The following is a 461,373-nucleotide window of genomic DNA, read 5'->3' on the forward strand; positions in this document are numbered from 1 at the left end:
CGACGTGGACGCCCCACTCCAATAGACGAGGCTGTAGACCAGATAGAGCGCCCCCAGGACAAGGGCGACGAGCAGGAGCTTGTTCCTCTTCACGATGTCCTCCCTATGCGAGCGTGAAGGTCTTCTCGGCAAGGGTCGTGTTGTCGAGGTTGACGATGGGATAGACCTTCACGTCGACGTCCGACGTGTCAGAGACGCTGTAGGCCAGCTGGACCTGCGTGGAGTTTCCCGCCTGCACCTTGGTGAGCGCGGAGTTGCCATCCACCGAGTCGCAGATGGCAAGGTCGCACTGAACGCCGTTCTGGTAGACCTCGGAATACGCGGCCGTATCAAATGCCTGGGCGTCCTTGTCCGAGACGTTGGTGAAGGTGTAGGTGACCACGACGCAGGGGTTACCCTGGTAGTCAGTAGCCATCTGGGCGCCATCGACCGTCACGGCGACGGACTGCTGCTCCTTTGGCGCTGCCTGCTCGGCGGCGGAGTCCGCCTTTGCCGCAGAATCCGCGCCGCCCGCAGACTCCCCCGAGCCACCGCACCCCGCGAGTCCAAGGGACATTGACGCAGCAAGGGCCACCCCCAGCACGACGCTTCCCGCACTTCTCCTCATGGCGCTCTCCCTTCGTGCTTGCCTTGCCCCTCCGGGCCGTGCACCCGATGGTATTTGGGGAGCTGAGGCAAAACTTCCACTGGGAGCGGAGTTCTGGCGACCGGCGATGCCGGCAATTGCCCTACGCGACGGCGATGGCGATGGCGTAGGCCAGTGCGGCGGCGAGAGTCAGCAGGCAGAGCGCGGCAAGGTGAGCCAAGGCGGCGACGACGAGGCCGCGGGTTCTATGGGGGCAGCCCTCGTATCGGCCGATTCCCAGCGCACAACCCATGCACTCCAGGGGAATCGCCACGACGTCGGCGCAGATTCCCAGGAGCACCACGAGGGTGGGAGCGGCAAGCGGCGCCGGCATCGCAAGGGACTGGGCCACGGAGGAGCACGCGAAGGCGACAGCGAGGGCAACGCATGCCAGGAGCGAGACGAGCGAGACCACCTTGCCCGGATGATTCGGCAGCGCCATGAGCGAGCGGACCTCGGCGGGATAGGACTGCCAGAGGGTGAGCCATCGGCGGAGGGGCGAGCGCCCCTCTCCCCTGCCCGCCGGATGGCGGTGGCGTGGGGTGGTGAACGAGAGGGGCGCAACGGGCTCGACGGCATCCGCCTCATGGGCGAGAGAGGATGGCCGCGCGGGCGCGGCGATGGACTCCGCTGGCGCCGAGGCGGCCCGCGGCTCCGAGGCGTCTGGCCCCACGCGGTCGAACGGGGTGGACGGCTCGGGCTGCTCGGCAGCTGACGCGCCGGGGCGCATCGATACCACCGCAGATTCGACAGGCCCCCGTACGAGCGCGTCACGCGCCGCCGCGACCAGCTCCCCAACGTCCTGGTACCTGGCGCTTGGCTCCAGCGCGCATGCGATGGCGACGACCTGCCGCAGGGAGGCGGGCACGCCCGCATCGCTAAGCCCGACGAGCGAGCCCGCATCCCTGGGGTGGCTTCCCGTGAGCATGAACTGGAGGAGACGACCCATGGAGTACACGTCCGAACGGGCATCGGTCTGGGCAAAGCCAAACTGCTCGGGGGCGGCATACCCCACCGTTCCCAGCGTTGTGGTGTCGCGGAGCATACCGTCGCTGTGCACCCGTGCGATGCCCAGGTCGATCAGGTGGGCGCCGTCCTGGGCCACGATCACGTTGGACGGCGTCACGTCCCTGTGGACCACGCCGCGGGCGTGAAGCGCGGCGACGGCCTCGCCCACCTGCGCGAGGAGCCCCACCGAACGCCCGGGCGCCAGCGGGCCCTCCCGCTGGACCAGGTCGGCGAGCGTCTCTCCCTCCACGTACTCGTAGACCGCCACGAGCTCGTTGGGCATTGCATACAGGCACACCATGCGAGGGAGGCGCGGCTGGTCGATGCCAAGGAGCACACCCAACGCCTCCGGGTTCGCCAGGGGCCAGGCGATGCGCTTGCGCACCATGGGAGAACCGTGCGGAAGGCTCACCAGCTCGGTCCTGCCCGTCTCACCCGTGCCAAGGACCCGCTCCGTCCTGAACGAGTCGTCAATCTCGAGCGCGTGCAGCAGCCCGGACCCCGAGGCGTCGTCACCCGACATGGGCTAGCCCCTCTCGGGGGTGAGGGTCCTCTCCCCCAGGCGATACAGCTCCGCGTCGGCGCGCGGGAGGTCGTACCCGTGCTCCAGGCAGAAGATCAGGATCGCGTCGCGGCGGCGCTTGGGCCACAGCGCGCCCTCGTCGGCAAGCCGCAGCAGGCGCTGCGCCTGGCGCAAGTCGCACCCCAGGCAGAAGGCGATGCGCAGCAGGAACTCGCGCGTGGGGGTGCGCTCCCCGGCAAAAATCTGGTACACGTAGCTCGCCCCCATGCCGCACTCGTCGGCCACGGCGGCGCGGCTCTTACCGCTCGCGTCCAGAAGCGCGAAGAGGTAGCCGGGGAGGTCGCGGTTGGGCAGGTCCACCTGGTCGAGGTACTCCTCGGGAGAGGCACTCCTGCGCAGGGCCTCGAGGAGCTCCTCGGTCAGGGGCTCGTCGTCAAACCCCTCGTGAGCCGTCGGACGCCTGGTCATGTGGTCACCTCTCGCACCGGGACGGGTCGGACGCTACGACTCGAACTTGTCGACCATGCCATCGGAGTCCGCCTTGAGCGACGCGATGGTCTGGGGGACCTTCTCCAGCTCGTAGGGCGTCATCTGGTAAACCCAGTTGAGCCAGTTGCGATACAGGAGGTTGGCGTGGGCGCGCCAGGTGAAGATGGGCTGGTTCTCGGGGTTGTCGTCCGGGAAGTAGTTCTCGGGCAGGCGGATGGGCATGCCCTTCTTGAAATCTCGCCAGTACTCGGATGCCAGCGTGTCTCTCCCATACTCAAAGTGCCCGGTGACGTACACCTCGTGGAAGTCACGCGTGGCAATGATGGCGGGACCGCTCTCGAACCCCTCCGAGAGGACCTGGAGCTCGGGATGGAGGCGCAGCTCCCCCGCGTCGATCGCGGCATGGCGGGAGTGCGGCATGTAGTGGACCTCGTCAAACCCGTTGGTGAGGAAGCTGTACTCGTCGCGCAGACGCTGGGGGAAGACGCCAAAGAGCTTGTGCGGCAAGAGCCTCTTGTGGATGCCATACAGGTGCCAGAGCCCGGCCATGGCTCCCCAGCACAGGAACATGGTGCTGAGCACGTGCTCCTGAGACCAATCGATGATGCGGCACAGCTCGTCCCAGTAGTCGACCTCCAAGAAGTCGAGGTGCTCCACGGGCGCCCCAGTGATGATCATGCCGTCGTAGTTCTTGTCCTCGAACGCGTCGAACGTGTCGTAGAACTTGACCAGGTGGTCCTGACTCACGTGTGTGGACTCGTGCGTGGACACACGCATGAAGTCGCAGCTCACCTGAAGGGGCGACTTGCTGATGAGGCGGAGGATCTGGGTCTCGGTCTCGATCTTGGTGGGCATGAGGTTGAGGATGACCACGCGGAGCGGACGGATCTGCTGCTTGGTGGCCGCCTCTTCCTCGAGGGCGAAGATTCGCTCCTGCCTCAGGATCTTCTTGGCGGGAAGGCCATCTGGGATGTTGATTGGCATGGAAACTCCTCACGTGCGATCGTGCGCGGGAAACTGACGGGGCAATGGTGTGCACCACGCCGCGCATGGCGGCATGGCGCTAGCGCATTCGCTGCGTAAGGCCTATGCGCGTCCCGTTCCAGCACATGGCGCCGTTGGCTCCCCTCCACTTTGCGGTCTGCCCTATGACCGGCTCGCAGGTCTCAGGGTAGCAGCTTTGCGCAAGGCTGAGGGAGACGGACGCGAGCGAGAGTCGCCAGAATCCCCTCCCATCGGGCTGCCAGCCAAAGAATCCGCAGCTACGCGCCACTCTCGTTTGGCAGGGACGCCACCTTGACGCATACTTACCAGTATGGATACGACATTTGCCGAGCTCGGGCTAAACGAGCACATATTGGAGGGCGTGCGCGCCCTCGGGTTCCAGAGCCCAACACCCGTCCAGGCGCAGGCCATCCCCCAGGTGCTGGCGGGGCGTGACGTCATAGCCTCCGCCCAGACGGGAACGGGCAAGACGGCCGCCTTCGCGCTGCCGGTCCTGCAGGTAATCGAGCCGTACTCGCGCGATGCCCGCGCCAAGGCGGGCGTGGCGTCACGGCTCCAAGCCAGTGCCGACGAGGAGGGTGTTGGGGACGACGTCCCGCCCAACCCCAACGGCCCCGAGGTAATTGCCGACGACGTGGCCGGGGGACCGTCCGTCTCCGCGAACGTGGATGGCGACGGCGGCGTGTCGCAGCCCAAGCGCCGCGCCCGCCGCCGTCACCACAAGGCAAAGGCGGACGCGGCGGCCGAAAAGGGCACCGCAACGGGGGAGAGGGGCAAGGGCGTCTCGCATGCCGTAACCCCCTCTGATGGCGCCCCGGGGCAAGCGTCCTCCGCCCCGGCTCCCGCAAAGCGCAAGCGGTCCAGGCGCAGGCGTGGGGGCGGCAAGGCCTCGGGACAGGAGCGCAAGGCCGCGTCGGGCGACAGCCGCGAGGCAAACCCCAACGCCCGCCCCTTTGGACCCTTCGCCCTGGTGGTGACCCCCACCCGCGAGCTCGCGCAGCAGATCGAGGACGTGGTGAGCGTGGTCTGCTCCCACACCGGCCAAAAAGCCGTGGTCGTGATGGGCGGCGCCAAGTTCGACCGCCAGATAAGGGAGCTCGAAGCGGGATGCGACCTGCTGGTCGCCACACCGGGCAGGCTCATCGACCTCATGGAGCACGACCACGTCAGCCTCGACGACGTGAAGGTGTTCGTCCTCGACGAGGCGGACCGCATGCTCGACATGGGCTTTTGGCCCAGCGTCCGACGCATCGTGGCGGCGCTTCCCCGCGAGCGGCAGACGCTGCTCTTCTCGGCCACCATCCCACCGTCGATCAAGGGGACGGTAGACGCGATGCTCCGCGACCCCGTCCAAATCGAGATCGCACGCATAGGCGAAACCGCCGACACCGTTGAGGAGCACCTGTGCCCCGTCACGCAGGGCCAGAAGACCCAGCTGCTCGAGACCCTGCTCAGGACGGGCGGGGCGGCGGGGGAGGCGCCGGAGCGCGTCCTTGTGTTCTGCCGCACCAAGCACAGGGTGGATGACCTTGACTCGTACCTCAAGGCGGCGGGCGTCAAGGTGGACGTGATGCACGCGGATCGCCCGCAGAAGGCTCGCGAGCGTGCGCTCGAGCGCTTTAGGGACGGCAAGGTGCAGGTGCTGGTGGCAACCGACGTGATGAGCCGCGGCATAGACGTGAGCGGCATCGATGCCGTGGTCAACTACGACGTCCCCATGGACCCGGAGGACTACGTCCATCGCATTGGGAGGACCGGGCGCGCGGGTGCGGCCGGCCACGCGTACACCTTCGTAGCGCCAGACGAGATCAGTCCGCTGCGCGAGATCGAGTATTTCACTCACAAGCTGATACCCGTGTGGGACCAGCCGGGCTTTGACTACGACTCCTCGCGCATCGTCCCCAACCCCGGCAGGTCCACCACCAAGCCCAAGCGCACCATGTTCAGTGGCTCGCGGTCGCGTGGCAGGGGCATCTCCGCCGGTCGCTACGGCAGGCACTACTAAGCGAGAGGCGCTCGGCCACATTCCCCGGGCGGCTTCCGCCGGCATCAAGGCCCACCGGGCCGCGCCGCCCGAGCAAATCGCACGTGAGAGCAAGACGCCCCCGCCAGAACCATTCCGGCGGGGGCGTCGTCATTCTCTAGAACCTTCGCGGGCGCTACGCATCCACGGGAGACGCAGTGGCCGCTGCCGCCTCCGCGGCATCGCGCGCAACGTGCTCGCGGCCCATCTCGGTCCACTCGGGCTCCTCGTCGGGGATGGAGCCTGCCTCCTTGGTGAAGAACTCCTTGAGGCAGTTGTACGAGACGATCAGCCCCAACGCCACGAGCAGCACGGCAAACACGAGCTGGAGGCCGGAGGTCGCAGCAACGGAGACCATGGTGCCCGCCGTGGAGCCCGGCATCATGCCAAACAGGCCGTAGGTCGAGATGGCGGTGACGCAACCGATGATGGACTGCACCAGCGAGGTGAACGTGCAGCACAGCAGGAACGCAACGGGAACGTACAGCATCCAGCCCTTGCGCCCGGTGCACTTGCAGAACACGGCGAGCGTGATCATGGTCATGCCACCAAGGAGCTGGTTGGAGGCGCCAAAGAGCGGCCAGATGTTGAGGTAGCCGCCAAAGGTGAGCGACAGGCCGCCGACCAGCGTCACGACGGTGGCAAACCAGGGGTTGCCGACGACCCTCATGGCACCGGTCCTCTCCTGCGAGGCGGCGAGGGCGTCGTTGGACTTGGCGAAGAACTCGGAGAACGAGGCGCGGGCGATACGCGCGACGGCGTCGAGCGAGGTGAGTGCGAGGGCCGAGACGCACATGGTCATGAACACCGTGGCGATGGTCTTGTCCATCCCAAACATGGTCATGCCCTTGGCGATGCCCGCGGCAAAGATCTGGAACGGGGTGGAGGCGACGCCGGCGTTGAGGGAGCCGGTCCCGGCGGTGTTCATCTCGCCGTACATGATTGCGGCGACGACGATGGCGATGACGCCGACGAAGGACTCCAGCACCATGGCGCCAAAGCCCACGGGGAGGGCGTCGGTCTCGCTCTCGACCTGCTTGGAGGAGGTGCCAGAGGAGACCAGGCTGTGGAAACCGGAGAGCGCGCCACAGGCGACGGAGACGAACAGGACGGGGAACAGGGTGGAGCCGGTCTTGGTCGCAAACCCGGTGAAGGCGGGCGCGGTCATGGTTGCCTGCCCGTTGAAGCCCATGACCATGATGCCGAGGACGGCGGAGACGATCATGGTGACCATCATGATGGTGGTGAGGTAGTCACGCGGCTGCTTGAGGGTTTGGATGGGCATTGCGGCGGCGAAGACCAGGTAGACCATGGTCACGGCAATCCAACCGTTTGCGTCGAGGTAGATCGGGAAGCGCATACCGACCGCAAACATCACGAACATCAGCACGACGGCAACCACGAACTGCTTCCAGCCCTTGAGATCAAACTTGCGGCAGAACCAGCCGAAGAAGATCGCGAAGAGCGTGAAGAGCAGCGAAATCGTGCCCGCCGCACCGTTGGCGAACGAGCCGGCGATGTCCACGGAGCCGTCCGCCGCGACCTTCGTCGCAAACGTGCCAGCGACCATCGAGGTGAAGGCAGCAATCACGATGAGGCAGAAGAGCCAGCTGAAGAGGAGGAACAGGCGGCGGCCCGTCTTGCCGATGTACTTCTCGATGAGCTGGGCGAGAGACTTGCCGTTGTTCTTCATGGACGCGTAGAGGGCGCCAAAGTCGTGGACTGCGCCAAAGAAGACGCCACCGACGAGGACCCACAGGATGACCGGCACCCAACCGAACGCCATCGCGACGATGGTTCCCGTGACGGGACCGGCACCGCAGATGGACGAGAACTGGTGAGCGAACGCGGTGAAGCGCGAGGCGGGCGTGAAGTCCTTGCCGTCCTCCATGCGCCTGGCGGGCGTCAGCGCCTCGGCGTCGACCCCCCAGGAGTTTGCAAGCCAGCGACCATACGCAAGATAGCCAATGGCCAGGACCACCGCAGCAATGACGATGACCACCAATCCGTTCATAGTAGAAACCTCCTTTACTCCATAAAGGGGACGCGCGACGCATCGCGCTACTCAACGTGGGGAAGCCTCTCTCCCCCGTTCGCGAAGTGAAGAAAATGGTAAGTCTGAAAAAGAATTCGGTAGACGCTTTGAAACATACGGTTAACGGTTTTTCTGTCGAGGACGTGTTACTCTCAGCCGCTTTGGGAAAAAGGCGCAGCGTTGTTATTGGAAATGTTCAGCTATCTGTATACAGGTTCAATTCAGGTTCACAATTGCACCCCTTCCCAATAATCGCTGGCACAACGGTTACGGTCGGGCACAGGCTCCGAATGCTTAGGTTCTCGTGGGGTCTGCGGGAGGCGACGCAATTTGACCATCGCTTCGCCAGAATGGGTGGGAGAGGAACGTAGGCGAGCGAGGGGGAGATTCCCGCATGAAGAAGGTCCGGCCGTACCCACAGGCAGTCATCTCTCAGAAGGCGGCTCGCGCCCTCAAGGCGGGCCATCCCTGGGTGTTTGAGGGTGAGGTCAAGGCGATTCTCCCCTCCCCCGCCGACGGTCGTGAGGGCGTTAACGGCGACATGGTTGACCTGGTCGAGGAGAACGGCACTTGGCAGGGCGCAGGGCTCGTCTCGATGGCATCGAAGATTCGCGTGCGCCTGGTGAGCAGAAACGCCAACGACCGTTTTGACGAGGGCTTCTGGCACAGGAGGCTCCAGTGGGCGTGGCAGCATCGCAAGGTGACCATGGGCGCCAGGGCGCTGCCCGGGTGCGAGCCAGACACCAACTGCTGCCGGGTCGTGTTCAGCGAGGCAGACGGGCTGCCCGGCCTCATCGTCGACCGCTACGAGGACGTCCTCGTTGCCCAGGTGGGGACGGTTGGCATGGAGCGGCTAAAGGGAACGCTCCTGCCCCTCCTCGTGCACGTGCTGAGGGAGGACGGGCAGGAGATCAGGGGCGTGTACGAGCGCAACGACTCCCCCGCGCGGGCGAAGGACGGCCTGCCCCTGCAGAAGGGGTGGTTCGACCTCTCTGGCACGGACCTCTCGCTCCCCACGCCGGAGTCTGCCCGCGTGATGGTGCGCGAGAACGGCATCGCCTTTGACCTCGACGTCGAGAACAGCCAGAAGACCGGGTTCTTCCTGGACCAGAAGTACAACCGGCGCGCCGTGCGCCAGATTGCGGGCGGGCGCCGCGTCCTGGACTGCTTCTGCCACGTGGGTCCGTTTGGGCTCAACGCCGCGGCGGGAGGGGCGGGCTTCGTTCGCTGCGTCGACGTGAGCCAAACCGCCATCGACCTTGCGCGCGAGAACGCCCGAATCAACAGGCTCGATGCCAACATGGGCTTTACCTGCGCAAACGTGCTGGAGTATCTCCCCCAGCTCGCACACGACCGTCAACTCCTTCGCGACGAGGGAGGCCCCTTTGACCTGATCGTGCTGGATCCGCCCGCCTTCACAAAGAGTCGCGGAACCGTGCAGCACGCCATCAAGGGCTATCGCGAGATCAACGAGGCGGCAATGCACCTGCTGCCCCGCGGCGGCTACCTCGCCACGTGCAGCTGCAGCCACTTCATGACCAGGGACCTCCTCGCGCGCGCGATATCGGAGGCCGCGCACGCCGCCAACGTTCAGCTCAAGCAGGTGGAGGAGCGCCAGCAGGCACCGGACCACCCCATCCTCTGGGGCGTCCCCGAAACCCACTATCTGGACTTCTTCATCTTCCAGGTGGTGTAGGGCCCCTATCTGCGGTTTCCTTCCTCTTTGGGTGGCCGTTTTAGCAACGTATCCCGTCGTATGTATCCAAGCCAGAAACTTCTGGCAATTGCTCCGCTTTATCTGGGTGTATGTAATTTGGATTCCGCATCTTCGATGATGACGTATTGGTGGTGAATTTTCGGCTCGAGCGAAATAGGGTCATACGCATGGTCGGAGTCTACGACCATGATTCGATTCCAGGCTAACTGGCACGGAGCAGGGCGGATATGCCCTTACAGCCAAACCGCGCCTAGGCGGTGAAGTCTTCGGCGAGCACGGACGAGAGGATCCCCACGTCAAGGTTGCCACCGCTCATGACGAGGGCGACGTTCTTTCCTCCCACGACGTCGGGGTAGTCGCGCACTGCGGCGACCACCATGGCACTCCCCGCCTCGACGGCGAGCTGCTCCTGCTCGATCATGAACTTGAACGCCGAGCGAATGGACCTCTCGCTCACCACTACTGTCTCGTCCACGTACTTGGGGTACATCTCGTAGGCAATCTCGCCGATGCCGCCCACGATCGCCTCGCACACCGTGTCGCCCACCGTTGGATAGGTGTGGTAGCACACGCCGTCCTCGAGCGACTGCTTCATGGCGGGGCACGCCTGCGTCTGCACGCCCACCACGCGGACGTCGGGGCGCACGGACTTTGCCGCGACCGCCACTCCCGTGCTGAGCCCACCGCCACCAACGGGCACGACGATGGTGTCGATTTGGGGATTCTGCTCCAAGATCTCGAGCGCCACCGTGCCCGTGCCGCTGTAGACGTTGGGGTCCTGGTCGTAGGGATCCACAAAGAACATCTCCGCACGGTCGATGTAGTTGAGCCCCAGGACGACCGCGTCGTCGTAGTCGGCGCCCATCATCATCGAACGCGCCCCGTAGAAGCGGATCCTGTCCGTCTTGGCACGGGGGGTACCCAGCGGCACGACCACCACGCAGTCCTTGATCCCCAGGTCACGGGCGGCAATCGCCACCGCCACACCGTGGTTGCCGGTCGAGATGGTGCCCACGCCATGCCGGACCTCGTCCGGAGAGAGCTGGAGCATCGAATTGATGGCACCCCTGATCTTGAAACTCTTTCCCAGCTGCTGGCTCTCGAGCTTAAACCAGTACTTGCGATGCTCGCTGTTGAGGTAGATGGATTCCTCCAGGGGCGTCCTTCTCACGTGGGGACGAATTCGACGATAGGCCTCGCGCACGTCCTCGCCGGAAAACCAGTCTGCCATCTTGGAACGTCCCCCTCGCAACCGCATGCCCTTGTGCAATAAAAATAGCTCATTTTCAGCAGCTCACGTGCTATGGACGGCTGTTTTCGGGAGACGGTGGCGGGTATTGCCACACGGGAGACGCCATGCGCAAGGAAGCTGGCAGCCCATACGCAGTGGGAGGGAGGTCGGGCGAATCGCGACCTTTCGACAACCGCCTACTTCCCCCCTGCCGCAGAGCGCAGCGCCTTCCGCTCCGCGCGGCGGGCGCGAAAGAAGTCCCTAAGAGCCCGGGCGCACTCGTCGCCAAGCACACCGGGGGTCACCTCAAACTCGTGGTTGAGCCGCGGGTCGTGGCTCACGTCGTAGAGCGTCCCCAGGGCGCCGCCCTTGGGGTCGGGGGCGCCGTACACGCAGCGGTCGACCCTGGCGTTGACCATCAGGCCGGCGCACATGAGGCAGGGCTCCAGCGTCACGTACACGGTGCATCCCGTAAGACGCCAGCGGCCCAACGCCTGCGACGCGCTGACCAGGGCAGAAAATTCGGCGTGCGCCGAGGGGTCAGCATCGGTCTCGCGACGGTTGTGCGCACGGGAGACGATCTTGCCATCGCAAACGACAATCGCCCCTATGGGCACCTCGCCCTCCGAGGCGGCTGAGGCTGCCTCCTCGAGCGCAATGCGCATGTATGTCTCGTCCTCTTCTTGCGACAACGCCGCCTCCCCTCGCCAGCCCGCTGCCACGAACACGCAACCGAGCATATCATCCGCCGCAAGCTTGCCCTAGCTCGGCCTTGGTACCCTCCCACCGCGGGTTCAGAACACGTAGGTTATGGGGTACGATGTACTTGCTTGCCCCTGGAGGGGTGGCAGAGTGGTTGATTGCAGCGGTCTTGAAAACCGTCGAGCGGTAACACCGTTCCGAGGGTTCGAATCCCTCCCCCTCCGCCTCGGGCAGTTCCTTTGCGCACGTCCACCTCAAGAACGGCGCAACTTCCCGCGCCCCCGCGCATGGCCTTTCGCGCGGCGAGAAAGGAGCACCAATGGCAGCAATCATCATCGTGGCAATCGTCGTCGTGATAGGCATCTGGTTCGTCACCATCTACAACGGCATCGTCACCAAGGACAACCGTTGCGACAACGCCTGGCAGACCATCGACGCCCAGCTCCAGCGCAGGAACGACCTCATCCCCAACCTGGTCGAGACCGTGAAGGGCTACGCCAAGCACGAGAGCGGCACCCTCGAGGCGGTGACCCAGGCAAGGGCCGCGGTCGCAAACGCCAAGACCCCCGAGGACAAGATGGAGGCATCCAACGTCCTCTCTGGCACCCTCAAGACGCTCTTCGCGGTGTCCGAGGCGTACCCCGACCTCAAGGCCAACGCCAACTTCCAGCAGCTTCAGGGTGAGCTCTCCGACACCGAGAACAAGATCAGCTACGCCCGCCAGAGCTTCAACGACTGCGTGCTGGAGTACAACAACGCAATCGAGACCTTCCCGGGCAACATCGTCGCCGGTCGCAAGTTCAAGACCCGCCAGGGCTTCGAGGTCACCGAGGCCTCCGTCCGCCAGGCGCCGCAGGTCAAGTTCTAGGCAGGAGACACAAGGGCAAATCGCTTGGGGCGCATCCCACCGGGGTGCGCCCCTTCTCTATCCAAGGTCTTTGCGCAGCCCTTACCGGAGTCTTCCCAAGACTTTGCGAAGCATTTGCAACCAAAGGCACGGGTCGAATGCATGGCGTGTACAATTGCCCGTGGCTTGGACACCATACCTGTCCAGCATCTCTGCAAACCAAGTAGAAGGGTCATTGATGAAACCTCGACCTCACAGTCGATGACCCCTCGGTGTGCCTCGGTTGGTTGCGCCGGGGGGTAACCCCCCGATGATCGCGCCCGCACCGCCCTGCGGCGGGCGCCCGACCAACAAAGGAGTGCACATGATTTACCTCTCCCAGATGCTGGGAAACCCCGTATACGACCTCAATGGCGAGAAGATCGGCAAGGTCAACGACCTCGGCATCGCCACCGGCGAGGTTTTTCCACGCGTAACCTCGCTTGCCGTGGAGGGGCCAGGCAAGACCCCGTTCATGATCAGCTGGCGCAAGTACGTGGACTCCTACGACGAGCATCAGGTCCAGCTCAAGGTCGTCGCCACCGACATCCGGTTCTCGTACCTTCAGCCTGACGAGGTCCTCATTGCCCGCGACCTCCTCAACAAGCAGATCGTCGACACCCGTGGGATGCGCGTGGTGCGCGTCAACGACCTCAAGCTCTCGGACACCAGCTCCAGCCAGCTCCGTCTCCTGGGAGCCGAGGTGGGCATCAGGGGCATCCTGAGGACCCTCTCCCCTCGCCTGGAGCGCGTCGTCATGCGCATCGCCAAGTCGCTGGGAAGGACCATCCCCGAGCGCATCATTGCTTGGAACTACATGGACCTGGTGGAGAGAGACCTCTCCAACGTCAAGCTTTCCGTCTCGCACAAGACGCTCGACGAGCTGCACCCCGCCGACGTCGCGGACATCCTGGAGAAGCTCGACCCGCGCCTGCGCGGCCAGGTCTTTGCCCAGCTCGACGACGAGCAGGCGGCAAACGCGATGGCCGAGTTCGACGATGACGCGATGGCGGCCGAGATCGTCGGCGGCATGGAGGAGACCGACGCCTCGCGAGTGCTGAGCGAGATGGACCCTGACGATGCCGCCGAGCTCGTGAGCGAGCTGGACTACGAGAAGGCTGAGAAGCTCCTCCGCCTGATGGGCGTGAAGGAGCAGAAGGCAATTCGCCAGCTCCTGGGCTACAAGGAGGACACCGCGGGTCGAATCATGACCAGCGAGTTTGTCCAGCTGTCCGAGGATTCTACCGTCGCCGACGCCGTAAAGGCCATTCGCGGCCTGGACGAGGACTTCGAGGCGGTGCACTACGTCTACCTCAAAGACGAGGAGGGTCGACTCTCCGGCGTCGTGAGCCTGCGCGACCTCATCGACGGCGAGACGGACACGCACCTCTCGGACATCTCGTACGATGACCTGGTGACCTCAAGTCCCGACGACGACCAGGAGGACGTGGCGAAGGACATTGCCAAGTACAACCTCCTCGCCATGCCCGTCGTGGATGACAAGCGCAAGCTCCTGGGCATCGTCACGGTAGACGACGCACTCGACGTCATGGAGGAGGAGCACGAGGAGGACCTTCAGATTGCCGGCGCCTCCACGGGCGACTCCGACGGAAGCCAGCACACGCACGTGCTCTCGTGGCTGCTGCGCAACGAGCTGTGGTTCTTCATCTGGATGCTGGGCGTCATCATTATGGGTTCCATTGCGACAGGAGAGCACACGCTGCAACATACGCTGCTGCTTGCACTCGCGCTGCCGGTCGCGATCGTGTCCGCCGGTGACGCCGTGACCTACGTGACCAACTTCTACCTTGAGTACGACGAGGACGACGAGGACGCCCCGAGCATGCTGGGCTTTGCCCTCCAGGGCCTTGGCCTGGGCATTCTCTTCTCAACGATTGTCCTGCTCGTTGCCTGGGGCATCAACTCCGTCTTCTTCATGCGTGACGCCACGGGCGGGGCATACGCGGTGAGAGGCTTCACTGCCGCCAGCGCGAGCATCCTGGTCTCGTTCCTCACCACGCCCATCTACCTCAGGGTATTGCGAAGGCGCGACGAGAGGAACAAGGAGAGTTCCGGCACATCGCTAGCCTGCATCTCCATGCTGGTGGCACTCGCGGTGTTTGTGGCTGTGGTGCTCCTCTCCACGCATGGGATGGCGATCTAGCATGACCGCCAGGGAGAAGAGGGCCAAGTCCAGACCCGCGGAGCAGGAGAGGGCACAGGGTAAGCGGATCGCGGAATCCAAGGCAAAGAAGACGGGGCTCCTCGCGATGCTCAGCGTGATGGGCCCTGGCCTGCTCACCGCGCTTGCCGGCAACGACGCGGGCGGCATCGCCACCTACTCGTCAGCCGGCGCGACCTATGGCTTTGGCCAGCTGTGGACCGTGCCCCTGATGTGCCTCCTGCTCATCGTGGTACAGGAGACCGCAGCGCGCATGGGCTGCGCCACGGGCAAGGGGTTTGCCTCCCTCATTCGCGAGAAGTTTGGCATCCGCATCTCCGCCGTCGCGATGCTCAGCCTGTGCGTCTCTAACTTTGCCGTCAACGTCTCGGAGTTCGCCGGCATCGCCTCTGGACTCAAGCTCTTTGGCGTGCCCGTGTACGTCTCGGTGCCCGTCTCGGCACTGGCAACTTGGATGCTCACCATGAGCGGGAGCTACCGTAGGGTCGAGAAGATCCTCCTCGCCATCAGCTGCGTGTTCGTCACATACATCGTGGCGGGCGTGCTCGCGCAGCCCGACTGGGGCAAGGCGCTCCATGACACCGTGGTTCCCCAGATGTCGCTCGACCCCGCCTACATCTCGCTCCTAGTGGCCAACGTGGGTACCACGATCTCGCCGTACATGCTGTTCATGGTTGCGAGCAACGTGGTCGAGAAGGACCTGGACGAGGACGACATCCCCGGCCAGCGGGCGGACAACGTGAGCGGAGCCATCGTCGCCGAGGTCATCACGTGGTTCATCGTCCTCACCACGGGGACGGTCCTCTACCCCGCCCACATCGTGGTCAACGACGCCGCGGATGCGGCACAGGCGCTGGTGCCCCTCGCCGGCCAGTACTCCTCGGCCCTGTTTGCCGCCGGCCTGGTCGGCGCGTCCTTCCTCGCCGCCTGCGTCATGCCCGGCGTCACCGCTGGAGCCGTGTGCGAGGCATTTGGCTGGGAGCGCGGCACCAACCGCTCGTGGCGTGAGGCCCCCACGTACTACGGCATCCTCACCGCCATCACCGTCCTCAGCGCCGGACTGGTCATGCTCCCCGGCGCAGACCTGTTTGGCATCATGATGGCCTCGCAGGTCATCAACGGAGTCCTGCTGCCCATCCTGCTGCTGTGCATGGTCTACATCGCCAGCGACCGTCACATCATGGGCCGTTGGGCCAACAGCAAGGCCTGGAATGGCCTCACTTGGTTCACCATCGTTGCGGTCATCATCCTCACGGTGATCATGTTCGCGTTCCAGGCCATGGGGTACTAGGCCCCACCGCAGGCGAGAGACCCGAGGGGGCTCCCATCCCGACCTCCACGCCGGGATGGGAGCCCCTTCCGCTATCAACCGGATGGGCGGCTACTTACTCGCCTTGCGAAACTCGTCCGCGAAGTCCCCGAACATCTTTCCCATCTTCCCGATCTGCCTTCCGGCCTCCCGGGCAACGTCCTGGGACGTGGGCTGCTGTCTCTTTGTGGAAGTCTGGGGCTTCTGCTTGCTCTCGGCGGCCTTAGCGGCAGGCCCAGACGACCTCTTCGCCGGCGCATAGGTCTTCACGGGCGCCTTCCCGCGCTCCTCCTGTGAGCGGTGTAGCTCACCGGCCACCTTGGGGGCGGAGACCCTCACGTCCGCGGCCTCCCTGGCTTCCATCTGGGGCTCCAGCTTCTTGGTGCCGGTCTCCTCCTGGTACTCCCGCTTGGCCTCCGCAAAGGCGCGCTTGGTGTCTCCCAGCGCCTTCCCAAGGGCACGCGAGCCCTTGTCGACGGCCTTTGCCGAGGCCTCGTCCGCCTTGGCAACTGCCTTCTTGCTCTCGACCTTTGCCCGGGCGGTCGCCTCACCGGCACGTGCCGCAGCACCACCCACGGGCTGGAGCGCCGCAGCGGCGTCATCCACGACCATCTTGCCCTTGTGGTGTCCCGCGAGCATGTCAACGGACACCTCAACGCAGCCAATCAGGGACTCCTCAACGGATCCATGTCCCACGTAGAAGTCGCGCACACGCCAGCCATCGGGGTCGATCGCGATGTCGCGGACGTACCCAAGATCCTTGCCGCCCTTGGTGACCACGTCCATCCCCAGCCACATCACGCACGAGTCCCAGTCAAACCCCAGGCGCTTGCGGGCGGCAGCGTCCAAGCCGTCCTCCTGGTTGGTCACATGCAGGCCGTCCTCCTTCGTGACAAACGCGTCACGGGCGAGAAACGCGTCCTCGCGCTTGACCACGCCCGCCACGTCGGGCCGCTTCACCAGATAGCCCACCAGCTCGTCACCCGAGGGGGAGAAGACGACCATGTGGACCCTGCCGAGCTTCTTGACTTTTTCGACCCCCTTGCGACCGACCTTGGTGTAGTAGACCTTCTTCCCCACGATATCGTTGGCCTTTATCATGCGAGACGGACCCCCAATCCAAACGGAGGGGCGCGACGTCCTGCGCCGCACCCCTCCCGATGCATTCTCGTTGAGGCCAAGCGCTACTCGGCGCTGGGCGCACCCTCCTCGGACTCGCTGCCAACGACCTCCACGTGCACGCCCTCGGCCTCCTTCTCGCCCGCGGCTGCAGCTGCGCCGGCAACGCCCGCAGCCTGGCCGGCAACGGTGTTGACCACGTCGCGCACCTGGTCGGAGGTAGAGGTCACGGTATCAGAGAGCGAGCTGCGAAGCTGGTCCATGCGCTCGCGGGCAAGGTCGACCTTGGCGCGGAGCTCGTCGGTCGTTGCGTCGACGCCAGGGCGCACGTTGCCGATCTTCTCGCCCACAACACGCGAACCACGCTCGTAGGAGTCAACCGCAGAGTCCCATGCGTCGTTGACGGCGTCGGCAGCCATGGCACGGCTCTCGGCACCGGAGCGCGGCGCCATGAGGATGCCGGCAGCTATGCCCGCAGCCACGCCCACGACCGTGCCAGCCACAAATCCAAGCGTCCCCTTACTGCTCATTGCATCCTCCTTGTGCCGACCCCGCATCCGCGGGGACATCGTCATCCCTAGCGAGGCCGCACCTCGCCCATAGACCACTTTAGCCACATGTTACCCAGTTTGAGGCGAGTTACCAGCAAGCGCACCCATGTGGAGAGGATACGGCGGGCACACGGCCAAGCCTACCCCTCCCCCTCCGGGGGATCCCAGGGGAGAGGAACCTTGCCCTCTCCACCGTCAGCCGTACCGCCGGCAGCGTCCTCCCCTCCGCCGTCACCAGGGGTATCGCCCCCGTCGGCCCTCTCGCCCAAATCGATGTGCGGGCGCGTGGCAAACGCCGTGTTGAGCTGCGAGGCGTAGTCGTCATGTCCGTGGGTGAGAACGGGCTCCTCCGGAGGCTCGTCGGCAAACGCATGGCGCGAGACGGGCTCGTCCTCCTGGCTGGGAACCAGCTCCTCCGAGGGAGGCTCCCAGGCAACCCTCTCCGCGAGCAGGTCCTGCGAGGACTGGTAGGCCTCGGGAGAGACTGCGAGCATGCGCTGGATTTGCGCGGCCGAGGATGCGCTAGCGGTATCCCCCTCGGTCGCCCCCGCTAAAGGGCCGTCGTCCTCCACCGCCCACGAGGGACGCCTCTCACGCTCCTGGGCCTCACGCGCCTCCCTCTCGGCACGCAGGCGCTCCCTGGCCTCCGCCGCCTTCTTCGCTGCGATGGCCTCGGCTGCCTCGCGACGGCGGGCCAGCTCCTCCTCGCGCTGGGCGAGGAGCTCCTTGCGCCGCTGCTCCACCTCGTCCTGGATCTGGCGCTCCACCTGCTCCTCGTACTGCTTGGCGGGCTCGTCTCCCAGGCTGCTGACCAGGTTGGTCAGGCCACTCACGATGGCCTCGATGTCTGGCTTTGGCTCGCCGCCGCCGCTGAACGCCCAGTTCATGATCCACACGGCACTGGAAAGGGCTCCCGCCACCAGGACGTCGTCCGGGCACGAGAGCTGGATGTCGTACGTGCGGTTCTCACCCGGCACGGGGGTCGTCTTTCCACTTGTGATCTCGCCCGAGGCACTGGACTGCGAGAGAAGCTCCACGGTCACGTGCTCCAGGAGGTGAGCAAGCTCGGTGTTGCCCATGACCTCCTTGAACGTCTCGCCGGAGTCACCGAGGCACACGTGGTCGATGATGTGGGGCATGAGGTTGTAGACGCGCGTAGTCGCGCGGAGATCGCCACTGGTGAGGAGCGGTGCCTCCTTCGAGACCCGCACGCGGGCGGTGAGGTTCTTGAGCCCCACCTCTACCCTCTGTATCTGTATGATCTCTGCCATGTGGGCCAACCTTCCAGAGCGGCGTTGCGTGCTCCCATTGTAGTTAATAGGGTCGCGACGGACGGGCCGCCCCCGGCGGGGAGGCTACCCCTCCTCCTGGGCGGACTCCCCCTCCGTCGCCTCCTGCGGCTCGGGGGCCGTGACGCGCAGCATCGCCACGCGCCTGCCGCGCATCGACTGCACGTGGAAGGTGTACCCGTCCACCACGACCTCGTCGCCTGGCTTGGGCAGGCCGTCGAACTTCTCCAGCACAAAGCCCGCGACCGTCTCGTACTCGTCGCTGTCCTCGATGGGCCAGCCCAGCTCTATCGCGTCGTCGATGGAGAAGCGCCCGTCCACGAGCCACTCTCGGTCGCTCATCTTGGTGAGGTACTTGTTATCGGGGTCAAACTCGTCCTCGATCTCGCCCACGACCTCCTCGACGATGTCCTCGATGGTGATGACGCCGGCGGTGCCGCCGTACTCGTCCACCACGATGACCATCTGGTCGTGGCTGCTCTGCATCTCGGAGAGCAGCGGGATGATGTCCTTGGTGTCGGGGACAAAGTCGGCGGACCTCAGGAAGCCGCCAATCGGCTCCTCGGCAGCCCGCTCGTCGATCATCGGGCCGATGAGGTCCTTGATGTGAGCGATGCCCACGATCCTGTCCACGTCCTCGTGGTACACGGGGATGCGGGAGTAGCCCGTGCGCCGCATGAGCGACAGCACCTCCCCCAGCCTGGTGGTGTCCTCCACGGCGGTCATGTCCACGCGCGGGACCATGACTTCTCGGGCGATGGCATCACCCAGGTCGATGACGTCGTGGATCATCGACTTCTCCTGGTCGCTGAGCTCCTTGGTGTCGGTGACCATGTACTTTATCTCGTCCTCGCTCACGTTCTGGCGATCCTCTATGCCCTTGACGCCCAAGAGACGGGAGAGGCCCGTGGCGCTTGCCGCTGTGAGTCGCACCAAGGGCTTGGTGATGGTCGCGAACGCGTGGAGCGGGCCGGCGACGCGCTTGGCGGTGCCCTCGGCGTCCGCCATGGCCATGCGCTTGGGCACGAGCTCACCCACCACGATGGAGACGTACGAGACGATGAGGGTGATGAGGACGGTCGCCAGGCCATGCGCGAAGCTCTCGCCCAGGCCAAACCCCTGGAGCCAGCGCCCGAACGGCGTGGAGAGGCTGGTCGCCGCAAATGCGGACGAGAAGAACCCGAGCAACGTGATGGCAACCTGGATCGTTGCAAGAGAATCGCTGGGGTCGTCCACCAGGCTCGCAGCGGAGGCAGCCTTTCTGTCACCTTCCTCGGCATCATGGTCGAGGACGACCTTCTTTGCGGTAGAGATGGCCATCTCTGCCATGGAGAAGTATCCGTTTGCGACGGTCAGAAGCAGGGTGACGAGAATCGATAGGGCTATGTCCATGCGCTTGGGCGCAACCTCCTCGTAGAAAGCGTTCTGACCACTATATCAGACGGTTGTTTCGACACTACCAAGGAATGCCATACCCCATTTGGGAGCCCTCAGGCAGACAGCCACTAGGCGGCTGTGATCCTATAGAGCACCATGTCGCCCTGGCGCTGCACGACCTCGAACCCGGGCGTGTCGTCCGTGATCCCGTTGATGCCGGCCCACTGGTCCTCCTTGTAGCTCCACTTGAAGGAGTTGAGCGGGTTCTCCTTGCAGTCCTCGAGCTTGATGACGTAGCGGACGCCGAGCCGTCGGACCGCGTCCTGCACCTCGTGGTCGGTCGCCACCTGGTCGAGCCGCTCGCGGAGTATCGCCGCATCGGCCGCCTGCGAGCCCTCCCCCGTGGCGAGGTCACGGAACAGCACACGCATGCCCGCGTCGCCATATGCTATGAAGCTCCCATCGAAGGGGTTGTTCATCACGAGGGCGTCCTGGCCTTCCTCGTGTTCGATGCGGCTCTGACTCGTCCGCAAAAAGGCTCGTTTGCGGGTGTTGATGGTCTCGTAGTCGCTGTAGACGGCTCTGAGGGCGCTGCGCGTCGACTCCACCTTGGTTTCGACCCTCCCGGTACCCGCACTGGGGGCATCGGGGGTAGGCATGTTGAAGCTGGGAAAGAAGACAGCAATGGTCACCGCGGAGGCGAGCGCCACGGGGGCGACCGTGGTGGGAACGCTACTCCCCCAGCGGCCCTCCGCCCTGAACGCGCGGGCAAGCCCGTGCATGAGCCAGGCAAAGCCCACGGCGGCAAGGGGCACGGCGCAGATGGCGGCGAGGGCGGCGAGGCGAGGCGGGTCAGAGTACCAGAACCCCGCGACGATCTCGCGCGCCGTCCCCTTGAGCAGACCGTTGCCGACGATGGTGAGGCATGCGAGCGCGTACGAGGCGCTCACCCAGAGCAGCCTGCGATTGCGCAGGGTCCATACGATGCCCAGGAACACGACCAGGCCGAGGACGGGCTGGCCGAGATCGCCCACGAACCGGCCCTCGTACGCGAGGAAGAAGATGTTGACGATGCTCTGCCAGAGCGAGCTGTCATAGTTCCACATGGAGAACCGCACCACGCTCGCCATGATCGACGAGCGGTTGACCGCAACCCACACGAGCGCGCAGAACGCGAGCCACGCGACCACGAGGGCATGGGGACCGATCCTGAGGCGACGGATCCTGACCTCGGCGGAGGTGGTGAGGATGCGCGAGCACACGTACGGCACCAGGATGATCACGTCCACAAAGAGCGCGCTGGTCTGCGTGAGGGCGACCCCCGCCGCGCAGGCGAGGAACGCAATCAGGGTACGAACGCGGTCACGGCGCGAGAGGTCGGACTCGACCAGCAGCATGAACGCGACGGCGCACGAGGGGATGAGTGAGAAGCCCGCAAGCGTGGGGAAGATGGGGCCAAACTCAAGGAGGTACCAGGGGTAGGGCATGAACATGGTGCAGGCGATCGCACCCAGGACGGTGATGCGGCGCGACGAGGGCATGATCCAACGCAGCAGCGCCAGCACGCCGAGCGGCCACACAACGGCCACGACGACGAGGTTGACCGCGTTCATGGCCACGGCCGTCTCGCATACACCAAGCTGCACGAGCATGGCGCAGGGAATGTACCAGCCGGCGGGATAAAAGCCGGACCCTATGGGATTGATGGCGAGGTCCGCCGTGGTCTGGTACAGGCTCATCCCCACGGAAGAGAAGTCCCCCGACTGCGCGAAGGCCAGGACCCCGTTGAGGTGGTGGGCAACGTCCTTGCCAACCATGATCTGGTTGGGACCGGGAAGGGGCTTGAGGTACATGAACGCCGCCACGACCAGGCCAAGCACCACGTAGAGCGCTACGCACCCCCAGCTCAGGCGTGGCAGGTCCCTGTCCGGGGCGCCCTTGCGCAGACCATGGCGCGCGAGGAGCGCAGCGGCCACAAACAGGGCGGACGGCACCGCGACCTCGCTTACGACGTTCGCGGGGATGCGTGCCTTGCCGTAGACGACGCCCAGCACCGCCATGACGCCAAACGACGCCGCAGGGGCAAGGCACGCGGACCATGCCCTTGGGAGCCTCAGCGCCCTCAGGAGCAGGTAGCCGGGAACGAGCAGGAAGAGGGTCGCGACTGCGGCCGCCTCAAAGAACTCAATCCACATAGTCACACACCATCACTCGTGAGCAGATTCGCATCCATGGTAGGTCAGGCGGGGCGTCTCACTCGACCTTGGCAGAAACGAGCTCGCCTATGCGGGCCATCGTCTCCCTCATGACCTCGGGCCTACCAAACTCCAGGAACACGACTCCCAAGGTCTGACCGCTGTTGACGAGCCATTGCACCGGCGTCCCCATGGGCTGGTAGTACTGGACCCGCATGACGTTGTCTCGAATGCAGGGGTCTATGCTCACCCCCTGGAAGGTACCCGCCTTCCCGGTTGGGTGGAGAACATACGAGGCGACGCACCTCCCACCCCCGTCAAACGAGACGTCCATGGACTCGTCGCCCAGGGCATAGCGCACGCACGCCTCCACGAGGTCGATGCCGGATACCTGCGTGAGCTGCGCAGGGATGAGGTTGCCACCCGCCCTGCCGCCAAGCTCGACGATGTAGGGAACCCCTCCCCTGGCAACGATGACCTCCAGGTTCATCTCGCCAAAACTGAGTCCAAGGCTCTGCACCAGCCGGTTGACCTCGTCCTGCAGACGCCTCCGCCGCTCGTCGCCAAGACCGCAGGGGTAGGCCTTTCCCACCGGCACCAGGCCGTTTGCGGCCTCGTCGCGCAGGCAGTCCATCAGGCCCCAAAACCGTACCTCTCCCTTCGCCACGAAGATGTCGCCACCTATGACGTGGGGATACTCGGCCTCGATGAACTCCTCAGCTATGAGCGTCCCGTTCCTGGAGTACTCCCTCGCGTAGTCGAGGGCCGCCTCCAGGCGGTCGTGGCCAAGCTGGCGCAGCACCGTGACCCCCTTGGATCCGGAGGAGTCTGTGGGCTTCAGGAGCAGCGGGACACGAACGCCAGCCCCATCCAGAAGGTCCACGAGCTGCGCGGGAGTGACCGTCGAGGGAAACGAGACGTGCGCGGGACAGTTGAATCCATGGTCGCGAAGGTAGTCCCTGAAGAGGTACTTCTCGCTCAGGGTGAGGACCGACTGATAGGGGTTGGTGGGAAGCCCCAGCTCCTCGCACACCTTGGCCGCTATGGGGGCCGCGGCATCCGAGCCGAAGGAGATGACCCCGTCCACACGCTCGTCACGCGCCACCTGAAGCATCTCGTCAAAGTCCGTCGTGCTCTTGAGGTAGAAGCGGTCTGCAACGTGCTGCCCCGGGTTATCGGGCAGGTAGTCGCACAGCACGGTCCTGACGCCAAGCCGCTTGGCCGTCTCGATGGCGGTCACCTGGTGCTGCGCCCCACCAAGGCAGAGCAGGGTCTTACTCGCCATAGAAGTCCCTCACCGCAGAGATGACCGCATTACGGTCGGCTTCGGTCAACCCGTAGTACATGGGAAGGCGCACCAGACGGTCGCTCTCGCTCGTGGTGTAGCGGTCCTCTCCGTTGAACCTGCCAAACCTCTTCCCGGCGGGGGAGCTGTGAAGGGGAACGTAGTGGAAGGTTGCTTGTATCTCGCGCTCCTTCAGGAACTGGATGAGCCTGGTGCGCTCGTCTAGGTTGGCGCACTTGAGGTAGAACATGTGCGCGTTGTGTCTGCAGCCGTGGGGAATGACGGGAAGCGAGACGAGTCCGGCCTCCTCCAGCGGCTCCAGCCCCTGACGGTAGGCCTCCCAGCTCGCCAGGCGGTCGTCGTTGATCTGATCTGCAGCCTGGAGCTCTCCCCACAGGTATGCGGCATTGAGGTCGCTCTGCAGATACGAGCTACCACGGTCCACCCAGGTGTACTTGTCCACCTGGCCGCGGAAGAAGCGTTGGCGGTTGGTCCCCTTCTCGCGGATGATCTCGGCCCGCTCAATGTACTCAGGGTCGTTGATGACGATGGCGCCGCCCTCGCCCATGGAGTAGTTCTTGGTCTCGTGGAACGAGTAGCAGCCAAACGTGCCGATGGTCCCAAGGTAGCGGTCGTGATAGGTGCTCATCACGCCCTGGGCGGCGTCCTCCACCACCAGAAGGCCATGGTGGTGGGCAATGGAGACGATCCGGTCCATGTCGCAGGAGACACCCGCATAGTGCACGGCAACGATGACCCTGGTTCGGTCCGTGATGGCCGCCTCGATGCAGGCAGGGTCGATGTTCATGGTTGCGGGGTCAATGTCCACGAACACCAGGCTTGCACCCACGGCCTGGAACGCGGTCGCCGTGGAGGAGAAGGTGAAGCTGGGCAGGATGACCTCGTCGCCGGGATTGAGGTCGCAAAGGACCGCCGCCATCTCGAGCGCCGAGGTGCCGCTCGTGGTGAGCATGACCTTCTCCGCGTTGAAGCGGTCCTCCATCCAGGCGTGGCACTTGCGGGAGAAGGGGCCGTCGCCGCAGATCTTGTGGTTGACCTCGGCCGCCTCGCGAACGTACTCGAGCTCGGTTCCAACGTATGGGGGAACGTTGAAGTTGATCATAGTGGCTCCTTGGCCTGGCGACAGCAGGTTGAACTCAATTTGGAAATGAACACGTACACTGTAAGCCAGCGAGTGGCCAAGACGCTCGAGGTTGAAAGTCCCCCTGCAACCCACAAGGCATGAGGAGCCGTCCATGAATTGGTCTCAGTACATGTACCTGGCATGGGTCTGTCTTGCGGGAGTGGCTCTCCTTGCCCTGCTCGCGCACCTTGTTCCCTCCCTGTCCGCGGAAAGGGAGGGGCGACGCAGGACTGCCTCCGAGGTCGTCCTCCTGCTTGCCGCGATGGCCCTGGGCATCCTCGCCATCTACTGGAACTTCCTCTTCGGCGACGCGCGCTTTGGCTACTGGGACCTTGGGTCAGATACCCTTGAGCAGTACGTCCCTTTCTATCTTGAGCTGGTCAGGGGCGTGAGCTCGGGCTCGTGGGGCCCGTGGAACTTCGACTACGGCCTCGGCGCCTCGCTTCTCGCCTTTGCCACGTGGGCGAACGACCCGTTCAACCTGTTCACCGTACCCCTGACCCTGTTGCTGGGGACCTCTGGGCTTGGCATTGTGCTCGTACTCGTCCAAGCCCTGAAGATCATCCTCTCGGGCCTCCTCTTTGACCATCTGCTCACCTTCTACTGCCGCGCCCCCCTCTCGAGGGTGTTCGGCTCCCTCCTGTACGCCTTTGGCGGGTGGCTCATCCTCTGGGGGCAGCACTACTGGCTGGGGACCGTCTACGTGGACGCCGTGCTGCTCGCCCTGCTGGTCGAGCTTCTGATGGAGCGTTGGACCACCCCGCGCTTCGTGGGCCTGATGGTGGCGACGGCGGTGACCGTCCTCATGAGCGTCTACTCCGGCTACATGGTTCTGCTGTTTGCGGCGTTCTACGCCATCATCCGCTCCATCCACGTGTCCGAGGCGCGTTCTCCCCTGCAGTGGCTCCGCTTCTTCCTCAAGCTCGCCGCCCCCGTGGTATGCGGGCTGCTGGTGAGCTGCGCGCTCGTCCTCCCCTATGGCGCCCTCATTACGGGAGAGACCTCGCGCGTCACCGCGGCGGGCGGGATGTCGCTCTCGCAGCGCGTCACCAAGTACCTCACGGGGTTCGTTCCCCTGAGGTGGATCCCCCTCATCATGAGCAGGATCCTGGGCAACAGCCTCGTTACCACGGGCGACGTGTTCTCCCAGCAGGTGATTCCATACGACTCCTCCCAGGCGTATCTCATGAACTCCTACGAGTTCATCATGGCCGGCGTCGGCGGCGGGGCGGTCCTGCTCGTCTCTCAGTGCCTCTCGCACGTGCGCAGGGGGTGCGGCACCCGGGACCGCGTGCTCGTCGCCCTCACCGCCGCCCTCACGGTGCTGTTCTGCGTCAACAACTTCCTCCCCGCCCTCTCGAGCGTGTTCGACCTCAAGTTCCGTGGTTCTTTCGTCCTGATGTTCCCCCTGGTCATCGCCGCCTCTGTGGGCTGGGAGCGAGTTGTCACCCACCACGAGCTGGGACGCCCCTCCCTAATCGCTGCCTGCGCGGTCGTCTTGGCGTCTCTGGCCTGGTCGCTCCTCAACACGCAGGACGGCAGGCTCGTATGCGTGTTCTTCCTCCTTGCCACGACAGTCGGCCTCGTCTGCCTCCTTCTGGGGCGTAGGGGAGACGGGCGGGGCAGCCAGGTTGCGGTCGCATTCGCATGCGCCGCGTTCGTCTCCATGTCGGTCGTGGATGGCTTCTTCGCCACCAACCTCCGCACCTTCGCGACCACGGAGAGCTTCCCAGCGGCAAGCAGCAAGGACGAGGACACGCTCCAGGCGCTCGCGTGGATACGGCAAAGCGACGACGGCTTCTATCGCATCGACAAGACCTATCGGGACTGGACCGCATACAACGACGCGCTCGTGCAGGGGTATCACAGCGCAAGCGCCTACAACTCCACCACCGACTCCGACGTGGTCACGTTCTACCGCCAGGTCTGGCCGGCCGCAGCCACGGGCGGAAGCGCCGCCCATCGCAGCTTTATCAACGATCCCGACGAGCCCATACCCGCCACGCTGGTGGGGATTCGCTACGTGCTCTCCAAGGAGCCGCTCTCATACTCGTGGCTGAGGCTGGTCCACCAGTCCGGCTCGGTCTACGTGTACCAGAACGTTCGGGCGACGTCCCTCCTCACGCTGCACAGCAGTACGACAGACCGCGCCACCGCAGACGCCCTCGCCAGTGCCAAGGACCGGCAGGCCCTTCTCTCCACGTCCATACTCGCCGAGGACGCAGATGACGTCGACCTCGGCGAGCAGGAAGACGACCCCGAGTACTCCTCGGACATCCGTCAGGTTGGCGCGCAGACGCTCAGCGGGACGGTCAAGACCTCGGGGAGTGCCTATGCCTGCCTGCCCGTTCCCTACACCGCCAAGTGGGTGGTCGCCGTGGACGGTAAGGAGGTCCCCACCTTCAAGGCCGACTATGGGTTTGTGGGATTCAAGCTCTCGGCGGGGTCGCACACCGTGACCGCGACCTACCAGCTCCCGCTCCTGCCCCAAGGTATCGCCTGCTCCTGCGCGGGCATCGTCCTCGGCGCCTTCCTGTGCGCCCGGGGACGCCGCAAGGTGGGCACCCACATGAGGTAGCCCGCGAGGGGTGCCAAAGGGCGGCGTTTCACATGGAACCGTGATTGGTGCGCGTGCCGCAACCGAGCGAGAGGCACAGCAGGACCGGCAGCAACGCGACCATGGGAAGTGCGTAGCGCATTGACGCGTGGAGGGGCGAGGCGCACTCCACGAGGAACACCATCCCCGCCATCACGAACACGGGGAGCGCACGGCCCCTCCTGGTGAGGAGCCACACGCCCAGAAGGAGGCACACCCACGAGTAGAAGGTCGGCTGGTCAAGCAGGCCGAGGACGGGCATGCCCGCAAATACGCGGGTGAGCTCCCCAAGCGCGGCGCGGGCCGACTCAAAGCCCGTGTGGACGTTGGCGAGGTCGGAGAGCTGCCCCGAGAACGCGTAGCCGATGCCCTTCATCCACTGATAGTGGTACTCCACGGTGTTCTGGCTGTAGTCGAGGTCCTGGATGCTGTCATACGGCATGAGCGGATACCAGTAGCCGACGTTGCCCCGGAGGAAGGCGTCAAGGTAGATGCCGGGATGACGCAGCCCCTGCGCCCGCCAGGCGTCCAGGTAGGCCGAGAGGCGCATGGGGTCGTCCGCGTCCGTCTGCGACTGTATGGGATCCACGGTGGCGGGGTCGTAGAGGCTCCCGACCTGGTCGTAGTCAACCTTGAGTACGCCCTGGATCGCCTCTCGCTCGGAGTCGGCGACGTCCTCGGGAGCATATCGCTGGTATGCGGCCGTCTGCTGGAGGGGAACCGTGAGGGCAAGCGCCTTGTCGGTCGGGCGCACCCCCAGGGCCGGGAGCAGGAGCGACGTCCATGCGCCGTACGCCACCACCACCGCCGCAAGCGAGAGCGCGAGACCACGACGCGAGGAGCGGCGCGCATACGGGAGGGCGATGACAAGACCGGCGGCAACGAGGTAGACACAGTTGGCACGCGTGAGCGAGCACAGGATGCCGCACAGCGCCAGGGAGGGGGCAGAGGTCGACTTGGTTGGCCCCTCTCCCCTGCCCTCCTGCCACAGGCGTGCGCCCAGCAGCGTTGCAAAGAGCACGACGGTCACCACGGAGAGCGTGTCCTTGACCAGCACACGCGCGAAGAGCGGGTAGATGGGGCAGAGCGCCTCGAACACCAGGGCCAAGATGCGAGCCACGCGTGGGACGCCCATACGACGGAACCACAGCTGGGCGTACGCCAAGGCAGCGGCGAGACACACGACCTGGACCGCGACGGTGAGCACGAGCGCGACGCGAGCCCCTCCCAGTGCGTGACCCAGCTCGTAGAGCCACCCAAAGACCATGGTAGTAAGGACGGGGTGGTGGTTGGTGAGCGGACGGTCGCCAAAGAACTGCGAGAGCTGGTTGAAGTAGTCGAAGTTAATCGCCCCGGGGAGGCTAATCACGACGTAGGGCAGCCAGCAAACCAGAAGTACGGCGAAGGTGCCAAGGAAGTGGCGGGGAGACGCTCCGGCCCCCTCGTCGCGAGGGAGGTCCGCAAGGGCGTCAAGGGCGGCGAGGAGGATGCCACACACAAGTGAGAGGAGCACCCACGCAGTCACAAGGAAGGCAATCGAGAGGAGGACGTGCCTCCCATCGTGCAGGTATCCCGTGCAGCTCCCGGTAACAACGATCGCCCTGCCAACGTAGCACCACAGCGCATACACGAGGCCCAGGACGACAGATGAGGGCCGAACCACCTTAGCGGCAAGAGACGTTACCCTCCCGACCCTTGCATGCGCTGGCTTGGCCATGAGGCTCTCCTTCCCGCCTGCGAGACCGCTAGAGCGTGACACCCTTGCCGCGAAGGCTGCGGAAGCCCAGCGTGGCATACCAGCGGATGAAGCAGAGCCTGTAGCGAAGGCGGTTCTTCTCGCCCCGAAGCTCGCTCATGCAGTCTGCCCGGCTGAACGTCGTAGCGTTGGGAAGACGCCTGGTCCACTTGAGGTAGGTGCGGTAGTACTGGAGCTTGGCGGCCTCGATGGCGTCGGGGTTGCCCAGGCTCTGGGCAAACATCACGCACGTGCGGCCAAAGAGGATCTCGTTGCGTGCGTAGTCCTCGTCGATACTCACGTTTGCCGAGTAGCTGCTACCACCCTTCTTGATGTGGCGATAGGCACCCCAAGTTTGGGGCATGCACTTGATCCTGCCACAGGTCAGGAGGCAGAAGGCATTCCGGCGGTCTGCCGCGTAGAAGTCGTACTGCTGCATGCCGGTGAAGGCGTCGCGGGCGCGGGCGAACTCCTCGCGCCGATACACCGAGGTCCCCGTCTGGCCGGGGAGGCTGCACAGGAAGAACTCGTTCCAGTCGTACTCTTCCTTGGGGCACTCGGGATACTTCTCGCCGTTGGGCTTGGAGTCTGCCCCCACCACCGTGACATGGTGGTAGCAGGCAACGTAATCTGGGTGAGACTCCAGGAAGTCGACCTGGGCCTGGAGCTTGCCGTCATAGGTCCAGAAGTCATCTGCCTCCAGAATCGCCATGTACTTGCCCCTACAACGGTGGAGAAGGTCCTGGCAGTTCTTGTTGCCCCTCTCCCCCATGTTATGGGGACGGAGGAGAAACTCAAAGCCGTCAGGGTAGTCGCCCTGGATGGAACGGAGGAGGTCCTGCGTCCCGTCCGTGGAGCAGTCATCACCTATGAGAACCTGCACCTCGAAGTCGGTCTTCTGCATGGCGATGCTGTCGAGGGTCTGCTTCACGGTTGCCTTGGCGTTGAAGCAGGGCACCACGACGCTCACGAGGGGGTTGGCGGCCGACATCCCCCTACCGCCTGGCGCAGGAGAGGACGACGTCGCACACTCTGTCGACGTCCTCGGTGGTCAGATACGAGCTGAGGGGGAGCGAGAGGGCTCCCGACGCGGCCCTCATGGCAACGGGGGTGTCAGCGGGATCAAACCCCGGCTTGCCCTTGTAGCAGTCGAGGTCGTTGGTGAGCGGATAGAAGTACTTGGCGCACGAGATGTTGTCCTCGAGCAGGGCGGCCTGCACCTGGTCGCGGCTCGCCCCAAAGACGTCCTGGTCAAAGATGGCGGGCATGTAGACGAAGTTGTGCTTGGTGTTGGGCTTGGGTCGGCACAGGTTGATGCCCGCAACATCTCCCAGGCGCTCCCAGTAGCGCTCCGCGGCGACACGGCGCCTGTCGATGTACTCGTCCAGGTGGCGAAGGTTGCAGATGCCCATGGCAGCCTCGAACTCGTTCATCTTGTTGTTGGGGCCCACGTAGCCGTAGACCTGCTTGCCGGTGGTGCCAAAGTTCATCTTCTGGTCCAGCATGACGCGGAAGTCATGGTTCTGCTCGGGAGTCCAATCCTTCACATGAATGCATGCGGCACCGCCCTCGATGGTGTGGAACGCCTTGGTCGCATGGAACGAGAACATGGAGGCATCCCCCAAGCACGCAGCGGAAACACCGTCCTTCTCGACGCCAAATGCATGTGCGGCGTCGTAGAGGAGCTTGAGGCCGTGTTTGTCGGCAATCTCGCGCAGGGCGTCGTCGTCGCACAGGTTGCCATACACGTGCACGGCAAGGATGGCGCTAGTGCGCGGGGTAATGCAACGCTCCACCGATGCGGGGTCGATCGTGAAGTCGTCCGCCTTCACGTCGGCAAAGACGGGGGTGAGACCCCTGCGCACGATGGCGTGCGTGGTGGATGCGAAGGTGAAGGGGGTCGTGATGACCTCGCCCGTGAGCTCGAGCGACTCCATCACGGCCTCAATCGCGGAATGGCCGTGGTCGTAAAGGGCAATCTCTGGGCAGCCCAGGTATTCGTTGAGCTGAGCGATGAAGCGCTTCTCGATGGAGCCCCAGTTGGAGAGCCAGTGCGACTCCCACAGGGGACGGATCTCGTCCACGTACTCCTCGAAGGGGGGCATGGAAGAGAGGGTTGTGGTGATTCGCTTTGGCTCTGCCATCGTCTGCTCCAACTGTCTGATCGCCAGCTTGCTCAACCGTTTTATTCTATGTTCAGGGCGCTCATGGCTGCCAGGAAGCAGGCGACTAGGCAAAAACTTCAGCCACTCGCCAGACGCAACTCTGGCTCACGCAGCGCCTACGCGATGCGCGGGCGCACAAGCTTGCCAATGCGACCCATCGCGTCCTCGAGCTGCGCAACGGAGTCAAAGCGCAGGAACAGTATCCCCAGCGCCTTGTTAGCACCATCGAACCGCTCGACCCTGGCACCCTCGTCCACGTACATGACGGTGCGGTAGAGATAGGGTCGCAGCTCTGGATCGATGTCCAGCCCCTGGAACACGCCGTCGACCGAGGCATGGGGAACGTAGGTCGCCACGGCGGCGTCGGCGGAGTCGAACGAGACGTCCATGGAGTAGTCGCCCATGGCGCAGCGGACGTTTGCCTCGACCAGGTCGATGCCAGAGATGTCAGACAGCTGGACGGGGATCATGTTCCCGCCGGCGCGGGCACCCAGCTCCAGGAAGTATGGCACCCCGCCGCGCCCCACGATCATCTCGACGTTGAATTCGCCAAAGCGTATGCCAAGGCTGTCGACGAGTCGCTGGATCTGCTCGCGCACCGCGTGCATCTGGGCGTCGGAGAGGCCTGAGGGGTAGCGCTCGCCCACGGGCACCAGGCCACCGAGCGACTGGTCACGCAGGCAGCTCATGAGCCCCCAGAAGCGAACGGTGCCGCCCACGACGAAGACGTCACCGCCGATGACGCGAGGGAAGGTCGAGGTAATGTACTCCTCCATCAGAAGCGTGCCATTGCGGGAGAACTCGCGCGCATGCTCCACTGCCGCACGAAAGCGCTCAGGGTCGGGAGCATCCAGGATGCTGATGCCCTTGGAGCCCGACGAGTCGGTGGGCTTGACCACCACGGGAAACTCGAGGTCGGACGAGAGGCCAAGGAGCCTCTCGGGATCCACGTCGGAGGGGACGGGGATGGACTTGGGGCAGGGAAACCCGTTCTGGGCAAGATGGCGCCTGAAGAGGTGCTTCACCGAGAGGGTCTGGACCGCCGCAAGCGGGTTGGTGGGAAGGGAGAGGGCCTCGGCGACGTAGGCCGCGGTAGGCGCCGCCGGGTCAGAGGCATAGGCGAGGACGCCGTCCACGTTCTCCTCGCGCGCTATGCGGAGCATGGCCTCCTGGTCCGTCGTGCTCTCGAGGTAGAAACGGTCGGCATGGTACTGGCCGGGGTTGTCGGGGAGATAGTCGCAGACCACGGTGCGGTAGCCCAGCCTCTTGGCCGTCTCGATCGCAACGACCTGCTGGCGCGACCCTCCGAGCATGAGGATCGAGCGCTTGTCCTCGGAGCTCTGTTCGGGCACTAGTAGGCACCTCCGTTGTTGCGTCGCCTCAGCGCGTCCGCATCGCCGGAGGCGACGATGGCGTCGATGCGGGCCTCCTTCTCGGCAAAGTACTTCGAGAGGAAGGGGTCCCTCTTGAAGGGGTGGTAGCACTGCAGGTACTTGACCCCCGAGTGCGAGTTGATCTCGATGATCTTGGGTCCCTTGTCGGTGAAGCACACGTCGTAGCCCATCCACTCAAGGCAGCCGAGGTGCAGGCTCAGGGCATGGAGCCTCTCCCTCAGGCTTGGCCAGCAGTCGATCTTGCCGTTGAACGAGCCGCCCGTCTCGGGATGGACGTCCGTCTTGACCACGCGGTTGGGATAGATGAGCTCGCCGTTGCCGTACTCGCCGGTCACCAGGTCGAAGTCGACGTTGATGTCGTAGATGTCAGCCTTGTCCGGGTAGGTGTAGTTGGCCTTGGAGTCATCGTTGTTGGTGCCGCCTGCAAAGCGGAAGTAGGTGCCGGCAAAGCGCACGTCGGTCCCCGTTGGGTTGGCGGTGAGCACCCTCAGCGTGTGGATGACGGGAGAGACCTTCTCAAGCCCCATGCCCGGATGGAAGAACTCGGTGAAGATGTCGTTGCCGTGGTCGTCGACAAAGCGGCGGACGTCCTCCTCGCTCGCCGCCTTGTTATTGACGAAGTACTTGCCACCCGAGTAGGCGAGCTTGTTGAAGCCCGCTGCCCTCTGGCCGTTGCAGGGCTTGCAGGCAAACTCGCCCTTTTCGCGGAGCACCTCGAGAAACGCGTCGTATCCGCCCTTGCCGTGGGCGTTCGTGAGCGGGAGAAGCCCCTTTGTAGAGGCGTAGAAGTATGCCTCGGGCATGAGGTCCTGCCACTCGGTGCCCCAGAGCATGTAGTTCATGGTCATCTTGTCGTCGATCCACGCCTTCTGCCAGCTGTTGATGGGCCAGCAGCGGTGGTACTCGTAGTCGCTCAGGTAGTCGTCGACCGTCTCCTCGGTAAGCCCGAAGGCATAGGCGTCTATCGCATAGAAGCCGTGGCTATGGGCCCACTCGCGGTAGTCGGGGTCAAAGATGGGGTTCTTGTCCTCTCGTTCCACGACGCCCAGGTAGGCGGCTGCGAGCTTGCGAGAGAAGCCATTGGCGAGAAGCGCTTCCATCGTGTTGGTGACGATCATGCTGGCTCCAAGCGACTCGTGTTTGTGACGATGCCCACGTCCCCTGGAACGGGGTGTGAGGTTGCATGCAGAGATAGATGATAGCCCACGGCAATGTTACGAAAACCTTCTGCCAGATGGATGGACGAATAGCGCTCGTTAACAGCTTCCGAGGGTCATCAAGAGGAGGTCTCGGTTTGATCTGCAAAGGGGAGTGCCAGAGCAAGTGGCGCCCAGAACCAAAGCGGCAGGGCATAGCGCACGAGGGCGCTCACCGGAGACGCACAGCACGTGAGCGTAAGAAGGACTGCAGCCATGAGGAGCGACCAGGCGGCGGGACGCAGCCATGCCAGCCACTCGCCACCCGCGTTTCCAGCAACGCTCAGCGTCTGGGCGCAGCACAGCAGCATGACCCAGAGATACGTGGCCGGATGGAAGAGCAGGGAGACGACAGGGGTCTGGGATAGGCTCCAGACCGCATCATGCAAGCTCACCCGTGCCTCGGGGAAGGGCGCCGAGGTTGGAGAGAGCCCCAGGTCCGCCCACATGGTGGAGTCAGACGAGGCACTGCCGACCATCGCCATGTCGGCGTAGTCATCATTTGTCTGCGCGCGTACGCCAAAGGGGTACCAATACCCTATTGATCCCTCTGTCGCAGAGACCGCGTAGGTCCCAGGTTCCGCAAGTCCCTGCTGCGCCCACACGCGCAGGTACGCAAGGAGGTTTCGATACCCGGTGAACCTAAAGCGGTCCTTCACCGGGTCCGATATGGACTCGTCATATACCTGCCCAAGCGTGTCATAGCCAAAGAACGTCTGGTTGAGTACGGAGCGCTGCTCAGGCGTGACCTCGTCAGGATGGTCACGCGCGAACCTCGCCGTCTGCTGCATGGGGAGCGAGAGGGCTTCTCCAAGCTCACCCTTGGCAATTCCCATAGCGGGATAGAGGGCGTTGTTCACCAGGAAACAGAGAATGAAGACCGTTAGGGCGCAGAGCATCGCGGGGCATAGCTCCTCTCCATGTCCTTCAACCCTTCCCCCGCGAAGATGGCCCGGGCGCCGCGACGGGGCCGCAAGGGCATAGGCAACGAGCGCGACCGCAACGATGAAGACGTTGTTATTGCGGAGGAGGCTCGCCAAGACCCCCATCACGCCAATGGCGGGGAAGCCCAGGACCCATGGAATCGGCTCTCCCCCTCCCCGCTTCCAGGACCTCGCGACCAGCTGCGCGCAGAACAGGTCGAGGGCGCAGGCGGAGTAGACGTCCTTCACGATGAACTGCGCGTACGTTGGGAATATTGGCATGAGGGAGAAGAAGCAGAGCGAGAGCACGGTGAGCCAACGACGATGGGCCAATCGGTCAACCAACCACATCGTCACCGCAATCGCTGTGCCCATGAAAACCACCTGGGAGATGGTGAGGGCGAACATCCCGCCGTTTGCTCCCCCAAGAAGGGACCCCAGCTTGAAGGCGATGCCGTACAGGGCGATGACCAGAGGGGGATGGTGCGAGGTCATCGGCTGCAGACCAAAGAACATCGGGAGTTCTCCAAATAGGTCTGCGCCAGCGGTCGCCGGAAAGCAAACTACGAGGATGGGGATCCAGCAGGCGATTGCTATCCCCGCATAGGCGAGAGGATGCCAGCCGAGGCCGTTGGAGTCCACCCTGCGACTCAAGCTCGCAAAGCAACTTGAAAGGGCAGCCAGCACGAACGTCGAGACCAAGAATGCGGCGAGCGCCGACAGGGCGACGGACACAGGCTGTTCTCGCATGTACCCCATGGAGTCATAGCGTTCGGTCCAGAAGCCCAGGGCAAAGAGAAGGGCGAAGATGATCGAAAGCATCACATGCCACCCACGAACGTGCTTCCTCACCCAGTCAGAGACGCCACACATCGTCAATTCTCCCTGTCTCGCATCAACCGTTAAGAAGAAGAGAGGGATTCGCACCTCGCCGCGAATCCCCCTCCCGACTTCGCTCAGAAGCCCAAGGAATGTGTCCTAGAACAGATAGACCTCACTCCCAAAGCAGTTATCGTAGATGAATTTGACCTCATCCAATCCCAACCTGATGCATCCGCTAGAGACGTGCGTGCCGCGACCGTCCGAGTCGATGACGGTGTTGTTAGTTCCGATCTTGTACAGGATGGAGTGGAAGCTTTGCCAGCTTTTTCCATCACCAGCGTAGCAGCACAGATAGTAGTGGACTGATGGCGGGGTCACGTCCTGGTAAATCCGATGGGTAAAGCGGAAGTACCCCCTGAAGGTCTTGTCGCCGCGCCCAGTACCGCATAGCCACACGCGAGATGTCTGCCACGGGTCGTCCGTGCCGCAGGGCCGGTCAAACACAAACGTCAGGAAGTCATCAACCGAGACCGAGAGATAATACCTGTCGTTTCCACCGCGGGTACGGGCGGCATTGTATGCCTTGTCATATGCGGCGGTGATGTTCTTGTTGCGGTAGAGACAGCCGTCGTTATTGGTCCCCCAAAGTTGATTCCCGCGTCCGATGAGCACGTTGCGCGCTACGTAACCGTTCCTCTTGTAGCCGTAATAATCGTAAGAACCCGTGCCGTCAGGACCAGGAGCAGAGAAGAACCCCGTGAGCGCGCCGTGCATCCCGTTGGAGAGGGCGGCAATGTAGTAGCGCTGGAGGGATCCAGCATAGGCGCTAGTCACGAGCCAGCCAAGGTTCCAGGCGAGCGACCCCGAGTTGTCCGCGAGGACGACGCCGTTGGCGACGCGGGAGACGCCCCTGAGGACGTAGCCCTGGTCGGTGAGGCCCCAGTAGTTCTTGCCGTCATTGGTGAAGTGGCCGGTCTTTGCCAACGCATACCCACTCTGGTTCACCAGCCAGTAGCGCTGTACGCCAGCGCCGTACTTGTCGGTAACCGACCACCCGTCTCCGTTTGCGCGCTCGCTTGCAAGCCTGCCATCGTTGTCGGCAAGGTAGAAGTAGCCGTTTCCGGCAGACGTGCGACCGCGCAGGATGGCTCCGGTGCCCGTGGCGTAGGCGTAGTACCCTGCGCCCTCGCTCGGAGTGACGAGGCGCGAGACCGCCAGCCTTGCGTCCGAGCCCACCCAGTAGCGCTGGAGGGAGCCGTAGGCGTTGGTCACAGTCCAGAACCCGTCAATCTTGCTTGGGTCGGCCTTGGCACCGTACCAGGCGATGCCCTCGGGCCTCCAGCCAAGGTTCACAAGGTTCTTGTTCTCGGCCTCGTTCGAGGTGAAGTTATGCGCACCGGCCTTGGCGTTGGGGTTGTACTCGCGAAGAATCCGCACGCCGGTGACGGTGTCGGAGTACCAGCCAATTCCCTCGTACTTCCATCCCGCCCGCACGAGCGAGTCGCGCTCTGTCTCGCTCGTGGTGTAGTGATGGTCACCCGCATTGGGGTTGTACAGGCGATAGACCGGCGCGGTTGAGGCGTTGGGAGCAACCCAGGCGATGCCCTCCCAGCGCCACCCTGCGTTGAAGAGGAACTTCGCCTCGCCCAGGCTGGCCGTGTAGAAGTGCTCCCCGCTGTTGGGGTTGTACAGGCGGTACATGTTACTGGTGAGGGTGGTGGTGACGACTGCGTTGGCATCTGCGGCAGTTCGCTCCGCCGCCGGAGCGGGGTCGTCCGCCGCAGCAGGTGCCTCGGACGTGCCCTCGGCTGTCTGCGGCTGACCGGGTATCGTCTCCTGTCCGGACTGGATCGTAGTCGCGCCGTAAGTAACAGTCGAGGCTCCGCTGTCAGCATCCCCCTCCGTGGGGGTCGAGCTTGCCCCACCGTCCGTCACTGTCCCGGTCTGCTCGGGCGCCTCGCCCGCATCGGCAGAGACTGTTGCATCAGCTGAGGACGGCGTGCCAGCCGTGGGCGTCGCGACTTCGGAAGACGCGTCAGTCTCCCCTGCTCCGTCCTGTGTCTCCGTCTGGGAGACGGTCGCCCCCTGGCTTGACTCCGCACCGGTTGCCTCGGTCTGCGTGACGGTGGCCTTGGACTCGGGGGAGACCTGGTCCACGACCTCTTGTTGGACGGTCGTCTGGCTGTCGGGCCCCTGCGTCCCGTCGACCTCCAGACCCCGCGCCATCGTAGGCGCCGCGGTCGTTGCGGTGAAGAATCCGATTGCCGCCGCAAACCCAAGCCCCGCGAATCGGGCGGCGATTGACGTGCGTGCATTCTCTTGCTTGAACATGTGACCCTCCATTGAAAAAAGTATCGGGTCGTAGCTTGCAGGTGACTTGCGGAAGCCACCTCCCCTTCCATTAAGGTAACCACTTTACCCTCATTTCATGAAGTGCGAGATTGACTAAGACATTCCAAAAAGACGCTCAGGCAACTTTCATGCCTCTTTCACCCTGTTTTCACACACATGTCGCATCCTAGTTGCGGCCCAAGACGGTAACCCCCGGGTTGCCCCTGATAGACTGGATGCCACAGGGTCACGAAGGGATTTGCCTCAATGAGAGTTCTCGCCATCATTCCCGCCTACAACGAACAGGAGAGCCTCCTCGACACCGTTAAGATGGTGACGAGCGAGTGCCCAGACATCGACTACCTGGTAGTGGACGATGGCTCGTCCGACGGGACGGCACAGGTCATGAGGTCGAGTCGCCTCCATGGGGTAAGCCTACCCGTCAACACGGGCCTGACCTCGGGCATCAGGACAGGCATGAAGTACGCCTATCGCAACGGCTACGATGCCGCCGTGCAGATTGACGCGGATGGGCAACACCTTCCCCGTTACATCGCACCCATGGCCCAGGCTCTGGAGCGGGAGGGAGCCGACATCGTCATCGCGTCCCGGTACCTCGACGGAACGGTCAAGCCGGAAGGCGCGCGTGGCGTTGGCTCCAGGCTCATCTCGGGGCTCATCCGGCAGACGACCGGAACTACTATCACCGATCCTACCTCGGGAATGAGGATGTACAACCACCGGATGATCGAGCTCTTTGCCAAGGGGTTCGACGTCGCACCCGAGCCCGACACCGTCGCCCTCGTGGCAAGGAAGGGCGGCAAGGTGGTCGAGGTCCCCTGCACTATGCGCGAGCGGCAGGGCGGCGAGAGCTACCTCAAGCTGGGCAATGCCATCAAGTACATGGCACGCACCTGCACCTCGATCCTTCTCTTCCAGTGGCTTCGTTAGGAGACAGATGAGCCTCTACCTTCGCATCCTCCTCATCCTGGGCGCGCTCCTGACCCTGTGGACCATCGCCAAGCGCGTGAAGCGCAACAAGATCCTGATGCAGGACGCCATCTTCTGGTTGGTCCTCGCCGTCGTCCTTGTGATCATGGCGCTGTTCCCCGGGCTCATCATCACGCTCGCCGCAAGGCTGGGGTTCTACTCCGCCAGCAACTTCGTGTTCCTGGTCGTCATCGCACTGATCCTCGCAAAGGAGTTCTCCAACTCGTCGGAGATCTCGATGCTCCGCCATAAGGTGGAGGAACTCACCCAGGAGATTGCCCTCAGGGACCTGCAGGACCACGAGGAGCGCAACGACCCCAGTCGCTAGCGGGAGCACTACAGCCGTCCCAGCAAGAGCAGCAGCCTGACCGCAACCTCTCCCCCAACAGTCTGGCGCAGGCGCATCGGAAGCGTCGCCTTGCGCCAACGGCCACCGTCGATGGCAAGACGCAGGAGCTCTCTCCTCTCCCCCGGCATCTGGTCGCCCCACAGCTCATACAGGCGCCGCAGCTGGGCGGTCACCCTTGACAGCTCGTCGCCCGCCAGATAGCGCCTCACCCTGTTCTGCAGCACCTTCGCGGCACCAGAACCCGTTGCCGATGCGTTGCTGCCCGTACGGCGGTAGTCGAGGCACACGAAGTCGTCGTAGTGGAGCTCCCCCAGGGCGGACGCGACGAGTGCGAGCCACCAGTCGTGGGTGTAGACGCCGCGGGGCCCAGCCTCTCCCACGAGCTGCACCAAGCGCCGGTTGATGACCACGGTGTTACCCGACACCACGTTCTCGTAGAGCATCTTGGAGAAGTCCACGCCGATCTTGTTGAGGTGAGAGCGGCCCGTCGGGTTCATCTGGGCGTCGCAGAACTCGTACTCCGCGCAATACAGCTGGGGAATGGAGTCGTCGCAGCGGCTCAGCACCTCCACCGCGCGAGAAATCTTGTCGGGGTGCCACACGTCGTCCTGGTCGCAGAGCGCCACGTAGTCGTACTCGTCCGGCAGGCCCGAGACCAGCTCGATGAACGAGTCGGTTGGCCCCATGTTCCTTCCACAGTCGAGCGAGACCAGCCCCCTCTGCTCGTAGGATCGCAGCACCCGGCGGCACGCCTCGTGGGGGGAGCCGTCGTCCCTCGCGAACACGTCCACGTTGGGATAGTCCTGGGCAAGCAGGCTATCGATCTGGGCAGGGAGGAACTCCTCCCCGTTGTAGGCGGACAGGACCACCGCAACCCTGGGCATGCTCGGTTCCAAAGCCTCGTCCTCCCCGTCCGGTGCGTGGAGAACGGCTTCCCCAGGCAATCCGCGTCGATTCGACCCTAGTATAGGTAAAGCAACGTATCCCCCCGAAAGGAGAGGCGCATGGCACAGGAGGCGGAGGGCAAAAGGGTCTCGGTGGTGGTCCCCTGCTACAAGTCGGAGGCCTATCTCCCCAAGTGCCTCGACTCCCTGGTTGCCCAAACTATGGACGACTACGAGGTCATCTGCGTCAACGACGGCTCCCCGGACGGATGCGAGCGCATCATGCACGAGTATGCGGATCGCTACCCCGACCTTGTTCGCTGCGTCTCGCGCGAGAACGGGGGGCTCTGGAACGCGCGCTGGTCGGGAATAGACGTCGCCCGCGGAGAGTACGTGGGCTTCCTGGACAGCGACGACTGGGTGGACCCCACCTTTGTGCGGGACCTCTACGAGGCTGCACGGCGCAACGACGCCGACATCGCGGTGTGCGGGTTCAAGCGCACCGACCTCGCAACCGGACGGGTCATCTCGGACGAGATGGGCCAGCCGAGACAGGACATCCTGCTGGAGGACGACCCCGGAATGCTCCTAGGAGTGAACTCCGCGGCGTGGAACAAGCTCTATCGCGCAAGCATCCTCAGGAACATGCGCAGGCTCTCAAAGCCACCGTCAACGCTCGAAGACGTGATGTTCAACCTTCTGGCCTACCTCGAGTCTCAGGGCAGGGTCACGTTCACAGGCACCAGCCCCGTCCACTACATGGTGCATGCCGACTCCATGATCAACACCATGACCCTCTCGCAACTGGACGAGGTCAGGGCGTGCCTGCTCGAGATCAGGGGCGACTACCTTGGGGACGAGGCTGACCGGGACATGATGCGGATGCTCGACGCGACCGCCTTCCTCCACGTGGGGGTTGCCATGAGCACCAGGCTCGCCGCCACGCCCGGGGTAAACATCGGCAAGGTGGTGGAAGAGACGACCGACTACCTCGACCGCAACTTTCCCACCTGGCGTCACTCGCCGTACCTCTCGCATGCCTACGCAAGGGACACGGGGTCGAGCGGAATCCGCAGGCTCGCCATCGCCCACGACTTCTGGCTCGCCCACCTCATGGCGCCGTTCCTTAGCGCCTACAACCTTGTGACCGCGCATCTCGGCATCGACATCAAATGGTAGGCGACCCTTTCGAGCCGCCTACCGTTTCTAGAATGCGTATACCGTGGTATTTACAGGAATGTTGTCGTAAATCCACTTTGCGTCATCGTTATCAAGACAGGTACATCCCGTCCCACCATGCCTGCTAGACGCGGGCTTATTGGCCCAATCGCTATACCCCTCGTGGAAGCCCTGAGCGTTCCAATAACCCTTCCCCGCCTCGTAGCGTCCATGCGAGATTCCACCAAACACGTAGGTGGGCGACTGCTCATAGTACAGGTCCGTTGCGGTGAACCAGGGGTTCACGTCCGCCCCATCCTTCCAAAGCGAACCGTTATTATCGAGCGGCGCCTTTGCGACAATCTTCTTCACACCTGTGTTGGTCTTCTTTCCGCCGTTCCAGTTGATACGGATATTCCTGAAGACGCTCCAGCTGCCGTTCTGGCGCTTGAGCACGGTCAGTTTCAGGCCCCACACATCGTTGATGAGGAAATAGTCGGTACCGCTCCCGTACTTCTCGGCAATTGCAACGGCGACCTTTTCGACATCGGAGAGCTTGCGCTCGACCTCCTTGAGCGAACCATCCGTCTGCACCTCATAAATCGCCGGATATCCCCACGAAGACGCCTCCAGACGGAATGGGGCGCCCGGCACGGGCACATAGTCGCCCTCAACGCCGACCTTCCAGGCGTTGGTGCTCTCGAGCCTCCAACCGATGGACTTGAGGTAGTTGGCCTCGCCGGCGGAGCGGGTGTAGTGATGCTCGCCCGAGTTGGGGTTGTACACGCGATAGAGGTTGCCGTCGCCCGCCTCGTACCAGGCAACGCCCTCGTCCTTCCATCCAAGAGAGACAAGCCAGTTCTTTTCAGCAGCACTCTTGGTCAGGTGATGCCGGCCACCAGGATTGGGGTTGTACACGCGATAGACCGGGCTTCCGTCCTCAGAGGACGTGGAGTCGGTGAAGCCGATCCCCTCCCACTGCCAACCGGCAGTGGTGACACTCTTGGCCTCGCCCAGCGATGCCGTATAGAAGTGCTCGCCGGTGTTGGGGTTGTAGAGTCGGTAGATGTTGGTCTTGGCCACCACCTGCGCCTCTGCCCGTGCGGGCGAGAGGAACGCGAGGGACGCAAGCAGCGCGAGCGCCACCATGGGAACGAGTGCCAGAATCTTGTTCAAGCGGAATCGATGCATGGGACCTCCAGGAAGACGGGGTTCACTGCCTTCCGATTTTCGTCCCTCTTACCGAAACTTTCAACCAAAGCACAGGTAGTTGCATCAGTTCCATAGGTTGTGACGCACGAGCGCCGTCCTTACACGCCCTGCGAGTAGATGACGATGCCCATGATGATCAGCGCGAGCGCAAGGACCTTCTTCCACCCAAGGTGCTCGTGGAAGATCGTCACGCCAAACAGGGTCACGTAGATGTAGCCGGTCGCATCGAGTATGGGCCCCATGGAGAGCGGGATGACCTTATAGGCGTAGGTCGAGAGGAGCGTGGAGCCCACGAAGAGGACATAGCCCCCTATGACCAGGGGGTTGAGGTACTCGCGCAGGGGAGAGCTGTAGGACCTGTTCGCGGACTTCTTGAGCATCACCTGGCCGATGGAGGCAACGAAGGTACCGAAGAGGGCAAAGAGGGCATACGTGGTGACCTCACTCATCGGCCCCACCGCCCCTCGTCTCTCCCCCATCCGCGGCAGAGGCGTCCTCGCTGTCCGCCAGGGCGAAGAGGACGACACCAGCCAGGACCACGAGGGCACCGACCACCTTGAGGGGAGACACGCCCTCGTGGAACAGGACGGCGCCCCATATGATGCCCCATATGACCGTGACCGCACGGTTTGCGTACGCGGTTGTGAGCGGGATGCGCTTGATGACCTGCTGCCAGCCGATGGCGTACACGCCCAGGACGGCGATCATGCCACCGTACGACAGGATGAACCCCGTGCTCATGAAGGGATACCTGGCCGCGGTCTTGCTTAGGATGCCGCTCGTGGAGTACAGCATGAGCAGAAGGTGGAGCGCCAGAAGGACGCCAAGTCGCCTGCGCCTCTCGCCCATCAGAGGTTCACCGTGTCCCTGACGATGTACTGCGGGGTGCTGTTGACGGACAGGACGATGTCCCCCACGTACTCGCCGATGATTCCGAGCGCCAGGAGCACGAGCCCGAAGAAGAACAGCAGGATGCTGGTGATGGAGGCCCACCCGGCAAGAATCGAGGGGTCAATCAGCTTGCGAATCACGGTGACGATGCCGAAGACGAAGCCCACGATGGCCGTCACCACGCCGATTCCCGAAATCGCACGCAGGGGCAGGACGGTGTAGTTGAAGTAGGCGAGCCACAGCTTGACGAGCTTGCCGAGGGTGTAGCCGCTCGAGCCGTACTCGCGGGCATGATGCTCGACCACCACGCAGCCAACGTTGTCGGTCATGCGTGAGAAGAGCGCCTCGATCATGGGGTTGTAGTTCCTGAACCTGACCACCTGGTCGCGCAGCTTACGGTTAATGAGCCAGAAGCTGCTGGTGACAACGTCCTTGGAACGGCCGAGCATCTTACGTGCAGTCACCTTGTTGAGCCACGAGGTAAACGTCTTGACCTTTGAGTTCTTCTGTTCCTCGAACACGCCGTAGACCAGGTCGTAGTCACCCTCCTCCATCTTTGCGAGGAGCTTGGGAATCTGGGTCGGGTGGTTTTGGAGATCGTCGTCCATGCCCAGGACCAGGTCGCCCTTTGCATAGTTGAGCCCGCACATGATTGCGTTGTGCTGCCCAAAGTTGCGCATGAGGTTGATGCCGTGCACGTTGGGGTACTCCTGCGCCAGGCGGCAGATCTCGCCATAGGTGTCGTCTGCAGGAGACCCATCGTTGACCAGCACGAACTCGCACTCGTAGCCGTCAAGCCTGTCAAACTCGGAAATGGTGAGCGAGACGACCTCCCCAATGGAGCGCTGCGAGTTGTAGCAGGGAATCACGACGGAGACGAGCATGAGACGACCCTTCAATACGGGGGCAGGACACATCCGCGCCTTGGCCCCGCCGACTGGGACGAGTCATCCGCTGGAATGGTGCAGGAGTCGCAAAGCGCACTGAAAACTCTAGCAGTCGGAGGCGTCGGTGGTCCCGTTTCCGCCCGAACCCCTCATTCCCCTCACGGTGCCAACGAGGTACCTCAGCTCCTCCACGTGCAGGAGCCAGGCCGCACCCAGGTAGGTAACGCCAAAGGCGAGGATCTGCAGCAGGAGCATGGGGACGGTCGAGAGGGGCAGGAGCGTAACCAGGGACCCGACGGCAAACGCAAGGGCCGCGAGACCAAATGCCGGCGCAACGTCGCGGATCTGTTCCAGATACGAGTAGCCGATAACCTGTTTGTTTGGGAAGGCATTGATGAAGTTGTAGACGAAGCCCGCCAGAACCTGTGCCGCGACGATCGCATACAGGTTGTGCAGCACAAACGCCGTGAAGCAGATCAGGGTGACGCCGATGGCCTTCTTGATGAGCTCGAGCCTTAGGAACACGTCACTTCTCCCCATGCCGTTGAGCGACTGGAGGTTGGTGGTGTTAATGGGCAGGAGCGCGTAGATGAGGCAGTACATCTGGAGGAACGGCACGGCGGGCAGCCACTTCTCGCCTAGGAGGATGAGGACGAGGGGACGGGCCACGAGCGCGAACAGGACCATGGACGGGACGATGAGGAACGTGCTCGTCTTGAGCGCGCGCCTGACCAGGCGCTTGACGCGCCCAAGGTCCTCCTGGACGCGCGAGACGGCAGAGAGCATCACGGGTTGGATGGCGCCGTCGAGCACGATGCCCAGGGCCTGCGGGTACCGCTTGCCCTGGTTGACGTAGCCCAAGCTCGTTGAGTCGAACACGCGGCCGATCACGAGATCTGAGAAGCTCTGGTACAGCTGGTCGATGACGCCGGAAGCGAGAAGCTTCCAGCCAAACGAGAAGAGCTCGCGCGCGCGGGCCCGGTCAAAGCGCGGCCGGGGCTTCCAGGGAACCTGGATTGCAAGCACCAGGCACTTGACCACCTGGAACGAGAGCTGCTGCACCACGAGCGCCCAGAGGCCGGCTCCGGCGACCGCGGAACCGATGCCTGCGACACCGGATGCCACCGCCGCGGTCACGGTTGCCCTGAACGTCTTGTTGAAGTCCAGCTCGCGGGCGACGATGGCCTCCTGGATGGAGTTATAGGCGTTGACCACCAAGATGAGGACGAGCACGCGCAGGGGGGAGACTATCTGCGGCATGTGGTAGAAGGCCGCAACCGAGGGGGCGGCAAGGAACACCGCGAGGTACAGGACGAGGGAGATGGCGAGGCTCATCCAGAACACGGTGTCGTAGTCGCGCTCCGTGACCTTGGGCGCCTGGATGATCGCGGTGTTGAGGCCGGACTGGACGACGACGTTGCCGACGTTCACAAAGACCAGCATGATGGCGAGCATGCCAAACTCGTTGGGGGCGAGCAGGCGCGCCATCACGATTTGGACCACGAGCTGGATGAGCGCCGACCCTCCCTGCTCAAAGAGCTTCCAGAACAGCGAGCTTATGGTGGCGGATTTGAGGTCCCTCTGGCCCAAGGGTTGCTCCTTGCTTGTGTGGGGTCATTCGACTAAAAAATGGTAGCAGAGCTGCCGCAACGTCATTTCCCGCACACATCGCACGCAAAGGGGAGGCGCCGCCCCCGAGGGGACGACGCCTCCAACCACGGAGTCCGGGCCAGGACTCGTGATGCCCTCTACCTGCCCTCGGCGCGCCTCTCGGCGTACTCCTGGGACAGCTGCTCCTGGACGTCATGCGGTACCTGCTCGTACCCGGACATCTGAAGCTCATACTCGCCCGTTCCGCGGGAGAGGGAGCGCAGGCGGGTGGAGTAGTCGGTCACCTCGGCATAGGGGACCGTCGCCTCGATGGTGGTGTAGCCGCCACCGGGCATGTCCGCGCTCGTCATGCCTTCCACGCGGCCACGGCTGGCCGAGACGTCACCCATGACCGAACCGGCATAGCTGTCCGGCACGGTGATCCTCAGGTGCGCCATGGGCTCGAGCAGGACAGGCTCCGCCTGCGCAACGGCCTTCTGGAAGCCGATGCGTGCGGCCGTCTTGAAGGCCATCTCGTTGGAGTCGACCGGGTGGTACGAGCCGTCGTACACGGCGACCTTGACGTCGATCATGGGATAGCCGGCGAGGACGCCCTCGCGCATGGTCTCCTGCACGCCCTTGTCGATTGCGGGGATAAAGTTGCGTGGAATGTGGCCGCCCACGACCTCGTCCACGAACTCGTACCCCGCCCCGGGATTGGGCTCCACGCGCAGCCAGCAGTCGCCGTACTGGCCCGCACCGCCGGTCTGCTTCTTGTGGCGACCCTGGGCGGATGCGACGCGACGGATGGTCTCGCGATAGGGGATGCGGAGCTTCACTGTATGCGCCGAGACGCCTGTGCGATCCTCCAGGCGGTCGAGAAGCACACTCACCTGGGCCTCGCCGATGGCACTCACGACGGTCTGTCCGGTGTTCTCGTCACGCGACACGGAGAGCGTGGGGTCTGCCGAGGCGCTCTTCTCCAGGAAGGCGTAGACCTTGCCGTCCGTCCCCTGCTTGTCGGGCTCGATGGCGATGCGGTACAGCGAATTGGGGAAGCGGAACGCGGCTGCCTCGACCTTGCCGGTGACCGAGAGCGTGTCCCCGGTCATGGCCTCGAGCTTGGGGACCACGCAGACGTCACCCGCCGCGACGGACTTCACGTCTGACATGTCGTGCCCGGTCATCATATACAGGTGGCTCAGACGCTCGGTCTTGCGGGTGCGCGCGTTGACCAGCTCGAGGCCGGGCGTAAGCGTGCCGGCGAGGACCTTCACAAACGAGAGCTTGCCGTTCTGCGCGTCGTTGAGCGACTTGAACACGAACGCGACGGGGCGGTCGTCGTCGGGTGAGATGTCGAGCTGCTCTCCGTTGACCAGGGGAACACGACCGAAGTCGGCCATGGTGGGGAACCATGCGGAAACGGCATCGAGGAACGAGATGACGCCCTCCTCCCGCACGCACGAGGCGGCGAACACAGGCACGAAGATGCGCTCCCGTATCGCCTTGGCGAGGAGGCCCTCGAGCTCCTGCTGCGTGACCTCACCCCCGTCGAGATACTGCATCATCAGCTCGTCGTCAGCCTCGACCACAAGCTCCACCAGGGTCGAGCGGGCATCCTGCGCCGCCTGCTCGTACTCCGCCGGGATGTCCTCGCTCACGGGTTTGCCGTCCTCCAGGTGGCGCGCCGTCATGTGCACGACGTCGATGATGCCAGAGAAGCCGTCACCGCTGCCCATGGGGATGGTCACCGCGGCAAGGCGGCTGCCAAAGCGCTCCTGCGCGGTGAGAAGGGCGGTGTCCCAGTCGGCATCGGGCCGGTCCAGCCGGTTGATCATGATCGCGCGGGCCAGCGAGAGGTCCTCCGCCGCGTACCAGAGCCGCGTGGTGATGGCTCCCGGACCGCTTGCGGCGTCGACCACGAAGAGGGCCGTTTCGGCGGCTGCCAGCGCACCGTACGCATCGCCCACGAAGTCGGGGTAGCAGGGTGCGTCCAGCACGTTGATGCGCGTGCCCTTCCACGTCACCGGGGCGATCGTCGTGGAGATGGAGAAGCCGCGCGCGCCCTCCTCGGAGTCATAGTCCAGCGTGGGCTTTGTGCCGGCGTGCCCGCCCAGACGGGTGGTCCTGCCCGTGAGGTGGAGCATGGCCTCGGCCAGCATGGTCTTGCCCACGCCGCCTTGGCCCACGAGCGCAAGGTTCTTTACCCTCTCGGTGCCTGTATCAGACATAGTGCCTCCTCGAGCCAACCAGGTGGCGCCATCGCCCGAGAGACCGCAACGGCGATGTGCCACGCCATTACAAGCCGCGCCGTACGCGCTTGCACAAACCTTACCCATGCGCGACGGAGGCGCTTCGGTGGCATCGATTAGCGGACGAATGGGGGCGCTAGAAGTTGGTGGGGAGAGAAAGGCAACAGAAAGGGGGCCGCCCCTCTCGGGACGGCCCCTCGAACGCTTCCAGTTGGCGGCTAGTCTACGACTGCCTCTGCCTTTGCATCCTCCTCGGCGATGATCTTTGCCTTGGTGTCCACGTCCACCGTGCTCATGTGGTCCGCATAGACCTTCTTGCCGGTGGGATGCTCCTCGAGCCAGAGCTCCTTGGCCTTGGGGGCCCAGGCCTCGGCGTAGGGAGTGGTGCGCTTGCACAGGTCCTCGGCCGACTCGGGTGCCACGTACTCGCTCGTCTTTGCGCCGGACTCCTTCACGATCTCGGGCAAGATCGTGGGGTTCTCGAGCATGGGGCAGGGCTGCAGCATGTTGTCGTTCCAGGGATAGCGCTTGCGGTACGCCTGGAAGATGGGTTGCTGCAGGCACTCCAGCCAGCTCTTCTCCTTGATGTTGGCGTTGGAGTAGTGGATGAAGACGCAGGGCTCCACGTCGCCGCGGGCGTTGACGTGGCAGTACACACGACCTCCCGCGATGCAGCCGCCAACGAACTCGCCGTCGTTCTGGAAGTCCATGGCAAAGATTGGCTTGCCGCCCTCGACGGCGCGGACCTCGCGGATGCGGTGCAGCATGTACTCGCGCTGCTCCACGGAGGGCATGAGGTCGGCGTTGGCGCCCTCGCCCACCGGCATGTAGTGGAAGAACCAGGCCCAGCGGCAGCCGTGCTGGATGAGGTTGTCAAAGTACTCGTCCGACGAGACCTCCTCCACGTTGTACTTGGTGTAGGCGGTGGAGGTGCCATAGAGCAGGCCGTGCTCGTGCATCAGATCGAAGGCGTGCATGACCTCGTCGAAGGAACCGTCGCCGCGACGGGAGTCGTTGGACTCGCGCGTACCCTCGACCGAGACGGAGAACACGATGTTGCCCACGCGCTGGACGTCCTTGCAGAACTTCTCGTCCACCAGGCTGGCGTTGGTGAAGATGTTGAACTCGCAGTCGTCGTGCTTCTCGGCGAGCCTGAGGATGTCCGCCTTGCGCACGAGCGGCTCGCCGCCGGTGAGCATGAAGAGGTGGGTGCCCAGGGCCTTGGCCTCGGTGATCAGGCGGTCCATCTCGTCGTACGTCAGGTTGAGGGCGTTGCCGTAGTCTGCCGCCCAGCAGCCCACGCAGTGCTTGTTGCAGGCGCTCGTGGGGTCAAAGAGGATGATCCAGGGCACGTTGCACTGGTACTTCTCCGCGTTGGACGTGGTGTTGCGCAGGCCGCGGAACGCCGCCTCGTAGCCACCGTTGAGGACGGCGGTCTTGAGGACGTTGTGGTCGGTCTGGTCAATGACGTCGAAGAGGAACTTCTCCCACTTGGAACCGGGGTGAAGTCCGTTGCGGATGCCGCGCGTTGCTCCGGGCGAGGTGTCCTTGAGCAGCTTGCCGGCCATGTCCACGAGGTGATCGATGCTCTTCTCGCGGTCGGGACCGGAGGCGGTCTTTATGACCTGGTCAAGCGCGACGCTGAAAGCCTTGCGCTCGGCGGCATGCGCGATCTTGGATTGCATGTGCCCTCCTTACTTCTGCGTGGGCACAACCTGGAGCCCACCTGTAGCGGTTGCTACATTACTCTTTGGTACCCCTCCCAAACAAGGCGCGCACCCTCGATTTAAAAATTCGTGACAGGGTTTGGCAGAGAAACTCGTGGAATCGTTCCTCGGTCACAAATCCAAGCGGGCGGTCGGGCAGCTCGGTTCAAAAAAGGGCCACCCAGTGCGGGATGGCCCTTGCGAGCTTGGGTGCTTGCGTCTCTCACTCCTGCGACGAGGGAGGGAACGATACGTCCGGCACTTGGTCGGGATAAAGGTTCCTGGGGCGGTTGCCGGGCAGGAAGTGGTCTCCCCAGTACTTTTCCGAGATGGCGACGGGATACTCGCCGGTGAAGCACGCGCGGCAGTAGCCCGTCTTGGGAACGCAGCTCATGAGACCCTTGACCGACAGGAACGCAAGGGAGTCGGCGCCAATGTACTCGCGTATCTCCTCCACGCTCTTGTTGGCACTGATGAGTTCGTTTTGGTCCGCCGTGTCGATGCCATAGAAGCAGGGCCACACGACCTCGGGTGAGGCGGAGCGCATGTGGACCTCGGTCGCCCCGGCGTCGCGCATCATCCGCACGATCTGCTTAGACGTGGTCCCTCGCACGATGGAGTCGTCGACCATGAGGATGCGCTTGCCCGCCACCACGTCGGCCAGCGGCGTCAGCTTGAGGCGCACGCCCATCTCGCGCAGGCTCTGGGTCGGCGCGATGAAGGTGCGCGCCACGTAGCGGTTCTTGACCAGTCCGGTGCCGTAGGGCAAGCCAAGCTCAGCGGCAAAGCCCTCGGCGGCGGGGGTGCCGCTGTCGGGGACGCTGATCACGAGGTCGACGTCAGCCGGTGCCTCGCGCGCAAGCTGGGCGCCCATGTCGTGGCGGACCTTGTAGAACGACTTGCCATCCTGCACGGAGTCGGGACGGGAGAAGTACACGTCCTCGAAGATGCACTTGGCCGTCTGCCTGGGCGGCAGCCCCTCCTCAGAGATGAGTCCGTCATCCGAGATGCGGATGATCTCGCCTGGACGCACCTCGCGTACGAAGGTGGCTCCCACGATGTCGAGCGCGCAGGTCTCGCTCGCGACGACCCACTCGCCCTCGTCGAGCTTGCCCAGGACGAGCGGGCGGATGCCATGGGGGTCTCTGAACGCGTACAGGGCGTTCTCGCGGATGAGGACCATCGCATAGCCACCCTCGATCATCTGCATGGTCTTGCGGATGCCAGAGCGCAGGTGTGAGGTGGCATGCGTGAAGTAGCCGATCAGGCGGGCGGCGACCTCCGAGTCGGTGGAGCTGCGAAACGGCACGCCCGCGTCGATGAGCTCGCGGCGCAGCTCGTCGAAGTTGACGAGGGTGCCATTGTGCGCCAGGGCGATGATCACGTCGTTGATGGCGGAGAGGTGCGGCTGCGACGACTCCCAGCCCTTTGCCCCCGCCGTGCCGTATCTGCAATGGCCGATGGCCACCTTGCCCTGCATGGCCTGCAGGTCCTCGTCCTTAAAGACCTCGGTGACCAGCCCCATGTCCTTTCTCACCAGCACGGTCTTGCCGTTGCCCACGGCAATGCCCGCGGAGTCCTGGCCGCGGTGCTGTAGCGCCCTCAGGGCGAAGTAGGTGATGCGCGAGACGTCTCGGTTGGGCGCCCACACGCCAAAGACGCCGCATTCCTCGTGAAGCCCGCGGGGGCACTCCCCCATCGAGCTGGTACCGGCACATGAAGCCATGGTCTCCCCTATCGCAGGCTAGAATGTGAATGCGCCGCTCGGGGCGGCGCCGCTGCTTGCATGCCTAGTTTAGGGCAACGGGCACGCGTGAGGGCGTCCGTGAGGGGGAGCCATGGGCTTTCGCACATATACCTGTCCCATCTCGCGCCGCTGCGGCGGATGCGAGTGGCTGGCGGTGCCATACCCTATCCAGCTCCGCCGCAAGCAGGAGCAGATGGAGGAGCTCTTTGAGCCCGTCTGTCGACACGATGGCTGCTCGGTATCAAAGATTGCAGGCATGGACGACCCCCGTGGATACCGTCACAAGGCGGCGACGCCCTATGCCCCAGGCGCAAAGGGTCGCATTCGCAGCGGCTTCTACGAGAGCGGAAGCCACCGCCTCGTGTACTGCAAGTCATGCCTGGTCGAGGACAGGCGCGCGCGACCCATCCTCAACGACGTCGCAATCGTTGCTCAGCGGCTCCGCATACCCGCCTACCAGGAGGACCGGGGGACGGGAGTCCTGCGCCATGCAGTGGTGAGGATTGGCTACGCAAGCGGAGAGGAGCTTCTCACCGTGGTCACCAACGGTGACGCTCTGCCCCGCGCGCGACGCTTCGTGACCGCCATCCGAGAGCTACACCCGCACCTCACCTCGGTCGTGCAGAACGTGAACGACCGGCGGACTAACGCCATCCTCGGCAGGCGCAACGTGACGCTCTTTGGTCCCAGCCATATGCACGACTCGCTCCTGGGCTGCAGCTTCGAAATCGGGCCTACGAGCTTCTACCAGACCAACCCCCAGCAGACCGAGGTGCTGTACGGCCTCGCCATCCGTGCCGCCAATGCACAGCCTGGCATGCGGGTGATGGACGCCTATTGCGGCACGGGAACCATCGGCATCTGCCTTGCCTCCGAGGCGCGCAGGCAGGGGGTGCGTGACGTCCGCGTGGTGGGCGTGGAGCAGGTGGGGAACGCCGTGGAGTGCGCTCGCCGCAACGTCGGCGCCAATTGCCTCGCAGACTCCTGCGAGTTTGTAAGAGACGACGCCACCGCATTCATGGCGCGGGCCCAGCGGGGTGGCGAGAGGTTCGACGTCGTGGTCATGGATCCTCCCCGTGCGGGATCGACCCCGGAGTTCCTGGAAGGGGTGTGCCGCCTTGCACCGGAGAGGGTGGTGTACGTCTCGTGCAACCCCTTCACGCAGGTGCGCGACCTTTCGATCCTTCAGGATGGCGGCTACCGCGTGACTTCCATCGAGCCAGTGGACATGTTTCCCCACACCAAGCATGTCGAGACCGTCGTTGCTCTCTCGCGACGGTAGCGGAGCCGTGCGCTACGTGTCGGCAACGTGACGTTTTGCCCAACGGGGCACGGACGCACGTGGTGGACATTGCCTATCTCCCAAAAAGTGTCATTCTGTTTCGGGCCTCCTTGCGGAAGTCCAAGGCAACGTCACTCGTTTGCGGGAGAGGCTCATTGCATGGTTGTTGATGGCGACTCTAGAGGCATGGCTCCGCTCGAGGGCAACCCCTTTGCCGACAAGAGGCGTCGCTGGTGGGTGGGTCTGTCGGCGTTTCTCCTCCTGTTCCTCATGGGAGTGGTCGTCGAGTTTGGCAACATGGACAGGGGCGTCCTGCATCCCGCGTCACAGACTGCCGCGCGCTATCAGGCCATGCTGGGGTGCTTTGCCCTTGTGCTCGTCTACCTGATACCGTTCCTTGCGTTCGTGCGCTACACGCGGACCAAAGCCGGCGTGCCCCGCTGGCTGGTGGTTCTTGCGCTCGCGAGCGGGCTCTTTGTCCCTGGCTGGATTGCAGGCGAGCTCAACGATGCTGCGAGCACCCTCCTGGGCATGGTCGCATCCAAAGGGTTCCTGGACGCATGGGGCGACGCCATCGAGGCACCCATTGTGGAGGAGACGCTCAAAGTCCTGACGGTGTGCGGCGTGCTTGCCCTGGTGGGCAGGCGAGACGCGCGCGATTGGCTCGTGGGAGGCATGTGCGTTGGCATGGGCTTTCAGGTCTCGGAGGACCTGAGCTACATCGAAGGCCAAATCGCTGGCTCACGCACGGACTTCGCCACAGCGATTCCCTTCATGCTGGGCAGCCGCGTATCCGGCGCCTTGGTCTCTCACTGGACCTACACGGCACTCGCGGCAGTGGCCGTGTGGCTGTTCTTCTGCCAGCGCAAGCGGCTTCGGGGACTGGCGGTCTTCCTGGTTCCCCTGCTCGACCACTTTGCATGGGACTCCCCCGTTTCTGACTGGGGCGTCCTGCCGGTGGGCCTCATCTGCCTGGCTGCCGCCCTCCCATTCCTGTACGTGTGGGGCGATATCGCATTCGACGACGGCAAGGCGCTGCTGGCACCCCATGGCAAGGCTCGGCGCAGCGGGGCAAAGGCAGGCGAGACGGCCGCAGGCACCGGGTTGGACCCCTTCCCCACGGCAGGCGGGCCGACCGATGCGACGACGGCTTCGACCGAGGCCGAAGGCGTACCGAAGGCGCCGGGCGAGGGCTGAGCGCGCCTCTCGCCCCACTCGCACGGGGGGCTCGCACCTACAGGTGGACCCTATCCAACACGCGGAAGGCCGACCCCTCGGCACGAGAGGCCGACCTTCTGCCTTTGGTGCTGCGTCTCTCCCCTACTCGGGGTCAATGACCACCTTGCGGCCGTCCACGTGCACGCGACCCTCTGCAAGGAGCTGGATGGTGTCCGGGTACAGCTGGTGCTCGACCTCGTGGATGTGGGCCTCGAGCGTGTCGACGTCCCAACCCTCCTCGACGACAACGGGGCGCTGCGCGATGATGGGGCCACAGTCGTAGCTATCGTCCGCAAAGTGCACCGTCACGCCCGTCACCTTGACGCCGTAGTCATAGGCGTCCTGGATGGCATGCGCACCCTTGAAGCTTGGCAGCAAGGCCGGGTGAAGGTTCACGACCCGGTTCTTGAAGGTCTCGAGTATGGGTGCATGGACCATGCGCATGTAGCCGGCCATGATCACGTAGTCCACCTGGTGCGCCTTGAGCTCGGTGGCAATGACCTCGTCGGCCGTGATGGGGTCCGCGTAGATCTCCTTTGAGAGCGTGAGGGTCTGGAGACCCGCCGCCTGAGCGCGCTTGAGTCCGTAGGCGCTGGGGCGCGAGCTCACCACGAGCTCGATGCTCGCGTCCAGGGTCCCCGCGGCGATGCGGTCGATGATCGCCTGCAGGTTGGTGCCGCTGCCGGAGAGAAGGACTCCCAACCTGATTGGGTCGTGCCTCTCGCTCATCGGTACGTCACCTTGCCCTCGCCGGGAACGCACTCGCCCATCACGAATGGCTCAAAGCCCTTGGATGAGAGGGCCGCCATCACGTCGTCCACGTCGTCCTTGGCGACGATAACGCTCATGCCGACGCCCATGTTGAAGGTCTTGTAGGCCTCGTCGGGGGTGAGGCCGGCGGCGTTGGCGCAATAGGTGATCACGGGCGGGACCTTCCAGGCAGGACCATCCTCGCCACCGCGGTAGACCACGGCGTCCACGTTGGAGGGAAGCGCCCTGTTGAGGTTCTCGGTGATGCCGCCGCCTGTGATGTGCGCCATGGCGTGGAAGGGCACGCCCTCCTTGAGAAGCTCGACGAGCTTCCCCGCATAGATGGTGGTCGGGCGCATGACGGCGTCGGCGAGGCTCTCCCCGCCCAGCTCCGCCAGGGGCTGGTTGAGCTCCTCCACGCTCTTCCCCTCGATGGCGACCTTGCGGACGAGGGAGTAGCCGTTTGAGTGGATGCCACTCGAGGGGAGCCCAAGGATGACGTCGCCCACGTTGACCTTGTGCGGACCGATCATCTTGGGACGGTCCACGACGCCCACCACAAAGCCCGCCAGGTCGTAGTCGTCGGGATCCATGACACCGGGGTGCTCTGCCATCTCGCCACCAACCAGGGCACAGCCGGACAGCTTGCATCCCTCTGCGATGCCGCCAACAATCTTTGCCACGTGCTCCGCCTTGAGCTTGCCGATGGCAACGTAGTCCAGGAAGAAGAGCGGCTCCGCGCCGATGGGCACCACGTCGTCCACGCACATGGCCACGAGGTCCTGGCCAACGGTCTCGTGGCGGTCAAGGAGCTGGGCGATGGCGAGCTTGGTTCCCACGCCGTCAGTGCCCGAGACGAGCACCGGGTCCTCCATGTCCTTGAAGCCCTTCATCGAGAAGCAGGAGCCAAATCCCCCAAGGCCACCTATGACCTCGGGACGGTTGGTCTGCCTCACGGCCTCCTTGATGGCGTCGACCGCGCGGGCGCCCTCGTCCACGTCCACACCGGCGTCGGCGTAGGTAACGTGCTTGCCCTGCTGGCTCTGCATGGCTCGTCTCCTTTGCTAGTTGCTCGCGGCAGTCGCCGCGTTTGCCTCTGACTTTGGTACGCACACCAGGATCGAGCGTCCGTACCCCTCATAGTAGTTGCAGGTCGAGAGGGTCAGCACGTGACTGGTCCCCTGGATTATCTGCTCGGCATCGGCCCGTCGCGACACGGCTTTTGCAAGCCGCTCCGTGAGGTAGGACCTGAACTCCTCGTCGGACGAGAAGCTGAACTGCCTCACGGTGGTGTCGTTGGGGTCCGTGAAGTAGACGAAGAGCGGCTCGAGCTCGTAGGATGCGCCTTCGGTCAGGTACCAGACCGTCGGCGTGTTGTCGAACGTCTCCTGGTCCTTGAGCAGGAACAGCGGCTGGAACATGGTGCCGTTCTTGAGGTGGTGGCCATACAGGATCGTCTGCTGGTCAACCATGCCTGGCGCGGTGTTCTGGTAGTCCATGAACACCTGGCCAAACACGTCGTACTCCTTGCTAGGCCCATGGGTGAGGTAGAAGGAGTTGTCAGAATGCTGGAACACCGCATAGTTCACCACGGTCCCCGGCACCTCGATCCAGCCCACGGCCTCGTCGTTCATCGCCTTGAGGGATTCCCAGTCCACCGTTTGGGCAGAGGACGCCGCGGACGAGTCGGTGGGTGAGGGCTCGGTCACGTACTTCTGCGCCATCTCCTTGGTCACCTGGTCCTGCCGCCAGTACCGGTACTGGTTAAACCCCCAGATGCCGGCAGCAACGATGAGCAGCCCGATGCCAACCACGATCAGGATGGTCGACAGGACCCGGCGCCAGCCGCGATGACCCTTCCCGCCACTAGTTTGGGCGACGGGGGCGGCGTGCGTGCCTCTCCTCTGCCTCTTTGCCATGTCTTCCTAACGGGATGCGCTAGGCCTCGGCCATGGAGCGCTTGAAGTCGACGATCACCTGGCGCCACTCGGGCGTGGTCGCACCAAGAATCTGGGTGGCGTAGATGGCTGCGTTCTTGGCACCACCGATGGCTACGCAGGCCACGGGAACACCAGAGGGCATCTGAACCATGGAGAGAAGCGAGTCCATGCCGCCCAGATCGCTCGTCTTCATGGGGACGCCGACGATGGGGAGCGGCGTGTATGCCGCGACGACGCCACCCAGGTGCGCCGCCTTGCCCGCCGCGGCGATGATCACCTTGATGCCGCGGTCGGCGGCGGTGGAGGCCCACTCGTGGACCTTGGCGGGATTGCGGTGGGCAGAGGCGATCACCAGCTCGTAGGGAACCCCAAACTCGTCAAGCTGCTTGGTGCACGCCTCCATTGCGGGAAGGTCCGACTTGGAGCCCATGATGATGCCAACAAGCGGTGCGTCTGCCATTGCTTCCTCCTTGTCGCGGGCCAAAAGCCCGCTATTCTGTAATGACCCACCAAGTATAGACGGCATGGGCACCCATCGCGACCAAGGTGGGGAGCATCGGGGCGCCACCACGTCTTGTCCCCACCCCACGCCCGGACGCATGCGGCCTGCCCCCCGACGCCGTCTCTCGCACGCGAGGAGTTGCCCATGCCCGATCAAGACGACGTGTTCCTGTACCACCGCGAGGGAGCCTACATCCCGCGCGTCGCCGCGGTCCACGACCTCTGCGGTTACGGAAAGTGCTCGCTCGGCGTGGCGATACCCGTCCTCTCGGCAGCGGGTTGCGACGTGTGCCCCGTCCCCACCTCGCTCTTCTCGGCCCACACCAAGTTCCCGACCTTCTACATGCACGACACCACGCCCATGCTTCACGAGTACCTGGACGCATGGGACCGCGAGGGGGTCGAGGTCGACGCAATCTACTCGGGCTTTTTGGGGTCTGCGCAGCAGGTTTTGGCAATCCAGCGCCTTTATCGGGAGCATCCAAACGCCCTGCGCATCGTCGACCCCGTCATGGGCGACGGTGGCAAGAAGTACCCCACATACACAGACGAAATGTGCCAGGCGACCGCCGGCCTCGTCGACGGTGCGGACCTGCTGACCCCCAACCTCACCGAGGCCTCCATCCTCACCCACCTGCCATACGAGGGCCAGTCGCCCGACGATACCCAGGTGGCTCGCATGATGGACGGGCTCCTTGCCATGGGCGCCCGCTACGTGGTCCTCAAGGGCATCGTTCGCGGAGGAGACACGATCGTCAACTTTGTCGGAGGCCGCAACATGGGCATGGCGGCAGTCGATGGCAGGCTCCTCCCGTTTATGATCCATGGGACGGGTGACCTCTATGCCTCGTCGCTGCTCGCCGCCATCATGTGCGGACACGGGCTTGTGGACGCGGCGGGTTTCGCCGGGACCTTCGTTCGCAAGGCGATGGAGGTCACCAGGCGGCAACCCGACTACCAGATGAGGGGCGTCAGCTTTGAGACGGTCCTAGGCGACGTCACCGCTCTCGTGGGGTAGCCCCCAGGCACAACGCAGAAAAAGACGGGAGGGGACCGCCCTTGTGGACGGTCCCCTCCCCCCATTGCGCTACTTTCCAGCGGATTCGGAGCCGGCGGAGTCGGAGCTTGCCGACGAGGCGGAAGTCGCAGACGAATCCGCCTCGTCGCTCGAGGACGTGTCCGTGCGATCCACGATCAGGTCGTCGTCACTACTGCTGTCGCTCGAGTCGCTGCTTCCGAGGACGGAGCTGATTATCTCGGACGGTGTGAACGACGAGGTGATGCTGTCGTGCAGCTTCTTCTGCATGTCCGCATCTATGCCCGTTATGGTGCAGTTGAACTTGACGCCCGAGGACGTGTTGGTCTTGGTCCAGATGAAGGTCATCAGCGTCTTGGTCTCGCCCGTGGGCTTGAGGAAGCCAAACAGGCTCGACGTCTGGATCTTGCCGTTCTCGCCCTCGTGGACGTTGACGTGATAGATGACGGTGTTGACGTTGGGGTTGAGCAGGGCGTTGACCGCAAGGGCCGTTGCCTGAATCTGCGAGCCGGAGAACACCTCGAGCTCGTTGGTCGAGGTGGTGTCCGTCACCGTGACCTCGATGCGATGGGTGTTCTCGTCCGCCTCGACGACCTGGAAGTCCTCGGGGAACTGGGTGAAGCCGTTGCCCCACTCCACGCCTCCCTCAAGGGCGGAGGCAACAGTTGAGACGCTCACGTCCTCGGAGAGGTTTGCGGTGCTCGCGCGGCGCGCAGCGGCACACGAGACCTGGCCGAGCACGACCACCAGGAGGATGACGATTACAAATCCGATGGCGGTGCGGGTGATGGTGGTGCCAACGTTTGAGCCGGAGGGGTCAGCCTGGGACAGCGGGTCGATGTCGACTCCCTGGCCCGCCTGCTCGCGATGCCGACGCTCCTTGCGGGCCGTCTCCTCGTTGGTGTGGCCGGTTTCGTCGACGGTGGCAAAGAGCTTCTCGGCCTGCTCGGCGTTGAGGGCGTCCTTCTCCCTGCGCGCTCCCTCTCTCTTCTTTGCCATCTGAAGTCTCCCGTAACGAACGTATGGTCACAACGCGGACGCGGCCCACGAGGTCTGAGTATAGATAATGAATCGCATCCGTTTCTTAATGCGACCTCGTCTTCTTCCCAACTGCACGTATGGGGAGAAGACGAGGCCGTTTTGTCACTCGGAAGCCGTTTCCGCGTCTGGCGCCAGGCGACGCGAGACCGCGTCGCAGATGAGGGCACCTATCACGGTCTTCGCGTCCTCGATCCGCCCGTCGAGCACCGCGTCCACGAATTCGGGAAGGCTAACCAAGTCGACGTTGATGAACTCGTCGGCATCCGGGCTCGAGTGGTCAAGCGAGAGGTCAGTTGCCATGTAGATGTGGATGAGCTCGTCGGCAAAGCCGGCTGACGTGGCAATCGTGGTGAGAAACGCAATGTTGCGAGCCCTGAAGCCCGTCTCCTCCAAAAGCTCTCGCGAGGCGCAGTCCAGGGGATCCTCGCCGGGAGAGAGCTTTCCCGCGGGAATCTCGACCGTGACCCTGCCCAGTGCCGCACGGTACTGACGTACGAGGCAGATCCTGCCGTCCTCGGTGAGGGCAACGATTGCAACAGCGCCAGGATGCCTTACAACGTCCCTGATGGCAGGACGCCCGTCCGGGAGGGTGACCCTCAGCCGGTCGACGTCGAAGATCTTTCCACGCCACTCAACCTGCTCGGTGTCCACGCGCTCGGTCAGGGCGGCGTCGCGCGGGTCCTCGTCACCCAGGACGAGGTCGCGACGCTGGGGCTTGCCCGAGACGTGATCCTGGGACGAGCGGTCACCGTCGTAGGTAAAGGCGAGGGCTGAGTCCCTCACGCTCCTAAGCGCACCGGCGAGGGGCGAGGCCCCCTCGTCGTCCCTGTCCGCATCTTTGGGTGATGACATTTCTCGCACCTCCCAGACCTACAGGTTCTGACGGCCCTTGATGGCCTTGATGCCAATGTCGTGACGGTAGGTCTTTCCCTCGAAGAAGATCTTGTCACAGGCCTGGTAGGCACGGTTTCGCGCCGCCTCGAAGGTGTCCGCCACGGCAGTAACGTCGAGCACGCGGCCACCGTTGGTGAGCAGGCTGCCATCCTCGCCGAGCTTGGTCCCGGCGTGGTACACGGTGACGCCCTCCATCTTGTTTGCCTCGTCGACTCCCGTGATGACCTTGCCCTTCTCGTAGTGGCCAGGGTAGCCGGCGCTCGTGAGAACGACGGAGACGGCCCAGTCGTCGTCCCAGCCGATGGTCGAAGGGTCGAGCGTGCCGGCATCGCAGGCGAGGAACGCCTCGACCAGGTCGCCCTTCATGCGGGGCAGCACGACCTGGGTCTCCGGATCGCCAAAGCGGGCGTTGAACTCCAGGACCTTGGGACCGTCCTTGGTGAGCATGAAGCCACCATAGAGGCAGCCGCTGTACGTGATGCCGTCAGCACGCAGCTGGTCGATGACCCTCTGCTCGATGTCCACCATTTTCTCGAGCTCGCCAGGCAGGAGGATGGGCACGGGAGAGTACACGCCCATGCCGCCCGTGTTGGGGCCAAGGTCGCCATCGTAGGCGCGCTTGTGGTCCTGCGAGGTCGCAAGCGGAACGAGCGTGGTGCCGTCGGTGAGGGCGAGGAGCGAGCACTCGGGCCCCTCGAGCATCTCCTCCACCACCACGGTGGAGCCCGCCTCGCCAAAGTTCCCGCCAAAGCACTCGCGAACGCCCTCGAGCGCCTGCTCCGTGCTCTGGGCGACGATGACTCCCTTGCCCGCCGCCAGGCCATCGGCCTTCACGACGCATGGGCCGGCCAGCTTACGAACGTACTCCTCGCAGGGGGCCTGCTCCGTGAAGGAGCGGTAGCTTGCCGTGGGAACGCCGGCACGGGCCATGACCTCCTTGGCGAACTTCTTGGAGCCCTCCATCTGGGCAGCCACGCCCGAGGGACCAAACACGGGGATGCCCTCGGCGCGGACCGCGTCGGCAACGCCGTTGACGAGCGGCGCCTCTGGCCCGATCACCACGAGGCCAATCCCGTTCTCGCGCGCGAACCTCGCGACGTCCTCGGGGGAGTCCTGGTCGCAGTCCGCCTGGCTCGCCATCGCCAGCATGCCCCCGTTGCCCGGGGCCACCCAGAGCTTCCCCGCGCGGGGGGACTCGGCCAGCTTCACGAGGAGCGCGTGCTCGCGCCCACCCGAGCCAAGCAAGAGGATGTCTACCTTCTCTACGTTACTCATGCTTTTCCTCCAAACGTCACCCGTCAGGGAATGTAGCGCAGGATACCAGCGGCTTCCTCGGCAGGAAGGAGCGACTGCGGCACGTAGGCAAGGCCCACCGCTCCGACGCCGAGGAGTGCCGTGGTCGTGGGGTTGGTGTTGAGAATCGCCGCCCTTTTCGCCTCGAACTCGTTGGTGTCGAGCGGCTTCTCGATGGTCGAGAGGAGCCGGGGCACGCCCGCGTTGATCTCCACGTAGGTAAGCGGACCCACCACCTGCGAGTAGGAGCTCATCGAGCGCGCCATGTTACCGGCGAGGAGCCGAATGTCCGTGGAACGGAACTGCTCCACGGCAACGCCGTCGTCGTCAATTGAGAAGCAGCGACGGACCCCGAGCGCACGAACGCGCAGAGAGTCGGCGCGGCCGAGAAGACCGTGGTGGACGCGGGCCCCAACGAGCGTCGGGCTGGCATCGGGGGCGGGGATGATGAGCGCCCGCGCCGACTCGGCAACCTTCACCGCACCCTCTACCGCCGCCTCCGTCGACATGCCGGCGTCGCGGTCGAGGACGAGACGCGCGAGGACGAGAGCCATTTGACCAGAGACGCACTTGGTGTCCACCACGTGCACGTTTGCCTCACGAACCCTGTGGGCGGCCTTGACGGCAAGGTCGTACGCATCGCGGATGCGAGACGAGACATGCAGCGAGACGATGTCGGTGTACCCCCTGTTGACGAGGGAGCGATAGACCCTCTCAAACTCCTCGACCGCGGGGGTGAACGTGGTCACCTGTCCCTTGGTTGAGGAGAGCTCCACGAAGAAGTCGACCGGATTGAGGTCGATGCAGTCGCGATAGCTATGACCGGCCACGCGGACGACGAGCGGCACAAGCGCGACCCCGGCCCTCTCCAGGTTGGAGAGGGGGAGGTCGCACGCGCTATCGCACACTATGGCAAAGCCCTTGCGGGCAGAATCCACGGCCAAGGCTAGTTCCAGTAGCGGTTGATTGTCTGCTCGCGGTCGGGACCGACGGTGATGATAGAGGCCCTCACGCCGGCGAGCTGCTCCAGGAAGTCGATGTAGTCCTTTGCCTCACGGGGAAGCTGGTAGAAGTTGCGAACGCCCGAGATGTCGCACTTCCAGCCCGGAAGGGTCTCGTACACCGGCTTTGCGTGGTAGAACACGCTCTGGTGCTCGGGCACCGTGGTGTAGCGCTTGCCATCGCACTCGTACGCCACGCAGACCTTGATCTGGTCCAGGCACCCAAGGACGTCGAGCTTGGTGATTGCCAGGTCGGTGAGCCCGTTGACGCGTGCGGCGTAGTTGACCACGACCGCGTCGTACCACCCGCAGCGACGCTTGCGGCCGGTGGTCACGCCATACTCGTGGCCGACCTCGCCCAGCTTGTCTCCGACCTCGTCAAAGAGCTCGGTCGGGAAGGGACCGGAGCCAACGCGGGTCAGGTACGCCTTCGCAACGCCCAGGACGCGGTCGATGCGGGTGGGGCCCACGCCCGACCCGGTCACCGCGCCGCCGGCGGTGCAGTTGGAGGAGGTCACGAACGGATAGGTGCCGTGGTCGATGTCGAGCATCGTCGCCTGCGCGCCCTCAAAGAGGATGTTCTTCCCCTGCTCGAGCTGCTCGTTGAGAAAGAGCGAGCTCTCCACGATGTAGGGACGGATGCGCTCGGCATAGGGGAGGTAGGTCTCGCAGATCTGGTCGACCGTATAGGTGGGGAGCTCGTAGACCTTCTCGAGGATGGGGTTGGTGTAGGCGAGCGCGCTCTCCAACTTCTCGCGGAAGATGTGCTCGTCGAGCATGTCCTGGATGCGCAGACCGGTGCGGTTCATCTTGTCCATGTAGCAGGGGCCAACGCCGCGCTTGGTTGTGCCGATGAGGTTCTTGCCGAGCTTCTTCTCGTGTGCGCCGTCGAGGTCCTTGTGATAGGGCATCACGATGTGCGCGTTGCCAGAGATCTTGAGGTCATCACAAGAGATGCCCTGCTTCTCCAGGACATCGATCTCGCCCAGAAGCACCTCGGGATCGACGATGCAGCCGTTACCGATGACGGGATAGACGCCCTTGTACATGACGCCCGAGGGCACCTGGTGAAGCGCGAGCTTGTGCCCGTTGGCAATGACCGTGTGTCCCGCGTTGGCACCACCGGCATAGCGGCAGACCACGTCGAATTCGCCAGAGATAAGGTCGGTGACCTTACCCTTGCCCTCGTCTCCCCACTGAGTTCCAACTAGCACTGATGCCGGCATTGAGTCCCCTCTCGAAGCTGCGTTCGATACTCAGTCAAGTATACGACGGACCCGCCTGAGCCCATCCCAGACTGCGGGGGCACTCGGAGCCACCACTTGCCCAGCCTAGTCGTGATGCATGTCCACCTCCACGAACTTGGTGGAGCCGGGGAGGAAGGTGAGCGGGACGATGTCGAGCGGGCCCGAGCGGTTCTTGGCGATGATGAAGTTGGTCACGTTGAAGTCGGGGCGGTCGCTCGACTCGGCCTCCTCCTCGGTCATGGAGCGGTCCAGGAGGATGACGACGTCGGCGTCCTGCTCGATGGAGCCCGACTCGCGCAGGTCGCTCAGCTCGGGCCTCTTACCCTTGCGGTCGGTGACGGCACGGTTGAGCTGCGAGAGGGCGACGACGGGGACCTCAAGGTCCTTTGCCATGATCTTGATGCCACGAGACATCTCGCTGACCTCCGTGGCGCGGGAGTCCGCCCTGTGACGTCCCGCCGGGGGCGAGAGAAGCTGCAGGTAGTCGAGAAGGACCAAGCCGTGGTCCTTGCCCTGCAGCATCCTGCGGGCTTTGGCCCTGATCTCGGTCACCGTGGTGCCGGGCGTGTCGTCAATCATAATGTCGAGCTTGGATAGGTCGCGGGTGGCCTCGAGGATGGTCGGCCACTGGTTGTCCTGGATGCGGGCGCCACGGATGGCAGAAAGCGGAATGCGTGCTTGGGCGGACAGGAGGCGCTGCGCAATCTCCACCTTGCTCATCTCGAGCGAGAAGAACGCGATGGACGCCCCGTGAGCGGCCGCATTGACGGCGAGGTTGAGCGCGAAGGAGGTCTTTCCGACACCCGGTCGCGCTCCGATGACGATCATCTGGCCGGGGCGCAACCCTTGCAGACGCTGGTCGATGCCCGAGTATCCAGTCATGACACCCAGGGAGCCCTCGGGGTTCTGGCACGCCTCCCCCAGCTCGGTGTACAGGTCACCCATGACGTCGGCAAGGTCGCTGTAGCTGTCACCTATCTCGCGGTTGGTGACGTTGAGAAGGAGGTTCTCGGCGGAGTCCACGACCTCCTTGGTGTCCTCCGGGGCGTCAAACGCAAGAGCCGTGATCTTGGCAGATGCCGCGATGATTGCCCGCAGGGTTGAGTCGCGGTGAAGGATCTCGACGTGGTGACGCCAGCTCGCAAGGGCAAACGAATCACCATTGAGCTCAAGGAGGTACGCCATGCCTCCAGTCCGGTCAAGCTGCCCCTGTGACTTGAGGTGGTCGGCTAACGAGATGGGATCCACGGGCTTCCCCCGGTCGAACATCTCGCTCATTGCCAGGAAGATAAGCCTGTGGGAGTAGAGGTAGAAGTCCTGCTCCTCCAGGTCGATCAGGCACTCCTGCAGAACATCCTGCGAGAGGAGCATCGCAGAGAGAACGGACTTCTCGGCAGCAAGGTCCTGCGGCATCGAGGCGTCACCGGCAGGCGGCGTCGGATCTCTGTCGTAGTCGATGGGGGCGTCTTGCATGGGACCTCCGGTGATGGGTGCATTTCGTCTAACTATAGTTCCTTCGGGCCCAATGACATCGCAATCCAAGTGCCCATCGGGAGCGTGCGCCATCCGCACGCCCGAAGACTCCCTGCATACATTCGCGTCAATACTCTTCGAGTGGGGCAACGCGACATTGGCGAGGGCACCACATCAATGGCATCAACCCAACTGGGCATTGTTGACACTGTGACGCGTCTAGCGGGGGCGTTAGAAGTTTTCACAGTTTTCAACATTTTGAGGAAGTCGCCAACGAATCCTCTCGCCTTACACATCCATAGCAGGGCTTTTTCAGTGGTTTAACCCATTGACGTGGGACTATTCACTCGCAAAGGCACAAGGCATCAAATAACCGCAGGTGAGAGCCTTATTACTGACATTCGACATGCAGCGGCCCCCCGTCGGACAGAATCCGATAGGGGGCCACAGTGACCTTTGGCGCTACGAGCCCAAAGACGTAACCGCCAGGAAAATGTTGATTTCCCTCCGACAGAGTTTGCTACTCGGCAGCGGCCTCGGTCTCGGCAGCGACGGTCTCGTCGGCCTGGGCGTCCTCCTCGGGCTCCTCGGGCTCGGCCTCCTCCTCGCTCACTCCAACGAGGACGGTGACGACCGCGTTGATGTCGCGATAGAGGTTGACCTCGACGGGATGCTTGCCGACGGTCTTGATGGTCGCGCCACGGCCGATGCGCTTGCGGTCGACCTCGACGCCAAGCTGGTCCTTGATCGCGGCGACGATCTGCGCGGTGGTGATGGAGCCAAACAGCTGGTCGTTCTCGCCGACCTTGGCCTCCACGGTGACGGACTTGCCGTCGAGCAGCTCCTTGGTGGCGTGCGCGTCGGCGAGGCGCTTGGCCTCGCGCTTCTCGATGCCCGCGCGGCGCTCCTCAAGCTGCTTCAGGTTGCCCGGGGTCGCGGGCTGGGCGATGCGGTTGGGGAACAGATAGTTCTCCGCGTAGCCCTGGGCGACGTCCACGACGTCTCCCTCGCCACCCTTGCCCCTGAGCTCACCCAAAAGGATGACTTTCATGGGAACTCCTTCGGTTGGTCGGCCTAAGCCGACTCCTTGCTCTTCTCTCCTGGGCCAGCCTCTCTCCCCTGCCTACCGCGACCAATGCCGCGGAAGTTAGCGAGGAGGTCGACGAGGCCCACAATGCCAACGACGGCAAACGACCATTCGATCCAGACCGCCACCATGACCGCAAGCGCCCTGGTGAAGGGACCAAAGCCCCTCCTTTCCAGGAACCACACGATGAGCGCCGTACCCTGCAGGGAAAGCGCCACGCGAGCCGCCACGAGGACGTTGGTGCCAACGAACCCAACCAGGGGGCTGAGGTTCGTGAGGTACCTCGGCGCCATGGCTGCGGCAGCGGACAGGACGAACACAACGCCCACCCACCGCGGCGCGTCGTAGGACGAGAGTCTTCCAACGGGGAGGCTCACGTTCATCTGGCGCGCAGCCAACTTGGTCCCCCAGTGCGCAAACAGGACGATCGCCCCGGCTGCGCATAGGTAAGCCAACGGCCAGTAAGAGGCCACGAGCTTTCGTGCCACCTCCACCTGGGAGCTCATTGTAAGGTTCATGGAACCCCCATACGAGGCACCCATCTGGCGGAGGACCCCGTCAAACGCGGCTGGCACCGAGGTACCGTTGAACGCCGCGGCCACCGAGTCCGAGGCAAGCACCACCAGCATGGCCGCGATGATGGCGAGACTCACCCTGCCCACGGTCACCTGCCTGCCATAGACCGTGCGGACCATGGCGAGACAGACGAGCGCGATCAGGACGGACATTGGGATCTGCCAGGGGTTGTAGAGGATAGAGACGACAATCCCCGCACCCGCGGCCACAAGGGCCGCCGTTTTGACCGATCCCCGGTCGTCGCTCTCGTTCACGAACGAGAGGCCGTACGTCGTCAGGACCGCCGCGATCTCTGCGCTCAGGGGAGCGCAGGCACCGCCAAGGATGGACCACATCATTCCCCGCCGGTAGCGCATCTGCCCCATGCCATCCCCCTGACCACGTGTGCCAAATGGGATGACCTCGCGGCTCTCGCCCATACCGTCAGGCCTGACCGGCCCGTTCTTTTTCTCGCTGTCGCTCAACGATTGCGGTCCTTAGCCCTTTGGAACCTCTACCCGCGGTTGCGGCCGCCGCGGCTGGAGACCACGGGGACCGTGTAGGGCAGAAGTGCCATGACGCGGGCGCGCTTGATGGCGACCGCGATGTCGTGCTGATGCTGCGTGCAGGCGCCAGTGACGCGACGGGGCTTGATCTTGCCGCGGTCGGTCATGAACTTGCGAAGGAGCTGGGTGTCCTTGTAGTCGATGTACTCGACATCCTCCTTGCAGAACTGGCAGTACTTGCGACGCGGCTGGCGCTGTTCAACTTGCCTTTGCTTAGCCATGTCTTTGTTGCCTTTCAACTGGTGGCTTGCGCCACCTACTCACTAGAACGGGATGTCCTCGTCGTAGACGTCCGCCTGGGGCGGGGTCTGGACGGGACGCTGGGGCTGTGGGTTTGCCGCGGGCGCGGGTGCTGCGTAGCTCGGCGAGGGAGAGGACATATACGCCCCGTTGTTGCGGGGCTCGTAGCCCTGACCGCCGCCTTGCTGGCTCCTGGACGAGAGGAACTCGACCTCGTCGACGACGACCTCGAGTTTGCTCCTCTTCTGACCGTCGCGCTCCCAGGAGCTGTAGCGAAGCTTGCCCTCGATGGCAACCTTCGAGCCCTTGGAGAGGAAACGGCTCAGGGGTTCCGCCCTGTTGCCAAAGACGACGCAGTCAACGAAGTTGGGAACATCCTCCCACTCGCCCGTCTGCGGGTTGCGACGGCGGTCGTTAACCGCCACGCCAAACGACAGGATGGCGGTACCACCCTGGGTCTGTTTGAGCTCCGGGTCGCGTGTAAGATTGCCGGAGATGTTCACCCTGTTAATGCTCACGTCGCTCACTGCCTCTCATCTGCGGGCGCAATGCCCGCCTCTCATGACTAGTCCCTGTCGGAGCGGCACACGATCATGTGACGCTTCACGGCATCGTTGATGCGCAGAACTCGGTCGAGCTCGGCGATCTGTGCGGGGTCTGCATGGAAGTTGATGAGGGTGTAATCCCCCTCGGTGAGCTTGTCGATCTCGTAGGCGAGCTTGCGCTTGCCCCAGTCCTCGACGTTGTCGACCTTGCCACCATTCTCGGAAACAGCAACGTCAATACGCTTCATGACGCCAGCGCGGGTCTCCTCGGTGCTTGCGGGATCGACAAAATACAGCAGTTCATAAGCCTTCATGTGGTCACCTCCTCTGGGCTAAACGGCTCCGGTTAGTGAAGGTTGCCTCCGGAGCAGGAAAGGTCAAGGTGCGATGTTAACACACGATGCCGCGGGAGGGCTTGCGGCCACTCCCACGGCACCAACAACACGCAGACCCCACATCTATGCTACCAAGGGCACAAGGACCTTACGGTCCCCCGTTCCCCACAAGGTAGCTGCCAAGAGGGGCGGGATATCCATATGCTTGCAAAAACGTGGCAGGGGTCTTTTCGTCACATACGACCTGCTAGGCGAGGGGGTCATCCCCCTCTGGGCGAGTGGGCTCCTGGCTGCCGTCGGGTTGGGTCGACGACTCCTGGGGCTCGTCGCTCTCCCCCGCAGACCCCTCGCTTTTAGAACCAACGGGGGTCTCCGCCGCCTCCCCCTCGGATTGGGGGACCTGAGGGGTGACCGGATCAACGGGAAGGCACTCGTCAGGCGTGGGCAACTCGGGCGTCACGGGAAGCGGGTCGCCGCTGGCTCCCCAGGCTGGCACGTTGAACTGGCGCATCCACAGGCCAACGGCGGTCACGAGAATCATGTCCGTGAAGACGCCAAGGAAGTTCGCGGCAAACAGCAGCAGAACCGCCCATGGGGCAACGTCCGTGAAGGCCCTCACAATTGCATAGGCAAGTGCCTCGGTTGTGCCGGAGTAGGCGACAATGCCGATGATGCTAAAGACCACAGGCGCGAGAAGGACGAGCGCGAGAACGAAGAGGATGAGACCCGTGATGAGCTGGATGACCACGGACAGCCCCGCGATCCTGAAGAACCCGGAGCCATCCCTCTTCAGCATGTCCGTGATGCGGTCCGCCCTATACCCAGCGGTAAAGTTCTGGTACACGGTCGCACGGAGGGCGCAGATTCGCATGATGATGGCAAAGAGGATGCCCGCTACGTCGATGAGGATGGTAACGAGCGAGTTCCCGTTGGTGACATCCGTCAACATGGCACCGATGAGGGCAAAGACTATTACCCAGCCGATGGTCGAGACGAAGCCCCTCCATCCAGCCTTGATGCATTTCCCAACCTGCACGTTCTTCTGCTTGGGCGATGAGTCGACACCCCATGCGGTGAGGCGCGCCCATTCGAGCTCGTAGCCAAGCACGCCCAGCGCCCCCACGATGGGGACGAAGAGCGCAACTGCCATGACCAGCAACGGCTTGTACCATCCCTTGTCCCTGGAGAGGAGCTTCCAGGAGCGGGAGTAATATCCTTCGTTTCCGTCAGCCAAGGGGTTCTCCTTCCAAGAGCCAACAGCAGACAGCTAATGCATGCGGGGCGTTCCCGCATGCTCTTTTGAAAGAGTATCCCCCAACCTCGGTTCCAGCCCTCCGAGAATGGAAGCCATGCGACAGTCAGCCGTCACGATGCGCCCTTCACAAAAAGGGGCCCGTCAGAGACGGACCCCAAAATACTCAATGGCGGAGGAGGAGGGATTCGAACCCTCGTACCCGCATAGCGGGTAAACGGTTTTCGAGACCGCCGCATTCAACCACTCTGCCACCCCTCCGAAGGGCGTGAAAGCGGCGCCCGCAGGCGCCGCTCCTCATTCGCTGGCGGAGAGTCAGGGATTTGAACCCTGGATGCGCTTTGGGCGCATACACGATTTCCAATCGTGCTCCTTCGGCCACTCGGACAACTCTCCGTAAAACCGCAAAGGGAAGTATACATTACTTACTCCTGGGATGCGACTCTCACTTTTTCTCCAACAAGGTTTGGGTAGCGCGGGGCCACTCGGGTTCACGCCGCTCCCCGAGGAGGACGAAACCGTCCCGACGGCGTATGGCGAGTGACGGGTGGCGGCGTTACCATGCTCCACGGAATGTGGGAAACGTGTCCGGGCATTGCCCGATGTGGGGGTACGTGTGATACCTGAACTCTTCTCGAGCTACGGGCCGGATACGGCTGCCGTCGCAATTCCCGCCTGGCTCGACCTCTCCGCAGTGGTGGCAGGCTCGTTCACGGGCATCCTCGTTGCCAAGGAGAGGAGCCTCGACCTGGTTGGGTACCTCGCACTCTCGATCCTCTGCGGCCTTGGCGGCGGCCTCATCCGTGACACCATCATGCAGGTGGGCGACGTGTACATGCTTCGCTCGTCCTACGCCATTCCGGTCACGGTCATTGCCGCCATCCTGGGCTTTCTCTTCTCGGGCGTGCTACACAAGTTTCCCAACCTGCTCAACTGGGCGGACATCATCTCGGTCGGCCTCTTCGTTGCCGCAGGCACCGACAAGGCAATCGTCTATCACCTCAGCCCGTGGGCGTGTGCCCTCATGGGAACGGTAACCGGCGTGGGAGGCGGGATGCTCCGAGACATCTTCCTGGGAGACGTACCGAAGATCTTCAAGAGGAGCAACCTCTATGCCCTCTGCGCGGTTGCGGGATCCGCGATCTATTACGTGTTCGTGTTGATCCTCTACATCAACAGGCCATGGGCCGCACTTGCATGCATCGCGGTCGTGGTCGCGCTGCGCATGTGGTCACTCAAGTACAACGTGCTCTCCCCGTCCGATGTGGACCTGACGCCCAAGGCAACCCGTGCGGCGAGGGTCGTGTATCACCGGGCCATGGCGAGGGGCGAGCACGAGGGTAAGACCTACGTCACCCGCTACACCACCAAAAGGTCCGAAGGGGTCGATTACCTGCAGGAGGGTCACCAGACCAGAGGGTAGCCTTGTCTCCCATGTAGTACGGAGACGAATACGGGGTCCGAGCTTTTGCCCGGACCCCGTGACGTATGTCTCGCCTGATTGTGACTACTTGTCGACCATCCCGTGACGGACACGCCACTTGCGACGCTCGGTCTCGTTGAGGATGCGCTTCCTCATGCGGATGTTCTTGGGCGTCACCTCGACCAGCTCGTCGTCCATGATGTACTCCATTGCCTCCTCGAGCGTGAAGGTGCGCGGAGGGGTCAGCTGCACCGCGATGTCGGCGGTTGAGGAGCGCTGGTTGCCAAGGCTCTTGGTCCTCGCGACGTTAACGACCATGTCACCCGGCTTGGAGCGCTCGCCCACGAGCATGCCCTCGTAGCACTCGGTCCCCGGCCCAACGAAGAGGGTGCCACGCTCCTGGAGCGTGCCAAGGGCGTAGGCGACTGCCTTCTCGGTGGACATAGAGATCATCGCGCCGTTCTGACGGCCACCAATCTCGCCCGCATACGGGCCGTACTCCAGGAAGGTGTGATAGAAGACCGCCTCGCCGTGCGTCACGTTAAGGATGCGGTTCTTGAGGCCCATGATGCCACGGGTCGGAATCTTGAACTCAAGGTGGGTCTGCGTGGCGCCCGTGTCCATCTGCGACATGGTGCCGCCGACGTTGCCAAAGAGCTCGATGACCTTGCCCGCGTACTCGCCGGGGCACTCGACGACCGCCTGCTCGATGGGTTCGACCTTGTTGCCGTTCTCGTCCTTCTTCACCAGGACGCGGGGACGGCCAACCTGGAACTCAAAGCCCTCGCGCCGCATCTCCTCCATAAGGACGGAGAGGTGCAGGATGCCGCGGCCAGCGACCTCCACACCCGTCTTGTCGGGGAGCTCCTCGATGCGCATGGTCACGTTGTTCTCGCGCTCCTGCTCCAGGCGCTCCTTGAGCTGGCGGCCACCCACGATGTCGCCGTCGCGACCGACGAGGGGCGAGGTGGAGGGCTCGAAGACGATGGCGAGGGTCGGGGGATCGATTTCGATGGGCTCGAGCTCCACGGGATTCTCGGGGTCGGTATAGACGTCGCCGATGTCCGTGCTGTCAACGCCCACGACCGCGGCGATGTCGCCGGCACCGACCTCCTGGCACTCCTTGCGTCCCAGGTAGTCAAAAGTGAAGAGCTGTTTGACCTGGCTCATGGCCCGGCTGCCGTCGTTCTTCACGACGAGGATGCGGTCACCATCGTGAATGGTGCCGGAGTAGATGCGGCCAATGCCAATGCGACCGACGTAGTCGGAGTGGTCGACAGTGACGACCTGCATGGCAAGCGGGCCCTCGAGGTCTGCGTCGGGCGCAGGAAGGTCGTTGACAATCATGTCGAGCAGCGGATACATGTTGTCGTTGCCGTCGTTGGGGTCGAGACGAGCGTACCCGTTGACCGCCGACGCATAGACCACGTGCTCCATCGAGAACTCGAGGTGCTCGTCGTCGGCACCAAGGTCCATCATGAGGTCCAGGCAGTCGTTGAGGGCCTTCTCGGGGTTGGCGCCATCGCGGTCGATCTTGTTGATGCAGATCATGATCTGCAGGCCGGCCTGGATGGCATGGGTAAGCACGAAGCGCGTCTGGGGCATGGGGCCCTCGGCTGCGTCCACGAGTAGCACGGCGCCGTCCGCCATCTTGAGGACTCGCTCAACCTCGCCGCCAAAGTCCGCGTGTCCCGGAGTGTCGATGACGTTGATCTTGACGCCCTTGTAGTCGATGGAGATGTTCTTGGCCAGGATGGTGATGCCACGCTCGCGCTCCTGGTCGTTGGAGTCGAGGACGCGCTCCTCCACCTGCTGGTTGGCACGGAATGCATCCGTTGCCTTTAGAAGCTGGTCGACGAGCGTTGTCTTGCCGTGGTCGACGTGAGCGATGATTGCGATGTTCCTGATGTGCTCCTGGAGCATAGGTCCCTCTCGATCAGATGATGCGATTATGTGCAGAGATAGACTCACGCACTGTATATCAGTCTTGCCCGTGCGTGCGTAAGGACGGTGTCATTCCACCTAAACTGCTTGTTGTCAGATGAGGGGATCGAGCTCGCCCGCCGGGGCGGGGTCCGTCCAGCGAAAGCCGTCGCCCTCCCCCACGCCATCCACGAAGGAGTACGCCGAATAGCTGTGGTATCCTCTCTCCCCAAACTCGAGGAGCACGGCGGGGAGGTACGCCCCCGTCTCGTCGGCGATGGACGCCTCGTAGGCGATTGCATAGCGCACGGGCAGGGCGAGGCCCGCCGACGAGTCGCCGTTGCCGTCCACGGTGCGGACGACCTTGTCGCGCGCCGCGTCGAGGCAGGCCTGCGGACCGTCGTCCGCGAACTCGTAAGAGGCGAGGTTACCATCATCGTCCTGCATCACCAGGAGGACGTTAAGCGCCTCTCCCCTGGCAAGCGCGTCGAACGCGTCCCCCATGAGCGTCGTGCTCATCAGGTCGAGCTCGGGGGAGACGCCCTCGCGTCGGTCCCGGGAGTCCATTTCCTTGTCAGCCATTGGCCCATCCTTCCCCTCGTCAACGGGTCAATAGTACTTCAGGGCGAGAGGGGCGAGAACGCAGACGGGGCCACCCGCCCGACACGGATGGCCCCACCTTGAGTCCTCTGGGCAAACGCTAGTCCGTTTCGACCTCGGCGCCCCCGAGGTAGGTCTTGACGAGATTGAGCTCGCGGTCGAGCACCACGAAGTCCGCATGTCGCCCGGGCTTGATGAAACCGCAGGCGTCGGCGATGTTGGACGAGACCGCCGGGACCTCCGTGGCCATGCGAATTGCCTGCTCGGCGGTGACGATGTTCCAGTCGTAGACGTTCTTGACGGCCTGGTGCAGGCAGAGCACGGACCCTGCGATGCTACTCATGTCGGCGAGATAGCAGACGCCACCCTTCATGACCACCGGGAGGCCACCACTCATGTAGTTGCCCTCGGGCATGCCTCCACACCCAAGGCAGTCGGTGATGAGGGCGACGTGCTGCCAACCCTTTGCCCTCACCATTGCCGCCGCGGCGGCGGGAACCACATGGTGACCGTCGCAGATGAGCTCGGCATAGGTGTCGGGGGTGACCATCGCGCACCCCACGACGCCGGGCTCGCGATGGTGGAGCCCCCTCATGCCGTTATAGGTGTGAACGAAGACGGTCGCACCCGCGTTCACCGAGGCCAGGCACTGTTCGTACGTGGCGTCGGAGTGCCCAAGGGAGGTCACGACCCCCTCCTGGGCGAGACGGGCAACGTACTCGGGCGCCTCGGGATACTCTGGCGCGAGGGCGCTCTTTACGATGAGGCCGCGGGCGCGCTCCTGCCACTTGGCAAACACGTCATACGAGGGCGGCATCAGGTACTTGGGGTTCTGCGCCCCCTTGTGCTTGAGCGTGAAGAACGGCCCCTCCAGGTAGATGCCGGGAATCCGGGCTCCAACGAAGTCCTCCCCGCGGGCGTCCACAGCGTCGGCAATCGCGGCGCACTGGTCCCCTATCCGCTCGCCGTCGTCCGTGAACGTGGTTGGGAGCCATGCCGTGGTCCCGCGCTGAGCCAGCGCGTGGCTTGCCTCGTTGATCCCCTTGGGGTCGACGTCGGTCGTCGCGTGGTTGTGGAACCCGTGGATGTGCGTGTCCACAAAGCCGGGCGCCACCCAGGCGTCACCAAGCTCGAGGGTCTCGCCCTCTGGCTGCTCGTTGGAATACGTGCCAAACCTACCGTCGTTCACGGCAAGGTATCCAGGCCCCTTCACGCATCCAGGGAGAACGAACCTCTCCGCATGAATGAAATACGTAGCCATTGCCCCTCCCTACACCTCAAGCGGGTGGATGGTGACACCCTTAACGACACGGTTGACGGTGCCGGTGGGCGACGGGGTGTCGGGCGTGTTGCCAACCTTGATGGAAGCGTTGAGCGCCACCGTCTGGGCAAACATGACGAAGGGGAGCGCCAGGTATCCCTCGGGCAGCACATCGTAGTCGGCGGAGAAGGTGAACGACTCTCCCTCAAAGAGCTCGCCGGACTGCTGCTGGATTCCCAGCGTGTGCTGGGCGATGCCGTCACCCGCGATTTCGTGCAGGATGTCGAGGTCGTACTGGCGGGTGTAACGGTTGTTGCTCACGAAGTCGAAGACCAGCGTCTTCTCGTTTACGAAGGACTTGGGCCCGTGGCGGTATCCCATGGACGTGTCGTACGACGTGGCGATCTTGCCGGCCGTGAGCTCGAGAATCTTGAGCTGTGCCTCGCGCGTCATGGCGCCAAGGGCACCGGAGCCCAGATACGTGATGCGGTCGAAGTCGCCGGCCAGGACCTCCTGGATCTCGGCCTCGCGGGCGACCACGTCGCGGCCCATGGCCGCGGCAGTCTTGACCCAGGCGCCCTTCTCCTCTCGGCTAGCCTGGTCAAAGATCATGTTGGAGAGGAGCTCCATGCAGCTGTAGCTTCCGGTCATGGCAAAGCCCTGGTCATTTGCCTTGGGGATGAGAAGCGTGAGGGCGCCCTCGTGGTCCTTAAACTGCACGGCCAGCTTGCCCTCGGGGGCGCAGGTGATGTTGAGGTAGAGAAGGTCCTTCACAACCTGGCCTGCCCTCTCGACGGCAGCCAGGCTCTCGGGGCTGTTGCCGCTGCGGGCGAACGACACGAGCACCGTGGGGTCGTCGGGACGGAGGTAGTCGTACGGGGCACTCACGATGTCCGTCGAAGCGAGCGCCTGGAACTCAAAGCTCTCGTTGTCGCCAGCGCGACGCAGGTACGGAACGAGGGTGTCGCCAACATAGGCAGAGGTACCCGCACCGGTAAAGACGACGTGCGTCTTCTTGGAGCCGCCGAGCGCCTTCGCGCGGCCGACGAACTCGTCGATGGCGGCCTTGTTGTCGTCATAGATCCCGAGAGTGTCCTCCCAGAGGTCGGGCTGCTGCTTGATTTCGCGGGTGGTGATCTCGGCACCCATCTTGAGCAGGGTGTCCTTGTCCTTCTCGAACATGTCTCTCTCCTTTCGGGTCAGCCCGTCGGCTGGCCCCTGTAGTGGGTGATCTTGTACTTGAACTGGTCTGCCCTCGCAACGCTGTGCGTGTACTCCACGATCTGGCCGACATCGTCGCGCGTCCGTCTCACAAGCCTGAGGACTGCCGACCCCTCGGAGATGCCCAGCCTAAACGCCTCCTCGCCGCTCGCGAGGCTCGCGCTGAACTCCTCCTTCGCCTCCCGGATGATCACCCCGTACCTCTTCTCGATAACGTCGTAGAGGGGGTTCTGGGCGAGCAGTTCGCTCGTGAGCCCGGGGAACACACTCGCGGGCAGGTAGGTGCGCTCGACCATCATGGGAACCCCATCGGCGAGTCGAAGCCGCCTGAAGCTGTAGACCATCCCACCCAGGGGAAGGTCGAGATTGCTCGCGACCTGCTTTGGTGCGTCAACCACGTCAAAGTCGATGATCTGGGTGCTGGGGTTACGGCCGAGTCTGCGCATCTGCTCGGTGAAGCTGTACGTCCCCGAGAGGTTGGTCGCCTCCACGTGCGGCTCGGCGACGAAGGTGCCCTTGCCGTGGCGCCTGTCGACGAGTCCCATGGACTCGAGCTCGCGGAGGGCCTGACGAACAGTGGTGCGTGAGAGACCATAGTGCTCCGACAGCTCACGCTCGGAGGGCAGCAGGTCCCCGGGCGCCATGTCGCTGTCGATCTTCTCCCTAAGTGCGTCAACCAATTGGACGTAGAGCGGCTGCCCGTATGTCCCGCTTGCCATCTTCACGCCTTTCTCCCGCGGTGTGAACATCACAGTAGGCCAAGTCTCGCCACCGGAATGTGAGCCTTCTGCGTGGAAGACGGGACGGCTGCCGTCCCAAGGAGGGGTGCGCGGGCACTGCGTCCGCGCACCCCCGGGGAGACTCGCTCTGGGCTAGCCCCAGATGCTGGGCCACAGGCCAAACGGGCCGGCGCCCACGATGCCGATGATAAGGACCAGGACGATGCCCTTCATAGGCGTGAAGTTCTTCTTGGCGAACAGGTAGTACAGCAGCATGACGATTGCCAGCGGGACGAGCTTGGGGCAAATGCTGTCGAGGATGCTGGCCAGGTCGATGGTGACGGGGGTCTCCTGCGTCTCCATGTAGGTGACCTCACTCATGCCATTGCCAAGGTCGGTGGAGCCGGCGGTGACGGCGTTGCCGTCGGAGTCGGTGGTGGTCAGGGCGTTGCCGTCCTTGTCAACCATGCCAGAGAGGGTGGTGTCCTTGCCGTCGTCGCTCTTCTTGATGACCTCGAACTTCTTGACGTCATTGGTGGGAACGACCGCGGTCTTGGCCACATAGGCCTCGGTGGTGCCGTTGGGAATCTGGACGTTGATCTGGGTGCCGCCCATGGTGACGGTCAGGCAGCCGACGACGAAGACACCCAGGATGGAGGCGGCGCGCGTAAATGCCTTCATGTGCTCCATGAGGTAGTCGAGCGCGTTCATGCCCATCTTGTAGGACCAGTTCATGAGGCCAAAGCGCAGGGCAAACTGGACTGCATTGAAGATGACCAGGAACAGGATGGGGCCAAAGATGTTCCCCGAGATTGCCATGTTGGAGCAGATGCCCGCCGTGATTGGTACGAGCGTCATCCAGAACAGGGCGTCGCCAATGCCGCCGAGCGGGCCCATGAGCGAGACACGGACAGCACGGATGGTCGGGATGTCGACCTTCTTCTGCTCCATGGACAGGATGATGCCCATGGCGAAGGTGACGAGGAACGGGTGGATGTTGAAGAACTCCATGTTGTGGGTCATCGAGAGGGCAAGGTCATCCTTGTTGGTGTGAATCTTCTCGAGGCCCGGGAGGATAGAGTAGAGCCAGCCTGCCGACTGCATGCGCTCGTAGTTGAACGACGCCTGGAGGAAGCAGGAGCGCCACGCCATCTGGTTGAGCGTCTTCTGGTCGAGGTCGGGTGCGGGCGTGAGGTCCTGATACTGGGTGACGCCCTCGAAGCGATTGACCTTCTGCGCCTCGGTCTCCTTAGATGCCATCCTCTTCACCTCCGTCATTCATAGAAGCTGCGGTAGCGCCGCCAAGCTCGGTATTCTGCTGGTAGTCCCAATAGGCGAAGCCAAAGCCGATGAGGGCGAGGATGAGCAGGCCGGGCGTGGCGAGTGCCGAGATGTTAGAGACCACGATGGCAAGGGCAAAGCCGAGGAAGTAGAAGCCCCACATGTCCTTGTTCATCATGAACTTGAGCAGAATCGCGAAGCCGACGAAGCGCATCATGCCGCCTGCGGCGGAGAGGCCGTTGTTGAGCCAATCCGGAATCGCGTTGACGACGGTCTGGCCGACGCTCTGACCACCGATGAAGAACAGGGTGACGACGGTGCCAAAGATCAGGCCGAGCAGGCACATGGACAGGTAGTTGATGTGCTCGATGCCCTTGGGATTTGCCTCGGCGGCATACTGATCGCACTTGCTCATGAGGGGAGACATGAGGGTAAAGATCAGGGTCACGCCGTACTGGCCGAGCAGGGAGAACGGAATTGCGGTGGCGACTGCAACGTTGGCGTCCAGGTGAAGCGTGATGGCGAGGATTGCCGCCATGATGCCGCCGATGACCGCGTTAGGCGGCTGGGCACCTCCGATAGGCATGTTGCCGATGGTCATCAGCTGATACGTGCCGCCAACGATGAGGCCGGTCTGCACGTCGCCCAGGATCAGGCCTATAACCATTCCCGTAACGAGGGGTTGGTACAAGGACTCAAGGAAGCTGAACTGGTCGATTGCCGCGATGAACGTGACGATAAAGACGAGAACGACTTGAAGAATCGAATACTCCATCCCTGTTCCTCCTTTCGAACTGCATTGCCCGTGAATTTGCAAAGCTGTGCCACACCGCGCGCCTTCCCCTAACGCTCGGTGAAGTACCAAAGTTGGTTGTAGCTAACGTGCTACTCGAAGAGCTTCTCGGTCGGCTCGGTCGGAGTCGTCGGGACGCGCTTGATCTCGAGCTCCACACCGTGGTCCTGCAGGGACCTGAAGGCGGCGACGTCCTCGTCGTTCACCGCGACGGTCGTAGCGACCTGCCTCTTGCCCTCGGACATGTGCATGTTGCCAATGTTGAGCTTCTTGATGGGCACGCCGCCCTCGACCAGTCGAAGGGCATCCTCCGGGGTCTCGACGATGATCATGATGTGCTGGCGGGGTGCCGCCTTGTGAATGACGTCAATGGTCTTCTGGATGGAGAAGTACCTGGTCGCAACGCCCTGAGGTGCCGCCATGTTCATCAGGTTTTGGCGCATCTTGCTCTTTGCGACGTCGTCGTTGGCAACGAGCAGGAGGTTCGCCCCCACGGTGCTCGTCCACTGCGTGGCGACCTGCCCGTGAATGAGGCGGTTGTCCACTCTCACCATCACGATGTTCGGCTCTGCCATGAGGCTCACCATTCCCTTCTCCCAACCTAGTGGTTGGGCAGCGCGTTACTTGACGATCTCTTGGATTGCGTAGCGGGACACCTCAATCACGGCTCCAGACTTGACCTTGATGTCGCAGGTTTCGGTTCCCAGACGGACGATCTCCCCATACAGGCCTCCGCCGAACGCGACCTTCTGCCCCTTCTTGAGGTCCCGATGAAGATCCTCGTAGTACTTCTTCTGCTTTTTTGCTCTGGAGGAGCTGACCGCAAAGTAGATGATCACGACGACAGTCAGCAGGACGAGAAGGACTATCGACGAGGCAAGGATCTGGGAGTTGAGGGATTCCATCAGATTCCATCCTCCTCGTCGCCATCCGCGTCAGAATCCTCCGTTGGAAGCTGGGCATGCGCGACGCCCGTCTGCCCCGCCTCGACTGCCACCTGGCAGACGTCCTGGGCAGTGGAGGACTCATCCCTCGACATGACCGCCTCGAGGAGCATGGGAAGGTTGGTTCCGCTCACGACCTGAATGTCATCCTTCTGCGCTGCCTGCATCATGCTTTGGTTGAAGGGAGTCCCTCCCATGAGGTCGGTAAACACCACGACCTCACCCTTGGCGAGAAGTCCGTCAATCGCGGCCGTCAGCTTTCCGGGGTAGTCCGCAGCCTCATCCTCGTGAAAGGGGACCGCAACCAGGGCATCCTGCGGGCCCGCTATCATCTCGAAGGCTCCGAGCATTCCCTCGGCAAAGGTCCCGTGTCCGGTGATGATGCAACCTACCATGCGCCGATCCTCTCTCCTGGCTCTCCTGTCGTGGCTCCGATGGTATGCCGGAGACCGTGGACTAAAGGCACCTCGTTAACCACTTGAGTGCCTCTCGAAAATGCCCTGACACAAAAGCGACCACCAACGAGCATCGCTTTTCGAACTCGTGTCCCTACGTTTGCTCTGTGGTCTCCAACTGGTTACAACCACAGACCAGTTTCTTCGTGTGGTTGCATGATGTCACAAACGAGAAGGTTCCGTGAGTGTCTTTTGACAGAGGTTACGTTTACCGCCAGTTTGCATCCATTCACCCGCCAAACATCCTATTCCAGCATATAGAACGGTCTCAGCTTCCCTCTGCTGGATGCGAATAACTGGTAGCCCCAACGGATTCTTACTATCATGCTGTCTTGGCTTTACCTTAATTGTGATGCGACTTTGTAATTTTCAGCAACTGGTATTAGTTGACCATAACAAGGTATGCCTATTTTCGACTCTGGGAGACGCCCTTGTCCGCCCCGGTTTAGGCGTCAGGGCAATCGAACATTGGAGGACCGATGATTTGCACCGTCACGCTCAACGCCTCTATCGACAAGGCCTACAGGATCTCAGGCGGCCTGGAGGTCGGGACCGTCATGCGCGTACTCGACTGCACGGACACCGCGGGCGGCAAGGGACTCAATGCCGCACGTGCCGTCGCAACGTGTGGAGAGAGGGTCGTGGCGACCGGATTCGTGGGAGGCAACAACGGGCGCCTCCTTTGCGAGCTGCTTCAGCGCGACGGCATTCCGGAGGACTTCGTGAGGGTGACTGCCGAGACGCGCTGCTGCGTCAACGTGCTCGATGGCAACGAGACGTCCACAGAATTCCTCGAGCCTGGACGCGAGGTGAGTGCCGCCGAGTTTGCGCGCATGAGGGAGCGGCTCCTCTCCCTCGCCGCGGAGGCCTCCGTGGTCACCATCGACGGCAGTGTGCCGCACGGCGTCTCCCCAGACGACTACGCAGGCCTCGTCGAGGGCGTGCGCAACATGGGAACACCCTGCATCCTCGACACCTCGGGGGTGCTCTTGGAGCGGGGCGTGAAGGCGCACCCAACCATGGTCAAGCCCAACACGGACGAAATCGGTCAGATCCTTGGTCGAAAGGTCACAAGCATGTCCGAGGGCGCCGAGGCGGCTGCCGAGCTGCATGAGGGCGGCGTGGAGCAGGTCGTGGTCTCCCTTGGGGGGGATGGAGCCATCATGGCCTGTGACGAGGGAGTGTTTAGGGGCATCGCCCCCAAAATCGAAGTCGTGAACCCGGTCGGGTCGGGAGACACGATGGTCGGCGCGTTCGCGGTCGCGATGGAACGGGGCATGACCAAGCCGGAGCAGCTGCGCTTTGCTATGGGCTGCGCCTCCGCCAACTGCCTCTCAAAGTACACCGGGCACTTCAACATGAAGGATGCCAAGAGGCTGGCCGAGGGCACGCGCGTGGAGCGGATCGACTAGCCCTGCGTCAAGCGCGCGTGGGCAGAACACAAGAAGAGGGGCACCTGCCACGGCAGGCGCCCCTCTCGCCTTCTAAGGCCAGGACTCCTAGAGGATTCCGAAGAAGGACAGAAGGATGCTCAGCCCAAAGGTGACGAGGATGAGCACGACCGGGTTTGCTTGGCGCTTCTTGATGAAGTAGTACATCAGGAAGACGTAGCCAAACGCCAGCATGTTGGGGAAGATCTTGTCCAGCACGTCGGTTTGAATCGCGACCTTGGCGTTCTCGTTGACCTGAACGACCGTCTGGATGTTGATGCTCACGTACGATGCGATGAGCCCGCCGAGTACGGTGCAGCCCAGGACGGTCGCCGCCTTGCCGATCTTGGCGGACGCCTCCTTGAGCCTGCCAATCGCCTTCACACCCAGACCGTACCCCATGCGAGCCCACAGGGGCCTGATAAGGAACAGGGCGAGATAGACCAGGAAGAACAGGATCGGGCCGACGGGGCTCCCCTCCATTGCCATGGACGAGCAGATGCCCGCGAGGATGGGCAGGAGCGTGAACCAGAAGATGGCATCGCCGATGCCCGCAAGGGGCGGGAAGAGCGCGACCTTGATGTTCCTGATCATGTCACGCGACTGATGCGCCTCCTCCATGGCTAGGACGAGGCCGTTGAGGAAGCCCACGATGTGCGGGCTCGTGTTGATGAACTCCAGGTTGTCGGACATGGCGTCGGCGAGACCCTGGGGGTCGTCCTTGTAGATGCGCTTGAGGTAGGGCAGCATGGTCAGCAGCCAACCGCCAGCCTGCATCCTCTCGTAGTTGAAGGACGCCTGCAGGAATATGGTCCTGTACGCCATCTTGGTGATATCGGCGTTCGTGAGGATCTTTCCGCTCTCCTCCTTGGCGGGGGCGTCGTCCATGAGCTCCTTGTCGTTAGATGCCATCTTCCTCATCCTCCCCACCATTCACGCGTGCCTCTGCGAGCGCCTGCTTCACTGCCTTGTCGCGGTTGTCGTCAATCGAGTAGACGAAGAGCGCGAGCGCAAGTCCAACGACGGCTACGGGCAGCAGGTTCGAGAAGTTGAGAAACGATGCCATGACGAAGCCGATGAGAAGGAAGGGCAGGAACTCGACGGTGAACATGACGTTGAGGAGCATCGCGAAGCCGATTGCCGGAAGCACTCCACCGGTGACCTCGAAGCCATGGGCAAGCCAGTCGGGCAGGTTCTCGACCAGCGTCTTCATGGCATCCTGCGCAACGTAGGCGCACAGGAAGACGATCACGCCGTAGAGCAGGGCAACGATTGCCGTGCAAATCACGTTTATCTGGACGATCTTGCCGGTGTCTCCCTTCTTGGCGGCCTCGTCAGCCGGCCCCATGAAGAACGAGAAGGCGGAGTAGCAGAGCAGGATCACATACTGCATGAGGAAGCTGAAGGGGAGCGAGAGGGACATGGCGGCCGCGGGCTTGGTCCCCGTGGTGTGGGCGATGACCACTGCCATCACGCCGGCAAGCACCGGGTTTGGCGGCTGGGTGCCACCCGCCGGGGTAAGGCCCGCAAAGGCCAGCTCTGTGATGCCGCCGCAAATAATTCCCGTTGTCGGGTCACCAAGAATCAAGCCCGTGATGGACGAGACGATGATGGGCCTAAAGATGTAGAACCCCTCGAGCCAAAAGTCTATGCCGCAGATGATGGCCATCAAGGTGAGGGCCAACCCCTGCCCAAGTGTTACTGGCATACGCTCGTGCCTCCCTGCTCGCAGACCAATACTGACGTGGTGCTAAACGTCGTAACGGATGCGCTCCCTGACCGCACCCGGCACGTCCTGGATATAGACGTCTACCCCCGCCTCCTCAATCGCCTTGAAGTCAGCGAGGTCGGAGTCGTCCACGTAGACCTTCTTCGTAATGGCGCGCTTTCCCTCGGAGAAGTGCATGTTGCCAACATTGAGCTCGTGGATGGGGACTCCACCCTCAACGAGCTGGCGAGCCTGGTGGGGAGTCTTGACCACGATGAAGATCTTCTGCCTTGGGGCCGCCTTGTGGATGGTGGAGATGGTCTTGTCCACCGTCCAGAAGCGCACGCCCACGCCCGAGGTCTGCAGCGTCATGCTCATGATCTCCTGCACGACCTTGTCTGACGCCGTCTCGTCATCGGCAACGACGATGAGGTTTGCGCCAAGGGTGCGCGTCCACGTAACACCCACCTGCCCGTGAATGAGCCTGTTGTCGATCCTCGTGAGGAGGATGTTGGGTTCGGACATTCGCCACTCCAATCTCTCTGGCCAGTCGGGGTGCCCATGCCGATGGTAGACACCACACATGAAACCTGGTGGTCTTGTAAACCCGTGGAGCGAAAGGCGAAAACGTCCGGAAACGCGGTCGCCCCCCAGGGGAGAGGCACCACATGCGCCGCGACGAGGACGCCTTGGCTCGCGCGCACCATTGTGTCACGTCCATGGATTGGTGAACGTGTTTGACCCATTTTGAAACGTTTACGGAATATTCTTCTTCACTTACAAATATTCCTGGATATTCAGTCGATACCCTATTTGGACAGTGGAAAATAAAGCTCCCCAGTCATTCGACCGGGGAGCCAAGAAACCAGCTCTCCTCCTTCGGGAGGATTCGTCAGACGCGACCGCCTACTTGTGCTGCTGCTCCTTGAAGTCATCTGGCGAGACGTCCTTCAGGAAGTCACGAAACCGCTCCAGCTCTCGATTCTCCTCGTCGCGCTTCACGGCATCGAAGTTGGGCATCGAAGCCGCCTCGATGACCTTCTCGTCTGCGAATATGGGGGCATGGGCACGAACCGCAAGAGCAAGCGCATCGGACGGACGCGCATCGACCTCGACCCTAACCCCGTTCGCATTGGTAAGAAGAAGCTTTGCGTAGAAGGTGGTGCCCCGCACATCGACGATCTGAACGGCGTCAAGGCTGGAGCCCAGCCTGCCGATCGTATCGAGCATGAGGTCATGCGTCATGGGTCTGTCGTGCGTGGAGTCGTCCACGCCCATCGATATGGCCGTCGCCTCAACGGGCCCAATGCGAATGGGGAGCTGCTCGCACGCCTCGCCGTCGTGAGGATGACGAGTCTTGAGGACGACGAGCGAGGTTACGGGACCCCCGCCTACGACGACCGTCTCGATGTCCATCCTCTTCATAGCCACATATCCCTCTTTGCCTCTCGCGCCTATCGTGTCGCATATGGTACCCAACAACGAGTGGAATGACGCGAGAATACACATAGATGTGCCAAGGGACATTTTTTCAAATTGAATGTTGACCCGCCCATGAGTCTCGAGTAATATGTCTTCTCGCGTTGGGCCCGTAGCTCAGTTGGTCAGAGCGTCCGGCTGATAACCGGGAGGTCACAAGTTCGAACCTTGTCGGGCCCACCACCTTTTTGATAATAAACACCCCAGCGCTAGCCGAGTCGCCGCTGGGGTGTTTATTGCTTAAGGGGACGTAGCTCAGCTGGGAGAGCGCGGGCTTTGCAAGCCTGAGGTCGTGGGTTCGATCCCCATCGTCTCCACCATGGTTTCTGTGTAGCCAGGACTGAACGTCCTGGCTTTTTTATTGCATCTCTCCCCTATCGTCCCTCAAGCGTGTCGTACAAACCCATACAAAGCGAGGGGTGCGACGCCTTCCGTCGCACCCCTCGTCATGAGCTACCCGTATGAAGAGAACCTACTCGTCGTCCTCGATCATGGACTCGTCAATCTCTTCCTCGCCACCTATGTCCACGGGCTCCTCCTCGCCGGCCTCCTTGGCACCCGCGGCACTGAGATCGAGCATGCCCTGGTTTTCGTACTTTGCCTTGGGGGCCTTCTTCTTGTGCGCGACCATGCGAGCCACGGCAGAGAGGCGGTCGGAGTCGCCCAGGTTCATGATCTTGACGCCCTGGGTGGAGCGGCCGAGCAGGCTGATGTCAGAGCTCTTGACCCTGATGACCACGCCCTCCTCCGAGACCATCATGAGCTCGTGCTGGGGGCCAACGACCCTGCAGGCTACCAGGTTGCCCTTCTTGGAGGTCATGCTGATGGTTGCGACGCCCTGACCGCCGCGCTTGTGCACGGGGTACTCTGAGACGGGCGTGCGCTTGCCATAGCCCCTCTCGGTCACCACGAGGAGGTCACCCTTGCCGTTGCTGATCTCCATGCCAAGCATCTTGGCGCCGTCCTTGAGGGTGATGCCTCTCACGCCCGAGGTGTCACGCCCGGTGGGCCTGACTTCGCTCTCCTCAAAGACGATCGCCTTGCCGGCGTCGGAGCAGAGGATGACCCTCTCGCCCGGCTTGACTCGGCGGACGTTGACCAGCTCGTCGCCCTTCTTGAGGTTGATGGCAATGATGCCATCGCGACGGCTCTTGTCGTAGTCGCTCATCGCGGTCTTCTTGACCATGCCGTTGCGCGTAGCGAACATGAGGTACTCGTCCACGGGGAAGTCACGCGTGGTGATGACGGCGGTGGGGTGCTCCCCCTCCTCCAGGGGCAGCACGTTGACAAGCGCAGAGCCGCGGGCATGGCGCGACCCGATCGGAAGCTCGTGCACCTTGACGCGGTAGACCTTGCCAAAGTTGGTGAAGAATAGGACGTAGTCGTGCGTCGAGGCAACAAACAGGTCCTCGACGAAGTCCGTGTCCTTGAGCGAGAGGCCCTGGACTCCCTTGCCACCGCGCTTCTGCGACCGGTAGGTCGCGACGGGCAGGCGCTTGACGTAGCCGGCGTGGGTCACGGTGATGACCATGTCCTCCTCGGCGATGAGGTCCTCCACGTCCAGGACGACCGGGGCGTCAGAGATGGTGGTGCGACGCTTGTCGCCGTACTTCTCCGCAATCTCGCGCATCTCGGTCTTGATGACCTCGAGAATCTTGCGCTGGTCGGCGAGCAGGCCCTCGTAGTACTCGATTGCGCGGCGAAGGCCCTCGAGCTCCTCCTGGATCTTGTCGCGCTCCAAGCCGGTGAGTCGACGCAGACGCATCTCGAGGATTGCGGTGGTCTGCTCCTTGGTGAACCCAAATCGAGCGATAAGCCTGTCGGAGGCCTCGGAGTCGGTGCGGCTCGAGCGGATGATGGTGATGACTTCGTCGATGTTGTCGAGCGCGAGGAGCAGGCCCTCGAGGATGTGGGCGCGCGCCTTGGCCTTGGCGAGGTCGAACTTGGTGCGCCTGGTGACCACGTCAACCTGGTGGTCGATGTAGTACTGGAGCATCTCCCTAAGCGAGAGGAGCCTGGGCACCCCGTTGACGAGGGCCAGGTCGATGATGCCAAAGGAGGTCTGGAGCGAGGAGTACTTGTAGAGGTTGTTGAGCACGACCTCGGGGATGGCGCCCTGCTTGAGTTCGATCACCAGGCGCAAGCCCTTGCGGTTGGACTCGTCGCGCATGTCGGAGATTCCCTCGATGCGCTTCTCGTTCACCAGTTGGGCGATCTTCTCCTGCAACGTGCCCTTGTTGACGCCGTAGGGGAACTCCGTGAAGACCAGCTTGTTGCGACCGCCCTTCGTGGACTCCACATGCGCCTTGGCGCGGACGGTGATGATGCCCCTGCCCGTCTCGTATGCCTGCTTGATTCCCTCGGAACCCATGATCACGGCTCCGGTGGGGAAGTCTGGCCCGGGGAGAACCTTCATGAGGTCGTCCGTGGTCGCATCGGGGTTGTCGATAAGCATGCAGGCCGCGTTGATGGTCTCGGCAAGGTTGTGGGGCGGGATGTTGGTGGCCATGCCGACGGCGATTCCCTGCGAGCCGTTGACCAGCAGGTTGGGGAAGCGGGAAGGCAGGACAACGGGCTCCTGCAGCGACTCGTCGTAGTTGGGCTGCCAGTCCACCGTGTCCTTGTTGAGGTCGCGAAGCAGCTCCATTGCAGGACGCGCCAGGCGCGACTCGGTGTATCGCATTGCCGCCGCACCGTCGCCGTCGATGTTGCCAAAGTTGCCGTGCCCGTCCACGAGGGGGACGCGCATGGAGAACCACTGGGCGAGGCGGACCATGGCGTCGTACACCGCCGAGTCACCGTGGGGGTGATACTTGCCGATGACCTCGCCGACCGTCCAGGCCGACTTCTTGTGGGGCTTGTTAGGGAAGATGCCAGCCTCGTTCATGGCGTAGAGAATGCGCCTGTGGACGGGCTTGAGGCCATCGCGCACGTCGGGGAGTGCGCGGGCCGTGATGACCGACATGGAGTACTCGATGAACGACTGCTCCATCTCGTGCCCGAACTCGTGGAACTGCAGGCGGCCACCGTGGACGTCGACACCGTCGCCGTCGCCGCGGTTGTCGGGGGCCATCTGGGCCTCCTCATCGTCCGCATCGTCTTCGCCATCGGCGTCATCGGCGGAGTCGTCGAGACCGGCCTCGTCCTCTGCGTCCGGGTCGTAGACGGGACCCTCGGACTCGTCGCGCTCGGCGCGGTCGAGGAGCTCCCTCAGGTCCTCCGGCAGCATGGCGCCGTCGGACTGGCCCTCCTCGGTCCCGCCGTTCATGTTGTTGTCGTCTGCCACTTAAGCTGCCTTTCGCCTAGATGTCGAGGAAGCGGGCGTCCTTGGCGTGACGCTCGATGTAGTCCTTGCGGTACTCGACCGAGGTACCCATGAGCCGCGTGACCGCGAGGTCGGCGCGAGAGGCATCCTCGATGCTGATGCGCTGAAGGATCCTCGTCTTGGGGTCCATGGTGGTGTCAGCAAGCTGCTGGGGGTCCATCTCGCCCAGGCCCTTGTAGCGCTGGACGCTGTACTTGCGCTGCTTGCCCTCCGCGTCGCGGGGAACGTACTCGTCAATTGCCTGGGCCAGCAACGTCTCCTCGGGCGTCTTGCCGTCGGGGTACACGTAGTGGATGCGCTTGCCCACCTTCACGCCAAAGATGGGCGGGCAGGCGCTGTAGATGTAGCCAGCGTCGATGAGGGGGCGCATGTACTTGTAGAAGAAGGTCATCAAAAGGATGCGGATGTGGGCGCCGTCGACGTCGGCATCGGTCATGATGATGATCTTGTGGTAGCGAGCCTTGGAGATGTCAAAGTCCCCGCCCTCGCCGTTGCTGAGCGTGACACCAGTGCCAATGGCGGTGATCAGCGACTGGATGGTATCCGAACTGAAGGCGCGGTGGTCTCCAACGCGCTCGACGTTGAGGATCTTCCCTCGCAGGGGGAGAATCGCCTGGATGTCCCGCCTGCGGCCGTCCTTCGCGGAGCCGCCTGCGGAGTCGCCCTCGACGATAAAGAGCTCGGTCATGGATGCGTCCCTCACCGAGCAGTCTGCGAGCTTGCCGGGCAGCGAGGCCGTCTCGAGGAGACTCTTCCTGCGCGTTGCCTGACGAGCCTTCTGGGCAGCCAGGCGACCCTTTGCGGCCTGGGCGCCCTTCTTGAAGATCTCCTTCGCCTGGTTGGGGTGCTCCTCAAGGTACTCGGCGAGACCAGCCGAGACGATCTTGTTGGTGAGCGTCCTCATGTAGGAGCTACCGAGCTTGGCCTTGGTCTGCCCCTCAAACTGTGGGTCGGGGAGCTTGACGGAGATTACCGCCGTAAGGCCCTCTCGGATGTCGTCACCAGTGAGGTTGGCGTCCTTCTCCTTGAGGAGCTTGTGGCTGCGGGCGTAGTCGTTGACGGTCTTGGTGAGGGCAGTGCGGAAGCCCTCGAGGTGCATGCCACCCTCTTCGGTGTAAATGTCGTTGGCAAAGCTCATGACCGTCTCGGAGTAACTGGTGTTCCACTGCAGGGACACCTCGACCTCGCCCTTTCGTGCGGCAGGCGCGTCTGGGTCGGAGGTGCCCTCGATGTAAATGGGCTTGGAGCAGCCGGGCAGCACGGTCTTGCCATCGTTGAGGAACTTCACGAAGTCGATGATGCCGCCGGAATAGCAGAACTCGTCGACGCGGGGAGTAAGCTCCCTCTCGTCTCTGAGGACGATCTTGAGGTTCTTGTTGAGGAAGGCAGTCTCCTGCAGGCGGTTGCGCAGGGTGTCGTAGTCGTAGACCGTGGTCTCGAAGATCTGATCGTCGGGCCAGAAGGTGACGGTCGTACCCGTTGCCTTGGAGTCGCCCACCACGTGCATCTTCTTGGTGACCTCGCCGCGAGCGAGCTCGATCTCGTAGATGTGGCCGTCACGCTTGACCTGCACGACCATCCTCTTGGAGAGCGCGTTGACCACGGAGATGCCCACGCCATGGAGACCGCCGGACACCTTGTAGGCGTTGTTGTCAAACTTGCCGCCCGCGTGCAGGATCGTGAGGACGACCTCGAGGGTCGGCTTCCTCTCGGTGGGGTGAAGGTCGACGGGGATGCCTCGGCCATTGTCCACGACGGTGATCGAGTTGTCGGGATGCACCGTCACCTGGATTTTGTTGCAAAAGCCGGCCATGGCCTCGTCGACGGAGTTGTCCACAACCTCCCACACCAAGTGATGCAGGCCCGTCTTGCTCGTGGTGCCAATGTACATGCCGGGACGCATGCGAACGGCCTCGAGGCCCTTGAGGACCTTGATTTCCTCTCCGCCGTAGTGGTGCTCGTTCTTCTTGACCACGCAATTCCTCTCTCGAAGAGTGGGAGAGACTATCCTCCCCAGACTCATCAGCCTTCTCATGATACGTCAGGATGGTTCGCGGGTTGTCCCATTACCCCAGGCTCAGGAGAATCACCACGCATTCTTTGGGCCGATTTCTCTCCTGAGGCGCTCAGATGCCGATATTAGGCCACATTGTCACTTTGACGTGTTGTCAAGCTTCTCGCGACGCATCGAGAGTTCCATGGCGCGGCGAACCCTCTGCCTGAGGGGCTCGGGCAGGTCCGCAGTGAGCTCGGACGCCCGCCTCCGTTCGTCATCCGAGAGAGGAGGCAGCACGACCTCCGCGGGTCTTGAGGTGGCCTGCTGGGACGACGGGGCCTCCGGGACCGGCTCGCGAGACAGCCTGAACTCCACCCCCGACACCTCGAACCCGACCGCCGCAAGCCTCACCAGGTAGATCTCGCGATTTGCCATGAAGTCGGTGAGGCGGGCGTGGGAGTCGACGTACACGACGAGGACGGGCGGAAGGCCGGACGATGCGGCGCGTTTGAGGTACACGCCCGACGTGTGGCGTCTCTCGACGTCACCATTCGCCTTGAACCAGGCCATCGCCGCTCGCCGGTTCCTGCCGAGCCGAGCCCACGCTCCGCGCCCCATCATCTCGTCGAGGACCGACGAGAGGTCCTCCGAGGACTCGCTCCTGAGGTCGAGGGGCACCCCATCCGGCCCCACGGGTCGGCGACGGCCGGAGCCAGGGAGGTAGCGCAGGTTTCCCCTACCCACCTATCTCCACCACCTTGGCACCCTCGAGGAGGTCATCGGGAAAGTACCCCAGGTTGGTCGTCGTGACCACCGTCTGGATCCCCGACTGGACGAATCGCGTCATGCTCGCGCGCCGGTGGGCGTCGAGCTCACTCATCACGTCGTCGAGGAGGAGGAGCGGCTGCTCCCCCACCACCTCGCGTGCCAACTCGACCTCCGCCATCTTCCAGGCGAGGACGATGGACCTCTGCTGGCCCTGCGAGCCGAAGGCGCGGGCGTCGCGCCCGTCAATGGTGAACGCGATGTCGTCACGCTGCGGTCCGATGAGCGTCTGCCCGCGGCGAAGCTCCTCTCCCCTGACTTCGCCAAGGCGGGATAGGAATGCGTCGGCAATCTGATCGCGGGAGAGCCCGAGGACGTCGGAGCCCAGGGAGCACTGGTAGGTGCACTCAAGGCGCTCGCCGTCCGAGATCTGCCCGTAGATAGCGGATATGTGCCCGCGCAGGCGCTCGAAGAGCCTGACCCTCGCCGAGAGGAGCGTGGCACCACCCAGCGCAACCGAGGCGTCCCAGGCGTCCAACAGCGAGAGGTCCGGATGGCCCTCCTTGAGGAGCCTGTTGCGCTGCTCGATGGCTCGACCGTATGCCGAGAGGAGCTTTGCGTACCCATGGTTAGCCTGCCGCCCGAAGCCATCGAGCTCGTCGCGGCGGTAGGAGGCACCGCGCTTGACGAAGCTCAGGTCATCGGGGTTGAAGAGGACCGACATAAGCGTCTGCGGCATGTCCGAGGCGTGACACCGCTTGCCGTTGCGCTCGAACCGGCGCTTCCCAGGCTCCACCACGCAGGCAACGTCCACCACACGCCCGTCGCCCTCCATGCGCGCCGAAATCCTCGCCGAGTCGCAGTCCTCGCGAACGAGCTGGCTTGGCTTGGGCTTGCGGAACGACGTCCCCGCAGTGAGCATCTGCAGGGCCTCGACCGTGTTTGTCTTGCCCACTGCGTTGCTCCCGCACAGCACGGTCATCGTCGGGGAGAGGTCGAGGTGCCTCTCTGAGAAGTTGCGCCAGTTCCTGAGCCCCAGGCTGGTGACGACGAGTCCCAAGGCCCCTACATCCTTACAGGCATCAGCAGATAGAGGTAGTTGATCTGGGCGTAGGACTTGAAGATCGCCGGCTGCATGGTGCTCTGGAGCTCCAGCGTGACCTCCTTCTCGCTCCCCGCCGCGTTGACGCAGTCGAACACGTAGTGGTAGTTGAGGGCGATGGACATGCTCTCGCCCTCCACCTCCACGGGCAGGAGCTCGGTCGACTCGCCCTGGTCGGGAGAGCTGGCCGAGAGCTTCATGACGCCACCGTCGGCGTCGACGTCAAAGCGCACGGAGGGGTTGGCGAGGGCGATGACCGAGACTCGGCGCAACGCCGCCGCAAACTGCTCGACGTCAATCTTGACTGAGGTCGAGCAGCTGGGGGGAAGGAGCTGACGGTAGTTGGGGAAGGTGCCGTCGATCTTCCTCGAGATGTAGGTGGTGTTGCCAAACACGAAGACGACCTGGCTGTCGGTGGTACCGATGAGGATCGTCTCGGTCATGGACGGGAGACCCAGCACGTCGTGGAAGGTGGTTCCGGGGACGATGGTCACAAACGCCTCGTCGGACGATGAGGTCTCGGTATTTGAGTCACACACCGCCAGGCGGTAGGAGTCGGTCGCAACGAGACGGATGGTGTTCTCCTCCACCGAAAGCAAGATCCCCTGCAGAATCGGCCTGGACGTGTCCTTGGAGGTCACCTTGTAAACCTTGTCGACCATATCGGAGAGGAGCGAGCTGGGTAGCTCGATGGCACGGGAGAGGGCGAACTCGGGGAACTCCGGGAAGTCGGAAGGCTCCAGCGTGTTGAGCCGGAAACTGCTCTTGTCACAGGAGATGGACATCACGTGCCCAGAGCCCTCGAAGGTGACTGCCGCATCGGGCAACGTCTTGACAATGTTGGAGAGGATCTTGCCCGAGACGACCGTGGTGCCGTCCTCCTCTACGTTCGCCTGGATCTTGTGGCGAATCGAGATGTTGAGGTTGGTGGTCTGGAACTCGAGGACGCCGTCCTCCGCCTTGATGTAGATGCCCGAGAGGATGGGAAGGGTGGAGTTCGTCGCCATGCCCTTTGCCACGACGGAGAGTGCCTGCGCGAGCGAGGATTGGCTAACAGAGAACTTCATGGTTGTCCCTTCGAGTACGTGGCTAAGAGTATTAGTACTTATATATAGATAAAGAGATATTAGTAGTAATAGTCGTTGTCGAAATGTTGACATTAATGCGCCTGCGCAGGTAGACGATACCGTCATCCGTACGAGAACGTGTCCGTCCCGTCAACGCTTCCAACAACGCCTAATCTTGTAGAAAACTCTTTCACCATCCTCTGCCAACTTATCAACACTTTTCTACATGCTTTGCACCGCGCCGTCGACAAGACCCTAGCTGGCATCGGTGATGCTGTCGTGCAGGGTCTGGACGCGGTCTTGGAAGATCCTGTCCTCCTTCTTGCTCTTGTCGACCCATGCGATGCTGTGCTTCACCGTGGCGTGGCTGCGCCCGCCAAAGTGCTTGCCTATGTCTGCCAGCGTGTTGTCGGTGAGCTCCCTTGTGAGCCAGATGGCAACATGCCGTGGCTCCATGAGCTCCTTGTTGCGCTTTGAGCCGACGAGGTCGGTGTGGGACACGTCGTAGAACTTCTCCACCGCCTTCTGGATCTGCTCCACGGTGATGACCCTCTGGCCCGTGGGCCACTTGGCGTCGGCGTACTTGATGATGTCCTCGCGTGTGAGGGACTCGCCCTTCTGTTCCTTGCGGTAGGCGTTGATCAGGCAGGTGTGGACGAAGCCCTCTATCACCCTGATGTTGGTGCCAGCGCGCTCGGCCATGAGCTTTCTGTTCTCGAGCGAGATTGTCCCGCAGATGTTGGGCACGTGCTCGCGCTCGGCGTCCTGCCTCATGCGATCGTAGAAGGCGTTGATGAGGTTGAGTTTGAGCTCGTAGTCGGGTACCTGCACGCTCACGGTTACTCCCGAGTCCATTCGGCTCGTTTCGCGCTCATCGAACTTGCTGTCGCCCATCCCAAGCTGCGAGGGCGAGCGGTCCGCGGCACACACGATCTGCTTGCCGTGGTCCATCAGCGCGTTGAACGTCTCGAAGAAGAAGCGGATGCTGCCCGCTGCGGTGCGCATGTTCTGGATGTCGTCGATAATCAGCACGTCTACGTTCTGATAGCGCCGAGAGAGGGCGCTCCTCGCGCTGAGCTGTGGGTCGTTCCAGGCTATGCGGTACTCCTCGATGAACTCAGCCGCCGTCCTGTAGACGCAGAGCCTCGAGGGGTCGTTGCTGATGATGTAGTTTTGGATGGCCCTGAGCAGGTGGGTCTTGCCGAGTCCGCTCTTGCCATAGATGAAGAGTGGGTTGAAGCGGCTGTTCTCGCCGTTTGCGACCTGCTTTGCCGCCTCGTAGGCGAGCATGTTCTCCTCGCCAGCCACAAAGCGGTCAAAGGTTAGCTTGGAGTCTGCGATTTCGGGATCGTTGTCAAAGCCTGGGGTCTCGCTGTCGCCCCGCTTGCCCACGGGCGCCGCAGCCGGCTCCCTCGTCTCCGCCTCTCTTTCCCCGGTTCGCTCCGCCTCGTCCTCACGGATCCTCTTGGCCTCCTCGCTGGATATGCGGGCGCCCGTCTCGACCGGGGTGGTGTCCGTGTCCTGGACGAGGTCCACCACCAGAGTTACCGGCTGGAATGCTGCCTGTTCAAGGCATCCCTCTATGGTCCCCGCCTGCTGTGACACCCTGCGCTGGACAAACGAGAGAGCGGTGCCAACGTGAAGGCTCGAACCGTCGAACGAGATGGGGCGGCAGCTCTCGAGCATTGTGAGTGTCGCAGGGGGCATTCCGCCTTGGCGGAGCAGTCCCAGCGTGTCATTCCACAGGAGGGAGGCGTCTGATTCCTGGCTTGGGTCCATTGGTCACCCGTGTCTTGGCGTTGAAATGTCGAAAAGTCCCTGACATTATATGATGAAAACTCGCCTGCGGGGGAGGGTTCGAATGCCCGTGCCTGGCGAAGCTGCCCGCGTGGCCTAGATTCTGGCGAGATACGCCTTGCCAAGTTCGGTGAGGCACCTCTTCTGCTCGCCCCTGCGTTTGATAAGAAGCCCGTCCTGCTCGAGCGTCTGAAGCTCGCGCGACCAGGTTGGCTGTGAACCGCCGAGGCTTCTCGCGAGGTCGGTTGGGCCCACCGAGTCGTGGTCTCTGAGGTATGAGAGAACCTGCCACCCGCGATCCGTGAGTGCCACGACTGGCATCTGCGGCGTATCCATTTGAGCGCCCTGTGGACCCTGGGCCGCCATCGTCGCCCGTGCGCCCTGTGGTTGGTAGGGCTGCGTGGGGGAGACCTGTACCTGATAGGGCGCCTGGTATGCCGCTGGCATCTGCTGCTGCCAGCCCTGTCCATAAGCCGTCGGCTGCTGGGGCCACGGCACCTGCGTCGCGTAATTTGGCTGTGGATAGCCGGCCGGTGGATAGGACGCTGCGGGAGGTTGCTGCCAGGGTGACTGTGCGGCGTAGGACTGCATGTTTGTTGCTCCTGGCCACTGCTGTCCCGCCGGCTGGAGCGGCCATGGTTGCGCTCCCGGCGCCTCTCCCCCGTCCTGACCCTGAACTGACCTGGTTGATATGGTCACCACGGTTCCGCCCGAGATGTTGTCCTCGATGGTGAGGGAGCCACCCTTGTCCTCCATGTATTGCTGGGCATAGGGCAGACCCGAGCCGACGCCACGGATATACTTGCGCATCTCCTCGGTTGCGGAGGACGTGCCGTACTCCAGCGCGCGAGCCTTCTCCCTGATTCCGGGACCCTTGTCCGAGAATCGGATGGTGTCTCCCCCGTCGAGAATCGAGATGGTCGGCTGTATGAAGTAGGCGTGGATGAAGTTCTCGACAACTTCCCTTATCACCATGAAGGGGATGGATCCACCCTGCTCCTTTGCGAGCCTGACAACGGTGGCGGTTATCTCCTCAAGGTAAGAGCGCACGTCCTGGGGCTGGATCACCACGACGCGCGGCGCGGCGGCTGCGTCGTCATAGACGGCGACGCGGGCGGGGTACCTTACCTCGAGCCCGTTGTCTCCGTCCTCGTTCTGTGTCGGCTCGCCGCCCTGATTGTCGACGAACGGATAGAACGACTCCTGCATCGTCTGCGCTCCCCCTTGGGTTTTCGACCGTTGTTCATCAATGGATGAAAACTTCCGTCGTGAATGAAAACGAGAAAGAAAGTTTTCAACAAGCGATGAACAAATGTTGATAACTGGGGACACGGTTTACGAATATGACGAAAGAAAAAGGTCAAAATCGCCTATGTTTTCCCAGTTGGAATGTAATCTTACAGGTTTTCATTCACGCTTTCCATTCCGCATGAAATGCGAACGCATGCCCTCTGTCGCTCCATCCGGTGGCTAATCGCGGGCTGGATGCACCCAGGGAAAAGCGTTCAATGGGTGAATTGTGCGTCCCACCATGGAAAAAATTGACATTTGAGGGCTACCACCCCTACAATCTTGGGGCTTGACGCTATAGGTTCTACGTTTACATCCAGGAGGATTTCGTCATGAAGCGCACGTATCAGCCCAACAAGAGGAAGCGCGCAAAGACCCACGGCTTCCGTGCTCGCATGGCAACCAAGAACGGCCGCGCCGTCCTTTCTCGCCGCCGCGCCAAGGGTCGCAAGCGTCTTACCGTCTAAGACCCCATGAAGACCATCAAATCCAAAGCGGAGTTTGAGAGGGTCTTCTCCAGCGGAAAACGGGCCAGTCACAGGCTCGTCCGCGTCACAGCTCTCAAGGGTGATGAAGGCGACTTGGGCAGAGTCGCCTTTGTTGCACCTAAGAGACTGGGTAATGCGGTGTACAGAAACAGGTGCAAGAGGGTCCTCAGAGAGGCGGCGCGCTCGTGCGGGCTTCCCGTTCCAGGCTACGACGTCATTCTCTTTGCGACCAGGCAAACTCATGAGAGCTCCCCGAGCCAGGTGGGCGATGCGCTGTCCGCCCTTCTGGTTCGGTCTGGGGTGAGAGATGAGTGATGAGCGTGGGCGGGAATCACTCCCACAGAGGGTGTGTCTCGCCCTCGTTCGGTTTTATCGCCGATTCATCTCTCCCCTCACCCCTCCCTCGTGCATCTACTCCCCCACCTGTTCCGAATATGCGCTGCAAGCCATACAAAAGTATGGCGCCGCAAGGGGGTGCTGGCTCGCCTTCAAGAGGTTGCTTCGCTGCAACCCCTTTCACAAGGGTGGCTACGACCCCGTTCCCTAGCAGAAACAGCCCGGAGGAACCATGTGGGATTGGTTTATTAACTTTCTGACCGGCATCCTGGCGCAGCTTGCCGCCCTTACGGGCGACTGGGGCCTTGCCGTTATCGTCATCACATTCATCATGCGACTGATTGTCATGCCCCTGCAGACGAGGTCGACCCAGTCGAGCGCTCGCATGCAGGCGCTTCAGCCGCAGCTCATGGAGATCCAGCAGCGATATGCCAACGATCCCGAGCGCCAGGCGGACGAGATGCGCAAGTTCTACGCCGAGAACAAGTTCAACCCGCTGGGCGGCTGCCTCCCCCTCCTCATCCAAATGCCCGTCTTCTTTGCCCTCTTTGCCGTCATGAAGAAGGTTCCCGAGACCGCCCACTTCCTCAACATCATGCCCTCTCTCTCCCAGAGCGCGTCCGGTGCCTGGGCTGCTGGTGGGTTCTCTGGCGCTCTTGTCTACATCCTGTTTGACATCGCGTTTGGCGTCATGACGTTCATCCCCATGGTGATGAACCTGCAGAACACCACTGAGGACCAGAGGCAGCAGACTCTGATCATGGGTGTTGTCATGTCCATCATGATGCTCTGGTTTGGATGGACGTGCCCTGGCGCCGTCCTGCTCTACTATGTGACCTCTGCCCTTTGGCAGACCATTCAGCAGAAGGTCGTCACGCAGAGGGTAATGGATAAGGTGAAGGCGGAGACCGAGGAGAAGCTCAAGAGCCAACCCGTACAGGTCGATGTGGTTCGCAAGGAGCACAAGCCGCGCCCCAAGAAGAAGCACTAGAGCCAACGGCTCCCATCGGTTTCCGCATCCCTGGTATCTGTTCCCTTTGGAGGTTCACATGGAGGACGAGAAGATCGTCTCGGCAGAAGAGACGGACGAGGCTTCCCGGGCGCAGGACGACTTCGCTTCCGTCCGCGAGCACTTTGAGGCAGGTCAGGAACTCTCTGACGAAGAAGTTGACAAGATTGCCGATGTTGCCGTTGGCTACCTCAAGGCCATACTCTCCTACTTCGGGGAGGATGGTGTCTCCATCGACGAGTACGACGGCGACGACGGTGAGTTGATTCTCGACGTTAATGGTGGTGACCTGGCTGTTCTAATTGGGCGACACGGCCGCACGCTCGATGCCCTTCAGATGATTATTACATCATTTATGAGTAATCGCTTGAAGTTCCACTACCCCGTTGTCATCGATGTCGAGGGGTACAAGGGTCGCCGCAAGCAGAAGCTGCAGAGCCTTGCACTCTCTGCGGCGAGTCGTGCGAAGACGCAGGGTCGAGTGGCCCTTCCGCCTATGAACGCTTACGAGAGGCGTATCGTGCATCTTGCCCTTGTGGATGATGAAGGGGTTACGACTCATTCTGAGGGTTCGGAGCCCGAGAGGCGTGTTGTGGTGACGTCTGTGAGGTAAGACTGAGTCATACATGGTATCTTGTGAGGGGAGAGGCAATCTGCCTCTCCCCTATTTTTGTCAGATTCTTCCTACTCAAAGATTTTTGTCCAAAGGAATGACCATGCAAGACAGCTTGGATTCCCTATCACCTTTGCTTTTTGAAATCGTGAGTCAGTACGACATTGCACTCTCTGAACAACAGACTATGTTGATGGTGAGGCATCTTGAGCTTGTCCTCGATAAGAACGAGAGTATCAACCTCACGCGCATCACCAAGCCCAGAGATGCTCTTGTTCTTCATATCCTTGATTCGCTCCTTTTTTCTCGCGCAATTCCCCTGGCAGAGGATGAAGCTTTCCGGTTGCTTGATATGGGAACGGGCGCAGGGTATCCAGGAATCCCCCTTGGGATTCTCTATAGTAATGCGAGCTGTGACCTTGCGGATTCGGTGGGAAAGAAGTGTCAGGCTGTTTCTGAATTTGTTGATGAGCTTGGCCTTGCCAGTCGTATTCATGTTCTTTGTGATCGCGTTGAGTCTATTGCAAACTCTCAACGCGCGTCATATGACGTTGTGACTGCCCGTGCGATGGATAAGCTTTCCGTGCTTCTTGAGTATGCGAGTCCACTCTTAAAGCAACATGGTGTTCTTGTCGCATCAAAAGGCAGAATTCAGAATGACGAGTTTAGACATGCAATCAATATTGCTCCCAAGCTCGGCTTTGAGATTTCAAATCAACTTTCTTTCGAACTACCTAAGGGGCTTGGGTCTCGTGAGATCTTATGCTTTGAGAAAGTCACTAAGTCAAAGATTCATTTGCCTCGTTCAATTGGTGCCGCGAAACATAGGCCCTTATAGTTCTCGCGCAGTGTTCCACGTGAAACATCATTGCTCCCTATCTTGAGGTGATATGTTCCACGTGAAACAAATTGTCAAAGATATAACTCAGAAGAAAGAACAAGAAGGATGTTTCACGTGAAACATCGCGTGAAATCGGGAGGTAAGAAGAAATGAGCTTCAAAGATGTAAAGAGAGCCTTCCCAGATAAACCAGCGCATGTTATGGCAATAATCAACCAAAAGGGAGGCGTGGGCAAGTCGACAACGGCAGTAAACCTATCAGCTGCTTTGGGAGAGTCAAAAAAGAAGGTTCTCGTTATTGACTTTGATCCACAAGGAAATACGTCTTCTGGATATGGAATCGAGAAAGACGAACTTGAGAATGATATTTACGATGCTCTACTTCATGACTTTCCTGTTGAGGAAATAGTCCTGGATACCTGCGAGCCAAATGTATTTGTCATACCAGCAACAATCCAGCTCGCGGGCGCAGAAATCGAACTCGTGTCGACAATGGCGAGAGAAAGCGTACTCAAGAATATCCTCTCCCCCATCGTAAATGACTTTGATTACGTGTTCATCGACTGTCCGCCGTCACTTGGACTTTTGACAATTAATGCACTGGTTGCTGCAGATTCCCTTCTCATTCCAATTCAGTGTGAGTTCTATGCCTTGGAGGGCCTTACGAAGCTTCTTGAGTCGATGAAGATGGTTAAGAAGAGGCTGAATCCAGATCTTGATGTATTTGGTGTAGTAATGACGATGTATGACTCTAGGACAACGCTTTCAAAGGAAGTCGTAGAAGAAGTGAGAAAGTACTTTGGTAAGAAGGTCTTTAAGACAATCATTCCCAGGAGCGTGAAACTCTCGGAGGCCCCGTCGCATGGCGTACCAATAACAATGTATTCGAGGGTAAATAAGGGTGCTTTGGCATATAGGAACCTCGCAAAGGAAGTGGTGCGTCGTGGCTAAGCGGAGTGGATTGGGAAAAGGCCTTGAGTCCCTTATGGGAACCGCAGATGCAGAGGTAAGTGCTATAGATGCGGATGCTACAACCCTTCCTATAGAAGAGATACGCCCGAATAAGGGGCAACCAAGAAAGAAATTTGACGAAGACGCACTCAATGAGTTGGCAGATTCGATTCGCCAGAATGGAATTCTGCAACCGATATTGGTAAGGAAAAAGGGTCCGAAATACGAGATTGTGGCTGGTGAGAGAAGGTATCAGGCTGCAAAGCTGGCCGGTTTGGAGGAGGTACCCGTTTGCATTAAGGACATCTCTGATCAGGAGGTGTTCAAGCTTGCATTGATAGAGAACCTGCAAAGGTCGGATCTGAATCCAATTGAAGAAGCGCAGGGGTATCAGAAACTGTTGAAGGAGAATGGGTTTACTCAGGAAGAACTTGGCAAGGCCCTCTCAAAATCTAGGTCAGCGATAGCAAATACACTTCGATTGTTGGATCTGCCAGTCGAAGTGCAGGACATGATGGCAAATGGTCAGCTGACTGCCGGGCACGCAAGAGCGATTCTCGCTGTAGCTGGTGAGGAAGGGCGCCTGAGACTGGCACATAAGGTGGTTGATGAGCATCTTTCTGTTAGAGAGACAGAAAAGCTTGCTCCACTATTTTCTGGCACAAATGAAGAGGAAAAGCCAAGGAGAGAACCCCAGCCCCAGTCATACAAGAGGGCAGCACGACAGCTCCGTCTTGCGTTAGATACTAATGTGAAGGTTAAGAAGGTCAGGAACAAAAACAAGATAGAGATTGAGTTCAAGGACGAGGACGAACTGGTCAGGCTCGTCCAGCGACTAAGCTCCGCGGGAGAATAGCCCTATGAAAAGGAAGAACTTGCGAACACCTGCGTTACTACTTGGAGCGACGTCCACTCTTGTGCTGATGGCGTATGTCCTTCTGTTGGATGACGAGGCCAAAAGCTCCCTTTCAAAGACGGTCGGCAGCATCAGGAAGGCAGTGATGGACGTAGAGGATGTTTTCCATGACTCAGAGGGCATATACGCCGAAGAGGAAGTAGGGAGGAGCAACAGGGAAGAGACCCTTAGACAATGGGCTTCCCTGGGGTTCTAACCCAAAAGAATAGATAAAGATTCAGGGCCAGGGAACACTTGTTCTCTGGCCCTGATCCAAAAGCAACTTTGAGAAATACTAAACGAGGCCAGCTTCTACATTTTGCCTAAGCTGTCCGCACGCGGCGTCGATGTCAGACCCACGCGAGTTCCTGATGGTTGCCTCAACACCAACATTGCCAAGTCTGCGGACGAACTCCTGCGCACGAACGTCGGAGGAGGGGAGGAACTTGGAGCCCTTCACATGGTTGAGCTGGATGATATTGACGTGCGCAAGGTTGTCCTTGCAGAAATCACAGAGGGCAGCAAGTTCCGCATCGGTGTCGTTGACTCCCTTGATGAGGGCGTATTCGTACGTGGGGCGCCGCCCGGTCTTATCAACGTACTCGCCCATCATGTCATAGAGCCGCAGGAGAGAGTACTTCTTGACCCCCGGCATGAGCATGTCACGTGTCTTCTGGACGGCGGAGTGAAGCGAGATGGCAAGCGTAAACTGCTCGGGTTCGTTTGCAAAACGCTTGATCATTGGGATGACTCCACAGGTGGAGACGGTAAGGTGGCGCGCACCAATGCCGGCGCCCTCGGGGGAATTGAGTTTGCGGAGGGCACCAAGCGTGGCGTCATAGTTCATGAAAGGCTCGCCCTGCCCCATGAGTACCACGCTCGTAACACGTGCATTGAAATCGTCGCGAACGTGCATGACCTGCTCGTAGATCTCGCCGGAGGTGAGGGAGCGGGTAAGACCCGAGGCGCCCGTGGCGCAAAAGGCGCACCCCATGGCGCAGCCTGCCTGGGTGGAAGCACACACGGCAAGCTTGTTGCGCGAGGGCATTCCTACGCATTCCACGCAGACCCCGTCGGGGAAGCGCAGAAGGTACTTGCGACTGCCGTCGTTTGACAGCTGACGCGCGACTTCCTCGACGCCGCCGAGAGTGAGGTGCTCGGAAAGCGTGGCCCTCAGAGCCTTGGGCAGATTAGACATATCATCAAAATTAGAAACGTTCTTCTCCCATACCCACTCTTCGATCTGCTTGGCCCTAAACTTAGGCTGACCAAGCTCCTCGAGAAGGGAGACGAGCTCGGAGTGAGAGACGGTGTGGACGTCGCGCCTCTTGATGGCGGCTGGGGAGCGGTCGGACATTGCTTCTTGCATTTTTACCTCTCGTCCATGGTGGGTGCGGTAGTGGAGTATCCTCGGAATCTGGGTGAGAGCACCCATTTAACCGAGTCTAACGCACCACCACAGCGCGCTAAGGAGTCCATGCATGACCAAGACTGACGTTACACAAAACAAGGTTGCCGTTCTTGCGGGCGGTTGGTCTGATGAGAAGGACATCTCCATGCAGTCCGGAACTGCCTGCGCCAACGCGCTCAGGGAGGCAGGGTTCAAGGATGTCGAGCTTCTTGACGTCGCGGATTCCGACTTCGTGGTGAAGTTGGCCCAGGGCGGTTACGACGTGGCGTTTGTCGCCATGCACGGTCACTACGGCGAGGACGGCTGCATCCAGGGCCTGCTAGAGATCTTGCACATGCCCTACACTTTCTCCGGGGTCCTGGCTTCCGCGCTTGGGACGGAGAAGGAGGTTGCCAAGTCTGTCTACAAGGCAGCTGGCATCCCCGTTCCCGAGGGCATCGACGTAGCGCCAGACACCAAGCTCACCTCTGAGCAGGCCGACGAGCTCGTCGCACGTCTGGGGCTCCCCATCTTCGTGAAACCGGCCGCCAACGGCTCAAGCTTTGGCGTGACGAGGGTCACCGAGGCCTCTGGTCTCAACGACGCCATAGAGAAGGCCGGTGCCCAAGGAGACCGCGTCCTCCTCGAGACCTGCATCGAGGGGACCGAAATCACTGTTCCCGTCATCGGCAACGACGACCCCCAGGCGCTCCCCATCGTCGAAATAGTGTTCAATTCGCCGTTCTATGACATCAACGCAAAGTACGAGCCAAGCTCCATGCACCACGTGATTCCGGCGCGCATCCCCGAGGAGGCATATCGCAAGGCCCAGGAATACGCCGTCGCCGCGCACAAGGCCCTTGGCTGCCGCGGGACCTCCAGGAGCGACTTCATCGTCAAGAAGGACGGCACGCCCGTCATCCTCGAGATCAACACCATTCCCGGCATGACGGAGAGGAGCCTCATTCCCGATTCCGCCCGTCACGCCGGCATAGAGTTCCCGGAGCTGTGCAAGCGCTTCGTGGAGTGGGCACTGGAAGATTAGGGGATTGCCTGCATGACAAAGGGGACCGAGCCAGACGCCACCAACGAGGTGACGCTGGAGTCCATCATCCTGCCCGGAACGCCCGAGTCGGTTCGCGAGCGGTACCTCTCTCTTGCTGCCAGGGCGGGGGAGAGTGACTTTGACCTCTTGGAGGAGGATATCGTCGTCCTGGACACCGAGACGACGGGGCTCTCGTTCAAGAGGTGCGAACTCATAGAGATCGCGGCAGCGCGCCTGAGTGGCCGCGAGGTGATTGAGCGGTTCCAGACCTTTGTGAGACCGTCGAAGCCGATTCCCCCCGAGATACAGAGGCTGACGAACATCAGCGATTCCGACGTGGCGGATGCCCCGTCAGCCAGGGAAGCGGTCGCAAGCTTGGCAGAGTTCGTCGGGGGCGCGCCGGTCCTGGCCCACAACGCGACGTTTGACCGGACTTTCATCGAGTCGGTCCCCGGCGGAACAGGCGTCTCTGACACGTGGATAGATACCCTCGCCCTCTCGCGAATTGCACTCCCGCGCCTCTCGACCCATCGACTCTCGGACCTGGCGCATGCCTTTGGATGCGACTCCGTGACGCATCGCGCGACCGACGACGTCGATGCACTTGCTGGCATGTGGAGGATCATCCTGCTCGCGCTAACCGACCTGCCGGCGGGGCTCCTCGGGGTGCTTGGGGACATGCACCCCGAGGTCGAGTGGTCCTATCGCCCCATCATCTCGCACCTTGCCCTGGGCGAGGGGGACGACCAGCCCTTCTCGCTCAAGGAGATCCGCCATGACCTGGTGGAAGAGGGTCGTGGTCATGTTCGCGAGGACGTGGCCGAGTCTGACGTAGAGCCCAAGGCCCCCTCCAGCCGTCTGATCGACCAATGCTTTGACGAGGACGGTGTCGCCTCGCGGATGTACGGGAGGCTCGAGCGCCGACCGGATCAGCTGAGGATGGCGCAGGAGGTGCGAGACGCCCTGGCAGAGGGCTCGTTTCGCGCTATCGAGGCGGGGACGGGCGTTGGCAAGTCGCTCGCATACCTGATTCCCGAAGTGCTCTTTGCGCAGCAGAACGACCTCACTGTGGGCGTCGCCACGAAAACGAACGCGCTCACGGATCAGCTCGTCTCGCACGAGCTCCCCGCCCTCTCTGCGGCGCTTACGGGGGGAGTGAGCTTCACGAGCCTGAAGGGGTACGACCACTATCCGTGCCTGCACCGCGTGGAGACGTCCTTCTCCGCCGACCTGCCCGTCTCGCTCGTGGACGGAGTGGGGAAGTCTGCCCACACCATCGAGGCCGAGATGCTCACCGCCTTGGCGGTGACGCTCTCGTATTGCTGCCAGTCACCAGACGGCGATCTCGATGCCCTGGGCATACGCTGGAGGTTTGTTCCCCGCTCCATGCTCACCGTGACGCCGGACGAGTGCCTGAGGAACAAGTGTCCCTACTTTCCCAACGAGTGCCTCATCCATGGCGCCCGTCGCCGTGCAGCCCAGAGTGACGTGGTGGTCACCAACCACTCGCTTCTCCTTCGTGATGTCGACATGGACGGAGCATTGCTGCCCCCCATTCGTCATTGGGTGGTTGACGAGGCACATGGGTTTGAGGCCGAGGCGAGACGCCAGTGGGCTCGCGAGGTTTCGGGTGATGCCGTGCGGAGGGGATTCGAGCAGCTCGGAGGCTTGCGGACGGGCGTCATCCACCAGGTGATGGCACAGCTGGAGCCAGTGGAGGGAGCATCTCTCCCTACGCGGCTTGTCACCAAGCTGGCTGCCGCGACGTCTCGTGCCATGACTTCCATGGAGTCGCTCTTTGACGCTCTTCACGATCTTGCTGTCATCGCCCCGCAGAACGGAGGGTATGACAACATCTCGCTGTGGATAGACGAAGAGGTGCGCCAGACGCCCGAGTGGGCATCGCTCCTGGAGTGCATGGAGGCTGCCAAGTCTCGCTTGGACGAGGCCGCGAAGGATGCCGAGGAGGCCTCCAAGGCAATTGCGGAGACCAATCCCCAGCTTGCGGCTGACCTTACGTCCGCGACAAAGTTCGTCCCCGAGACTCGCGATGCCATCGACCTTATCGCCAATGGCACGGACGAGACGTACGTGTACTCCGCCGAGCTTGCTCGCCGCAAGAGGGACGCCCCCTCCGAACGGCTCCTTGCCCAGAAGCTTGACGTGGGCGCCGAGGTGGGGAAGAGATGGCTCTCGCAGATGCGCAGTGTTGTGTTCACGTCGGCGACGATGGCGGTGGGGAAGGATTTCTCGCACTTTGAGCACGCCGTGGGGCTTGATACCATGCCGGCAGGGCGGCGCAAGTGCGTCAAACTTGGGTCGAGCTTTGACTACGACCATAACATGTCGACCATCGTGTGCTCGGACATGCCACAGCCGGGCGATCGCGAGTACCTGCCCGCGCTCGAGGACCTCCTGTTTGACATCCACAGGGCGATGGGGGGATCGGTCCTAACGCTCTTCACCAACAGGCGGGACATGGAACGTGTGTATCAGGGCCTCGCGCCACGCCTCCGTCAGGTGGGGCTCAACCTGCTGTGCCAAGAGAGAGGGACCTCGCCCAGGAGACTCAGGGAGGGCTTTTTGGCGGAGAGAAGCTGCTCCCTCCTCGCACTGCGGTCGTTTTGGGAGGGGTTTGACGCGACGGGGGACACCCTGCGTTGCGTCGTGATACCCAAGCTGCCGTTCTCTAGCCCGACCGACCCGCTCGTGAGGGAGAGGGAGCTGCGCGAAGATCGCTCCTGGTGGCGTCACTCGCTCCCCGAGGCGGTCATCTCGGTAAAGCAGGCAGCGGGTAGGCTCATACGGACCTCGACCGACACCGGAATACTTGTCCTTGCAGACTCTCGAATTGTCACCAAGAGGTATGGGAGGCAGTTTACCTCCTCGCTGCCTACGAGCGACTTCTCGCGCCTGGGGCGCGCGGACATCGGACGCTACATCGAAGACTGGCGCCTGTCCCACGAGTGACGTCCGGGCGGCCTACGCGAGCGGCGGCTACCTCTCCTGTCCAAGCAAGGCGTCGCAGTAGCTGGCGATTGCCTCCCGCAGCCTGTCGTCCCCGACGGTGACGTTGGACCCGCAGGATGCCAGGTTCCTTACAAGCCATTGACCTCCGTACCAGGGGAGACTTGTGGTCACGCCCCCATCCTCGTCGCGGGAGAGGATAGCGAGGTCGTTCCAGCTGCGCGAGTAGGCGAGAGACTCGGAGGCAAAGCGCACGACGACCCTCTTGGCATCGCCGTGAGTGTTTGGGGATTGGATTGCCGACTGCTGCTTTGGCTTCTCACAACGGGGTTCTCTCATGCGATCGAGGCGGAAGGTTCTCTCGCCCCTGCGGACGATGTCAAACCCATCGAGGTACCATCGACCCTCCGAAGACCTTAGACCCCTTGGGGCGACCTTCCTGGTGGAGGGGCTGTCAGGGGAGGCTGTGTAGGAGAACGAGAGCCACATTCTGTTGGCAATCGCCCGCACGCAGGTCTCGTATGTCTCGTTCGAAGCCTCTGCGGACATTGCACGCTCGAGCTCCTTGCTGCGAGGGGAAAGCTGCCCAACCGCCCCGATGCTCTCCCTGAGCTGCGTCACGATTGGATCCCCGTCACCGACGCCAATCGAGTCGAGGGCGGCAAGGAGGGCATAGGTCTCCGAGAGGCTCAATCGTAACGGGCGACCCTTGACCCCCCTGTCAAATGCGAGCGTTAGGGTGTCGTCGTCCTCGCCGTACATTAGCGGCAGGTTCAGCTCCTCCTCATCCCAGCTTGTGGCGACGAGCATGAGCAGGTGTCGTGCGTGTGCGATGCCACACCCTAGGCGCGCTGCAACGGAGGCCGCGGACACCTGGTCCCCCTCGCGCGTTAGCGCGCCGAGCAGGGCTGCGAGCTCGCGCGCCTCGTCTATTCCTCCCTTTCTCCCCATACGCGCGGCGCGACGTTTGAGGGAGGCCGCTGACGGCAGCTGGTGTTGAGAGGGGAGTACATCGAGGCAGCTTGAAGCGTCCCGAGCGGAGGCAAGGGCATCCTCGAGCAGGGTGCGCCACTGGTCAACGAGGGTGTTGGGGCCAATCGGTATGGCCCCCGCCGCCACCGCCCACGAAGAGGCGAGTCCGAGGTCCGAGACTCCAGCGGTCCAGACGGTCCGTTCGTGGGCGTCGTCCTCCCATGTCCCCCTTCCCTCCAACTGCTCACGAAGCTCTTGGTTGGGTGGTGTGGGAAACGAGAAGGAGCAGGTCGCGATGATCGGACCAGCTTGAAAGGGAAGCTTGAGGAAATCCCTTAGGCAGAAGTCCCCCGGGACTTGGTACGAACGCCCCTCGATCCTGCGTGCAGACTTGAAGCGGTCGAGCCGGAACGTGTGTGCCTCTCCCCACCCGCTCCCCTTCGAAGCCTTGCTTGCGGCGACGAGATAGGTGTTTCCGCGCAGCCCAAAGGAGCCATAGGGTGCGAGGACCCGTTTTGTCTCCCTCCCCATCGCGTCCACGTAGGTCACCCTGACGGCGATACGTGCCGCCAGGCACTCCATCAGCTCGCGAGCGACCGTCCCGACGCCCCCTGCTCCCTCCCCAACGAATACGGGCGTGGCGGAGCCAAAGTGGCGGTCGAGCTTTGCAAGCGCGAGGCGCAGGTCAGAGCGATAGGGGAAGTCTGGGTCGGTCACCAATGGGGCGCAGGCTACGTCGAGCGTCAGCGCCTCCTCGGGGAGGAGCTCGGAAGGCTGCACAAACGAGAGCCGCTCGTCGACGACCCACGAAGCGTCTTCTCCACTCTGTGCAACGTTTTGTATGACCATGCCGCACTGTGCGAGTACCTCCCGGTCTCGGGAGAATGCCCTGCGAAAGCTTTCGCTCGAGAGCTCTGGGTAGTAGGCATTTCGGATCTCGCCGGAGGTGAGTGGCCTGCGTGAGCCAGAGAATGACATCAGGAGACCGGCGACGCGCCGTGCCCTCTCGTCGTCACGGGTGACCCTCTCGCCCGCATCCTCCCCACGGTGCTCTCGTGACATGTCAGACCCCCTGGACGTGTCTGGCCGGCTTGTGTGTGCGTGTGGCACGTAGCTGGCAAAACGTGGCAGCGCCTCGCCGATGGCGGGGTACCGTAATCCTCGTACGCATGATAAGACGTATACTCGAACGATGAAAAGATGGACGATTCTCACTTCCTTCGGCAAAGGATGCATATATGTCCTCTACGCGCAACTATCTGGACTACCTGGACGACAAGGTGGACATCTCCCCGGTCAACAGCCAGGAGGAGCTTGACGAGGCGCAGCTCATCCGTTCGCTCATGGACGAGCACGGCCTCGAGACCAGCATGCAGGAGTTCTCGGCACCCCTCTCGGCAGAACTGCCGCATGCGGTTCTCTACATCGTCCTCGTCCTCGGGACCCTTCTCTCCGGATTTCTCGGCAGCAGGGTGGCGTTGGTCGGCCTCGCCCTTGTCGTGGTGTCATTCGCGCTGCTTGCCGCCAGGTACTCGGGTCGGGATCCCCTGGCGCGCCTGGGTCGTCGTGCCAACAGCCAGAACGTGATTGGCGTTCACCGCGCGAGCGGGCCCCTCGTCATGAAGGGCAACCGTCCCATTGTGATCGTGGCCCACTATGACAGCCCGAGCGAGGACTTCCTCTATTCCCCGGGTCTTGCACGCTACCAGTCTCTGCTCAAGGGCGCCTCGTTCTACTGCGTCATCGCCGACCTCCTGTGCGCGGTCATCCAGCTTGTCGCGGTTCTGCCCGCTGGGATTCGCCATCTGTTCTGGGTCGTGGGAATCGTGGCGGCGATTCCCCTGGTGGTGCTCGCCGCATCCATCGTGTATGCGAGGTTCTCGCCCTGCACGGTCGGCGCCAACGACAACAAGTCGTCGGTCGCCGCGATGCTCGGCGTCATGGACAAGGTTCGCCCCGGCGACGACCAGGCCAAGCGCTGGGCGGAGCTCCATCCCCGCAAGGAGGAGCCCCCCGCGCCTATGGCCGAACCCCCGCGTCAGCCCATGGAGCCCGAGTCCGAGGTGGAGCCGCTGGGGCCGGCTGCTGAAGTCGAAGGCGCCGAGGCAGTTCAGGCAGCTCCCGCGGCAGAGGCAGACGCACCCAATGCCCCCGCTGCCCAGACGTCGGCTCCGGTGCACCAGGATGCGACGCCCTCGATCACTGACGCCTTCGTGCCCCAGGTCATCCCTGCCCCGCAGGATGGAGAGCGTGCGGTGCGAAGGGGGACCGAGTTCATCCAGAGCCTCCACATCCTTCCCGAGGACTGCGAGATCGTGTACGACCGCCCGCCGGTTCCGGATGTCGTGCTTCCCGATCTCCCTCCCATAGAGGACCTTGTGCCGCAGGAGGTTCCCGAGGAGGAAGAGGAACCGGAGCCTCAGGGGAAGCCCGGTGCCGTTCCAGACTTCTTTGGCGCCGCTCCCCAAGGCGAGGTCCAGGAGACCCAGGTTCGACCCAAGCCGGTTGACCAGGTGTACTACCCCGAGTCCTACCAGGAGGAAGAAGACCCGATTGCCGAGTACGAGGTGATCAAGGACGAGGAACCGTCCGTGCCGCAGTCTGCCGGCATCGCCTCGCTCTTCCATCGCCTTGCCCAGAGGTTCTCCTCCGATAGGGGAGAGGGGCAGCACTCCTCCGTCGATGGTGCAGCCTCGCCGGGCGAGGTCGTCTCGACTCACGCTGCCGACGCCCCGAGCGTCAAAGTCGTCTCTCGTCCCCACGACGACGACATCCCTCACATTGAGAAGGGACAGACCTATATAGAGAGTCACGTCCCGAGCGTCGAGTCGGATGATGAGGGGGCTGCCTCGGAGGAGCCAGAGCAGGGCGCCTTCCAAATCCCCGACTTCGTGCGCGGGAATGGCGCTTTCGCATCTCACGACAACGAGGGGGCGATGGCTCCCGACGAGGCGGGCGAACGAATCCCGGAGCCCATCGTTACAGACGCGCGGAAGGCGACGAGCGTCTCCGACGAGCAGCCGAACGCCGGGTTTGAATCCGCTGCGCCGAGTGGGTCCGCCGCGGACGCCGAGACCTCCCTTCCCGAGGAAGCTCCCGTGCAAGACGAGCCGACTCCCTCCGCAGAGGAAGAGGCTGGCGTCACCTCGCAGGACGAGGGTTTCGCCAGCGATACTACTGTCATGCCGCCGTTGAGCGAGAGCCTTCCGAGGCTGGATGTTGAGCCACCAGCCCCTGTCGACTCGAAGGGCGTGACCACTGCTGACGAGGGGCACGCGGTGGAGCAGCCAGCCGCCGCCTACTCCTCGGAGTCCGATCAGGTCGTGGCGTCTGATGGGACGGACGACTCCTCCGCCGGCTCCTTGACCGATGACCAGACTGCCTCCCCCTGGGTTTGGGAGCAGGAGATTATGGAAGACGATCTTTCTGACTCCGCCACGGCCGAGGAGGGTGGCGAGGAACCCGAGGAGGCATCCTCGGGCGACGGTGGCTGGGACTCCTGGGGTAGCCAGACAATGGCAAACGAGGATGCCGCGCCCTTCAATCCTGATGGCGACGTGCCCCATGGGCTGCCCGTCTCTGCATTCGTCGAGGGGTCAGAGAGACTCTATGGCGAGCCATCCCCGTTCTGGGATGTCGCGGATGCCGAGTACGAGACGATAGACGACGAACCGAAAGAGCCTGCCCAAAATGCAGACGATCCTGCGCCCATTGCAGCTGACGAGGGGGTGCGGACAGACTTCGGCGAGTCGGATGACATTGCTCCCGAGGACGAGGCGGTGGATGAGATGGACGATGCGTCGTCCCCCTCGAACACCTCTCAGTTGGAAACTGGGGTTGCCGACGACGAGCCCACGCTTGTCTCACATCCAGTCAAGCTCGAGACGATAGACGACGTATACGTTCCAGAGGACCATACGCCTGCCGACGAGACCAATGGTCTTGTCCCTGGGGGCTCGCAGGCAGAGGCTCCCTCGGCGGATTCGCCAAAGGAGTCCGCCGACGAGCCGACCACAACGCCTGTCGAGCGGCATGACGCTGGCGAAACGACTAGTTTGAGTGGCCTCTTCCCCGCGGAGGACGAGTACGAGGCGACAGAGGCCGAGGGCGTCCCACAGCGAGCGATTGGCTACACCCTGGGCGAGGAGCCAGCCGAGCTCACGTCTGAAGACTATCGCATGGCGGACCCAAACGAGACGGCGCCGATTGAGGTGCCCCAAACGCCCGAGGCGAGCATCGTTGCGTCCAATCCCGATGTCGTCTCCTCCGACCTGGAACCAGACGACCTTCCCTTCTCGCTCGACGATGCCGTTGACGCCGAGTACGAGGTCATAGACGACGAGCCCCAGGCCGTTGGGGAGGAGTCCGACAAGGAGGAGGCCGATCAGCCCAGGTCAGACGAGCCCGTCGAAAGCGAGCCTGAGCCTGCTCCCGCCGCGGCGGACGACGTCCAAGTTGAACCCACGCATGAGCAGGGCGGGCTTGAGGGGACCATGGCATATCAGCCAACAGAGGCGGAGTCTTTGGAGGATGGCCCTGCCGACACGATCGCCGAAAACATGGCCGACCAACCGATGGGTGATGCGTCAGAACAAGCCGATGCGATTTCGCAGGAGGAGCCCCGAGTTTTGAACTTCGTGGAGAAGAACGAGGTTCCCGAGAGCGACGTGACAAAGGACGACTCGGGTCTTGACCCGTCGACCATCGACCAGGACGTCCCTGCCGAGCCTCGCAAGAAGCCGGCGGCGGTGGATGACCCGACATGGGGGACGAGCGACTTTGTTCCGCCACAGGCCAATGTCGCGCGGCGCGCGGTCCTGTTTGACCTGCCCGACCCCGCCGTCGCGACAAGCGACCCGCTGGGCGGGGACGATGACACCTCGACGAACCTTGGAACGGCTGCCATTCCTCGTGCGACCGTTCCTCCCGTCACGCCCCTCTCTGGGACGGAGGCACCGCGTCGCAAGGCGAGCTATGCACGTGGGGAAAGGGAGCCTATTGGTTTCTTGAGCTCTGACACCACTCCGCAGGGGAGGAGCATGTCCAGAAGCGGGAGTTCCAAGCAGTCCCACCGTAAGGAGGGAAAGCGTAGGTTTGGGTTCTTTGGGGGCCGCTCCAAGGCGGAGGATGAGTCGGAGAGCATGGGCGAGTGGCTTGGCGTGGGGGATGACTACGATGCCAAGAGCGGTGGCCGTGCCATAGGCAACTGGAAGAACTTCGAGGAGCAGGAGGAAGACGGCTCCAATACCACACCCCCGGGCCACTGGAAGGGTGGAGCCACCCGTAGGTTTGACCTGCGGCTGGTCGACGGGGCATCGCAGGAGGGCGCCCAGCAGACGGAGGCGGAGGGCTACGTCCTTGGTGGCGAGCCGGACCAGGTTGAGGGACAACCACAGTCGGAGGCCGAGGGCTACACGCTTGGTGGCCAGGACCCGCTGGATGTACCCGTACCTGACGATGAGCAGCAGAGGAGAGACAACCAGGAACTGGTCGAGGCCATCACGGGCATGGACGACGACGAGATCCTTGCCCACGACATCTACTTCGTTGCCCTGGGCGCCTCATCGCTCCGTCACGCAGGAATGGAGAAGTTCCTGGAGGGATACCGCAAGTCGATTCGCGGTGCCTTCCTAATCAACCTCGACAGCGTTGGCGCGGGACAGCTCACGGTCATAACCAACGAGGGTGCCAGCAAGCCCCGTCGCGCTGATCGCAGGCTCGTGAGACTGCTCCTCTCCACTGCCCAGGATCTGCACATCCCACTCGAACGCATGCGGCTCAACTGGGGCGAGACGGATGCGACCCAGGCGATGCGCGCATCCGTGAGGGGTGCCACCATCATGGGCGTGTCGGAGGACGGGGTGCCGGCGCTCTCTCATACCGCCGGCGATGTGCCCGAGAACGTGAGTGACCTGCAGGCGGCGGACGTGACGGAGCTTGTCGCGGAGCTCATAAGGAGGTCGTAGCGCCTGGCGTGACCCTGTGTTAGAATCACGTAGCACGCGGGCATCGCCAAGTGGTAAGGCAATGGCTTCCCAAGCCATCATCCGCGGGTTCGAATCCCGTTGCCCGCTCCATAGAGAGGATGAGGGGCTCCGCCATGTGCGGGGCCCCTCTTTGTTGCAGGGAGGGCAGAGATGGGCATCCCCATGACGTCTGAGGAGTGCTCCCGTGCCATGAGGGGCATTTCCCAGGAGATCGAGAACTACGCCGAGCTTTTGGTGAGACAGGGAGCGGCAATAAAGCCGGGGCAGGAGCTGGTGCTCCAGGCCCCCGTCGAGCGCGCCGACTTTGTCCGTCGCGTCGTGCGCCACGCGTATGCGGCCGGTGCCGGTCACGTCACCGTCATCTGGGCTGATGATGAGGTAACCCGACTCGAGTACGAGAACGTGGACCTGCCCTACTTTGAGCACACTCCCTCCTGGAAGGTAGAGCAGCTCAACTCGCTCGCGAGTGGTGGCGCCAGCTTCCTTTTTCTGGAGGGTACGGACCCCTCGGCACTCGACGGTATCGACCCCGCCAAGCCTGCCGCCCGCTCCCGTGCGCGAAACACCGAGTGCAAGGCCTTCAGGAACGGAATGGACTTTGGCAGGAACGTCTGGTGCATCGCGGGCGTGCCCATCGCGGCGTGGGCGCAGAAGGTTTTTCCAGATTATGCCCCCGACGAGGCCCTCTACAGGCTGTGGGTTGCGATTCTGCAGGTCGCCCGCTCCGACGGCGAGGATCCGCGGCAGGCGTGGGAGACGCACAACGCGACCTTCCAGAAGAACAAGCGCTTTCTGAACGACAGCCGATTTGATCATCTGCACTACGTGTCTTCCAACGGGACTGACCTGACGGTCGGGATGAACCCTGGTCATATCTGGGAGGGCGGCGCTGCGCGGACCGTCGACGGGACGAGCTTCTTCCCCAACATCCCAACGGAGGAGGTCTTCACGACCCCTGACCGCATGCGCGTGGACGGCGTTGTCCATTCGGCAATGCCGCTTGTCCATTCGGGCCAGATCGTCGATGACTTCTGGTTCAGGTTCGAGGGCGGGAAGGTCGTGGAGTACGACGCCGCGCGCGGCAGGGAGGTGCTGCGGCACATCCTCGAGACCGACGAGAACGCGACAAGGCTCGGCGAATGTGCGCTTATCTCCAAGAACACCCCGATTCGCCAGAGCGGCATCCTGTTCTATGACACGCTCTACGACGAGAACGCCAGCTGCCATCTCGCCCTGGGCATGGGCTTCCCTGAGTGCATCGCGGGTGGCTTCCAGATGGACGAGGACGAGCTTCTCCGCCATGGGGTCAACCAGTCGCGTACCCACGTCGACTTCATGATTGGCTCGGACGACATGGACATCTGGGGCGTGACAGAGGATGGCAAGGAGGTCTCAGTCTTCACCAACGGCCAGTGGTCATGGGAGAACGAGTAGCCACAGGCGCGTGTTAGAATCGATGAGGTTAACGGGTCGTTAGCTCAGTTGGTAGAGCAGGGGACTTTTAATCCCAAGGTCATGGGTTCGACCCCCATACGACCCACCAGCAAACCAGCAGGTCAGGGGCCATGTGTCCCTGGCCTGTTCTTGTTTCTAGTTCACTATTTAGTTCGTCTGTAGTTCAAGGATTCCAGCCACGCGCCCCGCCCCCTGCTCTACCAGCCGAAAATCGGCCCGAAGCGCGTCGTTCAATATAAAGAATCCATGGAGGAAAAAATACCCCCCTACTCAGAATCCGGCCCCCATGCGCCGTTCTGCCCACCTCGCGGGAGGAGGGGGTTTGGGTTGCCGGGGTGTAGCCTCGTCCTCCTGTGGCCGTCTATCCACGAAATCGCGGTGTGGATGTGCGAACGTGATACTTAGGCGGCAGTGCAGAGGCGTACCGCCGCGAGCCACCCCGTGAGAGTGCGTGATGGGGTTCCTCCCCTGTGTCCGTACTTCATGCTCTCCGCGTTAGTCATTCTTCCGCGTGTGTGCCTGTGCCATGCGCGCGGTCTTACTAGACAACCTCATTGTGTAGTGCATAAAGCTCCGTTTTCGATGGGCCGTTCTCTCAAGCCTTTGCAGGTCTATGAAGTGCGTTTTTGAAATGAAAAATCGTCGGGGCTGCGCACTGGCACAAACGCACCGCGCCGCTCGTCCGATTTCCTGCGGGCAGAACCCAAGTGCTGCTCAGCCATATGCTATACAGGTGTAATTAAGGTTAATAGCTTGAGCCTGAAAGCGCAGCAACGGTTGGTTGGCGTGTCTTTGACCAATGCCTCGGGCTGAGGCAATGGAGAAGGAGGAAACATGGCTGAAAGCGATGATAACAAGACCGAAGAGACGGGCGGTAAGGCCGAGGAAACGAAGGCTGAAAAGACTCAAGATTCAACCGACAAAGGGAAAAGGGAAAAGGGCAAGGCTAAGGGCAAGGGGAAAGGCTGGAAGATTGCCCTAGGGATCTTCCTTGCAATTGTTATTCTTGCTGCTATTGGTGGTAAGGGAGGGTCTGAGGATACGTCTGGGTCTCAGCAAGAGTCGCAAGACTCTCAGCAGGAGCAGCAAGCTACTGAGCAGGACCAGCAGGAGACTACGCAAGAAGAGACCGTTACGGTAGACAAGAGTTCACTCGAAGCTTCAATACAGTCATCCGAAGGTCTCTCTCAAGGTGACTATACGGCTGAGACATGGGAGCCGTTTTCTAAGGCACTTGAAGCTGCAAAGACGGTTGATGCTGACGCATCTGCCACGCAAGCGGAAGTTGACTCTGCGGCAAGCGAGCTTTCGAGCGCCTCTAGTGCCCTCAAGGAGGCTTTCAAGCCTGAGAACTATGCTCAACTTGACTATAAATCCGTTGCACGAACGCCCGATGATTTCAAGGGTAAGAAGGTAGTTCTCTCTGGCAGGGTTGCACAGGTGGTTGAGGGCGATACTGAGACTGACCTGCGCGTTGCAACAAATGGCTCATACGACGACATGGTGCTAGTCGGGTTCTCCCCGGATATTATGGGCGGAACGCACATCCTTGAGGATGATACGGTGACCGTATATGGGACATGCCTTGGCACGATGACATACACCTCCACAATGGGCGGTGACATTACTATCCCTGCCGTTGTCGCAGACCACATCGACATTAGCCAGTAAGTAGCGGTTAGTTCGATATTTATTTTTGAAAATGTCCCGTGCGGGTTAGTTCAGATTCCCGTGCGGGACTTCTCTGTGTCTCGGGGGTCTTACTCTTGCATTTTGGCAATCGAGTCTTTTGCAAGACTTTGGAACTCGAATATCTTTGACGGGATAAGATTGCTCCTCTGCTCTTGCAACAGAATCTATAAGCCCCTGGGTTCTATTTTTATCGTTCAATATGCGATTTCGAGTCCTTGCGATTGCACCTCGGCGGGGGTCAGACCTGCCAATGCGCAGGCTTCCCTTGTGGCCCCTCCACCGGGCGACGTACCCTTCCTTGTGGCTTAATGCTCCCTGCGCGCTATATCGCCTCGCTACGGGTGGCGTGCGAACGGCAATAGCGGCAACAAGGAAACCGCAGGTAAATAGGCTATCATTGCCGTATTTCCATGTTGCCCAGCCTTCCAGACTTTCATTGCGAATGCACCCCCCCGCACCGCGCGCGTATATGTGGGGGGTGCACTTATTTATTACTTACTAATAGAAAAAGGGTAGTACGGCAATAAATGGGGTCCTAACTGGTGAAACGTTATTGCCGTGCATTGCCGTGCCTCTTTCGCACCCCCACGGGCCTGCGGAAACACAATTGCCGTGACGTTGCCGTGCATTGCCGAAAAAGGCCCGCCACGGTGGACGTACCGTGACGGGCGAATGACTATTGCCGCGCTGGCCTTCCCCCTACGTACACAAACGCGCGTCGTGACTGGGTGGCTTTGTCTATGGTTACGGTGACTTTGTGGCATGCCCAGACCCAATCAGGAGCTTTGCGGTCAACGATTTCCCTCACTCTCCTCTGGCTCTTTCTGTCACGTGTGGCATCGGAGGAGAACATCCCAAGCGCCCCGCACATTATCTGGGTCACGGTTACCGCTTTGGTGCCTTTCTCCGCCTCATCGCTCAGGTATTCCAGAATCGCCTCCTGCTCCTCATCAACCGATTGCGCGGAGTCTCGCGCGGCCTCCCACTGCTCCCGGGCCTCGGGTGGCAGGATGAGCGGCGGGAGTGTGTCGTGCTTGCTCTTGTACTCCCTGAGTTCGTGGTACGTCTGTGCGAATGCCTGCGCGACGTAGCGGCTCAGCTTCTCCCGCGCTCCGCCGTCCCCGCATCCTAGTGGCAGGTGGTTGGGGTCCACCCCGCATTCGATGGGCATGTAGCGGCGGTCCTGCCCTATGGAGTCCATCCACCCGGTGCTGTTGCACGTGATTATGGTGCATGCGGTCCTCGGGTGGTCCTCCGCGCGCTTGCCGTACGCCGGCCTGTAGGTGTCAGTCCGTGCCGTTAGAAAGGCCTTTGCCTCGTCTGGCGATACCGCCCGCAGGGCTGTTGCTTCCTCCAGCTCGCATATCACCTTCCCCCGCATGTTCTCGCCCACCGCTTTGGGGTCCCTGATTGAGTGCAGGGAGACATAGAATGCATCTTCGTCGAACGCTAGCGCGTGGCAGAACGTCGTTTTTCCGATGCCCTCAACGTTGCTCTTCAGCACGGGCGTGTTGTCGCACTGCGTGCCTGGGTGGGTGACCCTCATGACAATCTGGCGGAGGAACAGCTTGCACACCTCGCGGGTATACGGGGTGTCCTCCGCCCCGAGGTACCAATGGAACAAATGTTCTGCATACCCGAGGCCATCCCATTCCAAGGACTCGATGCGCTCCAGGAACGGGTTGAACTCGTTCTCGCCCGCAACAATCAGAAGAACCTCGTCAAGGTTGCACTTGGAGAACTTGCCGCCGTTAAGGTCTTGGAGGTACTGGGTCGCGTGCGCGCTATCGCTCTCGGTCCAACTTGACCCGCCCCTGTGCTTCCATGGGAGCCTTTCGGGGTGGCGAATCGCCACGTCGTTGCGTAGGGTGTCGAATCCGACGCACTCCACGAGGGGACTATTCTCCTTGTGAAGTTTCGCTATCGCCTTCGAAATCGCTCCCTTGCCCTGTTCCTCACTTACGGCTCCCTCCGTGGTGCGGCTATCGGTCGGCGCCTCCTCCCTATGCGCCTCCACGAACGCTAGCCACTCTGCCCAGGATGCCGTGAAGCATCCGTTGGACTCGCCCTCGTCGGGTCCGCCGCATGCCCATATGAGGGTCTGCTGCTGTCCTTCGCGCATCACGCCGGGGAGGCGCGAGAGCCTTACGGGGTCCTTGACGGACGTATCGACGTGAAAACCGTTTGCCGTGCATGTCCCCGTCATGAACGCTGCGCGCCCACGGAACTCCCCGGCGTCACGGGCGTCCACTGCGCAAACGAGGTGCAGCGACTTCGCGCCGCTCCACACTGCCGCGCGGACGGGGAGCCTGAGTTTCGCCGCCATGCGCATCTGCTCCTCGGGCGGAATCGGCTCGCCGCCCTCGTCCTCGTCGGCCTCGATGAGCGCGTAACTGAACGAGGAGAGGGCCTCGCCCCTTCGTCCGTCCTTGGCGAACCTCTCGGGGTCGTACTCGTTGACCGCAACCCATGCGCCCGCCGTGGGGTTGGCCTTCCCCATGGCCTCCTCGGGGTGGACGATGAGGTCCCCCGCGCGGTAAAGCTCCCCCCGTCCGTTCGGGCGGGGCTTGCCTCCATTCCTTGCCACAGAGTCCGTGACTACGGCAACGTGCGCGTCTGGGCCGTGCAGTGCCCTCATGTACTTTGATAGCTGCTCCCTTGCCGGCACCCTGCGTGCCTTTTCGAGTGAGGGGAGAGGCACAGCCTCCGCGTCATCGAGGGCGAGGCGTGGGGGCCGCATCGTCCCGCCACCACCGGGAGCCTCGGGCGGCTCGTGGTGGTCTGCGCACGCCGCCGCGCCGGTGCCCCCGCCCCTCCATCCACGGTCGCGCGCCATCCCGAAAAGAGTGTTCTTCGATATGCCCCCCGACTTCTCGGGGTCGAACGAGTCCCAGCGCTTTTTGTTCTCCCCCTCGTCGTAGCGCCCGGGGTCGCGCTGGTTCCAGGCGTCCCATTCGGTGTATCCGACGCCTGCGGCCTTCGCCGCCATTGACGCCCTCACCCATTCGTTCGGATTGAGGGTGCCTGGGTCCATCCAACTGAGCGCGTCCAGCGCCTCGTTGGGGTCTGGTGGGGCCACGGCCTTAACCTGCCTCATGCGCTACCTCCGTCCGTTACTCTTGGTGTTGCCGTGCCGGCTCGGGTCCTTCATCGCGCAGTGCGGCCTAGTTCCCCCGTGCGTGTCACCGCGGTAGAACTCGCAGCTCTTATTGCATCCGCGCGACGGGGTGAGAGAGCAGTACCGTATCCTCCTGTCATCGAGGTAAATTCCGCAGCAGCGGCCCTGTATCCTCACGCCGGTGCTGAAGCTGTCCCCCTCTAGGGCGTTCAACAGCGAACCCGAATCCCGCCAATCGAGCTTGTACTTCATGCCTGCCACCTACTCGCCGATACCGAACTGCTTGAGCAGCGCGGCGGTGTCTATGCACCAGCGGCGGCCGAACTTCACGCCGCGGATGGTGCCGCGCGAGCAGCAGTCGGAGATGTAGTGGGTCGAGTAGCCGGTGAGCGCGGCCGCGTCCGCCACCCCGCACAACGCGGGTAGTCTGCGGGCGTCCTCGATTGTCAACGTCGGTCCTGAGTTCTTGCAAGCCATTTCGGCTCCTTCCTCGCCTCGCGGCGAACGTGTTGGAGCCGTGCGCACGGCCGGGGGGCGCGTCTCTGCGCTTCCCACTGCATCCCACGGTATCGCGCGTGTTTCACCAGTTCAAACGGCAAAAAACGCGGACCAGCCCCGCGTGGTGGGCCATCCGTGGTCCCGTTGGGGGCCAGGTCGCATGAAACTCGCCCATCCGCGGGGTCACCTCTCGCTATCGTGGGCGCCTGGCGGGGGCTGGAAAAAACTTTGTGGGATTTGGGGACTCAGGCCAGCGCGTCCATGGCGTCTCTGGTCTCGGCGTCGATTCGTGCCAGCAGGGCGTCGAACTTATCCTGGTTCGCCGTCTTGGATGCGTATTCCAGCCCCACCCTCACGACGGCCAGCGGGTCGCGGTAGTCGCCCCTGAGGCCCAGCAGGTCGCGCCTCAGCCATTCCGCCGCATTCGCGCGGAACCACCTAAGCCAGGCGTCATAGCCGTCCAGCGCGGCCTCGGTCTCGGGGGTAAAGTCCCCGGTTTCGGGGTCGCAGGATAGGGAGGAGGTGGCTTCATCCCACCTGTCGTACAGCGCCTGCACGTCATGGCAAGTGCGGACAAAGCACTTGTGGCCCTGTGCGTCAGTAAGGCGCCATGTCACTATCCCCTCTTCAAATGATGAACTCCCGTCCTCGTAGCAAACGAAATCCTGATACCACGGCGCGGCCTTCTCGGGGTCCTTGGCCTTGCCCCACCACTCCCTGAGCGTCTCGTACCGCCTGAATGGCTTCGCGCCGCTGCCGTCCGGGCTGTCCGTGAGGTCGAGCAGGTACCAGACGGATACCCCCAGTATGCGAGCCGCGTGCACGAGTTCGTCGTTCTGTATGCACGTGGCGGCTTGCGAGCTGCCGGGCGCGCCGTCGAGCCACTTGTCCAGCCTCTTCGCCGATACCCCCATCGCCGCGGCAAACCCGTCTCTCGTCAGCCCCCTGGCTCCTATGGCCTCGCGCATGTTCATGTGCGGCGCAACGATGTGCCTCACGTCCAGGTCGCCCCATGTGCCCTTGGCGCCCCTCGTCCTGCCTGCCACGTCCCCGCGCCTCCCTCTTCCGGCCGTGGTGGTGTAGGATACGTGATAGCGGTGCTGCCTCACCTGCCACGGCCTGAGGCGGCGCCGCTCTATGTTACCGTCGCGTGCTGCTAAAGACCGGTGCTCGTCATGCCGAATTGGCGGACTTCCCCGCGCCTCGGGGCCTCGCCCATGAACTCGGCGAACCTGTCAGCCGCCGCGCGCCGCGCCGACTCGTCGGAACTCGCGTAGGTATCCAGCGTCATCGCGCTAGAAGAGTGCCCGAGAATCGCGCTAAGACTCTTGATATCCATTCCGGCCTGAACTGCCAGCGTTGCGTAGGTGTGTCGCAGGGCGTGGAACACCAGGGGGCGCCCGTTCGAATCCCTCACACCTAGCAGTTCGCGCAGGTGCGCCCACTCGCGCGAGACGCCAGCGGGGGCGATAACCATACCGTCCAGGTTGCCAAGGACGAAAGATTTGCGCATCTGCTCGGGGGATGGGTAGACCCCGGCGTCCGCCGCCCTCCCCATCACGTAGCTACGCCTGTCGCCGAAGGCGCTTTCCAGCGGTGGCGTCATTGGGACGGTGCGGGTGCTGTAACTGTTTTTCGTACCCTTGACGTAAGAGCCGCCGCCTCCGGCGCCCACGGCCTTGTTGACGTTGAGAGTGTGGTGCGAAACGTCAACGTCTGCCCAGGTGAGGGCGCATATCTCACCAATACGCAAACCAGATAGCAGGGAGACGCGGGCGGCGCACACGACGCGGGTCTGGGGCATCGCCTCAAGGCTTGCCAGGAGGTCGCGCGCCTGGTCGAGTGTTAGCGCGCTCGGCTGTTCGCGGTGGTACTTCGGTAGCCGCGCGCCATCACACGGGTTTGATGCAAGCTGCCCGGATTCGACGCCGTACCTGAGGCATTGGCTTAGCGTGCGGAAATTCTTTGTCACGGTGCGGGGGGAGAACCCGTTCTCGTTGACCATCGCGGCTACCCATGCCTGAACCTGCTTACGTGTCAGCTCGGTAACTGGCACGTCTCCCAAGGCCTCGCATATCCGCCTCGCGCTTGTCTCGTAGGTCTGGGCTGTTGACTTCTCAATGCTGTGGGAGGATTCGAGCATCGAAATGTAGCGGTCCAGATACTCGCGTACGGTCACGCCGTTGAGGTCGCGCCCGTCCTTCGCCTCCGCCTCCTCCCGGGTCGCCTCGGCTATCAGCTCGTCGCGCCAACGGTTCAGCGCGCCTATCGCGTGGTTCCTGCCACGGTTCGAACTCTTATCGCAGGGGATATCAGAGCCGTCTTGCTCCTTCAGCGTCCTGCACTTGTGGGTTCGCTTTCTACTATCGTCCGTCCTCCAAATCTGGCCAACCCACTTACCGTTCGACTTCGTGACGGAACCCTGGCTGTAGGTGACCATGTGGCATGCTCCCGTTTCGCGTTGCCTAGTTCATGGATTAGTTCACACTTAGTTCATTCAGTGTGATAACAGCATATCAGTCAAAGACGGTAGAAAACAGTCAACAACAAGAATCAGCAGGTAGAATGTATTGTTATTTGTAATGCCATTCTTTCGGATGCAGTCGCAAACATCCAGCATAAGAAACTTTTAATCCCAAGGTCATGGGTTCGACCCCCATACGACCCACCAGCAAACCAGCAGGTCAGGGGCTATGTGTCCCTGGCCTGTTCTTGTTTGTGCTTCATGACGTGCTTCAAGGGTGCTTCTTGAATCCACGATTCAATCCGTTTTCAATCCAGGCGGGGCCCAACTGAGTTTATGGATGGCCGTGAGACGGTACATTCAATGACCTACGAAGGTTTTGTTTCGGTGGCCCTATAACCCTGGCTGCCATCGCTTTCACAGATGCTCCACATTGCCAGATACCGTGGGGTTGCGGACTTAGTGGGGTCGGGCGATTGCTTGGTGACGATGGGCTTAGTCACTCGGACCCACCTGCCATCACATCGCCGACGACTGCGCAGGAAAAAACGCGGACGTACACGAGGGATAAAACCACAGGTGAGAGATGCGATGCAACCATCAAACGGACAACGGGCGAATTGACGGCGGCCACCTCAAGTCGTGATGGGGCATCGCATCAATCATGTGACAAAGGATGTTGGCGTCTTTCACCCAGAATCACATGCATGAATGTTTCAAAACGAAATCGTGAGGAATTTCTCACACAGATGCATAACGAAGCCTGATATATTACCCGACAACACCACGAGGGTGGAAAACAAAGCGGATGAGCGGAAGGAGGACGAAGATGACCGCAGCAAAGAGGGATGAGCGACGCCGGGGTGGAATCCGTGATCAGCGACGCCAGTGCGTGTCGTCTTCAGTCCCACGCGGCTAAACGCCACCCATAGGTTGGACTGCAAGCGCACCTGGCATCGCCGGGGCGCTTTTTTCATACCCAAGCGAACGAAAACAACGGGACAAAGTCCCTGCACCCATAGGCATAGAAATCAAAAATTTAATTAATAAGGGAGTGGTTGAGATGGCGGCAAAGGCAAACGGCAAGGAGAAGGTTGTCCTGGCATACTCGGGCGGTCTGGACACTTCGGTCATGGTCAAGTGGCTGCAGCTCGAGAAGGGTCTGGATGTCGTTGCCATCTGCGGCAACGTTGGCCAGGAGTCGCAGGACCTTGGCTGGGTCGAGCAGAAGGCATACGACATGGGTGCCATGTACTCCCAGGCGATTGACATGCGTTCCGAGTATGCGGAGAAGATCCTGACCAAGGCGATTGCAGCCAACGGCATGTACGAGGACACCTACCCGCTACTCTCGGCACTCTCGCGTCCACTTATCGTGAAGCACCTCGTTGACATCGCCCACAAGACCGGAGCCTCCTACATTGCTCATGGCTGCACGGGAAAGGGCAACGACCAGGTGCGCTTTGAGACCTGCATCCACGCCCTGGACCCCAGCATCAAGATTCTTGCCCCCGTGCGTGAGTGGGACCTCCACACTCGCGAGGAGGAGATGGAGTGGGCGGCCGCGCATGACGTGCCGGTGCCTACGACGGCGGCGAAGCCCTATTCCATCGACGACAACCTCTGGGGCCGCGCGATCGAGTGCGGCGTGCTGGAGGATCCCTGGAACGAGCCGCCCGAGGACATCTGGACCATGACTGCAAGCCCGGAGGAGGCCCCAGACGAGCCCGAGGAAATCGTCGTTGGGTTTGAGGCAGGAAAGCCCGTCTCGCTCAATGGCAAGCCCATGGCGCTGCTGCCCCTTATCGTGCAGATGAACAAGGTCTGCGGCAAGCATGGCATCGGTCGCATCGACATGATCGAGGACCGGGTGGTGGGCATCAAGAGTCACGAGTGCTACGAGTGCCCCGCGTCCCTCACGCTCATCAAGATGCATCACTCGCTCGAGACGATGTGCCTGGACGGAGACACGCTCAAGTACAAGCACATGGTTGACCAGCAGTGGTCGACTACCGTGTACGATGGCCTTTGGTTCTCGCAGCTCAAGCAGGCGCTGGACGCTTTCGTCCAGAACACGCAGAAGTTTGTGACCGGCGAGGTGAAGGCAAAGCTCTATAAGGGCAGCGCCACGGTCACGGGCGTTAAGAGTGCCTACTCGCTCTACGAATACAGCCTCGCGACCTACGGCGAGGGCGACACCTTCGACCGCACCGCCTCGAAGGGATTCATCGACATCCACAGCCTGCCGGTGAAGACGTGGTCTGGCAAGCAGGGACCCTCCGCCAAGGGCGTGAGCGAGAAGAGCGATACCCAGGCCCAGCGCCTCTCGGCCTAAGGGGGATGGGCTGGACACCACTGCCCCTCGACTCGGAATCAGGGCAGCGTTGTCTGGGTGATGTTGGGATGGTGGCATGTGCGGGAGGGCATCCCGTGCATGCCACCTGTATGGAACGACGTGTTGCGGCAGACGACAGTGAGGGAGACCAGATGGCTCTTTGGTCCGGAAGGTTCGAGGGCGGCGTCAGCGAGTTCACTCAAGAGTTTGGGGCATCGCTTCCGCAGGACAAGGCTATGTACGCGCAGGACATCCGGGGATCCATCGCGCATGCCAAGATGCTGGCGCGGCAGGGCGTCATCTCCCAGGAGGATGCGGAGAAGATCGTTGCTGGCCTCGAGGCAATAAGAAAATCGATGGATGCCGGCGAGTTTGAGTGGAACGTCGACGACGAGGACATCCACATGGCGGTGGAGTCCAAGCTCACGAGTGATGTGGGCGAGGCGGGCGCACGACTTCACACCGGTCGATCGCGCAACGATCAGGTTGCCCTCGACCTCAGGCTGTACGCAAAGGATCAGATAACGAGCCTGATGGAGGAGAACTGCCGTCTGCGTGCATCGCTTGTTTCCGCCGCCGAGAAGAACCTGGGCGTCGTGATGCCCGGATACACCCACCTGCAGCACGCGCAGCCTGTGCTTTTCTCCCACCACCTCCTGGCTTACTTTTGGATGTTGACGCGCGACTTCCACCGGCTGGCCGAGGCCCGCTCCGCCGCGGATGCGAACCCCCTGGGCGCCGCAGCGCTGGCGGGGACCACGTACGACCTGGACCGCTTCTACACAACGGAGCTCCTGGGCATGGACCATCCCATTCCCAACTCGATGGATGCGGTCTCGGACCGCGATTACCTGCTGGACCTCCTCTATGCATGCAGCGTGAGCATGATGCACCTCTCGCGTCTGTGCGAGGAGATCATCCTCTGGTCGTCGACAGAGTTCTCGTTCATCACGCTCTCCGACTCGTACTCCACGGGGTCGTCGATCATGCCGCAGAAGAAGAACCCCGACTTTGCTGAGCTCACCCGTGGCAAGATGGGGCGGGTGGTTGGTGACCTCGTGTCTCTGCTCGTCACCATGAAGGGATTGCCCCTTGCCTACAACAAGGACCTCCAGGAGTGCAAGGAGGGGCCAATGGATGCCGCGCGCACGCTCGGCGATTGCATGACCTGTATGCGCGGGATGGTGGACACCTGGGAGGTGCACCCCCAGACCATGCTCGAGCAGGCCAGCAAGGGCTTCACCGCGGCAACGGACGTGGCGGACTACCTCGCGAAGAGGGGAATGCCCTTTCGCCAGGCGCATGAGGTCGTGGGCAGGCTCGTGCTGTACTGCGAGCAGCATGGGAAGGGGTTGGAGGACCTGACCCCCGAGGAGTTTAGGCAGGCGTCGCCGCTGTTTGGCAACGACATCGCGAAGGACCTGGACCCCGCCGGCATCGCCCGGGCACGCAACACCTACGGCGGGACGGGCGACGAGGCAGTGAGGGTCCAGATGGGCGAGGCAAAGGCGGCGCTCGAGAGGGACGAGTCCACCCTTGGGTAGCGATGTTCCCCAGGGGAGAGAAGCCGCTCGCGATGGCGGGGCTACTGGGCGTCGGCCGTCCGGTTGTCCCCGTTTCTCGTGACGCCTTTGGAGGCAGGATCGGTTGCCCCTCTCGCGCGGGCATGACTTTTGGCCGTGCTTGCTGGTGCATCGTGTGGTCGCGGGCCCGTTGCCCAAGTCCCTCTCACCCAGCGCGCTAGAATCGTGCTTGCAGGCAACCTCGTGAAAGGAACGAGCATGATCGACCGCTATACCCGCCCCGAGATGGGCCACATCTTCTCGCTGGAGAACAAGTACGCCATCTGGCAGGAGATCGAGGTGCTTGCCTGCGAGGCGGAGGCCGAGCTGGGCAAGAGCGGCATCACCAAGGAGGAGGCCAAGTGGATTCGCGAGCACGCCGCCTTCAACAAGGAGGAGGTCGACAAGATCGAGGCCGTGACCAACCACGACGTCATCGCCTTCCTCACCAACATGGGCAGCTACATTGACAAGGATGTGCCAGAGGGGCAGCCCAAGCCAAGCCGTTGGGTCCACTACGGCATGACCAGCTCGGACCTGGGGGACACCGCCCTGTGCTACCAGCTCACGCAGGCTACCGACCTCCTCATCGAGGACTGCCAGAGGCTCGGCGAGATCTGCAAGCGCCGCGCCTTTGAGGAGAGAAACACCCTCTGCGTCGGACGCACCCACGGCATTCACGCCGAGCCCATGACGTTTGGGATGAAGTTCGGCAGCTGGGCCTGGGAGCTCAAGCGTGACCTTGACCGTCTGAGGGACGCCCGCAAGAACGTTGCGTTTGGCGCCATCAGCGGTGCGGTGGGAACCTACTCCAGCATCGACCCGTTTGTGGAGCAATACGTTTGCGAGCACCTTGGCCTGCAGGGTGACCCCCTCTCGACGCAGGTCATCAGCAGAGATCACCATGCCTACCTGGCAGGAGTGCTCGCCACGACCGCCGCGACCTGCGAGCGCATCGCGACCGAGATCCGCAACCTCCAGCGCACCGACACCCTCGAGGTCGAAGAGCCCTTCAAGAAGGGCCAGAAGGGGTCCAGTGCCATGCCACACAAGCGCAACCCCATCACGATGGAGAAGGTCTGCGGTCTCTCTCGCGTCGTTAAGGCCAACGCCCAGGTCGCCTTTGACAACGTCGCCCTGTGGCACGAGCGCGACATCAGCCACAGCTCCGCCGAGCGCGTTGCCCAGGCGGACAGCTTCATCGCGCTCGACCACATGTTCCAGTGCCTCATCCGCGTGGTGGACGGCCTCATCCTCTACCCCGAGAGCATGAAGGCCAACCTCAACCGCACCCGCGGGCTCATCTACAGCAGCAAGGTCCTCCTCGCCCTGGTGGACACGGGTATCACACGCGAGCAGGCCTACGCCATCGTGCAGCGCGACGCCATGGCTACCTGGCACGACGTCCAGCAGGTGAAGCCCGGTCCCACCTTTGAGGAGAGGCTCGAGGCGGATCCCGAGTGCACGCTTACCAAGGAGCAGCTTGACACTATCTTCGATCCCTGGGACTTCCTCACGCGCATCGACCTCGTGTTTGACCGCCTCGAGAAGCTGAGCTTCGACTAGCAGGCGCATTCCCTGCTGCCCGATGGGGCGTGCAGCCGACGCGAGTCATACGGGGGATGTGGCGGGCAGGTCTCGCCGCATCCCCTTGGGTATACTCGACGGGACGAAAGGTGATTCATGTTCGAATACGACTACACCCCTCATGGGGTCTGCTCCCAGAACATTCACGTCGAGCTCAGCGACGATGGGAGGACCATCGAGTCCGTTGGCTTCATTGGCGGATGCAACGGCAACCTCAAGGCGATCGGCAAGCTCGTCTCGGGCATGGCGGTCGAGGACGTGGTGAGCCTTCTTGCGGGTAACACCTGCGGGCTCAGGCCCACCAGCTGTGCGGACCAGATGACCATCGCACTCACGGAGGCTCAGCGCGAACTTGCGGCCCAGAGGGTCGAGTAGGGACGTCGATGCCCAGACAACGTCACAACATCACACGCCGGGGACTCTTCCGTGCCACGGCCGCCACCGGTGCGGTTGCCGCCACCATTGGCGTGCTCTCCGGTTGCGGCAAATCATCCAGTGACGACTCCGCCAATCCCGTCGTGGTGGACGAGAGCCAGAAGACAAGCATCCTCGACAAGTACAAGGAGGCGGATTCCTCGCTTACGCTCCAGTCGACGTGGAGCATCGCGCTCGGGAACGTCCTGCATCCCGCCGAGGGCACCTGGATACCCTGCACCACGGCGGGGTCCAGCGCCTCTCCCATGGTAAAGGGGTCCGCCCTATCGCTCGCGTCGGGGACAGTCAGCGAGGTCGTTTCTGCCCCCATCACCAACAACTCCAACGTGGAGATATACGACGTCCGCTGCTCCGACTCGGTGTACGCATGGGTGGAGCTCGATCTTCTCACCCATAGCTGGTGGCTCTACGCCCAGTCCTTCTCGGACGGCGTCCTCTCGGGCAAGGCGACGACGCTCTGGAAGGCGGACTCTAACTACGATCCGCCCAAGCTCTGTGTGACTGGGTCCACCGTCATCTGGCTGGTGATGCCCTCGACATCGGGCAAGAAGACCTCCGAGAGCTCGTACTGCTACCTGTGGAATTCGGGAGACTCAAAGGCGAAGGCCGTCGTTGAGTCGCCTGGAAGGTTTGCGACGGAGCCCTCGGTGAGCAACGGAACCGTGACCCTCGTCCCCCGCGTGGGAAGTTCCTCCAGCGTCTACTATGGCATCACCTCCTACAAGCTCTCGGACGAGCTTGGCACCCAGGTCGACCAGCTCGTGCTCCCTCAGAGCGTCAAGCCCATGAACGCCACGCGCATAGGGGACAAGTTCGCCTTCTCCATCGAGTCGACCTACTCCTCCGGTGGCGTCCTGGGGACCATGGGAACCTATATTGGTACGACCGATGGCCCGTTCCTCGCACTGTCGCGAGAGCCGTTTGCGACCGTCTCGGGCAAGGATGGCCTGTACATCATCAAGAGCACCTCATCCTACTTTGTCGTTGACGGCAGCGCCCAGACCTATGCGGTCCTCGCTGCGACGAACCGCTGCGTGGACTACGGGGAGTATCCGGCGACGCAAGGGCAGAGTGACAGCTTTGTGACCTTTGCGACCGTCAAGAGTCAGGAGACTGGCTATCCCTCCGCCGTCTCGGTCAGACTGTTCACCCTTTAGGGCGAATGGAAAATCGCTCGCTGCGGTAAAATATGGAGAGACTTTACATTTGCACAGCAAAGAGGGTGCAACTTCCCTCATAGCTAGGTTGGGAGGCCGCTCATGGCTTCGGAAGAGAAGAAGATTCTGCTGGTTGAGGACGAGAAGACCATTCGCGACGCGGTGGCCGCCTACCTCGAGCGCGAGGGCTACATCGTCCGTGGCGTCGGTGACGGCCAGAGCGCGTTGGAGGAGTTCGAGAAGCACTCGTTTGACCTCATCATCCTCGACCTCATGCTCCCTAAGCTCTCGGGCGAGCGCGTGTGCCGTGCCATCCGCGAGACCTCCAACGTGCCCATCATCATGCTTACGGCCAAGGGCGAGGTCGAGGACCGTATCATCGGCCTCGAACTCGGTGCGGACGACTACCTGATCAAGCCCTTCTCTCCCCGCGAGCTCGTCGCACGCGTCCGCGCCCTGCTCCGCCGCGCCCACACCGAGAGCGAGCCGCAGCTCGAGGTCCTCGACTTTGGGGACCTGGTCATCGATATCTCCGGCCACAAGGTGATGGTCGAGGGCAAGGAGGTCGACCTCACTGCGTCCGAGTTCAAGCTCCTGACCACGCTGGCCCGCTACCCCGGCCGCGTCTACACGCGCATGGAGCTGGTCGAGAAGGTCCTGGGCTACGACTTCGAGGGCTACGAGCGTACGATCGACAGCCATGTCAAGAACCTCCGCGCAAAGCTTGGCGACGACCCGCGCAATCCGCGCTGGCTGTACACCGTTCACGGAGTGGGATATCGGTTCGAGGCGTCGCAGAAGCCCGCCGACTCCGACGGTAAGGACAAGAAGTAGCCTATGGGCGACCTTCTTGACGACGGAGGAGTGACAAGGGGGTATGAGGAGGAGGCCCAAGCGGCCTCCGACTCTTCTTCCAAGGCATCGTTCAACACCATGCCCCACGACACAAAGCGGCAGCGACCAGAGAAGACCTTCACCGCTCGCATGGCCTTCTACTTCGCGTTTACGGCAATCATGACCGCCGCAATCCTCTCCGCAGTCCTTGCCGTGGTGTGGGAGGGGCAGTTCAAGGAGTACGCGAGGGATAACATGCAGGCCCTCGCGGAGCGCACTGCAAACAACCTCTCGACGCAGTATCGCTATGCGGGCGAGTGGAACGACGATGTGCTGAAGTACGCCGACTATGCCACCAACGCAACGTCCAGCGTCGTGGTGCAGGTGGTTGATTCAGCCGGAGACATCATCTACGACGACACCTGGGATGACTCCAAGCGGACCGTCGACTCGTCTCAGCACATCTCCGCAAAGTCCGAGGAGCCGGAGGACTCGGAGTCTGTCGTTACCGCCGATGTCATCAGCGACGGCGTCAAGGTGGGGGAAGTCCGCATCTGGAGCGTCGGGTCAAGCCCCTTGCTCACCAAGAACGATGCGGCATTTAGGCTCAACTCGTACGGCGCCATCCTGGGTGCCGCGGGTGTGGCGGTGATACTCGCCTGCGTGGTGGGCTATCTCGCCTCGAGGGCGCTCACCAAGCCCATCAAGGTCATCACCTCCACGGCGGCTCAGATACGCAATGGTGACCTTACGGCTCGAACCAACCTCACTGGTGACGACGAGATTGGCAGGTTGGGCGAGACCTTCGACAGCATGGCTTCCGAGCTCGAGCGTGACATCAAGTTCGAGCACCGCCTCACCAGCGACGTCGCCCACGAGCTCCGTACCCCGCTCATGGCAATGCAGGCGACCGTGGAGGCAATGCAGGACGGCGTTCTCCCCACGGACGACGAGCACTTTGAGATTGTCGCAGGCGAGGTGAGGCGCCTCTCTCGCCTGGTCGACGCAATGCTGCACCTGTCTCGTATCGAGAACGGGACGCGTGAGCTCAAGATCGAGCGGGCGGACGTGGTCTACCTGGTGAAGAGCCTCGTCTCCATGCAGGCGCAGCTCTTTGCCGACAAGGGGCTTGCGCTGCGGTTCGACGATAAGACGACCAATCACGAGTGCTATGCGGACGTTGACCCCGACCTCATTCGCGAGGCCGTTACCAACCTTATGTCCAACGCCATGAGGTACACGCCTGATGGCGGCTGGGTCGTGGTCTCCGTCGCTCGTGACCGCACCAAGAACGAGGTCCTCATTTCGGTGCAGGACACGGGCATCGGCATCGCCAAGGAGGACATCCCCAGGGTGTTCTCGCGTTTCTGGCGCTCTGATGCAAGCCGCGAGCGCGTGAGCGGGGGGTTGGGGGTCGGCCTATCGCTTACCAAGGAGATCATCGAGAAGCACAACGGATCCATCTCGGTTGAGTCCGAATTGGGTAAGGGAACCACCTTCGCCCTTCACATCCCCATCGACCACGGCCACAAGAGCATCAAGCAGCAGATACAGGAAGCCCAAGACCGATAGTTTGGGCTTGGTGCACGTCCTCTGCACGTGCGCGAGGCGCGCTGCGTTTGGGGGGGCAATCAACTACAATCGAGAGGTCACTGTCTCGATGTGACGCTGATAAACTCATCGATGGGAGACCTAATGGGAGCCATGGAGCTTCGTCCGGATTCACACGGCAAGGTGCGCGACATCTATGACTGCGGAGACAGCCTGCTCATGGTCGCAAGCGACCGCATCAGTGCGTTCGACTATATCCTGCCCGACGAGATTCCCTACAAGGGCGAGATCCTGACGCGCATCTCAGCCTTCTGGTTTGAGAAGTTCGCCGACCTCATGCCCAACCACATGCTGAGCATGGACGTGAAGGACTACCCGGAGGAGTTTCAGAAGTACTCCGACTACCTTGCCGGGCGCTCCATGCTGGTGAAGAAGGCCAAGACGGTTCCCATCGAGGCCATTGTTCGCGGCTACCTCACGGGTTCGGGTAAGAAGACGTACGACCAGGATGGCACCGTCTGCGGCATCAGCCTCCCGGCCGGCTTGGTTGAGGCATCCAAGCTTCCCGAGCCGCTCTTCACCCCCTCCACCAAGGCCGAGCTCGGCGATCACGACGAGAACATCTCGTTTGATCGCATGGAGGAGCTGGTGGGGGATAGTGTCGGCCAGCAGATTCGTAGCGCGGCGCTCAAGATCTACAGCGCTGCCGCAGAGTATGCCTCTACCCGCGGGATTATCATCGCGGACACCAAGTTCGAGTTTGGCTACATCGATGGTCAGCTCACCCTTATCGACGAGTGCCTGACCCCCGACTCCAGCCGCTTCTGGCCCGCCGAGGGCTATGAGCCCGGCAAGGTCCAGCCAAGCTACGACAAGCAGTATGTGCGCGACTGGCTCAAGGCCAACTGGGACATGCAGGGCGAGCCGCCCCACCTTCCCGCAGAGGTGATCGAGGGAACCTCCAAGCGCTATCAGGAGGCATACCAGATCATTACCGGAACCGAGTTCAAGCCCGCAAAGGAGTCCAATGTCACTGCGTGATACCATCCGCGGCGCCCGCGAGGAGGCCGAGCAGGCAAACAGCGAAGCACCGGAGCCAAAGACCGCACAGCAGAAGGCGGTCGAGAAGATCATGTCCTCCGACGAGCCCAAGGCAGGCTTTAGCAAGAGGTCGGTCTCCCGTGCGCGCCCCGCGAGAGAGGCCGCTGCTGGTGTTCGAGTGGTGAAGTCCAGCGAGGTCGCAGCGGGGAAGATGACCAGCACCGGCAAGCGCGAGGAGGAGATGACCAAGGAGGAGAAGAAGCAGGCCCGCGAGGCCAGGCGAGACTCCGAGGACCGGCGTGCGGCTGCGTCCAGGATCATCCTCAGCTCAAAGCCGGGATACAAGAGTGGTCAGCGCATGTGGTGGATACTCCTCGGCGTGGGGATGGCATGCACGCTCCTGAGCTTTGCCCTCTCCAACATCTACTCCGCCGATCAGGCCACCGGTCTTGCCGGCCTGATCATGCTTATCCTGATCATCCTGGCCTACGGATGCATCATCGTGGCGTTTATCTACGACTGGCGCAACGTGAGGCCACTGCGTAAGGCAGCCGATCGCGAGGTTGCGTCCCTCTCCGAGAAGCGCGTCATGCAGATTATCGAAGAGGACTACAAGGCGGCGCAGCGCGAAGAGGCCGCTCGGGCAGAGGCAAAGGAGGCCCGCAAGGCCAAGAGAGCCCATCGTCACGAGCAGCACAGGTAAGGGTCATTTGTCCCCCAACTGGTGACTACTTGATGCTAGAATAGTCAGGCACGGCCCCGTAGCTCAGGGGATAGAGCACAGGTTTCCTAAACCTGGTGTCGTTGGTTCGAATCCGACCGGGGTCACCACGAGAAAGCGCAGGTCACAGCCTATGTTTTGCTGTGACCTGCTTTCTTTTTTTTCAAATTTACATGCCGTTGCGGACCAACTACTGGCCAAACTGTGCGAATGAACGAGCGGTTACCTCAATCACAAATGGCTTGACCGCTTCAATGAATGTGAGGTCGCGGCGGCAGGATCGCGTCGATGCAGCGCTTACGCTTCTGCGCGTGATGCCCCATGCCTGGGTAAGCGACGGTACATGTTGCGTAAGAAAATGCGAGGGACCTCGTTACGAGGCCCCTCGCCAAATCCAGCCGAATGCTTGGGAGACGAGCCTAGTTACCGCTCGTTGTGCTGCTTCCCGACGTTCCGCTGGTCCCCGAAGTCGTGTTGCTCCCGCTTGAGGACGTGCTGGAGCTTCCGTTGTCCGTCGTGCTGCTCTGGGGGCCATTCGAGATGACCAGCGTGATTGTGTCACCCTTCTTGGCGCTTCCGGTGGGCGACTGGCTAATGACCTGGTTCACGGGCGTGCTGTCATCGTACCGGTACTGCGGATCGTACTTAAAGCCGGCGTTTGCAAGCGTCGACTGTGCGGTGTCCTTGTCCATCCCTACGACGCTGGGGACCGAGACGGTCTCGGAACCTGTCGAAACGGTAATGGTGATGGTGGCACCCTTGGTTGCCGTGCCGGTGGGCGACTGGCTGATGACGAGGCCCTTCTCCACGCTATCGCTCGATGTGGATTGGACATCGACCTCAAAGCCTGCCGCCTGGAGCGCACTGGTCGCGTCCGACTGCGACTGGCCGGTCACATCAGGTACATCGACGCTCTCGGGGCCCTTGGACAGCTGGTAGGTGATGGTGTCACCCGCCTTGGCGCTCGAGCCGCCCGCGACGGACTGTGCGGCGACCTTGCCCACCTCGACCGTGTCGCTGTAAACGGAGTCTCCTGCCTTGGCTACCAGGCCGACCTTGCTCAGCGCCTCCTCTGCCTCCGAAGGGGACATCCCAGACAGGTCGGGGACGGTCACGGTTGCGGCAGGCTTGGCGCCCTTCGAGACAACGATGTTTATCTGCGTGCCCTTTGGGGCGGTGGTCCCTGCGTCGGGGTCCTGGTCCATGACCAGGCCTTCGGCAACCGTGTCGCTGTACTGCTCCTTAACCGAGCCCTTGCTGAAGAACCCGTTGCTGTTCTCGATCTGCTGGAGCGCCTCGTCCTCGGTTAGGTTGAGCAGGTTGGGTACCGACTCGGTCTGCGAGGAGTTGAAGTACGTGACAGCGGCGACAATGGCCGCGATGAGGGCGATTGCACCAACGACTGCGAGTATGGCCGTCCGCTTCTTGTGCTTCTTGGTCTTTTCGGCCTCCTGCTCCTTGGCCCGTTCTGTAGCGGTCTGCCCCTTAGGCCGCGAGATGGTGTTGATGCGGCTCATGGCGGCAGTGGATGCCTCGGCAGCGGAGAGGGGCGCGGTTACGGTCTGGGTAGCGCCCAGGTTGGTGAGCGCCGTTGCGTTGCTGACAGCGGCCATGCGTCCGGCGAGGTAGTCGCGCAGGACGTGGTAGAGCTCGTCCGCCGTCTGGAAGCGGTCCGCCGGGTCCTTCTGCATGCACTTGAGGATGATGCTCTCGAGCGCCGCATCCACGTTGGGGTTGATCTGACTGGGGGGCTTGGGCTGCTCCTTCACCTGCTTGAGGGCGACGGTGATCGCATCGTCGCCGTCGAAGGGAACCTGGCCGGTGGCAGCCTCGTACATGACGATGCCGAGGGAGTATATGTCGGTGGTGGGGCCAAGCTCCTTGCCCTGCGTCTGCTCGGGGGAAACGTAGTGGGCCGTGCCCAAGACCGAGTTGTCGGTCGTCAGGTGGCTGTTCTTGGCGCGGGCGATGCCAAAGTCCATGACCTTGATGTTGCCATCGGGCTGGACCATGATGTTCTGCGGCTTGATGTCGCGGTGAATGATGTCGTGCCTGTGTGCGACGGAGAGCGCCTGGGCAATCTGCGAGCCAATCTGCGCGACCTTCTTGCAGTCGAGTGCGCCGTGCTTGCGAATCCCCGTCTTGAGGTCGGTTCCGCGCAGGTACTCCATCACGATGTAATAAGTATCGCCGTCCTTGCCCCAGTCGTACACCGAGACGATGTACGGGCTCTGGAGCGCCGCGGCTGCCTGTGCCTCCTGTTTGAAGCGTGCGGCAAACGAGGGGTCGGCAGCGTACTGGGGAAGCATGGTCTTGATCGCAACCATCCTCCCAAGAACCTCGTCCAGGCCACGGTAGACCACTGCCATCCCACCGGTGCCGATCTTGTCCTGTACCGTGTATCGCCCGCCGAGAACTCTATCTGACATCGTCTCTCCCATCTGAGGCGTGTTGTGACTCGCGCCGAAGTTCCTCGTACCCCATAGCCAAATCCGCTAGTGACCTCATGAGCTCGCCCCCAGGGATTGAATGTTGAGGCAGGCGGCCAGCACCCGACCGGCGACAGCCGCTGCCTGCCCATTGACGTCGTTGCTCTCCGAACCCTCCAGGCAGACGGAGATTGCCAGGGTCGGAGAGTCATAGGGTGCAAAGCCAACGAAGAGCGAGTTGGAGACCGAATCACTTACCTGGGCGGTACCGGTCTTGCCGGCCACCTGGACCCCGCTCACCTGGGCTGCCGTGCCCGTGCCGCTCTCCACGACGTCGAGCATGGCCTTCTTGACCTCCGAGGCGGCCTGGCTCGAGACGGCCTGTCCCAAGGATTTGGGTTGCGTCGTCGAGGTGGTAGCACCCTCGGGCGAGAGAATGTGGTCCACAACGTAGGGGTTCATCACGATGCCGCCGTTTGCAATCGCAGCAACCATGACCGCGTTCTGCATGACGGTGGTCTGGGGACCGGCAGGACTCTCGTGGACGCCCACAGGTTGCCCGATGGCGGACCAGGCGGTCTCCCATTTGCTCATCTCGGAGGGCTTGGGCATGAGGGAGGCGGTCGTGGTGAAGTCGAGTCCCAGCCTGGTGCCATACCCAAAGGCATCGGCGTAGCTCACGAGCTTGTCGGCTCCAAGGGCAACTCCCAGCTGGCCAAAGACGGTGTTGGCGGACTCGGCATAGGCCTCCTGAAGGGTCAGGGAGTCCCATGCCTCTCCGTTGTTGTTGGTCACCTGGCCCCCGCCGATCTCCATGGATGACGGTGCCTCGTAGGCGGTGCTGAGCGAGGCGACGCCCGAGTCGAGTGCGGCGGCAAGCGAGATGGTCTTGAAGGTCGAGCCCGGGGTGTAGAGCGTCTGGGTGGCTCGGTTGACGAGTTCGCCCTGCCCCGCACCAGAGGCCATGACCGTGTCAAGGCTGTCGTAGGTGTAGCTGGGCGAGGAAGCCTCTGCCAGCACTGCCCCGGTCGAGGGGTTGAGGACGACTATGGCGCCCGTGTACCCCTGCAGTGCCTGTTCGGCAGCCTGCTGCATCTGCGAGTTGATGGTGAGGACCACCGACGAGCCCGCGCTCTCGACCCCTGCGAGCGAGTAAAGGGCAGACGTCCAGGACGAGTAGTCGGAACGACCGGTGAGGGTCTCGTTGAAGGTGGATTCGACTCCGGAGGTCCCATACTGCGTAGAGACGTATCCAACGGTCAGCGCAGCGAGCGACCCCATCGGGTGCTGCCTCACGTAGGTCCCGTCAGTCTGCTGCACCGACTCGGCGAGGGTCTGCCCGTCGGCGGTGATGATGGAACCACGCTTGATCTTGGAAGACTTCGCGATGGTGTGGTTGTTGGTCGGGAGGTTTTGGTAGGAGTCCGCCTTCACCACCTGGATGTAGGTGAGGTTGCCGATGAGCAGCGTGAACATCACTGCAAACACCGTTATGAGGGCAGTAAGGCGCTTGCCCAGGGCGACCCTGCCCAGCACGCCGGACTCGGGGGTCTGGAGCCCAAAGCTGCCGCGGGCGTGGGATCCGTGCACCACCGAGTCGGTGGGTGACGTTGCCCTGGCCGCCGTGCCTCGCATGGTCTGGGCGGGGCTGTGCGTGTTGGCCGCCTCGATCTGCGTCATGTGCCCGGTTCCCTCGTCGCCCGCCTTTAGGAGCAAGCCGACGATGATGAAGCTCGAGAGAAGTGAGCTGCCACCCTGGCTCATGAAGGGCAGGGTCACGCCCGTGAGGGGGAGCAGCTTGGTGACGCCGCCCACGATGAGGAACGCCTGGACCACGATTGCCGAGGTCAGGCCAACCGCCGTGAAAGCCGAGACGTCGCTCTTTGCCCTGCCGGCGGTGGTGAGGCCCCTCACGCTGAAGAGCAGGAACGCGATGAGGACGGCAGAGGCACCGAGGAGGCCCATCTCTTCTCCTATGGCGGAGAAGATGAAGTCGGACTCGACCACGGGGATGAGGGTGGGGAGGCCCTTACCGATGCCAGAACCCACCAGTCCGCCATCTGCAAGGGAGTAGAGCGACTGGACGATCTGGAGGCCCTTGTTCGAAGGGTCCGCAAAGGGGTTGAGCCAAATCTGGATACGGGTCTGAACATGCGAGAACAGGTGATAGCAGCCCACCCCACCGATGGCGAGGAGCAGGGCGGAGAAGATGACATAGCTCACTCGCCCGGTGCACACGTAGAGCATGATCACGAAGAAGGTGTAGAAGAGCAGGGCGCTGCCGAGGTCGCGCTCGAAGATGACGACGAGCAGCGAGACGCCCCACATGACCAGCAGTGGGAGCAGCATCCTGGGGCGAGGCAGTGCGAGCGGGCCGATGTGGCGGGTGGAGGCGGAGAGCATCTCGCGGTTCTCGGCCAGGTATGAGGCCAGGAACAGGACGATGAGGATCTTAGCGAGCTCGCCCGGCTGGAACGAGAATGGTCCGATGACGAGCCAGAGCTTGGAGCCCCCACGCTCGGTGCCGATGAGCATGGGAAGGAGGAGAAGCACCACACCCGCAATGCCCATGGAATACTTGTACTGGGCGAGCGACTCGATGCTGGGGACGGCCACCAGGACGGCGATCATCGCTGCCACGGAGACGAACAGCCACATGACCTGGCCCTCCGCCAAGGTAGGCGCGAGTCTCGTCACAAATGCTATGCCTATTCCCGAGAGCAGGAACACGATGGGCAGAATAGCCGGGTCGGCGCCTGGGGCAAACTTTCGCACGGCGAGGTGCGCCACGGTGAAGGCGGCAAACAGCCCGAGTGGGACCGAGAGGGACGAGAATGATATCGCCACGTTCATGTTCACGAGGTACATCGCATAGAGCAACGTCACGGGGAGGGCTGCCAGGACAAGGAGCATGAGCTCGGTGTTCCTGCGCGTATTCTGGCGCTTTGGCATGCTAGTCGCCCCCGTTCTGCTTTGTCGCCGAGCTCGAGGAGTCGGCGGTATCGGAGCTGCCGCTCGTGGTGGTCCTGTCTGCGGTCACTGCGGCGGAGCTCTTGTCGGCGTCAATCTGGTCGCGGTAGCTCTCGACCGTCTTCTTGGCCTCCTCCTCACTCCCCACGCGAAGCCCGCCTATCAGGCTCTGTTGCGTGGCGTCGGGAAGGTCCGAGATCTGCACCGACGTGGTCTCTTCCAAGTGGGAGAGGGGAATGCCCATGAAGCTCCCGGTTATCCCCTGGTAAATGCCGACCGTCCCCTCGTTGTTGGCGAGGTACCAGGATGAGTTGACGAAGACCAGGCCCGCGGCAATCATCGCGGCGAGGAGGCACCCTCCGAAGATGAGAAGGCGACGGATGAGTCGCTTCCTCATCGTGCGGTGGGCCTCGATGGCGCCGTCGTCGCTCACGTCGACGACAATGACGGTGATGTTGTCGTGCCCGCCGGCGCTCAGCGCGGCCGAGGTAAGGTTGTCCGCCGCCGACTGCGGCGTGACCGACGAGACGGCAATGGCCTCTATCTCGGAGTCCTCAACCATGGAAGACAGGCCGTCGGAACAGACGATGAGGCGGTCTCCAGTCGAGACGTCGAGCGTGAAGTGGTCTGCGTACATGTCGGGGTCAGACCCGAGTGCGCGTGTGATGATGGAGCGGGATGGGTGGACCCTCGCCTCGTCGGCGGTGATCTCTCCCGCGTCCACGAGCTCCTCGACGTACGAGTGGTCGTGCGTCAGCCTCACGAGCGTGCCGTGGTGGAGGAGGTAGATGCGGGAGTCACCCACATGGGCGATGGCCATCTTGTTGTTCTCGATGAGGACGCACGAGGCGGTGCAGCCCATCCCGGGCTTGCCCTTTCCGGTGGCGGCACCCTCGATCACGGCGGCGTTTGCCGCCTCGACTGCCGCCCCGAGGAGGATGTCGTCTGCGTGGATCGGAGCCTGGGCCCCTATCGTCTGCACGGCAATCGAGCTTGCCACCTCTCCTGCCGCATGCCCGCCCATCCCGTCGCAGACGGCAAAGAGCGGGGGCTGGACGAGAAACGAGTCCTCGTTGTGCCCGCGAACCAGGCCGATGTCGGTCCGGGCGCCCCATGACAGACGCTCGGTTTGGCCGTTGCGCGTCTCGGCACCCTCACGGTTCTCTACGGGAATCGTGTCGTGGCCCGGGCTATTGACCGGCTCCTCCTGAGGGTGCCTGGGCAGCATGCCGGCAAGGTTCACCCTGTGTGGCTGGCGCCAAATCATCTACGACTCACTCGCATGATCGCATCACCCACCTGGACCTCGTCCCCGTCACGGAGCGTGACGGGCTGCGAGATGGGGTGGCCGTTCACCAGGGTTCCGTTGGTGGAGTCCAGGTCTTCGAGGACCAGGGCGGGACCCTGGAGCGTAAAGCGCGCGTGCATCGCCGAGACAAACGGCTCGTCGATGACGATGTCCGACGACGGGGCGCGCCCGACCACGACGGGACCGAGCATGTCCACGTGAAGCCCCCTGAGCGACTTGGAGCCCTTCTCAACGTCGATGGACCATATTGCCCCGTCACGTCGCTGCCCGCGAACCAGGCCTACCCCGGTCTTCATGACCGCGAAGAGGAACACGTAGAGCAGGATCACCAGGACTATGCGTCCCGCAAAGAGTACAAGCTCTATCATGCCCTGCTCTCCCTGAACTCGAGGTTGGTCAGCCCAACCGTGATGAGGTCACCGTCCCTCAGGATGCAGCTGTCAACGTCGACGTCGTTCACGAGCGTGCCGTTGGTCGAGTTGAGGTCGGTTATGCGCCAGTCCCGGCCGTCGTAGGTGATCTCGGCGTGGCGGCGCGAGACGTTGGGGTCGTGAATCACGATGCCGCCCTGGGAGCGCTCGCGCCCCAGCAGCGTCGCGGGGGCGGTGGCGTTGTAGGTACGGCCGGTCTGGTGGTCGATGAGAAGGCAGGTGGGCGCCTCCGAGCTCTCCCTCGAGCTCCTCGCGCGCTGCGGATTCACCAGGGGGACGTTCTTGCGCTGGGTGGCGGGGACCGTCTGGGGCTGAGGTGCCCCCTGCATGTCTGCGCCCTCGTCGACGGCGGGAACGTGACGTGCCGCGTGCCGCGCCGCCTGCTCGGCCTCGGCCTCCTCGATCGAGTCCTGGACAAAGTCCTCGGGCAGGACCCTGAGCCCCGCGGAGGCATCCTCGCCCTGGGGGGAGACGAGTGGGGCGAACTCCTGCTCCTGAAGGTTCTCCAGGCCCTGGTCGAGAGGGTCGGCGACTGGCGCGGGCGCCGGCGTGGGCTGGACCGCCGCGAGCGGCTGCTCGCCTCGGCCGCGACCCTGCCTATTCCCGCGGCCCTTGTGCGCGCGTGACGCCTGCATCGGTGCGGCGGCGCCGCCGGAACCCTGAGAGGCACCGAGGAACGCCTCCTCTTCGTCACGAAGGCGCGCGAGCGTGCGTGCATCGACGTTCTCGGCAAACACGGCAAACTTGCCGCTGCGGAGCGTAGGGTCGACCATAAAACGAGCCAGGGGCTTGCCCACAAACACGTAGCCCTTGGAGTTTGCCTGTGCCTCGACGAATGAGACGATCTCTTGCGTGAGTTGGGCGTACAGGGAGCGCATCATCGAGTCGTCAGCCGACGAGATGAGGATGGTGAAGAGCGCGGGGGCGGTGTCGACCCCATCGATCTCGTACGTCTCACGCTGCATCTCGCGCGCGGCCTGCTTGGCGAGCTTCTTGAAGGAGAAGGGCTCCACCTGGCCCTGCGGAGAGGCGCCAAAGGCGTCGTTCACGCGACTCTCAAACGTCTTGAGCAGGTTCATCTATTCCTCCACCCCTCCGTCCACCTGTCGTGGACCCCTCAGGCTGGTTGCGATACACATAAGCACACCACAGAGTACAGCAATGCCCAACGCCACCGCCGTGGAGGCGGTCCATATGTCACCATTCTCCACTCGTGCGCGAAGTGCCTGCGTCCCAAGGATGAGCAGGCAACATACCATCTGACCTGCATAACCCCAGCCCGTGGCGACCCCATGCCGAGAGACTGCCGCCCCCGCCCACGCGGCGCAGGCGCATCCGGCGACAGTCGCCCACGTTCCGGGCGAGAGGAGCGTGGAGAGGAGGCCGGTGGCAGTCGGGTAAGCCGCGAACCCCGTTGCCCGCGCCTGACTCGCGAGCAGCGAGAGGAGCAGGCCAACCACGGAGGATGCGGTGGCCCTCGCGGGAGGCATGCAGAACGCTGCGAGGGGGGCTGACGCCATGGGGCAGGGAAGCAGGCACGGGGCCAGGACGACGAGGCCCGAGGCCCCGTCACTCCTGCCGCTTGACCACCACCAGGCGATGAAAGCGATCAGGGAGAGCGCCGGGAGCATGACCCCGGCGGTGCCCTCACCAAAGAGTGCCACGACGAGAAGGGCCACAAACGCCATGCTGCCGGAAGCGGGGACCAGTGCAGAGATGGCTGCACAGCCAACGAGCACGGGGGCGACCCAGCCCGGGTGAGCCGCGAGTGCGGCGTTCGCGAGGGGCACGGCCGAGCCCGCGCAGGCGACGGCGGTGCCGCCCCTGAGGGCGAGCCCCTGGAGCCAGGGATATCGATAGATGACGGGGAGGTAGCGACCCTCCCTGGTCTGTGGCTCGTCTCCGTCGTCACTTGTCGTTTGCGAGAGGAGGTCGCGCATGGACTCAGCTCCCGCCCGCACGTCCCCGGCGAGTCCGAAGACCAGCTCGTCGACAAACGTTCCCACGCTGGCGATCCTCCTGGTCGGATCGGGGTCGAGCGCCTGTGACATGACCTCCTCCGCCATTCCGGCGAGGCTGGGGTCGATCTTCGAGAGGGCGCGCCTGGGGCCAGCCTCCATGAGCTTGAGCGACCTCTCGGCGGTGTCTGCCGCAAAGGGGTTTGCTCCCGTGAGGGTCTGCCATACCACGACGGCGAGCGAGAACACGTCAGTGCGCTCGTCGACGAGCCCGCCCGTGATTTGTTCGGGGGGCATGTAGCCCACGGTGCCCCCTCGCGCGCCACCAAACCCTGTGGCGGAGGCGAGCGTGGCCATGCCAAAGTCACAGAGCTTCACCGTCCCCGACCTGTCGACCATTATGTTGGTGGGCTTGATGTCCAGGTGCAGCACGCCGTTCTCGTGTGCGAACGAGAGCGCCTTTGCCACGCTCGTCATGAGGTAGGAGCACTCGTCGTTGGTGAGGGTGCCGCCCTCGACCCTCGAGAGGAGCTCCGCGAGGTTGAGCCCGTCGACGTACTCCGTCACCAGGTAGGCCCAGCTGCCCTCCACCTCAAAGTCGTAGACCGTCACGATGTTGGGGTGCGCCAGCATGCTTGCCGTGCGCGCCTCCTGGAGCGCCTCGCGGATGGTTGATGCCCCGCCCGCTCCGGCAGCCTGCGGGCTCAGGGGAATCTTCTTGATGGCGACACGGCGCTGGAGCCTGGTGTCCCAGCAGGTGAGGACCGTGCCAAAGCCTCCCCTGATGCCCGCGCGCATGACGCGATATCGGTTGAGGAGGAGACTGGGCTCGCTTCCGCCCGTCGATGCGGGCGAAGGAGAATCCAGACGCTGCGTTATGGTGGGGTCTTCTCTCACGGCCGTCCTCGTCTTCGGTTCAGCTGCGGTTTTGTTGATGGCCACGCCCTATAGTAGCCCGTAGGGCGTCAATGCCCTTCCCGGTCCGCGCCGAAGGAGAGAAATACGCATCCAACTTCATCTCCCTGCATGAAGTCCAAATAATTTACCGTTGCAGAGTGTGAGAATAGTAGTATTATGGTGACCTACGCGGGCGTGGCGGAATTGGCAGACGCGTACGGTTCAGGTCCGTATGAGAGCAATCTCATGAAGGTTCAAGTCCTTTCGCCCGCACCATGGATTGCAAGCCCCGTCAGCACAGGCTGACGGGGCTTTTATTGTGCGGGACGGGCAGGGGCCTTCCCCAACTCCGCATGCGATGCGGCGGCAAAATGCCAGGGCGCCTCCCCACGTGAAGGAAAGCGCCCCATTCCAAAGTAAAGTTTGCGCGACGGGCTCTACTTGTTGTCGTCGTCGAAGTCGGACCAGCCGCTCTCCGAGTCGTCATCGAAGAGGTCCCAGTCCTCGGGTGACTTCTCGTGGTTCTTGTAGATCGCCCGCGTCTTCCTCTCTAGGACGACTGCGATGATGAGGAACAGGAGAATGCCGCCCAGGACGAGGGCGATGACCCCCTGGCGCGTGTTGAAGAGCCAGTTGATAAAGTCCATTGGTCGCCCTTTCCATACGAGACGCGCACCGGGTGCGCGGCCTGTTCGGGGAATAGTCGCCACAAGTATATACTTGGGATTCGCGCGGACGCGTCCGCGCAGGCAGTAAGGCCAACCAAACGGTTGGCGTGGCCAAGCCATCCAAGCACGAGGGGAAGCAGCATGCTTGACATCAAGTTCGTCAGGGAGAACCCCGACGTCGTCGACAAGGCCTGCGAGTCCAGGCAGAACGCCCACTGGGACCGCCAGAGGTTCTTCGAGCTGGACGAGGAGCGTCGCAGCACCATCACCGAGGTCGAGGCGCTCCAGGCGCAGCGCAATGCCGTCTCCAAGCAGATCGGCCAGCTCATGAGGGAGGGCCGCCGAGACGAGGCGGAGCAGGCCAAGGCGCAGGTGAGCGCAAACAAGGAGCGCATCTCCCAGCTTGACGACAGGCGCGCCGAGGTCGAGAAGGAGCTCTTTGACCTTGTCGCGGCAATCCCTAACATCCCCCACGAGTCCGTTCCCTACGGCGTCGACGACTCCGACAATCCCGAGGTCCGCAAGTGGGGCGAGCCGACGAAGTTTGACTTTGAGCCCAAGGCACACTGGGACCTGGGTCCCTCCACGGGAATGATCGACTTCGACCGTGGCGTGAAGCTTGCGGGCACGCGCTTCTACCTCCTGGGAGGCGCCGGCGCCCTCATGGAGCGTGCCCTCATCAACTTCTTCATCGACGAGCACGTGAAGGCCGGGTTCAAGGAGTGGTGGCCCCCTGTCATCACCAACTACGACTCCCTCTTTGGCACGGGACAGCTCCCCAAGTTTGACGAGGATTTGTTCCATGTGAGCGGCGGCATGTACCTTATCCCGACCGCCGAGGTCATGCTCACTAACATCCACCGCGGCGAGGTGCTTGACGGCGACAAGCTCCCCCTGTGGTACACCGCGTTCACCCCTTGCTTCCGCGAGGAGGCCGGCTCTGCTGGCCGCGACACACGCGGCATCATCCGCGTCCACGAGTTCGACAAGGTTGAGATGGTCAAGTTTGCCAAGCCCGACGACTCCATGAACCAGCTCGAGTCCATGGTCGCCGAGGCCGAGCACTGCCTTCAGAAGCTCGGTCTGCCGTACCACGTGGTCTCGCTCTGCACGGGCGACCTTGGGTTCTCTGCCACCAAGTGCTACGACCTCGAGGTGTGGCTGCCCAGCTACAACAACTACAAGGAGATCTCGAGCTGCTCCAACTGCTGGGACTTCCAGGCCCGTCGTGCCAACATCAAGTACCGCGACCCCTCCGAGTTCAAGGGGACGCGTCTTGTCCACACGCTCAACGGCTCTGGTCTTGCGGTGGGGCGTACCATGGCGGCAATCATGGAGAACTACCAGAACGCAGACGGCTCCATCACCGTCCCCGAGGCCCTGCGTCCGTACATGCGTGACATGGAGGTCATCAAGCCCCAGGCGTAGGTCATCGGGGCTTCCTGGAAGGCGTAAGGCGCCTCCCATACATATAGCAACTAAAATGGGGTGTCCCGCCTGTGCGGGGTACCCCTTTTCTATAAAGTCTGATACGATAGAACAAATGTTCTACTACGGAGAGGAGACGAGCATGGCGGGCAAGTGGGAAGAGGTCCTGAGAGATGGTGGGGATGACGAGCTCAGGGTCATAACCGCCAAGATGGAGGGTGACACCCTCTTTGTAGAGGAGAGGACCGAAGGAAACGCGACCAGACTGGTCTACGAGGAGGACTGCCACAAGCACATGGTGCGCGTCCGCGGGGATTCCCTCCGTGCCCTGAAGGCGTCCCTGGAGGCAGAGATGGAGGTCCCCCCTGCGCCAATGCTCCAGGTGCTCCGTATGTTCCTTTCTGAGCATCGCAGCATGCTCGACCTTCAGGACAGGTTGGACAGGGCGGCCGTTCCATACGACTACATCTCGCGCGAGGGCGTGTGTGAGATCTATCGCCCGGGCGTCACCTTTAGGTAAGGGGTGCCTTCCTTCACTGATGGCTTACGTCACAGGGAGGGCGATGCGCAATAAAAAAGAGGACCTCTTTCGAGGTCCTCTTGCATTCGCTGGTGCGGCGTATAGGATTCGAACCTATGACGTTCTGATTCGTAGTCAGACCCTCTATCCAGCTGAGGTAACGCCGCGTTGCGGGTATTAATATGCTCCCAAACCCCTGGAGTGTCAAGGAGAAATCTCAACTTTCTCGACTGAAAACCCGTTTTCGCAGGTAGCCACAGGAAAAAAGATTTGGGCGAGACAGGCAATCGTTTGGGGGGTGTCGAAACCTCCTGACGCCTCGAGAGTAAAAAGAAACCCGACACCAAGCGGTGCCGGGTTGCGTGTTCTGGCGGAGAGCTGGGGATTCGAACCCCAGATAGGGTTTGCGCCCTATACTCGCTTAGCAGGCGAGCACCTTCGGCCTCTCGGTCAGCTCTCCAATCAGTGATGCCGTTGCATCATACCCCACATTATCGAACGTCACAACATCGACTTCCATGGAGTCCAAGAATCTGCGGCAGCAGCGGCGGCCACGGAGGGCTTTTGGTCGGGGGAGAGGGGCCACTGGGCAAGGCCTGTCGTCCGCGTCATCTGGGTAGCAGGGCGGATGCGTCCGCTTGGATGTCGTCCCTGTGCGAGCGAATGGCATCCCAGGAGAAGCGCCGCTCAAAATCGGCGGCGTCAATCTCCTCTCCCCCCTCTGCAAGGCCGATGTACGAGGCGAGAAGTCCCACCACCACCTTGGGGGAGACGTTCTCCTCCCGTAGCGCCTGGAGGCTCAGGTCATGGTCCCGCTTCGAGAGACGCCTGCCGTCAGGGGCGACGAGGAGTGGTACATGGCCGTAGCGCGGCGGCGTCATCCCCAGAAGCCCGGCGAGGTAGATTTGGCGGGCGGAGGAGGGGAGAAGGTCGCGGCCCCTCACGACCTCCGTCACGCCCATCTGGCAGTCGTCCACGACCACGGCAAGCTGGTACGCCACGACCCCGTCGCTTCTCCGTATGAGAAAGTCGCCGCACTCATGTGCCAGGCACTCCTCGTGCGCGCCGTATCCCAGGTCCTCGAACACGATGGTGCCATTGGGGTCGTCCTCCGCAGGGACCATGAGTCGCGTCGCAGGCCTTCTCTTCCTGCTCCTCTCGGCAACCTCCCGGGGAGAAAGGCCACGGCACGTGCCGGGATAGAGGTAGGTTCCGTCCGAGGCATGCGGTGCCGTTGCGGCGTGGAGCTCGGAACGGGTGCAGAAGCAGGGATATGTAATGCCCTTCTGGGCGAGGGCATCGATCTGTTGCAGGTAGACGTCCGTTCGGTCGCTTTGGTAGACGGGACCCTCGTCCCAGTCGATTCCCAGCCATCGAAGGTCGTCCACGAGCATCTGTGCGTTCTGGGGGTCCTGAGCACGTGGGTCGAGGTCCTCGATCCTCAGGATGACCCTTCCTCCTTGCGAGCGGGCGGATGCCCACGCAACGAGTGCCGAGAACGCGTTTCCCAGGTGCATGCGGCCAGACGGCGTTGGGGCGAGGCGCCCTACGGCGGGGGGCTTTGGGGCTCCCTCTTGGGGCGTGGCGTCTTGTGGAAGAGAGGTAGTCATGGCCCTATATCGTATCGCCTCCCCGGTGCCGTGCCTTTTGCGGGCCTATATGTTTGCGGTGAATACATGGTATTGCATTAATGGAAAAAAGTATGCGTTACGTAATGATTAACGCAAGTAGATACCTCTAATTCCCAAAATGGTACCGTTCACAGAATCCAATATTTTCACGACAAAATACTGATATCGAAGTTATAGTAATAATTCTGGACGGTTCGTCTGCAGGCCTGGCATGGTGCCTTGGCCCAACACACAGGAGGAAGACATGGCAAGCATTGGCAAGCCCAACCGCGTCGTCATCGCCCTGGGCGGCAACGCGCTCGGCAACACCCCCGAGGAGCAGATTGCCCGCGTCCGCGCGGCTGCCCCCACGCTGCTCAAGGTCATCGAGCAGGGCAACGAGATCATCATCACCCACGGCAACGGCCCGCAGGTTGGCATGATCCAGAAGTCCTTTGCCCTCGCCCACGAGGACGACCCCTCCGTTCCCGCCATGGACCTGCCCGAGTGCGGCGCCATGTCCCAGGGCTATATCGGCTACCACCTGCAGCAGGCCATCGGTGCCGCCATGCACAAGGCCTACAAGCGTTGGCACGTGGCCACCGTCGTCACCCAGATCGAGGTCGACCCCGACGATCCCGCGTTCCAGAATCCCACCAAGCCCATCGGGCAGTTCCTCACCAAGGAGCAGGCGGACGAGGAAAAGGCCGCTCACCCCGAGATGACCTTCGTCGAGGACTCCGGCCGCGGCTATCGTCGCGTCGTCGCCTCCCCGCAGCCCAAGAAGATCGTCGAGTACGAGAGCATCCTCAACCTCCTCGACAACGAGTTCATCGTCATCGCCTGCGGCGGCGGCGGAATCCCCGTTGTGCGCGACTACAACGACAAGGGCGCCTACAAGGGCATCGCGGCCGTCATTGACAAGGACATGGGCGGCGAGCTGCTGGCAGAGGACTGCCACGCGGACATGCTCGTCCTGCTGACCGCCGTCGACCACGTCGCCATCAACTTTGGCAAGCCCAACCAGGAGGAGCTCACCGACATCGACACCCAGCAGGCCAAGGAGTACCTGGCCCAGGGCCAGTTTGGCAAGGGCTCCATGGAGCCCAAGGTGCGCGCCGCCGTCAAGTTCGCGGAGTCCCGCCCCGGCCGCGTCTGCATCATCGGCTCGCTCGACAAGGCGGCCGAGGCCATGGCAGGCCTCTCCGGCACCCGCATCCACGCGTAGTCCGAGAAAATAGGCCTCAAGGGGGTCGCGACTCGGGTCGCGACCCCCTTTTTCGTATGTCTATCTCTCCTGCCGGAACGTTTGCCCATAGATATAGATGCCAGGAAGCTTGACCTCTCTCCCCTCGCCCTCTGCGCCGGGTACGGTCTGGCTCTCATACGACGCGAGGCGGCTCAGCCCCTTGTGGTCATAAAACGCGAAGTCGCATTCGTCGTCGGTCATGAGGAAGAACCCGTCGGCACCCTCCGCGTCCAGCTTTCGCCGCATGAGGTCGAACAGCCTGCCCCCTACGCCCAGCCCCTTTGTGTCCGGGTCGACCATAAGAAGGTTGAGCTCGGCGGAGGTGCAGTCGTCGTCGCTCTGCAGATAGGTTGCGGCCACATCAAGCTCGCGCCGATCCACGAGCAGCTGGTCGTGCATCCGCCTTGAGAGCTCAGGGTAAAAGGCCCTGGCGGCTTTGATGAGGAGGTTTCGGTGCCACCGCCACTGGCTGGGGGAGGCCTCTCCCGCCACGCGTCCCAGGGCGCAGCCAATTGCCCGGCCATCGTGCTCCGCCACGATAGAGTGGGGCGAGATGGAGAGGTAGGTGGCGACGGCGACCGCGCCAAAGAGGCGCATCTCGTCCTCCCTCCTCGCATCGCACCACAGGCGACCATAGATGTCGGACAGGGACTCGAAGTCGTCGTCCGCGAACGGCCGGAACTTCACCGAAGGCATTGTCTCACGCCTTTCGCAACAAAAGATTTCCCGATTGATGCCTACCGTATCACGTACCCCATCTTGTGCGAGGTAGACGCGCGGAAGGTGTAGTCGGCTCTGCCTCCGCAGGGAAGACGTTGTGCGGGGCAGATTCCGTGCCCCACGTCCGCCCGGGCGCGAGGCACCCGCGTCAGCCTCCCGCATATGGGTACGATACGGAAGACGTACGCTCTCGACCCACGGAGGCACGGGCATGGCCTATGCAGAGGAGACACAACCATCGTTCACGCTGGGCGACCCCGCCATCGTCTGCCGGTGGCGCCTGTGCCAGGGGCGGCTACCCATGGAGAACCGGCACCTGAGGGCGCTCTCCCGACGCAAGGTCGGGGGCGAGCCGGTGAGCAGGGAGCTCATCGCCTGGGCCAAGCAGCACATAGAGTGGACGCTCGAGGACGGCTCAGCGGAGCATCCCGACGGCGTCCTCATGCTCGTCATCGACTCCGCGGGCAAGGCAGCCATGACCGTGGGCCCCTACACCGAACTGCCGGCAGCCAGTCTCGCCGACCTGGTGGGCAGGGCAACCGTGTCGAGTCGCGAGGCGGACGAGACGGGCGTGGGGCCCGAGTCGCTTTGGATCGCCCGGGACGGCGCGTTCTACTGGGGCATCGAGCCAGGCTGCGCGCCATCGGGTGCTGCTACGCTGGTGGAGGACCTTGCCAAGACTTTGGGCCTTCCCGTGAGGCGCGTTGACGGGCTGCCGCGCAAGGTCGCGTCCGGCGAGGTCGAGTACGACGAGGCGTTTCTCGTATCCGATGAGCACGGAGTGGTTCTCGCGACTGATGCCGCGGGAGAGCAGGGCGAGAGGTTCCGCAGCGGCTACGACAAGCTCATGGAGAGCTACAGGCGCAAGCACTAGCCCGCGCGTGCCGTGGGGTGCGACGGCACTACATCCCGCGGAACCCACGTCCGACGATTTCGGAGCTGTTCACCATGGTCATGAAGGCGTGCGGGTCCGTCTCGCGGAGGTAGATCCTTAGGCGCGTGGCCTCGCGCCGCGAGAGCACGGTCACCAGGACCGTCTCGGGTCGTCCCGTGAACGCGCCCCTCTCCTCGCGCACCGTCGCGGTGCGATGCAGCTCGCTCACCAAAAAGCCGACCACGTCGTTTGGCCTGCTGCAGATGACGGTGCACACCTTCTGGGTGTTCACGTTCTCTATGAACGAGTCGACCACAAAGGACTTTGAGATCAGGCCTAGGATGCAGTACAGGCCCGTCCTCGGCCCATAGAGCGCCGCTGCGGTGGCGACGATGGCTGCATCCACCAGCAGGAGCGCCTTGCCTATCTGGAGCGACGAGTACTTCTTGAGGATCATCGCGAGGATGTCGGTGCCTCCTGTCGAGGCGCCGATATTGAAGACGATCGCGCTCCCCACTGCGGGGAGTCCCACCGCGAAGATGAGCTCGAGCAGCGTGTCGTTGGTAAGTGGTGCCGAGAGCGGGATCAGCCTCTCGAGGATCGAGACGTAGAACGAGAGGGCGAACGAGGAGAACACGGTCCAGCCCATGGTCCGGCGGTCGAGGAATGCGAGGCCTAGGAGCACGAGGGCGAGGTTGACCAGCCACATGAAGGCGCTCACGGGGTACTTGGGGAAGAGCGTCGAGAGGATGATGGACAGGCCCGACGTCCCTCCCAGGGCAAAGTGGTTGGGGGCCTTGAAGACCTCGATGCCAATGGCCGTGAGGAAGAGCCCGAGGTTGAGCGTGAGGAAGAACTGGATGCGGCCCGGCTCCTCTCGCCTGCGGGCGGCTCTCTCGCCCTCCTCGATCTCGGTGCGGGAGAGTTGCTCCTGTGGGACGTACATGCCGTGCTCCTCCTGTTTCCCGTGCGCCATCGACGGTCGCGAGCATGCCCCCGTCCCATCTATTTGTCAATCGTCCCCTCGACCCCCTGTCGCAAGTCGCCCCATGAGCGGCAGGGGTTTAGAATGTGATGACCCTGCGGAGTGCAGGGAAAGTCAATCGGCCGAAGGAGGCCCCTACGTTGTTCGCTTCTCCCAACTCAACTAAGAAGCACCTGTCCACCACCAGAATCGCCCGCATCTCGACCATTGCCGGCTTGTATGCGGCACTCTCGCTCGTCTGCATACTGTTCCTGGGCGGCCTCGCGTGGGGGCCGGTTCAGTTCCGCCTCTCCGAGGCCGTCTGCGTCCTCGCCCTCTTCACCCCCGATGCGGTGCCGGGTCTCGCGCTCGGGTGCGCAATCGCCAACCTCGCGAACATCGCTCTTGGGGGAACCGGCATGCTCGGCATGCTCGACGTCGTGTTTGGCTCCCTTGCCACGGCGCTCGGTGCCCTTGCGAGCTGGAGGCTTCGCGACCGGCCCCGACTCGCCCTCCTCGGGCCGGTCATCGCCAACGCGCTCATAGTCCCCGCCTACCTGCCCATCATGCTCCAGGGCCTGGGCTTCTACGCCATCCCGTTCACATCCATCTCGCTGGACGGGGCATATCTGCCCATGTACCTCTTTGGCCTCGTCGCGACGGGTCTGGGCGAGGCGGCCGTGATGTACGTGCTCGGCCTGCCCCTCTACAGGGCGCTGAGCGACAGCCCGCTTCCCGAGCGCCTGGCGCGGGATGCGGGGGTGCAGACGGAAGGAGCGTAAGCCACAGTGAATCCCGTCGTGGTCATACCGTCGTACTGGACCGGTCATGACGAGCCCTCCACCTTGGGGGAGGTGGGGGTCTACGACTATGCCACCCCCATAACCAAGCCCGTGCCCGAGCTCCAGACCTGCCTGGAGTCCCTGGAGGGTGTCCGTGGCGTCCTTCGCGTCATCGTCCTCGTGATAAGCGAGGCGTCCTGCGCGGAGGGCGCCCGTGCGCGGGTCAATGCTGTGTGCCGCATGCACCCGGACCTCAACCCCCTTGTCATTGGCGCTCGCGAGGCCGACCTCATGGCGCGCGCCATCTCGCGTGTCTCGCCTACCATGATGGGCGACGTGGTGTCTCTCCGCGGCTACGGGGCGATTCGCAACATGGGGCTTGCAGTGGCAGCGGCGCTTGGCCACGACGTGGTTGTGTTCATGGACGATGACGAGGTTGTTGCCGACGAGAACTTTCTCATCAACGCCGCCTACGGGCTTGGCCTGGCGACCAGGCAGGGTCTTCCAATCGCCGTGAAGAGCGGCTGCTACCACAACTCGGAGGGCTCGGCCTATGCAACGGAGGAGAAGCCCCGCTGGTACGACCGCAGGTGGTCCAAGAGGGTGGAGTTCAACCAGATGATGCACCGCCTTCAGGGCGGCACGCGCATCTCCCGCTCGAGCTACGCCTGCGGCGGGTGCCTGGCAGTGGGCGCAAGGGCCTTCTGCAGCGTCCCGTTTGATCCCTTCATCACCAGGGGAGAGGACCTGGACTACGTGCTCGACCTCCGCATCTATGGGTATGACGTTTGGTTTGACCAGGATTGGTGGGTGTGGCGGAAGGTCCCTCCCATGCGAGAGGGCGTGGACCTGTTCCGCCAGGACGTGTACCGCTGGGAGTACGAGGCGAGCAAGCTCCAGGTTGCCAACCGGTCCATTGGCCTGCATCCCGTAAGGCCCGAGTCGCTGAGGCCATACCCCGCGGAATGGGTCTCGCCAGGCGTGAGCCGGCGCATCTCCACCACCGCCTTCCTGCGTACGATTGGCTGCAAGGAGCACCGCAGGTACCTCCAGATTTGGAGGCACGGGCACGCGGAGGCGCGCGAGTGGGCGGCCAGGGAGGGCGAGAGCTACTTCAGGCTCCAGACGTACTGGTCAAAGATGATGGGTGCCATCTGGGCAAACCCGGTCCTTGCCCAGGAGCTCCAGCGACTGGGCGGCGTGGTGCAGGCGGGGGAGGAGAGGCATGGTTAGCCAAACGTACTCACGGCGCGGCGTTGTGCTGCGTGCCGCCGTGGCGGTGGGGGCGGTGCTGCTCCTGTCGCTCGTGGGCCTGCTCGCTTCCGCAAACTCTGGCCCCGTCCGTGGCGGCATCGTCATCGCCCTTGCCGCGGGCGCGCTTCTCGCCTTGGTCATCGTGCTTGTGTCCGCCCGCATGCTTGAGCCGGAGGACCTCCGCTCGCGTGCCACCGAGCGTACCCTGCGTGTTGCCTCCGGTACCCTCAAGTACATGTCGGAGGGGCTCACGGAGGAGGACTGCAAGGCGGTGTGCCAGCTCCTGCTGCCCGAGACGGCAGCCTCCGCCATTGCGATCACGGACCTCACCAAGCTTCTCGCCTACGTTGGCGTGGAGATGCAGGGGCCTGCCGTCGGAACCCCCAACAGCGTTCCAACCATGCAGGTCATACAGAGCGGCCGCATGCAGACCTTCAGCAACATGGACGTGCAGGAGGACCCCCGCGTCGCCGAGGAGGGTACCCGCGGCGACCTGGACCCCGTACCCTATCCCATGGGCATCATCGCGCCGCTCACCGTTCGCGACCATGTGGTGGGTACCATCAAGCTGTATTACGCGCGGGGCAGCGAGGTCGACCGCACCCAGCTGGCCATCGCCCGAGGCCTCGCGGAGCTCCTTTCCACCCAGCTTTCGGCATACGAGCTCGACCGCCAGGCGGAGCTCACGGCGAGGGCCGAGGTCAAGGCGCTGCAGGCCCAGATTAACCCGCACTTCCTCTTCAACACGCTCAACACCATCGCCTCCCTCACCCGCACCGACCCCGCCAAGGCGCGCGACCTGCTGCGCGAGTTTGCCGTGTTCTACCGCAAGACGCTTCAGAGCTCTCAGCAGACCATTCCGCTCTCGGAGGAGCTGGCGCAGACCCGCCGCTACCTCAAGATCGAGAAGGCGCGCTTTGGCGAGGACCGCATCATCGAGACCGAGAACGTCGAGACGGGCTGTGACGACGTGCTTGTTCCCGGGTTCATCGTGCAGCCCATCGTGGAGAACGCAGTTCGCCACGCCATGAGAGACGACGGGCCGCTGCACATCGACGTCCAGGCGGTTGTGGACGGGGGAGACATCATGATCGCCGTGGCAGACGACGGCCTTGGCATGGACGAGTCGGTTGCCGAGCGCCTGCTGAGCGGATCCTCGCAGGAGTCGTCGGACAGCTCGAAGGGCACGGGAATCGCGCTAAAGAACGTTGCCGAGCGCCTTGAGCGATTCTATGGCGCCGGCTCGGGCGTGGAGATCATGAGCAAGGTGGGCGAGGGGACCTGCGTCACCCTCCGCCTCGTGGGTGCCGCCCCTGCATCGCAGCAGCATGCGGAGGCCTGACCTGGGACAAGAGCCACCAATTGTGGGGCTTGTGCCAAGGGGTTAAGATGGGGAGAGGCACCGACGGGCCGCCCTGGGGCGTTCCGCTATTCGAAAGGTTGTGTGTTGCATGCTTAACGCGTTGATCGTGGACGACGAGGCCCCGGCTCGCTCCGAGCTGCGCTACCTCCTCGAGGAGACCGGTCGAGTCGACAACATCGAGGAGGCATGCAACGCCCGCGAGGCGGTCGAGGCCCTGGTGAAGGGCAAGGAGGGTTCCGACCACCGTACCGACGTCATGTTCCTGGACATCTCCATGCCGCGCACGTCGGGCATGGAGCTGGCGCAGGCGCTCCAGAAGCTCAAGAACCCGCCGGCGGTCGTCTTTGTCACGGCGTACAGCGAGTATGCGCTCGAGGCCTTTGACGTCGATGCCGTGGACTACCTCATGAAGCCCGTGGAGACCGACCGTCTGATGCGCGCACTCGATAAGGTGGAGTCGCGCGTCAAGCCCGCCGCTCCGTCGCACGCGTCGGTCGAGCGCATTCCCGTGGAGAAGGGCGGCAGGAAGGTCCTCGTCCCGGTCAACCAGATTCGCTACATCGAGGCAAAGGACGACTACTCCTGCATCTACACTGACGACGACAGGTTCCTCTCTACCATCTCGCTCGCCAAGCTCGAGCAAAAGCTCACTCCGCACGGCTTCTTCCGCGTTCACCGTGGCTACATCGTCAACCTCGAGCACGTGGAGGACGTCGAGGTCATCTCCAGCGGCATCCTCCAGCTTGGCCTCAAGGGCGTGGAGGACAAGAAGATTCCCGTCTCGCGACGTCGCGTGGTCTCGCTCAAGCGCGCGCTGGGGCTGTAGGGGCTGACTGCGACACATGCGCTACGACATCGTCTCCGACACCCACGGGTATCTCTCCCAGCAGCTCCTCGATGCCCTGAGCGGCGCCGACATGATTCTCCATGCGGGGGACATGTGCTCAAACTCCGACCTGAGCACGCTCGAAGGCATCGCACCGGTGCGCATGTGCCTGGGCAACAACGACTACGGGTACTCGTACGGCCCCAGCGTCCGCAACCTCACCAGGGTCTTCTCCGATGGCCTGCGGTGGGAGATCTGCCACTACCGCGACCGCCTTGACCTCGAGACCTGCGACATCGCAATCTGTGGCCATACGCATAGGCCTTACGTGGAGAGGGACGCCCGCACCGGCGTGCTTGTCATGAACCCGGGGAGCCCCACCTATCCCCGTGCGGGTGGGCCGACCATCGGGCGCATTGTCTGCGAGGACGGAAAGCTCCTCTCCGCCCGCATCATCAAACTGTCGGGGACGGGCTCCACCAGGTAGCAGGCTGCCTGGGCGTTGGTTCGCGTTAGGAGAGGCTCTCCTCGTGCAATGCCGACTCGGCCGCCGCCGCTTGGAGTGCCTCGCGCATCTCCTTGGTCCGCTTGGCGGGAACTCGGACGGTGCTGCCGTCCACCAGCTGGACCTCCGGCCCCTTCATTCCCGCCACGAGACGCGCGTTCACGGCATAGCTGCGATGGACGCGAACAAAGAATGGCGGGAGCCCCTCGAGGACCGTGGTGAGGGGGTTGCGAACCCTGAACGACGTACCCGGTAGGTGAACGATCGTGTACTGGTGCGACGCCTCCAGATAGAGGGTCTCGTCGTAGTTGAGAACGTGGCGGACGCCGCTCGCATCGCGCAGCGCCACGGGGCGCGCGCCGCGATAGCCCCAGGCGGGCTGCGCTGTCGTTGTCTGCGGAATGGCGGAGAACTCCTGAAGGTCGTTGCCGGTCTTCTGAAGTGTTGGCATCGAGGCGTGCATGTGCACGAGCTGAGGTTCTTGGTCCCTCTCGCCCATATGCCACACGAGGGTGGAGCGGGAGCTTGCCACGTGCTTGCCGGACTTGGAGATGACGTCCTCGAGAAGGAGGACGACCTCGCAGCGCTCGCCGCGCCACACGAGCCTGACGGTGCGGGTCTTTGTGTCCAGCATCTTGAGCGCACCGCGAATGCGGTCGAGGTAGTGGATGAACTCGTCTGGCCCAAATCCCGTGCCGTTGTTGAAGGGCCCCACAAAGGAGAAGTCGGCGGCGAGATAGGGGAGACATGACTTGCCGTCACCATCCCATGCCGCTCGAGAGATTCGCTCGGAGAGCGCAAGGGTACCTTGTCTCATGCTGCCACCCCCCTTGTGCGCTCGCGTCTAGATGGCGTCTTGAGTTGCGGGCCTTTTGCCCCTTGGTGCTGGGATGCTTCTCGCACTCTTTAAGCTGAATATATCCAATGTCCCAAATGATTGAACGAGAATCGGACGAGACGTTTTGCCAGATGGCGGCTGGGACATCTTTTGGCAACCTTCAGACCAATGGATGGTTTGAGCGTGTCGTCCAGGCTCCGCCGCCGCACTCCGCGCAGTTCATGCCTCCTAGAATTACTCTGAAGGAAGGTGCCGGGCTGACCGGGTGGTCCTGGCGAGGGATCGAAAGTGGGGAGACGTGGAGCGGGGAAGGCATCTTTTAAACGGCGAGAACGCTGGAATGCACGCCCGACCGCACCGCCGCCACGGCATCCTCGGGACGATTGCGCTCATGGCCGTTCTGGCGGTTGGCATGACCCTCCTGGCGTGGCCTCGCGTCTCGAATCTGAGGGCGCGGGGGAGGATGGACCAGGCCATCAAGGTGGTGGACGACCTGCACGCAGGATCCTCCGAGGTGACAGGGGAGGGGCACGTTGACCTTGATGCCGCCTGGCAGTATCTGAGCCAGTACAACCAGGACGTTCGCGACGGAAGGGTCCCGCAGGTCAACGACCCCTGGGGCTTCTCGGCCTCATCAGCGGGCTTCCCCGCGACCGAGCTTCCCGACGGCTTGGTGGGAAGCATCAGGATTCCCGCGATGGACGTGAGTCTGCCCCTGTACCTCGGCTCCACCGAGCAGAACATGCTCAAGGGCGCAACCGTCATGTACGGGTCAAGCGCGCCTCTGGGCGAGACGGACTCCAACTGCGTCGTGGCGGCGCACCGTGGCTTCTCCAGTGGCTACATGTTCAACTACATAGAGCGCCTGATGGTGGGCGACCACGTCTACATAAGCACGCCCTGGCAGAATCTGGACTATGTGGTGACCGCATTCAAGGTGGTGGACCCCGACGACGTGGAGTCCGTGAGGATTCAGCCGGGCAGGGACATGGTGACTCTCCTGACCTGTCACCCGCACCCCCAGCACACGCACCGTCTGCTGGTCTACTGCGATCGTGCGGGAACGAGAGCCGCTGACGCAGCGTTCTCGAGCGGCTCTCCCCAGGCAACTGAGGGGTCGTCCGCCAGCTCGACCGTGCCAAAGACGCCCGACGAGACGACCATTCTGGGGATGGACGTGCTTCAGTTTCAGGACGTTGCCACCAACGTGGGCCTTGCTGCCGGTGCCGTGCTGATGGTCGTGCTCGTGGTGCGCCTTTCGAAGGCGACCGGGAAACGTCGGCGTGGGTAGCGTGCTCAGTCCGCCTGCCCTTCGCCCCTCTCGGGCAGGAAGAGCGGCGCAAACACTCGCGTGTAGACGACGAGCCACGCAATGGACACGCAGAAGCCGGCGATGACGTCTGATGCATAGTGCACGCCCAGGTAGATGCGGCTTAGGCCCACGGCCACGATTACCAGGCAGAAGCCGGTGACGCAGAGCCACTTCACAAAGCGGTCCTTCTCGTAGTGCCAAACCATCCAGGCCAGCAGCCCATAGAATGCCATCGCGACCATCGAGTGTCCCGACGGAAAGCTGTAACCCGTCTCGGCGATGAGGCGGAATCCCTCGGGGCGGGGGCGTTGCACTATCTGCTTGAGGAGGGCGTTGAGGCCGACCGCACAGAGGAGGTTCACCGCGGCGCACAGCCCGGGGCGCCTCCCCGGGGCAAACGCCTCGACTACCAGGAGCATCACGAGCAGGACGACGGGGAGGGCCAGCTCGCTGATCGCCTCCATGATGGGGGTGAGCCAAGGCTGCCGCATCTTGACCACAAACAGCTGGTACGCGGCCAGGTCGAGCCTCATGATGTCACCCTCGTGGACGTCCTCGAGGAGGGCGATGAACACGATGACGGCGACTCCCAGCACGATGAGCCGCAAGTTCTTTCTGACGAGACGCGCGAGCCGTGACATTGAGGCCTCACCTTTCGGGTTCCTAGCGCTGCGAAAAAGCGAGGATGCCCGTACGTGGGGCATCCTCGCCATCAGTTTGACGCATGCGGCCGATGAATGTGGTGGAGCCTAGAGGTTGGCGTTGATCTCTGCCACGAGGTCTGCCTTGGGCATGTTGCCGACCATGGTGTGGACCGGCTTGCCGCCCTTGAAGAGGATGAGCGTGGGAATCGAGACGATCTGGAAGCGCTGGGCAAGCTCCGGCTCGTCGTCCACGTTGCACTTGTAGAGCGTAAACTTGTCGGACATCTCGTTTGCCACCTGTTCGATGACGGGGCCGAGTGCGCGGCAGGGGCCGCACCAAGAGGCCCAGAAGTCTACCAGGACCGGCTTGGGGGAGGCGGCGACCTTCTCTTCGAAGTCCTGTGCGGTGATTGCGTTGGCCATGAGAACTCCTCTGCTTTGCCTGTGGGCTTTGGACCCACGGCGATCCTGGGAGGCCGCGCTCCGACGTCCCGGGTGCCCGACGATGATGGCGGCGGGCACCTTGCCGGCAGCTTGTCTCCCTCTTCTTGTCTTGCTGCGCTTATACCCAACGGCTTGCAGGCGTGGCGTAAGATTTGCCTTGTCGGCACAGTTTGGACAAAAAAGGTTGGTAATAAGGTGGCATATAACCGGCGCGACAGGAACGAGGCGTATCTACGCAAGGCGCGCCACGACCTGGCCTCCCTGGCAGAGAGGGGGGTCATCATGGGAGGCAATGCGTTTAGCAGCTACGTCTTCGCCAAGGGCGAGCTGTCGGACGAGGAGGTAGCGGGGGGTGCCCTCCTGGGCGGTCCCGACGGACGGGCCCTAAGGGCGTCGCTGGAGCACCTGGGATATGCCCCGGAGGACTGGGCGGCGCTCTCCACCACGTCGGCTGCTGGGGAGGACCTCGACCCCATGCTGCTGCGGGAGGCCGTGTGTGCGCTGGATCCCTCGACGCTCGTGGCGTGCGACGAGGCCGCCGCTCATGTGATGAGGGCCGCGTACGCGGACGAGCTCTCCCGTCTCCCCGACTTCCCCGTTGCCATGTTGGAGCCCGGCTACGTGGCACCCATCCTGGGCATGCGCGTCATGAACCTGGGGGGCTTCTCCGCTGCGCTGTCCGATCCTCGCAAGAAGCAGCTCATGTGGGCGCGCCTGAAGCAGCTGCCCCCGCTCGGCGAGCCCTATTGATCGTCCCTAGTCCTGCAGTCTGCGCAGACGTCGTCTCTAAGTGACAAAATAGAGGGTGGCAGGTTATCCATTGGGCTAGCTAAGGAGCAACGATGGCAGACATCCCCGCACCAATCGACGCAACGAAGACCCCCGAATGGAAGGCGCTCCAGGAGCACTACGACCACCTCCAGGACGTGGGGATCAGCCTGAAGCAGTGGTTCGCGAGCGACCCCCAGCGAGTCGACAAGCTCTCCTTTGACACCTCCGACCTCCACTTTGATCTCTCGAAGAACCTGGTGGACGACCAGACCGTCAAGCTCCTCGTGGGCCTGGCGAAGGCAGTGCACCTTGAGGAGCGCCGCGACGCCATGTACCGGGGCGTGCACATCAACACCACCGAGGACCGTGCGGTGCTCCACACGGCGCTACGCCGTCCCAAGTCGGACGTGGGCAAGTACGTGGTTGACGGCCAGGACACCGTTGCGGACGTCCACGAGGTCCTCGACCGCATGTACGCCTTCGCCAAACGCGTGCGCTCGGGCGAGTGGAAGGGCGTCACGGGCAAGCCCATCAAGAACGTCATGTCCATTGGCATCGGTGGGTCCGACCTAGGGCCGGTCATGGTCTACGAGGCGCTCAAGCCCTACGCGGACGCGGGCATCTCGGTGCGTTACGTCAGCAACATCGACCCCAATGACATGGCCGAGAAGGTCAAGGGCCTCGACCCCGAGACCACTCTCGTCATCATCGTCTCGAAGACGTTCACCACGCTGGAGACGCTGACCAACGCCCGCGAGGCGCGCGCATGGCTCCTCGCCGGGCTTAAGGCGCAGGGTGCCATCGATGACTCTGACGATTCCGTGGCCGAGGCCATCCGCCACCACTTCGTCGCCGTGTCGACCAATGCGGAGAAGGTCGCGGAGTTTGGCATCGACACCCAGAACATGTTCGGTTTCTGGAACTGGGTCGGCGGCCGCTACTCGGTGGACGCTGCGGTGGGCCTCTCGCTCATCATCGCCTTTGGCCCCGAGCGGTTCCAGGAGTTCCTCGCGGGCTTCCATGACCTGGACGAGTACTTTGCCAACACCCCGCTCGAGAAGAACGTCGTTGCGCTGATGGGGCTCATCAACGTGTGGTACGTCAACTTCTTCCACGCCGCGAGCCACGCGGTTCTCCCCTACGACCAGTACCTGCACCGCTTCCCCGCCTACCTGCAGCAGCTCACGATGGAGTCTAACGGCAAGAGCGTCCGCTGGGACGGCACCCCTGTGACCTCCGATACCGGCGAGATCTTCTGGGGCGAGCCCGGCACCAATGGCCAGCACGCGTTCTACCAGCTCATCCACCAGGGCACAAGGCTGGTTCCCGCCGACTTCATCGCCTTTGCAAACACACCCAACCCCACCAAGGATGGCGAACAGGACGTGCACGAGCTGTTCCTCGGCAACTTCCTGGCGCAGACCAAGGCCCTGGCGTTTGGCAAGACGGCAGACGAGGTCCGTGCGGAGGGCACGCCCGAGTGGATGGTCCCCGCCCGCGTCTTTACGGGCAACCGGCCCACGACCTCGATCTTTGGCGAGGCGCTGACCCCGCACGCCCTGGGCGAACTTATCGCCCTGTACGAGCACATCACCTTTGTGGAGGGGACGGTCTGGGGCCTCGACTCCTACGACCAGTGGGGCGTTGAGCTTGGCAAGCAGCTTGCCAAACAGATCACGCCCGCCTTCCACGACGATCAGGCGCTCGCCGGGCAGGACGCCTCGACCAAGGCGCTCATCGCCTACTATCGCGCCCATCGCAAGTAGTCGCCTTTCGGGCATCGTCCAGGCGGGGCCGTCGCGGTTAGTCCATGGCGGCCCCGCTCGCCAACTGTCCGGCACGAATTCGGCATGGATGGAGTGCCTCTGGGCGAGAGGCGCGTCCCTCTCGCCTAGCAGTTGCCCACGAAGACGTGTGGGAGCCTCCTGCGAGCGACCTCCGCGAGGTGCCGGACCGTTGGCACGGGCGTGGGGCTTGCGTCGGACATGCGCCAGTTGGGGAAGAAGCGGGTCACGTGCAGGGTGATGTCACCTGGCAGTGACGCAAGCCATCCCGCGAGGTCGTCCATCTCCCCTGCCTCGTCGTTCATGCCGGGGACGACGAGGGTCGTGACCTCCAGGTGACACGTGCGCTCCTCGCTCAGGCGCCGTATAGTCTTCCTCACGGCGTCGAGGTCGCCCCCGCACCGCTTGTAGAAATCGGGGGAGAAGGACTTAAGGTCTATGTTGGCGGCATCCAACAGGGGTGCAAGCTCGTCTACCACGCGTGGCTCGGCGTAGCCGTTGGAGACCAGGACGGTCTTGAGCCCCGAGCGATGCGCCAGGCGGGAGCAGTCCCGCACGTACTCCCAACACACCAGAGGCTCGTTGTAGGTGAAGGCGATGCCCACCATGTGGGGGTCGAGGTCCCTCTCGCGCATGGCCAGGGAAACGAGTTCGTCCGGCCCAACCTCCCGCCAGCGGACGTCATCGCTTCCCGCCTGCGAGATCCGCCAGTTCTGGCAGAACGGGCAGTGCAGGTTGCAGCCATACCCTCCCACCGACAGGACGCGGCTGCCAGGCATCCACCGGGCGAGGGGCTTCTTCTCCACCGGGTCGATGGCGATGGAGGTCAGGCGCCCGTACGCTTCGCATGCGACCGAGCTGCCAACGTTGCGCCGTGCCTGGCAGGCACCGAGGGCGCCGGGCTCCAGCCGGCAGTGGTGCGGGCACACGTCGCACGTCGCGATGCCGCTCGCGGCCCCCTCGCCCGTCATGCGTGCCTCGCCACCTCAAAGCGTTCGAGCGACCACTCGTCGTGGTCCAGGTCTATCCCGCCCTTCCGCGCAGCGATGGAGACCTGCTCCTGTACCGTGTCCACGCCGTCGAGGTCGGGGAGAAGGACGCCGCGCCTTCCGTCGGGGGCGCTCACCACCACGCCGTAGCGTCTGACGTCGAGCTGGTCGGTCGACTCGATTGCCTCGGGGTCGCCCAGCACGTCCACGTCGTACACCAGCTCGGGCAGCTCCTCCGGTCGCACGGGTGGAAAGCGAGGATCGCTCGAGCAGGCGCTGATGGCGTTGGACGCGATCTCGTCCGCCAGGCAGTCGCGCATAGGGCGAATGGTCCCGATGCAACCGCGCAGCTCGCCGTTCTCCTTCAGCGAGACGAAACATCCCGCCCTCCTGGAGGTCATCTCTTCCGGCAGCCCCCTCGGTCGCATCGGCCTCGCGCCGTTCTCCACGAAGGCTTCGACCGTGGAACGGGCGAGGTGCACGTATGAATCCTCCCCCTCGCGGCGGGCTTCCATCTCCCTGCGGTGGCATGCCTCGTATGCCTCGAGGAACTTGCGCTTGGGATCCGCTCCCTCGTCGCCTACGGGGGTGAACGCTGCGACGGCGTAGCCCACGCCAAACGGGCCCTCGTGCGACAGAAGCTCGGGTCGAACGTCCGTGCCGTCGAGTGCACCCGCCATGATCTGGAAGCTGCGAAGCCCGCACTCCGCCGCCCGGTCGGCGAAGCCGCGGTCCATGGTGAGGAGCGGGAGGAAGTCGCCCGTCTCAAACGCCCTCTCAACGCGCTCGTCAAACCGAGGGCCCTCCGGGGCAAAGCCGTACGGGCCGTCCTCGGACAGCTTGTGGGAAAGGTCCCCCGAGGCGACGTAGACCACCTGACGGCCGAGGACGCTCGCGACCCGCTGGACCAAGGCACCCAAACGATAGTGGGCGGAAGGGGAGAGGCCCGAGAGTCCTATGCGTACAATCTTATAATCACGGTAGTATTTTTGGATAAAGTGTATGGGAATCATAGTCGCGTGGTCGAGGGAGGGGTCCCTCTCGCCCTGCGTTCCGGCGGAGAGGCCCTCGGCTTCGCAGGCGGCGGCGAGCGCGCTCACAAACTGGGTGTCGTAGGTTGCCTCATAGCGAGTTTGCGGTGCGCCAAATTGCGCGAAGCTTCCCGACGCCCCCGCTCCCGGCGAGATGTGGTTGTAGTTGCGGTACATGACCGAGTGGGGGGTCGAGACCACGATGGTGTCTGGCGCAACGGCGGCGACCCTCCTGCCAACCTCATCGTATGCGTCGATGGTCGACTGGATGCCCCTCTCCCTCCCATGTCCAACCGTAGGGATGATGAGTGGTGGGTGAGGTACGGCAAACGCGGCGAGAATGGCCATGGCAGTCCCCCTTAGACGCTGTTCAAGGATGGTATCCCCCGTGCCGGTGGTCCTTATGCGCCTTGGGAGAGGGTGACTTTGCCACGTCTGTGCTGACGTTTTCAGATTCCTGCCATGCGTGAACGGAATGTTACAGACCAGTTATCGGAAAAATAACGACGTTCAACCATTCAGACAAGTTTCATCAACCTCGCGGCAACACAAAGGTCGTACATTCAAACATGTTCGTTTCTTATAGGTTGGCCATGGCTCGCAGATTGAACGTGGCCGAGTGGAAAGGGGTACGCCCATGCGTAGACATGGACTCGTTGCCAAGACGGTCGCTGCCTCTGCGGTTACCGCCGCTCTTGCGTTCGCAGCTCCCATCGAGGCCCTGGCATGCACCCAGGTCTATGTGGGCTCGCAGCTCACCGCCAGCGGCGACACCATCTATGGTCGCGAGGAGGACTACGCCTCCCGCCACGTCAAGGTGTTTGGCGTCCAGGACGAGACCGATGGTCGCACCTACATCTCCGGCGAGAGTAACTTCAACCGTACCGTCGGCCACACCTATCGCTACACCTACGTGCGCGACACCGAGGCCGACTGGGGCATGGATTTCCCGCCCTACTCCGAGGCCGGCATCAACGAGAATGGCGTGACCTGCTCCGCAACGCTCACGACCGATGCCAATGACAAGGTCATGGCGGTTGATCCCGCGACCGACAACGGTATTGGCGAGTACAACCTCGCCGACGTGGTGCTGGGCGAGGCAACCTCCGCGCGCGACGGCGTGGAGAAGCTCGGCAAGGTGATGGACGAGTACGGCACCGCCGAGCACAACCAGATCTGGATTGGCGACAACAACGAGGTCTGGAACTTCCAGCAGCTCTCCGGCCACCAGTGGATTGCTATCAAGGTTGCGGACAACGTCGCCTCCGTCAACCCCAACATCGGCTACCTGCGCTACAAGGTCAACCTGGACGACCAGGGCACCTGCCTGCACTCCGAGGGCATCGAGGACGTTGCCAAGAAGGCCGATAGCTACGCGACCTTCGACGATGGCAGCTTCGACGTTGCCACCTCCTACGGCGACACCAACCCCGGCGTCCACCAGATGACCCGCTACGCCCAGGGTCGCGCCTACCTCGGAGCCGCACTTGGCGACAGCGATTTCACCGTCGACGGCTCCGGTCGCGTGGACTCGCTCTCCATGGATGCCCGTCAGCTGTTCTTCACGCCCGGGCGCAGCGATTACTCCCTGTACGACGTCCAGCGCCTGCTTGCCGCCCGCGGCGAGGGCACGCAGTTTGATGCCAACAAGAACACCAAGCTCTACGCCATCGGTAACAACCGCGGTGTGGAGTCCCACCTGTTCCAGACCCGTAAGGGCATGAGCGCGGACATCGCGACCATTCAGTGGGAGGCCCTCTCGAGGACCGAGTTCAGCATCTACGTGCCGTCTTACTCGGCACTGCTGACCGAGGTCCCCACCGACGTGTACAGCACGTACGACGGCATCGACCAGAGCCACACGGGCAAGAGCGAGCGCAACGACGACGTCAAGGCAGCCATGGATACCACCACCAACGGTGACAACATGGACTACGTGATGATGGATCTCAACACCCTGGCGTACAACAACCGCGACAAGGTGGGCTCCGGCGTCGCTGCATACCTCAAGGCCCTGCAGACCGAGGTCAACAGCCAGCAGGAGGTCGTGGACGCCTACATGCAGTCCCTGCCCTCCGATCAGCGCACGGACGCCGCGAACAAGGCCTTTGACGCCGTCTCGCACGGTGTATACGAGAAGGCGAAGGCCCTGCGCACCGAGGTCCGCGAGTACCTGAAGGGTGACCAGTCCAAGGAGTTCGCGGCCAGCGACCTCAGCTCCGACGGCACGCTCAAGGACCCGCTGCAGTACGCCGCCAAGGTCGTCCCGCCGACCATCACCGGCCAGCCCGCGAGCGCCAGCTACGTGCAGAAGGACGCCGCGACCGCCCTGTCCGTCGACGCCACCGACCCCGCCGGCACGAGCCTCTCGTACCAGTGGATGAAGTCCACCGACGGCGGCAAGACCTGGAAGAAGGTCGCCACCTCCGACACCTACACCCCCGCCACCACCGACGAGGGAGAGGCGCAGTACAAGGTCGTCGTGACCAACGAGGGAGGCCTCACCGCCGAGTCCCAGGTCGCCACGATCTCGGTTTCCAAGCCCGTCGTCCCGGCCCCTGCGGGCTCGATGTACCGCCTGTACAACCCCAACTCCGGCGAGCACTTCTACACCGCCAGCGCCTACGAGGCGGGCTCGCTCGTGAAGGCCGGCTGGAGGTACGAGGGCATCGGCTGGATGGCGCCCAAGACGTCCAAGACCCCGGTCTACCGCCTGTACAACCCCAACGCGGGCGACCACCACTACACCACCAGCGCGGGCGAGAAGGACTCGCTGGTCAAGGCCGGCTGGAACTACGAGGGCATCGGCTGGTACTCGGACGACGCGCAGACCGTGCCGGTGTACCGCGAGTACAACCCCAACGCCAAGTCCGGCGCGCACAACTTCACGACCAACAAGGACGAGGACACGATGCTCGCCAACGCCGGCTGGAACCAGGAGGGCATCGCCTGGTACGGCGTGAAGGCTCAGAACTAGTGACCAAAGTGGCCTGATTCAAACCTTCCGGCGGGCGTGGGTCGTCCGCCCGTCGGAAGGACTTTTACAGCATGGGAGGGTTTTTGCCGCCGTTGTCGGAGGCCCTCCCTTTCTCTTACCCCTCAACAACGTTCCTTGTCTCCCGTCGGGGGACGAGTCTGCTCCTGTTACCTGAAAGAAAACCCAATCATTGTCGCAAGTAGGTTCGCGCGCCGCCGCACGGCTGGCGTGCGAGGAGAGAAGGGAGTGGGAATGCGTCAGGAAGTGGAGAATCCGTTTGGGGTGCTGCGCCCGCGGGCGCAGCTCAGGCGGAGGATCGCAAAGGGAGCTGCCGCGGTGGTGATGACCATCGCCCTCACGCTTCCCGGGGTTGCCATGGCCAACCCGGCGAGTGGGGCGACTGTAACGCTTACACAGCCGGACGGAGCATCCTTTGAGTCCACGATCAGCGGAGACGAGTACTTTAACTATCGGCTCATGGACAATGGCGCAATTGTCGAGCTCGACCCATCAGATGGCGTCTACAAGCAGGTCGTGAGGGGCTCCGATGGTAGCGTCGCCTTTGGGAGCCCGGCTCAGGCGGAGAGGGACTCCGGTGCAATCGGGAAGTCAGACCTTTCCGACGAGGCCACACGCAAGGCGATTTACGCGCTTATGGGCAGCGAATACCGCGAGTCCACCACGAGCAATCCGTCGTCGCCCGTGACCGCCGACAAGATCACGGCGAAGCAGCGCAAGGACGTGAATGAGAGGGAGGGCGCGGAGAAGACCCTGCCGCTCCTCACGGTCATCGTCGAGTTTAACGACGAGAAGTACCGTGACGACTACAACTGGGGCGACCAGTTCTTCACAGGCGAGTGGAGCATCGAGAAGTACTACAACATCGCCTCAAACGGCAAGTTCACCTGGCGTCCCATCGAGGAGACGAGTGCGACAGGCGTCGATGGCAACCACAATCCCTATGACACGGCCAACGACGGCGTGGTTCACGTGACTCTCGACCGCGATCACGGCAAGCTCGACTATGGTCAGAACTACATCGAAACCCTCGAGGCGACCTTCGATGCCGTGAGCAAGTACGTCGACCTTGCCAAGTACGACACTAACCACGATGGCAAGCTGGACAAGACCGAGATCGGCATCGGCCTCGTGTTTGCAGGCTATGACGAGTCGGCAGGCTATGTCCCCTCGGGCCACGGCTGCATCTGGCCGCACCAGTGGACCTTCTCCGACGCGGCGAGCCAGAACGGCATGGACGCCAAACCCTACGAGGTGACCACGACAAGCGGCAAGGTCGGGATCGACTCCTACGTCACCCAGGCGGAGACGGAGTCCACGGGAGCATCCGAGGAGCACCAGAGCGGCATCGGGGCCCTTGGGCACGAGCTCGGCCACTACATCGGCCTGCCCGACCTGTACGACACCTCTGACGGCTCCGATCCCGGCCCGTGGGCCGACTACTCCTTCTCGGGCCTCTCGATGATGGATGGCGGCTCCTGGGGCGTGGTCCAGACCGGCAAGGATGCGGGCATTTACCGTCCTGGGTTCTTTGACGCCTGGTCTAGGTACTTCCTTGGCTACATCGAGCCCGAGGAGATCACCCACGACGGCGTGTACACCGCGAGCTCCCAGATGAGCGAGGCGGGCTTCAAGAGCTTCATCGTCAGGGCGAGCGACGGCGAGTACTACATGATCGAGAACCGTCAGTACGAGTCCTTTGACCAAGGCATGGAGAAGTTCTACCTCAAGGGGAAGAGGAGCGGGTACTCCTACGACAACCCCACCGGCGGCATCGTGGTGTACCACATCGACCAGGGCATCGTGGATGAGGACGGCATCCTCACGGGCGACAACACCGTCAACGTGAGCACTCACCGCCCTGGAGCTATGCCCGCGTACTTTGAGCTGGCCGACTTCAACGGCGGCAAGCCGCTCATCCGGATGCCGTTCCTCAACAGCCACACGCAGGATCAGTTGGGCACCAGCACCACGCCCGTCCTCCTGTACAACGGCAAGGACACTCCCGCGGAGCGCGTTGACACCGGAATCAAGATCTCCTCGACCGCCAAGGGAGCCGCATCCCAGGCGTTCGTCGTCGACTTCCCGGCATCCCTCGCGTCTCTCGACGGAAAGGCGGAGCTCTCTGCCGATGGCGGCAGCGTCAAGTACACTGCCAAGCTCAACAACCTTAACGTGGACCAGAAGGCAGAGCTTGTGGTCCTCGACGCCGACGGCAACAAGGTCGACGCCGACTGGGCGCATGCGTGGCTCGCTGGTGGCGCGGCAGACGAGAATGCAGTGAGCACGCTCTCTGCAAGCATCGACGTGCCGGCCAACGAGACGACCAAGGCGCAGGGCTACCAGGTCGCGGTGTTCCTGGACGGCAAGCAGCTGGGCGAGGCGGTCAAGCTCACCGTGGCGGCGCATCCCGTGACGCTCACCTCGATCAAGCCCGCCGAGAGCACGCTCGATTCCAACGGCGCTGACGTGAGTTTCTCCGCCGACCTCAAGTACGTGCCCGAGGGCAAGAGCACGCAGCTTCGCGTGTACGACGCCAGCGGAAGCGCCATCGACCGCGCATGGGCAACGGTGGACCTCCACAAGGGCGAGGACGGAGGCTATGCGGCTTCCATAAGCTTCCCCGGCAACCTTGAGAAGGCTGACGCTAGGTATGAGGTCGCCGTTCTGGTGGATGGCCAGGAGGTCAACCCCAACGCGCGTGCGACCGTGACCGTGAAGGCGGTTCCCAAGGTCGAGGTTGGGACGATGTTCCGCATGTACAACCCCAACTCCGGCGAGCACTTCTACACCCAGAGCAAGCTCGAGGCGGGGTCGCTGGTAAAGGCGGGCTGGACGTACGAGGGCGTTGCGTGGAAGGCTCCTAAGACGTCCAACACCCCGGTGTATCGCCTGTACAACCCCAATGCGGGCGACCACCACTACACCACCAATGCGGACGAGCGGGACATGCTCGTCAACGCGGGCTGGAACGACGAGGGCATTGGCTGGTACTCCGACGACGAGCAGGGCGTGCCCGTCTATCGCCAGTACAACCCCAACGCCAAGGCAGGCGCCCACAACTTCACCACGAGCAAGGCTGAGAACGACCATCTGGTGAAGGTCGGCTGGAATGCAGAGGGCATCGCCTGGTACGGCGTGAAGTAGCCCAGTCAGGCATCCGATAGGGGAGAGGGGGCGGGCCCATCCGGGTTCGCCCCCTCTCGTCGGTGGAAACGCGTCTCTCGCCCGTGCCTACTCTGCCAGCAGGGACTCCATCTTGAAGCTGACGCAGTTGACGTAGCCGCGGTTGGTCAGCCTGAGCTCTGGCACGCACGCGAGCGACATGACGCCCATGGTCATGAACGGAGAGGGGAGCGTGCACCCCATCTGCCGCCACGCTGCCTCGATGGCGCTCACCTTGCGGGAGACGACCTCCACGCGCTCCGTGCTCATGAGGCCGCATACGGGGAGCTCGACCAGCGCGAGCACCCTCCCGTCCTGGACGGCGACCTCCCCGCCGCCACACTCCTCGAGTGTCTTTGCGGCAAGGAGCATGTCGGCGTCGTTGTCGCCCATGACCAGGAGGTTGTGTGCGTCGTGCGAGACGGTCTGCGCCAGCGCGCCATGGATGCCGAAGCCCTTTGCAAAGCCACGCGAATGGGTTCCCGCGCTGCCGTGGTGGCGGTCGAAGACGCAGACCTTGAGCACGTCGTTCTCGCCGTCAGCCTGCAGCTTGCCGTCACGGACGGGGACGTCCACGATGATGTCATGCGTGATCGTGTCGCCGGGGGTGATGCCCATGGCGCGTACCTTGCAACGCCCGTCCTGCCGATCGACGGGGAACTCGAAGGCCTGAGGGGTGAGGGTGTCGCCCAGCTCCATGGTGTGGGTCATGAAATCGGGCCAGGGGAAGGGCTCGACCTCGAAGAGCGCCCTGCCGTCCCGGGCGACCAGGTCGCCGTCGATCCACACGTACCGCGCGCGGAAGTCCTTGAGGTCATCCATGAGGACGACGTCGGCGCACTTGCCGGGCGTGATTGAGCCCATGTCTTGACCAACGCCAAAGTAGGTTGCGCAGTTAATGGTGCACATCTGAATCGCCGTCACGGGGTCGAGCCCGAGCGAGACCGCGGTGCGGAGCACGCGATCCATGTGGCCGTCGTCCACGATGGTGTGCGGGTGGGAGTCATCGGTGCACAGGAGACACAGGCGGGTGTCGATGCCGCTCTCCACGAGCTGCGGGAGGTAGCCGGGCAGGTTGAGCCAGGCAGACCCCTGCCTGAGCTGCGCGTACATCCCCATGCGGAGCTTCGCAATCACATCGTCGAAGGTTCCCGACTCGTGGCAGGACGAGACGCCCGCGGAGATGTAGGCGTTAAGCCCCCTGTCGTCGTCGGGGCTCACATAGTGGCCGGTCACAACCTTGTCAGCCTTGAGGGTCTCCGCAACCTCGCCCGTTGCGTTCTCCTCGCCCGAGAGGATGCCCGGGAAGTTCATCATCTCGCCGAGCGCGACGGTCTGGTCCCACGTCATGGTCTGCGCAACCTGGGACGCGTCGATTGACGAGCCGGTGTCCTCCACCCCCAGGACGGCGGGTACGCAGGAGGGAGTTGTAAGCATGGTCTTGAGCGGAGTGCGGGCCGCGTCCTCCCACATCACCCTGACGCCCTCGAGGCCGCGCACGTTGGCAACCTCGTGCGGGTCGGCGTATATCCCGGTGGTCCCGTGCGGGACGACCGCCCGGGCATACTCGCTCGGCCCCACCATCGACGACTCGATGTGGATGTGGCTGTCCATGAGGCCAGGGACCGCATAGAGGCCCGTCGCGTCGACGACCCTGGTGTCTGGCCCGACGCAGTGCTCCGCAGTGTGCCCGCCAATGCCCAGGTAGGCGACTCGGCCATGGCTGATGGCGATGTCCGTGTCGTCTAGAATCTCGTGCGTTGTCACGCTCACGAGCCGTGCATGGCGAATGACCGTGTCGGCTGGACGCTTGCCCAAGGCTACCTCAGCCAGCGCATTGTGGCATTCCCAGAGCGGCTCCTTGCAAAAGTGGTTGATCATATCGCACGACCTGCCTTTCCAGGGCCTGACCTGCCCTCCCGCGATGGCACTCTGCGTTCTGGGGCTAGGGTAGCGCAAGAGGGGCAGTTGCGCCTTGCGGGGCGGTTTGGCTACCTGTATCCAGCGCTCGGGTTCAGGACTACGACGGTCACGGCGGGAAACCGGCGGGCAAAGAAGGGAGAGGGGCTCCTCCGCGCGGACTTTCTGGCGAGAAACGACTGGCGTGAGTGCTTGCTTCGGGCTTCGCCTGCTTGGAGGTGTTTCGGGGTCGAGTTTCCCCAGTTGGATATTCATCACCAATGCAACCATGTCAGCTGAATCCCGATATGAGTGCTCACTTCGGGAGTCCGCTGCCATCCGTACCTGGAACGGGAGTTGTTTGGCAGCAAGCTCCTGACATGAGTACTCACACCGGGCTTTGGTTGCCATTGGAGGGCGTCCTGCCGGTTGATGCGCGGTTTCCAACGATTCGACTTCCGAGTTATGGCGGCAAGCCTCTCGTGTGAGGCGCTTGTTGCTAGGGGCTAGGGGGCGGTCCGTCTTTCACGAGTAGCCTCGTGGAATCGCTCGTCTCTGGGCGAAACGTACGTGGGGGAGGAGGGGGCCGGTGCCCGCGGAAATGGTGGCCGGCACGGGTTGGGCACAACCTCACCATCCTGAGGCCATCGGTATTCCTTTCGAAAGAGGCATGTTTTGGGCCAAAAGGGGTGGGTGAGGGTGGAGTCTGACCCGCAGATGCCAGAGGCTATGTACACCTGACCGTAGCGAATGGCGACACGAAAAAGGCCGAGGCGAGAAGCCCCGGCCCACGACTCGCGATAAGTGTCTAGCTTCGTCCTAGTCGATTGCCTCGGCGGAACCCCGGGGCACCGAATCCTCGCCCTTCTCGCCCACGTGGGCAAAGAAGGTCCTGAATACGAGACGGGACACGGGGCCGGCTGCGAACAGGTTCCAGAGGAGCGCCATGGGGAAGTTCTTGATGAGCGTCCCCACCCAGATCGCCGGAAGCTGAGCCGCGGGCATGCCGCCGAGAATAACGTTGAAGAGGATCGCCGCGACGAGGCTCATGGTGGGGCACATCACGAGCACCGTGCAGCAGGACCTGATGGTGCCGCGCACCAAGGAGCTGTCGCGCTCCTTGTCGATGCAGCGAGAGGCGAGGGCCATTCCCAGGCGATTTCCCCAGAGGTTGGAGAACAGGAACACGAAGAGCCACATGTACGCGGCTTCGAGCAGCGCGTCCCAGAAGACGACGTTCGTCATGTTGGAGAACCCGCCCGCGGCGGTGGGGATTCCCATCTTCCATGCGACGTTGTAGACCTCCATCCCATAGGCCATGGTCACCGACATGAGGATTCCGAAGATGATCCCCTGGGTCCTATTCTTGGGCATGCTCTCTCCCTCCGCGGCAGTGCCGCAACAAAAAAGCGTGCGAGCGGTCGTGGGACCGTCGCACGCTTTGCCAACTACGCTGTCTCGCTGCTCCTGGTGACGTTGTGGGGCACCCGGTTGCAGCAGCTTTGCGCTACACGCAGGTACTGACGATAGCATGTGACGCATGCGGCGCGACAAAATCATCATGTTGCGGGAGAGGACCAAACGCCCGGAGTCGACAATGGCCTAGGCTATAATCTCATCCGTCAATGAGCGGCCCCACGGGCGTAAGTCCAATTGATCCATCAGGCCGCTCGCCGTGGGTGCCCAAGCCCCCTGCGTCCCTCGCGTGCGGCCAAACGCCGTCTCGTCGAAGGGAAATCGCATGGCTCAAACCGCACCGGAAGGGCGCTCCAGATCCGCCCAGCCAAAGCTCTGGACCAAGGACCTCGTCCTCATCATCCTGGTGAACCTCTGCGTCTTCACCAACCACATCATGTCGCTGTCCACGTTCCCGTTCTTCATCAAGAGCCTGGGTGGCACCGAGGCGATCGCGGGCGTGTGCGCCGCGGCCTTCTCGTTCGTGGCCGTCATCATCCGCCCGTTCGTGGGCTGGTGGCTGGACAACGGCGTTCGCCGCACGGCACTGGTGATCGGCCTGCTCCTCATGGCGCTCTCGCCGTTGGGGTACGTGACCGTCCCCGTTCTCTCCATCGCGATCTTCTTCCGCATGGTCCACGGCGTGGGCCTCTCGTTCTCCAACTCCACGACCGCGACCGTGGCGTCAGACGTTATCTGCAAGCCGCGCTTTGCCGAGGGCATGGGCTACTTTGGCATGGCAACCGCGCTTGCCTCCGCGATCGCGCCCGCCCTGGGCCTCTCGCTGATGGAGGGCTTTGGCTTCAAGGTGCTCTACATCGTGGCCACCTGCATCGCGCTTCTGGGCCTCCTGCTGTTCTCGTTTGTCCATGCCCCGCGCGTCGAGGTGCCCCACAAGCCCCTTGACCTCAGGACGATCATCAATCGCGACTCCCTGCCCGCGACGGTGACCATGCTCGTGTTCATGTTCACCTTTGGCGCGCTCGAGAACTTCGTCGCCATCTACGCATCCGACAAGGGCCTGCCCTCCGGCTCCATCTACTTCCTGATCATGAGCGTCATGCTCCTGCTGGTCCGCGTGTTCCTGGGCCGCCTGGTGGACGAGAAGGGCGAGGCGTTCTTCGTCTATGCGTGCAACGCCTCGATGCTCGTGGCCTTCCTGCTCCTCGCCTTCGTGCCCAACGTGGTGACGTTCATCCTGTCCGCGGCACTCGCCGGCTTCGCGTTTGGCGGGCTGGAGCCCTCGCTCCAGTCCATGGCAGTCCACACGTCCAGCGACGAGACCAGGGGCTCGGCAAACTCCACGTTCCTCTGTGGGTACGACATCGGCTACGGCCTGGGCGGCGGCGTTGCCGGCTCGCTCATCACCGCGATGGGCTACTCGGCCATGTGGGCGATCGTCTCGCTCGCCTGCGTGGTTTCTGTGCTGGTCTACGTGCTCTGGGCGCGCCACAGCGATACGAGTTTTAGCAAGGCGCTCAAGGCCGAGAGGAGGGGGTAGCCCCCGGGGCGCCGTTGCCGGAGACGCTGGCGCGGCGCCCTCCCATGGCGTTTTGGTGGTCGCCGTGCTTCTTTGCTAGAGTACTCTCCGTAAGTGCGCCCTGTGGGTTCGGGTGACGCCACACCTCGAACCTGGTCAGGGCCGGAAGGCAGCAGCCATAAGGGGCCTCTGGCGGGCACCCGTTCCCGCAGGGCGCACTTGTACGCCCCCTGTGACCAGCGAGAGGTTGGCCGCGGGGGCGTTTTCTATGACGGCGGCGCCTGCCGCCCCAGCCGACCTTTTGGAGAGTCGCCAATGGGCTTCGTCAACATGATCGCCGAGCTTCTCAGGGACCCGAGGACCGCCATCGCAGGCTGGATTGCCGCCGGCCCCATGGTTGCCTACGGCCTGGTCTTCCTCATCGTGTTCATCGAGACGGGCGTGGTGTTCTTCCCGTTCCTGCCGGGCGACTCGCTGCTCTTTGCATCGGGCTTCTTCGCGCACAACGGCGGGTTCAACATCTTTGCGCTCCTCGGAGTTGCGTGGGCCGCCGCCATCATCGGCGACCAGTGCAACTTCATGATCGGGCACTTCTTTGGCCAGCGCATCGTGAGGAGCGGCAAGGTCAAGGCCATGACCCCCGAGCGCGTGGAGAAGACCGAGGCCTTTCTGGACAAGTGGGGACGCCTGGCCATCTTCCTGGGCCGATTCTTCCCGTTCATCCGCACCTTCGTGCCGTTCCTCGCGGGTATGGGCGGCATGGCCTGGCACCACTTCGTGGTGTTCAACATCCTGGGCGGCGTTACCTGGTCCACGCTGTTCACGCTGCTGGGGTACTTCTTTGGCGGGATCCCTGCCGTCCAGGAGCACTTCGAGCTCGTGGTCGTGGGCATCATCCTGGTCTCGGTCATCCCGGCCGTGGTCGGCGCGATCAAGGCCAAGCTCTCCTCCAAGAAGGGCGCCGCCCCCAAGCACGCCGCATAGCCGCCCCACACAGCCTGCCATCTTGATGCCACGCCCTGCGAGGGGCGTGGCATTCTTGTCTTCGTGCAGCATCCCTGCGTTTGGGTGACCCCAAACGTGGAAAACAACGTACGATGGCCCGATTAGGAATCGGGCTCGGCTCGGTCTGCCAGGCGAGAGGGGCGATGCAAATGGACGTCGAGGGCATCCTGAGGGCAATGACGCTGGAGCAGAAGTGTGCGCTCCTCTCCGGAGGGAAGCCCTTCTCCACCAGGGCGTTCCCCTCCCTGGGCATTCCCAGCCTGGAGTTCTCCGACGGCCCGCACGGGCTTCGCCATCAAAGCTCCGATGCGGATAACCTAGGGCTTGGCGCCTCGGACCCAGCCACCTGCTTCCCCACCGCCGCGACCATGGCGCAGACGTGGGACACGGATCTTGCGGAGGAGATTGGCGAGGCGCTTGCGGAGGAGGCCGCCTCCATGGGCATCAACGTGGTGTTGGGGCCCGGCCTCAACATCAAGCGCAACCCGCTCTGCGGGCGCAACTTTGAGTACTTCTCCGAGGACCCCCTCGTCTCGGGTCGCATGGCGGCGGCGTACGTGAGGGGCATCCAGTCGCGTGGGCTCGGCGCGTGCCCAAAGCACTTTGCCGTCAACAGTCAAGAGACGCGCCGGCAGTCATCCGACTCGGTGGTGGACGAGAGGACCCTGCGCGAGGTGTACCTTGCCGGCTTTGAGGAGTGCGTGCGCGCCTCGCACCCCATGGCAATCATGAGCAGCTACAACATGGTCAACGGCACCTACGCGAGCGAGAACCGCCACCTCCTGAGGGACGTCCTCAGGGACGAGTGGGGCTTCGATGGAGCCGTGGTCACCGACTGGGGGGCCTCGAACGACCACCCCGCGGGGGTCTCGGCGGGATGCACCATCGAGATGCCAGCCCCCAACGACTGCTCCATCCGCGAGCTCGTGCTTGCCGTGAGGGCCGGTCGCGTGAGCCAGGCGGACCTCGACGACCGCGTGCGAGAGGCGCTCACGCTCATCCTTCGGACCGATCGGGCAAAGTCAAACTACCACGGCGGCTACGACGCGGACGCCCACCACCGCCTTGCACGGCGCGCCGCGGAGGAGGGCATCGTCCTCCTCAAGAACGACGCCCCAGCCGACGCGTGGGAGGGGGACGCCCCCACGGCGGCAGAGGCCGACGGGACGGCTTCTGGGCGCGTTTCCCCGCGCACCTCTCCCCTGCTGCCCCTTGCCCCGCACACCAAGGTCGCGCTCGTTGGCGACTTTGCCCGGGCACCGCGCTACCAGGGGGCGGGCTCGTCGCTGGTCAATGCGACGCGGGTAGAGAGCCTCCTCGATATCATGCGCGCCGACGACCGTCTTGACCTCGTGGGCTACGAGCCGGGCTTTGAGCGCTCGGGGAGGGCGAACCCCCAGAAGGCCGCCGCGGCGGTCGACCTCGCCCGACGCGCGGAGGTCGTGATCCTCTGCCTTGGCCTGGACGAGTCCAGGGAGGTGGAGGGCCTCGACCGCACCAACATGCGGGTGAGCTCCAACCAGGTGAGCCTTCTGCGCGCCGTCTTTGCCGCCAACCCCAACGTGGTCGTGCTTCTCTCCGCGGGAAGCTGCGTGGAGGTCCCCTGGCAGACCCATGCACCAGCGATCCTGTACCTGGCGCTGGGCGGGCAGGCGGGTGCCTCGGCCGCGCTCGAGGTTGTCACCGGCGCCGTCAGCCCGTCCGGAAGGCTTGCGGAGACCTGGCCCGTCAGACTGGAGGACGTCCCCAGCTTTGGCAACTTCCCCAGCCTGCAGCGCACGGCGGAGTACCGCGAGGGGCCGTACGTGGGCTATCGCTACTACCAGACCGCCCACGTGCCCGTTGCCTACCCCTTTGGGTACGGGCTGGGGTACACCCGGTTTGAGTACTCCGACCTTGTCGTCTCCAAGGACGAAGCGAGCTTCGTCGTGGCCAACGTGGGCCGGCGCGAGGGCACCGACGTCGCGCAGGTGTACGTGGGGCTGCCTGGTGCCGCGGTGTTTGCCCCCCAGGTACAGCTGCGGGGATGGGCCCGCGTGAGCCTGGCGGCGGGCGAGTCGCGACGCGTGGCCGTCCCCCTCGGCCCGCGTGCTTTCCAGTACTTTAACGTCGAGACCAACGCGTGGGAGACCGAGGGAGGGTCCTATCTCGTCTCGGTGGGGGCAAGCGCGGCAGACCTCCGGCTCCAGGCGGAGGTCGAGGTCGCGGGCAGCGGCGCCCCCAATCCCTACGCGGGGCTCCGGCTCTCCGCCTACCAGTCCGGAAGGGTGGCTGGCGTTGACGACGCGCAGTTCTCCGCACTCCTGGGTCGTGTCATCCCGTCCCCGCGCATCCCCATAGACGCCAACCTGACGCTTCGCGACCTCACCAGGACGCACAGCCCGGTCATGTGGGCGGCGGGAAAGGTTGCCGACACGTACTGCGGCAGGCAGCTTGCGAGGGACTCCTTTGACCCCAACGTGGCCTTTGCCTACAACATGCCCCTGCGCGCCCTCCCCAAGATGGGGCTTCCCGTCACCAAGGCGGCGATTGACGCCCTGGTGCTCGAGGCGCGTGGCGCTTGGGTGGTGGGCGCCGCAGTCGCCCTCGCCAAGAGGAGGCGCTGGCCCCTTGGAGTCTGCCTCTACCTTGCCGCCGCTGCCGAGGTGGGCGGCCTAGTTGCCAACGGAGCGTTCGAGGCGCTCCTAAAACGGCAGTCGGTCGAGGGCTAGGGGACGGGCGGGGGTCCGCCGCTATACTGGTAGGCCGAGTCATGCGAGGCGTCGGAGGCGCGATGGAATCCCTTTACAGAAAGTACCGCCCCAAGACCTTCGAGGACGTCGTGGGCCAGCAGCACGTGGTGAGCACCCTTGAGCACGCGGTCCTCGAGGGAAAGACGAGCCACGCCTACCTGTTCTGCGGACCCCGCGGCACGGGCAAGACCACCATGGCCAGGATTCTCGCGAAGGCCCTGATGTGCGAGAAGGGGCCTGGCCACCTTCCCGACGGCACCTGCGAGCAATGCACGCTCATAGCCGAGGGGGAGCACCCAGACGTCTACGAGCTCGACGCGGCCAGCCGCACCGGCGTGGACAACGTGCGCGAAGAGATCATCAGCAGGGTGGGTTATGCGCCCGTCCGAGGGAGCTACAAGGTCTACATCATCGACGAGGTCCACATGCTCACCACGGCGGCGTTCAACGCCCTCCTCAAGACCCTTGAGGAACCGCCGTCGCACGTGGTGTTCGTGCTCTGCACCACCGATCCGCAGAAGGTTCCCGCGACGATTCTCAGCCGCGTCCAGCGGTTTGACTTCCACCCCATAGCCGCCGACGAGATGCTCGCCCATCTGGAGTCGGTGTGCGAGAGCGAGGGCTTCACCTACGAGCCCGCGGCCCTCGAGCTCGTTGTGCGCCACGCCCGCGGGGGCATGCGAGACGCCCTGAGCTCCCTCGAGCAGCTGAGCGTCTTTGGGAGCGGGTCCATCACGCTCGCCCTCACGCGCGACATGCTGGGCGAGGTGTCGTCGTCCACGCTCCACGTTACTGCCAAGGCGCTGGCGGAGAGGGACGTGCCCACGCTCTTCTCCACCGTAGCGTCGCTCGTCGACGCCGGCCGGGACCTGCTGCAGTTCACGCGCGAGCTCGCCGCGCACCTGAGGGACGTGTACGTGGTCGCCGCCGTTGGCCCCAAGCCCGGCGTGGTGACCGCGACGGCCGAGGAGCTCGAGGCGCTTGGATCGGAGGCGTCCGAGTTTGGCTCCGTTGACAGGCTGGCGCGCGCCCTCATGGTGATTGGCGACGCCTCGAGCGAGATGCGCACGGCGACCAACCAGAGGCTCGTCCTCGAGATCGCCCTCACGAGGATCGCCCGCCCCAAGAGCGACCTCACGCTCGAGTCCCTTGCGGACCGCGTCTCGTCGCTCGAGGCGCGTCTCTCCTCGCTTGGCGAAGGCGTCCCCGTTGCGGCAGTTGCCCAACCCCTTGGGGCGCCGGGCCAGCAGGCATCGGCAGGGGAGCGGGGGCCTCAGGCTACCGCTCCCGCCAACCGCGCGTCGGCAGCCGCCCAAACCCCAGCGGCGCCCGAGGCCCGTCGAGTGGAGCACAGGGTCGCGCCCCCCTCGGCACCGTATGCGCATCCCTGGGAGCGCGACCAGGAGGCGCCTGCGGGCGGGTCACCCGCGCCGCAGGTGCGACCTGCGAAGCCTGCCACCGTCCCCGCTGCGCCTACGAACCCGCAGCCGGCCGCGGCCAATGCGCCGCGAGCCCAGGCCCAGCGCGAGGCTCCCAGGCAGGTTCCTCCGGCGCCCGCCCCATCCCGCAAGCCCCAGGCTCCCAAGCCGCAGACTTCGAAGCCCAATGCAACGTCCTCCTCGTCTGCCTACCCTGCGGTCACCGACCCTGGCGAGCTCCAGCGCAGGTGGAAGCAGGTGGTCGAGGGGCTGCTGGCAAAGGACCCCCCGCGCGGCTCGCTGCTCATGCAGTCGACCGCCATGCAGGACGACGGGGAGCATCTGCTGGTCAACCTTCCCAAGGGCAGTGGCTTTGCGGTGAAGATGCTCGACCGCAAGGACGTTCGCACAGTGGTCGACCGCGCCGTCGCCGAGGTCTTTGGCTACCGCTCCATCAACTACGTGGAGGCGAGCCTTGCGGGTGCGGACATCGCCCGGGCGCGCAGGTCTGCTCCCGCCGCCCCCAGAAAGACGCCCGTTGCGCCGCAGCCCCAGCAGGCGCCGCGTCCCGTGCCTTCCGTCCCGGCACCTGCTCCGGCACCCGCGCCGGTGCCCGTCGCGGCTCCCCCCGCGCAGGCGAGCGCGCCCGCGCAATCGGGTTACGCCATGCCCTGGGACGACGAGGCGGTCCCCTACGATGACGCCTCGGCCGTCTCGTATGACGAGGAGGCTCAGGAGGCCGCCTTCGCAGCGCCCGTGGTCCCCGAGCCCTCGTCGAGTTCGGTCGGGGGAGCGACTGCTCCGAACCCGGCACCCGCTCCGCCCCGCCAGGAGGCGACACCCGTTCCGTCGCCCGCCCCCGCCCAGTCGGCGGCGCCCTCTCCAGCCCCCGCGCCTGCGGCGGACCCGGTGTCCCCGGCGGCCGCAACGGCGTCCCCCACGACGACGGCGAACGGGGAGCCCCTCCCCCAGGACGTTGACCGGTTGATGCAGATGCTCACCAACGTCTTTGGCGATGGGGTTACCGTGAGCGTGGAGCATCCGGACGGCGCCGGCGGCGACAGCGGCTCAGAATCGGGGAGCGATGCAGGTGGGGAAGGCCTCTCGCCCGACTCGTACGGAGACGAAGACTAGGCGGGCGTGACCCGCAGGGAAGTGATTGACATGGATATGCAGCAGATGATGCGTCAGGCACAGAAGATGCAGCAGGAGCTTGCCAAGACGCAGGAGAAGCTCTCGCAGACGGAGGTGTCTGCGTCCGCCGGTGGCGGCATGGTCAAGGTGGCCGGGACCGCAGATGGCAAGATCACCTCCATCACGATCGACCCCGAGGCGCTTGACCCCGAGGACGTGGACCTTCTTCAGGACACCATCCTCGCGGCCGTCAACGAATGCCTCGACAGCGCGCAGGACGTTGCCAACCAGCAGATGAGGGGCGTTGCGGGTGGGATGAACCTCCCCAACATCCCTGGCCTCTTCTAATGCCGGAGCCCAACGACGGAAGGGCGCTCCAGCGCCTGCTCGACGAGCTGGGGAGGCTTCCGGGCATCGGTCCCAAGTCTGCCCAGCGCATCGCCTACTACATCCTGGAGTCCGACGCCGAGACGGCGCGTCGGCTCTCGAGCGCGATTCTGGACGTGAAGCGGCAGGTCCACTTCTGTCCCATCTGCTTTAGTTACGCAACCCGCGACACCTGCGACGTGTGCTCGGATGCCTCGCGCGACCGCAGTCGCATCTGCGTGGTGAGCGAGCCGCGCGACGTGAGCGCCATCGAGCGCACCGACTCCTACCACGGCTTGTACCACGTCTTGGGCGGCGTCATCTCGCCCATGGACAAGGTTGGGCCCGAGCAGCTCCACGTGCGCGAGCTCATGGGACGACTGGCCGACGGGGAAGTCAAGGAGGTCATCCTCGCCACTAACCCGGACGTCGAGGGAGAGACGACGGCGACGTACCTCTCGCGCGTGATACGCCCACTGGGTGTCACGGTCACGCGCCTCGCGAGCGGGCTTCCCGTGGGAGGCGACCTCGAGTATGCGGACGAGGTGACGCTCGGGCGCGCCATCGAGGAGCGGCGGTCGCTCTAGGCACCACGCAGGTGGCGCCTCGCGCTACCATGCACACAGACAGGAGGTCTGTCATGGCAGATAACGAGAGAAGGGACCGGAGGGGCGGGACCCCCCGCCGCGGCAGCCATGCTGGCGCAACGCCGCGCCGGCAGGTGTCCGGGGGCAGTGGATCGGGCGCCGCGCGGCATGCCTCGCACCTCTCGCCCGTATCGGATCCCGCGTCGCAGGGGGCTCGACCCTCGAGGGACCGGTTGCGCAACCTTCCACAGATCGACACCGGCGGGTCCGAGCAGGACGCCCCCCGTCCTATCGGCGTGGATCCGGCGGTCACCGGGTCGTTCCGCCGCATCGACGTGGGGGAGGGCGCCAAGGTCGAGACGCGTGACAACGTGAGGACCATCTCGCCCGACTCCACCTCGTCGTGGACCAGGACGGGCTTTGGCGAGGAGATGCAGCTGCAGGGGCGCAACAAGCCCCGTGTTCGCAACCGCGAGACCAAGATCAAGACCAACAAGCGGCTGAACATTGGCATCGCCATCGCTGCCGCCGTAATCATCCTGCTTGCCATCCTCGCCTTCAACGGAATCATCTCGCACCGCCCCAGCGCCGAGCAGACGGACAGCGGACAGGTCGAGCAGACTCAGACGGGTTCCGACGGCTCTATCAACTACAACGGCACGGTCTTCAGCATCAGGCAGGGTGATGACGGCAAGTACGCGCTCGTGGGTTCGCCCGAGGGCAGCTCTACCTCGAGCGTGAACACGTACTTTGAGTTCGAGGGCACGCCGGTTCAGCTCGTTCTGTACAACGGCGCGATCATCATCCCCGAGAACCTGGGGGACGGCTGGGACGTCCTCGCCTACACCATGGGTGCGGGATCGATGAGCACGCAGGTGACCGACTCGAACGGCAACGCGGTCACGGGAAGCGGCCAGATCACCGACGTCAAGCTCGACGGCTCCAACCTCCTGATCACGGACAGCACGGGTCAGACGACGACCATCGCCCTGGGCTGACGAGGGGGGGCAAAGGCATCTCTGACGGCCTCTCCGGTAGCGGAGGGGCCGTCTCGTTATGAAGGACTCGTGGAGGGAAAGAAATCAAAATTCCCCCTAGACAAGGCTTCTGCCTTCCGTGTATTATTACTCCCGCACTGATGCACGGGGTATTAGCTCAGCTGGTTAGAGCGCCGGCCTGTCACGTCGGAGGTCGCGGGTTCAAGTCCCGCATATCCCGCCATAGAATGCACGGAGCCTCGGTTCGCCGGGGCTCTTTTCTTATGCCTTGGCATCGCCTCTGCGTGCCGCATTGAAATTGCGACAAATGGCATAATATTTGGGGTAATGGCATTCTTGGCGACGCGCATGGCGGAGGCGAGGTGTGGTGGGCCAACAAGGCGGGAGCGACCGCGGCAGGGCGAGACTTGCCGTGTTCGACCTAGACGGCACATCCATCAACGGGCAGAGTGGCATCCTCTTCTGTCGCTACCTCTTCGAAAGCGGGCTCATCTCGCCCTCGCGGGCGTTGCGCCTCGGCTGGTGGGGCGCCCGGTACGCCCTTCACTTGCCCCAGCGGCAGGCGGAGTCCAGGGAGCTCATCTTCGACGCGCTCTCGGGCGAGGGCCAGGATGAGGTGGCCCGCAGGATGGGCGAGTTCCACGACCGGTACATCCTGCCGCGCTACCGTGCCGATGCCATTGCGGAGGTTGCCAGACGCAGGGAGCAAGGTTGCATCACCCTTCTGGTCTCGGCGACCTTCGAGGGCATAGCTACGCTCGCTGCCGACCACCTTGGGGTTGACGGCCTGGTGGCGACGAGGATGAGGCGAGACGGCGAAGGCAACTTCACCGGTGAGGTTGACGGTCAGGTGGTGGCGGGACGAGGCAAGACGGAGGGCGTCGCCGCCTGGGCGGACGAGCACGTGGGGCAGGGCCGCTGGTACGTCCAGTGCGCATATGGCGACCACCTGTCGGACCGCTTCCTGCTTGAATCGGCGGTCGAGGCGTTTGCCGTGCGTCCTGACCCCACCCTGAGGCTCGAGGCCCACAGGCGCGGTTGGACGGTGCTCGACTGGAGGTAGGCCCTCGGGCCATAGGGTTACGAGTGGGAGGCGCGGAGATCGTCTCCCCGAAGGCATGGGAATGGCATGGACATCTCTCGCAAGACAGACTACGCGCTGCGCATGCTCGCCGAGCTCATCCGTGCGGATGGGAACATCGTCTCGGTGCGCGTCGCGGCAGACAGGAATCGGATCCCCTACTCGTTTGCCAGGTCGATCCAGCACGACCTCGTTCGCGCGGGGCTGGTCGAGAGCACCCGTGGGTCCAGGGGCGGCATGAGGCTTGCCGCCGACCCCAAGAAGGTGACGCTCCGGGAGGTCGTCGAGGCAATCCAGGGGCCCATCTACGTGTCTGGCTGTGCGACCGCCGGCGACGACGGCGGTCCGTGCCCCTACATGCCCCAGTGCCATTACAACCCCATCTGGTGCGAGGCGGAGCGAATGCTCAGGGACTACTTTGGGTCGGTCACGCTGTACCAGGTCGTGATCGAGGACAAGCATCCCGTGATGGGCGGCGGGCACCGCTTCGACGTCGTCGGCCGAGACGGCAGGCCTGACGGGCAGGGGGAGTAGGGTGCCCGACCTGCCCGCAGCCCCCTCCGACGAGCTTGCGCCGTTCAGGAAGAAGGTCCTCTCCCGTGGCCGCGAGCTCTACCGCGACCTCCCCTGGCGCCGCACGCGCGACCCCTACGCCATCTGGGTCTCTGAGGTGATGCTCCAGCAGACGCAGGTCAAGCGTGTCGACGGCAGGTGGCAGCGGTGGCTGGGGCGCTTTCCCAACGTCCGGGCGCTCGCGGATGCGCAGACCGCCGACGTGCTTGAGGAGTGGCAGGGCATGGGCTACAACAGGCGCGCGCTCTCGCTCCGCAACGCGGCGCGGGCGGTGTGCGACGGCGGGGGAGAGATGCCCCGCGAGTATGCGGACCTCGTCGCGCTGCCCGGCATCGGTCCTGCCACGGCGGCGGGCATACGGGCCTTCGCATACGACTTGCCAGGCGTGTATCTCGAGACCAACGTGCGTGCCGTCTTCCTCCACGAGCTCTTCCCCGATCGTGAGGGCGTAGGGGACCGTGAGATCGAGCCCTTGGTTTGGCAGTGCTGCCCTGCGGGCGACGATGACCCATCTGATGACCCCAGGACGTGGTACTATGCCCTTCTCGACTACGGTGCGTACCTCAAGCAGACACTGCCCAACCCCTCGCGCCGCTCCAAGGGGCACGTGAGGCAGTCGAGGTTTGAGGGCTCCCACCGGCAGAAGCGTGCGGCGCTCGTGCGCCTGCTCCTCTCCCATAACGAGGGTGTGGATTCTGGGACGCTTGCGCGCGAGCTCTCGGCTTTGGAGGAAAAAGCGGGTAGAAGTGAGCTAGGCGACGGCGAGGTCGAGGCAATCCTTCTCGAGCTTGCCCGGGAGGGTTTCTGCCATCAACAAGGTGGCATTTGGCTTTCCTAGGTGCTACCATGGGCCTGCCGCCAACGGCACACCTGCTGCAAGTGGTGCCCGCAGGAAAAGGGGCCTGCGGGCAAACGAGAGAGGAGCTTTTCATGGCAGTCGACTTCGAGAACTCGCAGACCAAGAAGAACCTTGAGGCGGCATTTGCCGGTGAGTCTCAGGCAACCAACAAGTACTCCTACTACGCGAGCAAGGCCAAGAAGGAGGGCTACGTCCAGATCTCGAACATCTTCAGCGAGACCTCCGGCAACGAGCGCGAGCACGCCAAGCTCTGGTTCAAGTACCTGCACGATGGTGACGTTCCCGACACCCTGGCCAACCTCAAGGATGCCGCGGCAGGCGAGAACTACGAGTGGACCGACATGTATAAGGGCTTCGCCGAGACCGCGGATGCCGAGGGCTTCAAGGAGATCGCTGCCAAGTTCCGCCTGGTCGGCGAGGTCGAGAAGCACCACGAGGAGCGCTACAACAAGCTCGTCGAGCGCGTCGAGAAGGGCGAGGTCTTCAACCGCCCGGGCGTCAAGGTCTGGAAGTGCACCAACTGCGGCCACCTGCACGTGGGCCCCGAGGCCCCCAAGGTCTGCCCCGTCTGCAACCACCCGCAGAGCTACTTCGAGGAGCAGGCTATCAACTACTAGCCTCTTGCAATAGCTCGCCTAGGGCCCCGACTTAGGTCGGGGCCCTTTTTTGTGCTTGGACCAGCATCGGAAGAAGTTATCAATAGAACCGATAACTAGGTAGGCCAAGTCCGCATATCGATGAGACTGTTATCGGCGTCATGAAGCGGTACTATGCAGGTCATGGAAACGACGCAGACATACAACGAGCTATCGGGACGGCAGATGCCGTAGCCCGAGTGCGGAGGAGAAACACGTCTCCGACTCGGGCGCCCCCAGAGAACGCTCATCCACTCAAGGCAAAGGCCACCGCACAGGCACAAAGGAGAACATCATGGCATTCGAACTCAACCCCGACTTCGCCAAGGACCCCGAGAAGCACTTCAACACCCTGCAGGTTCACGCCGGCTGGGCACCCGACCCCACCACCGGCTCCGCCGCGCTGCCCGTCTACGCCTCCGCTGCGTTCGAGTTCAAGGACGCCGAGGACGGTGCCGCCAAGTTCGCGCTCACCCGTCCGGGCAACGTGTACGGTCGCCTTACCAACACCACCACCGATGCCGTCGCGGCACGCATCGCCGCGGTCGAGGGTGGCACGGGCGCCGTTGCCGTTGCCTCCGGCCACGCGGCCGAGATCCTCGCCCTTACCAACTTGGTTGGCGCTGGCGACGAGATCGTCGCTTCCGACTCCCTGTACGGCGGCACCTGGAACATCTTCCTGCACACCCTTGGTGACCTCGGCGTCAAGACCACCTTCGTCGAGAACAACGACATCGACGCCTTCGTTGCGGCCACCACGCCCAAGACCAAGCTTTGGTACGTCGAGACCATCGGCAACCCCCTCGTAGACGTGGCCGACGTTCCGGCAATCGTCGAGGCGGCCAACTCCCTGCAGTCCCCCGTTCCCGTGTTCGTGGACAACACCTTCGCGACCCCGTACCTGTATCGTCCGGCAGAGGATGGTGCGGCAGTCGTGATTGAGTCTCTCACCAAGTGGATCGGTGGGCACGGCGCGACCCTGGGCGGCGCCGTCGTCGACACGGGCAAGTTCGACTGGAAGCAGGATCCCGAGAAGTGGTCCACGCTTGCCAAGCCCGACCCCTCCTACCATGGCCTGGTCTTTGCGGATGCCGCGCCCGCCGCGCCCTTCGCCACGCGCGTCCTGGCAAACAAGCTGCGTGACTTTGGTCCGACCCTCTCGCCCTATGCGGCGCAGCTCATCGGCCTTGGCATTGAGGACCTCTCACTCCGCGTCCAGCGCCACTCCGACAACGCCCTTGCCGTCGCCAAGTACCTCCAGGACAACCCCAAGGTCAGCTGGGTCCGCTACTCCGGCCTTGAGGGAGACCCCTCGCACGAGGTCGCGTCGCGCATCCTCAAGCATGGCTTTGGCGGCGTGGTGGTCTTTGGCGTAAAGGGCGGCCGCGAGGCGGGTCTCAACGTCGTCAACAACGTCAAGCTGTTCACGCACCTCGCCAACGTGGGCGACGCAAAGTCCCTCATCATCCACCCTGCCTCCACCACCCACTCGCAGCTGACCCCCGAGCAGCTGAAGGCGGCGCACCTCTCCGAGGACCTCATTCGCCTCTCCATTGGCATCGAGGACGTGGATGACATCATTGCCGACCTCGACCAGGCGCTGGCCAAGGCGTAGGAATCACGCGACAAGAGCGACTCGTCCATGGGGACGTCCGAGGGGTTTCGGGCGTCCCCTTTGCGCGTCCGGGGAACTCGAGAGGGCTACTGAGTAGGAATTCAGGCGCCGCTCAGGAATTAAATATTTCGGTCGTGTTACAAGGTTGGCCCCAGTAAAATCTGCCCGTTTATGAAAAGTCAAACGAACAATCCCAGTGTCATTTGATTGCCTATGCAAAAGAGGAAAGTTCCGTCCCCCGAAACAAAAAAAGCCAAGCTTTCGTTTAAGCCACTATTCAGATGTGGAATGTTCTATCTCTGATTGGCGAAGGGACGGGGAGTACATGGCACAGAGGTGGACGCTAAGGATACTTGACGCAAAGTCCGCGCACCGAGCGTGGTCCAAGCGGCGGATGATGGTCGTGATTGCTACCGCGGCAATCGCGGCGAGCGTCGCCGCGCCAGCAGTAGCCCGCGCAGAGGAGGTGCAGGCGCTGCCGGCGGAGCAGCCCGCGATAGTGGTGGCGGAGCAGGCGGCTCCGACCCCGGAAGCTGCGCCCGAGCAGCCGGCGGGGGCGGTCGTCCAGGAGGTGCCCGCAGGGGAGCCCTCGGCACCCGCAGACGTGACGCCCGCAGAGGGGACCCAGAACCCCGCTGGATCGGCGCAGGGCGAGGACGACGCAGTGGCCCCTGCGGACGAGGCAAAGTCCGAGGAGACCCCCTCGGCGGGGGAGTCCGTGCAGACCGGCGAGGGTGCAGAAACGGCTGAGGAGCCCCAGGAGGCTGTCCCCTCCAAGCCCGCCCAGGGGGCGGAGGCGGCAGGCGACAAGGTCGACGATGCCACTCAGGGCGAGACGCCCCAGCAGGTGGTTGACGCCAAGCTCGACGGCATCGAGTTCACGCGTACGGACGAGGGCTATGACCAGACCACGGACCCCAAGATCTCGATGACCGAGAAGAGGGACTTCCAGGTTACCGTTGGGGTGGACGGCGTGGATGTGGACGCCCTGCAGAAGATGATCGACGAGGGGTCGGTGAAGTTCTCCCTCTCGCGCGACAAGGGCGCAATGGACCCCAAGACCTATCCCAAGCAGTATCTGGGAGGCGGACTCGAGGACTGGATGACCGTCGCGGCGGTCGATAAGAGGAAGGGAGTCAACGCCCCGTCCATCCCGTTCTTCAGCAACGTGCTCATGAAGGCGGAGCTTGTCGACGGAAAGTCGAGCATCGTCCTCAGGTTTGGCAACGAGCTGCTGTTTGGCGTCAATGGCATCGACGTGCGCGCACGCTCCCTCGTGCGCTCCGCGATGTACGACTACGTGGGCACCTACAAGCTCGCCTGCACGCTTGCGAACGGCCAGACCGTTTCGACGGACGTGGAGCTGAGGCCCTACGACGAGTTTCACACGCAGGAAGAGATCGACGCCGCCCTGCCCAAGTTCGTGGAGGAGGCCCTGAAGAACGGAATCTACGCCAAGGTCGAGACCTTTGGCAAGTCCGCCGAGGGCCGCGACATGAAGGCGATCTTCGTCGCCGGGAGCGAGAGCGACCTCACCGACTACCAGAATCTGAAAAAGCTCATGGAGAGCAACCCCGCCGCCGTCCAAGAGCAGCTCAAGAGCGGGAAGCTGCAGTACAAGGTGCCCGTCTTCTACAGCAACGTCCATGCGGACGAGGTCGTTGCCGTTGACGCGGTCATGCAGTTCATCCGTGACCTCGTGGAGTGCGTGCCCATCGACTACACCCGCATCACCGGGTACACGGAGGCAGGTAAGGAGGAGCTCAAAAAGGAGATGGAGGCGGACGGCACCGTCTGGTCCGGCCTCTTCAAGGACGAGGTCACGGGCATTGGCTACATCCGCGGCAACGGCGGAGATGGCAACGGGGTCGAGCTTGGCGACAACAGGAGCAAGGGTGGCCACAACGACGCCTCGTCGGACCTCTCGGATGCCGACTTTGACAAGTACTACACCAGCGTGCGCGAGAGCTTCAATCCCAAGGAGATCCTGAAGCACGTCTTCTTCATCCTCGTGCCGAGCGAGAACGTGGACGCTCGCACGGACAACGTGCGCACCAACGGAAACGGCTTCGACCTCAACAGGGACAACACCTATCAGACTCAGCCCGAGACACAGGCGATGGCAGGGCTGATTGCCAAGTGGGACCCCATTTCGCTCCACGAGGTCCACGGGTATTACCAGCAGTTCCAGATCGAGCCGTGCTCCCCGGCCCATGACCCCAACAACGAGTACGACCTGTTCATCGACACCGCGCTGAAGCAGGGCGAGTACTTCGCGAGCACCGCCCTCGCCAACACGAAGACGATCAACTCGGCGCAGATCCCCATCCGCGACTACCTCAAAAAACAGGACGACGGGTCGGTCGCCTGGGACGCACCCTTCGACGACATGTCCACGAGCTACACGCCCCAGTACGCGATGATGCACGGCACCAACGCGTACACGGTCGAGGTGCCGATTGGCAACAGTGACGCGCTTCACGCCCTGGAGTACGGCTTCATCGGCAACGCGCAGTTCGTGATTAACAACAAGGACCGGATGTTCTGGAACATGCTTGAGCGGTTCCGCAGGGGCGTGGAGAACATCGACTCTCCTGACATCCGCAAGTACTACGTCAACCAGAAGGACGAGCCCGGTGCCGAGGCGGACATCTTCAGGCCGCAGGACAACGAGAACCACAACTTCTTCCCCGAGTACTACGTCATCCCCATGGACGCCCTCTCGCAGCAGGACCGTGCCGCTGCGGCCGAGACCGTTCAGTTCCTCCTCCACAACGGGGTGAGGGTCTCTCGCCTTACGCATGACGTCACGGTTGGAGGCAAGACCTACAAGGCAGGGGCCATCGTGGTCGACATGCACCAGGCAAAGAGGAACATGGCCAACTGCGCCCTGTATCCCAACCTCCTGATCAGCGACTGGACCCAGTACTCCCTCTACAGCGAGCCGCTCACCAACTTCTCGGCGCTGCGAGGCTACGACATGGACACCATCCGCAAGAAGGGCGCCTTTGCCAAGGAGTTCCTGGAGGACGTCACGGCGGTTCCCGACCCCAAGACCTACGTCCAGGGGTCTGGCCCGGTCACGATCATCCGCAACGACAGCCTCCAGTCCATCAGGGCGGTCAACGACCTCCTCAAGCAGGGCAAGAAGGTCGGCCTCATCAGGGAGGGTAGTCACGAGGGAAGCTATGTGGTCTCCACGGAGGACTTCAACCTGGTGAAGGACAAGTACGTCCTCTATGCCATCCAGGGGAAGGCGACGCCCAAGGCGAGCACCATCCGCAACGACCTCAAGGTGTACGTGCCCAAGGCGTACACGGAGTTCGTCACGGACGCCGGTGGCAACGAGGTGGGCATGAGCGGCTACAACAACCGCCTCAACACCAATGGGAACTGGGACTTCTTCGCATTGGCGAAGCAGATGGGCTTCACACTGACCGATAACCTGGACGAGGCCACGATCATCGTGGGCAGCCAATACCCGTCTTCGGATGTGGCCGAGGAGATTGCCAAGAAGATTGCCGAGGGTGTCCCCTACATCGGCTACACCTCCGATGCCCTGCAGTTCGTGAAGGACGCCGGGCTTGCCGACATCAGCTTCACGGGCGAGGACTGGGATTGGATGGGGTACGACGCGCTCGACACCGTCGTGTTCCCCGAGGACGACATCATCACGGCAACCTATCGCATTGAGGGCGACCGCATCATGTACGGCTACGGCGGAAGCTACTTCGTCAGCATCCCGAAGGGTGCGAAGGTGCTCATCAGGACTACCGACGATCAGCCCATCGAGGGCTTCATGACAGCGGAGTTCCTCGAGAAGTACAAGGGTCAGATCCAGGCGATCAGCATCCTCGACGGCAAGGCCGACATGGTCCTCTTCGCCAACACCCTCACCAACAAGGCCCATCAGCAGGACGACTACCGCTACCTCACGGCATCCGTCTACAGCCGCTCCCTTGCAGGCGACTACGGCATCATTCCAGTGCCGGACGAGCCTGAGAAGCCGGCGGAGCCCGGCAACGCCGGAAGTGCGATCAAGCCGAGCGACAACTGGGCTCCCAGCGCGCCTGCTCCCGAGGACCGCGTGGAGCTCAACCGCGAGGGCGGCGTGAGCCTCCGCACCGCTGCCCAGCATCAGCGCGACTCCGTCCTCCCGCAGACCGGCGACTCCAGCCTGTCCGGCTCCGGCCTTGCGGCGATGGGAATCGTCCTCCTCGCCTCCGGTGGCGCGATTGCCTTCTCGCGTCGGCAGGAGCACGACGAGTAGTCCCAAAAGATCCTTGCTCTGAGCTGGGGCGGGGGCCCGAAGGTTCCCGGGTCCTCGCCCCTTGTGGTTGGTGCATCAATTTGACGACATGGGAGGAAGCATGGAGAAGAAGTGGACCCTCAAGGTGCTCGATGCAAAGTCGGCACACCGCGCCTGGTCGAAGAGGAGGACGCTCGTCGCAATCGTCGCTGCGGCAATCGCGGCGAGCGTCGCCGCGCCAGCAGTAGCCCGCGCAGAGGAGGTGCAGGTGCTGCCGGCGGAGCAGCCCGCGATTGAGGTGGTTGCGCAAGTCGCCCCGCCGGAGGCGTCGCCTGAGCCTTCGACCGAGGCTGTTGTCCAGGAGGAGCCTGCGGAGAGTCTCTCCGATCCCACGCCTACTAGCTCGACGCCTGTAGAGGAGGCTCATGATCCATCCGTTGTAAATCAGGATGAGGGCGCCGTTGCTCCCTCGAACGAGTCCCAGGACGAGGGGGCTCCTGCGGAGGGAGAGGCTGGCAAGCCCGGGGAGGGCGCTACTGCCGCTGACGAGCCCCAGGAGGCCGTTCCCTCCCAGCCCGCCCAGGGAACGGAGGTAGCGGGCAGCGAGGCAGATGCCACCAAGGGCGAGGCGCCCCTCTCGCCCTCAAACCCCTCTGCCGCAGCCGACCCGGAGGGACAGTCGCTTGAGGAGGCCGTTACCGGCAAGGAGGCAGACTCCCTTGGTACCAAGATCGTGTTTGACTTCAACGGTGACGGAAAGACTGACGCGCAGGACTGGAAGGACTACCTCAAGTGGATGGCCGACTACAAGGCGTTCGACTTTGACTTGGAGACTGGAGACCTGGGCGACTCCCACAACGGTGGAATCCAGATCACCGGGGCGACCCAGATAATCGCCAACGGGCACGGAAAGCGCCTCGATTCGATCGACACCAACCTCGACGTCGCGAAGATCACCCAGTACTACCTCAACAATGTCGGGCTTGCCACGTCCGTGAAGAACCAGAGCCCCTGGGGGACCTGCTGGTCCTTTGCGTCCATCTCGGCACTGGAGAGCGCCATCCTAAAGGCGCAGACCGGTGCCACCCCGGTCGTAAACCCCGACGACCACGTCAAGCCGATTCTCTCGGGGCTCGACGACAAGGGAGTGGACCTGTCTGAGCTCTACCTGGCGTGGATGGCGTACGACCTTCAGTCCATGGGGTCGCAGAAGGGCGAGGGAATCATCGACGTCCTGCCCTGCGACACCAACCTCTCCGACCGGCTGAACTGTGGTGGTTGGGCAACGATGGCAGAGACGCTCTTTGGCTCCTGGCAGGGCATGGCGACCGAGGCGGAGCAGGCGTACTGGCCGCAGGGGGTTCCCAAGACCTACGAGGAGTTCAAGAAGAAGTACGACCACATGGGCGAGTGGAATGTCTCGAAGGATAATGGCGCCCCCTCGGCGCACGTCGACGGGGTCTACTACCTCCCCGACCCCAACGTGCTTGCCATGGACAAGAAGGACCACATCGTCTGGAAGGGCTATGACCCAACGGCCAACGACCTCATCAAGCAGGCGATCCTCAAGTACGGGGCAGTTCAGATTGGCTACGGGGCGGATACGTCGCGCGACCCTGGAAAGAGTAACGGGGACTACTTCAACTACGATTCCTGGGCACAGTACTGCGATGCCACCAACATCGAGATTACCCATGCAGTCACCATCGTCGGCTGGGATGACAACTTTGACCCCAACAACTTCCGAGCCGGAAAGAACGACATCAGTAGCCTTAAGCCCGGGGCATGGCTGATCAAGAACAGCTGGGGCTCTGCGGAGTGGTACATGAAGAACTTTGGTCTGAGCGAGGACGAGGTGCGGGCAAAGCATCTTGGATGGGGGCTTCCCGATCCAACGACGGGGCTGCCAACTGGTTACTTCTGGCTCTCGTACTATGACCACTCGATCAACTCGCCGTCGTTCTTTAGCGTGGACCTTCCCAAGGATGGCAAGTTCAAGTACGACAACAACTACTCCTACGACCACCTCATCAACGAGTCGCAGTCACCGTTCGTGTTCAAGACGGCGGATGGCGGCACCTGGGTCTCGAACGTGTTCAAGGCCAAGGGCGACGAGATCCTAAAGGCGGTCTCGGTGCACACGAGCCAGCCGCAGTCGCACGCAAAGATACTCGTCTACCTGGTGAACGAGGATGGTCTTAGGGACAGCGACCCCACAAATGACGGCGGCCCCGTCCTCTCCATGGACTACGATGCCCTGATAGCTGGGATGCACACGGTGGACCTCATAAAGCCCATCCAGCTCAAGGCGGGGCAGCTCTTTGCCATCGTGGAGAACATCACCTGCCAGGACGGCACCCCCGGTGCCCCGGATGGCGTGAGCTCCCTCATCAACCTCGAGACCGGTATGGCGCAGAAGGCGCAGTTCCCGTATCCCGACGACCTCGAGAGCAAGGGCCGTGCAATGGGGTACCTCTGGACCACCGTCAAGGCAAACCCGGGGGAGACGTTCATCAAGATTCTTACGAAAGCCGGATACCGTTGGATTACCCCGCAGCAGCTGTCGGAGGCGTTCTTCGGCGGCAACGTCTTTGAGTTTGGCAATGCCCTGGTGAAGGCATTCACCTGCAATGGCCTCCTTCCCGTTCCTGCCAACGGCGGCGAGGAGGAGCCTGGCATCGTCGTCCATGTCGAGGAGGCGTCTGGCAAGACGTCCGTCGAGGGCGCCGAGCCTGTTGCGGTTGCAAGGACTGCCTCCGTCCGCCCAGTAAGCGATGGTGAGGCCGCGCTTCCCCAGACGGGGGATGTCACCTCAAACGCCCCCGTCGCGCTTGGGGCCCTTGCCACCGCGCTTCTCTCGGTTGGCTGCCTAGTCCGTCGCCGCGGTCAGGAGTAGAGGGCCTGGGCGAGGTCCGCTCCTGATTCCGCTGTCACGCGGAATAAACGAGGCGGGGCGAGAGGGCCAAGTTCCTCTCGCCCCGCCTCCGTTCCAAGGTCGATCAGTCCGCTTGGTTCCCGGGGTGGCCTGAGTGTGCCTGGTCGAAGGCGGCTGCCTTCTGGTGGCAGAGGCGACGGGTCTCCTCGTCGCGTGGATGCAGTGCCACGAAGCGTGCGAACCCCTCCACGGACCAGTCGTCCCATCCCTCGGTCGGGCCAAGTGCGTTGAAGATGCACGAGGGTATCTCGCCCAGCGCGATGTTCTTTTGGATGCAGCGGTCGCAGCCACGCCCCGCGGCGAAGTTCTTGGGGTTGTTGGGGTTGAGGGGGCAGTCGTGGTCGTCGCACGTACAGAAGTGGGGCATGCTACTTGTCCTTTCGCTCGCCTGCGCCCGTCCGCCTTGGCCTGCGTGCGTTGGGTTTGCCGTTGGCCTTGAACGCGCTGGGGCAGATGTCAACGAGCTGGCAGGTGTCGCACTTGGGGTGCTGGGAGGTGCACACCTCTCGCCCAAAGTGGATCCATTGCTCATTGACCGGTCCCCACAGCTCGCGTGGCAGCACCTTGAGTAACTGTGGCTCCGCCTGTGCGGGCGTTGGGGCGCTCACCAGCTTGAGCCTGCTCGCGATGCGGTACACATGGGTGTCGACGGCGATGCCATCCACGACCCCAAAGGCCTTGTTGAGGACGATGTTGGCGGTCTTTCTCCCTACGCCCGGGAGGGTTACCAGCTCTTCCATGGTTCCCGGAACCTCACCCCCAAAGTCCGAGACGATGACCTGCGCGCACTCGACGCAGTGACGCGCCTTGGTACGGAAGAATCCCAGGGGGTGGATGACCTCCTCGATCTCGCTTACGTCTGCCGCTGCCATGGACTCGGGGTCGGGCCAGCGGTGAAACAGCTCGGGCGTGACCCTGTTCACCGCGGCGTCCGTGGTCTGGGCAGACAGGAGGACGCAGATCACGAGGGTGAAGGGGCTGTCAAAGTGCAGGGCGCTCTTAACGTTGGGATACATCTCCTGCATGCGCCGGCAGACCTCTATGCCGCGCTCGCGCTTTGACTTGAGTGACTCCCTTGGCATAGGCCCCTCCTGGTTCGAGCGACGTTTCGGACATCCCAAAAGGCGGGTGACGCACGGAGGCTGCCTGTGGGGTGCATCTCATCGAGAACGGTGCACCGTCTATCGAACGCAGGCGGCCCCGTCATGTGCCTGCAATAGTATATGGTTGCTTTGTGAAGTTTTTCACTCGCGTTCAAAACCAGATGCCCCGGCGCCTGGTGCCAGAGGTGGGAGGAAGAGCATGGCCGTAAGCGACTCCGAGCTGTCACTCACAAAGGATGACCTGTACCTCATGGGGCAGGGATCCTGGTATCGCAGCTACGAGAAGATGGGCGCACATCCTGCCACCCGCGATGGGGTGGATGGCTTCCACTTCTCCGTCTGGGCCCCGGACGTCAAGAGCGTAAGGGTCATTGGCGACTTCAACGACTGGGATATCGAGGCGAACTTCCTGGACCACACACCCACGGGCGGGGTGTGGGAAGGCTTCGTCCCGGGGGTCACCGAGGGCCAGCTCTACAAGTATGTGATAGAGACCGGTCGCGGGGATCTGCTCTACAAGGCGGATCCCTACGCGTTCTACGCCGAGTGCCCGCCGGGGACCGCGTCGAGGACCACGAACCTCGAGGGCTACAAGTGGGGGGACGCCAAGTACCTCAAGGCGCGTGCGTCTCGTGACATGATGAAGAGCCCGCTCAACATCTTCGAGGTCCACCTTGGCAGCTGGAAGCGCCACGACGACGACCTTGCGGGCAACGGAGATCCCGACTCCGACGAGCACAGCGGCAGCTACCTCACCTACGACGAGCTCTCCGAGCAGCTCGTGGACTACGTCAAGAAGATGGGCTACTCGCACATCGAGGTGCTCCCCGTGATGGAGCATCCATTTGATGGCTCGTGGGGCTATCAGGTGACCGGGTACTATGCTCCCACCTCGCGCTATGGCAACCCCAAGCAATTCATGCACTTTGTCGACGCCTGTCACAAGGCCGGCATCGGCGTGATCCTGGACTGGGTCCCGGGTGGCTTCTGCCGCGACGAGCACGGCCTGGTGCATTTCAACGGCGAAAAGCTCTACGAGAAGGAGGAGCACCCCAACTGGGGTACCTTCAAGTTTGACCTGGGCAGGCGAGAGGTGCAGACCTTCCTGGTGAGCAACCTGCTCTACTGGGTGGGCGTGTACCACGCCGATGGCGTCCGCATGGACGGCGTCACCAGCATGCTCTACCTCAACTTTGGCGTGGACGACCCCAGCCAGAAGAAGTTCAACGAGAAGGGGACCGAGGAGGACCTGGTTGCCATCAAGTTTGTCCAGGCGTGCAACGAGGCCGTTGAGAAGTATTACCCCGACGTGATGATGATTGCCGAGGAGTCCACCGCTTGGCCGCTCGTGACGTACCCGCCCAAGGACGGCGGCCTCGGCTTCCACTTCAAGTGGGACATGGGCTGGATGAACGACACGCTGCACTACATGCAGACCGACTTCCCGTTCCGCCCGGGCAACCACCGGCTCCTCACGTTCTCGACCATGTACCAGTTCAACGAGAACTTTGTCCTGCCCCTCTCGCACGACGAGGTCGTGCACGGCAAGTGCTCGCTCATCACCCGTCAGCCGGGTGACTACTGGCGTCAGTTTGCCGGCATGCGCTCGCTCGCGCTGTATCAGATGACGCACTCTGGCGGCAAGCTCAACTTCATGGGCAACGAGATAGCCCAGTTCATCGAGTGGCGCTACTACGAGGGAATCCAGTACTTCCTCACCGAGCAGTACGAGAGCCACGCCCACTTCCAGCACTACGTGGCGGCGCTCAACCACTTCTACAACGAGCACCCCGCCCTGTGGCAGAACTCCTACACCAACGAGGGATTTGAGTGGATAGACGCCGACAACAGCGAGCAGTCGGTCATCTCGTTTGTGCGCAAGGGGGACGACCCCAAGGACACCCTTGTCGTTCTCATCAACTTTGACGTCAACCCGCACGAGGACTTCCGCGTGGGGGTTCCCATGAGCGGCTATTGGGTCGAGGCGTTCAACTCCGACAGCCAGGAGTTTGGCGGGTCGGGTGTTACCAACGGCGACCATCGCTTTGCCTCGCAGGAGACGCCCTGGAACATGCGTGACAACTCGGTGGAGCTCAGGCTCCCACCGCTTGCGGGTCTGATGCTGCGCTACGACGGTCCTCTCCCCGCCAAGAAGAAGGCTGCGACCAAGCCAAAGTCGAAGGCCGCCAAGACGACGAGGACCGCTAAGGGCGCAGGCAAGACTGCCGCAGAGAAGGCCGTCAAGCCCACAGCGGCAAAGGGTTCCTCTTCCCGTGGCACAAAGCGAGCGTCGTCCGCCAAGCCAAATGCAAAGGGTGCCACCCCAGCCAAGGGAAAGGCTCCCGCAGGTGCCGCCAAGCCCTCGCAGAGGGGCTCCAAGCCAAGTGCGACGGGGAGGGAAAAGAGCTAACACCGACCCCATGGATTTTGACGTAACCTTTTCAGGTGCGTGGGGTCGTACGGCCTTTCGCCACGTCGGACTAGCGAAATGAGGCGCGCAAATGACAGCCAAGAACAACAGGATCTTCCAGAGCAAGGAGGATTTCCTCACCCAGTATCGCGATGCATGCGAGACGTTCGCGGGCAAGGGCTTTGAGGAGCTCAACGACCAGGAGCGTTACTACGTCCTCGCGTCGCTCGTGGCGAGCAAGGCGAAGAACGTGAGGGCTGCCGCCCGTCCCGAGGGCAAGGAGGTCTACTACTTCTCCCTCGAGTTCCTGATTGGCCCGCTCCTGGACAACTACCTCCTCAACTTTGGCGTTCGCGACATCGTCGAGGAGGGCTGCAACGATCTTGGTACCCCCCTCGACCGCCTGCTCTCCCAGGAGGTGGACCCGGGCCTGGGCAACGGAGGTCTCGGTCGTCTCGCCGCATGCTTCATGGATTCCATGGCTGCGCTGGGGATCAACGGCAACGGTAACGGGATGCGCTACCGCTACGGCCTGTTCAAGCAGGTCATCAAGGAAGGTCGCCAGGTCGAGAAGATGGACAACTGGCTCGAGCACGGCTTCCCTTGGGAGACGCGCAAGAACGAGTCGGCTGTCATCGTCCAGTTTGGCGGTAACGTCGTGCGCCACGAGGAGAACGGCCGCTACTGGTTCACCCAGGAGGGCGGCGATCTGGTGAAGGCCGTCCCGTACGACGTGCCCATCGTTGGGTATGGCGGAAAGACGGTCAACAACCTGCGCCTGTGGAGTGCCGAGCCCGCCGAGGAGAACTTTGACCTCGACGCGTTCAATGCGGGCGACTACGCCAAGGCCATGAAGTTCCGCTCCGACGTCGAGGCGATCTCGCAGATCCTGTATCCCAACGACTCCGGCGAGCATGGCCGCATTCTGCGCCTGAAGCAGGAATACCTGTTCGTCTCCGCCGGCCTGCAGACCATCCTTCGCACGTACGAGAAGAAGTTTGGCCCCAAGTGGGAGGACCTTGGCAAGCACGTCGCCATCCACACCAACGACACCCATCCCGCCATGTGTGGGCCCGAGCTCATGCGCATCCTGGTCGACGACAAGGGCGTCGACTTTGACCTTGCCTTCAAGATTGCCCAGGAGACCATTAGCTACACCAACCACACCGTGATGCCCGAGGCACTGGAGAAGTGGCCCATCAACACGTTCCGCGCCCTGCTCCCGCGCACCTACATGTTCATCGAGGAGATCGACCGTCGCTATCGCGAGAGCTTCCCTCACGATCGCGACAACTGGCAGGACCTTCTCGCCCAGACCGCGATCCTGTGGGACGGCCAGGTTAGGATGGCCAACCTCTCGGTCATCTTCTCGCACTCCGTCAACGGCGTCTCGGCCCTGCACACGGGCATCCTCGAGGCGGAGACCCTGCACGGCTTCTACGAGCTCACGCCCGAGAAGTTCAACAACAAGACCAACGGCATCAGCCACCGTCGCTTCCTTGGCAACGCCAACCCGTCGTACGCACGGCTCATCAGCAACACCATCGGCGATGGTTGGCTATCCGATGCCAACGAGCTCAAGAAGCTCGAGCCCTACGCCGACGATGCGTCGTTCCTGGAGGAGTTCGAGAAGGCAAAGCTCGAGAACAAGCGCCGACTCGCCAAGTACATCGCGGACACCACGGGGGTCGAGCTCGACACCTCGATGGTCTTCGATGTGCAGGTGAAGCGCTTCCACGCCTACAAGAGGCAGCTCCTCAACGTGTTCAAGATCCTCGACCTGTATAACCGCATCATCTCTGACTCCTCGTTTCAGCCCAGGCCCACCGCGTTCGTGTTCTCGGGCAAGGCGGCGCAGAGCTACACCTTTGCCAAGGAGGTCATCCGCCTCATCAACTCGGTCGCCGAGGTCGTGAACAGCGACGCTCGCGTCAACGACAAGATCAGGGTCGCCTTCGTCCCCAACTTCGCCGTCTCGAGCGCGCAGCTCATCTATCCCGCGGCCGAGATCTCGGAGCAGATCAGCTGGGCGGGCTCCGAGGCGTCCGGCACCTCCAACATGAAGCTCATGATGAACGGCGCGATCACGCTGGGGACCTACGATGGCGCCAACGTCGAGATCTGCAAGCTCGTGGGAGAAGACAACATCAAGATCTTTGGCCTGCGCACCGAGGAGGTCGAGAACCTCCGCGCGAGCGGCAAGTACTGGGCGTGGGACGCCTACAACGCCGACCGCCCGCGCCTCGGCCGAATCGTGGACGAGCTCACCGACGGCACCCTCGCGCACCTCTCGGGCAACTTCGAGAGCATCCGCGACGAGCTCATGGTCAACAACGACCACGACCTGGTGCTCAAGGACTTCTACTCGTACGTGAGTGCGTGGGAGGAGCTGACCGCCTCCTACGCCGACCGCAAGGCCTGGAACCGGTCGGCGGTCCTCAACACTGCTCGGTCGGGATATTTCTCCAGTGACCGAACCATTCGCGAGTACGCCAACGACATTTGGCATATTGGAGATTAGAAGAGTTTTTGACGAAAGGGGTTCCTCATGAGCAAGAAGGAATGCATCGCGATGCTTCTTGCCGGTGGCCAGGGAAGCAGGCTCGGCGTTCTCACGCGTGACATCGCCAAGCCCGCAGTGTCCTTCGGCGCAAAGTATCGCATTATCGACTTCGCCCTCTCCAACTGCGCCAATTCGGGCGTTGACACGGTGGGTGTCCTCACCCAGTACAGGCCGTACCTGCTGCACTCCTACATCGGCAGCGGTGCGGCGTGGAACCTGGACGAGGGCGACGGCGGGGTCTCGATCCTGCCCCCGTACGCCACGCAGACCGGTGGAGCCTGGTATGCGGGAACGGCGGACGCGGTCACTCAGAACATCGGCTTCATCGAGCAGAACGATCCCGACTACGTCCTGATCCTCTCTGGCGACCAGCTGTATCGCATGGACTACCAGAAGATGCTCGAGAACCACAAGCGCCACAATGCGGACCTCACCGTCGCAGTCATGCCGGTGCCCTGGGAGGACGCCTCGCGCTTTGGCATCATCACGCAGGATGACGACGAGCGTATCCTCAAGTTCACCGAGAAGCCCAACAAGCCCGACAGCAACCTCGCCTCGATGGGCATCTACATCTTCAACGCAAAGCTGCTGGTCGACACCCTCAAGGAGGACGCAACCGACCAGACCTCCGAGCACGACTTTGGAAAGAACATCATCCCCAAGCTCCTTGCCGACGGCAAGCGCCTGTACACCTACGAGTTCCAGGGCTTCTGGCGCGACGTCGGTACCATCGCCAGCTACCACGAGACGAGCATGGACCTGCTTGGCCTGCAGCCCGACTTCGACCTGTACGACGCCGAGAACCCCATCATGAGCAACGCCGGCGCCAAGCCTCCCGCGTACGTGGGACCCAACGGGGCGATAGACGACTGCCTGGTGGGCAACGGCGCGCAGATCTTTGGCAGCGTCAGGCACTCCATCGTCTCCACCTCCGCCTACGTGGGCGAGAGGGCCGTGGTCGAGGACTCCGTCCTCCTGCCCGGCGCAACGGTGAAGGACGGCGCGCACGTGGTGCGTGCGATTCTCGGCGAGAACAGCGTGGTCGAGGACAACGTGGTCCTTGGCAGCGTCGACCAAACGAAGGACACCGCGGTCATTGGCAACGACGTGGTGGTCGGAAAGGGGGAGGAGTAACGATGGAGAAGCTCATCGGCCTCGTCACTGCCAACTACTCCACAAAGTATCCGAGCGCCCTCTCCGAGACGCGCCCCGTGGCCTCCGTCCCATACCTTGGCCGCTATCGCGTGGTTGACTTCGCGCTCTCCAACATGGCCAACGCGGGCATTCGCACCGTGGGTCTGATCATGCCCTACAACTACCGGTCGCTCATCGACCACGTGGGGTCTGGGCGTGACTGGAATCTCTCCCGCAAGAAGGGCGGCCTCTTCATCCTCCCCGGCTCCGCCTTTGGCACGTCCCGCACGGGTTCTCGCTTCCTGCTTCGCGACCTCGAGCACAACAAGGTCTACCTCAAGCGCAGCACGGCTGACCTGGTCATCCTTAGCTCGGCGAGCTTTGTGTACAACATGGACTACAACCAGCTTACCGCAGTCCACAGCCAGAGCGGTGCGGACATCACCGTGGTGACCAAGAGTGCTACCGAGAAGGACGTGGACGTTACCGGGTTCGTGGTCGACGACGGCAGGGTGCACGGCATCCGTCACGGCGTCTCCTTTGGCGACGAGGCGTTTCTCGACTGCTTCGTGGTCAGGCGCGAGTTCCTGCTCAACCTCCTCGACTGGTACGAGCAGAACGACTACCTCGACCTGTTCGAGGCCCTGTCGGGCGACTACGGTCGCGTGGACGTTCGCACCTATCGCTTTGACGGCTATGCCGAGCCCATCTTCAACAAGGACGCGTACTTCCGCTCCAACATGCAGATGCTCGACCCCAAGGTCACGGCGGAGCTCTTCCCCGCGGAGAGGCCGATCATGACCAAGGCGCACGATAACGCGCCTGCCAAGTTCGAGTCTGGGTCGCATGTGAGCAACTCCGCGGTCAGCGGCAGCTGCCGCATCTATGGCACGGTTACCAACTCCATCCTCGGCCGCAGCGTCGTGGTGGAGAGCGGAGCCACGGTCAACAACTCCATCGTGATGCAGTCCTGCGTCATCAAGAGCGGTGCTCGCGTTGAGAACGCCATTGTCGACCGCAACAACGTGGTCCCTGCCGGAACCGAGCTTCGCGGGACGCCCGATGACCTGTTCATCAAGGAGAAGGCCGCGGACTAGGGAAACAAAATGTCTTATAGGGATAGCAGGAAGATGAGGGTGCTCTTCGCGGCGTCGGAGGCCGTCCCGTTTGTCAAGACGGGTGGCCTGGGCGACGTCGCGGGGTCCCTCCCGCGCGCCCTCAACGCGGCTGGCGCGGACGTATCGGTGATCCTGCCCAAGTATGGCAGCATTCCGCATGAGTACCAGGACCAGATGAGGCACGTAGCGGAGTTCTACGTGCCCCTCGCCTGGCGCAACGTGTACTGCGGAATCGAGAAGCTCACCTACAAGGGCGTCACGTTCTACTTCGTGGACAACGAGGCGTACTTCAAGCGTGACGGCATCTACGGCTACTTCGACGACGGGGAGCGCTACGCGTTCTTCTCCAAGGCGATCTGCGAGGCGATCCAGAACGTCCCCGAGCTCCAGGTGGACATCCTCCAGTGCAACGACTGGCAGACCGCGATGGCCCCCGTGTTTCTCCGCGAGTTCTACCAGGGATCGTTGGCGTGCCGCAACGTGAAGACCATCTTCACCGTGCACAACGTCAAGTTTCAGGGGCAGTTCTCCGACAAGGTGCTGCAGGACATCCTCGGCCTTGCCGACAATCCCACGGCCGCCAGCCAGCTCTACGTGGACCGCGACTCCGTCAACTACATGAAGGGCGCGCTCCTGTACTCCGACCTCATCACCACGGTGAGTCCGAGCTATGCCAGCGAGCTGCAGATGCCCTTCTACGGCGAGGGGATGGATGCCATCTTCCGTCGCCGCTCCAGCTCGCTGCGTGGCATCCTCAACGGCATCGACGTGGATACCTGGAACCCTGCGACCGATCCGCTCATCTCGCACCGCTACGCGGTGGACGACATGGGCCCCAAGGCACAGGACAAGGCAGAGCTCCAGCGCGAGCTCGGTCTTGCGGAGGACCCCACGCGCCCGCTGGTGGTCATGATCGGTCGCCTCACCAACCAAAAGGGCCTCGGCCTGGTTCGCTACGCCATGAACCGACTCATGGACCGTGGCGTCCAGGTTGCCATCCTGGGCACGGGCGACAAGGACCAGGAGGACGCCTTCAAGTACTTTGACTGGACGTACGGCGACAGGATGGCTGCGAGGATCGCGTTCGACAACGCCCTGAGCCATCGCATGTACGCCGGCGGCGACATCCTCCTGATGCCGTCCGAGTTCGAGCCCTGTGGCCTCTCCCAGATGATTGCCATGCGCTACGGCACGCTTCCCGTGGTGCGCGAGACCGGTGGCCTGCAGGACAGCGTGGTTCCGTACAACAAGTTCACGGGCGAAGGCACTGGCTTCCGCTTCGCCAACATGAACGCGGACGAGATGGCGGACTGCCTGCTCGGCGCATGCGAGGTCTTCTGGACCGACCATGACGCATGGGCTAAGCTACAGCGTCAGGCAATGGAGGCGGACTTTAGCTGGGACAGGGCGGCCGACGAGTACCTTGGCATCTATCACGACCTTCACCCAGAGATTGACCGATAAGAGCAGAAGAGGCAGGCGGCCCGCTTGAGAGCAAGGCACATCACCTCCGACGCGCGTTACCGGACCCCCTTCGGCGCCGCCCCCGCGGGCGGCGCCGTCGTGCTGTCCATCGACGTGTGGGACGAGCCGGAGGCAACAGCGCAACTGCGCATATGGATTGACGAGCGCGGGGAGATTCTTCTTCCCATGACGGGGGAGTGGGAGGACGACCACCTGCACTTCTCTGCACACTTCACACCGAGCGAGCCGGAGGTGATCTGGTACTCGTTTCTGATCACCGCTGCCGACGGTGCCGTATGGCGCTATGGCGCCGCCTGCGAGCACGGCTGCGGCGAGGGCGCGTTTGCCTACGGCGAGCCCCCCTCGTTCCAGATTACGGTGTACCAGCGCCAGCGCACGGTGATGCCCGAATGGTTCAAGGGTGGCATCGCCTACCAGATCTTTCCTGATCGCTTTGCGCGCGGGGACGACTGGGAGGGCCGCGTGCACGACTCGCTCGACGCTCCCCGCAAGGGGCCAGACCGAGTCCTGGTCGACGACTGGGGTCGCTATCCCCGCTACGACCGCAACCCAGACGGTTCGGTGCGCAGCTGGGACTTCTATGGCGGCACGCTGGAGGGAGTGAGGGAGAAGCTCCCCTACCTTCAGAGCATGGGCGTCTCGGTCATCTACCTCAACCCGATCTTCGAGGCCGCCTCCAACCACCGCTACGACACTGCCGACTTCCTGAGGATCGACCCCATGCTGGGGGACGAGGAGTCGTTCTCCCGCCTGTGCCACGACGCGGGGGAGAGGGGCATCTCCATCATCCTCGACGGCGTGTTCAACCATTGCGGGCGAGACTCCCGCTACTTTGACTTCTTTGGCAACTATGGTGGCGAGGGGGCCTACCAGAGCCCACACTCACGCTATCGCAGCTGGTTCAAGTTCAACGACGACGGCACGTACCAGAGCTGGTGGGGAGTGGGCGACCTGCCCGACTTCAACCAGGACAACCCCGAGTACCGCGAACTCATCTGCGGCCACGACGGCGTCATCCGCAAGTGGCTGCGCCTTGGCGCGCGCGGCTGGCGGCTCGACGTGGCGGACGAGCTGTCCGACGACTTCATCGCCGACATCAAGAGTGCCGCCCTGGCGGAGAAGCCCGACGCCCTTCTCATCGGCGAGGTGTGGGAGGATGCGTCCAACAAGACCGCCTACGGCAAGCTGCGCAAGTACTTTCAGGGTGCGGAGCTCGACTCGACCATGAACTACCCCCTGCGTCATGCCCTGGAGGACTTTCTCACCAACAAGGCGGGGGCGCCGAAGTTTGTGTCCACGCTCCGCTCGCTCCAGGAGAACTACCCGCGCGAGAACTTCTACTCCACGCTCAACATGCTGGGCAGCCATGACCGCATCCGGCTCCTCACGATTTTGGGGGACGCGCCGGCGCAGGCCCAGATGAGCGACGACGAGAAGTACCGCTTCCGCCTGGACGAGGGGCACCGCTCGCTCGCGATCAGCCGCCTGTGGTGCGCGGCGCTCCTGCAGATGACGCTGCCTGGCGTCCCCTGCGTCTACTATGGGGACGAGGCGGGCCTGGAGGGCTACTCCGACCCGTATTGCCGCGCGGCCTTCCCCTGGGGGCACGAGGATGCGGACTGCAAGACCATCTATCGCAATGCCATCGCCATCCGCAAGTCGCTCCCCGTGTTCGTGGACGGTGACTTCGAGCCCTTTGCCATCGGCGACGACGTGTTTGGGTTCTGGCGCCGTGACGACGAGAGCTCGGTCTGCGTCCTGGTGAACGCAAGCCTCAAGAAGTCCCACACCGTGAGCGTCCCCGTGGCGGGCCCGTGCGTGGACGACGTCGTGACCGGCAACGTGCCGGAGGTGGGCGACGACGGCGCCAAGGTGTTCCTCTGGCCGCTTGGGACCTCCGTTCTGTACTTTCACGAGGAGCAGCGCCTGCAGCAGTCCATGCCCCACGGCATGGGCGTCCTCGCGCACATCACCTCCGTCCCCAACCCGGATAAGCCGGGCGGGCACGGCACCCTGGGCGAGCCCACCCGCAGGTTCATCGATTACCTTGCGGCGGGGAAGCAGCACTACTGGCAGGTGCTTCCTGCCAACCCAACCGACTCCTTTGGCTCGCCGTACGCGGGTCTCTCTGCCTTTGCCGGCAACCGGGAGCTCATGTGGGGCATCGAGAACGGCATCACGTCGTTCAGGGCCGACTTTGAGGAGACCCCCAGCTTCCGTCGCTTTATGGAGAAGAACGAGCGTTGGCTGATGCCATATGCCACGTTCCTGGCCATTCGCAAGCAGGAGGGTGGCACCCCTTGGCAGGAGTGGCCAAAGCGCTACCGCGAGTGGTCTCCGCAGCTTGCCGCGAGGGAGGAGCTAAGGGGCGAGGTGCGTCGCGTCTGTGCCACGCAGTACGAGTTCCAGCGCCAGTGGGACGAGATGCGGCGCTATGCCAATGAGCGTGGCATCCAGCTCATAGGCGACATGCCCATGTACGTCTCGGCTGACTCCGCCGACGTGTGGGCCGAGCGCAAGATCTTCGAGCTTGGTCCGGACGGCACTCCCGCCCTCCGCGCCGGCTGTCCGCCCGACAGCTTCTCGGCCGACGGCCAGCTGTGGGGCAACCCCACCTACAGGTGGGACGTGCTGCGCGACACCGGTTACGACTGGTGGATGCGCCGCTTTGAGCGCGCGTTCGAGCTGTACGACTACGTGCGCCTGGACCACTTCTTGGGCTTCTCGTCGTACTACACCATTCCCGAGGGCAAGACCGCCCTTGAGGGGGCGTGGAACTTTGGGCCTGGCCTGGATCTGTTCCGCGAGGCGAGGCGGCGGTTTGGCGACCTTCCGTTTATCGCGGAGGACCTTGGAACGGTCACCCCAGCGGTTCGTGCGCTGCTGGCGGCGACCGGCTTCCCGGGCATGGACGTGATCCAGTTCGCGGACGAGGATGTGAGAAGGGGCTTCCACCCCAAGCCGGGCAAGATGGCCTACACCTCCACGCACGACACCCAGACGCTCCTTGGGTGGTGCGAGTCTCGCTTTGGCGGCGGCGCCGTGGAGGACGGTCTTGGGCGAGAGGGACTGTCGTACTCCCGCGTGGAGGAGATGCGTGAGCTTGCCGAGCGTTTGCGCGCCGCCACGCTTGCCACCAACGCGAACGTCGCGATCGTTTCTCTCCAGGACGTCCTGATGCTGGATGACTCTGCCAGGATGAACGTGCCCGGCGTGGCGACTGGCAACTGGTCGTGGCAGGCGGACCTCGCCGACGTGGAGCAGTCGCAGGGTTTGCTGCGGCAGCTTGCGGAGGAGAGCGGCAGGGCGTAGCGCTGGTGAGACACTCGCATGGCGCGGGTTGGCGGAGGGCTTCGGGCGGCGTCCCGGGGCCCTCCGTGTCGTTGCGGCTCCGTTTACTGCGCGGAGGCGGCTGCGTCCCGGGGCCCTTAGTATCGTTGTGGCGCCGTTTCCGTCGGTGCGGGTTGGGCCGCTTAGCGAGCCTGGCCCCCATGTGGGTCTGGCGGCGAAGTGCTTAGAAGGACTAGCCCCCTTGTGGATTTGACAGCAGGGTGCTTAACAAACCTAGCCCCCATGCGAGTTTTGGGCACCAGACCCTCCATGAGGGCTAGCAGTGCTAAGCGTTCGGGCTTCAAAACCCACATGAGGCCTAGCGTCTCTAAGCGGCCCGTCCCGGAATCCACAAGAGGGCTAGCGCTGTTAAGTGCTGCTCCGCGAAACGTATGCCGCCGCGGTAAGGAGAAACCCTGGCAACATCGCCCGCGCTGGAGGGGTAAGGCCGCTGGCGGCTCCAGGCTCCTGTCCCATCGCCCTCAACCCAGCTGCCCGGCTCGCCAAGAAGCTTGCGAAGATTTGTTTCCCCCGCGTCGGCACGGCGACAAACGCCGCCTACAATGTGTCCCATGTTTATCAACAGAGTCTCAAGACAGCTGCTCGCCGCCCCCGAGTTTGTGCCCCTGCTGCACGGGCTCGACGCGGGCGATGACGTCACGCTCGGCGTGTCGCAAAGCGCACGCCCCCTGGTCCTCGCCTCCCTCTGGGCGCGGGACCCCCGCCCCTGCCTCATGGTCGTTGCCGGCGAGGAGGCGGCCGACCGCACGGCGCGGTCGCTTGCCGCCTGGCTCGGCATGGACGTGGTATGCCGCTATCCCGACCGCAAGGACCTGCCCTGGTCCCCCAAGGCCCCGGACGACGCCGCCGTGGGCGCCCGCTGCTCCGCCGTCGCGCGTCTCTCGGCAGGGGAGAGGTGCGTGGTGGTCGCAAGTGCGGCGGCGCTCCTCCGTCGGGTTCCGCCCGTGGGCTCAGGCTACTTTGCCTCGAGCACCTTCTCGGTGGGCGATCAGGTTGACTTTGAGGACGTGGGTCACCTTTTGGTGGGCATGGGCTACACCGATGCCGGCGATTCCGCCGAGGTCAGCGAACCCGGCATGTTCCACGTGCACGGCGACAGCGTGGACGTGTTCCCCGCGCAGGCGACCTCGCCCGTTCGCATCGAGTTCTTTGGCGACGAGGTCGACCGCGTGCGGCGCATGGTTCCCTCCACGGGGCAGACCATCGGCGAGTTGGATTCGGTCACGGTCTCGCCCTGCCGCGAGATTGCGCTTACGCCCACGACAATCGATGCCGCCCGCCATGCCCTCTACAAGCGCGCGCAGGACAACTCAAAGGTCGCGGCCGACCTCGAGCTCATCCAGGCGGGTTCCGCCGAGCCGTCGCTCGAGAAGTACCTCCCCGCCCTCTACGGCGGAAGTGCCTCGGTCATCGACCACGCGAGCAAGGACACGCTCGTGGTTCTCGCGGAGCCCCGTGCGCTCTTCGACGATTGCATGCACGCCTACGACGACGTCGTTGCCTCGGCCAACGCGGTGCGCGTGAAGCCGGATGGCCTGTTCTCCTCTCCCCGGGAACTAGACTTTGGCAGGCAGCAGCGACTCTCGCTTTCGTCGATTCAGCGGGCCGGCACCTCCGCCACCTCGCAGCTCGCCGTGCGTCAGCCGGGCATTGCGGGTAGCGACGCAAAGCTGCTTGGCCGTCTTCGCCAGTTGGTGGGGGAGAGGAGCGCAGTCGTCTTTGCCGTGCCCGATCGCGGTGCGCGCGAGGCGCTTGAGCTCACCCTGAGCGACGAGGGCATCCCCTTTGAGGAGTCGCTGGGAGCTGCGGCTCCCAATAACGTGCCCGTGGCCTCGGACTTGGCCAACGACCACGTGACCCCGCTCTCCCGCGGCATCGTCACCTTCTTCGACGCGCCCGTCCCCGCCGGCATCGTGGTTCCCTCCGCGCGCCTGGGTGTGTTCAGCGTGAGCGATCTCACCTCTCGCATGGCGAGACACCGCGACCATGCCCGCCGCGTGGACCCCACCACGGTCACGTTCCCCTTCAAGCCGGGGGACTACGTCGTCCACGCCACGCACGGCATCGCGCTTTTCTCGCAGATCGTGCGCCAGGAGGTCGGTGGGCGACAGCGCGACTACTTCCTCCTGGAGTACGCCGGGGGAGACAAGCTGTTTGTCCCGCTTGAGCAGGTCGACCGCATCACCCGCTATGTAGGGCCGGATGGCTCGAGCCCGCGCCTCACGCGGCTCAACACCGCCGACTGGTCGCGTGCCACCGGCAAGGCGCGCAAGAGTGCCAAGAAGCTCGCCTTTGACCTGGTGGACCTTTACACGCGACGCTCATCGGTGTCGGGCCACGCGTTCTCGCCCGACACGCCCGCCCAGGCGGACATGGAGGCGAGCTTTCGCTACGAGCTCACTCCCGACCAGGCATCGGCGGTTGCGGACATCAAGGCCGACATGGAGTCTCCCAAGCCCATGGACCGCCTGCTCTGCGGCGACGTGGGATTTGGCAAGACCGAGGTGGCCCTGCGCGCGGCCTTCAAGTGCTGCCAGGACTCCAAGCAGGTCATGGTGCTGTGCCCCACCACCATCCTGGCGCAGCAGCACTTCGAGACGTTCTTCGAGCGCTTCTCGCCCTTTGACCTGGACGTGCGCGTTCTCTCGCGCTTTGTGACCCCCGCCCAGCAGCGCAAGGCCCTCGAGGGCTTTGCCTCGGGCGACGTGGACGTGCTCATCGGCACCCACCGCCTGCTGTCTGCCGACGTGAACCCGCACGACCTGGGACTCGTGATCATCGACGAGGAGCAGCGCTTTGGCGTTCAGCACAAGGAGCAGCTCAAGAACCTGCGCGAGCAGGTGGACGTGCTCACGCTCTCGGCAACGCCCATTCCGCGTACCATGCAGATGGCCATGAGCGGCGTGCGCGACATGAGCCTCATCCTCACCCCGCCGCCGGGGCGCCTGCCGGTGAAGGTCACCGTGGGCGAGTGGGATTCCGATGTGGTGAGCGACGCCATCCGGCGAGAGCTGGAGCGCAAGGGCCAGGTCTACTACGTGAGCAACCGCGTCACCACCATCGAGGACGCCGTGGACCGCGTGCACGAGGCCGCCCCCGAAGCCCGCGTGGGCGTGGCGCACGGCCAGATGAGCGCCTCTCAGGTGGAGGACGTGATGATGGAGTTCGACGAGCACGAGATAGACGTGCTCGTGGCAACGACCATCATCGAGAGCGGCATCGACAACCCTCACACCAACACGCTCATCATCGAGGACTCCCAGCGACTGGGGCTGGCGCAGCTCTACCAGCTCAAGGGTCGCGTTGGTCGCGGCAGGGTGCAGGCGTACGCGTACTTCATGTTCCCGGGTGAGACGCCCCTCACCCCCGAGGCCACGGACCGTCTCACTGCCATCAACGAGTACCAGGACCTGGGAAGCGGCATGCGCATCGCCATGCGCGACCTCGAGATCCGCGGCGCCGGGTCCCTTATGGGCGCGGAGCAGCATGGCAACCTCTCGAGCGTGGGCTTTGACCTGTTCACCCAGATGCTGGGCCAGGCTGTGAGCGAGGCGAGGGGCGAGGCGCCAGACGTGGAGCAGACGGAGGTCACCATCAACCTCCCGGCAGACTTTTACCTTGCGGAGGAGTACCTGCCCGACGTCGACCGCAGGGTGCTGGCCTACCGCCGCCTCGCCGCGGCGACGGAGCTGGCGGACGTGGACGCCCTGCAGCGCGACCTGGAGGACAGCTATGGTGCGCTCCCGCTTGCGGGCAAGAACCTGTTCGACCGCGCGCGCATCCGCATTCGCTGCGAGCGCCTGGGTGCCACGAGCGTCTCGCTCACCAACGGACGTCTGATTTACCAGGGGGTGGACGTGCCCCGAGACGTGGCAGCAAGGCTGCGCCAGCACCGCGCGATCGTGTACCCCAAGACCAGGAAGCTCGCCTATCCGTTCCATACCGGCAAGGAGGAGCTGCTGCCGGCGGCCCTTGGGGTGCTGGAGGAGATAGGCGGGGACGACGAGGAGTAGGAGCGGGCCACGCCCGCGGAGGGGAGTGCCAATGGGTGAAGGCGAGAGGGGCCGCGGGGATAACCGCTGGCAGGATGCCGCGGACCGCGCGGACGCGCAGAACTCCGGGCGCGAGGGTGCGCCGGGCGAGCACCCTGAGTTCGACCGCCTGGTGCGCACCATCTGGCGGCTGCGCCAGCCCGACGGCTGCCCGTGGGACAAGGCGCAGACCCACCGCTCCATCACGCGCAACATGATCGAGGAGGCCTACGAGGCGGTAGACACCATCGAGTCCGACGACATGCCTCACCTTCGCGAGGAGCTTGGTGACGTCCTGGAGCAGGTGCTTCTCCACTCACAGATTGCCTCGGACGAGGGCGACTTCGACATAGACGACGTGTGCCGCGAGCTCAACCAAAAGCTCGTGCGCAGGCATCCGCACGTCTTTGGCGACCTCGCCTCCGATGGCGCGGACTCCGTGGGCGGGGTGCTGGACATCTGGGACGACGTCAAGCGCCAGGAGCGCGAGGCAAGGGGCGCAGGGGGAGAGGAACCGGGGCTTCTGGACTCCGTGCCCAAGTCGCTGCCGGCGCTCATGCAGTGCCAGAAGATCTCAAAGCGTGCGGCAAAGGCCGGCTTTGAGTGGGCGAGCGAGGGCGAGGTGTGGGGGCAGGTCCGGAGCGAGCGGGACGAGTTCGAGGCCGAGGAGCCCGGCAGCCCCGAGCGGGCGGAGGAGTTTGGCGACTTGCTCTTCTCCCTTGTGAACGTCGCCCGCTGGGAGCACATTGACGCGGAGGAGGCCCTGTCCGCCGCAAACCGCAAGTTCAGGCGTCGCTGGGCCCTGATGGAGGGCATGGCACGCGAGGAGGGCGTGAGCCTGGAGGACGTGGGAACGGAGCGCCTCAACCTCATGTGGGACGCCGCAAAGGAGCGGGAGCGCTCGGGACAGAGGGCCTCTGGTGACGTTGCGGAGGCCTCGGGGAAGTAGGTCCGCCCCACCGCCGGCTGCTATAGTATGAAGTCCACGGGGCGGATTGGCGCCCCTCGCCAAACGAACCAGAAACGAAGCATGGCATGAGCAGACTCAGTCGTTCCCAAGCGGGCGGGTCAATCGCCCTCCCCAGATATGGCACCCCACGCCAACCGGTCGCACCAAGTGGACGGCGCGGGGAGCGAGAGAATCGCGATCGCGTCACCCCCGTGCGGGAGACTTCACGGGCAGCGCGCGGTAGGGCCCAGGAGTCCCGCCGTGGCGGTCGTCGCGTCCCGGTCCAGACGGGCCGCGAGGTCACCCGTCGCGAAGGCCGTGCGGACGCGGCGGAGAGGATCCTCTCCGCCGGGGACTGGGCGGCTCACCATCGCGTCATCGTCACCGTCTTCGCAGTCGTCCTGGTCGCGGTCGTGGGGCTGTATGGTCCCGCGCGCGACTACTACGTGGCGCGTAGGACTGGAGAGGTCCTGCAGCAGAAGTACGATGACATATCCAGCCAGAACTCCGCGCTCACCGCAGACGTTCAGCGCCTGCAGACCAAGGAGGGCATCGAGGACGAGGCCCGCAAGCGCGGGTACGTGTTGCAGGGCGAGACGGCCGTGACCGTCGAGGGCCTGAGCGACGACTCCCAGAGTGACCCCTCTGCGGTGGACGCCTACCAGGATGACCGCAGCATGACCACCAAGCTGCTCGACACGGCGTTTGGCTACGACCCGGAGGCAACATGGAACGCGTAGCGTGCATAGACATCGGAACCGTGACGTGCCGCCTGGCGGTCGCCGAGGTCGAGGGGGACAAGGTCCAGCGGCTCGCCAAGAGCTCGAATATCTGCAACCTCGGTCAGGACCTTACCGCGACGGGGATGATCTGCGACGAGGCGCGCGACCGTGTGCTCGCATGCATCGACCAATACCTTGCGTCCACCGCCACGTCGGGGGCTCAGGCCGTCTGCTGCACGCTCACCTCGGCGGCGCGCGATGCGAGCAACTCGGGCGAGCTTCTCTCGGCGCTCGAGGGTCGCGGGCTCAGGCCCATGGTCATCCCGGGCGAGGTGGAGGGGTCCCTCACCTTCCTTGGGGTGGCCCAGGACTTCCCCGGGCAGCGCATACTCGTGGCGGACAACGGCGGCGGATCAACCGAGCTGGCGCTGGGGACGCTCTCCGCGACCGGCCTCGAGCTCGAGGCGGTGCGTTCCGAGAACGTGGGATGCCGCAGGATTACCGAGCGCTTCCTCTCGGCGGGCGACCCGCCTTCGCCGGACGACATCGCCGCCGCGCGTGCGTTCGCGGACGGTCCGTTTGCGAACGCTGCCGCCGAGGAGAAGATCGCGGAGAATCGTCCCTCCAGGCTCGTCGTAACGGGTGGTACGGTGACCAGCCTCGTTGCCATCGAGAAGCGCCTGCAGCCCTACGATCCCCGCCAGGTCCACCTCGCGACCCTGAGTCGTGCGCAGGTGGAGGGCTTGGTCATGGGTCTCACCTCCATGACTGTGGCCCAACGGCGCGAGCTGCCGGGCCTGCAGCCCAAGCGGGCCGGCGTGATTCTCGGTGGAGCCGTTGCAATTGCCGAGCTCATGGCACAGACCGGCTTTGACGAGCTCACCGTGAGCGAGAGCGACCTGCTCTTTGGCCTCTCGCTCTGTGCGGCGGCCACCATGCGTGGCGACCAGACCCCAGTGGGCTGGAAGCCGCTTCTCGCGCCCGTCCGGTAGTCCGCTTGCGGGCTCTTGCCGGGCGAGAGGTGCCTGCGGGCCTCTCGCCGCGATATCATTGCAAGGGCTTGGGGGCGTGGCGAAATTGGCATACGCAGCAGACTTAAAATCTGCCTCCGAGAGGATTGCGGGTTCGAGCCCCGCCGCCCCTACCACACGTTCCGTTGCAAAATGAATGGGGCGGCGCACCAGCCTGGTGCGCCGCCCCCTGTTTGCCATGGTGCCCCCAACGAGACTCGAACTCGTGTCGTCGCCTTGAAAGGGCGATGTCCTGACCGCTAGACGATGGGGACGCATCGGCCAGTATAACAGAGCCTACGGGATGTACTCCTCCATGCCTCTCCACAAACCAAAGAGACCACTTGTCCAATACTTGACTGCACGGGTACGATGGAGGGAGAGATTCAATCCAGTAGGACCAAAGATTGATAGTGCGAGGACAACAAGCAGCATGTCAGCGGACGAGACCGATACTACCTATATGCCAAACCCCATACCGACCCCAGCGTTGGCCAGGTCGGTCCCACCCCTGTACAAGGGAAAGCCGCAAGAGGTTGCTGGGACCACCTACCACGCGCAGCTCTCCGAGATCTTTCGCGAGAAGATCTATTCCCGGGAGTGGAAGGCAGACTCCAAGATACCCTCCGAGCACCAGTTGATGGAGCGGTTCGGCCTCAGTCGCGGGACCGTCAGGCACGCAATCAAGACGCTCGTCGACGAGGGGCTTCTCGTCCAGCGCCATGGCAAGGGTACGTTCGTCACGGAGTTTGGGATCTCTCATCCCGCCGGCATTCGCCCCATCTCGTTTGCCCAGTCCCTGCACGACCAGGGGAAGGACTTCATCACGCTCGTCCTGGACAAGAAGGTCCTTCCCGCCCCGGTCGACGTTGCGCGGGAGCTCGAGATGGAGGAGGGGGGCAAGGCGCTCTTCCTCAGGAGGGTTCGCCTTGTGGAGGGGGTTCCCCTCATCTGCCAGGAGAGCTGGACCAACCTTGCGGTCTGCCCCGGATACGAGAAGGTCAGGTTTGAAGAGGAGCCCGCCTTCGATGCGGCGCAACGCTGCAGCGGGAAGAAGATTGCCTATTCGAGGATTCGCACCACGGCGCGCCTGGCAGGTGTGGAGCACGGGAGATATCTGCGCTGTGACGAATCTGCACCGCTCCTCGTGCTCGAGCAGACAATCCGCTTTTCCGATCGGACCCCCTTCGAGTGGAGTCTGACTTGGCTTAGTTCTGGCCAGGCGGTCGTGGGGGATGCGGTCCAGGAGTGACGCGCGGCCGGGTGCCTGCCCCCCGCGCCCTCTAACACGCCCTTGAGACTCTTGTTCATTGAAAGATGTACAAGTAGCCCTTGGAGTTGCTATACTCTTCGCGACAGTTCCTACACATCTTCGATGTCAGGAGGAGACTCGCATGGAGAAGGCAACGCTCAGAAGCCCGTTTCTCGTCGTGAACCCCAAGTCCTACACCTATGGTGAGGATCTCCGCAAGCTGGCGCAGCGCGCCGAGGAGCTTGCGGCAAAGTATGACCTTGACTGCTTGTTCACCGCTCAGTTCATTGACCTACCCTGGGTCATCGAGAACTGCCCCCACCTCACGCCGTGCGCCCAGAACATGGAGAGCCTGAAGCCCGGTCGTGGCATGGGGCACATCCTTCCCGAGGCCCTCGCGGCGGCGGGCGTCAAGGCGACGTTCCTCAACCACGCCGAGAACCCCAAGACCGTCCACGAGCTTGCGGCGACCATCGCTCGCGCAAACGAGGTGGGCATCCTCACCTGCGTCTGCGCCGACTCCGTCGAGGAGGCCCAGATCATCGCCGAACTTCACCCCGACATCATCACCTGCGAGCTCACCAGCCTCATCGGCACCGGCCAGGTTGCGGGTGAGGACTACATGAGGTCCTCGACCGAGGCCGTGCGTGCGGTCTCGCCCAGCACCAAGGTGCTCCAGGCTGCCGGCATCCACTCCGGCCAGAACGTGTACGACGCCATAAGGCTGGGTGCCGACGCCACGGGCGGCACCTCCGGCATCGTGTGCGCCGATGACCCGCTTGCCAAGCTCGACGAGATGTTCGAGGCGCTTGACCGCGCCCGCACCGACTTCTACAAGGAGGCATAGGGATGACTGTCTACAAGGGTCAGGTAACCGTTGACACCCAGGCGGGCAAGCCCACCTACATCGACGTGACCGACGAGGTCAACAAGATCGTCGAGGAGAGTGGCGTCAAGGAGGGCATCGTCTCGGTCATCTCGTGCCACACCACCTGCGCGGTGTTCTCTGACGAGTACGACCACGACCGCAACGGAGCGGGTGACCTCTTCCTGCACGCGGACCTCAACAACGGCCTCCAGAAGATCTTCCCCGAGCAGCACGACTGGAATACCTACAACTACCCGGGCGAGAAGCACCTGGAGGAGGTCGAGTCGTGGCCCAACCCGGAGAAGTATCTTCCCGGCGGCGACAGGACCATGCTCTGGAACGGTGACGCCCACCTGCGCTCGACCCTCATCGGCGGCAGCCAGACCTTTGAGGTTGCCGAGGGCAAGCTCCAGATGAACGGCCTAGCCAGCATCTTCTTCGTCGACTATGACCGTACGCGCGAGCGCACCCGTCGCCTTCGCGTGATCGTCATGGGGGAGTAGTTTCATACTGTCTACCTGCCAGGCGTCACTTGTAATCAGAAAAATGTACAAGTGGCGCTTGATTTTTGAACGGGAAGTATATACTTTATGGCAGATGTATGAAGCAGTTGCTTTTTGGCAGCTGAACGTTCGTCCGTTTAGGAGGAATTTCTCATGAAGACCATCATCGTCGCTTGTGGTTCTGGGGTTGCGACATCCACCGCTGTCGTCGCAAAGATTACCGACCTGCTCGACTCCCACGGATTCAACGGCGAGTACCAGCTTCAGCAGTGCTCCATTGCGGAGGCCGTGGCAAAGTCCAAGACTGCCGACCTCCTTATCGCCACAACCGCGAAGCCCCAGGGCATTGAGTGCCCCTTCATCTCGGGCATCCCGTTCCTCACCGGAATTGGCAAGGCCGGGGTCGAGCAGCAGATCCTCGACTTCATGGCAAAGTAGCCGTAGGAGCCACAAAGCCCTCAATAATTTAGGTTTTACTGGGGCCCTAGCGGAGGGGTCCTGGGAAATGTACGCAAAATGGAAGGAGAACAGCACCTATGGATGCAATCGTTGCGTTCTTCAACGGGCTATCCAGCCTGGGCGTTTCGGTCGTCATGCCGATCGTCCTCACCATCATCGGTTGCTGCTTTGGAGCCGGCTTTGGCAAGAGCCTCAAGGCGGGCCTTACCGTCGGCATCGGCTTCATCGGCCTTAACCTAGTCATTAACCAGCTGATGGGAACCGATCTCGCCTCCGCGGTCACCGCCATGGTCAACCGCTTCGGCCTCGAGCTCTCGGTCATCGACGTTGGTTGGCCTGCGGCCTCCGCCATCGCCATGGGCTCTGTCGTCGGAACCATCATCATCCCGCTGGCCCTGCTGGTGAACGTCGTCATGCTGCTCACCAACACGACCCAGACCGCCGACGTCGACATCTGGAACTACTGGCACTTCGCCTTCACCGGTGCCCTCGTCGCCATCGTCACCAACAACGTGGGCCTTGGCATCTTTGCCGCCATCATCAACGAGGTCGTCGTCCTGATCATCGGCGACGTCACCGCTCCGCTCGTCGAGGAGTCCCTGGGCCTTCCCGGCGTCTCCATCCCCCACGGCTTCTCTGGCGCATACGTGCCCATCGCGTTTGCGGTGAACTGGCTCCTTGACAAGATTCCCGGCATCAAGAACATCAACTGGGACGTCCGCAGCATGCAGAAGAAGTTCGGCGTGTTTGGCGACCCCGTCATGCTCGGCTCCATCATCGGCCTTGTCATCGGAATCCTCGCCGGCTATGGTCTGCTTCCCGTCACCAACTCCGATGGCACCACTACCCAGTCCGTGCTCTACATCGCGGTCGCAATGGGCGCCGTTATGGTCCTGATTCCGCGCATGGCCGCACTGCTCATGGAGGGCCTGCTCCCCATCTCCGATGCTGCCTCTGCCTTCATCCAGAAGCACTTCTCCAACCGCGGCAAGATCTACATCGGTCTTGACTCCGCCGTGGGCACCGGTCACCCCGTGACCCTGACCATGGCCCTGATTCTCGTGCCGGTGGCCGTCTTCCTGGCCTTCATCCTTCCTGGCAACAAGGTCGTGCCTCTCGCCGACCTGGCGTGCATCCCTTACATGCTCGTGCTGATCACCCCGATCGTCCACGAGAACGGCTTCCGCGGCCTGCTCGTTGGCATCGTCGTCCTGGCAGTTGGCTTCTACATTGCCACCGACCTCTCGCCGCTCATCACCTCCGCCGCGGCAAACGTCAACTTTGACATGGGTGGCGCGGCTGCGATCTCGTCCATCTGCGATGGCGCTAACCCGCTCACCTGGCTCATCGTCCGCTTTGGTACGATCGGCACCTACATCGGCCTGGTCGTCCTCGCGGTGGGTGACGTTGCGCTTGCCCTCTGGAACCGCAAGCGCATCCTGCGCGAGGCGGCGGAGCTCCATGAGGAGAGCGCCGAGGCGGCTGCGCAGAAGTAAGGTAGCTTGTCTCCGCAACGAGCTTCCCGGTCTGGAAGGGACGGGTCCCACGGCTGCTGTCGCGTGGGGCCCGTCCTCGTTTGGAGGAGCATGGAAGAGAGGACCTACACATACGCTCGCGGCCACTTCAACTGGGAGGTGACGGCCCAAGGCGTCATCTGCCTCGCCATCGCCATCGCCTGCGTGTTCGAGGCGGCGAGGGGCGTCCTGGTTGGGCTCATGGTCGTGATTGCCGTCATTGGGGCTTATGGCGCCTTCAAGACCTTTGTGGCGCGCGCGTACCCGCACTCCGTCATTTTCGGCGATGGCTTCGTGGAATTTGAGTGCTACGGTAAGCGCGACAGGTACGACTTCGAAAAGACGCATGATGTCAGGGTGAGGGAGTATCCAAGCCAGATGCGCCTGTATATCCGCATGGACGGCGACAGCTTCCTCCGCGGGCGCTATTGGGTCCATGCCCAGTGGTTTGACGGCGGGCAGGAGCTCTTTGACCGTCTCGTCGACCTCGAGAACACCCTCAACCCCACCAGCCTGAGGGCGCGCGCCCGGCGTGGGGGAGGGTTCGTGGACCTCTCCGATGGTGCAACGCCCCTAAAGCCAAAGTCCAAGTCCAAGCGCAAGCGCCAGTGACGCTGGCTTGGGTAAGAGACACGAGGCGGCCCGCCCGAGAGAATCCTCTCGATGGCGGGCCGCCTTGCGCGTCGTATGAGTTAAAGGCGCTTTATGCCTTACGCCAGGGGCTTCGCACCATTCGCGAAGACCTTGACGACCTTCTCGAAGTCGTCGCGAAGGGTCTCGTACGCGACGGTGGTCATGTCGTGCCAGTAGGCGACCTTGCCGCCCTTCTCGCCCACGAGCCTCTCCACTGCCTCGCCGGCATACTTTACGCCGTAGGTGTAGTAGTTGATCTTCCTGATGCCGGCGTTGATGGACTTGACGTAGTCCTCGTCCGAGACGCCCGAGCCACCGTGCATGACCAGGGGTACGTTGTTGCGCTCGCGAATCTGGGTCAGGACGTCAAAGTTGAGGTGCGGCTCGCCCTTGTACAGGCCGTGAACGGTGCCAAACGAGCAGGCAAGGATGTCGAGACCGGTGCGGGCGATGAACTCCTGCGCCTGGTCGGGGTCCGTGTAGATGGCGCCAGACTCCTGTGCGGTACCACCCTCGTCGCGCGACCCGGCCTCGCGGCTGCCCATGGAGCCGAGCTCGCACTCAAGTCCGGCGTCGAAGCTCGCGCACATGTCTGCGGCGCGACTGGAGTTGGCCACGTTCTCCTCGTAGGGGAGGAAGGAGCCATCGAACATGGCGCCCGTGAAGCCCATGTTAAGCGCCTTGTACATGTACGAGAGGTGCTCGCAGTGGTCTAGGTGCACGCAGAGGGTGGCGCTGGAGCGCTCCGCGAGGGCGACCATGGTGGGGCCGATCTTGTCGAGCGGCGCAAACGGGTCATGTCCCTCGGCGTGGGAAAGGATGACCGGGTAGCCGGTCTGCTCCGCCACGTCTATAGCCGCGCGGAGAGCCTCAAAGCTGGGTACGTTGAACGATGCGATTGCCATGTTGTTCTGCTCGGCGATGGAGCAGATGTCTCGAAGGTTGATGAGCATTCAACACTCCCCTCCAGTCGGGTGGCTTGGATGTCAAGCCACTATCTTGTATATGCTAGTATATACAAGTACAGAGTAAGAGACAGCACGAGTTAGACCGTGGAAGGGAGAACGAATGATTCTCAAGAAGGAGCTCATACAGATTGGGCTTGACTGCCCGGATGCGGACAGCGCGCTGCGCGAGGCAGCCCGCGCCTTCGTCGACAATGGTTTTGCGACCGAGGGGTACCCCCAGGCGATCATCGATCGCGAGCAGGTCTATCCCACGGCGCTTCCAGGTGCCGCGTTCGACATCGCGATGCCCCACTGTGACGCAAAGTACATCAACAAGACTGGCGTTGCAGTCATCACGCTCAAGAATCCCGTCGAGATGAAGATGATGGGTGATCCCGACACCACGCTGCACCCCAAGATGTTCTTCATGCTGGGCATCGCCGATCCGCATGGCCAGGTCGAGATGCTCCAGAGGCTTATCGCCGTCATCCAGGACGCAGACCTTCTCAACCAGGCGTATGCGTGCCAGGACGTCGACGCACTCTACGACCTCATGGCGCCCAAGCTGGGCGACTAGGGGAGAGGCGCTTCGGTCATAGGCCCCAGGTCGGGCGCGGGAGGCTGCGAATCAGCTGGCTCCCGCGCCCTTCTCCTATCGATTGCAGGCGCTCGCGGCTACCAGTCGAGCCCGTGCTCCCCCGCAAACGACTTGCCCGCGGAGGCTATGTCCTCCTGGCGCTCGGCCCACAGGGCAAAGTCCGGCACGTCCAGGATGATCGGATCCGCCTCGTGCACGGCGAGCGTGACCTCTTCAAAGCTGTAGGGGGCGTACTGGGGGCGGTCTGGCATGTACGTGTCGATGAGGATGGGACGCAGCAGCGCATAGGCGCCACCGTCGCACAGGCTGCACATGCCCCGCAGGGCTCGGCGGGCGGCGGTCATGCGGCCCAGCTTGTACAGCAGGATGACCCTCGAGAGGGCAAACCACGAGTCTCCCCGGTGCGAGAAGCGTGCCTCGAGCCGGTTGAGCCCCTCCTCGTCCTCGAGCCTCGCGCGAGAGAGCGCGCATGCCCTTCTCGCCCCCACGCCGTCAGTGGGGGAGAGGGACAGCGCATCCTCCCCCGCCTTGTCGCATATGCGGTAGCGGCCCGAGTCAAGGGCGGCAAACTGTATGCGGGCGAGCAGCCTGAGCCATGGACGGGCGAACACGTCGTTCCAGGCGTCGCCAGTCCCGGTGGTGTCGGACGTCCATGGGCCGCCCGCGATTTCGTCGCGAAGGTCCAAGAGCATCCCCAGCTCCACGTCCGGGTCCCTGTCACTGGCGATGATCTGCACCACGCGTGCGTCCACGCAGGTGGGACACGCCTTGGTGATCTTCTCGCAGGCAATGGACAGCTTGCCCATGCGCTTTGCGCGCTCTATCGCGAACTCGTCGTCCTCCAGCAGGTCGTCGCCCTGTCGGTCTGCCGCGAACTTGTCCAGCAGCTTCCCCAACGCGAGAAACGTGGCGTCCTCGCGATTGTCGATGAACTCCACCGGGTTCTTGCGAACCGCCAGGAGCAGCTCGGCGTAGGCACTCTTTGAGAGGCCCATGCGCTCACCGCGCCTGCGGGCGACGCGCTGCACCAGCTCTTCCCTTGCGTCCAAGCTACCTCCCCTCCCCGGAGTCGCCATTGAGCTCGCTGTCCTCCCGCGCCACGAGCGCGTCGATGTCCTCCTTTGGGGCGAGCTCCTTCGCCCGCTCGGCGAGCCAGGTCCCCAGTGAGCCGTGACCGCATCTTGCCCTGCCCTCCTGGAACAGGACCGTCGCCTCGGAGCACGCCACGATGAGCTCGTCCTCGCTGTACGGGGGCACGGCAAGTCGGTAGAAGACGCCGTCGGGCAGCTCGTGCTGCAGAAAGATCGTGGCAGCGGCGTAGGGGTAGGTGTCGCAGAGCTGCTGGAGTTGGCGCTTGGCGTCGTTCATCCGGTATTGCTTGAACCGGATCGCCATGCGGGCGAGCTGCATCCACGCGTCCTCGGGACCTCTCGCCCGCTCGATCGAGACCTGTCGCGTCCTGCGCGCGAGCGCGTCCAAGCCGCCCTCGTCCTCCAGCTTGGCGTAGGCGATCGCCGCGGTGAAACGGGCGTCTGCGATGTCGGTGGGGTCCAGCTCCAGCAGCCTGTTGCAGATTCTGATGGCCTGCCGGTTGCGTCCGCAGATGACCGCCTTGGATGCCTGCATGCCCAGCCAGCGAAGGTAGGGGTACATGGCAATCTTGCTTGCGAGGACCGCTCGGTCCCCCTCATGGGTCGCAAGCATCAGGTCGCGCTGCTCTTGGCAGTGGGCGCCCACCTCGTCTGCCGTCTCGTCCAAGAAATCGTAGTAGAGGTCAAATGACGGGATGTCGGCGGCGCGGAGCATACGAATGGCGTCATAGCAGTACGGGTCCAGCGAGACCGCCTCGTTGAGCAGGTTGCGCCCGCGCTTGAGGAGGTCCTGGGACGTTCCTCCGCGGGAGAAGGGCAGGTCGTAGTCTATGATCGTTGCCGCTAGGGAGACCAGGTGAAACGCCCTGTCCTCGTCGGTCTGGGGGAGCGAGTCCCGGTCCTGCGCAAACCGACGCCCAAAGGTGGCGAACTCCCTTGCCGCTTTAAGTGGATCGGTCCCGTCGAGCTGGTTCACAAAGCGAAGCGCCAGGCGCTGGTAGTCCTCCCTGCTGGGGTCAAACGACATGTGCCTCCTCCCAAAGCGTGCCTACGACATGCCATCGTATCTCAGGTGTGGGCGGAGCGCAGGGCGTGTCCCGGAGCGTGGTGGTGGTATCCACTTGCTGGTTCTGCCTGCGTGGGAGGCGCCGGTCTCAAAAAGCAAAAGCTTAAGGGAGAGGCTGAAGAAATGCCGCGTGCAGCGGGTTTCTCGCCTCGCGGGCGTCGGGCGGTCGGCGACACCGCTGGGGTACGAATGCGGGAGCATCTCATATCAGATGGTGAATGTATTCTATATAGTGTACATTCAAAAAAGTCAATAGATGCGCAATCAGTATTCAGTATACGGTCGAGAAATTCGGCGAGATGATTCCTGAGCGTGCATCAGACCCCTATGGGTATTCTCTCTACCGGATGGGGTTCGTATCCCATTCCCCATGGTTGAACAGCGGGCGAGGGGTTCGCCCGCAATCGTCGCATTGGGCGACTCGTTGTCGGCTCCGCTGGGGGCGGTTGCCGGCAGAAGGAGGAGAGTGTAATGGGACGTTTTACCAACCCGCGTGACCTGTACTTTGGCGAGGGCGCCCGCCACGAGGTGAAGAACCTCAAGGGCAAGAAGGCCGTCATCGTCTCCGGTGGCCACAGCATGCGCCGCGGCGGCTTCCTGCAGGATGTCCAGAAGGACCTGGAGGATGCCGGCTTCGAGGTCAAGCTGTTCGAGGGCGTCGAGTCCGACCCGTCGATCGAGACGGTGCAGAAGGGCGCCAAGTTCATGCAGGACTTTGGCCCCGATTGGATCGTCGCCATCGGTGGTGGCTCGCCCATTGATGCCGCAAAGGCCATGTGGGTGTTCTACGAGTACCCCGACGAGAAGTTCGACAACATCATCCAGCCGTTCTCGTTCCCCGAGCTGCGTCAGAAGGCCCACTTCTGCGCCATCAGCTCCACGTCTGGCACCGCTACCGAGGTCACGGCATTCTCGGTCATTACCGACTACGAGCATGGCATCAAGTACCCGCTAGCTGACTTCAACATTACGCCCGACGTCGCCATCGTCGACCCCGAGCTCACCTACTCCATGCCCCAGAAGCTCTGCGCCCACACCGGGATGGACGCCCTCACGCACTGCCTCGAGGCGTACGTCTCGACTGCTGCCTCCATGTTCACCGACGCTGACGCCCTGCACGGCATCCGCGAGATCACCCAGTGGCTGCCTGTCTCCTACACCGGCGACCACGAGGGCCGCAAGCACATGCACGAGGCCCAGTGCCTCGCGGGCCTGGCCTTCTCCTCGGGCCTGCTCGGCATCGTGCACTCCATGGCGCACAAGACCGGCGCGGCGTTTGAGAACGGCCACATCATCCACGGTGCCGCCAACGCCATGTACCTGGGCAAGGCCATCCAGTGGAACTCGAAGGATCCTCGCGCTCACGAGCGCTACGCCTACGTTGCCAAGGAGATCCTGCACCTTCCCGGCACCACCGACGACCAGCTCATCGAGTCGCTGGTGCAGAAGATTCGCAGCATGAACGACGAGCTGCACATTCCGCAGAGCATCAACAACTATGCCAACGGCGGCGTCAAGGCCGACGAGACCGGCGAGCCCGTCATGGTCTCCGAGAAGGAGTTCCTGGAGAAGCTCCCGACCATCGCGGCCAACGCGGTCAAGGATGCCTGCACGCCCGAGAACCCGCGCGAGACCAAGGCAGAGGACTTCGAGAAGATTCTGAAGTGCTGCTACTACGACGAGCCGGTCAACTTCTAGGGACCGATTCGCAGGTAAGTTCATCCCCCAAGAGCCCCGTCGGCACCCGCCGGCGGGGCTTCTTTTGTCACCGGGAGCCTTCTACGAGAGGCTGGATGCGATCCATGCGATGAGGTTCTGCGTGTGGTCTCCGCTTCTCTCGGCGACCGTATGGCCCTGCGCCCAGACCGTCTGGAAGTCGAGGTTGGACACCGACGAGTCATGCGCAAGGACCAGGGCAAGGTTGAGTTCGGTGGCAAGTGAGGTCTCGCCTTGGGTGATGCCGCTGCGGATTCTCCAGTTTGGCGCCACGGTGGATGTGCCGTAGCCGTCTCCCGAGGGGCACAGGTAGTAGAGCGGGCTGTACATGTTCAGGCGGGCGGCCTGCTCGATTCCCAAGGCGTCCTTGGTCTGGACGTCGTTAGCCCAGTCCGAGGCGTAGCTGGAGTCATAGCCACTCAGGGAGGAGTAGTCGCTGGCGTTATCCTCCATCAAGTCTGCCATGGTTGCGTCAAAGTGGCGGGCGTCCTGGTCGTGGTCGCCCATCAGGAGGTTCTCCATGGCGCTCTTGTCAGGGTCATCAAACGCGGCGACCGCCTTGGTCGGCGGCTTGCAATGCTTCACGAACGCGCCGATGCCCGAGACCGTCGCCGTGTTGGAGGACGCGTCGTAGGTCACCCACTCCTCGTCGGAGTTGAGGGAGTCGATGTAAGCTTGCGCATCGTTGTAGGTTGCGTCGTCGGTGGAGTAGGGAAAGCTCGTGTCGACGAGGAAGTTGTTGAGCGAGCCCTCGATGGTCGAGAGCATCTGGTCGTAGTAGCTGCCCGAGGTGTAGATGCCCCCTCCCCCCTCCGAGAGGGTCAGGCGGTTGCCGTCGGCGTCCTCGATGTCGGACCCGTTTATATATGAGACGAACTCCCGCGCCATGTCCTGCGACAGTGCCCTGGTCCAGGTGCCCTGCGCACGGGTGTCGTCGGTCGAGAACTGCCCCATCATCCACTCGTAGGCCTCGTTGCCCGAGTCGAGCGACGTCACGGGGCACCAGCACGCCACCCCGCACACGGCGTCGGAAGAGCCGTCCTCGGTCACGGCGCCGATCGACTGGAGGTAGGGGTCATACTCCGACGCGTCCCCCGTCGATGCGACCACGGCGCTCTGGGCGCCTCCCGCGGACACGCCAAAGATGAAGATGCGGTCCGTGCTCCCCGGAAGGGTGTTGCCGTTGTGGCGGAGGCAGCGGATGGCCGCCTTGAGGTCCGTCACGCCCCACGGAGCGCCGCCGTCGTACTCCGAACCGTCGGAGTTGGTTCCGTTGCTCCTCCCGCGGCACCCCGCAAGGACGTACACCATGCCGGCGGCGGTGTAGGTCTTCACGTCGTCGGGGCTGTACGAGGTGGGAGGGTTCTGCGGGGCGTATCCGTTGGTGGTGACGGGCATCGCAATGGGGGCGTCCCTGGCCGTGTAGTCCCCAACCGCCCCGTCCTCGTTGAGCTTGCAGGTGTAGGTCGATCCGTCGGAGTTTGCCGTCGCGCTGAGGTAGGCGCCCGGGGCGTAGATCCCCATCGACTCGATGGCGGGTGCGGCGGGGCTCAGACAGTACCGCACGCCGAGCTGGTAGTAGATGTCGTTGTCGGAGTCGTACTGCCAGGCGGAGCCATCAAGCGCGAGGCTCGAATAGTCCGTCGCCGCCTGAGAGTTTGCCTCTCGCAGGTTCGAGGCCCCCATGGCGCCGATGAGCCCCGCCGATACCGCTCCGGCGGAGAGAAACGCCCTCCTGGTCATCTTGCCGCCCATCGATGGCTCCCTTCCGAGGCAGGGACACCGCCCCTCACCTTGAGGAGAGCGTAGCAACGCAGGCTTAACGCCAGCTTTGGGAAGCGCCCCTTGGGCCATCGCTTGACCCGAGGGGCGCAATGCTTTCCGCTACCTTAAGACACCGCTCCCTACGAGCGCCTTCTCAGTTCGACCAGGGTGCGCATGGCGTCGCAGAAGCCGTCCGTGGCATCCCTCGACGAGACCCACGCGTTGCCGCTCGTGGCGAGCGCCGCCTGGGCCTTGGGGTTGTCGATGCCGTTGCGCATGAGCAGGAAAGTGCCCACGTGGGGAGCCATGGCGCAGTCGGCGGGGGAGTCCCCGCACGCCATGACCTCCGCGGGATCCCAGTCCATGAGCTCGATGTAGCGCTGCACGGCCGAGCCCTTGTCCAGGCCGCGTGGGGTGATGTGGTAGGTGTGCACGTCATCCAGGTGTCCCGACTGCGCGGCGGGCAGGATCGTCTTGCCGGTTATGCGCGAGACAAAACCGTTGTCTGCCAGGTAGAGGGGCAGGCCCGTCTCGTCCAGCATCCGCTGCGCCTCGTCCTCCATGACCGCTCCGCGCAGCGCTACGGTCACCTCGCGGTACTGGTAGCCGATGTTGTTGTCGTTGTAGGTCTCCAGGCAGTCGTACCAGCGGTCCAGGAGCCGTCCCACCACACCCGTCGCCACGATCACGTCGTGGGGCGTCCTGCCGCAGGAGGGGTCGTAGGGCATGTCGGCCGTGAAGTAGCGCCAGCCGTCCTCCTGGCCCTCGTGGAGGCACAGGATGCCGCCCATCTCGCCTATCCAGCCGGGGAGTCCTAGGATGCGCGCGTCCTCGCGGATCATGGCGCGGTTGCGGCCCGTGCAGGGGACTACGTCCATGCCGGCGGCGGCCATGGCCACAAGGGTGCGGGGAAGCTCGTCGGACGGCCTTCCCGCGGTGTCGCGGAGCGCGGTGCTGTGACAGATCATGGTGTTGTCGGTGTCGCTGATCACGTGGCGGATGCGACCGAGCGATTCTGCTAGGTCGCTGGGAAGCGAAGCGGCATCGGTGGGGAAGGTCGGGAGCGAGAGTGCTGCTGGCAACGTCGGTGTCCTTTCAACATGAGGGTGGCGCCCGCAGGGGGCGCCACCGTGGGTCCTCCGTCTTAGTTGTGGTAGAGCTCGCGCATCGCACGGGCAAAGAGCGCTCCGTCGGTCTCGCACGGCACGTACGAGTCGCCAACGTGCTGGCGCGTCTCGTCTCCCTTGGCAAGGAGACACACGACGGCGCCGCGATCGCTCTGAAGTGCCAGCTCCACGGCGCGCCGGATGGCCTGGGGGCGGTCGACGATCACCTCATGGGCCTGACCCTTGGGCGTTGCGTCGGCGAGCTGCCGACAGATCTGCTCGACGGGCTCGCCCGCGGGGTCCTCCTCCGTATAGATGAGGACGTCCGCCCACTTGCTCGCCTCCTCGGGCAGCTCGTGGCGACGCTCGTATGCCTTCCCCCCGGGAGCCCCCAGCACGGCGATGATGGAACGGCCCGGGAACTCCTTGCTGATGGAAGAGAAGAAGCGCTGGTAGCTCAGCTTGTTGTGGGCGTAGTCCACGATTCCCACCACCCTGGGGGTGGGAGAGGGGAGCAGCTCCATGCGCCCGGGGACGCTTACCTTGGCAAGGCCGTCGCGCACCTGCTCGTAGCCAATCCCCAGCACCTCGCACGCGGCGACGGCACAGAGGGCGTTCTCCGCGTTGAAGAGGCCGGGTATGCTCACCACGAGCTCACCCTCCCAGCTGGGGGTGTGCGCCACAAGGCGGATTCCGCCCATGAACGGGACCACATCGTCTGCCCACACGTCCGCGTCGCGGTCGCCCCTGGCGGAGAAGGTCACGACCCTGTTGCAGCGGGACGCATGCGAGAGGACCTCGTCCACGTGGTCGGTCTCCAGGTTGACCACGGCGACGTCGGCCTGGTCGAAGATGCGCAGCTTGCTCTGGAAGTAGTCCTCGAAGCTGGGGTGCTCGCGCGGCGAGATGTGGTCCCTGCCGATGTTGAGGAAGCACGCCACGTCCAGGCGAAGGTGGTCCACGCGGTCGTACTTGAGCGCCTGGCTCGAGACCTCCATCACCATGTGGGGGAGGCCGGCGTCACGGGCGTTTGCGAGGTGACGCCAAAGGTCGGGAGCCTCGGGCGTGGTGTTGACGCTCTCGGCGCGCTCCCTGCCGTCGTAGGTCTCGATGGATCCCAGGATGCCTGCGCGGGAGTAGGGCTCCCCGGCATCCAGGATGGTCCGCAGCATGTACGAGGTGGTGCTCTTGCCCTTAGTGCCGGTGATTCCCACCACGTCGAGGTTGCGGTCGGGGTGTCCCCAGGCCTCCGCGGAGGCGAGGGCCATCGCGGGCCTCAGGCCGTCGTCCGTCGCGACCAACGCAGGGACGTCCCCAGCAACGGGCGCGAGGGCGTCTGCATGGGACTCGTCGCACAGGTACGCGACCGCTCCGTCCGCAATGGCGGAGGAGAGGTACTGGGGTCTGAAGGCGGCTCCCTTGCACACGAACAGGTGACCGGGTGCGGCAAAGCGCGAGTCGCTGTCCGCTCCCGTGACGGGTGCGTCCGCCGCGGAGCCCAGGCTCGGATTGCGTGCGAGGAGGCCGGCCCCTCCCAGGAGGGAGGCTATGGATTCAAGTGTCGTATTCATGCGACTAAGTATATGCGCGCGTGGGGCTGGGAGGGGACTCGGTGCGTCACCCCGCGAAAGCCCCACCGAAGCCCCCGCGGTGTCGCCCCTCTCGCCCGTCGACCCTCGGGAGGGCGAGGGGCTCTGTGCTACACTCTGCCTGTTATGGGCGATTGGCGCAGCGGCTAGCGCAGGTGCCTTACACGCACAAGGTCGGCGGTTCGAATCCGTCATCGCCCACCAGCCATCTACGGGCCCTTCGGGGCCCGTCGTCGTTTGGAGCCATCGCATGGCAGACAGCCCAGCCCCCCGCGAGCGCTCGTACGGGCGCGCCGCAGACCAGATGCGTCCCGTCAAGCTCACCCGCGACGTGATGAAGAACGCGCACGGCTCGTGTCTCGCCGAGTTTGGCGATACCAGGGTCATGTGCACCGCGACCGTGGAGGAGGGCGTTCCCGGCTGGAGGCGCGGGCAGCGTCTTGGCTGGGTCACCGCGGAGTATGCGATGCTCCCGGCCTCTACCAGCACGCGCACGCGTCGTGAGTACGGAAGGCGCAAGGGTCGCAGCATGGAGATCGAGCGCCTGATCGGCAGGAGCCTGCGCGCGGTCGTGGACATGGAGCGCCTGGGCGAGTTCACCGTCACCTGCGACTGCGATGTGATCCAGGCGGACGGCGGAACCCGCACCGCGTCAATCACCGGCGCATGGGTCGCCCTCCACGACGCGCTCATGTCGTTTGTGGAGCGTGGCGCCATAGCCCGCCTGCCACTCACGGGCCAGGTTGCCGCCATCAGCATGGGTGTGGTTGGCGGGGTCGAGCTCCTGGACCTCGACTACCCGGAGGACTCGCACGCGCAGGTCGACATGAACCTGGTGTGCACCGGCGATGGCGGCATTGTCGAGGCCCAGTGCACGGGAGAGCGGGCGACCCTCTCGCGCGACCAGCTCAACGACCTGCTCGACATGGGGCAGGCTGGCGTGGCAAGGCTCATCGAGCTGCAGGAGAGGGTCACCAACTTCAGGTCATAGCGAGCCCTTCCGACGGGCGTGCTGCCGTCGGGGCTGCGGAGGAGGAGAGGCACATGGAGCACGTGGACATCTCGGAGCTGGACCCTGCGGCGACCGTGGTGGTCGCCACCGGCAACGCGCACAAGGTCACGGAGATCGAGGCTATTCTCTCTCCCGTGATGGAGGGCATGAGGTTCGTCGCGCTGGGACAGCTGGGCAACTTCCCCGACCCGGTGGAGGATGGTCAGACCTTTCACGACAATGCGGTGATTAAGGCGCGGGCGGCTCTGGACGAGACGGGATTGCACATGGCGGTCGCGGACGACTCCGGCCTGTGCGTGGACGCCCTGGACGGAGCGCCGGGAATCTTCAGCGCCCGCTACGCCGGCGAGCACGGCAACGACGCCGCCAACAACGAGAAGCTCCTGCGCGAACTCGACGGCGTGCCCGCCGAGCGTCGCCGCGCGCGCTTCCACAGCAGTGTGGTGCTAGTCCAGCGTGACGAGGACGGCGAGGAAGTCATTGGCGGGGAGGGTGACTGCGAGGGCATGGTCGGCTTCTCCCCCAGGGGCGACAACGGCTTTGGGTACGACCCGCTGTTCCACCCAGACGATACCCCGGGCAAGACGATGGCAGAGCTCACGCCAGAGCAGAAGAACGCCATCTCGCATCGCTTCCATGCCCTGCAGGACCTCGCCGCCAAGCTCTAGGCTGCGACAGGTGTTCGTCCTCGGGCCGTCCCGACGTTCGTGTGTGGGGCTGCCTTTCCCGCATGTCCCCATTCTGCGGATTGCTAGAGTGGGGCATGTGGGCACTCAGCCCAATCGCCGTGGACGGGCAGGGGCCTCGACGCGGCGGGACCTTCCATAGTTCATGCGGCCTCGCCCTGGTGGCCGCCCGTTGCTAAGGCGACCTCTGGTCGCGCGGCGGGCGCAGGAGCTGCTCGCCGGCTGGGAAGGAGCGTTCTCATGCGCATCATAAGAACAATCGATTACCGGGACATGAGCCGCAAGGCGGCAAACATCATCTCGGCCCAGGTGATACTCAAGCCCGACAGCGTCCTGGGGCTTGCCACGGGCACCACTCCGCTGGGGACCTACGGCCAGCTCGCCGCCTGGTGCGCCAAGGGCGACTGCGACTTCTCCAAGGTCCACACCTACAACCTGGACGAGTATCGCGGCCTCACGCACGAGGACCCGCAGAGCTATCACTACTTCATGCGCAAGAACTTCTTTGACAAGATCAACATCGACATCGCCAACACCCACGTGCCCGACGGATCCAATCCCAACGCCGACGAGGCGTGCGCCGAGTACGACCGCATGGTGGAGGAGGCGGGCTACCCCGACCTCCAGCTCCTGGGCATTGGCAGGAACGGGCACATTGGGTTCAACGAGCCCGACGACGTGTTCAGCAAGGGGACGCACTGCGTCACGCTTACCCCGAGCACCATTGAGGCCAACAGCCGCCTCTTCGAGCGCGAGGAGGATGTGCCGAGGCAGGCCTACACCATGGGGGTCCAGACCATCATGCGTGCGCGGAGCATCCTGGTGATTGCGAACGGCGAGGCAAAGGCCCAGGCCGTGTACGATATGTGCTTTGGGCCCGTCACACCCAAGGTGCCAGCCTCCATTCTGCAGCTGCACACCAACTGTGTGGTCGTGGCGGACGAGGAGGCGCTGAGCCTCTGCCCGCGAGACTAGCCGTGTCGCAGACACCGGAGACAGACGCACCCCCGCAGGAGATGGCTTCCTGCGGGGGTGCCCCGTCTCTCTCGCCTTGCCCTAGGCGTCGAGGACAACCGGCTCGTGCGTGTAGTGGTTGAGGACCTCGCACCCGTTCTCGGTCACGATCACCAGGTCCTCGATGCGCACGCCCATGTCGTTGGGCAGGTAGATTCCCGGCTCGATGGAGAAGCACTGCCCTGGGCGCACGGGCTCGTCGTGCGTGGCGCTCACGTCGCCGGGCTCGTGGTCGGTGAGACCGATCTGGTGCCCCAGACGATGGGTGAAATAGGGGCCAAAGCCCGCGTCCTCGATGACCTTTCGGGCAGTGAGGTCTATCTGGGCAAAGGTGACGCCCGGACGCACGATCTTCTCTGCGGCCTCGTTTGCCCTGCGGACCGTGTCGTACACCTCAAGCTGGTGCGCCGTGGGCTCTGCCGTGAAGAACGTCCTGGTCATGTCGGAGCAGTACCAGTCCTGCTTGCAGCCCGCGTCAAAGAGGACCATGTCACCCTTGGCAAGGGGCGTCTGGTCGGGCTCGTGGTGCGGGTCGGCGGCGTGCGCGCCGTAGCTGACGATTGGCGGGAACGAGTGGTCCTGCGCCCCCAGCGAGCGGTACTCGCCCAGCAGGCCCTCGGCGATAGAGAGTTCGGTGGCTCCCTCCCTCACCTGCGAGGCGAGCCAGGACATCGCGAGGTCGTTGGTCAGGCTCGCCTGGCGCATCAGGCCCTGCTCGCGGTCGTCCTTGATGGAGCGCGCGTCATCCACCGCCTTCGAGGCGAGCCTGAAGCCGCTCGCGGCCTTGGAGTCCATGAGGGGCACGAGCCAACGCGCTGCAAGGTCCTTGTCCACCCCGAGCTCGGAGTTGGGGTCGCAGTTCGCCGCCACCAGGGGAATGGGGTCCTCGGTGTCGTCAAAGGTCACCAGCCGGTCCGCCGCGCCCGTGGCGTCGGGGAAGAGGCGGTTGGCAAACAGGACGGAGCCGCTCGGGCTCAGGTATAGCGCCAGGAAGCGCTCCAGGGGTTCCGTGTAGTAGCCCGTCAGGTACCAAATGGACAGCGGGTCACAGAATAGTGCCTGTGAGAGCCCCATCTGCCGTAGGTTGTCCATCACACGTTTGCTGCGTCCCTGGTCCATGGCCTCTCCCTCTTACGGTGCCTGTCTACCTTTCGTGAACACGCACCTGCTGCTATACACTTAAAGGCTGCATGACACAAGGCGGCGGGAGGGCACGCCTTCCCGCCGCCGCTTCATGGAGGTACCTTCATATGGAATCAGAGATCCCACCCGTCAACAGGGTAGACGAAATCCGCGACGAACTTAAGGGTCTTCAGGGCAAGCGGGTCAAGGTCCGCGCCAACATGGGTCGTTCGCGCGTCGTCGAGCGCACGGGCACGCTCGTCGGTGCCTACCCCACCCTCTTCGTCATCGAGGTCGAGGAGCGTCGTGGCCGCAGGGCACGCCAGTCCTACCAGTACGTGGACGTCCTCACCTCCACCGTCGAGCTGTACGATCCGGACACCGGCGAGCGCGTGCTCGACTTCTCCGACATCCAGGAGCAGTAGGCCGTGCGCTCCGTCACGCTTCTAGCACCCGCCAAGGTGAACCTTCACCTGGGGATTTATCCCGGGAGGGACGAGCGAGGCTATCACAGGGCGGACTCGGTGATGGTAGCCCTGGGCCTTGCCGACAGAGTTACCGTGAGCGAGACGCCGGACAGCCCCCTTCATGTCTCGATGGACGTGGATGCCGGGGTAGGCGAGAGGGACAACACTGCCTACGTCGCGGCGGAGCGTCTCTGCGCGGCCTTCGGCCGTTCCCCCGAGTATCAGGTCTCGATCGAGAAGCGCGTGCCCCCGAAGAGCGGTCTTGGCGGCTCCTCGTCGGATGGCGCCGCCACCATCCTGGCGCTCTGCGACCTCTGGGGTGTGTCCCCCGCAAGTGATGCGGTCGTGGGGGTTGCGCGTTCGGTTGGCGCGGACGTCCCCTTCTTCCTCAACCTCGCCCCCTCGCTTCTCGAGGGCGCCGGGGACGTGCTGTGCAGGGTGTTCCCCGCCCTGGGCGACGTGCCCATCGTCCTTGTCAGGCCAAAGGGCGGCGTCTCAACGGCGAGGGCGTACGCCGAGTTCGACTGCGATCCCGTCAATCCCCTGGACACCACGGGAATCATCAATGCCCTGTCCGGAGGCAGCGTGGCGGACGTCGCGAGGAGCCTGTACAACAACCTCTCCGGTGCCGCTCGCCGCGCCGAGGGGCAGATCGCCGAGGTCGAGAGGTGGCTCGCCGTGCAGGATGGCGTCAGGGCCAGCATGGTGTCCGGATCCGGGAGCTGCGTCTTTGGCATCTGCTCCAGCCATGCGGACGCCGAGCGCATCGCCGCCCTTGCTCACGACGAGCAGGGGCTTTGGTCTTGCGCCACGCGTGTCGTCTCCAGCAGGGATGAGGTCGCGAACTAGGACGTAGGCCGATTTGACGCAGCGGCTTCCATCCGTGTGGCAAATCTGCTAGATTAAGCAAGCTACGGGACGTGGCGCAGTTTGGTAGCGCGCACGGTTCGGGACCGTGAGGTCGCTGGTTCGAATCCAGTCGTCCCGACCAGACATGCAGGGGCCCAGGGGTTACTCCCCTGGGCCTTTTTGCGTTGCGGGCACGTTTGGGATGCTCCTCATCCTCGCCCTCCTTCTTTTTGGACTCCGCCATTTGTTAAACGCCCCTTAACTGGAGGGCGATATAGTGGACCCCGACATATGCTCAGGTTTGGCGTCCCCGCTTTGTCGGGGGGTAAGGGGAGTTCATGCGTATCGAGCTTTCGACCTGGCCATGCGTCCAGGCATACTTTTCCAGCGGCGAGGATCTCGTGGTCCTGGCGGTCGGTAGCACCGAGGAGCATGGGAGGCACAACCCACTGGGAACGGATACCTTGGCCCCAAACCTCCTGCTTGACATCATCGAGCGAGACCTTGCCGAGAGGGGCGACCCCGATGTCCTCGTGGCGCCGACCATTCCCTATGGGAACGCAGACGACCTGGTTGGGTTCCCCGGGACCCTCTCGATTGGATATGACCTGCTGATGCGGCTGGCGCAGCGCATCACGGACCAGCTCTACGACTACGGGGCACGACGCTTCCTCGTAATCAACGGCCACGGCCCCAACATCAAGCCCCTCTCTGCGGTTTGCGAGGGACTCAACCGGAGGGGGTGCCTTGCGGCACTCGCCAACTGGTGGCTTATGGCGGGGGAGCTTAACCCCGTCTGGGGTGGCGGCCATGGCGGAGCGGAGGAGACAGCGGCGGTCATGGCGGTGGACCCGGCTCTCGTCGATCGGTCGGCTCTCGGGCCCATGGACCTTGCAAACGACGTCTCGGACGAGCTGCCAACTGACGGTTGGGACAACGTGCTCTACAAGGGGGCGCACGTCGCGTTCCCGCGGGACGCCTGCCGCTATGCCGGCAACGGCTGGATTGGCCCGGACGATCCGTCGGGCGCCGACCCCGAGTGGGGTCGCCAGATGATGGAGGGCGTGGGGTCCTATCTCGCGGACTTCATCGGGGCAATGAGGCGTGCGCCTCTCCCGCAGCCAATGCCCATCAGAACGGTCGCCGCCTTTGGGCGCAAGGCGGGCGAGTAGGCGAGAGGGTCCAGCGCGAGGAGCCCTGGCTTTGTCCCGGCTAATGGGAGGAATCGGAGAAACGATGGAATTTGATCGAAACGAGACGGTCGACCTGCTTGGGAGCCTGAGCAACGCGAAGTCGCCCTCGGGCTTCGAGGACGAGACGGTTTGGGTGGTGCGCGAATTCTGCGAGGGCTGGGCGGACGTCCAGACTAACTCGCTCATGGACGCGCTCATCACCCCCAACAACTTCACGGGGGAGAAGCCCGTGGTCATGCTTGACGCCCACGGCGACGAGGTCGGCGGGATGGTTCGCTCGATCCGCTCCAACGGAACGATGTCCTTTGTGGAGCTCGGTCGGTTCTCTCCCCACGTGCTTGCCGGCCAGGATGTGCTCGTGAGGGGCACGGATGGGGTCTGGCGCCACGGCGTGGTGGGCATCAAGCCACCACATTTCATGTCAAAGGCAGAGGCTGCCGCCGGGGACAGCCCCATGATCCTCGACGTCGGCGCATCCTCAAAGGAAGAGGCAATCGAGAAGTTTCACATGGGTATGGGCGAGCCCATGGTTCCCGCCACCAAGTTCCAGTACGACAACGAGACGGGCGTGGCCTTTGGCAAGGGCTTCGACTGCCGAGCCGGCGTGGCGGCAGAGCTGCTTGCGCTCCGCGAGCTTTCCCGTCGCGCCGACCTCCCGTTTGACGTCGTCGCGAGCGTCTCTGCTATGGAGGAGGTGGGCGAGAGGGGTGTCGCCGCGGCGGTGAGGCATTTCAACCCACAGATTGCGTTCATGTTCGAGGGGTGCCCCGCCGATGACACCTTCCAGGCGCCCGACGACATCCAGACGGCGCTGCGCCATGGGCCGATGTTTCGCTACTTCGACGTGTGCATGATCACGAACCCGCGCTACCAGCGCTTCGTGCTCAAGTGCGCCGAGGACGCAGGGCTCACGTGCCAGACGAGCGTGCGCGAGGGCGGTGGAACCGACGGTGGCCCCACCCATATGATGGACGTCCCCAGCGTGGTCGCAGGGGTCCCTTGCCGCTACGTGCATGCGGGGACGGCCATCTGCGCGCTCGACGACGTGGAGGAGACGGCGCGAGTTGCCGTGGAGGTCGTCTCGCGCTTTACGCAGGAGATTGTCCAGGGGTTCTAGGGGCGTGAGGAGAAGGAAGATGTCTCTTAAGGTCCAGGAGGGGTACATCCCCTTCGCAGGCTACAAGACCTACTACCGCATCGTGGGCGAGTGTGACACGGGGAGGCTGCCCATCCTCGCCCTCCACGGAGGGCCCGGCTCGGCACACTACTACGTGACCTCCCTCGACGACATTGCAGAGAGGTACGGTCGCGCCGTCATCTACTACGACCAGATGAGCTGCGGCAAGTCAAAGTCTCCCGCCCTCCCCGACCAGTGGAGCGCGGAGTTCTTTGAGGACGAGCTCAGGGTCGTGCGCCGCGAGCTCGGGCTCGATCGCATCCACCTGTGGGGTCACTCCTGGGGCGGGATGCTTGCCATGCAGTATGCAACGCATCGCCCCGCCGGCATCGCGTCCATGGTCGTCGCGAGCGGCCCCGCATCCCTCGACCTGTGGCTTGAGGAGGCGAATCGCCTTCGCGGCTATCTGCCCATCGATATGCAGAAGGCCCTTGTCCAGGCGGACGAGGATGGCGACTACGAGCGACCCGAGGTCAAGGCGGCAAGTGACGAGTACTACCGTCGGCACGTGTGCAAGGTGAGTGCGGAGGACGAGGACCCCAAGCTCAGGCGTCCCAAGGACGAGCCCGGCAAGGAGTGCTACCACTTCATGCAGGGGATGAGCGAGTTCGTGGTTACGGGGAAGCTCTCTCACTGGGACATCACCGACGACCTGCATCGCATCTCGATTCCAACCCTGTTCACGTCAGGTGAGGCGGACGAGTGCACCCCTTACATTGCCAAGCAGGTGGTCGACAGGATCCCCGGCTGCGAATGGCACCTCTTCAGGGGAGGCACCCACTGCGTCCACTCGGAGCAGCCCCAGGCCTACAACGACGTGGTCGAGGAGTTCGTGGAGCGTCACGAGTAGGGAGGCAGCATGTTCTTGGAGAGAAGCACGTGGCCCCATGTGGAGGAGTACCTCTCCCGGCGCGACCTTGTCGTCCTCGGCTTTGGAAGCACCGAGAACCATGGGCGGCACAATCCCCTGGGCACCGACTGGATGGCGCCGCAAAGGATTCTCGAGCTTCTGGACGAGAGGCGCCCGGACGTCCTGGTTGGGCCAACCCTCAAGCTGGGGTCCGCCGACCACTTCATCGACTATCCCGGGACCCTCTCGCTTGGCGACGAGCTGCTCTATCAGGTTGCCAAGCGGATATGCTCCCAGCTGCGGCACTATGGGGTGCGTCACTTCGTCTTCGTCAACGGCCATGGGGGCAACGCCAAGTCGCTGACGAGGGTCGGCTACGAGCTCAATGACGCGGGATGCCAGGTGGCGCTGGTCAACTGGTGGAAGCTCGCCGGGCAGCTCGACCCCAAATGGGGCGGTGGCCATGGAGGGGCGCAGGAGACGTCTGCCAACCTGTGGATTGACCCCTCGGCGGTTGACCTCGACGCAGTTGCGCCCATGGACCTCGTGGACGACGGCGGGGACGCGCTCAAGACGTTGGGGTTTGACTCCGTCGAGTTCGAGGGTCTCACCCCGACCCTGCTGCGCCGCGCCCGCCGCTATGCGTCAAACGGCTGGATCGGGCCGGATGACCCATCGGAGGCGAGCGCGGAGTGGGGTAGGGACATGCTCACGGCCATGGCTGACTGGCTCGCCGACTTCGTCGACGCGTTTGCGGAGTCCCCACTGCCAGACCCAATCGAGCGCTGACCTTTTCGCCTGGCGATGACAGCGCGCCCCGGAGGCCATGTGGCGTCCGGGGCGCGCTCTTCTCTCCCCTCCTGGGGACTCTATGCCTTCTTTGCGGAGTGGAGCTCGGGGCAGCGTGCCGCGTCAACGATTACGTTGGTGAAGTTCTTGGAGCAGACCTTGCTCAGGCCCTTGTGGATGATGGGGATGATGGGCATGTCCTCGGCTGCGATCGCGTCAGCCTCGTGCATGAGCTCGATGCGCTTGTCCTCGTCCACGGTCTTGCGCGCCTCGTCGAGCTTGGCGTCAAACTTGCTGCTGGAGTAGTGGGACACGTTGTCGCCCACCCCGGTGTACATGAGGGGCTGGAGGAAGTTGTCCATGATGGGGTAGTCGGCGGTCCACCCGCGCGATCCCAGCTGGAACGTACCGTCGGTGTACTTCGTGAGCATCGAGGCGTACTCCATCTGGTCGATCGTCACGGTGATGCCGACCGCCTTCCAGTCGTTGATCATCATCGTGAACTCGTCCGTGGAGCTCGAGGACGACACCATGAAGTCGATCTTGATCCCACGGTCTCCGCTGGAGTCAGCCTTATAACCTGCCTCGTCCAGCAGCTTCTCGGCCTTGTCCTTGTCGTAGGCGGTATAGGCCCATGTGCTCTCATCGTTCCCCCTGATGCCCGGGGGAACGATGTCTCCGGCGGGCTTTGCCGTGCCCTCGTAGAGCGTGTCGCAGATCTTCTGGCGGTTGAGGGCCAGGGACATGGCCTGGCGCACCTTCACGTTCGAGAGGACCTCGTCGTTCACGTTGTAGGCAAGATACTCCGTGTACAGGACCTCGCCCGTGAGGGTCTGGTTGCCCGGGGTTGCGGTGAAGCCGTCCTTGGAGGTGCCGTAGGAACCCTCGGTCTCCTTGATGCGGCCAGTGGGGATGTCGCACACGTCGAGGTTGCCTGCCTCGAACTCGCGGAACGCGGTATCCGCGTCCTTCTGGATCGAGAAGTTGACCCCGTCGACGCTTGCCGTGTTGGGACCGGCATAGTCGTCAAAGCGCTTGAGGTTGATGTACTGGTCGTCCTTCCACGTGCCGTCCATCTTGAAGGGACCGTTGCCTACCGGGGCCTTGGTGTAGGCGGCAAAGTCCTTCTTCGCGCAGTCTGGGATGGGCGAGAGGGGCGTGCACGACGTGACGTAGGGGAAGTCGGCGTACGGGGCGCTCAGCTCTACCTTCAGCGTGTAGTCATCCGGGCAGGTGACCCCGGCAAGCTCGGTTGCCTTGCCGTTGATCATGTCGTCGTACCCCTTGACGAGCTGGAGGTGATACGAGACGACGGACGGGGCCGAGCCCGCCTTGGGGTTGCAGAGGCGCTCCCATCCGTACTTGAACGACTTCGCGGTGACGTCGGTTCCGTCGTGGAACTTCAGCCCCTTGCGGATCTTGAAGGTCCACGTGTCTGCGGAGTCGTTGGACTCCCAGGACTCGGCAGAGAGGCCCTCGAGCTTCTCGGTCGAGAAGTTGAAGATGGTGAGGGGGTCAAACAGCTGGTACGAAACGGCAACGCCGTTGAACTCCTCGATGTCGTAGGGGTCGATGCTCGTGGGGTTCGAGATGTAGTACTTCATCGTTCCGCCCGTTGAACCGCCGGTGCTGTCGGAGGCACCCGTCCCCTTCTTTCCACATGCAGTGAGGCCCGCGATGGCGGCGAGTCCCGCCGAGCCCTTGAGGAACGTTCGCCTTGTAAAGCTAGTGCCGCTTGCTCCCATAAAGCTACCTCCCGTATCCACCAAACTGCACCCTGACGCAAGTCTGAACGGGTCCAAACTTGTTTACGGATGGTTGTACCAGTGAATACGGAGCAGTGGTGACACTGATGACAAACTCGATATGATGACGAAACAATCCATTTATACATTTATTCCAGACGGCAGAATATCGCCGGCGAGCGGATGGCTTTGCGAGAAGGCGCTATCATCCACGGATGACGCGACGGCAGCCGACCGGCTGGAGAGAGGAGAGGCCCATGCGCATGGACAGGAGCACCTGGACGCAGGTGAGGGACTACTTCGACGCTCATGACCTCGTGGTGATTGGGGTCGGCTCGACCGAGTGCCATGGACGCCACAATCCCCTGGGAACCGACACCATGGCGCCGGACGAGATCCTGAGGCAGGTCGAGGAGAGGGACGGGACATTCCTCATAGCCCCAACGCTGCCCTATGGCGCCACGGACGACCTGGTCGGGTATCCCGGGACCATCTCCCTTGGGGTGGAAGGGCTCGCAAGGGTCCTCCAGAGCATCACCTCGCAGCTGTACGACTATGGGGCGCGGCGCTTCGTGTTCCTCAACGGGCACGGCGGCAACGTCAAGTCCATCTCGCAGGTTTCGATGGGGCTCAATGATCGGGGCTGCATCGCCGCGATGGTCAATTGGTGGCGGGTCGCCCCTCAGATTGACCCGCGCTGGGGAGGCGGCCATGGGGGCGCAATGGAGACCTCGGCGAATCTGGCCATCGACCCCGACTCCGTCGACCTCTCCCAGGTGTGCGACGAGGGGCTCCTCCCAGACGTGGGGGACGACCTTCCCTCGACGGGCTGGTGCTCAGTTCGCTACCAGGGCGTGGATGTGGACGTCCCGCGACGGCTTGTGCGCTTTGCCAGCTCGGGTTGGGTTGCGGAGGGCTTTGACGACCACCCTCGGGACTCATCGGCGGAGCTGGGCAGGCAGATGCTCGAGGGGACTGCCACCTGGCTCATCGGCTTTCTGCACACCCTCGAGGGTGAGAGGCTGCCAAAGCCCCTCGACCCGTCACGCGCAACCGAACACCTGGAGGGGTAGGGCCCGGGAGGGGCTTCGCGAGGGGGCGCCCCGCATCATGCGGGGCGCCCCCTCCGCCGTGCAGCCGGGATGTCCCCTACACGCGCTCGGGCTCGACCTCGGCTCGCACGACCACGGGGCTGCCATCCAGGACCAGCCTGCTGTCGGACACCCTCACGGTGACGCCGTCCACGAGGTTCTCGTATGCGCCGTCGGGGAGCGGGACGTCCACCGTCGCGCCCTCCCCGCCAAGGCAGAACGCACCGACCTTCCTCACCCCATGGGACTCTCGCCTGAGGACGGCGACGTTTGCCTCGTCATCCGCGGAGGAGAAGAACGCGTCGTCGGCGTCCAGGGCCTTCCTCTTGACGGCGGACATACGCGCCATCAGGGGCGAAAGGTCGTGGCCGCCCTCCCAATTGATGGGGTCGCGGTCGAAGAGGCTCGGCCTGTGCTCGCTCGCCACCTCCTGCCCGGCGTACACGAGCGTGGTCCCCTTGAGGAAGTAGAGCATGGCGGTGAAGTTCTCCAGCGCCCTTGTGCCGCCCACCCGCGGCGCGATGCGAGGCAGGTCGTGGTTCTCCAAGAAGCGGAGCTTGTCGTAGTTCTGGGGGTACACGCTCTCCTGGAAGTCCAAGAGGTCCAGGTAGCACGAGAGGGGGATCTTGCCCTCCAGATAGCGGTCAAAGGCCTCCTGCACGTCGTAGGAGTACTCGGCGTCAAAGGCCTCGAACGCCTCGGTGTCTCGCGCGCAGTACATGCCCGCGGCGCGGCAGGCAGCCCCAAAGGAGCGGTGCACCGTCTCGGCTAGCCACAGGCAGCCGGGGTGGACCCTCTGGACTTCCCGGCGCGCATGGATCCAGAAGTCGACGGGGACAAACGACGCCACGTCGCAGCGGAAGCCGTCGACGATCTGCGCCCACTGGCAGAGCGTCTGGATCTGGTAGTCCCACAAATCGTGGTTGGAGTAGTCCAGGTCGACGATGTCGCTCCAGTCGCCCACGCGGTTGCCGGTGCTGCCGTCCGGCTTGTGGTAGAAGTACTCGGGATGCCGGGAGAGGAGCACGGAGTCGGGCGAGGTGTGGTTGTACACCACGTCGATGATGCAGCGCATGCCGTTTGCGTGGATGGCGTCGACCAGGGCGCGCATGTCGTCGAGCGTCCCGTACTCGGGGTTCACGGCACGGTAGTCGCGGATGGCGTAGGGGCTTCCCAGCGTGCCCTTTCTGCAGGCCTCCCCAATGGGGTGGATGGGCATCAGCCACACCACGTCGGTTCCCAGCGAGCGAATCCTGGGCAGGTCCGGAATTACCGCCCTAAACGTTCCCTCCTCCGTGTGGTTGCGCACGAAGATGGAATAGATGACGAGGTCGCGCACTGCGTTGCTGGTGTCTGCTGCCATGGAGCCTCCCGTTGACTTGCCGTCGAGTTCAATTCTGCCGCACGGGGAGAGGTCGTGCAAACAACTTTGTCCCAGCGGTTGCCGTGCGACGGGTTGGGTCGAGGTCCCCGCCGCACGTCAGCTTACGCTGCGCTTACATGCAGCCGATAGAATCGTTCCTAGGAGAGACATGCGACCGTCCGGCTCGGACCCCCGTCCCGTCGGCGGCGCCCCAGGTTCGGAGGGCACATGGTCAAGACGCTCGTGCTGATGCGCCACGGTAGGGCCCGCGCCGCGAGGCCGGGCGAGGACGACTCCGAGCGGCCCCTCACCAAGGCCGGAAGGGTCGCGCTCGAGAGGTCACTTCCCGCCACGCTCGCGCTTCTGGGCGACCGGGGCAGCGTGGCAGTGTGGACCAGCCCGCTGCTTCGCGCGCGCCAGACGGCGCGGCTCGTCGCACGTGCGGCGCGCGCCCCCGAGCCCGTCGTGCATGGCTCCCTGGCCTCCACCGATCCCGAGCGGCTTATGGCGGAGCTGCAAGAGGCGGAGGGGGACTGCGTCATCGCGGTCGGGCACGTCCCCCTCGTCCCGGCGGTGGCGCGCGGCCTCCTGGGCACGAGCCCCGACTTCAAGCCCGGCGCCATGCTCGCGCTGGAGCCAGGTGGTCAGCCCTCGGGGGCTCTCGCTCTCTGGTTTGTCAACGGGCCGGCGGTGGAGCCGTGGGAGGAACTCGACGCGCTCGAGTCGGCGCTGGCGGCCTGCTCGCGTCGCATCGCGGGCAGGAGGGATGACTTCCTGGCGGAGCCGTCCGCCTCCAACTTGCACCGACTGCGCATCTCCCTCAGGGAGGCGCGGTCGCTCGCGCGCTTCGCCTCTCCGTGGCTTCGCGGGTCCTCCTCCCTCTGCGACGACCTCTCCCTGGTCCAGGGGCAGACGTCCAGGCTGCGTGACATGGACGTGCTGCTCTCCCTGGTGGCGTCCGGCTCGTTTCGCGAGGCCGCCTGCGGAGATGGGACGCCGAGCCGCCTGCCTCAGGTCGTCTCGCTCCTGGCTGACGAGCGCGAGCGTGAGGCGGGAAGGCTCAAGGGGGCCCTCGCGTCCAAGCGGGTCTCGGCGGCGCTCTCGTCCTCCCTCAAGTCGCTGGACAAGCCGCGTCTGACCAAGGCGGCGCGCGAGCATGGGGTCGCGCGGGACGAGCTCGCACAACGCTTTGACCGGCTGGCCGGAAAGGCGGATGCGCTGAGGGCGCTTCCACCGAGCACGCCGGACGAGCTCCACACGCTCAGAAAGCGCGAGAAGGAGCTGCGCTACGTGATTAGGCGGCTGGGGGACCAGCTGGCCCCGGGGCAGGCGTCGCGGGCGGCCTCGCTGAGGGAGGCCCAGGACGTCCTGGGCACGGCCTGCGACTACGCGTCTGCCGCGCGGCTCTCCGGCGAGCTTGCGAGGAAGGGGCGCTTCTCCGAGGTCAGGGGCGAGCTCCGGCGAATCTCCTCCGACTGCTCCCAGGCGGGTGAGAGGGCATTCTCCCATGCGTTTGGCGGCGCGGAGCTGGCGGATGTCCCGTCTCCTGACGAAAATCTGTGAACGGCGTTCTCCCCGCCGCGCGTTCGGCTAACGTTTGATTCGAAGGGACGGTGCCGCGATGTGCCGCCCGCAAAGCGTCGGGAGGAGACCCCATGGGATTCAGGAGCTCGAAGGTCGTCATAGTGGGCGTTGGCAACGTGGGCGCCACCACCGCCTACAGCCTTGCAAACCAGCAGCTCTGCGAGGAGCTGGTGCTCATTGACGTCAACCGCGACAAGGCGGTGGCGGAGGCGCTGGACATCCAGCAGTCGGCCTATTTCATGGAGCGCAACATGAAGGTCCGCGCGGGCGACTACGCGGACTGTGCGGACGCCGACATGGTCGTGATATCCGCGAGCGCCCCCATGCCCAAGGACTCCGACGACAGGCTCCAGATGCTCAAGCCCTCCATGGGCCTGGTGCGCGGGATCGTGGACTCCGTGATGGAGAGCGGCTTTGCGGGGATCCTCCTTCTGGTCTCCAACCCCGTCGACGTGATGACCTACTACGCCTGGCGCCTCTCCGGGCTACCGTCCAACCAGGTCATCGGAAGCGGAACCAACCTGGACACCGCGCGCCTCTGCACGCGCCTGGCGCAGATGTACGACCTCGACGCGCGCAGCGTCCAGGCATACGTCATCGGCGAGCACGGAGACTCCGAGGTGGTCTCGTGGGCGTCCGCGACCATTGGCGGCAAGAGCGTGACCGACGTCCTGGCAGATAACGCGTCGCGCACCAAGGGGACCACCAAGGACGACCTGCTCAAGAGCACCATCCAGGCGGGTTGGGACATCTTCTCCCGCAAGGGGAACACCTGCTACGGCATCGCCTCGTCCGTGACCGCAATAGCCCGCTCCATCCTCAACGACGACAACGCGATCATGCCCGTGAGCGTCCGTCTCGCCGGGCAGTATGGGGTGGACGGCGTGTTCCTCTCCGTCCCCACTATTCTGGACCACACGGGTGCCAAGGAGATCGTCGAGATTCGCCTGGCGCCCGACGAGGAGGCGGCGTTCAAGAGGTCGGTGGAGGTCCTGCGCTCGCAGTACGAGCTCGTGGACTCCACGCTGTAGGGTGGTCCCGCGAGTCATAGTTGTGGAGGGGCCCTGTTGCCGGGGTGCCTGGGGGAGACGCGCTGTGCCCCGGGCACTCCGGCTTCACATAGAATCGGTCTGTCAGATGAGCAGGGGGAGGAACCATGGCACTCAAGTACTCGACGGCGAGGTTTGTGGCATCGTACGGGGAGCCCGAGCAGCTGCCCGAGCCAACGGAGCCCGAGATCGCATTCTGCGGCCGCTCCAACGTGGGCAAGTCCTCCCTGCTCAACAAGCTCGTGGGGCGCAAGGCGCTCGCCAAGGTGTCGAGTCAGCCGGGGCGCACGGCTAACGTCAACTTCTTCGAGGTCGACGGGGTCGCGTTCGTGGACCTGCCCGGCTACGGCTTTGCCAGGGTCAGTAAGGCAGAGCGCAAGCGGTGGTCAAACCTCATCGGTGGCTACTTTGAGCAGAACCGTAGCTTCAACCTGGTCGTTGCCCTCGTGGACATCCGCCTTGACGCGCAGCAGCTCGATCGCCAGATGCTGGGCTTTCTCCAGGAGCGCGAGCTCCCCTTCATCGTGGCGCTCACCAAGGCAGATAAGCTCGGGCGCAACAAGCAGTCGCAGCAGCGCGCCAGCCTCGCGCGGCAGTTTTGCATCGACCCCGAGGCCATGGTCATCACCTCGTCCCAGACGGGGCTTGGCATCGACGAGATCCGCCGCCGCATCCAGCGTGCGGTGGACGATCCCGAGGTGCCCGAGGGCGCCGAGGTCGTGGATGCGGCTTCGGGAGAGGACCTCTGGCAGTAAGGTCGCGCCGTCGCTACTTCCGCCGGTATTGACGTGCGATCGCCAGCTCGCGGTCGCAGGCGACAAAGACGTTGTCCCCGTTGTGGCGTGGGTCCTCGGGCCGCTCGGGAATCACGTATACGTGGGCAAACTCCTCCGCGAAGGTGCGGACGGTCTCCTCCAGCGTCCGCGAACGGCGCCCCTCCAGGGGGCAGATTACGTTAGCCAGGTAGATGCCCCTCTCGGTGAGGTGCTCGTGGATGATCCTGGCGCCCGCGTCGGTCCGCATGGGGCCGAGGGGCCGCTTCCCGCTGAAGGCGTCGTTCACCACGAGGTCCCAGCGTCGGTCGCTTCCGCGGAGGTACGCCCAACCGTCGGCGCATTCGACGCGAAACCGCCCGTCCCTCTCGGCGTGGTAGTCCTCCTCCAACCGGTCGAGGAAGAACTTCTGGTGTGCGATGCGGATGATGGCGGGGTCGACCTCCACCACGTCTATCCGCGTGTTGGGGCAGTGAGCTACCAGCCATTTGGGAAACGAGAAACCTCCGCCGCCAATGACCAGTGCGGAGTCCGCGCCTCCTGCGATGTCCAGCACTTCGGCAAAGTACTGGTGGTACATGCACGCCAGCTCTGCGTAGTCGTCACCCACAAAGCTCACGCTCTGGAACGTCCCCCTCACATTGAGGAGACGGACGGTCCCCACCTCGTCGGTGGGGGAGTCAAACACCAGCGCCGGACCAAACTTGGTCCTGATCATGTCCACCCCGCGGAGCCTGAGGAGGCGCGGCAGCAGGAGGATGATCACGTCGAGGATGCAGACAAAGACGAACAGGGCCACGAGTGGCTTGGGCATTTGACCCCTGCTTTCGTGTTAGGAACGTAAAAGTAACACCCGAGGAATCGACCGTCGGGCGCCTCGGCTATACTAGCGTTTGCCGTGACCGTCGGGTGCAGCGTGCGCTCGGCAGAGGTATCTCTAGGAGGAACACATGATACTAGGACTGGGCGCTCCCGAGCTCATCATCATCCTGCTCGTGGTGCTGGTCATCTTCGGGCCCAAGAACCTTCCGAAGCTTGGCAAGTCGCTTGGCAAGACGGTGAAGAACGTGCGCGAGGGCATGGAGGGCACCGACGAGGAGGACTCCTCCAAGAAGGTCGAGAAGCCCGCCGAGGACGCCAGCGTGGAGGATGTCGTCGCCACCGACTCCGACGAGGATGCCGACGCCTCCGAGGCAGGGGCCGAGGACGGCGTGTTCTGCACCAAGTGCGGGACCAAGAACCCTGCCGGCTCCGCCTTCTGCAGCAAGTGCGGCGCCAAGCTCGCCGAGTAGGCGCAGGCGCGTAGCACGGACCCTGCACGAAGGAAGAAAGGGCAGCATGGACAAGAAGGAAATCATCCTCACCCCCGAAGGCCGCCAGCGTCTGGTGGAGGAGCTCGAGTTCCGCGAGGGCGAGAAGCACGACGAGATTGTCGAGCGCATCAAGGAGGCCCGCGGCTTTGGCGACCTCTCCGAGAACGCGGAGTACGACGCCGCGAAGGAGGAGCAGTCCCAGAACGAGTCCCGCATCAACGAGATTCGCCAGATCCTCGCCACGGCAAAGGTCGTGGCCGCCGGGGCGGACGCGCACCTCTCCGTCTCCATCGGCACCACGGTCGAGCTCGAGGACGCAAAGGGCAAGCGCGTCTCCTTCACCATCGTGGGCACCACCGAGACCGACTCGCTTTCGCACAAGATTTCGAACGAGTCGCCTGCGGGTTCCGTGCTCATCGGGCACGTGGTGGGGGACAGCGTCTCGTTCTCCACGCCCAGCGGCAAGGTTCGTGAGTACACCATCACCAACATTACCCGCTAGGAAACAGACAGAGACTTGCGTGCACCCCGTGCCCTCGGCAGTAAGGCGTGGGGTGCATTTGTCATTTGACGAGGAACGAAGCCACGCGGCAGGCAGACCTAGGAGCAGCCAATGTCCGAAACAAGCACCATCGCTGTAGACCCCAACGACGAGCGCGCGCAGCGTCGCGCGAGGAGGCAGGCCCTCATCGACGCTGGCGTCAACCCCTATCCCATCAGGAGCGAGGTGACCGCGCACGCCGGTGAGCTGGCCGAGCGCTACGCCTCCCTCGAGCCCGCGACCGACACCACCGACACCTACACCCTTGCCGGCAGGATCCGCGCCTTCCGCAAGCAGGGCAAGATCTGCTTCATCGTCCTCGAGGACGTCTCGGGGCAGATCCAGCTCTTCTGCCGCGTGAATGACCTTCCCGAGGACGACTGGGCGCTTCTCTCCAAGATGGACCTGGGCGACATCATCCAGGCCACTGGCAACGTGATCCGCACCCGCCGTGGGGAGCTCTCCATCGCCCCCAGCCACCTGGTCATGCTGTCCAAGTCCACGCGTCCCCTGCCCGAGAAGTTCCACGGCCTCACCGATCGCGAGATGCGCTATCGCCAGCGCTACGTCGACCTGATCATGAATCCCGACGTGCGCGAGGTGTTCCGCAAGCGCAGCCAGATCGTCAGCCTGATTCGCCGCTACATGGAGGCGGACGGTTACATGGAGGTCGAGACCCCCATGATGCACGCAATCATGGGCGGCGCCAACGCAAAGCCGTTCGTCACGCACTTCAATGCCCTCGACCGCGACTTCTACCTCCGCATCGCCACCGAGCTCCCGCTCAAGCGCCTCATCGTGGGCGGCATGGAGCGCGTGTTCGAGATCGGCCGGCAGTTCCGCAACGAGGGCATGGACCTCACGCACAACCCCGAGTTCACCACGATGGAGGCGTACTGCGCCTACTCCGACCTCGAGGGCATGAAGAGGCTCACCGAGGGGCTGTTCAAGACCATCGCGCGCGAGGCCTGCGGCTGTGAGGAGGGCCACGAGGTCATCACCTACCAGGGCCAGCGGGTGGACATGAGCGGGGAGTGGCGCTCGGTGCCGCTCTCGGAGGTTGCTTCCGAGGCGGTTGGCGAGCCCGTTGACATGGACACCCCCGTCGAGCGGCTGCGCCAGCTCTGCGAGGCCAACGGAATAGAGTGGGAGGAGAGCTGGGGCTCGGGCAAGCTGCTGTTCACCCTGTACGACGAGCTGGGCGAGAGTACGCTCGTGAACCCGACCTTCGTCTGCGACTATCCCGAGGAGGTCTCGCCCCTCTCCAAGCGCAAGGACGAGGACCCGCGCCTGACCGACCGCTTTGAGCTCGTCATCTGCGGCCACGAGTACGCCAACGCGTTCAGCGAGCTCAACGATCCAGTCGACCAGGCGGGCCGCTTTGCCGAGCAGGTTGCGGCCAAGGGCTTTGGCGACGACGAGGCCATGGGCTATGACTACGACTACGTCCGCGCGCTCGAGTATGGCATGCCCCCCGCGGGTGGCATCGGGTACGGCATCGACCGCATGGTCATGCTGTTCTGCGATCAGCCGGCCATTCGCGATGTGCTGCTGTTCCCGCAGATGAAGCCCGAGGTCGTCACCAGGGCGGACATCGCCTCGCAGCTGCCCGACAGGACCGACAACGCCGCGGCGGAGGCAGACGCGCTGCTTGACGACGCGGAGAACGGCGCCTCCGCGGAGGCGGGAAGGGAGGCCAAGGTGGCCAAGTTACAGAGCGGGCTTACCCGTGAGCAGGCGTTTGACCTGCTCAAGAAGTACAACGAGGACGACTTCCACATCAAGCACGGTGAGACCCTCGAGGGCCTGATGCGCCACTATGCCGAGAAGTACGATCCCGAGAACGTGGACTTCTGGGGTCAGGTTGGCCTTCTCCACGACCTCGACTGGGAGAAGTGGCAGGACGACCAGCTCCACACCGTCAAGACGGCCGAGCTGCTGGCCGAGGCGGGTGCCGATCCCTACCTGGCGCACGCCATCCAGACGCACAACTCCGACGTCAACACCGACCTCCCCAAGCCCGAGGCCAAGATGGAGAAGGTCCTCTTCGCGTGCGACGAGCTGTCAGGCCTCATCCAGGCGGCGGCGCGCGTGAGGCCGTCCGGCTCCGTGACCGACATGCCGCTCAAGTCCCTCAAGAAGAAGTTCAAGGACAAGCGCTTCGCCGCAGGCTGCGACCGCGACGTCATCCGCATGGGAGCCGAGCTCAACGGCCTTGAGCTCGATGACCTGCTCGCCGAGGTTCTCGACGCCATGAAGGCCATCGCCCCGGTCGGCGACATCTACGCCAAGGGCGACGAGGCGGAGGGCTCCGCCGAGTAGCGCTGGCCCCCGCGGCTCCCCATGGCGACCACGTGGACGCCCGTCTCCCCTGGGAGGCGGGCGTCTTCTGATGACTTGCGATGACATCGGATTCCCCGCGTGCGCCTGGCAATGCGAAAGGTGGAGAAGTGCTCATAGAAGAGCGGTGCGCGTCGTGCGGGGGCGAGGGTGTGCCCCCCTGACCGAGAGGAAGGCCCCTCTCGGCCAGGGGAGGGGTCAAAGAAGGGGATGTCCGCGCCCCGCCGCCCTCCGCCTTGCGGGCGCGGTATCCCACCCAAATGTGGGAGGCGTGCAAACAGATCGTGGGGATTGACCTCACGGGGCCTTGGGTAAACACCAACAAGCAAACGTAGGGTCGCCCCGCCCCGCCGGGCGGGGACCTGAGGGCGGCCGCAGGACTCGAGGGGGTCATAGCCCGCATGTTCGAGAAGTTCACAGACAAGGCGCGCAAGGTCATGAGCCTTGCGCAGGACGAGGCGCGTAACCTCGGCAAGATGTACGTGGGCACGGAGCATCTGCTGCTCGCGCTCATCAAGGAGGGCGAGGGCATCGCCGCACGGGCGCTCGCCAGCCTGGATGTCACCTACGACGAGACGCTCGCCACCATCAAGGAGATCTCGAGCGAGGACACCCAACCCGTCTCGGGTGGGCACATCCCGTTCACGCCCCGTGCCAAGCGCGTGCTCGAGGACGCGTATCGCGAGACCATGGCACGCGGCCAGACCTACATCGCGACCGAGCACCTTCTCCTGGGGATCGTCTCGGAGGGAGACGGGCGCGCCATGACCGCGCTGTCTCGCATGGGCGTGAGCGCCGACGCCATCCGCAACGCCGTGACAGAGATCTCGCAGAAGGAACAGCCCGATGTGGGCAGGCAGTCGGACCCCACGGCCGGCTTTGGCGGCCAGTTCATCGGCGCTGGCATGCCCGGCACGTCGGGCGATTCGTCCGAGGACGGGTCTATGCTCGAGCAGTACGGGCGCAACCTCACCAAGCAGGCGGCGGACGGGGCCCTCGACCCCGTCATCGGGCGTGACCGCGAGGTCGAGCGCGTGATGCAGGTCCTGGCGCGCCGCCAGAAGAACAACCCACTCATCCTGGGCGACCCGGGCGTGGGCAAGACGGCGGTCGTTGAGGGCCTGGCGCAGCTCATCGCCTCCGGTAACGTGCCCGACATCCTGCGCGGCAAGCAGATCTGGACGCTCGACATGGCGTCCCTCGTCGCCGGTTCCAAGTATCGCGGAGAGTTCGAGGAGCGCCTGAAGAAGGTCATCTCCGAGGTTATGGACTCCAACGACGTGATTCTCTTTATCGACGAGATCCACACCATCATCGGTGCCGGCTCCGCCGAGGGCTCCATCGACGCCGCCTCGATCCTCAAGCCGCCCCTCTCCCGTGGAGAGATTCAGGTCATCGGTGCCACCACGGCGGACGAGTACCGCAAGCACATCGAGAAGGACACCGCCCTGGAGCGCCGCTTCCAGCCGGTGAACGTGGGTGAGCCCTCCCCCGAGGACACCCTCGCAATCCTCCACGGGCTCCAGTCACGCTACGAGGAGCACCACCACGTGCGCTACACCGAGGCGGCCCTCGCGGCGGCTGTGACGCTCTCAAACCGCTACGTGCAGGACCGCTTCCTCCCGGACAAGGCGATTGACATCATCGACGAGGCCGGCGCGCGCACCCGCGTACACAAGACCAGCCTGCCTCCCGAGCTCGCCCAGGTGGACGAGGAGCTCGCCCGCACCAAGGGGGAGAAGGACAAGGCCGCGGACGCCCAGGAGTTCGAAGAGGCGGCGCGTCTGCGCGACAAGGAGCGCGAGCTCACCTCCCGCAGGGACGACCTCGAGGCCAAGTGGCGCGAGAAGATGGACAAGAACGTCGTGGTCGTGGACGAGCCCGACATCGCCGACGTGGTGAGCGAGATCACTGGGGTGCCCGTCTCCAACCTCACCGAGGCTGAGGCGTCCAAGCTCCTGCGCTGCGAGGACGCGCTGCACCAGCGCGTCGTGGGCCAGGACGAGGCTATCTCGGCCGTCTCGCGCGCCATCCGCCGCAGTCGCTCGCCCCTCAAGGACCCACGCCGTCCCGGCGGCTCCTTCATCTTCCTGGGGCCGTCCGGCGTGGGCAAGACCGAGCTCGCCAAGTCGCTCGCCGAGTTCCTCTTTGGCAGCGAGGACGCCCTCATCAGCTTCGACATGTCTGAGTTCATGGAGAAGCATGAGGTCAGCAAGCTTGTGGGCGCGCCTCCTGGATATGTGGGGTACGACGAGGGCGGAGAACTCACCAAGGCCGTCCGTAGGCGCCCCTACTCGGTCGTGTTGTTCGACGAGATCGAGAAGGCCCATCCCGACATTTTCAACATCCTGCTGCAGATCCTGGACGAGGGGCGTCTCACCGACGGCCAGGGCCGCACGGTCGACTTCAGCAACACCGTCATCATCATGACTTCCAACATCGGTGCGCGCGAGATTGCCCAGACCTCGCCCATGGGATTCAGCTCCCAGGGCAACGGCGGTCTCTCCGACAAGGAGATCAAGAGCAGGGTCGAGGGCGAGCTCAAGCACCTGTTCCGCCCCGAGTTCCTCAACCGTGTGGACGAGATCGTGGTCTTCAAGTCCCTCACGGGCGAGCAGCTGAGAAAGATCGTCGACCTCATGGTGGTCGACCTCCGCAACCGCCTGGTGGGGCAGGGCATGTCCATCGAACTCACCGATGCCGCGCGCGACTACGTGGCCAAGGAGGGCACCGATCCGGTGTATGGCGCCCGTCCGCTGCGTCGTGCCATCCAAACGCTCATCGAGGACCCTCTCGCCGAGCAGATGCTCATGGGCAAGTGGAAGACCGGCGACGTCATCCAGGTGGACGCCGGGGACGACGGGCTCACCTTCGCCCGTGGCGAGGGCGAGATTCCCAGCGTCACGGAGCGAGTCCACATGGACCTTCCGCGTGCCCGCGACCACTGGTCGCCCGCGGCGCCGTCGCCGGAGGGCAGCGCCGCCTCTGGCGCATAGCCCCGAGTTTGGGGGTCGCGGAGTCGTCTGCGAGCGTCATATACTGTGAGAGACAGTCCGGCCGGTCCGCACTGCGGGCCGGCCGTTTATTTGAAGGGGGTAGCATGGACGCAGCTCGCAAGGACGCCCAGCCTGCAGACGGCTCGGCGCGCCTCCGTGAGGCCATCAAGCTCACCGCGCCGGGAACCGCGCTCCGCGTGGCGCTGGACATGATCATCGCTGGCCACATGGGTGCCCTCATCTGCATCGGCGACACGGACAACGTCCTTGCCGCGGGGGACGACGGCTTCAGGCTCGACATCTCGTTCACCGCAAACCGCCTGTTCGAGCTCAGCAAGATGGACGGCGCAATCGTCATCGACAAGGACCTCACGCGCATCGTGCGGGCAAACTACCACCTCAACCCCGACCCCTCGCTCCCCACGAGCGAGACGGGCATGAGGCACCGCACCGCCGCCCGCATGAGCCTGCTCACCAAAGCCCTCGTCATCTCGGTCTCGGAGCGCCGACAGGTAGTCAACGTCTTCGTGGACGGCAGGGGCCACCAACTCAGGTCGGTGCAGGAGCTCATGGGGACCGTCAACCAGCTCATTGTCTCGCTCCAGTCCACCAGGACGCAGCTCGACCGCAACCTGCTGCGCCTGACCACCCTCGAGCTCGACAACTACGTCACCCTCGCGGACATCTCGCAGACCATCTACCTGTTCGAGGTCCTCTCCACCGTTGTGGAGGAGCTCAACGAGCTCGTGCTCCAGCTAGGCAGCTCGGGCAAGAGCATCGCCATGCAGCGGGACGAGATCATGGGCAACATGGACGAGGAGTACACGCTCCTCGTGCGCGACTACGCGTCCGACTCCAGCGAGGAGAACGCCAAGGCCATACGCGCCCGTCTCCACAAGACGGACAAGGACCAGCTCAGGGTGCCAAAGCGCGTCGCCGAGATGCTGGGGTACGACGACAAGGACGAGGACTCCATCATGACCTCGCTCGGCCTCAGGACGCTGTCGAGCATCTCGGTCGTTCGTGAGGGTATGGCGGACAAGATTGTGGACGAGTACGGTTCGCTCCAGCAGCTGCTCGACGACATCGAGCAGAACCCCTCCCGTCTCGACAGCCTGGGTGTCGACAACCCCAACATCCTCGCCGACAGCCTGTATCGCCTGTGGGGGAAGCGGGCATGAGGGAGTGGGGCGCAGCCACGTGCACGTGCCCGACGCGCGTGGGGGAGCAAACTCGGGAGGCAGACACCTGCGCCGTCATCGTTGCCGGCGGGGTCGGCCTTCGCTTTGGCGACCCGAGGGGCAAGCAGTACGTCGCCCTCTGCGGCATGCCGCTCATGTGCTGGTCGCTCCTGGCGTTCGACCGCGCCCCGTCCATCGGCCACATCGTGATTGTCTGCTCGGACGAGCGCAGGGGAGAGGTGCGCGACGCCGTGCTCCCCGCGGTGTCCCTCCGGCATCAGGTCACCCTCGCCCCGGCGGGGGCAACCAGGCAGGACTCCGTGTACAGCGGGCTCCAGGCGGTCCCCGCGGAATACGAGATGGTCGCCATACACGATGCCGCGCGACCCCTCGTGACCACGGAGGACGTGGAGGCATGCATCGCCGCCCTCCGCAACGACCCCTCGCTCGGCGGTGCCATCTGCGCCGCCCGCACCACCGATACGCTTAAGCTCGTGGAGGACCAGACCATCGTTGCCACGCCCGATCGCAGCTACTACTGGAACGCCCTGACGCCGCAGGTGTTCAAGACGGCGACCATCAGGGCGGCGCACCGTGCCGCACGGTGGGACGCGTACCAGGGCACGGACGACGCGTCTCTCATCGAGCGCAGGGGCGGGCGCGTGCTCTGCGTGGAGACCTCACGGGCAAACATCAAGGTCACGGTTCCCGAGGACTACGTCATTGCCCAGGCCCTCATGGAGCGCCGGCTCATGTCGGAGGGCTGCGGGCTCGACGACGTGGTTCCCCAAGGGGGCGATGCAGAGTGACGCTCAGGATCGGCCACGGGTTCGACGTCCATGCATTTGCCGAGGGGCGGCCCCTCGTCCTCGGTGGGGTGCGCATCCCCTCCGATCGCGGGCTGGATGGCCACTCCGACGCCGACGTCGTCGCCCATGCGCTCATGGATGGCATCCTCGGCGCCATGCGGGCCGGTGACATAGGCGGGCTCTTCCCAGACACCGATCCGGCCTACGAGGGCGCGGACAGCATGGTGCTCCTGACGCGGGTCGCGGGCCTCGCGCGCGAGAGGGGGTTCCGCCTCGTTGACTGCGACTGCACCATCGCGGCGCAGTCGCCCAAGCTCGCCCCGTACCGCGATGCTATGCGGGAGCGCATGGCCCGGGCGATGGGGGTCGACCCGTCGCAGGTGGGCCTCTCCGCCACCACCACCGAGCACCTGGGCTTCGTTGGGAGGGAGGAGGGAATCGCCGCCTGGGCGGTGACCCTCCTCGAGCTGGGGGAGTGTACCGGCGGGGCGGTTCCGCACTAGCGGGGCAGTCCCGACCAAACGCCAGAACGTCACACGCGCCCCTCGGGCGCACGCACAAGGGAGATTCAGATGCTCGTCTACAACACCAAGTCACGCCGCAAAGAGGAGTTCAAGCCCATCGAGCCGGGCAAGGTCCGCATGTACGTGTGCGGCCCCACGGTGTACGACCAGATCCACATAGGCAACGCCAGGACCTTCCTGGCCTTCGACGTCATCCGCCGCTACCTGGTGTACAAGGGCTACGAGGTCACCTTTGCGCAGAACCTCACCGACGTCGATGACAAGATCATCAACCGCGCCAACGAGCAGGGTCGCACCGCTGCCGAGGTCGCCGACGAGTTCAGCAAGGCGTTCATCGAGCAGATGCACCGCTTTGGCATCCTGGACCCCGACATCCGCCCTCGCGCCACGCGCGAGATCGAGGCCATGCAGGACATGATCAAGCTCCTCATCGAGCAGGGCAACGCCTACGTTGCGGACAACGGCGACGTGTACTTCAGCGTCAGGTCCGACAACCACTACGGCATTCTGAGCGGCCGCGACATCGACCAGCTCAAGGTTGGGGCGCGCGTGGAGGAGAACACCGACAAGCGCGACCCGCTCGACTTCGCCCTGTGGAAGGCCGCCAAGCCCGGCGAGCCCAGCTGGCCCAGCCCGTGGGGAGACGGGCGCCCCGGCTGGCATACCGAGTGCTGCGCCATGATCCACCGCTACCTGGGCACGCCAATCGACATCCATGGCGGCGGGCAGGACCTGGTCTTCCCTCACCACGAGAACGAGACCGCGCAGGCCATGTGCGCCTGGCACGCCCCGCTCGCAAACTACTGGTTCCACTCGGGGATGCTGCGCGTGGACGGCGAGAAGATGTCCAAGAGCCTTGGCAACTTCTACACGCTCAAGGAGGTCCTGGACAAGTACCCCGCGGACGCGGTGAGGCTGCTCATGCTGCAGACGCACTACCGCGCCCCGCTCGACTTCTCCTACGACCGCCTTGACGGCGCGGTGGGCACGCTCGGCAGGCTCTCCGGCTGCGTCGCCAACCTGCGGTGGGCGGCGGAGAACTCCCCCCTGGACGGCGAGCTCAACCAGGCCGACCAGGCCCTCTCTGCGGCGGTCAAGCAGACGATGGCCGAGTTCACGGCCCAGATGGACGACGACTTCAACACAGCCGGCGCCCTCGCCGCGATCTTCTCCCTCGTCGCGGCCGCAAACAAGTACCTGGCCGAGGCCGAGGGAAAGGCATCCACCGCGGTGACGCTTCACGCCGCCGATGCCCTCACCGAGCTGTGCGGCGTCCTTGGCATCGACCTCGAGCGCGACTCTGCCGAGACGGGTCTTCCGCCCGAGCTCGTCGACCTCGCCAGTGAGCATGCGGGCTACGAGGGGTCTGACCCCCAGGAGGCGGCGCAGGCGCTTCTCGACGCCCGCCAGAGGGCGCGTGCCGAGAAGGACTGGGCCACGGCTGACGCCATCCGCGATGGGATCACGGCCCTGGGGCTCGTGGTCGAGGACACCGCCGCCGGGGCGCGCCTGCGCGCCGGAAGGGAGTAGCGCATGGCATCGCGACCCAACGGCAGGGGCGGCAGGCCCGGCTCCCGCGGTCAGGCCCCCCGCGGCAAGCAGGCTGGCAGGCAGGGCAAGGGCGCGCCCTCTCGTTCGGGGAGGGGCGCACGGCCACAGGGGCGCCGCCAGGATGCGGGGCGTCCCCAGGCGCAGCGCCGGGGTGGGGCGCAGCGCCCCACTGGCGACGTCATCGAGGGCAGGCGCGCCTGCGCCGAGGCCTTGGAGACGGGCGTCCCCATCAAGCGTGCGCTCATCTCCCCTGGTCCCGAGGCGGACCAGTCGCTCTCGTCGCTCGTGAGGAGGCTCGACGAGGCGGGCGTTCCCATCGAGCGCGTCCCCAGGGCGCGGCTCGACTCGCTCAGCTCCCACGGCGCCCATCAGGGCATCGTGCTCCAGACCAAGCCCTTCGAGTACGCCGAGCTCGACGAGGTCATCGCCAACGCAGGGTCGGGAGACGCGCTCGTGCTCGTGCTCGACCACGTCACCGACGAGGGCAACTTTGGCGCAATCGTGCGCAGCGCGGAGGTCGTGGGAGCCGCGGGCGTCGTGATTCCCAAGGCGCGCTCGGCCCGCGTGGGTACGGCGGCCTACAAGACCTCCGCGGGCGCCGTGCTGCACCTTCCCATCGCCCAGGTGCCAAACCTGGCCACCGCGCTCGACCGGCTGAGGAAGGCGGGCTTCTGGGTCGCCGCAGCGAGCGAGCATGCCGAGCAGGATGTGTGGGACGCGCCGCTATCGGGGCGGCTAGCCCTCGTTATGGGTTCCGAGGGGTCCGGTGTGTCTCGCCTCGTCATGGAGCACTGCGACTTCTCGTGCCGCCTTCCACAGCGTGGGAGCGTGGAGTCCCTCAACGTGGCTCAGGCGGCAACGGTCCTCTCGTACGAGTGGCTCAGGCGCACCACGAGGGGGGAGGGCGCAGATGCCTGAGTCTGCCAGGGGCGAGCTGCTTGTGGTGGATGGCTACAACGTCATCTTCAAGTCGGCTCGGTACATGGCCCTTGTGGACGAGGGCGACGGCGACGCCAGCGACCCCTTCGATTGGGCAAGAGAGTTGCTCGTCTCGGACGTTGCCGCCTACGCCCAGGGCAAATACGAGCCCGTGGTGGTCTTTGACGCGGCGGGGAACCTCTCTCCCGAGCGCCCCGACCTTAGCACGGCGGGCGTACGCGTGGTCTTCTCCCAGACGGGGGAGAGCGCAGACTCGGTCATCGAGAGGCTGGTCACCGAGTCGCGCCATCAGATGCGTAGCGTCACGGTCGTGACGTCTGACAACACCATCCGCGCAACGGTGGGCGGGATTCCCGTCACCAGGCTCTCGAGCGACGTGCTGGCGGCGGACATAGACGTGCTCGCCGACGACGTGGAGACGGCGAGGTCAGAGAGGACCCACCAGCACCTCACGGTCGAGGACCGCCTCTCGCCGGAGGATCGGGAGAAGCTTTGGGCCCTCATGGGCAAGCGCGGGCCCTTACGCTAGAATGCGTACCCAGGCTGGCGTAGCTCAGTTGGTAGAGCCCTAGTCTTGTAAACTAGTTGTCGCCGGTTCGAGCCCGGCCGCCAGCTCCAGCGCAGCCAAAGGCCACGGCGCATCGCCGTGGCCTTTTCCTTGTCGCGGCGACGCTTCGGGAAGTACGCAAGAAGATTTTTTCGCCAACCTGCAAAGCGGGCACCGTGAAGGCTTCCACGCATTCGAAAAAATATGCATCTAGCTGGGCATGTGCAGGAATCGTGGGGAGGATACGCCCGGCTGCGTGGAAACAATTGACATCCCTATCCCCACGTCGTAATATTCACTCCGCTTGCAAGGGACAACACCCAAGCAGGCACCTTGAAAATTTGGAATGGGGACGTGGCACAGCGGCAACTGCGGCGGACTGTAAATCCGCTCCCTCTGGGTTCCATGGTTCGAGTCCATGCGTCCCCACCATTCCAGGCCCGTGTAGCTCAGTCGGTAGAGCACTTCGTTGGTAACGAAGAGGTCACCAGTTCGAATCTGGTCGCGGGCTCCATTTTCAAGACGGCACCACGCCGGTGTAGCTCAGCTGGTTAGAGCACGCGGCTCATACCCGCGATGTCACTGGTTCGAATCCAGTCACCGGTACCAGGAGTTCTAGCGGCCCGTCACTGGGCCGCTTGACATATAAGGGCACAATGGCCGAGAGGTTGTTTCTTAAGGAGGACGGCAATGGCCAAGGAGAAGTTCGATCGTAGCAAGCCGCACGTAAACATCGGAACGATTGGTCACGTCGACCACGGCAAGACCACGCTGACCGCGGCCATCACCAAGGTCCTTTCCGAGACCGAGGGCTGCAAGGCCAAGTACGAGGCCTTCGAGGACATCGACAAGGCTCCCGAGGAGCGTCAGCGCGGCATTACCATCTCCGTCGCTCACGTCGAGTACGAGACCTGGGAGCGCCACTACGCTCACGTTGACTGCCCCGGCCACGCCGACTACGTCAAGAACATGATTTCCGGCGCTGCTCAGATGGACGGTGCAATCCTCGTCATCGCAGCCACCGACGGCCCCATGGCCCAGACTCGTGAGCACATCCTCCTCGCCCGTCAGGTCGGCGTTAAGTACATCGTCGTCTTCCTGAACAAGTGCGACATGGTCGACGACGAGGAGCTCATCGACCTCGTCGAGATGGAGACCCGCGACCTCCTGTCCGAGTACGGTTTCCCCGGAGACGACATCCCCATCATCCGTGGCTCCGCTCTCGGCGCCCTCAACGGCGAGCAGAAGTGGGTCGACTCCATCGTCGAGCTCATGCACACCGTTGACTCCTACATCCCGACCCCGCCGCGCGACAACGACAAGCCGTTCCTGATGGCCATCGAGGACGTCATGACCATCTCCGGCCGCGGCACCGTCGTCACCGGCCGTGTCGAGCGTGGTGAGCTCAAGATCAACGAGCCCGTCGAGATCGTTGGCATTCGCCCGACCCAGACCTCCACTGCCACCGGTATCGAGATGTTCCGCAAGACGCTCGACTTCTGCGAGGCCGGCGACAACGTGGGCATCCTGCTCCGTGGCATCAAGCGCGAGGACGTCATCCGTGGCCAGGTCCTCTGCAAGCCCGGCAGCGTTACTCCTCACCAGAAGTTCACGGGCGAGATTTACGTCCTCACCAAGGAGGAGGGTGGCCGTCACACCCCGTTCTTCTCCGGCTATCGTCCCCAGTTCTACTTCCGTACCACCGATGTCACTGGTGACATCACCGAGCTCACCGACAAGGACGGCGGCAAGGTCGAGATGGCTATGCCTGGCGACCACGTCACCATCACCTGCGAGCTCATCCACCCCATCGCAATGGAGCAGGGCCTTCGCTTCGCAATCCGCGAGGGTGGCCACACCGTCGGCGATGGCCGCGTTGCCACCATCATCGACTAGCCTCAGGGCGAACTAGTCGCTAACAAGGGGCCCGGTGTCTTTCAGAGGCATCGGGCCTTTCCTTGTCTTGAGGCGAGGGAGCATCCACAGGGAGGTACCCCTCGGCTACCCACTTGTTTTGATGGTTTTGTTGAGGGCGCCTACCAAACCACCCATCTGTTGACATGGATAGGCAGGGGATGGTAGCGTATTCCATCGCGTCGCCGTTGCATTGGTCTTACGGCGGCAGACTACAGGAGGATCAATGCGTACACTGGTTACCCTTGCATGCACCGAGTGCAAGCGCCGCAACTACACCACGACGAAGAACAAGTCCAACACTCCTGATCGCATGGAGCTGAAGAAGTACTGCCCGTGGTGCCGCAAGCATACCCTACACAAGGAAACGCGCTAAAGTAGGGTAACAACACAGGCCAGTAGCTCCAATGGTAGAGCGGCGGTCTCCAAAACCGTTTGTTGAGGGTTCGAGTCCTTCCTGGCCTGCCAGCTAACATCACCGGCTTTCCCTTCGGGGTTAGCCGGTTTCTATGAAGAGCGTTTTTAAGGGGTACGAGGGATGCCGAAGAACGAGCGTCAGAAAAGAAGCGCACGCCAGGCACGCCAGCGGGAGCGCCAGGAGCGCGAGGCTGCCCAGGCAGCATCCGTCGAGAAGGCGGACAAGGCTTCCAAGAAGAGTGACGCAGTCGCTGCTTCTGGTACCGCCAAGAAGGAGACGAAGCCTGCCAAGGCAAAGAAGCCGGGCAGGATCCGCTCCTACTTCCGGGAAGTCCGCTCCGAGATGCACCGCGTGGTCTGGCCCAGCAGGCAGGAGACCCGTGACTATTCGGTGGCTGTGATTCTCATGCTCGTGGTCTTCGGGCTCGCTGTGTGGGCGGTCGACACCGGGTTCATCAGCCTGCTCATCGGTTTCACGAGCCTTAGGGGGTAGAGATGGCTAAGCACTGGTACGTCGTTCACACCTACTCCGGCTACGAGAACAAGGTCAAGAACGATCTCGAGCACCGCATCGAGACCTATGGTCTCGAGGACCAGATTGTTGACATCCAGATTCCCACCGAGGAAGTCACCGAGATCAAAGAGGGTGGCAAGAGGGAGACCAAGGAGAACAAGGTCTTCCCAGGTTATGTCCTCGTCCGCATGGAGCTCACCGACGACACCTGGTCGGTCGTCCGCAACACGCCTGGCGTGACCGGATTTGCCGGTACCAACGGCAGCAAGCCCACCTACCTGCGCATCTCTGAGTTCAACAAGATCATGCGCAAGACCAATCGTCGCGGTGCCCAGGGTGCCCCCAAGCGCACGATGACCACCACGAACCTTGAGGCGGGCCAGGCTATTAAGGTTGTCTCTGGTCCCCTGGCGGATTTCGACGGCACGATCTCCGAGGTCATGCCCGAGTCCGGCAAGGTCAAGGTCATGCTCACCATCTTTGGGCGCGAGACTCCCGTTGAGCTCACTCTCGATCAGGTGACCACGATCGCCTAGAGTTCCATCGGTCCCGTAATCGGTGAGGATTGCTTCTCGGGGCCGGTTTTCGATAGCAACCAGAACACCATCCCCAGCACGTCAGGAGAGACAGATGGCAAAGAAGAAGGTCGTCCACTTCATCAAGCTCCAGATTCCGGCTGGCGCCGCCAACCCCGCGCCTCCCGTCGGCCCCGCCCTGGGCGCCGCGCAGGTCAACATCATGCAGTTCTGCCAGGCCTTCAACGCTGCGACCAAGGACAAGGCCGGCGACATCATCCCCGTCGAGATTACGGTTTACGAGGACCGCACCTTCGACTTCATCACCAAGACGCCTCCCGCGGCCCAGCTGATCAAGAAGGAGCTTGGCATCAAGAGCGGCTCTGGCGTCCCTCAGCGCGACAAGGTCGGTCAGCTGACCCAGGAGCAGCTCACCAAGATCGCAACGATCAAGCTCCCCGACCTCAACGCAAATGACATCGAGGCCGCCAAGAGGATCGTCGCAGGTACCGCCCGCTCCATGGGCGTCACCATCGCCGAGTAGCACACGCCACCCGGTAACGTCTACGTGGGAGGGCATGAGCCCGCTTGACCACATAGGAGGAAGAAATGGCAAAGCACGGCAAGAACTATCGCGACGCCGCAAAGAAGCTCGAGGAGGGCAAGGCCTACTCTCCCAAGGAGGCTCTCGCGCTCGTCAAGGAGCTCTCCAGCGCCAAGTTTGACGAGACCGTCGAGGTCTCCATTCGCCTGGGCGTCGACACCCGCAAGGCCGACCAGAACGTTCGTGGTTCGATCTCCCTGCCCAACGGCACCGGCAAGCAGGTCCGTGTTGCCGTTTTCGCCGAGGGTGCCAAGGCCGAGGAGGCCAAGGCAGCCGGCGCCGACGTCGTGGGCTCTGACGAGCTTGTGGCCGAGGTCCAGAAGGGCAACATCGACTTCGACGCCGTCATCGCGACCCCCAACCTCATGGGCAAGGTCGGTCGTCTCGGCCGCATCCTCGGCCCTCGCGGCCTCATGCCCAACCCCAAGCTGGGCACGGTGACCATGGACGTCGAGAAGATGGTCAAGGAGCTCAAGGCCGGCCGCGTCGAGTATCGTGCGGATCGTTACGGCATCTGCCATGTGCCCCTGGGAAAGGTGTCCTTCACCCCCGAGCAGCTCACCGAGAACTACGCCGCCCTCTACACCGAGATCCTTCGCGTCAAGCCGTCTGCCGCCAAGGGCAAGTACGTGAAGAGCGTCGTCGTCTCCTCCACCATGGGTCCTGGCGTCAGGGTTGACTCCAGCGTCACCCGTAACTTCCTCGAGGCCTAGGCCAAAGGTCGGCAAGTATGAAAGGGTCGTCCCGTCTTTGCGGGGCGGCCCTTTTCGTCTGTGGAGCCGATGTCAAGATTGCGCCTGAGGGGGAGATGCCGGGGGCACTCGCTTGACAGGCGCATTTGGTGCTGGCACAATTCATATGCTCGAAAGGGCGTACGTAACAACAGCACGTCCGCTGCCAAAGACAGCCGGTGCCGCAAGGCTCAATGGGGTTTCCCGCCTGCCGAGGTGGTCTGAGATTGAATCCCTGACCCCGCTTTGGCTGCGCGCCTTGCGGGGTCTTTTGCTAAGGCCCGCCAGCGTCGGCGGTTCGTGCCCTAGCAAATCAGGGAGGTGTACATATGCCAGCACAGTCCAAGATCGATATGCTCGAGAAGATCAACGAGACCATCGGCGCAAGCAAGGGCGTGTTCTTCATCGACTACCGTGGCCTCACCGTCAAGGAGACCGAGGCGCTTCGCCGCGACCTCCGCGATGCCGGTGCGTCCATGAAGGTCTACAAGAACAACCTCGTCGACATCGCCGTGAAGAACGCGGGCCTGCCCGACGTGAGCGACAAGCTCAAGGGCACCATCGCATACGTCTTCTACGAGAACGACCCGGTCGAGGCTGCCAAGGTCATCAAGAAGCACTCCGAGGCCCTCAAGAAGATCGAGTGGGTCGGAGCGATCGCCGATGGCCAGGCACTCGACGCCGAGGGCGCCAAGGCCTACGCCGAGCTCGCGTCTCGCGAGGAGCTCATGGCGCAGCTCGTCTACGTCATGGCCAGCCCCCTCACGGGCATCGCGCAGGTTTGCGCCGGTCCCGCGCGTGGTCTCGCCACCGCGCTCCAGGCCGTCGTCGACCAGAAGAACGCCGCCTAAGGCCGCGTGATTCAAGTCACCACAAGCAAGAAGTTGTAGGGGCACCCAGCGTGTCCCCCGAAAAAGGAGAATTGACATGGCTGTCACCAAGGATGAGATCATCGAGGCCCTCAAGGAGATGCCCGCCCTCGAGCTTTCCGAGCTCGTTCACGAGCTGGAGGACGTCTTCGGCGTCTCCGCCGCTGCCCCCGTTGCCGTTGCCGCCGCTCCTGCGGCCGGTGGCGCTGCTGCCGAGGAGGAGGAGAAGACCAACTTCGACGTTGAGCTGACCTCCTTCGGCTCCAACAAGATCGCCGTCATCAAGGTCGTCCGCGCCCTCACCAACCTTGGCCTCAAGGAGGCCAAGGAGGCCGTCGAGTCCGCCCCCAAGGTCATCCTCGAGGGTGCCTCCAAGGAGGACGCCGAGGGTGCCAAGGCCAAGCTCGAGGAGGCCGGCGCCGAGGTCAAGCTCAAGTAACTCGACCTTTACAGGCGTTTTGCGGAAGGGGCCGGACCACAAGTCCGGCCCCTTTTTCTGACTGTGAACTCAATTCGCCATAGGGGGCCATTGGGACATTTCACAGGGCGAACACAAGGGAAAATTCTCAAACCGCAGGTAGGGGGTATCGACCTGCCCATACAAAATAACGTTGCCAATGTCAAGACTTTATCATTGACCGAGGTTGAGCGTTTCGGTACCTTATTAGATTGCGACAACTGCCGCTTTTAAACGTAGAAGGAGGAAGTGCCTGGTGCCTACCGCAAAGTCTTCCCAAGCTGAAACGCAGGAGCAGCGTCACCGCGTGAGCTTCAGCAAGATCCCGCCCGCAATGGAGCTGCCCAACCTCATCTCGGTTCAGAAGGAGTCGTTCGAGCACTTCATGGGCGAGGGTCTGGCAGACTCGTTCGCCGAGTTCTCCCCAATCGAGAACTCCGCCAAGACCATGGAGGTCACCTTTGGTGACCACCAGTTTGGCGATGCCCCCAATACCATAGCCGAATGCCGCGCCAAGGACATCTCTTATCAGGCCCCGCTCTTCGTTGACGTCCGCTTCGTCAACAAGGAGACGGGCGAGATCAAGGAGCAGCTCGTCTTCATGGGCGACTTCCCGCTCATGACCAACCGCGGCACCTTCATCATCAACGGCACCGAGCGCGTGGTCGTCTCGCAGCTGGTCCGTTCGCCTGGAGTGTACTTCTCCTCCGAACTGGACAACGGCGTGCAGGTCCACCACGTCCAGTTCATCCCCGCCCGCGGCGCTTGGCTGGAGTTTGAGGTGGACAAGCACGGCCACCTGGTCGTCTCCATCGACCGCAAGCGCCGCCAGAACGCCACGCTCTTCCTCCGCGCGCTCGGCATCGCCGAGTCGGACGACGAGATCATGAACCTCCTTGGCGACTCTGACGTGGTCCGCTCCACGCTCGAGCGCGACACCGCCACCACAAGGGAGGACGCCCTCATCGAGATCTACCGTCGCCAGCGCCCCGGCGAGCCCCCCACCGTGGACTCCGCCAAGGCCCTTCTCGACGGCCTCTACTTCAACAACCAGCGCTACGACCTCGCCCGCGTTGGTCGCTACAAGATCAACAAGAAGCTCGGCCTCGACGCTGACTCGCAGCAGCGCGTGCTCACCAGCGAGGACATCGTCACCGCGCTCCGCTACCTGTTGGCCCTGCACGAGGGTGACCCCACCAAGAAGCTCGACGATATCGACCACTTTGGCAACCGCCGCGTCCGCACGGTGGGCGAGCTCGTTCAGAACCAGTTCCGCATCGGCATGAGCCGTATGGAGCGCGTCATCCGCGAGCGCATGGCATCGCAGGACGCCGACGACATCACGCCGCAGTCGCTCATCAACATCAGGCCCATCGTGGCTGCCATCAAGGAGTTCTACGGCTCCTCTCAGCTGTCCCAGTTCATGGACCAGTCCAACCCGCTCGCCGGGCTCACGCACAAGCGTCGCCTGTCCGCGCTCGGCCCTGGCGGCCTCGCTGGGCACAAGTCCGGCTCCAGCCGTCGTACGAACGTCCCCACGGCGGTCCGCGACGTCCACAACTCCCACTATGCGCGCATGTGCCCCATCGAGACCCCCGAGGGTCCCAACATCGGCCTCATCGGCTCCCTGGCCCTGTACGCTCACGTCAACGAGTACGGCTTCATCGAGGCCCCGTACCGTCGCGTGGTGGACGGCAAGGTCACCGACCAGATCGACTGGATGACCGCGGACGAGGAGGAGAACCACAACATCGCCCCCGCCAACGTCCCCATCGACCCCAAGACGGGTCACTTCGTCGCCGTTGACGCAAAGGGCAACATCTACAACCCCGAGACGGTCGTCGCGCGTACGCGCAACTTCGACGGCTCCTTCGGCGCTCCCGCCCAGGTTCCCGTCGAGTCCGTCGACTACATGGACGTCTCGCCCCGACAGCTTCTTTCCGTCGCCGCAAACCTCATCCCGTTCCTTGAGCACGACGACGCAAAGCGTACCCTCATGGGCGCCAACATGCAGCGCCAGGCAGTGCCCCTGATCAAGTCGCATGCCCCCGTGGTCGGGACCGGCCTCGAGGCCCGCGCCGCACAGGACTCCGGCGAGCTCATCTGCGCCGAGCACGACGGCACCGTCGTCGAGGTCGACGCGGCCCACGTGGTCGTCAAGACCGTCGGTGGCGACCTCGAGCGCTACGACCTCCCCAAGTACGAGCGCTCCAACCAGAGTACCTGCATCAACCACCGTCCCGTGGTCCACACTGGCCAGCACGTGATTCAGGGGCAGCCGCTCACCGACGGCCCCTCGGTCGATCACGGCGAGCTCGCCCTGGGCACCAACCTCACCGTGGCGTACATGCCTTGGGAGGGCTACAACTACGAGGACGGTATCATCGTCTCCGAGCGCGTGGTACAGGACGACCTCCTCACCTCCGTCAACATCTCGCGTCACGAGATCGACGCCCGTGACACCAAGCTTGGGCCCGAGGAGATCACTCGCGAGATCCCCAACCAGAGCGAGGACATGCTCGCCAACCTGGACGACGACGGAATCATCCGCATCGGCGCTGAGGTCGGCCCGGGAGACATCCTGGTTGGCAAGGTGACCCCCAAGGGCGAGACCGCGCTCACCGCGGAGGAGAGGCTCCTGCGCGCCATCTTCGGCGCAAAGGCGCATGACGTGCGCGATACCTCGCTCAAGATGCCCCATGGCTCCTATGGCCGCGTCGTCGACGTGGTGCGCTTCAGCCGCGAGGCCGGTGATGACCTCCCGCCCGGAGTCAACGAGCTCGTGCGCGTCTTCGTCGCCCAGCGCCGCAAGATCCAGCAGGGCGACAAGATCTCTGGCCGCCACGGCAACAAGGGCGTCGTGTGCAACGTGCTGCCCATCGAGGACATGCCCTATATGGCGGACGGCACGCCAGTCGACGTCCTGCTCGACCCTCTGGGCGTCCCCTCTCGTATGAACGTGGGCCAGCTGCTTGAGTGCCACCTTGGTTGGGCCGCCTCCCACGGCTGGGACGTGGACGACCCCGATTCCAAGAAGGTCGTGGACGGACCCATGTTCGTCTCCACCCCCGTCTTTGACGGCGCGACCGACGAGGAGGTCAAGGAGGCCATCCGCCGCACCAACATCAACCTCATGAACAAGGCCATGCGCGAGTTTGGCGAGCACACCAAGGCGGAGTTCGTGCCTCAGCTCAACGAGCAGGGTAAGACCACCCTGTACGACGGGCGCACCGGCGAGGCCTTCAAGAGCCCCATCACCGTTGGCACGAGCTACATCCTCAAGCTTGGCCACATGGTCGACGACAAGATTCACGCGCGTTCGACGGGTCCGTACTCCCTGGTCACCCAGCAGCCTCTGGGCGGCAAGGCCCAGTTTGGCGGCCAGCGCTTCGGCGAGATGGAGGTGTGGGCGCTCTATGCCTACGGCGCCTCCAACGTGCTGCACGAGATGATGACCATCAAGTCGGACGACACCACCGGGCGCGTCAAGTCCTACGAGGCCATCGTCAAGGGCGAGAACGTCCCAAGGCCGGGCATCCCCGAGTCCTTCAAGGTCCTGGTCAAGGAGATTCGCTCACTGGCCCTGGACATCGAGCCCATCTCCTACAAGAAGGAGGAGGCCAAGCAGAAGGACGACCAGCCCGAGAAGAGCGCGGTCGACGTGTTTGCCGGTGCGGACAGCGCCGACGACCTCATCGGCGAGATCTCTGCCGGCGGCGAGAGGGATCAGGCCCTCGCCGGCGAAACCACCAACGATAAGGAGTAGCGAACGTGGCAGATTTCGATACCACCGATTTCGACGCTATAAAGATCTCGCTCGCCTCCGCAGACGAGATTCGCAGCTGGTCGCACGGCGAGGTCAAGAAGCCCGAGACCATCAACTACCGCACCCTCAAGCCCGAGAAGGACGGCCTCTTCTGCGAGAAGATCTTTGGCCCCACCAAGGACTGGGAGTGCGCCTGCGGCAAGTACAAGGGCATCCGGTTCAAGGGCATCGTGTGCGAGCGCTGCGGCGTCGAGGTCACCAGCGCCAAGGTTCGCCGCGAGCGCATGGGCCACATCGAGCTCGCAGCTCCCGTGAGCCACATCTGGTACTTCAAGAGCCCCGCGACCTTCCCCCTGGCCCGCCTGCTCGACATGAAGAGCAAGGACCTGGAGAAGATCCTGTACTTCGCCTCCTACGTCATCACCAGCGTCGATGCGGAGGCTCGCGAGGCTGACGCCGACGACCTCAAGGAGGAGCTGGCCGCCGACATCGAGGAGCTCGACGCCGAGCGCGACGACGAGATCGAGCGCCTCAAGGCCCAGGGCGAGCCCTCCGAGGATGGCTTCGACGACGTCGAGCCCCTCTCGCAGGACGAGATCAGGGCCGGCATCGTCGACCTCGAGGAGGAGTACGAGGAGGAGAAGCAGCTCCGCAAGGACGCCTTCGACAAGTTCATGAGCCTGGAGGAGCGCGAGCTCATCTCCGATGAGCAGCTCTTCTCCGAGATGCGTCGCTACTACTCCATCTACTTCAAGGGTGGCATGGGCGCCGAGGCCGTCCGCGAGCTCCTTCGCGGCATCGACCTGGGGGAGGAGGCCGAGAGGCTCCGCGCCATCATCTCGTCCGAGGATTCCCAGAAGCAGAAGAAGGAGCGCGCGGTCAAGCGTCTCGAGATCGTGGACGCCTTCCTGCAGGGCGGCAACGACCCCGCCAACATGATCCTGGACGTCATCCCCGTGATTCCGCCCGACCTGCGCCCCATGGTGCAGCTCGACGGCGGCCGCTTTGCTGCGTCCGACCTCAACGACCTCTACCGTCGCGTCATCAACCGAAACAACCGCCTCAAGAGGCTGCTCGACCTTGATGCACCCGCGATCATCGTCAACAACGAGAAGCGCATGCTCCAGGAGTCGGTCGACGCCCTCTTCGACAACGGTCGTCGAGGCCGCCCCGTCACCGGGCGTGGTGGGCGTCCCCTCAAGTCGCTCGCCGAGGCCCTCAAGGGTAAGCAGGGCCGCTTCCGCCAGAACCTGCTCGGCAAGCGCGTCGACTACTCCGGCCGTTCGGTCATCGTCGTCGACCCGCACCTCAAGCTGCACCAGTGCGGCCTCCCCTCGGCCATGGCGCTCGAGCTCTTCAAGCCGTTCGTGATGCGTCGCCTGGTCGAGCTCGGCAAGGTCGAGAACATCAAGGGCGCCAAGCGCGCCATCGACCGCGGGGCCCCTGCGGTGTGGGACGTGCTCGACGAGGTCATCAAGGGCCGCCTGGTCCTGCTCAACCGCGCCCCGACCCTCCACCGCCTGTCCATCCAGGCGTTCGAGCCTGTTCTGGTCGAGGGTAAGGCCATCCACCTGCATCCGCTGGTCTGCGCGCCGTTTAACGCAGACTTCGACGGCGACCAGATGTCCGTGCACGTGCCCCTGTCCACCCAGGCGCAGACCGAGGCCCGCGTGCTCATGCTCTCGAGCAACAACCTGCGCTCGCCGGCATCCGGTAAGGTGCTCACCGTGCCCTCCCAGGACATGGTCTTTGGCGTGTACTTCCTCACCACCGAGAAGGACGGCCTCAAGGGCGAGGGCCGCGTGTTCGCCAGCTTTGACGACGCGCTGCTCGCGTTTGACGAGCTCGCCGGCATCGACATCCAGGCCAAGATCTACGTGCGCGTCTCTGCCGCAGATGCCAATCTGGAGAAGGACGGAAGAAAGTACTTCCGCGTGAGGCAGGGAAAGTCCGACTTCGAGGACTTCGACGTCACCGACGGCACCGTGCGCTTCGAGACCACCGTCGGCCGCGTGATCTTCAATCGCCAGTGCCTGCCGCACGACTACCCGTACATGAACTACAAGATGGTCAAGGGCGACATCGCAGCCCTGGTCAACGACTGCTGCGACCGCTACAGCACCTCTGCCGTCGAGCCGATCCTAGACGCCATCAAGCAGGTGGGCTTCCACTACGCCACCCGCGCTGGCCTCACCATCTCGGTGTGGGATGCCGTCATCCCCGAGGACAAGCCTCAGCTCCTGGAGGAGGCGCAGGGCAAGGTCGACGAGATCAACGAGTACTACGAGGACGGCTTCCTGTCCGAGAGGGAGCGCCACGCCGAGGTCATCAACGCCTGGACGGAGTGCACCGACCTCCTGGGCACCGAGATGCTGCAGGGCTTCGCCGAGGACAACCCCATCTACATGATGGCCGATTCCGGCGCCCGTGGCTCCAAGACCCAGCTCCGTCAGCTCGCCGGCATGCGCGGCCTCATGGCCGATATGTCCGGCGACACCATCGACCTCCCGATTAAGGCAAACTTCCGTGAGGGCCTGCAGCCGCTGGAGTACTTCATCTCCACCTACGGCGCGCGCAAGGGCCTCGTTGACACCGCCTCGCACACATCCGACTCCGGCTACCTCACCCGTCGTCTGGTCGACGTCGCACAGGACGTCATCGTGCGCGAGGAGGACTGCGGTACGGACGAGGCCGTGACCTACGACCTCATCAAGCCGGGCGAGACGGACGTGGACACCGACCTCATCGGTCGCTGCGCGCTCCACGACGTCACCGACCCCACCACCGGCGAGGTCATCATCCCCGCTGGCGGATACGTGGAGACGAAGGAAGACCTGCAGCGCATGGTCGATGCAGGCCTCAGGAAGGTCGAGCTGCGCGCCCTGCTCACCTGCAAGTCCAAGTACGGCGTGTGCCAGAAGTGCTACGGCTGGGACCTTTCCACTCGTCGTCCGGTCAACATCGGTACCTCCGTCGGCATCATCGCCGCCCAGTCCATCGGCGAGCCGGGCACCCAGCTCACGATGCGCACCATTCACTCCGGCGGCGTCGCAGGCGCTGACGACATCACGCAGGGCCTCCCCACGGTCGCCCGCATGTTCGACGTCGTCGGCAACGTCAACGAGAAGATCCTCGGTCGCGAGGCCGACCTCGCACCGGTCTCGGGCATCCTGCGCATCACGCCCGAGCAGTCCGAGTACCTGCTCCAGATCAAGGATGCCAACGACGAGTCCCGCATCGTTGCCGAGTGGCGCGTCCCCGCGTCCGTGCGCTTCATGCCGGGCTTTGAGGATGGCTGTGAGGTTCGTGCGGGCGACCAGATCACCCGTGGCTTCGTGAACTTCCGCAAGCTGCGCAAGCTCACCGACATCGAGTCGACCATGCACACGTTCGTCAAGTCCGTCAAGGACGTGTACACCTCGCAGGGCGTTGACCTCAACGACAAGCACATCGAGGTTATCGCGCGTCAGATGCTTCGTCGCGTCCAGGTGACCAACCCCGGTGACTCCACGTACCTCCTTGGCCAGTACGTCGACCGTTACGTGTTCGCGGAGACCGTGCGCAACATCGCGCTCGCCGGCGGCACGCCTCCCGAGGCGGAGCCCGTGATCCTGGGCACCCTCAAGGTCGCAAGCTCCATCGACTCCTGGCTGTCCAGCGCGTCGTTCATCCGCACTGCTGGCGTCCTCACCGAGAGCGCCATCAAGGGTGAGGTGGACCACCTGCTCGACCTCAAGTCCAACGTCATCGTGGGCAAGAAGATCCCCGCCGGCACCGGCCTCAAGGCCTACGACGACGTGGAGCTCACCTACCACGGCCAGAAGATCGACGGTCCCACCTCCCCGCTGGCTAAGAGCCTGCCCGAGTGGGCGCCCGACGAGCTCAAGGGCATCGAGGAGCAGCTGCCCAAGCAGCTCGACTGGATTGGCGACGACTACGGCTACGGCGGCGTGTACTCCAAGAACGGCCGCACGCTTTCCAGCGAGGACGCAAAGCTGTACCTGTTCGACGACCTCGGCGTCTCGCAGCGCTGGACCAACAAGTTCAGCGAGGTGGGGATCGAGACGGTGGGTGACCTCATCGGCAAGACCGAGGACGACCTCCTCCGCATTGACGGCATCGGAGCCAAGGCGATCGAGGAGCTTCGTGAGGGCCTGGAGGCACGCAACCTCCTATACATCCTGGAGCCCGACGAGGACGAGGCCGACAGCGAGGACCTCTCCCAGCTGCTCAACATGGTCTTCTCGCCTGATGCCGACAACGACATCATGCTGGGGACTGCGGCGCCAGCCAAGCACGACTCCGCCGGGGACGACGAACTCATCGGCGCGCCCTCCACGGACGAGTCCGACCAGGGACAGGTCATCAACGAGGACCTGGGCTCCCTGCACGACCTCCTTTCGCAGGTCGAGAAGAACGAGGCCTCCGAGGACGGCGAGTAGCGTCCCGGTGGAACACGTAAGGTAGGAAGGGGAGGCCCCATCACCGCCAGGGTGGTGGGGCCTCCCTGCATCCGGGCCATGAGGACCGGCGGAAAGGGGTGTGCCGATGGCAGCTATGGACGAAGACATGTGCCCCCTCGAGGAGTACCTGGCAAACGACGACGTCGTGTACAGCGCGACGCAGATATTCGACGCCCTCAGCGACTCGACCAGGTTCCAGATCCTCGGGGTCCTCACGCAAGGCGACAGGGCGGTGGGGGAGCTCACCGAGGTCTGCCACGTGTCGCAGAGCGCAATCTCCCACCAGCTCCGCCTGCTCAGGGACCGTGGCCTCGTCGCCTCTCGCCGCGAGGGCCAGCGGGTGATCTACTCGCTCACGGACGACCACGTGAGGATGCTCATACGCACGGGCCTTCAGCACGCCGCCGAGGAGGTCGCGCCGGTCGAGTAGGCCACGGGATCATCTGTGTACGTGGCGTGAAGAGGGGATACGCCCGGTACCGTGGCTTTTTGACAACTGCGAAATGCGCGCGTAATCTGCAACATCGGCTTGTTTTGGGCGTGAACGTGCGCACACAACGATCCAGGGCGTCGGTGCTGAGGCGTCCTTGACACATAGGTGCTCGCGCACCACCAACCGTACGTCTCAAGAAGGAGAGAAGCTTTGCCTACCATCAACCAGCTCGTCCGCCAGGGCCGCGTTTCTCACAAGGCCAAGTCCAAGAACGCAGCACTGCAGCACAACCCCCAGAAGCGTGGCGTGTGCACCCGCGTCTTCACCACCACCCCCAAGAAGCCTAACTCCGCACTCCGCAAGGTCGCCCGTGTGCGCCTCGTCAACGGCATCGAGGTCACGGCCTATATCCCCGGTGAGGGCCACAACCTGCAGGAGCACTCCATCGTCCTCATCCGTGGCGGCCGCGTGCGCGACCTCCCTGGCGTGCGTTACAAGATCATCCGCGGCGCCTATGACTGCGCGGCAGTTCAGGACCGCAAGAAGGCTCGCTCCCGCTACGGCGCCAAGCGCCCCAAGGAGTAGGCACTTCCCAACGTCTGAATTAGCTCTCGAACATTAGGAGATACAATATGCCGCGTCGTGCAGCAGCAGTCCGTCGCGAGGTCACTCCCGACGCCGTCTACAACAACCGTCTCGTGACCCAGCTGATCAACAAGGTCCTCCTCGATGGCAAGAAGGCCACCGCTGAGCGCATCGTCTACGGTGCCTTCGACATCATCAAGGAGAAGACCGAGCAGGACCCCGTGGCCGTCTTCAAGAAGGCCATGGACAACGTCCGCCCCACCCTCGAGGTCAAGCCTCGCCGCGTCGGCGGCGCCACCTATCAGGTGCCCATGGAGGTCAACTCCCGTCGCGCTACCACCCTCGCCATCCGCTGGATCGTCAACTTCTCCCGCGCCCGCAAGGAGAACACCATGGCCCAGCGCCTTGCCAACGAGCTCATGGATGCCGCCAACGGCGTGGGCGCGTCCGTCAAGAAGCGTGAGGACCTCTTCAAGATGGCAGAGGCCAACCGTGCGTTCTCTCACTACCGTTTCTAGTTCGGGACACGAGGAGTAACCACACATGGCAAAGGTTAAGTACAAGCTCGAGGACCTCCGCAACATCGGCATCATGGCCCACATCGACGCCGGTAAGACCACCACGACGGAGCGCATCCTCTACTACACCGGCAAGACGCACAAGATCGGTGAGGTCCACGACGGCGCTGCAACCATGGACTGGATGGTCCAGGAGCAGGAGCGCGGCGTGACTATCACCTCCGCGGCAACCACGTGCTTCTGGAAGGACCACGTCATCCAGATCATCGACACCCCTGGCCACGTTGACTTCACCGCCGAGGTCGAGCGCTGCCTGCGCGTCCTCGATGGTGCCGTCGCCGTGTTCGACGCCGTCGCCGGAGTTCAGCCGCAGTCTGAGACCGTCTGGCGCCAGGCCGCCAACTACGGCGTCCCCCGCATCGCCTTCATCAACAAGTACGACCGCGTGGGCGCTGACTTCTTCAACGCGATCGAGACCATGAAGGACCGCCTTGGCGCCGTTGCCGTTGCCGCCCAGATCCCCATGGGCGCCGAGTCCAACTTCTGGGGTCTCATCGACCTCGTCACCAACACCGCCTGGGACTTCAAGGAAGATGCCAAGGGCATGATCTACCCCGAGCCCATGGACGAGATTCCTGACGAGTTCAAGGACATCGCCGCCGAGAAGCGCGAGGAGCTCCTTGACGCGGCCTCCAACTTCGACGACGAGCTGATGGAGCTCATCCTCGAGGAGAAGGAGGTGCCCGTCGACCTGCTCAAGAAGGCCATCCGCAAGGGCGTCATCGCCAACGAGCTCAACCCCGTCTTCGTGGGCTCCGCCTACAAGAACAAGGGCATCCAGGAGCTCCTCGACGCCGTCGTGGACTACCTCCCCAGCCCGCTCGACGTCAAGGAGATCGACGGCAAGAACCTCAAGGGTGAGCCCGAGGTCCGTCACGCGGACTTCAAGGAGCCCTTCTCGGCCCTCGCCTTCAAGATCATGACCGACCCCTTCGTCGGCAAGCTTACCTACATCCGCGTGTACTCTGGTCAGGCGGAGGCGGGCAGCTACGTCTACAACTCCGTCAAGGACGGCCGCGAGCGCCTCGGCCGCATCCTCGAGATGAACGCCAACGACCGCGTCGACCGTGACGAGTGCTCCGCTGGCGACATCGTTGCCTGCGTCGGCCTCAAGAACACCTCGACCGGCGATACGCTCTGCGACGAGAAGCACCCCATCGTGCTCGAGTCCATCGACTTCGCCGACCCCGTCATCGACGTCGCAGTCGAGCCCAAGTCCAAGGCCGAGCAGGACAAGATGTCCGTCGGTCTCGCCAAGCTGGCCGAGGAGGACCCGACCTTCCGCGTCCACACCGACCACGAGACCGGCCAGACCATCATCGCCGGCATGGGCGAGCTTCACCTCGAGATCATCGTCGACCGTCTGCGCCGCGAGTTCCACGTCGACTGCAACGTGGGCAAGCCCCAGGTCGCCTATCGCGAGACCGCCGGTCACGCCGTCCAGCATGTTCAGGGCAAGTTCGTCCGCCAGTCCGGTGGCCGCGGCCAGTACGGCGACGCGATCATCGACATGGAGCCCATGGAGCCCGGCTTTGGCTACGAGTTCGTTGACGCCACCGTCGGCGGCGCCATCCCCAAGGAGTACATCCCCTCGGTTGACAAGGGCATTCAGGAGGCGCTCGAGAGCGGTGTTATCGCCGGCTACCCCGTCCAGGACATCAAGGTGACCCTGGTCGACGGCTCCTACCACGAGGTCGACTCGTCCGAGGCCGCCTTCAAGATCGCCGGCTCCATGGCCATCAAGAAGGCCCTGCAGGAGTCCGACCCCGTGCTCCTCGAGCCCGTCGAGCAGGTCGAGGTGGAGACGCCCGAGCAGTACATGGGCGACGTCATGGGCAACCTCTCTGGCCGCCGCGGCAAGATCGAGGGCATGGAGGACCGCAAGAACACCAAGCTCATCCGCGCCAAGGTACCCCTGGGCGAGATGTTCGGCTACGCCACCGACCTTCGCTCCCAGACTCAGGGCCGCGCCTCGTACACCATGCAGTTCGACTCGTACGAGCCGGTTCCCAAGAACATCCGCGAGCAGATTGTCGCCAAGAACGGCGGGAACGAGTAAGTAACGTAGCCAACGGCAGCGCGGGCGACACCGCGCAAGCCCATCGATGGAGGTATTACAAGTGTCAAGCCAGAAGATCAGGATTCGCCTCAAGGGCTACGATCACGAGGTCGTTGACCAGTCCGCGAAGCTCATCGTCGACACCGCCCAGAAGACCGGCGCCCGCGTTTCCGGCCCCATTCCCCTGCCCACCGAGCGCAACCTCTACACGGTCATCCGCTCCCCGCACAAGGACAAGGACTCCCGCGAGCAGTTCGAGATGCGCACCCACAAGCGCCTCATCGACATCCTCGACCCCTCCAGCTCCACGGTCGACTCCCTCATGAGGCTCGACCTCCCCGCCGGGGTTGACATCGAGATCAAGCTCTAGGAATCAGAGCGCATTGGTTTGGGAGGCCCCCCGCCTTGCGGAGGGCCTCCTTGTATGTTGGCCACCAAGAGACTTCTGGGTGTCTACGAGGGAAATTGTTGTTTCATTGTGAACACGGCCCCGGGAGTGTACACTAGTCAAGCTGCTTCGATTGCGGGATACCTGTGTGTCTCGTGGTCGGGCCAATGTCAGATGTGGTCCGCTGGGGGAGGGCAAAGGGTTGCCCGTCGGTCCCATGACCACCGAGGGTTAGGAAAGAGTATGGTCAGCACGATTCTTGGCCGCAAGATCGGGATGACGCAGGTCTGGGACGAGAACGACAACGTCGTCCCCGTGACCGTCATCCAGGCCGGCCCCTGCGTTGTCTCGCAGGTCAAAACCAAGGCCACCGACGGCTACGATGCCGTCCAGATTGGCTTTGGCGACATCACTTCCAAGCACGTCAACAAGCCCATGCAGGGTCACTTCGACGCCCACGGCGTCGCGCCCATGCGCTTCCTGCGCGAGGTCCGCGTCGAGAACGGCGAGGAGCACAACTGCGGCGACAAGGTGACCGTTGCTGACTTCTCCGAGGTCAAGGCCGTCGATGTCACCGGCACCTCCAAGGGCAAGGGCTTCCAGGGCACCATCAAGCGCTGGAACTTCGCCTGCGGCCCCATGACCCACGGTTCCCGCAACCAGCGCGAGCCGGGCTCCATCGGCCAGTGCGCATATCCCGCACGCGTCCGCAAGGGCCTTCACATGTGCGGTCACATGGGCAACGAGCGCGTGACCGTCAAGAACCTCAAGCTCGTTCGTGTCGACGCCGAGCAGAACCTCCTGCTTGTCAAGGGCGCGGTCCCCGGCGCAAAGAACGCCTTCGTCTCCGTCCGCATGGCCTAAGGGCCCAGCACGACCACAAGCCCCAAGGCTAACAAGGAGGACAGAATGTCCAAGATCGAAGTAAAGAACGTTGAGGGGAAGGCGACCGGAGAGGTCGAGCTCCCCGACGGCGTCTATGGTATCGAGCCTAACATCCCCGTCGTGCACCGTGTCGTGGTGGCCTACGAGGCCAGCCAGCGCCAGGGCACGCACTCCACCAAGAACCGCAAGCATGTCTCCGGTGGCGGCGCTAAGCCCTTCCGTCAGAAGGGCACCGGCCGTGCGCGCCAGGGCACCATTCGCGCCCCGCAGTTCAGGGGAGGCGGCGTCGTCTTTGGGCCTACGCCCCACAGCCACGCCCTCCGCGTGAACATCAAGGAGAAGAAGCTCGCCATGCGCTCCGTGCTCTCCGGCAAGGTGGCCGACTCCGAGCTCGTCCTCGTTGAGGGCATGCAGTTTGATGCCCCCAAGACCAAGCAGGCCGTCTCTGCGCTCAACGCCCTCGGCCTCTCCGACAAGCGCGTGACCGTCGTGGTTCCCGACGACGATGTCAACACGTACCTCTCCTTCCGCAACCTTCCCAAGGTCACGGTTATCGGTCGCTCCGAGGCCAACACCCGTTACCTCATCGACAACGCCGCTCTCGTGATGTCTCCCGAGATCGCCAAGTTCTTCGGGGAGGTGCTCGCATAATGAACTCCGTCTACAATGTGATCGTCCGCCCGGTTATCTCCGAGCGTTCCTTCGACCTGATGGCGCAGAACAAGTACACCTTCGAGGTTGCCCGCCAGGCTGCCAAGGGTGAGATTGCCGACGCGGTCGAGAAGCTCTTCAACGTGCACGTCGAGAAGGTCAACACCCTTTGGGTCAAGCCCAAGAACAAGCGTGTTCGCTACCAGTACGGCAAGACCCGTACTTGGAAGAAGGCTGTCGTCACCATCGCCGATGGTGAGCAGATTGAGATCTTTGCTAACCAGCAGTCCGACGAGGACTAGCTAGTACTTGGTTGCTCGAGCCTCCTCTGGAGGCCGGGCAACTATGCCGCGCACTAGGGATACGCGCGGTACCGTGGTAATCCGGTGTCGTCTCACCGGGGCCTTGCGCCCCATTCCCTGAGCGAGACGGCCAACGGAAAAGAAAGGGAAACGCAATGGGAGTCAAGCACCTCAAGCCCACGAGCGCAGGCCGTCGTTGGCAGACCGTCTCCGACTTCTCGGAGATCACCACCAACAAGCCCGAGAAGTCTCTCCTCGAGCCCCTGCCCAAGAAGGCCGGCCGCAACAACAACGGTCGCATCACTACCCGTCACCAGGGCGGCGGCCACAAGCGCATGTATCGTCGCATAGACTTCAAGCGCCGCAAGGACGACGTGCCCGCCAAGGTCGCTACCATCGAGTACGACCCCAACCGCAGCGCACGCATCGCCCTGCTCCACTACGCTGACGGCGCCAAGGCCTACATCCTCGCGCCCGAGGGCCTGCACGTTGGCGACACCGTCATCTCCGGCGAGAAGGACATCGACATCAAGCCCGGCAACTGCACCACGCTGGCCCAGATTCCCGTGGGCACGCTCGTGCACGCCGTCGAGTTCCAGCCCGGCCGCGGCGCTGCAATGGCTCGCGCCGCCGGAACCTCCGTCCAGCTCATGGGCAAGGACAACGGCTACGCCGTCCTCCGCATGCCCTCCTCCGAGCTGCGTCGCGTGCTCCTCACCTGCCGCGCCACCATCGGCGAGGTCGGCAACGCCGAGCACAGCAACATCGTCATCGGCAAGGCAGGTCGTCACCGCTGGATGGGCGTCCGTCCGACCGTCCGTGGTACGGTCATGAACCCCGTCGACCACCCGCACGGCGGCGGCGAGGGCAAGAACCACACCTCCGGCCGTCCCTCGGTCACCCCTTGGGGCAAGCCCACGAAGGGCTACAAAACGCGCGACCCCAAGAAGGCGTCGAACCGCCTCATCATCCGTCGTCGCTCGAAGTAGTCGGAACACGAGTAATAGGAGAAACCAAGAATGAGCAGAAGTCTCAAGAAGGGTCCGTATGTGGAGACTCGCCTCCTTGCGCGTGTCACCGCAATGAACGAGGCGGGCAAGAAGGAGGTCGTGAAGACCTGGTCGCGCTCCTCCACCATCTTCCCCGAGATGGTTGGCCACACGATCGCCGTTCACGACGGCCGCAAGCATGTCCCCGTCTACATCACCGAGTCCATGGTTGGTCACAAGCTTGGCGAGTTCGCTCCCACTCGTACCTTCCGCGGCCACAAGGCTAACTAGGAGGGCATGAGAGATGGCTAAGAACACCGCCGCCACAAACGAGGTCCACGCCACCGCCAAGTACGTGCGCATGGCTCCTCGCAAGGTTCGTATGGTCGTTGACCAGATTCGAAACAAGTCCGTCGACAAGGCGCTGGAGACCCTTCAGTTCTCCACCCGCGCCGCTGCCGAGCCCGTCGCCAAGGTCGTTCGCTCCGCCGTCGCTAACGCGGTGAACAACAACAACCTTCGCGAGGACGACCTCGTCATCAAGTACGCGTACGTGGACGAGGGCCCCACGCTCAAGCGCATCCGTCCCCGCGCCAAGGGCTCCGCTTCTCGCATCAACAAGCGCACGAGCCACATCACCGTCGTCGTCGCACCTCGAAAGGAGGCGTAGGGAAAGCATGGGTCAGAAGGTTCAGCCTACCGGCTTCCGTCTCGGCATCACCGAGGAGTGGCGTTCCCGTTGGTACGCCGATAAGAAGGACTACGCCAAGAAGCTTGGCAACGACCTCGAGATTCGCAAGTTCCTCGAGAAGCGCCTCGCCTCCGCCGCCCTCGCCCGCGTCGACATCGAGCGCGCTGGTGACAAGGTGAAGGTCACCATCTACACCGCGCGCCCCGGCATCGTCATCGGCAAGAAGGGTGCCGAGATCGACGCCCTCCGTGGCGAGCTCGAGAAGGTCGCCGGCGTGAGCAAGGGCAACATCAACGTCGACGTCATCGAGGTCAAGCGCCCCGAGCTCGACGCCCAGCTCGTCGCTCAGTCCATCGCCGAGCAGCTCGAGGGCCGCATCGCCTTCCGTCGTGCCATGCGCAAGGCCGTTCAGTCCGCCCGCAAGGCCGGTGCCAAGGGCATCCGCATCCAGTGCTCCGGTCGTCTCAACGGCGCCGAGATGGGCCGCCGCGAGTGGTACCGCGAGGGCCGCGTGCCCCTGCACACCCTGCGCGCCAAGATCGACTTCGGCGTGGCCACCGCTCACACCACCATGGGTGCCTGCGGCGTGAAGGTTTGGATCTACCAGGGCGAGCAGCTTCCCGGCCAGCCCGCGCTGCACCCGCAGCTCGAGGGCACCAGCCGTCCTCGCCGTGGTCGCAATGAGAGGAGGGGCCGCTAATGCTCGCACCTAAGCGCGTTCTTCACCGCAAGGTTCAGCGTGGCTCCATGAAGGGCCACGCCAAGGGCAACACCGAGCTGCACTTTGGCCAGTACGGCCTGGTCGCGCTTGAGGCCCACTGGATCACCAACCGCCAGATCGAGGCTGCTCGTATCGCCATGACCCGACAGATGAAGCGTGGCGGCAAGGTCTGGATCACCATCTTCCCCGACAAGCCCATCACCAAGAAGCCGGCAGAGACCCGCATGGGTTCCGGCAAGGGCAACCCCGAGGAGTGGGTGGCTGTCGTGAAGCCCGGTCGCGTCATGTTCGAGCTTGGCGAGATTGACGAGGCTACCGCCAAGGAAGCCCTGCGTCTGGCTCAGCACAAGCTCCCCATCAAGACCAAGATCATCACCCGCGCTGAGCAGGACGGGGAGGCAAAGTAGATGAAGTACAAGGAGATCCGCGAGCTCAGTGACGAGGAGCTCGCCCAGAAGCTCGAGGACGGCCGCGCAGAGCTCTTCAACCTGCGCTTCCAGATGGCCACCAGCCAGCTGGACAACACCGCCCGCGTCACTCTCGTGAAGCGCGATATCGCTCGCATCCAGACCGAGATTCGCGCTCGCCAGATCGCGGCCGAAGCCGCTAAGAACTAGAACGCAGGAGATAAGAAATGGCAGAGACCGTTATCAGGAACGCGCGCAAGGTCCGCACCGGTGAGGTCATCTCGATCTCCGGCGACAAGACCATCACCGTGCAGATCACGTACCGCAAGCACCACCCCAAGTACGGCAAGATGATGACCGTGCACAAGAAGCTTCACTGCCACGACGAGAAGAACGAGTGCGGCCTTGGCGACACCGTTCGCGTCATGGAGACCAGGCCTCTCTCTAAGACCAAGCGTTGGCGCGTGATCGAGATCGTGGAGCGCGCCAAGTAAGGATTTGTCAGCCCATTACCAGCCATGTGCCTCGCAAGTGTGGTTGCACCTCTGGCTGGGATGAGTGTTCGGAGGAACAGCAATGATTCAGATGGAGACCATGCTCAACGTCGCTGACAACAGCGGCGCGAAGCGCGTCAAGTGCATCAAGGTCATGGGTGGCTCCAAGCGCCGTTATGCTGGCCTCGGCGACGTCATCATGTGCGCCGTCCAGGAGGCTCAGCCCGGCGGCCAGGTGAAGAAGGGTGACGTCGTCCGTTGCGTCATCGTCCGCACCGTAAAGGAGACCCGTCGCACGGACGGCAGCTACATCAAGTTCGACCAGAACGCCTGCGTCCTGGTCAACAAGGATGGCGAGCCCAAGGGCACCCGTATCTTCGGGCCCGTCGCCCGCGAGCTCCGCGATCGCAAGTACATGAAGATCGTCTCGCTCGCACCCGAGACGCTGTAGGGAGTGAGAGACGAATGGCAAAGATGAACGTGAGGACCGGAGACCAGGTCGAGGTCCTGTCCGGTAAGGACAAGGGCGTTCGCGGCGAGGTCATCAAGGCCATGCCGAAGGAGGGCAAGGTCGTCGTCCGTGGCGTCGCCATGGTCAAGAAGGCCCAGCGCCCCACACAGCAGAACGAGCAGGGTGGCATCATCCAGAAGGAGGCTGCCATCGACGTTTCCAACGTGGCCCTGGTCTGCCCCTCCTGCGGCCAGCACACCCGCGTTGGCCACGAGCGTGACGAGAACAACAAGCCCGTCCGCGTTTGCAAGAAGTGCGGCGCCAAGTTCTAAGGCTTGAAACAAGAAAAGTTGGGCCCCCTCCCACCGAGGGGGCCTTTTTTATCGCCAATTGTGTGGAGACTCTTCAAACCAGCATCAGCTGGCATCTGGGATGCAAGCAAGTAGTAGAGTGAAGAATCGCGTCTGTAGACGGGATAGGTATGTCTCGGACGCGTGGGTCCCCGGGCTTGCCAGGCTCGGGTCGTGCGAGACAGGACCCCGCACACAATCCCGCCAAGATCGAGAAGAAGGAGTTCACATGGCAGAGGATCAGAACTACGTACCGAGGCTCAAGACCCTGTACTTCGACACCATCCGTGACGAGCTGCAGAAGCAGTTCAACTACAAGAACGTCATGCAGATTCCCAAGATCGAGAAGATCGTCGTGAACATGGGCGTCGGCGAGGCCGCTACGGACTCCAAGGCCATCGAGGGTGCCGTTGCCGACCTGCGTGCCATCACCGGCCAGCAGCCGCTCGTGACGCACGCCCGCAAGTCCATCGCTACGTTCCACCTGCGCCAGGGTCAGGCCATTGGCGCCAAGGTCACCCTTCGCAGCGACCGCATGTACGAGTTCCTCGACCGTCTCATCGCCATCGCCATCCCCCGCATCCGCGACTTCCGTGGCATTAGCGCCAAGTCGTTCGATGGCCACGGCAACTTCTCCATGGGCGTGACCGAGCAGCTGATCTTCCCCGAGATCGACTTTGACAAGATCGACCACACCCGTGGAATGGACATCACCATCGTGACCACTGCCCAGACTGACGAGGAAGGCAAGGCGCTTCTCGACGCTTTCCACTTCCCGTTCAAGAAGGACTAGTCAATAGGTTGTACGTAGCCCCGGGATGGACCCGAGGCCTCTTCCTGAAGGAGGATTTGTGGCTAAGACATCGATGATCGTCAAGGCTTCGCGTGAGCCGAAGTACTCGACGCGCAAGCAGAACCGCTGCCAGCGCTGTGGGCGTCCCCACTCCGTCTATCGCAAGTTCGGCCTGTGCCGCGTGTGCTTCCGCGAGCTCGCGAGCAAGGGCGAGCTTCCTGGCGTCCGCAAGGCGAGCTGGTAGGCCAGGGCTCTCGCGTGTAGGCGTCCGGGCCATGGGCTCGGATGAACCAAACGCGCAGTTTCATCACTAACGAAGGAGAAGGAATCAATGAAGGTTACTGATCCCATCGCAGACATGCTGACGCGCATCCGTAACGCAAACTCCGCCGGCAAGCCCGAGGTGTCCATGCCCTCGAGCAAGGTGCTGGTCGAGATTGCCCGCGTCTTCTGCGAGGAGGGTTACATCGAGTCCTATGAGGTTGAGGACACCAAGCCTCAGAAGACCCTCCACATCAAGCTCAAGTACGGCGCACGTCGTGCCCGCGTTATCCAGGGCATCCGCCGCATCTCCAAGCTGGGCCTGCGCATCTACTCCTCCGCGGCTGACCTGCCGCGCGTTCGTGGCGGCCTCGGCACTGCCGTGATCTCCACCTCCAAGGGCATGATGTGCGACCGCGACGCCCGAAAGCTCGGCGTCGGCGGCGAGGTCATCTGCTACATCTGGTAACCCGCGGCAGGAATAGATAGGAGGAGACAATGTCTCGTATTGGTAAGAAGCCTGTCCAGATTACCGCTGGGGTCACTGTGACAGTCGAGGGTTCTCACGTTTCCGTCAAGGGCCCCAAGGGTGAGCTCGACCGCACCTTCTCCGAGCTCGTCACCATCAGCCAGGAGGGCGAGGAGATCCTCGTCACCCGTAACGACGAGTCCACCGACTCCAACGCTCAGCAGGGCCTGACCCGCACCCTCATCAGCAACATGGTCGAGGGTGTCTCCAAGGGCTTCGAGAAGAAGCTCGAGCTCACGGGCGTCGGCTACCGCGCCGCCCTCAAGGGCAAGGACCTTGACCTCTCCCTTGGCTACTCCCACCCCGTGATCTACGTCGCGCCCGAGGGCATCAGCTTCGAGGTCCCCGACAACACGCACATCGTCGTGAAGGGCATCTCCAAGGAGCAGGTCGGCCAGGTCGCCGCCGAGGTTCGCAGCAAGCGTCCCCCCGAGCCTTACAAGGGCAAGGGCATCCACTACGAGGGCGAGCACATCCGCAGGAAGCTTGGCAAGGCTGCCAAGTAGCCTCGTAGGTAAAGGGAGAAGACCAGCACCCCGTCAGGTGCTGGCAACTTGAAGGAGAAGTAATGGACAAGAACAAGGCAAAGCGTGCGGGTCTCAAGCGCCGTCAGCGCCGTGTCCGCGCCAAGATCTTTGGCACCGCGGAGCGTCCCCGCCTTTCCGTTCACCGCACCAACGCGAACATCTACGCCCAGGTGATCAACGACGTCGAGGGCAAGACCATCTGCTCTGCGTCCACCCTGTCGCCCGAGTTCAGGGAGACCGGCAAGCTCGGCTCCAACAAGGAGGCCGCGGAGTTCGTCGGCAAGCTCGTGGGCCAGCGTGCTCTCGAGGCCGGTGTGACCCAGGTCACCTTTGACCGCGGTGGTCACATCTACCACGGCCGCGTTCAGGCTCTCGCCGACGGTGCCCGTTCCGCGGGCCTGAAGTTCTAGGAGGAATTTAGATGCCACGTGATCGTAAGCGCCAGAATGACTCCGATCTTCAGGAGCGCGTAGTCTACATCCACCGTGTTTCCAAGACCGTCAAGGGCGGCCGTCGCATGACGCTCGTTGCCCTCGTGGTCGTGGGCGACGGTAAGGGCAATGTCGGCCTGGGCATGGGCCGCTCCACTGAGGTGCCTCTGGCAATCCAGAAGGGCGTCGACGACGCGAAGAAGAACATGTTCAAGGTTCCCGTCACCAAGGGTGGCTCGGTGCCTCACGCAATCGAGGGCAAGTTTGGCGCAGGCCGCGTTCTCATCAAGCCGGCCGTCGAGGGTACCGGCGTCATCGCTGGCGGCCCCGTCCGTCCGCTCTTCGAGCTTGCGGGCATCACCAACGTCACCGCCAAGTCCCTTGGCACCGACAACGCCCTCAACATCATCAAGGCCGCAGCCGAGGGCCTGAAGGGGCTCACCAGCCCTGAGCAGGCTGCCGAGCGCCGTGGCCTCACCACCAAGGAGCTCTTCGCAGGGAAGGGGGAGTAACCAATGGCTGACAAGAAGCTCACCGTCAAGCTCGTTCGCAGCGCTGTCTGCAACGTCAAGAAGGACCAGACCCGCACCTGCCGCGCCATGGGCCTCCGCAAGATCGGCGACACCTCCGTGCTGCCCGATAACCCGAGTGTTCGTGGAATGATCTTCAAGGTCAAGCACCTTGTCCAGGTCGAAGAGAACTAGGAGTCACCCAAATGCAGCTTCATGATCTTCACCCCGCGGAGGGCTCCAAGAAGGCCCGCAAGCGTGTAGGCCGCGGTAACTCCGCCGGCCAGGGTACGACTGCCGGTCGCGGCACCAAGGGCCAGCTCTCCCGTTCTGGCGGCGGCAAGGGCGTCGGCTTCGAGGGCGGCCAGACCCCGCTCGCGATGCGCCTCCCCAAGCTCCCCGGCTTCAAGAACCACAACCGTGTGGAGTACGCCCCCGTCAACGTGTCTCGCCTCGAGAAGCTCTACGAGGACGGCGAGACGGTCGACGCAGAGAGCCTTCTGGCCAAGGGCGTCATCAAGCACGACTACATCCCCGTCAAGGTGCTCGGTGACGGAGAGCTCACCAAGAAGCTCACCGTCAAGGTCGACAAGGTTTCCGCCTCTGCGAAGGCCAAGATCGAGGCGGCCGGAGGAAAGGTCGAGCAGGCGTGCTAAAGGGAATCGCCAACGCGTTCCGCATTCCTGAGCTTAGGAAGAAGATCCTGATCACCATCGGGATCCTCCTCCTCTATAGGCTTGGCGCCTATCTGCCGGCCCCCGGCGTGCCCTTCTCGAGCATGCTGAAGGCCTACCAGACCGCAGCGGCCGGCAGTGGTGCCATCGCCGTCCTCAACCTGTTCTCGGGCGGGGCGCTCTCTCGCGTCTCCGTCTTCAGCCTGGGCATCATGCCTTACATCACGGCGCAGATCATTCTCCAGATGTTCCAGGCCGTGATTCCCTCTCTTGGGGAGCTTGCCAAGGAGGGCGAGGCCGGCCAGCGCAAGATCACGCAGTACACCAGGTATCTCACGGTGCTTCTCGCCCTGATCAATGCCATCGGCTACCTCTTCCTCTTCAAGAGCTATGGCATCGACTTCTCCAACATGGGATTCCCCGAGATCATCGAGGACATCATCATCATCGGGGTGCTCCTCACTGGCGCCATCATCATCATGTGGCTCGGCGAGGTCATCACGCAGCGTGGCATCGGCAACGGCATGTCGCTGATCATCTTCGCGAACATCATGGCGGGGCTTCCCAATGCCCTCAGCAGCTCGGTCGCGACTTCCGGCACCGGTCTGCTCTGGACCATCATCACCCTCGTCGTGGTCATCGCGATCATTCCCGTGATTGTCTACATCGAGCGCGGGCAGCGTAGGATTCCCGTGCAGTATGCCAAGCGCGTGGTGGGTCGCCGCATGATGGGCGGACAGGCAACGTACCTTCCCGTCAAGGTGAACACGGCCGGCGTGGTACCCATCATCTTTGCCTCCGCGTTGCTGTACATTCCGGCGCAGCTCGCCATCTTCTTCCCCAACGTGGGATGGGTGCAGGGGTTCGCCAACGCAATCAGCACAGGTTGGATCAACTGGATCCTCTCCGTGGTTCTCATTGTGTTCTTCGCGTACTTCTACACCTCGATGGTGTTCAACCCAGACGAGACGGCCGACCAGCTTCGCAAGGCCGGCGGGTTCATTCCCGGCGTTCGTCCCGGTGGTGCAACGGCGGCATACATCAAGAACGTGCTGGACCACATCACGCTCCCTGGCGCCCTCTTCATGGCAGCGCTGGCCGTGATTCCTTCCATCCTGTTCACGATTACCGGCAATACGCTGATGCAGGCCTTTGGAGGGACTTCGGTGCTGATTCTGGTCGGTGTCGCAATGGACACGATCTCGCAGCTCGAGTCCCAGCTCAAGATGCACAACTACGAGGGCTTCTTCAAGTAGGCTCTTGCAGGGACGCAAGCATGGGACGGACGGGGCGTGTGCCTCGTCCGTCCCTTTTTCGTACGTTGACGTCTAGGGTGAGGCGAGCGGCGCTTCTCCCCGTTGAGGTCACGCCAATCGCGTTTGGCGGCTACACTAGGTGCAATGTCCCAACGGATGTGGCCTGGGTGTCTCCCGGGCGTCTTAAAGAGGAAGGCAATCGCATGAACATCGTTCTTTTGGGCGCCCCGGGCGCAGGCAAGGGAACCCAGGCGCAGAAGCTCGTCGAGGAGTACGGGCTCCCGCACATCTCGACCGGAGACCTGCTTAGGGCAGCGGTAAAGGCGCAGAGCGAGCTGGGCGTGAAGGCCAAGTCGTACATGGACGCCGGCCAGCTCGTCCCCGACGCCCTTGTGGTGGACCTCGTGAAGGAGCGCCTCTCGCAGGATGACGCCAAGGACGGGTTCATCCTCGACGGCTTCCCGCGTAATACCGCTCAGGCTGAGGTCCTTGATGCTGAGCTCTCGAAGGAGGGCCTCAAGCTGGACGCCGCCCTTCTCGTGAGCGTTAAGCCCGAGGTCATCGTCAAGCGCCTGAGCTCCCGTCGCACCTGCAAGAGCTGCGGCTACACCGCCCCGGCCGGCGTTGACACCTGCCCCCGCTGCGGTGGCGAGATGTACCAGCGTGACGATGACAAGCCCGAGACCATCCAGCGCCGACTGGACACCTACGAGCGCGAGACTGCGCCGCTCGTGGGGTACTACCGCGAGCACGGCATCCTCAAGGAGGTCGACGGCGACCGTCCCGTCGATGACGTGTATGCCGACGTCAAGGTGCTCTTGGGCCTATGATTCGAATCAAGAGTCCGGAGCAGATCGAGCAGATGAAGTCCGCGGGGTCCCTGTCTAAGGCGGCCCTCAGGCTTGCCGGCTCCATGGCAAAGCCCGGTGTGACCACAAAGGAGATCGACACTGCGGTCGAGCGCTTCATCAGGCTCCACGGCGCCATCCCCACCTTCAAGGGATACGGCGGCTTCCCGGGAAGCATCTGCGCCTCGGTAAACGAGCAGATCGTCCATGGCTTTCCCTCGCAGAAGGCGGTTCTTGCGGAGGGAGACATCCTGAGCGTAGATACCGGCGCCACGTTTGGCGGCTGGGTGGGTGACAACGCCTGGACGTTCGCCGTGGGAACCGTCTCGACCGAGGTCATGGGGCTGCTCGAGTGCACGCGTGACTGCCTCAAGGCTGCCATAGAGCAGGCGGTTCCCGGCAATCGCCTTGGGGACGTGGGCTTTGCGGTGCAGTCGCTCGCCGAGGAAAACGGGTACGGCGTCGTCCGCGAGTACGTTGGGCACGGCGTTGGCCACGAGATGCACGAGGACCCCAACGTCCCCAACTACGGCAAGCGGGGGAGAGGCGTCCGCCTTCAGGCGGGCATGGTCATAGCCATCGAGCCCATGATTACGCTGGGGACGTACTCCAACCACGTCCTGCCCAACGGCTGGACCGTGGTGACGGACGACGGCCTTCCCGCCGCGCACTTCGAGAATACCGTGGCAATTACCGACGATGGCCCGGTCATTCTCACCCAAGACGAGGATGGCCCCTGGTGTCAGTTGCAGGGTGGGGGGCAGTAGTCCCACGGAACGATGCGACGTCGTCGGGGTCGGTCCCATGGCAGGGCCGGTCCCGACGTTTACGTGTGTGCATGTCGTGCAACGTGGAATCGGCGTGAGATTTTCTGTATGATAATCAATCGCTGTGATTCACAGGGAGAAAGCGGGAACGGTGAGCAAGCAAGGCGGAATAGAGCTTGAGGGCACGGTCGTCGAGCCCCTGCCCAACGCAATGTTCAATGTCGAACTGGAGAATGGCAAGACCATCCTCTGCACCATCTCGGGCAAGATCAGGATGAACTACATCAGGATCCTTCCCGGCGACAAGGTCGTCGTGGAGATTTCTCCCTATGACCTCACCAGGGGACGCATCACCTACCGCTACAAGTAGGCGATCGTTCGCAACAGCCGGAATTCACGCCAGCGGCTGGGCGAGTAGATAGTTCGTATCAGCACTAACCGGAAGGAACAAGCAGATGAAGGTACGTCCTTCGGTCAAGAAGATGTGCGACAAGTGCAAGATCATTCGTCGCCATGGCAAGGTTTACGTGATCTGCGAGAACCCTCGCCACAAGCAGCGTCAGGGCTAAGAGAGGAGCTCGAAGTTGGCACGTATCAACGGCGTCGATCTGCCGCGTGAGAAGCGCGTCGAGATCGGTCTTACCTACCTGTACGGCATCGGCCACACCAGCGCCAAGAAGATCTGCGCGGAGACCGGTGTTGACCCCAGCACTCGCGTGAAGGACCTCACCGAGGAGGAAGTCACCAAGATTCGTGACTACATCGACGCGAACTTCACCACCGAGGGTGACCTTCGCCGCGAGGTCCGTCAGAACACCGCCCGCCTGATGGAGATTGGCTGCTACCGCGGCCTCCGTCACCGCAAGGGCCTCCCCGTCCACGGCCAGCGCACCCACACCAACGCGCGCACCCGCAAGGGCAAGCGTCGCCAGATCGGTGCAAAGAAGAAGGCCTAAGGGGAGAACAGCATGCCGCAGAAGAAGAACCAGCGCCAGCAGCACATCCGCCGCGCCGAGCGCAAGAACATCGCCGTGGGCCAGGCCCACATCAAGAGCACGTTCAACAACACGATCATCTCGATCACCGACCCCCAGGGCAACGTCATCGCCTGGCAGTCCGGTGGCACCGTCGGCTTCAAGGGCTCCCGCAAGAGCACCCCGTTCGCGGCTCAGGTCGCGGCCGAGGCGTGCGCAAAGGCAGCCATGGAGCACGGCCTTCACAGGGTGGCTGTGTTCGTGAAGGGTCCCGGCTCTGGCCGCGAGACCGCTATCCGTTCCCTCCAGGCCGCTGGCCTCGAGGTGTCGGGCATCCAGGACAAGACCCCCATTCCGCACAACGGTTGCCGTCCGTGCAAGCGTCGTCGCGTGTAGTAAGGAAGGACAGTAGCAATGGCAATTGATAGGACCCCTGTCCTCAAGAGGTGCCGCCAGCTTGACATCGACCCGATTGTCATGGGCATCAACAAGAAGTCCAACAGGCAGCCCAAGCGCACGCGTCGCCAGAAGAGCGAGTACGGCACGCAGCTCCAGGAGAAGCAGAAGGCCAAGTTCATCTACGGCGTTCTGGAGAAGCAGTTCCGCAGCTATTACGAGAAGGCCATCAAGGAGGAGGGCATTACGGGTGACAACCTGCTCTCCATCCTCGAGCGCCGCCTCGACAACGTCGTCTTCCGTCTCGGCTTTGCCCGCACCCGCAAGGAGGCCCGCCAGACCGTCTGCCACGGTCACATCACCGTCAACGGCAGGCGTGTGGACATTCCCTCCTACCAGGTGAAGGCCGGGGACGTCGTGGCCGTTGCCCCCAAGGCAAAGGACCTTCTCCCCATCAAGGAGGCCCTGGTCTCCTCCGAGCACATGGCCGTCCCCGCTTGGCTTGAGGTCGACGTGGAGAAGCTCAAGGGCACCGTCCTCCAGCTCCCCGTTCGCGATCAGATCGATCTTGACCTCGACCCCCAGCTCATCGTCGAGCTCTACTCCAAGTAAGTAAGGACGGTAGGAGGTTTTCATGGCAGAATTCATCCGGCCGCAGGTTACCGTGGAGGAAGTCTCCGAGAACGTCGCCCGCATCTCTGCGGAGCCGCTCGAGCGTGGCTATGGCGACACCCTTGGCAACTCCCTCAGGCGCGTGCTGCTGTCCTCGCTCGAGGGCGCTGCCGTCGAGGCTATCCAGATCGATGGCGTCCAGCACGAGTTCACCACGGTTCCCGGCGTGTACGAGGATGTTGTCGACATCGTCCTCAACGTCAAGGGCCTGGTGTTCCGCTCCATGGGTACGGGCGACGAGGCCACGGCCTCCATCTCCATCGACGGTCCCTGCACGGTGACCGGCGGCGACTTCAAGGTCCCCGCGGAGTTTGAGCTCATCAACAAGGATCAGGTCATCTGCACCCTTGGCGACGGCGCTCACCTCTCCATGCAGATGCGCATTGGCACTGGCCGCGGGTATGTCTCGGGCGATGACAACGAGCGCGAGGGCGATCCCATCGGCCTCATCCACGTTGACTCCCTGTACTCCCCGGTCAAGCGTTGCGCCAAGGCCGTCGAGCCCTGCCGCGTTGGCCAGCACACCAACTACGACCGCTTGGTTCTTGAGGTCGAGACGGACGGTTCCATCTCGCCTCGCGACGCGGTGGTCGAGGCTGCCAACATCGTCAACCAGCACATGAGCGCCTTCATGGGCCTGGCCGACGAGGAGGAGCCCGTCGAGGACGTCTCCATCTTCGCCAACGGCGAGGAGGAGGAGAACACCGAGCTTGACAAGCAGATCGAGGACCTGGACCTTTCCGTTCGCTCCTACAACTGCCTTAAGCGCGCTGGCATTCACAGCGTGAGGCAGCTCGTGGAGTTCTCTGAGAACGACCTGCTTAACATCCGCAACTTTGGCGTCAAGTCCATCGAGGAAGTCAAGGACAAGCTCGAGACCATGGGCCTGAGCCTCAAGGACTAGACAAACGCATTTCTTTAGAGGAGTTTCAAGACCATGAGACACAACAAGAAGAGGGGCATGAAGCTCGGCACCGATGCCGCCCACACCAAGGCAATGAAGAAGAGCCTTGTGTGCGCCCTGCTTGCCAACGACCGCATCAAGACCCTCGATGCCCGCGCCAAGGCAATCCGGCCTGACGTCGACAAGGTCATCACCTGGGCCAAGAAGGGCGACATTCACTCCCGTCGCCTCGCCATCGCCAAGGTTGGCGACAAGGAGGTCGTGCGCGAGGTCTTTGAGAAGGCCGCTCAGGGCGTGTGGGCAGACCGCAACGGCGGCTACACCCGCATCATGAAGCTTGGCCCCCGCAAGGGTGACGCCTCCGAGGTCGTCATCATCGAGCTCGTGACCGAGCCGGTTCAGCCCAAGGCAAAGAAGGCAGCTCCCGTCACCAAGGTGGAGCCCGTCAAGGTTGCCGAGGAGGCTGCGGAGCCCGAGAAGGCCGAGGAGCCTGCCGAGGAGACCGCCGAGGCCGAGGAGAAGGCCGAGTAGCCTTCTCTCACAATGTGAGATGTTCGAGGGAGGCCTGCGCGCGCGGGTCTCCCTCGCTTTTTATGGGCCAAGGCAGGAGGTGGAGCATGCTGGAGCTGAGCGACGTTTGCGTAACGCTACCCGCGGGAGGGAATCGCCACCGCGTGCTCGACCACGTATGCCTGGATGTCGCCCCTGGGGAGCGCGTTGCGCTTGTTGGGGCCAACGGCTCGGGAAAGTCGACGATCGCATGCGTGTGCAACGGGGCTCTGGTACCCAATGGCGGTGGCGTCTCGGTCGACGGGGTCGGCGGCCTGTCGCGCGACGAGCTCGCACGCCTGGTAGGGAGGGTGAGACAAGACCCTCAATCACAGATTGTGAGCTCCGTTGTGTGGGACGAGGTCTCGTTTGGCCCCAGGAACCTGGGATGGGCGCACGACCGCGTGGAGAGTGCGGTGGGGGAGGCCCTCCAGGAGTGCAACATAGCCCACCTGGCAGGTCGATCCACCGCGAGCCTCTCTGGGGGAGAGGCACAGCGCGTCGCGCTTGCGGGGGTGCTCGCCATGCATCCGTCGTACCTCGTGCTAGACGAGGCGTTGGCACAGCTTGACCCGGGGGCGAGGCGAGGGGTTCGCGGCATCGTGCGCGCGCTTCTCTCGCATGGCGTCGGAGTGCTGGACATCACGCACCTGGAGGAGGATGCGCTCTCGGCGGACAGGGTCGTCGTCCTGGACGCTGGGAGAGTCGTTTGGGAGGGTAGGCCATGGGAGCTCGCGGCGAGCGGAAGCGTGGTGCGTCTCTCCGGCTTGCAGGGAGGGCGCCTGAGGGCCCTTGAGGCGCTTGGATGGCCGTCCCTTGGTGCAGATGCCCCCTGGCCTCCTGATGCCGGGAAACTGGCTCTGATGGCCTCAGAGGGCGGCTTGGAGCGAGAGCTGTCTGACGCCTGCCTTCTGGTGCAGGGCGAGCCCAAGGCAGCAGGCAAGGGTGCGCGTGGCCTCAGTCTGGACGGGGTCACGGTCTCGTACGAGGCAGAGAAGCCGGCGCTTGCCAGCGCAACCCTTCGCGTCGAGCCAGGGCACGTGTGCCTGGTGGTCGGGCCCTCGGGCTCGGGGAAGAGCACCCTTGCGCTGGCCGCCTCCGGCCTCGTTGGCCCGGACTCCGGGGCCGTCACCCTCGACGGCTCCCCCGTGCGCCCGGGCGACGTCGGGCTGGCGTTCCAGAGGCCCGAGAACCAACTGTTTTGCGCGACGGCGTTGGAGGACGTCGCCTTTGGCCCGCTCAACCGGGGCCAGTCGCGCGAGTGGGCGCTCGCCAAGGCCCGGGATGCCCTGGGGCTGCTGGGTGTTGGCCCGGATCTGTGGGATCGCGCGCCCCTCTCGCTTTCCGGGGGAGAGAGGCGCCGCGTCGCGCTCGCGGGCGTCGTGGCCATGGGGCAGGCCGCCTTCGTGTTCGACGAGCCCACCGCCGGCCTCGACGGCCCGTCGCGCAGCCTGATGCGCAACCTCGTGCGAAGGCTCGCGGAGCGGGGCGCCGCCATCCTCGTTGTGACGCATGACGTGGGGGAGTGGCTCCCCGTCGCAACGGATGGCTGCCTGCTGCGGGCGGGGTCGGTTGCGTGGTCCGGCCCGGCGTGCGGACTCCTCGACCCCGCGACGTACGAGCGCGCGGGCATGGAGCCGCCCTTCGAGGCCCAGCTGTGGGAGGCCCTCCATGGGTAGGACACTCGCGATAGGGACCTACCTGGAGCGCAGGACCTGGCTTCATGGGGTGGAGCCGGAGGCAAAGGCGATTGCCCTTCTCCTCCTCACCATCGCGACGTTTGGCGCGCGCGGCCCCCTGGGACTCGCGCTGGTTGCCGCGGAGCTCGTCGCGGGAGTCGTCACCTGCCACGTAAGCCCCCGCACGGTGGCGAGGGCGATTGCCCCAACTGCCGTCGTCCTTGCGTTTGCGCTGCTCGCCAACGCGCTTGTGGTGGATGGCTCCGGCGACGTCGCCCTCGCTGGGAGGCTGGGCGTGTCGATCGCGGGTGCCACGCGCGGCGCCTTCGCCGTTGCGAGGATCGTGTTGCTGGTGGGCCTGGTCTGCCTGGTGTCGTCGACCACGACGGCGCCACAGCTTGCGGATGGGCTGGTTCGTCTGCTCGCGCCGCTCGGGGCGGCGGGGGTGCCCGTGGGGGACGTGGCGATGGTTGTCTCGCTTGCCCTGCGCCTGATTCCCGAGACCGTGGGGGAGTTCGACCGTATCGTGCTCGCCCAGCGCGCCCGAGGCGTGCGGTTTGACGAGGGGGGTCCCCTGCGAAGGCTGGGAAGGTACGCCTCGGTGGTGATTCCGCTGACCGTGGCGCTGTTCCAGCGTTCGGACGACCTTGCCGGTGCAATGCGAGACCGCTGCTACTCGGGAAGGGCGCCGGAGCGAGCTCGTTGGGGGACGTGGTCATGCTGCCTGGTGGCGCTTGCGGCGCTGACGATGGTGGCTTGCCTGTGGCTGGCATAGGCGGGTAGGATTTCTCGGATGCTTGGCGAGAGGGGATGGGCGAGATGTGCGAGGGCCAGGGGTGCGAGGCCATGGGGCCGGGGACGCTCGTTGTCTGCGTGGGCTACCGCGGCGAGGGGTTCAGCGGCTTTGCGGAGCAGCCCGGCCAGCGCACGGTCGCCGGTGAGCTGCGCCACGCGCTCCAGACCGCGCTTCGTCGCCCCGTAGAGCTTGCCTGCGCCGGAAGGACCGACGCCGGCGTGAGCGCCCTGGCACAGTACGTGAGCGTTCCCCTCGCCCCGGGCGAGGGCGAGCTGGCGGGACACCGCCTGTGGTCGTCGCTGGTCGCCCTCACGCCCGACGACGTCTCGGTGAGGGGCATCTATCGGGCCGCCCCGGGCTTCTCCGCCCGCTTTGACGCCACGTCGCGCGCCTACCGCTACCGCATCGCCTGCGGTCCAGCCCGGCCCGTGATGGCGTGGGACCACGCCTGGTGGCTGCGCTCGTCGGAGCTCGACGTGGACGCCATGAACCGGGCGGCCCGTCCGCTGCTGGGCGAGCACGACTTCGCGAGCTTCTGCAAGGCCAGCTCGGCGCAGCTCCTGCGCCAGGACGGCAGGTCAACCTCGCGGTTCCTCTCGCGCGTGGAGGTCTCGCGCGTCACCGAGGCGGGCGAGGACCTGGTGGCGGTGGACGTGGAGGGCAACGCCTTCCTGCACAACATGGTCAGGGCCATAACGGGGACCCTCGTGGAGGTCGGCCGCGGCCATCGCGACGCCGCTTGGGTCTCGTCGGCGCTGGAGGCGCGCGACCGCAGGGCTGCAGGCCCCACCGCACCGGCGCGCGGGCTCACCTTCGAGTCGGTCAGCTATCCGCAAGGCGCACTCGTCCCCTGGGAGTAGGGGAGAGGGTCGCCCCCGTCTCCCCCAAACCATTCCCGCAGGCAGCTGGTGTCATCGCTCTCGCCTCGGGGGTGACCTCGCTCATGCCGTCACGGCCCGTGTTGTGCCACTAGTGGGCGCGCGTCCCTTCGCGCCAGATGGCAAACGCTCCAGGCGACGGCCTGCCCTTCTCTCCTCCAATATGTGTCGGTTTTGTGCAAACATGCACGGCTGTGGGAATTAGAATACCCTCATAAACCGTTAAACAGTGCCATTTAACTGCGAAAACATAAGCACATAGGTACATGGGAGCATATGCTCATATATTGGATAAGAAAGCGAAGTGAACCATGGACGTCATCATCGACGCACTGATCGACTCGCTCAAGGACACCCTCGAGCTCGTGCCCTTCCTCTTCCTCACCTACCTCGCCATGGAGGCCCTGGAGCACGGCATGGCGGGCAGGACCGAGGACATCATCCGCAGAGCCGACAAGTCCGGCCCCATCGTCGGGGCGCTCCTTGGCGCCTTGCCCCAGTGCGGCTTCTCGGCGATGGCCGGCACGCTCTACGCCGGCGGCGTCGTGACCGTGGGGACGCTGGTGGCGGTCATCCTCTCCACCTCGGACGAGATGATCCCCGTGTTCATCGCGCACCAGGAACCCGCGTCGCGCCTCCTCTCCATTGTGGGGGTCAAGGTCGTTGCGGGCATGGCGGTCGGCCTTGCGCTGGACGCGGTGCTGCGCCTGACGCACCGCTCCGGTGACGGCCACGCCCACATACACGAGCTCTGCGACCGCGCGCACTGCCACTGCGACGACGAGCTGGGGGAGAGTGACGCCGCACACGATGCCGCGGCCGCATCCGACGGCGCGGAGGGCCACCATCACGCCCATGCCCACCACGCCGCCTGGGGCATCGTGCGAAGCGCAGCCATCCACACCGTCGAGGTGACCTTCTTCATCTTCCTGGTGACCCTCGCCTTTGGCCTGGTGTTCTCCCTGGTGGGCCAGAACGCCATAGGGGAGTTCCTGGGCGTCCACCCCGTGCGCGCCACGTTCCTGGCAGCGCTGATCGGCCTCATCCCCAACTGCGGAGCCTCGGTGGTCATCGCCGAGCTGTACCTGGACGGCTCCCTCGCTGCCGGCCCCATGCTCGCCGGGTTGCTCGTCTCGGGCGGCATGGGGCTCCTGGTGCTGTTTCGCACCAATCCCGACATGCGCAAGAACGTAACGGTCACCCTGTTCGTCTATGCGGTGGGGGTTGCGGTCGGGCTGCTAGCCAACGCTCTGGGTATAGTCTTCTGAACTGGAGGGGAGCGTGCCCAAGGGGCGGCAAGGGGGATGGATGCACCAGCCAAGGAAGAGGGAGAGGTTCGAGCGCACCGACGTCCCGCGGGATAACCCGCACCGCACGCAGATTGCCATCGCGGTCCTGGTGGCGGTCGCCGTTGGTCTGGCCCTCCTGGTGCACGGGCTGTGGGAGCGCGCAAACGCGAGCACCCACGTGGGCAACCAGACCCTGAGCGCTGCCATCGGCGAGCAGAGCGAGACAACGGCGGCGGACGGCTACACCGTCTCGAACGACGTGTTCACCAACGTGCTCATGCTCACGGTGGATGACATCGAGGCCGACTCGCCGCAGCTCCAGAAGGCGCAGCTGCTGGTGATGGACGCGTCCACCCACAAGGGCTATCTGGTTACCATCCCGCTCGACACCAAGGTGAGCGTCAACGGAAGCGACACCACGCTCGCATCGTGCTACGACTCGCAGGGTGCCGCGGGCTGCCTTGCACCCCTCTCCACGGCGACCAACGTGAAGGTGTCCCACGTGGTGGTTGCCACCGATGCCGTGTGGGAGAAGATCGCGTCGTTCAAGGGCTCGGGCCTCTCCGCCATACTGGGGAGCTCGGCGGACATCCTCAAGACCCTCGAGACCGACATGAGCATGGGGGACGTCACGGATACCGCCGAGCTGCTGCAGTCCATCGGCGTGGGCAACTTCTCCAAGCAAGATGCCCCTGGATCCGAGGGCGACGACGGCTCGGGCGGCACCTGGTTTACGGTCGACGCCACCACGCTCGGCGTCAACGTCGGCCTCCTCACGGCCAACGCGTAGGGTGCCGACCAGGCGGGGCATCCCCTCTCGCCTGCCCATGACGCGGTTTTGTAATCTGGATGCTTCATCTTCCCATCACAACGCATGGCGAGGGGTGGGGGATAATTCAGAAACGCGGCGCCCATCGGCGCAGCAAACTGCAAGCGTTCGGGACACGCGGTCGGGGGAATTCCTGGGATGACACCCAAGGCGCCAAAGATTTCGGTCATCATGCCCGCCTACAACGTCGACAAGTACGTCGCGCGCGCGGTGAGCAGCATCCAGAACCAGACGCTCGAGGACTTCGAGCTGCTGGTGGTGGACGACGGGTCCAAGGACCGCACCGGGTCCATACTCGACTCCATCGCCGAGCGCGACATCCGCGTGACGGTGTTCCACCGGCAGAACGGCGGAGCTCCGGCGGCGCGCAACTACGCCCTCGACCACGCCCACGGCAAGTACGTGGTCTTCTTTGACGCGGACGACTGGGCCGAGCCCCGCATGCTGCAGGACATGTACGAGATGTGCGAGAAGGACCACCTGCAGCTGGCCATCGCGGCGTTCTACATCGACACCTACTACGGGTCCGAGGGCGAGCACACCGAGGAGGTCAAGGGCTGCCCCACGCGGATCTATCCCACGCAGCAGGAGTTCCGCGCCGGCGCGTGGAAGCTGTTTGACAAGAACCTCCTCTACACGCCCTGGAACAAGATGTTCCTCCGTTCGCGCATCGAGGAGATAGACATCCGCTTCAAGCCCACCTTCTGGGACGACTTCCCCTTCGTGCTCGACTACATCCGCGACGTGGAGCGCGTGGGCAACACCCAGACCGCCTACTATCACTTCATTCGCCAGCGCAGCGAGTCCGAGACCTCACGCTGGCGCCCCAACATGTACCAGAAGCGCGAGGAGGAGCACGGCTGGATGCTCGACCTCTATCGCCACTGGGGGCTCGACGGCGACCCGGCGAGCATGGAGATGGTCCAGCGTAGGTATGTGGAGCGTCTGATTGGATGCATAGAGAACGTCTGCAATCCAATGTGCGATCTCGACCAGAAGCAGAAGTTGGCCGAGATTGACCGCATGATCAACAGCGAGCGCGCGCAGCTGGCGGTGGCGGTGGCGCAGCCGCAGTCCAAGATGATGGCGATGATGCTGCAGCCCATCCGCTCGCGCAACGTCAACCTGGCCTACCAGGAGGGCCGCCTCATCAGCTTCGTCAAGCGGCACAACACCAAGATGTTCGCCACCCTCAAGGCCAACAGGTAGGGCTGGGGGAGAGGGGCGTTCCTTCTCTCTTCAAGCTCGTTTGCACGCACGCAAGGCGGCCCCGGGCCCTCATTCGAGAGGTCCGGGGCCGCCTTCGTCGCGTTCTCGTATGTCTAGGCCTTCACGCCATATTGCTCGTAGTAGGCATCGAGCGCCGCCTTCGTCGCGTCGTCGATGACCACGCGACCGTCCACCTCGTGGTTGTGGAGCGCCAGCGTGACCTCCTCCATGGTGACGATGGAGCTCACGGGGAAGCCGTAGCGATCCTGGATCTCCTCCTGTGCGGTCTTGACCCCGCCGCGCCCCACCTCCATGCGGTTGAGCGAGACCATGAGGCCCACGACCTCAACGTTTGCCGCCGCCTTGAGCTTGGGGTAGGTCTCGTCGATGGACTTGCCCGAGGTCGTCACGTCCTCCACGATCACCACGCGGTCGCCGTCGTGGAGCTCGGCGCCCAGCAGCTGGCCCTTGTCGGCACCGTGGTCCTTGACCTCCTTGCGGTCGCTGCAGTAGCGGGCCTCCTTGCCGTACAGCTCGTCGAGCGCTATGCAGGTCACGACCGAGAGGGGGATGCCCTTGTAGGCGGGGCCAAACACCACGTCAAAGTCGAGGCCAAAGCTCTTCTCGATGGCCTGCGCGTAGAAGCGCCCCAGCTGGTGGAGCTGGGCTCCCGTCACATAGGCGCCGGCGTTCATGAAGAAGGGGGACTGTCGTCCGCTCTTTAGCGTGAACTGACCAAACTTGAGCACGTCGCTCTGGACCATGAAGTGGATGAAGTCGCGCTTGTAGTCTTCCATGCAGGCTCCCCTTATTGGTTTATCTAGAACGCTGAACGAAACGTTACGGCTTAGCGTCAAAAGTCATTCTAGCGCGCGAAAACCGTTCGCCGCCCAATTGGCTACGGTTAGGATTATTGAATAGTTCCTACTGTCTTGTTGGTCATATTGTGCAGGTGTCCACGCATGTTCGCTTGGGCAAACATAGGGGATGCCGCCGCTGGCGGCAAGAAGGGGGTAAGCATGAGAAGAAGGTTGGAAGAGGGAGCGCCTCCCAAACGGCACCGTCTGGCAAACGCTGCCATCGGTGCCGCGCTGGGTATCGGCCTGGTGTTTGGCTCTGCCGGCGTCGCGCTGGCCATCCCCGCCTACAATCAGGCGGTCAAGGTCTCCCAGGGCGACGGAGGTACCGCAACCATCACCACCCATGGTGACGAGTGGTTTCACTATGCCACCAACTCCGATGACGTCGTGGTCCAGAAGGACCCCAGCGATGGTGTGTGGAAGCAGGTCGTGGGTTCTGGCTCGTCCCTGAGCCTGGGCGCCGCCGCGCAGGACGGCAAGGCGAGCAATGCCATCTCTGCCACGGACCTCAACACCACAGAGGCTCGCGAGGCCTACTACAAGCTCGGCGGGCAGAACTACTCGGGCAAGACGGAGAGCGGCGCGGTCGAGGACGGCCCGATCACCCTCTCGGACATCAAGGCGTCGCAGAGCAAGGCGACGGGCTCCGGCAGCGCTGCCGCGCGCCCCTCGACCGGCACCCAGACGTCGCTCCCCCTGCTCACCATCGTTGTCGGGTTCAAGGACGAGGCCTACAGCAACGACTTCGACTGGAACAAGACCTTCTTCACGGGCGAGTACAGCGTCTCGTCGCTGTACACCCAGTCATCGGAGGGCAAGTTCACCTGGCGTCCCGCGGAGGAGACCAGCGCCGACGGCGTCGACGGCAACACCAACACCGCCGACAAGGCCAACGACGGCGTGGTCCACGTGACCCTCGACCAGGACTACGGCAAGCCTGATCCCTGGGGCGCCCCCGGCTCGGACGGTTACAACGACTACATCAACGACATGGAGGCCGCCATCAAGGCTGCCGCCAAGTACGTCGACTTCTCGCAGTATGACACCGATGGCGACGGCACCGTCGAGGCGGACGAGCTTGGCCTGGGCGTCGTGTTCGCCGGATACGAGCAGGCAACGGGCAGCGTGCCTGCCGGCCACAACAGTATCTGGTCGCACCAGTCGTCCTTTGGTGAGATGACCGGCTCCGCCTACCAGGTCACGGACGCGAGCGGCAAGACCATCGGCATCGACCGCTACATCGTCCAGTCCGAGAACGAGTCCATGAGCGCCGGCGAGCAGCACCAGAGCGGCATCGGCGCCCTGGGCCACGAGCTCGGCCACTTCCTGGGCCTCCCCGACCTGTACAACGTCGGTGCCACCTCGGGCGCCTGGAGCAACTACTCCACCATGTACCTCTCCATCATGGACGTGGGCTCCTACGGCTGCGTCGACCACGAGGACGGCACGCGCGAGTACCGCCCCACGTTCTTCGATCCCTATAGCCGCTACTTGCTGGGCTACATCACGCCCGAGGAGATCACCAAGGACGGCACCTACACCGCCACCTCCGAGACCGATCCCTCTGGCTACAAGAGCTACATCATCCGCGTGAGCGATGACGAGTACTATCTGATCGAGAACCGCGAGTACGAGTCGTTCGATGCGGGTATGGAGCCCTACTACGCCAAGGGTGACGGAACGATCGAGAACAAGACTGGCGGCATCGTGGTCTGGCACATCGACAACGGCATCGCCACCAGCCACGGGTACGCAACCGCGACCGACCCGAGGCTTGCGAACACCGTGAACGACTGGAACCATCGCCCCGGCGTGATGGAGAACTACTTTGAGCGCGCCGGCTACACGGCCCACCCCAACCTGTACGCCCCGTTCCTGAACGCCACCGAGAACGCTGCGTACGGCGCCTCCAAGCTGTCGCTGTACAACGGTTCGGACGACCCCTCCGCCAGGACCGACACCGGCATCACCGTGACCTCGACCGACGAGGGCTCCACCTCGATGCAGTTCACCGTCGACTTCCCCGACGTCACCATCGCCGCGCAGCCCTCGGGCGCCCTGTACACCACCGGCGCCAAGGCGACGGCGCTCTCCGTCGACCTCTCCGGCAACACCGACGATGTGACTTACCAGTGGATGAAGTCCACCGACGGCGGCAAGACCTGGGAGAAGGTCGCCACCTCCGACACCTACGTGCCCTCCACCGCCAAGGCCGGCGACACCCAGTACAAGGTCGTCGCGACCAACTCCTTCGGCTACAAGGCCGAGTCCGAGGCAGTCACCGTCTCGGTCGCCGACCCCGTCGAGGCCGGCGGCATGTACCGCCTGTACAACCCCAACACCGGCGAGCACTTCTACACCGCCAGCGCGTACGAGGCGGGCGTGGACGTGAAGGCCGGCTGGAGGTACGAGGGCATCGGCTGGTACGCGCCCAAGACCTCGAGCACTCCGGTGTACCGCCTGTACAACCCCAACGCGGGCGACCACCACTACACCACCAGCGCCGCGGAGCGCGACATGCTGGTGAAGGCCGGCTGGAGGGATGAGGGCATCGGCTGGTACTCCGACGACGCCAAGGGCGTGGCGGTCTACCGCGAGTACAACCCCAACGCCACCTCTGGCGCACACAACTTCACGACCAACAAGGCCGAGGACGACATGCTCGCCAACGCCGGCTGGAACCAGGAGGGCATCGCCTGGTACGGCGTGAAGCGGTAGCGAGGGTCGCGGCGCAGGCCACGAACCCAAGCGAGGGGAGCCCCGCAGGCCAGACGGCCCGTGGGGCTCCCTCTTCTTTTGCCCTGGCGTGCGCCCCTCCCGTGCCGCGACCCCCCCACGCAACCTCGGACACATAGGCCGCGTTATCGGTCCGAGGTTGCGAACGAAAGGGCGGAGATTAACGCTGTCGGTAGCCCCTCGCCACCTTGGCGTCGGGGAACTCCCGCGCTGGTGAGAAGATGGCGAAGGGGCACTCCCTCTAACACCTGGTCAAAAGAGAAGCGTACAACCTTCGCCCCGGTCATTGACAGGCGAGACTCGCGCAACCTTTCCCGTGACATGACATCGATGGGTGTGAGGCCACCAGTCATCTCTCGCCTCACGTACTTGTCCTTGCCGTCAAGCTCTCCGATGACGAGCTGCCCGTCTGGAAGTCGCCAGAGAAAGTCGACCCTGAACATCCGAGAGTGGTCTACTGGGTCGCGTATGGGAACCTGGAGCTCCGGGGCCTCGAACCCAAGCTGAATCATGCGTCCGCGGGCGAAGGACTCTCCGCCGTTCTCGCTCAGGGGGTTCGACCAGGCTGCCGTCGCGCACGCGTTGACCCTGTCATCCCTGTCGAGCGGCGCCTTCAGGGCGAGCTGAAGGAGACTCTCTCGGCTGATGTGATACCGCCTAAGGTAAGAATCTGCGACGGCAAGTCCCCTCGGAAGGTCGAAGTGCGCCAAGCAGTCGATGACGGATCTCTCAAGTTTGATTACGCGCACGTCGTCTATGACGTCAACCCCTGGGAGCTCTTCATACGGGTGGCGAATAACATGGCGGGAATTTTTCAGGTTCGCTTCGCGCGTGACAGCCACATGGACGATGCCGCCCGAGGACGAAGCTGCCTCCAGCCCATGAACGAAGCATGCCGACTCCATGCAGAACACCCAGCTGGGGTGGGAGAGCGCAATGGTCCGAATTATCCGTAGGGCTCTGTCATTCCTGCTCAGGGAGTCCCAGTCCTGAGGCTTGGCGTACATGCCGGGAAAGGGGCGCAAAATGGCTCCCTCGGCAACGCGCCGGTTTAGGAGTCTGCGTTCGGTCTCGTCCTTGGGCCTCGCAAGGCGTCGGTCCTCTTCTGCCTGCAGCAGAAGGCCATCGACCCTCTGCTCAACGCGCACTACTGCTCCACGTGCCATCCTCATCGCCTCCCTACCCAAGGCTAGGTGAGAAGCAATGTCATGGTGGCGCGAGGGAAAATTCGGCCTCACGGGGGTTGTGCATATCTTTCGGCTTGCTGATGCCGAAAATGAGGGGCTTTGGATAGCGAGAAGCAACCCCGGACTGATAAGTGGCGTTATCGTTCCGAGATCGCTGGCCGGAGAAGCAGCTTCGGACTGATAAGTGGCGTTATCGGTTCGAGATCGCTGGCCGGAGAAGCAACCTCGGACTGATAAGGCCACTTATAAGTCCGAGGTTGCTGACTTTGCCGCTTCCCGCACAAATGACAGAAGCATCGCGCCTTGTAGTCGCCGCAAAAGGGGAGGCCCCCAGGACTGAGCCCGAGAGCCTCCGTTGGTAACGCATGAAAACGTTGCCGCAGTTACTCGCCCAGCAGTGCCTTGGTCATGCTGGCAGCGGCCTTCTTGCCGGCACCCATGGCCAGGATGACCGTTGCGGCACCGGTGACGATGTCACCGCCTGCCCAGATCCTGGGGTCGGAGGTGCGGCCGTCCTCGTCGGCCTCGATGTAGCCCCACTTGTTGAGCTTCTCGGGACCAATGAGCTTGGCGATGGGGTTGGCGTTGGTGCCGATGGCAGAGACGCCCAGGTCGCAGGGGAGCTCGTCCACGGAGCCCTCGATGGGGATGGGGCGACGGCGGCCAGAGGCGTCGGGCTCGCCCAGCTCCATGTTCTGGACCTTGACGGACTTGACGGCGCCGTCCTCGCCGGCAATGAACTCGAGCGGAGAGGCCAGCTCGTGGATAATGACACCCTCGGCCTTGGCGTGCTCAACCTCGGCGCGACGTGCGGGCATCTCCTTCTCGGTGCGGCGGTAGCACAGGGTGACCGTCTCGGCGCCCAGGCGAAGCGCGGTGCGCACCGAGTCCATGGCAACGTTGCCGCCACCAAAGACCACGACGTTCTTGGCGCGCTTGGTGGGGGTGTCGTACTCGGGGAACTTGTTGGCCTTCATCAGGTTCACGCGAGTCAGGTACTCGTTGGCGAAGAAGACGTTGGGCAGGTTCTCGCCGGGCACGTTGAGGAACTTGGGCAGGCCGGCGCCGGTGGCGATGTACATGGCGTCGAAGCCCTGGGCAAACAGCTCCTCGGCGTTGGTGATGCGGCCCACGACCGAGTTGTACTCAAACTTGACGCCGAGCTTCTCCAGGCCGTCGATCTCGCGCTTCACGACCGCCTTGGGAAGACGGAACTCGGGGATGCCGTAGACCAGTACGCCGCCGCCCGTGAAGAACGCCTCAAACACGGTGACGTCAAAGCCGTTGCGGGCAAGCTCGCCGGCGCAGGTGATGCCGGAGGGGCCGGCGCCGATGACGGCGACCTTCTTGCCGTTCTTGGGCGCCATCTTGGGCTCGGAGGCAACTTCGGGCATGTCGCCCAGGAAGCGCTCGAGCTGGCCGATTGCCACGGGCTCGCTCTTCTTGCCACGGATGCAACGGCCCTCGCACTGGTTCTCCTGCGGGCACACGCGGCCGCAGATGGCGGGGAGCATCGAGGCCTCGTGGATGATGTCCAAGCCCTCGCCAAACTTGTGCTCGTAGATCTTCTCGATGAAGCCGGGGATGTTGATGTTGACGGGGCAGCCCTCCACGCACAGCGGCTTCTTGCACCTCATGCAGCGGGAGGCCTCGGCCACCGCCATCTCCTCGGTGAAGCCCTTGTCAACGGGCCTGAAGTCCTTGGCGCGCTCGTCCGCGGGCTCCTCGTTTGCAGGGGTGCGCGGCAGCTTCATGTCTGCGACCCAGCGACCATTTACCTCTGGCATGCGCAGTTCGCCTCCTCATAGGCCTTGAGGGCCTGGCCCTCCTCGGTACGGTATGCAGCCTGACGTGCGCGAAGGTCGTTCCAGTTGACCTTGGTGGCGTCAAAGTCGGGACCGTCGACGCAAGCGAACTTCGTCTCTCCGCCGACCTCGACACGGCAGCAGCCGCACATGCCCGTGCCGTCGACCATGATGGGGTTGAGCGACGCGATGATGGGTGTGTCGTACTTCTCGGCGGTAAGTGCCGAGAACTTCATCATGGGAACGGGGCCGACGCAGAACACGTGGTCGACCTTCTTCTCCTGCAGCAGGCGCTCCAGAGGGGCGGTCACCACGCCCTTCTCGCCGTACGAGCCGTCATCCGTGGTGATGTGGATGTGGTCCTCGGGCAGGGTGGCGCGGAACTGGTCCTCAAGCAGCAGCAGCTCCTTGGTGCGCGCGCCCATGATCGCGTGGACCTCGTGGCCGGTGGCCTTGAGCTGGCGCGCAACGGGGAAGGCGATGGCAAGGCCAACGCCGCCGCCGATGACCGCCCAGGTGCCGTCGCCCATCTCGGTGGGCTGGCCAAGCGGGCCAGTCACGTCGAGCAGGGAGTCGCCCTCCTTGTAGGTGCTGAGCATCTTGGTCGTCTTGCCCACGACCATGAAGATGAACTCGACCCAGCCCTCCTCGGGGTTCCAGTCCGCAAAGGTGAACGGGACGCGCTCGCCCGTCTCGTTGGCACGCACCATCAGGAACTGGCCGGCATGTGCATGCTTGGCCATCTGGGGCGCCTCGATGCGGAACTTGAACACCTTCTCAGAGAACTGCGTCTTTTCGAGGATTTTGTACATTAACGAACTCCTCTCCCAAACAACTCTCTCGCCTCGCATCGCCTATGTGGCGACGTCGATGCCTAGTGCTGTAGCGCGCATCCCCCAACACGCGCATACAGGCCCATTCTACAAAATGGACAACACGCTGAACGGATGAATGCGGGGTTTGGACAATATGGGGCAAGGCCGTCAAGCCATGCCCCCGGACGATTGGTGGGGTGTCGACGGGGGAGAGGCGCCGCGGCCGGTCCCGTGGCGCCTCCCGTTGGCAGCGCGGCTGACGAATCAGGGGGCTCGGCCCCTCTCACCTGCCTCCACCGGTGCGACGAATGGCCTCTTCCACCCCGAGGTCCAGGCACGCCTCCACGACGTCGGCGCTGTCCTGTGCCGTCGCCTCGAACTCCTCCAGAAAGCCGCCCTTCAGCTCGCGCAGCACGTAATCGGCCACCTGCATGCGTCCGGGCGGGCGTCCGATGCCGCAGCGGACGCGGGCGAAGTCTCTGGTGCGCAGCTTGTCGGCTATGGAGCGCAGACCGTTGTGGGCGTTGAGGCCTCCGCCAAATTTTGCCCGGACTACGCCTGCGGGAAGGTCGACCTCGTCGTGCACGACGAGGATCTGCTGGGGGCTCACGTGCAGCTGCCGCATGAGCTTGCTCAGGGGGCCGCCGGAGGTGTTCATGTAGCTCTGTGGCTTGGCGAGCACGACCTCGCGCAACTCTCCCCCGCAGCGGTGCTTCAGGCGTGCGACCTCGCAGCCCGCCTCGCTCTTCCAGTAGCCCACCCCCTCGCGCTGGGCCAGGGCGTCCACGGTGGCAAAGCCGATGTTGTGGCGCGTGCGCTCGTACTCGGCGCCGGGGTTGCCCAGACCGCACACCAGGACTATGTCCTGCGGCTTTGCTGGCGAGGGCATGCTTCCTCCTCTGGTCGATGGGGTCGCCTCGAGGCGAGGCGATTGGGACCAGCGTAACTCACATCAACCCCGGATGCAGCGTGACGCCTAGGCCCAGAACAGCTGGGCAACCCACACCACAACGGGGATGGACACGACCGAGAAAAGCACAGACATTACGATGGTCTCGACCGCATAGACGTAGTCGGCGTCGTGCAGTTGGGCGTACACCGCGACGTTCAGGCCCACGGGGCATGCCTGCGCGATCAGGATGGCAAGCTTCATGCTCTCGTACTTGTCGGGCACCAACGAGAGGCACGCCAGGGTGACCAGGGGGATTACAAGCAGGCGCGCCGCCGTGATTCTGTACAGCGACAGACGCCGGAACATCGCCTTGAGATCAACGTGAGCCAGGTACACGCCCATGGTGAACATGGCGAGCGGCGTGTTGAGCGCCGCCACGAAGTCGAGCGAGTTCGTGATGACCGAAGGCAGCGATGGCTGGGTGAGGAACAGCAGCAGGCCGACCACGATCGCGATGTCGAAGGGCGAGGTCAGGAGCTCTCGGGCTGTCAGCTTTGGTCGCTCTCCCGTGAGGAGGGACACGCCGTAGGTCCACTGTCCCACGTTCATCGCCGCGATGAACCCCGTCATGTAGAAGATGGGTCCCTGCCCCAGGATGGAGGTGACCAGGGGGATACCGAAGAAGCTGGGGTTTGAGAACGTGGCAGAGAAGTTGCCGATGGCGTCCTTGCCCAGCAGCAGGCGAGCGAGGAGGGCGCCCAGGACCACTGCCCCGACCCCCAGCAAGATAGAGAGACCTAGCGCGAGCTCGCTCTGGGGCGTGCGGTCGACCATGAAGCCCTTGATGATCACCGCAGGCAGGGACAGGTAGATGAGGACGTTGCCAAAGCAGCGATTGCCCTCCATAGTGATCTTTCCAGAGCGAAACATGAGAAACCCTATGCCCGAGAGCAGGAACATCACAAGAACCTGCTGGGCAAGGGTGAGGGACATCTGCATGGTTTGGGACCTCTCCAAGGGTGGTCGTGACCTCACGAGAATAGCCCCGGTACGAGCCAAGGTCCTTTAAGAATTTTTCCACTAGGGTCTGGCGACAGGATTGGACGGCCCCAAGACCACGGTGGGGGACGGGTCTTGGGGCCATGAAGGGGTGCGTTGGGGATGCGCGCGGAGATGTCGGGGGGAGAGGAGCGCCAGACTCGGCCGGCGGCAAAACCCGACGGAAAGGGCTACAGCTGGTCCGCCACGGCCTTCTCAACCGGATCCATGCCCACGGTGGGTTCGAAGCGCGCTATGACGTTGCCCTTGCGATCCACGAGGAACTTGGTGAAGTTCCACTTGATGTCGTCGTTGCTTTCCCAGTCTGGGTCTACCTGGGCGATGTAGGCGGGCATCTTTTGGGCAACCTCGGAGTCGCCCAGGCCCTTGAACCCCTGCTGCGACTTGAGGTACGTGAACAGCGGGTCCGCGTCCCTGCCGTTGACGTCGATTTTCTTGAACTGGGGAAACTCGGTCCCAAACTTCATGGTGCAGAACTGGTGGATCTCGTCGTCGCTGCCGGGGGCCTGGTCCAGGAACTGGTTGCAGGGGAAGTCGAGGATCTCGAATCCCTTGTCGCGGTACTCGGCGTACAGCCTCTCCAGCTCCTCGTACTGTGGGGTGAAACCACAGCCGGTGGCGGTGTTGACGATGAGGAGGACTTTGCCCTTGAAGTCTGCCAGGCTGGTGGTGGAGCCATCTCGGTTGGTGACGGTGTAGTCGTAGACGCCCATGTGGGACCCCTCTCAATGAGGTTCGTGTATTTGGCACCTATTAGGTGTCAAATACAGTGTGCCCACTTCGCGGCGGCTCAGACGTAGGATTTTCATTGTCACGAGCTCGTCATGGGGTGCCTGCTGAGAAAAGTCGACCTTTGGCAATGAAGGGCTTCCCCTGACTGCCAAAGCTCAAGTTTTCTCAGCGGAAGAGGCCTCCCGACTGCCAATAGCCGAGATTCCTCGGCGCGCCGAGGCCTGGGGCGGCGCCCATGCTGCCACAACTCGCATTTTCTCAGCAGCTCATCGCATGGGTGACCACCGGGCTATTAAATGGTGGCCGCGTGGGCGGAGGGCGAGACGTGCTTGGGGGCTGGTGTTCGTGCGGATTCCAGGGGGTCCGAAACATGCGGGCATCGAGAAGGCTAAGCATTCCGTTTCAAAATCCGTGCGGGCACCGACGGGGCTAAGCACCGAGGCCTCGAAGCGCGTGCAAGCCCCGGTGAGGTTAAGCGTCTGGTTCCTAAAAATGCCCGCAGCGGGCGAGGGCCGTCACAACCTGCGCTTCATCCAACAGTCCAAACGATGACGCCTTGGCGGACACGTGGCCAATGCCACGGTTGCGCTACCGGGTAGTGCCCGTGAGCGCGGCGCTACTGTGCCTCGCCCGCGTCTTCGGGCGTTCACGCCTGCGTCGCGGGGACGTCGCTCGTCTTCGTCAGCTCGCGAGCTTGTTCGACTTCAGCAGGAACTTTGCCGGGATGGGTCTCGACAGCTTCCAGACGATGCTCATGGGGCGAGAGCCGCTGTGGCTCTCATGGTGTACCAGTCCCAGGAAGGTGAAAGGCTCGGTTCCGTACTGGTCCCTGTTGTACTCGCGGGCGAAGAGGGCGACCTTTGTGGGTGTTCCGCTCTTCTCGTCCCGTTGGTGGATGTAGCGCTGCCCGGTTGGGGACTCCGGCGTCGTCTTGTTCTGGCTCTGCCAGTGAAAGTGCCACTCGTCGATCGAATAGTCCTCGTACATCGTGGAGGGGGAGTACTCGCGCTCCGACTTGTTGAGGGTGTTGATCAGCACGTCAACTCCCTTGTCCCTGAGGTAGGCGACGCCCTGGCGGATGTTCTGAGGGTCCACGCGGTCCATGGCGACGAAGATTTGGTCGCGGGTGTACTGGCAGTGCAGGTCGAGGGGGCACTCAAACCCAAGGTCAACGGGCTCGTCCACAAAGTCGATCGAATCGAGTCTGATCTGCAGCAGTTCCTTGATCTCCCGTGCCATGACGGGGTTGGAGAGGACCCTGCGTACGCATTGCGCGGGATTGTCGAACGTCCCCTCGCGGAACGAGCTCGGCCAGAGCGTGATCTGGAACATGCTGAGCATGCGCCGCTCAAGGGGTTCAAGGGATTCCCAGTCGAGATCTCCGACACCGTCCAGCGTTTGCAGCAGGAAGTGGATCCACCTCCTGGAGTCAGCAAGCGAGAGGCGTTGGAGCGCCTTCGCCAGAACCTCCTCGTCATGTTCGTGAAAGTCTTCCCTCGCTCCGGCCGCGACGCAAAGTCGCGTGAAGCTTGCGTGCCTGTAGATGTCGCGGACATCTAGGTGGTAGCGTTCGACGAAGTTCTTGAGCGAGAGGGGGAGCCCGCTGTCTTCCTTGAATGTCGCAATGCGCTCAACTAGGGCGGATCGGGTTCCCAGTGCAGAGCGAATGTTGTCGAGTACGTGTCGTTGCGCTACCCGTTCGAGGTGAATGTAGCAGCCCTTGGGTGCCGCGGGAAAACCATCCAAGACCTGCGCGCCGATGGTGCTCGTCGTGGGTTCGAGGATCGCCCTCAGGCGGCAGGCGAAGTCATAGCGTCGATTCTGCTGGCCGATGAAGTCCAGTACGGTGAGGCACTCCTTTCCCGGGGAGAGCCTGAGGCCACGTCCGAGTTGCTGAAGGAAGACCGTGAGCGACTGCGTTGGGCGCAGGAAGAGGACGGTGTCCACCTCGGGGACGTCCACGCCTTCGTTGAAGATATCCACCGAGAAGACGAACTTGACCTCGCCGGTCGAGAGGCGCTCCCTCGCTCTCTCGCGCTCCTCGTCGGGGGTGTCTGCCGTCAACGCGAGGGAATGGATCCCCGCCTGCTCGAACCTCTCCGCCATGAACCTGGCATGTGCCTTGCTCACGCAGAAGCCAAGGCCATGGACCTCATTGACGTCGGTCACGTAACGCCGCACCGCGTCGATGACGTTCGCGGCACGCCTCTCGGCAAGCTTCCTGTCGAAGACGTACACGTTCTCCAGTGCGCTCTCGTCGTAGCCTCCCCGCGACCACTTGAGGCCGTCGAGGTCGACGGTGTCCGACACCCCGAAGTAGCTGAACGGGCAGAGGAGCTTGCGGTCGATCGCCTCCGGAAGGCGGATCTCTGCGGCGATCCTCCCGTCGAATCTCCCCAGGATGCTCTTGCCGTCGGATCTCTCGGGGGTTGCCGTCAGGCCGAGAAGTACCTTGGGTTCAAAGTGGTCGAGGAAGCGTCCGTATGTTGCCGCTGCCTCGTGATGGATCTCGTCCACAACGATGTAGTCATAGTAGCTCGGGTCGAGGTGGCCCGCCAGGTCGCGCGAGCTGATGGTCTGTATTGAGGCGAAGAGGTGGTCGAGGCTGTCAGGACGGGACTGGCCCACAAAGAGCTGCCCGAAGTTGGGATCCCTGAGCACTCCCCTAAAGCATGCTAGGCTCTGCCTCAGGATCTCCTCACGGTGCGCCACGAAGAGCATGCGTGCCCTGCGACCGCTCGCATACCTCCTGCAGAAGTCGCGGTAGTCGAAGGCCGAGACGACGGTCTTGCCCGTACCCGTTGCTGCCACGACGAGGTTGTGCCAGTGGTTGCCGACCTCTCGTTCCGCCCTCAACCTGTCGAGTATCTGCTGCTGAAAGGGGTACGGCGTTATGTCGAACGAGTAGGCGATCCCTTCCGAGCCAGCGTCCGCGCCCCCATGGCGCTCCCGATCGATTGCGCGTTCAAGACGCCCTTGGTCGTCTGGCGTATACGTCTCGAACTCGGGTGACTTCCAGTAAGTCTGGAACGTCGCCTCAATCTTGGCGAGGGTGTCCGGCTGGTCGGCCTTGCTCAACTTCACATTCCATTCCAACCCGCTTGTCATTGCAGGGTTGGAGAGGTTCGAGGATCCAACGTAGGCAGTCGTGAAGCCGGTGCTGCGTTCGAAGACGTAAGCCTTTGCGTGCAGGCGGGTTCGGCTCGTGTCGTACGAGACCCTCACGTGCGCGTTTGGCAGCTTGGCGAGTTCGGTAACCGCCTTTGGGTCGGTTGCCCCCACGTAGCTCGTCGTGATCACGTAAAGCTTGCCGCCGCCCTCGCAGAACTCCCGCAGCTCGTCCATGATGAGCCGGAGCCCGCCCCACTTCACGAATGACACGAGCATGCAGATGGTGCTTGCGGAGGCGATCTCCCTCTTCAGCTCGGAGTAGAGCTGCGGTTCGTGCGCGGAGCCCGTGAAGAGGGACGTCCTGGCAACCGATGTGGTGGGGCGAGGCGGAAAGCGAGGGCGCCCCCCGGTTACGGCCGATGCGACGTTTCTCTTTGGCACCACGGAGAGGAGCTCTCGCGCGGGCTCCTCGATCTCCTGCAGGAGCATTTCGCCCGACAGGCCTCCCTCTTCATCGGACAAGGCTGCGGCGATCCCGCTCACGATCGAGTTGGTCATCTGCACCTTCTTGGAGACGGAAGAGGCGCCCTCCCCTCCGATGGAGTCAAGGGTCACGCGAACGACCTTCTCGACATAGCTGGATAATATGCGCGATGCCTCGGCTCCATCCATGTCGCGCTCCTCGGCGCTCTCGTCCTCCGACGAGGCGTCGATCCGCTCCCTGAGCTGCCTGCTGATCGTCTGCTCGTAGAGTCCTGGCTCAAGCATGCCATCCACCTTGCACCGCGCTCTCATCCAATGCGTCCAGGATCGAGGAACGATGCCTCTCGCACAAGGGGGACTCCGTCGCCGGTATATGCGCTCGGCAAGCCCAGAACAAGCGTTCCGCTACAATCGACGCCGAAGGTGCAGGAGGAGATGCATGTACGGGAGCGGGTACGAGCGGCAGCGTCCGCGGTTTCAGGTGGGGGAGAGGGTCGAGGTCTCGTCTCGCGCGGGGCTCGTGCCATGGGTCACCTCGGGCGTCATTGCCGAGGTGGGCTGGGTCTACGGCAAGCCCATCTACCGCGTGGACAAGGTGGACGTCAGCGGTTGCGACACCACCTTCAAGAACGTGAAGGAGTGGATGCTCCGACCTGTGTCGCCCGCCACGGGGGAGTAGGCACTGCTTTTGTCGCGCCATTGACCCCTCCGCCTTCGGCGCTATGATGCGGCTCCAGGCGAGACAAGCCCCAGCCTAGGCGGTAAGCGCCCGTATCGGTATCGCGTAGATGCCGTCCTCCACGCGGTGCGCGTACTCGGACACCCCCGTGATGACTGCCATGAACTCTGGTGGCCTCATGCGCGCGGCGGGATTCAATGTCGTTTTTCCGACCAAACCGATATAGATTTTCCACCCTATTCGATATCGAAAATCCACCCTGAGCGGCATCGATCTTCCGTCTTGCGAGGCGGCTGCCGCAGCCCATGCCGCGCGCCGTTCCGAGCGCAGCCGCGGCTCGTGCGGGTCATGGCGCTATCCTCTGAGAAGAGGGGTTCCATCACCCAAAGCTATGCCCCAGGGACGGGAGGTTGACCATGACCCTGCAACAGCTCAGGTATGCCATCGAGGTCGCAGCCAGCGGCTCGATCACAGCGGCGGCATCGCGCCTCTACATCGCGCAGCCCAGCCTTTCCAAGGCCCTCTCTGAGCTCGAGGGCGAGATGGGCATCACCATCTTCGAGCGCTCCAGCCGCGGCGTGGTCCCAACCGAGGACGGCACCAGGTTCCTCTCGTATGCCCGCCAGGTGGTGGAGCAGGCCGACCTCCTGGAGGCCCAGTACAAGAGCGGCAACCCGCCCCGCAGGGTCTTCGCGGTCTCGTCCCAGCACTACGCCTTTGTGGTCAACGCGTTTGTGGAGCTGGTTCGCGAGTATGGCGAGAACCGCTACGAGTTCTCCCTGCGCGAGGGCACCACCTTTGGCATCATCGAAGACGTACGCCTGCAGCGTAGCGAACTCGGAGTGCTCTATCGCAACTCGTTCAACCGCGAGGTCCTCACAAGTTCGATCCGACAGGCGGAGCTCCGCTTTGAGCCGCTGTTCGAGGCCCGTGAGCACGTGTTCGTGAGCAGGAGGAACCCCCTCGCCTCCAGGCGGTCGGTCACGCTCGCTGACCTGGCGCCCTACCCGCGGCTCTCGTATGACCAGGGCTCGCGCAACTCCTTCTACTTCGCCGAGGAGCCCCACATCACCCAGGAGGTCGACAAGGCAATCGTGGTCACGGACAGGGCGACCCTGTTCAACCTGCTCATCGGTCTCGACGGGTACACCATCTCGTCAGGAATCCTGAGCTCCGACCTCAACGGCAACGACATCGTCTCGGTTCCGCTGGAGGGTGATGGGACCATGGAGATTGGCTACGTGTACCAGCCGCGCCGTCCCCTCTCGCCCCTGGCAGAGAGCTACTTGGGCCACTTGAGGGAGTACGTCTCGGCGTATATAGCCAAAGGCTATGACGGGCAATAGGGGATAGGTACTTCCTCATGACTCCTGGCTTTGTCACCATGGTCGGCAACAACGACGAACAGAAGGAGTTCCCCATGAGCATTCCCTACGACAGGAAGACGCCGCATCGCTTTGACGTGGTCGGGAGTTTCCTGCGCCCCGAGCGCCTGAAGCGTGCCCGCGAGGACTGGAAGGCGGGCAGGATCAGCCGAGACGAGCTTACCGAAGTCGAGGACGAGTGCATCCGCGACCTGGTGGAGAAGGAGAAGGCCGCCGGTCTGGGCGTCATCACCGACGGAGAGTTCCGCCGCGAGACCTGGCACCTGGACTTCATGTGGGCATTTGAGGGCGTTGGCCACGAGTCCGCCGCCTTTGGCATCCCCTTCCACGACGAGGTCGCCAAGATTGACGACACCTACCTGACCGGCCCGCTCTCGCTCAAGGGCGAGCACCCATTTGTGAGCCACTTTCGCTTTGTCCAGGCGTTGGAGGACGAGCGTTGCGTTGCCAAGCTCACCATCCCGGCGCCCGCCCAGTTCCTGGAGCAGATGATCTTTCCCGCAAACCAGGAGAGCACGCGGGCGGTCTATCCCACCGACGAGGAGCTGTCCGCCGCGGTCGCGTCCGTCTACGGCGACTTCATCGCTCAGGTCTATGACGCCGGTTGCCGCAACCTGCAGTTTGACGACTGCTCGTGGGGCGTCTTGGTTGACCCGCACGCCAAGGATGTCCTGGGTGTCGACGACGAGGGGTTGGAGCGCGTTAAGGGTCAGCTGCTTGCGGTGAACAACGCCGTCCTTGACGCAAGGCCCGCGGACCTCACCATCAACACGCACGTGTGTCGAGGAAACTTTCACTCCACCTGGGCGTGCGAGGGAGGTTACGACGGGGTTGCCGACACGCTGCTGGCAAACGAGCATGTGGACGCATTCTTCCTGGAGTACGACGACAAGCGCTCCGGCAGCTTTGAGCCCCTGGCAAAGGTCCCCGAGGGTAAGAAGGTCGTCCTTGGCCTGATCACGAGCAAGAGCCCCCGCCTGGAGGAGCCGGACGCCGTGATCGCCCGCATCAACGAGGCGGCGCGTTACGTGCCCCTGGATAGGCTGTGCCTCTCGCCGCAGTGCGGCTTTGCCTCGTGCGAATGTGGCAACAAGCTCACCGAGGACGAGCAGTGGGCCAAGGTCGCGCTGGTGCGCAAGGTCGCCGAGCAGGTTTGGGGCTAGGTAGGCGAGAACCCGACCGCGAGAGGGCGGGGCGAGACGGACGAGACGAACGGGCGCGACGCGCCCGAAGGGGAGACCAACATGAGCGAGCCAACCAAGCAGCCGCCGTACATCTACGACATCGTGGGGAGCTTCCTGCGCCCCGAGCGCCTGAAGCAGGCGCGCGCCGACTTCGCGGCGGGCAGGATCGGCCGGGACCAGCTGACCGCGGTGGAGGACGAGTGCATTGCCGAACTGGTCCAGAAGGAGAAGGAAAGCGGGATCAGGGCGGTAACCGACGGCGAGTTCCGCCGAGCCATGTGGCACCTCGACTTCCTCTCGGCGCTTGAGGGCGTGGAGGAGGTAGATGCCAAGACCTGGTCCGTTGAGTTCAAGGGGCCCAAGCCCAAGGGTGCCCAGCTGCGCTTTACCGGCAAGGTCGACTTTGGTGATCACCCGTTCCTGGAGCACTATCGCCGCCTGCGCCGGATCGCGGGGGACTACCCCACCAAGCTGACCATTCCCTCTCCCTCGATGCTGCACCTCATTCCCTGCGTGCGCGGCAACCAGACCTACAGGCCAATCGAGCGCTACCGCGACGAGTCCGCGCTTTTCCACGACATTGCGATTGCCTACCAGCACGCCATCAGGGCGTTCTACGACGAGGGGTGCCGCTACCTGCAGTTTGACGACACCAGCTGGGGGGAGTTCTGCGACCAGGACAAGCGCGCCGCCTACGAGGCTCAGGGCATCGACCTGGACAAGGTGGCCCAGGACTACGTCGACATGATCAACCTCGCGCTCGAGGCCAAGCCTGCCGACATGACCATCACCACCCACATCTGCCGCGGCAACTTCCGATCCACGTGGTTCTCGTCCGGCGGGTATGGCCCCATCGCCAAGACGCTCTTCTCGCAGGCAAACTACGACGGGTTCTTCCTTGAGTACGACTCCGACCGTGCGGGTGACTTTGAGCCGCTGCGCCATATTCGCGATCAGGTCGTGGTCCTGGGCTTGGTGACGTCCAAGTTCCCCGAGCTCGAGGACGAGGACGCGGTCATCGCCCGCATCCACGAGGCCGAGAGGTACGTTCCCCTCGACCAGCTGCGCCTCTCCACGCAGTGCGGCTTCTCGTCCACCGAGGAGGGCAACGTCCTCACCGAGGACGACCAGTGGGCCAAGATCGCGCTGGTGCGCCGCATCGCGGAGCGCGTCTGGGGCTAGCGGCGCCTGTGTAGTGACGGGTTTCGCCCCATTGTGCTGAGCTCACGCGGGAGGGGGACGAGCGACTCCGTTCCCCTCCCGCGTGCTACCCTTCTCGTTCGTTGGCCACGGAGAGGGGAGACCGGTTCATGGGCGGTTCGAGCGAGGCGCAGGTGCGGGAGACGAGTGGGGAGGCGACCCCGACCCGGGCCCGGCTGTGCGTGGCGCTGCTCGTGCTCCTGGGGTTCTCGCTCGGGTGCTCCGAGTTCGTGGTCATCGGCATCCAGACGGACCTCGCTCGTGACCTGGGGGTGTCCCTCTCGTCTGCGGGCCAGCTCATCAGCCTGTTTGCGCTGCCGTATGCGGTGATGACACCGATGCTGGCGCTGTCGACCGGGCGGTTTCGCCGCTACTCCGTGATGCTCGTCTACCTCGCCCTGTTCTGCCTGGGCAACGTGGTGTCTGCCTTTGCGACGGGCTTTGGCGTGCTGCTGGCGGCACGCATGCTGCTGGGGTCAATCTCTGGCGCGCTGCTTGCCGTGGGCGTCACGTTCATACCCGAGCTCGTGGGCACCAAGAGGTCGTCCCTGGCGCTCACCCTGGTGTACTCCAGCTACTCCGTCGCCATGATCGTCTCCACCAGCGTGGGCAAGATCCTTGCCAGCACGGTGGGCTGGCATGTGGCGATGTACGGGACGCTTGCCTTTGCCGTGGTGACGAGTGCGCTCCTTGCCGTGTTTATGCCCAGGAGGGGCCAGACTGACGAGCCCGCCACGTTTGCGGATCAGGCGCGCCTCCTGCTTGAGCCCAGCATCGTCACGGGCATCCTCGTCTTTGTGTTTGGCATTGGGTCGGTGTACGCGTTCTACGGGTACGTGACCCCCTACCTAGAGCAGGTACTGGGCATGGCTACGGTCCAGGTCAGCGCGGTGCTGATTGCCTACGGAGCGATAACCTTCCTGTCGAACCTCCTCAGCGGTTGGCTTGACGCGCGGTTTGGCCTCCGATCGCTTGCGGTCACCTTCCTCGCCCAGGCCCTTGTGCTCGCAGGCCTGTTCGCCGCCGGGCCGTCCGTGCCTACCGCCCTGGCGTTTACCTTTGCGGTTGCGTTGCTGATGTATCTCGCCTCAATACCCAGCGTTTCAAACTTTATGGGGGTCGCGCGCAGGCACCACCCCAAGGCCCTCACCCTGGCGAGCTCGCTCGAGCCCCTTTCGTTCAACATCGGCATCGCGTTTGGCACGCTGGTGGGCGGTGCTGTGGTGTCCGGCCCCGGAATCCGGTTCGTTGGGGTGGTCGGGGCTCTCCTCGCCCTCGTCGCTGCGAACATGGTCATCCTCACAGTTAGGCTTGGGCGTTTCCGCGAGGCGTAGGGCGCCCCCGGTGCCATCCTCTTGGGTACCAACAAAGTGCCCACACAGCCCGCCTAATTGTTGTGGAGCGCCAGAACGTACAGACAAGAGCAATCCCGAGGGCACCTCTCTGTGGTACCTGCCCGTGGCTTCATGGCAGTCGATGCGCGGTGGCATGGGGCACGGGGCGCCCCGCCGGTCGAAGCGGCAGTGCTCGCCCTACCTCGCCCCCAACAGCTCGAAGTGGCTGCGGTTGGTGCGAATCACGTTCTCCCTTTGCAGGCGAGAGATGACGGACGAGAGGGCGCTGCGGTCCACACCCAGGTAGTCGGCCAGCTGCTGGCGGTTGAAGGGTATGTCGAACTCGCGCGACCCAGCGAGCTTGGCCTGGGTGGAGAGGTACGCCATCAGCTTGCCCCGCAGCGACTTTGGCGCGGCGTCGCGGATCCTGCGGCCGAGGGCAACGTTCTTCCTGGCCACCGATGCCAGCAGGTTTGCACTCACTGTTGCGTGGTAGGAGCACGCCCGCGGACAGCGGCCCACGATGTGCACCACGTCCAGGAACAGGATGCGCGTTGGGGTCGAGGCTGCCACCACGCGGTCCAAAAGCGGAGTGTCGCCCAACGCCGCGTAGGCGTCCGCAAAGGTCTGGCCGCGCGAGAACTGGCCCATCACGCTGGTGTTGCCCCACACGTCGCTGCTCTCCACTCGCACGGCGCCCTCAAGAACGAGCCCGACTGATCGGGTGACGCTTCCCTCCGCGAGCACGGTGTCGCCCTTGCGGTAGCTCCTCGACCGCGTTCCCAGGCATCCCAACATCATGCGTATCTCGTCCGGCGAGGTTCCGGAGAACAGCTCGGTTCCCGACAGGAAGTCCGCGTCCACGTTCGGTTGTGCCACGCCCGTCTCCTTTCGTCTCTTTGTTGTGATGACAACATACACCAACCTCTCGTCCCGGCATCATCTTCAGACGAAGAGAAGGCGACGGCGGCGGTGGCCGCCAGAGGAGGGGGACAGCATGGCAGACGAGAAGATGTTCTGCTTCCAGTGCGAGCAGACCGCGGGTTGCAAGGCGTGCACTGGAAACGCGGGCGTGTGCGGGAAGCCGTTTGACGTAGCACTGGCGCAGGACGAGCTGACCGGTGCGCTGGTTGGCCTTGCACGCACCTGCCGCGTGGCCGGGACGCGCAGCGAGGCGGCTGACGAGCTCACCGTTGACGGGCTCTTCACCTGCGTCACCAACGTGGACTTTGACATCGAGGCCGTGAACGCGATTACCGAGCGGGTTCGCGCCGAGAGGGACCGCCTTGCCGCCGAACGCGGGGTCCGTCCCGCCGTCGACCTCCAGATGGGTGGCCTGTGGTCCGCCGACGAGGACGTCCGCTCCCTCAAGTCGCTGGTCCTCTTTGGCATCCGCGGCATGGCGGCCTATGCGTATCACGCCCGTGTCCTGGGGCGCAGGAGCGAGCGCGTGGATGCGTTCTTCTCCAAGGCCCTCGCCCTGCTGGGCGACGAGCTGACCGTTCCCGAGCTGCTGCCGCTCGCGCTCGAGGTTGGCGAGGTCAACCTGGAGTGCATGGGCATGCTGGACGAGGCCAACACCTCCACCTACGGCACCCCCACGCCCACCGAGGTGCCGCTTGCGGTCGAACCCGGCCCCTTCATCGTGGTGAGCGGCCATGACCTGCGCGACCTCGACCTCATCCTCCAGCAGACCGATGGCACGGGCGTCTCGGTGTACACCCACGGCGAGATGCTCCCCGCGCACGCGTATCCCCGCCTTAAGGCACACCCCCAGCTCAAGGGCAACTTTGGTACCGCATGGCAGAACCAGCGCACCGAGTTCGACGCAATCCCCGCGCCTGTCGTCTTCACCACCAACTGCCTGATGCCGCCCAAGGCGTCCTACTCCGACAGGGTCTTCACCACCGAGATGGTGGCCTACCCCGGCCTGCGCCACATCGACGGCGACGCCAACGAGAAGGACTTCACCCCGGTCATCGAGCGCGCCAAGGAGTTGGGCGGCTACGCCACGAGGCAGGAGCGTCACGGCATCAACGGCGGCACCACGGTGACCACGGGCTTCTCGCATGGTGCGGTGCTCTCGGTTGCCGACAAGGTCGTGGACGCCGTCAAGTCCGGCCAGCTCAACCACATCTTCCTGGTCGGTGGCTGCGATGGTGCCCGTCCCGGCAGGAACTACTACACCGAGTTCGTGCGTCAGACCCCCAAGGACTCCGCGGTCCTCACGCTCGCGTGCGGCAAGTACCGCTTCAACGACCTTGACCTGGGGACCGTCGCTGGCCTGCCCCGCCTCATGGACGTGGGCCAGTGCAACGACGCCTACGGTGCGATCCAGATCGCCGTTGCCCTCGCCAAGGCGTTTGACTGCGGCGTTAACGACCTGCCCCTCTCGTTTGTGCTCTCGTGGTACGAGCAGAAGGCCGTCTGCATCCTGCTCACGCTCCTTCACCTGGGGATCAAGGGCATCAAGCTTGGACCCACGCTTCCTGCGTTCGTGAGCCCCAACGTGCTCAAGGTGCTGGTGGACCAGTATGGCATCGCGCCCACCACCACGCCCGAGGCGGACCTGGCCGAGCTCCTGGCATAGCTCCTCTCGCCTGGCGGGAAAACGACAGCGGAATATAGGGGACGGGAGGCCGGCACGTCTGGCCGCCCGTCCCCTTGTGCTTTGCGAGAGACCGGTTGAGCCTTGGCCCTCCTCCTTCGCTTGGCCAAACGATGGGGTGTGATTGCTAACGACGTTAGGCAGTGGAGGAACTGTGGACGTCCGTCATATTTGCTAACGACGTTAGCAAGCTTCTCTTCCCGGGGTAGTATGCAACGGCTAGTTAACGACGTTAGCAAAATGACGAGAGGAGCGTGTCATGGACTGCGACGAGGCAACGCGCACCAATGGCAGCCCGCGCGAGGTCGACTGGAAGGGTCTTGCCCGGGAGCTGATCGTCTCCGGCCGTGGAATGAGAAGGGGTCGTGGGATGCGGCCAAAGGACATGGAGATGCGGGGAGAGGCCAACGCCCTCCACGTGCTGCACCACTACCCCAAGGGGGTCACGCCAACCGCGCTTGCGCGCGACTGCCAGGTGTCGAGTGCGCGCATCGCAAAGACGATCAACCAGCTTGAGGGCCGCGGCCTGGTGAGGCGCGAGGCAAGTCCGTCCGATCGCCGCAGTGTGATTGTCCACCTGACCGACGAGGGCGAGCGGGAGGTCCAGCGTAGGTTCGAGGAGATCAACTCCTACGCGGCGGGGGTCCTTCGCGAGCTCGGCGAGGACGATGCGCGCGAGCTCGTGCGCTTGGTGGGACGACTCGCACGGATCATGGAGGGGCGCGCAGAGTGCGGCAGCCCTGCGAGTGGGGAGAGGGATGGTGCCGATGAGGCTCGTTAAGCTTCTGCGCGGGCATGTTGGCGAGGTCATCGCGGTGTTCGCGTTGCTCCTGGTGCAGGCGCTGTGCGAGCTGTCGCTTCCGCGCTACATGTCCGACATCGTGAACGTCGGCGTGGTGGGCTCCCAGGCGGGCAACTCCGCATACCTGGGTCACATGGCGCTCGTGATGTTCGCCTTCTGCCTGGGCTCGCTTGCCGCGGCGACGCTCTCGGGGCTCACCGCCTCTCGCGTTGCGGCGGCGGTGTCGCGCGACTTGCGTCGAGAGGTCTTTGCCAAGGTGATGTCCCCCTCGCCCGCCGAGGTCAACGAGTTCTCGCAGTCGTCCCTCATCACGCGCTGCACCAATGACGTGCAGCAGATCCAGAACATGATCGTGATCATGCTGCGCATGGTCATGTTTGCCCCGGTGATGGGAATCGTCGCCGTTGTGCAGGTCATGACCATGGGGGGAGGGCTCGCCTGGATTGTGGGGGCGGCGCTTCTCGCCGTGCTGGGAATCGTGAGTGTGCTGTTCACGCTCACCATGCCGCGCTTCAAGGTCATGCAGTCTCTGGTCGACCGCGTCAACCTCGTTGCGCGAGAGATGCTCGACGGCATCATGACCATCCGTGCCTTCGGGCGCCAGGACCACGAGCTCAAGCGCTTTGGCGCGGCGTCTGGCGACCTCATGGGCGCCCAGCTGTTCGTGAACCGCGCCATGACTCTCATGATGCCGCTCATGATGCTCGTGATGAACCTGTCTACCGTCGCGATCGTGTGGTTTGGCTCGCACGGGGTGGCGGCTGGCGCCATGCAGGCGGGCGACATGATGGCGTTCATCACCTACGCGATGATGATCGTGATGAGCTTTCTGGTCGTCTCGATGGTCGCCGTGATCCTGCCCCGCGCCGAGGTCTCGGTGGGCCGTGTGCAGGAGGTGCTCGACGTGGAGCCCGCCGTGCGCGACCCCAAGGATCCCGTGACGCCCGCGGCGGATGTGCCCAGGGGGCACCTGGAGTTCGACCACGTGAGCTTCCACTACCCCGACGCCGAGGGCGACGTGATCACGGACGTCAGTCTCACCGCGGCCCCCGGCAGGGTTACCGCGATCGTGGGCTCAACTGGCTCAGGCAAGTCGACCCTTGTGCAGCTCGTGCCGCGCCTGTATGACGCCACGGAGGGCACCATCCGGCTCGACGGTGTCGATATCAGGAAGATGTCGCTTGCCGACCTCCGCTCGCGTGTGGGGTATGTGCCCCAGCAGGGCTTTCTGTTCTCGGGCACCATCGCCAGCAACGTGGCCTTTGGGACGGACGAGGCGGGCGAGACGGACCTCCTCCATGCCATCGACGTGGCTCAGGCGTCTGAGCTCGTCTCGCAGAAGGCCGAGGGGCTCGAGGCACCTATCACGCAGGGTGGCACCAACGTGTCGGGCGGCCAGCGCCAGCGCCTTGCCATTGCTCGCGCCCTTGCGACCCACCCCGAGGTCCTGGTGCTCGACGACTCGTTCTCGGCCTTGGACTACGCAACCGACGCGCGGCTCCGCCAGGCACTCGCAAAAGAGGAGTCGGACACCGCCGTGCTGGTTGTCGCCCAGCGCATCGCGACCGTGATGGGGGCGGACCAGATCGTGGTCCTCGACGAGGGGCGCGTGGTCGGCAGGGGGACCCACGAGGAGCTCCTGCGCACCTGCCCCGAGTACCTGGAGATAGCAAAGAGCCAGCTGAGCGAAGAGGAGCTTGGCCTGAAGGAGGGTGAGTAGGCATGGCAGAGAGGGTCGAGCAGCCCCGTCAGACGCCGCGCCCCCATGGCCCGGGGTCGCGCATGGCGCCGGGCGAGAAGGCAAAGGACTTTGGCGGGACCATCCGCAAGCTGCTGCGCTACATGGGGCCGTACCGCGTAGGGCTGGTGAGCGCCATCATCCTCGCCATGGCGTCGGTGGTGTTCTCGGTCGTGGGGCCTAAGATCCTTGGTAACGCAACCACCGAGGTCATCCGCGGCGTGCAGGCGTCCGCCGCGGGCAAGGGCGGCATCGACTTCGCCCTCATCGGGCGGATCCTGGTGACGCTCCTGTGCATCTACCTGGCGAGCGCGGCGGCATCCGGCATCCAGAGCTGGATCATGACCGGCATCACGCAGAGGGTCGTGTATCGCATGCGCGGCGAGATCGCTGACAAGATCTCGAAGGTGCCCCTTTCGTACTTCGACGGCAAGGCCATCTCAAAGGGTGACGTGCTCTCGCGCATGACCAACGACGTTGACACGCTCAGCCAGTCCCTCAACCAGGGGCTTATTCAGCTCGTGACCTCCATCACGCAGGTCGTGGGCGTGGCGGTCATGATGATCTCCATCTCGCTGCCGCTGGCGGGGGTCACCTTCGTGACCCTGCCCGTCTCGGCTGCCATCCTCGCCGTCCTCATCAAGCGCTCCCAGCGCTACTTCGCGCTGCAGCAACAGCAGCTCGGCGCCGTCAACGGGCGCGTGGAGGAGGACTTCTCGGGCCAGGTGGTTATCCAGGCGTTCGACCGCACCGAGCAGGCGGTCCAGAGGTTTGAGGAGGAGAACGACCGCCTGTACGAGAGCGCGTGGAAGAGCCAGTTCCTCTCCGGCCTCATGCAGCCCCTCATGAACCTGGTGGGCAACATGGGCTACGTGGGCGTCGTGGTCGTGGGTGCCGGGCTTGCGGTTACTGGGGCGATCCAGCCCGGCGACATCCAGTCGTTCATCCAGTACGTCAAGAACTTCACCCAGCCCATCACGCAGCTTGCGACCGTCTCCAACGTGCTGCAGCAGATGGCCGCGTGTGCCGAGCGCGTGTTCGAGTTCCTGGAGGCGCCGGAGGAGGAAGAGACCGCACGCCCGGATTCCGCCACGGGAGAGGTGCCCGCCATCGGCCGTGCTGCCGGTCGCGTTGACTTCGACGACGTCTCGTTTGGGTATCTCCCCGGCAAGACGATCATCCACGACTTCTCGGCCAACGTGGAGCCCGGCAAGACCGTCGCCATCGTCGGCCCCACCGGTGCCGGCAAGACCACCCTCATGAAGCTGCTGCTGCGCTTCTACGACGTGGATTCCGGTAGCCTGTCCGTCGACGGCCACGACGTGCGCGACGTGACTCGCGCCGACCTGCGCCAGAACTTCTCGATGGTGTTGCAGGACGCCTGGCTGTTCAAGGGGACCATACGCGAGAACATCCGCTTTGGTCGTCTGGACGCCACCGACGAGGAGGTTGAGGCGGCAGCCCGCTATGCGCACTGCGAGCACTTCATCAAGACGCTTCCCGGCGGGTACGACTTCGAGCTGGACGAGGGGGCGACCAACATCAGCCAGGGGCAGCGCCAGCTGCTCACCATCGCCCGTGCGGTTCTCGCCGACCGACCCATCCTCATCCTGGACGAGGCAACGTCAAACGTGGACACGCGCACCGAATGGCGCATCCAGCGCGCCATGGACAAGCTCATGGCCGGTCGTACCAGCTTCGTGATTGCGCACCGGCTTTCGACCATCCGCAACGCCGATACCATCCTGGTGTTGCGCGACGGCGACATCGTGGAGAAGGGCACGCACGAGGAACTGCTGGCAGCGGGTGGCTTCTATGCCCAGCTGTACCAGTCGCAGTTCGACGAGGTCGCATAGGGAGCAGGGGAGAAGTGCGTTACCCCTGGGGTGGGGCGTCGATCCGTCGGCGTCCCACCCTTCTTTCTTGCAGGACCCCGCTTGCCTGGAGGACTGCGCCGTGGTCTCGCGGATTCCGGATGTGGCCGCATCGGGACTCTCTTGCTGATGGCCGGGTGGGATGCTCGAAGCGTTGACCCTGGCAGTTGCCCGCTCGAGGTCAAAGAAGGGGAGGAGGGCAATACGTCGTTGTTGACGGTCCTCCTCATGCGTCCCGCCTTCGATTGGCTGTAGCGGGGGATCGGCTCCCAGGGCCCGTCGCGGGGCCGGCAATCAGCATTCGGGCTACGGCGGCGGACTCCCGAAGTGAGTGCCCGCGTCGAGCCCCCTCCGCCGGGACTGCCGGACGCGCGGGGCATAACCCCAGTTGGGCGCCAGCCAAGCCCTGGGCCGTGGCGGCAAGCCCCCGGAGTGAGCGCTCACATCTGGAGCCCCCTGCCATCAGGGCCCCCATTCCCTCCCGGATGGCGGCAACTGCCCGACGTGAGCGCTCACGTCGGGAGCCTGCCGCCGCCCGTCGATGCCCGGGGGCTACATCTGGCCCTCCCACCTGCGTAAACGCAAGGGTGGGGCTGACCGCGGGACGGGGGTCGCCTGGAGAAACCGCTCGCATCGGGCCTCCGCCGCCACGAGCTGAATCTCGTCGCGGCCCGTCCCCCTCGAAGGGCTCGGGGAGGGGGGTGCCGCTGGGCGCGGCGCGCGTCTCCGACCGGCTCTCCGGACCCGCGGGTCCGCATCCCTCTGCTTGCGGGCCGCGGCGGCCGTGCCCACGTCGGAAATCGCGTGCCGTGTGTACACGCGGGAGTGGCTTTCCGACATCCGCCCGTCCCTCAGGGGCGGCTCTGCCTGGAACCCCGTCCCGCGTGTACACGCGGGACGCACCTTCTGACCCGGGCGCGGCCCCGGCACCCCTCCGGCAGGCGAAACGGCCCGGTGGGGTGGGCCCCATGCTGGAAACCGCGTGCCGCGTGTACACGCGGGACGCGGTTTCTGACGGCGCGCGAGACATCAAGCGAAAGCTCCCGGTATTCCATTCTTTGGCCTGGTCACCCGGCCGTGTCCGGGAGCCTGCGGACCTTCGCTTCTCCCCGCCGACCGGGAGGGGCGTATCTCTTCCTACGCCCCAAACGACCTTTAGGGATTCTTTAGACCTTGCTCCCATCCTCGTAGGTGTCAGAAACCAAGCGAAGGGGGGAGAGATGCCTAGCCATCTTGTGGGGGGCGCCACGCCAGGGGAGCCAGTAGACAACCGACCGTCGCCCATAGCACCCAAGCCCGTCCTCCAGACCAAGGGGCTCACCAAGTCCTTTGGCCGGGGGAGAAACGCTCGGACCGCAGTTGAGGACGTGTGTCTCACCGTGGGAGAGGGCCAGGTGTACGGCCTGCTCGGCCCCAATGGGGCGGGAAAGTCAACCACGCTCAAGATGGTCTGCGGAATGCTACGTCCCACCAGTGGTCAGATGCTCTTTTGCGGACACCCCTGGGAACGCCGCGACCTGTACCAGATCGGCTCCCTCATCGAGCAGCCGCCGCTGTACCCCAACCTCACCGCGCGCGAGAACCTACGCGTTCGCACCACGCTCCTGGGAATCCCCGAAAGCCGAATCCCTGAGGTCCTGCGCCAGGTTGGCCTGGAGGATACGGGCCGCAAGCGCGCCGGACAGTTCTCGCTCGGCATGTGCCAGCGGCTGGGCATCGCTCTCGCGCTTCTCGGCCAACCCCGGCTTCTCGTGCTGGACGAGCCGACCAACGGCCTCGACCCCATGGGGATAGAGGAGCTCCGCCGGCTCATCCTGTCCCTCCCGGAGCAGGGGGTCACCGTCATCGTCTCGAGCCACATTCTTGCCGAGGTCTCGCACGTTGCCGACCACGTGGGCATCATCACCAATGGTCGTCTTGCCTATCAGGGGGCGCTCGACCGCTCCGTGGATCTTGAGGACCTGTTCATGGACGTGTGCGGGAGGGGGGCAAGATGAGAGACGCAACAAATGTGTTCCCCGCAATCTCGGCTTCCGTCAGCAGGTGGGAGGAGCTGCGTCGCGCGGCTGCGGCGGAAATCCAGAAGACGCGTCATGGCAGCGCCCGCGGGGTCGCGGTACTTCTCCCGCTCCCCCTCGTTGCGCTCGGGCTTGCCATTGGGGTCGCTTCGGGCAAGTCTGGCCCAATCGGCTATTCCACCTGTGGCTGGAACTACTGGTACTCCCTCATGCTTCCCGTGTCCGTCTCGCTCCAGTGCGTCTCGGTCGCGGGGTTGGACGCCCGTCACTCCCTCAGGTCTGTGCTGGGGCTCCCGCTCGACCCATCGCTCTCGTGGTGGGGAAAGGTCACGACGTGCCTCCTGCTCCTCTTAACGTCCAATGCAGTGGTGCTTGCCGGTTCCGTCGTCGTGTGGGCCTTGGGCGGTAGCGCGCCTACTCCGCCCGCGGGAATCGAGGCCGCGCTCATCCTGACCATTGGGTTTGCGTGGATGGTTCCCGCGTCGCTCCTGCTCTCCCTGCGGATAGGTACTCTCGCCGGCGTCGCCATTCCCTCGCTTGTGCAGATTGGCGGTGGTATCGCACTGTGGGGGAGTGACGCCTGGTGGGCGTTCGTGCCCTCCGCCGCGCTTCGCCTGCCCTCCGCCCCTCTGGGTGTGGACCCGTCGGGCATTCCCGTCGCGCCCCAGTCGTACGCAACCTACGCCATCAACGGGACCTGGTGGGCCGCACTTGCCCTCTGCACGGTCGCGTTCGTCCTGCTGTCACTGGTCGGGGCGCGCCTCGCGCGTGGAGGTGGGGCGTCGTGACAACACGCATGACCCTCCTCGGGGCACTTCGCTCCGAGCTCATCCGCTTGCGCAGGTCTTCCCTGGTTCCGCTGCACCTCGTGCTGGCCCTGGGGCTCGGCATCCTTGCGGGCTGGTACTTTGCCGCGACGCGCACCTGGGACTCGCTGCTGGGAACAGACGCCTTCGTTCAGCTGCTCGGCGCCGGGGCTCCGCTGCTCGCGGGCATCTCCTGCGGGCTCTCGGTCGATGCGGATCGGGAGGCAGGTAGCTGTATCAACCTGCTTGGGGTCCCCTCGCGACGACTGGCGATAGGGGCTCGTCTCATCTCGCTCCTCCTGCTCGGCATCGTCTCGGCGGCCGTCGCGACTGAGACCTTCGCCATTCTCCTTACGAGCGCCGGCAGGCAGCTGCCCCCTCTGCGAGCGATGGCCCAGTCCGTTCTGGGCATGGGTGTTGGAAGCGTCTCCCTGTACCTGGTTTTCATCCTCGCGGCGCTGCGCTGGGGGAGAGACGCCTCCATCGGGCTAGGCGCCATCGGCGCTGGCATCTCAGTCGTCTCGCTTGGCGGCCTTGCCAACGGGCTCGTTACGGGTACGCTCTCGGGGCTCCTCGGTGCTAGCGTCGCGGCGTTCGTGCCCTTTGCCTGGCCCGCTCGCCTTGCTTCGCTCGAGGTCGAGCTCGCCGTCGCCCACATGGGTGAGCGGTACGCGGCGGCGTTGCCCGGTCTCGTCTCCGCGAAGTCGGTCGTTCTGGGCGCGTGCCTCGCCGTAACGCTCGCATTCGTGGCTCTGACGCTGGTTCTGGCGGACCGCATCGAGCTTGGGGGACGGCACGACGGCTGAGATACATGTCCCCGGCCGAGCCAGGGGGTGGAGTATCGACCGGGGACCCGGGGCACTCTCGCCCCGTTATCCCTCGGATATCATGGCGGGCGAGGCATCGGTGCGACGACGGAAGGATTGGGGGTTATGGTGGCACGCATACTCGTGGTGGATGACGAGCGACCCATCTGCGACCTGCTCGTGCGCGGCCTCTCGCGCGATGGGCACCAGGTGGTCGCAGAGACTGACCCAACCAAGGTCCTCGGAATGAACCTGACATGCTTTGACCTCCTGCTTTGTGACGTGATGATGCCCGGCGTGGACGGCTTTGAGCTCGTCCGCCAGATTCGTGCTCGCGTGGACGCGCCCATCGTCTTCCTCACGGCGCGCGTGGGCGAGGACGATGCGGTGACGGGATTGGGCCTTGGTGCGGATGACTACCTGCGCAAGCCGTTCGGCATGGCCGAGCTTCGCGCCAAGGTCAACGCCCACCTGCGCCGCGAGGGGCGCGAGCGTCACAGCTCCCTCTCGTTCGGGCGCATCAGGCTCGACCTCTCCGCGCGGCAGCTGCTCGTGGACGACGACCCCGTACCTCTCACCCCCACCGAGTACGCCATCTGCGAGCTTCTCGCCAGGAGCCCCGGCCAGGTCTTTGGTCGCGAGCAGATTCGCGAGCGCGTCATGGGCTGGGGCAGCGGGGCGGGGTCGGACGACGTCTCGGTCCACGTCAGCAACGCGCGCGCCAAGCTCCGTCGCGTGGGCGTGGAACCCATCGGCACCGTATGGGGGATGGGGTACCGATGGCAGGGGTAGGGGAGAGGCCCGTTCCCCCAGCGGAGGACGCCCCAACGGCGGTGCGGGTCAAGTCGCCGGGGAGGCATCGCGTCGGGCGGCGCATTCCCCTCTCGCTCCTGGTCGCACGATACTTCCTGTACGTCCTGGTGGGCGTGCTCCTTGTTGCCGGCTTTCCCCTCCTCGCCTTCGAGCACGCACTCTCCAGCGGTACGGTCTTCCCGGCAAACTACGGCGAGACAAACGTGGGCTCGCTCTCCAAGTCCCTCGCGGCGCAGGGGTCGTTCGATGCGGGCGAGATACCCTCGGCGTTCTGGTACGTGCACCTCTCCGCCGGCGGGGAGGTTCTGCAGACCGATATGGATGCCAGCCTCCTTGCGACCGCCCGTCAGGTTGCTTCGAGCGGGGCGTCAGGTGCCGAGCCGTCGGGCGCAACGCTTGTCCGCGTCCGTCTCTCCGACGGCAGTACGTGCGTCCTCGCATACCGCATCATGCCCCAGTGGTCCGACCGCGTCCGTCGTGACGTGTTGCCCAATCCTCAGAACCTCCTTGTAGCTGCAGTGGTAGGGGGGACCGTGGCGGTCGTCTTGCTCGTCGCGCTCAGGGCGGGCCGGGTGCTCACGCGAGAGATGCGCCCGCTCGTCGACGCGGCGGATGCCGTTGCGCGTCAGGATCTCGACTTCCAAGTGGGTCGCAGCCGGGTCGCGCAGGTGAACGAGGTCCTGCTCTCGATGGACCGCATGCGATCCTCGCTGCGGGAGTCGCTCCAGGTGCAGTGGGAGACGGAGCGGCGTTCCCGCGAGCAGGTTGCCGCCCTCGCGCACGACCTCAAGACGCCGCTCACCGTCGTCCGCGGCAACGCTGACCTCCTCCTAGAAGGTGATCTCGACGACGAGGAGAGGGAGTGCGTGCTCGCCATTCGCGATGCCGCAGAGTCGCAGGACGTCTTCATTCGGCGGATCATCCTCGCGTCGCGCGGCGAGGGGGTGGCGGCTGAGAGGCAAGACGTCGACCTCGGGCTCCTGTTCGAGAGCATAGCTAACGATGCGGCGCGGATTGCCCATGCGAGCGGCATCGAGCTTCGCGTGGGGAAGGACGCAGGGGAGACGGGCAAGTCCTCCCCTCTGGAGGGAAGGGTCGGACGCTTGGACGCGGACCTAGTCTCGCGCGCCGTCCTCAACCTGGTGGGCAACGCCTGCGACCATGCACGTTCGTGGGCGAGACTCTGCGTTGCGGTGACGGATGGGGGAGACGGGCGCCCTGCCATCGAGGTGATGGTGGAGGATGACGGCGCGGGCTTCTCTCCGCGGGCGATTAAACACGGGGCGGAGCGCTTCTATCGCGGCGATGCCTCGCGCGGTGGCGTGGCCGACGGAGCCATGGGGTCGCACTATGGTCTCGGCCTCTCCGTTGCCCAGCAGGCAGCGCAGGCGCATGGGGGCGAGCTCGTTCTGGGCAACCGGACGGACGCCGATGGCGTGGTGCTTGGCGCACGCGTGACGCTCAGTCTGCGCGTGTGATGCGCCAGGGCTAAGGGAGAAGGGCCATGCCCCGGGCCACGCACCATTATCGCTGGCCGCCTGTCCCCATTTGCCCCAACGGCCATCTCGCGGCTGCGCCATGGGTGAGGGGTTGAAGTGAGGATCCGGGCGGATGTCCCCTCAAAGTCAAAGAAGGGGAGGAGGGCAATACGTCGTTGTTGACGGTCCTCCTCATGCGTCCCGCCTTCGATTGGCTGTAGCGGGGGTCGGCCCTGGCCCGTCGCGGGGCCGGCAATCAGCATTCAAACCATGGCGGCGGGAGCCCGATATGAGTGCCCATATCGGGCCCCCGCTGCCGGGACTGCCGGACGCGCGGGGCATAACCCCAGTTGGGCGTAAATCAAACCCTGGATCATGGCGGCAAGCCCCCGAGGTGAGCACTCACATCTGGGGTCTCCTGCCATTTGGCCCTCCGCTCCCTCCCGAATGGCGGCAACTGCCCGACGTGAGCGCTCACGTCGGGAGCCTGCCGCCGCCCGTCGATGCCCGGGGGCTACATCTGGCCCTCCCACCTGCGTAAAAGCAAGAGTGGGGCTGACTGCGGGATGGGGGTCGCCTGGAGAAACCGCTCACATCGGGCCTCCGCCGCCATGAGTTGAATCTCGTCGCGAACCGTCCTCCCTCGAAGGACTCAAAGAGAGGGGATGCTGCAGAGTGGGACGCGCGGCGCGCGACCCCGTCCGGCCCCGGCCCTCGGCCCCGTATCCCCGCCGGCTCGCCGCGATGGTCGGGCCCATGCTAGAAACCGCGCCCCATGCGTACACGCGGGACGAGCTTTCCGGCGACGCCGAGGCCCCGGCGCCCCGCTAACTGGGGAAGCGCCGTGTCGCGGCGGGCCCATGTCAGCAATCCCGCGGTGTGTGTACACGCGGGATTGGCTTTCCGACATCCGCCCGTCCCTTGGGGACGGTTCTGCCAGGAACCGCGAGCCGCGTGTACACGCGGCTCGCGCTCTCTGACCTGGACGCGGCCCCAGCTCCCCTCCAGCAGGCAAGACGCGCCGGTGGGATGGCCCCCATGTCGGAAATCCCGTGGCGCGTGTACACGCGGGACGCGCTTTCTAGCGTAGTGCGACCGTCGGCGGGTGGCGCGGGCCGAGCAGACGGGCCCCGGGGCGAGCCCGCCCCGATGTCGGGCCCGCTCAACCTGGCCCCGACTCCTCACCTCACTGACTTCCGATGGCCTTTCCGCCCGTGATAGACCCGGCCTCTTCGGCACGCCTTCGCGATCGGCGGCGTGCGAAACGGCAAGTTCCCAACATTTGCGGCAGATGGCCGGCCGCGACATCCTCCCTGGCAATGGACGTCATCCGTGAGGATTTGCCTGCCCGTGAGGGGGAGGTTCTACCGCCCTATTCTCCAACCCGCTCCCCTTCGTAAGGGGTGGGGGAGAAGTTACGCCTCCTGCTCCCCCAACCCCTTCTCCTGGCATTTGGGGCAGATGCCCGAGAACACGGTGTAGTGCGAGACTCCGGCGTAACCCGTGGCATCCGCGGTCCGGGCGTCGGCATCAGATGCATTGGGATCCGGCACGTCGCACACTTCACCGCACGACCGGCACACGAGGTGCGCGTGGTCGTCCACGCGATGGTCAAAGCGGTCGCCGCCCGGCACTTTCACGTCCAGGATCCTGCCCTCCTCCGCGAGGAGGTTGAGGTTGCGGTACACCGTGCCGCGGCTCACGTGCTCGTCCTGCTGGCGCACGGTGATGTAGATCTCGTCTGCGGTTGGATGGTCGTCCAGCTGCATGACTGCGTCGAGGACGAGCTGCCTCTGCCTTGTGTTCCTGCGCTGGACCATGATCTCCTCCCATGGGACGTCTGTGTTCTCGACATTCTCTCACAGCCCAGAGGATACCCTTTGCTCCGTCAATATTAAGAACAATTCCTAATTGTGAAGAAACTGAGGCGATGAGTGCCCGCCCGATGGGGCGATTGACATCTCGCTCCCTTTATCAATAATAAGACTCGTTCCCAGTAAAGCGACGAAAGGAAGCAAGATGTCCCTCATCAACAAGCAGATTGGCGAATTCAGCGTCCAGGCCTACCAGAACGGCGACTTCAAGACCGTCACCAGGGACGACGTCCTGGGCAAGTGGGCCCTGTTCTTCTTCTATCCCGCCGACTTCACCTTTGTGTGCCCCACCGAGCTCGAGGAGCTTGCGGAGAACTACGACGCCTTCAAGGCCGAGGGCTGCGAGGTCTACTCCGTCTCGTGCGACACCCACTTCGTGCACAAGGCATGGCACGACGAGTCCGAGCGCATCTCCAAGGTCACCTATCCCATGCTCGCTGACCCCGCTCACGTCCTCGCCAACGACTTTGAGGTCCTGATCGAGTCTGACGGCGTCGCCGAGCGCGGTGCCTTCATCGTTGACCCCGACGGCCGCATCCAGGTCTACGAGGTCACCGCGGGCGGCATCGGCCGCAACGCAAAGGAGCTCCTGCGCCTGGTGCAGGCCGCCAAGTTCGTGCGTGAGCATGGCGACCAGGTGTGCCCCGCCAAGTGGCAGCCGGGTGCCGAGACCCTCAAGCCCTCCCTCGACCTCGTGGGACAGCTGTAGGATGCCGGCCGAGGGCAACCTCTACGACGCCGTCGTGGTCGGCGGTGGGCCAGCCGGGCTCACCGCCGCCCTCTATCTGGCCCGCGCCCGCTACCGGGTCATCGTCGTGGAGGGGGACCGCTTTGGCGGTCAGATCACCATCACGAGCGAGGTCGTCAACTATCCCGGCGTCCTCAGCGCCTCGGGTTCGGAACTCACGGACACCATGCGCAGGCAGGCGGAGGCCTTTGGCGCCGAGTTCCGCCTTGCCCAGGTGACGAGCCTCGAGGTGGGCGGCGACGTTAAGGTCGTCCACACCAGCAAGGGGGATCTGCGCTGCCTCGCGGTGCTCATGGCAACCGGTGCCTCGCCGCGTCAGGTTGGCTTTGAGGGCGAGGCGGAGTTCCGCGGGCGCGGGGTCGCCTACTGTGCCACCTGCGACGGTGAGTTCTTCACGGGCAAGCGCGTGTTCGTGGTGGGCGGCGGGTTTGCGGCCGCGGAGGAGGGTGCGTTTCTCACCCGATACGCAAGCCATGTGACCATCCTCGTGCGCGAGAGCGACTTCACCTGCGCTCCCGCGACCGCCGAGGTGGCCAAGTCCAATCCCAGCATCGACGTGCTGTACAACACGGAGGTCGTGCGCGTCTCGGGCGGCGACGCGGTGGACTCCATCACCTACCGCAGCCGCGTCACGGGAGAGGAGACGACCTTCTCGGCTGGGGAAGGCGAGAGGATCGGCGTGTTCGTGTTCGCGGGCTACGCGCCGGCAAGCCAGCTGCTCCAAGGCGTCTGCGAGCTGGACCCTCGCGGGTACGTCCCCACCGACGCCAACCACATGACCAGCGCGGACGGCGTGTTTGCGGCGGGGGACCTGTGCGTGAAGGAGCTTCGCCAGGTGGCCACGGCGGTGGGCGAGGCGGCAGCGACCTCCACCTCAATGGAGCGCTATCTCAAGGCGGCCCACGACCGCACCGGACTCGTTCCCACGGCCCCGGAGGCCCGTCGGCCCCAGGCGGCAACCACGACGGAAGAGAAGCCAGGCGAGACGGGCGCGGGCACCTCCCCGTCGGCCCTCATCGACGCCGCCATGCGCCAGCAGCTCCAGCCGGTGTTCGAACGCATGGAGCGCCCCCTCGAGCTCAGGCTCCACCTTGCGGACGACGACGTCTCTGCCGAGCTCCGCGCGTACATGGACGAGCTCGCCGCGCTCACGCCCAAGCTCACGGTCTCCGTTACCGCCAGCGACGAAGGCAGGGGAGAGGGGCTTCCCTTCGTCGAGGTGTGTCGTGACGGCAGTCCCACCGGCCTCGCGTTTCACGGCGTCCCGGGCGGGCATGAGTTCACCTCGTTCGTCCTGGGGCTGTACAACGCCGCGGGCCCCGGGCAGCCGCTTGACCAGGCGGACCTCTCCGCCATCGAGCACATTGGTACCGATACCAGCCTCACGGTTATCGTGGGCCTCTCGTGCACCATGTGCCCCGAGGTCGTGACCGCCGCCCAGCACATCGCCGCACTCAACCCGCGCGTGTCTGCCCACGTGTACGACGTCAACCGGTTCCCCGCGCTGCGCGACCGCTACAACGTCATGAGCGTCCCGTGCCTGGTCGTCTCCCAGGAGGGGACGGACGAGCGCGTGAGCTTTGGCCGCAAGGGGCTCTCGCAGGTCCTCGAACTCATCGGGTGATCCCGAGTCACGGCGCGCCAGCACCGACACCACCCGCCCCGTCCCTCTCCCCCGGAGGGGCGGGGCACAATTGTCCCTGTCCCCGCAGGCGAGAAAAGGCGGCGACCCGCCCGGGAATATCTCCCAGACGGGTCGCTGCCATGCGTGCGACGATGTGCGCCCTGCGCTACATCTCGGAGTTTCCGCCCGCGCTCGCGGAGACCGAGTGGTTGGTGTACACGTTGTAGATGCACTGTGCCAGCTCCTCGGCGACCGAGATCTGCTTGATCTTGGAGCCGGGCTGGTTGGCGACGGAGCAGGGGATGGCGTCGGTGACCACGCACTCCACGATGGGCGCGTTCTGAAGGCGTTCGATCGCCTGGCCGGAGAAGATGCCGTGGGTGGCCGAGACGTAGATATCGCCCGCGCCCATCTCCTTGAGCTTGTTGATGGAGCCCACCAGGGTACCGCCCGTGTCGATCATGTCGTCGTTGATGATGCAGGTCTTGCCCACGATGTTGCCGATGATGCCCATGACCTCGGCGGCGTTGTGCTTGGGGCGGCTCTTGTGGGCGATGGCGACCTCGCAGCCCAGGTAGTCCGAGAGCTTTTTGGCGACCTTGGCGCGGCCCATGTCGGGCGAGACGACCACGGTGTTGTCGAGGTCGAAGTTCTTCTGCTTAAAGTAGTCGCCAAACTGGTAGAGGGCCGTGAGGTGGGTCACGGGGATGTCGAAGAAGCCCTGGATCTGGCCGGAGTGAAGGTCGAGCGTGATCACGCGGTCGACGCCGGCTGCCTCGAGCAGGTTTGCCACCAGGCGGGCGGTGATGGGCTCGCGGCTGGACGCCTTGCGGTCCTGGCGCGCATAGCCGTAGTGGGGGATGACGGCGGTGAAGCTCTCCGCGGAGGCGCGGCTGGCAGCGTCCGCGACGATGAGCGTCTCCATCAGGAGGTCGTTCACGTTCTCGCCGGCGATGGACTGGATGAAGAAGACCTCGTCGCCACGGACGGACTCCTCAAAGCGGGCGTAGATCTCGCCGTTGGCAAACTTCTCGATCTTGAGCCCCTGCAGCTCCAGGTGGAGAATCTCGGCGATGCGCCTGGACAGGGCGGGGTTGCTCGTGCCCGAGTACAGCTTGATTTCCTTCTGGTAGGTGGTGGGTTTGCTCAGATTCTCGTACATGCCCTAGTCCTCTTCCCTTAGCCGCGCCCAATACTCGTCTGCCCAGCCCTCTTTCACGAACATCTTGGAGCGCTCCAGCGCGAGGGCGCCAGCCGGAACGTCTCGGGTGATGCATGAGCTCGCCCCGACCAGGGCGTTGTCCCCAATGGTGACGGGGGCGACCATCATGGTGTCCGAGCCCACGAACACGTGGTCGCCAATCTCGGTGTGGCTCTTGTGCTTACCGTCATAGTTGCACGTGATGGAGCCGCCGCCAATGTTGACGTCGCGGCCCAGGCGGGCGTCGCCAATGTAGGAGAGGTGCGGGACCTTGGAGCCCTCGCCAACCTCGGAGCCCTTGATCTCAACGTGCGTGCCGGCCTTGGAGCCCTTGTGGAAGTGGGCGCCGCCGCGCAGGTAGGCGCGCGGGCCGCACTTGACGTCGTCGTCGATGGCGGAGTCCACGATGATGGTCTCGTCCACCAGGCAGTTGTTGCCCACCGTGGCGTTGGTCAGGCGGCTGTTGGGTCCGATCACGCAGTCGGTTCCCACGGTCGTCTGTCCCATGAGGAAGGTCTGGGGGAGAAGCTCGGTGTCCTGCCCCACCGTGACGTCGGGCCCGACCCACACCTGGGTGGGGTCCATCATGGTGACGCCCTCGGCCATCAGGCGGCGGTTGATGCGCCCCTGCATGGCGCGCGTCGCCTCGGCGAGCTGGATGCGCGAGTTCACGCCCAGCATCTCGGCGTAGTCGTCCACATGCTGGGCCACGACGCCCAGGCCGTGCGACTTCAGGATCGCGGGCATGTCCGTGAGGTAGTACTCGCCCTGCACGTTGTCGTTGCCGACTTCGCCGATGTGGGTCGCGAGAGCCGCTCCGTCAAAGGCGTACACGCCCGAGTTGCACTCCAGCAGGGTCGCGCGCTGCTCGGGCGTGCAGTCCTTGTCCTCGATGATCCGCTCCACCTGGCCCTCGGCGTCGGTGACCACGCGGCCGTAGCCGCTCACGTCGGGTGGGGTCATGGTGAGCAGGCACGCGGACTGGTCGCCCCGCTCCACGCGCTCCACCAGCGCGCGGATGGTCTCGGGGCGCACGAGAGGCGTGTCGCCGTAAGTCACGACGACGGTCCCGTCGCTCACGCCGGCAGCCTCGAGCGCCACCCTGGTGGCGTGGCCCGTCCCCAGGCGCTCGGTCTGCTCTACGGTCTCGACCCCCGGGATGGTCCCAAGGTATGAGCGAACTTCGTCCGCCCCGTTGCCCACGACCACCACAACGCGGTCGGCGCCCGCGTCCTTTACGGAGCGGACGGCCCATCCCACCAGGGGACGGTCGAGCATCTTGTGCATTACCTTGGGATGGCGGGACTTCATTCGCGTTCCCTCGCCGGCGGCGAGGACAATCGCGGTAACGGGCATAAAGTGGCCTCCATGTGTAGGTATCCCTGACCATGAGTCCTGGGCAGCGCCAGGAACGCCCCCATGATAACGCACGTCTCGCGCATCCATCCCCCTGTTGGTTGCGGTCAGAGCATGTCCACAGGGTCGTACGCCGCGTGAGGGTTTTGGTGGGGGCGTGCCCGGAAGCGTGCGGCGTCGCGTCGCCCCAGTGTGCCTGGAGGTAATGGGTAATGCGATGCGTCATAAAAGAGCGCCGAGGCAACGTCGCCCCGGCACCCCCTCGCAGACGTGGCTGGGGCAGAGGGATTCGAACCCCCATTGACGGCACCAAAAACCGCTGTCCTAGCCGTTGGACGATGCCCCAGTCTATAGACCCGCGCGGCATGGCCGCCGCGGCGACGCCATTGTAGCAGAGGAGGGCGAGACGCCCGATGGCGCGCGGCAGCCACCGCCATTCGTCGGGTGGGGCTTGCTACGGCTCTGGGTCACTCATACTCTGGGGAGCATCGTGGGCGGATGGTGTGCGGAAGGGGGTTGTCCGTGCTGCAGAGGTTCCAACGTCTGGGAGGGGCCCTCTTCACCCCCGTCCTTCTGTTCTCGTTCGCCGGCCTCATCGTGGGGCTGGGCACGCTCTTCACCACGCCGCAGGTCATGGGGCCAATAGCTGTGGAAGACACGCTCTGGGTCAAGGTGTGGCGCGTCCTTCTCGCGGGCGGTTGGACGGCGTTCAACCAGCTGCCCCTGCTCTTCTCCCTTGCCCTTCCCATGGGGCTGGCAAAGACGCAGCGGGGCAGGTGCTGCTTGGAGTCACTTGCGGCCTACCTCACCTTCGACTACCTGGTCGGTGCCATCGTCACCGTCTTCCTGGGCTCTGACGTGCCGGCGGGCATGGTCTCGATTGCCGGCGTCAGGACGCTCGACACGGGCATCATCGGTACGCTCGCGGTGTCGGGCGTCACCGTGGCGCTGCACAACCGCTTCTTCGACGTGAGGCTTCCGCAGTGGCTCGGGGTGTTCTCGGGCACCGCCTTCGTGTACCTGCTCTCCTTTGCCGCCGCAGTTGGCATGTCCATCGTCACGGTGCTCGCCTGGCCCTTCTGGAGGGAGTTCCTCGAAGCGCTCCGCTCCTGCATCCTCTCCTCCGGCTCGTGGGGGGTTGCCGCCTTCGTTGCCATCGATCGAGCCCTCACGCCCCTGGGGCTGCACCACCTCTTCTACGCCCCCGTCTACTACGACAACGTGGTGGTGGACAGTGGGATCTACGTTACCTGGGCACACCAGCTTCCCCAGCTCGCAAGTAGTGGCCGCTCCCTCGCACAGAGCGCGCCCTGGGCGGCCCTCAGCGCCACGGGGTGGTCCAAGGTGTTCGGGGCGCCGGGGATCGCCCTGGCGTTCTATGCTACCTGCCCGCAAAACCGTCGGCGCAAGCTCGCCGCCTTCCTTGTTCCGGCCACGCTCTCCTCAATGCTGTGCGGCATCACCGAGCCCCTGGAGTTCGCGTTCCTCTTTGCCGGGCCCCAGCTTTTTGCCCTGCATGTGGCGCTCTCCGCCCTTCTCGCGTTCACCGTCAACCACATGGGGGTGGTGGGGGTCTTCTCGGGCGGGCTCATAGAGATGGCGTCGTTCAACTTCATCCCCCTCGCCGCGTCCCATGGCATGGAGTACCTGAGGGCCGCCGGAGTCGGTCTGGCGTTCACCGCCATCTACTTCGTCTCGTTCCGCCTGCTCATTACCAGGTTCGACCTCAAGACGCCCGGCAGGGGGGACGGGCTCGACTTCAGTCGGCTTCCAGACTGGTACCATTCCGTTCGGAGCGAAGGCGGTCGGGATGCGTCCGACTGGCATTCAGCCGCGCGGACGCATGCTGGCGAGACACACGTTTCCCCGCTCGCCCAAGGGATCCTCGGCGGGCTTGGCGGGGCTGGCAACGTCGTGGGAATCACACCGTGCATGACCAGGCTCAGGGTCACCGTGGCGGATCCCGCTGCGGTCGCGGATGACGCCTCGTTCGCATCCCTTGGGGTCTTGGGCGTGTTCCGGGCCGGGAGCTCCGTTCAGGTTGTGGTTGGCACGCGTGCCCCCGAGCTCGCGGAGGAGATCTCCTCCGCGCTCGGTGGAGACGCGCGGGACCTCTAGCGGGTTGGGGGAGTGGCTCCATGGGCAGGCCGGTGGTGTTCTTCGACGTTGACGGGACGCTGGGGTGGGACGACCCCATCGCCCGCGAGGGACGTCCCGAGGAGGAGCGCAGCATGTCTCCCCGGCCAAGCGACGTGGTGTGCGACGCCATACGGGGCCTCGTGGACAACGGGGCCGCTGCCTTCGTATGCACTGGGCGCTCCCCGGCGACCCTGCATCCCGTCATCCTGGAGCTCCCCTTTGACGGCGTTGTCGGCCTGGGCGGCGCCTATGTCCGTGTGGGCCAGGCGGTGCTGAGGGACAGGCCGTTTCCTGGCGCGGTGCTCGAGGCCCTGGAGGGGCTTCTCCTCAGGGTTGGCTCTGGAGCACAGATCGAGTCCGCAACGGGCGTGGTGGAGCTGCGTGGCGGTGCCCAGGGGCTTCATCAGGGGCCGGACGTCCCGCAGACCATGCGGGAGGCCCTGGCAAGGCTGGAGGACCACCGCGCGCACAAGCTCATCGTTCCGACGATCGTGGCGCGGGGGCTCATGTCGAACCCCGGGGCGAGCGAGATTCTCAGCACGAGCGAGCTCGAGATGGGCAACAGCGAGGTCACGCTCGCCCAGAACACCAAGCAAGATGGCGTCAGGGCCGTTGTCGATTACCTGGGCCAGGATGTCGGGAAGACCTACGGGTTCGGTGACTCCCAGAACGACCTGCCGCTCTTCGACGAGGTGGACGTTGCGGTTGCAATGGGAAACGCCTCCGACGAGGTCAAGGCAAGGGCAAATCTGGTAACCGGAGGGGTTGGGGAGGATGGTGTGGCCACGGGGCTCAAAGCGCTGGGCCTCATCTGAGACGAACGCGCCCGCCTCCGAGGGAATTGGAGGCGGGCGCCTGCATCCTGGCGACTTGTGGCTCGTTAACCCGGGTCAAACGTTCGAACAACTCGAGACGATTTGCTAACGCCTCGAGACCAGGTTGTAAGAGAAGGAGTCCGGATGATAGCGGACCTGCGTGTACTCGAACATCACGCCCTCAGAGTTGAACGACTGGTTCTCCATGACCGCCACGCAGTTGTAGGGGTCAAGGTCCATGTAGCTGCAGTCTTCGTCGGTCGCAAGCTGCACGGTGATGCGCCGCTTGCTGGTAAGGATGCGCATGTGGCGCTCGCTCTCTAGGAAGTGGTACACCGAGCCCTCGGCAATCTCTGGGGTAAGGCCCGCCACGGCTGATGCCAGGAAGTAGTCGTGGTCAACCTGGCGTGCCTCGCCGTCGAGCGACCTCACTCGCACGATGCGCAGCAGCTCCACGCCCTCCGCAAAGCCGGTCCTACGCGAGAGTCCCGACCCGCAGGTCACCTGCTCAAACGACTTCACCGAGGTGGAGGGGGTGAGGCCATTGCGTCGGGCGAACTCAACAAACGACTCAACGCCGGAGAGCGACCCCTGGGCGCTGTGACCCTCGCGCTGCCAGATTACGCGCACGCCCCTGCCGTGCATGGGCTGAACGTATGCGTCATCGGCAAGCATCGAGACTGCCCTGCGCAGGGTGTTGCGCGAGCAGCCGTACTGTGCCGTAAGCTCGCTCTCGGTGGGGAGAAAGTCCTCGTAGGTGTAGGTGCCCTCTTGGATCTTGCCCTTGAGGTCACGGTAGATCCCCTCATAAATGGCCCTGGGCATCGGTCACCTCCCTATCTCCCGCACTCATGCGGGGCTGCTCGCAACGGGCGGGCGTGGGGGGTCGTTCCTTTGGTTCCCACAAGTTGGGATGTCCATGTCCTATGGGCGGAGAGACCCCCCGCACCCAAAACACCAGCTCCAACATAGTAGCCTTCCAAGAGGTCTAAACGTGCGAAGTACCGCTTAAGCAAAAAATCGACCGTTCGACCTAAAGTCATTTGAACAAGTTTGTCCGCTCCCATATCCTTCGAGATGAAGTCAAAGCGGGCCGGGAACGGTCTGCTTGCGGGCGAGAGGGGCCACGCCTACAGACGAGATGGGCCCCAAGCCAAATGGGAGGTTGCAATGAAGGCGAACGGTAACATCAGCAGGCGTCAGTTCGTTTCCATGAGCGCGGTTGCGGGCCTCGGCCTTGCACTGGCCGGCTGCGGCAGCACTGGCGGATCGAGCAGCACGAGTGATTCCGGCTCCGGCTCATCTGCGTCGGGCAAGGTCTACTACCTCAACTTCAAGCCTGAGGTCGACTCCCAGTGGCAGGCGCTTGCCAAGGAGTACACCAAGGAGACGGGCGTCAAGGTCTCCGTCGTCACCGCCGCCTCCGACACCTACGAGGAGAAGCTCCAGTCCGAGATGTCCAAGAGCTCCGCTCCCACCCTGTTCCAGGTCAACGGCCCCATCGGCCTCAAGAGCTGGAAGGACTACTGCGCTGACCTCACCGGCACCGACATCCTGGGCGAGCTCACCAACGACAACCTGGCGCTCAAGGATGGCGACAAGGTCCTGGGCATCGACTACGTCGAGGAGGACTACGGCATCATCTACAACAAGGACCTGCTGACCAAGGCCGGCTACAAGGAGTCCGACATCACCAGCTTCGACACCCTGAAGAAGGTTGCAGACGACATCCAGGCCCGCAAGGACGAGCTCGGCGTCAAGGGCGCCTTCACCTCCGCCGGCATGGACTCCAGCTCCAACTGGCGCTACACCACGCACCTGGCCAACATGCCCATCTACTACGAGTTCGTGAAGGACGATGAGGAGGAGACCGGCACCGACGCCATCAAGGGCACCTACCTCGACAACTACAAGCAGATCTTCGACCTCTACATCACCGACAGCACCACCGACGGCTCGCAGCTCGCCAGCAAGACCGGCGACGACGCCAACAACGAGTTCGTGAACGGCGAGGCGGTCTTCTATCAGAACGGCTCCTGGGCCTGGTCTGACATCTCCAAGAAGCTCGGCGAGGACAAGGTCGGCATGCTGCCCATCTACATCGGTGTGGACGGCGAGGAGAAGCAGGGCCTCTGCTCCGGCGGCGAGAACTACTGGTGCGTCAACAGCCAGGCCTCCGAGGAGGACCAGAAGGCGACGCTCGACTTCCTGAAGTGGGTCGTCACCTCCGACACCGGCACCAAGACCCTTTCTACCGACATGGGCTTCAACTGCCCGTTCAAGAGCGCCAAGGAACCGGACAACCCGTTCTCCAAGATCGCCAAGCAGATGGTCTCCGACGGCAAGACGTCTGTGAACTGGGACTTCGTCTGGATTCCGTCCGAGCAGTGGAAGTCTGACCTCTCCAACGCCCTCACCAAGTACGCTGCCGGCACCGACAAGTGGGATGCGGTCAAGACAGCGTTCGTGGACGGCTGGAAGACCGAGTCCGAGGCCAACGCGGAGTAGTGTTCGCGCCTCGGCCCAAAGGGCCTCCCGCGGGGTGGGCGGACGTCTGTCCACCCACCCCGCTCCTATGCGAAGGGAGTTAACGCATGGTTAAATCACTCAGGAAATGGTGGCCGCTGTTCCTGCTTCCCACGGCCCTCTCGTTTGCCTTCGGGTTCGTGATTCCGTTTGCCGAGGGCCTCTACCTGTCGTTCTGCCGGTTCATCAGCATCTCAAACCCCAAATTCGTGGGCGTCAGCAACTACGTTGCCGCGCTGTCCGACCCGCAGTTCTCGCACGCCTTCTGGCTCACTGCCCTGTTCACCGTCGTGATCACCGTCCTGATCAACGTGATTGCCCTCGCCATCGCGCTCTGCTTCACCCGCAAGGGGCTCAGGGGCAGCAACAGCTTCCGCACCGTGTTCTTCATGCCCAACCTCATCGGCGGCATCGTGCTGGGCTACATCTGGCAGATTCTCATCAACGGCGTCCTCACCAATGTGGGGCAGCAGCTCCTTGCACTCAACACGGCCGCTGGCTTCTGGGGCCTCGTGATCCTGATGCTTTGGCAGCAGATCGGCTACATGATGATCATCTACATCGCCGGCCTGCAGTCCATCCCCAGCGACTACCTCGAGGCGGCCAAGGTCGATGGTGCCACCGCATGGCAGACGCTCTGGAAGGTTAAGATTCCCAACCTCATGCCCACCATCACCATCTGCCTCTTCCTCACCATCACCAACGGCTTCAAGCTCTTCGACCAGAACCTCGCCCTCACCGGCGGCGCGCCCGACCACTCCACCGAGCTCCTTGCGCTCAACATCTACAACACGTTCTATGCGCGCGCGGGTGCCAAGTGGATGGGCATCGGCCAGGCCAAGGCGGTCATCTTCTGCATCCTGGTCATCTGCATCTCGATGATCCAGCTCAAGGCGACCCAGTCCAAGGAGGTGCAGCAGTAATGCAGCGTGAGAAGATTACCAACAGGATTCTCACGGTGTTCTTCACCGTGTTGAGCCTGGCATGGATCTATCCCATGGTCATGATCCTCATGAACTCGTTCAAGCAGGGCACGGCCATCACCACGGCATCCGCTTTCGACCCGGTCACGGCTGCGACGTCGGCAGGATTTGCCAACTACATCAGCGCCCTCACCAAGCAGGGCTTCGCCGCCGCATTTGGCTACACGCTGGTCATCACGCTCACGTCGGTGGCGCTCATCCTGGTGTGCTGCTCCATGTGCGCCTGGTACGTGGTCCGAGTCAACAACAAGTTCTGCAAGGCGCTCTACTACCTGTTCGTGTTCTCCATGGTCGTCCCGTTCCAGATGCTCATGTTCACGCTCTCGAGCCTGGCTGACTCCATGGGCCTCAACACGCCCTACAACATCTGCTTCATCTACCTCGGCTTCGGCGCCGGCCTCGCGGTCTTCATGTTCGCCGGCTTCGTGAAGACGATTCCGCTCGAGATCGAGGAGGCCGCCACCATTGACGGCTGCAACCCGGTCCAGACCTTCTTCCACGTGGTGCTGCCCATCATGAAGCCCACGTACATCTCGGTCGGCATCCTCGAGACAATGTGGGTCTGGAACGACTACCTCCTGCCCTACCTCGTGCTCGACAGCACCAAGTACAAGACGATCCCCATCCTGATCCAGTACTTCCGCGGCGGGTACGGCCACGTGGAGCTGGGCCCGATGATGGCGTGCATCATGATGACCATCCTCCCCATCGTCATCGTCTACCTGCTCTGCCAGCGCTTCATCATCAGCGGCGTCGTCTCCGGCGCGGTCAAGGGCTAGCGGTTCGTCACAGCAAGAGGCCCGTGCAAGGACTGTTCGCGACCCCGGTGTGGGTCCCATGAGAAAGGCAGACAGATGGCCGAGATCGTCCTCAAGAACATCAAGAAGATCTATCCCAACGAGAAGACCAAGAAGCACCGGTTTGGCAAGAAGGCAAAGGAGCCGGAGAAGAAGAGCAACCTCCAGGTGACCGACGAGGGCGTCGTTGCCGTCCAGGACTTCAACCTCACCGTGCACGACCGCGAGTTCGTGGTTCTGGTCGGCCCCTCCGGCTGCGGCAAGTCCACCACGCTCCGCATGATCGCCGGCCTGGAGGACATCTCCTCGGGCGACCTGCTCATCGACGGCAAGCGCGTGAACGACGTGGCGCCCAAGGACCGCGACATCGCCATGGTGTTCCAGAGCTACGCCCTGTACCCCAACATGACCGTGTACGAGAACATGGCCTTCACGCTCAAGCTCAAGAAGGTCGACCCCAAGGTCATCGACGAGAAGGTCCGTGCCGCGGCCGAGACGCTGGGCATCACCCAGTACCTGGACCGCAAGCCCAAGGCCCTCTCTGGCGGCCAGCGCCAGCGCGTCGCCATCGGTCGTGCCATCGTTCGTGACCCCAAGGTATTCCTGATGGACGAGCCCCTCTCCAACCTGGACGCCAAGCTGCGCAACCAGATGCGCGCCGAGCTCATCAAGCTGCGCCACAAGGTCAACGGCACCTTCATCTACGTCACGCACGACCAGACCGAGGCAATGACCCTGGGCGACCGCATCGTGGTCATGAGGGACGGCTTCGTGCAGCAGATCGGCACCCCGCAGGAGGTCTTCAACCACCCCGCCAACCTGTTCGTCGCAGGCTTCATCGGCATGCCGCAGATGAACTTCTTCCCCGCGACGCTGGTTCGCGATGGCGCCTCCTACCAGCTCAAGACCCCCAAGTTCACCGTGGACATCGCGCCGGACACCTGCAAGAAGCTCGCTGCCTCCGGGGTGGATGCGGCCAAGACCGACGTCACGGCTGGCGCACGACCCGAGCAGATTGAGCTGGTCGCCCCGGGCGAGAAGGGCGCCATCTGCGGCAAGATCGTGGTCTCCGAGCTCATGGGCGCCACCGTGCACGTGCACGCGGATGTCAATGGCTCCGAGTTCGTCCTGGTCATCAACACCGTGGACTTCGACAAGAGCAAGGGCTCCTCGTTTGGCATTGGTGACGACATCTGGTTCAAGTTCGAGCCCGACGCGGTTCACCTGTTTGACAAGGAGACCGAGAAGAACCTCATCCAGGCATAGGACTGGGAGAGGTGGTCGCCGCCCAACTCCGGCAACACAGCGACTGTGGCGGTGTGTCGGGTTGGGCGGCCCTTTTGTGACTGGAACCAGTAAGGAGCGAAGATGCCAAGGACAAGTGGAGTGCTCATGCCCGTCTCGGCGCTGCCGGGGGCGTATGGGATTGGTTCCTTCGGGGCCAAGGCGTACCAGTTCGTGGACTTCCTCACGCGTTGTCACCAGGGCTACTGGCAGATTCTCCCGCTCACCACAACGAGCTACGGGGACTCGCCCTACCAGTCCTTCTCCGCATTTGCGGGCAACCCCAACTTCATCGACTTCGACGAGCTCCTCCAAGAGGGCTATCTCGAGCCTTCGGACCTCGACGGGGTGCCGTTTGGCTGCGACCCCGGCCGAATCGACTACGGCCAGATCTTCGTGAGCCGCAGGAAGGTTCTCGAGTGCGCGGTGGACCGCTTCTTCTCCAAGCCCCCCAAGGACCTGGGAGAGTTCCTCGACGAGAATGACTGGTGGCTCGCGCCATACTGCGAGTTCATGACCGTAAAGGAAGAGTTTGGGCTCAGGGCCTACTACGAGTGGCCTGAGGAGTGCCGCAGGCGCGGGGAGGCCACTGCGGCGATATGCGCGCGCAGCCCCGAGCGCATGCGCTACCACCAGATGACCCAGTACCTCTTCTACCATCAGTGGCATGCCCTCAAGGAGTATGCAAACAAGCACGGCGTGCGGGTGATAGGTGACATCCCCATCTACGTCTCGCGCGACTCGGTGGAGATGTGGGAGAGCCCGCAGCTCTTCAAGACCGACGAGGCCGGCAACCCCCTGAGCGTCGCGGGAACCCCGCCCGACCAGTTCTCGTCCACGGGCCAGTACTGGGGCAACCCCATCTACGACTGGGAGTCCATGGCAAGGAACCACTATGCGTGGTGGGTCGCGCGCATGCGCGCCAGCCTGGCCCTCTACGACGTGGTTCGCATCGACCACTTCCGTGGGTTCGAGGCGTACTGGGAGGTGCCGTTCGGCTCGCCGTCGTCCAAGTATGGCGACTGGACCAAGGGTCCGGGCATCGCGTTCTTCCGCGAGCTTGAGGACCAGCTCGGCAGGCTGCCAATCATCGCGGAGGACCTGGGCTTCCTCACGCCGGAGGTCATCCAGATGCGGGAGGACACCGGCTTTCCCGGGATGAAGATCCTGCAGTTTGCCTTCGATGGCGACAGCGACTCGTATTACCTGCCCCACCACTACGAGCCCAATACCATTGCCTACGTGGGCACGCACGACAACGAGACCGCTCGCGGGTGGTACGAGGACACCGCCACCCCGCGGCAGCGCGAGCAGGCGGACACCTACCTGCACCGCGCGGAGGGGGAGCCCGTCTCCGCCGCCCTCAACCGGGCAATCGCCGCGTCGGTGAGCGACACCTGCATCTATACCATGCAGGACCTCCTCGACCTCGGCAACGAGGCCCGCATGAACACGCCCGCGACGGTGGGCGGCAACTGGAGCTGGAGGATGCGGGAGGGCGCAATCACGCGCTCGCTCGAGGAGCGCCTGTCATCCCTGACCCAGACATACTTCCGCATGCCAGGAGCGAGTGGCCCGGACCTTCCCCAGTAGGGGAGTGCTGAAGCCCGATTTGACCATGTCCGTCATCACCCTATCAGGAGGACGAATGATCAACCTTGAAGAACGATCGCAGGTCGCCTTTGGCAAGCCGCTCGCACAGATTGGTGACGCCCAGGTGTGCCGGCTGCTGCAGGATCTCGTGCGCGAGCACTGCCAGACACTGCCCATAATGGAGGGCAAGAGGCGTCTGTACTACGTGAGCGCCGAGTTCCTCATCGGACGCCTGCTGATCAACGACCTCATCAACCTGGGGCTGTACGACGAGGTGAGGGAGCAGCTTGCCCAGGCTGGCCACGACCTCGCCGCCGTGGACGACCAGGAGGTGGAGCCCTCCCTGGGTAATGGCGGCTTGGGGCGTCTCGCCGCGTGCTTCATGGACTCCGTGGCGACCCTTGGGCTGCCTGGTGACGGAGTGGGTCTCAACTACCACTACGGCCTGTTCCACCAGCGGTTCGTCGACAACCAGCAGACCGCGCTCCCCGATGAGTGGCTGGGCGAGCAGGACTGCCTGGAGGACGAGGGCAAGAGCTTCGAGGTGCAGTTTGGCGACTTCTCCGTCGTCTCCCACCTGTACTCCATCGACGTCCCCGGCTACCACAACGGCAAGCGCAACCGCCTGCGCCTCTTCGACCTCGAGGGCGTGGACGACTCGCTGGTGCCCGACGACTCCATCGACTTTGACAAGACCAAGGTGGCCAAGAACCTCACCCTGTTCCTGTATCCCGACGACTCCGACGAGGACGGTCGCCTGCTGCGCGTGTACCAGCAGTACTTCATGGTGAGCAACGCCGCCCAGCTCATCGTGAGCGAGGCGGTTGAGCGCGGCAGCAACCTGCACGACCTTCCCGACTACGCGGTGGTGCAGATCAACGACACGCATCCGACCATGATCATCCCCGAGCTCATCCGCATCCTCACGCAGGAGCATGGGATCGACTTCGAGGAGGCCGTGGGCATCGTCCGCCACATGGTCGCCTACACCAACCACACCATCCTGGCGGAGGCGCTGGAGAAATGGCCCCTGGAGTACCTCGCCAAGGTCGCTCCCAAGATTGCCAAGATCATCGAGCTTCTCGACCAGATGCAGCGCGAGGAGCACGACGACCCCGCCGTGGCAATCATCAAGGACGGCACCGTGCACATGGCGCACCTGGCCATTCACTACGGCTTCAGCGTCAATGGCGTGGCAGCCTTGCACACCAAGATCCTGGAGGAGACCGAGCTCCATCCCTTCTACGAGCTGTATCCCGAGAAGTTCAGCAACAAGACCAACGGCATCACCTTCCGCCGCTGGCTCATGGGCTGCAACCCCGACCTCACCTCCCTCGTGGACAAGACCATCGGCACCGACTGGCACCGCACGGCGGACCTCACGCCGCTCATGGCGCACGTGGATGACGATGAGGTGCTCGATGGCCTGGTAGAGGCCAAGGGCAAGGCAAAGGCGCGCATGCGCGAGTTCCTGCTTACCCACCAGGGCGTCACGGTACCCGAGGACGCCATCATCGACGTCCAGGTCAAACGCATTCACGAGTACAAGCGCCAGCAGATGCTCGCCCTGTACCTCATCTGGAAGTACCTGGACATCAAGAATGGCAACAAGCCGGCACGCCCCATCACGGTGGTGTTTGGCGGCAAGGCAGCACCTGCGTACACCATCGCGCAGGACATCATCCACCTGATCCTGACCCTCTCGTCCTGGATTGCCAACGATCCCGACGTGGCGCCCTACCTTCAGGTGATCATGATCGAGAACTACAACGTCAGCGCCGCCGAGCGCGTGATTCCCGCAGCGGACATCTCGGAGCAGATCTCGCTCGCCAGCAAAGAGGCTAGCGGCACCTCCAACATGAAGTTCATGCTCAACGGCGCGGTCACCCTCTGCACACTCGACGGGGCAAACGTCGAGATCGCGGACCTGGTGGGCGAGGACAACATCTACACCTTTGGTACGTCCAGCAGGGAGGTCGAGCGCCTGTACGCCGAGGGCGCATACGACCCGCAGGCCTACTACCACAAGCCCGGTATCAAGCTGCTGGTTGACTTCATCACCAACCCTGCGTTCATGGCGACGGGCAACGAGGAGCGGCTGAGGCGCCTGCACGACGACATGGCGCACAAGGACTGGTTCATGGCCCTCCTCGACCTGGAGGAGTACATTCAGGTCAAGGAGCGCGTGTACGCCGACTACGAGGACCGTGGGGCGTGGGTGCGCAAGGCGCTGGTGAACGTGGCCCAGGCGGGCACCTTCTCGTCCGACCGAACCATCGCGCAGTACAACGAGGACATCTGGCACCTCGTTCCCCAAAAGTAGGGGAGAGGGGCGGGAGGCATCGCTCGTCTCCCCTTGCCTCGGGTGATTTCGCGCCGAGGCCGCTTCGTAAGGGTTGGCGCGTTTAGCGAGGGGCTAAGCGCGCCGATTCTTATGCGATTCCGTGTCTCGTAAGATTTCGTGCGCTTAGGGTGGTGCCAAGCGCGTCAATCCTTATGGAACTCGGATCCGATGAGCCGACCGCGCCTCGGTGCTTCCTCCGCGGCAGCTCCCATCCTCCTCGGGGCCGTTTACGGCGAGCGCTGCCGGGGCCGCTCCGCCCGTCCGAGGGACGCGTCGTCGCGTCCATACCGTCCCCCCCCCCTCATGAAGGTGCGAAAGGGACCCCATCTGCCCTGAGGCGGGTGGGGTCCCTTGTGCGTTCTGGCTCGGTTGGGGGAGAGATGCGGCGCGCCAGCTAGTCGTTGAACGCCGTGCAGATGGCGTCGAGCAGCATGACCGCGAAGGTCTGCGCGTCCGCCGTGGTGAAGGTGCCGTTGTAGTGGTTGCCCAGCGGCAGCTCCAGTCTGATGACGGGAGGCTTGGCCTTGCGCGCGCCCTCGCAGGTGGTGCGGATGCGCTGGGGAAGCGTGTCCAGGTCGTCGCACACCAGGTTCATGACCTTGCTGTCGTCCGCCAGGGGCGTGGACGCCAGGACGAGCACGCAGGTGGTGCCCTCCGAGGCGTCGGAGGCGTGCTCGATCAGCTCGAGCCCGCTCTTCTCCGTGGTGGCGCATGCGAGGTTCCAGATGCGGCCGGCGACGTTGCGGCTGATGGGGTCCTCCGCCGTGATGGAGAGCGGGGTCACCTCCAGCACGCCCGCCGCGCGTGCGAAGCCCATGCCGCCCGTGGGGTGCGGGCCCGCAGCGGGCTTGCCCGCCCACACGTGGCGAAGGCGCTCGATCGCGTCGAAGGTGTCGTCAAACGCCATGCCGTCCGCGAGCATGCCCTGGCTCTCTTGGAACTGGGCAACGGCGGCCTCGGTGTAGGCGCCAAAGTAGCCGTCCGCCTCGCCACACGAGAAGCCCAGGATGTTGAGGCATTCCTGCAGCTGCCTCACATCGGCGCCATGGTAGTTGGGAAGGCGCAGGTACAGGGTCCTGTCGCCCATGTGGTAGGTCTCGTCCACAAGCTCGGACCAGGTCGCCGAGTCGACCTCGGTTCCCAGCGGCAGGCGGTGGTCCAGGCGGAACTTTGCCACGGCGCTCGCCGTCGTTGAGCCAAAGTCCTGCGAGGCGATCTCCTTCTCGTCGATCTCGTAGTCCAGCGAGGCAAGGCGCCCCTGGATGTCCTCGACTGCGGCGCCCTGCGCGCCAACGGTGATTGGTTCCATAAGCAACTCCTACTCAAGCGGCGCCTAGTCCAGGCGCTCCACAAAAAAGTCTGCCATAGAGAGGAGCGTCGCGCGCGCCTCGTCCAAGACGTCCACGTTCGACAGATGCGACTTTGCGGTGCGAACGAGCGTGCGTGCGTACTCGCGGGCGTGCGCCACCCCGCCGGCGCGCTCCATCAGCTCGACGGCACGTGCGAGCTTGGCGGGGTCGGTCGTCTCGCCCGAGAGGAGGGAGAGGAGCTCGTCGTGCTCCGACCCCTTTAGGTAGGCCAGGGACCAGACTGCCACGAGGGTGCGCTTGCCTTCCGTGATGTCGGTGCGGAAGTCCTTGCCCTGCGCCTTGGCGTCACCCACCAGGTTGAGGAGGTCGTCCTGAATCTGGAAGGCCAGGCCGCAGTCCATGCCAAACGAGCGTAGGCCCTCCACCTGGGCGTCGGTGCCGCCTCCGCAGATGGCCCCCATGACCAGGGGAACGGCGCCGGAGTAGTACGCCGTCTTGTGGGACGCCATGTACAGGTAGTCGTCCACACCCACGTCCCAGCGGTTGTCGCGGGCCCATCCCAGGTCCAGCGCCTGCCCCTCAACGGTGCGCAGCTCCATGTTCGCGAGCTCGCGGGCAAGGCGGAGCCTGACCCGGTCGGACAGGTCGGGGGCGTCCAGGAGGAGGCGGAACGTGTTCACGATCCCCAGGTCGCCCACGTTGATGGCAACGCCCACGCCCTCCGTGCGATAGGTGCATGGCTTGCCGCGGCGCAGCTCGCCCTCGTCGGCGATGTCGTCGTGGATCAGCGCGGCGCTCTGGAACGTCTCGATTGCCGCGGCGGCGGGCAGCGCGTCACGCGCGTTGCCGCCCACGGCCTCGGCCCCCAGCAAGCAGAGCGCCGGGCGGGTGCGCTTGCCCCCGCCCCGCGTGAAGTCCCATAGCGGACCGTACAGGTAGCGCTCGAGGTTGTCTGCACCCGAGGCAGATGTGGCGTGCGGGGCAATCTCGCGCAGGTAACCCTCGACCAGGGGCCTGACACGCGTCAGGTATGCCACGAAGGCGCCCTGCGACTGGGATGCCACGCTACTCTCCGTAGCCATCGGGGTTCTTTGACTGCCAGTTCCACGAGTCGCGGCACATGTCGTCGATCGTGTACTTGGCCTCCCATCCCATCTCGCGCTTGGCCTTGGAGCAGTCGGCGTAGTTGGCGTCCACGTCGCCTGGGCGGCGCGGGTCGATCTGGTAGGGGAGTTCCTTGCCGCAGGCCTTGGAGAAGGCCTTGATGATCTGCAGGACCGAGGTCCCCTTGCCGGTGCCCAGGTTGAAGATCTCGACGCCGGTGCGGCCGTTCATCCAGTTGAGTGCCGCGACGTGACCGGTGCCCAGGTCGCAAACGTGGATGTAGTCGCGCACGCCGGTCCCGTCGGGCGTGTCGTAGTCGTTGCCAAACACGTGGACGCACTCGCGCTTGCCCACGGCCACCTGTGCCACGTAGGGAAGCAGGTTGTTGGGGATGCCCTTGGGGTCCTCGCCCATGAGTCCCGAGGGGTGGGCGCCGATGGGGTTGAAGTAGCGCAGCAGCACGACGTTCCACTCGGGGTCGGCGGTGTGGAGGTCGGTCAGGATCTGCTCGATCATCCACTTGGTCCAGCCGTAGGGGTTGGTCGCGGGCTTCTTGGGGCTCTCCTCCGTGAGGGGCAGGCTGTCGGGGTTGCCGTACACGGTGGCGGAGCTGCTGAAGATGATGTCCTTGCACCCGTGGTTGCGCATCACGTCCACCAGGGTCAGGGTGTTGCCCAGGTTGTTGCTGTAGTACTCGATGGGCTTGTGGACGCTCTCGCCAACCGCCTTGAAGCCTGCGAAGTGGATCACGCGGTCGATGGGGTTCTCGTCGAAGATGGCGTTGAGGGCGGTGCGGTCGTTCACGTCGACCTTGTAGAAGGAGAGGTTCTTGGCCGCCTCGTCGCCCACGATCGTCTTGATGCGGTCGATGACCTTCTCGCTCGCGTTGCTCAGGTCGTCCGCGATGACCGCCTTGTAGCCGTTCTGGAGCAGCTCGACCACCGTGTGGCTGCCGATGAAGCCGGCGCCGCCGGTTACCAGGACGCAGGTGTCCTTGGGATCCTTGGCTTCGCTCATGGGTCTCCTCTCGTGAGGGGTGTGGGGCTTGCGTGGTGCGCGGCCCTCCTGTGTCTCTTTGGTCGCCGACGCATGTCGCGAGGGTTGCTGCGACACGTGCGGCGCAACCACAAAAGTATACGTTCAGCGTGTGTGGCGGGCGTGTGTGGTGTTCTGCCATGAGGGGGATGTTGTGGGAGAGGCCGCCGCTCCTCTCGCTCGATGGATGCGGAACTGGCGCTTGACCGACGGTGGCGGTTGTCGGGGCGTCCGCCCGCCGAAACTGCTATATAACATGTAACAATATTCTCTCCGATGGGTAGACGCCAGACAACATAGGATGCCGTGGCCCCGTGGGGTGAGCGGCGAGCCCGCCTTTGGGTGGGAAATCGAGAAGGGAGTCGCCCATGGACATCAAGGACGTCAAGAGGGTGACGGTTGCCGGCGGAGGGGTCTTGGGGAGCCAGATTGCGTTCCAGACCGCCTACCGCGGATACGACGTGACGATCTGGTTGCGCTCCCAGGGGTCCATCGAGCGCTGCCAGCCCAAGATCGACCGCCTTCGCAAGATCTACCTGGACACCCTCGAGGCCATGAAGACCGATCCCTCGGCCTACGCCTATGGGCTGTGCGCGCCCGAGGAGGTCACGCCGGAGCGGTGCGAGGAGCTCAAGGCGGACGTGGAGAGGGCCTATGGCAGCCTGCGCCTCACGACCGACTGGGACGAGGCGTTTGGCGACGCCGACCTGGTGATTGAGGCGGTTGCGGAGGACCCGGCGCAGAAGACCGCGTTCTACACCGAGCTGGCAAAGCACCTGCCCGAGCGCACCGTCGTCGCCACCAACAGCTCGACGCTGCTGCCCAGCCAGTTTGCCGAGGCAACCGGAAGGCCTGACAGGTACCTGGCCCTCCACTTTGCGAACGAGATCTGGAAGAACCCGTCCGGGGAGGTCATGGGGCACGAGGGTACCTCGAAGGAGAGCTTTGACCTGGTGGTTGCCTTTACCTCCTCGATCAGGATGGTCCCGCTCAAGGTACTTCGCGAGCAGCCGGGTTACCTTCTCAACAGCATGCTGGTGCCGTTCCTCTCCGCCGCCGAGGGGCTGTGGGCCGGCGGCGTGGGCAGCCCGGAGGACATCGACCTTGCCTGGAAGCTGGGCACCGGTGCGCCGGCGGGACCGTTCCGGATCCTGGACATCGTTGGTCTCACCACCGCCTACAACATCGGGATCATGGATCCTCGCGCAAAGCAGGAGGGCACGGTTCAGAACAGGATCACGACGCTGCTCAAGGAGAAGATCGACAAGGGCGAGACGGGCGTGAACGCCGGCAAGGGCTTCTACGACTACTCCAAGTGACGTGACGGGGAGTTGGTGATGGCCCCATCCGCTGGCTGCTGACCTGTGGGTTACATCGGATGGCGTCCCTGCGTCAGGCGGAAGCGCTGACAGTGGAGACGACCGAGGCATCGAGGGCGAGGGCCCCATCCCGAATTGGCTCGGGGTGGGGCCGCTCGCTGTGACGGTGGGGCGCGGCTGACGCTGCGTACCATAGCGGCGGGGGGGTCGGAGCGCCCATCGTTGAGGAGCCGGGCGAGAATGCCATGGCGAGGATTATCGAGTGACGTGACGAGGGTGTGGCATCCAACCGCCAGAACGCGGGCTTCCCTGAAGGTTCTTCTGTGCCGTTATCCACCCCGACCTGTCAAGAGCTTCTCTGCCGCTCTTTTCGACGAAGCTGCCCTGCGGGTGACGTTACCCCGTGGGCAACGGGAGCATGGGGCACCATTTCCTTCAAGACGAGAGACCCCATCAAGCCGCTCCCTTCTCTGTCGCCCTTCTCGGTGAAGGTCGTCGCGTGAATGGCGTTATCCGACGGGCGAGGGGAGCGTTGAACCAACTCGAATCGCTGGTCCTAGCGAGTGTCCAGGCACCTCTCGCTTGCATCTCCCGCCTGCGCCTCCGCCCACGACATTGGGTACAGAGGAGGGTAGCGGCCGACGGGCGTGCCATGGTGGTGGGTCCGCCGCTCCAGGATTGGGGGAACCATGGCGATTGACCTCTGCGACTGCAGGTTTGACGGCGACGGGCGCTTTGACATCTTGAAGACACCCACCAGCCCCGACGTGAAGAAGGGCGAGCGCTTTGACTACGAGGAGCGCACGGCCGACAACGCGGTGCTCATGGCTCAGCTCCAGGACCGCCTCTATGCCGAGGGCAGGGAGGGCCTGGTGGTTCTGCTCCAGGCGATGGACGCCGCCGGCAAGGACTCCACGATCAAGCACGTGATGAGCGGGATCAACCCGCAGGGGGTCTCGGTCCACAGCTTTAAGCAGCCCAGCGCGGAGGAGCTCTCGCACGACTACCTGTGGCGCGCCGTCACGCACCTCCCACGCAGGGGCGAGATCGCCCTGTTCAACCGCTCGTACTACGAGGACGTGCTGGTGGTGCGTGTGCACGGGCTGTGGAGGGGCTACAAGATGCCGGAGCGCTGTACCAACGACTCGGAGCAGCAGTTCTTTGGCAAGCGCTACCGCCAAATCCGCGACTTCGAGGAGTACCTGTACGAGAACGGCTACCGGGTGCTCAAGATCTTCCTCAACGTGAGTCCTGAGCAGCAGCGACAGCGCTTTCTCGAGCGCATAGACGATCAATCCAAGAATTGGAAGTTCTCCGGCAGCGACATTGCGGAGCGCAAGTTGTGGCCCAGCTACATGCGAGCCTACGAGGACGCCATCAACGGCACGGCGACCAAGCACGCCCCGTGGTTCGTGATTCCCGCCGACAAGAAGTGGTTCGCTCGCTGGCTCGTGAGCGAGGCGATCGTGGACGTCCTACGCCAGATTGACCCGCGCTATCCCGAGCTGCCGCAGGACCAGCGCGACAAGCTGGCCGAGTACAAGGCGCAGCTCCTCTCCGAGGGCGGTGCCAAGGGAGAGTAGCCTACGGCCAGCGGGATGGGCCGGGGGAGAGGGGCCGCGTTCCTCTCCTCCAACCGATCCCGTTGGCCCTACCCCCGGTCACCTCCGGACCGGTCCACGTCGTGGCCCCCGCCCAGCGTGTAGCGGGTGGCGGCGTGGAGCATGTTGACCTCGCTCAGCTCGAGCTTGCCGTCGATGTAGGGTCGGTACATCGCCTCGACGGAGCCCACCCCCATGCTGCAGCCGCTGCAGTTCTCGCAGCTTGAGTCGTCGCAGAACGAGAGTCCCTTGTTCACTATCTGCATGCGCTCCTCGCGCGTGGTGTCCTTGATCAGCACGCTTCTGGGCATCGTTCCCCCTCTCCCCACATTCTCGTAGTTGTACCCCAGACGGCGTGGTGGAATCGTTGCGTGCCCGCTGCGACTGCGTTGCTACACTTGGGTGCCATGCGCAGGGGAGAGGTGCGCTGCGTCCGCCCGTGGCCTCTCCCGATGCGTGTGACCGACGCGCGAGAGGGGAGTCACCATGGGCATGGGCCATCGTCCCGACCGAAGCGGGAACCCCATCTCGCTCCTGGGCTTTGGGTGCATGCGGTTTGCGAGGTCGGGCAGCGGAATAGACGTGCCCCGTGCCGAGGAGCAGCTCATGCGCGCCATCGAGCTGGGCGTGAACTACCTGGACACCGCGTACGTGTACCCCGGGAGCGAGGCGTGCCTGGGGCAGGTGCTCGACCGCAACGGCTGCCGCGACTCGGTCAACATCGCCACCAAGCTCCCGCAGTACCTGGTGAGGAGCACGTCCGCGGCGGACCGATACCTGGATGAGGAGCTGTCGCGCCTGCGCACCGACCACATCGACTACTACCTCATGCACATGCTCACCGACGTCGCCTCGTGGGAGCGCCTGTGTCAGCTGGGGATCGAGGGCTGGATCGATCGTCGTCGCGCCGCCGGGCAGATCCGCAACGTGGGCTTCTCGTTCCATGGGAGCAGCGACATGTTCCTGCGCGTGCTGGACGCCTACGACTGGGACTTTTGCCAGATTCAGTACAACTACGTGGACGAGCACACCCAGGCGGGCCGGGAGGGTCTGATGGCCGCCGCCGAGCGGGGCATCCCCGTCATCATCATGGAGCCCCTGAGGGGCGGCAACCTGGTGGACGGGCTCCCGCGCGCGGCCAAGCGGCTTATCGACGAGGACCCGCACGGATGGGGCCCGGCGGAGCTGGCGCTGCGGTGGCTGTGGGACCAGCCCCAGGTCACCTGCGTCCTCAGCGGCATGAACTCGCTGCAGATGGTGGAGGAGAACTGTCGCGTCGCGAGCTCGGTTCGTGCGGGGGAGTTCGGCGAGCCGGAGCGCGAGCTCGTGGCGCGCGTGAGGGAGCTCATCGCCGCGTCCACCAAGGTGGGGTGCACCGGGTGCCGCTACTGCCAGCCGTGCCCGGCAGGGATCGACATCCCGGCGCTCTTCTCGGCGTGGAACAGCATGTACCTGGAGGGGAAGTCGCGCGGGCGCCACCAGTACTACCAGACGGTGGAACTGCGCGACCACCCCGCGTTCGCCAGCGCGTGCCTGGGGTGCGGCCGGTGCGAGCGCCTGTGCCCGCAGCACATCCCCGTGAGGGAGGCGATCGTGGAGGCGGACCGCGACCTCAGGCCCCCGCTCCATCGGCTTGCCGGCACCGTCGCGCGGAGGTTCGTGAACTCGTAGGTACACCGCGGGGCGCGACATGGGGCGACGGCCGCTCGGGGGCGCTGCTTGTGGTGGCTGGCGAGTGGGCCCGTGCATGGGGTGCTGAGAAAAGTCGAGTCATGGCAATCTGAAAGCCGATACCGCGGAGAAAATGGGGGTATTTGCAGTTGTGGGAGGCCCCGGAAGGGTCGCTCCCTGCCACTACTCGACTTTTCTCAGCGGAAATCGGTGGCGAATTGCCACAACTCGACTTTCCTCAGCACCCTCCCCGCGAGGGGTTGCCGAGACCACGGCCGGTCATCGTCTCCCTAGGGGAGAAGCCGAGGGCAATGATGCAAGCTAATCGTTTACCGATTCCTGAATACCAGCAAAAGCACTAGTTAGATTATGGGTAAGTAGCGTATTTCTGCATAATTATTCTGAACGAGCCGCTCCTAATGAAGAAGGGCATGTGCGCTATCCCAGAAGACTTTCGAGCTAGGAAGTGTGCCTTGGAAACATCGAAATCGCTAATTCTAACTAGGAGATCGGCTCTTGCTTTCACGACCGGTGGTCTGCTTTTAAATTACCGTGGGCGCTCTACTCCAATGTATTACTCCCATACATTTAGGACAATCCGAGTGAGGTAGGTTGATCCTCGATGCGATGGTTGAAGCTTCATGGTAAGGACATTCTCGTCACGACGCTCGCCATTGCATGCGTCATCCTCGGGGTGCTCTTGTCAAGAACGCAGGACAAAGCCAGGTCTTTTACTGACGGAAGCAGGGTTGGGTTCAAACTTGAGGGGACGTACCAGCAAGATGAACCTGACTATGCGTCTCTTGCTATTTTTCCTGGGGCTGGCGACGAAGTCGATTGGCAGTTAGCTCTTAGCGACAACACAATTAGCGGAACAATGGAAAAGACCTCAGATCCGAATATCTACGAAATGGCTGACGATTCCGGTAGCGAGTGTGGAATTGCGCACATTGCCTATTCCTACGCATCGTTCGGAGATGTTGAGGGGGTTGCTTTTCTTCACCTGGCTAGTGGAGATGATTATGTCCTCGAGAAGGAAAGCGACACTCCGGCAACGTTCGATACGAGACAGTGGGCGAACTGGAAAATCAAAGCAGACTGCGGTCCTGATTTATCGAAGATGTGTTGAGGGATTTTGATTGTTAGCTCCCCTGGTTTACCTGTGTGTTTCTGAGGGCAATGCCAAAGTGGGTACTATTTGTCCCACCTTGGCATTGCCCTAGGGGAGAAGGTCGTCCCCATCCCCCAGCGACCTGCCTAGGCCGCTGCCAATCGGACGCACCGGCGTGCCCGGCCACGAGCGGACGGCCTCCAGCATGCCGTCCACGTCCAGCACCCCGTAGGCAAAGCCCTTTCGCACCAGCTCGTCGGGGACGAACTCGTCGTACTTGTCAAAGCGCGGCACCTCGCCCGGATACACCAGCTCCATGGGGTCGATGGGGCGTGACGCCTCATCCTGAACCACGTCGTAGAACGTCTGGGCGTCGGCCCGCATGGTGAACTGCATGAAGTACGGGCGCGAGGAGTCCAGCCCCTTTATGCCCAGCTCCGCCGCGCACCTGATCTTGAGGAAGCGCTCCAGCGCCAGGAAGGCATAGCTGCCTAGCCAGGGGAACAGGCACCACGACGTGCCGCCCAGGCACACCAGGGGCTGGTCGGTCACGTGGGCGTTGCGGGCCACGTGCCGCGCCTGCGACAGCCGTGCCCGGGCGTTCCTCCGCAGATAGGGATACATTGCGTCCTCGCGCAGCGCCTGCCTCATGCGGCGCAGCACGTGCGTGTCCACGTCGCCCGCGCACATGCCAAAGTACGCGGGGACCTTGCCCTTCACCTGCGAGCACTCGATGAGATGGCGCTTGTAGTCGATCTCCTCAACCACCCACACGGCGCCGGCGATTGCGATGCGCTCGCCCACGGGGGGCGGCTGCACGATGGTTCCCAGCTCCTGAGACTCGCTGCGCACGGTGAACTCCTCGTCCTCCGAGAACACCGCGTAAAAGCGGAAGTTGTTGGTCACTCGCTCGCCCGCAAGCCCCACGATGAGTCCACCCGACTCGGTCTGCTGGATGTGGTCGATGCCCAGCAGGTGCCGCAGCAGCACCCGGTAGTCGTCGGCGCTCACGCGGTGGAATGGCGTCAGCGTGAGCACGCGTCGTGCGAGCTCGGAGGGGGAGAGCTCGCCGGACGAGGCGAGCGTGGCCATGGTCTGGTGGTACAGCAGGCTGTAGGGAAGGCCATTCAGGCGCGGGGGCTCCACCCAGCGGTCCTCCAGGTACAGCTGGACCAGTGCGATTCCCTGCAGCAGCTTCCATGGGATGGTCTCGGGGAGCAGGGCGCGCGCCTCCGGCTCGTCCTCCCGCATGAGAAACCACATCTCGCTGGGCTGGCCGCGCCGTCCCGTGCGCCCCATGCGCTGCAAAAACGAGCTCACCGTGAACGGTGCGTCTATCTGAAAGGCCCGCTCCAGACGACCGATGTCGATCCCCAGCTCAAGGGTCGAGGTCGTCACGGTGGTCAGGTTGGTGTCCTCGTCGCGCATCAGCTCCTCGGCCGACTGCCTAAAGCTCGCCGAGAGGTTGCCGTGATGTATCAGGAAGCGGTCCGGCTCGCCCACCGCCTCGCAGTACTGCCGCAGCGTGGTGGTCACCTCCTCGCACTCCTCGCGCGAGTTGGCAAACACCAGGCACTTGCGACCCCTGGTGTGTTCAAACACGTAGGCAAGCCCCGGGTCGGCAAATACCGGCGCACGGTCGCTCGCCGCCTCGGGGGCCGGCTGGTCCGGGTAGGGGAGAGGTGCGTGGCCTCCGTTCTCCCTACCCTTCCCGCCGGCATCCACCGTCCCCTCGCCCCGGGCGGGAATCGCCTGGTCGCCGGCGGGAGCGGCGGGGACCTCGTAGTCGGGCTCCTCTCCCCCGCGGACGGACGCGCCGCCCAAGCCGTCCTCGCCGCGCTCGGGTGCCTGCGGACCGCTCACGTAGAAGTGCTCCATCGACAGCCGCCAGCGCTCCTTGGGGGCCTCGAGCCGCGGGATCACGCAGCCGCGTCCCGTTCCGGCGGAGAGGTACGCCCCCGTGGCCTCGGGCTCCCCGATGGTGGCCGAGAGCCCAATCCTCCTGGGGTTGACGTCTGCCAGGCGCGAGATGCGCTCGATGCAGCAGAGCGTCTGGTCGCCGCGGTCTCCCCGCAGCAGCGAGTGGACCTCGTCTATCACCACGTAGCGCAGGTCGCCAAAGATGCGCGGGATGGCGTTGTGGCGGTGCAGGAGCATGGCCTCCAGCGACTCGGGGGTGATCTGCAGAATTCCCGACGGGTGCTTCATCATCTTGGCCTTGTGCGAGCGCGACACGTCGCCGTGCCAGTGCCAAACGGGGATGTCCGCCTGCGCGCACAGGTCCTCCAGCCGTATGAACTGGTCGTTGATCAGGGCCTTGAGGGGGCCGATGTAGATGCAGCCCACCGAGGCGGGCGGGTCCTCCCACAGCTCGGTGAGGATCGGGAAGAAGGCAGCCTCGGTCTTGCCCGATGCCGTGGACGCGGTGAGAAGCACGTTCTGGTCGGTGTTGAAGATGGCATCCGCCGCAGCCACCTGCACCGCGCGCAGGCTCTGCCAGTCGTGGTCGTAGATGTAGTCCTGGATGAAGGGCGCGTATTGGTCAAAGACGTCCATGCCCGCCGCCTAGATCTGGAACTCGCTGAACTCGTCGTCCTTCCCTGCCGAGCCGTCGCCCTCCTGGGCGCGTGTGGTCACGGGAGACGAGAGGAGCTCGCCCTGCAGCAGGCCGCCCACCTTGAGGGAGGGGTTCTGGCACAGGATGTCGAGCATCTCCACAAAATCCCTGATGACCTCGCGCGGCGTTAGGTGGGAGTCCGCGCCCACGCGACCGAACTCCGCCTGGAGAAAGCCCAGCAGCTCGTCCTGCGTGATGGTGCGCTCGTAGCCAAAGAGCCCGGCGTGGATGTCCGCGAGCTTCTCCACCAGCACCAGCAGCTCCTCGTGCGTGAGGGGCTGCAGGTGGATGACCGGCGCCAGAAGGTCCACCAGCCCGTCCTGGGCAAAGCGCCCCTGCGTCAGGCGGCTGCGCAGTGCCTCGTACGAGTACAGGCCGCGCCTGCGGTCCTCGATGGACTGCGGCGTGCCTCCCATCACGATGCCCAGGTGGTGTGCCTTGCCCTGGAGCGTGTCGTTGTACATGGTCAGGATCTTCTCGTAGTTGTACTGGCGGCTCACCGCGTTGGGAATCTTGTACAGGTTGACCAGCTCGTCCACCAGCACCAGCAGGCCCTTGTAGCCGGCACCCATCAGGAAGGTGGCAAAGAGCTTGAGGTAGTCGTACCAGTCGTCGTCGCCAATCACGATGTTCACGCCCAGCTCCTGGCGCGCCTCGGTCTTGTTGCGGTACTCGCCGCGAAACCACTTGGTGACCTTGGCCTTGGTGTCGTCGTCGCCCTCAACGTGCGCGTGCCAATACATGGTGAGGAGACGGGCAAAGTCGTAGCCGTGCACCAGCTCCTGCAGAGAGCGCATGGTCTGGACTATGGCGGCGTCCATGGCATCGGAGAAGCCCGGGTCCTGTGGCTGAAGGCCCCTCTCCAGGGTCACCTGGGCCTGCATGTTCGACACCCAGCGGTCAAGCACCAGGTTGAGGGCGCCTCCCTCGGGACGGGTCCGCGTGCTCATGTTGCGCACGAGCTCTCGGTAGGTTGCCAGGCCCTGGCCGTTGCCACCCTGAAGGCGCCTCTCGGGGCTCAGGTCGGCGTCGCACACCACAAAGCCGCTGCCCATGGCGTGGTTGCGGATGGTCTGCAGCAAAAAGCTCTTGCCGCTGCCGTAGCGCCCCACCAAGAAGCGAAAGCTCGCCCCGCCGTCGGCCACCAGGTCGAGGTCGTGGAGAAGCGCCTGGATCTCGCGCTCGCGCCCCACCGTGATGTATGGGAGGCCTACGCGCGGCACGACGCCGCCCTTCAGGGAGTTGATGATGACCGCGGCGATGCGCTTGGGGACGCGTGGGGGCTGCCCCGCCTGTCCGCCGGCCGCCGATGCGTTTGCTTGCTGCGTCATTGCTCCAGGGTTCCTCTCAGGTCTTCCTCGTAGTCCTCGATCACGTGGGGGCCGTCGTCGCCAAACTCCAGGACGGTGTCGCCCTCCAGGTCAAACAGCTTCTCGTTGGCGGAGTCAACCAGCATCTCCACGCTGGGGGAGCCGGGCGGCGTCGGCGGTGCCGGCTCGTGTGCCAGGAGGGCGCGCACCAGCGCGAGCTCCAGGGGGTCGAGCCCGTACGGTGCCGTCTCCCCGGCAGCGCCCGCGGCTTCCGCGCCGGTGGTGGGTTGCGGGGACACGGGGGCTGGCTGCCCTGGTGAGACGGTTGCCACCACGGGGGGCGCGTCCCTCTCGCCTGCCTGCGCCTCCGCCTGTGACGGGGTGGGGTCGCCTCCCGTCGCGGACGCAGTCGAGACGGGCTGCGTCCAGTCCTCGGTGGCCTCCGCCCCGGGGACGTAACCCTCGCGCTCCTCGTCCACCAGCAGTGCCTCTCGCGTCGTTGCTGCGGCACTGCGGATGCCCCCCAGCTTCGAGAGGTCCACGGTGAAGCGGTGACGTTCCTCCTCCTGCTCGCGCTCGTGCTCCGACCGGACCTCCCTGTCAATCATCTTCTGGAGGTAGCCGGGAACGGGCCGGGGCTTGAGGGGTCTCCCAAACTCCCACTCCTCGCGCATGGCGCAGTCGATGGCGTGGATGATCCTGCCAAGGTCGCGGCTCTTTCCCTGGCGCTCGTAGGCGCGCCGTATGCACCAGCGGCCAAAGCGAAAGGTGACGAGGTCGGCGTCGGTCAGGCGGATATCGCCGCTTCCCTCCAGAGTCGGCGGCTGCTCCAGGGGAACGCCCACAAACGGCACGTAGGGGTGCGTGTTGGAGAACCCCAGGAGCCCGTCGACAAAGCACACCTTGCGACGCCTGCCGCAATGCAGCGACATCTGGGCAAATACGCCCGCGCCCACGTGTGCCGCCTGCTCCGCGTGGGCGCGCAGGAACGGCGAGCGCTCGGGGCTGTAGCTTGAGAGAGCGCCCATCGCCGCCCACAGGATCTCGTCCGATGGCATGGCGGGGGCGTCCTCCGGCTTGTGGTCGTGTACCGCGGCCCGGCACAGCACCGAGCCCTCGGCATCGCGCAGCACGCGGACGGCATGGCCAAAGCGGCGCTCCTCCTCTGTGGTCGCGAGCCGCGGGTCCAGGCGGTGGACCACCACGTAGTCGCGGATCAAGTGGCTCACGTCCAGCGTGACGCTTGGGCCCCTCCCTGCAAGATCCATCGCGCGGCAGGCCTCGCGCAGGCGTCGGAGCTCGCTGACCACCGGCTCGCCCGGCTCGCATCCCACTCCGTTGATCAGCTCGTAGGACAAAAGCATCGCAAAGGTCGCCGGTGCATCTGTGGCCTTGCCCTCCCTCCACGAGGCGCGCCAGGTGAAGTAGCCACGAAGCTCGCGGTCGCTCACAACCTGATAGGTGGGAAGGTAGCGGTAGGGGAGCGTCCCCTGGTAGGGACAGTCGTCCACAAAGTCGCTGGCGAGACGTGCCTGCGCAACAAAGAGAGGGCCGCCACGCAGGGGCCTTCCGTCCTCCCCGCGCGAGCCCTCGAGCTCGCGGAGGCGCTGCAGCGTGGGTGGCAGCTTGACCTCCGGCACAACCTTTGCCATCAGGCCGGTGCCGGATCCCAGGGGGCGACCCCACAGGTCGTCGTCGAAGTCTCCGGCGGGTTGGTAGTCACCAAGCCAGTCGTCCGCGAGCGCGTGCCATTTGCTCGTTGCGCGCGACTTCCGTGCGTCGGTGGAGGTTTGGCCCTGCATCCGAGAGGCGCGGGACGGGCGAGATGAGTGGGCGTGACTGCCGTCGGGCTCTGTCGTCTGGGCTTTGCCAGCAGAGATGGACTTGCCATCTCGCTCAACGCGTCCATCGGGGTGCTCCCGGTCCCTTGCCCAGTCCGACCCCTTCCTCAGGATCGGCTGGTCGGAGTAGGTGTGCGAAGACAGGTGAGACGAGCCGCCCGCCTCCTCGAGCTTCCTCATGATCTTGTCGACCAACTCGTCGATGCTGACCTTTCCAAAGTCCTCCGCCATGCCACCTCCCCAGGGTCCAACTTTCGCACCACCACGATTCTACCCGCAGGGGAAGACATAGGGAACACGTGTACGAGGAATGCGAAGGAGGTCGCTGGCACGAGGCTGGGGCGACGCGAAGACGCTCGCGCGAGCGAGTTGCTGCCAGTAGCCTCGTCCGCGGTGCCCCGATGGCAACCAACGCCCGGCGTGAGTGCTTTCTCGAGAGGGGACACGCTTCGAGAATCGTGCCTGTCGGACGTTTTCCCAGCTGGAAGGGAAGCGGGGAGTCCGCCCCTCCGACCCGTGGCAGCAAACTCCCGATGTGAGCACTCATATCAGGTCTCCGTCGCCATCCGTCATTGCCTGGATTCAAGATTGAATCCCCTACCTGCGGACGTGCCGAGATTGGTCTTGTCTCCGGATGGAAGCCTATCGGGCAAGCCGCTCATATCGGTCATTCGTTGCCATGGTTCGATTCTTGATACCAATTCCACGCAATTCCGAAGAACTCAAAGAAGGGGAGCGGCCACGATCCACAGGGGGCTTGTCCGTGAGATCTCTCCCCTTCTCTGACACTGAGGGCCTTCTTCCCTGCGTTGACGCTGGGGCCTGCAGTTCGCTTGGCCGATGGGCGGCGTCTGTCGGAGAGCCCGTGAAATAGGGATTGGGGCGCGGGGGACGAGGGGCGCTGCGTGAAGGCAAACCGCTTGATCGGGGTGTCGGTCCTTCGGCTCCCACAGCGGGTGGCTTACGATTACGCGCGCCCCACTGTCCCGGGTTCCGGAACCGCATGGTCCCCTACCGGAAATCTCGCTCGGTGTGTACACATGGGAGGGACTTTCTGACGGGCTTGGGGGTCCTGATGTCCTGTGCCCAGGGGAAACGTGCCAGCGAGACGGGCCCGTGTCAGAAACCTCGCCCCATGCGTACACACGGGGCGAACTATCTGGCGTCAAGGGGGTCTGGAGGGGTCTCTGTGTCTACAACCCCACAGCGTGTGTACACACGGGAGGGACTTTCTGACGGGCTTGGGGTTCCGATGCCTCGCTACCAGGGGGGGCGCGCCAGTGAGGCTGGCCCGCGTCAGAAACCTCGTCCCATGCGTACACACGGGGCGCGCTTTCTAGCAGCGGTGGGCACCATACTCCGCCGCGCCCCTCACGGGGTCCAGCCTCTGCCCCGCGCCAGCAAAGAGGGCCGGCCACCCATCGGCGACCGGCCCTCCACATCACGATTGCGTTGTCTCTACTCCGTGAAGTAGGCCACGCCGCCCTCGAACAGCGGCTGGTACAGGTTGCCGGGCACGTTCTGGAATGTGCCGGCGGTGTAGCGCTCCGTGTGGCCCATCTTGCCAAAGACGCGGCCATCCGGGCTGGTGATGCCCTCGATGGCAAGTACCGAGCCGTTGGGGTTCACGTCGAGCCCCATGCCAGGGACGCCGTTTTCGTCCACGTACTGGGTCGCGATCTGGCCCGCTGCCTCCATCTGCGCCAGCACGTCGTCGTTGGCGACGAAGCGGCCCTCGCCGTGGCTGATGGCGATGGTGTGCACGTCTCCCACGTTGCACTTGGACAGCCAGGGGGAGAGGTTCGAGGCCACGCGGGTGTGCACCAGGCGGCTCTGGTGACGACCGATGGTGTTGAACGTGAGGGTGGGGCACCCGTCGTCCATGGGCCTGATGTCGCCATAGGGGACCAGGCCCAGCTTCACCAGCGCCTGGAAGCCGTTGCAGATGCCCAGCATGAGGCCATCGCGAGCCTGGAGCAGGTCGCGGACCGCCTCGGTGACCTCGGGCGCGCGGAAGAAGGCCGTGATGAACTTGGCGGAGCCATCGGGCTCGTCGCCGCCGGAGAAGCCGCCGGGGATCATCACGATCTGGGAGCGCTCGATCTCGCGCACCAGCGCCTGGGTGCTCTCGGCGACCGCGGACGGCGTGAGGTTGTTGATCACCAGCGTGGTGACGTCGGCGCCTGCGCGCTCGAAGGCGTGGGCGCTGTCGTACTCGCAGTTGTTGCCGGGGAACACGGGGATGACCACGTGCGGGCGCGCCACGCCGACGGCGGGAGCCTTGCGCGAGACGCCATGCTCGGCGACGTCGAAGCCAAGGGCCTTGACCGTCTCGCCCGCCTCGCGGTACGGGAACACCGGCTCCATCTTGGCCTCCCAGGCCTCCTGGAGCGGCGCAAGGTCAATCTCCTGGCCCTCGACCCACATCTTGTACTCGGGGCTGGTGCCGCCAAGCACGCGCACGGAGAAGCCCTTGGTGTCGCCGGGCACGTAGGTGCTGTCGCTCACCTCGAGCACGAAGCTGCCGTAGCGGTACGCAAACAGGTCGTCCGCCGTGAAGCCGTCCGCAAGGCCAAAGCCGATCTGGTTGCCCACGGCCATCTTGAAGAGCGTCTCGGCCAGGCAGCCGTAGCCCGGGGTCGCCACGCTCAGCGCGTCTCCGTAGCCAATTGCCTCCTGCACAAAGTCGTACACGGCAAGGAGCGACTTGGGGTCGGGGGTCACGCCGTCCTCGCGGTAGGTGGGCTCCACCAGGACGAGCTTGCCGTTTGTGGTCTTGAACTCGGGGCTCTGGATGCGGTTCACCTTGCCAAGGCCCGTGGCAAAGCTCACGAGCGTGGGGGGGACGTCCAGGTCCTCGAACGAGCCGGACATGGAGTCCTTGCCGCCGATGGAGCCAATTCCCAGGTCGAGTTGGGCCATGAGTGCGCCCAGCACCGCCGCGACGGGCTTGCCCCAGCGCTCGGGCTCCTGGCGCAGCTTCTCAAAGTACTCCTGGAAGGTGAGGTAGGCATCCTGGTGCCTGATGCCGGCGGCGACCAGCTTGGACACCGACTCAACGACGGAGAGGTACGCGCCGGTGTACTGGTTGGCGCTCATCAGGTAGGGGTTGAAGCCCCATGCCATGCCCGAGACCGTGGTGGTCTCGCCATCCACGGGGAGCTTGGCGACCATGGCCTCGCTGGGCGTGAGCTGCGTCTTGCCGCCAAAGGGCATGAGCACGGTAGCCGCGCCGATGGTGGAGTCAAAGCGCTCGGAGAGACCCTTGTTGCTCGCCACGTTCTCGTCGGTGAGCAGGGACTCCATGCGCTCGGCCAGGGTGTCGCCCTCCCAGCTGGGGGCGTAGCTGCCCTGTGCCTCCACGTGCACGTCCTGGTGCTTGGGCGCGCCGTTGGACGAGAGGAACTCGCGGCTCACGTCCACGACCGTCTCGCCGTCCCATACCATCTTGAGGCGGGGCTCCTCGGTCACGCGTGCGACGACGGTGGCCTCGAGGTTCTCCTCGTGGGCGTAGCGCAGGAACTCGTCCACGTCCTCGGGGGCAAGGGCCACGGCCATGCGCTCCTGCGACTCGCTGATGGCGAGCTCGGTGCCGTCCAGGCCCTCGTACTTCTTGGGGACCTTGTTGAGGTCGATGAACAGGCCGTCCGCAAGCTCGCCGATGGCGACCGAGACGCCGCCCGCGCCAAAGTCGTTGCAGCGCTTGATCAGGCGGCAGGCGTCCTCGCGGCGGAACAGCCTCTGGAGCTTGCGCTCCTCGGGGGCGTTGCCCTTCTGGACCTCGGCGCCGTCCTTCTCCAGGGACTCCACGTTATGCGCCTTGGACGAGCCCGTGGCACCGCCGATGCCGTCGCGACCGGTACGACCGCCGAGAAGCACAATCTTGTCGCCCGGCGCGGGGGTCTCGCGGCGCACGTGGCTCGCGGGAGTCGCACCCACAACGGCGCCGATCTCCATGCGCTTGGCCACGTAGCCGGGGTGATAGAGCTCGTTGACCTGGCCGGTGGCAAGGCCAATCTGGTTGCCATAGCTGGAGTAGCCGTTTGCCGCCGTGGTCACGAGCTTGCGCTGGGGCAGCTTGCCCTTGAGCGTCTTGCTCACAGGGACCAGCGGGTCGCCCGCGCCGGTCACGCGCATGGCCTGGTACACGTAGGAGCGCCCGGACAGCGGGTCGCGGATTGCGCCGCCAATGCAAGTTGCCGCGCCGCCAAAGGGCTCAATCTCGGTGGGGTGGTTGTGGGTCTCGTTCTTGAAGAGGAAGAGCCAGTCCTGGTCCTCGCCGTCCACGTCCACCTTGACCTTCACGGTGCAGGCGTTGATCTCCTCGGACTCGTCCAGGTTCTTGAGGACGCCCTTCGCCTTGAGGTACTTGGCACCGATGGTGCCCATGTCCATGAGGGTGACGGGCTTCTTGCGGTCGAGCTCGCGACGGACCTCCAGGTAGCGGTCAAAGGCAGCGCGCACCACGGAGTCGTCGATCTTCACGTTCTCTAGCTGCGTGCCAAAGGTGGTGTGGCGGCAGTGGTCCGACCAGTAGGTGTCAATCATCTTGATCTCGGTGATCGTGGGGTCGCGCCTCTCGCCCTTGAAGTACGTTTGGCAGAACTCGATGTCGGCCAGGTCCATGGCCAGGCCGCGCTCCTCGATGAACTTGCCCAGCTGGGCCTTGGTGTAGGAGCGGAAGCCCTCCAGGGTCTCGACCATGGGCGGCTTGGGGTAGTTGACCTTGAGGGTCTTGCGGGTGGCAAGGGACGCCTCGCGCGCCTCGACCGGGTTGATCACGTAGTGCTTGATGGCCTCGACGTCCTCGTCGGTGAGGTTGGCGCCCTTGAGGTAGTACAGCTTGGCGGACGCGACGGTGGGACGCTCGCCCTGGCTGATGAGCTGGATGCACTCGCTCGCCGAGTTGGCCCTCATGTCAAACTGGCCGGGGAGGAACTCGACGGCAAACACCTTGGTGGTCTTGCCGGCGGCGGGGCGGCGCGTGGTCGCCTTGTCGGTCTGGGGCTCGCTGAACACCGTGGGGATGCACTGCTCAAAGAGGGCCTTCGAGATCCCCTCGACGTCGTAGCGGTTGACCAGGCGCAGTCCGGTGAGGTTCTTGATGCCGAGGATGACCTGGAGCTCGCGGCACAGCTGCCGCGCCTCGACGTCGAACCCGGGCTTCTTCTCTACGTAAACGCGGGAGACCATGGGGCTCTACCTTCCGTCCGAGAGTTTTCCACAAATGCACACCCCATGATAGCTGCGCAGGTAGGGACCAGGCCGCCTGGGGCGCAAAAGTTCATGTGGAGGGCGGGAGCGTGCCCGCGTGTCGGGGGAGAGGGGCGCCGGCCAGCGTTGTTGCGATTCTCGTCGGTCATAGGGAATCGGGGCGGGCGAGAGGGGCGTGTGCGCTGTGCCGTGGCGGATCGCATCGGCTTCGACGACCCGCCACGGGCTACGGGGCGTCGGCCTACAGCAGCACCACCCCGGCGACGTAGGCGCAGGTTACAGCCAGTGTCGCCCAGTCGGCGGCGCGCATGCGCATGGGGTGCCAGTGGGTGCGTGCGGCCCCACCCTCGTAGCAGCGGGCGTCGAGGGCGCGCGAGAGACCGTTGGCGTGCCTCATCGAGCTTGCCAGGAGCGCGACCAGCACGGGCACCACCGAGCGGACCCTCCTTGCGACCGAGCCCTCGGCCATGGCGCCGCCACGCGAGGTCTGCGCGTCCACGATGGACTGCGCCTCGTCCGCCAGCGTGGGGATGAAGCGCAGCATGAGCGAGAAGACCATGGCCAGCTCGTGGCCGGGGAGGCCGATGCGCGAGAGGGGCGCCAGGAACGAGTCGAAGGCGTCCGTGAGCTGCATGGGGGTGGTGGTGAGCAGCAGGAGCGCGCCCGCAACGACCGCCACCACGAGCCGGAGAGAGTAGAGCACCGCCACGCGCACGCCGCCAGTCGTGATTGCGATGGGTCCCAGGGCGGCGAGGACGGTCCCCTCGTGGATTACCAGGAGGTCGATCACGGCGATGAGTCCCAGCATCGCAAGCAGGGGACGTATCGACTCCACCAGCTTGCCTGCCGGGACGCGTGCGAGCGCCGTCACCACCAGGGTAAATGCGAATCCAAGGACGAGCCCCTGGGGAGAGGTGATGAAGAACACGCTCACCATGGTCGCCAGGGCGGCGATGGTCTTGGCGCGAGGGTCCAGGCGGTGCACGGCCGAGTTGCCGGGGAGGTATTGTCCCATCGAGATGCGCATGGCCATGCTAGATCGACCTCCCGCCGTTGGAGGCCTCGTCGGCATGCCGCGCTATCGCCTGGGCCAGGGCCTCCAGGGAGAGGGGCTCGCCCAGGCCCGTGACGCCCCTGCGGGCGAGTTCGCGGGCCCACGCGAGCGCCCGGGGGATGCCCAGTCCCGCCGACTCGAGAGCCGCCTCGTTCCCTGCGGCGAACACCTGGCGCGGGGTTCCCTGGCCAACCACGTGCGAGCGATCCAGGACCACGACGCGCTCGCACAGGGCGGCGTCGTCCATGGAGTGCGTGACCTCGACCACCGTAACGCCACCCCCGTGCACGCGACGGAGTATGGCGTGAAGCTCCTCTCGACCCAGCGGGTCCAGGCCTGCGGTTGGCTCGTCGAGCACGATGGTCCTTGGCCGCATGGCAAGCACGCCGGCGATGGCGCACATGCGCTGTTGTCCCCCGCTCAGCTCAAAGGGGGAGAGGCCCTCCCGGTCGTCCAGCCCCACTAGGGCCAGCGCCTCGCGTGCGCGCGCCTCCGCCTCCTGGCGCGAGAGGCCCAGGTTGGATGGGCCGTAGGCAACATCCTCTAGTACGGTCTCGGCAAACAGCTGCCGCTCGGGACGCTGCATCACGTAGCCTACGCGGCCGTGGAGCCTGCGCCTGTCTCGCCTGCGAGAGGTGTCGATGCCGTGCACCACAACGCTCCCGGAGTCAGGCGCCTCTAGGGCGCAGAGCAGGCGGAGCAGCGTCGACTTGCCCGACCCCGTCTGGCCTACGATCGCGCACGAGGTCCCCTCGGGGACGCCCAGCGACACGTCGTCGAGGGCGGGGGAGCTGTCCTCTCGCGCGTCGGTGCTGCGATACGAGTAGCGCACGTGCGATGCCTCGATGGCGAGAGGGGCGCTGCCGCCGTCCCCTCGGCCCATCCCGTCGGCATCGCCCGCCGCCTTGGCCGCGGACGTCTCTCCTCCGTCGCTGCCCGTCCCCAGAAGGGAGGCGACCTGGTCAAGCAGCTCGCTCGAGTCACAGGTCCACGAGACTCCCAGCCCAAGCTGCGACAGCCGCATGGCAAGCCGCGAGCAGAAGGGCTCGCTCAGCTTGAGTGACGTGAGCAGCTCGCCGCGGGAGAAGACCTCGCGTGGGGTGCCCTCCAGGGCCACGTGGCCGTGCTCCATCACGATGACCCGGTCGGCCTCAAGGGCCTCGTCCATAAAGTGTGTCACGTGCACGATGGTGGTCCCCGCCTGGGAGAGCCGTCCCATCACGCGCATGATCGAGCGCCTGCCGCGCACGTCGAGGAGCGCGCCCGGCTCGTCCAGCACAAGGACCTCTGGCTCCATCGCCAGCGCTCCGGCAATCGCGACCCTCTGGCGCTGGCCGCCCGAGAGCCTGGTGGGGTCCGCCTTCGCATAGCCCTCCAGGGCCACGCGGTGCAGCTCGCGGGTGACGCGCCGGCCTATCTCGTCGGGTGCCACCTGGAGGTTCTCGGGCCCAAAGGCCACGTCCTCCTCAACAACGGAGGTCACGATCTGGTCGTCGGGGTTCTGGAACACCAGGCCAAGGCTCCTGCGTGCCTTGGCATACGCGGCAAAGTCCACCCTGCCACCCGCCAGGACGCGCTGCCCAACCAGGGTGACGTCCCCCTCGTCGGGGGCGAGAAGGCCGCAGATCACGCTTGCGAGGGTCGACTTGCCCGAGCCGTTGGCCCCCACCACGCACACGCGCTCGCCGCGGGCGATGTCCAGGCTCACGTCGTCGAGCGCACGCACGCCGCCCTCGTACTCGAGGGTGACGTGCGACAGGCTTGCGACGGGCGTTCCGGCCGAACTAGAAGCCACTAGTTGCCCAGCGCCTTGGAGACGGGCTTGTACACCAGATAGGCGAGCACGCAGTTGATGGCGATCTTGATCAAGTTGAAGGGCAGGAGCGCCGGCACGATGAGCGCCACGACCGCCTGGACCGGCATGCCCGAGTAGAGCGGGGTCACCACCAGGTTGCCAAGGATGCAGGCAGCCAGGCACACGACCGCGCCCACGACCATGCCCAGCACGGCGCCCCTGCGCGTTGTGTCACGGCGATAGACCAGCGACGCGGGGAGCACCAGGCTCAGCGTGGCCAGGACCGCCATGAGCATGCCGTAGACGCCCGACTGCGTCGCAAGGTGCACCAGGTAGGGGAGAACCGACACCGCCGCGCCCGTGGCCGGCCCAAAGGCAAAGCCTGCCACCAGGGCGATTGCGCCGGAGGGGTCATACTTGAGCCATTCGACGCCGGGGAGGATCGGGAACTCCAGGAACAGCGTCGCGCACGCCGACACCGCGCAGAAGAGCGCGGTTACCGCGATGCGACGCGTCGACCACCCACTGCCGTTGCCGGTGGTGGAGTGACTGTCCCGATGCCTAAGTGTGGTGTCCTGTGCCATGTGTGGCCCCCGTTTCTTTCATCCGGACTGTAACCGTTGGTCCTGGACTCTCACCAGGTCAACCGCTCTTTTCTGCGCGGTGCGCGGACTCGTCGCATACCCGTTTGGGGCGACCTACCGCCAGTGGGGAATCTCACCCCGCCCTGAAACTGCCAGTGGGACTATAGCACTTCACGCTCGCCCGGGGGAGAGAAACGGGGGAATGCCACCAGACGCCCAGCCCAATGGCTTGGGCCATTGGGCTGGGGAGCTGGCGGCGCCGGGCGCTCGCTAGGACTGCACCCCCAGGCGTGCCGGCCTCGCGTGGCTGGGGCGCACGCCCGGGAAGAGCATGGCGACGGCGACCCACGCCGCGGCACCTGCTGCGACCTCGACCCCAAAGATGAGGGGCCCGGCGTAGGGGACGAGGAACGAGAGCAGCACGACCGCCCCCGCCGGCGGAAGCCAGGTCGAGAGGCCGTTCCACACCAGCACGAGCGCCGCAAAGCACACTGCGACCATGAGGGGTAGGGGGAGACCCATCGTCTCGACCGCGGCACGGCCCAGCGACCCGATGAGGCCCGCGCACGCCAGGGCGGCCCAGGCGCGCCAGGGGCGGGTCCTCAGGGTGAAGTCGGGGCGCGTGAGCTCGGTGAATGCCACAAGAAGCGGCGGCACGGCAAAGAGGGCGTTGCCCGTGAGGTAGGCGGGGGCGCTCACCAGGGCAAAGGCGAGAAGCCTCCTCCCCCAGCTTGCCAGCGCCACCCGTGGCTTGAAGGCCAGCGGCCGGTAGTCGATCCTCTCCCTCAGTCCAGCGCGCTCAAGGAGCACCTGTCCCGCGCACACCAGGGCGACCAGCGTGGCCACCGCAACGGGGTAGGTCCAGGAGTCGGTTCCCAGCAGCACGGGGAGGATTGCCGCGCTGAGCATTGGTGTCATGTCTGCGGCGGCGAGGTTCATGCAGAGCGCGCAGAACGCGTATCCCAGAATCGCCTTGCCCCACAGCCCCCAGGGGACCAGGAGGTTCAGCAGCAGCCCAAACACGGAGCCGATGGACATCAGGGCGAGCATGCGCGGACGGTTGATGTTCCAAGCCTGGTGCGGCTGGATCCATGCGCCGCACAGGATGGCGGCGGTCTCGGGGAACAGTACCTCCTCGCAGGGGATTGCCTGCGACGCGGCGACCATTGCCACGAGGAAGGCTCCGGAGAGCAGGATGGGCAGCCAGCGCGCGCGAAGGGACAAGGTGGGACTCCAATTCTTGGGGGGATTCGTGTGGGTTGGGAACGTAAGGGTTCCCCAAGCCCTTGCGGGGTAGCATGGGTCCCTCGCAAGGGTACCTGTATACTTGTGATACCAGATTGGGCGTCATTTTGGACGAGAGGGGACGGATCCTCTCGCCCGCAAATCCATGTCACGGCGCCCGGAAAGAGGAGAGTGATAGCGGCATGTCCGACAGTGCCGACCATTTGCGTCCCCTGGCCTGGAAGCTCCGCTCCATAGTTGGGGAGGACAACGTCCTGGAGGGGGAGCCCATGAGCGGGCACACCACCTTCAAGATCGGCGGCCCGGCCGACCTGTACGTCATCCCGGAGGACCCGGAGGAGGTGAGGGACGTGGTGGCCGCCTGCGGGGAGGCGGGGGAGCCGTACTTCGTGCTTGGTCGTGGCTCCGACCTCCTGGTTTCGGACGACGGCTATCGCGGCGTCATCATCGCCATCGCAGACGGGCTGGTCAACGTGTCCGTGGACGACGAGGTCATGACCTGCCAGGCGGGCGTGAGCCTGCGCGAGGCTTCCGAGATGGCATGCGAGCTGGGCCTCACCGGCCTGGAGTTCGCCTGCGGGATACCCGGCTCCGTCGGTGGGGCGTGCTTCATGAACGCGGGTGCCTACGACGGTTGCATGGCAGACGTGCTCGCCTCGGTGCGCGCGCTCATGCCCGACGGCAGTATCTGCGACATCGACGCGGACGACCTGCAGATGGGCTACCGCACCAGCAGGGTGAGGACCGAGGGGCTCGTGGTGTTGTCCGCCTCGTTCAAGCTCCGCGAGGGTGATCCCGAGGCAATCCGCGAGAAGATGGACGACCTCACGCAGCGTCGAGAGTCCAAGCAGCCGCTTGAGCTCCCCAGCGCCGGCTCCACGTTCAAGCGCCCCGAGGGCCACTTTGCCGGCAAGCTCATCAGCGACGCGGGGCTGCAGGGATACCGCGTGGGCGGGGCCGAGGTCTCGACCAAGCACGCGGGCTTCGTGGTCAACGTGGACAACGCCACGGCGGCCGACGTCCACGCCGTGATCGAGCACGTCCAGGACGAGGTCGAGCGCCAGTTTGGCGTCAGGCTGGAGCCCGAGGTGCGCTTCCTCCCGTAGGGGGTCTCTGCGGGGGCCGTGATGCCCCCTCATCAGGCGAGAGACTCATGGCGGCATCCGCTTGGGACGACTCCCGGCGGGTGCCGCCTTCCTTTGGCGCCGGCTCTCTGTTGGTTGGGCCCGGGCCGCCCTCCTAAGGACGCCGATGGCCCAGGGCTCGGCCCTTCTCTGAGCCCCTCTCCGATAAAAGCTTAAAGAAGGGTAGGGGGTCGTCCTCCCGGGGTGGCCGCCCGCCCCTCGCCGCGGGCGCGCCGAGGCCGTCCCGCACGGCCCCTCTGCCGGCGCCGACCCCGGTCCTTTCCTCGGGTTGCGTGCCAGGTGCAGGAGGGGGTATCCCAGCCTTACCTATCACCCGGCCAAAGCTATCAATATATGAATCATGGCTGCCAGGTGGTACGTCGAGGGCTCGGCCAATCCCCTTTGATGGTCAGACATCCGGCGAAGGGGGCACAGACCAGCCGCTGGTGTTGATTCTCCCGGAGATAGTGCTCAAGGAAGGGAGGCGACGTGGGATCGCTCGTGGAGACCCCTCGGGTGGAAATCCCATTCCCTGGATGTCGAAGTCCCTTCTGCCTGCTAGGGTCCCACGCGGGGATGGTGCCGTCAGAAACCTCACGCCGTGTGTACACGTGGGACGCACTTTTTGGCGGCGTTTGCGCCTCGGCTATCGGTGACCTGCGGGTGAGTCCCGCTCCTCGTGGACAGTGTCAGAAACCTCACGCCGTGTGTACACGCGGGATGGACTTTTTGACGACAGTGGGGCCAGGAGGGAACCTTCCGCCTGAAAACCCGTCCCATGTGTACACGCGGGATGGACTTTCTGGCAAAGCTTCGCTCCATAATGCTCGGCAACTGGGGAAACGCAGGGGATTGACGGCTTCGCTGCCAAAAATTTCGTCCCATGTGTACACGCGGACGCACTTTCTGGCACTTGCTGAGGGAGATGGTTCGGCCCTGTCCCCTCTGCCTCGCGAGCGGCGTTCGTTGCCGTCCATCCAATGGCTACCGATGCCATTCTTGTGAGGCATGGAAAGGCTCCGGTCCCTTGGCAGAGAATCGTCCGCACTCCCCGCGAGCGATTTGCTGCCAGCTGGCCCCCGATCTCCGACGAGAACGCTATCGCAAGGGCTGGCTGGTGCTACCAGGATAATGAACCGCGAACGGGTCAGCTTATCCCAGGTGCCTATTGGCTACCCCCTCGCTATGACCGGCATGCGCCAAGCGCTCATCCCATTCTTTGACTTGGGATCCCTCTCGTGTTTGGTGGGGCCAGGAATTGCGTTTCCCTCCCATGACCAACATGGGCCGCAAGCCCGTAACCCGTACGGCCGGTGGAATGGGTTGGGATTGCGCCCCCGACCTTCTCTCCCGCTCATTGCTTGTCCTCGGCTTCGCGAGTGGCGATAGCCCGGAGGCCTCCCCGACTTCGTCTTTTCACACGCTCGCAGGTGACTGGCGACCGTCCCCCGATTTGCCTGGGATGGGCATCTTTCAGAATCGTTTCTGTTTTAACTGTATTAGACTCACTAGTACAGTTAGGATGGTCGCACCAGCAGGATGCCCCATCGCGACGCAACCCAGAACCAGTCGGGGCGGCACGCGCCCCGTCGACCCTCGGGAGACGAGATGAAGAAGAGCAACAAGTTCCACATCCCACGGAAGGGCGAGGGGGAGAAGTCATTCCCGCAGCCACCGGAGGGCGCCGACGACGCGGCTCACGATTCTACGGAAGAGCAGCAGACTGTCCTGGCTCCCAAGCCTGTCCTGGGGCATCGCGGGGGAGAGGGGCACGCCGACCTGCCGCCCGTCGTCGAGGGGCCCGAGCTCGACGAGGAGGAGCGCGCCGCCTATGAGCGCCTGAAGGAGATGCGCGCCCAGCGCCGTCGCAAGAAGATCCGTAACCGCCTGATAGTCGCCGGCATCGCCGCGGTCGTGATCCTGGGAATCGTGTTCGTTCCCAAGATGCTTGCGCCCAAGGACGACGGCGGGGACTTCTACAGCACGGACACCGTGACCAAGGGTCACTTTGAGGAGACGGTCGAGGCCTCCGGGTCGGTGCAGCCCGTCTCGTCGGTCGTAGTGACCCCCGAGGTCGACGGCACCATCGCGAGCGTCAGTGTGATGCAGGGCCAGCAGGTCGAGAAGGGGCAGACCCTCTTCACCATCAAGAACGACGACCTCGACCGCGCCGTGCGCGAGGCGTACCGCAACCTCAAGTCCGCCAAGTCGCAGCTTGCCCAGGCGCAGCAGGCGCTCAAGGACGCTAAGTCCGCCGCGGCGCAGGCGCAGGCCGCCTCGGCACAGGTGGGCGCCGACCAGCAGGCGGCTGCCCTCCCCAACGCCACCTCCGCCACGCTTCACCAGGCAGACGACGGGGGCGTCCCCGCCGACTCCTCCAATGGTGGAGTCGCGATGGGCGACACCTCCGGACAGGGTGGCTCCGCGACCACCGCCATCTCCTCGGGCGACGCGGTCCAGGATGCCAAGAACGCCGTCGAGACCGCCCAGAACCAGGTCGATGACGCCCAGGATGCCTACGACAAGGCCGTCTCGCAGGCGAACAAGCGCACCGTGACCTCACCCATCTCGGGCACCGTGCTGGAGCTCAACGCCACAACCGGATCTGCGGTGGGCCAGCAGGCCGCCTCCGCCCAGGCACAGGGCACTGGGAGTGGCAACCTCTGCCAGGTAGCCGACCTCTCGCAGATGAAGGTGACGGTCAACGTGGGCGAGAACGACATCAACAAGGTCGCCGTTGGCCAAAAGGCGACCGTGACCTTCTCGTCCATCCAGGACCTCTCGCTTGACGCCACGGTCCAGTCCGTTGCCGCGACCACCAGCACCAGCTCCGATGCCACCGGGATGACCAGCGGTCCCACGTACGCCGTGGAGCTTCTCATCCCCCAGCCCGACGCCAAGGTCAAGCCGGGTATGACCGCGAACGTGAGCATCGTCACCAACTCGCTGGACGACGCCCTCATCGTCCCCACGTCCGCGCTCACGGACAACGGCGACGGAACGGGCAGTGTCAACGTCGAGACGGACGCGGAGTCCCACACCTCGCGCACGGTCAGCGTCACGATCGTCGCCAAGAGCGGCTCGCAGGCCGCGGTGACGGGAGACCTCAAGGAGGGGGACGTGCTCGTGGTCTCGGGCGGCACCGTCGACTCGGGCGAGACGGGCGACGCCACCGCCACCGACGCCTCGTCCTCTGATGGCGTGGACTCCTCGGCAGGCGGCGAGGCCTCGGGCGACTCCGTCCCTGCTGACGCGACGGCTGACCGCATGGTCGCAGGTCGTGCCCTTGGGGTGCTGTGACATGACCGCTCCCGTAATAGAGATGCGCGGCATCCACCGCATCTTCGAGACCGCCGCGGGCCTCAACCACGTGCTGAGGGGGGTGTCCCTCACGGTCGAGCGCGGGGAGTTCCTCGCGATCATGGGGCCGTCTGGCTCGGGCAAGTCAACGCTCATGAACATCCTCGGCTGCCTGGACACCCCTACCACTGGCACCTATCACCTCGAGGGCCTGGACGTGGCACGTCTCACCGACGACGAGCTCTCGTTCGTGCGCGCCCGGCGCATCGGGTTCGTGTTCCAGTCGTTCAACCTGCTGCCCACCTACACCGTGCTGCGCAACGTGATGCTCCCGCTCGTGTTTGCCGGGGTCCCGTACGGCGAGAGGGAGGAGCGCGCGGTCCGGGCGCTCCACGAGGTCTCGCTTCCCGTTGACCACTACGACAACAGGACCAACCAGCTCTCCGGCGGGCAGATGCAGCGCGTCGCCATCGCCCGTGCCGTCGTGGCGGACCCGGCGATCATCCTCGCGGACGAGCCCACGGGCAACCTCGACTCCGCCACGGGCGAGATGGTCATGCAGACCTTCGCCCGGCTCCGCGACAAGGGGAAGACCATCGTCCTCATCACGCACGACCCGCACGTTGCCGCCCGCGCGGACCGCACGCTCCACATGCTGGACGGCAGGCTCGTCGCCACCCCCGACGAGGGCGTGGACCAGGGATGGGGGCAGCTCTCCTCTCCCGCAGCAACGGGAGAGGGGCGCACCAAGCGCCTGAGGGAGGTGCCGTCGGTATGACCATGACCATGCGCGACCTGTTGCGCGAGACCACCAGCTCGCTCGAGGCAAACCGCGGCAGGACCCTGCTCACCGTGCTGGGCATCGTCATCGGCATCGCCGCCGTCATCGCCATGACCTCGCTCATCGGGGGCATGCGAAACGCGCTCGTGGGCAGCCTGGGCCTCAACGCCGCCAGGACCGTCAGCATCTACGTCAACGGCAGCGGGTTGGGCGAGCAGCAGGTGGACTCGCTCCGCTCCGCCATGCCCGAGTACGAGAGCCTGGATGGCGTCACGTATGGCGGCGGCACCGTGAAGACCCAGGGCGGCAGCGTCCAGATGACCGCCATGGGATGTGCAGCCTCCACGGTCACCAGCTCGGGCGCCAAGGTCACCTCGGGCAGACTGTGGAGCGACTCCGAGGCGAGCTCGGGGGCCAACGTGTGCGTCCTCACCACGGACGACGTGCGGCAGATCTTTGGGAGTGCCGACTATGACGCAGTGGGGAAGACCTTCAAGCTCGACTCCGCCGAGTTCACCGTCGTCGGCATCGCGGAGACGGACTCCGGCATGGGCCAGGGGCAGGGCATGATGTGGGTCCCCGCCCAAACGTGCGCCAACCTGTGGATGGGCGGACAGCTCACCTACGATTCGCTCACCGGCATCGTGCACGAGGGGGCGGACGTGGACCAGGTTGCCACGCGCACCAAGGAGCGCCTGGAGTCCATCCTGGGCGTCACCTCGCAGGGCTCCAGCGACGGGTCCGACTCCATGGGCGACACGGTCCAGGTGCAGACCATGAAGTCGGTCATCGACCAGCTCGACAGCTTCTCGTCCACCTTCAGCCTCCTTGCCGGCGCAGTCGCGGGCATATCGCTCCTGGTCGGAGGCATCGGCATCATGAACATGATGCTCACCAACGTCACGGAGAGGATCAGAGAGATCGGGCTCCGTCGAGCCCTCGGTGCCACCAGGGGGGACATCACCGCGCAGTTCCTGGCCGAGTCCATCGCCATCAGCGTCATCGGCGGCATCCTGGGCGTGGCGCTGGGCTATGGCGGGTCATGGGCGCTCGCGCTCGCCATCCCCACCAGCTCGCTGGGCATGGGCGACACCAAGATCGTCCCGGCGGTGTCGCCCGAGGCGGTTCTGCTCGCCACGGGCATCTGCGTGGTCGTGGGCTTGCTGTTTGGCTACTACCCCGCCCGACGGGCGGCGCGGCTCGACCCGGTCGAGGCGCTGCGTTACCAGTAGCTGCATCGGATTTGAGGTGCCGTCGCGTGCCCCGCATCGCCCTCGGGTGGTGCGGGGTGCGTTACGCTGGCAGGGGAGAGATGCGCCACGGCTGGATTGCGGCCCATCCCGACGGGATTGCTGGCGACCGAGACGCCTAGCCCCTCTCCGCCGCATCCAGCGTGTCGAGGGCCGATATCACGGGCTCCAGCTGGTCAAGCTCCGCCGGGGCGGTCGACATCACCACCATGATGTACGGGCCTCCCTCGGAGTCCGGCACTAGCACGACCCCGGCGTCGTTTGCCGCCTTGCCAAAGAGGGCGTTCTCGTCCTTGGGATACCAGCCCGCCTTTGACCAGGTCACGTACCGATCGCCCAGAACGTCTGCCATGGGCGAGGTGGTCCTTGCCTGAAACAGGCCGGCGAGGTCGGACGAGTGGCCGCTCACGCTGCTCAGGTAGGCGTAGACTGCCTTCCATTCCTCTGCCAGCTGGTGGGGCGTGCTGTGGGGGTACTTCCAGGCTACGTACTGCTGCCGCGTCTCGTACGGGCCAAGCGACACGTCGTGCTCGTCCAGCCACGACACAAAGAAGTCCTGCCCGTACTGCTCCACCAGGCTGGCGTAGGCGTCGTTGTCCGAGTCAACGATGGTGCGGGTCACGCGGTCACTCACGTCCTCCCAGCTCACCTGGCCCGTGTCCACCAGCTCCTGGAGCAGGGCGCACACGTAGGGGCCCTTGATGCTGCTCGCCGTGTAGAAGCTCGACTCGGCGTTGTACGAGATGCGCGTCTCGCCGTTCAGGTCCTCGAGGTAGATTCCAAGCGACCAGCCGTTGGCCTCAAAGCTGCTGATGGCGGACTCAAGGTCGCTGACTTCCTGCGTGGAGCCGTCCCGCGCTATGCCGGTGACCTCCAGCGTGCCGGAGCTAACGGTCGCGCTCTGGGTCTCCGCCGCCTCCATGCGGGCGTCTGCGACCGAGTCCGCTTGGGTTGCGACCGCGGCCGAGTCGGAGTTTGCCGTCGAGTCGGCCGACCGCGAGGCACGTCCCTCCAGCGCGCCCAGGCCCAGCATGATCGCCACTGCAGCCGCGACGGACACCGCCGCGACCTCGCGATAGTTGTCAGGCAGGGGAGAGGAGCCATCGCGCCTGCGTTGCGGCGACACCCGACGCCCCCCACCGCGCCGTCCGCCAGGGGGAGGGGTCGCTCCTCCTTCATGCCCGCTGGGCCGTTCAGAGGGCCGAGATGCTCTGGCGTCTGCCGATCCGCTGCCATGGTCGCGATGCCCGTGCGAATGTGAGAGGGACGATGCCCCAAAACGCCGCGCAGCGCCCCCGCGGCGGCGGTCGCCGTCTTCGCGGGCATCCCCCGATGGGTGCCTGGGGGTTGCCTCGCGACGATGTGGGCCGCGTTCCTCTCGCCTGTCCATTGCCTGGTATCCCCTGTCCATTCCCTGCAGACCCCTAAGGGTCTTTCCAATGTTCACAAGAATAGTCAAAGACCGGATTGGCAGACTTTCAGCAATGCGTCCCTGGGGGAGAGGAGCTTAACCACCTTGGTTGAGGCTTCTCCCCATGGCCCCAGAGGGGACGAATCGCTTTTGAGGGGAGCGGCAATCGGTGGATTGCCGGGCTCGTGGGGCTATCAATGGTCTAAGAATGGGACGGGCCGTTCACCTTCTAGGCTAGGTTGGCTCATCCGTGCGCGCTGGGCACCGGCCGCCTCTTTGGCACTTTCCCATCGGATGGTAGCGGGCTCTCGATATGAGTGCTCACTTCAGGTGCTCGTTGCCATTCGAACCCGGCGTGTGAGCTATTTGGCAGCAAACTCCCGATGCGAGTGCTCACATCGGGAGTTTGCTGCCATCGACGGGAGAAGCCCGTACCCCTTAGGCTCTTTACCTGCGTGGATGTCGTGGAGACCTGGTCTTCCCCTGGCTGACCGCCCACGAAAAGTGCTCACGCGGGGCGTTTGCTGCCAGCGGGATGGCGTGTGCCCCTCCCGTCCGGGATGGAGATGCTCCCATGGGTGGCGTCTGCGACCCTCTCCTTCGTCGAGCCCTTCTTCTCGGGGAACCAACTTTTGGTTTTTGAGCTAGCCCTTCAACGGTGGGTGGCGAAACGGAGACCCTCCCACGAAGCCGTACGGGACACAATATAACGCGGACGACTGGTCACCCAATCGCCCGCGCTTGGTAGCTGTTGCCTTGCCAGTTAGTTCTTGAGAGAGTTGAGAGGAGCGGGGAACCGGCCGCCGCGATGGGCGAAGACGCTCCCCGCGTGGCGGTTGACGGGCATCACGGGTGCGGAGCCAAAGAGTCCGCCAAACTCGAGCATGTCACCCTCGCTCTTGCCGATGGCGGGAATCAGGCGCACCGCGGTGGTCTTGGCGTTGATCACGCCGATGGCCATCTCGTCCGCGATGATGCCGGCGATCGCCTCGACGGGGGTGTCGCCCGGGATGGCGATCATGTCCAGCCCCACCGAGCACACGCAGGTCATGGCCTCGAGCTTCTCGATGGAGAGTGCGCCGTCCTCCGCCGCGCGAATCATGCCGGCGTCCTCGGAAACGGGAATGAAGGCGCCAGAGAGACCGCCCACGCTCGAGCTGGCCATGACGCCGCCCTTTTTCACGCAGTCGTTGAGCAGTGCGAGGGCGCAGGTGGTGCCGGGTCCGCCGCACTCGCCGACCCCGATGATCTCCAGGATCTCGGCGACGGAGTCGCCGGCTGCGGGGGTGGGTGCCAGGCTCAGGTCGACGATGCCCTTCTCGGCACCAAGGCGACGCGCCGCCTCGCGGCTCATGAGCTCGCCCGCGCGCGTGATCTTGAACGCGGTCTGCTTGATGCGCTCGGCGACCTCCATGAGGTCTGCGCCCTCGGGCAGGTCGCGAAGGGCGGCGGCCATGACGCCGGGGCCCGAGACGCCCACGTTGATGACGGCATCGGCCTCGCCCGAGCCGTGGATGGCACCCGCCATAAAGGGGGAGTCCTCCACCATGTTGCTGAACACCACGAGCTTGGCGGCGCCATAGCAGTCGATGTCGGTGGTCAGGCGGGCGCAGTCGATCATCTTCTGGGCGAGAAGGAGCACGGCGTCCATGTTGATGCCCGCTCGCAGGCTTGCGACGTTGACGCTGGAGCAGACTCTGGTGGTGGAGGCGAGCGCCTGGGGGATCGAGTCGATGAGCCTGCGGTCGGCATCACCCATCCCCTTCTGGACCAGGGCGCTGAAGCCGCCCATGAAGTCAATGCCCAGGGACTCGGCCGCCCTGTCCATGGCGTGGGCTATGGGGGTCAGGTCCTTGTCGGGGCAGGCGGCGGCAATCTGGGCAATGGGCGTCACCGAGACACGCTTGTTCGCGATGGGGATGCCATACTCGCGCTCGAGCTGCGTCGCCACGGGGACCAGGTTTTCGGCGGTCTTGGTGATTCGGTCGTACACCTTCGTGCACATCCGGTCCATGTCCTCGTCCGCGCACCCATAGAGCGAGATGCCCATGGTGATGGTCCTGAGGTCGAGGTTCTGCTGCGAGACCATGTTCAGGGTCTCGGCGACCTCTTCTGGGGTGATGGCCATGCGTGCTCCTTGCGGGATAGTGGTTGCGTACGTGCTGTTTGCAGCCATGATACAGCGCAAAGGTTTCAGGTGATTGACGTGGGCGGGCTGCCGAGCGCACCTCCCAACATCCACATGGGGTGCCTGGCACATGACGCGCGCCCGTCTCCGTCTGAAGCTGGGCGAGAAGGTCACCCCTGCAAGCTCGAGCCAAATTTCAGAACTAAACAATAGAACAAAACGTTCGTTAATTTACAGCACGTAAAACCGTTCCCACTGTTTAAAAATCACCGAACCGAAGTCCGTTCAACACATGTTTCTAACCACTCACGGGAGAGGGGATTCGAACTCAAACTGAACGGGAGTAGAACTGTTTGTGAGGAAGAGGGGTGGCAATAACACCAGTTAAATGCCACCGATTCTCGACAGAGGCAACCAGGCGAAGCAAAGCGGCTTGGAGAGGAACGGCACAAAGGTTTCGTCCGAAGGAACTAAACATCCACTAAACAATGTGGTCCAGGAGAGAAAAAACCGATTACGAACCGTTTACTCTCCGCATCCGGTTGATTCGCCAACGGTGTCTCAAGCACGAACACAGGTACAGGGGTTTCGAAGGGAGTATTTAGTATGGTCAATGTTTCTAGGCGTGGCTTCCTGAAGCTTTCCGGTGTCACCGGTGCTGGCCTTGGCGCGGCAGCTCTGCTCTCCGCTTGCAGCGGCAGTGGGTCGGGTTCCGACTCCGGTTCCTCTGATGGCGGCAGCGATGTCAAGATCGGCGTCTCCATCTGGAGCTCCACGGACGCGCTGGGCAAGCTCTCGGCCGACATCGTGAAGAAGGCAGCGAAGATCCTGGGTGTCGAGACCCAGTTCGTTGACCAGGGCCATGTCTCCGAGCAGGTCACCGCCTCCGCCGAGACCCTCGCCGCGGCAGGCTGCAACGGCATGATCATCTGCAACTCCGCGGACTCCGAGATGACCTCCGTCATCAACACCTGCAACGAGAACGAGATGTACGTCACGCAGTTCTACCGCATCATCTCCAAGGAGAACTCGCCCGACGTCTACAAGGCGGCCGAGAACTCCAAGTTCTACGTGGGAGCCGTCCATGAGGACGAGGTCCTCAACGGCAAGACGCTCATGAACCTCCTCCTGGAGAAGGGTGGCCCCAACAAGACCGGCGCCCGCAGCATCTGCCTCGAGGGCTGGACGGTCGGCGATGCAACGTTCCAGCTTCGTTGGCAGGGCTACAAGGAGGGCCTGGACGAGTGGAACAAGGAGCACCCTGACGACAAGGCCACGATGACCGACCCCGTCTACGCCAACACCAGCTCCGCCGAAGGCGCCAAGGTCACCGAGCAGTTCGTCAACACCTACCCCGACATGGACGCCCTGATCGTCGCCGGCGGTGGCGGCGACCCGCTCGTGGGCTCCATCGGCCAGCTCAAGAACATGGGCCTGACCGGCAAGATCTCCGTCGTCTCCACGGACTTCCTGGACGACCTTGAGGACCAGCTCAAGACCGGCGGCATCTTCGCCGAGTCCGGCGGCCACTTCTGCGACCCGCTGTACGCCTTCATCCTCACCTACCAGGCCTGCACCGGCAAGCTCGAGGTCAAGGAGGGCGAGTTCGGCAAGGAGATCAAGTTCCCGTACGTCTACGTCTCCAGCTCCGAGGACTACGCCAACTACAAGAAGTACTTCGTCGACGAGGCTCCCTACACGGACGACGAGATCAAGGAGCTCGCAAAGGACGACTTCGACGCGCTCGACAAGGCGGCGACCTCGCTCTCGATCGACGACGTGAAGAGCCGTCACTCCAAGTAGGACCAAGCTCGCCTGCGCCGGCGAGGCGCCACGACGAGAACGGTTGGGAGGGGGCCAGGGTACGTTGGGCCCCCTCCCTGTTCTGAGGATGCAATCCCCCGATTGGAAGGAAGGAGCGATTGATGCAATCGTTTCTCAAAAAGGCGAAGACGAGCCAGTGGTACGGCGTAGGGCTCCTCCTCGTCATCTCCGTCATCATCTGGGCAATCTTCAAGGTGGCTGCCCCCGCGACCTTCGGCGCGCCGGACAAGCTCCTGTCGTACCTGCAGTCCGCCCTCATCTACGCCGTGGGCGGCTGCGGACTGTACTTCATCTGCGTCATGGGGCTGTTCGACTTCTCCATCGGCGCGATGCTCATCCTGTCCGAGCTCATGGCCATCGCCTTCATCCCCAAGCTCGGGTGGCTCTCGGTCATCGTGATCCCCATCCTGGTCGGCTTCCTGCTGGGCTTCTGCAACGGCATCGCCTACATCAAGATGCACATCCCCTCGATCATCGTGACCACGGGCCTCTCCCTCATCTATGAGAGCTTCTCGGTGTGGGTCGCCGACATCAACGGCACGCGTTTGGACGACGCCTACAAGCTCTTTGGCGCCTATCCCTGGAACCTGATCGTTGCCGTCCTCGCGTACCTGCTGTGCTGGTTCATTCTCAAGTACACCAAGATCGGTACGTACACCAACGCAATCGGCGCCAACGAGCTCGTCGCAAAGAACATGGGCGTGGACGTCGACAAGTACAAGGCCATCGCGTTCACCCTCTGCGGCACCTTCGTGGGCATCATGTCAATCCTCTACCTGGGCTACGGCACCGCGCAGACCCCGCAGACCGGCATGCTCTCCCAGGCGCTCAACTTCCAGCCCCTCATGGGCACCTTCTTCGGGTTGGCATTCAAGAAGTACGGCCACCCCGTGGTCTCGATCCTCATCGGCGAGTACATCGTCGCCATGATCTTCGCGGGCTTCGTCGCCATCGGCATGCCCACCACGGTCAACAACATCGTCACCGGAGCAACGCTGCTCGCAATCGTCACGCTCACCACCAAGCGCGTCAACGGCGCCGTGGTCAAGTAGGGAAGGGGGACTCGCAATGGCAAAGGAAATCATGCTTCATGCCGTGGGCATCGACAAGCGCTTTGGGCCCACGCACGCAGTGGACCACGTCTCCCTCGACTTCTACAAGGGCGAGATTCACGCGCTCATAGGCGAGAACGGCTCGGGCAAGTCCACGTTCACCAACATGCTCACTGGCATCATCACCATCGGCGGCGGCACCTTCGAGCTGGACGGGGAGAAGATTGCCCCCAAGAACCAGGTCGACGCCAACCACCATGGCGCCGCGGTCATCGTGCAGGAGCAGGGCACGCTCGACGGCCTCACCGTCGCCGAGAACATGTTCCTGGGCGACGAGGACCAGTTCATGAGCAAGGGGATTAAGAACACCGCCGCCATGTACAAGAAGGCCCAGGAGCTGCTCGACGGCTACGGCCTGGCGCACATCAAGGCGACCGACCCCATCGAGCACTACAACTTCGAGGACCGCAAGCTGGTCGAGATCGTCAAGTCAACCTGGTTCAAGCCGAAGGTCCTCGTGGTGGACGAGACCACCACGGCGCTCTCGCAGAGCGGCCGTGAGGAGCTCTTCCGCGTGATGAGGGACGTCCGCGACGACAACCGCACGGTCATCTTCATCAGCCACGACATGGGCGAGGTCCTCGAGATGTCCGACACCATCTCGATCCTGCGCGACGGCGAGTTCATCAAGACTGTCGATGCCAAGGAGGTGGACCAGGACGGGCTCAAGACCCTCATGGTCGGCCGCAAGATGAGCGAGCACTACTATCGCGAGGACTACGACCAGAGCCTCGCCGGCGACGTCGCGATCTCGATGAAGGACGTCTCGGTCCCCGGCCAGCTGGAGAACCTCTCCCTCGAGCTCCACAAGGGCGAGATCCTGGGCATCGGCGGACTCTCCGAATGCGGCATGCACGAGGTCGGTAAGGCCCTGTTCGGCGCTTCCTACAACCGCACCGGCGAGGTCAAGCTGGGCGACGGGACCCCGATCGACGACATCAACGCCGCCATCGACCACTCGATCGCATACGCCTCCAAGGACCGTGACAACGAGTCGCTGCTCATTGCGGACACCATCCAGGACAACATCACCCTGCCGTCCCTGCGCAAGATGAAGAAGCCCCTCTCGCCCAAGCACGAGCGCGAGTTCGCGGAGAAGTACGCAAAGCAGATGTCCGTAAAGATGGTCGGCGTGAGCCAGTTCGTCTCCGCGCTCTCCGGCGGCAACAAGCAGAAGGTCGTCCTGGCCCGCTGGCTGGGCGCCGAGTCTGACATCCTGGTGCTCGACTCGCCCACGCGTGGCATCGACATCAAGGTGAAGGCCGACATCTACAACCTCATGGACGAGATGCGCAAGCAGGGCAAGGCCATCCTCGTCATCTCCGAGGAGATCATGGAGCTCATCGGCATGTGCGACCGGATCCTCGTGATGAAGGACCACAAGGTCGCCGGCGAGCTGGAGCGCTCCCGTGACCTCACCGAGAACGACCTCATCTCTCTCATGGTTTAGGAGGCTCAAGGGATGGCTGACACCAACACCGCGACGGTCACGGCCGAAGACACCGCGATCCGTCCCAAGTTCAACGTTCGCAACATCCTCCCGATCATCGGGTTCGTGGTCATCGTCCTGTTCTTCGCGGTGGCCACCCACGGGAGGCTGGTCAACCCCAAGAACATCAGGTTGATCCTCAACTCCACCTACACGCTCATGATCTCGTCCATCGGCGTGTTCATGATCATGACCATGGGCTCGCTCGACTTCTCGCAGGGTTCCATGATCGGCCTGTGCTGCATTGTGGTCTGCGTGCTCTCGAAGGTGAGCCTGCCGCTCGCCATCCTCGGTGGCATCGCCACGGGCGCCGCAATCGGCGCGCTCAACGCCTACTTCCACGTCCGTCGCCAGATCGCATCGTTCATCGTCACGATCTGCACCATGTTCCTGCTTCGTGGCGTGGTCGCGTTCCTCACCACCGACGCCCCCGCACAGGGCGCAGGATACCTGCAGGCCGACTACAACGACCCCATGCTGCTCATGACCATCACGATCATCTGCCTCGTGGTCTTCTACCTCGTGTTCACCTTCACCCCGCTGGGAGCCAACCTCAAGGCTATCGGCGCCTCCCAGACCGCGGCGCGCTTCGCGGGCATCAAGGTCCAGAAGACCAAGACCCTCGTGTACATCGCTGCTGGCGCCATCACGGGCTTCTCCGCCTTTATCCTCGCCATCCGCAACGGTTCGGTCACCGCGACCGGCGGCAACATGATGGAGACCCAGATCATGCTGGCGCTCGTCCTTGGCGGCCTGCCCATCTCCGGCGGCGCAAAGGTGCGCTTCTCCAACATCGTGGTCGGCGTCCTCACCTACTGCATCCTCGACCGCGGCCTCTCGATGATGGGGTTCGAGGCGGCGCCCAAGCAGCTCATCATGGGCATCGTCTTCCTCATCTTCCTCGCACTGTTCTCCGACCGCGAGTCCGGCCAGGTCATCAAGTAGTCCGTGCTCCCTCCCGGCGGCTTCCGCCGTCGGGGCGACGGGGTGGCCAGGACAAGCGTCCCAACCGTCCCGCCCCTTGCCTCCGTGGGAGGCCCCGTCGGGCCTCCCACACCCCAGACACCTTGCTTCCACGCATACACTTTAGGGAGGTAGTCAAATGCTACAAATCAAGAAGTATCAGTTCTGGTTCTGCCCCTGCACCCAGGACCTCTATGGTGACGAGGTGCTGGAGCACGTTCAGGCCCACGCACAGGAGGTCGTCGAGGCCCTCAACGCCTCCGACCTCATCCCCTACCAGATCGTGTGCAAGCCCAACCTGCTCACCAGCGACGTCATCAGCCAGACGTTCAACGCAGCCAACATGGATCCCGACTGCGCGGGCATCATCACCTGGGCCCATACCTTCTCGCCCGCCAAGAGCTACATCCACGGCCTGCAGGACCTCCGCAAGCCGCTGTGCCAGTTTGCGACGCAGTACAACGAGGAGATCCCGTACGACACCATCGACATGGACTTCATGAACGAGAACCAGGCGGCCCATGGCGAGCGCGAGTTCGGGCACATCTTCGCCCGCATGCGCATCCCCCACAAGATCGTGTTTGGCTTCTGGAAGGACCCCGTGGCGCAGCGCGAGCTCGGCGAGTGGATGCGCGTGGCCGTCGGCGTCAACGAGAGCCGCAACATCAAGGTCTGCCGCTTTGCGGACACCATGCGCAACGTTGCCGTGACCGATGGCGACAAGGTCGAGGCCGAGCAGAAGTTTGGCTGGACCGTTGACGCCTGGCCCGTGAACGACCTCGTTCCCTACGTCGACGCGGTTTCCGACGCCGAGGTCAAGGCCCTTACCGACGAGTACTACGACACCTACGAGCTCGTGCTCGACGGCCGCGACCCCGAGGAGTTCCGTCGCCACGTGGAGGTCCAGGCGCGCCAGGAGATCGGCATCGAGCGCTTCCTCGACGAGCATGGCTATAACGCCTTCTCCGACCACTTTGGCGACCTTGGTGGCCTCAAGCAGCTGCCGTCGCTCTCCATCCAGCGCCTGATGCAGAAGGGCTACGGCTTTGGCCCCGAGGGCGACTGGAAGACGCCTGCCATGGTGCGTCTGATGAAGGTCATGACCGCGGGCCAGAAGGACGCCAAGGGCTCCGCGCTCATGGAGGACTACACCTACAACCTGGTCCCGGGCAAGGAGGGCATCCTCGAGAGCCACATGAGCGAGGTCGATCCCTCCGTGGCAGACGGGCGCCTGGCAATCCGCGTGACGCCGCTCTCGATGGGCGAGCGCGAGGATCCCGCGCGTCTCATCTTTACCGCCAAGGAGGGCCCGGCCATCGCAACCTCGCTGATTGACCTGGGCAACCGCTTCCGCCTCATCGTCCAGAAGGTCGACGCCAAGAAGGTCGAGAAGCCCATGCCCATGCTCCCCACCGGCACCGTCTTCTGGACGCCTCGTCCCAACCTCAAGGTCGGCACGGAGGCCTGGATTTACGCCGGTGGCGCGCACCACACCGCCTTCACCTATGACCTCACCGTCGACCAGATGGCCGACTGGGCCGAGCTCATGGGCGTCGAGTGCGCCGTCATCGACGAGAACACCACCATCCGCGACTTCAAGCGCGACCTGCTCCTGGGCGAGGTCGCATACCGCTAGGGGCGCCCGTCGCGTGACCGGTCGGCCTTGCGGCCGATAGGTGGCACACATACTCAACGCATGCGGCCGCGCCCTCGGCAGGGGGTGCGGCCGCATCTTCCAAGAAGTGGAGAGACGAACATGGCAGCAACCAAGGAGCAGGTCAAAGAGCAGCTCGAGGGGGGCAGGTGCTCCCTTGGCATCGAGTACGGCTCAACGCGCATCAAGGCAGTCCTTGTGGACGAGGGCAACGACCCCATCGCGGTGGGCACCTTCGACTGGGAGAACTCCCTCGTCGACGGTTACTGGACCTATGCCCAGGAGGAGCTCGACAACGGCATCGCGGCGGCGTACGCGTCGCTCAAGGAGGATGTGCGCCAGCGCTACGGCGTGACGCTCAGGCGGCTCGGCGCGCTGGGTGTCTCGGCCATGATGCACGGGTATCTCCCCTTCGACGGCGAGGGCAGGCTGCTGGTTCCGTTCCGCACCTGGCGCAACACCACCACCACGCGCGCGGCCCACGAGCTCTCCAAGCTCTTCGCGTTTCACATCCCCGAGCGCTGGAGCGTGAGCCACCTGTACCAGGCGGTCCTGGATGGCGAGGAGCACGTGCCCCACATCGCGTCGTTCACCACGCTCGCGGGCTACGCGCACCGTCGCCTCACTGGCGAGCATGTCCTCTCCGTGGGCGATGCCTCGGGCATGTTCCCCATCGACTCCCAGACCCACGACTACGACGCACAGAAGATTGCCGCCTTCGACCAGCTCGTGGCGGAGAAGGGCGTTGCGTGGAAGGTCGAGGACCTTCTCCCCAGGGTGCTCGTCGCGGGTGACGTGGCAGGTCATCTGACCCCCGAGGGTGCGAGGTTCCTCGACCACGATGGCGACCTCGAGGCAGGCTGCCCCGTCTGCCCGCCCGAGGGAGACGCGGGCACGGGCATGATCGCCACCAACAGCGTGGCCCCGCGCACCGGCAACGTCTCTGCCGGCACCTCGGTCTTCTCCATGGTCGTGCTGGAGCACGCGCTCAAGGATGCCACCGTGCCGCAGATCGACCTGGTCACCACCCCGGTGGGCGATCCCGTGGCCATGGTCCACTGCAACAACTGCACCTCCGACATCAACGACTGGGTCAACCTGCTCGTCGACTACTCCCGCGCCATGGGCCAGGAGGTCGACAAGGGCCAGGTGTTCACGACCCTGTTCAATAAGGCACTCGAGGGCGAGAAGGACGCAGGCGGCCTGGTCTCGACCCCGTTCATCTCGGGCGAGACGGTCATGGGCGTCCAGACCGGCTATCCTCTGTTTGCCCGCAGGCCAGACGCTCGCCTGACCATCGCCAACTTCATGCGCGAGCACATCATGGCCGCGTTCGGTGCGCTGGCTGTGGGCAACGAGGCCCTGCGCGAGGAGGGCGTGAAGATCGACCGCCTGTATGGTCACGGCGGCATCTTCAAGACCCCCAAGGTCGCGCAATCCATTCTCGCGGCGGCGCTTGACGCCCCCGTCACCGTGATGGCGACGGCGGGCGAGGGCGGTGCCTGGGGCCAGGCGGTCGCAGCCTCCTACATGATTCACAAGGAGGAGGGCGAGACCCTCTCCCACTACCTCGATCAGAAGGTGTTTGGCGGCATGGAGCAGGTCACGCTGGAGCCCGATCCCGCGGACGTCGAGGGCTATCGCGCCTGGCTGGCAGACTTCCGTCGTGCCAACGAGGCGGAGAGGGAGCTCGAGCGCCAGATGGCGTAGGGCTCTGCAACTGAAGGTCGGCTATGGGGAGGGCAGCACGGGTACTTCCGGTGCCCTTCCAATCCAGAGAAAGGTTTCTCGACATGATGCTGAAGGAGCTCCGCGAGCAGGTCTACGAGGCCAACATGGACCTGCCAAAGTACGGACTTGTTGTGTTCACCTGGGGCAATGCCTCACAGGTCGACCGCGAGAGGGGCCTCTTTGTGATCAAGCCCTCCGGCGTGCCCTACGACGAGCTCACGCCAGAGAGCATGGTGGTCTGCGACTTTGACTGCAATGTCGTCGAGGGTGACCTCAACCCGTCGAGCGACACCCCGACGCACGCCTACCTGTATCGTCAGTGGGACAACGTCGGCGGCATCGTCCACACCCACTCTAGCCAGGCGGTCTCCTGGGCCCAGGCAGGACGCCCCATTCCCTGCTACGGCACCACGCAGGCAGACTACTTCTATGGCGAGGTTCCGTGCATGCGCGGCCTCACCAAGGACGAGATCGAGGAGGCCTACGAGCTCAATACGGGCAAGGTCATCGTCGAGGGCTTCAAGGACCTCGACCCGGTCTCTCACCCTGGCTGCCTCGTGCGCAACCACGGCCCGTTCAGCTGGGGCAAGGATGCCGCCCAGGCGGTGTATCACGCCGTGGTGATCGAGGAGGTCGCCAAGATGGCGCTCCATACCGAGCAGCTCTGCGTGTCGGCGGGCAAGCCCATTGAGGAAGCGCTCGCCCCCCAGTACCTGCTCGACAAGCACTACATGCGCAAGCATGGGCCCAACGCCTACTACGGCCAGGGCAAGTAGCCTCCCTCCCCGCGAAGGGGGAACGCAGGGGGTGCCGGACTCGGATGGGCCCGGCACCCCTTTTCTGCACCTTCTGATATCCAGAGCCGCCTAGTCAGACGTGCCGAACGCGAACGTCGTTGTGGAGACGAATGGGTGTCCTGGCGCATAGACCGGCTGCGGGAAGTTCTTGTGGTGAATGGCGTCCGGGTAAAACTGGGCCTCAAGCGCCACGCCGTCATACGGGCGATAGTGCGCGCCGCCCTTCCCGATGTCGTCCAACCACCTGCCGGTGTAGACCTGGAGCCCCGGGGCATCGGTGAGGACGTCCATCGTGATGCCCGTCTGGTCTCCCGCCAGCGTCGCCACGCGCTCCACGCGCTCGTCGTTGTGCAGGGCGAAGTTGGTGTCGTACCCCTCTCCTGCCTGTGTGGCGTCGCGGCCCAGGGTCTTTGCGGCCCTGAAGTCGAACGGTGTGCCGGCGACGTCCAGAATCTGACCCGTTGGGATGTGGTGCTCGTCCGCGGGCGTGTACCTCTCCGCCTCAAGCTGAAGCGCGTGCCCCAGCACGGAGCCCGACGCGTGCCCGTTGAGGTTCCAGTACGCATGGCAGGTCAGGTTGATGATGGTCGTTGCCGAGGGCTCCGCCTCGTAGTGCACGGTCAGCCGGTTGTCCGCCCAGAGGGCATAGGTTACCCTCACGTTGACCGCGCCTGGGAACCCCTGGTCGCCCGTGCGGCTCAGGAGGCCCATCGTGACGGTTGCGCCACCGTCCGCGGTCTGGTCGGGGCCGGAGGCGATGGTCCACAGGCGCTCGAACCACATGTGCGGGCCCGAGTGGTTGTTGTTCTCCCCTTCGTTCCTCGCCAGGCGGAAGGTGGTGCCGCCAAGGTCAAAGGTGGCGCCTGCGATGCGGTTTGCGCACCGCCCCACGATGGCGCCGAGGAGTGAGGGGTTGTTCTCGTAGCCGGGCGCACCGTCGCGCCCTAGGAGGACATCGATCAGGTTGCCCCTGCCGTCAGGTACCAACACCGACTGCAGGCAGGCGCCAACCTGTGACACGCCCACGCGCATCCCCGCCCCGTTGGAGAGTACGACGAGGCTTGCCTCCCTGCCGTCCGACATCCTGCCAAAGCCACGCGTCTCGACAGACATCCGCTACCTCCCGCCAACGTGCGTGCATAGACACCTTCACATTAACGTGGCGGGGGGACCATGGCTCGATGTTTCGGTGGGTGAGACCAGCGGTCGCCGTGTGCGCGTCCCAGAAGGCAGCCTGCGGGAACGGGGCCTCTCCTCGCGGGCGGGGAGCGCGCCGAATGCCTGCGATGAGGGCTCGGAGCGTCTTGCCCGCGGCCCGTTCCAACGGACCGGCTACCCCTCCTGCCCCAACTCCAGCGGGACCCTGATGACCTCGCGAACCCCTGCCGAAAGCAGCTCCTCCACCTGCTCGTCGGTCGCTCCGTCGTCGGTGATGACCGTTCCGGCGTCGGCGGCGGTGCCAAACGCATAGGTGCACTCAACGCCGATCTTGTCCGAGTCGAGCAGGACGAAGTGCGCCCTGGATCGCGCGAGCATGAGCGCATCGACGGTGGGCTCTGGGGCGGTGTTGGAGGTGAGGCCCACCCTCGCGCTGATGCCGCTGCATCCGATGAAGCACTTGGTGGCGGTGAAGCGCCCGATGGTGTCGAGCGCGAGCTGGCCCGTGAGCGAGGCTCGCGGTGGCACGGCCTCCCCGCCTGTGAGGAGGACGGTGGGCTTGAGTGGGCCCTGCAGGAGCATGACCTTGCTGTTGTTGGTGATGACCGAGACGTCTTCCGCCTCGATGTGGTTGACCACGTCGAGGGCCGTGGAGCTGGCGTTCACAAAGACCGCGTCGCCGTCCTCCACAAAGCCAGCCGCGCGTCGTGCAATTGCCCTCTTGGCCATGACGCGGCGGGAGCCTGAGGGCCTCCCCAGCGTGTTCACGAGGGTTGCGGAACCGTACTGGTGCGAGACGAGTTGCCTCGACTCCAGGTAGTCAAGGTCGCGACGGATAGTCAGAGGCGAAACCCCAAAGCGCTCGGCGAGGTCCGTGACGTCCATCCTCCCGCGCTCCTCGAGGAGGCGGACTATGTCCTCGCGACGCTTCATTACGAAGGACTCGCTTCTCCGCATGCGGTGCCCCCCTCCGTCGCTCGCTCTGCGCGTTTACGTGCCGCGCAAGTTGATTCCAACGACCATTTTATGAACCATGCGGTCGTTTTCGGGGGCTTCTTTTCTCTCGATCTGCGCCTCGACTGAGAGACTACGGCAAAATTATGCAAAAACGAAATTTATAAACGATTCGCTCGATGTTGGGTTCAAAACGTTCATATATATTTTGGAGACTCATAACAGTACAGGTAAACAAGTTGTGTCAAGCGTTTACATCGCTCCAAAAACAATCATGAGGTCAATAAACGTGTTGAACGGTCTATGAGAAAAGATGGTAGAAAAAGCCCAAAAATATTTAGTTCCAAATTGACTGTGAGGTTAGGATATGGGACTCTTCTAGGAGAAGAGACGCCGTGCGCTGCGCACGGTCGGCCGATGCAGTCATGCGCCTCCCGGCGGTGCCGTGGGCACGGGGGAGGGCCTTGGCGCGAGAGAGTCTCTTGCGCCGGAAGGGAGCAAGTCATGGCAGAGAAGTACAAGGCACTGGTGTGCTGCCGCGCTGGGGTTGCGATGAGCCAGATCCTCGACGTCAACGTGAATCAGGTACTCGCGGAGGAGGGCTATCCCATCCAGACCGAGCGTGGAACGATCGACGACATCAAGGGTTTTGACGGCGACCTGGTAATCACCATGTCCGACATGGCCATCGACCTCCAGGGCAAGGAGGGTCTGCCCTACGTGGTCGGCATCCGCAACGTCGTCGACAAGCCCGAGATCAAGGCGGGTCTCGTCGCCTTCCTCAAGAGCAAGGGCGAGGACGTGGCTGAGTAGGTGCCGTCCGCACCCATCAGGCACCACGTAGCAGTCACAAGGGCGCCCCACGGGGCGCGGCAAAGAAAGGAAGCCTTCATGGCCGAGGAGCTTGGAACACCTTGGAAGAAGCTCGACGCACCGGTTGCCGAGGAGGAGCTGGCCTGGGTCGACAGGTATTGGCGTGCCGCCAATTACATGTCGGTGGGCCAGATCTACCTGCGCAGCAACCCGCTCATGCGCAAGGACTTCGTTGACGAGAAGACGGGCGAGACGCGCGACTTCGGCCGTGCCGACGTCAAGCACCGCCTGGTTGGCCACTGGGGCACCACGCCCGGCATCAACTTCCTGATGGGCCACGTCAACCGACTCATCCACGACCACGGCCAGAGCGTCGTGTTCTTCATGGGGCCGGGTCACGGCGGACCTGCCGGCACCTCCCAGTCGCTGCTCGACGGAACCTACCGCGAGCACTACCCGCAGATTACCGACGACGAGGCTGGCCTGCAGCGCTTCTTCCGCCAGTTCTCGTACCCCGGCGGCATCCCCAGCCACTTTGCGCCCGAGACCCCCGGCTCCATCCACGAGGGCGGCGAGCTCGGCTATACCCTCTCCCACGCCTACGGCGCCGTCCTCAACAACCCCAGCCTGCTTGCGTTCGCCGTCGTGGGTGACGGCGAGGCCGAGACCGGCCCCCTCGCCACGTCCTGGCAGACCAACAAGCTGATCAACCCCGTCACCGATGGCATCGTTCTGCCCGTCCTGCACCTCAACGGCTACAAGATCGCCAACCCCACCATCCTCGCCCGCATCAGCGATGAGGAGCGTGACGAGTTCTTCCGTGGCATGGGCTATCACCCCTACACGTTCACCGCTGGGTTTGATGACGAGAGCCACATCTCGATCCACCGTCGCTTTGCCGCGCTGCTGGAGCAGGTGTTCAACGAGATCTGTGACATCAAGTGGCGTGCCCTTGCCGGCGAGACCGCCCGCCCCGAGTACCCCATGATCATCTTCCGCACCCCCAAGGGTTGGACGTGCCCCAAGTACATCGACGGCAAGAAGACCGAGGGCAGCTGGCGTGCCCATCAGGTGCCCCTGGCGTCTGCCAAGGACACCCACGAGCACTTCCGTGTGCTCCGCAGCTGGCTGCGCAGCTACAGGCCTCAGGAGCTGTGGGACGAGAACGGTACCCTTCGCCCCGAGGTCACCGAGTTCATGCCGCAGGGCGACCTGCGCCTGGGGGCCAACCCCAACGCCAACGGTGGCCTGCTCCTCGAGGACCTCACGCTGCCCGACATCCACGACTACGAGATTCCGGTCAAGGAGAAGGGCCATGGCTGCGGCATGACCGAGGCGGCTCGCGTGTTTGGCAACTACACCGCCGACGTCCTCAAGCTCAACCTCACCAAGTTCCGTCTCTTCGGGCCCGACGAGACCGCGTCCAACCGCCTTCAGGCGGCGTACAAGCTCACCGATAAGCAGTGGGACGCCGGCTTCAACGCCGACCCCGAGAACGACGTGTACCTCAGCAGCACCGGCTCGGTCATCGAGCAGCTGTCCGAGCACCAGTGCGAGGGGCTCCTCGAGGGCTTCCTGCTCACCGGCCGTCATGGCGTGTGGAGCTCGTACGAGTCGTTCATCCACGTGGTCGACTCCATGGTCAACCAGCACGCCAAGTGGCTCGAGGCCACCGTTCGCCACATCCCCTGGCGCAAGCCCATCTCCAGCCTCAACATCCTGCTCACCAGCCACGTCTGGCGTCAGGACCACAACGGCTTCAGCCACCAGGACCCCGGCTTTGTGGACGTGCTGCTGAACAAGAACTTCCACAACGACCACATCGTCCAGGTGTACTACCCGGCCGATGCCAACATGCTCCTGTGCGTTGGCGAGGAGGCCTACAAGTCCACCAACAAGATCAACGCGATCTTCGCCGGCAAGCAGCCCTCGCCGACCTTCCAGAGCATCGACGAGGCCAAGCAGGAGCTCGCCGAGGGCGTGGCAGAGTGGGAGTGGGCGGGCAACACCGCTGCGGGCGAGAAGCCCGACATCGTGCTCGCCTGCTGCGGCGACGTCCCAACGCTCGAGATGCTCGCCACCTCTGACGCGCTGCAGGACCTGGGCATCAAGGTCCGCTTCGTCAACGTGGTCAAGCTCCTCTCCATCCAGGACAGCGAGGAGAACGACGAGGCCATCTCCGACGAGCGCTTCAAGCAGCTCTTTGGCGAGGACGTGCCCGTGCTCTTCGCCTTCCATGCCTATGCGCACACGGTGTACGGCCTCATCCACGGTCGTCCCAACCACGACAACTTCCATGTGCACGGCTACATGGAGGAGGGCTCCACGACCACCCCGTACGACATGCTTCGCCTCAACGAGATGGACCGCTGGGCGCTCGCGTCGCATGCGCTCGAGATTCTGGATGCCAAGAAGTGGGCAAAGCAGATCAAGGAGTGGCGCGACTTCCGCGACGAGGCCTTCCAGTTCGCCGTGGACAACGGCTACGATCACCCGCGCTTCACCGAGTGGGTCTGGCGCGAGGTCACCGGCCACCAGGACAACTCCGCGGCGGCCATGTCCTCCACCGGCGGCGACAACGACGAGTAGCGCCTGCTAGCCGGCAGGGGAGAGGGGCGAGCAACGTGCCCGCGGCCCTCTCCCACGAACCGGGCGAGCACTCCGCTGACAAGGGGCCTCCCGCACCGTCTTCGGGTGCGGGAGGCCCCTTTTGTTTGTGGGCGTTTGCGGTCGTGGCCACGTTCCTGGGGCTTCTCTCAGAATGAGATCCCGTGCGAGAGTCGTGAGGCCCGTGCCTCCTTGCGGGAGGTAGGCTCTCGAGGTCAATGAATGGATAGGGCTGTTTCCCTACCCCTCCCAGCAAGGAGCATCGCCGCGGATGGGGAGTTCCCTTCCAGGGGAGGGGGGCGGGAAGTCCGCGTTCTCCCGCAAGCCATGGAGTGCCAGAGTCAAAGAATGGAAGGGGTCGGTGCCCATCCGGCAGGTGTGCCCTACGCAGGTCGGGGTCATCCCCTCCTGCCAGGGGGGAGGGTCCGTTCTGGATGGATCCCAGGGCACTGCCCCTCGGTCGGCAGGGACACTCACCACAAGAAATCCTGGCGCCTGCGGGAGTCCGGGTCTCCTGCGGGCTTAACACCCCTAGGCCTCCTGCGGATTCGGCGGGTGCGTGCTTAATGATTCCCTGCCTCGTGTGGATTTCGGCCTCTCTCGTCTGCGTGAGGGCTAGAGATGCTAAGCATTTGGAGGCGAAATCCACAAGAGGGACAGGAGGGCTAAGCATCAGAACGCGGAATCCGCTAGAGGGCTAGTGCAGCTAAGCGGGCACACCGTCCCGTCCGCACGGGGTCGGGGAGAGTTAAGCAGTGGCGTCTCGACGCTTGCCCGGAGACGCTTTTAGCCGCGAAGCCCCACCTCACCGGCCCCTCTCTGACACCCCTTTAACACCCCACTCGGGGTGAGCCGCTGCTCCGAACGAGCTGCGTCTCCCAAGCCGAGGTGTGGGAGCGCGCGACCTTGGGCTCCATCGTACCTGACCCGCGCCCCTAGACCTGCGCGACGCTGTCCCTCTCGACGAAGCGGGCGGAGATGTGCGTGGTGCACACGTAGTCGTGCGGGTCGCGGACCTGCTCGATGAGCTTGCGCACCGCGATCTCGCCAATGTCGTGCTTGGGCACGTGCAGGGTGGTGAGCGCGGGGAGCATGGCGGTCGCCAGGGGCAGGTCGTCAAAGCCCACGAACGAGACGTCCTGCGGCACGCGATAGCCTGCCTCCAGGAGCGCGCGCATCATGCCGCACGCCATCACGTCGTTCTCGGCGAAGAACGCGGTGGGGAGGTCGTTGTTTGCCGCGACCCACCTGCGCGAGGCCTCGTATGCGGTGGAGATGGTGGTTCCCACGGTCACCTCGTAGCGGCGGTCAAACTCCAGGCCCGCCTCGCGCAGGGCGAGCAGGTAGCCGCGCTTGCGCAGGGGGAAGTTGCGGATCTGGAGGTCTCCACGCAGGTACCCGATGCGCGTGTGGCCCTTGTCGATGAGGTAGCGCACGGCGCGGTAGGCCGAGCTCTCGTTAGAGATCACGATGGACTCTATGAAGTCGCGGACGCACCAGCCGTCCACGATCACGAGGGGTGCCACGGAGCCGTAAAACGGGGCGTAGTCGCCCTCCTCCATCTCGGTTCCCAAAAGAACGATTCCGTTGGTGGGGTCCTGGCACATCTCGTGCAGCAGGGGACCGCTCTCGGGGTCCAGGAGGTCGACGGTGACGTAGTTGGTCGAGAGGCCATGGCACCTTGCCTCGCGCTCCACCCCGTTGATAACGATGGGGTGGAAGTCCGACTCGTCCAGCACGCGACCGCTCTTCCTCGCCACGATGAAGACGATCTTCTCGAGCTTGTTGGGACGCTGGTAGCCCAGTTCCTGGGCAGCCTTGATGATTGCCTCCGCCGTCTTCTTGCTCACGCCCCGCTTGTGGTTGAGGGCGTTGGAGACGGTGGCGGGGGAGAATCCCGTGCGACGGCTAATGTCGCGAACCCCAACCTTCACGGTGGCCTCCAAATCGGAACCTAACGAAGAAGAAAACCTAAAACCGAGGAAAACAATAAACCATGGATGAGGCTAATTTGTTCGGTTTTGTTTAAATGAGACAATCTTCTCGCTCAGCGGTCATCGCATTTCCTGGGGGGAGGAACACGGGCGGAGACCACCTCTAAAACATCCATTCAACTGCGGCAATTCACCAATGGGATGTGTGTCAAGGCAAACCCAGGGGACTGTCTCTTCTCCCTGGCGAGCCGTCTGCGACCACGATTGGACCGAGCGATTTCCACATAAGTGTTTAGTCCTGTTTATGAGAGCTGTAGGACGAAGCCGCCACCCTCGCCGAAACGTGCTACACGCCGCCGAAAGCCCCGGGCGTGGCGGGCTGTTCCATGCCTAGAATGGCAGGGTGCCTCTGGGGGCGCCGGAAACGGCGGGGGCCTTCTCGCCTGGGAAAGACCGGAAGGTGGCGCTGTCATGTATTTCATCGGGATTGACGTTGGGACGTCTGCGACCAAGCTGCTGCTGATGGACGAGGGTGGTGGGGTCCGCTCGGTGGTGAGCAGACGCTATTCCACCGCGATGCCGCAGCCGGGGTGGAGCGAGCAGAATCCGGACGACTGGTGGGACGCCGTGTGCAACGGCATTCCCGAGCTCCTGGAGGGCGTGGACGCAAGCCAGGTCGCCGGCATCGGGTGTTGCGGACAGATGCACGGGCTTGTCACGTTGGACGCTCGGGACCGCGTGATCCGTCCCGCCATCCTGTGGAACGACAGCCGCAGCCGCTACCAGGTGGGGTGCCTCAACAGGGACATCGGGCGGGAGGCAATCGCCCGCTACACCGGCAACGTCGCCTACGTGGGCTTTACTGCCCCCAAGCTGCTGTGGCTCCGCGAGGAGGAGCCCGAGCACTTCTCGGCCATCCGCAAGATCATGCTCCCCAAGGACTACATCACCTTCCGTCTTACGGGCGAGTACGTCACGGACTACTCGGACGCGTCCGGGACGCTGCTCCTGGATGTCCGCAACCGCTGCTGGAGCAAGCACATGCTGGGTCTGTGCGGCCTGTGGCGTGCCAAGATGCCGCGCCTGTGCGAGAGCTGGGAGGAGGTTGGCACCCTGCTTCCCGAGGTCGCCGACCGCCTGGGCCTGCCCAGGACGGTGAGGGTGTGTGCCGGCGCGGGGGACAACGCCTCCGCCGCCGTTGGCGCGGGCGCCGTGGGTGAGGGCAGCTGCAACATCGTCCTGGGGACCGCCGGGACCATCCTCATGAACATGGCCAGCTACCATGAGGACAAGGACAACAAGTTGCACTGCTTCTGCAACGCAGAGGGCGGCTGGAACCTCATGGGCTGCATCCTCACGGCAGCCGGCTGCAACGAGTGGTGGATGGGCAACGTGCTCCAGACGGAGGACTACACCGCGGAGCAGGGCGCCATCTCGCTCGCGGCGCTTGGGCAGAACGACGTGTTCTTCCTCCCGTACCTCATGGGCGAGAGGACCCCGCACAACGACCCGCGCGCCCGCGGGGCCTTCGTGGGGATGCGCGCCACGAGCACGCGTGCCGACCTCACGCAGGCGGTGCTTGAGGGCGTCGCCTTCGCGCTGCGTGACTGCGCCTGCATCGCCCGCGAGGAGGAGCTGGACGTCTCTTCGTCCACCATCTGCGGAGGCGGCGCGAGGAGCCGCCTGTGGCTCTCCATCATCTCCGACGTCCTGGGGATTCCCCTGCGCATCACGCAGACCGAGCAGGCGCCGGCGATGGGGGCGGCGATGCTCGCCAGCGTGTGTTGTGGGGCCTACGGGGACGTGGCGCAGTGCGCGAGGGCCCTTGTCCACACCAAGGGGACCGTGGAGCCAAACCGTGAGGTGGTCTCCCTCTACAATGGGCGCTATGATACCTGGCGCCGCATCTATCCCGCCCTGCGGGGCGTGTTCCAGGAGATCCTGTAGAGGAGAGCGTCGCACGTGATCCAAGACATAGGGGACCATCGCTTCGACCGGACCTATCGCACCGACTCGCCCACAGGGAGGAGCTTCGTCCTCGCGTACCACCAGGGGCTTGCCCTGTATGCGGTGCGCGACGGCGGGCTCGAGCTGCCCCGGCTGTCCGACTGGGGCGCCAGCGCCGCCGAGCTCCATGCGCGATACCTGTTTGCAATCGGGGACAGCGAGTTCTTCCTCGCCGACTGCCGTGTGGCGGGGGGCATGGGAGAGGGGGCGCCCGTCCCGATCGCCCCAGATCCCGGCGAGCCGGACGGCCTGGAGGTCCCGGTGCCCGCGGGCTTCTCCTTTGCTCCCATCCGCGAGTTCCGCTACCTTGAGCCGCGGTGGATGGCCTTTGCCGCAATCACCGGCTACCACCTGTGGGACTGGTACCGCCACAACCGGTTCTGCGGCGTGTGCGGCACCCCACTCCAGCACGTGGCAACCAGCCGCGAGCTCGCCTGCCCGCACTGCTCCAACGTGGTGTACCCGCGCATCAGTCCGGCGGTGATCGTGGGTGTCACCGACGGCGACAGGATCGTCCTCACCAAGTACGCCGGGCGAGAGTACAAGAACTACGCCCTCGTGGCCGGCTTCGTTGAGGTGGGCGAGAGCATGGAGGACTGCGTCCGGCGTGAGGTCATGGAGGAGGTCGGCCTGCGCGTGGGCAACCTCCGCTACTACAAGAGCCAGCCCTGGCCGTTCACCCAGACTGTCCTGAGCGGCTACTTCTGTGACGTCGAGGGGGACTCCCACATCACCCTCGACCGTCACGAGCTCAAGCTTGGCCGCTGGTTTGATCGCTCGGACCTCCCTCTGAGCCTCCCCGACACGTCGAGCCTCACCAACGAGATGATCTGCGCCTTCGCTCGCGGGGATGCCTAGGCGGCGGGTGCCCCTTCAGATTTCCCGAGGGTCTGTGACGGCCCCGGGGCGCATTGTTGCCTGACTGTGAACTGTTTCTCCATCGCCGAGGGGTGGGCGCTAGAGTACGTCTCAACCGAATACGCACGACCAAACCTAAGAAGCGGAAGGTAGACGCCACACGCGCGCACAGAGATTCTGGGGTGCTGAGATCCAGGACGAGATGCGGGGCGTTGATTGGGCCGCCGAGGGCGCACCCAAAGGAAGGGGCAAATGCTCCTGCCGAGTAGGCTGCGACGTGAGGGCATACGTCAGTTGCCAGAGACGTGACAGCGTCTTGCAAAGCGCGTGGGCACATCCCACGAACCAAGGTGGCACCGCGAGTCCCAGGGACCCGTCCTTGACGAATCTGCATCTGTAGACGACGTCGGGGGCGGGTCCCTTCCGTTCTCGAGGAAAGCGGGAGGTGAGCATGTACCCATCGCTTGAGGAGGTCCGTCGGATCGCGGAGAGGGGGGAGTACGAGAGGATCCCCGTCCGCCGCGAGATCCTCTCGGACGGCTTCACCACGATCGAGGCGGTCCGGCGCCTTCGCGGGGCGAGCCATCACGTGTTCATGCTCGAGAGCGCCGAGCCCGACGAGCGCTCCGGGCGCTTCTCGTTCCTGGGCCTTGACCCCAGCATGGAGGTCACCTGCCTGGACGGTGAGCTGAAGGTCCGCAGGAACCTCGGCAGGCCGGCCATGGGCGGGGGAGAGGGGACGGCTCCAGAGGTCGAGACCAGCCACGTCGATCACCCGGGCGCCTTCCTGCGCGAGGTGCTGGCGGCGCATCGCAGCCCCCAGCTCGACGGGTTCCCGCCGTTCTGTGGCGGCTTGGTGGGGTACTTCTCCTACGACTACCTCAAGTACAGCGAACCGACGCTGCGCGGCGGCGATATGGGCCACGCGGACTTCCTCGACATGGACCTCATGCTCTTTGACGACGTGATCGCCTTCGACTCGTACCGCCAGCGCGTGGTGCTGGTGACGGGCGTCCCCACCCGGGGCGAACTCGAGCGGGGCTACCGCGAGGCGGAGGGACGCCTGGACCGCATGGAGGACATCCTGCGCCATGGGGAGCCGGCCAAGTTCGAGCCGCTCAAGCTCGCGGAGCCGCTCGAGCCCCGCTTCTCGCGCAAGCGCTACTGCGAGATGGTTCGCACCGCGCAACATCACATCCACGAGGGCGACATCTTCCAGGTGGTGCTGAGCGACCCCGTCACGGCATCGGCTACGGGCAGCCTCTTTGACGCCTATCGCCTGCTCAGGGCCGAGAACCCCAGTCCGTACATGTTCTACTTCACGAGCGATGACCTGGAGCTGGCGGGTGCGAGCCCCGAGACCCTGGCGCGTCTTACCGACGGGCGCCTGTTCACCTACCCGCTCGCCGGCACGCGCCCGCGTGGCGCGACGCCCGAGGAGGACGAGCGCCTGGAGCGCGACCTCCTCTCGGACGAGAAGGAGCTCGCGGAGCACAACATGCTCGTCGACCTGGGGAGAAACGACCTCGGGCGCGTGGCGGAGCTGGGGAGCGTCCACGTGGACGAGTTCCACAAGATCCTGCGCTTCTCCCATGTGATGCACATCGGATCCACGGTGAGCGCCTGCATCGCCCAGGACAAGGACGCGGTGGACGCCGTCGACTCCATCCTCCCCGCGGGCACCCTCTCGGGCGCTCCCAAGCTCCGCGCCTGCCAGATCATCCGCGACCTGGAGGGCTACAAGCGCGGCATCTACGGGGGAGCCATCGGCTACCTGGACTTTGCCGGCAACCTGGACACCTGCATCGGCATCCGCCTGGCATACAAGAAGGACGGGGAGGTCTGCGTTCAGTCCGGCGCGGGCGTCGTCGCGGACAGCGTTCCCGAGCACGAGTTTGAGGAGTGCCGCAACAAGGCTCGCGCGGTGGTTCGCGCCATCGAGGCCTCGGAGGGGGGCATCGACCGATGATCTGCCTCATCGACAACTATGACAGCTTCTCCTACAACCTGTACCAGCTCCTGGGCTCCATCGATCCGGACATCCGCGTAGTGCGCAACGACGAGCTCACGGTGGAGGAGCTCAAGGGCCTCTCGCCCGACGCGGTGGTGCTCTCGCCGGGGCCCGGCCGTCCCTCTGACGCGGGCATCTGCGAGGGCGTGGTTCGCACCCTCACCGGTACGGTTCCCATCCTGGGAGTGTGCCTGGGCCACCAGGCAATCGTGGAGGCGTTTGGTGGCGTGGTCACGTATGCCTCGGCGATCATGCATGGCAAGGCGTCGAAGGTGACGCTTGATCGGGATTGCGAGCTGTTCCGCGGCATCGACTCACCCACCACCGTGGCTCGCTATCACTCGCTCGCTGCCGATGCGGCGTCCATGCCTGCATGCCTGCGCGTGACTGCGACCACGGACGACGGAGAGGTCATGGCCGTCCAGCACGTCGAGGCACCGACCTTTGGGGTCCAGTTCCACCCCGAGTCGGTCATGACGGCGGAGGGTCCGGCCATGGCGAGGAACTTCCTCGACGTGGTGGACCGATGGCGCTCGGGTGACTTGTAGGGTTGCAGCATCGGCACGAGGCGCAGGGCAGAAACAGTCAGTTCTCAAGTGACAGGGAGACATCAGGATGATCAGGGAAGCAATCGAGAAGATCGTGTCCAAGGAGGACCTCACCTACGACGAGGCCTACGCCACCATGCGCGAGATCATGAGCGGCGAGACCAGCCCCACCCAGAACGCGGCGTTCCTCGCGGCGCTCTCCACCAAGTCGACCAAGGCCGAGACGATCGACGAGATCTCGGGTTGCGCCGCCGCCATGCGGGAGCTGGCGACGCCGGTCGAGCACCCGGGCGTCGACACGCTCGAGATCGTGGGCACGGGCGGGGACCGCTCCAACACCTTCAACATCTCCACCACCGCGGCGCTCATCTGCGCCGGGGCGGGTGCCAAGGTTACCAAGCACGGCAACCGCGCGGCAAGCTCCAAGTGCGGCACCGCGGACTGCCTGGAGGCGCTGGGCGTCAACCTCGACCAGGATCCGGACAAGGTCCGCTCCGAGCTCGATTCCTGCGGCATGGCGTTCCTCTTTGCCCAGAGGTATCACAGCGCCATGCGTTACGTTGGCTCCATCCGCAAGGAGCTGGGCATTCGCACCGTCTTCAACATCCTGGGGCCGCTCACCAACCCGGCCAAGCCCGCCTACTTCCTCCTGGGCGTGTACGACGAGTACCTCGTGGAGCCCATCGCAAAGGTTCTCTCCAACCTTGGGGTGAGGCGTGCGCTCGTGGTCTATGGACAGGATCGCATGGACGAGATCTCGCTCTCCGCCCCCACGAGCGCCTGCGAGCTGCGTGACGGCTACTATCGCACCCTGACCATCGCACCCGAGGACTTTGGCCTCGCTCGCTGTGTAAAGCAGGAGCTGCTCGGCGGCACCCCCGAGGAGAACGCCGCTACCGTGCGCTCGATCCTCTCTGGCGAGGACCGCGGCCCCAAGCGCGACGCGGCCGTCCTCAACGCAGGTGCCGCCCTGTACGTGAGCGGCATTGCCGACTCCATCGCCGAGGGTGTTGCCAAGGCGGGCGTTTCGGTGGACGACGGTTCCGCGCTCCGCACGCTGGACGCGTTCGTGGAAGAGAGCAACCGCTGATGGGGGAGCACGGGAACATCCTCCAGACCATCGCGGAGCGAACCCGCGAGCGCATCGCCCACGAGCGGGAGGAGAGGCCCCTCGACCAGGTTGCCGGTGAGGCGCGCGGCCTCGCCGAGAAGGAGCTCGAGAGCGGCGGCTCGTTCCGCTTCCCGTTTGAGCGCGCGCTCTGGGCACCCGGCATGTCGTTCATCTGCGAGTGCAAGAAGGCGTCCCCCTCCAAGGGGGTCATCGCGGAAGACTTTGACCCCGTCGCCATCGCCCGCGAGTACGAGGCGGCGGGCGCGGCTGCGATAAGCTGCCTCACCGAGCCGTTCTGGTTCCAGGGGAGGGACGAGTACCTCTCCGCCATCGCGGACACCGTCTCGATCCCGGTCCTGCGCAAGGACTTTGTGGTGGACGAGTACATGGTCTACCAGGCCAAGGTCCTTGGCGCGCATGCGGTTCTCCTCATCTGCTCCATCCTCACCGACGAGCAGCTGGCGCACTACGTCTCGCTCGCCCACGAGCTGGGGCTCTCCGCGCTGGTGGAGGCCTATGCCCCGGAGGAGGTTCCCCGGGCCATCGCGGCCGGTGCGCGCGTGGTGGGCGTCAACAACCGTGACCTCCGCACCTTCAAGGTCGACTTTGGCAACAGCATCCTCCTTCGCCCGCTCGTTGGGCCCGAGCGCCTCTTCGTCTCGGAGAGCGGCGTGAGGGATGCCAATGACATTCGCCGCCTATATGATGCGGGCGTCGATGCGGTGCTCGTGGGAGAGACCCTCATGCGCCAGAATGACAAGTCAGCCGCACTTGCCGAGCTGAGGGGAGAGGTTCCGTGATGAACAACCGTCGCATGTCCACCGTCAGGATGCGAGAGCTCCTGGACGAGGGGAGCGAGCGTACGCACGTCAAGCTTTGCGGGATGTTCCGCGAGCAGGACATAGACGTGGTGAACGAGGTGCTCCCGGACCTCTGTGGCTTCATCGTGGACTACCCGAGCTCGCACAGGCACGTCGACCGCGACCGGCTCCAGCAGCTGGTCGACAGGCTCGATCCCCGAGTCCCCGCGGTGGGGGTCTTCGTGGACGAGCCGCTCGGACTGGTCTCCGAGCTGGCCGACACGGTGCTGGACATGGTCCAGCTGCACGGCAACGAGGGAAACCCCTACATCGTGTTTCTCCGCGAGCTCGTTGACATACCCATCTGCCAGGCAATCCGCGTCCGCACGCCCGACGATGTGCGTCGCGCGAACGAGTCAAAGGCCGACATCGTCCTCCTGGACGGTGGCGCCGGCTCGGGAAAGGCCTTCGACTGGTCCCTCATCCAGGGCGTCGAGCGGCCCTTCATCCTGGCGGGGGGCCTCGACCCGCAGAACGTGGGTGAGGCAATAGACAGGTTCCACCCCTGGGGCGTGGACATGAGCTCGGGCATCGAGACCGACCGGCTCAAGGACCCCGGGAAGATGCGAGCGGCCGTGGCCGCAGTTAGGGGAAGAGATGAGCAACTCCGCGACCTCTCGGGGTCGGTTCGGGATTCACGGGGGGCAGTACATTCCTGAGACCCTCATGAACGCCGTGATCGAGCTCGAGGAAGCCTACGACCGGTACAAGGACGATCCTACGTTCAACGCCGAGCTCACCGACCTGCTCAACAACTACGCAAACCGTCCCTCCCTGCTCTACTTCGCAAAGAACATGACGAGGGACCTGGGTGGCGCCAAGGTGTACCTCAAGCGAGAGGACCTCAACCACACTGGCGCCCACAAGATCAACAACGCTCTTGGCCAGGCGCTTCTCGCCAAGTACATGGGCAAGACTCGCCTGATCGCCGAGACGGGCGCCGGCCAGCATGGCGTGGCAACCGCCACCGTGGCGGCGCTTCTCGGCATGGAGTGCGTGGTGTACATGGGCGTGAAGGACATGGAGCGCCAGGCGCTCAACGTGTACCGCATGCGTCTGCTGGGCGCCGAGGTGCGTGGCGTGTCGTCCGGCACCGGCACCCTCAAGGACGCGGTGTCCGAGGCCATGCGCGAGTGGACGAGCCGCATCGACGACACCCACTACCTCATTGGCTCTACCATGGGTCCGCACCCGTTCCCCATGATCGTCCGTGACTTCCAGGCCGTGATCAGCCGCGAGGCCCGCGCGCAGATCCTCGAGGCGGAGGGCAGGCTCCCAGATGCGGTCATCGCCTGCGTGGGCGGTGGCTCCAACGCCATGGGCAGCTTCTACCACTTCATTCCCGACGAGGGCGTTCGTCTCATCGGATGCGAGGCGGCCGGTCGGGGGATCGACACCAAGGAGACCGCGGCGACCATCGAGACCGGTCGCGTGGGCATCTTCCATGGCATGAAGAGCTACTTCTGCCAGGACGAGTACGGCCAGATCGCTCCCGTCTACTCCATCAGCGCAGGCCTCGACTACCCGGGCGTCGGTCCCGAGCACGCCATGCTGCACGACACGGGTCGCGCCGAGTACGTGGGCATCACCGACGACGAGGCGGTGGACGCCTTCGAGTACCTGTCCAGGCAGGAGGGCGTCATCCCCGCAATCGAGAGCGCGCACGCCGTGGCGTATGCCATGAAGCTCGCACCGACCATGGACAAGGACCAGATCATCATCGTCACGCTGTCCGGGCGTGGCGACAAGGACGTGGCGGCCATCGCCCGCTACAGGGGAGAGGACCTCCATGACTAGCATCAAGGACGCATTCACGGCGGCGGACGGGAGCCGCAAGAAGGCATTTGTGCCATTCATCACCTGTGGGGATCCCTCGCTCGACGTCACCGAGGAGGCGCTTCTCGCCATGCAGCGGGCGGGTGCCGACCTCATCGAGCTGGGCATACCGTTCAGCGACCCCACGGCCGAGGGTCCCGTCATCCAGGAGGCCAACATCCGCGCGCTCTCGGGTGGCGTCACCACCGACTCCATCCTTGCGATGGTCGAGCGCGTGCGCGACAGGGGCCTCACCGTGCCCCTGGTGTTCATGACCTACGCCAACGTGGTCTTTGGCTACGACACCGAGCGCTTTGCCGCAAACGCCGCCAAGGCGGGGGTCCAGGGCGTCATCCTCCCGGACGTCCCCTTTGAGGAGAAGGCGGAGTTCTCCGAGCCCCTGGCTGCGGAGGGCCTGGAGCTCGTGAGTCTCATCGCCCCCACCTCGCACGAGCGCGTCCGCAGCATCGCGCGGGAGGCGAAGGGGTTCGTGTACTGCGTGAGCTCGCTCGGCGTCACGGGCGTTCGCTCCAAGATCACGACGGACATCGCCGGCATGGTTGAGCTCGTGCGCGAGGCCTCGAGCATCCCCGTTGCGGTTGGTTTTGGCATCAGTACGCCCGAGCAGGCGGCGCGGATGGCGGCGGTCTCGGACGGTGCCATTGTGGGCTCGGCAATCGTCCGCATCGTCGCGGAGCATGGCGAGGGGTGCGTCCCCTACGTCGAGAATTACGTGCGCTCGATGGCGGAGGCGGTCCACTCCGCGTAGGCAACTCGCGTGGCGGCGGGGGGCGGGCGTGTGGGCCTCCCCTGCCGCCGCGACGGCTTACAGATTCATTACCGTCGCGTATTTCCCCCATTAACTGCGCGGATACAAACTAGATGGTAGCTGGTCAGAGTCTTCCCATGGGGGTGGCAACCATGACTACCATCGCTCTTTCCAATCGTTCGGGCATCTCTGGAAGCCGTCCGCGCGACGGGCGTGCGGGGATTGGCGCCGCTAGGGGAGAGGGACGTTCCTCCGCGGCTTCCGCGGTGGCCTCCTGGCTGTGGGAGGTCGGCCTCCCCATCGTCGTCGTGGCGACTTACCTGGTGAGCCTTGCCTGCATCGTGATGGGGGTGGGCGAGGAGTGCGCTTGGACGCTCTTCCTGCTCTGCTTTAGCTTGGTCGTCGTCGCTCTGATCCTGGTGGTCCCGATTCTGCGCCACAGGGCTCTGTTCGCCCGGGAGGGCAACGGGGTGGCATAGGGGTCCTGTGGCGCCGAGCGTGCCGGCGACCCTCGTTGCCGGCATTTGGGCTGATGCCAAGCCGTCCGCCCGGTTGGCTGTCGCGTTGCGACCCCTCAAGGCCAAAGAAGGGGAGAGGGCAATTCACCCTCGCGGGGTTGGTTGCCCTCGAGGAAGGGTCTGTTCCGTTCCTGGTCATCGGCATCACCTGCCATACAGACGCTGGCGGCGGTGTTTTCGAGTTAGTGTGCGTCTTACCCAGCATCCCCCCGCGCGCGGAGGGTCGCTGTAGTCCCCTTTTGAGGGCTCTCCACCGCAGATGGGACACGATTGCGAAGGGCTCGCTTGGCAGCGAACTCCCGAAGTGAGTGCACATATCGGGCTCTGGCTGCCACCGAAGTAACCCCGTGGGTCGCTGCACTGCCGTCAAAACATCAAGTAATAAACTATGATGGTAAAACGTCCGCGAAGCCGCCGTGCTAGGGGGCTGAAATGCGTGCGGGTCCCACGTACAGCGCTCGGGCCACAGGCCACGTTTGCCACGTCAGGATGTCAATAGGCTAAGAATAGGGCGTGCCCCGCAAGGGGTGTGCCGGTGCGTTGTCTCCGCGTGCCATGGTCCCCTTCTATGAGTTATTCTGCGAATGTATGCTTGTCACGCGAACCGTGCGCTCCAAGATTGGCATCAGCGCGTTTAACTCCCCTAGCCCTCATGCTGATTTGTGCCGTCCTATCCCCCATGAGGGCTAGCGTCACTAAGCACCCCATTGGGACCATGCAGGAAAGGACAAGATAGCCATCCGCGTTTCTCACCCGGTGCAGTCACATGGCCTCTCGTTGCCCGGTTTCCGCCGGGAGTGTCCGTAGGGGAGGAATGCGGGATAATCCCCCTGAGAAAGAAGCATCGCCAGAGACGGGAGACAGCATGACAGACGTCAGGTTTGCGACCATTGGTACCAGTGCCATCACCGAGCGGTTTGTCGCCGCGCTGGCGGAGGTTCCTGGCACGCGCTACGTTGCGGCGTACTCGCGCGACCTCTCCCGTGCCAAGGAGTTCGGCGAGTCTCGCGGGGCAACCCTCGCGTTCGACGACCTGAATGCACTTGCAGCGTCGGACCAGGTCGACGCCGTCTACGTGGCTTCTCCCAACGGGGCACACGCAAGGCAGGCGTCGCTTCTCGCCCAAGGGGGCAAGCACGTCCTGGTCGAGAAGGCCTTCGCGTCAAACGAGCGCGAGGCGACCGAGGCGTTCGCGCGCGCCCACGAGTCGGGGGTCGTATGCATGGAGGCTATGCGTAACCTTCACACTCCGGGCTTCCATAACGTGGCGGCAAACCTCGCCCGCGTGGGCAGGGTGAGCCAGGCGACCTTCCGGTATGGCAAGGTCACCTCGCGCATCGCCAAGCTCAGGGCGGGCGAGCACGTTAACCAGTTTGATCCCGCGCTCTCCGAGGGCGGCCTCATGGACATCGGCGTCTACGCCGTCGAGCCTGCAATCGCGCTGTTCGGGCGCCCCGAGCGCGTGAGCGCGAGCCTGCTCACCATCCCGCTCCCCTGGGAGCCGGAGCCCTCGGGCGCCAAGATCGACCTTGCGGGGAGCGTGGTCCTGAGCTACCCCCGCGCCATCGTCGACCTCAATTACAGCAAGGTAGCCAACGACTTCTACGGCGCACAGGTGGCAGGAGATGCGGGGACGCTCATGTGGGAGCAGACCAACTGCCCAGCCGACCTCAGGTTCGTTCCCTACGAGGACAAGGGCATGGTGTACAGTGCCGCCGGTGGCAAGGCCGAGGTCATTCCCGCCAACATGCCCGACAACGACATGACCTGCGAGGTCGCGACGTTCGTCGACGCAATCAACGGTGACGTCGACGCCCTGGGCAGGGTCGCCTTCTGCGAGCGGGTCACCGTGGGGTCCCTTGCGGTCATGGACGAGGCACGCCGCCAGGCGGGGATTCGCTTTCCCGCAGACGACGCCCGCTAGGGGGGCACATGGGACTCTTGGGAAGGCTTCGAGGGCATGGGGGAGAGAAGGGCGAGCCATCCGGCGCGCAGCTCCTCTCGCCGGTCTCCGGCCCTCTCGTGTCCCTCTCCCAGGTGGATGACCCGGTCTTCTCCACGGGCGCGATGGGGGAGGGCTTTGCCGTGAGGCCAGAGGACGAGGTCGTGCTCTCGCCCGTCTCTGGCACCGTCTCGGTGGCTGGCGCCCCCAACTTCCATGCGGTCGACATCACCGGTGACGGTGGCGTCGAGGTCCTGGTGCACGTGGGGGTGGACACCGTCGAGATGGGCGGCCGTGGCTTCGAGGTGCTCGTCCGCCCGGGACAGCGCGTCAAGGCGGGCCAGGCGCTTCTCACCTTCTCGCGTGACCTCATCGCTTGGGCGGGGTTCGACGACGTGGTGATCGTCTCGGTCCCCAACTCCGCCGACCTCGGCGGGGTGCACATGCTCCTCGACGGGCACGTGGACGCCGGCACCCCCGTGGCGCGCGTTGGGGCGTAGGGGACGGCACCTCTCTCCCCTGGAACTCCTTTGCCGGGAGCGCATCGTCGCCGGACTACGCGTGGCATTCCCCTTGCCCCTCCAACCCTCCTCCCATCGACCCTTACCCCATCCTTACGGCGCGCTGCCCCTGCGTGGACGCCCCCGCCCTACGCTTGTCTTGCAAGAACGAGCGGAGACGAGGATGGGGGGTCGCATGGAGACGGCAGGGCTGGGAGTCGGCATGACGGCGGGTGCGGAGGCATCCTTCAGGGTGGACGCGAACGACTCTGCGCCACGGGGGAGGCGTCGGGCTTCCCGGGCGTTGCTGGAGCGTGCCGACGCCATCACCTGCCTTGTGGCCCCGTCCGTAGCCGTCGCGCTGTCCCTTGCCTCGCTCGTGGTGGAACGTCTCGACCTGATGGGCGAGGTTCCCCTGGCACTCCTCCTGCTTGCTCTCGTGGGGGTGATTGCCGCCGGCTCGATTGCGCTGGAGCGCAACTCGCGGCAGCGCCTGGGGAAGTCGCGCGCGTGACGACTACGTGACGCCTCGGCGCCCATTGTTACGGTCTGGGAAACCGGGACATCCTCTCTCCTCAGGGGGTGTCAAACTAACCACCAAGCCGCGCTCGTGGGGAGCGCGCAAGCATACGAGGAGTCTCTCATGCACAGGGCAGAGGTCGCAGTTTTGGGGAATGCCGGTCGCACCATGGGGTGCGCCCTTCTTCTCGCTGCGCTCGAGCTTACCTCGCCCCTAGCGGGGCTCCCCCTAGCGTAGGCCCTATCGGCCCATGCCAAGGCGGCGGCAGTGCGCCGCACGCCCGTCCCTACGGTTCTCTCTATCGACCTCCCCACCCCTTTGCATGCGAGCTCCTTGGCGGCGCCACCAGACGCCGTGCCACACACGTCCATTGGCCCAAGATGGCAAGGAGCAAAGATCATGACCCGCAAGATCGACATCTTCGACACCACGCTTCGTGACGGCGAGCAGTCGCCCGGAGCCTCCATGAACACCGAGGAGAAGCTCGTCATCGCGCAGGAGCTGCTGCGCATGCACGTTGACGTCATCGAGGCCGGCTTCCCCATCTCCAGCCCCGGCGACTTCCGCTCCGTGCAGGAGATCGGTCGCATGGCAGGTGACGACGCCGTGGTGGTAGGCCTCACCCGTGCCGTCGACAAGGACATCGACCGCGCCGCCGAGGCGCTCAAGACCGCCAAGCGCCCCCGCATCCACACGGGACTCGGCGTCTCTCCCCAGCACCTGCGCGAGAAGCTCCGCATCACCGAGGACGAGTGCGTGGAGCGTGCCATCCACTGCGTCAAGTACGCAAAGCAGTACGTGGACGACGTCGAGTTCTACGCGGAGGACGCCGGCCGTGCCGACCAGAAGTTCCTGGAGCGTGTGATCCAGGCCGTGGTCAACGCAGGCGCCACCGTGGTCAACATCCCCGACACCACGGGCTACCAGATGCCCGACGACTTCGGCCGCCGCATCAAGGGCCTGGCCGACAACGTCATTGGCATCGAGAACGTCAAGATCTCGGTCCACACCCACAACGACCTGGGCATGGCGACCGCCCTCGCCCTGGCGGGCGTCAAGAACGGCGCGCGCCAGGTGGAGTGCACCATCAACGGCCTGGGCGAGAGGGCCGGCAACACGGCGCTGGAGGAGGTGGTCATGGCCATCAGGATGCACGGCGACGAGCTCGACGCGCACACCGACGTCGTGACCACGGAGCTCACCCGCGCCAGCCACCTGGTGAGCAGCATCACCGGCATGCAGGTCCAGGCCAACAAGGCCATCGTGGGCGCCAACGCCTTTGCGCACAGCTCCGGCATCCACCAGGACGGCGTGCTCAAGGCCCGCGACACCTACGAGATCATCGACCCCGCCGACGTGGGCGCCGCCGGGTCCGAGATCGTGCTGTCCGCCCGCAGCGGCCACGCGGCCCTCAAGCACCGCCTCGCCGAGCTGGGCTACACCTTCTCCGACAAGGAGTACGACGAGATCTACCAGCGCTTCCTCGAGGTCGCCGACCAGAAGAAGGAGGTCTACGACGAGGACCTGGAGTCCATCGTGCAGGAGCGGCAGCGCAGCGTGACCTCGGTCTACACCCTCGACGCCATCCAGGTCGTCTGCGGCGATGCGGCGGTGCCCACCGCCACGGTCACCATCTCCGACGAGGCAGGCGAGAAGCACGTGGTCGCCGTCACCGGGACCGGCCCCGTGGATGCCGCCTACAAGGCGATCGACCAGGTCGTCTCCACCAGCTGCGACCTCCAGGAGTTCTCGGTAAAGTCCATCACGCGCGGCATCGACGCCATCGGCGAGGTCACGGTGCGCATCTCCGCAGAGGACGGCAAGGTCTACACCGGCCGCGGCTCCGACACCGACATCGTGGTCTCCAGCGCCAAGGCATACGTCAACGCCATCAACCGCATGATCTCGACCGCCCGCTCCAAGGCGGGTAAGTAGGCGTAAGACACCCGCAGGGCCGCCGCCGGGCGGAGCCAACACCAAGAGAGAGGGACCTACATGACACGAGCCATGACCATGGCCGAGAAGATGCTTGCCGCGCACGCCGGGCTGGACGAGGTCGTTCCCGGTCAGCTGGTGGAGTGCGACCTGGACGGCGTCCTGGCAAACGACATCACCGCCCCCATCGCCATCAAGACGGTGCGCGAGATCGGGGCGGGGGTGTGGGACCCCACGAGTATCTTCCTCGTGCCCGACCACTACAGCCCTAACAAGGACATCAAGAGCGCCGAGCAGACCAAGGTCACGCGTGACTTCGCGCACGAGATGGGCATCACCCACTACTACGAGCAGGGCTGCATGGGCATCGAGCACGCCCTTCTCCCCGAGCTCGGCGTGGTGGGCCCGGGCGACCTGGTGATTGGCGCCGACTCCCACACCTGCACCTACGGCGGCATCGGCGCCTTCTCCACCGGAGTTGGCTCAACGGACGCCGGCGTGGGCATGGCGACGGGTCGCGCCTGGTTCAAGGTCCCCGAGACCATCCGCATCCAGGTGGACGGGGAGCTTCCCGCGGGCGCGAGCGCAAAGGACATCATCCTCTACGTCATCGGCCAGATCGGCGTGGACGGCGCGCTGTACTGCGCCATGGAGTTCACCGGCTCCACCATCGCCAACCTGAGCGTCGAGGGCAGGCTCACCATCGCCAACATGGCGATCGAGGCCGGCGGCAAGGCCGGCCTGTTCGAGGTGGACGACGTTGCCCGCAAGTGGCTCGAGGGCAGGACCGAGCGTCCCTGGACCGAGTACCACAGCGACCCCGACGCCCAGTACAAGCAGGTCATCAAGATCGACGCGGCCGACATCGTCCCCACCGTCGCTTGGCCCCACCTGCCCAGCAACACGCATCCCGTTGCGGAGAGCCGCCACATCAAGATCGATCAGGCGGTCATCGGGTCGTGCACCAACGGCCGCATCGAGGACATGCGCGCCGCCGCCGACGTCCTGCGCGGTCGCACGGTCGACCCCAACGTCCGCTGCATCGTGATTCCCGCCACCCAGGGCGTGTGGCTCCAGTGCGTGCACGAGGGCCTCATGGACGTGTTCATCAACGCCCACTGCGTGGTCTCCACCCCCACCTGTGGTCCCTGCCTGGGAGGCTACATGGGCATCCTCGCCGCGGGGGAGAGGTGCGTCTCGTCCACCAACAGGAACTTCGTCGGGCGCATGGGCGACCCCACGAGCGAGGTGTATCTGGCCAGCCCCGCAGTCGCCGCGGCGTCCGCCGTCGCCGGTCACATCGCGCTCCCGTCCGACCTGTAGTCCCCGCCCGAGCAAAGGAGATACTCAATGCAGTTCAAGGGAACCGTCTTCCGCTACGGGAGGGACATCGACACCGACGTCATCATCCCCGCGCGCTACCTCAACACCTCCGACCCGGCGGAGCTCGCCAAGCACTGCCTGGAGGACCTGGACACCACCTTCGTCAAGCGGGTCAAGCCGGGTGACATCATCGTCGCGGACCAGAACTTTGGCTGTGGCAGCTCGCGCGAGCACGCCCCCGTGGCGATCAAGGCGGCGGGCGTCTCGGTGGTCATCGCCAAGAGCTTCGCGCGCATCTTCTACCGCAACGCCATCAACATCGGCCTCCCCATCATGGAGTGCCCCGAGGCCTGCGACGCCATCTCTGACGGCGATGTGGTCGAGGTCGACGCCGACACCGGCACCATTCGCGACGAGACCACCGGCCAGACCTTCTCGGCCCAGCCGTTCCCGCCGTTCATCCAAGAGATCATCAGCGAGGGCGGGCTCGTGGCCCGCACCAAGGCACGCCTCGCCCGCGAGGCCAAGGGAGAGTAGGCATGGCATCCAAGACGTACCGCATCTGCACGCTTCCAGGCGACGGCATTGGCCCCGAGATCATCGCAGAGGGCAAGAAGGTCCTCCAGGCGGTGGGCAAGAGGGCTGGCGTGACGTTCACCTGCACCGACGCGCTCATCGGCGGCGCAGCGATCGATGCCACGGGCAGCCCGCTGCCCGACGCGACCCTGGAGGCAGCCCGTGCATCCGACGCCGTTCTGCTCTCCAGCGTGGGCGGTCCCAAGTGGGACTCCACCGATCCCAACGCCCCCCGTCCCGAGCAGGGTCTGCTGGGGATCAGAAAGGGACTGGGCCTGTACACCAACCTCCGCCCGGTCAAGATCTACGATGCGCTGGCGGGGGCCTCGACCCTGCGTCCCGAGGTCATCAAGGGCGTCGACCTGGTAATCGTGCGCGAGCTCACGGGCGGACTCTACTTTGGCAAACGCGAGCGCTTCTACGACGAGGAGGGCGCCGGCTCCAACGGTGGTCGCGGCCAGCGTGCCTATGACACCTGCGAGTACCGCGAGTACGAGGTCGAGCGCATCGCTCGCAAGGCCTTCCAGGCAGCGCGCAAGAGGCGCAACAAGGTCACGAGCGTTGACAAGCGCAACGTCCTGGAGACGTCCCGCCTGTGGCGCGAGGTCGTCCACCGCGTGCACGACGAGGAGTTCCCCGAGATCGAGCTGGAGGACCTTCTGGTGGACAACACCGCCATGCAGCTCATCAACCGTCCCGCCGACTTCGACGTCGTGGTGACCGAAAACATGTTCGGTGACATCCTCTCGGACGAGGCGGCCCAGATCACGGGCTCGCTTGGCATGCTCGCATCTGCGTCGCTGGGTGACGGCGTCTCGCTCTTCGAGCCCAGCGCGGGCTCCGCGCCCGACATCGCGGGGCAGGGCATCGCAAACCCGCTCGCGCAGATCCTCTCCGTTGCCATGATGCTCACCTACGCCTTTGGGATGGACGAGCAGGCGGCATGGGTGCAGGACGGCGTTGAGCGCGTGCTGGACGACGGTTGGCGCACGCGCGACATCGCGGATGGCTCGACTCCAGCCGACCACGTGCTGGGAACCTCCGCCATGGGCGACAAGGTCGTGGAGTACCTGGGGTAGGCACATTCCCCAACGCAAGGGGGGAGACGCGCGCCGCTGCCGGTGGGATGGCCCACGGCGGCGGCGCGTCACCTTTCTCTCCCACCGTTCCCTCTGGTGGATGCACGCACAAAGGGGGTCCGGGGCATATGGCTCCCGGACCCCCCAAGTACGTTTTCGTTGTACGGTGGCTAGCCCGCGAGTCCCGCAATCACCGAGGCAAGGGCGATGATCACGCCCACCACCGACTCGCCGCCCAGCAGGCCGGAGGCAACGACCAGGCCGCTCTCGTCGGACTTCGCGTGCGCCTCCTCCTTCTCGCTGGCCGAGAGGTCCTTGCGACGCGCAGCGCAGACGCGGTCGTAAGCCACCTTGGCAAGTGCTCCCAGCGCCCCGGTGAACGAGAGGTAGAACGGCAGGTACACGCCCAGGCCAAACATCATGGACGGGAGGTTGGCGTAGTAGAGCGCGATGCCCGCCACCAGGCCGATCACGAACGCGGGGACGCTGGGGATGCCAGAAACCATCGTGGCGACCACCGAGGCCTGGGCAGCCACGAACTGCTTGTCGGGGCCAAAGGCGTCGGGGCCATACGCCGAGACGAGTGCGACCATGACCGCCGCCGCCACAAACGCCCCCAGCACGCCGCCGATGGCCTGGCCCAGCCACTGCGCGCGGGGGTCGGTGCCCAGGATTGCGCCGGCCTTGAAGTCGTTCATCACGTCTCCCGCAAGTCCGCAGGCAACCGCGACTATGCCCGCCACGTAGAACAGCCTCACCTGGGGGAGGCCCGAGAACGCGGCGACCACGAGCATCACGATCAGACCAAAGATCTCCATGGGGTCGATGCCGGTCTGGCCGCACGACTGTGCGCTCATGGCGGTGGTCACAAAGGCGAGGAGCACCACCACGACGGCGGGGACGGGGCCAAGCCCCAGGCCCACGCAGGCGAGAACCGCCACGGACGCGGTCGCGAGCCCCAGGATGCCGGCATCCAGCCTCACGCTGCCCGAAACCAGAGACTCCTGCCCGTCTCCGCTGGCGTCACCCCCGCGCATGCCGCGCAGGATGCCCGCCGCCTCGGGGAGGATGTCGCGAATCACCACGGCGATGCCCGCGCCCATCATCAGGCCCATGCCCAGGCTCTTGACGATGCCCTGGGCGGCCTCGACGCTCCACAGCCCGGCGGCGCTGCCCGCGACCACCAGGCCAAAGTTGGCAAAGGCCGCGCCGACAAACCACCAGGCGACCGCCGCGCCACCCACCAAAAAGCCCACCGAGAGCATCATGGGCGAGTTGTAGATGCCAAAGGTCACGCCGGGGATGGGGAGCGACGCGAGCATGGTGGGGAGCACGCCGAGGGCGTCGCGCAACACGGTGTAGGCGCCCGCGATGCCCATGGAGCCAAACAGCTGAGCGCCCGTTCTGCCGCCGGCCTCCGTCGCCCGCAGCGTCTGTGCCGCAGCATTGCCCATGGGGAACTCCAGCTGGGAGTCCACGATGAAGTGGCGGTGGATGACCGCCGTGCAGGCCAGGCCGAGCACCGTGCCGCACAGCGCCACGAGGAGCATCTGGGTCCAGCCCACCTGGTCGGCGTATCCCAGCATCCAGGCGCCGGGGATCGTGAACGCAAGGCCACCCGCCACCATCGCGCCAGCGGACATGATGGTGTGAGTCACGTTCGCCTCGTTGAGCGAGGCGTTGCCCAGCAGCTTGAGGAAGAAGAGCGAGACCACCGCCGCAAACACGATGGGCCAGGGGAGCGCCCCCAGCCTCAGGGCGGTGTAGGCCGACGAGGCCGTGATGATCACGCATCCCACGCAGCCGATGATGACCCCGCGCAGCGTGAGCTGCCCGCGCCAAGGGGTGCGGTTGGTACCGTTGTCCATGTGTTTCTCCTGTTCGTATATCCGCTCCCCCTGTGGCCTGCTGACACCGTTGCCGTGTGGCGTTGGGGTGGCAGCTCTGCCGAGGAGTCGGGTTACCGGATGCCCGTCGCCCCGGACATGGGTGGCGGACTTGGTACAGTATAGCGACGGCATCAAGAGGGAGTGGTACGCATGGCGCACGAGGTCCGAGGGGTAGAGGGAGAAGTCCGGTCCGCGGGTGGCGCGGCGGTGCTCGCCGTGGACGTGGGGAACACCAGCACGTCCTTTGGCCTGTTCGGTGCGGGTGCCGACGCCCTCGCGGAGCCCCTGGGGACCTGGGAGGTTACTACCCCGCAGCGGCTTACTCCCGACGAGGCCCGCATACAGGCGCAGCAGGCCCTCGCCTGTCTCCTCGGCGATGTCGCCGGTGGCACGACCCTCCCTGCTCCTGCTGGGGGAGAGGCGCGTGGCCACTCGGCTGGAAGACCCGTCCCCATGGGTGCGATCCTCTCATGCGTTGTCCCCAGCCTCAGTGCCGCGTGGGAGGACGCCCTGCGCTCGCTGTGCCCTGGTGGTCGGGCGCTGCTCGTTGGCCCCGGCCTGCGCACGGGACTGCCCATGCGCTACAAGGATCCCTCGGAGGTGGGGCCGGATCGCATCGCGGACGTCCTCGCCGCCCGGGAGTCCTACGGGTCGCCGGTGGTCGTGGTGGACTTTGGGACCACCATGAACGTTGAGGTCGTTGACGCAGCGGGGGCCTTTGACGGAGGGATCATCGCTCCCGGGCTGGCGCTTGGCGCGACTGCCCTCAGCCGCGCGGCGGCTCGTCTCCCCGTGATCGAGCTCCGTGCGCCCGAGCGTGCGATTGGCCGCTCCACGCGCGAGGCGATGCAGTCGGGCGTCGTGCTGGGAGAGGTCGCTCGCGTGGACGGACTGGTCGACCGGGTGTTCTCCGAGCTGGGGCAGGTGGCTCCCGTCGTCCTCACGGGAGACCATGCCGGACAGCTTGCAGCGCTCCTCGCGCACGAGGTCAGGGTGGACGAGACCCTCACCCTCCGCGGGTTGCACCAGCTGTTCCTCTCCAACGTCGAAAGGGGCGGGCAGAGGCAGCGCAGGGCTTGAGGTCGCTTTGCTCCAGCCAGAAGCAGCGGGGGTTGTCTCCTCTCACCAAGACCTCTACGGCGTCGGCAACGCTGCATGTTCTCGGGCGGTAGGTCCCAAAGAGCGGAGGTCAAAGAAGGGGAGGAGAGACGCCTCCGCTTGCGGCTGTCCCATGCCGCTAACCCGAGCGGGGCGCAACCGCCCTCTCGGAACCGTCCCCGGTCCCACAACTCTCAGGTTGGTCCCGTCTTAAACATCAAAGTCCGAATTGTGGCAGCTAAGTCCCGATGTGAGTGCCTCCCCGCGGGAGGGGAGTCCGCATGGGCTAGGCTCATCGGCATCCCCCCAGGTGGGAGACTTGCGCGAGGCGGTAGCCCCCCGACCCGTGGCAGCAACCTCCCGACGCGAGCACTCACATCAGGAGGTTGCTGCCAATCGGATCCGATTGAGGGGCCTAATGGCAAGAGACTCCCGATATGAGTACTCACTTCGGGAGCCTGCCGCCATGGTCCAAGGCTTGATTGGGTTCCAACTGGGATTGCGCCCCAGGCGTCGGGCCCTCTGTCAGCGGGAGCCTGATATGTGCGTTCACTTCTGGAGTCTCTTGCCAACCGGCTTGCCTGAAAGGGATTCGGCCGGAGCCTCGCGCCATCCCCGGCCGACAAGCGCTCAAGGAAGGGGATGGGGAGTACGGACCGCGTGAGGAGGGGCCGGCTGGGTGAGAGAACGCCCCTCTCCATTCTCAGACCGTCGATTTCCTTCAATGGGTGGCACGGCTTGCAACCCCGGGGAGCGGGTTGCAGATGGGACCACGGGGGCTCGTCCTTATGCACATGCGAGCGACTTGCTGCTAGGGGGAGCCGCTATCGTGTCTCCCATCCCTACCAATTCCTTCTTAGGTGCTCTTCGACGAGCTACAGGTATGTCTTTCCCATCGAGCGCAGGGGCTTTCTCACTGTCGTGTCAGCCCATTCCCGCAGCCCTACCGGGGCTTGATGCCAAGGGGGAATCATCGCGCCCGTTATGACGATATCGCTTCTCCCCCAGCTTGGCGTGTCCGGACGATACAATCGTGTGGACCAACTGCGCTGTGACTGACGGAGAATCGTGGGCAACCACGGGGGAGCGGCGCACGTAACCTACCATGCCGACCGTCTGGGCAAGTCGCACCCGCAGGGAGCGTCTGCCCACGTGTGGCGTCGTTCCCTTGGTGCGAAGGATCGCTTCGAAGGGAGCTCGCATGCAGGACCTGGCACAGCTACTGAGGGAGAACCCGTACCCGGGCCGCGGAATCGTGGTGGGCGCGGGGCGCGTGTACTACTGGATCATGGGTCGCAGCTCCAACAGCCGCAACCGTGTGTTTGTCACGACGGACGACGGCATTCAGACCCAGGCTCACGACCCCAGCAAGCTGGAGGACCCCAGCCTCATCATCTACCATCCCGTTCGCACCATGGGCGATGACCTCGTGGTGACCAATGGCGACCAGACCGACACCATCGTGCAGGCCGGCGACTTCCGCGATGGTTGCATGGCGCGCGTGTACGAGCCCGACGCCCCCAACTACACCCCCCGCATCAGCTCCATCATCCACCCCGACGGCAGCTTCGAGCTCTCCATCCTCAAGCGCCAGGACGGTCGTTGCCTGCGTGAGTTCTTCGCATACGAGGGCGCGGACGAGGGCTGCGGCTACTTCATCAGCACCTACCAGGGCGACGGGAACCCGCTTCCCTCCTTCGCCGGCGAGCCCATCCCGGTGACCGTCCCCGATCCGGACGAGGTGTGGTCCGCCCTTAACCAGGACAACAAGGTGAGCCTCTACGCCAACGTGGCGGGCAAGGTGAAGCTCTACAACAAGAACCTCGGCGACTAGGCAAGGGAGAGGAACTGGCATGAACTCGCTCGAACTCAAGTATGGCTGCAACCCCAATCAGAAGCCCGCGCGCATCTTCATGAAGGATGGGTCGGACCTGCCGGTGGAGGTCCTGAGCGGCAAGCCCGGCTACATCAACTTCCTGGACGCGCTCAACTCCTGGCAGCTGGTGAAGGAGCTCAAGGAGGCGACCGGCCTTCCCGCGGCGGCGTCCTTCAAGCACGTGAGCCCCGCCGGGGCCGCGGTGGGGCTGCCCCTCTCCGATGTGGACCGCCAGATCTACTTCGTGAAGGACGACCTTGAGGATCCCAGCCCCATCGCCTGCGCCTACATCAGGGCTCGCGGCGCCGACCGCCTCTCGTCCTACGGCGACTGGGCCGCGCTCTCCGACACCTGCGACGCCGACGTGGCCCGCTACCTCAAGGGGGAGGTCTCTGACGGCATCATCGCTCCCGACTTCACCCCGGAGGCGCTGCAGATCCTCTCTGCCAAGAAGGGCGGCCGCTACAACGTGGTGAAGATCGACCCCACCTATGTCCCCGCCGAGAAGGAGTGCAAGGACGTCTTTGGCATCACCTTTGAGCAGGGGCACAACTTCTACAAGATCGACGAGGACCAGCTCCAGAACGTGGTCACCAGCAACAAGGTGTTTCCGGAGGACGCCAAGCGCGACCTCATCGTGGCGCTGATTGCCCTCAAGTACACGCAGTCCAACTCCGTCGCCTACGCAAAGGGCGGCCAGACCATCGGCGTGGGCGCCGGCCAGCAGAGCCGCATCCACTGCACGAGGCTTGCCGGCAACAAGGCCGACACCTGGTTCCTTCGCCAGCATCCCAAGGTGCTCTCGCTGCCCTTCGTGGACGGCATCCGTCGCGCAAACCGTGACAACGCCATTGACGTCTACATCTCGGAGGAGCACGACGACGTGCTGCGCGACGGCGAGTGGCAGAAGTGGTTCAAGGAGCGTCCCGAGGTTCTGACCATGGACGAGAAGAAGGCCTGGATCGCCACCCAGATGGGCGTGGCGCTGGGCTCCGACGCCTTCTTCCCCTTTGGCGACAACGTGGAGCGCGCGCACAAGTCTGGCGTCAGCTACATCGCCGAGCCGGGTGGCTCCATCCGCGACGACAACGTGATCGAGACCGCCGACAAGTACGGCATGGTCATGGCGTTTACGGGGATGAGGCTGTTCCACCACTAAGGGGTAGGGGAGAGGAGTGGGGATTCTTTCTCCCATCCCATCCCGCTGGCAGTCACGTCTCAAGAGACAAAGCGAGGCCGGTCGTCATCCCTGACGGCCGGCCTCGTGTGTGATGCCCCCAACGAACGGACGCGCCGCCTGGGGCGGCTGCTACATCCTTGGCTTTAACTCCGTGGGGCAGGTGATGATGTTGTCAGACGGCCCGCGGTTTCCGGTCACCTTGTGAGCGACGCCCACGATGAGTGCGACGACGCCGATGAAGGCGGCGAGCATGAGTGCGAACCCTAGGAAGACACTCCAGACGAACAGGGGACTAGATACGGCGGCAGACGTAACCATAGGCGCTCCTCTCACATCACGTGACAACTAATTTCAATGAGTAATATACCCACTTCTGCGTAATGTTTCAATATGATTTCTCACCGAATATTGCCAGCTAAACGCCTTACAAATGCGGCCGGTACAGGATAACAAAAATTGCCTGTATTCCAAATTACGATTAAAACGGAAATAAAATGCATCAACTAAGGCGAATTCTCATCGCATGACGGCGTTTGCCCTGCATGTACGCATCCGCACACATCAGAAGATGGATGTTCGCGAAACACAAATGCACACACTCCCGTTTCACGCCGCACAACATCCCGAATCACTCCCGTAACCGTCCGGGCGGAGAATCGGCGGTGCGAGAGGCGATGGGGCCTCCGTCGTCGAGAGGAGCGAGCGGTGGCAGACGGTGTCGATTCTCTGATGTACGAGTTTGGTGCGGGGAAGTCCGCCATCAGGACGGTCTTCGAGGAGACCTGCGCGCTGCGCGAGCAGGGACGCACCGACTTCTGGGACTTCTCGATCGGCAATCCGTACGTTCCCGCGCCGCCCAAGGTCAACGAGACAATACGAGAGGTCCTGGGCCAGTACGCCCCCATCGACCTCCACGGGTATCCCCCCAACAACGGGTGGCCAGCCACCAGGGCGGCGGTCGCCAAGAACCTCAACGAGCGCTTCTCCACCAACTACTCCATGGGCGACGTGGTGATGACGGGGGGGTGTGCCGGAGCAATCACGGCAACCATCTGCGCGCTCACGACCGCGGGGGAGGACATCATTGTCATCACCCCGTACTTCCCTGAGTACCGCATGTACATCCAGGCCTGGAAGTGCAAGTGCATCGAGGTCCCTTCGGAGCCGGAGACGTTTCAGCTGGACATCGACGCAATCAAGAAGGCAATCACCCCCTGCACGCGCATGGTGATCGTGAACACGCCCAACAACCCCACTGGCGCCGTGTATTCGGAGGAGAGCCTCCGCGCACTGGGAGACGTCCTGCGCGAGGCCTCCAAGCGCTACCAGAAGACCATCTACCTGCTGTCCGACGAGCCGTATCGCGAGATCTGCTACGACGGCGCCCAGAACCCCTGGGTCGCTGACTGCTACGAGAACACCATCGTGTGCTACTCGTGGTCCAAGTCGCTCTCGCTCCCCGGCGAGCGCGTGGGTTACGCGCTGGTGCCGCCCACGGTCACCAACCACTCCATGGTGTACGATGCCCTCCTCGGTGCGCAGCGTGCGGTCAATACCATCACCAACAGCCTGTTCACCCGCGTCATCGAGCGCTGCGTGGACCTGCCCGCGCCGGTGGAAGAGTACGAGCGCAAGCGCAAGATCATCTACGAGGGGCTTAAAGAAATTGGCTACGAGGTGGTGCGGCCGCAGGGCGCGTTCTACCTGTGGCTCAAGTGCCTGGAGGAGGACGACCACAGCTTCTGCAGGCGTGCCGCGGCGGAGCAGCACCTGTTTCTGGTCGAGTCGACCGACTTCGGGTGCTCAGGCTGGGCAAGGATTTCGTACGCGTGCAGCGACGAGACCCTCTCCACCTCGCTCCCGGCATTCAAGAGGCTCTTTGACTCGTATGGTGGCTACCAGTGGTAAGTGTCCCGCTGGCCGAGCATTCCGTCCAAGCGGCGCACTTCCGATGAACGGGCGCGTGTCTCCCCTTTTGTTGGGTACGAACATCCAAGGATGGGGTCGCAAGGGCGACCCTGCCTCGTCCAAAGGGGGACATCGTGTGCACGAGCATTCGCTTTAACGACAAGAGCGGTCACATGTACCTGGGCAGGAACCTCGATTGGAGCTGCGGGTACGGCGAGAGGGTCGTGGTGACCCCTAGGGGCTTCAAGCCGGCCTCCCCGTTTGGAGTGACCCCCGAGGTCAAGCACGCCATCATCGGCATGGGCATCGTGGAGGAGGGCCAGCCCCTCTACTTTGACTGCGGCAACGAGTGCGGCCTCGCCGTCGCCGGACTCAACTTCCCGGGCTACGCGGTGTACGAGAAGGACGCGGTCGACGGCAAGACCAACGTCTCGTCCTGGGAGTTCCCGCTGTGGGTGTGCGCCAACTTCTCCGACATCAACGAGGTCGAGGACGCCCTTGACAACGTTGCCGTTGTCGACCGCCCCGTGACCGACAAGTATCCCACCTCGCTCCTGCACTGGATCATCGGAGACGAGCAGCGCTCCATCGTGGTCGAGTATCGCGAGGATGGCATGCACGTGTTCCACGACGATGTGGACGTTCTGGCGAACCAGCCCGGCTTTGGCTGGCACACCGAGAACCTGCGCAACTACATCAACGTCAGCAGCGACTTCCCCGAGGGCGAGGGCTCCATGGGTACCCCGCTCAAGCCGTTTGGCAGCGGCTCGTGCCAGCGTGGCCTCCCCGGTGACTACTATTCCACCTCGCGCTTCGTCCGCGCAGCCTACGTCAACGCCAACTACCCGGCGCAGGATACCGAGGAGGACAACGTCAGCCGCATGTTCCACTCCCTGCAGCAGGTTGCCATGGTGGACGGCTGCGCGCGCATGGGCGACGGTGCCTTCGAGAAGACGGTGTACACCGGTTGCTTCTCCAGCCGCACCAACTCCTACTACTTCAACACCTACGACGACCAGACGGTTCATGCCTACCACCTCGCGGACTATCCGCAGGAGGGCACCGAGCCCATCGTCGCCTAGGGGGCGCGAGCCATCCGCAGGGGGGCAGCGAACCTACCGTCGCGGTGCGGGTCTCAGGCAGTTGTCATCTTGGGCCGAGGCATGCAGCCTCGGCCCATTTTGCGGGACTGGCACTCGCCACGGCTGTTCCGAGGGAATTCGCTCGGCCGGCGTTGACCGACAGTTCCCGACCCGCATGTGCTCGGTATTCCTAATGCTGCCTTCGCACTCGGTCGCCCGGCGACTGTCGAGAGCCAGAGAAGGGGAGAGACGCACGCAAAGCGAGAAGCTCCGACCTCGGGGGAGGGGGCGTGTTCCCCTTGGGTATTCGGCGACGGCGTCTGGCTTCCGCGATGTCCGGCCACCGGGTTCCGAGCTACAGCAAACGCGACGGGGAACCAATGGCCTAAGAATGGGACGGGCCGTCCACCGTTAGGGTCAGCTGGCTCATACGCGTGCGCCTGCCACTGCCCCCTCTCACTTCTTGCCAGATGGCAGCAAACTCCCGACGTGAGTGCTCACATCCGTCGTCTGCCGCCAGGGAGATGACCCCCAGGGCCGAGTGCCCCAGTTGGTCATTCATCAATGTTTCAACCATGACAGCTACTTCCCGATGCGAGCGCTCACATCCGTCTCCCGCTGCCATTGACGGGAACGGCTCGGCGAGGGAGGTGGCGGCAAAACGTCGGCGTGATCGCGCGGAGTCCCCCGGGTGGCGGGGGGGGGTGGCGTTGCCCTGCCCAGCCCCCTTGCCGGCCCCAGTCCCTCGCCGTTTCTTACACCACTTCTGTGCGCACTACCCACAGAAGTGGTCCGCTTCCCGAGGACGTGCCGCCGTGATACCCCCCGTCAAAAGTCTCTCTTCTTTGAGCCCCTATGTGGATGCTCACCAGCTGTGTGAACAGCGGGCCCTCGCATCTATGTAAGCAAGGTCTCCGATGCCTGAGGAGGGGAGAAGCACTATCCGCTGATTGCCGCGTTACTCCATGGTGTGGGACTCGAACACGGGGTCGTCGCGCCAGAGTACGACCTCGCCCGCCTGAAGCGATGCCGGGACGTCGATCAGGCGCTGGTTTGCCGAGCCCCTGAAGCGCAGGGTGATGTCCTTCTCGCCTTCGATGAACGGGCCGTCCACCAGAACGTCGAGACACGAGAGGATGCGTGGGGTCGCCTCGGTGACGGGAGAGCTGGTGTAGGGTGCCTCGACCGGCACCTCGCCCCTCAGCTCCTCCCATGTGAAGCCGGAGTACAGCCACACGTTCTTCTCGGGAAAGCGCTCGTGCACACGCTCCAGGAAGTTTGCCAGCGGTCCCTGATTCTCGCGCTCCATGGGCTCGCCGCCCAGCACGCTGAGCCCGTCCACATAGGGGTGGTCCAGGCTCTGGAGCAGCTGCTCCTCTACCTGCGGCGTGAAGGGCTCTCCCGCCGCAAAGTCGGCGGCAATCTGGTTGAAGCAGAACGGGCAGTGCCGCCTGCATCCAGACACAAATAGCGTGGTGCGCACGCCCACGCCGTTCGCGATGTCGCAGTACTTGATGTTGGAGTAGTTCATGGGCGCCCTTCCGATTGACGGCTTCCCATTCTAACAAGCGCCCCGGACGGAAGGCGCGAGGCTTCGTGCCCACGGTGTGACACCACGGGGGGCACGCCAGGGGCGTGGCCCCAGAAGGGGAGAGATGCGTTGCTACGACTCGCGGAGCCGCCGCTCCAGGCGCTTGCCGACCGCCACCAGGGCCATAACGATGAGGTAGTAGACCACCGCCACCACGAGGAACGGCTCGAAGGCGCGATAGGTCAGGGCCTGCACGCTCTGGGCGGCGCGCATCATGTCCATGAGGCCGATGGTCGCCACGAGCGAGGAGCTCTTGAGCACCGTGATGACCTCGTTCATCAGGGCGGGCACCACCGAGCGGAGCGCCTGGGGGATGATGATACGGGCCATCATCGTGGTATACGAGAGCCCCAGGGCGCGCGCGGCATCGTACTGCCCGCGGTCCACGCCCTCGATGCCGCCGCGGAGCGTCTCGGACACCGTTGCCGACCCGTTGAGCCCCAGCGTGAGCACCGAGGCGGTGAACATCGAAATCTTGTATCCCGTGAGCTGCGGCGTGGCGAAGTAGGCGATGAACAGGAGAACGATCAGGGGGACGCCGCGAAAGATCGAGGTGTAGAAGTCCAGAACCGCGCGCAACGGCCGACAGGGGAGCACCTTGAGCACGGCGATGACCGCCCCCAGGGCAAACGCGAGCACCAGGGCGGCCCCCGTCACCTCGAGGGTGACGAGGAGGCCGCTCCAGAACAGCGACTCATAGGGGACTACGACCGAGAAGTCCATCTCCGCCGGCTACTGGGCGCTGCTGTCCGCGGCGTCGCCCACGGTGGAGCTACCCGCCGCGGAGGTGTCGCCGCCCCACTCGAAGTCCTTGCCCACATACTTGCCAATGAACTTGTCGATGGTGCCGTCCTCCAGCATCTGGCCAATGCACTCGTCAAACGCGGAGATGAACGAGGCGCCCTTGACCGCCATGACGCGATAGACGCCCACGTAGTCGCTGGTCTCGCTGCGGTCGAGAAGGCCCAGGGTCAGCTTGTCGTTGGCCTTCTGCATGGACACGCCCTCGGCGCCGTCGCACACGTAGGCGTCGATGCGTCCGGCAAGGACCTCCTGCAGGCACTGGTTGCCGTCGTCATAGGTGTGGACGTCCGCGTTAGGCAGCACCGAGGTCACGAACTTGTTCTGGACGGTGCCCGTGGTGCAGGCGATGCTCTTGCCCTTAAGCCCGTCGACGCTCGTGACCTTGTCCCCCTGCGTCAGCACGCCCACAAGCGGCTGGTAGTATCCGCGGGTGAAGTCGTAGGTCTTCTCACGCTCCTCGTTGGACGACATGGCCATGGTGAAGTCCTTGTCGTTACCCTGAACCGAGGCCAGGGTTGCGGCAAACTTCTGGGCCTCGAACTCGTAGGAGAAGCCAAGGCGCTTTGCCATCTCGTCCGCCACCGCGATGTCCAGGCCAACGACCTTTTGGGAGCCGCCCGTCTCGTCGATGTAACGGTAGGGCGCAAAGGCGTCGTCACCCACAAAGGTGAGCTTCTGGCCCGAGAGCGCGCCGCCGGCGGAGGAGTCGGAGGAGTCTGCCGTCCCGGTCCCCGCGGAGGTGGCGGAGGCCCCGCCATTGGACCCGCATCCCGAGAGGAACAGCGGGGTGAGAACCGCCCCGGCCGCCATCAGGCCAAGGAATCCCCTGCGGTCGATCGACTTGCTGAAATGGCTCGCGTCGCGCGTCGCGTCCGCGACGCTGTTGTCCCTGGTGTCCGTATGAATTCCCCCAAAAGCCAACTGATCCAATATGCTGCGCACCATTGTATAGTACTTAAATCCCATCAAACGAATGGGAATTTGGCTGGTAACGAACTCGACTCGGATTGGACTGCAAGGTCTTTGGTCTCGCCCCACGCGCTGCCTCGATGGCGTATGTTGTCTGGGATACGACGGAGGGAGGACCCATGCGGGTCACGCACATATACCACAGCGGCTTCGCGGTTGAGCTCAAGGGCTGCAACCTGCTGTTTGACTGGTACACCGGGGAGCTGCCACCGCTGAGGAGGGACGTCCCGCTCGTGGTGTTCGTCTCACACGAGCATTCGGACCACTATGGCCGCTGCATCTGGAGGCTGCCCAACTCGTTTTCCGACGTCCGCTACGTGGTGGACCGCGCGGTGGCGGAGCAGGCGCCGCAGGGCAGGGACGTGCTGCCGGTCGAGCCGGAAGGCGACTATTGCATAGGCCTCGGAACCGATGCAGGTACGATGGAGGTCCGGACGCTCGAGTCCAACGACGAGGGCGTGGCCTTTTTGGTGCGCGCGTGCGGCAGGACGGTCTACTTCTCGGGCGATCTCAACGTTTGGTGGTGGAACCGTCCCAAGGCGCAGAACGAGGCATCGGAGAGGTTCTTCCGCGGCGAGCTGGAGCGCATCGCCAATGCCGACGTCGACGCCGCGTTCGTGCCCCTGGACCCAAGGCTCGAGGACCCCGTTGCCGGCATTGCGGCGTACATGGACGTCGTGGGTGCGCGCGACGTGTTTCCCATGCACTACTGGCACGATGCGGAGGACGCCCAGGAGTGCCTGTCTGATCCCCGCCTTGTCCCCTATGCGGCGCGGCTCCACTTTGAGGACGTGTGCGAGCTGCCGGAGTAGGTCCGGGCAGGGGAGACCCGCGCGCGTGCCGTCCGCAAGTCATCTGCACGCGAGAGGGGCGGGGCGTCCCGATTGGGAGCGCCCCGCCCCTGCTGTTGCGGGCTGGAGCCCGTGTCGCACTATTACTCGGGTTGCGCAGGGTCTCGTAGCAGAGCTTTGCCAGCGCCATGCCCGCGCGGGTGATGCCAGTGCCCTCGAGGCTGGGCGACTCGGTGCGCAGGGACGCGCGGCCTCGAAGTAGGTGCCCAGCGCGTCTCCCATGCCCGCGACCAGGAAGCGAACGGGTGCGTTGGCGATTACCTGCGAGTCGATCATCACGGCGTCGGGGCTGGTGGGATCCAACCTGTTGGGAAGCCAACGCGATGGGCCCGCCCGTCTTCCCCAGTGGGGTTCAAATATCGAACAAACTAACATAAATATGCAAAAACGATACGTCTGGTGTGCAAATGTTGCAGATTCGTTTATTTGCAGCCATGCGTAATGCGAAACCCATATACTTGCCCAGACCTTTAACGCGGTACGAGATACCGAGAAGGCTTGCATAGCGCTTGTCGTCGGGCACTGGTCCGGCCTCTCGGGAGCACGCGCCCTGGGCGCGGGGCTCCCCTTTTTTGGACCGTGGACGGCGAGGGCGCGGAAAGGCGGGTGGTGCAGTGAACCTGTTGGTCAACACGGAGGGCTGCCGGGAGGCCCTCATCGCGCTGGAGGACGGGACCGTCCTTCGCGGGCGTGGGTTTGGGGCCCCGGGCGAGGCCTTTGGCGAAATCGTCTTCAACACGTCCATGGTGGGATACCAAGAGATTGTGACCGACCCCTCGTATGCGGGACAGATCGTGACCTTCACCTATCCCCAGCTGGGCAACTACGGCATCACATCGACGGATGCCCAGTCCGAGCGTCCCCGTCTGAGGGGCGTCGTGGCGCATGACGTGTGCCGCACCCCCAGCAACTGGCAGTGCGTGCAGAGCCTGCCCGACTACATCGCCCAAAGCGGCGTCGTGGGGATAGAGGACGTGGACACCCGGGCCCTCACCCTGCGCATTCGGGAGGCGGGCGCCATGCGGGCGGCGATCTCGACCGTCGACCTCGACCCCAAGAGCCTTCTTTCCCGCGTGCGCTCGTCCGCCGGCATCGGCGACCACAACTATGTGGCGGACGTCTCGTGCGACGGGCCACGCGTGGTCCACGCCAGGGGAGAGGAACGCCACCACGTGGTCGCCTACGACTGCGGGATGAAGGAGGGCATAGTCGAGCACCTGGCCCAGGCGGGATGTGAGGTGACGGTCGTCCCCTGGGACACGCCCGCCGAGGACGCCCTCGCACTGCATCCCGACGGGGTGTTCTTCTCCAATGGGCCCGGTGACCCCACGTCAGTTCCCCACGTTCCCGACGCCGTGCGCACCGTGCTCGGCAAGCTTCCCGTCTTTGGCATCTGCCTGGGAAACCAGATGATTGCCCTTGCGGCGGGCGGCTCAATACAGAAGCTGCCGTACGGGCACCATGGCGGCAACGAGCCGGTGATGAACCTCCTCACGGGACGGGTTGAGGTCACCGCCCAGAACCACAACTACGGTGTGGTGTTCCCCAGCCTCGGGCGCCTGGTGCCCGAGCTCTCCGGTGGCGTGGCGGAGCACCCGGCAGACGGCGACCTGCGCGCCTGGAGCCGCGCGCGCATCGCCCCCGTGGTGCGCAACGAGCGCTACGGGCGCATCCGCCTGACGCACGTCAACCTCAACGACGGGACCCCCGAGGGCCTGCAGTTCCTGGACGTACCCGCCTTCGCGGTGCAGTACCACCCCGAGGCGCGGCCGGGGCCAAACGACTCGGCGTACCTGTTCGAGTCGTTCGCGCGCCTGATGGACGGCCGCGACGACTACCTTGCCATCGACGTGCGAGAGGGAAGGTGCCGCTAGATGCCCAGGCGCGACGACATTAAGAAGATCCTCATCATCGGCTCCGGCCCCATCGTTATTGGTCAGGCCTGCGAGTTTGACTACTCGGGCACGCAGGCGTGCAAGGCGCTGCGCGAGCACGGCTATCAGGTGGTCCTGGTCAACTCCAATCCCGCGACCATCATGACCGACCCCCAGACCGCCGACCGCACCTACGTGGAGCCCATCACGCCAGAGTCGGTCGCCAAGGTGATCCGCAAGGAGAGGCCCGACGCCCTTCTCCCTAACATGGGCGGACAGACGGCCCTCAACTGTGCCGTCGCCCTGGCGAAGAGCGGCGTGCTCGAGGAGTGCGGGGTGGAGGTCATTGGCTGCGACATTGAGTCCATCCGCACGGGAGAGGACCGCGAGCTCTTTGCCCAGGCCATGCGCGACATCGGCCTCGAGGTCGCCCGTTCCGGGACGGCCCACACGCTGGACGAGTGCGAGCGCATCGCGGACCAGATTGGCTACCCCGTGGTGGTGCGACCGGCGTTCACGCTGGGCGGTGCCGGCGGCGGCATGGCCTACACCCACGACGACCTGGTACGCATTGCCCGCGAGGGTCTGGCCCTCTCCGCCAACTCGGAGGTCCTGGTCGAGCAGAGCCTGGAGGGGTGGAAGAAGATAGAGATGGAGGTCATGCGCGACTCCGCCGGCAACGGGATCGTGGTGTGCTCCATCGAGAACCTGGACCCCATGGGAGTTCACACGGGTGACTCCATCACGGTGGCGCCGTGCCAGACGCTCAGCGACCGCGAGATGCAGCGGCTGCGCGACTACTCCCTCGCGGTGCTCGAGCGCGTGGGCGTGGCCTGCGGTGGCTCCAACGTGCAGTTTGCGGTCAACCCGAGCGACGGCCGCGTCATCGTGATCGAGATGAACCCGCGCGTGTCGCGCTCCTCGGCACTCGCGTCCAAGGCCACGGGCTTCCCCATCGCCAAGGAGGCGGCGCTCCTCTCCGTGGGCTACACCCTGGACGAGATAACCAACGACATCACCCAGGCGACCCCCGCCTGCTTCGAGCCCTCCATCGACTACTGCGTGGTCAAGATCCCGCGGTTCGCGTTCGAGAAGTTCGAGGGCACGGACACCACCCTCACCACCCGCATGAAGGCGGTGGGCGAGGTCATGGCCATGGGGGCCACCTTTGAGGAGGCCCTGCAGAAGGCGCTCCGCTCCCTGGAGAGGGGCCATGCCGGACTGGGGGCGGACGGCAACGACGACTTTGACGAGGAGCACTTTGAGCAGCGCGTTGCCACACCAACCCCCGAGCGCATCCTATACGTGGCAGAGGCGCTTCGACGCGGATGGGGCGTGGGGCGGGTGCACGAGCTCACGCACATAGACCCCTGGTTCCTCTCGCGCATCGCCGACATCGTCGCCGCCGAGGGTTCGATCAGGCGGTTGGGGCTCTCGGGCCTGGATCACGACCACATGCTCGCCGCCAAGCAGATGGGCTTTTCGGATGCCCAGATCGCCTGGCTCACGGGCTCGCGCGAGGACGTGGTGCGCGCCGTGCGCGAGGTGGTGGGCGTGCGGCCCCTCGTCAAGACCGTGGACACCTGCGCCGGAGAGTTCGCCGCCAGGACCAGCTACCACTACCTCGCCTACGAGCGCGGCGACGCCACCGAGTTCAGGCAGGCGGACAAGCCGCGCGTGGTGATCCTCTCCGCCGGGCCAAACCGCATTGGCCAGGGCATCGAGTTCGACTACTGCTGCGTGCACGCCGCCTACGCGCTTGAGGCCAAGGGGTACGAGACGGTCATGGTCAACTGCAACCCCGAGACCGTCTCCACCGACTACGACACCTCCGACCGCCTGTACTTCGAGCCCCTGACCTTCGAGGACGTCATGAACGTGATCGAGGTCGAGCGGCCCGTGGGCGTCATCGTGACGCTGGGCGGTCAGACCCCCATCAACCTCGCCGGCAGGCTTCGCGACGCGGGGGTGCCCATCATGGGGACGCAGCCCGACGCCATCGACCTCGCCGAGGACCGCGACCGCTTTGCCAGCCTGCTCGACCGGCTGGGGGTGGCGTACCCGCCCTCGTCCACGGCCGAGACGGTCAAGGACGCCCGTGCCGTGGCCCGTCGCGTTGGCTATCCGCTGATCGTGCGTCCCAGCTACGTGCTGGGGGGCAGGGGCATGGCGATCGTGTACGACGACGAGGGCCTGGCCAAGTACATGTCCGCGGCCACGCGCGTCTCGCCCGACCACCCCGTCTACCTCGACTCGTTCCTCGAGGACGCCATCGAGCTGGACGTGGATGCCCTCTGCGACGGTAGCGAGTGCTACGTGGGATCCGTGCTGGAGCACATCGAGGAGTGCGGGGTGCACTCCGGCGACTCGGCGTGCTGCTGGCCGCCCTTCTCCCTCTCGGACGCCATCGTGGGACGCATCCGCGACATCACGCGTCGGCTCGCACTCGCCTGCCACATCAAGGGGCTGCTCAACATACAGTTTGCCGTGAGGGACGAGCAGGTCTTCGTCATCGAGCTCAACCCGCGCGCGAGCAGGACCGTGCCGTTCTCGTCCAAGGCAACGGGCGTGCCCCTGGCCCGCATGGCGGCGCGCATCATGGCGGGGGAGACGATCGCCGACCTGTGCCTGCCGCCCGAGGACCGTGAGGTGGACTACTACGCCGTGAAGGAGGCGGTCATGCCCTGGAGCCGCTTCCCGGGGGCGGACGTCACCGTGGGTCCCGAGATGAAGTCGACGGGCGAGGTCATGGGCATCGACACGACCTTCCCCAAGGCATATGCCAAGACCCGCGAGGCAATCTCGTATCGCATCCCCATGGAGGGGACCGTCTTCGTGTCGGTCTGCGACGCCGACAAGCGCTCCATCGCGCCAGTGGCCCTCTCGCTCTCCAACCTGGGGTACGACCTGGTGGCGACGCCGGGAACGGCCAAGACGCTTCGTGCGGCGGGAATCCCGTGCCAGGTCGTCAGGCCCATACGAGAGGGAAGACCCAACGTCCTCGACATGATGACCGCCGGCCAGATCGCTTTCATGATCAACACTCCCAAGGGTGGCAGCACAAGGGGAGACGGGATCCTCATCAGGAGCGCCGCCGTCAACCGGGGCATCGACATGGCCACGACCATGTCGGGGGCCACGGCGCTCATCCAGGCGATAGCGGCGCTCAGGAAGGGACCGCTGGACGTGTACGCGCTGCAGGATTTGTAGGGTCAATTCGGGTTTCTGCATCGGATGCGCAAGGTTCGCTTTGGGCTTGGTCCCAATGGGCTAAGCCCTCTGCCGTATGAGGCCTCATCGGGACGGAGTAAGGGCAGCCACGGTCCGGCGGGTCAGGGGCGATGCCGTGGCGGACGCATGGACATGGGGCAAGTTCGAGAAATGTAAATTCAGCTCCCTAAAAATGCATATTGAGATATATCGTCAGGAAATCATGAACGTTACGGAAAGGTTGTGAAGCATGAGCTAAATTGTTGATATTATAAACAATAATCGAATCATCAACAAACGTGAGACATAGTCAGATGCCATCAGAGTAGATAAAGCACTCTTTGTACCAGCTTAATCTAGGTGCTACTTGGACGAGAGGGAAAGAGAATTCCCCAAACATGCTTTGCAAGATGACGTTGCAGTACTTTTGCGTGACAATTGTGGCTTAACTTATAGTAATTATTCCAATACAATCTCATATCCAATAATTAGCAAATATTTTCCAAACGCAGAATTTCACGACACAACCATCACAACGAGAAAACCGTGAGCGGTAGAAAAATTTCCGCAGAGGGAATTCCTATGCCGTCAGACCAGTTAAACGCGCCATTCGCCTTGGAAGACACTCGACCTTCCGCAACGGAAGATTCGCATTATTTCCGGAGCATGAAAACCTAGGCACCGGTTCAAAGGGAAGGTGATGGCATGGCAGAGGCGTCCGCAGCTTCTTCCGCTCGCAGCATTGCCGAGCAGAAGAAAAAGGAGCTTGATGCGAGCTTCTTCAAGAAGGGAATCCTCGTCGCATTGTTCTCCAGCCTCATGTACGGCTTTTACACGGCGTTCATCACCGCCGGTGAGAGCTCGCAGCTGTGGCTCAGCTGGGTTAGCGCGGTAAGCCCCACGGCGTTCCTCGCCGTGTTCATCCTGCCCACCGTGGCGAGTGCCATCAATGACACCTGCAGCGCGCTGTGGGCGCTTGGCATCACCGCCAAGGAGGGCAAGCTTGCCGACTTCGGCCGCACCATCAACACCAAGCCCGGTCGCATCCTCATCATGAGCGCCCTTGTTGGTGGCCCCATCGCCACCGTCGCGTACATCATCGCCCTCTCTCAGGCGGGCACCATCGTGGTTCCAATCGCGGCGCTCAACCCTGCGATCGGCTCCATCCTCTCCCGCATCCTCTATAAGCAGGAGCTTGGTCCTCGCAAGATCGCCGGCATCGCCATCTGCGTCTTCGCTGGTCTCATGATTGGCTCCGCAAGCCTTACCGGCGACTCCTCCTCCAATATGGTCCTCGGCCTCGCGCTCGCGTTCGTGGCTGCCCTTGGTTGGGGCGCCGAGGGCTGCATCGCCGGTTATGCATCCTGCATGATCGACACCCAGATCGGCATCACCATCCGTCAGTGCGTCTCCGGTGTCGTCGAGCTGCTGGTGCTCCTCCCGATCTTCTCCATCGTCGGTGGCGTGTCCATGGGCCAGACCTTTGGCTACGTTGGTGCCGCGATTACCGACCTGCCCACCATCATCTGCTTCATCGTCGCGGGCTTCTCCGCCTATAAGTCCTTCGCAAGCTGGTATCGCGGCAACTCCATGTGCGGCACCGCCCTCGGCATGGCCTGCAATGGCACCTACACCTTCGTTGCCCCGCTGGTCACCTGGATCGTCGTCGGCCTGATCATGGGCGTCGACGGCTACGCCCTGGCCCCCATCGCCTGGGTCGCCGCCGTCGTGATGATCCTCGGCATCCTCGTGATTGCCGTTGACCCCAAGGAGCTCTTCGGAAAGAAGGAGGAGGCCTAATGCGCCCGCTCAACTACGCGATGCTCAAGTACTTCACCACGGTGGACGAGGCCAGCGTGGACGACGTCATGGACGCCCTTAAGGGCGACTACTCCGACTTCACAGCCTTCAAGCGCGACAAGATGCAGGAGGCGCTCATGACCGCCGAGAAGAACGGTCTTATCGGCGAGTCGCGCGTGGACCTGGACAAGAACGGGGACCTGCGCGTGTTCTACAGCGCAACCCCCGAGCAGCGCGACACGATCAATTCCTACATCAAGTAGAGGGGGTATGCCATGCGCTACAAGGGTGAGGAGGCCATCGGCCTCATCGAGACCATCGGAATGGTCCCCGCGCTCTATGCGGCCGATGCGATGCTCAAGGCTGGCGACACCGAGCTGATCAGCTACGAGAACATCGGCTCCACGCTGGTCACGATCATCGTCAAGGGTGACGTCGCGGCCTGCGAGGCGGCTGTGAAGGCAGGCATGGAGGCCGCATCCAGCATTGGGAAGCTCACGGCCCACAACGTCATGAAGCGTCCCGTGCCGCCCATCGGCGATGTCGTATCCGTCCACGACGTCGACTACAACTAGGGAGGAGGAGCAATGGCAAGCGAGGGCATGAACGCTCTGGGAGCCATCGAGACCTTTGGTCTCGTCTGGGTGCTTGAGGCCGGCGACGCCATGTGCAAGGCGGGCGACGTCGAGCTTATCGGCTACGAGAACACCGCCTCCGGCTACATCTCGATTCTGGTCCAGGGTGACGTCGCCGCATGCAAGGCTGCCGTCGAGGCGGGCGTCAAGGCTGTAGAGGCGCTGGGTGCCGAGGTCTACAGCTCCGTCGTGATCCCCAGGCCGCATCCCAGCCTCAAGAAGATCACCGATAAGTACACCGTCGAGAAGCTCCTTCCCTACTAAGGGGGTGTCCCATGTCTCTCATCGATAACGACCTTCTCTCCATACAGGAGGCGCGCATCCTCCTGGAGCACGCGGCGGATTCCGCCGAGGTCCTCGAGGGGCTGCCGGGGACGCTTGTCGACGATTTCCTGACCCATCTCCGCGAGGGTCTCCTTCCCAAGGCGCAGGAGTACGCCGAGGAGGCGTTCGCGGAGAGCGACTACTGCTCACCCGAGGACGAGGCCGGGCTCACCAAATGGGTCGTGACGGACCTCCTTGACGACGTCTGCTCCCAGACGCCCGTCCAGCGGATCGTGCCCTCGCGCAACGGGTCCGCCGAGGTATGCCTCTCCAAGGGCGTCGTGGTCTCGCTCCTTCCCGATTGGCTCGCGGTCCCGACCATGCTGAGCCAGCTCTTCATGGCCGTTCGCTCCAAGAGCCCCATCGTCTTCTCTGCAACGGCCCGCATCCATGGCACGTGCGAGAAGGTCATGGGCGATGTGCTGCAGATCGCCGAGTTCTGCCACTATCCCACAGAGGCGATTGGCTTTCTCAGCATCTTCTGCCCGGAGGGGGAGGAGTGGGTCTGCTCCCAGCCCTGCGTGCGCGTGGTCATCGACTCGCGCGAGGATGCAAGCGTGCGCTCCTTCGACGCGGTGGGTAGGGACGTGTACTACGCGACGCTGGGGAACAACCCGGTATTCGTGGAGTCTACGGCAGACCTCGCCCTCTGCGCCGACGAGGTCGTGCTGGGGAAGTCCTACTGCTACGGCATGCTTCCCGGTGCCGAGCAGAGCGTGGTGGTCGAGAGGGCCGTGGATGCCAGCTTCCAGACGGAGCTCCGTCGGCGTGGGTGTCACTTCCTCTCCGACGAGGAGGCCGACCGCCTGGTCCGCACGCTCTTCATGGACGACGGTCGCCCGTACCGTGAGCTCATCGGTAAGAGCGCCTTCGACCTGGCGCGTCGCGCCGACATCGTGGTACCCGAGACCACCAAGGTGCTTGTGGTGGAGAAGCCCTACGTCAGCGACCGCAGCTTCTTCTCCAAGGCAAAGTACGGCCCGGTCCTCTCGTACTACGTGGAGGACAGCTGGCGCACCGCCTGTGAGAAGTGCATCGAGCTGATCCTGAACAGTGGGCACGGCAACGCGCTCGCGATCTTCTCCAAGGACCCCGAGGTCGTGAGGCAGTTCATCCTCAAGAAGCCCGTGGGAAGGGTGCTCGTCAACGTGAGTACCGGCCTGGGTTGCATCGGATGTCACAGCGACCTGCCCAAGACGCTCACCGTCACCGGGTGGGATTGCGCCACCACCTCCGAGCTCGGCGTCACCTATGGCGACTTCGTGCGTAGGCGCCAGGTTGGCATTGGCGGCAGCGCCTCCGCCAAGGATCTCCTGGAGCGTGCGAGCTCGTGCGACCATACCCCGGTCGCGATCAAGGTTCACCTTCCCGAACCCAAGACGGTCCGGGAGGGCCGGGGCGAGGGATCCGACAGCGTTGGCAAGGAGCCGGGGGATTGGTTCTCCGGTGTGGTTGAGGCAATGAAGAACGATTCTGAAGAGGAGTGAGAATGGACATTAAGGAGTTCGCAAAGGAGCTGTCCGAGGCTACCAAGGACATGTCCGACGAGCAGCGTGCCACCGTCCGCAAGATGTTCGAGAAGGTGGCGGACCAGCTCGACGCCCCCGCCCCCAGCGCACACGCGGCCGTGAGCGTTGACACCCCCTACGACGTGCCCGACGGCCCCACCGACCGCCAGGTTCGCCTGAAGGACAACTTCCTCAAGCAGGTCCCGAGCATCACCATGTACCGCGCCCGTGCGGTCACCGAGATCATGAAGGCCAACCCCGGCATGCCCAAGATCGAGCTGCGCGCCAAGGCCTTCCGCCACTGCTGCGAGACCGCGCCCCTCGTCATCCAGGACGACGAGCTGGTCGTGGGCGCCCCCTGCGGCGCACCTCGCGCCGGCGCCTTCTCGCCCGACCTCGCCTGGCGCTGGCTGCGCGACGAGCTCGACACCATCGGCGATCGTCCCCAGGACCCCTTCTACATCTCGGAGGAGGACAAGCAGTACTGCCGCGACGTCCTGTTCCCGTTCTGGGAGGGCAAGTCTCAGGACGAGATCTGCGAGGACCAGTATCGCGAGGCGGGCGTCTGGGAGCTCTCCGGCGAGTCCTTCGTCTCCGACTGCTCCTATCACGCAATGAGCGGTGGCGGCGACTCCAACCCCGGCTACGACGTGATCCTCATGCACAAGGGCATGCTCGACATCCAGCAGGAGGCCAAGGATCACCTGGCAGAGCTTGACTACGCCAACCCCGACGACCTGGACAAGATCTACTTCTACAAGAGCGTCATCGACACCACCGAGGGTGTCATGATTTACTCCAAGCGCATGAGCGACCACGCCAGGGAGCTCGCCGCCAAGTGCGCTGACCCCAAGCGCAAGGCCGAGCTGGAGCAGATCGCCGACATCCTGGCCTACGTCCCGGCACACAAGCCCCGCACATTCTGGGAGGCCGTGCAGTCCGTCTTCACCATCGAGAGCCTGCTCCCGGTGGAGGAGAACCAGACCGGCATGTCGCTGGGCCGTGTGGACCAGTACATGTACCCGTTCTACAAGGCTGACATCGAGGCTGGCCGCATCACCCCGTACCAGGCCTTCGACATCGCGGGCTGCATGCTCATCAAGATGAGCGAGATGATGTGGGTCACCTCCCGTGGCCAGTCCGAGTTCTTCGCCGGTTATCAGCCCTTCGTCAACATGACGCTGGGTGGCGTCACCCGTCAGGGCCACGACGCGACCAACGAGCTCACCTACTTGCTCATGGACGCCGTCCGCCACGTCAAGGTGTACCAGCCCTCCATCGCCTGCCGCATCAACAACAAGTCCCCCGAGAAGTACATGCGCAAGATCGTCGACATCGTGCGCTCGGGCATGGGCTTCCCTGCGTGCCACTTTGACGACACGCACATCAAGATGATGCTCGCCAAGGGCGTGAGCGTCGAGGATGCCCGCGACTACTGCATGATGGGCTGCGTCGAGCCCCAGAAGTCTGGTCGCCTGTATCAGTGGACCTCCACCTCATACACCCAGTGGCCCATCTGCATCGAGCTCACCCTCAACCACGGCATCCCCCTGTGGTACGGCAAGCAGGTCACGCCTGACTACGGTGACCCTGCGCAGTACAAGACCTACGAGGAGTTTGACGCCGCGGTCAAGAAGACCATCTACTACGTGACCAAGTGGACTGATGTCGCAACCGTGATCTCGCAGCGCGTTGCCCGCGACGTCGCCCCCAAGCCTCTCATGTCCATCATGTACGAGGGGTGCATGGAGCACGGCAAGGACGTCTCGGCCGGTGGCGCTATGTACAACTACGGCCCCGGCGTCGTGTGGACGGGCCTTGCGACCTACGCCGACTCCATGGCCGCCATCAAGAAGCTCGTCTTCGACGAGCACAAGTACACCCTCACCCAGCTTGCCGAGGGTCTCAAGGCCGACTTCGAGGGCTACGAGCAGATGCAGCAGGACTGCCTCAACGCCCCCAAGTATGGCAACGACGATGACTACGCCGACAGCATCGCGGCAGACATCATCGACTACACCGAGCACATCCACCTGGACTTCAAGACGCTGTACTCGCACATGTCCACCGGTACGCTCTCCATCTCCAACAACACGCCCTTCGGCGAGATGACGGGCGCCACGGCGAACGGCCGCAAGGCCTGGACGCCGCTGTCCGACGGCATCAGCCCCACCCAGGGCGCCGACCACAGGGGACCCACTGCCATCATCAAGTCCGTCTCCAAGCTGTCGAACGATTCCATGAACATCGGCATGGTTCATAACTTCAAGCTCATGAGCGGCCTGCTCGACACCCCCGAGGGCGAGAACGGCCTCATCACGCTGCTGCGCACCGCCTCGATGTTCGGCAATGGCGAGATGCAGTTCAACTACCTGGACAACAAGACGCTCATCGATGCCCAGAAGCACCCCGAGAAGCACCGCGACCTGGTCGTGCGCGTCGCCGGCTACTCCGCGTTCTTCAACGAGCTCTGCAAGGACGTCCAGGACGAGATCATCAGCCGCACCATGCTCACCAAGTTCTAATTCGCACAGGGGTTCGAAGGTCAAAGAGGAGCCGCACGCCGCGGTACGTCGTCGAAGGGAGAGGTTGCAATGAGCCATGAGCAGGGAAGCGTGGAGCGCAAGGCACGCATCTTCAACCTTCAGAAGTACAACATGTACGACGGGCCCGGCGTGCGCTCCATGGCCTTCCTCAAGGGTTGTCCGCTCCGTTGCAAGTGGTGCTCGAACCCAGAGAGCCAGCTGCGTGGCCACGAGGTCATGTTCAAGAGTGCCAATTGCGTAAACTGCGGGGCGTGCGTCGCCGTTTGCCCGGTGGGCGTGCACAAGATGGTCGATGGCGAGCACGTGGTCGACCACAACGTGCAGTGCATAGGTTGCCGCCAGTGCGAGCAGGCATGCATGTATAGCGCCCTTCAGGTGATGGGTGAGGACCGCCCCATAGACGAGATCATCGAGTTCTTCGATGAGGACCAGGACTTCTATCGCATGTCCGGGGGCGGCATCACGCTCTCTGGCGGCGAGGTCCTGGCCCAACCCGAGGCGACCCTGTCGATCCTCATGGCATCGAAGGCGCGTGGGTACCATACCGCGATCGAAACCTGCGGGTACGCGCCCACCGAGACGATCATGAAGGTTGCCCAGTACGTGGACCTCTTCCTGTTTGACATCAAGCAGATGGACCCCGTCAAGCACAAGTACTGGACGGGCGTCAACAACGAGCAGATCCTCTCCAACGTGAAGAACCTGCTCGAGAACGGCTACAACGTGAGGGTCCGTATGCCCCTGCTCAAGGGGGTCAACGACTCGAAGGAGGAAATCGACGCCGTCATCGAGTACTTCAAGCCCTACCGCTACCAGAAGAACTTCGATGGCGTGGACCTTCTCCCATACCACAAGCTGGGCGTCGGCAAATATGCGTCGCTCGGCAGGGACTACGAGATCAAGGACGACCCGTCGCTCTCCGAGGATGACCTCAACCGTGTCGAGGGGTGGATCAAGGACGCGGACTTCAAGGTCAACCTCGTCAGGCACTAGACGGGAAGCCAGAGACGCCCCGGTAGCACGGGGCAAGGGAAATCAGAGGGGAGGAAGGCATGCACTACGTAACCGAGGACGAGCTTCGCGAGGCCTATGCCAAGGCGCCGTTTGGGACCTATGAGCTCCCCGAAAATGCGCGCCTCACGCCGAGCGCCCGCCAGTTCCTGATCGACTTCAGGGTCGACTTCGACTCAGGCGAGGGCGAGCAGGCACCCAGGGCACACGGCCAGGCGGCGGCGAAGGGCGTTCGCGGCGAGGGCCCCTGCGATCTGGGGGCGCTCGTGCACGACGCCAACCTCCTGGGCGCAAGGCTCCGCCTCCTGGCACGCAGGTCGCTCGGCATCGACAATGCCGTGGCCCGCAGGGCAGAGGCGCTCGGCCGCAGGTGGCAGGAGGCGCGTACCCCGGCGGACCTGGTCGCCGACCAGCCCAAGGGTGACGTCGTCGCAGAGCCGCCCGGTCCGCCGCCAGCACCGGCCTTCGATGCCGCCGTGCACCCCGTCTTCTTCGAGATGGCCTACGTGCACGCGCAGCTAGGCCGGTATGCCCGGGCATGGGACAACGCCCGTGGCACGGCGGGGCCAGAGGAAGCCCGGACGATAGGCACCTGGGTGTCGCAGGCGGCACTCATGTGCAAGGAGTTGGAAGAGGCAGTTTCTAGAGCAGAGGGGGAGGTGTAGGCGATGGTCGATCTGGAGGGTGCAAACCAGAGGCTCGAGGAGCTCCTGGCCTGCGTCGACCACCCCAAGGCAGTCAAGGAGGGCCAGAGGCTCTACTGCGGGCTGGACCTGGGCACCGCCTTCATCGTCCTCGTCGTCCTGGACGAGGACGGCAACCCCGTCGACTGCAAGTACCAGTTTGCGAGCGTGGTCAAGGATGGCATGGTCGTCGACTACGTGGGCGCCTGCGACATCGCCCGCAAGCTCAAGGGACAGATAGAGGAGGAGCTTGGGGTCGAGCTGGAGGAGTGCGCCGTCGCTATCCCGCCCGAGACCGGGTCGCTCGACGGCGGTGCCGTCCGCAACGTCGCCGAGAGCACGGGCATGGAGTGCATCGCCGTGTTCGACGAGCCCACCGCTGCCAACCTTCTCATAGGTACCAAGGACGGCGCCGTCGTGGACATCGGCGGAGGCACCACGGGCATCTCGGTCTTCGAGGACGGGAAGGTCGTGGAGTGCATCGACGAGTCCACGGGCGGTACGCACTTCTCGCTCGTCCTGGCGGGTGCCAAGGGGATGACCTTCGACGACGCCGAGCGCTACAAGAGGCAGCCGGAGAACCATCGCGAGGTCCTGCCCATCGTGGCACCCACCATCGACAAGGTCACCTCGATCATCCAGCGTGCATGCAGCGGCTACGACGTCCCCGAGGTGATTCTGGTGGGCGGCACGGCTGAGCTCACGGGCATCGAGGACAGGGTGCGCAAGCACCTTGGCATCGAGGTCCACAAGCCCAACCACCCCATGTTCGTCACGCCTATGGGCATAGCCCTTGGCTGCAGGCTCAAGGCCAGGGAGCTTGAGAATGGTTGACATCAAGGTGATCAAGGCCCCGGCGCCAGGGACCATGCAGATCATCCGGCAGAGGAGTGGGGCGCGCTGGAGCGAGGACTTTCGCCCCGCGGCGGTCGGCCTGGTGCAGGGCAAGCTGATCGAGATGGTCGTGGCGAGTGACATCGCCGAGAAGACCGCAGGAGTGACGGTGACCGACGTCAGGGGTTCCTGCCCCCAGAACATGGTGATGCTCGCCATAGCCGGCGAGACGGCGGAGGTCATGGAGTGCCTGCAGAAGATCAGGGACGGAGGGGACGGAACGCATGATTGTCGGTAAGCTCATCGGCTCCATTTGGGCCACCCGCAAGTACGACGAGCTCAACGGCATGAAGCTCATGCGCGTGGAGGTCGTTGCGGGAGACGATGCCGGAAAGCAGCTGATTTGCGTCGACACCATCAGCGCGGGCGTCGGCGACCGGGTCATCGTCACCACCGGTGCCTCCGCGTACCTCTTCATGAGGGACGAGTTCCAGAAGAACGCCCCGGTTGACGCAGTGATCGTAGGAATCATCGACGAAGACGTGAGTCTTTAGGAAAGGAGGATGGGATGAAGAGGCTGATCAGCGCCCAGGACGTCATCGCGGCCGCAGAGCGTCACGAGAACCTCGTCGTGGACGGGAACACCATCGTGACCGCCCAGGCGCGTGACGTCGCCAAGGAGCGCGGGGTCCTCCTCGAGACGGCTTCCGCCGCCGCGAAGTCCGCACCTCACGCAGAGGCGGCGCCCGTGGCGGAGCACCACGAGGAGGCCCATCACGAGGAGCACCACGAGGAGGTGCACCACGAGGAGGCCAAGGCCGTGCAGCCCGCGCTCTCCGCGGACGAGCTGGAGCGCGTCATCTCCGCTGCCTTTGAGAAGGGCATCTGGACCAAGGAGGAGGTCGAGGCCCTCTTCAAGCCCAAGGCGGCGATTGACGCCAACATCGTTCCCGTGGGTGTCTCCGGCCGTCACATCCACCTCTCCCAGGAGCACCTGGAGCAGCTCTTTGGCACCGGTTACCAACTCACCCCGATCAAGGACCTGAGCCAGCCGGGGCAGTTTGCCGCCAAGGAGTGCGTCACGCTCGCCGGCCCCAAGGGAGTCATCCAGAAGGTGCGCGTTCTTGGCCCCGTGCGTCCCAAGACGCAGGTTGAGGTCCTCGCGGGCGATACCTTCAAGCTCGGCATCCCCCAGGCGATCAGGCTCTCGGGCCACCTGGAGGGCACTCCGGGCGTGACCGTGATCGGGCCCAAGGGCACGGTCGTCCTCGACGAGGGCGTCATCGTCGCCGCCCGGCACATTCACATGAACCCCGCGCAGGCCGCTGAGCGCGGCTTCCACGACGGCCAGGTCGTCTCTCTCAAGGTCGGCGGGGAGCGCGGCGGAATGCTCGACAACGTCATCATTCGCGTGACGGAGAGTGGCAACCTCGATTGTCACATCGACACCGAGGAGGCCAACGCCCTCCACATCAAGTGCGGCTCAACGGTTGAGGTAGTTAGGTAGTGCGGGCGCCGAGGCGTAGGCACTAGACCCAGGGAGGAAGAATCATGGCAAGCACGACTGAGGCACTCGGGATGATCGAGACCAAGGGTATGGTCGGCTCCGTCGAGGCGGCGGATGCGATGGTCAAGGCGGCCAACGTCCGCCTGATCGGCAAGGAGCTCGTGGGCGGCGGCCTGGTCACCGTCTTCGTCCGCGGCGACGTGGGAGCGGTCAAGGCCGCCACGGACGCCGGCGCGGCTGCCGCGCAGCGCGTGGGCGAGCTCCTCTCCGTCCACGTGATCCCGCGCCCGGACGGCATGGTCGAGTCGATCCTGCCCCACGCCGAGGCGTAGGTAGATGGCCGCGCAGAAGTCCGGGCAGGAGGGCGCTCCCAAGCGCACCTCCTCCCGCAGGGGGGCGGGCCAGGCGGCCGAGGCGGGCAAGCAATCTGCGGACGCCCCCAAGGCCACCCCGTCCAGGAGGGGCGCCAGCCGTCCCTCCACCCCCCGCAAGGAGCAGGCGACCGCAGCCGACAAGGCTAAGCCCGCGGCGGCGGTGGTCGCAAAGCCGGAGGCCAAGCCCGTCTCGGCCCCCAAGGCAAAGGCGGCGGAGCCCAAGCCGGCACCAACGCCCAAGGCAGCACCCGAAGCCCAGGAGCAGAAGGCTCCCGAGGCACCCAAGACGGAGGCCCAGCCCACCAAGGCGGAGCCCCACCCAACCAAGGAGGTAACCACAATGGCAAACGCCATCGAGGCACTCGGGATGATCGAGACCAAGGGAATGGTCGGCGCCGTCGAGGCGGCCGATGCCATGGTCAAGGCCGCAAACGTCAGGCTCGTGGGCAAGGAGCGCGTGGGCGGCGGCCTGGTCACCGTCTTCGTCCGCGGCGACGTGGGAGCGGTCAAGGCCGCCACGGACGCCGGCGCGGCTGCCGCGCAGCGCGTGGGCGAGCTCCTCTCCGTCCACGTGATCCCGCGCCCGGACGGCATGGTCGAGTCGATCCTGCCCCACGCGGAGTAGCGTCACCGTCCCAGTACCAACCGTCAGCTAGCCGGAAAGAGGCATGATGCAGGAATTCGATTACGATCTCCAGAGCATTCAGGCTGCGCGTGACCTGGCTCGCAAGGGACAGGTTGCCGCCAACCAGATTGCCAACTACAGCGTCGAGCAGATCGACCGCATCCTCCGCTCCATGGTCGAGGTCGCGGAGAAGAACGCCGAGAAGCTTGCACAGATGGCCGTCGAAGAGACCACCTTTGGCAACGTCCACGACAAGATTTACAAGAACCACATGGCCTCCGGCCTGCTCTACGAGCAGATCAAGGACAAGAAGACCATTGGCGTCATTGACGTGGACGAGAAGAACCAGGTCATCACCATCGCCGAGCCCGTCGGCCTGGTCATGGGCATCGTGCCCTCCACCAACCCGACCTCGACGGTGCTCTACAAGTCGATGATCGCACTCAAGTCGCGCAACGCCATCGTCTTCTCCCCGCACCCCAAGGCCGCCAAGTGCACCAACCTCGCCATCAAGCTCATGAACGACGCCGCCGTCGCCGCGGGTGCGCCCGAGAACATCATCCAGGGCATCTCGATGGCGACCATCGCCGCCACCAACGAGCTCATGCACGCGCCCGAGGTCAAGATGATCATCGCCACCGGTGGCCCCGGCATGGTCAAGGCCGCCTACAGCTCGGGCAAGCCCGCCCTGGGCGTCGGCGCCGGCAACTCGCCCTCGTACATCGAGCGCACCGCCAACGTGAAGCAGGCCGTCCGCCAGATCGTCGCCTCCAAGACCTTTGACAACGGCACCATCTGCGCGTCCGAACAGAGCGTCATCTGCGAGACCTGCAACCACGACGAGGTCGTCGCCGAGTTCAAGAAGCAGGGTGGCTACTTCATGTCCGAGGAGGAGTGCGCCAAGGTCTGCAAGATCCTGTTCCGCAACGGCCACTCCATGAGCCCCAACTTCGTGGGTCACGCCGCACTCGACATCGCCAAGGCAGCCGGCATCAGCGTTCCCGCCGACACCAAGATCCTCATTGGCGAGCAGCACGGCGTTGGTCCCGAGTGGCCCCTCTCCTACGAGAAGCTCACTACCGTCCTCGCGTTCTACACCGTCGCCGACTGGCATGAGGCATGCGACCTCTCCATCGCACTCCTCCAGAATGGCATCGGCCACACCATGAACATCCACACCGAGGACAAGGAGATCGTCCGCAAGTTCTCCGTCAAGCCCGCCTCCCGCATCCTCATCAACACGGGCGGAACCCAGGGCGGCACGGGCCTCTCCACCGGCCTCGAGGTCGCGCTCACGCTGGGTTGCGGCACCTGGGGCGGCAGCTCGGTCTCCGAGAACGTTGGCCCCCAGCACCTCATCAACATCAAGCGCGTCGTCAACGGCCTGGTGGAGCCCGATGAGGTCGCCGCGAAGGACGAGACCTTCGCCAAGTGGCACCCCGAGCTCGCCGCGCAGTACGGCTGCGCCCCCCACGCCGAGGGCGGCTGCGGCTGCTCCGAGGCGCACTGCGAGCCCGCGCACGAGACCCAGGAGACGGGCATCGAGATGCCCGTGGGTCACGGCACCAGCGGCATCAGCTACTCCGTGGGCTGCAACTGCTGCGGTGGCCAGACCGTCACTCAGGAGGACCTGCAGCACCCCAGCGACGCTATCGACGCCGAGGAGCTCAAGAAGATGGTCAACGAGCTCGTCGCCGCGTTCCGTGGCGAGTAGGACAAGCGACCTTTCGGGAAACGTCTGCCAAGAGGCAAGGAGCTGAACTATGAACGAGGCACTGGGAATGGTCGAGACCGTGGGCTGCGTTGGTGCAGTCGAGGCCTCCGATGCCATGGTCAAGGCCGCCGAGGTCACCCTCGTGGGCAAGGTCAACGTTGGCGGCGGCATCGTCACCACCTTCGTGCGCGGTGACGTCGCCGCGGTCAAGGCTGCCACCGACGCCGGTGCGGCTGCGGCCGAGCGCGTGGGCGAGCTCCGCTCCGTCCACGTGATCCCGCGTCCGCACTCCGACGTGGAGCTGATCATCCCGCACCTGAACGCGTAGGACCTTGGATCTCTCGGTCTTCTACACCGAGCTTGACCGTCTGTACGGCGAGCCGGGGTCGGACGTCGCGGGCTTCCTTCGGGAGGCCCTGCGGCGCGCCCGGCTCGCCGGGGACGGGCGGGGGGTCGCTGCCGCGGCCAACGAGCTCGAGAGCGTCCTGCGCCTCCGTGGCGAGCTGGACGAGGCCGAGGCGCTGTGCGAGGAGGTCCTTCGCGTGCTGGGGCGCGAGGGTGCCGGGGACGACGAGAGGGCGCGTGCCCTCATCAACCTTGGCGACGTCTACGTTGCCCAGGGGCGCTACGCCACTGCAGTCGATGCCTTCGACCGTGCCGAGGCGCTCCTGGGGAGCGGAGACGCCCACCCCTACGAGGTGAGCGCGATCTGCAACAACCGCAGCAGTGCGTATCGCGGGCTCGGGCGCTTTGCCGATGCTCGCTCGGACCTCAGGCGGGCGGGGCGGCTCCTGGAGCGCGTCCCGGGCTCCGAGGGAAGGCGGGCGACCAACGCGATCAACCTCGCGCAGGTCCTTTTGGACGAGGGACGCGTGGAGGAGGCCGCCGAGGCCATCGGGCCCGCTCTTGAGGCGTTCCGTACCCTCGGCGGAGGACGCGACGTCCACAGGCCCCACGCCCTGGCGACCGCGGCGCAGATCGCCTACCTGCGCGGGGACTACGCGGAGGCGGCGCGTCTCTACCGCGAGGCCGCGGGCGTGATGCGCGACAAGCTCGGCGACGCCCCCAACGTAGGCGCCCTGGAGGCATCCGCGGCGCGCATGGAGGGCCTGGCGGCAGCCGGCGCGTAAGGGTCCCACGGAGCCTTCGTGGGATGGTGAGAGAAGATCGGGAGGTGCGGCATGAGGGGCATGGAGCTGGCAAGGCGGTACTTCGGGGCCTACGAGCCCACCCTCGTGTTTGGGCTCCCGTACTCCGTGGAGCGGAGGCTGGCCTTTGGCCTCGTCGGCCCCGGCTCCGAGTGCCTTGGATTTGACGACGAAGCCTCGCAGGACCACGACTTTGGCCCCGGCTTCTGCGTGTGGGTCCCGCGTGAGCTCTATGCCGACTGGGGAGAGGAACTCGCGCGCCGCTACGACGCGCTCCCCAAGGAGTTCATGGGCAAGAGGCGCGTCGAGACCGCCCTCGCGGGCCAGCGCGTCGGGGTGTTCGAGACCGAATCGTTCTATCGCACGTTCACCGGCTTGGAGCGCGAGCCCCAGGGTGTGGCGGAGTGGCTCCGCATCCCCGAGCAGTTCCTGGCCACCGTCACCGACGGCGAGGTCTTCAGCGACGCGAGCGGGCAGTTCTCCCGCATGCGTCGTGCGCTCCAGGGCTTCTATCCCCAGGACGTGGTGAGGAAGAAGGTCGCGGCCAACATGGCGGTCATGGCCCAGTCGGGCCAGTACAACCTCTGGCGCTGCCTGCGCAGGGGGGACGTAGTCGCTGCCGGCACCGCTCGCACCGAGTTCCTGCAGGCTTCCATGGCGGCGCTGCACCTGCTGTCTGGAACATACATGCCGTTCTACAAGTGGTCGTTCCGCTCGCTGTCCGATCGCGCCCATGTGCCCGAGCCCATCTGCGCGCTCGTCTCCCGTATCGCGGCCGCTCCGGTGGCGGATGTGGCGCAGACAGACGTCGAGGCCCTGTGCGGCGTGGTCCTCGCGACCGTGCAGGCACTGGGATGGGCCGCCGGGGACTCCGACTTCCTGCTCGATGCCGCGACGGCCGCGTGGCAGGGCATCCCCAACGACTACCTCAGGGAGCGGCCGCTCAACGAGGGGGCGTATCGCTGATGGGCACCTGCGCTTGCACCTGCCGTGAGGGCTCCGGCTCCTACGGCCGCCGCCTGGAGCGTCGCAGGGCGATGGATGCGCTCTTCTCCGCGCCCGCCGTCGTGGACGTGATGGCGGGGGAAGGGCTTGGCGAGTCTGGCCGCGCCGACCTCCGGAGGCTCGTGGGGCTGGAGTGGGAGCAGTTCGACGCCGTCCTGGGCATGAACGGACGTGCCGGCTGCCAGGACGACCTCCGCTCGTTCCTCTCGTACCGCTGCGCCCAGTACCTGGCCTTTCCGCACCCCCTCATCCCCCTGGTGCTGGGGGAGTACGTGGAGGCAGAGCGCACGGGCAGAAACCTCGTGGAGGAGAAGTACGCGCGCATGATGGCCGTGACCGATCCCGACGGCTACCAGCGCGACTGGGCGCGTAGGCTCGGCACCCCCTCTCCCGTGCGGGCAGCGGCGCTGCGTCAGATTCGTGCGCTCCTTTCGCCGGCCCTCGAGTCGGCCGCCCGCGAGCTGCCGCAGTCCCATCGGCATGCCCGGCCCGACGAGTCGGTGCCCGGCAGGGTCTCGGCGCTCGACTACTTCGAGGCCGAGGTGGCCGGCTATTCGCTGGGAACGCTGTTCGCCCTCAGGGACGCGCTGGGGGAGCAGCTGAAGCACACCAACCCAATTGCCCTGAGCTACGTCCTGGCGGCGCGTCTCGGTAAGGCTACGGAGGCGATATCTTGAACTTGCACGGAAGGCAGGACAGGTGCGACCTCTACCAGATAGGGGAGGTCAGCAAGATCGGCGGAATCTCGCAGCGCACGCTGAGGCACTACGACGAACTCGGCCTCATGGAGCCCGACGTGGTGGGCGACAACGGGTACCGCTACTACAGCCGCCAGACCATGCTCAAGATTCCGGTGATTCACTACCTCAAGATGATGGGCTTCTCGCTCGACGAGATCGCCTCCATGCAGCAGCACTCCAACCTGCTGGAGGCCAAGGAGCTCTTTGCCAAGCACCTCGTCACCTGCGACGAGGAGGCGCGGCTGCTCGCCGAGAGGCGCGAGGCAATCATCGACTGGACGGAGCTGGTGGACGAGGCAAACATGGTGCTTCGCGTACGTCCCACCGCGGTGAGCGTGAAGTACCTCGCCCCCCGTGACCTGCTGTGCCTGCACTCTCGCTTCACCGGCGGGTTTGCCGAGTTAATCGTGAGCCTTGACTTCGCCTCCTACGTGAGCAGCCTCGATAACGCCATCACGGGACCCGTCGTCATAGGCTTCGACACGGTCGAGGACGCGGTCCTCGCCGCCTCGCAGGGATGCGAGTGCGACGTGCTCCTGCTGCAGAAGGCAATCCGTCCCATCTCCAAAGAGAACGCGTGGGCCATGCCCGGTGGCATGTACCTCTCCACCTACCACATAGGTGCCTTCGAGGAGATGGGATCGGCTTACCAGAGGCTCCTCAAGTTCGCGCGCGACAACGGCTACAAGGTCACCGGCATGGCGCTCGAGCGCTTTGTGACCGACTTCTGGACCACCGACAACCCCGAGCTCTTCGTTACCGAGATCCTGCTTCCAACAGAAACGGAGTAAAGATGAACGAGTTCTATCTCAAGGCAAAGCTGTTCTTCGGTCCCCAGGCGGTTGAGCACCTGGGCTCTCTCAAGTGCTCAAACGTCCTCGTCGTCACCGACGGCTTCCTGCAGGAGTCGGGCATGGTCAACAAGATGACCCAGTATCTGCCCGCGGGGGCTCACGTCACCGTATACTCCAACGTCAAGCCTGACCCCAGCCAGGAGCTGGTGGATGCCGGCGTCGAGATGATCTTTGACGTCAAGCCCGACCTGGTGATTGCCTTTGGCGGCGGCTCGTGCATCGACGCCACCAAGGCCATCCTCTACTTCGCGGGGGAGAAGGGCATGGAGCGCCCGTACTTCCTGGCCATCCCCACCACGGCGGGGACCGGCTCCGAGGTTACGAACTTCGCGGTCATCACGCGCGGCACCACCAAGGTCGCGCTGATTGACGACGCGCTTGCGCCCGATGGCGCCCTTCTCGACGCCAGCTTCACGCGCTCCGTCCCCCCCAAGATCACCGCCGACACCGGTATGGACGTCCTCACCCACGCGCTCGAGGCCTACGTGAGCAACAAGGCCACCACCTTCACCGATGCCATGGCCGTAAAGGCACTCCGCATCGTCTTCGAGGACCTTCCCGTGGTCTTTCACGACGGCGACGCCATGAGGGCGCGCGGCCGCATGGCCGAGGCCTCCTGCGTGGCGGGCATCGCCTTCACCAACGCCGGCCTGGGCATCAACCACAGCCTGGCGCACGCGCTGGGCGGCCGCTTCCACGTTGCCCACGGGCGTCTCAACGCCATCCTCCTGCCCTACGTGATGCGCTTCCACATGGCCGAGGCAAAGTACCGCGAGCCCTACGACCGCCTCGCGCACGAGCTGGGCATGGCTGACGCAGACGAGCTGCTGCAGCGCGTCATCGACCTGCGCCACGAGCTTGGCATCGAGAACACCCTGGCAGACCTGGGCACCATCGACCCCGCCGCGTTCGAGGAGCACGTGGGTGACATGGCCGAGGCGGCGTCCCACGACCGCTGCACTCCCACCAACCCGCGCCCGGTGTCGAAGCAGGACCTCGTGAACCTCTATCGTGACGCCTACAACGGCTAGGGACGTCGCCTGGCGGTGCGGAGCCTTCCCTGGGTCGCCGCACGGCCGGGCGTGACCGCCCGCATTTCCTCTCCTCCCCCTGGGTGGGCCGTCCTCCACGTACGTCAGGAGGACGGCCCGTGCCGTTTAGCGATGGCTGGATTGACATTCACAAGAGGTAAGCCCTTAAGAAATGAACCGAGTGACTGAACTATCCGTGAAACGGAGGTCGTGAGCGTGGACAACGATCAAGGCCAGATTCGTGTTGTGCAGGAGACCGTCTCGGGCAAGGAGATTACCCTTGCCCATGTCATCGGCGGGCCGGAGCCCATCATCTACACCAAGCTGGGCCTGAACCCGTCGGTCGACTATGGCACGAGTGCGCTGGGAATCATGAACATCACCCCGCCGGAGTCGGCGGTCATCGCCTCGGACATCGCCGTCAAGAGCGGTGCCGTGTACCTTGGCTTCGCCGACCGCTTTACGGGCACCATGATCATCACGGGCGAGATCGCCGACGTCACCACCGCCATCACCGAGGTCGTGGAGTTCTTCCACGACACCCTTGGGTACGTCACCTGCAAGGTAACGAAGCGCTAGGGGCTCCCGGTGGGCGAGAGAATCACAAGGCAGCAGTACCTCGAGGACTTTCTCAAGGAGAAGGTTCGGCGTGACGAGAGGGGAGAGTACCGCTTCACCCGCGTGCGCGTGCCCGGCCGCGAGATCGACCTAGCCCATGTGATCGGCACGTCCGACCGGTCGACCTGCTGGACGCTCGGCTTGGACATAGGTACCCACGAGGGCGAGGACCACACGGGGGAGGCCATCGGCTTCATGCGCTTCACCCCATGGGAGGCCGTCGTCGTCGCGGCAGACATAGCGGTGAAGCATGGCTCCGTCGACATCGGCTTCATGGACCGCTTCAACGGGTCCCTCATCCTCACGGGCGAGATCGCCGAGATCGAGAGTGCCGAGCGGGAGATCCTCGACTACTTTGGCAACGAGCTCAACTTTCACGTATGCAAGATGACCCGCAGGTAGGGAGGGGGAGAGATGAAGCGCCTGTTCCTGATGGGCCGCAGCGAGGCGGGAAAGACCTCCCTCACCCAGGCCCTGCGCGGAGAGAAGCTCCACTACCACAAGACGCAGTACACCTACACGGACGACGACACCATCGACACCCCGGGGGAGTACTCCGAGTCCAAGCAGGTGGGCGTGGGTTTGGCCTGCTTCTCGTTCGAGTCGGACGTCGTAGCGCTCCTGATAGCGGCAAACGAG

The 461,373-nt window shown here is 64.0% G+C and carries 387 protein-coding genes, 22 tRNA genes, 1 other RNA gene and 2 riboswitches (2 of these 412 cut by a window edge); of the genes, 265 read left to right on the forward strand and 145 right to left on the reverse strand.

Features of this window, described 5'->3' with window-relative positions:
- The 5 genes from FYJ68_RS00275 to FYJ68_RS00295 all read right to left on the reverse strand — a co-directional run.
- Positions 1-93: the 5' portion of a hypothetical protein gene (locus FYJ68_RS00275; RefSeq protein ID WP_229771924.1), read on the reverse strand. It extends 261 nt beyond the left edge of the window; the window shows 93 of its 354 coding nt (coding positions 1-93); its start codon is at positions 91-93; the stop codon falls past the left edge of the window.
- A 10-nt stretch (positions 94-103) separates the two neighbouring features.
- On the reverse strand, positions 104-607 hold the full coding sequence (locus tag FYJ68_RS00280) for a DUF5067 domain-containing protein (RefSeq protein WP_154433337.1): 504 nt from the start codon (positions 605-607) through the stop codon (positions 104-106).
- Positions 608-728: 121 nt separating this feature from the next.
- Positions 729-2,156, reverse strand: a complete 1,428-nt coding sequence (locus FYJ68_RS00285) for a serine/threonine-protein kinase (RefSeq protein ID WP_154433338.1) — start codon at positions 2,154-2,156, stop codon at positions 729-731.
- A gap of 3 nt (positions 2,157-2,159) precedes the next feature.
- Complete coding sequence (locus FYJ68_RS00290; RefSeq protein ID WP_154433339.1) at positions 2,160-2,624, reverse strand: helix-turn-helix domain-containing protein; 465 nt, start codon at positions 2,622-2,624, stop codon at positions 2,160-2,162.
- 33 nt (positions 2,625-2,657) lie between these two features.
- Positions 2,658-3,629 carry a homoserine O-succinyltransferase gene (locus tag FYJ68_RS00295; RefSeq protein WP_154433340.1) on the reverse strand — a complete coding sequence of 324 codons (972 nt, stop codon included), beginning with the start codon at positions 3,627-3,629 and terminating at the stop codon, positions 2,658-2,660.
- A 331-nt stretch (positions 3,630-3,960) separates the two neighbouring features.
- Between FYJ68_RS00295 and FYJ68_RS00300 the strand changes: the two genes are divergently transcribed.
- Positions 3,961-5,655: a DEAD/DEAH box helicase gene (locus FYJ68_RS00300; RefSeq protein WP_154433341.1), complete on the forward strand. Its 1,695-nt coding sequence runs from the start codon at positions 3,961-3,963 to the stop codon at positions 5,653-5,655.
- Positions 5,656-5,809: 154 nt separating this feature from the next.
- On the opposite strand, the gene FYJ68_RS00305 is transcribed toward FYJ68_RS00300, so the two are convergent.
- The gene (locus FYJ68_RS00305; protein WP_154433342.1) at positions 5,810-7,687 is read right to left on the reverse strand and encodes a carbon starvation CstA family protein; all 1,878 of its coding nucleotides are present in this window, start codon (positions 7,685-7,687) and stop codon (positions 5,810-5,812) included.
- Between the two features lie 415 nt (positions 7,688-8,102).
- On the opposite strand from FYJ68_RS00305, the gene FYJ68_RS00310 reads away from it, so the two are divergent.
- Positions 8,103-9,404, forward strand: coding sequence for a class I SAM-dependent rRNA methyltransferase (locus tag FYJ68_RS00310; protein WP_154433343.1), 1,302 nt, complete (start codon positions 8,103-8,105; stop codon positions 9,402-9,404).
- A 271-nt stretch (positions 9,405-9,675) separates the two neighbouring features.
- Here FYJ68_RS00310 and FYJ68_RS00315 read toward each other — a convergent pair whose 3' ends face one another.
- Positions 9,676-10,656: a threonine ammonia-lyase gene (locus FYJ68_RS00315; RefSeq protein ID WP_154433344.1), complete on the reverse strand. Its 981-nt coding sequence runs from the start codon at positions 10,654-10,656 to the stop codon at positions 9,676-9,678.
- Between the two features lie 197 nt (positions 10,657-10,853).
- Positions 10,854-11,348 carry a tRNA adenosine(34) deaminase TadA gene (gene tadA, locus FYJ68_RS00320; RefSeq protein ID WP_407670308.1) on the reverse strand — a complete coding sequence of 165 codons (495 nt, stop codon included), beginning with the start codon at positions 11,346-11,348 and terminating at the stop codon, positions 10,854-10,856.
- A 146-nt stretch (positions 11,349-11,494) separates the two neighbouring features.
- Here tadA and FYJ68_RS00325 point away from each other — a divergent pair.
- The 4 genes from FYJ68_RS00325 to FYJ68_RS00340 all read left to right on the forward strand — a co-directional run bounded on the left by FYJ68_RS00325 (position 11,495) and on the right by FYJ68_RS00340 (position 15,717).
- Positions 11,495-11,582: transfer RNA gene (locus FYJ68_RS00325), tRNA-Ser, on the forward strand.
- 95 nt (positions 11,583-11,677) lie between these two features.
- Positions 11,678-12,226: a LemA family protein gene (locus FYJ68_RS00330; RefSeq protein ID WP_154433346.1), complete on the forward strand. Its 549-nt coding sequence runs from the start codon at positions 11,678-11,680 to the stop codon at positions 12,224-12,226.
- A gap of 343 nt (positions 12,227-12,569) precedes the next feature.
- Entirely contained in the window at positions 12,570-14,408 is a 1,839-nt protein-coding gene (gene mgtE / locus FYJ68_RS00335) for a magnesium transporter (protein ID WP_154433347.1), read from the forward strand.
- A 106-nt stretch (positions 14,409-14,514) separates the two neighbouring features.
- Positions 14,515-15,717 (forward strand): Nramp family divalent metal transporter, encoded by a 1,203-nt coding sequence (locus FYJ68_RS00340; protein ID WP_229771957.1) that lies wholly within the window; start codon positions 14,515-14,517, stop codon positions 15,715-15,717.
- Between the two features lie 90 nt (positions 15,718-15,807).
- Here the strand turns inward: FYJ68_RS00340 and FYJ68_RS00345 are convergent, their stop codons facing one another.
- From FYJ68_RS00345 to rffA, 7 genes are all read right to left on the reverse strand, one after another.
- A complete protein-coding gene (locus FYJ68_RS00345; protein ID WP_154433349.1) occupies positions 15,808-16,836 on the reverse strand; it encodes a PRC-barrel domain-containing protein in 1,029 nt (342 codons plus the stop codon).
- A gap of 83 nt (positions 16,837-16,919) precedes the next feature.
- Positions 16,920-17,384, reverse strand: coding sequence for a YtxH domain-containing protein (locus FYJ68_RS00350; protein WP_154433350.1), 465 nt, complete (start codon positions 17,382-17,384; stop codon positions 16,920-16,922).
- Between the two features lie 161 nt (positions 17,385-17,545).
- Positions 17,546-18,676 (reverse strand): cyanophycin synthetase family protein, encoded by a 1,131-nt coding sequence (locus FYJ68_RS00355; protein WP_154433351.1) that lies wholly within the window; start codon positions 18,674-18,676, stop codon positions 17,546-17,548.
- 84 nt (positions 18,677-18,760) lie between these two features.
- Positions 18,761-20,086, reverse strand: coding sequence for a hemolysin family protein (locus FYJ68_RS00360; protein WP_154433352.1), 1,326 nt, complete (start codon positions 20,084-20,086; stop codon positions 18,761-18,763).
- Between the two features lie 113 nt (positions 20,087-20,199).
- Positions 20,200-22,266 carry a DUF6541 family protein gene (locus tag FYJ68_RS00365; protein ID WP_154433353.1) on the reverse strand — a complete coding sequence of 689 codons (2,067 nt, stop codon included), beginning with the start codon at positions 22,264-22,266 and terminating at the stop codon, positions 20,200-20,202.
- 58 nt (positions 22,267-22,324) lie between these two features.
- Complete coding sequence (locus tag FYJ68_RS00370; RefSeq protein WP_154433354.1) at positions 22,325-23,551, reverse strand: ATP-grasp domain-containing protein; 1,227 nt, start codon at positions 23,549-23,551, stop codon at positions 22,325-22,327.
- Complete coding sequence (gene rffA, locus FYJ68_RS00375; RefSeq protein ID WP_154433355.1) at positions 23,541-24,674, reverse strand: dTDP-4-amino-4,6-dideoxygalactose transaminase; 1,134 nt, start codon at positions 24,672-24,674, stop codon at positions 23,541-23,543. The genes FYJ68_RS00370 and rffA overlap by 11 nt, the downstream gene beginning before the upstream one ends.
- A gap of 133 nt (positions 24,675-24,807) precedes the next feature.
- On the opposite strand from rffA, the gene FYJ68_RS00380 reads away from it, so the two are divergent.
- A complete protein-coding gene (locus tag FYJ68_RS00380) occupies positions 24,808-27,273 on the forward strand; it encodes a YfhO family protein (RefSeq protein ID WP_154433356.1) in 2,466 nt (821 codons plus the stop codon).
- 28 nt (positions 27,274-27,301) lie between these two features.
- Here FYJ68_RS00380 and FYJ68_RS00385 read toward each other — a convergent pair whose 3' ends face one another.
- The 7 genes from FYJ68_RS00385 to FYJ68_RS09965 all read right to left on the reverse strand — a co-directional run bounded on the left by FYJ68_RS00385 (position 27,302) and on the right by FYJ68_RS09965 (position 37,857).
- The gene (locus FYJ68_RS00385) at positions 27,302-29,008 is read right to left on the reverse strand and encodes a DUF6020 family protein (protein WP_154433357.1); all 1,707 of its coding nucleotides are present in this window, start codon (positions 29,006-29,008) and stop codon (positions 27,302-27,304) included.
- Positions 29,009-29,036: 28 nt separating this feature from the next.
- Positions 29,037-30,017, reverse strand: coding sequence for a glycosyltransferase family 2 protein (locus FYJ68_RS00390; RefSeq protein ID WP_154433358.1), 981 nt, complete (start codon positions 30,015-30,017; stop codon positions 29,037-29,039).
- Between the two features lie 4 nt (positions 30,018-30,021).
- A complete protein-coding gene (locus FYJ68_RS00395) occupies positions 30,022-31,170 on the reverse strand; it encodes a DegT/DnrJ/EryC1/StrS family aminotransferase (RefSeq protein ID WP_229771925.1) in 1,149 nt (382 codons plus the stop codon).
- A 137-nt stretch (positions 31,171-31,307) separates the two neighbouring features.
- The gene (locus tag FYJ68_RS00400; protein WP_326832135.1) at positions 31,308-32,543 is read right to left on the reverse strand and encodes an ATP-grasp domain-containing protein; all 1,236 of its coding nucleotides are present in this window, start codon (positions 32,541-32,543) and stop codon (positions 31,308-31,310) included.
- On the reverse strand, positions 32,543-33,703 hold the full coding sequence (locus tag FYJ68_RS00405) for a sugar-transfer associated ATP-grasp domain-containing protein (protein WP_154433359.1): 1,161 nt from the start codon (positions 33,701-33,703) through the stop codon (positions 32,543-32,545). The genes FYJ68_RS00400 and FYJ68_RS00405 overlap by 1 nt, the downstream gene beginning before the upstream one ends.
- 158 nt (positions 33,704-33,861) lie before the next feature.
- Positions 33,862-35,526 (reverse strand): DUF6020 family protein, encoded by a 1,665-nt coding sequence (locus FYJ68_RS00410; protein ID WP_154433360.1) that lies wholly within the window; start codon positions 35,524-35,526, stop codon positions 33,862-33,864.
- A 156-nt stretch (positions 35,527-35,682) separates the two neighbouring features.
- Positions 35,683-37,857, reverse strand: coding sequence for a hypothetical protein (locus tag FYJ68_RS09965; RefSeq protein ID WP_195837660.1), 2,175 nt, complete (start codon positions 37,855-37,857; stop codon positions 35,683-35,685).
- Positions 37,858-38,124: 267 nt separating this feature from the next.
- On the opposite strand from FYJ68_RS09965, the gene FYJ68_RS00420 reads away from it, so the two are divergent.
- On the forward strand, positions 38,125-38,808 hold the full coding sequence (locus FYJ68_RS00420) for a glycosyltransferase family 2 protein (protein ID WP_154433361.1): 684 nt from the start codon (positions 38,125-38,127) through the stop codon (positions 38,806-38,808).
- 7 nt (positions 38,809-38,815) lie between these two features.
- A complete protein-coding gene (locus FYJ68_RS00425; RefSeq protein WP_195837661.1) occupies positions 38,816-39,175 on the forward strand; it encodes a DUF2304 domain-containing protein in 360 nt (119 codons plus the stop codon).
- An 8-nt stretch (positions 39,176-39,183) separates the two neighbouring features.
- On the opposite strand, the gene FYJ68_RS00430 is transcribed toward FYJ68_RS00425, so the two are convergent.
- Complete coding sequence (locus tag FYJ68_RS00430) at positions 39,184-40,080, reverse strand: glycosyltransferase (RefSeq protein WP_154433363.1); 897 nt, start codon at positions 40,078-40,080, stop codon at positions 39,184-39,186.
- A 120-nt stretch (positions 40,081-40,200) separates the two neighbouring features.
- On the opposite strand from FYJ68_RS00430, the gene FYJ68_RS00435 reads away from it, so the two are divergent.
- Positions 40,201-41,259, forward strand: a complete 1,059-nt coding sequence (locus tag FYJ68_RS00435) for a glycosyltransferase family 2 protein (RefSeq protein ID WP_154433364.1) — start codon at positions 40,201-40,203, stop codon at positions 41,257-41,259.
- 27 nt (positions 41,260-41,286) lie between these two features.
- Here the strand turns inward: FYJ68_RS00435 and FYJ68_RS00440 are convergent, their stop codons facing one another.
- From FYJ68_RS00440 to purF, 8 genes are all read right to left on the reverse strand, one after another.
- A complete protein-coding gene (locus tag FYJ68_RS00440) occupies positions 41,287-42,414 on the reverse strand; it encodes a L,D-transpeptidase family protein (RefSeq protein WP_229771926.1) in 1,128 nt (375 codons plus the stop codon).
- Between the two features lie 134 nt (positions 42,415-42,548).
- The gene (locus FYJ68_RS00445) at positions 42,549-42,899 is read right to left on the reverse strand and encodes an EamA family transporter (RefSeq protein ID WP_154433366.1); all 351 of its coding nucleotides are present in this window, start codon (positions 42,897-42,899) and stop codon (positions 42,549-42,551) included.
- A complete protein-coding gene (locus FYJ68_RS00450) occupies positions 42,892-43,299 on the reverse strand; it encodes a DMT family transporter (RefSeq protein WP_154433367.1) in 408 nt (135 codons plus the stop codon). Before FYJ68_RS00450 ends, FYJ68_RS00445 begins: the two co-directional genes overlap by 8 nt.
- A complete protein-coding gene (locus FYJ68_RS00455; protein ID WP_229771927.1) occupies positions 43,299-44,240 on the reverse strand; it encodes a glycosyltransferase family 2 protein in 942 nt (313 codons plus the stop codon). The genes FYJ68_RS00450 and FYJ68_RS00455 overlap by 1 nt, the downstream gene beginning before the upstream one ends.
- Before the next feature lie 93 nt (positions 44,241-44,333).
- On the reverse strand, positions 44,334-45,818 hold the full coding sequence (locus FYJ68_RS00460) for a lipopolysaccharide biosynthesis protein (protein WP_154433369.1): 1,485 nt from the start codon (positions 45,816-45,818) through the stop codon (positions 44,334-44,336).
- Between the two features lie 158 nt (positions 45,819-45,976).
- Positions 45,977-48,049 carry an elongation factor G gene (locus FYJ68_RS00465; RefSeq protein WP_154433370.1) on the reverse strand — a complete coding sequence of 691 codons (2,073 nt, stop codon included), beginning with the start codon at positions 48,047-48,049 and terminating at the stop codon, positions 45,977-45,979.
- Positions 48,050-48,288: 239 nt separating this feature from the next.
- On the reverse strand, positions 48,289-49,755 hold the full coding sequence (locus tag FYJ68_RS00470; protein ID WP_154433371.1) for a radical SAM protein: 1,467 nt from the start codon (positions 49,753-49,755) through the stop codon (positions 48,289-48,291).
- A 244-nt stretch (positions 49,756-49,999) separates the two neighbouring features.
- A complete protein-coding gene (gene purF, locus FYJ68_RS00475; RefSeq protein WP_154433372.1) occupies positions 50,000-51,502 on the reverse strand; it encodes an amidophosphoribosyltransferase in 1,503 nt (500 codons plus the stop codon).
- A 112-nt stretch (positions 51,503-51,614) separates the two neighbouring features.
- Here purF and rlmD point away from each other — a divergent pair, with 112 nt between their 5' ends.
- A complete protein-coding gene (rlmD, locus tag FYJ68_RS00480; RefSeq protein ID WP_154433373.1) occupies positions 51,615-52,805 on the forward strand; it encodes a 23S rRNA (uracil(1939)-C(5))-methyltransferase RlmD in 1,191 nt (396 codons plus the stop codon).
- 159 nt (positions 52,806-52,964) lie between these two features.
- The gene (locus FYJ68_RS00485) at positions 52,965-54,002 is read left to right on the forward strand and encodes a PrsW family glutamic-type intramembrane protease (RefSeq protein WP_154433374.1); all 1,038 of its coding nucleotides are present in this window, start codon (positions 52,965-52,967) and stop codon (positions 54,000-54,002) included.
- A 123-nt stretch (positions 54,003-54,125) separates the two neighbouring features.
- Here the strand turns inward: FYJ68_RS00485 and purN are convergent, their stop codons facing one another.
- From purN to purE, 4 genes are read right to left on the reverse strand one after another with little or no spacing between them, the layout of a single operon-like run.
- A complete protein-coding gene (purN, locus tag FYJ68_RS00490) occupies positions 54,126-54,752 on the reverse strand; it encodes a phosphoribosylglycinamide formyltransferase (RefSeq protein WP_154433375.1) in 627 nt (208 codons plus the stop codon).
- On the reverse strand, positions 54,749-55,822 hold the full coding sequence (gene purM / locus FYJ68_RS00495) for a phosphoribosylformylglycinamidine cyclo-ligase (protein WP_154433376.1): 1,074 nt from the start codon (positions 55,820-55,822) through the stop codon (positions 54,749-54,751). Before purM ends, purN begins: the two co-directional genes overlap by 4 nt.
- A gap of 15 nt (positions 55,823-55,837) precedes the next feature.
- Positions 55,838-56,692 carry a class B sortase gene (gene srtB, locus FYJ68_RS00500; RefSeq protein WP_154433377.1) on the reverse strand — a complete coding sequence of 285 codons (855 nt, stop codon included), beginning with the start codon at positions 56,690-56,692 and terminating at the stop codon, positions 55,838-55,840.
- A 19-nt stretch (positions 56,693-56,711) separates the two neighbouring features.
- Entirely contained in the window at positions 56,712-57,173 is a 462-nt protein-coding gene (gene purE, locus FYJ68_RS00505) for a 5-(carboxyamino)imidazole ribonucleotide mutase (protein ID WP_154433378.1), read from the reverse strand.
- A 186-nt stretch (positions 57,174-57,359) separates the two neighbouring features.
- On the opposite strand from purE, the gene FYJ68_RS00510 reads away from it, so the two are divergent.
- A complete protein-coding gene (locus FYJ68_RS00510) occupies positions 57,360-58,232 on the forward strand; it encodes a bifunctional hydroxymethylpyrimidine kinase/phosphomethylpyrimidine kinase (RefSeq protein WP_154433379.1) in 873 nt (290 codons plus the stop codon).
- Positions 58,233-58,301: 69 nt separating this feature from the next.
- On the opposite strand, the gene FYJ68_RS00515 is transcribed toward FYJ68_RS00510, so the two are convergent.
- The 14 genes from FYJ68_RS00515 to FYJ68_RS00580 form a co-directional block, all read right to left on the reverse strand.
- A complete protein-coding gene (locus tag FYJ68_RS00515) occupies positions 58,302-59,249 on the reverse strand; it encodes a hypothetical protein (RefSeq protein ID WP_154433380.1) in 948 nt (315 codons plus the stop codon).
- A 144-nt stretch (positions 59,250-59,393) separates the two neighbouring features.
- Complete coding sequence (locus tag FYJ68_RS00520) at positions 59,394-60,143, reverse strand: NUDIX domain-containing protein (RefSeq protein WP_154433381.1); 750 nt, start codon at positions 60,141-60,143, stop codon at positions 59,394-59,396.
- Positions 60,144-60,161: 18 nt separating this feature from the next.
- Positions 60,162-61,460, reverse strand: a complete 1,299-nt coding sequence (gene purD, locus FYJ68_RS00525) for a phosphoribosylamine--glycine ligase (protein ID WP_154433382.1) — start codon at positions 61,458-61,460, stop codon at positions 60,162-60,164.
- A gap of 23 nt (positions 61,461-61,483) precedes the next feature.
- The gene (locus FYJ68_RS00530; RefSeq protein WP_326832176.1) at positions 61,484-62,416 is read right to left on the reverse strand and encodes a DegV family protein; all 933 of its coding nucleotides are present in this window, start codon (positions 62,414-62,416) and stop codon (positions 61,484-61,486) included.
- Positions 62,417-62,424: 8 nt separating this feature from the next.
- Positions 62,425-63,705 carry an adenylosuccinate synthase gene (locus tag FYJ68_RS00535; protein ID WP_154433384.1) on the reverse strand — a complete coding sequence of 427 codons (1,281 nt, stop codon included), beginning with the start codon at positions 63,703-63,705 and terminating at the stop codon, positions 62,425-62,427.
- 105 nt (positions 63,706-63,810) lie between these two features.
- Positions 63,811-65,199, reverse strand: coding sequence for a replicative DNA helicase (gene dnaB / locus FYJ68_RS00540; RefSeq protein ID WP_154433385.1), 1,389 nt, complete (start codon positions 65,197-65,199; stop codon positions 63,811-63,813).
- A 520-nt stretch (positions 65,200-65,719) separates the two neighbouring features.
- Positions 65,720-66,250 carry a 50S ribosomal protein L9 gene (gene rplI / locus FYJ68_RS00545; protein WP_154433386.1) on the reverse strand — a complete coding sequence of 177 codons (531 nt, stop codon included), beginning with the start codon at positions 66,248-66,250 and terminating at the stop codon, positions 65,720-65,722.
- A 23-nt stretch (positions 66,251-66,273) separates the two neighbouring features.
- Entirely contained in the window at positions 66,274-67,326 is a 1,053-nt protein-coding gene (locus FYJ68_RS00550) for a DUF2232 domain-containing protein (RefSeq protein ID WP_154433387.1), read from the reverse strand.
- Positions 67,327-67,355: 29 nt separating this feature from the next.
- On the reverse strand, positions 67,356-67,628 hold the full coding sequence (gene rpsR, locus FYJ68_RS00555) for a 30S ribosomal protein S18 (protein WP_154433388.1): 273 nt from the start codon (positions 67,626-67,628) through the stop codon (positions 67,356-67,358).
- A gap of 42 nt (positions 67,629-67,670) precedes the next feature.
- The gene (locus tag FYJ68_RS00560; protein WP_326832136.1) at positions 67,671-68,165 is read right to left on the reverse strand and encodes a single-stranded DNA-binding protein; all 495 of its coding nucleotides are present in this window, start codon (positions 68,163-68,165) and stop codon (positions 67,671-67,673) included.
- Positions 68,166-68,212: 47 nt separating this feature from the next.
- Complete coding sequence (rpsF, locus tag FYJ68_RS00565) at positions 68,213-68,506, reverse strand: 30S ribosomal protein S6 (RefSeq protein WP_154433389.1); 294 nt, start codon at positions 68,504-68,506, stop codon at positions 68,213-68,215.
- Positions 68,507-68,774: 268 nt separating this feature from the next.
- Complete coding sequence (locus tag FYJ68_RS00570) at positions 68,775-69,761, reverse strand: DUF4013 domain-containing protein (protein ID WP_154433390.1); 987 nt, start codon at positions 69,759-69,761, stop codon at positions 68,775-68,777.
- A gap of 188 nt (positions 69,762-69,949) precedes the next feature.
- Positions 69,950-70,040 (reverse strand) — tRNA-Ser (locus FYJ68_RS00575).
- 44 nt (positions 70,041-70,084) lie between these two features.
- Positions 70,085-70,175, reverse strand: a tRNA-Ser gene (locus FYJ68_RS00580).
- Between the two features lie 220 nt (positions 70,176-70,395).
- Here FYJ68_RS00580 and FYJ68_RS00585 point away from each other — a divergent pair.
- Complete coding sequence (locus tag FYJ68_RS00585; RefSeq protein WP_326832137.1) at positions 70,396-71,202, forward strand: trimeric intracellular cation channel family protein; 807 nt, start codon at positions 70,396-70,398, stop codon at positions 71,200-71,202.
- An 84-nt stretch (positions 71,203-71,286) separates the two neighbouring features.
- On the opposite strand, the gene typA is transcribed toward FYJ68_RS00585, so the two are convergent.
- From typA to FYJ68_RS00635, 10 genes are all read right to left on the reverse strand, one after another.
- Positions 71,287-73,125, reverse strand: a complete 1,839-nt coding sequence (gene typA / locus FYJ68_RS00590; RefSeq protein WP_154433392.1) for a translational GTPase TypA — start codon at positions 73,123-73,125, stop codon at positions 71,287-71,289.
- Between the two features lie 114 nt (positions 73,126-73,239).
- Positions 73,240-73,707: a hypothetical protein gene (locus FYJ68_RS00595; RefSeq protein WP_154433393.1), complete on the reverse strand. Its 468-nt coding sequence runs from the start codon at positions 73,705-73,707 to the stop codon at positions 73,240-73,242.
- 118 nt (positions 73,708-73,825) lie between these two features.
- A complete protein-coding gene (gene nagA / locus FYJ68_RS00600; protein ID WP_154433394.1) occupies positions 73,826-74,986 on the reverse strand; it encodes an N-acetylglucosamine-6-phosphate deacetylase in 1,161 nt (386 codons plus the stop codon).
- Between the two features lie 9 nt (positions 74,987-74,995).
- A complete protein-coding gene (gene agaS, locus FYJ68_RS00605) occupies positions 74,996-76,168 on the reverse strand; it encodes an SIS domain-containing protein (protein WP_154433395.1) in 1,173 nt (390 codons plus the stop codon).
- Positions 76,169-76,185: 17 nt separating this feature from the next.
- Positions 76,186-76,926, reverse strand: coding sequence for a GntR family transcriptional regulator (locus FYJ68_RS00610; RefSeq protein WP_154433396.1), 741 nt, complete (start codon positions 76,924-76,926; stop codon positions 76,186-76,188).
- A gap of 153 nt (positions 76,927-77,079) precedes the next feature.
- On the reverse strand, positions 77,080-78,186 hold the full coding sequence (locus tag FYJ68_RS00615) for a PTS system mannose/fructose/sorbose family transporter subunit IID (RefSeq protein WP_154433397.1): 1,107 nt from the start codon (positions 78,184-78,186) through the stop codon (positions 77,080-77,082).
- Positions 78,176-78,982 carry a PTS mannose/fructose/sorbose/N-acetylgalactosamine transporter subunit IIC gene (locus FYJ68_RS00620; RefSeq protein ID WP_154433398.1) on the reverse strand — a complete coding sequence of 269 codons (807 nt, stop codon included), beginning with the start codon at positions 78,980-78,982 and terminating at the stop codon, positions 78,176-78,178. Before FYJ68_RS00620 ends, FYJ68_RS00615 begins: the two co-directional genes overlap by 11 nt.
- A 110-nt stretch (positions 78,983-79,092) precedes the next feature.
- A complete protein-coding gene (agaV, locus tag FYJ68_RS00625) occupies positions 79,093-79,575 on the reverse strand; it encodes a PTS N-acetylgalactosamine transporter subunit IIB (protein WP_154433399.1) in 483 nt (160 codons plus the stop codon).
- A 45-nt stretch (positions 79,576-79,620) separates the two neighbouring features.
- A complete protein-coding gene (gene yajC, locus FYJ68_RS00630; RefSeq protein WP_154433400.1) occupies positions 79,621-79,905 on the reverse strand; it encodes a preprotein translocase subunit YajC in 285 nt (94 codons plus the stop codon).
- On the reverse strand, positions 79,905-80,339 hold the full coding sequence (locus FYJ68_RS00635; RefSeq protein WP_154433401.1) for a PTS sugar transporter subunit IIA: 435 nt from the start codon (positions 80,337-80,339) through the stop codon (positions 79,905-79,907). Before FYJ68_RS00635 ends, yajC begins: the two co-directional genes overlap by 1 nt.
- Positions 80,340-80,878: 539 nt before the next feature.
- On the opposite strand from FYJ68_RS00635, the gene FYJ68_RS00640 reads away from it, so the two are divergent.
- Positions 80,879-81,811: a 1-phosphofructokinase family hexose kinase gene (locus FYJ68_RS00640; protein WP_154433402.1), complete on the forward strand. Its 933-nt coding sequence runs from the start codon at positions 80,879-80,881 to the stop codon at positions 81,809-81,811.
- Between the two features lie 87 nt (positions 81,812-81,898).
- Here the strand turns inward: FYJ68_RS00640 and agaD are convergent, their stop codons facing one another.
- The 4 genes from agaD to FYJ68_RS00660 all read right to left on the reverse strand — a co-directional run bounded on the left by agaD (position 81,899) and on the right by FYJ68_RS00660 (position 84,962).
- The gene (agaD, locus tag FYJ68_RS00645) at positions 81,899-82,741 is read right to left on the reverse strand and encodes a PTS galactosamine transporter subunit IID (RefSeq protein ID WP_229771928.1); all 843 of its coding nucleotides are present in this window, start codon (positions 82,739-82,741) and stop codon (positions 81,899-81,901) included.
- The gene (gene agaC, locus FYJ68_RS00650) at positions 82,731-83,537 is read right to left on the reverse strand and encodes a PTS galactosamine transporter subunit IIC (RefSeq protein ID WP_154433404.1); all 807 of its coding nucleotides are present in this window, start codon (positions 83,535-83,537) and stop codon (positions 82,731-82,733) included. Before agaC ends, agaD begins: the two co-directional genes overlap by 11 nt.
- Before the next feature lie 42 nt (positions 83,538-83,579).
- Positions 83,580-84,062: a PTS galactosamine transporter subunit IIB gene (gene agaB / locus FYJ68_RS00655; protein ID WP_154433405.1), complete on the reverse strand. Its 483-nt coding sequence runs from the start codon at positions 84,060-84,062 to the stop codon at positions 83,580-83,582.
- Positions 84,063-84,443: 381 nt separating this feature from the next.
- Positions 84,444-84,962, reverse strand: coding sequence for a bifunctional nuclease family protein (locus tag FYJ68_RS00660; RefSeq protein WP_154433406.1), 519 nt, complete (start codon positions 84,960-84,962; stop codon positions 84,444-84,446).
- A 160-nt stretch (positions 84,963-85,122) separates the two neighbouring features.
- On the opposite strand from FYJ68_RS00660, the gene FYJ68_RS00665 reads away from it, so the two are divergent.
- Positions 85,123-85,199, forward strand: a tRNA-Ile gene (locus FYJ68_RS00665).
- A gap of 61 nt (positions 85,200-85,260) precedes the next feature.
- Positions 85,261-85,336, forward strand: a tRNA-Ala gene (locus tag FYJ68_RS00670).
- A 152-nt stretch (positions 85,337-85,488) separates the two neighbouring features.
- On the opposite strand, the gene gyrA is transcribed toward FYJ68_RS00670, so the two are convergent.
- The 7 genes from gyrA to FYJ68_RS00705 all read right to left on the reverse strand — a co-directional run bounded on the left by gyrA (position 85,489) and on the right by FYJ68_RS00705 (position 96,277).
- On the reverse strand, positions 85,489-88,284 hold the full coding sequence (gene gyrA / locus FYJ68_RS00675; RefSeq protein ID WP_154433755.1) for a DNA gyrase subunit A: 2,796 nt from the start codon (positions 88,282-88,284) through the stop codon (positions 85,489-85,491).
- A 34-nt stretch (positions 88,285-88,318) separates the two neighbouring features.
- Complete coding sequence (gyrB, locus tag FYJ68_RS00680) at positions 88,319-90,316, reverse strand: DNA topoisomerase (ATP-hydrolyzing) subunit B (protein ID WP_326832139.1); 1,998 nt, start codon at positions 90,314-90,316, stop codon at positions 88,319-88,321.
- 177 nt (positions 90,317-90,493) lie between these two features.
- On the reverse strand, positions 90,494-91,081 hold the full coding sequence (locus FYJ68_RS00685) for a hypothetical protein (protein WP_154433408.1): 588 nt from the start codon (positions 91,079-91,081) through the stop codon (positions 90,494-90,496).
- Positions 91,074-92,162, reverse strand: a complete 1,089-nt coding sequence (gene recF, locus FYJ68_RS00690) for a DNA replication/repair protein RecF (RefSeq protein WP_154433409.1) — start codon at positions 92,160-92,162, stop codon at positions 91,074-91,076. The genes FYJ68_RS00685 and recF overlap by 8 nt, the downstream gene beginning before the upstream one ends.
- Positions 92,163-92,167: 5 nt before the next feature.
- Complete coding sequence (gene dnaN, locus FYJ68_RS00695) at positions 92,168-93,271, reverse strand: DNA polymerase III subunit beta (RefSeq protein WP_154433410.1); 1,104 nt, start codon at positions 93,269-93,271, stop codon at positions 92,168-92,170.
- Positions 93,272-93,526: 255 nt separating this feature from the next.
- On the reverse strand, positions 93,527-94,957 hold the full coding sequence (locus tag FYJ68_RS00700) for a chromosomal replication initiator protein DnaA (RefSeq protein ID WP_229771929.1): 1,431 nt from the start codon (positions 94,955-94,957) through the stop codon (positions 93,527-93,529).
- 207 nt (positions 94,958-95,164) lie between these two features.
- Complete coding sequence (locus FYJ68_RS00705; protein WP_154433412.1) at positions 95,165-96,277, reverse strand: ATP-binding protein; 1,113 nt, start codon at positions 96,275-96,277, stop codon at positions 95,165-95,167.
- A 413-nt stretch (positions 96,278-96,690) separates the two neighbouring features.
- Between FYJ68_RS00705 and rpmH the strand changes: the two genes are divergently transcribed.
- The 9 genes from rpmH (at position 96,691) to FYJ68_RS00750 (ending at position 101,707) form a co-directional block, all read left to right on the forward strand.
- On the forward strand, positions 96,691-96,825 hold the full coding sequence (rpmH, locus tag FYJ68_RS00710) for a 50S ribosomal protein L34 (protein ID WP_154433413.1): 135 nt from the start codon (positions 96,691-96,693) through the stop codon (positions 96,823-96,825).
- Between the two features lie 6 nt (positions 96,826-96,831).
- The gene (rnpA, locus tag FYJ68_RS00715) at positions 96,832-97,161 is read left to right on the forward strand and encodes a ribonuclease P protein component (RefSeq protein WP_154433414.1); all 330 of its coding nucleotides are present in this window, start codon (positions 96,832-96,834) and stop codon (positions 97,159-97,161) included.
- The gene (yidD, locus tag FYJ68_RS00720) at positions 97,154-97,393 is read left to right on the forward strand and encodes a membrane protein insertion efficiency factor YidD (protein WP_154433415.1); all 240 of its coding nucleotides are present in this window, start codon (positions 97,154-97,156) and stop codon (positions 97,391-97,393) included. The genes rnpA and yidD overlap by 8 nt, the downstream gene beginning before the upstream one ends.
- A gap of 21 nt (positions 97,394-97,414) precedes the next feature.
- Complete coding sequence (locus tag FYJ68_RS00725) at positions 97,415-98,173, forward strand: YidC/Oxa1 family membrane protein insertase (protein WP_154433416.1); 759 nt, start codon at positions 97,415-97,417, stop codon at positions 98,171-98,173.
- A 58-nt stretch (positions 98,174-98,231) separates the two neighbouring features.
- Positions 98,232-98,804: a Jag family protein gene (locus FYJ68_RS00730; protein WP_154433417.1), complete on the forward strand. Its 573-nt coding sequence runs from the start codon at positions 98,232-98,234 to the stop codon at positions 98,802-98,804.
- Positions 98,805-98,907: 103 nt separating this feature from the next.
- Positions 98,908-99,642 carry a 16S rRNA (guanine(527)-N(7))-methyltransferase RsmG gene (rsmG, locus tag FYJ68_RS00735; RefSeq protein WP_195837662.1) on the forward strand — a complete coding sequence of 245 codons (735 nt, stop codon included), beginning with the start codon at positions 98,908-98,910 and terminating at the stop codon, positions 99,640-99,642.
- A 152-nt stretch (positions 99,643-99,794) separates the two neighbouring features.
- A complete protein-coding gene (locus tag FYJ68_RS00740; protein WP_154433419.1) occupies positions 99,795-100,595 on the forward strand; it encodes a ParA family protein in 801 nt (266 codons plus the stop codon).
- Positions 100,588-101,451: a ParB/RepB/Spo0J family partition protein gene (locus tag FYJ68_RS00745; RefSeq protein ID WP_326832140.1), complete on the forward strand. Its 864-nt coding sequence runs from the start codon at positions 100,588-100,590 to the stop codon at positions 101,449-101,451. Before FYJ68_RS00740 ends, FYJ68_RS00745 begins: the two co-directional genes overlap by 8 nt.
- Before the next feature lie 4 nt (positions 101,452-101,455).
- Positions 101,456-101,707 carry a hypothetical protein gene (locus FYJ68_RS00750; RefSeq protein ID WP_154433420.1) on the forward strand — a complete coding sequence of 84 codons (252 nt, stop codon included), beginning with the start codon at positions 101,456-101,458 and terminating at the stop codon, positions 101,705-101,707.
- Between the two features lie 78 nt (positions 101,708-101,785).
- Here FYJ68_RS00750 and rlmN read toward each other — a convergent pair whose 3' ends face one another.
- The gene (gene rlmN / locus FYJ68_RS00755; RefSeq protein ID WP_154433421.1) at positions 101,786-102,859 is read right to left on the reverse strand and encodes a 23S rRNA (adenine(2503)-C(2))-methyltransferase RlmN; all 1,074 of its coding nucleotides are present in this window, start codon (positions 102,857-102,859) and stop codon (positions 101,786-101,788) included.
- Positions 102,860-102,971: 112 nt separating this feature from the next.
- Here rlmN and FYJ68_RS00760 point away from each other — a divergent pair, with 112 nt between their 5' ends.
- Together FYJ68_RS00760 and FYJ68_RS00765 are read left to right on the forward strand one after the other, a co-directional pair.
- Positions 102,972-103,925: a D-alanine--D-alanine ligase family protein gene (locus FYJ68_RS00760; protein ID WP_154433422.1), complete on the forward strand. Its 954-nt coding sequence runs from the start codon at positions 102,972-102,974 to the stop codon at positions 103,923-103,925.
- Between the two features lie 12 nt (positions 103,926-103,937).
- Positions 103,938-106,895: a helicase C-terminal domain-containing protein gene (locus tag FYJ68_RS00765; RefSeq protein WP_154433423.1), complete on the forward strand. Its 2,958-nt coding sequence runs from the start codon at positions 103,938-103,940 to the stop codon at positions 106,893-106,895.
- 27 nt (positions 106,896-106,922) lie between these two features.
- Here FYJ68_RS00765 and FYJ68_RS00770 read toward each other — a convergent pair whose 3' ends face one another.
- On the reverse strand, positions 106,923-108,926 hold the full coding sequence (locus tag FYJ68_RS00770; RefSeq protein WP_195837663.1) for a helix-turn-helix transcriptional regulator: 2,004 nt from the start codon (positions 108,924-108,926) through the stop codon (positions 106,923-106,925).
- 176 nt (positions 108,927-109,102) lie between these two features.
- On the opposite strand from FYJ68_RS00770, the gene FYJ68_RS10030 reads away from it, so the two are divergent.
- The 5 genes from FYJ68_RS10030 to FYJ68_RS00795 all read left to right on the forward strand — a co-directional run bounded on the left by FYJ68_RS10030 (position 109,103) and on the right by FYJ68_RS00795 (position 116,977).
- Positions 109,103-113,830 (forward strand): M28 family peptidase, encoded by a 4,728-nt coding sequence (locus FYJ68_RS10030; RefSeq protein WP_229771930.1) that lies wholly within the window; start codon positions 109,103-109,105, stop codon positions 113,828-113,830.
- Positions 113,831-113,866: 36 nt separating this feature from the next.
- Positions 113,867-113,941 (forward strand) — tRNA-Gly (locus tag FYJ68_RS00780).
- 60 nt (positions 113,942-114,001) lie between these two features.
- On the forward strand, positions 114,002-115,285 hold the full coding sequence (locus FYJ68_RS00785; RefSeq protein ID WP_154433425.1) for an aminopeptidase: 1,284 nt from the start codon (positions 114,002-114,004) through the stop codon (positions 115,283-115,285).
- Positions 115,286-115,318: 33 nt separating this feature from the next.
- A tRNA-Lys gene (locus FYJ68_RS00790) sits at positions 115,319-115,394 on the forward strand.
- 746 nt (positions 115,395-116,140) lie between these two features.
- Positions 116,141-116,977, forward strand: coding sequence for a hypothetical protein (locus tag FYJ68_RS00795; protein WP_154433426.1), 837 nt, complete (start codon positions 116,141-116,143; stop codon positions 116,975-116,977).
- A gap of 697 nt (positions 116,978-117,674) precedes the next feature.
- Here FYJ68_RS00795 and FYJ68_RS00800 read toward each other — a convergent pair.
- The 5 genes from FYJ68_RS00800 to FYJ68_RS00820 all read right to left on the reverse strand — a co-directional run bounded on the left by FYJ68_RS00800 (position 117,675) and on the right by FYJ68_RS00820 (position 123,054).
- A complete protein-coding gene (locus FYJ68_RS00800) occupies positions 117,675-120,095 on the reverse strand; it encodes a VapE domain-containing protein (protein WP_154433427.1) in 2,421 nt (806 codons plus the stop codon).
- 3 nt (positions 120,096-120,098) lie between these two features.
- Positions 120,099-120,368: a hypothetical protein gene (locus FYJ68_RS00805; RefSeq protein ID WP_154433428.1), complete on the reverse strand. Its 270-nt coding sequence runs from the start codon at positions 120,366-120,368 to the stop codon at positions 120,099-120,101.
- Positions 120,369-120,377: 9 nt separating this feature from the next.
- A complete protein-coding gene (locus FYJ68_RS00810) occupies positions 120,378-120,593 on the reverse strand; it encodes a MerR family transcriptional regulator (protein WP_154433429.1) in 216 nt (71 codons plus the stop codon).
- Positions 120,594-120,859: 266 nt separating this feature from the next.
- Complete coding sequence (locus FYJ68_RS00815; protein ID WP_154433430.1) at positions 120,860-121,660, reverse strand: hypothetical protein; 801 nt, start codon at positions 121,658-121,660, stop codon at positions 120,860-120,862.
- A gap of 110 nt (positions 121,661-121,770) precedes the next feature.
- Positions 121,771-123,054, reverse strand: coding sequence for a tyrosine-type recombinase/integrase (locus tag FYJ68_RS00820; RefSeq protein ID WP_154433431.1), 1,284 nt, complete (start codon positions 123,052-123,054; stop codon positions 121,771-121,773).
- A gap of 1,087 nt (positions 123,055-124,141) precedes the next feature.
- Here FYJ68_RS00820 and FYJ68_RS00825 point away from each other — a divergent pair.
- The 10 genes from FYJ68_RS00825 (at position 124,142) to FYJ68_RS00870 (ending at position 134,411) form a co-directional block, all read left to right on the forward strand.
- Complete coding sequence (locus FYJ68_RS00825; protein ID WP_154433432.1) at positions 124,142-125,413, forward strand: argininosuccinate synthase; 1,272 nt, start codon at positions 124,142-124,144, stop codon at positions 125,411-125,413.
- A gap of 110 nt (positions 125,414-125,523) precedes the next feature.
- Entirely contained in the window at positions 125,524-126,957 is a 1,434-nt protein-coding gene (argH, locus tag FYJ68_RS00830; protein ID WP_326832141.1) for an argininosuccinate lyase, read from the forward strand.
- Between the two features lie 237 nt (positions 126,958-127,194).
- A complete protein-coding gene (purB, locus tag FYJ68_RS00835; RefSeq protein ID WP_154433434.1) occupies positions 127,195-128,541 on the forward strand; it encodes an adenylosuccinate lyase in 1,347 nt (448 codons plus the stop codon).
- A 117-nt stretch (positions 128,542-128,658) separates the two neighbouring features.
- A complete protein-coding gene (locus FYJ68_RS00840) occupies positions 128,659-128,937 on the forward strand; it encodes a TIGR03905 family TSCPD domain-containing protein (RefSeq protein WP_154433435.1) in 279 nt (92 codons plus the stop codon).
- Positions 128,938-128,945: 8 nt separating this feature from the next.
- The gene (locus FYJ68_RS00845) at positions 128,946-130,154 is read left to right on the forward strand and encodes a Tat pathway signal protein (RefSeq protein ID WP_154433436.1); all 1,209 of its coding nucleotides are present in this window, start codon (positions 128,946-128,948) and stop codon (positions 130,152-130,154) included.
- A gap of 102 nt (positions 130,155-130,256) precedes the next feature.
- On the forward strand, positions 130,257-130,988 hold the full coding sequence (locus FYJ68_RS00850; protein WP_154433437.1) for a response regulator transcription factor: 732 nt from the start codon (positions 130,257-130,259) through the stop codon (positions 130,986-130,988).
- A 3-nt stretch (positions 130,989-130,991) separates the two neighbouring features.
- Complete coding sequence (locus FYJ68_RS00855; RefSeq protein WP_154433438.1) at positions 130,992-132,560, forward strand: sensor histidine kinase; 1,569 nt, start codon at positions 130,992-130,994, stop codon at positions 132,558-132,560.
- 123 nt (positions 132,561-132,683) lie between these two features.
- A complete protein-coding gene (locus tag FYJ68_RS00860; RefSeq protein ID WP_195837664.1) occupies positions 132,684-133,580 on the forward strand; it encodes a phosphoribosylaminoimidazolesuccinocarboxamide synthase in 897 nt (298 codons plus the stop codon).
- Entirely contained in the window at positions 133,567-134,283 is a 717-nt protein-coding gene (locus FYJ68_RS00865; RefSeq protein WP_154433439.1) for a hypothetical protein, read from the forward strand. Before FYJ68_RS00860 ends, FYJ68_RS00865 begins: the two co-directional genes overlap by 14 nt.
- A gap of 52 nt (positions 134,284-134,335) precedes the next feature.
- Positions 134,336-134,411: transfer RNA gene (locus tag FYJ68_RS00870), tRNA-Arg, on the forward strand.
- A 309-nt stretch (positions 134,412-134,720) separates the two neighbouring features.
- Here FYJ68_RS00870 and pknB read toward each other — a convergent pair.
- The 6 genes from pknB to FYJ68_RS00900 all read right to left on the reverse strand — a co-directional run bounded on the left by pknB (position 134,721) and on the right by FYJ68_RS00900 (position 144,196).
- Positions 134,721-136,730 carry a Stk1 family PASTA domain-containing Ser/Thr kinase gene (gene pknB / locus FYJ68_RS00875; RefSeq protein ID WP_154433440.1) on the reverse strand — a complete coding sequence of 670 codons (2,010 nt, stop codon included), beginning with the start codon at positions 136,728-136,730 and terminating at the stop codon, positions 134,721-134,723.
- Between the two features lie 75 nt (positions 136,731-136,805).
- Complete coding sequence (locus FYJ68_RS00880) at positions 136,806-139,682, reverse strand: FtsW/RodA/SpoVE family cell cycle protein (RefSeq protein ID WP_154433441.1); 2,877 nt, start codon at positions 139,680-139,682, stop codon at positions 136,806-136,808.
- 1 nt (position 139,683) lies between these two features.
- A complete protein-coding gene (locus tag FYJ68_RS00885; protein WP_229771931.1) occupies positions 139,684-140,928 on the reverse strand; it encodes a Stp1/IreP family PP2C-type Ser/Thr phosphatase in 1,245 nt (414 codons plus the stop codon).
- 35 nt (positions 140,929-140,963) lie between these two features.
- The gene (locus FYJ68_RS00890) at positions 140,964-141,377 is read right to left on the reverse strand and encodes an FHA domain-containing protein (protein ID WP_154433443.1); all 414 of its coding nucleotides are present in this window, start codon (positions 141,375-141,377) and stop codon (positions 140,964-140,966) included.
- A complete protein-coding gene (locus FYJ68_RS00895; protein ID WP_154433444.1) occupies positions 141,374-142,519 on the reverse strand; it encodes an FhaA domain-containing protein in 1,146 nt (381 codons plus the stop codon). Before FYJ68_RS00895 ends, FYJ68_RS00890 begins: the two co-directional genes overlap by 4 nt.
- Complete coding sequence (locus FYJ68_RS00900; RefSeq protein ID WP_154433759.1) at positions 142,520-144,196, reverse strand: serine/threonine-protein kinase; 1,677 nt, start codon at positions 144,194-144,196, stop codon at positions 142,520-142,522. It lies immediately after the preceding gene.
- A gap of 288 nt (positions 144,197-144,484) precedes the next feature.
- Here FYJ68_RS00900 and FYJ68_RS00905 point away from each other — a divergent pair.
- Positions 144,485-144,571: transfer RNA gene (locus FYJ68_RS00905), tRNA-Leu, on the forward strand.
- 161 nt (positions 144,572-144,732) lie between these two features.
- Here the strand turns inward: FYJ68_RS00905 and FYJ68_RS00910 are convergent.
- The gene (locus FYJ68_RS00910) at positions 144,733-144,942 is read right to left on the reverse strand and encodes a DUF6724 family protein (protein ID WP_154433445.1); all 210 of its coding nucleotides are present in this window, start codon (positions 144,940-144,942) and stop codon (positions 144,733-144,735) included.
- 162 nt (positions 144,943-145,104) lie between these two features.
- Between FYJ68_RS00910 and serS the strand changes: the two genes are divergently transcribed.
- Both serS and FYJ68_RS00920 read left to right on the forward strand, forming a co-directional pair.
- Entirely contained in the window at positions 145,105-146,391 is a 1,287-nt protein-coding gene (gene serS, locus FYJ68_RS00915; protein ID WP_154433446.1) for a serine--tRNA ligase, read from the forward strand.
- Between the two features lie 115 nt (positions 146,392-146,506).
- Entirely contained in the window at positions 146,507-146,911 is a 405-nt protein-coding gene (locus FYJ68_RS00920) for a hypothetical protein (protein ID WP_229771932.1), read from the forward strand.
- 90 nt (positions 146,912-147,001) lie between these two features.
- Here the strand turns inward: FYJ68_RS00920 and FYJ68_RS00925 are convergent.
- The 3 genes from FYJ68_RS00925 to gluQRS all read right to left on the reverse strand — a co-directional run bounded on the left by FYJ68_RS00925 (position 147,002) and on the right by gluQRS (position 148,521).
- A tRNA-Arg gene (locus FYJ68_RS00925) sits at positions 147,002-147,078 on the reverse strand.
- A gap of 201 nt (positions 147,079-147,279) precedes the next feature.
- Positions 147,280-147,371, reverse strand: a tRNA-Ser gene (locus tag FYJ68_RS00930).
- A 148-nt stretch (positions 147,372-147,519) separates the two neighbouring features.
- The gene (gene gluQRS, locus FYJ68_RS00935; RefSeq protein ID WP_154433448.1) at positions 147,520-148,521 is read right to left on the reverse strand and encodes a tRNA glutamyl-Q(34) synthetase GluQRS; all 1,002 of its coding nucleotides are present in this window, start codon (positions 148,519-148,521) and stop codon (positions 147,520-147,522) included.
- Between the two features lie 265 nt (positions 148,522-148,786).
- On the opposite strand from gluQRS, the gene arcC reads away from it, so the two are divergent.
- On the forward strand, positions 148,787-149,749 hold the full coding sequence (gene arcC, locus FYJ68_RS00940; RefSeq protein WP_154433449.1) for a carbamate kinase: 963 nt from the start codon (positions 148,787-148,789) through the stop codon (positions 149,747-149,749).
- A 60-nt stretch (positions 149,750-149,809) separates the two neighbouring features.
- On the opposite strand, the gene FYJ68_RS00945 is transcribed toward arcC, so the two are convergent.
- On the reverse strand, positions 149,810-150,466 hold the full coding sequence (locus tag FYJ68_RS00945; RefSeq protein ID WP_154433450.1) for a hypothetical protein: 657 nt from the start codon (positions 150,464-150,466) through the stop codon (positions 149,810-149,812).
- 235 nt (positions 150,467-150,701) lie between these two features.
- On the opposite strand from FYJ68_RS00945, the gene FYJ68_RS00950 reads away from it, so the two are divergent.
- Positions 150,702-151,364 (forward strand): hypothetical protein, encoded by a 663-nt coding sequence (locus FYJ68_RS00950; protein ID WP_154433451.1) that lies wholly within the window; start codon positions 150,702-150,704, stop codon positions 151,362-151,364.
- A gap of 28 nt (positions 151,365-151,392) precedes the next feature.
- Here the strand turns inward: FYJ68_RS00950 and FYJ68_RS00955 are convergent, their stop codons facing one another.
- Positions 151,393-152,310, reverse strand: coding sequence for a YitT family protein (locus tag FYJ68_RS00955; protein WP_154433452.1), 918 nt, complete (start codon positions 152,308-152,310; stop codon positions 151,393-151,395).
- A 179-nt stretch (positions 152,311-152,489) separates the two neighbouring features.
- Here FYJ68_RS00955 and FYJ68_RS00960 point away from each other — a divergent pair, with 179 nt between their 5' ends.
- From FYJ68_RS00960 to FYJ68_RS00980, 5 genes are all read left to right on the forward strand, one after another.
- A complete protein-coding gene (locus tag FYJ68_RS00960; RefSeq protein WP_229771933.1) occupies positions 152,490-153,110 on the forward strand; it encodes a QueT transporter family protein in 621 nt (206 codons plus the stop codon).
- 6 nt (positions 153,111-153,116) lie between these two features.
- Positions 153,117-154,343 (forward strand): hypothetical protein, encoded by a 1,227-nt coding sequence (locus FYJ68_RS00965; RefSeq protein WP_326832142.1) that lies wholly within the window; start codon positions 153,117-153,119, stop codon positions 154,341-154,343.
- Positions 154,336-155,706, forward strand: coding sequence for a sensor histidine kinase (locus FYJ68_RS00970; RefSeq protein ID WP_154433454.1), 1,371 nt, complete (start codon positions 154,336-154,338; stop codon positions 155,704-155,706). Before FYJ68_RS00965 ends, FYJ68_RS00970 begins: the two co-directional genes overlap by 8 nt.
- A gap of 109 nt (positions 155,707-155,815) precedes the next feature.
- The gene (locus tag FYJ68_RS00975; RefSeq protein ID WP_154433455.1) at positions 155,816-156,553 is read left to right on the forward strand and encodes a LytR/AlgR family response regulator transcription factor; all 738 of its coding nucleotides are present in this window, start codon (positions 155,816-155,818) and stop codon (positions 156,551-156,553) included.
- A 16-nt stretch (positions 156,554-156,569) separates the two neighbouring features.
- Positions 156,570-157,040: a YfcE family phosphodiesterase gene (locus FYJ68_RS00980; RefSeq protein ID WP_154433456.1), complete on the forward strand. Its 471-nt coding sequence runs from the start codon at positions 156,570-156,572 to the stop codon at positions 157,038-157,040.
- Positions 157,041-157,065: 25 nt separating this feature from the next.
- Here FYJ68_RS00980 and FYJ68_RS00985 read toward each other — a convergent pair whose 3' ends face one another.
- Positions 157,066-157,875 carry a LytTR family transcriptional regulator gene (locus FYJ68_RS00985; protein ID WP_154433457.1) on the reverse strand — a complete coding sequence of 270 codons (810 nt, stop codon included), beginning with the start codon at positions 157,873-157,875 and terminating at the stop codon, positions 157,066-157,068.
- Positions 157,876-158,236: 361 nt separating this feature from the next.
- On the opposite strand from FYJ68_RS00985, the gene FYJ68_RS00990 reads away from it, so the two are divergent.
- A complete protein-coding gene (locus tag FYJ68_RS00990) occupies positions 158,237-159,187 on the forward strand; it encodes a class C sortase (protein WP_154433458.1) in 951 nt (316 codons plus the stop codon).
- A gap of 5 nt (positions 159,188-159,192) precedes the next feature.
- Here FYJ68_RS00990 and FYJ68_RS00995 read toward each other — a convergent pair whose 3' ends face one another.
- Both FYJ68_RS00995 and trxA read right to left on the reverse strand, forming a co-directional pair.
- Positions 159,193-159,849 carry a phosphatase PAP2 family protein gene (locus FYJ68_RS00995; protein WP_154433459.1) on the reverse strand — a complete coding sequence of 219 codons (657 nt, stop codon included), beginning with the start codon at positions 159,847-159,849 and terminating at the stop codon, positions 159,193-159,195.
- Positions 159,850-159,957: 108 nt separating this feature from the next.
- On the reverse strand, positions 159,958-160,275 hold the full coding sequence (trxA, locus tag FYJ68_RS01000; RefSeq protein WP_154433460.1) for a thioredoxin: 318 nt from the start codon (positions 160,273-160,275) through the stop codon (positions 159,958-159,960).
- A gap of 303 nt (positions 160,276-160,578) precedes the next feature.
- Between trxA and FYJ68_RS01005 the strand changes: the two genes are divergently transcribed.
- Both FYJ68_RS01005 and pgi read left to right on the forward strand, forming a co-directional pair.
- On the forward strand, positions 160,579-161,046 hold the full coding sequence (locus tag FYJ68_RS01005; RefSeq protein ID WP_229771934.1) for a hypothetical protein: 468 nt from the start codon (positions 160,579-160,581) through the stop codon (positions 161,044-161,046).
- A gap of 92 nt (positions 161,047-161,138) precedes the next feature.
- Positions 161,139-162,833 (forward strand): glucose-6-phosphate isomerase, encoded by a 1,695-nt coding sequence (gene pgi / locus FYJ68_RS01010; RefSeq protein ID WP_154433461.1) that lies wholly within the window; start codon positions 161,139-161,141, stop codon positions 162,831-162,833.
- A gap of 125 nt (positions 162,834-162,958) precedes the next feature.
- On the opposite strand, the gene amrS is transcribed toward pgi, so the two are convergent.
- Positions 162,959-163,822, reverse strand: a complete 864-nt coding sequence (gene amrS, locus FYJ68_RS01015) for an AmmeMemoRadiSam system radical SAM enzyme (RefSeq protein ID WP_154433462.1) — start codon at positions 163,820-163,822, stop codon at positions 162,959-162,961.
- A complete protein-coding gene (gene amrA, locus FYJ68_RS01020) occupies positions 163,819-165,219 on the reverse strand; it encodes an AmmeMemoRadiSam system protein A (RefSeq protein WP_154433463.1) in 1,401 nt (466 codons plus the stop codon). Before amrA ends, amrS begins: the two co-directional genes overlap by 4 nt.
- A gap of 289 nt (positions 165,220-165,508) precedes the next feature.
- Between amrA and FYJ68_RS01025 the strand changes: the two genes are divergently transcribed.
- Together FYJ68_RS01025 and FYJ68_RS01030 are read left to right on the forward strand one after the other, a co-directional pair.
- A complete protein-coding gene (locus tag FYJ68_RS01025; RefSeq protein ID WP_154433464.1) occupies positions 165,509-167,848 on the forward strand; it encodes a C69 family dipeptidase in 2,340 nt (779 codons plus the stop codon).
- Positions 167,849-168,100: 252 nt separating this feature from the next.
- On the forward strand, positions 168,101-171,013 hold the full coding sequence (locus FYJ68_RS01030; protein WP_154433465.1) for an immune inhibitor A domain-containing protein: 2,913 nt from the start codon (positions 168,101-168,103) through the stop codon (positions 171,011-171,013).
- 87 nt (positions 171,014-171,100) lie between these two features.
- On the opposite strand, the gene FYJ68_RS01035 is transcribed toward FYJ68_RS01030, so the two are convergent.
- Positions 171,101-172,804 carry an adenine deaminase gene (locus FYJ68_RS01035; RefSeq protein ID WP_326832143.1) on the reverse strand — a complete coding sequence of 568 codons (1,704 nt, stop codon included), beginning with the start codon at positions 172,802-172,804 and terminating at the stop codon, positions 171,101-171,103.
- Positions 172,805-173,749: 945 nt separating this feature from the next.
- A complete protein-coding gene (locus FYJ68_RS01040; protein ID WP_154433467.1) occupies positions 173,750-174,304 on the reverse strand; it encodes a hypothetical protein in 555 nt (184 codons plus the stop codon).
- A 367-nt stretch (positions 174,305-174,671) separates the two neighbouring features.
- Between FYJ68_RS01040 and FYJ68_RS01045 the strand changes: the two genes are divergently transcribed.
- The 16 genes from FYJ68_RS01045 (at position 174,672) to FYJ68_RS01120 (ending at position 196,013) form a co-directional block, all read left to right on the forward strand.
- A complete protein-coding gene (locus tag FYJ68_RS01045; protein ID WP_154433468.1) occupies positions 174,672-175,886 on the forward strand; it encodes an MFS transporter in 1,215 nt (404 codons plus the stop codon).
- A gap of 99 nt (positions 175,887-175,985) precedes the next feature.
- Positions 175,986-176,081: signal recognition particle sRNA small type (ffs, locus tag FYJ68_RS01050), an RNA gene on the forward strand.
- Positions 176,082-176,180: 99 nt separating this feature from the next.
- On the forward strand, positions 176,181-176,849 hold the full coding sequence (locus FYJ68_RS01055) for a DedA family protein (protein ID WP_154433469.1): 669 nt from the start codon (positions 176,181-176,183) through the stop codon (positions 176,847-176,849).
- Between the two features lie 170 nt (positions 176,850-177,019).
- On the forward strand, positions 177,020-179,581 hold the full coding sequence (locus FYJ68_RS01060; RefSeq protein ID WP_229771935.1) for a glycoside hydrolase family 3 N-terminal domain-containing protein: 2,562 nt from the start codon (positions 177,020-177,022) through the stop codon (positions 179,579-179,581).
- Between the two features lie 62 nt (positions 179,582-179,643).
- Positions 179,644-182,154 carry a DNA polymerase III subunit gamma/tau gene (dnaX, locus tag FYJ68_RS10320; RefSeq protein WP_154433471.1) on the forward strand — a complete coding sequence of 837 codons (2,511 nt, stop codon included), beginning with the start codon at positions 179,644-179,646 and terminating at the stop codon, positions 182,152-182,154.
- Positions 182,155-182,184: 30 nt separating this feature from the next.
- Positions 182,185-182,502, forward strand: coding sequence for a YbaB/EbfC family nucleoid-associated protein (locus tag FYJ68_RS01070; RefSeq protein ID WP_154433472.1), 318 nt, complete (start codon positions 182,185-182,187; stop codon positions 182,500-182,502).
- On the forward strand, positions 182,502-183,107 hold the full coding sequence (gene recR / locus FYJ68_RS01075; protein ID WP_154433473.1) for a recombination mediator RecR: 606 nt from the start codon (positions 182,502-182,504) through the stop codon (positions 183,105-183,107). The genes FYJ68_RS01070 and recR overlap by 1 nt, the downstream gene beginning before the upstream one ends.
- 53 nt (positions 183,108-183,160) lie before the next feature.
- Positions 183,161-184,105, forward strand: coding sequence for a hypothetical protein (locus FYJ68_RS01080; RefSeq protein WP_154433474.1), 945 nt, complete (start codon positions 183,161-183,163; stop codon positions 184,103-184,105).
- Positions 184,106-184,251: 146 nt separating this feature from the next.
- Positions 184,252-184,328, forward strand: a tRNA-Asp gene (locus tag FYJ68_RS01085).
- A 144-nt stretch (positions 184,329-184,472) separates the two neighbouring features.
- On the forward strand, positions 184,473-185,168 hold the full coding sequence (locus FYJ68_RS01090) for an HAD family hydrolase (RefSeq protein WP_326832144.1): 696 nt from the start codon (positions 184,473-184,475) through the stop codon (positions 185,166-185,168).
- Between the two features lie 66 nt (positions 185,169-185,234).
- A complete protein-coding gene (locus tag FYJ68_RS01095) occupies positions 185,235-185,720 on the forward strand; it encodes an RrF2 family transcriptional regulator (RefSeq protein ID WP_154433475.1) in 486 nt (161 codons plus the stop codon).
- Position 185,721: 1 nt separating this feature from the next.
- The gene (locus tag FYJ68_RS01100; protein ID WP_407670309.1) at positions 185,722-186,597 is read left to right on the forward strand and encodes an HhH-GPD family protein; all 876 of its coding nucleotides are present in this window, start codon (positions 185,722-185,724) and stop codon (positions 186,595-186,597) included.
- Between the two features lie 92 nt (positions 186,598-186,689).
- On the forward strand, positions 186,690-187,235 hold the full coding sequence (rbr, locus tag FYJ68_RS01105) for a rubrerythrin (RefSeq protein ID WP_154433476.1): 546 nt from the start codon (positions 186,690-186,692) through the stop codon (positions 187,233-187,235).
- Positions 187,236-187,548: 313 nt separating this feature from the next.
- Positions 187,549-188,868: an O-acetylhomoserine aminocarboxypropyltransferase/cysteine synthase family protein gene (locus tag FYJ68_RS01110; protein WP_154433477.1), complete on the forward strand. Its 1,320-nt coding sequence runs from the start codon at positions 187,549-187,551 to the stop codon at positions 188,866-188,868.
- Between the two features lie 325 nt (positions 188,869-189,193).
- On the forward strand, positions 189,194-193,138 hold the full coding sequence (locus FYJ68_RS01115) for a M14 family zinc carboxypeptidase (RefSeq protein WP_229771936.1): 3,945 nt from the start codon (positions 189,194-189,196) through the stop codon (positions 193,136-193,138).
- 100 nt (positions 193,139-193,238) lie between these two features.
- Complete coding sequence (locus FYJ68_RS01120) at positions 193,239-196,013, forward strand: C1 family peptidase (protein ID WP_195837665.1); 2,775 nt, start codon at positions 193,239-193,241, stop codon at positions 196,011-196,013.
- A 103-nt stretch (positions 196,014-196,116) separates the two neighbouring features.
- On the opposite strand, the gene FYJ68_RS01125 is transcribed toward FYJ68_RS01120, so the two are convergent.
- Together FYJ68_RS01125 and nth are read right to left on the reverse strand one after the other, a co-directional pair.
- A complete protein-coding gene (locus tag FYJ68_RS01125) occupies positions 196,117-196,419 on the reverse strand; it encodes a DUF6485 family protein (protein ID WP_195837666.1) in 303 nt (100 codons plus the stop codon).
- A gap of 1 nt (position 196,420) precedes the next feature.
- On the reverse strand, positions 196,421-197,134 hold the full coding sequence (gene nth, locus FYJ68_RS01130; RefSeq protein ID WP_154433479.1) for an endonuclease III: 714 nt from the start codon (positions 197,132-197,134) through the stop codon (positions 196,421-196,423).
- Positions 197,135-197,354: 220 nt separating this feature from the next.
- On the opposite strand from nth, the gene glgB reads away from it, so the two are divergent.
- From glgB to FYJ68_RS01185, 11 genes are all read left to right on the forward strand, one after another.
- The gene (glgB, locus tag FYJ68_RS01135) at positions 197,355-199,565 is read left to right on the forward strand and encodes a 1,4-alpha-glucan branching protein GlgB (RefSeq protein WP_154433480.1); all 2,211 of its coding nucleotides are present in this window, start codon (positions 197,355-197,357) and stop codon (positions 199,563-199,565) included.
- Between the two features lie 91 nt (positions 199,566-199,656).
- Positions 199,657-202,086, forward strand: coding sequence for a glycogen/starch/alpha-glucan phosphorylase (locus FYJ68_RS01140; RefSeq protein ID WP_154433481.1), 2,430 nt, complete (start codon positions 199,657-199,659; stop codon positions 202,084-202,086).
- Positions 202,087-202,113: 27 nt separating this feature from the next.
- Positions 202,114-203,262 carry a glucose-1-phosphate adenylyltransferase gene (locus tag FYJ68_RS01145; protein WP_154433482.1) on the forward strand — a complete coding sequence of 383 codons (1,149 nt, stop codon included), beginning with the start codon at positions 202,114-202,116 and terminating at the stop codon, positions 203,260-203,262.
- Positions 203,263-203,264: 2 nt separating this feature from the next.
- Positions 203,265-204,359: a glucose-1-phosphate adenylyltransferase subunit GlgD gene (gene glgD / locus FYJ68_RS01150; RefSeq protein ID WP_154433483.1), complete on the forward strand. Its 1,095-nt coding sequence runs from the start codon at positions 203,265-203,267 to the stop codon at positions 204,357-204,359.
- Positions 204,360-204,368: 9 nt separating this feature from the next.
- Positions 204,369-205,844, forward strand: a complete 1,476-nt coding sequence (gene glgA, locus FYJ68_RS01155; protein ID WP_154433484.1) for a glycogen synthase GlgA — start codon at positions 204,369-204,371, stop codon at positions 205,842-205,844.
- Between the two features lie 24 nt (positions 205,845-205,868).
- Positions 205,869-209,177 (forward strand): 4-alpha-glucanotransferase, encoded by a 3,309-nt coding sequence (locus tag FYJ68_RS01160; RefSeq protein ID WP_154433485.1) that lies wholly within the window; start codon positions 205,869-205,871, stop codon positions 209,175-209,177.
- Between the two features lie 590 nt (positions 209,178-209,767).
- Positions 209,768-213,229 (forward strand): transcription-repair coupling factor, encoded by a 3,462-nt coding sequence (gene mfd, locus FYJ68_RS01165; protein ID WP_154433486.1) that lies wholly within the window; start codon positions 209,768-209,770, stop codon positions 213,227-213,229.
- Positions 213,230-213,260: 31 nt separating this feature from the next.
- On the forward strand, positions 213,261-214,196 hold the full coding sequence (gene mazG / locus FYJ68_RS01170; protein WP_154433487.1) for a nucleoside triphosphate pyrophosphohydrolase: 936 nt from the start codon (positions 213,261-213,263) through the stop codon (positions 214,194-214,196).
- A gap of 212 nt (positions 214,197-214,408) precedes the next feature.
- Entirely contained in the window at positions 214,409-214,936 is a 528-nt protein-coding gene (locus tag FYJ68_RS01175; protein ID WP_195837667.1) for an FtsB family cell division protein, read from the forward strand.
- Entirely contained in the window at positions 214,924-215,910 is a 987-nt protein-coding gene (locus FYJ68_RS01180; RefSeq protein WP_154433489.1) for a Ppx/GppA phosphatase family protein, read from the forward strand. Before FYJ68_RS01175 ends, FYJ68_RS01180 begins: the two co-directional genes overlap by 13 nt.
- A 70-nt stretch (positions 215,911-215,980) precedes the next feature.
- A tRNA-Leu gene (locus FYJ68_RS01185) sits at positions 215,981-216,065 on the forward strand.
- 63 nt (positions 216,066-216,128) lie between these two features.
- Here FYJ68_RS01185 and FYJ68_RS01190 read toward each other — a convergent pair.
- Positions 216,129-216,203 (reverse strand) — tRNA-Glu (locus tag FYJ68_RS01190).
- A gap of 158 nt (positions 216,204-216,361) precedes the next feature.
- Here FYJ68_RS01190 and FYJ68_RS01195 point away from each other — a divergent pair.
- The 6 genes from FYJ68_RS01195 to FYJ68_RS01220 all read left to right on the forward strand — a co-directional run bounded on the left by FYJ68_RS01195 (position 216,362) and on the right by FYJ68_RS01220 (position 221,136).
- Entirely contained in the window at positions 216,362-217,180 is an 819-nt protein-coding gene (locus FYJ68_RS01195; protein ID WP_229771937.1) for a GntR family transcriptional regulator, read from the forward strand.
- A gap of 142 nt (positions 217,181-217,322) precedes the next feature.
- Positions 217,323-218,027 (forward strand): triose-phosphate isomerase, encoded by a 705-nt coding sequence (locus tag FYJ68_RS01200; protein WP_154433490.1) that lies wholly within the window; start codon positions 217,323-217,325, stop codon positions 218,025-218,027.
- Between the two features lie 2 nt (positions 218,028-218,029).
- Positions 218,030-218,551, forward strand: coding sequence for a YjbQ family protein (locus tag FYJ68_RS01205; protein ID WP_154433491.1), 522 nt, complete (start codon positions 218,030-218,032; stop codon positions 218,549-218,551).
- A 153-nt stretch (positions 218,552-218,704) separates the two neighbouring features.
- Positions 218,705-218,989, forward strand: coding sequence for a PTS sugar transporter subunit IIB (locus FYJ68_RS01210; RefSeq protein ID WP_154433492.1), 285 nt, complete (start codon positions 218,705-218,707; stop codon positions 218,987-218,989).
- A gap of 98 nt (positions 218,990-219,087) precedes the next feature.
- Positions 219,088-220,506 (forward strand): PTS galactitol transporter subunit IIC, encoded by a 1,419-nt coding sequence (locus tag FYJ68_RS01215; RefSeq protein ID WP_154433493.1) that lies wholly within the window; start codon positions 219,088-219,090, stop codon positions 220,504-220,506.
- Between the two features lie 90 nt (positions 220,507-220,596).
- A complete protein-coding gene (locus FYJ68_RS01220; protein WP_195837668.1) occupies positions 220,597-221,136 on the forward strand; it encodes a hypothetical protein in 540 nt (179 codons plus the stop codon).
- A 98-nt stretch (positions 221,137-221,234) separates the two neighbouring features.
- On the opposite strand, the gene FYJ68_RS01225 is transcribed toward FYJ68_RS01220, so the two are convergent.
- Complete coding sequence (locus tag FYJ68_RS01225; RefSeq protein WP_154433494.1) at positions 221,235-222,110, reverse strand: class II fructose-bisphosphate aldolase; 876 nt, start codon at positions 222,108-222,110, stop codon at positions 221,235-221,237.
- 115 nt (positions 222,111-222,225) lie between these two features.
- On the opposite strand from FYJ68_RS01225, the gene FYJ68_RS01230 reads away from it, so the two are divergent.
- On the forward strand, positions 222,226-222,681 hold the full coding sequence (locus tag FYJ68_RS01230; protein ID WP_154433495.1) for a PTS sugar transporter subunit IIA: 456 nt from the start codon (positions 222,226-222,228) through the stop codon (positions 222,679-222,681).
- A 98-nt stretch (positions 222,682-222,779) separates the two neighbouring features.
- On the opposite strand, the gene FYJ68_RS01235 is transcribed toward FYJ68_RS01230, so the two are convergent.
- Together FYJ68_RS01235 and FYJ68_RS01240 are read right to left on the reverse strand one after the other, a co-directional pair.
- Entirely contained in the window at positions 222,780-223,751 is a 972-nt protein-coding gene (locus tag FYJ68_RS01235; protein WP_154433496.1) for a hypothetical protein, read from the reverse strand.
- A 1-nt stretch (position 223,752) separates the two neighbouring features.
- A complete protein-coding gene (locus FYJ68_RS01240) occupies positions 223,753-224,820 on the reverse strand; it encodes a tetratricopeptide repeat protein (RefSeq protein WP_154433497.1) in 1,068 nt (355 codons plus the stop codon).
- Positions 224,821-225,330: 510 nt separating this feature from the next.
- Between FYJ68_RS01240 and FYJ68_RS01245 the strand changes: the two genes are divergently transcribed.
- Entirely contained in the window at positions 225,331-226,557 is a 1,227-nt protein-coding gene (locus FYJ68_RS01245; RefSeq protein WP_154433498.1) for an iron-containing alcohol dehydrogenase, read from the forward strand.
- Between the two features lie 81 nt (positions 226,558-226,638).
- Here the strand turns inward: FYJ68_RS01245 and FYJ68_RS01250 are convergent, their stop codons facing one another.
- The 3 genes from FYJ68_RS01250 to FYJ68_RS01260 all read right to left on the reverse strand — a co-directional run bounded on the left by FYJ68_RS01250 (position 226,639) and on the right by FYJ68_RS01260 (position 231,016).
- Positions 226,639-228,330 carry an alpha/beta hydrolase family protein gene (locus tag FYJ68_RS01250; protein WP_154433499.1) on the reverse strand — a complete coding sequence of 564 codons (1,692 nt, stop codon included), beginning with the start codon at positions 228,328-228,330 and terminating at the stop codon, positions 226,639-226,641.
- 149 nt (positions 228,331-228,479) lie between these two features.
- A complete protein-coding gene (locus FYJ68_RS01255; protein WP_154433500.1) occupies positions 228,480-229,421 on the reverse strand; it encodes an HAD family hydrolase in 942 nt (313 codons plus the stop codon).
- Between the two features lie 62 nt (positions 229,422-229,483).
- On the reverse strand, positions 229,484-231,016 hold the full coding sequence (locus FYJ68_RS01260; RefSeq protein ID WP_154433501.1) for a Mur ligase family protein: 1,533 nt from the start codon (positions 231,014-231,016) through the stop codon (positions 229,484-229,486).
- A 146-nt stretch (positions 231,017-231,162) separates the two neighbouring features.
- On the opposite strand from FYJ68_RS01260, the gene FYJ68_RS01265 reads away from it, so the two are divergent.
- The 4 genes from FYJ68_RS01265 to nagB all read left to right on the forward strand — a co-directional run bounded on the left by FYJ68_RS01265 (position 231,163) and on the right by nagB (position 233,707).
- Positions 231,163-231,238, forward strand: a tRNA-Val gene (locus FYJ68_RS01265).
- A gap of 46 nt (positions 231,239-231,284) precedes the next feature.
- Positions 231,285-232,025: a ribonuclease PH gene (gene rph / locus FYJ68_RS01270; RefSeq protein ID WP_154433502.1), complete on the forward strand. Its 741-nt coding sequence runs from the start codon at positions 231,285-231,287 to the stop codon at positions 232,023-232,025.
- A 53-nt stretch (positions 232,026-232,078) separates the two neighbouring features.
- Positions 232,079-232,714 (forward strand): RdgB/HAM1 family non-canonical purine NTP pyrophosphatase, encoded by a 636-nt coding sequence (rdgB, locus tag FYJ68_RS01275; RefSeq protein ID WP_154433503.1) that lies wholly within the window; start codon positions 232,079-232,081, stop codon positions 232,712-232,714.
- 258 nt (positions 232,715-232,972) lie between these two features.
- A complete protein-coding gene (gene nagB, locus FYJ68_RS01280; RefSeq protein WP_154433504.1) occupies positions 232,973-233,707 on the forward strand; it encodes a glucosamine-6-phosphate deaminase in 735 nt (244 codons plus the stop codon).
- 81 nt (positions 233,708-233,788) lie between these two features.
- Here nagB and FYJ68_RS01285 read toward each other — a convergent pair whose 3' ends face one another.
- Complete coding sequence (locus FYJ68_RS01285; RefSeq protein WP_154433505.1) at positions 233,789-234,865, reverse strand: M24 family metallopeptidase; 1,077 nt, start codon at positions 234,863-234,865, stop codon at positions 233,789-233,791.
- Between the two features lie 131 nt (positions 234,866-234,996).
- Here FYJ68_RS01285 and FYJ68_RS01290 point away from each other — a divergent pair, with 131 nt between their 5' ends.
- The 7 genes from FYJ68_RS01290 to FYJ68_RS01320 all read left to right on the forward strand — a co-directional run bounded on the left by FYJ68_RS01290 (position 234,997) and on the right by FYJ68_RS01320 (position 240,193).
- Complete coding sequence (locus FYJ68_RS01290) at positions 234,997-235,293, forward strand: Veg family protein (protein WP_154433506.1); 297 nt, start codon at positions 234,997-234,999, stop codon at positions 235,291-235,293.
- Positions 235,294-235,296: 3 nt separating this feature from the next.
- Positions 235,297-236,184, forward strand: a complete 888-nt coding sequence (locus tag FYJ68_RS01295) for a 4-(cytidine 5'-diphospho)-2-C-methyl-D-erythritol kinase (protein ID WP_326832145.1) — start codon at positions 235,297-235,299, stop codon at positions 236,182-236,184.
- A gap of 65 nt (positions 236,185-236,249) precedes the next feature.
- Positions 236,250-236,326: transfer RNA gene (locus FYJ68_RS01300), tRNA-Pro, on the forward strand.
- A 196-nt stretch (positions 236,327-236,522) separates the two neighbouring features.
- Positions 236,523-237,356 carry a creatininase family protein gene (locus tag FYJ68_RS01305; RefSeq protein WP_154433507.1) on the forward strand — a complete coding sequence of 278 codons (834 nt, stop codon included), beginning with the start codon at positions 236,523-236,525 and terminating at the stop codon, positions 237,354-237,356.
- Positions 237,357-237,420: 64 nt separating this feature from the next.
- Positions 237,421-238,494, forward strand: coding sequence for a M42 family metallopeptidase (locus FYJ68_RS01310; protein ID WP_195837669.1), 1,074 nt, complete (start codon positions 237,421-237,423; stop codon positions 238,492-238,494).
- A gap of 19 nt (positions 238,495-238,513) precedes the next feature.
- On the forward strand, positions 238,514-239,404 hold the full coding sequence (locus FYJ68_RS01315) for a proline iminopeptidase-family hydrolase (RefSeq protein ID WP_195837670.1): 891 nt from the start codon (positions 238,514-238,516) through the stop codon (positions 239,402-239,404).
- Between the two features lie 9 nt (positions 239,405-239,413).
- Positions 239,414-240,193 (forward strand): creatininase family protein, encoded by a 780-nt coding sequence (locus FYJ68_RS01320; protein ID WP_154433510.1) that lies wholly within the window; start codon positions 239,414-239,416, stop codon positions 240,191-240,193.
- A gap of 80 nt (positions 240,194-240,273) precedes the next feature.
- On the opposite strand, the gene FYJ68_RS01325 is transcribed toward FYJ68_RS01320, so the two are convergent.
- Positions 240,274-241,938 carry an ABC transporter substrate-binding protein gene (locus tag FYJ68_RS01325; RefSeq protein ID WP_154433511.1) on the reverse strand — a complete coding sequence of 555 codons (1,665 nt, stop codon included), beginning with the start codon at positions 241,936-241,938 and terminating at the stop codon, positions 240,274-240,276.
- A gap of 257 nt (positions 241,939-242,195) precedes the next feature.
- Here FYJ68_RS01325 and FYJ68_RS01330 point away from each other — a divergent pair, with 257 nt between their 5' ends.
- Positions 242,196-243,011 carry a creatininase family protein gene (locus tag FYJ68_RS01330; RefSeq protein WP_195837671.1) on the forward strand — a complete coding sequence of 272 codons (816 nt, stop codon included), beginning with the start codon at positions 242,196-242,198 and terminating at the stop codon, positions 243,009-243,011.
- Between the two features lie 76 nt (positions 243,012-243,087).
- Here the strand turns inward: FYJ68_RS01330 and FYJ68_RS01335 are convergent, their stop codons facing one another.
- Positions 243,088-244,392, reverse strand: coding sequence for an alpha-amylase family glycosyl hydrolase (locus tag FYJ68_RS01335; protein ID WP_154433513.1), 1,305 nt, complete (start codon positions 244,390-244,392; stop codon positions 243,088-243,090).
- A 228-nt stretch (positions 244,393-244,620) separates the two neighbouring features.
- On the opposite strand from FYJ68_RS01335, the gene FYJ68_RS01340 reads away from it, so the two are divergent.
- From FYJ68_RS01340 to yihA, 3 genes are all read left to right on the forward strand, one after another.
- Positions 244,621-245,955, forward strand: coding sequence for a CHAD domain-containing protein (locus tag FYJ68_RS01340; RefSeq protein ID WP_154433514.1), 1,335 nt, complete (start codon positions 244,621-244,623; stop codon positions 245,953-245,955).
- 92 nt (positions 245,956-246,047) lie between these two features.
- Positions 246,048-247,007: an L-lactate dehydrogenase gene (locus FYJ68_RS01345; RefSeq protein WP_154433515.1), complete on the forward strand. Its 960-nt coding sequence runs from the start codon at positions 246,048-246,050 to the stop codon at positions 247,005-247,007.
- 125 nt (positions 247,008-247,132) lie between these two features.
- The gene (gene yihA / locus FYJ68_RS01350; RefSeq protein ID WP_154433516.1) at positions 247,133-247,780 is read left to right on the forward strand and encodes a ribosome biogenesis GTP-binding protein YihA/YsxC; all 648 of its coding nucleotides are present in this window, start codon (positions 247,133-247,135) and stop codon (positions 247,778-247,780) included.
- 13 nt (positions 247,781-247,793) lie between these two features.
- On the opposite strand, the gene FYJ68_RS01355 is transcribed toward yihA, so the two are convergent.
- Positions 247,794-248,612 (reverse strand): spermidine synthase, encoded by an 819-nt coding sequence (locus FYJ68_RS01355; protein ID WP_154433517.1) that lies wholly within the window; start codon positions 248,610-248,612, stop codon positions 247,794-247,796.
- 136 nt (positions 248,613-248,748) lie between these two features.
- On the opposite strand from FYJ68_RS01355, the gene tatA reads away from it, so the two are divergent.
- The 66 genes from tatA (at position 248,749) to FYJ68_RS01685 (ending at position 301,543) form a co-directional block, all read left to right on the forward strand.
- Positions 248,749-249,090: a twin-arginine translocase TatA/TatE family subunit gene (gene tatA, locus FYJ68_RS10530; RefSeq protein WP_154433518.1), complete on the forward strand. Its 342-nt coding sequence runs from the start codon at positions 248,749-248,751 to the stop codon at positions 249,088-249,090.
- 46 nt (positions 249,091-249,136) lie between these two features.
- Positions 249,137-249,613 carry a transcription elongation factor GreA gene (gene greA, locus FYJ68_RS01365; RefSeq protein ID WP_154433519.1) on the forward strand — a complete coding sequence of 159 codons (477 nt, stop codon included), beginning with the start codon at positions 249,137-249,139 and terminating at the stop codon, positions 249,611-249,613.
- A gap of 111 nt (positions 249,614-249,724) precedes the next feature.
- Positions 249,725-251,974: a lysine--tRNA ligase gene (gene lysS / locus FYJ68_RS01370; protein ID WP_154433520.1), complete on the forward strand. Its 2,250-nt coding sequence runs from the start codon at positions 249,725-249,727 to the stop codon at positions 251,972-251,974.
- Positions 251,975-252,393: 419 nt separating this feature from the next.
- Positions 252,394-254,988, forward strand: coding sequence for an ATP-dependent Clp protease ATP-binding subunit (locus tag FYJ68_RS01375; RefSeq protein ID WP_154433521.1), 2,595 nt, complete (start codon positions 252,394-252,396; stop codon positions 254,986-254,988).
- A gap of 104 nt (positions 254,989-255,092) precedes the next feature.
- Positions 255,093-256,169, forward strand: coding sequence for a DNA integrity scanning diadenylate cyclase DisA (gene disA / locus FYJ68_RS01380; RefSeq protein ID WP_154433522.1), 1,077 nt, complete (start codon positions 255,093-255,095; stop codon positions 256,167-256,169).
- Positions 256,170-256,207: 38 nt separating this feature from the next.
- The gene (gene ispD / locus FYJ68_RS01385; protein WP_326832146.1) at positions 256,208-256,978 is read left to right on the forward strand and encodes a 2-C-methyl-D-erythritol 4-phosphate cytidylyltransferase; all 771 of its coding nucleotides are present in this window, start codon (positions 256,208-256,210) and stop codon (positions 256,976-256,978) included.
- Positions 256,975-257,481, forward strand: a complete 507-nt coding sequence (ispF, locus tag FYJ68_RS01390; protein WP_326832147.1) for a 2-C-methyl-D-erythritol 2,4-cyclodiphosphate synthase — start codon at positions 256,975-256,977, stop codon at positions 257,479-257,481. The genes ispD and ispF overlap by 4 nt, the downstream gene beginning before the upstream one ends.
- A gap of 69 nt (positions 257,482-257,550) precedes the next feature.
- Positions 257,551-259,032: a cysteine--tRNA ligase gene (gene cysS / locus FYJ68_RS01395; protein ID WP_154433524.1), complete on the forward strand. Its 1,482-nt coding sequence runs from the start codon at positions 257,551-257,553 to the stop codon at positions 259,030-259,032.
- 3 nt (positions 259,033-259,035) lie between these two features.
- Positions 259,036-259,971 (forward strand): 23S rRNA (guanosine(2251)-2'-O)-methyltransferase RlmB, encoded by a 936-nt coding sequence (gene rlmB / locus FYJ68_RS01400; RefSeq protein ID WP_154433525.1) that lies wholly within the window; start codon positions 259,036-259,038, stop codon positions 259,969-259,971.
- Entirely contained in the window at positions 259,964-260,521 is a 558-nt protein-coding gene (locus tag FYJ68_RS01405; protein WP_154433526.1) for an NYN domain-containing protein, read from the forward strand. The genes rlmB and FYJ68_RS01405 overlap by 8 nt, the downstream gene beginning before the upstream one ends.
- 13 nt (positions 260,522-260,534) lie before the next feature.
- Positions 260,535-260,610 (forward strand) — tRNA-Thr (locus FYJ68_RS01410).
- A 277-nt stretch (positions 260,611-260,887) separates the two neighbouring features.
- Positions 260,888-260,971: transfer RNA gene (locus FYJ68_RS01415), tRNA-Tyr, on the forward strand.
- A 6-nt stretch (positions 260,972-260,977) separates the two neighbouring features.
- Positions 260,978-261,053, forward strand: a tRNA-Thr gene (locus FYJ68_RS01420).
- A gap of 18 nt (positions 261,054-261,071) precedes the next feature.
- Positions 261,072-261,148 (forward strand) — tRNA-Met (locus FYJ68_RS01425).
- Positions 261,149-261,229: 81 nt separating this feature from the next.
- On the forward strand, positions 261,230-262,435 hold the full coding sequence (gene tuf, locus FYJ68_RS01430; protein WP_154433527.1) for an elongation factor Tu: 1,206 nt from the start codon (positions 261,230-261,232) through the stop codon (positions 262,433-262,435).
- 244 nt (positions 262,436-262,679) lie between these two features.
- Positions 262,680-262,829: a 50S ribosomal protein L33 gene (rpmG, locus tag FYJ68_RS01435; RefSeq protein WP_154433528.1), complete on the forward strand. Its 150-nt coding sequence runs from the start codon at positions 262,680-262,682 to the stop codon at positions 262,827-262,829.
- A 16-nt stretch (positions 262,830-262,845) separates the two neighbouring features.
- A tRNA-Trp gene (locus FYJ68_RS01440) sits at positions 262,846-262,921 on the forward strand.
- 70 nt (positions 262,922-262,991) lie between these two features.
- Positions 262,992-263,363 (forward strand): preprotein translocase subunit SecE, encoded by a 372-nt coding sequence (gene secE, locus FYJ68_RS01445; protein ID WP_154433529.1) that lies wholly within the window; start codon positions 262,992-262,994, stop codon positions 263,361-263,363.
- A 2-nt stretch (positions 263,364-263,365) separates the two neighbouring features.
- A complete protein-coding gene (nusG, locus tag FYJ68_RS01450) occupies positions 263,366-263,920 on the forward strand; it encodes a transcription termination/antitermination protein NusG (RefSeq protein ID WP_154433530.1) in 555 nt (184 codons plus the stop codon).
- A gap of 94 nt (positions 263,921-264,014) precedes the next feature.
- Positions 264,015-264,443: a 50S ribosomal protein L11 gene (gene rplK / locus FYJ68_RS01455; RefSeq protein ID WP_154433531.1), complete on the forward strand. Its 429-nt coding sequence runs from the start codon at positions 264,015-264,017 to the stop codon at positions 264,441-264,443.
- 65 nt (positions 264,444-264,508) lie between these two features.
- Positions 264,509-265,216: a 50S ribosomal protein L1 gene (rplA, locus tag FYJ68_RS01460; RefSeq protein WP_154433532.1), complete on the forward strand. Its 708-nt coding sequence runs from the start codon at positions 264,509-264,511 to the stop codon at positions 265,214-265,216.
- Between the two features lie 347 nt (positions 265,217-265,563).
- Positions 265,564-266,085, forward strand: coding sequence for a 50S ribosomal protein L10 (rplJ, locus tag FYJ68_RS01465; protein WP_154433533.1), 522 nt, complete (start codon positions 265,564-265,566; stop codon positions 266,083-266,085).
- 76 nt (positions 266,086-266,161) lie between these two features.
- Entirely contained in the window at positions 266,162-266,542 is a 381-nt protein-coding gene (gene rplL / locus FYJ68_RS01470; protein ID WP_154433534.1) for a 50S ribosomal protein L7/L12, read from the forward strand.
- Between the two features lie 274 nt (positions 266,543-266,816).
- Positions 266,817-270,326, forward strand: a complete 3,510-nt coding sequence (gene rpoB / locus FYJ68_RS01475; RefSeq protein WP_326832148.1) for a DNA-directed RNA polymerase subunit beta — start codon at positions 266,817-266,819, stop codon at positions 270,324-270,326.
- Positions 270,327-270,331: 5 nt separating this feature from the next.
- A complete protein-coding gene (locus FYJ68_RS01480; protein ID WP_326832149.1) occupies positions 270,332-274,768 on the forward strand; it encodes a DNA-directed RNA polymerase subunit beta' in 4,437 nt (1,478 codons plus the stop codon).
- Between the two features lie 106 nt (positions 274,769-274,874).
- On the forward strand, positions 274,875-275,219 hold the full coding sequence (locus FYJ68_RS01485; protein ID WP_229771938.1) for an ArsR/SmtB family transcription factor: 345 nt from the start codon (positions 274,875-274,877) through the stop codon (positions 275,217-275,219).
- A 213-nt stretch (positions 275,220-275,432) separates the two neighbouring features.
- Positions 275,433-275,807 carry a 30S ribosomal protein S12 gene (gene rpsL / locus FYJ68_RS01490; RefSeq protein WP_154433536.1) on the forward strand — a complete coding sequence of 125 codons (375 nt, stop codon included), beginning with the start codon at positions 275,433-275,435 and terminating at the stop codon, positions 275,805-275,807.
- 47 nt (positions 275,808-275,854) lie between these two features.
- Positions 275,855-276,325, forward strand: coding sequence for a 30S ribosomal protein S7 (gene rpsG / locus FYJ68_RS01495; RefSeq protein WP_154433537.1), 471 nt, complete (start codon positions 275,855-275,857; stop codon positions 276,323-276,325).
- A gap of 25 nt (positions 276,326-276,350) precedes the next feature.
- Complete coding sequence (gene fusA / locus FYJ68_RS01500) at positions 276,351-278,444, forward strand: elongation factor G (protein ID WP_154433538.1); 2,094 nt, start codon at positions 276,351-276,353, stop codon at positions 278,442-278,444.
- 61 nt (positions 278,445-278,505) lie between these two features.
- Entirely contained in the window at positions 278,506-278,814 is a 309-nt protein-coding gene (rpsJ, locus tag FYJ68_RS01505) for a 30S ribosomal protein S10 (protein ID WP_326832150.1), read from the forward strand.
- Between the two features lie 261 nt (positions 278,815-279,075).
- Positions 279,076-279,696, forward strand: a complete 621-nt coding sequence (gene rplC / locus FYJ68_RS01510) for a 50S ribosomal protein L3 (protein ID WP_154433540.1) — start codon at positions 279,076-279,078, stop codon at positions 279,694-279,696.
- A 45-nt stretch (positions 279,697-279,741) separates the two neighbouring features.
- Positions 279,742-280,368: a 50S ribosomal protein L4 gene (rplD, locus tag FYJ68_RS01515; protein ID WP_154433541.1), complete on the forward strand. Its 627-nt coding sequence runs from the start codon at positions 279,742-279,744 to the stop codon at positions 280,366-280,368.
- Positions 280,368-280,670, forward strand: a complete 303-nt coding sequence (rplW, locus tag FYJ68_RS01520; RefSeq protein ID WP_154433542.1) for a 50S ribosomal protein L23 — start codon at positions 280,368-280,370, stop codon at positions 280,668-280,670. The genes rplD and rplW overlap by 1 nt, the downstream gene beginning before the upstream one ends.
- A 155-nt stretch (positions 280,671-280,825) precedes the next feature.
- The gene (gene rplB, locus FYJ68_RS01525) at positions 280,826-281,659 is read left to right on the forward strand and encodes a 50S ribosomal protein L2 (protein ID WP_154433543.1); all 834 of its coding nucleotides are present in this window, start codon (positions 280,826-280,828) and stop codon (positions 281,657-281,659) included.
- A 30-nt stretch (positions 281,660-281,689) separates the two neighbouring features.
- On the forward strand, positions 281,690-281,950 hold the full coding sequence (gene rpsS, locus FYJ68_RS01530; RefSeq protein WP_154433544.1) for a 30S ribosomal protein S19: 261 nt from the start codon (positions 281,690-281,692) through the stop codon (positions 281,948-281,950).
- Between the two features lie 13 nt (positions 281,951-281,963).
- Complete coding sequence (gene rplV, locus FYJ68_RS01535; protein WP_154433545.1) at positions 281,964-282,329, forward strand: 50S ribosomal protein L22; 366 nt, start codon at positions 281,964-281,966, stop codon at positions 282,327-282,329.
- Positions 282,330-282,336: 7 nt separating this feature from the next.
- Positions 282,337-283,050, forward strand: coding sequence for a 30S ribosomal protein S3 (gene rpsC / locus FYJ68_RS01540; RefSeq protein WP_154433546.1), 714 nt, complete (start codon positions 282,337-282,339; stop codon positions 283,048-283,050).
- Entirely contained in the window at positions 283,050-283,478 is a 429-nt protein-coding gene (rplP, locus tag FYJ68_RS01545; RefSeq protein ID WP_154433547.1) for a 50S ribosomal protein L16, read from the forward strand. Before rpsC ends, rplP begins: the two co-directional genes overlap by 1 nt.
- Positions 283,479-283,688 carry a 50S ribosomal protein L29 gene (gene rpmC, locus FYJ68_RS01550; RefSeq protein WP_154433548.1) on the forward strand — a complete coding sequence of 70 codons (210 nt, stop codon included), beginning with the start codon at positions 283,479-283,481 and terminating at the stop codon, positions 283,686-283,688.
- Between the two features lie 17 nt (positions 283,689-283,705).
- Entirely contained in the window at positions 283,706-283,972 is a 267-nt protein-coding gene (rpsQ, locus tag FYJ68_RS01555; RefSeq protein ID WP_154433549.1) for a 30S ribosomal protein S17, read from the forward strand.
- 82 nt (positions 283,973-284,054) lie between these two features.
- Positions 284,055-284,423, forward strand: coding sequence for a 50S ribosomal protein L14 (gene rplN / locus FYJ68_RS01560; protein WP_154433550.1), 369 nt, complete (start codon positions 284,055-284,057; stop codon positions 284,421-284,423).
- A gap of 14 nt (positions 284,424-284,437) precedes the next feature.
- Positions 284,438-284,755: a 50S ribosomal protein L24 gene (rplX, locus tag FYJ68_RS01565; protein ID WP_154433551.1), complete on the forward strand. Its 318-nt coding sequence runs from the start codon at positions 284,438-284,440 to the stop codon at positions 284,753-284,755.
- 247 nt (positions 284,756-285,002) lie between these two features.
- Positions 285,003-285,566, forward strand: a complete 564-nt coding sequence (rplE, locus tag FYJ68_RS01570; protein WP_154433552.1) for a 50S ribosomal protein L5 — start codon at positions 285,003-285,005, stop codon at positions 285,564-285,566.
- A gap of 58 nt (positions 285,567-285,624) precedes the next feature.
- Positions 285,625-285,810, forward strand: coding sequence for a type Z 30S ribosomal protein S14 (locus FYJ68_RS01575; RefSeq protein WP_058271077.1), 186 nt, complete (start codon positions 285,625-285,627; stop codon positions 285,808-285,810).
- Between the two features lie 87 nt (positions 285,811-285,897).
- Positions 285,898-286,296: a 30S ribosomal protein S8 gene (rpsH, locus tag FYJ68_RS01580; RefSeq protein WP_154433553.1), complete on the forward strand. Its 399-nt coding sequence runs from the start codon at positions 285,898-285,900 to the stop codon at positions 286,294-286,296.
- Positions 286,297-286,325: 29 nt separating this feature from the next.
- Positions 286,326-286,862: a 50S ribosomal protein L6 gene (rplF, locus tag FYJ68_RS01585; protein ID WP_154433554.1), complete on the forward strand. Its 537-nt coding sequence runs from the start codon at positions 286,326-286,328 to the stop codon at positions 286,860-286,862.
- A gap of 62 nt (positions 286,863-286,924) precedes the next feature.
- Positions 286,925-287,293, forward strand: a complete 369-nt coding sequence (gene rplR, locus FYJ68_RS01590) for a 50S ribosomal protein L18 (RefSeq protein WP_154433555.1) — start codon at positions 286,925-286,927, stop codon at positions 287,291-287,293.
- An 11-nt stretch (positions 287,294-287,304) separates the two neighbouring features.
- Positions 287,305-287,826, forward strand: a complete 522-nt coding sequence (gene rpsE, locus FYJ68_RS01595; RefSeq protein WP_154433556.1) for a 30S ribosomal protein S5 — start codon at positions 287,305-287,307, stop codon at positions 287,824-287,826.
- Between the two features lie 3 nt (positions 287,827-287,829).
- A complete protein-coding gene (rpmD, locus tag FYJ68_RS01600) occupies positions 287,830-288,018 on the forward strand; it encodes a 50S ribosomal protein L30 (protein ID WP_154433557.1) in 189 nt (62 codons plus the stop codon).
- Between the two features lie 11 nt (positions 288,019-288,029).
- Complete coding sequence (gene rplO / locus FYJ68_RS01605) at positions 288,030-288,479, forward strand: 50S ribosomal protein L15 (RefSeq protein ID WP_154433558.1); 450 nt, start codon at positions 288,030-288,032, stop codon at positions 288,477-288,479.
- Positions 288,473-289,753 (forward strand): preprotein translocase subunit SecY, encoded by a 1,281-nt coding sequence (secY, locus tag FYJ68_RS01610; protein WP_326832151.1) that lies wholly within the window; start codon positions 288,473-288,475, stop codon positions 289,751-289,753. The genes rplO and secY overlap by 7 nt, the downstream gene beginning before the upstream one ends.
- A gap of 203 nt (positions 289,754-289,956) precedes the next feature.
- Positions 289,957-290,583 carry an adenylate kinase gene (locus tag FYJ68_RS01615; protein WP_154433559.1) on the forward strand — a complete coding sequence of 209 codons (627 nt, stop codon included), beginning with the start codon at positions 289,957-289,959 and terminating at the stop codon, positions 290,581-290,583.
- Positions 290,580-291,368, forward strand: a complete 789-nt coding sequence (gene map, locus FYJ68_RS01620; protein WP_154433560.1) for a type I methionyl aminopeptidase — start codon at positions 290,580-290,582, stop codon at positions 291,366-291,368. The genes FYJ68_RS01615 and map overlap by 4 nt, the downstream gene beginning before the upstream one ends.
- Positions 291,369-291,519: 151 nt before the next feature.
- A complete protein-coding gene (infA, locus tag FYJ68_RS01625; protein WP_326832152.1) occupies positions 291,520-291,738 on the forward strand; it encodes a translation initiation factor IF-1 in 219 nt (72 codons plus the stop codon).
- An 85-nt stretch (positions 291,739-291,823) separates the two neighbouring features.
- Entirely contained in the window at positions 291,824-291,937 is a 114-nt protein-coding gene (gene rpmJ, locus FYJ68_RS01630; RefSeq protein ID WP_013252436.1) for a 50S ribosomal protein L36, read from the forward strand.
- 15 nt (positions 291,938-291,952) lie between these two features.
- Positions 291,953-292,324, forward strand: coding sequence for a 30S ribosomal protein S13 (gene rpsM / locus FYJ68_RS01635; RefSeq protein WP_154433561.1), 372 nt, complete (start codon positions 291,953-291,955; stop codon positions 292,322-292,324).
- Between the two features lie 12 nt (positions 292,325-292,336).
- A complete protein-coding gene (gene rpsK / locus FYJ68_RS01640) occupies positions 292,337-292,738 on the forward strand; it encodes a 30S ribosomal protein S11 (protein WP_154433562.1) in 402 nt (133 codons plus the stop codon).
- 18 nt (positions 292,739-292,756) lie between these two features.
- Complete coding sequence (gene rpsD / locus FYJ68_RS01645) at positions 292,757-293,350, forward strand: 30S ribosomal protein S4 (RefSeq protein WP_154433563.1); 594 nt, start codon at positions 292,757-292,759, stop codon at positions 293,348-293,350.
- Positions 293,351-293,372: 22 nt separating this feature from the next.
- Positions 293,373-294,314 carry a DNA-directed RNA polymerase subunit alpha gene (locus FYJ68_RS01650; protein WP_154433564.1) on the forward strand — a complete coding sequence of 314 codons (942 nt, stop codon included), beginning with the start codon at positions 293,373-293,375 and terminating at the stop codon, positions 294,312-294,314.
- A gap of 33 nt (positions 294,315-294,347) precedes the next feature.
- Entirely contained in the window at positions 294,348-294,845 is a 498-nt protein-coding gene (rplQ, locus tag FYJ68_RS01655) for a 50S ribosomal protein L17 (RefSeq protein WP_154433565.1), read from the forward strand.
- A gap of 86 nt (positions 294,846-294,931) precedes the next feature.
- Positions 294,932-296,542 carry an ABC transporter ATP-binding protein gene (locus FYJ68_RS01660; protein WP_195837673.1) on the forward strand — a complete coding sequence of 537 codons (1,611 nt, stop codon included), beginning with the start codon at positions 294,932-294,934 and terminating at the stop codon, positions 296,540-296,542.
- On the forward strand, positions 296,535-297,317 hold the full coding sequence (locus FYJ68_RS01665; RefSeq protein WP_195837674.1) for an energy-coupling factor transporter transmembrane component T family protein: 783 nt from the start codon (positions 296,535-296,537) through the stop codon (positions 297,315-297,317). The genes FYJ68_RS01660 and FYJ68_RS01665 overlap by 8 nt, the downstream gene beginning before the upstream one ends.
- Positions 297,318-297,352: 35 nt before the next feature.
- On the forward strand, positions 297,353-298,198 hold the full coding sequence (truA, locus tag FYJ68_RS01670) for a tRNA pseudouridine(38-40) synthase TruA (protein ID WP_195837675.1): 846 nt from the start codon (positions 297,353-297,355) through the stop codon (positions 298,196-298,198).
- Positions 298,199-298,527: 329 nt separating this feature from the next.
- Complete coding sequence (locus FYJ68_RS01675; RefSeq protein ID WP_154433568.1) at positions 298,528-299,484, forward strand: putative manganese transporter; 957 nt, start codon at positions 298,528-298,530, stop codon at positions 299,482-299,484.
- Positions 299,485-299,524: 40 nt separating this feature from the next.
- The gene (locus FYJ68_RS01680) at positions 299,525-300,295 is read left to right on the forward strand and encodes a hypothetical protein (RefSeq protein ID WP_154433569.1); all 771 of its coding nucleotides are present in this window, start codon (positions 299,525-299,527) and stop codon (positions 300,293-300,295) included.
- 177 nt (positions 300,296-300,472) lie between these two features.
- Entirely contained in the window at positions 300,473-301,543 is a 1,071-nt protein-coding gene (locus FYJ68_RS01685) for a glycosyltransferase family 2 protein (protein WP_154433570.1), read from the forward strand.
- 113 nt (positions 301,544-301,656) lie between these two features.
- Here the strand turns inward: FYJ68_RS01685 and pyrE are convergent, their stop codons facing one another.
- Positions 301,657-302,340, reverse strand: coding sequence for an orotate phosphoribosyltransferase (gene pyrE / locus FYJ68_RS01690; protein WP_154433571.1), 684 nt, complete (start codon positions 302,338-302,340; stop codon positions 301,657-301,659).
- A gap of 222 nt (positions 302,341-302,562) precedes the next feature.
- On the opposite strand from pyrE, the gene FYJ68_RS10050 reads away from it, so the two are divergent.
- A complete protein-coding gene (locus FYJ68_RS10050; protein WP_229771940.1) occupies positions 302,563-305,121 on the forward strand; it encodes a hypothetical protein in 2,559 nt (852 codons plus the stop codon).
- Between the two features lie 143 nt (positions 305,122-305,264).
- On the opposite strand, the gene FYJ68_RS01700 is transcribed toward FYJ68_RS10050, so the two are convergent.
- The 7 genes from FYJ68_RS01700 to FYJ68_RS01730 all read right to left on the reverse strand — a co-directional run bounded on the left by FYJ68_RS01700 (position 305,265) and on the right by FYJ68_RS01730 (position 315,508).
- The gene (locus FYJ68_RS01700; protein ID WP_154433572.1) at positions 305,265-306,287 is read right to left on the reverse strand and encodes a type IV toxin-antitoxin system AbiEi family antitoxin domain-containing protein; all 1,023 of its coding nucleotides are present in this window, start codon (positions 306,285-306,287) and stop codon (positions 305,265-305,267) included.
- Between the two features lie 422 nt (positions 306,288-306,709).
- Positions 306,710-308,113, reverse strand: a complete 1,404-nt coding sequence (gene gltA, locus FYJ68_RS01705) for an NADPH-dependent glutamate synthase (RefSeq protein WP_154433573.1) — start codon at positions 308,111-308,113, stop codon at positions 306,710-306,712.
- Positions 308,101-308,943 carry a sulfide/dihydroorotate dehydrogenase-like FAD/NAD-binding protein gene (locus FYJ68_RS01710; RefSeq protein WP_154433574.1) on the reverse strand — a complete coding sequence of 281 codons (843 nt, stop codon included), beginning with the start codon at positions 308,941-308,943 and terminating at the stop codon, positions 308,101-308,103. The genes gltA and FYJ68_RS01710 overlap by 13 nt, the downstream gene beginning before the upstream one ends.
- 286 nt (positions 308,944-309,229) lie before the next feature.
- On the reverse strand, positions 309,230-309,835 hold the full coding sequence (gene pth / locus FYJ68_RS01715) for an aminoacyl-tRNA hydrolase (RefSeq protein ID WP_195837676.1): 606 nt from the start codon (positions 309,833-309,835) through the stop codon (positions 309,230-309,232).
- 87 nt (positions 309,836-309,922) lie between these two features.
- The gene (locus FYJ68_RS01720) at positions 309,923-310,837 is read right to left on the reverse strand and encodes an AEC family transporter (protein ID WP_154433575.1); all 915 of its coding nucleotides are present in this window, start codon (positions 310,835-310,837) and stop codon (positions 309,923-309,925) included.
- A gap of 230 nt (positions 310,838-311,067) precedes the next feature.
- Positions 311,068-311,610, reverse strand: a complete 543-nt coding sequence (locus FYJ68_RS01725; protein WP_154433576.1) for a glutathione peroxidase — start codon at positions 311,608-311,610, stop codon at positions 311,068-311,070.
- 700 nt (positions 311,611-312,310) lie between these two features.
- Positions 312,311-315,508 (reverse strand): DUF3427 domain-containing protein, encoded by a 3,198-nt coding sequence (locus FYJ68_RS01730; protein WP_154433577.1) that lies wholly within the window; start codon positions 315,506-315,508, stop codon positions 312,311-312,313.
- Between the two features lie 154 nt (positions 315,509-315,662).
- Between FYJ68_RS01730 and FYJ68_RS01735 the strand changes: the two genes are divergently transcribed.
- From FYJ68_RS01735 to FYJ68_RS01755, 5 genes are all read left to right on the forward strand, one after another.
- Entirely contained in the window at positions 315,663-315,902 is a 240-nt protein-coding gene (locus FYJ68_RS01735; RefSeq protein ID WP_154433578.1) for a hypothetical protein, read from the forward strand.
- 416 nt (positions 315,903-316,318) lie between these two features.
- Entirely contained in the window at positions 316,319-317,248 is a 930-nt protein-coding gene (locus FYJ68_RS01740) for a LysR family transcriptional regulator (protein ID WP_154433579.1), read from the forward strand.
- A 17-nt stretch (positions 317,249-317,265) separates the two neighbouring features.
- A complete protein-coding gene (locus tag FYJ68_RS01745; protein ID WP_326832153.1) occupies positions 317,266-318,450 on the forward strand; it encodes a 5-methyltetrahydropteroyltriglutamate--homocysteine S-methyltransferase in 1,185 nt (394 codons plus the stop codon).
- Between the two features lie 81 nt (positions 318,451-318,531).
- On the forward strand, positions 318,532-319,653 hold the full coding sequence (locus FYJ68_RS01750) for a 5-methyltetrahydropteroyltriglutamate--homocysteine S-methyltransferase (RefSeq protein WP_154433580.1): 1,122 nt from the start codon (positions 318,532-318,534) through the stop codon (positions 319,651-319,653).
- A 128-nt stretch (positions 319,654-319,781) separates the two neighbouring features.
- Positions 319,782-321,005, forward strand: coding sequence for an MFS transporter (locus FYJ68_RS01755; RefSeq protein WP_154433581.1), 1,224 nt, complete (start codon positions 319,782-319,784; stop codon positions 321,003-321,005).
- Between the two features lie 198 nt (positions 321,006-321,203).
- Here the strand turns inward: FYJ68_RS01755 and FYJ68_RS01760 are convergent, their stop codons facing one another.
- A complete protein-coding gene (locus FYJ68_RS01760; RefSeq protein WP_326832154.1) occupies positions 321,204-321,884 on the reverse strand; it encodes a Crp/Fnr family transcriptional regulator in 681 nt (226 codons plus the stop codon).
- A gap of 118 nt (positions 321,885-322,002) precedes the next feature.
- Between FYJ68_RS01760 and hcp the strand changes: the two genes are divergently transcribed.
- From hcp to FYJ68_RS01805, 9 genes are all read left to right on the forward strand, one after another.
- Positions 322,003-323,595, forward strand: a complete 1,593-nt coding sequence (gene hcp, locus FYJ68_RS01765) for a hydroxylamine reductase (protein ID WP_154433582.1) — start codon at positions 322,003-322,005, stop codon at positions 323,593-323,595.
- Between the two features lie 277 nt (positions 323,596-323,872).
- Positions 323,873-324,394, forward strand: coding sequence for a MarR family winged helix-turn-helix transcriptional regulator (locus FYJ68_RS01770; RefSeq protein ID WP_326832155.1), 522 nt, complete (start codon positions 323,873-323,875; stop codon positions 324,392-324,394).
- A complete protein-coding gene (locus FYJ68_RS01775) occupies positions 324,381-326,135 on the forward strand; it encodes an ABC transporter ATP-binding protein (protein ID WP_154433583.1) in 1,755 nt (584 codons plus the stop codon). The genes FYJ68_RS01770 and FYJ68_RS01775 overlap by 14 nt, the downstream gene beginning before the upstream one ends.
- A gap of 2 nt (positions 326,136-326,137) precedes the next feature.
- The gene (locus FYJ68_RS01780; RefSeq protein ID WP_154433584.1) at positions 326,138-328,009 is read left to right on the forward strand and encodes an ABC transporter ATP-binding protein; all 1,872 of its coding nucleotides are present in this window, start codon (positions 326,138-326,140) and stop codon (positions 328,007-328,009) included.
- Between the two features lie 1,238 nt (positions 328,010-329,247).
- Positions 329,248-330,024: a lantibiotic protection ABC transporter ATP-binding protein gene (locus FYJ68_RS01785; protein ID WP_154433585.1), complete on the forward strand. Its 777-nt coding sequence runs from the start codon at positions 329,248-329,250 to the stop codon at positions 330,022-330,024.
- On the forward strand, positions 330,021-330,833 hold the full coding sequence (locus tag FYJ68_RS01790; protein ID WP_154433586.1) for an ABC-2 family transporter permease: 813 nt from the start codon (positions 330,021-330,023) through the stop codon (positions 330,831-330,833). The genes FYJ68_RS01785 and FYJ68_RS01790 overlap by 4 nt, the downstream gene beginning before the upstream one ends.
- Positions 330,830-331,657 (forward strand): ABC transporter permease, encoded by an 828-nt coding sequence (locus tag FYJ68_RS01795; protein WP_154433587.1) that lies wholly within the window; start codon positions 330,830-330,832, stop codon positions 331,655-331,657. The genes FYJ68_RS01790 and FYJ68_RS01795 overlap by 4 nt, the downstream gene beginning before the upstream one ends.
- 126 nt (positions 331,658-331,783) lie before the next feature.
- Positions 331,784-332,449 (forward strand): response regulator transcription factor, encoded by a 666-nt coding sequence (locus FYJ68_RS01800; RefSeq protein ID WP_154433588.1) that lies wholly within the window; start codon positions 331,784-331,786, stop codon positions 332,447-332,449.
- Positions 332,437-333,948 (forward strand): sensor histidine kinase, encoded by a 1,512-nt coding sequence (locus tag FYJ68_RS01805; RefSeq protein WP_154433589.1) that lies wholly within the window; start codon positions 332,437-332,439, stop codon positions 333,946-333,948. Before FYJ68_RS01800 ends, FYJ68_RS01805 begins: the two co-directional genes overlap by 13 nt.
- Before the next feature lie 1,415 nt (positions 333,949-335,363).
- Here FYJ68_RS01805 and FYJ68_RS01810 read toward each other — a convergent pair.
- Positions 335,364-335,768, reverse strand: coding sequence for a Fur family transcriptional regulator (locus FYJ68_RS01810; RefSeq protein ID WP_154433590.1), 405 nt, complete (start codon positions 335,766-335,768; stop codon positions 335,364-335,366).
- A 199-nt stretch (positions 335,769-335,967) separates the two neighbouring features.
- Here FYJ68_RS01810 and ahpC point away from each other — a divergent pair, with 199 nt between their 5' ends.
- The gene (gene ahpC / locus FYJ68_RS01815; RefSeq protein ID WP_154433591.1) at positions 335,968-336,531 is read left to right on the forward strand and encodes an alkyl hydroperoxide reductase subunit C; all 564 of its coding nucleotides are present in this window, start codon (positions 335,968-335,970) and stop codon (positions 336,529-336,531) included.
- A gap of 1 nt (position 336,532) precedes the next feature.
- Positions 336,533-338,194: an FAD-dependent oxidoreductase gene (locus FYJ68_RS01820; protein WP_154433592.1), complete on the forward strand. Its 1,662-nt coding sequence runs from the start codon at positions 336,533-336,535 to the stop codon at positions 338,192-338,194.
- A gap of 166 nt (positions 338,195-338,360) precedes the next feature.
- On the opposite strand, the gene FYJ68_RS01825 is transcribed toward FYJ68_RS01820, so the two are convergent.
- The 3 genes from FYJ68_RS01825 to FYJ68_RS01835 form a co-directional block, all read right to left on the reverse strand.
- Positions 338,361-339,356, reverse strand: a complete 996-nt coding sequence (locus tag FYJ68_RS01825) for a ribose-phosphate diphosphokinase (protein ID WP_154433593.1) — start codon at positions 339,354-339,356, stop codon at positions 338,361-338,363.
- Positions 339,357-339,359: 3 nt separating this feature from the next.
- Positions 339,360-340,751 (reverse strand): bifunctional UDP-N-acetylglucosamine diphosphorylase/glucosamine-1-phosphate N-acetyltransferase GlmU, encoded by a 1,392-nt coding sequence (glmU, locus tag FYJ68_RS01830; RefSeq protein ID WP_154433594.1) that lies wholly within the window; start codon positions 340,749-340,751, stop codon positions 339,360-339,362.
- Positions 340,752-341,022: 271 nt separating this feature from the next.
- A tRNA-Gln gene (locus FYJ68_RS01835) sits at positions 341,023-341,097 on the reverse strand.
- A gap of 176 nt (positions 341,098-341,273) precedes the next feature.
- Between FYJ68_RS01835 and FYJ68_RS01840 the strand changes: the two genes are divergently transcribed.
- Both FYJ68_RS01840 and FYJ68_RS01845 read left to right on the forward strand, forming a co-directional pair.
- Entirely contained in the window at positions 341,274-342,869 is a 1,596-nt protein-coding gene (locus FYJ68_RS01840) for a PTS transporter subunit EIIC (protein WP_326832156.1), read from the forward strand.
- A 20-nt stretch (positions 342,870-342,889) separates the two neighbouring features.
- Positions 342,890-343,705 carry an HAD hydrolase family protein gene (locus tag FYJ68_RS01845; protein ID WP_154433596.1) on the forward strand — a complete coding sequence of 272 codons (816 nt, stop codon included), beginning with the start codon at positions 342,890-342,892 and terminating at the stop codon, positions 343,703-343,705.
- 105 nt (positions 343,706-343,810) lie between these two features.
- Here the strand turns inward: FYJ68_RS01845 and FYJ68_RS01850 are convergent, their stop codons facing one another.
- Positions 343,811-344,530, reverse strand: a complete 720-nt coding sequence (locus tag FYJ68_RS01850) for a GntR family transcriptional regulator (protein ID WP_154433597.1) — start codon at positions 344,528-344,530, stop codon at positions 343,811-343,813.
- A 345-nt stretch (positions 344,531-344,875) separates the two neighbouring features.
- Here FYJ68_RS01850 and FYJ68_RS01855 point away from each other — a divergent pair, with 345 nt between their 5' ends.
- The 6 genes from FYJ68_RS01855 to FYJ68_RS01880 all read left to right on the forward strand — a co-directional run bounded on the left by FYJ68_RS01855 (position 344,876) and on the right by FYJ68_RS01880 (position 353,211).
- Complete coding sequence (locus FYJ68_RS01855; protein WP_154433598.1) at positions 344,876-346,213, forward strand: ABC transporter substrate-binding protein; 1,338 nt, start codon at positions 344,876-344,878, stop codon at positions 346,211-346,213.
- Positions 346,214-346,299: 86 nt separating this feature from the next.
- The gene (locus tag FYJ68_RS01860) at positions 346,300-347,154 is read left to right on the forward strand and encodes a carbohydrate ABC transporter permease (RefSeq protein WP_154433599.1); all 855 of its coding nucleotides are present in this window, start codon (positions 346,300-346,302) and stop codon (positions 347,152-347,154) included.
- Positions 347,154-347,993, forward strand: coding sequence for a carbohydrate ABC transporter permease (locus tag FYJ68_RS01865; RefSeq protein ID WP_154433600.1), 840 nt, complete (start codon positions 347,154-347,156; stop codon positions 347,991-347,993). Before FYJ68_RS01860 ends, FYJ68_RS01865 begins: the two co-directional genes overlap by 1 nt.
- A gap of 75 nt (positions 347,994-348,068) precedes the next feature.
- A complete protein-coding gene (locus FYJ68_RS01870) occupies positions 348,069-349,277 on the forward strand; it encodes an ABC transporter ATP-binding protein (RefSeq protein ID WP_154433601.1) in 1,209 nt (402 codons plus the stop codon).
- Positions 349,278-349,379: 102 nt separating this feature from the next.
- Positions 349,380-350,888 carry a 4-alpha-glucanotransferase gene (malQ, locus tag FYJ68_RS01875; RefSeq protein WP_154433602.1) on the forward strand — a complete coding sequence of 503 codons (1,509 nt, stop codon included), beginning with the start codon at positions 349,380-349,382 and terminating at the stop codon, positions 350,886-350,888.
- Positions 350,889-350,943: 55 nt separating this feature from the next.
- Positions 350,944-353,211 carry a glycogen/starch/alpha-glucan phosphorylase gene (locus tag FYJ68_RS01880; RefSeq protein ID WP_154433603.1) on the forward strand — a complete coding sequence of 756 codons (2,268 nt, stop codon included), beginning with the start codon at positions 350,944-350,946 and terminating at the stop codon, positions 353,209-353,211.
- Between the two features lie 415 nt (positions 353,212-353,626).
- On the opposite strand, the gene FYJ68_RS01885 is transcribed toward FYJ68_RS01880, so the two are convergent.
- The 3 genes from FYJ68_RS01885 to galE are packed head-to-tail and all read right to left on the reverse strand — an operon-like array spanning position 353,627 to position 356,663.
- Positions 353,627-354,541, reverse strand: coding sequence for a peptidoglycan-binding domain-containing protein (locus FYJ68_RS01885; protein ID WP_154433604.1), 915 nt, complete (start codon positions 354,539-354,541; stop codon positions 353,627-353,629).
- Positions 354,542-354,565: 24 nt separating this feature from the next.
- A complete protein-coding gene (locus tag FYJ68_RS01890; RefSeq protein WP_326832157.1) occupies positions 354,566-355,606 on the reverse strand; it encodes a polyprenyl synthetase family protein in 1,041 nt (346 codons plus the stop codon).
- Between the two features lies 1 nt (position 355,607).
- Positions 355,608-356,663 carry a UDP-glucose 4-epimerase GalE gene (gene galE / locus FYJ68_RS01895; RefSeq protein ID WP_154433606.1) on the reverse strand — a complete coding sequence of 352 codons (1,056 nt, stop codon included), beginning with the start codon at positions 356,661-356,663 and terminating at the stop codon, positions 355,608-355,610.
- A 386-nt stretch (positions 356,664-357,049) separates the two neighbouring features.
- Between galE and FYJ68_RS01900 the strand changes: the two genes are divergently transcribed.
- Positions 357,050-358,000 (forward strand): 3-hydroxyacyl-CoA dehydrogenase, encoded by a 951-nt coding sequence (locus FYJ68_RS01900; RefSeq protein ID WP_154433607.1) that lies wholly within the window; start codon positions 357,050-357,052, stop codon positions 357,998-358,000.
- Between the two features lie 689 nt (positions 358,001-358,689).
- On the forward strand, positions 358,690-359,583 hold the full coding sequence (locus FYJ68_RS01905; protein WP_154433608.1) for a polyphosphate kinase 2 family protein: 894 nt from the start codon (positions 358,690-358,692) through the stop codon (positions 359,581-359,583).
- Positions 359,584-359,651: 68 nt separating this feature from the next.
- On the opposite strand, the gene FYJ68_RS01910 is transcribed toward FYJ68_RS01905, so the two are convergent.
- Positions 359,652-359,912 (reverse strand): hypothetical protein, encoded by a 261-nt coding sequence (locus FYJ68_RS01910; RefSeq protein WP_154433609.1) that lies wholly within the window; start codon positions 359,910-359,912, stop codon positions 359,652-359,654.
- Positions 359,913-360,087: 175 nt separating this feature from the next.
- Here FYJ68_RS01910 and FYJ68_RS01915 point away from each other — a divergent pair, with 175 nt between their 5' ends.
- Positions 360,088-361,272 (forward strand): aldo/keto reductase, encoded by a 1,185-nt coding sequence (locus FYJ68_RS01915; RefSeq protein ID WP_229771941.1) that lies wholly within the window; start codon positions 360,088-360,090, stop codon positions 361,270-361,272.
- Between the two features lie 631 nt (positions 361,273-361,903).
- Positions 361,904-362,401 carry a hypothetical protein gene (locus tag FYJ68_RS01920; RefSeq protein ID WP_229771942.1) on the forward strand — a complete coding sequence of 166 codons (498 nt, stop codon included), beginning with the start codon at positions 361,904-361,906 and terminating at the stop codon, positions 362,399-362,401.
- Between the two features lie 90 nt (positions 362,402-362,491).
- On the opposite strand, the gene FYJ68_RS01925 is transcribed toward FYJ68_RS01920, so the two are convergent.
- The 8 genes from FYJ68_RS01925 to FYJ68_RS01960 form a co-directional block, all read right to left on the reverse strand.
- Entirely contained in the window at positions 362,492-364,939 is a 2,448-nt protein-coding gene (locus FYJ68_RS01925; RefSeq protein WP_154433611.1) for a DEAD/DEAH box helicase, read from the reverse strand.
- A gap of 9 nt (positions 364,940-364,948) precedes the next feature.
- Positions 364,949-366,331: an ATP-binding protein gene (locus tag FYJ68_RS01930; protein ID WP_154433612.1), complete on the reverse strand. Its 1,383-nt coding sequence runs from the start codon at positions 366,329-366,331 to the stop codon at positions 364,949-364,951.
- Positions 366,328-368,382 (reverse strand): TerB N-terminal domain-containing protein, encoded by a 2,055-nt coding sequence (locus tag FYJ68_RS01935; protein ID WP_154433613.1) that lies wholly within the window; start codon positions 368,380-368,382, stop codon positions 366,328-366,330. Before FYJ68_RS01935 ends, FYJ68_RS01930 begins: the two co-directional genes overlap by 4 nt.
- A gap of 1,227 nt (positions 368,383-369,609) precedes the next feature.
- Complete coding sequence (locus tag FYJ68_RS01940; RefSeq protein WP_154433614.1) at positions 369,610-373,344, reverse strand: phosphoribosylformylglycinamidine synthase; 3,735 nt, start codon at positions 373,342-373,344, stop codon at positions 369,610-369,612.
- Between the two features lie 262 nt (positions 373,345-373,606).
- Positions 373,607-374,398 carry an energy-coupling factor transporter transmembrane component T family protein gene (locus FYJ68_RS01945; RefSeq protein WP_154433615.1) on the reverse strand — a complete coding sequence of 264 codons (792 nt, stop codon included), beginning with the start codon at positions 374,396-374,398 and terminating at the stop codon, positions 373,607-373,609.
- A 1-nt stretch (position 374,399) separates the two neighbouring features.
- The gene (locus tag FYJ68_RS01950) at positions 374,400-376,214 is read right to left on the reverse strand and encodes an ABC transporter ATP-binding protein (protein WP_326832158.1); all 1,815 of its coding nucleotides are present in this window, start codon (positions 376,212-376,214) and stop codon (positions 374,400-374,402) included.
- Positions 376,214-376,798 carry an ECF transporter S component gene (locus FYJ68_RS01955; RefSeq protein ID WP_154433616.1) on the reverse strand — a complete coding sequence of 195 codons (585 nt, stop codon included), beginning with the start codon at positions 376,796-376,798 and terminating at the stop codon, positions 376,214-376,216. Before FYJ68_RS01955 ends, FYJ68_RS01950 begins: the two co-directional genes overlap by 1 nt.
- A gap of 6 nt (positions 376,799-376,804) precedes the next feature.
- Positions 376,805-376,953, reverse strand: a riboswitch (FMN riboswitch).
- Between the two features lie 115 nt (positions 376,954-377,068).
- A complete protein-coding gene (locus FYJ68_RS01960) occupies positions 377,069-378,022 on the reverse strand; it encodes a hypothetical protein (protein WP_154433617.1) in 954 nt (317 codons plus the stop codon).
- A gap of 203 nt (positions 378,023-378,225) precedes the next feature.
- On the opposite strand from FYJ68_RS01960, the gene murB reads away from it, so the two are divergent.
- From murB to FYJ68_RS01980, 4 genes are all read left to right on the forward strand, one after another.
- Positions 378,226-379,149 carry a UDP-N-acetylmuramate dehydrogenase gene (murB, locus tag FYJ68_RS01965; protein WP_154433618.1) on the forward strand — a complete coding sequence of 308 codons (924 nt, stop codon included), beginning with the start codon at positions 378,226-378,228 and terminating at the stop codon, positions 379,147-379,149.
- A 1,626-nt stretch (positions 379,150-380,775) separates the two neighbouring features.
- Positions 380,776-382,467, forward strand: coding sequence for an efflux RND transporter periplasmic adaptor subunit (locus FYJ68_RS01970; protein WP_195837677.1), 1,692 nt, complete (start codon positions 380,776-380,778; stop codon positions 382,465-382,467).
- Position 382,468: 1 nt separating this feature from the next.
- Positions 382,469-383,245, forward strand: a complete 777-nt coding sequence (locus FYJ68_RS01975) for an ABC transporter ATP-binding protein (RefSeq protein WP_154433620.1) — start codon at positions 382,469-382,471, stop codon at positions 383,243-383,245.
- A complete protein-coding gene (locus tag FYJ68_RS01980; protein WP_229771943.1) occupies positions 383,242-384,480 on the forward strand; it encodes an ABC transporter permease in 1,239 nt (412 codons plus the stop codon). Before FYJ68_RS01975 ends, FYJ68_RS01980 begins: the two co-directional genes overlap by 4 nt.
- Positions 384,481-384,616: 136 nt before the next feature.
- On the opposite strand, the gene FYJ68_RS01985 is transcribed toward FYJ68_RS01980, so the two are convergent.
- Together FYJ68_RS01985 and FYJ68_RS01990 are read right to left on the reverse strand one after the other, a co-directional pair.
- Positions 384,617-385,624: a serine hydrolase gene (locus FYJ68_RS01985; RefSeq protein ID WP_195837678.1), complete on the reverse strand. Its 1,008-nt coding sequence runs from the start codon at positions 385,622-385,624 to the stop codon at positions 384,617-384,619.
- Between the two features lie 1,048 nt (positions 385,625-386,672).
- A complete protein-coding gene (locus FYJ68_RS01990; RefSeq protein WP_154433622.1) occupies positions 386,673-388,037 on the reverse strand; it encodes a PFL family protein in 1,365 nt (454 codons plus the stop codon).
- A 606-nt stretch (positions 388,038-388,643) separates the two neighbouring features.
- Between FYJ68_RS01990 and FYJ68_RS01995 the strand changes: the two genes are divergently transcribed.
- The 7 genes from FYJ68_RS01995 to FYJ68_RS02025 all read left to right on the forward strand — a co-directional run bounded on the left by FYJ68_RS01995 (position 388,644) and on the right by FYJ68_RS02025 (position 397,586).
- On the forward strand, positions 388,644-389,840 hold the full coding sequence (locus FYJ68_RS01995; protein ID WP_154433623.1) for a sugar ABC transporter substrate-binding protein: 1,197 nt from the start codon (positions 388,644-388,646) through the stop codon (positions 389,838-389,840).
- Between the two features lie 122 nt (positions 389,841-389,962).
- Positions 389,963-390,913, forward strand: a complete 951-nt coding sequence (locus tag FYJ68_RS02000; RefSeq protein WP_154433624.1) for an ABC transporter permease — start codon at positions 389,963-389,965, stop codon at positions 390,911-390,913.
- Between the two features lie 16 nt (positions 390,914-390,929).
- Positions 390,930-392,423, forward strand: a complete 1,494-nt coding sequence (locus FYJ68_RS02005) for a sugar ABC transporter ATP-binding protein (protein WP_154433625.1) — start codon at positions 390,930-390,932, stop codon at positions 392,421-392,423.
- Positions 392,424-392,435: 12 nt separating this feature from the next.
- Positions 392,436-393,407 carry an ABC transporter permease gene (locus FYJ68_RS02010; RefSeq protein ID WP_154433626.1) on the forward strand — a complete coding sequence of 324 codons (972 nt, stop codon included), beginning with the start codon at positions 392,436-392,438 and terminating at the stop codon, positions 393,405-393,407.
- A gap of 157 nt (positions 393,408-393,564) precedes the next feature.
- Positions 393,565-395,061 (forward strand): L-arabinose isomerase, encoded by a 1,497-nt coding sequence (araA, locus tag FYJ68_RS02015; RefSeq protein WP_154433627.1) that lies wholly within the window; start codon positions 393,565-393,567, stop codon positions 395,059-395,061.
- Between the two features lie 120 nt (positions 395,062-395,181).
- On the forward strand, positions 395,182-396,789 hold the full coding sequence (locus FYJ68_RS02020; protein WP_154433628.1) for a xylulokinase: 1,608 nt from the start codon (positions 395,182-395,184) through the stop codon (positions 396,787-396,789).
- A gap of 83 nt (positions 396,790-396,872) precedes the next feature.
- On the forward strand, positions 396,873-397,586 hold the full coding sequence (locus FYJ68_RS02025) for an L-ribulose-5-phosphate 4-epimerase (protein ID WP_154433629.1): 714 nt from the start codon (positions 396,873-396,875) through the stop codon (positions 397,584-397,586).
- A 90-nt stretch (positions 397,587-397,676) separates the two neighbouring features.
- Here FYJ68_RS02025 and FYJ68_RS02030 read toward each other — a convergent pair whose 3' ends face one another.
- A complete protein-coding gene (locus FYJ68_RS02030; protein WP_154433630.1) occupies positions 397,677-398,720 on the reverse strand; it encodes an aldose epimerase family protein in 1,044 nt (347 codons plus the stop codon).
- 219 nt (positions 398,721-398,939) lie between these two features.
- Positions 398,940-399,722, reverse strand: coding sequence for a DeoR/GlpR family DNA-binding transcription regulator (locus FYJ68_RS02035; RefSeq protein ID WP_154433631.1), 783 nt, complete (start codon positions 399,720-399,722; stop codon positions 398,940-398,942).
- A gap of 501 nt (positions 399,723-400,223) precedes the next feature.
- Here FYJ68_RS02035 and FYJ68_RS02040 point away from each other — a divergent pair.
- The gene (locus tag FYJ68_RS02040) at positions 400,224-400,532 is read left to right on the forward strand and encodes a PTS sugar transporter subunit IIB (protein ID WP_154433632.1); all 309 of its coding nucleotides are present in this window, start codon (positions 400,224-400,226) and stop codon (positions 400,530-400,532) included.
- A gap of 78 nt (positions 400,533-400,610) precedes the next feature.
- Positions 400,611-403,121: a phosphoketolase family protein gene (locus FYJ68_RS02045; protein ID WP_154433633.1), complete on the forward strand. Its 2,511-nt coding sequence runs from the start codon at positions 400,611-400,613 to the stop codon at positions 403,119-403,121.
- 953 nt (positions 403,122-404,074) lie between these two features.
- Here the strand turns inward: FYJ68_RS02045 and FYJ68_RS02050 are convergent.
- Positions 404,075-405,073: a LacI family DNA-binding transcriptional regulator gene (locus FYJ68_RS02050; protein WP_326832159.1), complete on the reverse strand. Its 999-nt coding sequence runs from the start codon at positions 405,071-405,073 to the stop codon at positions 404,075-404,077.
- A 471-nt stretch (positions 405,074-405,544) separates the two neighbouring features.
- On the opposite strand from FYJ68_RS02050, the gene xylB reads away from it, so the two are divergent.
- From xylB to leuB, 17 genes are all read left to right on the forward strand, one after another.
- A complete protein-coding gene (xylB, locus tag FYJ68_RS02055; protein ID WP_154433635.1) occupies positions 405,545-407,020 on the forward strand; it encodes a xylulokinase in 1,476 nt (491 codons plus the stop codon).
- A 15-nt stretch (positions 407,021-407,035) separates the two neighbouring features.
- The gene (gene nudC, locus FYJ68_RS10425; RefSeq protein WP_326832160.1) at positions 407,036-407,938 is read left to right on the forward strand and encodes an NAD(+) diphosphatase; all 903 of its coding nucleotides are present in this window, start codon (positions 407,036-407,038) and stop codon (positions 407,936-407,938) included.
- Positions 407,939-408,389: 451 nt separating this feature from the next.
- A complete protein-coding gene (locus tag FYJ68_RS02065; RefSeq protein WP_154433636.1) occupies positions 408,390-409,907 on the forward strand; it encodes an anthranilate synthase component I family protein in 1,518 nt (505 codons plus the stop codon).
- Positions 409,904-410,497: an anthranilate synthase component II gene (locus FYJ68_RS02070; RefSeq protein ID WP_154433637.1), complete on the forward strand. Its 594-nt coding sequence runs from the start codon at positions 409,904-409,906 to the stop codon at positions 410,495-410,497. The genes FYJ68_RS02065 and FYJ68_RS02070 overlap by 4 nt, the downstream gene beginning before the upstream one ends.
- Before the next feature lie 67 nt (positions 410,498-410,564).
- A complete protein-coding gene (gene trpD / locus FYJ68_RS02075; RefSeq protein ID WP_154433638.1) occupies positions 410,565-411,587 on the forward strand; it encodes an anthranilate phosphoribosyltransferase in 1,023 nt (340 codons plus the stop codon).
- On the forward strand, positions 411,587-412,408 hold the full coding sequence (gene trpC / locus FYJ68_RS02080) for an indole-3-glycerol phosphate synthase TrpC (protein ID WP_154433639.1): 822 nt from the start codon (positions 411,587-411,589) through the stop codon (positions 412,406-412,408). Before trpD ends, trpC begins: the two co-directional genes overlap by 1 nt.
- Entirely contained in the window at positions 412,408-413,127 is a 720-nt protein-coding gene (locus FYJ68_RS02085; protein WP_154433640.1) for a phosphoribosylanthranilate isomerase, read from the forward strand. The genes trpC and FYJ68_RS02085 overlap by 1 nt, the downstream gene beginning before the upstream one ends.
- A gap of 7 nt (positions 413,128-413,134) precedes the next feature.
- A complete protein-coding gene (gene trpB / locus FYJ68_RS02090; protein ID WP_229771944.1) occupies positions 413,135-414,265 on the forward strand; it encodes a tryptophan synthase subunit beta in 1,131 nt (376 codons plus the stop codon).
- Complete coding sequence (trpA, locus tag FYJ68_RS02095) at positions 414,258-415,052, forward strand: tryptophan synthase subunit alpha (RefSeq protein WP_154433642.1); 795 nt, start codon at positions 414,258-414,260, stop codon at positions 415,050-415,052. The genes trpB and trpA overlap by 8 nt, the downstream gene beginning before the upstream one ends.
- Positions 415,053-415,204: 152 nt before the next feature.
- Positions 415,205-415,531, forward strand: a complete 327-nt coding sequence (locus FYJ68_RS02100; RefSeq protein WP_154433643.1) for a hypothetical protein — start codon at positions 415,205-415,207, stop codon at positions 415,529-415,531.
- 904 nt (positions 415,532-416,435) lie between these two features.
- A complete protein-coding gene (locus FYJ68_RS02105) occupies positions 416,436-417,494 on the forward strand; it encodes a Gfo/Idh/MocA family protein (protein ID WP_195837679.1) in 1,059 nt (352 codons plus the stop codon).
- A gap of 8 nt (positions 417,495-417,502) precedes the next feature.
- On the forward strand, positions 417,503-418,012 hold the full coding sequence (locus FYJ68_RS02110; RefSeq protein WP_154433645.1) for a PTS sugar transporter subunit IIA: 510 nt from the start codon (positions 417,503-417,505) through the stop codon (positions 418,010-418,012).
- Positions 418,013-418,208: 196 nt separating this feature from the next.
- Entirely contained in the window at positions 418,209-418,526 is a 318-nt protein-coding gene (locus FYJ68_RS02115; protein ID WP_154433646.1) for a hypothetical protein, read from the forward strand.
- A 405-nt stretch (positions 418,527-418,931) separates the two neighbouring features.
- The gene (locus FYJ68_RS02120; protein WP_154433647.1) at positions 418,932-420,467 is read left to right on the forward strand and encodes a 2-isopropylmalate synthase; all 1,536 of its coding nucleotides are present in this window, start codon (positions 418,932-418,934) and stop codon (positions 420,465-420,467) included.
- Between the two features lie 78 nt (positions 420,468-420,545).
- Complete coding sequence (leuC, locus tag FYJ68_RS02125) at positions 420,546-421,790, forward strand: 3-isopropylmalate dehydratase large subunit (RefSeq protein WP_229771945.1); 1,245 nt, start codon at positions 420,546-420,548, stop codon at positions 421,788-421,790.
- Between the two features lie 27 nt (positions 421,791-421,817).
- On the forward strand, positions 421,818-422,327 hold the full coding sequence (leuD, locus tag FYJ68_RS02130) for a 3-isopropylmalate dehydratase small subunit (RefSeq protein WP_154433649.1): 510 nt from the start codon (positions 421,818-421,820) through the stop codon (positions 422,325-422,327).
- 2 nt (positions 422,328-422,329) lie between these two features.
- Complete coding sequence (gene leuB / locus FYJ68_RS02135) at positions 422,330-423,445, forward strand: 3-isopropylmalate dehydrogenase (RefSeq protein ID WP_154433650.1); 1,116 nt, start codon at positions 422,330-422,332, stop codon at positions 423,443-423,445.
- A gap of 170 nt (positions 423,446-423,615) precedes the next feature.
- On the opposite strand, the gene FYJ68_RS02140 is transcribed toward leuB, so the two are convergent.
- The gene (locus FYJ68_RS02140) at positions 423,616-425,313 is read right to left on the reverse strand and encodes an OPT/YSL family transporter (RefSeq protein WP_154433651.1); all 1,698 of its coding nucleotides are present in this window, start codon (positions 425,311-425,313) and stop codon (positions 423,616-423,618) included.
- A 171-nt stretch (positions 425,314-425,484) separates the two neighbouring features.
- On the opposite strand from FYJ68_RS02140, the gene FYJ68_RS02145 reads away from it, so the two are divergent.
- The 3 genes from FYJ68_RS02145 (at position 425,485) to FYJ68_RS02155 (ending at position 429,467) form a co-directional block, all read left to right on the forward strand.
- A complete protein-coding gene (locus FYJ68_RS02145) occupies positions 425,485-426,414 on the forward strand; it encodes a type III pantothenate kinase (RefSeq protein ID WP_154433652.1) in 930 nt (309 codons plus the stop codon).
- A 1,059-nt stretch (positions 426,415-427,473) separates the two neighbouring features.
- Positions 427,474-427,561: riboswitch (ZMP/ZTP riboswitch) on the forward strand.
- A gap of 72 nt (positions 427,562-427,633) precedes the next feature.
- Complete coding sequence (locus FYJ68_RS02150) at positions 427,634-428,266, forward strand: IMP cyclohydrolase (RefSeq protein ID WP_154433653.1); 633 nt, start codon at positions 427,634-427,636, stop codon at positions 428,264-428,266.
- Positions 428,267-428,285: 19 nt separating this feature from the next.
- The gene (locus FYJ68_RS02155) at positions 428,286-429,467 is read left to right on the forward strand and encodes a phosphoribosylaminoimidazolecarboxamide formyltransferase (protein ID WP_154433654.1); all 1,182 of its coding nucleotides are present in this window, start codon (positions 428,286-428,288) and stop codon (positions 429,465-429,467) included.
- A gap of 150 nt (positions 429,468-429,617) precedes the next feature.
- Here FYJ68_RS02155 and FYJ68_RS02160 read toward each other — a convergent pair whose 3' ends face one another.
- The gene (locus tag FYJ68_RS02160) at positions 429,618-429,806 is read right to left on the reverse strand and encodes a hypothetical protein (RefSeq protein WP_154433655.1); all 189 of its coding nucleotides are present in this window, start codon (positions 429,804-429,806) and stop codon (positions 429,618-429,620) included.
- A 387-nt stretch (positions 429,807-430,193) separates the two neighbouring features.
- Here FYJ68_RS02160 and FYJ68_RS02165 point away from each other — a divergent pair, with 387 nt between their 5' ends.
- Together FYJ68_RS02165 and bsh are read left to right on the forward strand one after the other, a co-directional pair.
- Entirely contained in the window at positions 430,194-431,396 is a 1,203-nt protein-coding gene (locus FYJ68_RS02165; RefSeq protein WP_326832161.1) for a pyridoxal phosphate-dependent aminotransferase, read from the forward strand.
- A gap of 134 nt (positions 431,397-431,530) precedes the next feature.
- Entirely contained in the window at positions 431,531-432,478 is a 948-nt protein-coding gene (bsh, locus tag FYJ68_RS02170; RefSeq protein WP_326832162.1) for a choloylglycine hydrolase, read from the forward strand.
- 958 nt (positions 432,479-433,436) lie between these two features.
- On the opposite strand, the gene nrdG is transcribed toward bsh, so the two are convergent.
- The 3 genes from nrdG to FYJ68_RS02185 all read right to left on the reverse strand — a co-directional run bounded on the left by nrdG (position 433,437) and on the right by FYJ68_RS02185 (position 435,803).
- Positions 433,437-434,009 (reverse strand): anaerobic ribonucleoside-triphosphate reductase activating protein, encoded by a 573-nt coding sequence (gene nrdG, locus FYJ68_RS02175; protein ID WP_154433656.1) that lies wholly within the window; start codon positions 434,007-434,009, stop codon positions 433,437-433,439.
- 132 nt (positions 434,010-434,141) lie between these two features.
- Positions 434,142-434,792, reverse strand: a complete 651-nt coding sequence (locus FYJ68_RS02180) for an amino acid ABC transporter permease (protein ID WP_154433657.1) — start codon at positions 434,790-434,792, stop codon at positions 434,142-434,144.
- 9 nt (positions 434,793-434,801) lie between these two features.
- Positions 434,802-435,803 (reverse strand): substrate-binding periplasmic protein, encoded by a 1,002-nt coding sequence (locus tag FYJ68_RS02185; protein ID WP_195837680.1) that lies wholly within the window; start codon positions 435,801-435,803, stop codon positions 434,802-434,804.
- Between the two features lie 158 nt (positions 435,804-435,961).
- On the opposite strand from FYJ68_RS02185, the gene FYJ68_RS02190 reads away from it, so the two are divergent.
- The 27 genes from FYJ68_RS02190 to FYJ68_RS02325 all read left to right on the forward strand — a co-directional run.
- Positions 435,962-436,654: an MBL fold metallo-hydrolase gene (locus FYJ68_RS02190; RefSeq protein WP_154433659.1), complete on the forward strand. Its 693-nt coding sequence runs from the start codon at positions 435,962-435,964 to the stop codon at positions 436,652-436,654.
- A gap of 653 nt (positions 436,655-437,307) precedes the next feature.
- On the forward strand, positions 437,308-438,567 hold the full coding sequence (gene carA, locus FYJ68_RS02200; protein WP_326832163.1) for a glutamine-hydrolyzing carbamoyl-phosphate synthase small subunit: 1,260 nt from the start codon (positions 437,308-437,310) through the stop codon (positions 438,565-438,567).
- Positions 438,568-441,777 carry a carbamoyl-phosphate synthase large subunit gene (gene carB / locus FYJ68_RS02205; protein ID WP_154433660.1) on the forward strand — a complete coding sequence of 1,070 codons (3,210 nt, stop codon included), beginning with the start codon at positions 438,568-438,570 and terminating at the stop codon, positions 441,775-441,777.
- A gap of 705 nt (positions 441,778-442,482) precedes the next feature.
- The gene (locus FYJ68_RS02210; protein WP_154433661.1) at positions 442,483-443,577 is read left to right on the forward strand and encodes a hypothetical protein; all 1,095 of its coding nucleotides are present in this window, start codon (positions 442,483-442,485) and stop codon (positions 443,575-443,577) included.
- The gene (locus FYJ68_RS02215) at positions 443,577-443,840 is read left to right on the forward strand and encodes a hypothetical protein (protein WP_154433662.1); all 264 of its coding nucleotides are present in this window, start codon (positions 443,577-443,579) and stop codon (positions 443,838-443,840) included. The genes FYJ68_RS02210 and FYJ68_RS02215 overlap by 1 nt, the downstream gene beginning before the upstream one ends.
- Positions 443,841-443,852: 12 nt before the next feature.
- A complete protein-coding gene (locus FYJ68_RS02220) occupies positions 443,853-444,152 on the forward strand; it encodes a BMC domain-containing protein (RefSeq protein ID WP_154433663.1) in 300 nt (99 codons plus the stop codon).
- 12 nt (positions 444,153-444,164) lie between these two features.
- On the forward strand, positions 444,165-444,476 hold the full coding sequence (locus FYJ68_RS02225) for a BMC domain-containing protein (protein ID WP_154433664.1): 312 nt from the start codon (positions 444,165-444,167) through the stop codon (positions 444,474-444,476).
- 11 nt (positions 444,477-444,487) lie between these two features.
- Positions 444,488-446,023, forward strand: coding sequence for an aldehyde dehydrogenase family protein (locus tag FYJ68_RS02230; RefSeq protein WP_154433665.1), 1,536 nt, complete (start codon positions 444,488-444,490; stop codon positions 446,021-446,023).
- Positions 446,024-446,025: 2 nt separating this feature from the next.
- Positions 446,026-448,569: a choline trimethylamine-lyase gene (gene cutC, locus FYJ68_RS02235; RefSeq protein WP_154433666.1), complete on the forward strand. Its 2,544-nt coding sequence runs from the start codon at positions 446,026-446,028 to the stop codon at positions 448,567-448,569.
- Positions 448,570-448,638: 69 nt separating this feature from the next.
- Positions 448,639-449,583: a choline TMA-lyase-activating enzyme gene (cutD, locus tag FYJ68_RS02240; RefSeq protein WP_154433667.1), complete on the forward strand. Its 945-nt coding sequence runs from the start codon at positions 448,639-448,641 to the stop codon at positions 449,581-449,583.
- Between the two features lie 59 nt (positions 449,584-449,642).
- Entirely contained in the window at positions 449,643-450,266 is a 624-nt protein-coding gene (locus FYJ68_RS02245; protein WP_154433668.1) for a hypothetical protein, read from the forward strand.
- Between the two features lie 3 nt (positions 450,267-450,269).
- Positions 450,270-451,118: an ethanolamine utilization protein EutJ gene (gene eutJ, locus FYJ68_RS02250; protein WP_154433669.1), complete on the forward strand. Its 849-nt coding sequence runs from the start codon at positions 450,270-450,272 to the stop codon at positions 451,116-451,118.
- Positions 451,111-451,416, forward strand: coding sequence for a BMC domain-containing protein (locus tag FYJ68_RS02255; protein ID WP_154433670.1), 306 nt, complete (start codon positions 451,111-451,113; stop codon positions 451,414-451,416). Before eutJ ends, FYJ68_RS02255 begins: the two co-directional genes overlap by 8 nt.
- Entirely contained in the window at positions 451,403-451,672 is a 270-nt protein-coding gene (locus FYJ68_RS02260; RefSeq protein ID WP_154433671.1) for a EutN/CcmL family microcompartment protein, read from the forward strand. Before FYJ68_RS02255 ends, FYJ68_RS02260 begins: the two co-directional genes overlap by 14 nt.
- A gap of 14 nt (positions 451,673-451,686) precedes the next feature.
- Positions 451,687-452,625, forward strand: a complete 939-nt coding sequence (pduL, locus tag FYJ68_RS02265) for a phosphate propanoyltransferase (protein ID WP_154433672.1) — start codon at positions 451,687-451,689, stop codon at positions 452,623-452,625.
- Between the two features lie 44 nt (positions 452,626-452,669).
- Positions 452,670-452,957 (forward strand): BMC domain-containing protein, encoded by a 288-nt coding sequence (locus tag FYJ68_RS02270; protein WP_154433673.1) that lies wholly within the window; start codon positions 452,670-452,672, stop codon positions 452,955-452,957.
- A 382-nt stretch (positions 452,958-453,339) separates the two neighbouring features.
- Positions 453,340-453,624 (forward strand): BMC domain-containing protein, encoded by a 285-nt coding sequence (locus FYJ68_RS02275; protein ID WP_154433782.1) that lies wholly within the window; start codon positions 453,340-453,342, stop codon positions 453,622-453,624.
- Positions 453,625-453,667: 43 nt separating this feature from the next.
- On the forward strand, positions 453,668-455,338 hold the full coding sequence (locus FYJ68_RS02280; RefSeq protein ID WP_229771946.1) for an acetaldehyde dehydrogenase (acetylating): 1,671 nt from the start codon (positions 453,668-453,670) through the stop codon (positions 455,336-455,338).
- Between the two features lie 49 nt (positions 455,339-455,387).
- Positions 455,388-455,666: a BMC domain-containing protein gene (locus FYJ68_RS02285; RefSeq protein WP_154433674.1), complete on the forward strand. Its 279-nt coding sequence runs from the start codon at positions 455,388-455,390 to the stop codon at positions 455,664-455,666.
- A 4-nt stretch (positions 455,667-455,670) separates the two neighbouring features.
- Entirely contained in the window at positions 455,671-456,468 is a 798-nt protein-coding gene (locus FYJ68_RS02290; RefSeq protein ID WP_154433675.1) for a tetratricopeptide repeat protein, read from the forward strand.
- A gap of 51 nt (positions 456,469-456,519) precedes the next feature.
- Positions 456,520-457,452, forward strand: coding sequence for a DUF4037 domain-containing protein (locus FYJ68_RS02295; protein WP_154433676.1), 933 nt, complete (start codon positions 456,520-456,522; stop codon positions 457,450-457,452).
- A complete protein-coding gene (locus FYJ68_RS02300) occupies positions 457,452-458,168 on the forward strand; it encodes a DUF4125 family protein (RefSeq protein WP_195837681.1) in 717 nt (238 codons plus the stop codon). Before FYJ68_RS02295 ends, FYJ68_RS02300 begins: the two co-directional genes overlap by 1 nt.
- Positions 458,165-459,022, forward strand: a complete 858-nt coding sequence (locus FYJ68_RS02305; RefSeq protein ID WP_229771947.1) for a MerR family transcriptional regulator — start codon at positions 458,165-458,167, stop codon at positions 459,020-459,022. Before FYJ68_RS02300 ends, FYJ68_RS02305 begins: the two co-directional genes overlap by 4 nt.
- 2 nt (positions 459,023-459,024) lie before the next feature.
- On the forward strand, positions 459,025-460,116 hold the full coding sequence (locus FYJ68_RS02310; RefSeq protein ID WP_154433678.1) for a 1-propanol dehydrogenase PduQ: 1,092 nt from the start codon (positions 459,025-459,027) through the stop codon (positions 460,114-460,116).
- A 216-nt stretch (positions 460,117-460,332) separates the two neighbouring features.
- Entirely contained in the window at positions 460,333-460,695 is a 363-nt protein-coding gene (locus tag FYJ68_RS10430; protein ID WP_326832164.1) for a BMC domain-containing protein, read from the forward strand.
- A gap of 9 nt (positions 460,696-460,704) precedes the next feature.
- On the forward strand, positions 460,705-461,136 hold the full coding sequence (locus FYJ68_RS10435) for a BMC domain-containing protein (protein WP_326832165.1): 432 nt from the start codon (positions 460,705-460,707) through the stop codon (positions 461,134-461,136).
- Positions 461,137-461,148: 12 nt separating this feature from the next.
- Positions 461,149-461,373 carry the 5' end (the start) of a EutP/PduV family microcompartment system protein gene (locus FYJ68_RS02325; RefSeq protein WP_154433679.1) on the forward strand. It continues 285 nt past the right edge of the window, so the window shows 225 of its 510 coding nt (coding positions 1-225); the start codon lies at positions 461,149-461,151; its stop codon lies off the right edge, out of view.

Origin of the sequence: Olsenella porci (genome assembly GCF_009695875.1) — a bacterium.
Classification (GTDB): domain Bacteria; phylum Actinomycetota; class Coriobacteriia; order Coriobacteriales; family Atopobiaceae; genus Olsenella_H; species Olsenella_H porci.

What these genes read in the sequence shown, in the direction of transcription:
- FYJ68_RS01110 (WP_154433477.1), top strand. Translation starts at nt 187,549, where the DNA reads ATGGCATTCGAACTCAACCCCGACTTCGCCAAGGACCCCGAGAAGCAC.
- FYJ68_RS01735 (WP_154433578.1), top strand. Translation starts at nt 315,663, where the DNA reads ATGTACGGGAGCGGGTACGAGCGGCAGCGTCCGCGGTTTCAGGTGGGG.
- FYJ68_RS00595 (WP_154433393.1), bottom strand. Translation starts at nt 73,707, where the DNA reads ATGGCTGACAAGGAAATGGACTCCCGGGACCGACGCGAGGGCGTCTCC.
- FYJ68_RS02270 (WP_154433673.1), top strand. Translation starts at nt 452,670, where the DNA reads ATGGCAAGCACGACTGAGGCACTCGGGATGATCGAGACCAAGGGTATG.
- FYJ68_RS00860 (WP_195837664.1), top strand. Translation starts at nt 132,684, where the DNA reads ATGGGAGCCATGGAGCTTCGTCCGGATTCACACGGCAAGGTGCGCGAC.
- FYJ68_RS00305 (WP_154433342.1), bottom strand. Translation starts at nt 7,687, where the DNA reads ATGAACGGATTGGTGGTCATCGTCATTGCTGCGGTGGTCCTGGCCATT.
- rph (WP_154433502.1), top strand. Translation starts at nt 231,285, where the DNA reads ATGGCAGACAGCCCAGCCCCCCGCGAGCGCTCGTACGGGCGCGCCGCA.
- FYJ68_RS01845 (WP_154433596.1), top strand. Translation starts at nt 342,890, where the DNA reads ATGGGCAGGCCGGTGGTGTTCTTCGACGTTGACGGGACGCTGGGGTGG.
- FYJ68_RS00825 (WP_154433432.1), top strand. Translation starts at nt 124,142, where the DNA reads ATGGCGGCAAAGGCAAACGGCAAGGAGAAGGTTGTCCTGGCATACTCG.
- secE (WP_154433529.1), top strand. Translation starts at nt 262,992, where the DNA reads ATGCCGAAGAACGAGCGTCAGAAAAGAAGCGCACGCCAGGCACGCCAG.
- FYJ68_RS01145 (WP_154433482.1), top strand. Translation starts at nt 202,114, where the DNA reads ATGAGCAAGAAGGAATGCATCGCGATGCTTCTTGCCGGTGGCCAGGGA.
- purE (WP_154433378.1), bottom strand. Translation starts at nt 57,173, where the DNA reads ATGGCAGACGCACCGCTTGTTGGCATCATCATGGGCTCCAAGTCGGAC.
- FYJ68_RS01685 (WP_154433570.1), top strand. Translation starts at nt 300,473, where the DNA reads ATGACACCCAAGGCGCCAAAGATTTCGGTCATCATGCCCGCCTACAAC.
- FYJ68_RS02210 (WP_154433661.1), top strand. Translation starts at nt 442,483, where the DNA reads ATGGCAGAGGCGTCCGCAGCTTCTTCCGCTCGCAGCATTGCCGAGCAG.
- FYJ68_RS01720 (WP_154433575.1), bottom strand. Translation starts at nt 310,837, where the DNA reads ATGCAGATGTCCCTCACCCTTGCCCAGCAGGTTCTTGTGATGTTCCTG.
- FYJ68_RS01975 (WP_154433620.1), top strand. Translation starts at nt 382,469, where the DNA reads ATGACCGCTCCCGTAATAGAGATGCGCGGCATCCACCGCATCTTCGAG.
- FYJ68_RS02275 (WP_154433782.1), top strand. Translation starts at nt 453,340, where the DNA reads ATGGCAAACGCCATCGAGGCACTCGGGATGATCGAGACCAAGGGAATG.
- FYJ68_RS01825 (WP_154433593.1), bottom strand. Translation starts at nt 339,356, where the DNA reads ATGTACGAGAATCTGAGCAAACCCACCACCTACCAGAAGGAAATCAAG.
- nth (WP_154433479.1), bottom strand. Translation starts at nt 197,134, where the DNA reads ATGCCAAGGGAGTCACTCAAGTCAAAGCGCGAGCGCGGCATAGAGGTC.
- rlmN (WP_154433421.1), bottom strand. Translation starts at nt 102,859, where the DNA reads ATGCAAGAAGCAATGTCCGACCGCTCCCCAGCCGCCATCAAGAGGCGC.
- FYJ68_RS01850 (WP_154433597.1), bottom strand. Translation starts at nt 344,530, where the DNA reads ATGCCCAGGGCCATTTATGAGGGGATCTACCGTGACCTCAAGGGCAAG.
- FYJ68_RS00900 (WP_154433759.1), bottom strand. Translation starts at nt 144,196, where the DNA reads ATGCGCGCGGGCATCAGGGGAGGCTTTGGCACGGTCCTCACCTGCTGG.
- FYJ68_RS02005 (WP_154433625.1), top strand. Translation starts at nt 390,930, where the DNA reads ATGGCAAAGGAAATCATGCTTCATGCCGTGGGCATCGACAAGCGCTTT.
- rpmH (WP_154433413.1), top strand. Translation starts at nt 96,691, where the DNA reads ATGAAGCGCACGTATCAGCCCAACAAGAGGAAGCGCGCAAAGACCCAC.
- FYJ68_RS01285 (WP_154433505.1), bottom strand. Translation starts at nt 234,865, where the DNA reads ATGGACCAGGGACGCAGCAAACGTGTGATGGACAACCTACGGCAGATG.
- greA (WP_154433519.1), top strand. Translation starts at nt 249,137, where the DNA reads ATGGACAAGAAGGAAATCATCCTCACCCCCGAAGGCCGCCAGCGTCTG.
- rffA (WP_154433355.1), bottom strand. Translation starts at nt 24,674, where the DNA reads ATGATCAACTTCAACGTTCCCCCATACGTTGGAACCGAGCTCGAGTAC.
- FYJ68_RS01995 (WP_154433623.1), top strand. Translation starts at nt 388,644, where the DNA reads ATGGTCAATGTTTCTAGGCGTGGCTTCCTGAAGCTTTCCGGTGTCACC.
- FYJ68_RS01660 (WP_195837673.1), top strand. Translation starts at nt 294,932, where the DNA reads ATGCTGGAGCTGAGCGACGTTTGCGTAACGCTACCCGCGGGAGGGAAT.
- carB (WP_154433660.1), top strand. Translation starts at nt 438,568, where the DNA reads ATGCCCAGGCGCGACGACATTAAGAAGATCCTCATCATCGGCTCCGGC.
- rlmB (WP_154433525.1), top strand. Translation starts at nt 259,036, where the DNA reads ATGGCATCGCGACCCAACGGCAGGGGCGGCAGGCCCGGCTCCCGCGGT.
- truA (WP_195837675.1), top strand. Translation starts at nt 297,353, where the DNA reads ATGGGCGAGATGTGCGAGGGCCAGGGGTGCGAGGCCATGGGGCCGGGG.
- cysS (WP_154433524.1), top strand. Translation starts at nt 257,551, where the DNA reads ATGCTCGTCTACAACACCAAGTCACGCCGCAAAGAGGAGTTCAAGCCC.
- rpsE (WP_154433556.1), top strand. Translation starts at nt 287,305, where the DNA reads ATGCCACGTGATCGTAAGCGCCAGAATGACTCCGATCTTCAGGAGCGC.
- FYJ68_RS00995 (WP_154433459.1), bottom strand. Translation starts at nt 159,849, where the DNA reads ATGTCACGGCTCGCGCGTCTCGTCAGAAAGAACTTGCGGCTCATCGTG.
- FYJ68_RS00465 (WP_154433370.1), bottom strand. Translation starts at nt 48,049, where the DNA reads ATGTCTGATACAGGCACCGAGAGGGTAAAGAACCTTGCGCTCGTGGGC.
- FYJ68_RS01900 (WP_154433607.1), top strand. Translation starts at nt 357,050, where the DNA reads ATGGACATCAAGGACGTCAAGAGGGTGACGGTTGCCGGCGGAGGGGTC.
- FYJ68_RS00840 (WP_154433435.1), top strand. Translation starts at nt 128,659, where the DNA reads ATGTTCGAATACGACTACACCCCTCATGGGGTCTGCTCCCAGAACATT.
- FYJ68_RS01250 (WP_154433499.1), bottom strand. Translation starts at nt 228,330, where the DNA reads ATGGGCGGCAAGATGACCAGGAGGGCGTTTCTCTCCGCCGGAGCGGTA.
- dnaB (WP_154433385.1), bottom strand. Translation starts at nt 65,199, where the DNA reads ATGCAAGACGCCCCCATCGACTACGACAGAGATCCGACGCCGCCTGCC.
- FYJ68_RS00470 (WP_154433371.1), bottom strand. Translation starts at nt 49,755, where the DNA reads ATGCAATCCAAGATCGCGCATGCCGCCGAGCGCAAGGCTTTCAGCGTC.
- FYJ68_RS01730 (WP_154433577.1), bottom strand. Translation starts at nt 315,508, where the DNA reads ATGCTTGAGCCAGGACTCTACGAGCAGACGATCAGCAGGCAGCTCAGG.
- FYJ68_RS00895 (WP_154433444.1), bottom strand. Translation starts at nt 142,519, where the DNA reads ATGAACCTGCTCAAGACGTTTGAGAGTCGCGTGAACGACGCCTTTGGC.
- FYJ68_RS00785 (WP_154433425.1), top strand. Translation starts at nt 114,002, where the DNA reads ATGGGCATCCCCATGACGTCTGAGGAGTGCTCCCGTGCCATGAGGGGC.
- FYJ68_RS01805 (WP_154433589.1), top strand. Translation starts at nt 332,437, where the DNA reads ATGGCAGGGGTAGGGGAGAGGCCCGTTCCCCCAGCGGAGGACGCCCCA.
- FYJ68_RS02035 (WP_154433631.1), bottom strand. Translation starts at nt 399,722, where the DNA reads ATGCGGAGAAGCGAGTCCTTCGTAATGAAGCGTCGCGAGGACATAGTC.
- FYJ68_RS00970 (WP_154433454.1), top strand. Translation starts at nt 154,336, where the DNA reads ATGGTTAGCCAAACGTACTCACGGCGCGGCGTTGTGCTGCGTGCCGCC.
- purB (WP_154433434.1), top strand. Translation starts at nt 127,195, where the DNA reads ATGATCGACCGCTATACCCGCCCCGAGATGGGCCACATCTTCTCGCTG.
- FYJ68_RS01405 (WP_154433526.1), top strand. Translation starts at nt 259,964, where the DNA reads ATGCCTGAGTCTGCCAGGGGCGAGCTGCTTGTGGTGGATGGCTACAAC.
- FYJ68_RS00300 (WP_154433341.1), top strand. Translation starts at nt 3,961, where the DNA reads ATGGATACGACATTTGCCGAGCTCGGGCTAAACGAGCACATATTGGAG.
- FYJ68_RS01005 (WP_229771934.1), top strand. Translation starts at nt 160,579, where the DNA reads ATGGGAGGCAATGCGTTTAGCAGCTACGTCTTCGCCAAGGGCGAGCTG.
- rpsQ (WP_154433549.1), top strand. Translation starts at nt 283,706, where the DNA reads ATGGCAGAGACCGTTATCAGGAACGCGCGCAAGGTCCGCACCGGTGAG.
- agaV (WP_154433399.1), bottom strand. Translation starts at nt 79,575, where the DNA reads ATGGCAGAGCCGAACATCGTGATGGTGAGAGTGGACAACCGCCTCATT.
- FYJ68_RS00485 (WP_154433374.1), top strand. Translation starts at nt 52,965, where the DNA reads ATGGTTGTTGATGGCGACTCTAGAGGCATGGCTCCGCTCGAGGGCAAC.
- FYJ68_RS01125 (WP_195837666.1), bottom strand. Translation starts at nt 196,419, where the DNA reads ATGCCCCACTTCTGTACGTGCGACGACCACGACTGCCCCCTCAACCCC.
- FYJ68_RS00420 (WP_154433361.1), top strand. Translation starts at nt 38,125, where the DNA reads ATGAGAGTTCTCGCCATCATTCCCGCCTACAACGAACAGGAGAGCCTC.
- glgA (WP_154433484.1), top strand. Translation starts at nt 204,369, where the DNA reads ATGTCTTATAGGGATAGCAGGAAGATGAGGGTGCTCTTCGCGGCGTCG.
- FYJ68_RS00520 (WP_154433381.1), bottom strand. Translation starts at nt 60,143, where the DNA reads ATGTCATCACCCAAAGATGCGGACAGGGACGACGAGGGGGCCTCGCCC.
- FYJ68_RS00945 (WP_154433450.1), bottom strand. Translation starts at nt 150,466, where the DNA reads ATGCCTTCGGTGAAGTTCCGGCCGTTCGCGGACGACGACTTCGAGTCC.
- rplF (WP_154433554.1), top strand. Translation starts at nt 286,326, where the DNA reads ATGTCTCGTATTGGTAAGAAGCCTGTCCAGATTACCGCTGGGGTCACT.
- FYJ68_RS00705 (WP_154433412.1), bottom strand. Translation starts at nt 96,277, where the DNA reads ATGCAGGAGTCGTTCTATCCGTTCGTCGACAATCAGGGCGGCGAGCCG.
- FYJ68_RS01040 (WP_154433467.1), bottom strand. Translation starts at nt 174,304, where the DNA reads ATGCCCAAGAATAGGACCCAGGGGATCATCTTCGGAATCCTCATGTCG.
- disA (WP_154433522.1), top strand. Translation starts at nt 255,093, where the DNA reads ATGGACGCAGCTCGCAAGGACGCCCAGCCTGCAGACGGCTCGGCGCGC.
- FYJ68_RS01725 (WP_154433576.1), bottom strand. Translation starts at nt 311,610, where the DNA reads ATGGGCGTCTACGACTACACCGTCACCAACCGAGATGGCTCCACCACC.
- FYJ68_RS02245 (WP_154433668.1), top strand. Translation starts at nt 449,643, where the DNA reads ATGCACTACGTAACCGAGGACGAGCTTCGCGAGGCCTATGCCAAGGCG.
- hcp (WP_154433582.1), top strand. Translation starts at nt 322,003, where the DNA reads ATGGCAGACGAGAAGATGTTCTGCTTCCAGTGCGAGCAGACCGCGGGT.
- FYJ68_RS00620 (WP_154433398.1), bottom strand. Translation starts at nt 78,982, where the DNA reads ATGGAGTATTCGATTCTTCAAGTCGTTCTCGTCTTTATCGTCACGTTC.
- rplB (WP_154433543.1), top strand. Translation starts at nt 280,826, where the DNA reads ATGGGAGTCAAGCACCTCAAGCCCACGAGCGCAGGCCGTCGTTGGCAG.
- FYJ68_RS00310 (WP_154433343.1), top strand. Translation starts at nt 8,103, where the DNA reads ATGAAGAAGGTCCGGCCGTACCCACAGGCAGTCATCTCTCAGAAGGCG.
- trpC (WP_154433639.1), top strand. Translation starts at nt 411,587, where the DNA reads ATGGGGGAGCACGGGAACATCCTCCAGACCATCGCGGAGCGAACCCGC.
- purF (WP_154433372.1), bottom strand. Translation starts at nt 51,502, where the DNA reads ATGGCTTCATGTGCCGGTACCAGCTCGATGGGGGAGTGCCCCCGCGGG.
- FYJ68_RS01855 (WP_154433598.1), top strand. Translation starts at nt 344,876, where the DNA reads ATGAAGGCGAACGGTAACATCAGCAGGCGTCAGTTCGTTTCCATGAGC.
- FYJ68_RS10030 (WP_229771930.1), top strand. Translation starts at nt 109,103, where the DNA reads ATGTCCTCTACGCGCAACTATCTGGACTACCTGGACGACAAGGTGGAC.
- rnpA (WP_154433414.1), top strand. Translation starts at nt 96,832, where the DNA reads ATGAAGACCATCAAATCCAAAGCGGAGTTTGAGAGGGTCTTCTCCAGC.
- FYJ68_RS01325 (WP_154433511.1), bottom strand. Translation starts at nt 241,938, where the DNA reads ATGGGAGCAAGCGGCACTAGCTTTACAAGGCGAACGTTCCTCAAGGGC.
- FYJ68_RS02085 (WP_154433640.1), top strand. Translation starts at nt 412,408, where the DNA reads ATGAACAACCGTCGCATGTCCACCGTCAGGATGCGAGAGCTCCTGGAC.
- rpsK (WP_154433562.1), top strand. Translation starts at nt 292,337, where the DNA reads ATGCCGCAGAAGAAGAACCAGCGCCAGCAGCACATCCGCCGCGCCGAG.
- FYJ68_RS10050 (WP_229771940.1), top strand. Translation starts at nt 302,563, where the DNA reads ATGAGAAGAAGGTTGGAAGAGGGAGCGCCTCCCAAACGGCACCGTCTG.
- araA (WP_154433627.1), top strand. Translation starts at nt 393,565, where the DNA reads ATGCTACAAATCAAGAAGTATCAGTTCTGGTTCTGCCCCTGCACCCAG.
- trpD (WP_154433638.1), top strand. Translation starts at nt 410,565, where the DNA reads ATGATCAGGGAAGCAATCGAGAAGATCGTGTCCAAGGAGGACCTCACC.
- FYJ68_RS00820 (WP_154433431.1), bottom strand. Translation starts at nt 123,054, where the DNA reads ATGGTCACCTACAGCCAGGGTTCCGTCACGAAGTCGAACGGTAAGTGG.
- agaC (WP_154433404.1), bottom strand. Translation starts at nt 83,537, where the DNA reads ATGCCAGTAACACTTGGGCAGGGGTTGGCCCTCACCTTGATGGCCATC.
- argH (WP_326832141.1), top strand. Translation starts at nt 125,524, where the DNA reads ATGGAACGACGTGTTGCGGCAGACGACAGTGAGGGAGACCAGATGGCT.
- xylB (WP_154433635.1), top strand. Translation starts at nt 405,545, where the DNA reads ATGTATTTCATCGGGATTGACGTTGGGACGTCTGCGACCAAGCTGCTG.
- FYJ68_RS01980 (WP_229771943.1), top strand. Translation starts at nt 383,242, where the DNA reads ATGACCATGACCATGCGCGACCTGTTGCGCGAGACCACCAGCTCGCTC.
- FYJ68_RS01820 (WP_154433592.1), top strand. Translation starts at nt 336,533, where the DNA reads ATGCCGGCCGAGGGCAACCTCTACGACGCCGTCGTGGTCGGCGGTGGG.
- FYJ68_RS00765 (WP_154433423.1), top strand. Translation starts at nt 103,938, where the DNA reads ATGACAAAGGGGACCGAGCCAGACGCCACCAACGAGGTGACGCTGGAG.
- amrA (WP_154433463.1), bottom strand. Translation starts at nt 165,219, where the DNA reads ATGGCCATTCTCGCCGCGTTTGCCGTACCTCACCCACCACTCATCATC.
- FYJ68_RS01870 (WP_154433601.1), top strand. Translation starts at nt 348,069, where the DNA reads ATGGCCGAGATCGTCCTCAAGAACATCAAGAAGATCTATCCCAACGAG.
- FYJ68_RS01865 (WP_154433600.1), top strand. Translation starts at nt 347,154, where the DNA reads ATGCAGCGTGAGAAGATTACCAACAGGATTCTCACGGTGTTCTTCACC.
- FYJ68_RS02255 (WP_154433670.1), top strand. Translation starts at nt 451,111, where the DNA reads ATGGTTGACATCAAGGTGATCAAGGCCCCGGCGCCAGGGACCATGCAG.
- rplW (WP_154433542.1), top strand. Translation starts at nt 280,368, where the DNA reads ATGAACTCCGTCTACAATGTGATCGTCCGCCCGGTTATCTCCGAGCGT.
- arcC (WP_154433449.1), top strand. Translation starts at nt 148,787, where the DNA reads ATGGCAAGCATTGGCAAGCCCAACCGCGTCGTCATCGCCCTGGGCGGC.
- agaB (WP_154433405.1), bottom strand. Translation starts at nt 84,062, where the DNA reads ATGTCCGAACCCAACATCCTCCTCACGAGGATCGACAACAGGCTCATT.
- FYJ68_RS01355 (WP_154433517.1), bottom strand. Translation starts at nt 248,612, where the DNA reads ATGCCCAAGCCACTCGTGGCCCTGTTCGTCTTTGTCTGCATCCTCGAC.
- FYJ68_RS01120 (WP_195837665.1), top strand. Translation starts at nt 193,239, where the DNA reads ATGGAGAAGAAGTGGACCCTCAAGGTGCTCGATGCAAAGTCGGCACAC.
- FYJ68_RS02295 (WP_154433676.1), top strand. Translation starts at nt 456,520, where the DNA reads ATGAGGGGCATGGAGCTGGCAAGGCGGTACTTCGGGGCCTACGAGCCC.
- FYJ68_RS02115 (WP_154433646.1), top strand. Translation starts at nt 418,209, where the DNA reads ATGGAGACGGCAGGGCTGGGAGTCGGCATGACGGCGGGTGCGGAGGCA.
- FYJ68_RS01210 (WP_154433492.1), top strand. Translation starts at nt 218,705, where the DNA reads ATGAAGACCATCATCGTCGCTTGTGGTTCTGGGGTTGCGACATCCACC.
- FYJ68_RS00445 (WP_154433366.1), bottom strand. Translation starts at nt 42,899, where the DNA reads ATGAGTGAGGTCACCACGTATGCCCTCTTTGCCCTCTTCGGTACCTTC.
- trpB (WP_229771944.1), top strand. Translation starts at nt 413,135, where the DNA reads ATGAACGCCGTGATCGAGCTCGAGGAAGCCTACGACCGGTACAAGGAC.
- FYJ68_RS00890 (WP_154433443.1), bottom strand. Translation starts at nt 141,377, where the DNA reads ATGATAGAGCTTGTACTCTTTGCGGGACGCATAGTCCTGGTGATCCTG.
- leuB (WP_154433650.1), top strand. Translation starts at nt 422,330, where the DNA reads ATGGCATCCAAGACGTACCGCATCTGCACGCTTCCAGGCGACGGCATT.
- FYJ68_RS00920 (WP_229771932.1), top strand. Translation starts at nt 146,507, where the DNA reads ATGTTCTACTACGGAGAGGAGACGAGCATGGCGGGCAAGTGGGAAGAG.
- FYJ68_RS01320 (WP_154433510.1), top strand. Translation starts at nt 239,414, where the DNA reads ATGTTCTTGGAGAGAAGCACGTGGCCCCATGTGGAGGAGTACCTCTCC.
- FYJ68_RS01080 (WP_154433474.1), top strand. Translation starts at nt 183,161, where the DNA reads ATGGCAGATAACGAGAGAAGGGACCGGAGGGGCGGGACCCCCCGCCGC.
- rbr (WP_154433476.1), top strand. Translation starts at nt 186,690, where the DNA reads ATGGCAGTCGACTTCGAGAACTCGCAGACCAAGAAGAACCTTGAGGCG.
- FYJ68_RS01790 (WP_154433586.1), top strand. Translation starts at nt 330,021, where the DNA reads ATGAGAGACGCAACAAATGTGTTCCCCGCAATCTCGGCTTCCGTCAGC.
- FYJ68_RS01305 (WP_154433507.1), top strand. Translation starts at nt 236,523, where the DNA reads ATGCGTATCGAGCTTTCGACCTGGCCATGCGTCCAGGCATACTTTTCC.
- FYJ68_RS02040 (WP_154433632.1), top strand. Translation starts at nt 400,224, where the DNA reads ATGGCAGAGAAGTACAAGGCACTGGTGTGCTGCCGCGCTGGGGTTGCG.
- FYJ68_RS02000 (WP_154433624.1), top strand. Translation starts at nt 389,963, where the DNA reads ATGCAATCGTTTCTCAAAAAGGCGAAGACGAGCCAGTGGTACGGCGTA.
- fusA (WP_154433538.1), top strand. Translation starts at nt 276,351, where the DNA reads ATGGCAAAGGTTAAGTACAAGCTCGAGGACCTCCGCAACATCGGCATC.
- pth (WP_195837676.1), bottom strand. Translation starts at nt 309,835, where the DNA reads ATGCCCTCGCCAGCAAAGCCGCAGGACATAGTCCTGGTGTGCGGTCTG.
- FYJ68_RS01340 (WP_154433514.1), top strand. Translation starts at nt 244,621, where the DNA reads ATGGTCAAGACGCTCGTGCTGATGCGCCACGGTAGGGCCCGCGCCGCG.
- FYJ68_RS02300 (WP_195837681.1), top strand. Translation starts at nt 457,452, where the DNA reads ATGGGCACCTGCGCTTGCACCTGCCGTGAGGGCTCCGGCTCCTACGGC.
- gluQRS (WP_154433448.1), bottom strand. Translation starts at nt 148,521, where the DNA reads ATGACTACCTCTCTTCCACAAGACGCCACGCCCCAAGAGGGAGCCCCA.
- yajC (WP_154433400.1), bottom strand. Translation starts at nt 79,905, where the DNA reads ATGGAATCCCTCAACTCCCAGATCCTTGCCTCGTCGATAGTCCTTCTC.
- FYJ68_RS00795 (WP_154433426.1), top strand. Translation starts at nt 116,141, where the DNA reads ATGGCTGAAAGCGATGATAACAAGACCGAAGAGACGGGCGGTAAGGCC.
- FYJ68_RS02120 (WP_154433647.1), top strand. Translation starts at nt 418,932, where the DNA reads ATGACCCGCAAGATCGACATCTTCGACACCACGCTTCGTGACGGCGAG.
- FYJ68_RS01485 (WP_229771938.1), top strand. Translation starts at nt 274,875, where the DNA reads ATGGCAGCTATGGACGAAGACATGTGCCCCCTCGAGGAGTACCTGGCA.
- nrdG (WP_154433656.1), bottom strand. Translation starts at nt 434,009, where the DNA reads ATGAACTACTCCAACATCAAGTACTGCGACATCGCGAACGGCGTGGGC.
- lysS (WP_154433520.1), top strand. Translation starts at nt 249,725, where the DNA reads ATGTCCGAAACAAGCACCATCGCTGTAGACCCCAACGACGAGCGCGCG.
- FYJ68_RS00410 (WP_154433360.1), bottom strand. Translation starts at nt 35,526, where the DNA reads ATGCTTTCGATCATCTTCGCCCTTCTCTTTGCCCTGGGCTTCTGGACC.
- cutD (WP_154433667.1), top strand. Translation starts at nt 448,639, where the DNA reads ATGAGCCATGAGCAGGGAAGCGTGGAGCGCAAGGCACGCATCTTCAAC.
- FYJ68_RS00610 (WP_154433396.1), bottom strand. Translation starts at nt 76,926, where the DNA reads ATGGCAAGCGGGACATACGGGCAGCCGCTCTACGTCCAATTGGTTGAC.
- FYJ68_RS00390 (WP_154433358.1), bottom strand. Translation starts at nt 30,017, where the DNA reads ATGTCGGCCGCCAACCCCCTCGTGAGCGTCGTGGTGCCCTGCTTCAAC.
- rplR (WP_154433555.1), top strand. Translation starts at nt 286,925, where the DNA reads ATGGACAAGAACAAGGCAAAGCGTGCGGGTCTCAAGCGCCGTCAGCGC.
- FYJ68_RS01060 (WP_229771935.1), top strand. Translation starts at nt 177,020, where the DNA reads ATGGACGTCGAGGGCATCCTGAGGGCAATGACGCTGGAGCAGAAGTGT.
- FYJ68_RS00340 (WP_229771957.1), top strand. Translation starts at nt 14,515, where the DNA reads ATGCTCAGCGTGATGGGCCCTGGCCTGCTCACCGCGCTTGCCGGCAAC.
- FYJ68_RS00345 (WP_154433349.1), bottom strand. Translation starts at nt 16,836, where the DNA reads ATGATAAAGGCCAACGATATCGTGGGGAAGAAGGTCTACTACACCAAG.
- rplA (WP_154433532.1), top strand. Translation starts at nt 264,509, where the DNA reads ATGGCAAAGCACGGCAAGAACTATCGCGACGCCGCAAAGAAGCTCGAG.
- FYJ68_RS01055 (WP_154433469.1), top strand. Translation starts at nt 176,181, where the DNA reads ATGGGCTTCGTCAACATGATCGCCGAGCTTCTCAGGGACCCGAGGACC.
- FYJ68_RS01330 (WP_195837671.1), top strand. Translation starts at nt 242,196, where the DNA reads ATGCGCATGGACAGGAGCACCTGGACGCAGGTGAGGGACTACTTCGAC.
- rplN (WP_154433550.1), top strand. Translation starts at nt 284,055, where the DNA reads ATGATTCAGATGGAGACCATGCTCAACGTCGCTGACAACAGCGGCGCG.
- rplI (WP_154433386.1), bottom strand. Translation starts at nt 66,250, where the DNA reads ATGAAAGTCATCCTTTTGGGTGAGCTCAGGGGCAAGGGTGGCGAGGGA.
- murB (WP_154433618.1), top strand. Translation starts at nt 378,226, where the DNA reads ATGTCCGACAGTGCCGACCATTTGCGTCCCCTGGCCTGGAAGCTCCGC.
- rplJ (WP_154433533.1), top strand. Translation starts at nt 265,564, where the DNA reads ATGCCAGCACAGTCCAAGATCGATATGCTCGAGAAGATCAACGAGACC.
- FYJ68_RS01665 (WP_195837674.1), top strand. Translation starts at nt 296,535, where the DNA reads ATGGGTAGGACACTCGCGATAGGGACCTACCTGGAGCGCAGGACCTGG.
- mfd (WP_154433486.1), top strand. Translation starts at nt 209,768, where the DNA reads ATGTTTATCAACAGAGTCTCAAGACAGCTGCTCGCCGCCCCCGAGTTT.
- FYJ68_RS00850 (WP_154433437.1), top strand. Translation starts at nt 130,257, where the DNA reads ATGGCTTCGGAAGAGAAGAAGATTCTGCTGGTTGAGGACGAGAAGACC.
- rplO (WP_154433558.1), top strand. Translation starts at nt 288,030, where the DNA reads ATGCAGCTTCATGATCTTCACCCCGCGGAGGGCTCCAAGAAGGCCCGC.
- FYJ68_RS00740 (WP_154433419.1), top strand. Translation starts at nt 99,795, where the DNA reads ATGAGCTTCAAAGATGTAAAGAGAGCCTTCCCAGATAAACCAGCGCAT.
- rplQ (WP_154433565.1), top strand. Translation starts at nt 294,348, where the DNA reads ATGAGACACAACAAGAAGAGGGGCATGAAGCTCGGCACCGATGCCGCC.
- FYJ68_RS01095 (WP_154433475.1), top strand. Translation starts at nt 185,235, where the DNA reads ATGGACATCTCTCGCAAGACAGACTACGCGCTGCGCATGCTCGCCGAG.
- FYJ68_RS01205 (WP_154433491.1), top strand. Translation starts at nt 218,030, where the DNA reads ATGACTGTCTACAAGGGTCAGGTAACCGTTGACACCCAGGCGGGCAAG.
- mazG (WP_154433487.1), top strand. Translation starts at nt 213,261, where the DNA reads ATGGGTGAAGGCGAGAGGGGCCGCGGGGATAACCGCTGGCAGGATGCC.
- nusG (WP_154433530.1), top strand. Translation starts at nt 263,366, where the DNA reads ATGGCTAAGCACTGGTACGTCGTTCACACCTACTCCGGCTACGAGAAC.
- purD (WP_154433382.1), bottom strand. Translation starts at nt 61,460, where the DNA reads ATGAGTAACGTAGAGAAGGTAGACATCCTCTTGCTTGGCTCGGGTGGG.
- FYJ68_RS00380 (WP_154433356.1), top strand. Translation starts at nt 24,808, where the DNA reads ATGAATTGGTCTCAGTACATGTACCTGGCATGGGTCTGTCTTGCGGGA.
- FYJ68_RS00355 (WP_154433351.1), bottom strand. Translation starts at nt 18,676, where the DNA reads ATGGCAGAGATCATACAGATACAGAGGGTAGAGGTGGGGCTCAAGAAC.
- FYJ68_RS00800 (WP_154433427.1), bottom strand. Translation starts at nt 120,095, where the DNA reads ATGAGGCAGGTTAAGGCCGTGGCCCCACCAGACCCCAACGAGGCGCTG.
- FYJ68_RS01710 (WP_154433574.1), bottom strand. Translation starts at nt 308,943, where the DNA reads ATGTACAAAATCCTCGAAAAGACGCAGTTCTCTGAGAAGGTGTTCAAG.
- amrS (WP_154433462.1), bottom strand. Translation starts at nt 163,822, where the DNA reads ATGACGGGCGAGGGGGCCGCGAGCGGCATCGCGACGTGCGACGTGTGC.
- FYJ68_RS00365 (WP_154433353.1), bottom strand. Translation starts at nt 22,266, where the DNA reads ATGTGGATTGAGTTCTTTGAGGCGGCCGCAGTCGCGACCCTCTTCCTG.
- FYJ68_RS00290 (WP_154433339.1), bottom strand. Translation starts at nt 2,624, where the DNA reads ATGACCAGGCGTCCGACGGCTCACGAGGGGTTTGACGACGAGCCCCTG.
- FYJ68_RS00950 (WP_154433451.1), top strand. Translation starts at nt 150,702, where the DNA reads ATGGCCTATGCAGAGGAGACACAACCATCGTTCACGCTGGGCGACCCC.
- rpsS (WP_154433544.1), top strand. Translation starts at nt 281,690, where the DNA reads ATGAGCAGAAGTCTCAAGAAGGGTCCGTATGTGGAGACTCGCCTCCTT.
- FYJ68_RS00770 (WP_195837663.1), bottom strand. Translation starts at nt 108,926, where the DNA reads ATGTCACGAGAGCACCGTGGGGAGGATGCGGGCGAGAGGGTCACCCGT.
- FYJ68_RS00855 (WP_154433438.1), top strand. Translation starts at nt 130,992, where the DNA reads ATGGGCGACCTTCTTGACGACGGAGGAGTGACAAGGGGGTATGAGGAG.
- trpA (WP_154433642.1), top strand. Translation starts at nt 414,258, where the DNA reads ATGACTAGCATCAAGGACGCATTCACGGCGGCGGACGGGAGCCGCAAG.
- rpsC (WP_154433546.1), top strand. Translation starts at nt 282,337, where the DNA reads ATGGGTCAGAAGGTTCAGCCTACCGGCTTCCGTCTCGGCATCACCGAG.
- FYJ68_RS00660 (WP_154433406.1), bottom strand. Translation starts at nt 84,962, where the DNA reads ATGAAGAGGATGGACATCGAGACGGTCGTCGTAGGCGGGGGTCCCGTA.
- FYJ68_RS01045 (WP_154433468.1), top strand. Translation starts at nt 174,672, where the DNA reads ATGGCTCAAACCGCACCGGAAGGGCGCTCCAGATCCGCCCAGCCAAAG.
- FYJ68_RS01345 (WP_154433515.1), top strand. Translation starts at nt 246,048, where the DNA reads ATGGGATTCAGGAGCTCGAAGGTCGTCATAGTGGGCGTTGGCAACGTG.
- FYJ68_RS00845 (WP_154433436.1), top strand. Translation starts at nt 128,946, where the DNA reads ATGCCCAGACAACGTCACAACATCACACGCCGGGGACTCTTCCGTGCC.
- FYJ68_RS01810 (WP_154433590.1), bottom strand. Translation starts at nt 335,768, where the DNA reads ATGGTCCAGCGCAGGAACACAAGGCAGAGGCAGCTCGTCCTCGACGCA.
- FYJ68_RS00285 (WP_154433338.1), bottom strand. Translation starts at nt 2,156, where the DNA reads ATGTCGGGTGACGACGCCTCGGGGTCCGGGCTGCTGCACGCGCTCGAG.
- FYJ68_RS01140 (WP_154433481.1), top strand. Translation starts at nt 199,657, where the DNA reads ATGACAGCCAAGAACAACAGGATCTTCCAGAGCAAGGAGGATTTCCTC.
- FYJ68_RS00700 (WP_229771929.1), bottom strand. Translation starts at nt 94,957, where the DNA reads ATGCTCGAGAGCTGCCGCCCCATCTCGTTCGACGGTTCGAGCCTTCAC.
- rpmD (WP_154433557.1), top strand. Translation starts at nt 287,830, where the DNA reads ATGGCTGACAAGAAGCTCACCGTCAAGCTCGTTCGCAGCGCTGTCTGC.
- agaS (WP_154433395.1), bottom strand. Translation starts at nt 76,168, where the DNA reads ATGTTCGAGAAGGACAAGGACACCCTGCTCAAGATGGGTGCCGAGATC.
- FYJ68_RS01990 (WP_154433622.1), bottom strand. Translation starts at nt 388,037, where the DNA reads ATGGCCATCACCCCAGAAGAGGTCGCCGAGACCCTGAACATGGTCTCG.
- FYJ68_RS02070 (WP_154433637.1), top strand. Translation starts at nt 409,904, where the DNA reads ATGATCTGCCTCATCGACAACTATGACAGCTTCTCCTACAACCTGTAC.
- mgtE (WP_154433347.1), top strand. Translation starts at nt 12,570, where the DNA reads ATGATTTACCTCTCCCAGATGCTGGGAAACCCCGTATACGACCTCAAT.
- yidD (WP_154433415.1), top strand. Translation starts at nt 97,154, where the DNA reads ATGAGTGATGAGCGTGGGCGGGAATCACTCCCACAGAGGGTGTGTCTC.
- pyrE (WP_154433571.1), bottom strand. Translation starts at nt 302,340, where the DNA reads ATGGAAGACTACAAGCGCGACTTCATCCACTTCATGGTCCAGAGCGAC.
- FYJ68_RS00330 (WP_154433346.1), top strand. Translation starts at nt 11,678, where the DNA reads ATGGCAGCAATCATCATCGTGGCAATCGTCGTCGTGATAGGCATCTGG.
- purM (WP_154433376.1), bottom strand. Translation starts at nt 55,822, where the DNA reads ATGCAGAGCCAGCAGGGCAAGCACGTTACCTACGCCGACGCCGGTGTG.
- FYJ68_RS00990 (WP_154433458.1), top strand. Translation starts at nt 158,237, where the DNA reads ATGCACGCCCGACCGCACCGCCGCCACGGCATCCTCGGGACGATTGCG.
- dnaX (WP_154433471.1), top strand. Translation starts at nt 179,644, where the DNA reads ATGGAATCCCTTTACAGAAAGTACCGCCCCAAGACCTTCGAGGACGTC.
- FYJ68_RS01260 (WP_154433501.1), bottom strand. Translation starts at nt 231,016, where the DNA reads ATGAATACGACACTTGAATCCATAGCCTCCCTCCTGGGAGGGGCCGGC.
- FYJ68_RS01230 (WP_154433495.1), top strand. Translation starts at nt 222,226, where the DNA reads ATGATTCTCAAGAAGGAGCTCATACAGATTGGGCTTGACTGCCCGGAT.
- pgi (WP_154433461.1), top strand. Translation starts at nt 161,139, where the DNA reads ATGGCAGACATCCCCGCACCAATCGACGCAACGAAGACCCCCGAATGG.
- FYJ68_RS01780 (WP_154433584.1), top strand. Translation starts at nt 326,138, where the DNA reads ATGGCAGAGAGGGTCGAGCAGCCCCGTCAGACGCCGCGCCCCCATGGC.
- FYJ68_RS00425 (WP_195837661.1), top strand. Translation starts at nt 38,816, where the DNA reads ATGAGCCTCTACCTTCGCATCCTCCTCATCCTGGGCGCGCTCCTGACC.
- FYJ68_RS01675 (WP_154433568.1), top strand. Translation starts at nt 298,528, where the DNA reads ATGGACGTCATCATCGACGCACTGATCGACTCGCTCAAGGACACCCTC.
- leuC (WP_229771945.1), top strand. Translation starts at nt 420,546, where the DNA reads ATGGCCGAGAAGATGCTTGCCGCGCACGCCGGGCTGGACGAGGTCGTT.
- FYJ68_RS02225 (WP_154433664.1), top strand. Translation starts at nt 444,165, where the DNA reads ATGGCAAGCGAGGGCATGAACGCTCTGGGAGCCATCGAGACCTTTGGT.
- yihA (WP_154433516.1), top strand. Translation starts at nt 247,133, where the DNA reads ATGGCACTCAAGTACTCGACGGCGAGGTTTGTGGCATCGTACGGGGAG.
- rplC (WP_154433540.1), top strand. Translation starts at nt 279,076, where the DNA reads ATGGTCAGCACGATTCTTGGCCGCAAGATCGGGATGACGCAGGTCTGG.
- agaD (WP_229771928.1), bottom strand. Translation starts at nt 82,741, where the DNA reads ATGGCATCTAACGACAAGGAGCTCATGGACGACGCCCCCGCCAAGGAG.
- FYJ68_RS01375 (WP_154433521.1), top strand. Translation starts at nt 252,394, where the DNA reads ATGTTCGAGAAGTTCACAGACAAGGCGCGCAAGGTCATGAGCCTTGCG.
- FYJ68_RS00910 (WP_154433445.1), bottom strand. Translation starts at nt 144,942, where the DNA reads ATGGACTTTATCAACTGGCTCTTCAACACGCGCCAGGGGGTCATCGCC.
- FYJ68_RS01905 (WP_154433608.1), top strand. Translation starts at nt 358,690, where the DNA reads ATGGCGATTGACCTCTGCGACTGCAGGTTTGACGGCGACGGGCGCTTT.
- FYJ68_RS01745 (WP_326832153.1), top strand. Translation starts at nt 317,266, where the DNA reads ATGACTCCTGGCTTTGTCACCATGGTCGGCAACAACGACGAACAGAAG.
- recR (WP_154433473.1), top strand. Translation starts at nt 182,502, where the DNA reads ATGCCGGAGCCCAACGACGGAAGGGCGCTCCAGCGCCTGCTCGACGAG.
- FYJ68_RS02310 (WP_154433678.1), top strand. Translation starts at nt 459,025, where the DNA reads ATGAACGAGTTCTATCTCAAGGCAAAGCTGTTCTTCGGTCCCCAGGCG.
- FYJ68_RS01180 (WP_154433489.1), top strand. Translation starts at nt 214,924, where the DNA reads ATGGAACGCGTAGCGTGCATAGACATCGGAACCGTGACGTGCCGCCTG.
- FYJ68_RS00385 (WP_154433357.1), bottom strand. Translation starts at nt 29,008, where the DNA reads ATGGCCAAGCCAGCGCATGCAAGGGTCGGGAGGGTAACGTCTCTTGCC.
- FYJ68_RS00315 (WP_154433344.1), bottom strand. Translation starts at nt 10,656, where the DNA reads ATGGCAGACTGGTTTTCCGGCGAGGACGTGCGCGAGGCCTATCGTCGA.
- eutJ (WP_154433669.1), top strand. Translation starts at nt 450,270, where the DNA reads ATGGTCGATCTGGAGGGTGCAAACCAGAGGCTCGAGGAGCTCCTGGCC.
- FYJ68_RS01200 (WP_154433490.1), top strand. Translation starts at nt 217,323, where the DNA reads ATGGAGAAGGCAACGCTCAGAAGCCCGTTTCTCGTCGTGAACCCCAAG.
- tatA (WP_154433518.1), top strand. Translation starts at nt 248,749, where the DNA reads ATGATACTAGGACTGGGCGCTCCCGAGCTCATCATCATCCTGCTCGTG.
- FYJ68_RS01115 (WP_229771936.1), top strand. Translation starts at nt 189,194, where the DNA reads ATGGCACAGAGGTGGACGCTAAGGATACTTGACGCAAAGTCCGCGCAC.
- FYJ68_RS00370 (WP_154433354.1), bottom strand. Translation starts at nt 23,551, where the DNA reads ATGGCGAGTAAGACCCTGCTCTGCCTTGGTGGGGCGCAGCACCAGGTG.
- FYJ68_RS00880 (WP_154433441.1), bottom strand. Translation starts at nt 139,682, where the DNA reads ATGCCAAAGCGCCAGAATACGCGCAGGAACACCGAGCTCATGCTCCTT.
- FYJ68_RS02140 (WP_154433651.1), bottom strand. Translation starts at nt 425,313, where the DNA reads ATGGACAACGGTACCAACCGCACCCCTTGGCGCGGGCAGCTCACGCTG.
- FYJ68_RS00280 (WP_154433337.1), bottom strand. Translation starts at nt 607, where the DNA reads ATGAGGAGAAGTGCGGGAAGCGTCGTGCTGGGGGTGGCCCTTGCTGCG.
- pduL (WP_154433672.1), top strand. Translation starts at nt 451,687, where the DNA reads ATGAAGAGGCTGATCAGCGCCCAGGACGTCATCGCGGCCGCAGAGCGT.
- FYJ68_RS02285 (WP_154433674.1), top strand. Translation starts at nt 455,388, where the DNA reads ATGAACGAGGCACTGGGAATGGTCGAGACCGTGGGCTGCGTTGGTGCA.
- FYJ68_RS01650 (WP_154433564.1), top strand. Translation starts at nt 293,373, where the DNA reads ATGGCAGAATTCATCCGGCCGCAGGTTACCGTGGAGGAAGTCTCCGAG.
- FYJ68_RS00535 (WP_154433384.1), bottom strand. Translation starts at nt 63,705, where the DNA reads ATGCCGGCATCAGTGCTAGTTGGAACTCAGTGGGGAGACGAGGGCAAG.
- FYJ68_RS01915 (WP_229771941.1), top strand. Translation starts at nt 360,088, where the DNA reads ATGGGCATGGGCCATCGTCCCGACCGAAGCGGGAACCCCATCTCGCTC.
- FYJ68_RS01740 (WP_154433579.1), top strand. Translation starts at nt 316,319, where the DNA reads ATGACCCTGCAACAGCTCAGGTATGCCATCGAGGTCGCAGCCAGCGGC.
- rsmG (WP_195837662.1), top strand. Translation starts at nt 98,908, where the DNA reads ATGCAAGACAGCTTGGATTCCCTATCACCTTTGCTTTTTGAAATCGTG.
- FYJ68_RS01940 (WP_154433614.1), bottom strand. Translation starts at nt 373,344, where the DNA reads ATGGTCTCCCGCGTTTACGTAGAGAAGAAGCCCGGGTTCGACGTCGAG.
- FYJ68_RS00450 (WP_154433367.1), bottom strand. Translation starts at nt 43,299, where the DNA reads ATGGGCGAGAGGCGCAGGCGACTTGGCGTCCTTCTGGCGCTCCACCTT.
- FYJ68_RS00810 (WP_154433429.1), bottom strand. Translation starts at nt 120,593, where the DNA reads ATGGCTTGCAAGAACTCAGGACCGACGTTGACAATCGAGGACGCCCGC.
- FYJ68_RS00430 (WP_154433363.1), bottom strand. Translation starts at nt 40,080, where the DNA reads ATGCCCAGGGTTGCGGTGGTCCTGTCCGCCTACAACGGGGAGGAGTTC.
- FYJ68_RS00865 (WP_154433439.1), top strand. Translation starts at nt 133,567, where the DNA reads ATGTCACTGCGTGATACCATCCGCGGCGCCCGCGAGGAGGCCGAGCAG.
- FYJ68_RS02025 (WP_154433629.1), top strand. Translation starts at nt 396,873, where the DNA reads ATGATGCTGAAGGAGCTCCGCGAGCAGGTCTACGAGGCCAACATGGAC.
- FYJ68_RS02105 (WP_195837679.1), top strand. Translation starts at nt 416,436, where the DNA reads ATGACAGACGTCAGGTTTGCGACCATTGGTACCAGTGCCATCACCGAG.
- gltA (WP_154433573.1), bottom strand. Translation starts at nt 308,113, where the DNA reads ATGCCAGAGGTAAATGGTCGCTGGGTCGCAGACATGAAGCTGCCGCGC.
- FYJ68_RS02280 (WP_229771946.1), top strand. Translation starts at nt 453,668, where the DNA reads ATGATGCAGGAATTCGATTACGATCTCCAGAGCATTCAGGCTGCGCGT.
- FYJ68_RS01935 (WP_154433613.1), bottom strand. Translation starts at nt 368,382, where the DNA reads ATGGCGGAGGACTTTGGAAAGGTCAGCATCGACGAGTTGGTCGACAAG.
- FYJ68_RS01750 (WP_154433580.1), top strand. Translation starts at nt 318,532, where the DNA reads ATGAGCGAGCCAACCAAGCAGCCGCCGTACATCTACGACATCGTGGGG.
- FYJ68_RS00975 (WP_154433455.1), top strand. Translation starts at nt 155,816, where the DNA reads ATGCTTAACGCGTTGATCGTGGACGACGAGGCCCCGGCTCGCTCCGAG.
- FYJ68_RS01680 (WP_154433569.1), top strand. Translation starts at nt 299,525, where the DNA reads ATGCACCAGCCAAGGAAGAGGGAGAGGTTCGAGCGCACCGACGTCCCG.
- trxA (WP_154433460.1), bottom strand. Translation starts at nt 160,275, where the DNA reads ATGGCCAACGCAATCACCGCACAGGACTTCGAAGAGAAGGTCGCCGCC.
- rpmC (WP_154433548.1), top strand. Translation starts at nt 283,479, where the DNA reads ATGAAGTACAAGGAGATCCGCGAGCTCAGTGACGAGGAGCTCGCCCAG.
- rlmD (WP_154433373.1), top strand. Translation starts at nt 51,615, where the DNA reads ATGGGCTTTCGCACATATACCTGTCCCATCTCGCGCCGCTGCGGCGGA.
- FYJ68_RS02110 (WP_154433645.1), top strand. Translation starts at nt 417,503, where the DNA reads ATGGGACTCTTGGGAAGGCTTCGAGGGCATGGGGGAGAGAAGGGCGAG.
- FYJ68_RS02220 (WP_154433663.1), top strand. Translation starts at nt 443,853, where the DNA reads ATGCGCTACAAGGGTGAGGAGGCCATCGGCCTCATCGAGACCATCGGA.
- FYJ68_RS02190 (WP_154433659.1), top strand. Translation starts at nt 435,962, where the DNA reads ATGCGGGTCACGCACATATACCACAGCGGCTTCGCGGTTGAGCTCAAG.
- nagB (WP_154433504.1), top strand. Translation starts at nt 232,973, where the DNA reads ATGCGCATCATAAGAACAATCGATTACCGGGACATGAGCCGCAAGGCG.
- purN (WP_154433375.1), bottom strand. Translation starts at nt 54,752, where the DNA reads ATGAGCGAGAGGCACGACCCAATCAGGTTGGGAGTCCTTCTCTCCGGC.
- FYJ68_RS00395 (WP_229771925.1), bottom strand. Translation starts at nt 31,170, where the DNA reads ATGGCAGAGCCAAAGCGAATCACCACAACCCTCTCTTCCATGCCCCCC.
- FYJ68_RS01195 (WP_229771937.1), top strand. Translation starts at nt 216,362, where the DNA reads ATGTCAGCGGACGAGACCGATACTACCTATATGCCAAACCCCATACCG.
- gyrA (WP_154433755.1), bottom strand. Translation starts at nt 88,284, where the DNA reads ATGAACGGCGGGACCGAGGAGGGCCAGTCCGACGGCGCCATGCTGCCG.
- FYJ68_RS01880 (WP_154433603.1), top strand. Translation starts at nt 350,944, where the DNA reads ATGATCAACCTTGAAGAACGATCGCAGGTCGCCTTTGGCAAGCCGCTC.
- galE (WP_154433606.1), bottom strand. Translation starts at nt 356,663, where the DNA reads ATGAGCGAAGCCAAGGATCCCAAGGACACCTGCGTCCTGGTAACCGGC.
- leuD (WP_154433649.1), top strand. Translation starts at nt 421,818, where the DNA reads ATGCAGTTCAAGGGAACCGTCTTCCGCTACGGGAGGGACATCGACACC.
- FYJ68_RS02100 (WP_154433643.1), top strand. Translation starts at nt 415,205, where the DNA reads ATGACTACCATCGCTCTTTCCAATCGTTCGGGCATCTCTGGAAGCCGT.
- FYJ68_RS00515 (WP_154433380.1), bottom strand. Translation starts at nt 59,249, where the DNA reads ATGGCAAAGAAGAGAGAGGGAGCGCGCAGGGAGAAGGACGCCCTCAAC.
- FYJ68_RS01970 (WP_195837677.1), top strand. Translation starts at nt 380,776, where the DNA reads ATGAAGAAGAGCAACAAGTTCCACATCCCACGGAAGGGCGAGGGGGAG.
- FYJ68_RS01290 (WP_154433506.1), top strand. Translation starts at nt 234,997, where the DNA reads ATGGAATCAGAGATCCCACCCGTCAACAGGGTAGACGAAATCCGCGAC.
- rpsH (WP_154433553.1), top strand. Translation starts at nt 285,898, where the DNA reads ATGAAGGTTACTGATCCCATCGCAGACATGCTGACGCGCATCCGTAAC.
- FYJ68_RS01615 (WP_154433559.1), top strand. Translation starts at nt 289,957, where the DNA reads ATGAACATCGTTCTTTTGGGCGCCCCGGGCGCAGGCAAGGGAACCCAG.
- typA (WP_154433392.1), bottom strand. Translation starts at nt 73,125, where the DNA reads ATGCTCCAGGAGCACATCAGGAACATCGCAATCATCGCTCACGTCGAC.
- FYJ68_RS01785 (WP_154433585.1), top strand. Translation starts at nt 329,248, where the DNA reads ATGCCTAGCCATCTTGTGGGGGGCGCCACGCCAGGGGAGCCAGTAGAC.
- FYJ68_RS01245 (WP_154433498.1), top strand. Translation starts at nt 225,331, where the DNA reads ATGGGACGTTTTACCAACCCGCGTGACCTGTACTTTGGCGAGGGCGCC.
- FYJ68_RS01030 (WP_154433465.1), top strand. Translation starts at nt 168,101, where the DNA reads ATGCGTCAGGAAGTGGAGAATCCGTTTGGGGTGCTGCGCCCGCGGGCG.
- FYJ68_RS01025 (WP_154433464.1), top strand. Translation starts at nt 165,509, where the DNA reads ATGCGTAGACATGGACTCGTTGCCAAGACGGTCGCTGCCTCTGCGGTT.
- FYJ68_RS00980 (WP_154433456.1), top strand. Translation starts at nt 156,570, where the DNA reads ATGCGCTACGACATCGTCTCCGACACCCACGGGTATCTCTCCCAGCAG.
- FYJ68_RS00985 (WP_154433457.1), bottom strand. Translation starts at nt 157,875, where the DNA reads ATGAGACAAGGTACCCTTGCGCTCTCCGAGCGAATCTCTCGAGCGGCA.
- FYJ68_RS01315 (WP_195837670.1), top strand. Translation starts at nt 238,514, where the DNA reads ATGTCTCTTAAGGTCCAGGAGGGGTACATCCCCTTCGCAGGCTACAAG.
- nagA (WP_154433394.1), bottom strand. Translation starts at nt 74,986, where the DNA reads ATGGCTACGTATTTCATTCATGCGGAGAGGTTCGTTCTCCCTGGATGC.
- rpmJ (WP_013252436.1), top strand. Translation starts at nt 291,824, where the DNA reads ATGAAGGTACGTCCTTCGGTCAAGAAGATGTGCGACAAGTGCAAGATC.
- FYJ68_RS00635 (WP_154433401.1), bottom strand. Translation starts at nt 80,339, where the DNA reads ATGGTAGGTTGCATCATCACCGGACACGGGACCTTTGCCGAGGGAATG.
- FYJ68_RS02065 (WP_154433636.1), top strand. Translation starts at nt 408,390, where the DNA reads ATGTACCCATCGCTTGAGGAGGTCCGTCGGATCGCGGAGAGGGGGGAG.
- FYJ68_RS02160 (WP_154433655.1), bottom strand. Translation starts at nt 429,806, where the DNA reads ATGGTTACGTCTGCCGCCGTATCTAGTCCCCTGTTCGTCTGGAGTGTC.
- FYJ68_RS01800 (WP_154433588.1), top strand. Translation starts at nt 331,784, where the DNA reads ATGGTGGCACGCATACTCGTGGTGGATGACGAGCGACCCATCTGCGAC.
- ahpC (WP_154433591.1), top strand. Translation starts at nt 335,968, where the DNA reads ATGTCCCTCATCAACAAGCAGATTGGCGAATTCAGCGTCCAGGCCTAC.
- FYJ68_RS01770 (WP_326832155.1), top strand. Translation starts at nt 323,873, where the DNA reads ATGGACTGCGACGAGGCAACGCGCACCAATGGCAGCCCGCGCGAGGTC.
- FYJ68_RS01310 (WP_195837669.1), top strand. Translation starts at nt 237,421, where the DNA reads ATGGAATTTGATCGAAACGAGACGGTCGACCTGCTTGGGAGCCTGAGC.
- rpsF (WP_154433389.1), bottom strand. Translation starts at nt 68,506, where the DNA reads ATGAAGGCTTATGAACTGCTGTATTTTGTCGATCCCGCAAGCACCGAG.
- FYJ68_RS00295 (WP_154433340.1), bottom strand. Translation starts at nt 3,629, where the DNA reads ATGCCAATCAACATCCCAGATGGCCTTCCCGCCAAGAAGATCCTGAGG.
- glmU (WP_154433594.1), bottom strand. Translation starts at nt 340,751, where the DNA reads ATGCCCGTTACCGCGATTGTCCTCGCCGCCGGCGAGGGAACGCGAATG.
- FYJ68_RS02215 (WP_154433662.1), top strand. Translation starts at nt 443,577, where the DNA reads ATGCGCCCGCTCAACTACGCGATGCTCAAGTACTTCACCACGGTGGAC.
- FYJ68_RS01775 (WP_154433583.1), top strand. Translation starts at nt 324,381, where the DNA reads ATGAGGCTCGTTAAGCTTCTGCGCGGGCATGTTGGCGAGGTCATCGCG.
- FYJ68_RS01070 (WP_154433472.1), top strand. Translation starts at nt 182,185, where the DNA reads ATGGATATGCAGCAGATGATGCGTCAGGCACAGAAGATGCAGCAGGAG.
- rpsG (WP_154433537.1), top strand. Translation starts at nt 275,855, where the DNA reads ATGCCGCGTCGTGCAGCAGCAGTCCGTCGCGAGGTCACTCCCGACGCC.
- rpsR (WP_154433388.1), bottom strand. Translation starts at nt 67,628, where the DNA reads ATGGCTAAGCAAAGGCAAGTTGAACAGCGCCAGCCGCGTCGCAAGTAC.
- FYJ68_RS00725 (WP_154433416.1), top strand. Translation starts at nt 97,415, where the DNA reads ATGTGGGATTGGTTTATTAACTTTCTGACCGGCATCCTGGCGCAGCTT.
- FYJ68_RS01910 (WP_154433609.1), bottom strand. Translation starts at nt 359,912, where the DNA reads ATGCCCAGAAGCGTGCTGATCAAGGACACCACGCGCGAGGAGCGCATG.
- cutC (WP_154433666.1), top strand. Translation starts at nt 446,026, where the DNA reads ATGGACATTAAGGAGTTCGCAAAGGAGCTGTCCGAGGCTACCAAGGAC.
- FYJ68_RS02010 (WP_154433626.1), top strand. Translation starts at nt 392,436, where the DNA reads ATGGCTGACACCAACACCGCGACGGTCACGGCCGAAGACACCGCGATC.
- FYJ68_RS00615 (WP_154433397.1), bottom strand. Translation starts at nt 78,186, where the DNA reads ATGGCATCTAAGGAGACCGAGGCGCAGAAGGTCAATCGCTTCGAGGGC.
- FYJ68_RS00805 (WP_154433428.1), bottom strand. Translation starts at nt 120,368, where the DNA reads ATGAAGTACAAGCTCGATTGGCGGGATTCGGGTTCGCTGTTGAACGCC.
- FYJ68_RS01955 (WP_154433616.1), bottom strand. Translation starts at nt 376,798, where the DNA reads ATGGCACAGGACACCACACTTAGGCATCGGGACAGTCACTCCACCACC.
- FYJ68_RS01860 (WP_154433599.1), top strand. Translation starts at nt 346,300, where the DNA reads ATGGTTAAATCACTCAGGAAATGGTGGCCGCTGTTCCTGCTTCCCACG.
- glgB (WP_154433480.1), top strand. Translation starts at nt 197,355, where the DNA reads ATGGCCGTAAGCGACTCCGAGCTGTCACTCACAAAGGATGACCTGTAC.
- map (WP_154433560.1), top strand. Translation starts at nt 290,580, where the DNA reads ATGATTCGAATCAAGAGTCCGGAGCAGATCGAGCAGATGAAGTCCGCG.
- FYJ68_RS00750 (WP_154433420.1), top strand. Translation starts at nt 101,456, where the DNA reads ATGAAAAGGAAGAACTTGCGAACACCTGCGTTACTACTTGGAGCGACG.
- FYJ68_RS00510 (WP_154433379.1), top strand. Translation starts at nt 57,360, where the DNA reads ATGCCCGATCAAGACGACGTGTTCCTGTACCACCGCGAGGGAGCCTAC.
- srtB (WP_154433377.1), bottom strand. Translation starts at nt 56,692, where the DNA reads ATGGCAAAGAGGCAGAGGAGAGGCACGCACGCCGCCCCCGTCGCCCAA.
- glgD (WP_154433483.1), top strand. Translation starts at nt 203,265, where the DNA reads ATGGAGAAGCTCATCGGCCTCGTCACTGCCAACTACTCCACAAAGTAT.
- FYJ68_RS01225 (WP_154433494.1), bottom strand. Translation starts at nt 222,110, where the DNA reads ATGCTCATCAACCTTCGAGACATCTGCTCCATCGCCGAGCAGAACAAC.
- FYJ68_RS09965 (WP_195837660.1), bottom strand. Translation starts at nt 37,857, where the DNA reads ATGTTCAAGCAAGAGAATGCACGCACGTCAATCGCCGCCCGATTCGCG.
- rplV (WP_154433545.1), top strand. Translation starts at nt 281,964, where the DNA reads ATGGCTAAGAACACCGCCGCCACAAACGAGGTCCACGCCACCGCCAAG.
- FYJ68_RS02155 (WP_154433654.1), top strand. Translation starts at nt 428,286, where the DNA reads ATGAACTCGCTCGAACTCAAGTATGGCTGCAACCCCAATCAGAAGCCC.
- dnaN (WP_154433410.1), bottom strand. Translation starts at nt 93,271, where the DNA reads ATGAAGTTCTCTGTTAGCCAATCCTCGCTCGCGCAGGCACTCTCCGTC.
- malQ (WP_154433602.1), top strand. Translation starts at nt 349,380, where the DNA reads ATGCCAAGGACAAGTGGAGTGCTCATGCCCGTCTCGGCGCTGCCGGGG.
- FYJ68_RS02020 (WP_154433628.1), top strand. Translation starts at nt 395,182, where the DNA reads ATGGCAGCAACCAAGGAGCAGGTCAAAGAGCAGCTCGAGGGGGGCAGG.
- FYJ68_RS01945 (WP_154433615.1), bottom strand. Translation starts at nt 374,398, where the DNA reads ATGGCCATGCGCATCTCGATGGGACAATACCTCCCCGGCAACTCGGCC.
- FYJ68_RS00360 (WP_154433352.1), bottom strand. Translation starts at nt 20,086, where the DNA reads ATGGACATAGCCCTATCGATTCTCGTCACCCTGCTTCTGACCGTCGCA.
- FYJ68_RS01925 (WP_154433611.1), bottom strand. Translation starts at nt 364,939, where the DNA reads ATGGACGTCTTTGACCAATACGCGCCCTTCATCCAGGACTACATCTAC.
- FYJ68_RS02030 (WP_154433630.1), bottom strand. Translation starts at nt 398,720, where the DNA reads ATGTCTGTCGAGACGCGTGGCTTTGGCAGGATGTCGGACGGCAGGGAG.
- FYJ68_RS01335 (WP_154433513.1), bottom strand. Translation starts at nt 244,392, where the DNA reads ATGGCAGCAGACACCAGCAACGCAGTGCGCGACCTCGTCATCTATTCC.
- FYJ68_RS00760 (WP_154433422.1), top strand. Translation starts at nt 102,972, where the DNA reads ATGACCAAGACTGACGTTACACAAAACAAGGTTGCCGTTCTTGCGGGC.
- FYJ68_RS02230 (WP_154433665.1), top strand. Translation starts at nt 444,488, where the DNA reads ATGTCTCTCATCGATAACGACCTTCTCTCCATACAGGAGGCGCGCATC.
- FYJ68_RS00405 (WP_154433359.1), bottom strand. Translation starts at nt 33,703, where the DNA reads ATGATCGTCACCAACACGATGGAAGCGCTTCTCGCCAATGGCTTCTCT.
- rplD (WP_154433541.1), top strand. Translation starts at nt 279,742, where the DNA reads ATGTCCAAGATCGAAGTAAAGAACGTTGAGGGGAAGGCGACCGGAGAG.
- pknB (WP_154433440.1), bottom strand. Translation starts at nt 136,730, where the DNA reads ATGTCAGATAGAGTTCTCGGCGGGCGATACACGGTACAGGACAAGATC.
- FYJ68_RS00350 (WP_154433350.1), bottom strand. Translation starts at nt 17,384, where the DNA reads ATGAGCAGTAAGGGGACGCTTGGATTTGTGGCTGGCACGGTCGTGGGC.
- FYJ68_RS00885 (WP_229771931.1), bottom strand. Translation starts at nt 140,928, where the DNA reads ATGCTGCCCAGGCACCCTCAGGAGGAGCCGGTCAATAGCCCGGGCCAC.
- FYJ68_RS02180 (WP_154433657.1), bottom strand. Translation starts at nt 434,792, where the DNA reads ATGGACTTCTCGGTCGTAGTCCCCTATGAGTCGCTGTTCTGGAGCGGC.
- FYJ68_RS01930 (WP_154433612.1), bottom strand. Translation starts at nt 366,331, where the DNA reads ATGACGCAGCAAGCAAACGCATCGGCGGCCGGCGGACAGGCGGGGCAG.
- rplK (WP_154433531.1), top strand. Translation starts at nt 264,015, where the DNA reads ATGGCAAAGAAGAAGGTCGTCCACTTCATCAAGCTCCAGATTCCGGCT.
- rplP (WP_154433547.1), top strand. Translation starts at nt 283,050, where the DNA reads ATGCTCGCACCTAAGCGCGTTCTTCACCGCAAGGTTCAGCGTGGCTCC.
- rpsD (WP_154433563.1), top strand. Translation starts at nt 292,757, where the DNA reads ATGGCAATTGATAGGACCCCTGTCCTCAAGAGGTGCCGCCAGCTTGAC.
- tuf (WP_154433527.1), top strand. Translation starts at nt 261,230, where the DNA reads ATGGCCAAGGAGAAGTTCGATCGTAGCAAGCCGCACGTAAACATCGGA.
- rpmG (WP_154433528.1), top strand. Translation starts at nt 262,680, where the DNA reads ATGCGTACACTGGTTACCCTTGCATGCACCGAGTGCAAGCGCCGCAAC.
- FYJ68_RS01220 (WP_195837668.1), top strand. Translation starts at nt 220,597, where the DNA reads ATGGAAGAGAGGACCTACACATACGCTCGCGGCCACTTCAACTGGGAG.
- rplL (WP_154433534.1), top strand. Translation starts at nt 266,162, where the DNA reads ATGGCTGTCACCAAGGATGAGATCATCGAGGCCCTCAAGGAGATGCCC.
- FYJ68_RS00730 (WP_154433417.1), top strand. Translation starts at nt 98,232, where the DNA reads ATGGAGGACGAGAAGATCGTCTCGGCAGAAGAGACGGACGAGGCTTCC.
- FYJ68_RS01885 (WP_154433604.1), bottom strand. Translation starts at nt 354,541, where the DNA reads ATGGAACCAATCACCGTTGGCGCGCAGGGCGCCGCAGTCGAGGACATC.
- FYJ68_RS02150 (WP_154433653.1), top strand. Translation starts at nt 427,634, where the DNA reads ATGCAGGACCTGGCACAGCTACTGAGGGAGAACCCGTACCCGGGCCGC.
- rplX (WP_154433551.1), top strand. Translation starts at nt 284,438, where the DNA reads ATGGCAAAGATGAACGTGAGGACCGGAGACCAGGTCGAGGTCCTGTCC.
- FYJ68_RS01215 (WP_154433493.1), top strand. Translation starts at nt 219,088, where the DNA reads ATGGATGCAATCGTTGCGTTCTTCAACGGGCTATCCAGCCTGGGCGTT.
- FYJ68_RS00955 (WP_154433452.1), bottom strand. Translation starts at nt 152,310, where the DNA reads ATGTACGTCCCACAGGAGCAACTCTCCCGCACCGAGATCGAGGAGGGC.
- rplE (WP_154433552.1), top strand. Translation starts at nt 285,003, where the DNA reads ATGGCAGAGGATCAGAACTACGTACCGAGGCTCAAGACCCTGTACTTC.
- FYJ68_RS01240 (WP_154433497.1), bottom strand. Translation starts at nt 224,820, where the DNA reads ATGTCGTTTGACCCCAGCAGGGAGGACTACCAGCGCCTGGCGCTTCGC.
- FYJ68_RS02260 (WP_154433671.1), top strand. Translation starts at nt 451,403, where the DNA reads ATGATTGTCGGTAAGCTCATCGGCTCCATTTGGGCCACCCGCAAGTAC.
- FYJ68_RS00435 (WP_154433364.1), top strand. Translation starts at nt 40,201, where the DNA reads ATGGCACAGGAGGCGGAGGGCAAAAGGGTCTCGGTGGTGGTCCCCTGC.
- FYJ68_RS02145 (WP_154433652.1), top strand. Translation starts at nt 425,485, where the DNA reads ATGGCGCACGAGGTCCGAGGGGTAGAGGGAGAAGTCCGGTCCGCGGGT.
- rdgB (WP_154433503.1), top strand. Translation starts at nt 232,079, where the DNA reads ATGGAGCACGTGGACATCTCGGAGCTGGACCCTGCGGCGACCGTGGTG.
- serS (WP_154433446.1), top strand. Translation starts at nt 145,105, where the DNA reads ATGCTTGACATCAAGTTCGTCAGGGAGAACCCCGACGTCGTCGACAAG.
- FYJ68_RS02045 (WP_154433633.1), top strand. Translation starts at nt 400,611, where the DNA reads ATGGCCGAGGAGCTTGGAACACCTTGGAAGAAGCTCGACGCACCGGTT.
- FYJ68_RS00640 (WP_154433402.1), top strand. Translation starts at nt 80,879, where the DNA reads ATGATTTGCACCGTCACGCTCAACGCCTCTATCGACAAGGCCTACAGG.
- FYJ68_RS01755 (WP_154433581.1), top strand. Translation starts at nt 319,782, where the DNA reads ATGGGCGGTTCGAGCGAGGCGCAGGTGCGGGAGACGAGTGGGGAGGCG.